This window comes from Sorangium sp. So ce327, from assembly GCF_051530205.1.
In the GTDB taxonomy this organism is placed as follows: domain Bacteria; phylum Myxococcota_A; class Polyangia; order Polyangiales; family Polyangiaceae; genus Sorangium; species Sorangium cellulosum_B.
The window spans coordinates 12622194-13083566 of sequence record NZ_CP150330.1 but is presented as its reverse complement, the minus strand read 5'-3'; the positions used below and the strand labels follow the sequence as shown (position 1 = coordinate 13083566).

Sequence of the window (461373 nt, the reverse complement as noted above, 5' to 3'; positions counted from 1 at the left end):
TGAGCACCGGATCGGCCGCGGCGCCGTTCGGCGTGAACTGGAACCAGTACCGGACCTCGCTCGTGAAGTAGTAGTTGTGCGAGGGGTTGCTCTGCTGCGCCTTCTCCAGCCCGGCGGAGACCAGGTTGTTGAGCACGGGATCGCCGTTCGGCGGGGTGGGGTCCACGGGCCAGAACGGGCTCCGCTGGTACACGTACCTGCCGGCCTGCGGGGTCAGCTCGATGGAGGTGACGAGCGTCCGGTTGTACGTCGTGTTGTCCCGGTACCACCACTGGAAGTTGTTCTGCCCCGTGGTCCAGCCGTTCGCGTCGCTCGGCGTGACGAAGCCGGGGCCGAACCTGCTGACGGGCTTGCCGGCGGCGTCGAGCGTCGGCTGGACCATTTGGTCGATCTGATTGCCGCTGGGATCGATCTCGAAATCGAAGTGCCCGACGAGGGTGTCGTTCAGGTTGTTGTCGCACGCGCTGTTGCTGACGGTGCGGTCGTACGAGGTCGGGCACCAGCCGATGAAGTCGCGGATGACCATCGGCAGCCGCATCTCGCTCGGCTGAACGGCGCAGGTGTAGCCCGGCTCGATCGTGCACGTGGCGGAGCATCCGTCGCCGCTCACGGTGTTGCCGTCGTCGCACGCCTCGGTGGCGTCGCCGGGCAGGAGCATGCCGTCGCCGCACTTCGAGATGCACGCGCCGCGGCTGCAGTCCGGCTCCCCCTTGCAGTCCGGCGTGCAGCCGTCGCGCCAGTTGCCGTTGCCGTCGTCACAGGCCTCGGTGCCCTCGCGAATGTTGTTGCCGCAGACGGAGAAGCCCGTGCAGTCCTGGGGCTCTCCGTTGTCGCAGACGCTACCCGGCTCGATCCGGCAGGTCTCGTCGCAGCCGTCGCCGCTCGCGGTGTTGCCGTCGTCGCACTGCTCGGCGCCGCGCTTGCGCCCGTCGCCGCAGATGGTCTTGCAGGGGAACCCGACGCGCGAGCAGTCCCAGCCCTCCTCGATCGTCTGGCAATCGGCGCTGCAGCCGTCGCCGCTCGCCGGGGGCTGCTTCCCGTCGTCGCACACCTCGGTGCCGCCGATCTTGCCGTCGCCGCACACGGGCGGCGGCGGCGGGGTGCAGCGCCCGCCCGCCGGCGGGCACGTCCAGCCGACCTCGATCTTGCACTGCGCCGTGCAGCCGTCGCCGCCGACAGGGTTTTCCCCGCCGCCGTCGTCGCACTGCTCGCCGAGCTGCACAGCGCCGTCGCCGCAATAGGTCCTCACGGTGCAGGCCTGGCCGGGCCTGCAGACCCAGCCCTCCTCGAGCCGGCAGTCCGCGGAGCAGCCGTCGCCGCTCGCCGGCGGGTCGTCGCCGTCGTCGCACTGCTCGTTGCCGCTCACGCGGCCGTCGCCGCACAGGTAGAGCGGGATGCACGGCTCGCCTGGCTCGAGGCACACGTACGCCGGGTCCTTCACCTGGCAGTCGGCGGAGCAGCCGTCGCCGTCCGCGGCGTTGCCGTCATCGCAGAGCTCGCCCGGCTGCACCTTGCCGTCGCCGCACTCGATCAGCCGCACGCAGGGCGATCCGGGGGTCGGGCAGTTGTAATAGGGCTCCTGCCGGCACAGGCTCGAGCAGCCGTCGCCGCTCGCGGTGTTGCCGTCGTCGCACCCCTCGCCTGTCTCCTTGGCGCCGTTGCCGCAGACCGGCAGCCGCGTACACGGCAGACCGGGCCGGCTGCACTGGAACCCCGCCTCGCGCTTGCAGTCCGCGCTGCAGCCGTCGCCGGACGCAGGCGGGTCGTCGCCATCCTCGCACTCCTCCGAGCCGTTCACGCGGCCGTCGCCGCAGTCGTAGAGCAGGATGCACGGCTCGCCCGGCTTCGGGCACACGTACGAGGGGTCGACGTAGTAACAGTCGGCGCTGCAGCCGTCGCCATCGACGTTGTTGCCGTCGTCGCAGAACTCGCCGGGGTCGACGACGCCGTCGCCGCACGCGATGGTCAGCTCGCAAGGCCGACCGGCCGTCGGACACTCCCAGTAAGGCTCGACCTGGCACTGCCCAGAACAGCCGTCGCCCGGCAGCGTATTGCCGTCGTCGCAGTCCTCGGACGGCTGGTTCAGCGCCGCGTCTCCGCAGGCGGGGTCGGGAGGCAGGAAGCACTCGGGGGGCGGATCGGCGACGTCGCACGGGTCCGGCTCGCCGCCGCCGTTGCCGCCGAGGCCGATGCCGCTGCCCACCGTGAACTCGGGCACACCGCCGGTTCCGCCGGCGCCGCCGACGCCAGGCGGACCGCCGCCGGAGTTCGCGCCGCTCCCGGAGCCGGTCGCATCGCTCGTGGTCGCGCCGCCCCCGCCGCAAGCGACCGTGATCTGAAGCAATCCCACCGCCAAAGCCAGATAAGAAGTCCTTAAACCCACGGCCACCTCGATAACGCACGTTGCGCTCTTCCCGAGCAAACGGCGCTAGACACACTTTATCGTAAAAGTGCACCCCGGCTCCAGGCGAAATTGGCGGCGCTGCTGTGCTCGGCGCGGGTCTTCATTCGCGCTTCATTCGCGCTTCGTTCGCGCTTCATTCGCGCTTCGTTCGCGCTCGTCGCCAGTCGCCGCTGTGGTTCTGCGCCTTGGTTCTGCGCCCAGGCGTCCACCTCGGTCCTGCGCCTTGGTCTCGGCGCAATTTCGATAGTAATGTCTATTTCCACCGTGACTTAACTCGGCTTCTGCCGACGAGCTCGCAGCTTGATGTCGAATCGAACACGGCCGGAGTTCGCTCTTGACATCGCCGGGCGCGCTGCGGATCAGGGCGGCGGCGCAGGTTTACGCGGGCCAGCCGCCGCTCGGCCGCCTGCGACGGCCCACCTCGGGGCGGACGCGACTGGCCGTCTCAGGAAGGCAGCGGCTGCCCGTCGATCCGACCCGGCCTGCGCCGCGCGACCTCGAGCCCCGAGATGCAGACGGCCAGCCACACGGTGCCTGCGGCGAACCCCGCGAGCACGTCGCTCAGGTAGTGCACGCCGAGGTACATGCGGCTGAAGCCCATCGCCACCGTCCAGCCGAGCGCGAGCGCGACGAGCACGAGGCGAGCACGCAGCGTCCGGAGGAGCAGGAGGCCCAGGTACGAGAGCATGCCAAAGGCGACGAACGTGCCCATCGAGTGCCCGCTCGGGAAGCTCCACCCCGCGGCCACCGCGAGCGGATCGGCGAACGTCGGCCGCGGCCGGGCGAACAGGGCCTTGAGCGCGGAGTTGAGGAGCCCGCCGCCGGCGAGGGCGAAGAGCCACCCGACCGCGAGGACGCGCCGGCCCCGCCTCAGCAGCGCCGCGGCCACGACGACCGCGAGCAGCGCGAGCGCCCAGAAGCTGCCGAGGAGGGTGAACGCGCGGAGCGCCTCCACCCCGGCGCGGCTCGACGACGCGTGGAGCGCGCGCGCGAGCGCGAGATCGACGTCCACGATCGGCTCGCCCTCGCGCACCCCCTCCGCGAGCGCGACGAACACGAGCGCGGCCATGCTGAGCACCAGCCCGAGGCCGAGGTGGATCACGAGGTACTCGGCCGCAGAGAGCTCGCGCAGCACCCTCGCGACCGCGGGGAACCGGGCCGCGAGGCGCTGCGTGGCCGGGTGCGCGGCCGCCGCGGCGTAGGCCCGGACGGCCCACGCCCACAGCGCCCGCGCGTGGCGGTCGGAGAAGCGCGCGACGGCGACGAGCCCGAGGAGCACCCCCACCGTTCCGATCAAGAGCAGCGCGAGCAGCAGCAAGGGCCGCGCGCCGACCGCCGAGGCCAGCTGCTCGGCGGGGAGGTCCAGCGCTTCCATGCCGGAGCTCTATAGCGGGGCGCATCTTCGTGCGCCACGGGCTCATCCCCGTCGCTCGGCTCGGCGCGGCGTACGTTCGATCTCGCTCAGGGGACGAGCGGGACGACGGCTTCCGGCGTCGCGAGATCGCTGATGTTGGCGACCCGGATCTCGTCCTCGGAGACGGAGTAGACGTAATCCTCCATGAAGACGCTCCGCTTCACGAACGACGTCGCGTTGCTCCACCAGTTCCCGCAGCTCGGGCCGTTCCCGCCCGCGCTCGCGTCCGGCAGCGGGTGGGGCACGCCCCCGACGGACGTGAAGCCCGCGCCGGTATCCACCTTGTAGACGAGCAGCCCGCTGAACGTCATCGTGTCGCCGAAGTCGCCGCCGCTCCCGCCCTCGCAGATGACCATGGGGATCCCGAGCAGCCCCCGCTGGGGGAAGTAGTTGAACGCGAGGTGGTTGGTCGCGGCGTCGCTCGCGGAGCCGCGCGTCCCGATCACCTCCTTGTGCGTGAGCGTCGGCGCGTCGAGGTCCGTCACGTCGAAGATCTGGAGCAGGATCCCCTGGAACCACGCGAAGTCACCCTGGTCGTCGGCGTCGTAGCCGATGCTCATGACGTGCCCCTCGTCGATCATGTGCATGTAGGTCGAGAAGCCGGGGATCTTCAGCTCGCCGCGCACCCTCGGCGCCTCGGGATCCGAGAAGTCGATGGTGTAGAGCGGGTCGGTCTTCTTGAAGGTCACGACGAACCCGACGTCGCCGTAGAAGCGGGCGGATCGGATGTCCTCGCCGGGCGCGAGCTGGTCCACCATCCCCTTGACCACGAGCGCGCCGCCCTCCTGCTTCAGCGACGCGACGGTGTTGTGCGTGTCCGGGTCGGGGAGGTGCCCGGTGGTGGTCGCGATGCGGAGATACCCCTCGTGCTCGCTGAGGGCGAACTGGTTGAGCACGCGCCCCTTCACGACGCCGCTCCCCAGGTAAGCGCTCGGCGCCGCGCGCTCGCTCAGCGCGAACTTGTGGACGGTCGTCGCGTCGGGCGTCGTCTCGCCGTCGTCGTAGAACCAGCCGTACGTCTCTCCATACTGGTGCCGGCTCGCCACGTAGAGCGAGTCCGCGGTCGCGTAGACGGCGCCGGGCCTGCCCACGATCGTCGTCTGGCCGAGCGCCTCGGTGCCGAGCTCGGTCGAGACGACCGAGAGGAAGCTCTGCCCGTCGCCCGTGTTCGACAGGTAGAAGTTCTCGCAGCTCGCGAACGGGGCGTGGCTGCTCGTCGAGGCCACGCCGTCCCGGTACAGCGTGTCCTCCACGGTGGGCAGCTGGATGTCGAGCGGGGCCGCGTCGATCACGGCGAGGTTCTTCTCCACGAGCTTGTCGTACGCGCTGTTCACGGCGGCCACCGTGGACGGGTTGACCCCCTGCTCGGACAGGGTGCAGACATCGATGCCCTCTGGCCAGGTAGAGAGTCCCTCCACCACCGGCTCGGGGGAGGCCACGACCGTGTGCACAGCGCTCCCGATGCGCCGGGCGTTGAGGAACGATCCGGAGAACTTCAGCGTCCGCACGACGGCCGGCGCCGTGAGATCGCTGATGTCGAGCTCGGTGACCAGGAGCGGCGTGCCGTCGCCCGTGAACTCGCAATCATATCCGTACGTGCACTCACCCCCGTAATAAGGGAGCTCGCCGTCAGGCGACGAGGACGGGGACAGCGACGAGTACACGAGGGCCCGCTTCTCGTGGACGAAGAGCTTCTTCGGATCCCCCTCGATCGCGACCGACGCGACGCGGTGCGTGTCGGCGGCGGGCCACGCGTCGAAGATCTGGAATTGCCCGTGGGCCAGGATGTAGACGTGCTCTCCGTCGTTCTTGATGAAGTCGGCCTCGTCGACGTCGGCTTCCTGCGTGTTGGTCGTCGAATACTCCGTGGCAGCCCCGTCGTCCCCTCCTGCCTCCTCGGCCGGCGGCGAGACGGGCCCTCCCGTGGAGGAGGAGGAGCCGGAGGAGGCGGATGCGACGACCCCGCCGTCCGCGCCGGACCAGTAGCACCCCTCCTCGAGCTGCTGCAGGGCGGACTTCCGCGCCACGTCGACCGACTTGATCATGTTCTGCTTCAGCCGTTCGCGGAGCAGCGCCTCGACATCGTCGCAGCTCGTCGCGGGCGTGAGGGCGCTCTGTGCCAGGCCCGTCTCCGCGGGCCCGCCCGATCCGCTTCCGCGCGAGCAGGCGGCGAAGCTGGCGCCGAGCGCAAGCAGAGAAACAAGCGTACAACCCCTGTAGAATGATCGCATGTGAGTCTCCGTGTCCGTCTGTCGTTCGGATCGATGGCCTCAGGAGAAGCACTCGACATGCCGTGACATTTCATAAGCAATTACGGGCAGATACGGCGGATACCACCTGGCACATGCCGGCACAAACTGCGCCTGACAGCGGATGGGGTCGGCGCGCAGGCGCCGGAGGGCCCAGGAGGAAGTGAGGAGGAAGAGGAGCGCCGCGGTGACACGGGAGCTCGGACGAGGCAGGGTGGGTCGAGGAGAGCACGAGGAGGGAGTGATGCAGGCGTGATGAAGAAGCTGGAGCTCGAGTCGTATGCTGCGCAGGCCGCCCGCTGGCCCTCGGCAGGACGCCACATCCTCGCGCAGTTCGACGCCGAGACCATCGTGGTCTATCAGGCGTACCGTCCGTCGATCGCGCGCCACGCGGCCCTGCACCAGCGGCTCGGAGGGCCGGAGTTCAGCTTTGGCCGCATGAGCTGGATCAAGCCGAACTTCCTCTGGATGATGTTCCGCTCGGGCTGGGGCACGAAGCCCGACCAGGAGGCGGTGCTGGCCATCCGGATCCAGCGCGCGGGGTTCGACGCGATCCTGGCGGCCGCGGTGCCGTCGGGCTTCGTGCCCGAGCTCTACCCGAGCGAGGAGGCGTGGAAGAGCGATCTCCAGCGCTCGGACGTGCGGCTCCAGTGGGATCCGGACCACCATCCGTCGGGCGCGCCGGTCGAGCGGAGGGCGATCCAGCTCGGTCTGCGGGGCGCTACGCTGCGGCGGTTCGCCGAGGAGTGGACGGTGGGCGTGGAGGACATCTCGGCGCTCGTGGCGGAGCAGAGGGAGGTGCTGCGCGGCCGGGGTGCCGGGCAGATCGAGATCCCGCGCGAAGAGGTGTATTGGCCGACAGCGGCGGAGGCCGCGAGGCGGGTTGGGATAGAGCGCTGGGGGGCGTAGCGGGACGACGAGCCCTGGCCAGGGTAGCGGCGCTTCCCTACTGTCGGCGCCAATGGCTTCCAGCTCTCTCGGCTTCGCCGAGTCCCGCCAGCAGCGCATCGCCCACGTCCTGCTGTTCGTCACCCCGGCGCTGTTCACCGCCAACATGCTGCTGGCCCGCGCCACGGCCGATTTCATCCCGCCCGTGGCGCTGGCGGAGCTTCGATGGATGGGCGTCGCGCTGGTGCTGCTCCCCTTCTGTGGCCGTGAATTGTGGCGCAACCGCGCCGCGCTCCGGCGCGACTGGGCCCGATATGCCCTGCTCGGCCTGCTGGGCATGGGCATCTGCGGCGCCGGCGTCTATTACGGCGCCGCCACCACCACGGCCACCAATATCGGCCTGATTTACGCCGTCTCGCCGGTGATCATCATCCTGCTGTCACGGGCCATGTTCGGAGAGCGGCTCAGCCGGCGCCAGGGCCTGGGCGCCGCGCTGGCGCTGACCGGCGTGCTGGTCATCGTGCTGCGCGGCGACCCGGCGGCGCTGCTGGCGCTCCGCTTCAGCACCGGTGACCTGATGATCCTCGGCGCCGCGATCTCCTGGGCGCTTTACACGGTGCTGCTGAAGCGATGGCCCGATCCGCTGGGGGTCCGGGCGCGGCTCACCGCGATCGCGCTGGCCGGGGCGATCCTCCTTTTGCCGCCGCTCGGCTGGGAGCTGGCCAGCCGCGGCGCGCCGCATTTCGACCTGCGCACCATCGCCACCGTGGTGACCCTGGTCCTGGTGCCGGGCGTCGGCGCCTATGCCACGTACAGCTATATCACCGAGCATCTCGGCCCCAGCCGCACTGGCCTGCTGCTCTACCTGTCGCCGGTCTATACCGCCGTGCTGGCGTGGCTGCTCCTCGGCGAGGCGTTTGCCCCCTACCATTGGCTCGGCGCGGCGCTCGTCTTGCCGGGCCTCTTCTTCGCCACCCACAAGCCGAAGGCGACCTGAGTACCCCGCGCTTCGCGACCCGACCCCTGCCCGAGCGGCTGCGCCCGGCCGAGCTGCCGCCGCCCGGCGGGCCCGGGGGCCGCTCCCGCCGGCGCGCGCCGTGGCGCGCGCCCTGACGCGTCGCGCCCTCCATGATCTTGCCGCGCCCTCCATGATCTCGCGGATCTTGCGCGGCGCCCCCTCGTGCGCAGGTTCTCTCCCGGCGCCTGCGGGCTCCCGGTGCTGGGCTCGGCGCCTGCTTGACAGAATCCTCCAACAGCACCAGACAGATCCCTCCAGATGATGACGAAGACCACCCTGCCCGTCGTGCTCATGACAGCCCTCGCCATCGCGACCGCCGGCTGCGATTCCAGCGGCAGCGGCGGGCGGTCCAGGGAGCGCTGGGCGACCACCGAGAACACCACCGTCGAGCTCGACTTCGACAAGGTCAACGAAGCCTTCAAGGCGGCCGAGGGGCCCGAGGACTTCGAGCGGCGCGTCAACGAGATTTACCAGGGGAGCGAGGTCATCAGCGTCGCCGTACAGGACCTGGACGCCAAGACGCAGGTCGTCACCGGGTTCTTCGACAAGAACAGCGACGGCGGCGTGCAGGACCCCGAGAAGGTGTTCTCGATCCGCCGTGACGTCTCGGGCGAAGGCGCCGCGCAGATCCAGACGTCCGGGTTCGGCCCCTACGGGTACTACCACTCGCCGGTGATGAGCCTGGCGTCGGGCATGCTCCTCGGCGCCATGGTGTCGTCGGCGCTGCGCCCGAATTACGTGCCTGTGTACACGCAGCCGTACACCACGCCGCCCGGCCGCGCGCCCGATCTGCGATCCCAGCGCGACGCGTACCGCGCCTCGAACCCGTCCAGCGTCGACAGCAGCAAGTCGTCGCAGACCGGGCGGCGCTACAACAACGCCGGCGGCAGCCGCTTCGGCAGCGGCAAGTCCGGCGCCGGCTCGCGCTTCGGCGTCCGCCGCAGCGAGCGAGGCCGCAGGCCCGAGCGCCTGGTCGCGTAGCGGCGCGCGCCGGCCGCCGCGATGCAGCCCCTGCAAAGCATCTCCGAGCTCCCGTTCCGCTGCCGTCCCGCGCTGGAGCTGCTGAACCTCGAACAGCACCGCGACGAGCCGGACGTGGAGTCCACGCAGTTCGGCTGGTGCCGGGTGGACGCGCTCTGGCTGGATGGCCGCGCGGGTCGCGGGCCGCTCCGGGTGACCGACGCGCTCGTCGTGGCGGTGCACGCCGCGGACGAGCCGGAGGTGCTGCCCGATGACGTGGAGCTCGAGTTCTTCGTCGAGGAGGTCGCCAAGGACTACTCGGTGACCGTGCTCCTGTCGGCGTTCCTCGAGCGCTGGCTGCCGGCCGCGCTCTCGGGCGAGCGCGCCATCGTGCTCGCCATGTGCAACCCCCACGCCGCGCGCATCCGGCGGCCGGAGGCGGCGGGGCACACCCCCGTGTACTACGCCGACGGCGACGTCGACGCGTGGCTCGACACCGACGCAGACGGTCGCCGGCACATCCGCCTCGAGGCGGAGGCCTGGCGCACCGCGGAGTGAGGCGATGTTCGAAGGACGCAGACAGCAGCCGATCGTGTCGCGCGAGCAGAAGCTGGTCTATGCCGGCATCTACGTGCTGAAGAAGATGGACCTGAAGCCCGCCGACGGAGGCATGGAGATGCCGCTCGTGCTGCCGTCCGAGCTGAGCCCGCTGGAGGACGTCCTGCAGGAGCTCGTGAACGCGGACCTCGTCGAGGTCAACCGCCGCAAGGCGCGGTTCGAGCTCACCAAGAAGGGGCTCGCCTACCTCGGCGAGATCATCGACGAGGCGGAGGCGCTGGTCGACGAGTTCGACGACGAGTCGCTCGAGGACGCGGTGGCCGAGCTCCGCGGGCGAAACGTGGACGTGCTGCGGGCCCGGTTTCTGTGGGGCTGGTACGACGGCGAGCTGGACGATCTGGTGCTCTTCCAGCAGCGCCGGGGCGTGACGCCGGTCGAGCAGTGGTGGGCAGACTACCTCATGAGCGACGCGTTCTACGAAGAGCTGCGGCGCGACTACGAGTGAGCGCGAGGGCGGCCGTCAGCGCGGGCGGGCGCGCTCCCCCGTCAGCCGCGTGAGGAGCCGCGCCAGCTCGGCGCGCTCGCCTGCCGAGATGCGCGCGAGCCTTCGCCCGAAGGCGTCGTCGAGGATCGCCCGCGCCGCCTCCATCGCCTTGCGCCCCGAGCGGGTGAGCGTCAGCCGAAAGCGCCGCAGATCGCCCGCCTCCGTCTCGCGCTGGACGAAGCCGGCCGCCTCCATCCGCTTCACCATGAAGGTGATCGACGGCTTGGGCGTGATCAGCGCGCGCGCGAGCTCGGCAGGGTGAGGGTGGTCGTCGAGCTTGCCGAGGAGGAAGAACTCCTTCATCTCGAGCCCCAGCGCGCGCACCTCTGGCTCCACCTCGGCCATGACCGCCATGCTGAACTCGAAGTTCAGCGTCCAGAGCTCCCAGGGCGAAAGCTTGTCCATGTTCTCTCTGCTCGCGCTTGACGATGGATCGGTGCGGCATTACTAGTTCAACATTGAACTGTTCGAAACGGAACAAGTTCCGGAGGTGATGCGATGCCGCTCGATCATTATGTCACGCTCGGTCGCTCAGGTCTGCGGGTGAGCCCCTTTTGCCTCGGCGCCATGACGTTCGGCGAAGACCTGGGCTGGGGGAGCAGCGTCAAGGACTCCGAAGCCATCCTCGATCGCTTCATCGAGCTCGGGGGGAACTTCATCGATACGGCGAACCTCTACACCAAAGGACACTCGGAGAAGATCATCGGGGACCACCTTAGCCACGACCGGCAGAAGCGCGACCGGCTGGTGATCGCCACGAAGTTCAGCGGAAACCTGTACGTCGGTGATCCCAACGGCGGCGGCTCGAACCGTAAATCGATCCTCGCCGCCTGCGAGCAGTCGCTCCGCCGGCTGCGCACCGACTACATCGATCTCTACTGGCTGCACAACTGGGACAAGTTCACGCCGATCGAGGAGACCATGGCGGCGCTCCACGATCTCGTCCAGTCGGGGAAGGTCCGTTATATCGGCGTGTCCGACACCCCTGCGTGGAAGGTGACTCAAGGGCAGCTGATCGCTCAGTTCCGCGGATGGGCGCCGTTCATCGGGCTGCAGATCGAGTATTCGCTCCTCGAGCGGACGGTCGAGGGGGAGCTGATCCCCATGGCCCAGGAGCTCGGGCTGGGGGTGACGCCGTGGTCCCCCCTGCGGAGCGGGATCCTGAGCGGCAAGTACACGCGGAGGAACGCCGCGACCGTCAAGCCGGAAGGGCGGCAGTGGGCCGCGGGCTACCTCGACGAGAGGAGCTACGCGGTGATCGACGAGCTCGAGCGGATCGCCAAGCAGCTCGAGACCACCGTCGCGCGCGTCGCCCTCAGCTGGGTGCAGGCGCGCCCGGCGGTGTCGTCCACGATCATCGGGGCGCGCACGCTGGCGCAGCTCGACGACAACGTGAGGGCGCTCGAGGTGAAGCTCACGCCGGAGCAGACGGCGGCGCTCGACGCGCTCACCGCTCCGAAGCTGAACTTCCCGGCCGAGTTCCTCAATCTGGCGCACATGATCCAGGCCGGGGGGACGACGATCAACGGTCAACCGTCGCAGCTCATCCCCTTCGGCGTCACGAAGAAGGGCGATCATTACTGACGAGTAACCTCGACCACGGCGCGATCCGCGCGACGCGAGCGCGCGGCAGGGGAGGCGCCGCCCGGGCGTTTTGATAGTCTCGCCCTCCTCTCGTGGACACGCCCGCCCGCCGCCCGCTCTTCCCTCACCTGCCCGCGCTCGACGGGCTGCGCGGGCTCGCCCTGCTCGGCGTCCTCTTCTTCCACGCGAACGGGATGCTGCGCGGCGGCTTCCTCGGCGTCGATCTCTTCTTCGTCCTCTCGGGCTACCTCATCACGTCGCTCCTCCTCGCGGAGCACGAGGCGCGCGGCGCGATCTCGCTCAAGGACTTCTGGATCCGCCGCGCGCGCCGGCTCCTCCCGGCGCTCCTCGCGCTCGTCCCGGTGGTCGTGCTCCACGGGCGCCTCTTCGGACCGCCGAGCGCGCTCGCCGGCCTCCGCGCCGACGTGCTCGCGACGCTCGGCTACGTCGCGAACTGGCGCGCCATCTACGCGCACAAGAGCTACTGGGAGATCTTCACGTCGCGCTCGCCGCTCGAGCACACGTGGAGCCTGGCGATCGAGGAGCAGTTCTACGTCGTCTGGCCGCTCGTCATCGTCTTCGTGCTCTCGCGGTGGTCGCGCCGCGGCGTGCTCGTCCTCACGCTGGCGCTGGCCGCGCTCTCCGCGATCGCGATGCTCGCCCTCTTCGCGCCGGAGAGCACGACGCGCGTGTACATGGGCACGGACACGCGCGCCTCCGGCATCCTCCTCGGCGCCGCGCTCGCGACGGTGCTCACGCCGCGCGCCCAGCTCTCCGCGGGCGCGGTGCGCCTCCTCGACGGCGCCGGCGTGGCCTCGGGGATCGGCCTCGCGATCGCGTGGTCCGTGTTCGACGGCCAGTCGTGGCTCCTTTACCACGGCGGGTTCTGGCTCACGGAGCTCGGGGCCCTCGTCCTCATCGCGTGCGCGGTGCAGGGCTCGCGGAGCCTGGTCGCGCGCGCGCTCGCGTGGCGCCCGCTCGCGTGGGTCGGCACCATCAGCTACGGCGTCTACCTCTGGCACTGGCCGGTGCACGTGTTCGTGTCGAGCGATCGCCTGCACGGCCCCGCCCTCACCGCGCTCCGCTTCGCGGTAACCTTCGCGGTCGCGCTCGTCTCCTACCGCTTCCTCGAGAAGCCGATCCGCGAGCGCGGGCTGCCGAAGGGGCGCTCGTTCTGGGCGGTGCCGGCCGGCGTCACGCTCGGCCTGCTCATCGCCGTCCGCGCGACCCACGCGCAGGACGGCGAGGCGCCGAAGGGCTCCGCGATGATCGACGCGCTCGTCACCGCGGTCGTGAAGGACGACGTCACGTTCCGCGTCGTCGTCGTCGGCGACTCGACAGCGAACACGCTCGGCTGGGCGCTCCGCGGCCTGCAGGAGCGCGGGCTCGCGGTGGACCTCCACGGGCGGGACGGCTGCACCATCATGGCGGACCTCTGCGGCATGACCGAGTGGCCCGCGCTGCTCGCGCAGGCGAAGCCCGACGCCGCGGTCCTCTACCTCGGCGGCGCCTTCATGCACGGCATCACGGTGAACGACGAGTGGACGAAGGCGTGCAAGCCGGCGTGGCACGAGCGCTTCGAGACGAACCTCGTCACGAACCTCGACAAGCTCCGGAACCCGCACGGGCGCGTCTGGATGGCGACCGTCCCCTACGCGCTCGGCGACTGGGAGACGAAGGACGTCCGCGAGCAGGTGACGTGCATCAACCGCTCGATCCGGAAGGTCGTGGCGACGCTGCCCGACGTCGCGCTCCTCGACCTCCAGGAGAACATCTGCCCCGGGGGCGAGTGCCGGCGCATGTACGAGGACGGGGCGATCCGGCCCGACGGCGTGCATTTCACGATCGAGGGGGCGCGCGGCGTGGCGCAGTGGACGCTCGCGGAGCTCCGCGCGAAGCGCGCCGCGGCGGACCCCGGGCCGCCCCGCTGAGCGGGCACGCCCCCTGGATGAGCCGCCGGGCGGCCTCGAGACGCGGAATCGCTGCTGCGGTGAAGCACTGCCCACATCGATCGGCACCGCTCCACGCGCTCTGCCCAGCTGGCCATGCGCTCGTTCGCCCGCCTGTTCCGCCGTGCGGCACCGAATTCTCGCACCACAGAGGCGAAGAAATCCGCTAGGCGTCAACGAGGAGGGCACGGACACTATGACGGATACGCCTACCTCGAACGGCTCGATGGCCGCGCGGGCAAAGGGGCCGGAAGGCACGCTGGTCGAGCAGATATTTGATCTGGCGCCGACCATCCTCTGTGTCCTCGATCTCAGGGACAGGCGGATCGTCGCCCGCAATCGCGCCTTCGTCCGGGCGCTCGGGATCAGCGACCAGGAGACGCCAGAGCGCGCCTGGGAGACCCTCATCTCTCGCATCCACCCCGAGGACCTCGATGCGTCAGCGGGTCATGTGCGGCAGCTCACGGCTTCACTGGACGGCCAGCCCCTCGAACGCGCGCTGCGCGCGCGGTGCGCTGGAGACGTCGAGCGCTCCTTTGCCCTGCGCTGTGTGGTCCTCACGCGCGGCGACGATGGGGCGCCGCATCAGATCCTCGTCTCGGCCGAGGATGTCACCGAGAGAGCGCGCCGTGAGGTGGAGCTGCAGAAGAGCGAAGCGCTGTTCCACGCGTTCCTCGAGTACATGCCTGCCATGATGTTCGCCAAGGATTCGGACAGCAGGTATGTCGTGCTCAACGCTCAATTCGAACGGTTCATGGGCATGGAGCCGGGGAGCGGCGCTGGCATGCGCGACCACGACATGCTCCCGGACGACATCGTCGCTCAGGTGAAGGCCGCGGACGACGCGGTGAGGAACACCGGCGTCGCGACGGTGTTCGAGGAGAGCGTCCCTCACCCGACAGAAGGGATAAGGCTGTTCCACTCCGTCAAGTTTCCCGTCCGGGGTCCTGGCATCCCGGAGGGGACGGTCGGGGGCGCGGCCATCGATATCACGGCCATCAAGCGGGCGGAGGCCGAACGCCAGGAGGCGCAGCTGGCGGTCATCGCGGCGCAACAGGCGATCATCCGGGAGCTCGCGACGCCGCTCTTGCCGATCGCCGACGGGGTGCTCGTCATGCCGCTCATCGGCACGCTCGATCCCGAGCGGGCGAGCCGGATCATCGAGACCTTGCTCTCCGGGGTCGGCGCGCACCAGGCGACCATCGCCATCATCGACATCACGGGGGTGAGATCGGTCGACGCCCAGGTGGCGGGGGTGCTCATGCAAGCCGCTCGCGCGGTGGGGCTGCTCGGGGCGAGGGTCGTGCTCACGGGCATTCAGCCGGCCATCGCGCGGATGCTCATCGACCTCGGCGTGGATTGGCAGGGCCTCGTGACAGAGGCCACGCTGCGCAGCGGCATCGATTACGCGCTGCGGACCAGGGAGCGCAGAGGGGGCTCCATCCCCGGCTGAGCGGACGTGGAGGTGCCCGTGGGGCGGAGCATCAGCATCCCTCACGCTTGCTCGGGCACGCCCCCCGGGACGCGCGCGGGCAGCGGAAGCTCGACGCCCTCGGACAGGTTGCCCTTGCCAGGGACGTGGTTGATCTCGAGCCGGATGCCGTCCGGATCCTCGAACACGATCGAGTAGTAGCCTGCCGCCCACGCACCGTCCTGCGGCGCCTGCACGAGCTTGCCGCCGAGCGCGGCCAGCGTGCTCTCGAAGAACGCGTGGAATGCGTCGATATCCTCGCGGCTGCGGGCGCGGAAGCACAGGTGGTGCAGCCCGGGCTTGTACTGGTGAAAGCGGGCGCCGGCGTGCTCCGGGTTCACGGGGCGGATCAACAGGCCGGTCTTGCCGCCGATGTAATAGAGCGTGGGCCGTTCGCTCTCGCTGCCCGGATCGTCGTACTGGCACTGCATCTCGAAGTGCTCGCACAGCGCGCGGTAGAAGGCGCGGCTGCGCGGGAAGTCCGTGACCGACAGCTGGATGTGGGCGATTCCGGCGAGGTTCATGGCGATCACGGTAGCCCAGCTCCGACCGGTGGAGCGCGCTTCGTGACCGGCCCGCGATCGGTCATCTGGTCCAGATGGCCGCCAGATCGAGCTCCACCGCATCGAACGGCTCGGCCCTCACCTTGGCGTCCTCCTCGTAGGTCTCGAGAAGCACCCACCGTCCGCCCTCGAGCCGGTACACCTCGAGCGTACGCAGCAAGGGGCTGAGCAGCCACACGTGCCCGACACCTTCGCGCCGGTAAATCCGCATCTTCTTCCCCCGGTCGACGCGCTCTGTACGCGGCGAGATCACCTCGCACATCCAGTCCGGAGGGACGTCGTAGTGCGCCGGCGTGTCCTCGTCTCCGAGGGCGTCCGGCATGCGCTCCCGCTTCCACCCTGCGAGATCGGGCACCACCTTGTCAGGCCGCGGCCCAAGGTGGAGCTCCGGCTCATCCAGGAGCACCCAGCCGCCGGGCCCTCCATCGCCGAGGTCGAAGGCGCTGCCGAGCTTCATCGTCAGGCGCGACGCGCTGCGCGTGTGAGGGCGGCCGGGCCGCGGAAAGGTGAAGAGCTCCCCGTCGAGGATCTCTGCCACCTGCTCGGGCGGCACCGCCGCGAATGCTGCCTCGACCTCCGGTGCGTTGCGGGCAGGATCCAGGTGATGCGACAGCACGCCGGTGCTCATGGCCGACCCTACCACGAGAGCGCGGTTGCGGCCGGGGCGAGGGCCTGCTCCAGCGCCGCCCGAGGTCGGGCGCCTGGCTCACGATGCCGGAGCCCAGGGACGAGGATGCCGGCGCGCAGGCGGTCGCCGGAGGCGGGCCTGCGTCCACTCTACCGGCCCCGCGGCGTTCCGGCGCTTCGGGCACAGCGAAATCCTTATATGCACGCTTCGGCAACTTCGCAGCTGTTGCCCCTGCTCCCCGCGATCGCCCTTGTTCGTCTTATCCCCTCCGTGCGCCTGATCCAGCCGCGCAGCGCCGTCTCGGTCAGGTCGAGGTCCGTCGCCACCTGGCCGATGCTCCGGTCGCCCACCTTCGCCAGCCGTGACACCTCCGCCTTCGACTCAGGCGTGAACGCCCTCCTCCTTCACCGTCCCATTCCTGCTCCCTGGTGTCGTCCGGGGTGTCCGCGGAAGCGGGGAGGACCAATCCAGTTGCGGCGCCCCAGATCGTGTGGCTAGAAGGCGGAGAACGATCCCCGGCGGAGAAGCAAGAACGAGATGCGAATTCCCAGCAGCCTGATGTCTCTGGCCGACGAAGGGTTCATCGAGGAGGTCGTGCGCCCGCTGATGAGCGGCAAGGAAGCGGAGGTCTTCCTGGTGCGCTCCGGCGGCGAGCTTCGGGTGGCCAAGGTCTACAAAGAGGCGCAGGACCGGACCTTCAAGAACCGGGCGGAGTACACGGAGGGGCGCAAGGTGCGCAACAGCCGCGATCAGCGCGCGATCAACAAGCGCTCGCGCCATGGTCGTGCGCAGGACGAAGCCGCCTGGAGATCGACCGAGGTGGACATGATCTTCCGCCTGCACAGCGCGGGGGTGCGCGTCCCGATACCTCACCATTTCATCGACGGTGTGCTGATCATGGAGCTCATCGCCGACGCCGACGGCAGCCCGGCCCCGCGGCTCGCCGAGGTGAGACTGAACCCCGACGAGGCGGTGAGGGTCTTCGACCGATTGCTGGCAGAAGCGGTCCGGATGCTGAGCGCCGGGGTCGTGCACGGCGATCTGTCCGACTTCAACGTGCTGATGGGGGCGGACGGGCCGGTCGTCATCGATTTCCCGCAGGCAGTGGACGCTTCCAGCAATCAGAACGCGCGAAAGCTGCTGCTGCGCGACGTCGACAACCTCCAGCGCTTCCTCTCTCGGTTCGCTCCCAACCGGCAGCCCCGCCCTTACGCGCAGGAGATGTGGGAGCTCTACGCGTGCAGCCAGCTCACGCCCGAGACACGGCTGAGCGGCCGTTTCCAGGCGTCTTCGAGGCGGGTCGATACCGACTCGGTCCTGGAGCTCATCAGCGATGCCAACCACGACGAGCGCCGCCGCCGTGAGGCGCAGGGGCGGAGCATGCGGGGCGTATCGTCCCCGCCTCGCAAGGTCGAGGTGGTGATTCTACCGAGCAGCCCGCGAGACCGCGCACGCCGGAACGCTCAGGGAGCACCGGCGGGCGGCGCCGCGAACTCTCGCCCAGCACAGGCAGGCGGCGCGGCGAACTCTCGCCCAGCACAGGCGGGCGGCGCGGCGAACTCTCGCCCAGCACAGGCGGGCGGCGCGGCAAACTCTCGCTCCGCACAGGCGGGCGGCGCGGCGAACTCTCGCCCAGCACAGGCGGGCGGCGCGGCGAACACCCGCCGGGCTTGAAGTCTCCGAGCCGCCGGGCTCAAATCACCTTGTCGTCCGAGCTCCCGGAGGGCGCGTCCGGCGTGGCGCCCGCGCTGCCGGCCGGCGCCTCCCCCGGCCGTGCCTTCTGCTCCACGAGAAAGAGGACCACATCCACCGCGCCCCCCACGGCGCGGTTGACGAGACGGATCGCCCCGTGGACGCCGGACAGCGTCGTATCGTGGATGAGCCGGATCCCCCTCACGGGCGCCTTGATCGGGGGGATCTGCTCCAGCAGGTCGAAGGGCAGCTTCGCCGCGTCCTTCTGGATGCGCTCCACCCGCCGGGAGCCGTGGTCGACCGCGTCCTGCACGAGGTCCTTCAGGCCGCGCCACCGGTCCATCACACCGCCTCCTCGCACCACGCGCGGATCTGCGCGTAGACGTCCGGGTCGTGAGCCAGGCGCAGGTGCCCGAGCGACGGCATGATCCGCGCGTGCTCCTGAGGGAAGGGCGAGCACCGGTCCTCGGCGACCGCCCGCCCCGTGGCGCTCCGCAGCGAGACCATCGCGTCCCCGAACAGGAGGGAGAGCCTCGGGTCGGCCGTGAGCGCGCCGGCGATGAGATGATGGCGAATGTGGGGGAGCAGGGGCACGGGATGGCGGCGATTCTGGAGCAGGGCGTTCGCGCTGGCGCCCTCCCAGTCCTCGCGGCGTAGATTGGCATACGCCAGGTCTTTCATCCCGCCGCTGCGGAGGTTGACGATGTCGGCGATGAGCTTCGTGTACGGATTGTCGATGCTCGCGAGCGCCCACGTGACCACGTTGCCAAAGCGCTCCAGCGGGGCGCCGAGGTGCGGTGTTCCGAGATAGAAGGCCCGCTTGACGAGGGGTAGCCACCGTCGATCCTTGTCGCTCGCCGCGTGCGCGGCGCTGCGCGCGACGAGGCCGCCCATGCTGTGGCCGATGAGGGCCAGCTCCTCCACCGCAACAGGGTAGGCGCAGACGAGCTGTTCGAGGAGGACATCGAGGGCCTCGCCGTTCTCGGAGACACGAAGGCCGCTGTTGTACCGCACATGAAACGGCGTGTAGCCGAGGTCGCGCGCAAGCAGCGATCCGTAGGTCTCGCCGTCCGGCATCGTCCAGACCTCCTCGGTGCTCATCAGCCCGTGCACGAGCACGACGACGCGGGGCGTGGTCTGGGCAGAGACGGCCGCGGGAAATGCCCTGGCAACCGGCACGGGGTGCCTGTCGCGGACGAGCTGCATCGCGGTCGCGAGGCCGTTGCTGGTCCGCTTCAGGTAGTCGCCGAGGACGCCGTTGAGCACCCCGACGACCCGCTCCAGGTGGTTTCCCATGCGACGACCCGGCCGCATCCTGGCACGGATCGGCGCCGGGGGCGACGCCGGGCCCCGCTGCGCCGGTCGGTTGGCCCTCGGTGGCCGACATGCTGGGCGTGATGCTCCCGCCGCGGCTCAAGCCCCAGCAGACCGCGCGGCTGCGCAAGGCGCTGCCCGGCCATGCGGACATCCTGGACGACGTGGCGGCGCTGCTCGCGGAGGACGACACCCTGGGAATACCCGAGTGCCCGAACCCCACCGACGGATCCGCGACGCGAACAAGCGGCGCGACGAGGCGGAGCCGCGTGGCGTCCAGGTCGCGAACCGTTCAAGATGCCACGAAAGGCGCGACCGAGGAGGCGCTGGTACCGACCCCGCCTGCGGCGCGGCAGCGCACCGCCGCGCCGTTGGGCTAACCGACCTCATTGACAGGTTTTCATCATGGGGATGTTCGACTGGTATACGCCGGTGCCGCAGCTCGCTTGCCCCATGTGTGGAACTACGGTCGACGGCTGGCAGGGAAAGGATGGTCCCTGCGGCCTGTTCGAATGGGTGCAGGGGATGCGTTCACCGCCTCGGCAACACGTCGACGAGGAATGTGCCATACCGGCGTCCGACCGGGAGCGCTTCCGGCTGCCCGCGCACTTCGAGATCTATACCGACTGTGAGCTCTGCCGCGCCTGGATCGAAGCCGAGGGCTCGTGTGAGGGCGACGTGTGGAGCCGGATCGAGCTCGTCGGAGCGACCCGACCGAGGTTGGGGTAGTCAAGCCAAGGTTGGTTGTCCCCACATGCTCCAGCTCCTTTTTCCCGCGCGCTGAGCTCAGGGGCGGTCTTCCATGAAAAGCCGCGCAGGGATTGCGCGACGAGCTCGGGGCTCCCTCCCCAATCGGCGTTCCAGGGAATCTCGTGACCGACGCCTTCGAGCTCCGTCCGCTCGCCCATGGGGAGGATCGTCTCCGGCGCATCGCGGGCGTTCTTCAGGCACCTCGGGCTCTTCGTGCCTCCGAGCAGGAGGATCTCGGCTTAGCATCTCGTGCTAATTCTTCGTCGGGACCTGGCTCGTCACCACGGTCGACCACGGGTAAGCAGCCTGCCGCCGCCACGGCCGGCGGCAGATAACCGCCCGACGGCTTCCCGACGCCGTGCGCGCTCAGGAGCCGGTCGTCGCGAGCAACTCCCTGGCGTCGCCGACGGATGCAGCGCGGCGGATCCAGCGGTCCAGCTCGGCCACATCGGTGCTCGCGAGGACGCGCTCCCGGACCTCGGCAGGGACCTCCAGCCCGCGGGCCTCGAGGAAGGCAAGCACTGCCTGCGCCTTGGCTTCGAGGATCCCCTGCTCCCGGCCCTTCTCCACGCCCTTGGCCACGTAGCTGCGCGCGAATTCGCTCTGAAACTCGTATCCGCTCTTCATCATCGCCTCCAACATCCGCCTCGCCGCTGCGTTCAGCGAGGATAGCACCAGGTCCCCGTAGACGGCGCGGCGCTCCTCATCGAGCCCGGCTGCCGCCGCCAGGAACGCCACGCCGATCGCCTCCCCCGCCTCGCCCTGCCCGTGCGCCATCGCCGAGAGCACGACCACCTCGGGCGCCGCCCTCGCCTGCTCGGCATCGGTGACGACCGGGACGCCCGCCGGCCCGAGCACCAGCGGCGTCAGCGTCAAGCCGGGGTGGCCCGCGTCGATCGGGCGTGCGCACCACCGCGCGATCCCCGCATCGATCGTCACGACCAGCAGCCACGTCGGGCAACGGTGCCGGGCCCTCGTCTGGGTGACATACACCGGCCAGACGTACGGCTTGTCCGGGTCCACGCTGAGCTGGACCTCGACCACAATCGCCATCGCGCGCCGCTGCTGCTCGCGGACCAGAAGCACGACCACGACGTCCGCCCGGCGGTCGGAGGGCACGATCTCGGCGAGGTCGGAGGACTCGACGCGCGCCTCCGTGAAGGTCGGGACCGGCTGGCCAAGCGCGTCCTGCAGCATCTCGGCGGCCAGCGTCGGCCGGTTCTTGAACAGCTCCACCAGGGCTTCATGGGTCACGGAGGGCATCGGGTCGTCTCTCGGGTGGTTCCAGCCATGCTGGACATGCTGGCTCTCCAGGCGGTATGCCAAGCTCATGCGTGGGGCCCGCAGGAGCCGGAGCAGCCGTGTCCTGCTCTTCAATTCCGGGCACCTCCCTCGAGTTGTCACGCCGTGTGACCTGCGTGCGCCCCGACACCAGGGCACGGGCTCGACGAGAGTGGCGCTCGAGGTTGCGCGATACTTCCGCGAGCCTTGAAGCAATCTCCGGCGGCGACCCGACCCACCTGGAGAGACGTGTGACGCTCGCCCGCTGGGCGCCTGGCTACACGCAGCGTGTTGTTCGTGGCTATCTGCCCGGCAGGGCCCCAGCCAGCCGCTTGGCCAGGTCGCCTTTCGGCTCCACCCGCACGCGCTCCAGCCCCAGCCACGCGGCCATGGTCCGCAGCTCGCCTGCCAGCCGCTCCGGCGTCTGCGCGCCCGCCAAGGGCTCGCCGTGGCTTGCCTGCACGAGCAGCACGCCCGCCTTGCGATCGGCCTTCAGGTCCACCCGCGCGGTGATCGCGTCGCCCTCGAGGAACGGCAGCACGTAGTAACCGTGGGTCCGCTTCGCCGCGGGGGTGTAGATCTCGAGCCGCACCCGCACGCCGAACATCCGCTCGGTGCGCTCGCGGAACCAGATCAGGTTGTCGAAGGGCGAGAGGAGGGCGCAGGCCTCGATCCGCCGCGGCCGCCGGGCGGCGGGATCGAGGAAGGCCGGCTCCCGCCAGCCCTTCACGCCCACGGGGATCAGCTCACCGGCCTCGGCGAGCTCGGTGAGCCGCGCCTTCGTCTCGGCGACCCCCATGCGGAAATGGTCCCGCAGGTCCCGCTCGGTCGCCACGCCCAGGGCCCGGGCGGCGATGCGGATCAACGCGCGCTGGGCGTCCTCGCGCGCGGGCGTCGGCGCCTCGATCACCGCCCTGGGCAGGACCTTCTCCGGCAGGTCATACACCCTCTCGAAGGTCCCCCGCCGGGTGGCGGTCGTCAGCTCGCCGCTCCAGAACAGGCACTCGGCCGCCCGCTTGGCGTCGCTCCAGCCCCACCAGCCGCCCGGCCCCTTCTTGCCGATCTCGAGCTCGGAGGCGGCCAGCGGCCCGCGCTCGCGGATCTGCTCCAGCGCCTGGTCCGCCATCGGCCGATGCTCGCGCAGAAAGCGCGCCACACCCTTCCAGACGCCCGCCCCGTCGCGCGCGTCGGCCATCCGCCAGCGCAGCAGCGGCTGGGTGGCGAGCGGCAGCAGCGACGCCTCGTGCGCCCAGTACTCGAACAGCGGCCGCTTGCTCGCCCACGCGAGCTCCTCGAGCATGGGCCGCGGATAGGCCCCCAGCCGCGAGAAGGCCGGCAGGTAATGGGTGCGCGAGACGACGTTGACGCTGTCGATCTGCACCACGCCCAGCCGCTCGATCAGCCGGGTCAACTGCTGCTTCGTCGTCGCCGGCCCGGGTCGCTCCGCCCGGAAGCCCTGCGCCGCCAGCGCGATGCGCCGGGCCTCCGCCGCCGACAGGGTGTCCTTCATCCGCGCCTTCCGTCCGTTGAGGCCCGCACCCTAGCTGGCCCTGCTCACTTGGCAACAGATCATCGACCCCCTCCGGACATCTGATCCCTGGCCGGGCGCTGGCGCGAGATCGGGTCGATCGCGCGCCAGCGCACCGCGGCCAACAGCTAACGTCCGGCGCCCGCTCAGCAGCGCCAGCAGATGACCCCGTAGTCCCCCGCCGTTCCGCAGCACAGCTTCAGGCCAGGGGCATTGGGGCGATCGGAGCGCGCGGCGGTGCTCATCAGAGAGGTGTCGTCGGCGCCGGTCACGTCACCACCGGAGCACGCCGCATCGTCCGCAGCGCCGCCGAGGTCCGCCGAGGCGTCCACGGCGGTGGACTCGAGCTGCACGCCGCTCGCGGCGGAGGTCGGGCCGGTCTCGGCCGCCGAGGTCGCGGTGACGGCAAAGGCGGCGAGCATGAGGGGGAGAGAGCAGAGCGCGAATCGGATCGTCTTCATGGTCATTGTCTCTTTCGGGCCTCGTGGCCCACGTGAAGGCGCCAGGGGCGCCGGCCGAGCACAGCCCGCTGCGGGCAGAAGCGCCAACAGAAAGGCGTCTCCCCGCGCCGCAGCGGTGAGCGGTACGCCCGCGAGCGCCCCGTAGGGCGCTGCTTTCGGCGTTGGCGGCGAGGAGATGCCACCTCTACGCGGCAGCGGGCGGGTGGTTTCACGAAAGCTCATTCTCCGGTCGTTCGTGCTCTCTTTCGCGCAGGGGCGGCGTGTCGCCGACGAAAACTGCTGACGAAGCGCGGCCACCGGACCCGGACGGGGGCGCCCGGGGTCGGGCGGCCATCGCGTGGCGCCGGGGCGTCTCTGACGACCCGGCGTGGAGCGGCTTCGCATGGCACGCCGTTACTCCCGAGCGCTCCGGAATCTTCCTCTCTCCAGCCTCAACCCTCCATCGGCCGCTGCGCTCTCGGGACGGATGGAACCGCCTTTCTCCGCCTGGACTCATCGCTCGCCGGCCACCCGTATACCGGGTGACGAGCCAGGGTCGCCCGAGGTACACTTCGTCCCATGAAGCTCGCCATCGACCTGTCGCCCGCGCAAGCCGACCGCCTCCAGGAACGCGCAAAGAGCCTCGGCTTGCAGCCGGAAGAGCTGGCGCGGGCCGCCGTGGCGGATCTGCTGACGACGCCGGACGACGAGTTTCGCGCTGCAGCCGAGGTTGTCCTCGTGAAGAACGCAGAGCTGTACAGGCGGCTCGCCTGACCGTGCGCTACTTGACCTTGGCGGAGGTCTTCTTCCTCCACGAGCGGGTTCTTGCGGCGAGCGGTGGCGCCGCAGGCGTTCGCGACCTCCGCGCCGTCGAGGCTGCTGTGGCCCAGCCGAAGGCGACCTTCGGAGGTGAGGAGCTCTATCCTACCGTGATCGCCAAGGCAGCAACTCTCTGCTTCTCGCTCGTGCAAGGCCACCCGTTCATCGACGGTAACAAGCGTGTCGGTCATGCGGCGATGGAAGTCTTCGTGATGCTGAACGGCTGCTCCCTCGATGCCGATGTCGACGTTCAAGAGCGCATGATGCTCTCGCTTGCTTCCGGCGCGCTCTCACGAGACGAGCTCCTCGCCTGGCTCGAACAGCATGTCCGGCGGCGGGAGCCCTCCGTCTAACCACGGCCAGACGCACGCGGCGATCACCCGAGCTTCACGCGGAGGCCCGCTCGATGAGGTCGGCGGCGACGGCCGTTCCATCCACCGCCACGGCGCCCGCGCTCGCGGCCGCGCGGGCGGTGACCCCGTGGTCGAGGGCGCCCTCCAGCGCGGCCAGAAGGGACTCCGCGCTCAGCGCACCACGGGCCACGGACGTCCCGAGCCCGAGCGCCCGGACGCGCGACGCCCAGTAGGGCTGATCGGCGAACATCGGGACGATCACCTGCGGGACGCCCGCGCGGGCCGCCGTCGTGGTCGTACCCGCCCCGCCGTGGTGCACCACCGCGGCGACCCTCGGGAACAGGGCCTGCTGGTTGACGTCGCCGATCGCGATGCCGTCGGGAGCGTCGTCGACGAGACCGAGCTCGGCCCACCCCTGCGACAGCACGACCCGGCGCCCCGCCGCCCGCACGGCCTCGATGACGACACGGCCCGTCTGCGGGTCGACAGGCATGCTGCCAAAGCCGATGTAGACGGGCGGCTCGCCGGCGGCGAGGAACGCTTCCAGCTCGGGGACGAGCGGCGCCTGGTCGGGAAGGAGCCAGGCTCCCGTCTGCGTGACCTGAAGGCCGGGCGTCGCCGGCAGCGGCCCAAGGACCGAGTCCACCGCGAGCCACGGCGCCTTGCCCAGGACGTGGCTGAAGACGTCGCTCAGCGGACCCAGGCCGAGGCGCTCTCGGTTGGCGTTGAGCCGCTCGAGGAGGCGCTCGTTCCAGCTCCGCGATTCGTCCTGCCAGCGCCGGAGGTTCGATTCCGGGTCGCCCCCGGGCTCCCCGCCGGGCGCATGGTCCGGCGACGGCAGGGCCACCGGCGCGTACAGGGCGACCACGGACGGGATGCCCAGCCGCTCCGCGATGGACCGCGCGGCGTACTGGTGCGCTCCGCCGGCCACGATGACGTCGCATCCCTCGGCGGCCGACGCGGTCGCGTCGAACTGGTCTCTCGCGAGGTGATCGACCAGCGCGCGGACCTGCTCCGGCGTCAGCGGGGCGGCCGGCGCGGCGGCCCCGCTCGGTTGCCGCATCGCGATTCCGATCGGGGTCGCCGTGAAGCCCATGCCGCCCACCAAGCCGATGAAGTTCGGCGGGACGCACAACCTCACATGGTGCCCCCGACGCCGCATCTCGACGGCCAAGGCCACCACGGGTTGCACGTCACCGCGAGTCCCCACTCCCGTCAGCAATACCCGCATCGTCTCTCTCCCTTCCACCACGCGGACCGCGTGGATGACGGAAGCGACGATGGCACCGGAGACGCGTTTTTTCATCGTATCAACGCCAGAGTTCCGGTATACATGCTGAGACGGGAGGCAGGGCGAGACGCCCATACCACGGATCATCCGTTCAGGCCCAGACGGCCGGAGCCTCCTGGAGCTGAGTCGGCTCGTCGAGCCGTGTGAGCGGAAGGTGCTCTCCTCCTCGGCGAGGGAGCAGGTGAATCCTTGTACGCCCGACCAAGGCGATAGCCGATCTCCGCAGGGCTGCGACCGGGCTCGGCCTGGGCGCCCGCGGGGCGCGGAATGCATCTTGAACCGCCCTGGTCCATGGGCGACGAGGCTGCGCATCCTGGTGACGCAGCGGGGGCCGCGGCGCTCCCGCTGAGCGAGGCGACGAGCGAAGCAGGCGTGGGCGGGCGCCCTGTCGATGCGTGGCTCGAGGAGCTCTTGTCCCGCGCGGTGCGCCGCTACAACCGGCGGCCTCGCCCCGCGAGCATCGCGGCGTCGACCGGCGTGACGGAGTCGACCGACGCGCGCGCGGTCATCCGGCGCGCCTGCATCCGCTCGGCGCTCGCGGGCGGCGCGACCGGGGCGCTCTCGACCGGCGCGGCGGTGGCCACGGCCGAGACCAACGGGCTCGGCGGGCTCGTCGCCATCCCTGCGGCCATGCTCGCGATCGGCGGTGAGACGGTGCTCCGGCTGCTCCTGCACGTGCAGATGCTCTGCGAGCTCGCGGATCTCTTCGGGCTCCGGTTCGATCCGGACGAGCCGGCCGACGTGTGGGCGCTGCTCGCCCTCGCGTTCGGCGTCGTGGAGCACCCTCAGGACACGGACGATCCAGCGGGCGTGCTCGTGCGCTCGGCGCGCGGGCGCGGCTCGGATGTGGCGAAGCAGCTCGCGGCGCGGCTCGCCGGCGAGAGCGTGGCGCGCAACCTGGTGCCCGTGCTCTCGGTCGCCTCGTCGTCGATCACGAGCTGGGTAGTCACCCGGCGCCTCGGGGATACCGCGCGTCGATACCTGCGTTACCGGCGCGCGCTCGACGAGGCGCTCTGCGACGAGACGCTGCGCCCGCACCTCGATCGGCTGTTCGACGGGCTCTGGTTCATCTTCACCGCCGACGGCCGCCTCACGCCGGAGGAGTCCGCGCTGCTCGCGGCCGTGCTGCGGCGGCTGCCGGCCCCGGCGCGCGCTGGCCTGAACGAGCGCCTCGCCGACGACATCACCTGGATCGAGCGCCTCCGCGGCGTGCCGGAGGGCGCGCGCGCCCCGCTGCTGCGCGCGCTCGAGATCGCGGCGGCCGTGGACAAGGTCGCGTCGCTGCGGGAGCGGAGGCTCCTCGTCCACGCCGCGGCGGCGCTCGGCCTCCGCGTCGACGAGGGCGGGCTCGCTCGGATGATCCGCGAGTTCGAGGAGATCGGCACCCTCGGCGTCGCCGCGTAGCGCGGGCCGCCCGTCGCCGCGCCGCGGGGCCTCGGTCCTCGACGCGACCCCTCGACCGCTTCGCCCGGCGGCTGGGCTGCACAGCCACCGGCGCGCGCGACATCGCGGCTCGGACGATGACGACGACCTGTGCCTTTGCAGCATTCGCTGCAACCTGAAGAAGGGCCCGAATACAACGTTCTTGAGGACTTCGCGCGGAATCTCCTCACCGGTGCAGGTGATCGCCTGCGCCGCAGGCAGGCTCGTTGCGCTGCGCCAGGCGCACAGATCGCACGGTTGACGCGCCAGGAGGCGAAAGGATACGAAGAGCCATGGCAGAGACCCACTGGGACGCCATCGTGGTCGGCGCCGGCCTCTCGGGCATGACGGCATCGCTGGAGCTCGCGCGCCGGGGGTGCAAGGTCCTGCTCGTGGAGAGGCTCGCCCGCGCGGGCGGTCGCTGCGGGGCATTCGAGCTGGAAGGCCACCGCTTCACCGTCGGCTGCAACGATTTCGGCGCGCGCATCGTGACCGATCTCGCGCGCCTGGGGGTGCACGTCGCGTTCGAGCCGAGCACCAACGTGGTGGACTTTGGCGACGAGACGCACCGCCTGCCGCCGCGACCGCGCGGGGCCCTGCGTCTCCTGCGTCACGCGCCGTCCGTGCTGCGCATGGTGATGCGCGTGCGCAACGGCGAGAAGCGACCGCTGGGCACGCTCTTTCGTGATCACGAACGCGACGGCATGGGCTTCCGCATGATCTCGCTGCTCGCGTACGCGCTCGGCACGCCGCCGCAGCACCTCCGGGCAGATCTCCTCCGGGCAGACTTCTCCGGAGAGCTCGGCTACGGACACGAGAAGATGGTCGTGCCGATCGGGGGCCCGCAAGTCATCACCGACGCCATGCTCGCGCGGCTCCGGTCGACGGGCGTCACCTTGCGATTCGGCACCGGCGTTCAGGCCGTGAAGAAGCACGCGCGGGGGTTCGAGGTCGACACGAGCTCGGGCAGCGAGCACGCCCGCGTGGTGCTCTCCACGGTGCCCGCGAGCGCGTGTCGCGGGCGCGCGGGGCTCAAGGTGTGTCAGGTGCTGTTCGCCGTGCCGCGGACGACGCCGTTCGTGGACGCTCGCACGCTGATCGTCTCCCCGCCGCGCGCGGAGGAGTGGATGGCCGCGCTCGACGCGGGGCATTGGCCCGAGACGTTCGGCTTCCACCTCTTTCGCGATCACGAGGCAGGCGACACGCGCGCGTTCACGGGCTTCCTGCTCGCGCCGCGTGGCCAGGACACGCTCGACGCCTCGCGCCGCGCCCGGGTTCTCGCCTCCGTGAAATCGCGAATCGACGCGCACGTGCCCGGCTTCTCGAGCGCGCTGCGCTTCGAGCGCTTGCTCGACCCGAGCGAGTACGAAGCGCACCACGGCGTGAGCGCGAGCCTCGCGCACGAGATTCCGATCGCCGACGAAGACGCGCTGCCGATCGAGGAGCACGAGCCGGGGCTCTTCCGCATGGGCAACGCCACCGAACCGCCCGGCGATCACGCCAATGCCGCCATGCTCTCGGGGCTGTGGGCCGCCGAGCGCGCGTTGCGTCACCTGCGCGCATGAGCGAATCGCCATCGTGCTCTCGCGGGCGCGTCCGGCGAGCCGCCCCAGCACCTGGGCAGGCAACAAACGAGCAGAATTATTCCAAACCATTGGCGTGAGATCCGACATGCGGGAGGCTCCGTTGCACGCTGCTCTTCGGGCGCGACCCGCCGACGAGGCGAGGGCGGTGCGGTGCTCGAGCAGCTCGTTCGCGGCTCCTCGAGCGCAGGGGCCGGACGTTCGACGAATCGCTGGAACGCCACGTGAAAGCGTTCCAGCAGGGCGCGGCGGCAGATCGCAAGGAGGAGAGAGCATGACAACGAGAGCGACAAGGATCCTCGTCATCGGCAAGAGGGCCGATGTCCTCGAGCGGAGTGTGGCAGCGCTGAACAAGCAGGGGCACTCGGCCGTCGGCACGTTGAGCGCGTCGCCGGACACGGAGTTCCACGCCGGCGACTTCGACCTCATCACGATCGGCGGCGGCGTGGACGCCGCCACCCGGGCGCGCCTCCACGCGCGCTTCAAGGAGCAGAACAAGGACGTGATGGTGCTGGACGTGTACGCCCCGATCGCCAGCCGGCAGATCGCCTGGGCGCTCAGGAGATCTTCCGTCGAGGGCGAACTCGGGAGCGCCTTCTCGGTAGCGGAGGCCCATGACACCTTCGTCGCGCGCGCGACGATCGAGCGCGCCTGCGCGCTGCGCCTCGACATCTACAGCTACCCGGGCGGCGCCCTGGAGCCGGAGGTCGCGCGCATCGTCGACACCTCCGTCCCCCAGGGAACGCACGAGTTCAGGATCGAGAAGCAGCTCGCGCGTGACGGGTTCATGGCGGTGCTGACCTTGAACGGCGAGGAGCACCACCTGCACCGCCTGCAGCAGAACCCGGGCTGAGCCTCGGGCGTTCGGAGCCGCTCCGGCACGTCCGGAGTTGCCGCCCGGGAGCGGTCACAAGCGCAAGGACCTTTCCCTCCGCGCACGCCCCTCTCGAGGCGTGCTCAACGACGCGTCGGGGCCACGCTTACCCGGCATTTGCGCCCTTGCGTCCTTGGGCCTTTGCGTTGAAATTCTCCTCCTCGCCGCGCGCCGGACCCCCGCCGGGATCGCCGGCGCGCGACCCACCCCTCCGCGCCCGCAAGGAGCTCTTCATGGCACGAACGCGCGTTCTCCTGGATCACGACGGCGGCGTCGATGACTACCTCGCGATGCTGCTCCTGTTGACGATGGATCACGTCGATGTCCTCGGCGTCGTCGTCACCCCTGCCGACTGCTACATCGAGCCCGCCGTCAGCGCCACGCGCAAGATCCTCGATCTGGTGGGCCGTCACGACGTGCCCGTCGCCGAGAGCACCGTCCGCGGGCTCAACCCGTTTCCGCCCATCTTCCGGCGCGACGCCTTCTGCATCGACAAGATCCCCGTGCTGAACGAGCGCGAGGAGATCCTCACCCGGCGCGTCCCCGAGGCCGGCCAGGCCTTCATGGCGAGCGCCCTGCGCGCCGTCCCCGAGCCCGTGACGCTCCTCGTGACCGGGCCGCTCACGACCGTCGCCGCCGCGCTCGACATCGATCCTCACATCGAGAGGAACATCCGCGAGATCGTCTGGATGGGCGGCGCGCTCAACGTGCACGGGAACGTGCAGACGGCCTTCGAGAGCGGGCAGGACGGCTCCGCCGAGTGGAACGTCTACTGGGACCCGATCGCCGCCGACCGCATCTGGAAGACCGCCATCCCGATCACCCTCTGTCCGCTGGACATCACGAACCTCGTCCCCGTCACCCAGGCGTTCCTCCGCCGCCTGTCCCGCCAGCGCCGATACCCCCTCTCCGACCTCGCGGGCACCTGCTACGCGCTCGCCGGCCACCAGGACTACTTCGCGTGGGACGTGCTGACGACCTCGTACCTCGGCAAGCCGGAGATGTTCACCCTCCGCGCCTGGGAGACGGAGATCGTCACCGCGGGCCCGTCGCAAGGGCGCACCAGGGTCGTGCCCGGCGGTCGCCCGGTGCAGGCGCTCGACCAGGTGGATCTCGAGCAATTCTACGGATATCTCTTCTCCCAATGGGCGAGGTGACACAGGGCGGCTGGCACAGGTTGACATCGCGGTCATATCCGCGACGCGCGCGGGTGCCCGCGAGGACCTCGCGGCGGTCGAGCGAGTCGCCGTCGGCATGGTATCTGCACACGCCCGCACGAAGCTGACCCGGTCGGGTCGATCGAGGAGGAACTTCGATGCATTATTCTCGCTTCACCGCATTGACACTCGCCGTCATGGGAAGCCTGGGCGCTCTCGGGATCTCCCGTCCGAGCTCCGCCTGCACGCCTGTGCCGGACGGGCGCTACGTGTACGACGCATCGACCGCCATGCCGCTCGACGGGGTCATCGTGGTCCGGGTCAGCTGCTATTCGAACTGTCCGGAGAGCGCGCCGGTGCTCCTGGTGAACGACAAGATCACGGGCGAGGCCATCAGCGGCACCCTGGAGGAGGTCGCCGAGATCGCCGAGGTCGTCGCCGGCCAGCGCGAGAGCGTGCTCGCCTTTCGCCCCGCGGCCCCGCTCGTCGAGGGCCATACCTACCAGATCGCGCTCGAGGGAGAGCAGCGCGGCACCGTCCCCTGGGAGACCCGGGCCAGCGCAGCTGTCGACATGGACGTGGGCGCCATCCCCGTCGAGACCTGGGTCGGCGTGCAGGAGCGCTGGCGCGGCGAGGCGAGCTGCTGTGTCGCCGACCTGGGATCAGCGAGCTGCGGTCCGCACGAGCGCTGCGTGGCCGAGGAAGTGGAGCGCTATGTCACCGTCTCCCTCGATCTGACCGGGGAGGAAGACAGCGGCGTGCGCCAGTACGTGCAAATCGTCACCTTCTCGAGCCCGGACGGGAAGGAGCTCGACACGCAGACGTTCTGGGACGGGAACCCGAGCCATACGTACGACGTCGCGGCCACGGAGTACTGCTACCAGATCACGTACAAGAGCCTCATCGACGGCACGACCGTCGAGACGGAGCGCGCCTGCGTTCCGCACGGCGACGCGGGCGCGACGGGCGTCTTCCCGGCCGACCCGGCGCAGATCGCCGCGAACATCGGGGCGTGCTCTTCTCCGCCCCAGGGCTTCGAGGAGGCCTGGTGCAGCGCGAGGGCGGCGTTCTGCGAAGAGGCCCCCCACCTCTGCGCCGACAACGACGTGAGCTCCTGCGAGGCCCCCGATACGGGTGCCGGCGGCTCGGGGGGATCCGGGGCGGGTGGTGGCGGTGACTCTCCGGAGGACCCGGATGGTGATCACGTCAGAGTCGGCTGCTCGGTCGGCGCGGGCAGCGGCGCCTCGTCCGGCTGGGCGCTGCCCGCGATCGGGCTCGCGCTGTCCCTCGCGAGCCGCGCGCGGCGGCGTCGCGACCGCCGCTGAACGGACCCAACGCACCATCGCAGTCGGCCCGGCGCGGCGCGAAGCCTCCCGATCCGGGCGGCGCTACCTGGCCAGATCCTCGCGCAGCGCGTCCGGGCGCTCGCGGATGGTGTCGAGCAAGCTCTGGAAGCCCCGCTCGAACTCTCTCTGGGAGTATTCCTTGCGCGGGTCGGCCGCGACCTGTTCGCTGATCTGCTCGTAGTAGCTGCTGGCGAGCCCTTCGAGGTCGGCGCTCTCGTACGCCTCGATGATGCTCTCCACCGCGCCGCGGTAGGCGGTCACGCAGCTCGGGCTCTCCAGGCAGCGCCGGAAGATGAGCCCCGTCGAGATCGCGCCGTTCGGGAAGTCCCCCTGGCGCGCGAGCTCGAACAGCGCGATGTGGGGCTTGCCCGAGTCGCGGAAGGGCTTCATCGAGAGGTCCATCCCCCACGGCAAGAAGACGAACTTCCCGGAAGCGGGATCGTTGTAGATACGAAAGTTGTTCGGATAAAAGACCGTGTAGGCGTACATATCCCACTGATTCACAGCGGCCTCGGCCGCGGTGAAGCGCAGGAAGTGATCGGTGTCGAGCGAGCCGCCGATGTCCTCGAGGAACGTCGCGCTCTTCGCCGTGTCCACGGCGGCGATCAGCGCAGCGAGGTCCGTGCGGTCGTTCGTGGCCTCGTTGGTCTCGAGATCGAACTTTGCTTCGGCGCCCGGCACGAAGTCGACCTGCCCTTCTTCGTACAGGTTTCCGTCGTTGCTCGCGAACCAGCGCGAGAGGAAGGTCGTGTCCTCGGCTTCGACGTTGGCATACACGCCATAGAACTCGCCGTTGACGTACACGAGCGCGCTGTTGCAGCGCGGGGCGGGCAAGCCGGCGTGGCGGAAGAGGTCGTACGCCAGGCGCTCTGCGAGGAACGACGGATCTTCGACCATGTTGTTGAGCGTCATGCGCTCGAGGCCGAGGAAGGTCTGGTCGTCCACGAACTCGTCGAACTTGAGCTTGAACGGCGCCTTTTCGTCGAGGCCGCGGAAGCTGCCTTCGCCCTTGATGCGCAGCCCGATGTTCGAAACGGTGATTGTCCCGTAGCGCAGCGTGGCCGAGACGTACTCGTCCTGGAGCGGATCGTCCGGGCCCGACACCTGCTGCAGGGCTTGAACCGACTCCGGGGGCAGCTCGATGTCGAAGCGCGGCAGGTTGGTGCGGTCGTAGATCTCGGCGCTGAGATCAGGACCGCCGCCTGCTCCGCCCGACCCGCGCCCACCCGCCCCCGTCTGGCCCGTCCCGGCGCCGGCCCCTCCGCTCGAGCCCGCCTGGCCCCCGCTGCTGCCCGTCGTCCCGCTGTCGCCGGCGCCAGCGCCGGTTCCGCTGCTCCCCTCTCCCGCTCCGGCCGCTCCAGGTCCCGCGGGCTCGGAGCAAGCGACGACAAGGCCGCACAGGGCCGAGGCTAGCAGTGCTGTCGGCACACAGCCGACGAAGGTCTCGATGCGCATGACGACACACCCAGGGCGAAGAAGAAGGACACCGTTCGTGAAAATGTGTTCGCCTACATGGTCGATGTCAATTCCAATCAACCCGGCCGCGGGGCTCCTCGCGGGCGCCACGTCGAGAGGAGGTTCGCTCGTTGCATGGCGTGCGGGAGCCGCCGATCGCCGATGAGCACGGACAGGGGTTCCGGGCTATGGTGCGCGACGCCCACGCGAGAGCTCATGACCACCCCCGCGACCGCCTCAGCACCGATGGGCCCCGGCGCCCCCGCCCTCCGCCCTTACCAGCGCGCCGCCGTCGAGGCCGTCCTCGCGGCCCGCAGGCGCGGCGTCCGGCGCATGGTCGTGTGCCTCCCCACCGGCGCTGGCAAGACGGTCATCTTCTCCCATCTCGCCCGCCTCGCCAGGCGGCAGGTCCTCGTGCTCGCCCACCGCGAAGAGCTCCTCTTCCAGGCCAAGGACAAGATCGAGCGCGCCCTCGCCGGACAGGCCACGGTCGCCGTCGAGCAGGGCGAGCTCCGCGCCCCGGCGGACGCGCGCGTCATCGTCTGTTCCATACGCTCCCTCCACGAGAAGCGGCTCGAACAGGTCACCGGCGGCCGCGACATCGGCCTCGTGATCTACGACGAATGCCACCACGCGCCCGCCGACGACAACCGCCGTGTCCTCCGCCAGCTCGGCGCCTTCGACCCCGCGTGGACAGGCACCCTCCTCGGGTTCACCGCCACGACGGCCCGCGGCGACGGCAAAGGCCTCGACGATGTCTTCGAGGCGATCGTCTACAGCCGCTCCCTCACCGAGATGATCGCGGACGGCTACCTCGCCCCCCTCACCGGCTACCGCGTCGCCACCGCCACCGACCTCTCCCGCCTCGACGCCGGCGGACTCGACTTCGCCACGGACGAGCTCGAGGAGGCCGTCGACCTGGAGGAGCGCAACGCGCTCGTCGCCCGCTCCATTCAAGAGCTCGCCCGCGACCGCCGCACCATCGCCTTCTGCGTCACGGTCGCGCACGCCAGGAACCTCTCGAAGGCGCTCAACCACCTCGGCGTCCGATCCGCCTATGTCCACGGCGACATGCCCTCCGACCTCCGCGGCCGGATCCTCGCCGATTTCCGGGAAGAGCGCGTGCAGGTCCTCACCAACGTCGCTGTCCTCACCGAGGGCTTCGACGACCCCGGCGTCTCTTGCATCGCCATGGCCCGCCCCACCCGCTCGGACGGGCTCTATGCCCAGTGCGTCGGGCGCGGCACGCGCCTGCATCCAGGCAAGAAGGATTGCCTCATCCTCGATTTCGTCGACCTCTCCTCGCTCCAGCTGTGCACGCTGCCCTCGCTCTTCGGCATGCCCCGCGACCTCGATCTCGAGGGCAGGGACGCTTCGGAGGCGAGCCGCTTCTTTCGGCAGGTGACCTTCGATTACCCCGGGTTCGAGGTCGAGGCGGGCCGCATCACGCTGCGCGAGATCCAGGAGCGCGCCGCGCACTTCGATCCGCTGAGCCTCCGCGTCGACCCCGAGGTGATGGCCATCTCGCGCAATGCGTGGGCCTCTCTCGGCCGCTTCGGGCTCGCGCTCCATTACGAGAGGAGGCCTGGCACGCTCAGCGAGGTCGTCGTCCTCGCCCGCGGCGCTCGCGGGAAGCGGTGGCACGTCCTGCTGGACGGAAGGCAGGTCGAGCGCTTCTCCACCCTCGAAGAGGCGGTGGCCGCGGTCGATTACGAGGTCGCGCGCCGCGGCCCCGCGGCCGGGGCCTCGGCGCGCCACGACGCGGCATGGCGCAGGGCAAAGGCGCCCGTGCCCCTGCCGGCCGAGCCGCCGAGGGGTTATCCCCCGCCGAGCACCATGGAACAGGCGATGATCCTCGCGGTGTGGGCGAGGGTCACCGCGCCGCGCGAGCAGCGCTGATCAGGAGCGTCATCGCGACGCGGAAACCCATCTTCGCCGTCGCGTTCCCGGCCCTCGTCGCCGGCGCCTTCCGCCTTCCTCGGCCGGCGCCTTCCCAGCCGCCGCCCTCTTCACCGGCGCCTCGCCCCATTTCCGCCTCGGCCTTTCAACGCCCGACGGCATGACGTAGAGTGCGGTCATGTCATTCGGCATGAACGTCCTCCGGAAGCTCATCGAGCTCGCCCACGAGCGAGTCAGCAAGGACGAGTCCGTCATAAGAAAGAAGCTTCGCGATCACTTCGCGCAGGATCCCGCAGCGCTTCCCATCGTGGAGGCGAGCTTTGCGGAGTACGACCGGCCGAACGTCCAGATCGCGCTCGACGCGATGCTGGGAGAGGGGGGACGATCGCACGCGCTCCTCGGGCTCACTGGACGCGATTCCTACAACCGCATTCGGCTCGGGCAGCTCGCCACGGCGACGGAGGCGGGCCTGTTCGAGGGCGGTCCCACCATCGGCCCCGTCGAATACAAGACCGTCGATCTCGATGCAGGCCAGAAGGTCTCATGCATGCAATGCGGCCTTCTCCTCGTACACGCCCCCGAACGCCTCGCCGTGCTGGTCAGCGGCAGCGAGAGACCATGGGACGGCGGCCTCACGGTGAGCGTCATGGCGCCGGAGCGCGAGGCGGGAGAGCGCTTCCTCGCAAGGCTCCGCCGGACGATGCTCGAACGCAACGTCTACCGCGGCAAGGTGGTGTCGCTCGACCAGGTGGACCGCAGCGCCATCGGGGTGAGCTTCCGTCCATTGCGACAGGTCGGAGAGGGGGACCTCATCCTGCCGGGAGACCTGCTCCAGCGCATCGAGCGCTGTACGATTCGCATTTCAGAGCACGCGCGCTCCCTCCTCTCCGCGGGCCGGCACCTGAAGCGCGGCGTTCTGCTGCACGGGCCTCCGGGAACCGGGAAGACGCTCACAGCCATGTATCTCGCGAGCCGCATGGAGGGGCGGACGGTCATCTTGCTGACGGGCCGTTCCCAGGGCCTCATCCGGCAATCGTGCGCCATGGCGCGCTTCCTCCAGCCCGCCACCGTGGTGCTCGAGGACGTGGATCTCGTCGCGGAAGATCGCACGCGGCCGGACCAGTCGTGCAATGGGGTGCTCTTCGAGCTCCTGAACGAGATGGATGGCCTCGGGGAAGACGCTGACGTCCTGTTCCTCCTGACCACGAACCGTCCGGATATCCTGGAGCCCGCGCTTGCATCCCGACCCGGCCGCGTCGATCTCGCCATCGAGGTGCCGCTTCCGGATGGCGAAGGCCGCCGCCGGATGTTCGAGCTCTACGGACGCGGGCTGACGCTCAAGGGGGTCGATCTGCCCCGGTGGATTGCGCGCACCGAGGGGGCGAGCGGCGCCTTCATCCGCGAGCTGCTTCGCAAGGCGGCGGTCTTCGCCGCCGAAGAGGGGCAGGAGATCGTGGTGCACGATCGGCACCTCGACGACGCGATCCGGGAGCTCGTGCTGTGCGGCGGCGGCCTCACGAAGAGCCTTCTCGCGGCGCAGAAGATGATCGAATGAGGGTGATCGCCCAGCCATCGCCATGGGCACGGCCGCTCGCGGCTCGCGATGATCATCGACAGCTACCTGGCGAAGGAACTCGGGCCGCGGACGCTCAAGCTCCCCTCTTTGCGGTCGCCTTCCCGCCCCTCTTAGCAGCCGCCTTTTCCGCCTTCTTCACCGGCGCCTTCTTCACCGGCGCCTTCTTCGTTGCCGCCCTCTTCGCCGGCGCCTCGCGCCGCTTCCGCCGCTCTCCCGGCACCTTCCCGATCCGCGGATCGCCTGCCTCGATGAGCGCGCAGGCCCGCAGCGCGGCTTCCTCGAAATCGGGCGCCTCCGCCGGGAGCACCTGCCAGCCCGTCACCCCGCTCCCGAGCACCTCGATGCTCCTCATGTTCGGGAACTCAGGGCGCAGGGCCGCGTGGTGCTCCTCCGTCGTGGCGAGCCAGACGCCGTTGTCCTGCGCGGGCGCGGGCTTGTCGCGCAGGATGAGGACGATCTTGTCCTCTACATAGACCGCCAGGCAGCCGAACATCGGCCGCGTCTCGGGCCCGAGCGGGGCGAGTGCGTCGAGCACGAACTCGTGCGGTACCGGCTTGCGCTTCCTCGCGGCGAACACGTCGTCCGCCGGCGCGACTCGGCTGCTCCCGCTGCGCTTGATCATGGCGACCAGGATAGACGAAGCGGCGGCCGAACGCACCGCCAGGCCGGCGCCCGCACGACGCCCCGAGGAGACCCGAGGGCTCGAGCCCCGCCGAGCGGACCCCGACGCCGCAGCCCGGCGATGCTCCAGCCGCCGTGAGGCTCCGTCGAACCGGACGGGGTTGACACCTGCCCCGACCCGGTGACACTCCACCGGTGGAACATCGGAAGGTCCTGATCTCGGGTGCGAGCATCGCCGGTCCCGCGCTCGCCTTCTGGCTTGCGCGCTACGGATTCCGACCCGTCGTCGTGGAACGCGCCACCGCACTCCGGCTCGGCGGGCAGAACATCGACGTCCAGGGCGCGGCGCGGAAGGTCGTGCGCCTCATGGGGATCGAAGGCGACATCCGAGCCGCCACGACAGGGGAGCTGGGGCTCCGCTTCGTCGACGAACACGACGTGACCAGGGCCGAGTTCCCCGCGGAGACCTCGGACACCGGTGGGTTCACGAAGGAGCTCGAGATCCTCCGCGGTGACCTCGCCAGGATCCTCTACGACCGCACCCGAAACACGACGGAGTACGTCTTTGGCGACCAGATCACGGGCCTCCGGGACCACGGCGACCGGGTGACGGTTTCGTTCGAGCATGGCACGGCGCGCGAGTTCGACCTCGTGGTCGCCGCCGATGGCATCCGCTCGCGAACCCGTACGCTCATCGTCGGCGATGAGCCCAGGATTCGCCCGCTCGACCTGTATGCCAGCTACTTCACGATTCCCCGCGGAGCGTCCGACGGCGCCTGGGCTCGCTGGTACCACGCCCCCGGCGGGCGATCGATACTCCTGCGTCCAGACAACACGGGGACCACCCGGGCGTCGCTCTGGTTCCTGTCGCCCCCGCGCGGCTATGAAAGGTTGAGCGTCGCCGAGCAGAAGGCGGTCCTCGCGCGCGTCTATGCCGACGCCGGCTGGGAATCGCCGCGGGTGCTCGCGGCGCTGGCAGACGCCGAGGACGTCTATTTCGACGCGGTCAGCCAGGTCATGGCGCCACGCTGGTCCCACGGTCGCGCCGCGCTGGTGGGTGACGCCGCGTACTGCCCGTCGCCTGTCAGCGGGATGGGCGCGAGCCTCTCTCTCGTCGGCGCTTACGTGCTCGCGGGAGAGCTGTCGCGGCACGCCGGCCATCGAGACGCCTTCGCGGCCTATGAAAAGCTCATGCGCCCCTATGTCGATCTGGCCCAGAAGCTCCCGCCAGGCGTCCCCTGGATCGCGCACCCGAAGTCGAGGCTCGGGGTCTCGCTCCTTCACCGGGTGCTCTGGCTCGCTTCCACTCCCCTGTTGCAGCGCCGTGAGGGATGGTTCGGCTCCTCCGCGGCCGACAAGATCGAGCTCCCCGATTACTCGAACGGAGGCTGACAGCCGCATGACCCTGGCGGCAGATCTCGCCGCGACTCTTGACGAACGCGGCCGCGCAAGCAAGCCGTGCTGCCGGCCGCGCGTCGAGCCGCAGCGACACCGCAGAGCGTCGGCTGGAGCGAGCACGCTGTATTGCCGAGCAATGGAGTCACAACATGGGCGTAGACTTCACCGCCATCGTCGACCATGGCCTATCCTCGGATGAGCTGTATGAACTGCCACGCGCGCTCAACGCTGCTTGGGCACTACCACCCGCGCTCCGTCCATGGGTGCAGGAGTGGGTCCGGGCTGGACGAGCCTCCTGGGGATGGAAGCTGAGCGAGCTCAACTCGAACGCCGCCGAGGAGCTATTCAACGAGGGCTACGTGTCGATGGATGGCCCGGACGGGTTCCATGCCTTTGTCCACAGGAGATTGATCGAGTTCACGCATCTGGCGCGATGGTCGTCATTTCTTCACGAGCGTGACGTGCGGCAGGGTCTGCGAGAGTCCCTTCGGCTATTGTCGACGGTGGTCCGAGCGAGCATGGTCATCTACCTACCGGACAGCGGCTTCAGGCCGTCAGAAGCGTCCGACCTGCTGTTCGAAGACGCCGGCGCTGGCGACGTGAAGAAGTGGCTGGAGACGAACGTCGGACCATCGATGGCCGACGCGGGGAGCCTCCTCGAGGTAGACGACGACTCCGCAGAGACCGCCTACTTCATCGAGGAGGTCAATCCAGGTCGTTGATGTCGATGAACCAGGGGATGAACGCGCCGAGTGCAGGCCAGGGCGCGCCGCCTTCGGCTCAGGGAGCGAGCGCCGTCTTGTCGAGGTGACCGAAGTCCCAGGCCACGGAGGAGCCTGGACCGTAGTCGACCATCACCGGCTCCTGCGCGGCGAGGCGGTCGAAGGCGGCGCGCGGGAGCATGAATTGAACGGTGTGGAGATCGCCGTTCGGATGGCGAGCCGCGGTGCTTCGCTCGGCGCCGACGGTGAGCACCAGGTTGGTGGCGCGGAGGTCGAAGAACTCGGCGCTGGTGAGCGTGAGCTCGACAGCGTCGGATCCGCTGCGCCTCACGCTCTGGATTGCGTTGCCCGCCGTGATCCGCCGCTGCTCGGGGAGGGACGTCCCTGCGGCGCGCGCACGGGCGCTGGGCGACGCTGCGCTCGACGCAACGGAGGCGAGCTGCCCCGACGCCGCCAGGGCCTCGGTGGTGGCACGGGTCGCGCGGATGTTCGCCAGGTACAGGCTGCTTCCGTCGAGCGTGGTGGTGAAGGTCAGACGAACCCCGCGCACCGACGCGAGCGTGGCGCCGCTGAACGCGGACAGCGGAATGCGCGCGGTCGGCAGCGTGGTGCCGCCGCGCGGCGGCGGACCGAGATCCAGGAACTCATCGATGGCGACGGCGCTCGACCGGGTATCGTCGGCGTTCACGAGCTCCACGAGGAACGACGCCTCGGTCGGGTCGGAGCTCCAGCTGCGGTCGGCGCGAAGATCGAGGGTGTCGTACCCCGTGAGATCGAAGCCCGTGCCTGCGGCGGACCAGTTCGACTGGAAGAACGTCGCGCTGCCCGCGGCCACGTCGTGGATCCAGGCGCCCGAGAGCGAAGGGTCGTGCCCGCTCAAGGGCGTGTGCTCCACCGAGAGGGTGCCGCCGGTCGTGTTCGGCAGTCCGTAGGAGCTCGTGCCTGTCGGATTGATGAAATCCTCGAGCATCAGGCTGTCGGCGGAGCCGCCGCCCGGGTGATAGCCGCGGCGGACGCGGTACGGGACGTCCGGAAAGGGGAAGGCGGGGTCGAACAGGGCGTTCGCGGCCTCGTCGCGCTCCGCGCCCACGTTGGCGGTGAAGAACTGAACGGCCGCCAGGCGACCCGTCTCGCGCTGCGCCGGCGAGCCGTGCTCCAGCGGATCGAAGAGCTCCTCATGGTCGATGCAACCCGTGATCCCGCCGCTGTTCCCGTCCGCGAGCTGCCACTCGCTGTTGTAGTAATTGTGATTGGCGCCCCACACATGATAGAAGGACTTGGAGAGGGGCTCCGGCTCGGAGATGCTCATCATGCGATCGAACGGGCGCATCCCGGGCAGATCGCTCAGGTCCCAGTCGCAGGCCGGAAGGATCACGTTCCAGGCCGTCTGGTCAGCGTTCAGGCGCTGGCCGTTCTGGCCCTGATCGGTCGGGCCGATCTCGAAGATCCCGCGGATGCTCACGGGGCTCTCTATCAGCGCAGGCCAGGGGCTGCCGCTCCGGCGGTACTCGTTGTAGGCGAACCGCACGGCCTCGCCGCCGCGCGAGTGCCCCAGCAAGCCCACCTGGTCGAAATCGATGCGATCGAGCAGATCCACGCCGAGCTCCGGGGGCGTCGGCTCGGCGCCGCTGTCCCAGCGGCTCAGCCGCTCCAGGTGGCGGAGCAGCAGGCGTCCGCGCGGCCCGATGACGAACTCGTCGCTGGGCGAGCCCGACGCGGCATGGATACCCCGGTTCGTGTTGATGGACACGACGAAATAGCCGCGCGCGGCGAGGTCCGCGGCCATGTAGTCGTAGCCGCGATGGTTGGGGACGACGACGTAGTTCGCCGGGCACGTCCCCGTCGCGGCATACTGGTTGTTGTTGTCTGTGCGAGGATTCACGCCCGTGCCGCACGTGGGGTGATTCCCGTGCATGAACACGAGCAGCGGATACTGCTTGCCGGCCTCGAGGCTCGTCGGGCGGTAGAAGGACGCCCAGAGCTCGGTCGCGTAGTCAGGGCTGACCATCGCGTCGATCGCGGCCGGGAACTTGTACTCCGCGATCGCCACGCCGCTGCCCATCGGCGGCAGGTCGCTGCTCACCGACAGCACGACCGGCTCGATCCCCGGGCTCGGGATGCTGGCGCAGAACCCGAACTGGCGGCTGCCCGACGGGGGGATCGCCGCATTGCTGCCTTGGGGCGTGACCGTAATCTGACCCGTGCTCCCGCTGAACGTGCCATCCCAGGACGAGAAGATGGCGCCCGGGCCGACGTCGAGCGCGACGCTCCACGTCCCCGTCGTGGCGCTCGGGTGCTGGTTGCTCACCACGATGTGCGCGCAGTACCCCTGACCCCACTGCGAATCGATCACGCGATCCGCGCTGATCCCGTTCGCGCCCTGAAGCGCGGCCTGCGATGTGCCGATCGGCTCTGTCGAGCCGTCGCCGCATGCCGGCAGCAGCGCCAGCGCTGCTGCCGCCGCCCACGTGTTCCATCTGCTCTGGAAGCTGAAGTTGTGCATGGTTCTTACCCAAGTTGGTGATGAAGCGTCCGATCGTCGCGCCTCGTTCGGCAGGGCGACGAACCACCCCGTGCGTCACGACGAGCTGCTGACACTCGAACCGATCTAGCGTCCGGATTCATGACCTGGCAAGCGCCGGGGATGACCCGATGCGCATGCGCGATGCCGTGATTCAGCCGTGATGCCGGGGCTCACACCGGACGACGCACGCCGCGCGCTCGTGGCGGCGCGGCGGGCGGTCGGTCTCGGTGCGACGAACGCTATTGGCAAACAAAGGAGCCCTGTCAAGCTCAGCAGTGCAAAATCATTTGTCCCATCGCCGGACGGCCGATGACGGCGCATTGCATAGTCGCTCTTCGACCCGTGCGCCAGTAGGGTTCTTCCGGACTTCAGCACGGATCCTCGTGCGCTTGGCGTACCACCCACCCTCGGCGATATGGATCCATGTGCCAGGAGCGATTCGTGGTTTAATTTCGAAAACTATCGCGTGAAGTAATGTAAAGGAGCATGAAATTCATTGCGTCCGGGCGTCTGCCGGCGGCGTGACGCGCCGTGAAGGGGCGAGGCCGCGACGGGGCTCCGCGCTCGCCCTCCCGGCACCGGTCCGTCAACCGGGAGCCTGGAGATCGAACACTCCCTCACGGGCCCGTTGTCGCCTATGCTGCCGGAGCCATGGCGATCGGCGGCATCAACCACGTGACCCTCGCGGTTCGAGATCTCGACCGCGCCGTGCAGTTCTACGTCCAGGTGCTCGGCGGAACGCGGCGAGCGCAGTGGGCCAGGGGCGCGTACCTCGAGCTGGGAACGCTCTGGCTCTGTCTGGAGCTCGACGCGCGCGCCGCTCGGCAGGCCGACGACTCGCACCTCGCCTTCTCGGTCGATGCAGAGGCCTTCGCCTCCCTGGGCGAGGCCGTTCGCCTGAGCGGGGCCCGGATCTGGAAAGAGAACCGCTCCGAAGGGGCATCGCTCTACTTCGAGGACCCGGACGGCCACAAGCTCGAGATCCACGTCGGCGACCTCCGGACCCGCCTTACGTCCTGCCGCGAGAAGCCCTACGAAGGGATGGAGTTCTTCGACGACGGAGAGAGCGGGGCGCCGGCGCAGTGAAGGCGCGCACCGGCGCGATCGCGACGATCAAGATCTGGAGGCAGCGATGAGCCGAAAGTCGATTCAGCGGAGCGTTTTAATGCAGGTCGTGGCAAGCGCCGGCCAGCAGTTCTCTACCAATGACATTTCAGAGGACGAGCGGATGCTCGCGGCCCACCCTGAGCTCGCGAGCCACAGCCACTACCACGCGTTCGTCGGCGGCGCGCTGAGCGATCACCACGTGGCGCTCGGCATCGTCGAGGTACAGAAGGAGACGTCGCGCGGATCACGCTGGCAAAAGCAGGGCTGAAGGACAGGGGACGTGTGCTGTCGTGAGCCGTCACGCGCTGGGAGACGGGCGCGCCGCAGGCCAGAGTCGGACCATGAGCGCGCTGGCCGCCGCCGACGAGGCGAGGGCCGTCACCGCCAGCCAGCCCCACCGGGCGAAGAGCACGCTGCCCAGCGCGGCGCCGGCGGCCATCCCGACGAACATGCCGACGACGAGCACGGCGTTGACACGGCTGCGCGCGCCGGGCTCGATGCCATAAACGATGGTCTGATGCGCCACCAGCGCGGCCTGGATGCCGAGGTCGAAGGCGACGGCGCTGGCGCCGAGCAGCCACAGCCGTCCATGCGCCGACAGCATGGGCGACAGCGCCATGGCGGCGAAGGCCACGAACGAGAGGGCGGCGCCCATGCGCGTCACCCGTTCGGGCCCGCTGCGGTCGGCGATGCGGCCGGCCAGGGGCGCCGCCACCGCGCCGGCCGCCCCGGCCAGGCCGAAGGCGCCCGCCACCGCGCTGCCGAGGTGGAACGGCGCGCCGTGCAGCATCACGGCGAGCGTGGACCAGAACGCGCTGAACCCCACCGACAGCAGCCCCTGGGCCAGCGTCGCGCGGCGCAGGGCGCCGTGGCGCTTCCACAGCGCGGCCAGGGACCCGAGCAGCGCGGCGTAGCTCAGCTGCGTGGTCGGCTCGAAGCGCGGCAGGCTGCGCCACATCGCCGCGCCGAGCAGGGCGATGCTGGCCGCGGCGGCGACGAACACCGCGCGCCAGCCGAAATTCTCCGCCACGAAGCCGCTGATCACGCGGGACAGCAGGATGCCCAGCAAGAGGCCGGTCATCACGGTGCCGACCACCTTGCCCCGATGCGCCTCCGGGGCCAGCGTCGCGGCGGCGGGCACGATGTCCTGCGCCAGGGTCGCGGCCAGGCCGGTGACCAGGCTGGCGACCAGCAGCGTGCCGATCGCGTGCGCGGCGCCGCCGAGCAGCAGCGCGGCCGCCAGAAGGGCAGCCTTGGCCAGGATGATGCGCCGCCGGTCGTAGCGGTCGCCGAGCGGCGCAAGCAGCAGGATGCCCAGCGCATAGCCCAGCTGGGTGAGCGTGGGCACGAGGCCGAGCGCGCGGTCGGAGGCGCCGATCTCGGACCCCAGCACGCCGAGCATGGGCTGGCTGTAGTAGATCGAGGCCACGGCCAGGCCCGCGCCGGTGGCCAGCAGCAGCACCAGGGCGGCGGGCAGGGGCGGCGCGGACGCGGCGGGCGGCGGCTGGGTGGCGGGGGGTGTATGCGTCAACTGAATGGCGTGCATGGTACATCGAGTATGGGAAGCGTCGCCCCAGCGCTGTAGTGGCATGGAGCGCACGATGGTTATACGGTTGACGTATGACCAGGCCGGCACCTCCCTCGCCCTCGTCGCTGGACGACATCGGCTTGCTGCAGACGTTCGTGAGGATCGTCGAGGCCGGCAGCCTGTCGGCCGCGGCCACGCTGCTGGGGACGACGCAGCCCACCGTGAGCCGGCGCTTGCAGGCGCTGGAGCGCTCGCTGGGCCTGCCGTTGCTGCAGCGCTCCACGCACACGATGAAGCTGACCGAGGACGGCGAACGGTGCTTCGAGCGCGCCAAGGCGCTGCTGACCAGCCTGGAGGCGTTCGCGTCGGACATGCGAGGCGACCGCGACCAGCCCGACGGGACGCTTCGCGTGGTCGTGCCGCACGCGTTCGGCCAGCACCAGCTGGTCAAGCCGCTGGCCGACTACCTGCGCCGCTACCCGCGCGTCTCGGTCGAGTGGCTGCTGCACGACGGGCAGCCGAACTTCATCGCCGACGGCATCGACTGCGCGATCCTGGTCGGCGCGGTGGCCGATCCGGCCGTGGTGGCGATCCGCCTGACCGAGGTGCCGCGCATCGTGGCCGCCGCGCCCTCGGTGCTGGGTCGGGCCGCGCGGCCGGCTCATCCATCGGACCTGGCCGACATGCCCTGGCTGGCGTTGCGCACCTACTACCGCGACACGATCACGCTGACCCGCGCGTCGGGCGGTGAACGGGTCGAGCTCGCGATCCGCCCGCGCATGAGCACCGACAGCCTGTATGCCCTGCGCAGCGCCGCGCTGATGGGGCTGGGCGTCTGCGTGGCCTCGTCCTGGCTGTTGACCGACGACCTCGCGCAGCGGCGGCTGCTGCACCTCGCGCCGTCGTGGCAGGCGGATCCGCTGCCGGTCCACCTGGTCTATCCTCATGCCCGCTTCTATCCGGCCCGGCTGCGTCGCTTCATCGAGGTGATGCGGGAGTCCGTGCCGGCGGTTGTCGACGGCGCGGACAGCGCAGGAGGAAACCCTTGATCCCGTTCAGCGAACTCCACGCAAGGCTCGAGGTCGAGGGGCCGCACGCGCTCACCGAGGATTCGAGTCTCTTCGCCACCGCTGCGACCAGGCTCGTCATGGACGCGATCCGGCTCTCCGCGCACGTGCTGGCCGGCGATCCGGGGGCGCTCGCGGCCCAGCTCCGCGGTCGCTTGCTCGGGTGCCCCCTGCCCGAGGTCGAGGCGCTGCTGGAGCAGGCCACGCAGGCGGCGAAATCTCCCCAGCTGTTGCCCATGACGCGCAACCTCACCCCTCCCGGCGGACCGCTGCTCCGCACCCTGACCGGCCACTCGGGAGCGGTTCACTCGGTCGCGCTCACGCCGGACGGCCGCAGGATCGTCTCCGGATCGAGCGACCACACCGTCAAGGTCTGGGACCTCGCGAGCGGCGCCGAGATCATGACCCTGACCGGCCACGGCGATGCAGTGAAAGCGGTGGCCGTCACGCCGGACGGGCTCGGCGTCCTCTCGGGCTCGACCGATGGCACGTTGACGCTCTGGGACCTCCAGTCCGGCGCCGAGCGCTGGGCATTCCCGGGGCTCTGCCCGGTCGAGGCCGTGGCCGTGACCCCCGATGGAGAGCGCGCGCTCATCGCCCAGGAGGACGAGATCCTGAAGGTCGTCCGCCTGCGCGACGGGGTGGAAGAGCACGCGCTCGAAGGCCACGTAAAAGCGGAGGAGGACGCCTGGTTCCCCAACGTGACCCGCGCGGTGGCGATCACGCCCGATGGGCAGCGGGCCGTGTCCGCCTCGGAGGACAGGTCGTTGATCCTCTGGGATCTCGCGCGCGGCACGGCGGTTCGCGCCCTCTGGGGTCACACGAGCTGGGTGACCGCGGTGGCCATCACGCCCGGCGGAGCGCGGGCGATCTCCGGCGGGGGAGACGGGCTCAAGGTGTGGGAGCTCGCGACCGGCGAGATCGCCTGCGACTTTCCGAGCGATGGTCGGAGAATCAACGATCTCGCCGTGATGCCGGACGAACGCCATGTCATCTCCGCAGGCTTCGACTTTGGGGAAGACGGAGGCGATTGGCTCTTCCGCATCATCCGGCTCGCCGACGGCTCGGAGGTGCGGGCGCTCGACGGCCACGCGGATGAGATCAACGGCGTCGCCATTTCGCCCGACGGACAGCGCGTCGTCTCTGCCTCCGGCGACGGTACGCTCAAGATCTGGGATCTGAGCCGTGACGGTCATCCGGTCGAGGACCTCTTGAGAGGCGCTCGCCGAGGCCACACGCGCGCTGTCTCCGCGATCGCCGTGCTCCCTGGTGGCCAGCGGGCGATCTCCGCGTCCATCGACTACACGATCAAGCGCTGGGATCTCCAGAGCTGCCGCGAAGAGCGCGCCATGAGGCATGAGCCCGCCCTTCCGACGTGGAACATGTCGGAGTTCGACTCGGCGCTCCTGGTCATCGATCGCGACGGCAAGCGGATGTTCTCCGCCATCGAGGGCCCGTCGCTCACCGCGTGGGACATCGCGTCTGGCGAGCGCCTCTGGCACGCCGAGGGCTCCGAGTTCGTGGTGGCTCGGCTGGCCATCACCCCCGATGGATCGAAGCTGATCGTCCAGCATGCGCACGAAGATCACATCCGGGTGCTCGACTCGGGCGAGGGCGAGCAGCTGCGCGCGCTGGGCCCGACCTGGGGTCAAGCGGGCACCATGGTCGTGACGCCCGATGGACGGCGTCTCGTTGTCGCGTCCTGGCACACCATCGAAGTCTGGGACATCGCGAAGGGCCTGCAGCTGTCGAGCTTGACCCCATCCACGGGCAAGGCCTGGACGGTGGCGGTGACGCGCGACGGGCGTCGTGTGCTGGCGAGCGGGATGACCCCGGACATCCACGTCTTCGATCTCGAGAGCGGGGCCGAGATCGGCGTGCTCAGGGCGCACACGGGCCTCGTACAGGCCCTCGCGCCCACCGACGACGGCCGGCTCCTGGTCTCTGCTTCCAGGGATCGCACCGTCCGCGTCTGGGACCTCCGTCGGCTCGCCCTCGTCGCGACGTTCACCGGCGACGCCCCGTTCTATGCCTGCGCCGCTTCCTCCGACGGCTCCACGATCGTCGCCGGCGATGTGCTGGGCGAGGTCCATTTCCTGCGCTTTCAGGAGGATGTCGGCGGACCAGCGGGCTTGACACCCGCCTCTACCCGGCGACACTCGAGCTAACCTGCTACAACAACCCGAGTACCGCCTCACACGACCGAACCGCCACGGAGGAATCCAGAACGTGGGAAGCTGGAGCGTCGTGGGTGTTCTAGGATGTTCGGCCGCTCCGAGAGGTTCGCCCCATGTCCAAGCTTCGCCTTGTAGCGCACGTTGGTCCCCTGCGGGGTGAGCCTGGCACTCGCCACACCATGGGCACGCTCGGAGGCGCAGGCCACCTCATGCCATTGGCTGAAGTCGTCTTGATGGAGGTCCTCGACGATGGACCAGCGCTCCTCTACCGCTTCACACGGGATGGCGTCTTCGCTGGCGACACATGGCACGAATGCCGCGAGAACGCTGAAGACCAGCTAGAGTACGAGGTTGGCGATGCCGTCGGCGCGTGGACTGCTGTGCCTTTGGACGTGGAGGATGCCCAGGCATACGCGGTCAACTGGGCACAGCGCACGCATCCAGAACGCTGACCGTACACCGCTGACGCGGAGCGCTCGCACGATGTCGTCGAGGTCCTGTGCGGGCGAGGCAGCACGATGCCGCCGAACCGTCGGGCCGCAGTGAGCGTCCGCGCCGCCGTCTCCGGCGCTATCCTTCCCGCATGACACCGCGACCCGTCTTCGTCGATCGGGCCCTGTCCACCCGGCTCGAGGCCACCGAGGCCGCGAAAATCGAGGCGCTCGCGCGCGAGGTCGCCGCACGGGTCCCGGCGCGGCGCGCCGCCGTCGCCGTTATCGCCGGCGGTCGCGCCGCGTTCGTCGCCCCGCACGCCCGGCTCTCGCGCGCGGTCGGCCTCGGGTTGAGCGGCCCGGTCGAGGCGCGCGACGTCGAGGCGCTCGAGGACTTCTACGCCTCGCGCGGCACCGCGGCGCGCATCCTGGTCTCGCCCTTTGCCCACCCTTCGCTGCTCGCGCAGCTCGGGGAGCGCGGCTTCCGCCTGGACTCGCTCGACACCGTGCTCGTGCGCCAGATCGCCCCCGCCGTCGAGGTCCACGCGCCTGAGCCGGCCGCGCACGGCGTCGTGATCGTGCGACGCGCCGCGCGTGAGGAGGCCTCGGCGTGGGTCGCGGCCTCGCTCTCCGCCTTCGCCACACCGGATGAGCCTCCGTCCGATCGGGCCGACATCTTCGAGGCGGGCTTCCACGTGCCCGGTGCGGCGTACTTCCTGGCATCGTCAGCCGCCGGCGACGGCCCCGTTGCCGGCGTCGGCGCGGTCTACGTGCACGAGCGAGTCGCCCTCTTGTTTGCCGGAGGCACACTCGCGGCCCACCGCGGCCGAGGCGTGCAGCGCGCCCTCATCGACGCCCGCCTCTCGTACGCCCGCGACGCGGGGTGCGACCTCGCCTACTCGGTGGCCGAGGCGGGCAGCACCTCGCAGCGCAACCTGGAGCGCGCGGGCCTCGTGGCCATCTACTCGCAGGCGGTGCTCATCAAGCCCTTCGCCTGAGCGCCGTCTTGAAGAGATGCGGAGCAAGTCGCGACGGCGACAGGGAACTGAGCAACCGCCTCACACGATCGGATCGCCCGGGAGATGTCCAGAAAATCGTTACCTTGGCAGGAGCCCAGACCATGTACATTTCCTTGGATTGCATCGATGTGAAACTCAAACCGAAGGACGGTCGGGAACGCGCGATCCAGACTGACCACCGCTCCGCAGTCGAAATAGCGGCACGACCAGCCCTGTCAACCATCATTGGACTGATCCGATGCCTCAACCCGCGTCGAGCATATGGTGATCTCGAGCTATTCTACAACTGCCTGCACGAGCCGCCCGCATTTCTCCGCAACACCATCGCGGCGTGCGGAGCTCGGCTCTGGGTCGGCGATGACCCTGCGATTCTCGCCCAGAGTGTACCACCAGCGGAGCTCGACGAGAGCGCAGTGACCCGACTCGCCGACGATGCGATGTTCGAACTCGCCCTCGAGCTCGTGGCAGAATCGGGCGAGGCCGAACCTCTCCGAACCCTTGAGCTGCTGGAAATGAGAATGGCCGAATCGGGGTTTCCCGAGGAGACGGATATCGAGTCATTCTGGACCGCCATCTTGGAGCTTGGTGCGCTCGCTGGTGCCGCGATCGTCACGTCGAACGGAGGTGCATGGTTCCATGACCTCGCCGGTCCAGGAACGCTGCCGTTCAAGTACAGGTGCTCCTTTCACGGAGAGATGGCCACAGCGAACCCCCTCGGGAAAGCCGTCAAGTTCCTTCGTGAAAAGGGAAGCGGAGAGGAGCCGAGCTTTCTCGTCAGAGCACTCAGATCGAGTCCGTGAACGCTCCGGTGACCGAGCGGCGCTTGGAACGATTGGCGGTGAAAGCGCCGCTGAACAGTGAAGAACAGGCTCGCCCTCCGGTCTTGCACGCGCGAACGACCGTGGCGCTCTACGGCCCCGTAGGGTAGCCTCCCGTCAGATCCTACCGATCGCAAAGAGTGGATTGCATGCCGAAGCTTCACGAGATCCGAGCGGACTATGACGCGGAGACCATCGTCATGTACCAGGCCTATGCGCCGGCCATCGCCGAGCCTGCGCTCGCTTCCCAGCGCTTCGTCGCCCCGTTCTCGTTCGGCCGCATGACCTGGATCAAGCCGTCGTTTCTCTGGCTCATGCACCGCAGCAACTGGGGGCGCAAGGCCGGGCAGGAGCGGATCCTCGCCGTCCGCATCCGGCGGACGGGCTGGGAGCAGGCGCTCTCCCTCGCCGTCCTCACCTCGCCGGAAGCGACGGTGTTTCGCTCGCCGGACGAGTGGAGCAAGGCGTTTGCCGAAGCCAAGGTCCACATTCAATGGGACACCGAGCGCAACCTGCGAGGCGGCCCGCTGCCTTGCTACAGCATCCAGGTCGGCGTCGGCCGCGATCTCATTCGCGAGTACGCAGAGAGCTGGGTCGTCGCCATCGAGGACCGAACTCCCCTGGTCCGGAAGATGTACCAGCAGATTCAGGCCGGCCACGCGGACAGCGCTGCGAAGTTGCTGCCGCGCGAGAGGCCCTACGCCGTTGACGAGAGGATCGCCAGGCGGCTGCTCATCGACCCATGACGCGCCATCGACGAACTGGCTCATCGAGCGGACGGGAGAGGCGGATGGACTGGCGAGTGGAGCTCCAGATCTTGATCGACGCGGGTATCACGATTGCCCCCGGTCTGACGGAATCCGAGATCGACCGGGCCGAGTCCGTCATCGGCGCAAGGTTTCCGCCTGATCTGCGCTCCTTTCTCTCGGAGGGGCTCCCGGCTGGCGGGCGCTTTCCCGACTGGCGGGAGCCACACTCGACGGAGATTCGCCGGCGGCTCGACTGGCCCTTCGAAGGCATCGCGTTCGACATCGAGCACAACGTGTTCTGGTTGGACGCATGGGGCGCTCGTCCTCCGGAGCTACCAGAAGCGTTGCAGATCGCTCGGGCCGCGGTCGCAGAGGCGCCCCGCCTGATTCCCGTCGCGGGCCACCGCTACATTCCGGCTGAGCCGGCGCTCGCCGGAAACCCCGTCTTCTCGGTCTACCAGACCGACATCATTTGCTACGGCCGCGATCTCGCGACGTACCTGCGCCGCGAATTTCGCCGACCGTCTCCCGTCGACACCGCGAGCGGAGACATGCGCAGGATCCGGTTCTGGAGCGAGCTCGTGGATGCCAATGGATAGGGGGCCGCCAACGCCGGACGGCATGATATTTCAACAGCGGGATGTACTGGCTGTTCATCCACGAACATGGGTCCCTCGCGCGGGCGAGCCCTGAACCTTCCGGATACCGAGAAACATGCTCGCATTTCTTCATACTTCCCGCGTCCACGTCGAGACGTTCAGCCGTCTCGTTCGGGACGCAGACGACGCGATTCCGGTCCGGCATGAGGTGCAGGAGAGCCTCCTTGCGGATGCGCTGGCGGCCGGTGGGATCACGGACGGCATCCGCTCGGCCACCGCCACGGTCGTTCAGGCGCTCGCGAACGAGGGCGCGAGGGTCATCGTGTGCACCTGCTCGACCCTCGGCGGCGTCGCGGAGGCGGTCCCCGTCTCGGACTGTACCGTGATGCGGATCGATCGCCCGATGGCGGAGCAAGCCGTCGCGAGCGGTCGCCGGATCCTCGTCGTGGCCGCGCTCCAGAGCACCTTTCAGCCCACCGGGGCGTTGCTGCGTCAGATAGCCTCCGACGCGGATCGCTCGATCGATGTCGTCGAAGTCCTGTGCGGGCGAGCATGGCGGCTCTTCGAGAGGGGTGACTCTCCTGGTTATGCCGGCGAGATCGCCAGGACGATCGAGTCTACGGCGCTCCCGGGCGATCTCGTGCTCCTGGCTCAGGCGTCGATGGCCCCCGCGGCCGAGCTGGTCCGGCACCTCGGAATCCCCGTTCTGAGCAGCTCGCGATCGGGCGTGGAGGCTGCCGTGTCGAAATATCGATCGAGAGCGCAAAACGATGCCGTCCAGCTCCGCGGAGAGCCATGAGCGACATCTCCGTGAAGGTCTTCCAGGCCGTCGTCGCCGGCGCGGCGGCCGACGGCGTGGCGCCCGCGGAGCTGCTCGCCGCCGCCGGGGTCGATCCGGGGGACCTCGCCGATCCGGACATGCGCTTTCCGCGGGCGATCGAGGCCCGGCTCTGGAGCGAAGCCGCCCGGCTCGCCCGCGACGACAGCTTCGGCCTGCGCCTCGCGCAGAGGCTGCCGGTGGGCAGCCTCGGAGCGCTCGGGTTCGCGGTGCGGAGCAGCGCCACCGTCGGGGAAGCCTACGCGCGCGCGGCTCGCTACCTCCGCGTCGTGGCCATCGGCCCCTCGCTCGAGATCCAGATCGACGGCGACGTCGCCCTGCTCCGCCACGAGCCGCCCCGGAGCAGCCCCGCGCCCTCGCGCCACGCCGTCGAGTTCTTCCTTGGCAACCTCGTCGTCCTCGCGAGGCGGGGCGCGGACCCGGCGTTCACCCCGCGCGCGGCGCGGTTTCGCCACGCCGCGCCCGCGCGCGTCGACGAGCACCGCCGCCTCTTCGGCGCCGGCCTGCGCTTCGGGGAGGCCCACGACGAGCTGGTGATCGATCGCGCTTTCCTCGCGAGGCCCCAGGCGCACGCCGAGCCCCTGCTCTGCGAGGTGCTCGACCAGCACCTCGCCTCGCTCGCCGCCGCGCTGCCGGCCGAGGCGAGCTTCCTCGAGCGCGCGCGCGCCGCGATCGCGGCCGAGCTCGCCCACGGCGAGCCGGCGCTGCCGGCGATCGCGGCCCGACTGCGCATGAGCCCGCGCAGCCTCCAGCGGCGGCTCAAGGAGGAGGGCACGTCGCTCTCTTCGGTGCTCGACGGGCTGCGCGCCGATCTCGCCGTGCGCTACCTGAGCGAGTCGCGCGACGCGATCTCGGAGATCGCGTTCCTGCTAGGGTTCTCCGAGGTGAGCACGTTCCACCGCGCCTTCAAGCGCTGGACCGGCGTGACGCCGGCCGCCTACCGCCGCGGCGCGGGGCGCCCAGCGCGAGAGCTCCCCCGCGCGGCGGCGCGTCATTCTTCGAACAGCACATCGTAAACGTACGGCAGCGCGTCGTGCGCGGTGAGATCGTCGAGTGTGTACGTCTTTCCGCCGCCGTACCAGGCGCCCTCGCTCGCGGTGAGCGGGTTGAAGCTCCGGTCGTCGCCCTGGAGCGGCGGCGTGTCCGCGTGCGTCTTCTCCCATGTGTACCAGTACCGATCGAGCTCGCCGTGGAGCATCCAGAACACGGGATCAACCGTCAGCTCATTGAAATACGTCACGGTGCCGCGCACGTCCGCGTTCGCCGGATCGAGCCCGCCCGCCCACAGGTGCATCCGGACGTGGGGCATGAAGTTGAAGAGGCCATAGACATCCTTGACCGCGCCGACGAGCTCGGTGTCGGGCGCCGCCTTCTGCGCCTCGACGGCGCCGATCCAGCCGATCTCGAAGAGGGCGTTGGTCGTCTCCGCGCCCTGCTGCGAGCTGCTCGGGGGTCCGCCGAAAGCGTCGACGAGCGTCTGAACGGCTGCGCTGTCCGGCAGCTTCACCTCCAGCACCTCCAGCGCCGACAGCGCCTTTGGATAGTTCTCGATGCGGAGCTCGGGGGTGACGTCGAGCGCATCGTAGAAGTCGGCGAACGTGCCCTCCGCAAGGATGCGCCCGACGTGTTCGGGCGCCTGCAGCGTATCGAAGACCAGGTTCTTGCCCGGCCAGCGCCGGAAGACGATGTCGTAGCGCTCGCCCACCTCCTTGCCGTACCCGGCGTGCCCCTCGGGCAGGCCGGGGGGCACGACGGCCGTCCCGCCCTTGGGCTCGAAGCCGTGGACCCAGTGCGGCAGGTCCTGATCATGCGCCGCGTCCCAGTACGGAATGAACAGGAGATCGGCTTCGCGCGGGTCGACGCCCTCTTCCTGGTCTCGCTGGCGGAGGGCAGCGCGGAGCATCTGCTCCGCCTCGAGGAGGAAGGCGCGGTGCCACGGCAGGAGCCGGTATCCCGACGCCTCATCCATGACCATGACGGTCATCGGCGAGGTGGCCTGGAGGTCGGCGCCGTGGTGGCGATGCCGGTGGTGGTCGTAGTGCTCGTCGTTGAAGACGTCGAAGAAGCCGTTCGCGACGGCGTACTCGTAGGCTCGCTTGAACCTGTCGATCTCTTCGCTGGTCATCGCCGACGCGCTCTTGCGGGCGATCCGCTGGGCTTCCGGGCTCGCGTCGCCGGCGTCCACCGGGGTGTCGGCGCCGCAGCCGAGCGAGAGCCCGAGCCACGCCGCCGACGCCGCCGCGATGATCCCACGCACGAACGCTCGTCGATGCAACTCACGTGTCATGACCTGCCTCCTTCGGACGGGAGCTCCGTCGTTCATGAGGCGTTTATAAAGACGCGAGCGCGCCCTCACATTGGCCGAGCGCGACGAAAGCGTTGGCCTACCGCGCCAGCGGGCGGTCACGTCGCCGCGTGGGCGCGTCGTGCTCTCTTGAACGGGCAAATCGGATGGATATCTGGTCGCCGACGGCCAGGGCCGGACGGCCCCAGTCCAGACGTTCGTCCGTGCGGGCGTCCTGCCCACCGACCGAGAACCAGAAAAAGCTGGGGACGCGGCTTCCCGTAGGTCCGGCCCAGGTGATCAAGGCCATCACATGACCACGGCGCGGCACCCCCGCGACACAGACTCGCCGCGAGTTCAGCTCGACGAGGACGGCACGTTCTGCGCGCGCGCCAGGCGGACGAAGAGCGCGGCGCGCCATCGCTGTCGCGGTCCTCGAGAGAAGGACCCGGGCGCTCCGGGAGATGGTCGCGAGTTGCCCTCGTGGATCGCGGAGCATCGGCCCGGCGAACGCGCCCAGCGCGGTACGGACCTGGCGGAGCAGCGTGTCGCGATACGACTCGCCGCGCGGCGTGCGTTTCAAGGGGGGGTCGACCGTGTCGGCCTCGAGGACCTCGATCCCGATCTCGTCCCCGACCCTGAGCGCGCGGGAAGGCCACACCAAAAACTCTTGGCGGTCGGAGGCCAACCCGCCGATCCACACGTCGCCGTCCCTGAGCAGCGCGTCCGGAGAGCCGGCGACCCGCGTGACGGTGATCGTCAGAACGCCGGCCGGGCCGACGCCCGCGGTGCAGATCTTCGTTCCATTGACCGAGACACGAAATGCGATCATTGCTCCCCCGCGCGCATGCTTTGTTCACTGTATATCCCAACGCGCCAGCACGCGCCGCAGCGTCGCTCCCGGTGGCCTCCTGGCGCTTGCGGCTGAACCCCGGTACGCTGGTGAAGACCGATGGACAAGGTCGGCGTCGCCCGGTTTGCGCGGTACAAGGGATGGCCGGCCTTCGCGCAGGTCAGCTTGACGGTCCACGGCGTCCCGACCGAGATCGCCGGCGTGTCGTTCAGCTGCGGCGGGTCGGGGTTCACCGCTCAGGGGCACGTCGAGGGAGCTCCAGCGGCGGGATACGACGACTGGAAACGAGGCGCGGCAGCGGGCGTGCGCTTCGCCTTCCGCCTTCTCGGCAGCGCCCCACGTCCGGTCACCGTGACCAGGATCGAAGGGCTGAGCACCGACACCAGCCCCGCAGCGGTCGGCGCGGCGGCGGCGCTCGCCGTGTTCAACGCCCTCGAGGCGGCCACGCCGGCTTCGTTCCACGCGCTGGTGGAGGAGATCGTCTTCACGCCCGCGGGGACAAGCGCAGAGTTCTCGCTCTGAAGCCGCCACGCGGAGAGAGAAGATCTCCGCCGGGAGGCGCGGGCCCTACTCGGGATCGTCGAAGTCGGCGATCTTCGCCATGTCCCGCCGCAGCTGGAGATCACGCTCCACGAGGAGCTGGTCGAGCTCCTCTTCGGAGGCGTACGCGAGCCGTCGATGGCGCTCCGCGACCCGGCTGTCGATCGCCCGGATCATCCGCACCCCGAGCCACGCAGCAGCGATCGACGCCGCGTCGGACGCAATGAACGCATACCGGGACCGGATGAACTCCGCCACGGTCAGATCCGGCATGGTGGAGGCCACCCACCCGAGGCCGCGGCTCGCGACATAACACCCCCACCACGCGCCGAGCGCGGCATGGTGCACCGCGCCCGCCCGCGGGGCGTGCGCCATCTCGACGCGCCGGTAACCCCCCCCGCCGTCCAGGAGAGGGCGCGGCGCAGGCTCGGGCACGGCCTCCGGGGCAAGGCCGTCGTGGAGATCGCGCGCCACCCTGTACGGCTGCACCAGGTTCACGACGGGAATGAAGAATCCCAGGACCGCCTCGGACGGCGTCCAGGAAAACCCCCGCACGGGATCCAGCTCGCCCGCCAGCGCGACCGCCCTGGCGAGCCAGCGCAGGAACACCACGCCAGCAACGATCCCGAGCCCCAGCTCGAGCAATCCCCCGACCTCACGGAGCGTGTTGGCAAGCCGCCACGTCGATGCCGAGACGTCCGTCGAGCCGAGCAACACGATGTGCCAGGCGCCGGTCAGCGCCGTGAAAGACGCCACCGCCCCCATTGCGATCAGCCCGGCAATCGCCACGCGAGCGCGCCGGCGCACCACGCGGACGTCGCGGCCCCACCCCTCCCGAGCTTCTGCCCAACCGCTCACGGTGAGCGAGGCTATCAGCGCAACGCGCCGCATCGCAAGTGACGTGGCCGAGGAACACGCGTGGTGATCGTGCGCTCCGAGGCGCCCGCTCCGCCCCCGACACCACAATCGCAGGCTGGCAATCCGTCAGCTCGCCATTGCCGGCTCCCCTCGCCTCGCGCATTCGTCGAGCCCCGCCAGCGCGCGCCGGAAGCTCTGGATCGTCGCATAGAGCCCCTGCCGGAGCGGCACCCGCGGCTCGAACCCCAGCGCCCGCCGCGCCAGATCGATCGCCGGACGCCGCCGCATCGGATCGCCCTCCGGCAGCGGGCGGTACGCGATCCGGCTCGCGCTCCCCGTGAGCCGCACGATCTCCTGCGCCAGCTCGAGCACCGTCACCTCCACCGGATTCCCCAGGTTGACGGGCCCCACCTCCGACGGGTGCTCCATCAGCCGCAAACACCCCTCCACCAGGTCGTCGACGTGACAGAAGCTCCGCGCCTGCGACCCGCTCCCGTACACCGTCAGCTCCTCTCCCCGGAGCGCCTGGGCGATGAAATTGCTCACCGCGCGCCCGTCGTCGATCGCCATCCGCGGCCCGTAGGTGTCGAAGATCCGCGCGATCCGCCCCGACGCCCGCCCCTGGCGGTGAAAGGCCATCACCAGCGACTCCGCGCAGCGCTTGCCCTCGTCGTAACAGGCGCGCACCCCGACCGGGTCCACCCGCCCGAGGTAGCTCTCCGGCTGCGGGTCGACCTCGGGATCGCCGTACACGTCGCTCGACGACGCCAGCAAGAGCCGCGCGCCGTGCCGCTCGGCGCACAGGAGCGCGTGCAGCGTGCCCATCACGTTCGTGAGCGTGGAGCGCACCGGATCGCCCCGCCAGCGCGCAGGGCTCGCCGGCGACGCCAGGTGGTAGACCCTGTCGACCTCGTAGTCGAACGGCAGGGCCACGTCGTGCTCGACAAGCCAGAAGCGGCTGTTGCGCATCAAATGAGCCACGTTGGCCGGCGAGCCCGTCGAGAAATCGTCGAGCGCAATGACCTCGTGGCCGTCCGCGAGGAGCCGCTCGCACAGGTGCGAGCCGATGAAGCCAGCGCCCCCCGCCACCAGGACGCGCATGCCGCTCCCCACCGTCCTCCCGTTCGCGTCACCCATAGGAACACCTCCGTCGTCGCAACACCGCCGCTCGTGAACCGCCGAGACCCCCCCCGCGCCGCGCCGCACCTCACGCGAGCGGGCTCCGGTAGCGGCCCGGGTCGCGGCGGCGAACGCCGGACGCAGGGCCGCTCCGCTCCACGTCGTCGTCCCCCGCCTCGCCGAGCCGGTAACAGGGCCGCAAGAGCAGCTCGTCGATCAGGTCGAGGAGCGTGTCCACGCGGTGCGCGCACGTGTGCCGCGCGAGCACCGTCCGGCGCCCGTGCTCGGCGACGCCGCGCGCGAACTCCGGGTCCGCGAGCAGCGCGCGGAGGTGCTCCGTCATCTCGGCGCCCGTGCGCGCGACGAGGTAGTCCCGGCCAGGCGAGAAGAGGCGCTCGGCGTCGGTCCACGGCGCGCTCACGAGCGGGATCCCGCACGCGAGCGCCTCGAACGGCCGGATCGTGGGGATGCCGGGGAGCCACGCGGCGTACGGCCGCCGCGGGACATGCACCGTGATCCTGGCGCGCGCATAGGCGTCCGGGACACGGTGGTTGGGGAGCCAGCCGGCGTACTCGATGCCGGCGTCCGCGAGCGCCGAGAGCGCGCGATCGGGGTAACGCACGCCGTGGACCCGCGCGCGGAGCCCGAGCGCCCTCACGGGCTCGACGAGGAACTCGTGGAGCTCCGCCGTCCGCTCGCCGTCACCCCAGTTGCCGATCCACACGAGATCACGCTCCTTCTCGACCTCGGGCAGCGGCCGGAACAGGCGCGCGTCCGCGGCCTCGTGCCACACCACCGCGCGCCGCGCGACGCCGCGGCTCAGGTAGAGATCACAAACGCTCTTTCCAAAGCCGAGCACGCAGTCGTACCCCGAGAGATCGCGCCGCACGATCGCGGCCGGATCGGTGATGAGCCCGTGGTGCGTGTCGTGAAAGAAGAGGCGATAACGATCCGTGCGCGCGCGGTGCTCGCCGAGCCGCCGCACGAGCTCCGGGTCGCTCCGCTCGTGGACGAGCACGACGTCGACCCCCGCGAGCGCGGCGTCGAGGTCCAGCGTGGAGAGCGCGTAACGGCGCGGGCGGAGGCGCGGATAGACGGCGGCGGCCTCGCGCAGCGCGTCCGGGCCGTACGCCGCGACGAGGCCCAGGGCGCTCCAGGCGTCCTCGGGCTCGAAGGCGAGCACGTCGTGGCCGCGCGCGTCGAGCTCGGCCGCGATCCCGCGGAGGAAGTGCGCGTCCGCGTGGTCCCAGTCGGAGAGCAAGGAGTGGCAGAAGAGGGCTATTCGCATGGTGTCCCGCAGGGTGAAGGCGACGAAGGAGGGCAGACCCGCCGGGGGGCCGGCGGGCGGGCGGCGAGGGCGAGGGCGTAGACGTCGAGGTAGCGGCGGGCCATGGCGCGCGGGCTGAAGCGCACCGCGCGCCGGCGGGCGAGCGCGCCGAGCGCCTCGCGGCGCGCGACGTCCCGGATGAGGTGGTCGAGCGCGGCGTGGAGCGCGCGCGGATCGTCCGCGGGGACGTAGAGGGCGGCGTCGCGCCAGACCTCGCGCAGGCTCGGCAGATCGCCGAGCACGAGCGCGCAGCCGGAGAGGGCGGCCTCCAGGGTGGCCATGCCGAACGGCGCGTACCGCGCCGGGGAGGCGTAAATCGCGGCGCGCGACATCCACCACGTGAGCTCCGGCTCATCGACCCACCCGAGGGAGCAGAGGCTCTCCCCGGCGCGGCGGCCGACGCCGCCCGCCGCGACGTCGCTCCCGGCCACGAGCACGGGCCACGCGAGGTGGGGCGCGACCTTCTCGAGGGCCGCGAGGTTCTTGGCCTCGTCCCAGAGCCGGCCGGCCGCGAAGACGAACGGCTCCTTCAGCCCCGGCGCGAACCGCCTGCGGTCGCGCGCGTGCGGGATGACATGGCCGCGGCCCAGGCCGAGCGCGCCATACTCGCCCGCGAGGGCGCTCAGCATCGCCGCGCTCGGCGCGACCACCGCGTCGGCGGCCCGGAGCCCCTCGGCGACCCGCGCGCGGTAGCGCTCGTAGCGGACCGGCGCCGGCCGGCGGTGCACCGCGCGCCACCACGACAGCACGCAGGCGTGCGCCACGACGACGCGTGGCGCCCGGAACGGCAGGGCCGCGTGGCAGTAGCCGTTCAGGTGGACGAGGTCGGGCCGCACCCGCTCCTCGAGGTCGAGCAGCCAGTCGCCGGCGGCCGCGACGTCGTCCCACGGGTCATCCATCCATTCGAGCCGGTAGGCGCTCTCGACGAGCTCGAGGCCCGGTACCGCGGCGGCCGCCGCGCGCGCCGCGGGCGACAGGGGCCCGCCCATGATCGCGAGCACCGTGGCCACGCCGGCGCGGGAGAGCGCGCCCGCGAGCTCGAGCGCGACCGTCCACACGCCGCCCTGCGTGTCGGCCGTCATCAGCACCCGGCCGGGCCGCGGCGCCGCGGCGCCCGGGGATCCCGTGGATCCGGCGTCAGCGCGCGCCATGCTCGAGCTCCGAGAGCGGCAGCGGCCGGCTGTCCGGCAGATCGCCGAACGTCCGGTGCTCGGCGATATAATGGGCGTGCGCCCGCTCCCAGGCGCCGTCGTCGGGCGCCCCCCAGCGCCGGGTGTACGCGGCGGAGCCGGGGTACGGGAACGCCGGGACAGGCTCGTTGGCCCACACGCCGAGCCCGAGGAGGCGCTGCCGCCACGACGCGGCCTCGGCCGGATCGCCGGGGCCCGCGTCGCTCAGGTTGGCCTGCACGAAGGGCACGCTGCGCCGGGCGTGGACGAGCAGCGCGGTGAGCTCCTCGGTCGACGCGCTGCACCGCCTGGCGAGCGCGTCCATCCCCTCGATCGACGGGCGCTCGACGCTGGCCTCGATCGAGACGCAGCCGGCGCGGCCGAGGAGATCGAGCATCTCGCGCGACCAGCTGTCGATCCTGAGCTGGACGCCGAACACGATGTCCCGCGCCCAGAGCTCCTCGAGCAGGGCCCGGTCGGGCAGGAAGCGCTCGTCGATGAAATAGACGTGGCGCACGCCCTCGGCGAGGAGCGCGTCGAGCTCCTCGAGCACCGTCGCGAGCGGGCGCCTCCGGAGCCTGTCGCGCGCCCCGTCCCTGGCGCAGGAGGCGCAGCGGCAGGGGCTGCCGCGCGAGGTCTCCATCTCGGCGCTCGGCCCCGCGGGCACGGCGTCGAAGCGGTGGTGGTGGTGGACGTGCCGCGCGAGCGTCGCGCCGTCCCACCGCAGGGCCGGCAGCGTCCTCAGGCAGGCGGCGTAAGGGCCTCCTTGCACGTGGTCGATGCCGTTCCTGCGGTAGGCGATCGAGGGGATCTGCCAGAAGCGCGACTCGGTCGCGCCGGCGAGCATGACGAGGATCTCCTCGCACTCGCCGAGGACGACGACGTCCACGCCGAGCTTGCGGAGCGCCGCGCGCGGGGTCGCGGAGCCATGAGGCCCGACGGCGACGAGGAGGCCGCCGTGGCCCCGCAGCGCGGCGACCGCCGCCATGGGCACGCGCAGCTCGGGCGGGGGGCTGCGCCAGGAGAGGTAGCTCGGCGCCGTGGCGATCACCGTCATGGCCGGGCGGAGCGCCGCGACCTCGGCGCGCAGCGCGATGAGGTCGATCCCGCGGGCCTGGGCGTCGATGAGGGCGGCCTCGTGGCCCGCGCGCTCGAGCAGCGCCCTGGCGTACCCGAGCTCGATCGGCAGGTGCGGCTCGCGGCAGCCGAGGTAGACGCTGCCGTGGAAGGTCCAGGGCGGGTTGACCAGCGCGACCTTCACGAGGCGGCCTCCAGCCGGTCCATCCGGACAGACGAGGGGATGTCGGCGTAGACGGCCCCGAGGCGCGCCTCGACGCCGAGGCGCCATTGATAGAGCGCGCGCAGCCCGTCGCGCAGGGCGACCCGCGGCGCCCAGCCGGTGAGCGCCTGGAAGGCGCGGCAGTCGGAGACGTAGTACCGCGGATCGCCCCGCCTCCACGCGGCGAGCGAGACGACCGGGCGGCGCCCGTCGAGCTCCTCGAGCAGATCGAGCAGCTCGACGAGGCTCACCGCCGTGCCCGGGCCGCCCCCGATGTTGAAGGCGCGGCCCGAGGCGGGCTTGAGCGCGCGCCGCGCGCGCAGGAGGGCGTCGACGAGGTCCTCGATGAACAGCGCGTCTCGGACCTGCAGCCCGTCGCCGTAGAGGGTGATCGGATCGCGGCGGATGGCGCGCGCGACGAAGTGGGCGATCCACCCCTGGTCCTCGTTGCCGAACTGCGGGGGGCCGTAGACGCAGCTCACCCGGAGCACCACGGCGTGGAGGCCGAAGGTGCGGGCGTAATCGAGCACGTACTGGTCGGCGGCGCCCCGCGAGCACCCGTAGGGGCTGCGGAGATCGAGCGGCTGACTCTCGGAGATGCCGTGCTCGCGCGCGCTCTCGCACAGGGGTCGATACCGCTCCTCGCCGCGCTCGATCGGCAGATCGGGCAGCGCGCCATAGACCTTGCTGGTGGAGGCGAAGAGCAGCGGCGGAGGGCGGTCGAGCCTCCGGAGCGCCTCGAGCACGTTCAGGGTGCCGCGCGCGTTCACCTCGAAGTCGTGCGCCGGGTCGGCGACGCTCCTCGCGATGGCGACCTGCGCGGCGAGGTGGAAGACGAACGAGGCGCGCCGCACGGCGTCGCTCACGGCCTGCTCGTCCCGGACGTCGCACACCCGGACCTCCACGCCAGCGCCGTGACGCCCCTTGAGGCGCTCGACGTTGCGCTCGACGAACCCGCGCGAGAGGTTGTCGAGGACGAGGACCGGCTCCCCCTTTCGGAGCAGCTCGTCGGCCAGGTGAGAGCCGATGAACCCGGCTCCCCCCGTGATCAGGACATGGTCAGGCATAGAATGCTCCGTTCCGGTCTGGACGAGCGGCGGGCGAGCGGGCGATGAGAGAGAGCGCCTCGCGAACGGACGGCGCACGACGGCGCAGCGCGGCAGGCAGGCCGAACGCCCGCCCGCCGCGCGATGTCCCCCCCGGCTCCGCGCCTCGCTGCGCGGGAGTCCCTGAGGAGACACCGATTAACATGCGAGCTGGAGAGCCGCAATCGATCGAAGGAGCTTTGTTTGACGATCGGTATCGCGCCTTCCGCGCCTCCTGGAGAGGGTACGGCGCCGCCGGATGGCAGGCAGACTCGATGTGTCGCAAAGGGGGTTTGCGGCGAGGAGCGCCCCTCGGACAGGCGATGAGCGCGGGCGGGGACGGGGGGGAGAAGGGAGGAGCGCGCTCGGCGCGGGGCGGAAACGGAAGCGGAGAGGGAGGTCTGAAGCTTCTCCTAGAATTTTTCGGAGAAATTCACAGGGAGGCGGGGAGACGGGGAGTGAGATCCCACCAATCTCCCCGCCTCCCTGTTCAATTTCCCGCTAAATGAGGGGATCTGTCAGGCGGGAGATGCGAGGCGGCGCGACGATGGCGCGCGGGAGGGGCTCGGCTTGCAGGGAGGAGGGCGGCGCGGGAGCGCGCCCTCGGGAGGCTCAGCTCGCGGTGGGCTGGCCCGTCAGACGCAGGTAGATGAACGCAAGCCCGATGCCGGCGACCGGTGCGGCCACGAGCGTGCCGAGGCAGCAGGCGAGCACGCCCGCCAGCACGAGCGCGCAGGCGAGCAGGGCATAGACGAGGAGGCCCCCCTTGTGGCCGGTCGTGATTCGCCAGCTCTCCTTCATGGCGTCGATGGCGCCCAGGTTCTTATCGACGATGCACAGCGTCGTCATGCTCAGACCGAGCGCGACGATGACGCCGGGGACGATCAAGAGGAGCATGCCGGCGCCGACAGCGAGACCGGTCAGGATCTGGGCGCCCAGGATGGACAGGAACCACCGCCCGCCGCCAAGGACGTCGCTGAACGAGTACGGCTCGCCGCGCGCGACCTTCAGCAGCAGGTTGTTCATGCCTCCGGCGAAGTAGGCGCCGACCACGAGCGCAACGGCCTGCATCAGGAACTGGATGGCCGCCCCCGCGGTGGGCGCGTCCCTCGCGAGCGCCGCCTGGATGCCTCCGCCGATGCCGTTGGGGACGCTCGACGCAAGCCCGACGACGACCATGGCGCCGATGAGGACAGCCGGGTCGCGCTTCAGGCGCTCCCAGCCGAAGGACGCCGCATCTCCCGCTCCCCACGGCGCCGCGACGCCCGTGCCCGGGGGTGAGCCATAGCCCGCGCCGCCGCCCGGGGGCTGGTAGGGGTTGGCCCCACCCCAGCCGGCGCCGCCACCCGGAGGCGGGCCGTAGCCGCCGCCACCACCGCCCGGAGGCTGGCCCCAGCCGCCGCCTCCCCCCGGGGGCGGGCCGTAGCCGCCGCCGCCGCCCGGAGGCTGGCCCCAGCCGCCACCGCCCGGAGGCTGCCCCGGCGGCTGGCCGTAGCTGCCGCCCGGAGGCTGCCCCGGCGGCTGACCGTAGCTGCCGCCCGGAGGCTGCCCCGGCGGCTGACCGTAGCTGCCGCCCGGAGGCTGCCCCGGCGGCTGACCGTAGCTGCCGCCCGGAGGCTGCCCCGGCGGCTGGCCGTAACCGCCGCCCGGAGGCTGCCCCGGCGGCTGGCCGTAACCGCCGCCCGGAGGCTGCCCCGGCGGCTGGCCGTAACCGCCGCCCGGAGGCTGCCCCGGCGGCTGGCCGTAACCGCCGCCCGGAGGCTGCCCCGGCGGCTGGCCGTAGCTGCCGCCCGGAGGCTGCCCTGGCGGCTGGCCGTAACCGCCGCCCGGAGGCTGGCCGTAACCACCGCCCGGCGGCTGTCCCGGAGGCTGGCCGTAACCACCGCCCGGCGGTTGACCGGGGCCAGCGCCCCCGGGTGGCTGTCCGTAGCCACCGCCCGGCGGCGGGCCGTAGCCACCCCCCGGCGGTTGCCCGTAACCACCACCGCCCTGACCGCCCCCTGATCCCCCGCCCCAGCCACCTTGGCTCATCTTGTCTCCACTGGGTGTGAATACCGACTACGCCCAACCAACTACCCCCACTATACGTGGAGGGCGCCGGCACGGAACAACTAACTTTTCCGGCGCGCGGCGCCCCCGTGCGCGCCCGCACCGAGCCGCCGCGCAGAGGAGCGACGGTCGGATTCCGCGCGCGCGCCGCGATTGCTGACAGCGCAGCAATCGCGGCGCGCGCGGAATCCCGCGATCAACAGCGATTGAGCGCTCGACGTCTCAACGTCCATTGCTGGACGCGGGCGCGAGACACGCGCAGCTCACCGCGGCGGCGGGCCGCTCAGGCACAGGCCGGCGATGCTGCTCGTGAACGACGTCCCCTCCTCGCGCCGGACCTCGACGGAGTTGCCCGTGAGCGGCGACGAGAACACCCCCTGAACGACGCCTTCCCCCTGCTTCGCCGTCACGGAGCGGCCGACGAGGGACCCGGGCGACACGGCCTCGATCGGCGCTCCCGGCGCGATCGCCTGCTCCTCGGGCAGCTCCGCGCGCCGGAACCCGCCGAACCGCACCGCCGTGCCGCCGCCCTTCCCCGGCATGATCTTTCCGATGCACTGCCCGAGCGGCGTGCCGACGACCGCGTACGTCACGGCGGAGTCCACCGGCGACCGCCTCGATTCGCCCACCAGGGTGACGGCGACGGCGAGGACGAACGAGGCGACCGGGACCGCAAGCGCGGTCGCCACGACGACCGCGGCGGCGCCGGACGTCGCCCGGCCGAACGAGGCGAGCTCGGCGCTCACGGCCTGCTCGAACGACCGCAGGATCACGACCTGGCGCGCGCGCACCCGCTCGAGGACGGTCGCGGCGACCAGGTTGTCGGCGGCGCAGAAGCCGCACCGCGCGATCGCGCCGTCACCCGCGCCGAGCGGCGCGCCGCACACGTGGCACGCCGCCGGCTCGCCCGGGGCCGCCGGGGGGCGCGCGGCGCACGCCTCCTCGAGCCGCCGCTGCCTGCTGCGCATGACCGCGAGCACGGCCGCGCCGGTCCCGACGGTGCCGAGCCACGCCGCCACCGTCATGCCGCCGGTGATGACGTTCCCCTCGGTGTCGGGGCTGACCCAGACCCCCAGCACGATGAGCGCGCCGAGCAGGGTGATCGGCACCGACGCGAGCGCGAACACGACGAGCAGCCGCGCGTGCCGCTGGGACGCCGTGACCAGCCTCCGCCGCAGCGCCTCCGAGAGCTGGCGGCGGCGCACGTCGGTCTGGAAGACGACGTGCGCCGCGGCGCGCAGGCCCTGCGCCGCCTCCCCGGGCAGCGGGCCGCGGTAGTGGCACGCCGCGCAGGCCATGAGATCCGGGCTGGCGAGGGACACAGGCGCGGGTCGCCCGCAGCGCGGGCAATGCACGGCGAGCATGGACCGATTCTACGCCAGCCGCGTCTCGGCAGGTCAAGGCGCCTCACCGCGCCTTGCGCGCGCGCCGGCCCGCCGGCGCGAGCTCGCGGAGCGCCGCCGACAGCGAGGAGAACGTGCTCAGGACGCCGAGGTCGACGCCGACGAGGCTCATCGCGATCTCGGGGCGCACGCCGACCAGATAGACCCGCGCCCCGAGCAGCGCGGACGCGCGGCTGGTCATGCCCACCGTGTCGGCGACACGGGCGTCCACGAACGGCACGCCCGTGAGATCGAGCAGCACGGAAGACGCCCTGTGCCGGCTCACCCCCTCGGACACCTTCTCGAGCACCTGCCTGGCACGGCCGCCGTCGATCATCCCGATCAGCGGCACGAGCAGCACGCCGGGCAGGAGCGGGATGAGCGGACAGCCCAGCTCGCGCACCGTCTCCGAGAGCGCGCGCTCGATCTCGTACGCCTTCTGCAGGTCGGCGTGCTGCGACGACAGCGACTCCACAAGCGCGTCGCGCTCCAGGGCCGCGCCGAGCAGCGTCCCCCAGATCGCGACCGTCCCCTCGTCTCCGGCCATGGCAACGAGGGTCGGGCCGACGAGCACCAGGATCCCCCAGTCGCGCCGGGCAGAGCGTATCGGCAAGAGCAGCACCATGTGCGTGCCGTCCTCGGCCGACGGCGGCAGCATCGCCTCCGGCAGAAACGCCTCCGGCCGACAGCGGCGGCCGATCGGCGGGGTCGGGCTGCCGTCGCGGCTGTAGGCGCCGGCGACGACGAGGCGGGAGCGCGCCGTCGGGTCATCCCACAGCGCGAGGCAGCCCCAGATCACCGTTGTCGTCTCGAGCCACGAGAGCGACCGCGTCGCCTGCTGGGTGCCGCCGAGCAGCGCCAAACTCACATCGTAATTCGTCCGCGCGAGCACCCCGAGCTGGCGGACATACTGACTCTCGGCCTCGAGCCGGGCCCGCGCGATCGCGAGGCGCACGAGCTCCAGGAACGCTTCCACCCGCCGCCTGGCCGTGTCGTCCAGGGACGCGCCGCGCCGCTCGTGAAACTGGCCCAGCAGGCGGATCGCCGCCAGCAACGTCCCCACATCCATCGTGATGCCGACCGCCTGCCGGCAGGCGCCCCCGAGCTCGGCCGCCGAAGGCAGCGCGGCGCCCCGAAGCGCCGCGAAATAGCCGTCGATCAACGACGTGACCGCCGGCCATACCTCGGTCGGCGAGAGGTCGGGCGGGAGCGGCTGGGGCAGGAGCAGGAGCTCGACCATCTGCCGGGCCAGGGCGCCGCCGGCGTCCTCCTCGGGCACCGTCTCCTCCTTGGCGAGGAACTCCTGGATCGTGTTGCACCCGCACGAGCTCCGCACGGCGAGGGAGTTGGCCGTGCGCACGCCCTCGGCCGGGAAGGCCTCGCCGGCGATCATCGACGCAAGGAGATCGCACGCGGCGCTCCCCATCATCTCGAACCGCTGGCGCACCGTGGTCAGCGGCGGATCGGCGCCCTCCGCGTCCGCGATGTCGTCGAAGCCGATGATGGCGAGATCCTCGGGGATGCGGACGCCCGCCGCCTTCAGCAGGGGCATCACCCCGAGCGCGTTCTTGTCGGTCCCGAAGACCGCCGCCGTGCACCCGGGCAGCCGCGCGAGGAGCGCCGGCGCGGCGCTCTGGCCGCCGCTGTACCAGTTGTTGTCGCTCCGGATGACCAGATCGGGGTCGAAGTCGATGCCCGCCTCGGCGAGCGTGTCCTTGTAGGACGCGAAGCGCTCGCGCACGTCGTACGCGTCGAAGTAGCCGACGAACGCGATGCGCCGGTGCCCGTGCTCGATCAGGTGGCGCACCGCGCTCCGCATCCCGCCGTGGTTGTCCGGGATCACGGCTGGACAGGCGACATCGGCGGCGCGGGTGCCGACGGTGATGAACGGGACCCGGCCGCGCGCGAGCGCCTCGATGCCATGCAGCTCGATCAGGACGATCCACCCATCCACATGCTCGCCGGCGAGCGACGGCGCGTGGACCTCGAACGGCGTACCGCGCAGCACCAGCGTGCGAAACCCGCGCTGCTGGGCCGAGTCATGGATGCCGAGCAGGACAGGGTTCCAGAACGAGCCGTCGAGAAAGGGGGAGATCACCCCGAGGGTGCGAGAGCGGGCCCCGGCGCCGGCTGCCGGGACATGGAGCGGCGGGGCGTCGGTGCGGCGCGCCGGAGGGAGAGACGAGCGGCGCGCCGGAGGGAGAGACGAGAGGCGCGCCGGAGGGAAAGAAGAGCCGGTGCCGCGCCCCGAGCCCGCCCCCTGCCCCGGTGCGCCGGAAAGCTCGCCCCACTGCTCCGGCACCACGATGCCGCTGTCCCGGCTCCCCTGACCCATCCTGGCGCTCCCTCCCTGCCTGCTCGCCCACGTCCGGCCGAGCCTCTCGACTTCCGTCGGCAGCGCGATCCTTAATCGATTTCAGGCGAGAGGTGAGGAAAGCGATGATGCCCTACCGCGCGCCCGGCCCCGCCGCCCGCGCCGCGCGCGCCCCCGCCTGCCCGAGCTCGAGGAGCGCCATCGCGAGCGAGGAGAACGTGGCCAGCTCGCCGAGATCGACGTCGATGAGGCTCTCCGCGATCTCGGGGCGCACGCCGACCAGGTAGACGCGCGCGCCGAGCAGGGCGGCCGCGCGGCTGGTCAGGCCCAGGAAATGGGCGACCTGGAGGTCCACGAACGGAACGCCCGTGAGGTCGAGCAGCACGGACAGCGCCTCGTGCCGGCTCACCCCCTCGGCCACCTTCTCGAGCACCTGCTGGGCGCGGCCGTTGTCGAGCATCCCGATCAGCGGCACGAGCAGCACGCCGGCGAGGAGCGGGATGATCGGGCAGCCCAGCTCCCGCACCGTCTGCGACAGCGCGCGCTCGCTCGCGAACGCCTGCTGCAGGTCGGCGTGCCGCGCCGACAGCGACGCCAGCAGCGCGTCGCGCTCGAGGGCCGCCCCGAGCAGCGTCCCCCAGATCGCGACCGTGCCCTCGTCCCCGGTCATCGCGACGACGGCCGGGCCGATGAGCACGAGGATCCCCCAGTCGCGCTCCACGGAGCGTATCGGCAGGAGCAGCACCATGTACGTGCCGTCCGCGGCCGAGGGCGGCAGCATCTCCGCCGGCGGGAACGCCTCCAGCCGATAACGGCTCCCGTTCGGGGGGACCGGGCTGCCGTCGCGGCTGTAGGCGCCCGCGACGACGAGCTCCGCGCGCTCCGCCGGGTCATCCCACAACGCGAGGCAACCCCAGACCATCGTGGTCGTCCCGAGCCACGAGAGCGACCGGTACTCCTGCTGGGTGCCGCCGAGCAGGGCGAAGCTCACATCGTAGTTGGTCCTCGCGAGCACCCCGAGCTGGTGGACGGAGTGGGTCTCGGCGTCGAGCCGCGCCCGCGCGCTCGCGAGGCGCGCCAGCTCCACGAAGTCCTGGACCCGCCGGCTGGCCGCGGCGTCCAGGGACATGCGGCGCCGCTCCGGGAGCTGATCCATCAGGCGGGCCGTCGACAGCAGGGCCCCCAGATCGGGCGTGATGGCGACGGCCTGGCGATAGGCGCGCTCGAGCTCGGCGGCCGGGGCGGGCGCGGTGCCCCGGAGCGCCGCGAAATACATGTCGACCACCCGCGTGACCGCCGGCCAGACCGCGGCCGGCGGGGTATCCGGCGGGAGCGGGCGCGGCAGGAGCAGCTGCTCGACCATCTGTCGGGCCAGCGTGTCGCCGGCGTCCTCCTCGGAGGCCGCCTCCTCCGTGTCGAGGAAGTTCTGGACCACGTTGCAACCACACGAGCTCCGCAGGACGAGCGCGTTGGCCGTGCGCACCCCCTCGGGCGGGAAGGGCTCGCCGGCGATCATCGACGCGAGCAGCTCGCACGCCGCGCTCCCCATCATCTCGAACCGCTGGCGCACCGTGGTCAGCGGCGGGTCGGCGCTCTGCGCCTCCACGACATCGTCGAAGCCGATGATCGCGAAATCCTCGGGGATACGGACGCCCGCCGCCTTCAGCTGGGACATCGTCCCGAGCGCGTTCTTGTCGGTCCCGAAGACCGCCGCCGTGCACCCGGGCAGCCGCGCGAGGAGCGCCGGCGCGGCGGCCCGGCCTCCGCTGTACATGTTGTTGTCGCACGGGATGACCAGATCGGGGTCGAAGGGGATCCCGGCCTCGGCGAGCGTGCTGATGTAGGCGTCGCGGCGCTCGCGCACGTCGTACGCGGCGAAGTTGCCGACAAAAGCGATGCGCCGGTGCCCGTGCTCGATCAGGTGGAGCACCGCGTTCCGGATGCCGCCGTGGTTGTCCGGGAGCACCGCAGGACAGCGGACGTCGGCGGGGCGGGCGCCGAGCGTGATGAACGGGACCCCCGCATCGGCGAGCGCCTCGAGGCCGCCGAACTCGATGATGACGAGCCACCCGTCCACCTGCTCTCTGGCGAGCGAGGGGACGAGGAGCTCGGACGGCGTGCCGCGCAGCACCAGCGTGCGGATCCCGCGCCGCTGGGCCGACTCATGGATGCCGAGCAGGATAGGGCCCCAGAACGCGCCGGAGAGAAACGGGGCGACGACGCCGAGGGTGGGAGGGCGGGCCGCCGGGTGCGCGCCCTCGGAGCGGCGCGCACCAGGGCCGGAGACGCCGGCCTTTCCCCTGGCTTTCCGCTCCGCTGCGCCAGGCAGCTCGCCCCACTGCTCCGGCAACGGTACCGCACTGCCCTGGCGACCCTGACCCATTCGCGACGGCCTCCTGCTCCACAACCTGACCGCCCTCCCCACGACCGCTGAGGACCGGCTACATCGTATACGCTGCGCAGCCGGCCCGGGCGAGGAGTCTCGTGTCCTGCCGTGGAATCCGGAGCGTAGCGTCAGACTGCGAACATGGCCGCCCCACGCGCGGCGCGTGTGTCGACGCGCTCCGACGCGCTCCGACGACCGGCGCGCCGCCGGCGCCCGGCGTCGCTGGTGAGCTGGTCGGTGGTATCGTCGAGCAATGCAATACCGCGACGAACGAGACGCGCTGCGGGGGCGTGTGGACAGCCTCGAGGAGCAGCTCGCGGCGGCCAGGAAGGAGCTCGCGGAGCACCGCGACGACGATCGGGCCGCGCGGGTCGAGCAGATCGAGCGCCAGATGGCGGAGGCCCGCCGCGTGCTCGACCAGCTCGGCCGGGAGCTCGACGCGGTGCGCGGCCGGCCGAAGCGGTCGTCGGCGGTGCCGCTCCTGGTGACGGTGGCGGGCGTGGGGTTCTGCGCGATGATCGCGAGCTACCTGGTGGCGCGGCCCGCGCGCGAGACGATGGCGATCGTCCAGCAGCCGGCCCTACCCCCGCCTGTCCCTCCCCTCCCCGAGCTGCCTCCTCTCCCGCAGCCGCCGGCGCCGGTCCCCGAGCCAGCGCAAGCGCCGCCGGACCCGGCCGCGCCGGCGCGCGTGGCGCCGTCGCGGACCGCGACCGCGACCTGGAGGGCGAGCGTCACGCGCGCCACGGGGCTCCCCCTCGCGGCCGGCGCGGCGTGCACGGTCGAGGCGGAGCTCGCGAGCTCGGGCGACGACATCCGCGTGCCCGCGCTCCGGGTCCTCTGCGGCGGCAAGCCGATCTACCGGTCGAGCGATCCGCTGAACGGCATGTCGATGTTCAGCAGCGGCGTGGAGGAGGACTCCGGTCCTGAGCCTGGCACCTATGCTTATGCCCTCTCGTACGAGGACAAGGGCTCACGCGCCGGGGAGCGGGCCGAGGTCTCGCTCGACAGCATCCGCAGGGCCGGCGCCGTCTGGCGCGACTCGGCGCCCGCGTACCGCGTCGAGTTCACGCTGGCTTACCAGAGCCTGTCCGTCGCGGGGGAGGCGCTCCTCGACGCGACCCGGAGAGCGCTGCGCCGGTCCGCGCGCGTCACCGAGTCCACGGGACCGAGCCCTGTGAAGGTGGGCCAGAGGTGCGCGCTGCTCGTGTCGCCGCTCCCGCGAGGCGGCAAGTGCCTCACGCGCCTCGCGTGCGCCGGCCGCATGCTCTACGGCGCGGGCACGACCGGCGTCTCGGAGTGCACGGTGGAGGGGGACCAGGTCGTCCGCGTCCACGACGGGAACACGACCCCGAACGGCGGCGACCCGGCGTTCGAGCTCGACGCCGTGACGGGGCGCATCACTGTGAAGGACGAGGTGGGAGGCGCCGCGTGGACCGTCGGCGTGCAGCTCGATCCGAGCGGCTAACCCCTTGTCATCCGTCAGGCCGGGCTCGGCCCGTCGCGCGGCGTGGCCTCGAGGCTCCCCTGGACGTGTCCCCCGCGAGGCCCGTGCCGGCGGCAGGAGCCCAACGCCAACGCTCAGACGCCTGCTGCGTGGGCCGCAGCGCCTCCGTGGGCTGCCGCCTCGGCTCCCGCGGCTGCCGTGAGCCGCATGTGCCTGCCGAGTCCGACGTAAAACACCACCTCCATCACCAGGCCCATGACCACATCGAACGGGCCGGTCGCGTCCGTCACCAGGTCGAGGAGGCCAGCAACGACATAAGCCAGGACCACCGGGAGCATGAACATCACCGCGAAGCGCAAAGTGTACACCCAACTGAGCGACACGTATCTCTCGATGAAGTGATGGCCCCGGTCACCACCATTGAGGTGATAAGCCCAGATCGTACCCAGCACCATCACCGCGATGTTCACGCCGGTCGCGATCGCGTCCCACTCGTTTTGAGGTGTCGAGTCCTCCAGGAGCAAGGACACCGCCCCCGTGAGAAGCACGAAGCCCAGGAGATAGCCGAACCGGGCCCGCTCGGACGACGTACCGTCAACCAGCGCGACCCGGAGCGCCTTGATGTTCCAGAAAAACATGTCCCACCTGACCAGCTCGCAGGTGTAATGCATGCCGCTCGCCTGCGCGAGAGCCAGCACGAACCCGCCGTGCGGCACGGGCAGCCGCGAGCGCACGAGCGAGCGTGATGTCGACGTGCGCCGCATCCGAGCCCGAGCTGCGCGGAGCCCCCTCACGGACGCCTTTTTGCCGGGTGGGCTCGTAAAAGAAAAAACGCAAGGGCGTGAGGGGCGCAAGGGGAAGACAAGAAACGACCTCATCTCTTGCGCCCCTGAGCCGTCCCCGTCAGGGGTGCGCCATGGTCCCGCTCACCCGCTCCAGCCACTCCCTCACGGCCGCCTCGAACAGCGCCGGCTGCTCGGTCTGCAGGTTGTGTCCAGCCCTGTCGAGCAGCACGAACGACGCCCGCGGGTACGCCTCGAGGATGCCCCAGAGATCGCGGTAGCCCACCACGCAGTCCTGGCGCCCTACCAGCATCAGGGCCGGCCCGGGGAACGGCGCCTCCAGGTGGTCGACCGCGAAGCTGAAGGGGACCTTCCGGCTGAGGTGCTGCTCCAGGAAGACCGTGTCCGCCGCGCGCAGGCCAGGGAGGATCTCGTCCTGGAACCGCTCCCAGACGGCGGGCACCTGGCGCACGTGGATCGCCTCGAACGCGCGCCGGTCCTCGCCGGACAGGGTCCCGAGGAACGCCTCGTCGCGCTCCAGCACCGCCAGCGGGGGCGCGTTGGCCTCCCGCGTCTCCTGCACGGCCACCGGGCACACGAGCAGCAGGCCCGCGACGCTCCGCGGCCGCTCGTGGACCACGCCCCGGGCCAGGTAGCCGCCGTACGACTCGCCGGCGACCAGGAATCGCTCGCCGGGGAGCACCTGATCGACGATCCCGAGCACCACCTCCAGCATGCGGTCCGACCCGTCGATCCACGGTCGCCCCGGGGTCCTTCCCATGCCCGGCAGGTCGAAATAGACGCGCCTCCAGCTCCCCGGCGCCGACCGGAACACCGGCTCCATGCACCCCTTCATCAGCCTGTGGTCGGGCCCCCAGCCGTGGAGCATCAGGACGGGGGTCCCGGAGCCGATCACCTCGACCTCGATCTCGAGGTCCTTCACCCTGCATCGCATGGGCGCACTCTAGCCGCGCACCCCCGTGCCTCCACGTCGGCCTGCGCCGCCGCGGCCGGGCGCCGGCCGCGGCGGTCTGGACGCTTCGAGTTCGACCCTCGCCCGCGCCGTCCAGTCGGGCACTCTGAGCGTGACGTCTCGCATCGAGGCATAGGCGGGTATGCCCATGCCTCACGCCCGAGGCATAGGCGAGTATGCCTATGCCTCGGGCGTGAGGCATGGCGTACGACGTTGTCGCAGATGACCTGCATCGGGTGATGCGAGGACGGACGGCGATCTTGGAATAGAGAGGCGGGGACGAATGAAAACGCTTCGCAATTTCGGCGCGATCGTTCCAGGGCTCGTTGCGCTCGCGGCGTTCGCGGCGCTGGGCTGCGCCAGCCAGGGAGAAGCAACGACCGAGGCATCATCGGGTGGCAGCGCCGGAGGGCCCGCTGGGCCCGGATCCAGCGCCTCCGGCGCCACGGGGAGCACGTCGGCAACCGGTGGCTCGTCGGCCAATGGTGGCTCGTCGGGGGCGGTCAGCGGCGCCGGCGGCAGCGGCGGGCGCCCGGACCCGGGGGAAACTGGCGCGGGCGGCGGGGGCGTTGTCGGCTCCGGCTCGAGCGGCGCTGGAGGAGCGGCGCAGAGCGCGGGCTGCGGCAGCGCGACCGCGCCGAAGAGCGGCCGTTTCAGCGTCGATGTCGGGGGCACGACGCGCGAGTACATCCTCGCCGTACCGGACGGCTACGATCCGAAGCACCCTTACCGGCTGATCTTCGCCTGGCATCCCCGCGGCGGCTCGGCCGAGCAGGTCGCGACCGGGTTCGGCGGCGGCTACTACGGGCTCCAGAGCCGCGCCGACGGCTCGGCGATCTTCGTCTCGCCCGAGGGCATCGACCAGGGCTGGGCGAACACGGGGGGCCGCGACATCGCGTTCCTCCGCGCCATGCTCGACCGCTTCCGCGCCGAGCTCTGCATCGACGAGAGCAGGATCTTTTCGACGGGGTTCAGCTACGGCGGCATGATGTCCTACGCGATCGGCTGCGCGATGGGCGACGAGTTCCGCGCCATCGCCTCCATGTCCGGCGCGATCTACAGCGGCTGCGAGGACGGCGACCATCCCGTGGCCATGTGGGGCGCCCACGGCAAGACCGACAACGTGGTTCCGCTCGCGAACGGTCAGAGCGCTCGCGATATCTTCCTCGAGCGAAACCACTGCGGTCAGCAGACCACACCGGTCGAGCCGAGCCCCTGCGTCAGCTACGAGGGCTGCGACGCGGGCTATCCGGTCGTCTGGTGCGAGTTCGACGGGGGCCACGCCCCGCAGAACAACTCCGGCGAGTCGATCTGGAGCTTCTTCTCGCAGTTCTGAGGCGAGCGTCGCTCGAACCAGCGCCACGTTTCAGCGTGCATCGAATCCCAGCGTGGATTGAATGGATGGGTCCGGCCATGGTGATCAAAAATCTGCCAGCGAAGCTCTTGATAACTGGAATCCTGGGCATCTGCTCTGGAGGGTGTGGTTCGTCGAGCGACGATACCAGCGGAGGGACGACGAGCAGCAGCTCGGGCGGCGCGGCGTCGAGCGGTTCCGCCGGAGCGACAGGCACGGGCGGCGACGCCGGCGTGGGCGGCGCGGGTAGCGGAACCACCGCGGGCAGCGGAACCACGGGAACCGGTGGCGCCGAGGAGACGGGCAGCGGCGGCAGCGGCGGCGCTGGCGGGACGCCCGGCGCTGGCGGCGGCAACAACGGCAGCGAGGAGGCGACGATCGTCCCCGATCCGTCGTGGACCTGCGGGATGCCGAACGGCATTCCGCTGCCCACGCGCGGCGAGCTCGTCCTTCGGGCGACGCTCCAGCTCGGCGCGACCCACGATGTCGGGACCACCCAGTTCGGACACCGCCGCCTCCTCGACGTGAAGGGGGGCACGCTCACGGGCGACAAGATCCAGGCCACGGTCCTCACCGGCGGCATGGACCTCGAGCTCACGCTGTCGAACGGATCCGTCGAGCTCGAGGAGATCAACATCCTGAAAGCGAGCGATGGCACCAGCATCTTGATGCGGACCTGCGGCGTGGCCGCCGCTGGCGATGACGTCGTCCGGATCGTCCCGGACTTCGAGGTCCCCAACTCGAGCTCGCTCGCGTGGCTCAACACCGGGAAGTTCGCGGGCACCCGTGTCGTCGACGCCGAAGCGGGCACGATCCAGCTCGACGTCTACGACATCAGCAAGGTGGACGCCGGAGAGCCGAAGATCCAGCTCAAGGATCCCGCGGGCGTCCCGAACCAAACGTGGGAGTGCTCGACGGCGACCGGAGCGAAGGGCTCGAGCGTGTTCACCGAGTCCGTCACGCTCGGCGCATCCGTGTCTATCGGCGCGAGCAAGCGCGGCTCGCGCAACATCATTCCCATCACCGGGGGCACGGTCACCGGCGGAATGCTGCTGAGCGGCCTGTCGGGCTCGGTGCTCCCCGGAGGCGCGGATTACCAGCTCATCGGGGCGACCACGGTGCTGGACGCCAGGTACGCGCTGTCCTCGAAGGACGGCGAGGTCATCGTGGTGAGGAATTGCGGACCGTTCGGCGCGCTCATTCCTGTCTTCGAGACGCGCGCGGACGGCCCCTATGCGATCCTCAACACGAAGCAGTATGTGAGCTCCGACCCGGGCGGCGCGGCGGGCGGCGGGGTGAGCCTCACCTTCTACGAGCGCAAATAGAACAGCAGCGGCGCGGTGACAGCGGCGCGTCCGGGTGGCAGGGGCGCGACGACCACGGAATCGGGCGTCTCGGGTAAAGCTACCAGGGCCTCGGGATGTGGTCGGCCATCTCCTCCCACGTCTTTCGCGCGGCGCGGACCGACGCGAGCCAGTGGACCTGGTCCGGGTCGCCGTCCCACGGCGGCGCCTCGCGCCAGCGCGCGTCCCAGTACTCGCGCGCGGCCGCCTCGGCCGTCGCGAGCTCGCTCTCGTCCTCGGGCGCGTCCTCGACGCGATCTGCGAAGGCCAGCCATGGTTTCGCGTCGTCGTGGAATGGCCTCAGCGAGGGTGGCGCAGGCTCCCCGTCGAGGATTCCGTCGCTGCTCCGGAGATAGGCCTCGTAGGCGCTCTGCGCCACCGCGTCGCGCCGGTGGACGGTGACCCAGTGCGCGCACGTCTCGCGGTACGCCTCGGCCCACGCGCGATCCTCCTCCGGCACGTCCTCGCGCCACGCGCTCGCGTGGAGCTCGCGCAGGGCCTGCTGGCTCGCCTCCACGTCCTCGCGACTCGCGCCGCTCGCGCGCCATGCGGCCACGAGGGCTCGCTCGCGAGCTGCGCTCGGTCCCATCAAGTTCGCCTCCGCCTGCTGGCGATACCAGTGATAGGGAGGATCCACCATCCGGGGGATGTTCCTCTTCGCGGAGAAGGGTCTCTGGCTTCGTCCCAGCCGGAAGCCCCGCTGGAAGGCGCGGAGCGCCTCGGGGCCGTGCCCCTGGGCCACATCGTCGGCCGTCAGCAGCTTCCAGAGATAGCTCCCGTCCAGGCGCGCGAGCGCCTCGGCCTGCGTGATCGGCTTTCGCTCGAGAGCCCCATAACCGGCAACGAACGCCCGCTTCACGGCGGCGATCAGCATCGGCCACGGCGGGGCGGCTCTGCCGTCGACCCAGTGGTTGAACTCTTTCCGGTGCGCCTCGGCCCACGCCCGTTCCTCCTCCTCTGCCAGATCGTCTTGCCATGCCGTGCCGCACACCTCGCCCAGGTTCTGGAGGTAGGACTTCCATTTTCGCGGATCCTTGGTCATGAACATGACCGACCCATTGCCCGCCTCACGCGCGACGAGATAACGTTTCACGGTTGATCCCCGCCAGGAGGGTCTGTGGGCTCTCCGCCCGTAGGGAACGAGTCGGACGGTCTGGGAGGGCATCCCCAGCCCTCCCCTGCGCCGAGCGGGCAGAGGAGCGGCGCGAACCGAGGAATAGCCCACCCCGGAGGCGGCCCCGGAAGGGTGATCATGGCTTGGATGATATCATCCGAATCGATCGCATCTATATCGACCATCTTCGGATCCACCTTCTCGGGCTCGTATCGAAAATCCCACACGTACTTGCACTCGATGTCGGTGTACGCGGGCAGCAACTTCTCGATCTCCCTCTTCGCGTCAGGGACGACCCACGACGCAAAGTCTTCGGCGCAAAAGAGATAGTTCGGAAGATCGGGCTTCTCCCTGAGACAGCGGAGCATATCGTCCACGGTGATGTACTTATTCGGACGATCGTACCATCCGCTCCACCGTCCACCCTCGTTGTCGCGGCACACTACCTTGCCGACCTGGTCGTTCTCGTCCCTTTCCCCCAACCATTCCTTCGCCAGCTCGTGCATGGTCCAGCGCTTCATCTGCATCAGGTTGTCGTGCGGCAGCATCGCGATCTGGCGTCTCAGCTCCGCGCGATCTTCTGGGTCCACGATCGAGCAGCCGACGACGAGCGGAACGAGCACGGCGACACACAGACGTCTCATACGCCCCCTCCTGCGTGTGACGCACGCTACACCGCGCCGCGTCTCCGGACAAGACGTCCCGCGGGCCGTACAGCGCGAGCGGCAAGACTGCCCTTGTGAGCGCGGCGCCCGCAACGTCGGCCTTCGTGGTCCCCTCACCTGCGGCGACGACGGCAATCACCAGGCTCAACGGCGAGCCGTGGCCCAGCGCCACCCGCGACTGCTTGCCATAGGGACGAAATCGAAGGCCGCGCGTTCACCTGTGGAGCCGACATTCCGTATCGTGCCCCGCGAACGCTACCCCCCGAGCACCTCGTCATAGAGGTCCTCGTACGCGCGCGCCATGCGGTCGATCCCGAACCGCTCCATCACCCGCTCTCGCCCGCGCAACCCCATCTCCGCGCGATCCTCCCGCACGGCCACCGCCTCGAGCGCGGCCGCCAGGGTCTCCGGCGCTCCAGCCGGCACCAGCAGCCCTGTCTCGCCATCCACCACGATCTCCGGATTGCCCCCCACCCGCGTCGTGACGATCGGCAACCCCGCCGCCGCCGCCTCGATGAGCGTCAGCGAGATCCCCTCCGTCAATGACGCGAGCGCGAACACGTCGAATGCAGGCAACAGCTCCGCCACGTCCCCGCGCGTGCCCGTGAACGTCACCGCCCCGCCGAGCCCGAGCCGCGCCGCCTGCGCCTCGAGCGCAGGCCGCCGGGGGCCGTCGCCGATCAGCGTCAGATGCGCGTCGGGCCGCGTCGCGCGGAGCCGCGCGAAGGCGTCGAGCAGCGTCGCGTGATCCTTCTCCGGCGACAGCCGCGCGACGCACCCAACGTGGTAGCCCGTCGCCGGCACCCCGAGCCGCGCCCGCGCCGCGCCCGCGTCGCCCGGCCGGAACACGTCCGTGTCCACGCCGTTCAAGATCGTCACGACCTTGGCCGGGTCGACATGCTCCACCTCGAGCGCGACCGCCCGCGAGTCGTCGCTCACCGCCACCACCCGGTCCGTGAGCGCCGCGGCCAGCCGGTTGACCAGCACCTTCCGCTTCTGCTTCGGGTAGTTGCGCCCGTGCTTCGTGTGGATGACGCGCGGCCCGCCGCCGCCAGGGAACGCCGCCGCCCGCAGGAGGCCCGCCGCGAGCGCGCCATAGAGGTGCGGCCCCGGGTTGTGCGTGTGCACGAGCCTGATCTCCTCGCGCCGCAGCCACGCCGAGAGCCGCAACGGCAGCCCCGGGTCGAGGCCGGGCTTCCGCGAGAGCACCACGAGCGGCACGCCGAGCCGCGCCAGCTCCTCGGCCAGCGCGCCGGGCTCCTGGAGCGCGCACACCACCGGCGCGAACCGGTCGCGCGCCATCCTGTCGAGCAGCCGGAGCACCACCCGCTCGAGCCCACCCACGTTGAGCGAGAGCACGACGTGGGCGACCTTCACGGGCCGGCCCGGCGCGGCGGACGGCGCCGGCCGGACCCCGGACGCTCCGATCATGCCGCGGCCCCGCGGCCGAACTCGATCGGCACCTCGGTCATGGTGAAGCGGAACTTCCCCCCCGAGGTGACCGGGATGTCGCTGACGAGCTGGACCCGGATGTCCGCCCGCTCCCCGAGGAACCGGCGCAGATCACGCTCGATGGCCTGCGACGTCTCCGGCCCGTACCCCTCGCCAGGGATGATCTTGATCGTGATCGCCCGCGTCTTGTCCTGGTGGACCTGATACCGCTCCACCGTCGGGTTGTCCTTGAAGAAGTAGGGGAAGAACACGGACGAGAGGAGCTGGCCGTCCGTCCCGACGATCATGTCGAGCACCCGCCCCTCGACCGAGGCGAGCAGCGGCAAACCGCGGCCGCACGAGCAGGCCTTGTCGGCCGCGACCACCACATCCTCGTTCTTGTAACGCAGCAGCGGCATCGACCGGCACACGAGATCGCTCAGGATCACCTCGCCCGGCTCGCCGGGCCGCGCGTGCCGGCCGCCGTGCACCACCTCGAGGAAGACGTTCTCGATGTTGAGGTGCTTGCCCTCGTGGCGCTCACACTCCGCGCCGATCAGCATCATCTCCCTGCACCCATAGCGGTCGTAGACCGGCGCCTGGAACGCCCGCTCGATCACCTCGCGCTGGTGAGGGAAGAGCCGCTCCGCCGTCGCGATGATCCCCCTCGGCGTGGGCAGCCGGTGCCCCGTCTCGAGCGCATAGCGCGCCGTGTAGTAGAGAGGGCTCGTGTACCCCACAACGAGGTTCGGCTGGTAGCGCCGGATCTCGTCCACCACCCCCGCGAGCCGCTCCTCCGCCAGGTTCCACGCGCTGACCGTCTTCTTCCGGATCAGCGCCTCGTGCAGCGTGCGCTTCGCCTTCTTCCAGCGGGGCTCCAGGGTCGGAATCCCCCAGATGTACAGCTCCTTGTCCCCGATACGGCCGCCAGCCCACGCGTCGGAGCGCAGGGCAGCGGCGCTCCTACACTCGTACGTCGCGTGATCGTAAAAGAAGCGCGCCGGCTCTCCGGTCGATCCGCCCGTACCGCTCCTGAAGAGCTTGCCGCGCCACCCATCCGCGATGAGCTCGCTGCCGTGCGCGCGGAGATCGGCTTTGGTCAAAACCGGAAAGCGCGCGAGATCCTCGGGCGCGTGAACGTCCTTGACCCGCACCCCGTATTCGGCGAAGCGGCGCCGGTAGAAGGGCACGCTCTGCTCGGCGAAGCGGAGGGCCGCCAGCATCTTTCTCCAGTTGAGCTCCCTGAGCTCGCGCTCCGGACGCCACTGGGACCGCTCCAGCTCCCCCAGGTAGGCCAGCGTGGCTCTCCCTCGGAGTTTCGTCTCGTAAAACGGAAAGAGCACGTTCCGAAAGAGGGCTGAATACATGGCTGCTGAGGATTCTTTCGAACCTCGGCCACGCAGTCAAGCAGCCGCGGCCGGGTCGCCGCTTCCCCACGCGCGCGCGCCACCCGAGCCCCACCCGCGCCCCGCGCCCCCCTACATGTTGCGCACGCCACGCCACCCGCGGCCACGATTGGTTACCGCGGAGATGGCGTGAGTGAACTCCTTATGACAGCGGCGCGGCTCAGCTCGATCCGCTCACCGCGCCGCGATGACACGCGCGCTGCGCATCCCCCTCGCCCTCCGGCGCAGCCGGGCGAGCCAGCACACATGAGCTCTTCCGTCCGCAGCGCGGCCGCGACTCGGCGCCTCACTGCAGCGTCGGCTCCGCTTCTTGCTGCCAGAGCGCCGCCAGCGCGAACGTCTTGGCGTTCTCCGGCACGGCCTGGCAAAAGCTCTGCCGCCGCGCCGGGTCCTGAATCCATTGCGCCCGCGCGACGAGCCGCTGCATCGCCACCGTGATCGCCTCGCGCGCCGCCTCGTGGTGGCCGCAGGCGCGGAGCGACTCGGCATACACGAGCCGGATCTGCGCCTCGCCCTCCTCCGTCCCGCCGACCGACACGAGCAGCCCGAGCCCGCGCCGGGCCGCCTCGAGCGCCTCCTCTGCCCGGCCCTGCTCGAGCAGCACCCGCGCGCGCACCGAGAGCGCGTGCGCCTGGAGCGTCGGCACGTGCGCCAGCATCGCCACGGCCGCGCCCGCCTCGTTGTCCGCCGCGTCGAGGTCGCCGAGCCGCGTCAGGATCGCGGCGAGGTACGCCCGCGACCGCGCCTCCTGCCGCCGGTTCGCCTGCGCCACGAAGGCGTCGATCGCCTCGGCCGTGGCCGCGCGCGCCGCGCCGAGATCGCCCTGCTGGATCCAGAGCAGGCCCTGGTTCTGCTTGGCGAACGCCGCCACGTTGTAGAGCCCGAGCCGCCCCGCCTCCGCGAGCGCGTCGCGCAGCTCGGCCTCGGCGCGGCCGTACACCCCGAGCTGGAGCAGGCAGTGCGCCGCGTTCACGCGGCTCAGGCACGCGTTCCTGAGGTCGCCTGTCTGGAGGTAGGCGGGGATGCTCTGCTCCGTGCACGCGAGCGACGCCGCAGGGTCGCCGTAGCAGAGCGCCCGCGACGCCCGGAGCGCGTGGATGCGCGCGGCCACCGCCGCGTCGCGCTCGGCGAGCGGCATCGCCACCCGGGAGAGCTCCTGCACGATCTCCTCCGCCGCGGCGTACTGGCCCCCGTGCAGGAGCGACCCGGCGATGCGCGCCAGCGCGCTCACGGAGGCGCCGGTCGCCTCCGCGACGTCGACCCACGAGCCGCGGTCCCCGCTGCCCGGGCCGGCCCCCCGGAGCTCCTCGACGAGATCCGCGAGCCGGTCGCCCATGCCGAGGCGCACGCGCATCGACGCGGCCTCCCCGGCCGCGGCGTACCAGAGCGCGCTCTTCCGGGGGAAGCCCCGCATCGCCATGACGGCGCACCGCTCGGCCTGGGAGGCCTCGCCGAGCCACTTGTGCGCCTCGGCCTGGACGAGGCGCAGCGCCGCGAAGAACTCCCCGTCCACGTCGGCGCTCGCGGCCCCCTGCTCGGCCCGCTGGATCGCGGCGCGGAAGTCGTTCGCCCCGAGCGCCTGCTCCGCCGCGCGCCGGAACCAGACGACCGCGCGCTCCGCGTCGCCGCCGCGCTCGAAGTGGTCCGCCAGCAGCGCCGCGTCGCGCTCGCCGGCCGCGTCCAGCCACTCGCCGGCGAGCAGGTGGCCGAGCGCGCGATCCTCGTCCGTGAGCGTCGCGTACGCCGCCTCGCGCACGAGCGCGTGCCGGAACGCGTACTCGTGCTCGCTCCGGAACTTGCCCTCGCCCCGCCGCGCGATGAGCTCGCGATCGACGAGCACCGCGAGCCACCCGTCCACCTGGGGGGCGCGGCGCTCGCCGCCGAGCAGCGCCATCAGCCCCCCGCGCCAGAACTTCTGGCCGAACACGCTCGCGGCCCGGAGCACCCGCCGCGCCTCGCCGTCGAGCGACTCGAGGCGGGCCTGCACCATCGACAGCACCGTCTCGGGGAGCGCCTCGGTCCGGCCCGAGGCGGCGGCGCGGATGAGCTCTTCCAGGTAGAACGCGTTGCCCCCGGCCCGCTCGCACAGGCGCGCGCAGAGGTCGGGCGTCACGGCGTCGCCGAGCACCTCGCGCACGAGCCGCTCGCTCCCCCGCCGCCCGATCTCCCGCAGCCGGAGCTCCTGGACGCCGCGCGAGACCCACACCTTCGGGAAGACGGTCTCCACCTCCGGCCGCGCCAGCGCGAGCACCATGAGCGGCTGGTCGCGGAGCGCGAGGGCCGCGTCGATGAGCTTCACCGTGGGCACGTCGCCCCACTGGAGGTCCTCGAGCACGAGGAGCACCGGCTCGGCCCGGCACTCGGCGAGCACGAAGTCCTCGAAGGCGCGGCGGATCTGGTCGCCCATGAGCATCGGGTCGCTCCGCGCGGCGCGCAGCTCCACCCGGCCCTCGTCGGAGAAGCGGATCCGCGCCACCTCGCCGAGGAACTCGGTCACGCGGTCGAGGTCGGCGCCGCTCACGTACCGGCCCACGCGGGCGCGGAGGCGCTGCTCGCGGACCTCCTGCGGCTCGCCGCCCGAGAGCCCGGCCTCGCGGCGGAGCATCTGGCGCAGCATCCCGAAGGGCGAGCCGGCGCTCATCGGGTCGGCGTGGCCGAGCCAGACCTGCACCCGCTCCTTGCGCTCCTCGACGCGGCGCAGAAACTCGTAGCGCAGCCGGCTCTTGCCGAGCCCCGCAGGCGCCGTGATGAGCACCGCGCGCGCCGTCGGCTCGGAGAGGCACTCGTCGAGCACGGCGTCGAGGATGGCGAGCTCGTGGTCGCGCCCCACGAACGGCGTCGTGCGCCCGAGCAGCGTCCGCGCGGCCTCGACGAGGTCGCGCTCGGCGCGCAGCACGAGGCCTGTCGCGTCGCCGCCGACCTCGAAGCGGGCGTCGAGCAGGCCGGCCATCACCTCGTCGAGGCGGATCGACCCGCCGTCGGCGCGGTCGAGCAGCCGCACGGCGCGGTCGATGGTGGGCCCCATCGGGAGCTGGTCGTCGGCGGAGCCGCGGCCGGCGACCAGGGCCATCTGCACGCCGGGCAGGAGGTCCCGCACCTCGAGCGCGCACCGCGCCGCGCGGGCGGCCTGGTCCGTGATGAGGCCGCGCCCCTCGAGCGTGATGAGCAGGAGCCCGTCGCTCGACGTTGGCAGCGTCTGCATGGCCCCGCCGAAGCGCGACGCCACGCGCTTCACCTCGTCCTCCGGGACGGTGCGCGCGAGGGGCATCGTCATCGGGAGCGTCATCGGCATGGTGGGCCCCTGCCACGAGGGGACCTCCGGCGCGCCCACGCGCGCGAGCATCAGGCACAGCGTGCGCCGCTCGCCGGTCGTGAGCGCGCTCGCGCGCCGGCTCGCGGGCGCGGGGGGGGTGCTCTTGATCTCGCCGACGCGGAGCAGCTCGAGGGCCACGGCGGCGCCGTTCGCGGGCCGGTCCGCCGGGGCCTTGGCGAGCATGCGCGCCACCGCGATGTCGACGTTCTCGGGGATGTCGGCGCGCAGGTCGCGGAGGCGCGGCGCCTCGTCGAGCACGACGCGGAGGAGGGCTGTGTGGATGTCGTCGCCGACGAACGGCGGGCGCCCGGTGAGGCAGTGGAACAGGACGCAGCCGAGCGCGAACACGTCGGCCTGGGTCCCGACGTCGCGCTCGCCGCGCGCCTGCTCCGGCGCCATGTAGAACGGCGTGCCCATCACGACGCCCGTCATCGTGAGCGGAGCCAACGACGTGAGGCGGGCGATGCCGAAGTCGAGGAGCTTGGCCTGCTCGACCGACTTGTCGACGAGGTACAGGTTGCTCGGCTTGAGGTCGCGGTGGACGACGTTGTGGCGGTGCGCCTCGGCGAGCGCCTCGGCGACCCGGAGGCCGAGCGTGACGCTCTCGGCGATGGTGAGCCCGCGCCGGCGCAGCCGGTCGCCGAGGCTCTCGCCCTCGAGCCACTCGAGCGCGAGCCAGGGCTCGCCGCTCTCCGTGGCGCCCTGCGCGATGTACCGGACGATGCCGGGGTGCCGCAGCTCGGCGAGCACCTGCGCCTCGCGCGCGAAGCGCTCGCCGTGCTCGAGGCCGCGGCCCGACATGACCTTGAGCGCCGCCGTCTCGCCCGTGTGCCGGTCGAGGGCGCGGTAGACGGAGCCCATCCCGCCCGACCCGGCGAGGCGCTCGATCAAGAAGCGGTCGGCGACGATGTCCCCGGGTTTCATCGGGACGGCGAGTATCACACGGAGCCCCGTGGGAGAGGCCAGATCCCGGCAAACCCCGGCGACGAACCCGCGGCAGGGCGCCGGCGAGCCGGCTCACGCCCCACGGCCAAGGTGTGATAGGGTGCGCGCTATGTCTGCGCTAGTTCTGCCCTCCGTCGAGCTGCTTTCGCCGTACGAGACGGGCAAGCCGCTCGATGAGCTCGCGCGCGAGCTCGGCGTGACGGACGCCGTGAAGCTCGCCTCGAACGAGAACCCGCTCGGCCCGAGCCCGCGCGCCCTCGAGGCGGCGCGCCGGGCGCTCGAGAGCGTGCACCTCTACCCGGACGGTGCGGCCTACCGGCTGCGTGAGCGGCTCGCGGCGATCCACGGCGTCACGATGGGCGAGCTCGTCCAGGGAAACGGCTCGAACGAGCTGCTCGACCTGATCGTGCACGCCTTCGCGACGCCCGGGTCGCACATCGTGTTCGCCGACCCGGCCTTCGTCGTCTACAAGCTCGCCGCGCTCGCCTACGGCGTCCCGTTCACGGCCGTGCCGCTGCGCGACCAGCGGCACGACCTCGAGGCCATGGCCGCGGCCGTCACGCCGAAGACGCGGCTCCTGTTCATCGCGAACCCGAACAACCCGACGGGCACGCACGTGGGCCGCGCCGCGGTCGAGCGCCTGCTCAGGGAGCTCCCGCCCGAGGTGATCGTGGTCATGGACGAGGCGTACATCCAGTACACGGACGCGCCGGACTTCCCGGACTCCCTGCGCCTCCGCGGGCTCCGCGAGCGGCTGCTCGTGCTCCGCACCTTCTCGAAGATCTACGGCCTGGCGGGCTTCCGCGTCGGCTACGCCGTCGGCCCGGTTCAGCTCATCGACTACCTGAACCGGGTGCGCGCGCCGTTCAACGTGAGCGCGCTGGCGCAGGCGGCCGCCGTCGCGGCGCTCGACGACGCCGAGCACGTCGAGAAGAGCCGCGCGCTGAACCTCCGCGAGCGCGACCGGCTCACGCGCGAGCTCACGGGGCTCGGGCTGTCGGTGGCGCCGAGCCAGGCGAACTTCGTGCTCGTGGACGTCGGGCGGCCGGCGCGCGCCGTGTACGACGCCTTGCTCCGGAAGGGCGTCATCGTGCGGCCCTTCGGCAACCTGCCGACCAGCCTTCGGGTGACCATCGGCACCGAGCGCGAGAACCAGCGATTCCTCGACAGCCTGTCCGAAGTGCTGGCCTGACCCGGCGAGCGGCGCGCTACCAGCGCCTCGCCTCCGGCGGCGCGCAGCCCACTGCAGCGCGCAGCATGCCGCCGAGGCGCAGCGGCACGAGCGCGATGAGCTCGCGCTCCTCCGCAGCTCCGGGGCGCGCCGAGAGAAAATAGCGCAGCGACGGGTTCTCGTGGACGTGCAGGAAGTCGCAGTCGCCCGCCGGCTCGGCCGCCGTCTGCCCGACCTCGAAGACGAACGGGCCACCGCGATCGTTCGCCTCCGGGTCGAACGAGGAGGCGAGCCTGGACATGAGCTCGTCCGCGCCCTCCGGCGGGCTCGTGCGCGCGATGTCAACGAAGCGCGAGAACAGCGCATAGCTCGACGGGTGAGCCACCGAGCACAGGCAAAACACGGGTCGACCCGGGTGGGCGAGCATGTACCGGATCAGGCGCAGAAGGACGTGGCGGAGGACGTCATCGTCGCCGACGTGCTCGCCGAGCGCCCCGGACTCCCCGCGGAAGATCGCGATCTGCGCGCCGGAAGGCTCCGGATCCATGATCTGGACCGCGAAATAGCCGGTGATCTGGCCGCCGGTGCCCCTCTGGACCACGACGGCGCCGTGCTCCGCGCCAGCGTCGATGACGTGGGTGGCGAAGCTCTTCTCCCGCTGCGCGCCCTCGAAGATCACGCGGCGCAAGCCATAGAGCTCGTCGATGAGGCGCTGTCTCTGATCCGGCGACATCTCACGTGGAACAAGAACCTCGACGGAGCTCTGGTCTTTCATTGGATCCTCCATGCCTGCCCATCCCATCGCCAACCTTGGCCGTGGACGGCGGTCGGCCGGGCACCGTCAGCGTCATTCACGCGGTCGGCGCCGGCGCCATCAGCGCCAACACATCCAGCAATGCTGGTGCCACCGGTGCGAGAAGCAGCGATGACCCCACGGTCCTCCCCTCACCGCCGGCCGTGCGCCACGCGCGACGCGCCAGCCCGGCCCGGACGGGCTCGTCGGCGCGGCGCCGCCGCGAATTTGACGGCCGATCGCGGCGCGTCCGCTTGCTTCGCCGGACCCGACAGCAGGACGGGTGAGGCCCGCGGGCATCAGCCCCGCAGGCATCAGGAACGCTGGAGGACCGCGCGACCGGGCCATCCATGCAACGAGACGCTCGCGGCGCGCCGCCCTCGACGCCTCGTGACCTGCGGCCGCGAGCGCGATTGCCCGCTGGCAAGCGGTGCTTTACGGTCGCGCCCAATGAACCGCATGCGTCGAGCCCGCCTCTTCCGCCTTCCTTCCGCGCTCGCGCTTGCCTGCGGGGCCCTCCTCGCCTGCGCCGCGTGCTCCGGCAGCGGCGGCGCGCCGATCAAGGCGCCGGCCACAGCGCAGGGCGAGGCGCCCGCGCCCGCGCCGCAGGGCGAGGCGCCCATCGCGCCGATCCAGGCCTCGCCCGGGCCCGCAGCGCCCTCGACCGACTTCCTGGGCAAGCGGCCGGCCACCTCGCTGCTCTCGGGTCGCCTCGCGGTGCGGCTGCCCGAGGGAGCGCGGATCGAGGCGCGCGCGCATTCGGTCATGGCCGCGGCGGAGCCGGACGAAGAGGAGACCCGCGTCGTGCTCGACGCCGGCGATGAGCGCTTCGTGATGATGGCCTCCGAGCTCTTCGCGCTTGGCGGCAAGGATCCCGAGGGCGGCGTGCGCGCCGCGATGGCCGCGGACTTTCCCGGGGGCAGCGCCACGGCGGAGCCGCTCCGCCTGTCCGACGAGCAGCTCAGGGCCTGGGCCGTGTTCCCTGGAAGCACGAATCGCGGCAGCGTCGCGATCCCGGTGCTCGGCCTGTATGTCCTGCACCCGGACGGCTTCGTTCAGAGGCTCGCCTTCTACGTCAACCCTCCGGCCGCGAAGGACGCGGCGGGCTGCAGCGCGCTCGCGGCCGGCGCGGGCGCGCTGCCGGAGGCGCCCGGCGAGCTGCCCCGCTGCACGGCCTTCGCGCGCGCGATCGCCGCCACCGTGAGCGCGGGACCGCGGCGCATCGACGCGGGAGGAGGAGAGCGCGCCATCAAGGGACAGGGCAGCGAGGACAGCTTCCTCGTGAAGGTCCCGGCAGGCGCGAGCACCGCCCTGCAGCGCGGCCCGGACTTCACGGTGCACCGCGTGCGATTGCCCGCGGAGCTCGGCGCGCCGCAGTCCGCGATAGGCATCTATGTCGGTGACCACCCGTCGTTCCAGTACAACCAGAACGAGGCGAAGGTGACCCCCACGCGCAGGCCAGGCAAGGTGTTCGGAAAGGCGATGAGCTGGCAAGTCTGGCCCATGAGCCCCACACGCGTCATGGCGGAGGCGATCCTGCCGCACCCGAAGATCAAGGGCCTGATGGTTCACCTCTTCGCCGGCGCCGCGGACGACAAGGCGCTCGCGCCGCTGCTCGACATCGCCGCCTCGCTGCGGATGCCCTGACGGCCCGCGCCGCTGCCGAGACGCGGCCCCGGCGCGAAGCGGATCGGCAGGCGCGTCGGGCCGTGCACGTGGATCGCCCGGCGCGGCTCCCACGGCGCGTCGCTCGCGAGCTCGAGGCCGCCGAGCCGCGCGACGAGATCCGCCAGCGCTACCCTGGCTTCGAGACGCGAGAGCGGCGCCCCGATACAGAAATGAATGCCGTGCCCGAACGCGATGTGCGGGTTGGGATCGCGGGCGATGTCGAAGCGGTCAGGGTCGCGAAACTGCAGCGGATCTCGGTTGGCTGAGCCGATCATCGCCAGCACCGCCTTGCCGGCCGGGATCACCTGGCCGTGCATCGGGACATCGCGCCTCGTCACGCGGAACATCGCCTGGACCGGCGAGCGGTAACGCAGGACCTCCTCGATCGCGGAGGGCAGCAGATCGGGCTCGGCCCGGAGGCGGGCGAGCTCGTCCGGGTTCTCGAGGAAACACAGCATCGCATTGCCGATCAGGTTCGTTGTCGTCTCGTGGCCGGCCACGAGGAGGAGCTGGAAGAAGCCCAGGATCTCGTCCTCGCTCAACCGCTCTCCGTCCACCTCGGCCTCGACGAGCCTGGTCAGGAGATCATCCTCCGGCGCCGCCCGCCGCTGCTCGACGAGGCCTCTCAGGTAGGCCTGCATCTCGGCCGTCACCGCGGTGAACTCGTCGAGCGCCCGGGCTGCCTCCTCGCTGCCGGAGACGGTATAACTGAGGTCCAGGATCGCGTCGCTCCAGCGCTTGAACCGCGGCTGGTCCGCCGCCGGGGCGCCGAGCATCTCGGCGATCACCAGGAGGGGGAGCGGGACCGCGTAGTCCTCGGCGACGTCCATCTGGCCGCTCTCGATCGTCCGGTCCAGGAGCTCGCGCGACAGCCGGCGGATGCGCGGCTCGAGCGCCGCGACCGCGCGCGGGGTGAAGGCCCGCGTGATGAGGGCGCGCAGCTTGGTGTGGCGCGGAGGGTCCGAGAAGATGAGCCACTCGGCGGTCCTTGTGCCCGGCGGCGACACGACCGAGCTGAACGCGTCGTGATCGTGGAGCGCCCGCTTCACGCCCTCGTGATCGAAGATCAGCCACGAGTCGGACGGCGGGTAGTGGAGCACGGGAGTGCGGCTCCGGAGCTGGTCGTACACGGGGTAAGGGTTTCGGCGCATCTCTTCCGAGAACAGGTTCATCGCTCACCACCTCCAGCGGTGGCCAAGGTAGGATCAGGCGACGTGGGCCGCTTGAACGAATCCCGGATCAGCGCCGTGCTCGCGGACGCCTTCGCGGTGCGCGCCTCGACGGCGATGGGGTCGACCCTCCACGCAGAGCACGGCGCGGCGATCCTGGTAGGGATCGAGCGCGAGGTGACCGTGACCGAGCCGGGCGGCGCGGTCGTGCGCGGCCGCGCGGTCGTGGTGCCCCCCGACCTGTGGCACGCCGCTGTGAGCCCCGGGCCGACGCTCGGGTTCCTGTACGACCCCGAGGCGATGCCGCACGTGGCGGGCTACGCGCGCCTGCGCGGCGGCCCCTGTCCGCTCGAAGGCCGGCTCCTCTCGCGCCTCGAAGGCGCCGTGGCGGCGCACCGCGCGTCCCTGTCGCGCCCCGACGTGCTCGGCGGCCTCGCGCGCGAGGTCGCGTCCTGGCTCGCGAGGGAGTCGCCGCGCGCCTCCCTGGATGGGCGGGTCGCCCGCGTCCTCGAGGCGCTGCGCCACCCGGCGGCGGACCGGCGCCTCGCGGTCTCGCGCGCCGGGGTCTCCGAGGCGCACCTGCAGGCGCTGTTCGTGCGCGACGTGGGGCTGCCGATCCGCACCTTCCAGCTCTGGCGCCGGCTGCTCGCGGCGCTCCTGGCGTTCGCGCACCTCGACGCGACGGGCGCCGCCCACGCCGCGGGGTTCGCCGATCTGGCGCACTTCTCGCGGACCTGCCGCCGCATGCTCGGCTATTCCCCGAGCGAGCTGCGCGGCGGGCTCATGAAGTAGCCCTCACCGCGCCGCGCCGGCGAGCTGCCGCCGGCGGCCGCCGCGATTGACGTGGAGCTGCCCAGCCGGCAGCGTATCGGCCTCTCGAGGAGACGACGTCATGACGATGGATATCGCCGCGCTGCGCCGCGACACCCCGGCCTGCGCCAGCGTCCTTCACTTCAACAACGCGGGTTCCTCGCTGCCTCCGGCCGTGGTGGTCGACACGGTGGTCGAGCACCTGCGCCGCGAGGCGACCGTCGGCGGCTACGAGGCCGAGGCGGAGGCGGGCGAGCGGCTCGAGGCGGTCTACGGCGCGATCGCCCGGCTGATCGGCGCGGCGCCCGGCGAGATCGCGCTCGTCGAGAACGCCACGCGCGCCTGGGACATGGCGTTCTACTCGCTCCGCTTCGGCCCTGGCGATCGCATCCTGACCGCGCGGACCGAGTACGCCTCGAACTACATCGCGTTCCTGCAGGTCGCGCGGCGCACCGGCGCCGAGATCGTCCCTGTCCCCAGCGACGAGCGCGGCGCGGTGTCGCTGCCCGCGCTCGATCGCCTGCTCGACGAGCGGGTCAAGCTGATCGCCATCACCCACGTCCCCACGAACGGCGGGCTCGTCAACCCGGCGGAGGAGATCGGCCGCCGCGCCCGGTCGGCGGGCGTGCCCTTCCTGCTCGATGCTTGCCAGTCGGTGGGCCAGCTGCCGATCGACGTCGAGGCCATCGGCTGCGATCTCCTGTCGGCGACCGGGCGCAAGTACCTGCGCGGGCCGCGCGGCACCGGCTTTCTCTATGTCCGGCGCGCGCTGCTCGACCGGCTGGAGCCGCCGTTCCTCGATCTCCACGCGGCGCGCTGGACGGCGCCGGACCGCTACGAGCTGCGGCCCGACGCCCGGCGGTTCGAGAACTGGGAGAGCTACGTCGCCGGCCGGCTCGGGCTCGGCGCGGCCGCGGAGTATGCGCTCCGGCTGGGCCTGCCGGCGATCCGCGACCGGGTAGGTGCGCTGGCCGAGCGCCTGCGCGCGCGGCTCTCCGAGCTCCCCGGGGTCACCGTGCGCGACCTCGGCGCGCAGCGCTGCGGCATCGTGACCTTCACCCGGGCCGGCGAGGACGCCACGGCCATCAAGGAGCGGCTCGGCGCGCAGGCGATCCATGTCAGCGTGTCGACCGCCGCCGGGACGCTGCTCGATTTCGAGGATCGCGGGATTCCCGATCTCGTGCGCGCCTCGGTCCATTATTACAACGACGAATCCGAGATCGACCGCTTCGTCGCCGCGCTCGCCGCGGCCTAGAGCGACGGAGGGAGCGCCTCGTTCAGGCGTTCGACGTCGCGCGCCATCTCGAGGCGGCGCGCCTCCCGGTCCGCCTGCGACGGGAACGGGATCGCGGCGAACGCCGCCATGGCGGCCTCGGCCACGCGCGCCGCGCCCTCGGGGCCGAGCAGGCCGCGCTCGAGGGCCGTGAGCGCGGCGCCGATGTAGGTATCGAACAGGTGAACGCCGGAGGCCGCGAGCTCCCTCCGCGCGAGATCGGGCGTGGCGACCACGTCGTGAATGAAGACCGCCTTCACCGCCTCCGGCGCGACCTCGAGCATGTGCTGGCCAAAGTGGATATCGCCCTGCCCGCTGTCACCGACGAAGACGAAATCGTACTCCGGGTACAGCCGCCGGTACTCGAGGAAGTTCTCGAGCTTCTTCTCCGCGATCGTGCGGTTGCCGATGAGGCGGGTGAACGAGCCCGCGAGCACGGTCGCGGTGAGCTGACCGCGCTCGGCGAGCGCCTTGATCGTCGCGTCCTCCACGAGGCCGAGGCGGTCGCCCGGGCGGGCGGTGACGAAGGTCAGATCGCCCGCCCGCCCGGGCACGGGGCCAGGGCCGCGGTCGAGCTCCGCATAGAACTGCAGGACGCCGGGATAGACGGTCTTCTTCGGGTACCGGGCGTCCTTCCAGTTCGCATAGAACGTATCGTCGATATCGGACAGGATCTTCACCTCGCGTACCGAGACTGCACCTGAACCCGAAAGGGAGCCAGACGCCGAGACCGCCTCTCCGGCGAAGTGCGCGAGGATCTCCTCGCGCAGGGAGTCGTCGTCGATATCGTGGTAGAAGAGCTGGTGAAGGTCGCGGTAGCCGCCGCGGCCGTCGAGCGCGTTCTTGAGCCGCGTGACGTCCGCGCCGCGCGTGCCGAGCCAGATGCGGCGCAGCGCCTGCTCGTCGCGGCTACCCGTCCGGCCGCGCTGCAGCGCCGAGACGAGCGCCGCGCGGGCCGGGATCCCGAGGTCGCCGAGGCGCTCGGCGGTCAGGAGATCGAGCAGCGCCGTGCGGTTGTCGGGGCCGATGAGGCGATCGTCGATGTCTCCGAGCAGGGCGGGCAGATCGAGCTGGAGGAGCAGCTGGTCGAGCTCGACGCCGGTCGAGCCCGCGAGGATCTCCAGGACCCGCCGCTCGTCGTCGCGATCGGTGTGGGAGGCCATGCGCTGCCGGATCTCGTCGAGCTTCGACAGCACCGACGGGATGGGCGCGTCGGGAGAGGTGTCGATCGTCATGGGGTCCTGACAACGTAACCGATTCAGACGGACTCAACCCGCTGGCCGCTGGTTCTGCGGGTGGCGGAGGGCATGCGCGATGCCGCTTTGCAGGGTGCCCAGCGTGGTGATACCGGACAGATCCGCGCCGAGGGTGACCAGCGTCTGCGCCACCTCCGAGCGCACGCCGGTGAGCACGACGCGCGTGCCGAGCAGCTGGGCGGCGCGCGCGGTCCGCGTCAGCGCGTCGGCGACGTGCGCGTCGACCGCGCGCACGCCGGTGACGTCCAGGATCGCGGTGTGTGCGCTCTGACTGCTGATGCCGGACAGCAGCGTCTCCATGATCTGCGCCGCGCGCGCGCTGTCGATCGTCCCTACGAGCGGCATCGCCACCACCCGGTCGGCGATCGGGATGAGCGGCGTGGACAGCTCCCGGAGGGCCGCCTGCTGGGCGACGATGATCTTCTCCTGCAGCGCGGCCCGCTCGGCCTCCGCGTGCCTCAGCGAGGTGGTGTTGGTGACGACGCCGCCGAGGCCGACCGGCTCCCCACGCCCGTCGAGGATCGGGAACTTGACGGTGGAGAAATGAATGCTCGTGTCGCCGAGCAGCAGCACCTCTTCGTACTGCATCGCCTTTCCCCCGGACATCACCTCGTGCTCTTTCGCCACGACCTGATCGATGGCCTCGGCGGCCAGGGGGCTCAACTCGGCTTCATCCTTGCCGATGATCTCGCAGACGTGCCTCTGGAGGACCTCCGCGTGAGATCGGTTGACGAAGACGTAGCGCCCGTCTGTGTCCTTGACGAAGATGGAATTGCGCGAGTGATCCAGCAGCTGAAGGAGCAGCTGAAGCCGCCCGAGCAGCACGTGCTCGCTCCACGGTGGCTCGCCGGCGTCCTCGACGATCGCCGCGATCTCACGCGCGCCGCCGCGGTCGTCGCGCAGCACCGCGTGGGTCCACCGGAAGAGGCGCGCCTGCCCGTCTTTCGTCCTGCCCTCGCTCGTGGCCGAGGAGAACCGGTTCTCCGCCCAGTCGAGCAGGAGCGCACGCACCGCGTCCGGGGACACGGGATCTGCGCCCACGAGCTCGGAGAGCCTGCGGCCGACGGCCTCGCCCTCGCTCCAGCCGAAGACACGTTCGGCGCCATCGCTCCAGCGCGTCACCGTGCCATCGGGACGCCAGTGGATCAGCGCCGGCGCCGGTGTGAGCAGCCACGCGAGCGCGCCGAAGGCGGCGTGAGCGTCCGCGCTCACCGCATCGGGCTGCGCTGCTCCCTCGGCCGCGCCGCCGCTCGACCGCTCCGCCAGCGCGCTCTCCAGCTCCTCGACGCGCGCGTGCAGCGCCGCGATCTCTGCCCTGAGCCGCCCGATCTCCCCTAATCCCTCATCTGCCATTCGCTAGGTGCCGGACTGTATCCGGAGCGCGCCCGGGGTGGCAAGGTCGACATCCCCGAAGACGTACGCGAGATCCGTACGCCGGCACACGACGACGCCGCGAATCGCGGCACTCTCCAACCACCCGACGGGATGGGCGCGGGGCTGCGCGGCTCCGATGGTGGATGGGGCCGTGCCGTCTCCCTCAGCGCCAGGTCATTCCCAGTTCTTGCGCTGGGGATTCACCCAGGGGGAGGTGCACATCACGCAATCATCACCGTAGAAGTAGTGCTTCCCACCGGTGTCCTTGTAGATCCAGCAACGGAGCCAGGCCACGATCGCCGGCCGCTGGACGCCTCCCACGTCGCGCGTGATGTACCCATGCTCCGCGCCCATCACCGTCGCCAGTCACGCGGACGGCGCTACTTGGACAGCTCTTCGATGGCCGCGGCGAGCTCTGCGGGGGGCAGCTCGTCGGCGGCGCGCCACGGCGGCATGCGCAGCGGCGAGGTCGCGGGCTCCTGCAAGCGAAAGATGGCCTTGTCCTTCGTCTCTCGCGACATGCCGTCCAGGTTCTTCACGTTGAACCTGGCGCGGTTCAGCGCCGGGTTCCCGCGACCGTCGTGACAGCGCGAGCAGAGCTGCGTGAGCACGGCGCGCCCGCTCGCGCCCGGCGGCGGCACCAGGCCGAGCTTCACCTTCGCGTCTGCGGAGAAGAGGTCGCGCAGATCGAGCAGGGATTGTCGCGGGGCCGCGCCCGTCACCACGTCGAGGTAGGACCGGGCCCGCTCCGCGCGGAGCGCGGGCTCCGTCACGTCCACGAGCGGGTAAGGCACCGGGATCGAATCACCCGCCTGCGACAAGGCGAACTGCTCCTCCCAGATCGGGCTCGACGAGCCGGCCTTGGCCTCGGCCTCGATGCGCGGGTCGAACGCGTTCGGCTGCGCCGCCTGGCCTTCGGCGACGAGCAACGCCTCGAGCTGCGCGCCGCTGCCCTCGTCGATGGCATTCTGGATGACCGCAATGGGGATGCCGCCGTATTGCGCGTCCGCTGCGTGGGCTTCCAGGAACTGCGCCGTGAGCACCCGATCGGACTCCGTCCGCTGCACGAAGCGCTGCGGGAACCAGTGCATCCAGGGAAACTCAAGCTCCTGCATGCGCAAGATCTTCTTCGTGCCATGACCGTCGGGCTGGTGGCACGAGCGACAGTCGAACGACGTGTTCTCGACGTCTTCCTCGCTGTAGATGCTGAACGCGGTCCAGCCGTGCTCTATCTCCTCGGTGAGCAGGCTCGCCAGATCGCAGCTGCCGTCGTAATCACACTGCCGCTCGAACGTGAACAGGTAGAAATTGTAGTCACCGGTCGAGAGGTCGCGGCTCACGATCTCGACGAAGGGCTCGCCGCGAACGAAGCCGAGCGCTGTCATTTCAGCCGGCCTCTCGCGCATCTCGGTCACGCGCGGAAAGACGATGAGGCGCGGATTGACCGCGGAGACGGCGCCCTTCACGAGCGAGGTGGAGTTGCCGGTGAGCGCGAAGGCGCGATCCTCGTCGAGCTTCGCAACGCGGAGCAAGCTGGCGAAGTCGGTGATGCTCGGTCGCGGCGTGGCGCACACCGCCTGGAAGAAGCTGTCGCCGCGCGGCGTGGCGCAGAACGCGCTGTACTGCGCCTCGCGCGTGGGTAGGGCCGACAGCTCCGGGTCGGGAGCGCTCACGGGCGGCAGCGTGCCCCAGTCGGTCGTCGCCTCGTCCGTGGCAATCACCTCGCCGATGTCGCCGACGACGCATGCCGGTAGCAGCAGCGAAACCAGGCACAGGCTCGGAAGGTGCTTCATGACGGCCTCCTGCGGCGAGCGCCGAACGTCATCAAACTGGCCACGAGCGCGAACGCCAGGAGCGGCGCGCGACGGTCCGAAGGCCCGCCCGTCACGCTGCAGCCTAAGCCTAAGAAGCCTCCGTCCTCGCTCGGCGCCTCCGCATCGTCCTCGCTCGGCGCCTCCGCGTCGACGGTGCCGTCCAGCTGCTGCACATAGGCGATGAGCTGCCCGAGCTCGGCCTCGCTGAGCCCGCTGGTGAAGGCGTGGCGATCGTCGGGGTTGGCCGTGACGAGGACATCGCGCAGCGTCGGCGCGGAGCCGTCGTGCAGGTACGGCGCCGTCTCCCAGACGCCGTTCAAGGTCGGCGTGTCGATGCCGAACAGCGGCTCACCCGCGCGCATCCCGGAGGACGGCTTCACGGTGCCGACGTCGTGCAGCTTGCCACCCGCGCTGTCGGTCCCGTCGACCCCCGTGTGGCAGAAGCCACAACCCAGGCGCTTGAAGATGGCGCGACCCGCGACGCCGTCCTGGGTGAGCGAGCCGTCGGGGTTGCGAAAGGGGCTCGGCCGGTACGTGTCGAGCGAGCCGAGGAACGCCGCCAGCGCGTCGAGCTCGGGGCTCAGGCCGGCCTTCTTGTCTCCGCGCGGCGTGCCGACCGTCCCCACAGCGAGCTGCTCGGCGGTCAGGAAGCCCTTCCCGCCGAACAGGTGGCGGATGTTGTCGTCCGAGTCCTGGATCTCGTCGAAGCTGCCGCTCCAGTTGACGTTGCCGTGGCCCGTGCCGCGCCGCCCCAGCAGCGAGACGGTGTTGCGGAGCCCCTCCCCCGCGCTGCCGAAATCCCAGACTCGCCCGTCCTCCGCGCCGTCGAAGTGACACGACGCGCAGCTGATGTAGCCCTGGTCGCTCATGCGGATATCGGCCGAGTTGAAGAACAGCTGCTTGCCACGCAAGACCTGCGGGTCGAGCTTCTCGACGGCGACCGTCGGGATCTCCGTCAGCTTCTTGGTGATGAGGTCGTGCGAGCTGACGATGTCGGCGACGTCGTAGACCGTCACCGTGCGGCTGAGCGACGCGTGCACGAACAGCTTGTTGGTCTCGGTCAGCGCCAGGCCGCGCGGCGCGAAGCCCGTCTCTTTCAGCGCGGTCACGAACTCGCCCGTGTAGGCGTCGCGGACCTCCACCAGGGCCGAGCCGGCGACGCTGATGAACGCGTAGTCGCCGAGCGGCGTGAACACGACCTGGTTCGGCAGGTTGCGATCGTCCAGATCGATGCGCCGCGCAACGTCCTCGGCGCCCTCCGCGAGGTTCAGCAGCGCCACGAGCGGACGTACCGTGTTGTCGTCGGTGAGGTCGAGCCCATCGCGAAATGGACCGCGAAAGATGTTGTCCTTCTTGCCCGGCACCCACGCGAACGAGCCGTCGGGCGAGAGCCCCACCGAGAACAGGTAGTTCGGCAGGCCGCGCCCTTGTTGGTCCGTGTCCTCCGTCGTGGTGTCCGCGGCGAGCGCGAAGCGCGTGCTCACCTGGAAGGTCGCCGCGTCGATGCGCGCCACCTCGCCGTGGCTGTCCTCGGAGAGGAAGCGCGTGACGTAGATCTGCGAGCCGTCGTGCGACACCGAGACGCCCCGCGGCGTACCGCCGAGCCAAAGCTCGGCCACGACGGCGCCGCTCGCCACGTCGAGCTTCAGCACCTTGCCGACCGCCATCAGCGTCACGTACGCTGCGTCCCCGGTCGGGCTGATCGCGAGGCCCATCGGTTGCGACGCGTACGGCAGCGCGATCTCGCGCTCCACCGAGAGCGACGCGGTGTCGAGGATGGAGACGGAGTGCGCATCCCGGTGCAGCACCCACAGCGTGCCTTGCGCGGTGAGCGCGAGCCCGACCGGGCCGCGCGCCACCGGCACCTCCGCGACCTTGGTCAGCGCGCTCGCGTCGAGCACGCTCACGCTGTCGTTCTCGTAATTGGCCGTGTAGACCTTCGCGTTCGGCGGGTCGTACACGAGGTCGGTCGAGCCCGCAGCGCTGCCCGTGACGAGCGGCCGGTGCGCCGTGTGCACGAAGGCGACGCTGGTGAACCCGACATCGTCTTTGACCGTCACGAGCACCGGGTAGTGGCCGGGAGCGGCGTAGGTGTGGACCTGCTGCACGTCGTCGACCATGAACTCGGTGCGCGTCTCGTCTCCCATGTCCCAGCGCACCTGAACGGGGCCGACCGCGTCGCCGATCGTCAGGTCGAACGTGACGGCCTCGCCGGCGAGCGAGGGCGCGCGCACGGGGACGCTGGCCGTGACGGCGCGCGCCTCGGCCGGCCAGGCCGCCGCCGCGCAGATGCCTCCGAGCAGGCCGAGGAGCGTCGGGAGCGAGCGCATGGCTCAGGGACCGGTCGTGAACGTCGACTTGAACTCAGCCGCCATGCCGTTGCCGACGAGATCCTTCATGCCGTCCTTCGGCAGGACGATCTCGTAGGTCGTGTTCGGCATCAGGTCCTCGTCGGGATCGAAGCTGACGATGCCCATGTACAGGCCGAAGCTCCCCTTCAACGGCTGCCCGCCCACCGGCCTTACGATGAAGCTGCCGTTGTGAACCGTGGCGATCTCGACGTTGTCGGTGAGGCTGAGGCCGACGCGCGACTTCCTGGACAGCCCCGTCGCCCCGTTCTTCGGCAGCACCGTGTCGACCGCCGGGGGCGTGGTGTCCGGCTCGGTCGAGTGCGCGGCGATGACCATGCCGCGGTAGGGCAGCTCGTCGTCGGCCAGCACCAGCAGGCTGCCGACCGGGATCGAGAACTGGTCGTCGCCGTTCGTGAACTCGAGCCGCCCCCAGACCCGGCTCTTGATCGACATCTTGTGGATGTCGCGCACGTCGATCTTGGAGACGCCGGCGTCCGGCCGCAGGTGACCGAGGAACAGGGTGCCGTCGGAGAAGCTCATGTACTCGGACCCGGCGGGGTAGCCCATGGCCCTGAACGCCGAGTCGGGCAGCGTGGCGATGGGTGAGTTGGCCGAGCCGATGTCGGTGGGGTCGGTCAGCACGTCCCACACGCGCAGCGGCGACTGCACGTAGATGTGCTTGCCGTACAGACCGCAGATGTAGCTCTTGCTCGGGGTGATGAAGTCGAGCGCGACCGGGTTCATCGGATCGCTGATGTCCATCGTCGCGATGCCGCCGTTGTCCTTGGGCGTGGTGATGACCAGCGTATTGCCCACGGCCCACAGCGGGCCGGCGCTCACGCCGCCGAACTGCGAGATCGGGATCTTCTTGACGAACTTCACGTCCTCGGGATCCGCGGCGTCCAGGATGTGCAGGCCCGTGTTGGTGCCGCCGACGTAGATGACGCTGCCCTGCCAGTACATTCCCCAGACGGAGTCGGTGAAGTCCCCGTAGTTGATGCCGTCGAGCTTGACGAGCCTCACGTGACGAGGCGCGCGGGCGTCGGTGACGTCCCAGATGTCGACGCCGGTGCCCGAGGTGGTGACCTGGTAAAACTTGTCGCCATAGCGGCCGAGCGACGTCTGGTGCGACTCCGCCTCGCCGACGCCCTTGGGCCCTCCCTTGGGATCGAAGCCAGGGCTCTGGATGCGCGAGAGCATCTTCGGTTTGGTCGGATCGGCGATGTCGTAGAAGACGATCTCGGCGTTGCCGGCGCCCTGAACGTAGCCGTTGATGACGATCGGCTGGTTCTGGTGATGGCCCGCCTCGAGCGTCGGCGACACCAGGCCGTCTCGCCAGCTGTTGCGCGGCAAGTTGATCTTGTTCGCCGGCATGGGCATGTTCGGGATCTTGCCTTCCGGGGCGGTGATCGTGTCCGGCTCGACTCCGCCCGCGCCCGTGCTTCCGGTCGTGGCGCCTCCACCCGAGCCGCTCGTGGCGCCGCTGCTCGTAGCGCTGCTGCTCGTGGCGCCGCTGCTCGTGGCCCCGCCGCTCGTGGCGCCGCTGCTCGTGGCTCCTGCCGCCGGCGTTGGGGCTCCGCCGCCGCTGCCCACCACCACGGATGTGGTGTCACCGGAGCCGCCGCCGTCATTTCCTTCGGGTGAGTTGAGGTCCCCCCCGGAACACGCCGCGAGCACGGCGGCCAACGAAGGAAAGCCGAGCCAGCGTAGTCCCATCCTCGTCGAACGCATGCCTGACCTCTTCTGTAGCGTGTGAGTCATGATAGGTGGCCATCCCAACGGGAGGTGGAGCCGACAGCCCCCACCGGGATCGCGCCGGCACACGGGCACACGGGCACACGGGCACACGGGCACACGGGCACACGAACGCGCGACGCGCCCCCTACAATGAATCGGTTAAGATGAAGCCAAATGTGAGCGCTCACATTCGGGATGTCAAGCGCGATCGGCCGCACGCGTTCTGACGCGATCCGGCAGCTTGACGCTGCAGGCCAATGATCGCCGGTTTTCGATTGACGCTATAAATGTGAACGCTCACATTCGGTGCCCAGGTACTGGACGTCCGAGCGGCGCAGCTTGGCGTGGTGGTGCTCACCGTCGCCATGGTCGTCGTGTTCGATAGGCTGATGAGGAGGTGCTCGACATGGACTACGCTCGTTCGAAGCGGATTGCTGGTCTTCTACTTTCGGCATGGCTCGGGGCCTGCGACGGGGGTGAGGCGAAGCCGGACACGGCGGCCTCTGGCCCAGGAACGTCGTCATCGAGCTCCAGCAATAGCTCGAGCAGCAGCGGCGCAGGCGCCAGCGGCGGTGAGGGCGTCAGCAGTGGCACGGTGGGCAGCGGTGGCGCAGGCGGCAGCGGCGGCGCAGGCGGCAGCGGAGGCGCAGGCGGCAGCGGCGGCGCGGAAGGCGGCGGCGGCGCAGGCAGCACGCCGCCCCCGACAGAGTTCGACAATCCCATCATCAAGTACGATGCGCCAGATCCGACCAGCGGCCCCGGAGACCACGTCTTTACAGCGGACGCCGCTGCCATGGTCTGGAACAACAAGGTCTACCTCTATACCGGCCATGACGAGCAGGCCGAGGGTGCAGAGGGCTACCGCATGTTCGACTGGCGGCTCTGGACATCGTCCGACATGATCCACTGGGAGAACAAGGGCGCGGTGATGCGCTACAATGTGTTCTCCTGGGCTCGCGGCGGCGACTCGACGGGCAACGCCAATGCGGGTCAGGTGGTCGAACGCGACGACGAGGACGGCAACCCGAAGTTCTACTTCTACGCGCCGGTGGAGGGCGGCCAGTCCGGCTACGGGATCTCGATCGGCGTCGCGGTCGCGGACAAGCCGGAAGGGCCGTTCAAGGACGCACGGGGGATCCCGCTCATCTTCCTGGCCGACACCGACGGCACGGCAGACCATTCGTGGCGAAACCTCGATCCGACGGTGCTCGTCGACGACGACGGCCGGGCCTACATGTACTGGGGAAATGGGGTCTTGTACTGGGTCGAGCTCGAGGACGACATGATCCACCTGAAGGGTGAGACCTACACGACCGACGGCAGCGGGAAGATGCAGAACCGCAGCATCAGCGGCGCCCAGATCCACGTGCTCAAGAACATCCCCGGCTACACCGAGGCGCCTTATCTGTCCAAGCACGGCGGCCTCTATTACTTGACCTACGCTTCGGGGTTCCCGGAGAGCATCTCCTACGCGACCAGCCCGTCACCGGAGGGGCCGTGGCAACATCGAGGCGTCATCCTGGATCCGGTGCCGAACAGCAGCACCATTCACCAGTCGCTCTTCGAGTTCAAAGGGGCCAGCTACCTCACGTACCATAACGCCGCGCTGCCGACCGGCGGTAGCTATCGGCGATCCACGTGCGTCGATCGCGCCTACTACAACGACGACGGGATGATCCGGAAGATCGTCCCGACACACAGGTGATTTGCACGGCGCCAGGGGAGCATCGGCGAGGGCCGGGCGACGCGTGCTCGGGCGTGGGCGCGGTCTTTCGCCACGCCATGGCGATGCCTCTTTTCGTATCAATCTGCGGGTCCGTTCTTCCTCCGCTGCACGGCGCCTTTGCTCGTGTCGAGCCCGGCGGCCGACTCGACGCGATCGGCGTGAGGGCTGCCCGGGTGTGCCTCGAGGAAGCGCCGCGCCGCCGCGTGTGCGCCCGCGCGATCCCCCTTGCGCGCCAGCGCCTCGACGCGGATCGCGGCGGCCTCGTCGGAGAGCTGAGCGCTCGGGAACTCGCGCGCGTGGCGAGCCAGGAGCGCGAGGGCGGCCGCCGGATCGCCGCGTCGCAGCGCGCGCCGCGCGGTGTCGAGCAGCGCCAGCTCGGCGGCCAGCGTCGGCGCGTTCCTTTCGCGTGCGCGCGGGCTGTTCACCGCCGTGGCGGCAGGAGCCGTGGCGGCGGGCGCGGCCAGGAGCGGAGCGTCGTCCGTTCGCTCCTCCGGGACGCGCTCGTGCAGTTCCGCCTCGGCCGCGCCAGGCGCGCGCGGCGCGGCGAGCGCAGCCGGCGCGCTGGAGGCCTCCTGAGCGCTCCTCGCGGGGATCGGCGTGTCGACGTGCGTCCACTCCGCGACCCCGAGCGTGAGGACCCCCGCGAGCGCGCCGATCCCGAGCGCGCTCAAGATCCCGCTCCCGCCCGCCACGCCCGCCACCTTCAGCGCGGCGCTCGCCCCCGCCGCGGCCGCGCCCCCCACCCCCGCGGTCGCGCCCCCTGCCGCGACCGCGCCCCCCACCCCCGCGGTCGCGCCCCCTGCCGCGACCGCGCCCCCTGCCACGGTCGCGCCCCCTGCCGCGCCCGCGCCCCCTGCCGCGCCCGCGCCCCCTGCCACGGTCGCGCCCCCCGTCGCGCCCGCGCCCCCAGTCCCCACCGCGGCCGCGCCGCCAGTCGCCGCCACGGCTGCGCCCCCCGTCCCCGTCACGGCGGCCCCGACGCCGACCGCGACGAGCATTCGCCGGGTCAAGCCGCTCGGCGGACTCTCGTCGAGCGCCGCGCGGAGGAGCGTCGTTGGCAGAGCACTCCCCTTCTTGTCCAGAAGGCGCTCGGGATCGGTCATGGCGATTCACCTCGGAAATGGGCCCGCGCCTCTATCCGCCTCACGGCGGCCTGGAAGTGCTCGCGCGCCCGGCGGAGGCGAGACGCGACCGTGCCTGCCGGGAGATCGAGCAGCGCCGCGATGTTCGCCGTTGTCATCTGCTCCAGCTCGAACAGCACGAAGACAGCGCGCTGCTCGAGGGGCATCGTGTCGAGGATGGCGTCGAGCATCGCGCGGGCGCGGGCGCGATCCATCATCTCCTCGGGGTCCGGCGCCGGGTCGACGCGCTCGCAGGGCGCGTCCTCCAGCACCTCCCGGCGCCGCTGCTGGGTCCTCCGCGCGCGCGAGGCGATCCGCAGCGCCGTGCTGAACAGGAACGCGGCCTCCCGGCCCGATTCGATGTCCCCGAGCCGCCGGGCCGCCACGAGGAAGACCTGCTGCGCCGCGTCCTCCGCGTCGGCGCGCGGCACGCCGAGCCGCACCAGCGAGCGCCAGACGAACGCCGAATGCTCCATCACGAGCCCGGTGAGGCGCCCGGCCGCCGCCCGGCTGTCGGGCGGAACTGCGGCGGGGAGCTGCATCAGGGTCAGCGCTTCACCACGGCTCACGCCTTGTGCAATCTCCGGATCGAGGCGACTCGATCACAAAATCGACAGGCCAGCACGGAGCTGCAGCGCCTGGTGACCGCGGGCACTTCGTGAATGAGCTGCGCCGAGCGTTCGAACAAGCATGAACGCCGCATCAGCGGAAATTGCGGTCCTTGGTGCACGTCGGCCCGCACAAGCGCGCTGGGCGTGGGCTCCTCGCGCCGCATGCGCGTCGCCGCATGCGCGTCACCTCACGCGTGGAGCACGACCGCGCGCAGCGCCTTCGTCGTCGCCGGCGCTCGTGGTCACGACGACGCTTCCTTTCTCGTGCCCTTGTTCGACACAGGCAAGCACCGTTGTTCTCACCCCCGCTCGCCCGGCGCGTCACCTTTCCACTGAAAGACGTGCTCGAGCGGCACGCCGAAGGCCGCCGCGATGCGGAAGGCGACCTCGAGCGAGGGCGAGTAGCGGCCCTGCTCGATGGCGACGATGGTTTGACGGGTGACGCCGACCTTCTCGGCCAGCTCCGCCTGGGTCATCTCGCCCGCATGGAACCTCAGCGTGCGGATGACGTTCGTGATCCGAGGCTGCCCCTTGCCCATGCCGCGCTCCATTCCTTGAACGTCACATCTCGCCCTCGGAGGCAGCGCGTCCTTCCCCATGCGCAGGAGGCGAGCTCCGCCTTCCACACATCCGGCCGCGGATGGCCGGACATCTGCGCCGCTTCACGCGCGCGGCCCCGGCTCTGTTTCGTCGCGGTTTCGCCTCGCGCTGCGCCCCGGCGCCCACGCGCGGCCGCGCTGGTTCGAGGTGCCAGCGATGCCCGGCGGGACCGCTGACACCTCGAACCAGGTAACTGACCGGCGAACCAATGTCAAATTTTTCATATACAAAGTCGTAATTAATGGACACAAAGTCCGGTTCATGCGACATCGGGGTGCTCGCCGTACCTTCCGTCAGCGAGGGCGCCAGCGTAGGCTCTCTGGTGATGCTCACTCCCACGGTGGTCGTGTTCGACCTGGACGGTACGTTGATCGACAGTCGGGGCGACATCGTGGCGGCGGTGAACCATGCGCTGGTGGCGACGGGCCGGGCCCCGCTGCCCGGGCAGGTGATCGTCCGGTACGTGGGCGACGGCGCGCGCGCGCTGTGTGCGCGCGCCGCAAGGCTCCCCGAGACATCCGAGAGCGTCGAGGACGTCCTCCGCCACTTCCTCGACTACTACGCGCGGCACCCGCTCGACTTCACCCGCTGGATGCCGGGCGCGCAGGAGATGCTCGAGAGGCTCTCGGACCTCGGCGATCTCGCGCTCTGCGTCTGCACGAACAAGCCGCGCTCGACCACCGACGCGGTGCTCGCCGCGCTCGGGGTCGGCGCGCGCTTCCGCGCGGTGGTCGCGGGCGGCGACGTCGCCGCCAAGAAGCCGGATCCGGCGCCGCTGCTCCACCTCGCGGCGCGCGTCGGCGTCCAGCCGCACAAGATGGTGATGGTCGGCGACGGCCCCCAGGACATCGAGTGCGCTCGCCGCGCGGGCGCGCGGTCGATCGCCGTCCTCGGCGGCTTCGGATCGCAAGACGAGCTCCTCGACGCCCGCCCCGACGTGCTCCTCCGTACCATGGGAGAGCTCTGGGACGTCCTCCGCCGCTGGCGCGACGCGACGGTCAGGCTCTCCACCGTTCGTTAGCTGCACACCGCCGGGTGGTGCGCGTCGGATCTGCGCGCGGCCGGCCTGCACGCGCGGGCAGCCTCCCTCCCCGGCACGCGCAGGACGTCGCCGCCCGCGCGCGCAGGACGTCGTCGCCCGCGCGCGCAGGACGTCGTCGCCCGCGCGCGCAGGACGTCGCCGCCCGCGCGCCCCTCAGGCCGCGACGCCCTCGGCGATCTCGCGCCCGAACGCCGTCGCGTTGAGGATCGCGCGCAGGCGCACGCGCGCCCGGTGGAGCCGCGAGCGGACGGCGCTCTCGCTCACGGCGAGCTTCTGCGCGATCTCCTGGAGGCCGAGGTCCTCGTGGTAGTGCGCGAGCACCACGTCGCGGTAGTCCTCCGGCAGCTCGCAGAGCGCCTCGCGGACGTACGCCTCCCGCTCCGCCGCGGACGCGGCGTCGTCCTCGCCGATCGTGCTGCGCATCGTCGGCAAGAGGCCGAGCTCCTCGAAGTCGAGCCCCTCGACGATGCGCGCGCGCTGCCGCCGCTGCGACCGCATCAGCATGAGCGCCTCGTTCGCCGTCACGCGGAAGAGCCACGTCGTGAAGCTCGAGTCGCCGCGGAACGAGCGGATCGTCCGCACCACCTGCAGCAGCGTCGACTGCACGAGGTCGAGCCGATCCTCGTCGGACACCGGGTAGCGCGCGAGCTGCCGCTCCACGTGCGGGCGGATGAGCCGCGTGAGCTCGTCGAGCGACTCCCGATCGCCGTCCTTCGCCCGGCAGATGACCTCGGCCAACGGGCCCGCGCTCGCGGCGCGGGGCGACGGGCGCGACCCGACCGCGCCGGGCGGGGTGAGACCGCAGGGCGCCGGAGGAGTCTCAGGCCTGGTGCTGGCGCTCGGTACATCGGTCGGAACGGCGGTCAGAGCCATGAGCCATCTCTCCGTCGAGGGCGCCGCGTGCGCTTCCGGCCCACGGGCCCGGTGGTGCGCACCGACGAGCAAAGGCCTTGCCACGGCAAGCTCAACGGACGTGCGCGCCGCGTGCGCACCGCGTGCTCAGCCGGTATAAGCGGGGCCACGATGTCCAGCGACGCTCCGCGATGGGAAGCCCCCCGAGGGGGAAACAGCCACGTTCCGACGCCCGAGGTGGACCGGCCAGCGCCGTCCGCCTCCGCTCCGCCGCGTGCGCTGGCCCACCCGCTGCCCGCCGGGATGCGCGATCTCCTCCCCGAGGAGGCGCGGCGCCGGCGCGCGCTCGCCAAGCGCGTGCTCGATCACTTCGTGCTGTACGGCTACCAGCCGGTCTCGCTGCCCGCGTTCGAGTTCGCCGAGGTGCTCGAGCGCGGGCTCGGCACGCTCGACGCCGCGGACGTGCTGCGCTTCATCGAGCCCGAGTCGGGCGAGGTGGCGGCGCTCCGCCCGGACATGACCCCGCAGATCGCGCGGCTCGTGGCCACGCGGCTCGCGGACGCGCCCCGCCCCATCCGCCTCTGCTACGAGGGCACGGTCCTCCGCCGCCGCCAGGGGCGGGCGCGGCGCCACCGGCAGATCCCGCAGGCCGGCGTCGAGCTCTACGGCGTCGGCACGCTCGCCGGTGAGCTCGAGATCCTCCGCCTCGCCGCGTCCGCGGTGCGGGAGGCCGGCCTCGAGCACTTCGTCGTGGACCTCGGCCACGCGATGATCGCGCGCGCGCTGCTCGACGCCGTCCCGGCGGGGCTCGCGGCCGAGCTCTCGGAGGTGCTCGAGCTGAAGGACGCCTCCCGCCTCGCCGCCGTGCTCGCGAGCCCGAAGGCCGCCGACGTCCCGCGCCGCATCGTCGCGGCCATCGCCGCGCTGCCGGATCTCGCGGGCGGCGGCGCGGCTGACCCGGACGGCGCCGCGGTCTTCGACCGCGCCACGCGCCTGCTCACCGGCACGCCCGCCGAGGCGCCGCTCGCCGAGCTCCGCGCGCTCTGGGACGCGGCGAGGGCGAGCCCCGAGCTCGGCCCGGCGCTCCGGGTCGACCTCGGCGAGCTCCGCGGGCTGGCGTACTATACGGGTGCAATTTTCCACGTGCTGGCCGATGGCCCCGGGGAGGCGATCGCGGCGGGCGGGCGCTACGACATGCTGCTGTCCCGCTTCGGCCTGCCGATGCCGGCCGTCGGCTTCGCGCTGAACCTCGACGCGATCGCCTGGGCGCGCGACGTCGCGGGCGCGGCGGACGAGCCGGCGCTGCGGGTGCTCGTCGCTGTGCGGCCGGAGCGCGCCGCGTCGCTCGCTGCGGCGCTGCGGGGGCTGGGCCTCCCGGCCGTGACGCACGCGCCGGACCAGGATCCGGAGGGGTACGCGCTGTCCTGGCGGTTCTCTCACCTGGTGCGGGAGCGGGACGGGGCGCTTGTGGTCGAGGCGACATCCGGCGGCGGCGAGGCCGCGACGAGCGCGAGCGCCGTTCCGGCGGCCCTCGACGACGCCGCGGCGGCCCAGGCGATCGTGCTGAAGACGGGGGCAGGACGTCCGGGCGGCAAGTAGACGCTCGCTCGGCAAGCGAGCCTGGGGTAAAGGCGAACCTGGACCCGGACGGAGCCGCTCGGAGTGACGAGCGGGCCGAGGCCGGGCCACGTGATCCAAGAGGAGCTTCGGAATGACCGCGATCGTGATCGTCGGCGCACAGTGGGGCGACGAGGGCAAGGGCAAGGTCGTCGACCTTTATACGGAGAGCGCCGACCTCGTGGTGCGCTACGCCGGCGGACCCAACGCCGGCCACACGCTGGTGGTGGGCGGGGAGAAGCTCATCGTTCGGCTCATCCCGAGCGGCATCCTCCGCTCGAACGCCCGCTGCGTGATGGCGCAGGGCATGGTGGTCGATCCCGGGGTGCTCGTCTCCGAGATCGACGCGGTGGAGGCGCGGGGCTGCTCGACGCAGGGGCGGCTGTTCGTGTCGGATCGGGCGCACCTGATCTTGCCGTTCCACCCGCTCGTCGACTCGCTCCGCGAGGCGGCGGCGGCGGACGGCGTGCGGCTCGGGACGACCAAGCGCGGCATCGGCCCCTGCTACGAGGACAAGGCGTCGCGGCGCGGGGCCCGGCTCGGCGATCTGCGCGACATGAAGCGGCTCGCGCAGCTCGTGTCGCGCTCGCTCGAGGCGTGGACGCCGACGCTGCGCGCGCTGGGCGGCGAGCCGCCGTCGCTCGACGCGATCCTCGACGAGCTCACGCCGCTGGCGAAGCGCATCACGCCGCTGCTCGCCGACACGTCGCAGCTCATCGACGGCGCGCTCCGCCGCGGCGAGCGCGTGCTCCTCGAGGGGGCGCAGGGGACGCTGCTCGACATCGACCACGGCACGTTCCCGTTCGTGACGTCGTCGTCGGCGATCGCGGGGGGCGCGTGCGTCGGCGCCGGGGTCGGCCCGACGCGCATCCGCCGCGTGCTCGGCCTGGCGAAGGCGTACTGCACGCGCGTGGGCGAGGGGCCGTTCCCGACCGAGCTCGACGGCCAGCTCGGCGAGCGGCTCAGGTCGGTCGGCGGCGAGTACGGCTCGGTGACGGGCCGGCCGCGGCGGACCGGGTGGCTGGACCTGCCGGCGCTGCGCTACGCGGCGCGGGTGAACGGCCTCGACGGGATCGCGCTCACCAAGCTCGACGTGCTGACCGGCATGCCGGAGCTCAAGGTGTGCGTCGCCTACGACACGCCGTCGGGGCGCACGCGGGAGTTCCCGATCGACGACATCGCGACGGCGAAGCCGGTGCTCGAGACGGTGGCCGAGTGGAGCGAGCCGATCGACGCCGCCCGCTCCATGACCGAGCTGCCCGCGGCGGCGCGGCACTACGTGGAGATGGTCGAGAAGGAGACCGGCGTGCCGGTCGACGTCGTCTCGGTCGGCGCGGACCGCGAGGCGACCATCGTCCGGCGCAACGCGTTCGCCTGAGGGGCAAGAGAGCGCGAAGCCCCACGTCGAGGGGATGAAGAGAAGGCCGGCACCGTGAGACAACGGGCGCCGGCCTTCACCGGCGGAGCGCGACAAGACCGCGTCCGGCTTGACTGCATCGCACACTCCCCGGCACGGGCGCCGTCGGACTCACGTCTCGAGGGCTCCCGCCGCTCCGAGCCGGGCACGATCGAGCCAGGCGAGCAGCTCCTTTGCCCTCCTGTTGTCGCCAAACCTCCCGAGGAACCAGGTGTACGCGCGCTCGAGGACCGGAACCGCGTCGGGGTGACGTCCCATCGCGATGAGGCAACGGCCCTTGCCAAACAGCAGCGTGAACTCGGCCAGCTCGTCTCCTCTGCCGCTCATGATACCGGACGCGCGCTCGTACGTCGCGAGGGCCTCCTCCCACCGCCCGGCATCCAGCAGCATATCAGCGAGCCCGCCCAGCGCGTGAGCGAGCAGGACGCCATCTCCGTGGGCTAGCTCCGTGAAGCGAACAACATTCATCATGTAGGTGCACGCCAGCGCGGCTTCTCCAGACGAGTTCAGGCTCAGCGCCAGCGCTTCCTGGATCCGCGCCGCGGGACGCGACTTCTCGCCGTGATGCTCGACGGCGAGCCGTAACGCGCGCTCGAGCGCGGCCCTCTCGCGATGCGGCAGCGTGGTCCACGGGTACTGCTGGCTCACAGCCCTGGCGTACTGGTAAAGGGGGTTGATCAGCTCCGGCGCGCGGTCGCCCAACCGCGATTCGATGTCCTGGATGAGCCCGGAGAGCAGCTCCTCGGCCTCGGCGTACGCTCCACGCCTCAAGAGCTCCCTGGCGCGGCTAACGGCCTCGGCGAGATGAGGATCGCCCATGTTGTGGTTCTCCGTGCCGGCGCTCAGGGCGGTAGACCATGTTCGCACTGGGCGGCATCAGATCTACCAGGATAGATGGCACACCTCCGGTGTGCCATCAGGGAGCTCCAGAGCGACGAGAGAGCGACCGTGAAGCCGGTGCTGGAATCGTGGCCGAGTGGAGCGAGCCGATCGACAGCGCCCGCTGCATGACGGAGCTGCCCGCGGCGGCGCGGCACTACGTGGAGATGGTCGAGAAGGAGACCGGCGTGCCGGTCGACGTCGTCTCCGTCGGCGCGGACCGCGAGGCGACCCTCGTCCGGCGCAACGCGTTCGCGTGAGCGGCGGGACCTCGGCTCACCGCAGCGGGCGATGAGCCGCCGTCTCGTCGAGCGGGACGGTTGTCCAGACGTGCAGCTTTGAAGATTACTGGCCCGAGCCGCCGCCCGGCGTGGGGGAGCCGCCGTTCTTGCTTCCGCCGCCCGGCGTGCCGCCCCGCTGGCCGCTACCGCCGCCCGGCGTGGTGGTCCCGCCCGGCGTGCCGGTTCCGCCGCCCGGCGCGTAAGCCCCTCCTCCCGGCGTGCCGCCCGTGCCCGGCGCGCCGCCCGTGCTCGGCGTGCCGCCCGTCGTGCCGCCGGTGCCCGGCGTGCCTCCCGGCGTGCCGCCCGTCGTGCCGCCGGTGCCCGGTCTACGCTGGGTGCCGCTGCCCCACTCCTGCGTGCCGCCCTGGGTGCCTTGCCCGCCCTGGGCGCCCGGCTCTCCCATCTCTCCAGGCATCGTACCCGCGCCGGGTGTTCCGCTCTCGGGCGCTCCTGGGGTTCCAGGCGCGCCGGGGGTCTCTCCGCCCGCCGGTGTGGGCGCCGGCGAGGCCGCCTCTCCGCCTCGATTGCCCCCACAGGCCATGAGCGGCAGCGCGGTCAGGACTACCAGAAACATGCTTCGCATGATGTGTCTCCCAGGTCGTTTGCGTTTGCGGCTCGTGCCGAGCCGCCGGCGATGCGGACGCGCCCGTGCGCGCGAAGGCCGCCTCCGGAGCCTGGCGGCGTAGCGTCCCGCGCTCGACATGCTGGGGCCGGATCCGGCCCTCGGGATCGAGACGACGCCGGAACGGCGCATCGGGCCGCGCCCGATCGAGAGCCGTTGACGCCTCGGGACACGAACAACGCCTGACGCCGGCCGGCGCGCGCTCGACGACAGGCGCTCAGCCGGTCACGGAGCGAGCGAATCCATCCACACGCGCCACACGCCACGACGCCCGGGCCGCGCCGGCCCAGCTCCGGCGGCAGGGCAGCGGCGTGCTCATCAGAAGCCGCGCGGGAAGGGGCGCCTCCTGCGCGCCGCGGTCCTCGGGCTCGCGGCCCTCGCGCCCGCCGCGCCAGGCCTCTTGTGGCTCCGCCCAAGGCTGCTCGCGTAGACGCGCGGCGGTCACGGCGCGCTCCCTTGAAGGCATCTGGACATAACGTCGGCACAAGCGCGCTTTACAGCCCGGGCCGAACAGCTCACCCGTTGTGCGCTGCTCGACAGATCGATGTCGCTGGAAGAACGTCGGGCGAAGTCAGCAGGGAGAAGTTCGCTTTTCCTCCGTGGGATCGACTATTCTGTCCATTCCTATGGCCGAGAACAGCTACGTGTTTGCGGGTTCGGAGCGCGCGCGAGAGCTGGAGCGCCTGCGGCGGATCGAGGGCTTCTTCGACCCCGGCAGCCGGCGCCTTCTCAAGGCGTCCGGGATGGGGCCCGGCTGGAGCTGCCTCGAGGTAGGAGCCGGCGCTGGGTCGATCGCCTGCTGGATGGCAGAGCGCGTGGGACTCGAGGGCGAGGTGGTCGCGGTCGACCTCGATGTCGGGTTCATGGACGCTTCTCCGCCGCCGGGCGTCCGGATCATCGAGGGCGACATCCGCCAGCTCAATTTCCACGCGGCGCGCTTCGATCTCGTGCACGCCCGCTACGTGCTCGTCCACAACGCGGATTTCCAGGATCTCCTCGACGCCATGCTCGGAGCGCTGAAGCCCGGCGGCCACCTGGTGCTCGAGGAGCCGGACTTCACCGCGGCGAGGGGCGCCTCCGGTCCGGATATCGAGGCGTTCGATCGGGTCAATCGGTCGATCCTCGCGATGTTCGAGGCCGACGGCAAGGACCCCGGCCTCGGCCTGCGCCTTCCCGCGATCCTGACGTCACGAGGGCTCGCCATCGAGGCCGTCGAGAACGAGGTGCCGCTGTGCCCGGGCGGTCACCCGCTGTCCGAGATCATGAGCCTCTCAGCCACCCAGCTCCAGCACAGGCACCTCGCGACAGGGCGGGTCAGCGCGGAAGATCTCGCCGGCTACGCCCGGTTCGCGGCCGATCCGTCGGCGTGGGGTGTCTACTATGGCACCGTCGGCGTCCTGGCCCGCAAACCGGCCAGGATCTCCGACTGACGTCCTTCTCCCGCCAGGGCGGCCAGCTGACGGTGCCAGGTGACGGTGACCGAGATCCCGATTCCGGGCCCGTCCTCCAGCAAAGCGGCAAACTCCGTCCTGCGCTCTCCGTCGAGCCAGGACATGGCACCACGCTGATCCTCCGACAGCGCCGCTCCCGGCCCCCGCCCGCCCTCGCGCAGGGATTCCAGGGCCGCCGGTCCGGGCGGTGCTCGCGTCCGTTCATCGACGTCGAGAGGTGGCACCTCTGCGCCGGTCCGTCGCGCGGCACGGACGATTCAGCCGATCCTGCGCGCTGGTGAGAATTGCCTATTTGATCTTCTCGCGGCTTGCGTCTCCCAACAACAGTTCAAGATACGTGACGGGGCGGGCCAGGCATCACCGCCGAGCGCTCCAGCGCCGGCCCCGCTTCCGTCAATGACATGGGGGAATTATGAACATTCGAGTCGACTCTCTTCGTTTTGCATGGATGGCAGCCCTCGCGCTCGCGGGGACCAGCGCTTGCTCCGTCGCGGCGGGAGACGGTGTTCTGGTGGCGGCGGACGAGGACAGCTCGGAGGAGGCGGTCGAGTCCACCTCACAGGCCTTCTCCCTCACCATGCCGCAGCTCGCCGCGGTGCTCGCCGCCTTCAACGCGACCGAGATCAGCGACGCGCAGATGGCCCGCGCCAAGGCGTCGGACCCGCACGTCATCGAGCTCGCCCAGCAGCTGTTCGACTATCACACCGCCGCGAGCCAGCAGCTCGCGCTCGCGCTCACGCAGATGGGCATGGCGCCGGTGGACAACGAGATCAGCCTGGCGCTGATCGATCAGGGCGCGGCGGCTCAGCAGCAGCTCACGGGGCTCGCGGGGCCCAGCTTCGACTGGACGTTCGTCAATGTTCAGATCCATCGACACCGGGAGTTCCTCGCCCATCTCCAGGAGCAGATGGCCATCGTGGGGCCCGAGCTGCACCCGGGGCTCTCTCACCTCGTCCCGGAGGTCCTGAGCGCCACGAAGCGGAACCTCTCGTTCGCCACGTCGCTGCTCGCGCTCATCGGCAGCCCGTACATTCCGGAGGGCGGCTATCCGCCTGGCGTTCCCTACTACGGCAATTACGGCACCTACGGGAACTACATCGACTACGGCAATTACGGGAACTACGGCAACTATGGCAACTACGGCGGCGGCTTCGCCAACAGCGCGCCTTCCTACGGCCCCGTCTACTTCGGCGCCAACGGGCCCTACTCGCCCGCCGTCTCCCCCTACTACGGGGTTTACGGCCGCGGCGCGCCGTCGGGCTTCGGCGCGCCCGGCCCGTACCCCCGCCCGTGAGCCGAGGGGCGCGGCGCGCTACAGGCGGCGCCGTGCCCGGCCGCGATCCGGGATGACCGCGTGGATCTCCGCCTCGCTGAAGCCAGCCGCCCTGTAGAGACGCTTCAGGTGCACCAGCTCGATGTGCGCGCTCTTCGCCACCGAGGCGCGGATGCGGTCGAGCACGCTCAGCCGCTCCAGCGGCAGCCGGGTCGCCTCGACCGTCGAGCGCACCGCCGCCGCCGCCGACTTCACCTCGGCCGCCGCGGCCTGCGCCTTGTCCAGGCTGAGCTTCGGGTGGATCCCCGAGCCGAGCAGCTGCGCGAGCACCTCCAGCCGATCCGGCTGCCCCGTGAGATCGCCGTCCTCGTCGTCGGCGAAGTAGGCCACGCCGCCCGGGAACAGGATCGACAGCGCAGGATCCGCGGAGGGGCGCCCCACGGCGTTCCAGACGTCGTCGGCGACCTTGCCGAGCGCGTCGTCGGCGCGCGCGGACTCGGCCTCGACCTTGGCGAGCAGCGGCTCCGCCTCGGAGCGCGCGGCGTTGCGCTGGGCCTCCACCCCGTCGAAGAGCGTCAGCACGGGCACGAGCCGCTGCTCGGCGAGCTCCCGGAGGGGCCCGCCCCTCGCGGAAGCGCTGTGGAGCGTCGCGCGCACGTCACCGATGATGTCGTCCGCTGGCGCATCCTTGCGAATCACCTCGCCCATGATGTCGATCCTCCTCAGGCTCCAAGGCTGCGGAGTCCAGCGATACACGACCCGCGAACGCCCCCCGTCGACGCTGTCACCTCGGGCACCATAACGGACCAACGCCCACCCGATCAACCGGATCGCAGCCCTGCGCCGTCGGCCCCGGCGTGAGCCTCCAGTGCGCCTCCCTGGTACACTCTCGCCGTGCACCTCGGCCCGCTGCTGCTCACGGCCCTGCTCGTCCTCCCGCTCGCCGCGCACGCCGGACAGGCTGGCGATCTGGTCGCCGCCGCGGCGGCCGCGGGGCGTCCGCCCGAGTGCGCGGCGCGATCCGGCCGGGCCATCGCGCGGGGGCCCACCGTCTGGGAGCGCGCGCGGGCGCCCGAGCTCCCGCGCTACTGCGACCTGCTCGCGCGCGGCCAGGCGCAGCTCGGCGGCGACGCCGAGGCGGCGCGCGCGTCGGCGCGCCTCGCCGACCAGCTCCTCCCGGGGCACGCCGCGCCGCAGGTCCTGCTCGCCCGCGCCGCCCTCGCGCTCGGCTCGCCCGAGGACGCCGCGCGCGCCTTCGAGCGGGCGCGGAGCGTCGATCCCCGCAGCGTCGAGGATCCGCAGACGATGCACGACCTCGCGCGCTCGCTCGCCCGCACCGGCAAGCGCGGCGAGGCGATCGCGATCTACCGCGCGCTCGTCCCGCGGATCGATCTGCTCGGGACCGCGGACCAGCGCGCGCTCGTGCTGCTCGAGGCGGCGCACCTGTCGATGGCCACCGCGGGCGCGGCGTCCGTCGCGGACGCGAGCGCGAGGCCGCCCGGCGGCGCGCACAGAGACGCGCACGGAGAGGCGGCCGCCCGCAGGGACCTCGACGAGGCGATCGCCTACCTGCGCGAGGCGCGCCTGCGCGCGCAGACGCAGCTCGCCCGCGACGTCACGCTGTCGCTCGCGCTCGCGCTGGACCGCTCCGGCGACAAGGCCCAGGCGGACGCCGCGCTCGAAGGCGAGGCGACCCCGCTGGAGGCGGCGCGCCCGCGCGGGGAGGGTGCGCGCGGGCGCGCGGAAAACCAGAGCGCCGGCGCGGCCGCGCGCGAGCGGACCGCGGACGACCTCGCCAGCGCGGCGGCGCGCCTGCGCACCGTCGACTACCTCGCGGTCCCGGAGGACAGGCTCGCCCTCGAGGCGCTCGCGCTGGAGCGGGCCATGACGGCGGCCGCGATCGCGCGCTGGGAGGCGTACCTGTCGGGCGCCGGCGGCCAGGGGCCGTGGGCCCCGGCGGCGCGCGCGCGCCTCGACGCGCTCCGGCGAGGCGCAGGCGGCGGAGGCCACCGGCCCGCGCGCGCCCCGCAGGAGCGGAGCGCGGCGCCGCGGCCAACCACGGGAGGGGCGCGGTGACGCGGCCGTCGCTCCCGCCCCGGCGGTCGCCCCTGCCGCGGCGCTCGCGCCTGCCGGGCGTCGCGGCGCTCCTCGCGTTCGCGCTCGCGGCGGGGCCCCTCCACGCAGCGCCGACCGTCTGGTCCCGCGCGCTCGATCCGGCGGCCGACGAGCGCGAGGAGCTCATCTCCCAGGCGGACGCGCTGCTCGCGCGGTACGACCAGCTCCGGCGCTCGCCGCTCCTGGAGCGGGTCGAGGAGATCGGCCCGCTCTGGCTGCGCGAGGCGCGCGCCCTGTACGAGCGCGCCGGCGCGGCCACGTCGCGCACCCCTTCGGTGCGGCTGCGCTACGCCGACATCCTGGAGCACCTCGGCGACGTGCAGGGCGCCGTCGCGACGCTCGAGGGGCTCCTGCGGCTCCAGCCGCCGGCGCCTTTCCGGGCCGACGCGTGGCACGCGCTGGCGGTCTGCTACGCGCGGCTCGGCAGGTACACGGACGAGATCGAGGCGTACGACGAGGCGCTGGTGCTCGAGCCGCACGCGGTCTCGCGGGCGCTGCTGCTGGCCAACCAGGCCGAGGCCTACATGGCGCTCGGCGACATCACGTCGGCGGTCGAGGGGTACCGCGCCTCGCTCTCGACCCTCGGGTCGCTCGATATGGTCCGTTACGGCGTGACCACGCTCTGGGGGCTCGCGGTGGCGCTCGACCGATCCGGCGACCTGGAGGGAGGCATCGAGAACATCCGGCTCGCGAGGACCTACGACCGGGCCGACCAGCAGATCAACGGCGCGGGCTGGTTCTACGTGCCGCCCTACGACGAGGCCTGGTACGCGGCGCTGGGCCACTGGGCCGCGGCGCGGAGCGCAGAGCTCGGCGCCGCGCGCGCGGAGGCCTACCTGCAGGCCGTGGCCGCGTGGGAGTCCTACATCGCCCGGGCGCCGGGGAACGATCACTGGCTGCCGCTGGCGAAGGCGCGGCGGGCGCAGTGCGAGAGGGAATCGGAACAGACGTTGAAGACGCTGAAGCGCCTGCGCAAGCTCGCGGCGCCCGAGCGGCGCTGAGCCGAGGCGGCGGGCGCTTCATCGTCTGGACGGCCGCGCGCCGCTTCCGCCCGCTCCGGCGGCGCACGGCGAAGGAAGGCCACGCGTGCGCGTGGTTACCGATGGCGCTCTGGTCGTACGGCGTACAGCGGGCGATGGCGAGAGCCCCCTTTACGACCCCGGCCAGCGGGTTCACCTTAACGTGGTCGCCCTCGCGCGCGGGGGCGGCGCCGGCCAGCTCACCCCGGACGGAGGATCCATCGAGATGCGTGACTCGGTGTTCGATGAGCATGTGCTCTGGTCCGGACGTCCCAAGGTCGTCGCGACCCCGATGCTCTACCTCGTGGGCGCGGCGGTCTGCGGCGTGACCTCCGCGATCAGCACCGCGTCCGCCATCGTCGTGAGCCAGGCGCTCGACGCGTCGCCGAACCAGCTGCTCGCCTTCGCGGCCTGGATGGCGAGCCTCGCGGTGGCGTTCAGCTACCTGCCGCGCTGGTGGCGCTCGGAGCTGGAGTACATGCTGACCGATCGGCACATCGTCGTGCAGCGCGGGAAGCTCCGGCGCTCCATCGAGCGGCGGTCGATCAGCTACGCGCGCATCCACTGGAACCCGAAGCACCCCGGCGTCGGCGACCTCGAGCTCGTCAGGGCGGTGCCGACCGGCGCCCTCCGGCGGCGGCTGTCGATCGTGCTGACCGGGGTCGTGGCCCCGGATCGCGTCTGGGCGATCCTCCGGGGCGTGGTCCCGTCGGCGCCCGCGGGCGACGGTCACCGCCTGCTCTCGCAGCGCCTCGACGAGGGCGAGCGGGTGCTCTGGTCGGCGCACCCGGCCGACGGCTGGCACAAGTGGCTCCCGACCGGCCTGCGCGGCGTCGGCTCGGTGCTGCTCGGCGTGCTCCTCGGCGCCTTCGCGGTGGTCACGGCGGTGCACGCCGTGCGCAGCATCCGCATCGTGACCGCGGCGGGCATGGATCCGGAGAGCGTCTCCTTCGTGGCGCTCGTCGCGTCCCTCTCGCTCACGATCGTGCTGCTCGTCGCCGCGGGCGCGGCGATGCTCTACATGTCGGTGGTGCGCCCCGCGCGGCTCTCGGCGCGGACGCGGTACCTCATCACCGACCGGCGCGTGCTCATCCAGCGGGGCGACGAGGAGCTGCACCTCGATCGCTCGCGCATCGTCGACGTGATCGACGCGCCGGGCGCCGGGGGCCTCCGGGACGTGTTCCTCGTGCTCGACGGCCCGCGCGCCCGCGCCGTCGCCGCGAGCGGCGCCTTCGGCGAGGCGCCGGGCGCCGGGCTCCAGCCGGTGCTGCACCGGGTCACGGACGTGGACTCGATACGGCAGATCCTGCGGCCGGCGTAGCCCGCTGCGCGGTGCCGTTCAGGCTGCGACCTCATCGCATGGTGGTCGTCGAGTGGACTCCGATGGTCGGCTCGCCCCCTGCGATGACGTCGACCGGAGCGCGCTTGACCAGGTTGAAGACGCTCACGGGAGGGGCCCCCGGGAGCAGGCTCCTCGCGCCGACCTCTTCGAAATCGAAGAGCTGCTGCGCGGCCTCGCGGACCGTCGCCTCGACGAGGATCTCCCCGGGCCGCGACGCCCTGGCGAGGTGCGCGGCGGCGTTGACCACCTCGCCGAGCACCGTGTAGTCGAGCCGGCCGTACGCCTGAGATCCGACGCTGCCGGAGAGGACCTGCCCCGTGGAGAGCCCGATGCAGATCCCCTGCGTGTACGGCGAGCCCTCGCCGGCGCGGCGCGCCACCGCCGCCATCTGCGCGCGGACGGCCACGCACGCGCTGAGCGCCCGCGACAGGTGATCCGGCCCCTGGAACACCGTCATCACCGCGTCGCCGAGGAACTTGTCGACGACCCCCCCCTTGGCGACGAGCTCCGGGACGATCACCTCGAAGTTGGCCCGGAGCAGCCTCATGGCCTCGCCGGGGAGCCTCTCCCTGGTCACGGGCGTGAACTGGAAGATGTCGATGAACGCCACCGTGGCCATGACCGCCTCGCTCGCGAGCGCGATCGCGGGGCCCATCTCCCGGATCCGCTCGATCAACGCCGCGCTCGTGAACTGCCGGAGGATCTTGTTCTCCTCGTCCGAGCGGGCGTTCCTCCGCAGCTCCGCGACGTGCTTGATGGTCTTGTCGATCGTCGCCTCGAGATCGCCGCGCTGGATCGGCTTGAGCAGGAAATCGAACGCGCCCTGGTTCATCGCGCTCCGGATGTTCCCCATGTCGCCGTAGGCGGACATCATCACCGTCCTCGCAAAGGGGCTCACCTCGGGGACGCGTCCAAGGAAGGTGAGGCCATCCATCACGGGCATGTTGATATCGGTGACGACGACGTCGATGTCGGGGTGGCGCCGGAGCTCGTCGAGGGCGTTCTCGCCGTTGTCAGCGAAGATGAACTCGTAGACCCCGTCGCGGATCTTCTGCCGGAAGAGCAGCTTCATCATGAGCGCCACGTCGGGCTCGTCGTCGACGATGAGGATCTTGGCGGGGCCCTGGCTGGCATCGATCACCGCAGCGAACGCCGCCACGAAATCCGCGGCCGACTGGAACCGCTGCGCCGGGTCCTTCGCCAGCGCGTGCTCGAAGAAGCCGTCGAAGCCGGGCAGCAGTCCGGGCACGACGCTCGACGGCGGCGGGAACGGATCGGTGCAGACGCTGATGAGCAGCTCCCCGATCCCGCTCGCCGCGAACGGGAGCCGGCCCGTGAGGGCCCTGTAGGTGATGACGCCGAGCGACCAGAGATCGCTCAGGTGATCCGGCACGACGGCGCGCACCTGCTCGGGGCTTATGTACGACGGCGTGCCGACGACCCTGCCGAACGATCCCTGCTGATCGTCGTCCGACTCGAAGATCGTCCACACCACGCCGAAATCCAGGAGCTTCACGCACTCTCCTGGCTCCTTCCGCGCCAGGAAGACATTCGCCGGCTTGAGATCGCGGTGGATGATCCCCGCCGAGCTCGCCACCTGCAGGCCACTGGCGATCTGCCGGAGCAGGGCGAGCGTCGCCGACGGCGAGAGCTGCCGCTCCCGGGTGAGCCTGGCCTCGAGGTCCTCCCCTTCGAGCAGCTCCATGACGATGTACGGGCAATCTTCGTCGATACCGTAGTCGTGTATCTGGACGATGTGCTCGTTCTGGAGCCGAGCGATCGCCGTCGCCTCTCGCTCGAATCGGCGTCGCGCCGAGTCGGAGCTGACATGCTCGGGCGTCATCACCTTGAGCGCGACAGGACGCCGGAGCACCTGATCGAACGCCTCCCAGATGACGCCCATCCCGCCGCGTCCGATCTCTCGTCTCAGCGAGTACTTCCGCGCGATCGTGCGATTCAGCATGGTCGGCGCAGTGTAGCGAGCTCCCAGCGCGCTTGCTCAGCTTCGAGGCGCGGGGCCCGTCGACAGCAGCCCTGCATCAGCGAGGAGAGGGCCGCTTCACACCCAGGACCTTCATGCGGTAGGACAGCGTGCGCACCGGGATCCCCAGCCGCCGCGCGGCCTCGGTCCGGTTCCAGCCTGCGGTTTCGAGCATGTCCTGGAGCAGCTTGGCCTCATGAATGAAGCGGGCTTCGATTCGTGCGCAACCCGTATCGTCGCCTGTGTCACGGCGCTCGCGGAGCAAATCGCACGTGAGGCCGGGATCGAGCTCGTGCCCGCTCGATGACGAACGACCTGCCGTACGAGGCGGCTATCGCATCAACGTTCGCCTCGAAGATTGGTGGGAGGTTGCCGTCGTTCGGCGAAGCGCGTTCACCCTCTGTTGCGAGCAGGAATCCGAGGCCCGCGGTCAGTGCCCGAACACCTGCGCGGCGTCCAGCAGCGCGACGCGACAACCGGGCGCGGGCCGCGGGGCGCCGGTCCCGGCGAGCGCGCCGCGCTCACCTCCGGGTCACGCGGGCCTCCAGGTCGCGCACCCGCGCCTCGAGCTCGCGGACCCGCGCCTCGGCGGCGGCGCGGGCGCGCTGCTCCGCGGCGCGGGCGCGCTGCTCCAGGGCGCGCGCCTCGCCCTCGGCGCGGAGGGCCTCCTCCTCGGCAGGCACGAGATCCGTCGCGCGGGAGCTCCGCGCGACGCGCAACGTCGGGTGCGGGCCGTCCTTCAACACGACGAGGTGCGCGTCGAGCGCCTCGATCCAGACGGGATCGCCGCTGCCGTGGACCCGCAGGTAGGTGCCGTCCGCGTCCCGCCGGTACAGCTGGAGAGGCACCCGCTCCTCCGCGAGCGGCGCGCGGGCGGCAGCCGCCTCGGGATCGAAGAGCAGGAGCTCGGGACAGCCGAGCTGCCAGTACTTCGCCGGCGCATCCTCGTAAATACGGCGCCAGTCGCCCGCGACCACCTCCAGCGCGAACCGCGGCGGACGATGGCCCGGCAGCCAGGTCTGCCACTGCCGCGGGATGGGCGGCAACGGGCGATGATCGAGGACGTAGAGGTCCGGCAGGACGCGCACGAGCGGCTCGCCCCGCACCCACGCGAAGAGATGCCCGGTGCCAGCGTACAAGTCGGCCCAGCCACGCTCGCGCGCGAGCTGCGCGATCACCGACAGCAGCAGCCGGACGACCTCGGACCGCTCGGCCTTGTCAGGACGCTCCGCGTCATCGGGCAGATACCAGCCGGACCAGTCGATCGCGGCGCCGGCCTCTTCCGGCGAGAGATCGCGGAGCACGAGCGCGCGGGGAGAACGCCGAGGGGTAAGGGGGAACCCGATGCGATTCGGCGATGCCACGCGAGGAAACTAGCACCCCGACAGGCCCCGCGGGGCAGCAGAGACAACGGACGCAACGGACGCAACCGCGGCAACAAAGCCAGGCGACGTGCCCCTGCCGGACGCTTGACAGGGACAAGGGGCCATGCCCTCCCACCCGCTCGAACCTTTCTTCACATCGCCAGCGGCGGCGACGGCGGCAGCCTCGCGCTGAACGATCTCACGATCCGCTGACAAGGGCAGCATCCGAGATGGCCAGTCGCACGGGTCCTCGATAGCTGGCCTCATGGGTCGCCCGAGGCCACCACCGTCGACGGCAAGACCTCGTCTGATTGGCATTCATAGCGGAGGTTTGAACAGGGAGACGGGGAGATCCATGGATTGTTCTCCCCGTCTCCTCGCCTCCCTGTTTCATTCTCTCGAAAGCTCGAAGGACGGCCCAGAGCGCTCCCCCCACAAGGTGTGCTGTCCGGGTCTCATGAACGTCGGCACCATCCCGCACCGACGCAAATCAACAGTGCTACCATCCAGCTTGGCACACGTGTGCCAAGCGGCCTGCAGGCAGTGCTTGCGTGTCGTGCTCTCGGCGGCGCTGCCCGAGCGGCGCGCGGGCGAAGCGCGGTGAATCGAGCGAGCGGGCGGCTGGCGCGGGCCTTGCGAACGCATCAGGCACCATGCGAACCCATCGTACCCATTCTTCCCTCTGGCTCCTCCTGGCAACAGGCCTCCTCGCCGCCGGATGCGAGTCGGCGTCCGCGCCTGTCGACTCGGTCGGCTCTCAGCGGGCGGCGCTCCACCGGGCTCAGTCCTGCGAGGACCTCGAAGCGCTGCTGAAGCAGGACGCGCTCGCCAAGATGAACGCCCAGATCGACGCCACGATCGCGAGCTACTCGGCGTACGGCTACCCCCGCGGCGCCGCCGTCGGCGGCGTCGACAACGGCAGCGTCGGCGTCCCCGGAGGGGCGCAGGATCCCACGGACACGCCCGCCCCGGTGCCGCCCACAGCAGACGACGGGGGAACCGGCCAGGAGACCTCGGGGGAGGACAGCGGCAGCGGCGCGGACCCTGCCCACTCCGAGACGAACACCCAGGTCGCCGGCGTCGATGAGGCGGATATCATCAAGACCGACGGCAACAACATCTACGTGCTCCACGGCCAGAGCTTCTACACCCTGACGGCGTGGCCGGCCTCGTCGCTCGCCGTGGGCAGCTCGCTCGCGATCGAGGGGTCGCCCCTCGAGATGTTCGTGGAAGGCGACAAGGTCGTCGTCTATTCGTCGGTCAACGGGGCCGCGATCTACGAGCAGGCGGGCGTCACGCCGCGGCCGGGGTATTACGACTACCTGCTCATCGACACCATGGGCGGCGGCGGCGTCGCGCCGACGCCTGGAGACCCCAGCGGGCCGAGCGCCGCGCCGGGGACCCCCGCCGACGGCGGAGACGCGAGGCCGCTGCCGCCGGACGACGCCGAGCCACCGTCCGGCGGCGACACGCCGTCGGAGCACGACGCGCCCCCCGACGCCGACACGCCCCCCGACGCCGACGCGCCGGCGCCCCCGCCTCCGGACGGCGGCGGGGTCGATGACCTGCCGCCCGACGTGCCCGGCTCGGGCGGCGTCTGGGCGCCGCTCACGAAGATCACCGTCCTGAGCCTCGCCGGCGGCGCCCCCAGCGTGGTCAAGGAGGTCTACTTCGAGGGAAACTACAGCTCGGCGCGGCGCACCGGCCCGAACGTGCGCACGGTGCTGAGCGGCGGCGCCCACGGCCCCGCGCTCCACTACTGGCCCTCAGGCCTGACCGAGTACCCCGAGACCGCCGAGGCGTGGACCGCGGCGTTCGAGCAGCTCCGCACCGAGAACGCGGCGATCATCGAGGACGCCGCGCTCTCGACGTGGCTGCCGTACCGCTTCGAGAAGCAGGGAGAGGCGGTCACGCTGCTCGACGCGAGCTGCTCGGACTTCTATGTTCCGGAGGCCGGCACGACGTCGTACGGCCTGACGCAGATCGAGTCGATCGACCTCGCCGACCTCGCCGCGGCGCCGGAGTCGACCTCGATCGTCGGCGCGACCGACACGGTGTACGCGAGCCACGACGCCCTCTACGTCGCCGCGCGCTCCTGGCAGGAGCAGGCGGCGCCCGGCGAGATCTTCGTCGGCACGAACCTCACCCATCTGCACAAGTTCGATCTGATCACCGACCCGAGCCAGCCCGGGTACGTCGCGTCAGGCTCGGTGCCCGGCCACATCATCAACCAGTTCTCGCTCGATGAGCACAACGGCAAGCTCCGCGTCTCGACGACATCGCAGGTGCAGGCGGAGGCGGAGCCCAGGTGGACGACCAGCAACAACGTGTTCGTCCTCGAGGCGCAAGGGACCGATCTCGAGAAGATCGGCGCCGTCACCGATCTCGCCCCCGGCGAGACCATCCAGTCCACCCGGTTCGTCGGGGATCGCGGCTATGTCGTGACGTTCCGCCAGGTCGATCCGCTGTTCGTGATCGATCTCGCGGACCCGGCGTCCCCCTCCGTCGCGGGTGAGCTCAAGATCCCCGGCTTCAGCGAGTACATGCACCCGCTCGACGACGGTCACCTCCTGACGATCGGCAGGGATGGCGAGGAGGACGGCACGGTGACCGGCCTTGCTCTCCAGATCTTCGACGTCACGAACGCGTCGGCGCCCACGCTCCTGCACAAGGAGGCGCTCGACGGGGCGGAGTACATGCACTCCGAGGCCGAGTACAACCACAAGGCGTTCACGTACTACGGCGCGCTCGGCGTGCTCGCCTTCCCGCTCGTGAGCTTCGACGGGCAGACCGGCGCGATGTCGAGCACGCTGGAGCTGTTCAACGTCGATATCGAGGACGGGTTCAGCCGGCTCGGCGCTGTCGACCACAGCGGCTTCTTCAGCAGCGTGCCGTCGGGGTGCTATTACGGCGGGGCCGCCGTGCAGCGCGGCCTGTTCATCGAGGACTACGTCTACTCGTACTCCCAGGGCGGCGTGCTCGTGAACGCGCTCGACGACCTCGCGACGCCGGTGGCGTCGCTGCCCCTGCCCACCCCGGACTCGGTCGGGTACGCGTGCGCCGGCCCCGGCGACGTCGCGGAGCCCGCGCCGGCGCCCGAGCCGGCTCCCACCCCCGAGGAGTAGCGCCAACCAGGCCGCGATCGGCCGCAGCGCCGCCGCCCCGTCCGGGCCGGCGGCGCTGCGCCGCTCAGGCGCCCGGCCGCGGCGCCTCCCACGGGTGATCCGGGTAAAACTCCTTCATGAGCCGCGCGGTGTACGCGGTGAGGTTCGCGAACCCCTCGGCCCTGCGCCGCAGCGGCGAGTCGAAGAACGGCGTGAGCAGGCCCGCCAGCGCCGCGAAGGCCGTCGCGTCGACGCCCGCCGGGCGCGCTCCGAAGAGGTACGGCTTGTCCCCGAGCAGCACGGAGAGCGCGGCCAGCGAGCGCGCGCCGAGCTCGGCGACCTCGTCGTTCGCGTGGCGCGCGGGGCCGACCGCGCGGAGCGCCTCGCGGACGCGCGCGACGAGCTCCTCGCGCAGCTTCGGGCGCGCCTCCTCCGGCGCGCCGTTGACGAAATTCGCCGGGCCCTTCGCGAAGTTCTCCGGGATGAGCCAGCGGGCGTGCACCATGGTCGGCGTGAGGCTGTTCTCGATCATGCGCTCGATGGCCCACGCCTCGGCGCGCTGCCGGGCGTCGAGGCCGGCGTCGAGATCCTTCCCGTGCTTCTTCTCGAGGTGCTCGCGGATGAAGTGCGAGTCGGCGATGCGCGCGCCGCCGTCGTCGATGAAGGGGAGCTGCCCCTTCGGTGACTGATCGGGCCGCGCGCGCTCCTTCGTGTAGGGCAGGCCCAGCAGCTTGAGCTGGACCTCGGTCTTGGTGACGTAGGGGCTGGCCTCCGGCAAGCCGAACAGGGGGCCGAAGCTGTGGAGCGTGATCATGTGCAATCTCCGAGCGGTTGTGGGTGCGCGTGGACAGCGCTTGATGTAGCCCCGCCCTGCTGACAACCTGGTGTCAGCATCCCCGTGCGACGCGCCGATCGCCTGTTCCAGATCCTGCAGATCCTGCGCCGGCAGCGGGCGCCGATCACGGCGGCGGCGCTCGCCGAGGAGCTCGAGACGTCGAAGCGCACCGTGTACCGCGACATCGCGGATCTCCTGGCCCAGCGCGTCCCGATCCGCGGCGAGGCCGGCACGGGGTACGTGCTCGATCGCGGCTTCGACATGCCGCCGCTGATGCTGACGCCCGACGAGATCGAGGTCGCGGTCCTCGGCGCGCAGTGGGTCGCCCAGCGCGGGGACGTCGCCCTGCAGCGGGCGGCGAAGGACCTCATCGCGAAGATCGCCGCGGCGGTCCCCGAGCGGCTGCGGCCCTTCGTGTTCGAGCCGGCGACGGGCGTGCCGGTCGGGGAAGACCAGGCGCCCGACGCGCTCAACCTGGCCGAGGTGCGGGCGTCGATCCGCGCCGGCACGAAGATCGCGCTTCGCTACCGCGACGAGACGGGGAGCGAGAGCGAGCGCGTCGTGTGGCCCGTGATCGTGGGCTATCTCGAGTCGACGCGGCTCCTCGCGGCGTGGTGCGAGCTCCGCCAGGACTTCCGCCACTTCCGCACGGACCGCGTGACCGGCGCAAGGTTCCTCGACGAGCGTTACGCCGAGAAGCCGAGCGCCCTCCGCGCGCGGTGGCTCGCGCACATGCGCGCGCGTGGCAAGCTGCGAGAGCGCGCCGGCGCGACGTCGACCAGGGCGCGCTAGATCGGCGTCTCAGCTATCCCGCCAGAGAAGCTGGTCGATGGCGAGCGATGGCCGGAAGCAGCAGCCACTCCACAGCCTGCGGGCGCAAGGCATCATAGTCCCGGGCGATGAGGCGCGCCTCGAGCTCTTGCGGGAGGTCGCCGGGCGCCTGACGCAGCCTGCAGAGCCGTGGTGGTCCGCTCCGCACGCGCACTCGTCTTGCACCGGGCGCGCCGCACGCCTCCACCGTGGCAAAGGTAGTCGCGCAGTGGTCGCCGAGGCAATGGCATCACGCCGCCGCAACCGGTCGCGCGCCCGCGCTCCCTAACCGCGGCTGTAGTGCTAGTACAGCGTTCCCCAAGTTCGTCCCTGGATCGGCGATGTGCCAGCCCCGCTACGAGCTGAGCCGGCCGGGCTTACGAACAAGGCGAGTTCGTCGCTGGCCGTCGATGCAACGCCGGCGGCGCAACGTCAGCGCCGGGCCAGCTACTCGATAGGCGCGAGCGTCCAGGGGAAGTCGGTCATCATCAACTTGAGCAAGTCCTGCCACAGGCCGCGGAAGCCGGTCTTCTCCCACTTGCCGGTGTGGGTTGCGATCTCGAGCGTCCAGAGGTGGACGGTGTCACGGCGCAGTCTGGCGTGCGCGATTGGGTCGGTTTCAGGACCCGACTCGATGATCACCAGCTGCCCGTACTTCCGGGCCCTCAGGTGGGGCAGTCCGTGCGCTTCGAGGTAGGAGCGGACCGCGGCGGCGTGCTCCGGGGCGGCGTGCGGCTTGGACATCGGCCCGCACGGAAGCTCAGGCTGCGTACGATGGCAAGGTCGCCCTCCACTGGCCGCGGAACTTCCAGCGGAAGGGCCGGGCTTGGTGCGCGTTCCAGTGGCGCACGAAGCCGAGCACGCACCGGCTCAGCTCCTCGGCGGAGGCGAAGGAGGCGTGCTTGAGAACCCGACGGCTCAGGATGCTGAACCACAGCTCGATCTGATTGACCCACGACGCGTGGATGGGCGTGTAGACGAAGTGGAAGCGCTCGCCGTGCCGCGCATTGAACTCGTTCCACCTGGCGCCGTGGTGGATGTTGAGGTTGTCCCAGATGATGTAGACCTCGCCCGTGGGGTAGCGCTTCGCCACCTCGTCCATGAACGCGAGCAGATCGGCGGCGGTGCGTGTCGGTCCACAGCGCGACACCACCTCGCCCGTCTTGACGTTGAAGGCGCCGATCAGCGTGAGCGTGCCGTGGCGTTGGTACTCGAACTCCCGGCGTGCGGCTTTTCGGCTGCGGCACGGCTGCATGGGGAACCGATGCTCCAGCGCCTGCATGCCGGTCTTCTCATCGACGCACAGCACGGTCGCGCCTGCGGGAGGCTCCAGGTACAGCTTGCAGATCACCTCGACCTTGGACCGGAAGTCCGGGTCCGGGCTGTGCAGCCACAGCCGGACCCGATGCGGTCGGAGGCTGGCTCCCTGCAGCACGCGCCAGACCTCGGTGCGGCTCAGCTCCACCTTGGTCTCGAGCTTCAGGGCCTTGGCCAGCTGGTCCAGGGTCCAGACCTGCTCGAACGGGACCTTGTGCTCATCGGGGCGGCAGCAGGCCAGCTTGATGAGCTCGTAGTGCACCGCGGTCGCCACGCGCGGCGGTCGGCCCGTGCGCGGCTTGTCCTGCAGCACCGCCTCGTCCGCGATCGCTGCGACCCGGTTGCGCCACTTGCGCACCGTCTTGATGTCGCAGCCTACGGCACGCTGGATCTGCTCGTTGCTCCATCCCTCGTCGGCCAGGAGCGCGATCCGGGCACGCTGCGCTTCGCGCTGCGAGGTCTTGGGCGAACGCGCCGTCTGCTGCAGCTTCTGGCGCAGCGGCGCGGGCAGCAGGACGGTTTTTGCGCGAGCTCGGGGCACCTACGCGCGTGGGACCTGCCCCGAGCCGAGGGCTTCAAAAACGCATGCGATCGCAGGTGACCCGGCAACCTCGCCTCGCAGAACTCAATGCGCTGCGCGTGCTCGCCACGCTCTGGCCGCGCACGACCCCGATGGGCTCGGCTGGCTCACCTCGGATCCAGGGACGAACTTGGGGAACGCTGTACTAGGGCGAAGCGCGATCCACCGGCAGGTTATGATTCTCACGAGCGAAGTAGACGACGCTCGCGGTGCCCCCTTCGGGGTAGATGAACGCGTTGGAGCGACGGGGAATCATCTCGCTCACGCCCAAGGTGAAGCTCCGCTGCGCTTCACCCGTCTTGTGGCTGACGCCGATGCGACACAGGGTGCTCTTGCACTCGATCACCTTGAGAGAGGTGTCCATCGACGGATGAGCATCGAGGTGCGCCTTCACCCGGTTCGACATCGTCGCCGACCACTCGGCGTCCAGCCCTTCTTCACGGAGGACCGTATCGAAGGCTCGAACGAACGCGGCGTCTCGTTCAGCTGGCTCCAGGTGTTCTAGCCGCGCGAGGCCCGAAGGGCCGATCGCGATCAAGCCGCGCGAGACGCTCCACCATCCGGCGATCCCCAGCAACACGCCGCAGCCGGCGATCACGCCTGCCGTTCGCAACTTCATCACTGCTCGATCCCGCGAAGGCCACGGATCTCCGACTGCCCGCCCCCCTCGAACTTCGCGGCCGGCAACCTGCAAATCGCGAAGGCGCCGTCAAACGACCCCGAGTGCCCCGGAACGGCCAGATCGAGCCCGAACACCCCGGTGTTTGCGTCGCCCGTGCACTCGTAGCTGCTCAGGAACGAGACGCCGGTAGATGCGTTGGTATGCCCCGCCCAGCAGCACACTTCGTCCGTGTCGGTTCCATCTCCAACGAACACCTTGACGGCCATCGTCCCCAGCGGACCGAAACCGCCGCGATCGATCGGGCAGTAAAAGTATCCATGTGAGGTGTGATCGAGGTTCACGAGCGCCTGGGTGTGCGAGTAGGTCCAGAGAGGCGCGCTGGGACCCGCGTGACAGGCAAATCCCACGTTAAACTGGTTGTCCGCCACCGCAGTGAGCGCAGTGCACAGAGTGACGACGACCGCGGCAACAGCAGCAGCAACACGCTTTTTCATGCAGCAAACCTTCCTTTCAAGGATGGACATAGACATTACACACACGTGCCGTGCATCACAAATTCCTGAACACCAAATCTTCGCGCATCATGGGAAACCCGGTCAGGCTGGCTCCCTGGTCACACGACGCGACCGCGATCTGCGCCAGCTCCTCGCCGCGCAGGGTCTCCTTGAGCACAAGCGCGTCCGCGACCGCCGCGAGGCGCCGGCTCATCCGGAGGCGGGTCACCATCTCGCGGACGAGCGCCGTGGCGCGCCCGAGATCGTCGTGCGCGCCGCTCGACACCTGCCCCAGCGAATCTCTGAAGGAAATTCACGGCCCGTGCTGGGCGCCGCTCGTCGCCGCCGCTTGCTCCTGGATCCGCGCGCTCCCCTCGATGAAGATCCTCCTCATCGCCTTCGACCTCCGCGCGAATGCAGCGCCGGATCTCGAATGGCAGCGAAATCACCCATTGTCTCACCGGTACCGCTGGCAGGACCCGATCCACGAGGTGCGCCGCCGTGACAACTTTCGCCTGTTTTGCCGCCGGGGGTATGACGCCTCCGAGCGCCGCGCCCACGACGATCCGGCTCAACAGGTCGACGTGCATGGTGTCCATGTGTGCTTGCACCTCCCCAGGGTGGCCGAGGCTTGCGGCGCGCCGCCCTTCTCGGTGCGGAACGCGTCGCGCTCCTCGGCGGGGAGCTCCCGCAGGCGCATCGCGAGCAGCGTCTCCGCGTCGAAGTAGACGCCGTTGCGGCTCGCGCTGAAGTGCAGGAGCGGCCCCGTCGAGCGCCCGGTCGACCCCACGTAGCCGACGAGCTGATGGGTCGCCACGTGGTCCCCGCGCTTCAGGCCGCCGCGAACCTCGAGAGGTGCGCGTAGCCTGTCTCGACGCCGTTGTCGTGCCGGATCGCGACCCAGTTGCCGTGACCACCATGCGGCCCCACCCAGGAGACGCCGCCCTCGAGCGCGGCATAGACCGGGGTTCCCGACGGCGCGCCGTAGTCCGTGCCCTCGTGCGGCCTCACGCGGTGCAAGACGGGGTGCATCCGCTTGGGGTTGAACGGCGACGTCCAGCGCAGCGTGGCGAGCGGCGCCTGCCACGGGTTCGGCACGAGCTCGCGTCCGTCTTCGTCGACAAGCCGCCCCGTGGCGCTGCCGCCGAACCGGTAGAAGCGGGCTTCCGGCTGCCCGGCCGCCCGCACGGCGAGCGCCAGGACACGAGGCTCGTTCGGCGCCCTGGCGGGCTCGGCCACGGCGCGGATCACCGCCCCGCGACGGAGCCCGCGAGGGAGACGCCGCGCGACAGTGACGGGGGCACGAGACGTGCGGACGCTATGCGCGAGCGTCCCTCGGCGTCAACCTCGGCCGCGTCGCCCCGCGCGCCGGGTACTTCATCGCCTGGCGCAGCCGGATCGCTGCGCCCCTCATCATCCGCTCTCAGCCCCGCACAGCGCCGCGAGGCGGCGCTCGTCCTCGGGTCCGCCCGCCGCGCGCGCCGTGTAGTAGACGAGCTGCTGGCGGCTCGACGTCGTCGAGGCGAGCGTGTGCCACTCGAGCACGAGCGGCCCGGCGCCGCCGGCGTCGCGGCCATCCGCGCCCTCGGCCTCGGCGCGGAAGGCCTTCGTGCCGCTCACCTTGGCGCGGACCTCGTGGCGCGCCCAGATCGCCCGGAACGCCTCGCTCGTCTCGAGCAGCTCGGCGACGAGCGCGTCGAACTCCGGATCTCCGACGTGGGAGCTCGCGCTGAAGCGGAAGGCGGCCACGACCTCCCGCTCGATCACGCCGATCTCCGCGTAGCGCGCGCGGTAGGCCGCATGGCGGAAGGTCATCCAGAGCAGGTTGCGCCGTCGCGGGGAGACGTCGCCGAAGTCCACGAGCAGGCGGCGCGCGGCGCCGTTCCACGCGAGCACGTCGAACCGGGGGCTGAAGACGAGCGCCGGGACGCGCATCGCCTCGAGCGCGCGCGCCATCGCCGGCTCGGCCCTCTCCTGGCGCGCCGCGGCCCGCGCGGGCTCGGGCCGCGCCAGGTAGAACAGGTGACCTCGCTCGTCGTCGTCGAGCTTCAGCACGCGCGCGATCGCCGCGAGCGTCTCGCGCGACGGGTTCACGTCACGCCCCTGCTCGAGCCGCGTGTACCAGTCGACGCTGAGCCCGGCGAGCTGCGCGATCTCCTCGCGCCTGAGGCCCGGCGTGCGCCGCCGCTTCCCCGCGAACGCGCCGCCCGCGATCGGCGCCGCGCGCATCCGCCTCCCTCGGAGGAAATCCGCCAGCTCGCTCCGCCTGTCGCTCACGATCGCGCGCGCCCCGGGCACGCGTCGAACGATGCGCTGTTCGCGCTCCTCCATCCAGGGATTGCCAATCCTAGGTTCGCGGCACGTCTGCCTAACCTCGACGCGGAGCTCCAGATTGCGGGCACCCCCGACCGGGGACCCAACCAGGAGCTGGCACCATGTCTCAACATCTTCCTCTCGCAGGTCGCATCGCCGTCGTCACCGGGGCCTCCAGCGGCATCGGTGAGGCCACCGCGCGCAAGCTCGCAGCGCAGGGCGCCGCCGTCGCGCTCATCGCGCGCCGCAAAGACCGCCTCGATTCGCTGGCCGAGGGCATCCGCGCCGCGGGCGGGCGCGCGCTGGCGCTCGCCGTCGACGCCAGGGACAGGACCGCCGTCGCCGGCGCCGCGCGGTCGATCGCCGCCGAGCTCGGCGCCGTCGACCTCGTGATCAACAACGCCGGCGTCATGTTGCCGTCCGGCGTCGAGGAGCACCGGATCGCCGATTTCGAGCAGATGATCGAGGTCAACCTCACCGGCGCGATGCGGGTCGTCGACGCGTTCGTCGATCCGCTTGTCGCGGCCGCGAAGCGGGGCGGCCCGTCGGACCTCATCAACATCTCGTCGATCGCCGCGCACGGCGTCTTTGCGACGTTCGCCGTGTACTGCGCCACCAAGGCCGCCGTCACCCACCTGTCGCGCAACCTGCGCGCCGAGCTCGGACCGAAGCACGTCCGCGTCTCGGTCATCGAGCCCGGGTTCGTCAACACGGAGCTCCAGAGCCACATGACCGACGAGGCCGCCAAGGCGTGGATCGCCGAGGCGAAGCAGCAGATCACGTGGCTCACGGCGGACGACCTGGCGAGCACGATCGCCTTCACGGCCGGCCTCCCGCGGCACGTCAACCTGGCGCACGTCACCATCATGCCGACCCAGCAGGTGTGACCGGCGCCTCCTCGCGACCGGAGACGCTCGCGGCGCCGTGACGCGTGCCACGTTACCCGTGATCCAGCTGCTCCAGCTCGCGCACGCGCGCCTCCAGCTCGCGCACGCGCGCCTCGGCCGCCTCCCTGGCGCGCGCCTCGATCGCCGCGGCTTCCTCCTGGGTGGGCACGAGCTCGCCCTTGCCGCCGGAGCGCGTGAGGCGGAGCCGGGACTCGGCCCCGCTGCCGATCACGCAAAGCCAGCTGTCGAGCGCGGGGCTCCACACGCGCCCGGCGCCGGCGTACACGCGGACATACGCGCCGTCGGGGTCGCGCCGGTAGGCCTGGAGCGCCACGCGCCCCGCCGGCGGCCGGTGCGTGGCGGCCAGCGGATCGAAGATCGCGAGCTCCGGGCAGCCGAGCTGGCAGTACTTGAGCGGGACGTCCTCGTAGGCCTTCTGCCAGTCGGTCGCCACGATCTCCAGGGCGAAGCGCGGGGGCCGGTGTCCGGGCAGCCAGGTCTGCCACTGCTTGGGCAGCGGCGGCGCGGGCCGGTGATCGAGGAGGTAGACGTCCGGCGAGACGCGCACGAGCGGCTCCTCGCGCACCCAGGCGAAGAACCGATCCGTGCCGGCGTGGTGGTCGGTCCAGCCGCGCTCGCGCGCGAGCTGCGCGATCGAGGAGAGGAGCAGGCGGGAGATCTCGTCGTGCTCGCCCCACGCGCCGATGCCGTCCGCGTCGTCCAGGTACCAGTCCGACCAGTCGATGGTCGCGCGGAGCTCCTCGGGCTCCGGGTCGCGGACGACGAGCGCGCGCGGCAGGCGCGTCGCAGGGGGAGCGGCTCCGGAGCGGGCAGGCAGCACGAGCCCACACGGTAGCACCCCGAGCGGAGCGGCGGGAGCCACAGGCGGGCGCGACAGCGCGCGGCAGTCGGCCGTGGCGCGCCGTAGGGCGAGGGCGGCGCCGGAGGGGGCGGCGCAGCGCCGCGGGCAGCTGTCGCCAGCGCGCTCTGACGGACCGCGCGCCGCGTCGCCGAGGCGCCGTGGGGCTCCCGATCCGGCGCGCCGGCGCCATGTCGGCGGCATGCGTTCTCTCGGGGGGGTGCTCTTCGACGTGGATGGTGTGGTTGTCGATTCGCCGCATGAGCGCGCCTGGCAGGAGGCGCTCGAGGCGCTGATGGCGACCGAGTGGCGCGCGATCGCGCCCGAGACACGCTACGCGCCCGAGCGGTTCACGACGGCCGTCTACCAGAGCGAGGTCGCCGGCAAGGCGCGCGAGAGCGGCGCGCGCGCGGCGCTCGACTACTTCGGCGTGCCCGACGCGGCGGAGCGCGCCGGGGTCTACGCCGAGCGCAAGCAGGAGGTGCTGCTCCGGAAGATCGCGGCGGGGAAGTTCGTCGTGTTCCCTGACGCGACGCGGCTGATCCTGGAGCTCAAGGCGCGCGGCGTGCTCCTCGCGGCGGCGTCGTCGTCCAGGAACGCCAGCGAGCTCCTCCGCAGGATCCGCGTCGACGCCTTCGTCGAGCACCAGAACCCCCGCCGCGCGCCGGTCTCCCTGGGCGCGACGCTGCTCGATCTGTTCGACGCCGACCTCTGCGGCGCCGTGGTGGCGCGCGGAAAGCCGGCGCCGGACCTGTTCCTGGCCGCCGCGCGCGCGCTCCACGTCCCGCCGCCGCGCTGCCTCGTGATCGAGGACGCCCCCTCCGGGGTGCAGGCCGCGAAGGCGGCCGGGATGACCTCGATCGGCGTGGCGCGGCTCGCCGACGAGGCGCTGCTGGCAGCCGCGGGGGCGGATCGCGTCGTGACGACGCTCGACCAGCTCGATCCGGACGCGCTGGTCGAGGGGCGGATCGCGGCGCGCGCGGCGTGAACCGCGGTGAGGGCGGCGTCACGATGCGCGAGAACGGAGGCGAGCAAGCACCTCGTCGGCGTCGAGCGTGTCTCCTGCGTCGTCCTGCGCAATGCCCTCGGCTAGCGCGGCGTGGAGGGCCCCCCGCTCCTCGTCATCGAGCTCATCGAGCGCGTCTCCCCCCACCGCGACGAGATCCACGACGGCCCCCTCCGGCAATTCGGTGGGCTCGTCGAGCACGAGGTGGCCGTTCCGCACGGTGGCTTTCAGCGAGAGCACCGTAGGCTCATAGCACCGTGCGGCGCCCCCTCAGCCGCCCTGCTTGCGGACGATCGCCAGGCTCCAGATCTCCCCGGCGCTCGTCCCGACCCACAGCGTCGGCGACCCCTTGCCCGCGACCGCGAGCACGGCCGGCTCGCCGCGGGCGCCGAGCGTGACGCTCGCCGTGGGCGCGAGCGGCGCGCCGGACGCGGCCTCGATGGCGGCGCCGTCGAACAGCGCAACGCGGCCGTCCGCGAAGGCCGCGAAGAGGCTCGACTCAAGGACGGCGACGTCGGCGACGGGATCGGTGAACGTGAGCATCTTGGCCGCGAGCTTGCCCGACGACCTCACGACCGCGCAGAGCGCGCTCGCGCCGCGCTTGTACACAGCCGTCAGCTTCGGGCCGCCGCGCACGCGATCGAGGTTCTGGGCCGCGCGCGGCAGCGAGGCGCGGAGCGTCGGGCCCGGCTCGGGCGTCGCGCCGGGGTGGACGCGGAGCTCGCCGCCCTCCCCCACGCCGTCCATCACCACGTGCGCCTCGGTCTCGGTCAGGTCGAACGCCCGCGCGGAGCCGCGCACCGCGAACGTGCGGCCGTTCACCTCGGTCTTGTCGAGCTTGAGCTCCGTCGCGCTCCCGTCCCAGCCGAGCGCGAGCGCCGTCTCGCCCGACGGCCGCGTGGCGAGCTGCCGCGCGTCCCGGCCGACCTGATCGAGCTTCGGGCCGTGCGTGATGCCGAGCAGCGCCCACACCGCGTCGTCGCCGCTCCGCACCACGGCGACGTCCTTCGACAGGAGCGCCACATCGTGCGCCGAGGACAGCGACAGGTTCGTCGTCTTCGCGCCGGAGCCGCCGACCGGGCAGACGCCGAGGCGCACCGGATCGGTCGAGATCATCGCGACGAGCCCGGGGCTCGCGAGGACCGCGGCGCCTCGGATCTCCGCGTCCAGGCCGTGCACCTTGCGGGGGGAGCTCAGATTGCTGAAGGGCATGGCCCGCAAGGATACCGGTTCTCGCGCGGCGCGGTCAGCCCTTGATGAGCGAGCGGACGTCGATGTCGAGGTTCTCGGTCTCCGCGACCGCATCCATCGCCTTGCGGAGCTGGGTGACGGTCACCCCGGCGGGGACGTCGACGCGGGCCTCCATCCGGAAGAGCTGCGAGCCGGTGACGGGCGCCTCGTAGGCCGAGGTCTCGAGCGAGACGATGTTGACGCCGACGCCGTGGAGCGCGCGTGACACCGCGCGCACGATGCCCTCGTGATCGAGCGCGTCGACGGAGATGACGCAGGGGATGGTCGCCGCGCGCCGGTGCGACTCGGGGCTCTTGGTCCTGCGGCTCTGCACCGTGAGCCCCGTCGCCCGGGTGAGCGACTCCGTCTCGCGCTCGACCGCCTCGATCGCGCCGGGGGGGCCCGACGCGAGCAGGAGGATGCCGAACTCGCCGCCGAGCACCGCCATCCGGCTGTCCTCCACGTTGGCGCCGCGCTCCGTCAGGTAGTGGGTCACCTCCGCGACGATGCCCGTCCGATCAGGGCCGAGGCAGGAGAGGACCAGGAAGACTTCAGGCTCGGGCGTCGTCGTCATGCGGCGCATCTTAGTCCGATCCGCGCAGCCAGCGCACCTCGCCCCGGGCGCGCGGCGAGGTGCGCGTCCCGGACGACGAGCGCCCGGGCAACGCCGTCCGTGTCCTCCGGCCGAGCTCCCCCGAGGGCGGCCGGATCGAGCGCCGCGCGCGCGTCATGCCGGCGACGAGGCGCTTGTCTCCGGCGGGCCAGTGGGCGAGAGACGGCCATCCCCATGCTGTACGAACGCGACAACATCCATCGACTCACGCCCTACACGCCCGGCGAGCAGCCGCAGCGGGCCGACGTGGTCAAGCTCAACACGAACGAGAACCCGTACCCGCCCCCGGCCGCCGTGCTCGAGGCGATCCGGGACGTCTCGGCCGATCAGCTCCGCCGGTACCCGCCGCCCCGGGCGCAGCAGTTCCGCGAGACCGCGGCGCGGCTCCATGGCCTGTCGCCCGAGCAGGTGATCGCCACGAACGGCGGCGACGAGCTGCTTCGCATGGCCATGACGGTGTTCTGCGAGCCCGGCGGCCGCGGCATCGGCGAGACGTACCCGACCTACTCGCTCTACGACGTGCTCGCGGAGATCCACGGCACGACGATCACCCAGGTCCCCCTCGCGGAGGACTGGTCGGTCCCGGAGGATTTCGCGCAGCGCCTGAACGAGCACGGCTGCCGGCTCGCGCTCCTCGTCAACCCGCACGCGCCGTCGGGGCGGCAGGAGCCGCTCGACAAGCTCGAGCGCGTCGCGCGGGCGTTCCGCGGCGTGCTCCTCATCGACGAGGCGTACGTCGACTTCGCGGAGCTCGACGCGACGCCGCTGCTCGACCCGGCGCGGGGGCTCGACAACGTGCTGCTGCTGCGGACCCTGAGCAAGGGGTACTCGCTCGCGGGGCTCAGGTTCGGGTACGGGCTCGGGCACCCGCGGCTCATCGAGACGCTCGACAAGGCCCGCGACAGCTACAACACCGATATCCTCTCGCAGGCCGCGGCCACCGCGGCGCTGTCCGCGCGGGACGAGGCGAGGAAGAGCTGGGAGAAGGTGATCGCCGAGCGCGCCCGCCTCACGGGGGCGCTCCGGCAGAGGGGGTTCACGGTGGCGCCGAGCCAGAGCAACTTCGTCCTGGCGAGTCCGCCGGGAGGAGGGCTGTCGGCGCAGGCGATGTACCGGGCGCTCTACGATCGCGCGATCTTCGTGCGCTACTGGGACGCGCCGCGCATCCAGGACAGGCTGCGGATCACGGTGGGCACGCCGGAGCAGAGCGACGCGCTGCTTGGCGCGATCGACGAGCTGTCGCGCGCCGCCGGGGCCGCGAGCGCGTCATGAGCCGAGCCGCCGTGGCGGATGGGGCTATGCGCCCTCGCGCGCCGTCCGCTTCGTGCGCATGTGTACGATCCTTGCGCAGCCCCTGACCTCGGCGCTGCGCGCGCCGGCGGGCCGCGCCGGTGGCATCGGCCCTGCAATCCCCTCGACCGTTCACTGGACAGCGTGCCCCAGAGGTCGGGCCATGAAGCCTCGTCGATTCAGGGCGGGAGAGGAGATTGCTTATGCGTCACCAGCGTCACCAGCGTCACCAGCATCATCAGAGCAGCCGGTCATCGTCCCATGTCCTGTCGCGCCTGTTTCGCGGCGGCGCCCCCTGTCTTTCCCTGGCGCTCGCCACGGCATGCGGTGCTGGCTCCGGCGGCAGCCCGGTCGACTCGCTGACGTCCAGCGCGGCAGCGGAAGGCTCCGTCAGCGGCGGCGGCAGCGGCGGCAGCGGCACCGGCGGCAGCTCCAGCAGCGGTGCCGCCGGCGACGGCTCCAGCAGCGGCGGCGGCGCGGTCCCCCCGCCGGGCAGCTGCGGCGCGAGCGGCGCCGTCGTGAGGCGCACCTACGCGCCCAGGCTGTTCGCGGCGGGCGCGGATCCCTCCGGTGATGCCGAGTGCCAGGGCGTGCTCAACCCCGAGCGCGGCGTCTTCCATTTCAGGGATCTTCGGGGCCTGGGATCCGTCGCTGGCCTCCGGGACGAGGGATACACGCTGATCTACGGTCAGGCGCTCATCGACGATTACCGCGCGCGGGACATCGATCAGCCCCTCATCGACCAGCTCAACGAGAGCTTCGCCGCCGCGCGCTCGGCGGGGCTCAAGGTGCTCCCCCGCTTCTACTACGCGACGGACATCGGCGAGGACGACGCGCCGCTCGGCCGCGTGCTGTCCCACATCGACCAGCTGAAGCCCGTCCTGGAGGCGAACGCCGACGTCATCGCCGTGCTGCACCCCGGCTTCGTCGGCGCCTGGGGCGAGTGGCACTCCTCGACCAACGATCTCACCCGTCCAGAGAGCCGCAAGCAGATCTTCGACGCGCTGCTCCAGGCGCTGCCCGCGAGCCGGATGACCCTCGCGCGCCGCCCCTCGCACAAGCTCGAGGCGTACGGCGGCCCGCTGACCGAGGAGACGGCGTTCTCCGGAGCGCCGCTCTCGCGGGTCGGCCACCTGAACGACTGCTTCCTCGCGAGCGAAGACGACGTCGGCACCTACCAGCTCCCCGGCGAGAAGGCCTATGCCGCCGCGGACTCGGCGTTCACGCCGGTCGGAGGCGAGACCTGCGGCCGCAACCCGCCGCGCAGCGAGTGCGCCTCGGCGCTGGCCGAGCTGTCCGCGCACCACTTCAGCTTCATCAACACCGACTATCATCCTGACGTGCTCGATGACTGGCGATCCGGGGGCTGCTTCGAGACGATCGCCTGCCGCCTCGGATACCGCTTCGTCGTGATGGAGCACGAGTCATCCGAGCAGATCGCGCGCGGGCAGCCGCTGTCCCTCCGGCTGCGCGTGTTCAACGACGGGTACGCCCGGGCCTATAACCCGCGACCGGTCTACCTCGTGCTCCAGCAGGGCGAAGCGCGGCGCGTGGTCCAGATCGACGCCGATCCGCGCCGCTGGGCTCCTGGCGAGGAGAGCGAGATGTGCCTCGAGGCGAAGATTCCGGCCGATCTCCCGCCGGGCGACTACCAGCTCGGCCTGTGGCTGCCCGACGCATCCGAGCGCCTGCGCGACGACCCGCGCTACGCGATCCGGCTCTCGAGCGGCGCAACGTGGGACGGCGCCAGCGGCGTCAATGTGCTCGACGCTGCGGTCCGGGTGGTCGAGTGACCGGCCAGGCGGCCCCGCCGCGCGCGAGCGGCCGCCCCCACGGCCCAGGCGGATCCGGCGGCCGTCAAGCGCTGAGCTTCGTCGTGCTAGAGCACAGCGAGGGAGAGGCACAGATGAGCCAAGAATCCGAGCGAGACAAGATGATGAAGAGGACGGCCGTCCTCGAGATCCCCGGCATGGATGCCGTCATCCTCCGCAGGAATATCGCGTACCAGGCGACCGATGCAGGCGCCCTGACCTTCGACCTCTACGCTCCGCCACCCTCGGTGGCCGTGGCGCGGGCGCCTGCCGTCGTCTTCGTGTCCGGCTATCCGGATCCGGGGTTCGAGTCGGTGTTCGGCTGCAAACGCAAGGAGATAGGGCAGTCCACGTCGTGGGGACGGCTGGTGGCCGCTTCCGGGCTCGTGGGCGTCAATTACACGAACCGGGAGCCGTCCGATCTCCATGCGCTGCTCGAGCACCTGCGGCAGAACGCCGCCTCGCTCGGGATCGACGAGCGCCGGATCGGCCTGTGGGCCTGCTCCGGCAACGTCCCCATGGCCCTGTCGGCGCTGATGCGGGAACCGAGCGGCTCGCTGCGGTGCGCCGCCCTCTGCTACGGCTTCATGCTCGATCTCGGTGCGTCCACCCGCGTCGCGGAGGCGGCGGCGCAGTTCCGGTTCGTCAACCCGTGCGCCGGGAAGTCGGTCGACGACCTCCCTCCGGACCTGCCCCTGTTCATCGCCAGGGCAGGACAGGACAGGATGCCTCACCTGAACGAGACGATCGATGACTTCGTCGCCGGAGCGCTGGCCCGCAACCTGCCAGTGACGCTCGTGAACCACGCCGCGGCGCCGCACGCGTTCGATCTGCTCGACGACAGCGGGGCTTCGCGAGAGACGATCAGGAGCCTCCTGGGGTTTTTGCGGTTCCATCTCCTGGGGTAGGGCGATCTGGATACGCGGCGTCATCGAGCTCCCCCGCGGGCGACGACCCCGCGGTCCTGCACCAGGAGGACGACCGCGCGGCGCTCATGCAAAGCGCGAGAACGTCGCGTCGAGCAGCGCGCGCAGCCGAGCCAGCCCCCGCAGGTCCCGGTGATAGCCGACCCAGACGTCGCGCCCGGGGGGCTCTTCGCCGAGATCGACGCGCACCAGCTCATGAACGCTGTCGCCGAGCGGCCGAGGGAGCGCGGCCAGCCCGACGCCGGCCGCGCAGCTCCGCGCTTGCGCGTCGCGGTTGTTGCTGCGAAAGGCGACATGCGCGTTTGGGAGCAGCCGCTTCAGCCACGCTACGTCGGGGAGGTCAGCGAACGCGGTGTCCATGGTCACCAGCGCCGAGCCCGCGCCGTCGCCCGCGCGCGGATGGACAAGGCCCCTCGCGGCGTAAAGCGCGTAGTCGATGTGCATCAGCTTGCGCTGGACGACCTCTGGCTCGTCGAACGGCACGATGCGGAACACCACATCCGCCTCGCGTCGCGCGAGGCTGAACAGCCTCGCGTCGGTCACCAGCTCGATGGTGACACGCGGGTGCATCCTCACGAAATCTGCGAAGACCGGCGTCAGCATGTGAACGCCGAACCAGTCCGACGACGAGACACGCAACAGGCCCTCGAGCTGCTGCTCCTGGCCGGCGAGCCGCCGCTCCAGCGCGAGCGCTTCCTCCTCGATGCGCTCCGCGTGAACGAGCACCGCGGCGCCCTCGTCGGTCAGCACGAAGCCGTCGCTCGTGCGCTGGAAGAGGGTGTGCCCGACGGCTTCCTCGAGCGCGCGGAGGCGTCGTCCCATGGTCGGATGGCTCTGGCCGAGCTGCCGCGCCGCGCCGCCCAGCGTCCCGGCCCGCGCAACCGCAAGAAAGATCCTGATGTCGCTCCACTCCATGGCCCTGCTCCACCGTACACTTTTGTACGGAGATCGTGCAATATCGTCTGTTCCTGTTCATTTTCGTTCGACCTATCGTACAGGCGTCGGCTCCACCCACCGCGAGGAACATCGCCAATGACGACCGTGAACACCGCCTCGATGCATGCGCTCGTTCTGGAGGGCTTCGGCTCCCCCTTCCGACGGACCGACGTCGCCCGCCCCGTCGCCGGCAGGGGCCAGGTGCTGGTGCGGATCAAGGCGAGCGGGGTCAATCCGCTCGATCTCAAGATCCGAGCGGGCCAGGCGGCGCACGCGAGGATGCCGCTGCCGGCCGTGCTGGGCATCGATCTCGCCGGCGTCGTCGAGGCGGTGGGGCCCGATGTCGACAGTTTCAAGCCGGGGGATGAGGTCTACGGGATGACAGGCGGCGTCGGCGGGCTTCAGGGCTCCCTCGCCGAGTTTGCCGCGGTGGACGCCGACCTCCTGGCGATCAAGCCGGCCAACCTCACCTTCCGCGAAGCGGCCGCGCTTCCGCTGGTGTTCATCACCGCCTGGGAGGGCCTGGTGGATCGGGCCAATGTCCGCACGGGCCAGAAGGTGCTCATTCACGGGGGGGCTGGCGGCGTCGGCCATGTCGCCGTCCAGCTCGCCCGAGCGCGTAGAGCGGAGGTGTTCGCGACCGGCTCGGCGGACAAGAGAGAGCTCCTCTCGAAGCTTGGCGCGACGGCGATCGACTACGCCACGAGCTCGGTGGAGGATTACGTCGCTGCCCACACGGACGGTGAAGGCTTTGACGTCGTCTACGACACGGTGGGCGGCGCCGTCCTGGACGCCTCGTTCCATGCTGTGCGCCGCTATCATGGCCACGTCGTCAGCTGCCTGGGATGGGGGACCCACGCGCTCGCGCCGCTGTCATTCCGCGGCGCGACCTACTCGGGCGTCTTCACGCTGCTGCCGCTGCTGACCGGGAAGGGGCGAGCCCATCACGGCGGCATCCTGCGCCAGGCGAGCAGGCTCGCCGAGGCCGGCGCGCTGAGGCCGCTGCTGGATCCCCGTCGCTTCACCCTGGGGACCGCCCACGACGCCCATGAGGCGATCGCGGCGCGCTCCGCCACGGGCAGGGTCGTGATCGATATCGCAACTTGCTGAACTCGTCACGGTGGAGAATCGGATCGCCCGACGTCCCCGCACCCCCGAATCCCGGTATGTACACGGGGGCTTGACGCCCTGGATCATCGGATCGCCAGCCCAACCTGGGCCGGGTCAGGCCGGGTCGGGTCGACCGGGGCCCGCTTCCTCAGCGAGCCATTCCAGGGCGGGCGCGAGCCGGGAGGGAGGAACGACCCCGTGCGGTGCGGGCAGGCGCTAGAGGCGGACGGCGCGCCAGCGTGCGATGCTGAGGGGCATGATCACGATTCGACCAAGGATGGCGGCGAAGGGATTCACGCTCTCGCTGCTCGCGCTGGGCATCTCGTTCTCGGCGGGCGGCTGCTCTCCGGAGGACCGCGACTTCCAGACCAGCGGCGGCAGCAGCGGCGGTAGCGGCGGCAGCAGCAGCGCCAGCAGCAGCGGTAGCGGCGGCAGCGGCGGCAGCGGCGGAGGGGAAGCGTCGAGCAGCTCGGCCGGCACGGGCGGCGGAGAGGGCGGGAGCGGGCCGTGCAAGGCGGTCGAGATCGAGTGCGGCGGCAACTGCGTGAACCCGCTCGCCGACGTGCACCATTGCGGGTTGTGCGGCCACGACTGCCTGGGCAGCGCCTGTATCGCGGGGCTCTGCGATCCCACGCTGCTGGCGCGGGACACGAACCCGCAGCACCTCGCGATCGACGACGCCAACGTGTACTGGACCAGCTTCAGCAACCCGGGCTCGGTCGGGGGCGTCGACAAGCAGGGCGGGCAGGCCTTCGTGATCGCCGCAGGGCAGAACTACCCGAACGGCATCGCGGTGGGGCCAGGCGACGTGTACTGGACGACCAGCAACGGAGGCACGGTGATGGCGGCCCTCAAGTACGGCGGGCGAGAGCCGACGACCCTCAGCTCGGGAGAGTCGAGCCCTGGGGACATCGCCGTGGACGAGAACAGCATCTACTGGACGAGCAGCGATTACGTCAAATTCACCCCGATCGGCGGTTCGCTCATCGCCGAGCTGGCCGCCGGGCAGTCCGGCGCGCTTTACCTCGCGATCGACGAAGGGAACGTCTACTGGGCCAACTACAACGGCGGCAACGGCGAGGTGACGAAGGTGTCGAAGTCTGGCGGGCCGAGCTTGACGCTGGCGGCCGGTCAGAAAGGCATCTCCGGCGTCGCGCTCGACGCGGAGCACGTGTACTGGACGACGGGCTACGGACAGACGGTGATGCGGGTGGTCAAGGCCGGCGGCTCGCTCCAGGAGATCGCCACCGGAGAGGCCTCCCCGGCGGGCATCGCCGTGGACGACCAGCACGTGTACTGGACCACCAACGGGGACGGCACGATCCGGCGGGCCCCCAAGGCCGGCGGCCAGGCCGTGACCCTGGTGATGGGCCAGGACAAGCCGGTGGGGATCGTCGTCGACCAGAAATTCGTCTACTGGGCCAACAGCGGCGGCGCGATCATGAAGGCCCCCAAGTAGTCCGTCATCCCCCCGGGGGGACGAGCGTGACGCTGTTGTGCTCGCCACCTCGATTGTCGCGGTCGAGTCGCGTTGCCATCCCCCTCCGGGGCTACGCTCTGGAGCAAGCCGCTCGGCGGTTCGGCCGCCGGCGACGCGTCGCATCGAGGCAGACGACGCCGCGGGTGGCTCTCACAAGCTCTGCTGGGCGAACCTCACCCACAAAACACCGAGCGTCACACAGCCGCCGACGAACGCGGCAAAGCGAAATGGCACGAAGTTCCACGCGATGTGGATGAGGGCGTGCAGCGCGCGCAGGGCCACGAAGACCCAGGCCAACAGGACCTGCGTGTGGTCGTATTTGCCAGTCACCAGCATGAACGCGCAGACGGCGTAGAAGAGCGTCGGCACTTCCAGCAAGTTGCCGAAGGCGCGCGCGGGACGCTCGACCCACTCGGGGGGAACACCGACGAACGTGCCGCGGAAGTAACGCATGGAGGCAAGGCCACGAATCACTGCCATGTTGCGGAATCCGACCATCAACAGCCAGACGAGCGCGGTGAGCGCGACCAGGGCGACCACCGGCTGAATGAGCTCCTTGGGAGCACCAGCGGGCTCCGGAGGCCGTGAGCAAAGCACGACCAACCCGACTACCAGGGCCGCCAAAGCCAGCGTGACTTGGATGTACTGACCAAGCAGCGATCTGGCGTCTTCGGGAGTCTGAGCTCCATTGTCGGGCGAGGCGCCGTCATGGGTCGAAGGAGGCATGGCCGGATCCTACCACACGGCCCTCACCAGCCTGCACCGCAGCGGGGCGAAGGCGGCGAGCACCAGCACCAGCACCCAATTGCCACGAACGTGGACGAATGCAGATCCTGACATGGGCAGACGTTTAGCAGCTGGTGTGCCAAGCGACCGATCCCGCGGAAACCCGAGCAGGTCGTGCCACTCGTGCCACGGCCGACCGGATCGAGGTGCCAGGGGACGACGACGTCGTGGCACACTCGAGCACCGCACGTGACGGCCTACAGCGGGGAGCAGGTTCGTGTGATACGGGCTCAGCCGCTAGGCAGGCGACGGAGGCGTACGAAAGTACGCCGCAGCGAGCCGAACGACGCGGATGAGCCCATAGCGCACGAACCTGCTCTCCGCTGTAATCGAGCCTGGTCCGCAGCCATCAGGCGCGCCGAGATCAGCGCGCGCAGAACAGCAGCTCGACGCAATCGACAGGGAGGGCGGTGCAGGGGCCCTCAACGGCGCCGTTCACGCACGCCTCGACCACGCCGATGGTGGCCGCGCAGGTGTCGTCGGCGGCCTGATAGCTGCGGACGCACTCGGCGCGGCTGGGCGCGGACGAGATGTACGCGCCGCCGCCGCAGTCCACGCGCCGGCCGTAGCCGCCGAAGCGACCGGCGGCCCAATCACACAGCGTCGCGGCATCCGCCTCCGGCAGGTCGACGAGCGGCAATTCGGGGGAGAGCCCGGAGCTCGGCCCGGGATCCGGCAGATCGTCGCCGTCGCCGTCGCCGCAGCCGGCGGCGAGCGCGAGCGCCGCGACGACGCGGGCAACCCTCTTCCGCGCCGCGGACGTCACGGCGCCGGGGCGCCTCGCGCGCGCCGCGGGCCCGGCAGCAACGCTCGCTCGCTCCCTCGATCCGAGGCATTCTGTCCTGTTGCTGGCCTCGATGCCCGCTCGCAGCGGCGACCCCGCGTTCATGGGCGCGGAGTGAACCATGGCGCGGCAGGGGGGATCAAGGAGGGAGAAGGCATCGCGCGAAGGTGGCGTCTTACGAGGAAGCGCTCCGCGAGCGCCCTCGTCTCGGCGTCACGCCCTGACGGACGACGGCTCGGCCGCGCCGCGCACCGCTTCGCGGAACCACCGCTGCGCCGGATCGCGGTGGTGGCGCTCGTGCCAGTACATGCGCACCTCGAAGCCGGGGAGCTTCACCGGCGGATCGACCACGCGCAAGGGGAGGATCTCCGCGAAGGCCTCGGCCACGCGCGCGCCGACGGTGACGACCAGGTCGGAGCCGGCGACCACGTGCGGCGCGAGGAGGAAGTGCGGCACCGCCAGCGCCACGCGACGGCGCTTCCCGAGCTGCGCCAGCGTCTCGTCGACGACGCCGCCGGGCGTGCCGCGCGGGGCGATGAAGACGTGGCGCATCGACGTCCAGGAGGCGAGGTCGATGCCCTTCTTCACCAGCGGGTGTCCCCTGCGCACGAGGCAGACGAAGCGCTCGCGGTAGAGGGGGCGCGAGCGGAGGCCAGCGGGGAGCCCGTCGCTGCGCGCCGGGGCCACCACCACGTCGGCGTCGCCGCGGGCGAGCTGCTCCTCGAAGGAGGCGTCGAGCGCGCGGAGCCAGAGATCGACGTTCGGCGCCTCGCGCCCGAGGCGATCGAGGAGCTTCGGCGCGAGCACGAAGGAGCCGTAGTCGGCGGTGGCGACGCTGAAGCTGCGGGCGGCGCTCGCGGCCACGAACGGCTCCTCGGCGCGGAAGCAGCGATCGAGGGCGCGCATCGCGTCGCGCACCGGCTCCGCCAGCTCCTGGGCGCGCGCCGTCGGGGCGAGGCCGCGCGAGGTGCGGACGAAGAGCGGATCGCCGAAGAGGCGCCGGAGCCGGCCGAGCGCATGGCTCGTCGCCGACTGGGTGAGGCCGAGCCGCTTGCCCGCGCGCGTGAGGTGCCGCTCGTCGAGCAGCGCGCCGAGCACCCGCACGAGGTTGAGATCGACCGTGGCCACATCATGAAGGGCAGGCATGATGGGTATGTCTATCATGCAGTGGATCGATGCGCCGAGCCGGCGCATCTTCTCCGCGTCGACGGCGCGTTCGCCGTGAAGAACAAGGAGCACGCACATGCACTGCGTCATCGCGGGGGTTCGGGGGAAACGGGCTCGATCGTCGCCGACACGGCGCCACCGCAATCATCGATTGGAGGTTTCAGCATGAAGGCCGCAGTCGTACATGCGCTCGGTGTCCCGCCGTCCTATGATGATTTCCGTGAGCCGGAGCCCGGCGACGGTGAGACCGTGGTGACCGTACACGCCGCTCCGCTCAGCCCCATCGTCAAAGGCCTGGCCTCGGGCAGGCACTATGCGAGCGGAAAGAGCGGCGGCTTCGTCCCAGGCGTCGATGGCGTCGGCGCAGACGCTGCGGGGAGGCGTGTCTACTTCCTGTTCCCGAAGGCGCCCTTCGGCTCGATGGCCGAGAGGTCGCTCGCCATGGACAGCATGATCGTGCCGGTGCCCGACGCGCTGTCCGATGAGCAGGCCGCAGCGATCGCGACCGGGGGGCTCGCCTCCTGGATTGCGCTGTCACGCCGGGCGCTCCTCCAGAAGGGCGACACGGTGCTCGTGAACGGCGCGACGGGCGCGGCAGGCGGCATGGCGATTCAAACCGCCCGTCACTTCGGAGCGAGCAAGGTGATCGCCGTCGGTCGTGACAAGGTGAAGCTTGGCGGACTCGACGCCGACGTGAAAATCGCCTTGGACGAGGACGCGGATCGATCACTACGGGATCAATTCGATCAAGGCGTCGACGTCGTGCTCGACTTCGTGTGGGGCGAGCCGGCCATTCGCGTTCTCCGGGCAGCGACGAAGGACCGTGGGTCCAGGGCTGGCGAGCCGCGCCTGCGCTTTGTTCAGCTGGGCACCGTGGCTGGCGACGAGATCCCGATCCGAGGCGACATGCTGCGCAGCACGGGGCTCGAGCTCATCGGGAGCGGTATCGGAAGCGTTCCCGTGAAGGAGCTGCTGGCCGGGGCCGGCGAGTTACTGGCAGCGGCCCCGGCGGCCGGCTTTCGTGCGCCGTTCAAGAGTCTGCCGCTCAGCGCTGTGGCCGATGCCTGGAACGAGGAGCCCGATGTGCGGTGCCTTCTCCTGCCGAACGCAAAGGCCTAAGGTCGATCCTCAGCCTGCGTGCAAGGAGAACTGGTCGTCCGGCGGCCCGCGCGTTTGAAGAACGCGCCCGGGGTGAGCCCGACGAGCTGACGGAAGTCGGCGATGAGGTGGGCCTGGTCATAATAGCCCGCGTCCGCGGCGATGCGCGCCCAGTCGCGCGAGGTCGCTGCCATTCGCACCGCGCGTTGCAGGCGGACGGTCCGCGCGAACTCCTTCGGGCCGATGCCGACGTTCTCGATGAAAGCGCGGCGAAGATGCCGCGCCGTGACGCCGAGCCGATCGGCGACACGCTCCACCCGGACCTCGCGTCCTTCGAGCAAGCAAACCGCACGGCGGGCGAGCTGCCCCGATGCCGTCTCGAAGGGTGGGCCGGCGCGAAGGGCGAGCGCCCGGGCGACGCGGTCGATCACGTCCGCGCGGCTCCTCGCGGCGAGCAACTCACCGCAGAGCTCGCGCCCCGCGCGGCCCCACACGTCCTCCAGCGGGACGATCCGGTCCGTGAGCTCGCTCGCTGCCACGCCGAGCAGCGGAACCGACCAGCCAGGCTTGAACCGAAGAGTGACCGTCCGCGCGAGGCCGGTCTTGCTCTTGAATATCGCGCGCGTCCGGGGGCCCGCGACCCACACGTCCCCCTCGCGCCCCCCCTCGAGCACTCGAAAAAAGAGGCCCGTTCTGCCGTCGGGAAGCCACTCGACGTCGAACACCTGACCGGGGGGTGCCGCGACATCGCGGACGTCCTCGACAAAGCGCGGGAGCGCGAGGGTGGGGAGCTCCATCGCTGCGGCCATGTTGGTCACTCTTACGCCTCTCGTGCGGCCGTTCAAGCCGACGCGGGTGCCCGCGTCGATCGGCTACCGCTCGCTGTCGAGCGCCTTCATGTGCTGGGCGGGGTAGCGCGTGCCGCCGATCGCGTCCGCTGGCACGATGCTCTCGAGCGCCGCGACGTCGCTCGCCGACAGCGGCTTGTCGAGGGCCACGAGGGCGTCGTCGAGCTGGGCTCGCGTGCGGGCCCCGACGATCGGCACCAGCGCGGGCTGCTTCGCCAGCACCCACGCGAGCGCGACCTGAGCCGGCGTCATCCCTCGCTCGCCGGCGAAGGCGTGGAGCTTCTCGACGACGCTCGCGTTCTTTGCCCCCTGTTCGCCTGCGAAGCGCGGCATGTACTGACGGAAGTCTCCCTTTCCCGAGGGCTTGCTGCCGGTGAGCAGCCCCCGCGAAAAGACCCCGTAGAGCGTCGCGCTCATCCCGAGCTCTGCGAGCGTAGGGAAGATGGACGCCTCGGGCCCGCGCGTCGCGATCGCGTACTCGATCTGCAGGTCCACGATCGGGTGCACCTTGCTCGCACGCCGGATCGTCTCGACCCCTACCTCGGACAGCCCGATATGCCGGACGAAGCCGGCCTTGATGAGGTCGGCGATCGCTCCGACGGTGTCCTCGATGGGCACCTGCGGGTCGAGGCGCGCGGGGCGGTACACATCGATGACCTCCACGCCCAGCCGTTGCAGGCTGTACGTCGCGAAGTTCTTCACGGCCGCCGGGCGGGTGTCGATGCCCAGCGCGGCGCCGTCCGGGCCGCGCATCGCGCCAAACTTCACCGACAGCTGGACCTTGTCGCGCACCCCCTCGATCGCGCGCCGGAGGAGGAGCTCGTTGTGCCCGTTGCCGTAGAAGTCTCCGGTGTCGATCAGGGTGATCCCCCGCTCGATGGCGCGCCGGATCGTCGCCACGCTCTCGGCGTCCTCGGCCGGGCCGTAGGCGCCGGACATCGCCATGCAGCCGAGGCCGACAGGAAAAACGCTGGGCCCGGTCTTGCCCAGCGGAGTCGATCGGAGCGGGGAGCGGCTCATCGTGGCGTCGAGGTGGGTCATGGGGTGTTCATGCCACGCGCCCACGGCCTCCGATTGGAAGAAACGGACATCCGGGGACCCGGCGTCTCGCTCCAACTGGGCACTAGACCCGCGGATCAAGCCCGCGGCCGACGGCCCCCTCGGTCATGGAGTGGCCCCGAGCAACGGCGTCATCTCCGGGTCCGCCTTCTGCATCGCGCGCTGATACGCGGGGCGCGCGCCGATCCGCTGCAGGTAAGCCAGGATGTTGGGCCACGGCGAGAGGTCGTACGGCTTGAACAGCCGCATGGTGGTCAGCGAGAACACCGTCATGATGTCCGCCGCCGTCAGCTCCGGACCGGCCAGATAAGCCGCCTCACCCAGACGCTTCTCCACCGTGGAGAAGATCAGGTTGAACCGCTCCTTCGCCGCCTGCAGCGCCGCATTCTTCTCGGACGCATCGACGCGCTCCAGGTACCACACCCGCAAGACGGCCGGCTGCAAGGTCCCGTTGGCGAAGTGGAACCAGTAGAGATAGTCAGCGAATCCGGGCTGGCCACGCTTCACGGCGAGCCGTCCCTCGCCATGGGTCGCGATCAGATAGTCGGCGATCGCCCCGGATTCGCCGAGCACCAGCTGCCCGTCGGTGATGATCGGCGCCGTCCCCATCGGGTGCAGCGCCTTGTATTCCGGCGGCGCCATCCTGTTGTCCTTCCGGCGCTCGTACCGTTTCAGCTCATAGTCGAGCCCGAGCTCCTCGCAAAGCCAGACAATCCGCTCCGACTGGGAACGCCCGAGGTGATGCACGGTCAGCGTGTTGTTCGCCATGAGCCCAATCTACGACAGCACATCGCGAGATGCTTGCCGGTAGCTCTCTGCTTCTTGCTCGATCCTCTCGCCGGAGACACGAAAGCGTGATGGTGCTACGCTCGCCCCATGAACCTCGCGGCGCTCGCCGAGCTCGCTGCGCGCCAGCTCCCTCGCCCGAAGGACCGCGCCAGCCAGTACGTGCGACCGCTGAAGAACCTCGGCATCCTCCGGCACCACCAGCCGACATCGTTCGAAGCCGCGGTCTACGAGCCGGTCATGGGCCTTGTCCTCCAGGGGCGAAAAGAAACGGTGCTGGGAGCCGATTCGTTTCCGATGGGCGTCGGCGAGTGTCTGCTCATCAGCCACGACCTCCCGGTGATCGCGCGTGTCACGAAGGCCCCGTACCTCGTGCTGCTCTTCGATGTCGAGCTGGATACGCTGCGCGACCTGGTCGAGGCCATGGCCGACTCGCTTCCCTCCGCCGCGCAGCCTCGCTCGCTCGCAGTCCACACCTGCGATGCCAAGCTCGTCGACGCGCTCCATCGCTATCTCGCGCTCGCGGGCGCGCGGACGGATGCAGCGGTGCTTGGTCCGCTCGTCTCGCGCGAGATCCACTACCGACTCGCTACGGCGCCGTTTGGCGGCATGTTGTGCGACCTGATCCGCCATGACAGCCACGCCAGCGCGATCGCGCGCGCGATCGCACAGCTGCGGCGTGACTTTCGATCGCCCGTCGAGATCCCCAGGCTCGCGCGCAGCGTCGGGATGAGCGCGTCTTCGTTTCACAAGCACTTCAAGGCGATCACGGCGTCGTCACCGCTTCAGTACCGAAAGGGCCTCCAGCTCCTCGAGGCCCGCCGCCTGTTGCGCGCCGGCACGATCTCGGTCTCCGCGGCGGCGTTCGACGTCGGCTACGAGAGCGCGGCGCAGTTCAGCCGCGATTACACGCGCAAGTTCGGCGCATCGCCGAAGCACGACATCCCGGCAGGATCTCTGACCCGCGGTGTTGGCCGGTGAGAGACGCGCCCTCGGGCGCCACCTCCGGCGCGGCCGCGCCGGGCGGCGCGGGCGGCGAGGAGGTCCGATCTCTCCGGCGCGCTTCACCTCCGCCCCGATCCGCCAGCTCTCGTCGGGTCGCTGGGTCGCCGAGAGGCGCGCGAGCACGGTGCCCCCCTCGCCAGGCGACGGCGGAGCTTTTCCGACCTTTCCGGTTGCGCGGCCACGGTCGGCAGCTGCGGGGACCAGCAGGCGCGACCTTGCGGACGCCATGTTTCCATGATGCCTAGCCCCCGTGGATGGCCTTACAGTCGGCCCATGCACGACCTCCAGCCCGCGTCTGCTATCCCCTCCCTTCCACATAGCCCCCTTCCGCGCCCGTCTCCGAGCCCCGTAGACCTGGGGCCGAAGCCATTGCCCAACGCGCCGCCCGCGTTCCTGCTGCGCTTCGGGATGGGACTCAGGCGCACGCTGCTGCGGCTCGCTGACCTCGTGACGCCGGCGCACATCGCGATGATGGATCGCTCGCTCGGCCTGGTCTACACCTCGATGCTCTCGGTGGTGGCGCGCCTGGGCATCGTTGATCTTCTCGAATCCAGCCCCCAGAGCGCCGAACAGCTCGCTCAACAGACGGGCCTGCACGTCGACTCGGTGCTGCGGGTGCTGCGCGCGCTCGTGTCCGTGGGGATCTTTCGGCGTCTGCCGGACGGTCGCTTCGCGAACAACCGCCTCTCGCGCGCCCTGAAGGGAGGGCGGCTCGATCGGATGCGCGAGTGGGTCACCTACTTCGGTTCGCAGTCCAACATCGCGGCGTGGAACGACCTCGAGCGCACCGTGCGCACGGGCCACAACGCCTTCGAGCGGGTGTTCGGCATGGATGTCTGGCAATGGTTCGACGGGCACCCGGACGAGCGCGAGATGTTCGCGCAGGCCATGATGGGCATCACCGTGGCGGACGCGCCGGTAGTCGCGACGCTCTACCCATTCCACGAGATCCGAACCGTGTGCGATGTCGGAGGCGGGCGCGGCACCCTGATGTCCGAGTTGTTGGTGCGCCATCCCCACCTGCGCGGCGTGCTGGTAGACGGTAAGGGTGTGCTCGAGTCCGCCCGCGAGCTGCTGGCGCAGCGCGGCGTGTCCGATCGGGTCGAGCTTTGTCCTGGCAGTTTCTTCGAATCTGTCCCCGAGGGTGCCGACGCCTACGTGCTCAAGAACGTGCTGCACGACTGGGACGACGCGCGCTGCAAAGCCATCCTGACCACGGTACGACGTGCGATGAAGCCCGGGCAGCGACTCCTGCTCGTGGAGATACTCGCCCCCCGTCACGACAATGACAACGTGGCTGCGTTCATCGACGTGCACATGATGATGGTCTGCTCGAACGGTCGAGAGCGCTCCGTCGAGGAGCTGCATGCTCTGTTGCGCGCGACTGGGTTCGCACCAGCGCGACTGTTCCCCCACCCCACCACCAATGTGATCGAAGCCGTGGCGGTCAAGTAGCCGAGGCCAAGACACCTGGAAACCGTAGGAGTACCCCGCCGCGTCCGCGAGGCCCGCCGCGAACGTCGAAACGCCGAGCGCGCTCGGGAATCGGAGCGAACGAGCCGAGTCCCGCCGGCGCCAGAGCCCGAACACGCCGAGGCCCGCGGCGACCAGCCCCGGAATCGTCTCACACGATACGGCGAGCGCATGCAGGTACACGCCAGCGCGCGAGGGCAACCAGGCGAGCGGTCCCCTCGCGAGCGCCGCAAACAGGCCGAGCCAGCTGGTTTCGACGAAGTCCACCGAACGGTCCCCATCGATGTCAGCGAAGAACACATCGTCCGGCGGCGCTTCTTGCGAGTTGCTGCGTACGCGCGCCTCGGCGGCGCCCGCGACGCCCAGGAGCGAGCCGAGCGCACCCAGCCAGAGCGCGCGCCTCTCGTAGTTGAATCGTGGTTTCATTGGCAAGTACCCCTTTATTTCGAAGAGTCGGATGTCGTTGTTCATGCTGCGACCCCCGATCGCAAAGGAGCGCGTCGAGCCGCAGCAGGACGGCCTGGTGCGGCGGTCGCGGAGGCGCGCCTTCGCTGACGGGACTGTCGCGGTGGACATGGATCCGCTCTCGCTCCTGTGCCGCCTCGCGGCCAGCGTCCCGCCGCCGCGCTTTCACACCGTCAAGTACGCGGGCGTGCTCGCGTCGGCGAGTCGCCCACGTTGGCGCGCGCTCGGCGAGCCGACCGATGTTCCAGCACGCTCTCCCAGCGTCCACGCGGCGACCACCGTACTGGAAAAGCACCGTTGTGCGCCGCAAGGCGCTCGGTGACGCCGTATAGCGTCTCGCGACGCGCCTCCCGGGCCAGACCAACGCCCGGACGGACACCCCTGTGCCCACGGCACGCCGATGCGCCCCGTAGCGCGCGCGGCGCCGCCCGGACCACGCTCTTTCGACCCAGGACCGAGCCATCACCACGCTCGCGGTCCCACCCTTTCGGTTTGCTGCGCACCACTTCTTCGCGCTGCGATCCGGCTTCTTTTACCTACGCGCTCCACCAGGCCGGACCAGATGGGGCCGGGGGCGCCATCCGCCAGCCTGAGCCGCCGCTGCCGGAGGCTTGCGGAGCGGCCGGCCGAGGCGTCCGCTGGAGGCTGGATGCGCAGGGGCGCAGCGCGCCGTCGCAGAGCGCGCCCCGGCGCGCGCGGGCGGCTTGGTAGCGGCGGCCGAGCTCGAAGGCGGCGGCGAGCCGGGTCGCGTCGAACAGCGCGATCTGGGTGCGCTCGGCCAGTGCCGCGGATGAGACCCAAAGCCTCCGTGCACCTCCATCGAGGTGCGGCGTTTGCACCGAGCCGCAGGGATTGCGCGCCCCACGCGCGGGCGGGAGAACGCGCGGGCGGGAGAAGAAGAATCCGCCGGTATTCGAAGTGGTACGCTCGTTGCTCACGGGGCCGACAATGGTTCCAGAATCTCGCGACAGTCGATGCCTTCATTGCGGTGGGCCGCTCCCCGCGGCCGCCCAGGAGGGTTTTTGCTGCGCGGGTTGCCGGTTCGTCCACGACCTCCTCCGCGAGGAGCAACTCGAGCGGTACTACGCCCTGCGCGGCGACAAAGGCGAGGCCGTCACGGCGGCCGCCACGGGCCGGGACCAGAAATGGCTCGAGCCGCTCGAAGCGGAGCTCGGCCGCGCCGAGGGCCTCCATCGGCTGGATCTCGACGTCCAGGGTCTGTCGTGCGCCGCGTGCGTTTGGCTCATCGAGCAGCTCTTCCGCCGCGAAGAGGGGGCCGCGGGCATCGTCGTGAACCCCGCCCTCGGCCGCGTCCGGCTCACGGTTTCCCGCGCGTTTCCCCTGCGGCGCTTCGTCACGCGGGTCGAGTCGTGCGGGTATCTGCTCGGCCCGAAGCTGAAGAGCGAGGAGAGCCCCTCGAATGGGCTGCTCCTGCGCATGGGGATCGCCGTCGCGCTCGCGATGAACGAGATGATCCTGGCGATCTCCGTGTATGCCGGCCTTCCGGAGGGGCCGCTCCACAGGCTCTTCCTCGCGCTCTCGTTCGCGCTGGCAACGGCGAGCGTGCTCGTGGGCGGCTCGTATTTCGGAAAGACCGCCCTCGCCGGCCTGCGCCGCGGCGTCCTGCACCTCGATTTGCCCATCGCGCTCGGCATCCTGCTCGCGTACGCCTCCTCCACGTGGGGATGGCTCGCGCACGGGCTCACGACCTATTTCGACACGCTGACGGTGTTCGTCGCCCTCATGCTCGTCGGCCGCTTTTTGCAGATGCGCCTCATCGAGCGCAACCAGAAGCGCCTGCTCCAGAGCGACGGGGCCGAGGGCCTGTATACCCGCAGGCTCGAAGGGGACGCGGTCGTCCTGCGGCGCGCCGTGGAGATCCGAAAAGACGATACCCTCGTGCTGGCGCCCGGCGACGTGGTCCCGGTCCCCGCGGTGATCCTCGGCGAGGACGATGCTTCGTTTTCGCTCGACTGGGTGAACGGCGAGAGCGCGCCGCGCCTCTTCCACCCGGGAGACACCGTCCCGGCCGGCGCATTTCTTTCGGGGGCGCGCGCCCTGACCCTCCTCGCCGCCGCTGATTTCGCCACCGGCAGCCTCGTCGATCTGCTCCGCGCCGCGCCTGGCGAAGGCCGCGACGAGTGCGGAGCGGGCTACTGGCGCACCTTCGCGCGGGTCTACGTGGCGGCCGTCCTCGCGATCGCGGCCCTCGCGCTCGGTATCGGGTATTTCGCCACGCACGACGCGCGCGCCGCGCTCGAACGTGTCACCGCCGTATTGATCGTCACGTGCCCCTGCGCCTTCGGCATCGCCACGCCGCTCGCCTACGAGCTCGTCGGCGCCAGGCTCCGCCGGGCCGGCCTCTTCGTGCGGTCGGCGAGCTTCCTCGATCGCGCAGCGCTCGTTCGTGCGGTCGTCTTCGACAAGACCGGCACCCTGACCACGGGGAAGCTGCGTATCGAGGACACGTCGCCGGCCGCCGCGCTCGCCGCCGAGGAGAAGCGTATCCTCAAGAACCTCGCGGCGCGCAGCACGCACCCGAAGAGCGCCGCGCTCGCGGCGGCCCTCGGCACGGATGGGTTTTCCCGGGAGCTCGACGCACGGGAGGTCACGGGCCGCGGGGTCGAGGTCACGCACGAGGGCCACCTCTATCGCCTCGGCGCGAGCGCGTGGATCGACCCCGCCGCGCCGGAGGGGGACGTTGACGTCGCATTCGGCAGAGACGGCCGGATCCTGGCCGCGTTCCATACCGTCGAGGATCTCCGCCCCGACGCGGCCACCGAGGTCCGCGCGCTCCGCGCCATGGGATACGACGTCGGCATCCTGAGCGGCGACCTCGACGAGCGTGCCCTCCGCGTCGCCGCGGTCTGTGGGATCCCCCCCGAGAACACCGTGGGCGGCAAGAGCGCCGAGGCGAAGGCGCAATGGGTGCGCGAGCACGACCGCGGCGATCTCCTCTTCCTGGGCGACGGGATCAACGACGCCCTCGTCGCGACGGAGGCCACGGCGAGCGGCACGCCGGCCATCGATCGGCCTTTCCTCGCGGCGCGCACCGATTTCTACCTCGTGACGCCGGGCCTCTCGCCCGTGCGCCTCGCGCTCGCCTCGGCGCGCCGTTTGCGCCGCGTGGTCGGAATCACGCTCTCGGTCGCGCTCGCGTACAACGTCGTGACCGTCGGCCTCTCCTGCGCGGGCTACATGACCCCGCTGCTTTGTGCCGTGCTGATGCCGCTCTCATCGCTCAGCACCATCTTCGCGGTCCTGTTCTTACTTGGTGAAAAGGTGCCTGCCGCGGAGGCCGCGGCTTGCCCCTTGCCCCCGCAGGGGGCGCGTCTCCGGGCGGCTTGAAATGGATGCGATTTACCTCCAGATCTTCGTGAGTTTTTTGCTCGTCGTGGGCTCGGTTCTGCTCTTCGCATACAGCGCGCGGCAGCGCGACGACGAGCACGCCGATCGGCTCGCCCTCCTGCCGATCGAGGATGAGAAGACCAACCCTCCCAACGGAGGAAAGGAAAGTCATGTCGGCTCGGGCAATCCTCGCTGATTCTTCGCAAGAGGCAGCGAGTCCTTATCGCGCGGACGTCCAGAAACGGACGATCACGTACGACGACCAGATCGCGCGCTGGTTCGTCTTTGCATCGGTCGCGTGGGGGATCGTGGCCATGCTCGCGGGCGCGCTCGCCGCCCTCCAACTCGCGTTTTTCAAGGCGAACCTCCCGCCTTTCCTGTCGTACGGGAGGCTCCGGCCGCTGCACACGAACGCGGCCATCTTCGCCTTCGTCGGCAACATGATGTTCGCCGGCGTCTATTACTCTACGCAGCGCCTCGTGAAGGCGACGCTCGCCTCCAAGCTCCTCGGCCGCATTCATTTCTGGGGCTGGCAGGGAATCATCGTCTCGGCCGCGGTCACGCTGCCGCTCGGCTTCACGCAGTCCAAGGAGTACGCCGAGCTCGAGTGGCCGATCGATCTCGCGATCGCCGCCGTGTGGATCGTCTTCGCGGTGAACTTCTTCTGGACGCTGGCCAAGCGCGCCGAGAAGCAGCTCTACGTCGCGGTCTGGTTCTACATCGCGACGATCGTGACCGTGGCGGTCCTGCACGTCGTCAACGCGCTCTCGATCCCCGTCGCGCTCCTCAAGAGTTATTCGGTCTTCGGCGGGGCCCAGGACGCGCTCGTGCAATGGTGGTACGGGCACAACGCGGTCGCGTTCTTCCTGACCACGCCGATCCTGGGGATCATGTATTACTTCCTCCCCAAGGCGGCCGAGCGTCCGGTCTACAGCTACCGGCTCAGCATCATCCACTTCTGGGCGCTCGTCTTCGTGTACATCTGGGCGGGCCCGCACCATTTGCTCAACACGGCGCTGCCCGACTGGGCGCAGACGCTCGGCATGCTCTTCAGCCTCATGCTCTGGGCGCCGAGCTGGGGCGGCATGCTGAACGGCCTGCTCACGCTCCGCGGCGCGTGGAGCAAGGTGCGCGAGGATCCGGTCCTCAAGTTCTTCGCCGCCGGCGTCACGTTCTACGGAATGGCCACGTTCGAGGGCCCGCTGCTCTCGATCAAGAGCGTCTCCTCGCTCGCCCATTACACCGACTGGATCGTCGGCCACGTCCACGGCGGCGCGCTCGGCTGGAACGGCTTCATGGCCGCCGGCATGTTCTACTGGATGGTCCCCCGCCTCTTCGGCACGAAGCTCTATTCGCGCCGCGCGGCCGAGATCCATTTCTACATCGGCACCGTCGGCATCCTCCTTTACATCATCGCGATGTGGGTGAGCGGCATCACGCAGGGCATGATGTGGCGCGCCGTGGATGCGCAGGGCAACCTGATGTATCCGAGCTTCGTCGAGACGCTCATCGCGATCCGGCCGATGTACTGGATGCGCCTCTTCGGCGGCACGCTCTACCTCGCCGGCATGATCATGATGGGCTGGAACCTCTACATGACCGCGAAGAGCGGCAAGGCCGTCGATGGCGAGGCCGAGATCATCGTGGAGGTGACGCAGGCGGAGGAGATCGACTGGAAGCGGATCGTCTTCGGCCCGCCCGTGGTGATCGCGACCATCGCCCTCGTGCTCCTCCTCGCCATTGCTTTCGCGAACCCCGCCGGGGCGACGGGCCTCCTGTTCCTCGCGGGGATCGTCGGGTTCGGGGGGATCTTCGCCCTCACGCTCGTGAAGCGCCCTGACAAACCCACGTGGCACGCGATCCTGGAGGGGCGCGCGCTGCTCTTCACGGTGCTGACGGTGCTCGCGGTGCTCATCGGCGGCGTGGCGGAGATCGTCCCGTCGATCGTCCTCGGGCAAACCGACGCCGAGCTCGCGAAGAAGACCAACGCGCCTTATCGCGCGCTCGAGCTCGAGGGCCGCGACGTGTACATCAAGGAGGGCTGCTACACCTGCCATTCGCAGATGATCCGGCCCTTCCAGTTCGAGACGTCGCGGTATGGCGAGATCTCGACGCTCGACGATTCTCGCTGGGATCACCCCTTCCAGTGGGGCTCGAAGCGCACGGGGCCCGACCTCGCGCGGCTCGGGGGCAAGTATCCGAACGTCTGGCACTGGCAACACATGATCGATCCGCGCTCGGTCTCGCCCGGCTCGAACATGCCGTCGTACGCCCACCTCGAACACGGCCGCGTCGATTTCACGGCCATCGAGGGCAAGCTCCGCGCGATGCGCAGCGTGGGCGTGCCGTACACGCCGGACGAGATCGCGGCCGCGCCGGCGGACGCGGCGAAGCAAGCCGCGGAGATCGTCAAGGACCTCGCGGCCCAGGGGATCGCCGCGAATCCGTCGAGCGAGCTCGTCGCGATGACGGCGTATCTGCAGCGGATCGGCAAGAACCCGCCGCCCCCGCCGCCGCCGGCCGCGCCCATGCCCGTGTCGATGACCAACGAGAAGGCGCCCCGCTGAGAGGCAGGAGGAGAACCGTGAAACAAGCATTCCTCGCCCCGATCGCGCAGAGCCCGCTGATCCTCTTGCCGCTCTCCGCGTTGTTCCTGTTCATGGCCGTCTTCGCGGTCTGGGTGATCCGCACCTATTCGAAGCGCCCCGAGGCCTACGCCGAGATCGCCGCGCTGCCGCTCTGCGACGACGCCGGCGCGAACCGAGCCGCTCACGTTCCGGAGGTGAGCCATGTCGACTGAACGACACGTCCCGACGAAAGAGACGCCGCCCCCCGACTCGGGGGAGGGGATCGTCCACGAATACGATGGTATCCTCGAAGCGGACAACCACCTGCCGCGGTGGTGGCTGATAACGCTCTACGGCGCCATCGCCTTCAGCGCGGTGTACTGGATGGGCTACGAGTCCTTCAAGACGTTGCCTTCGCCCCGCGACGCGTATGCGATCGAGCAGGCGAAGGCCGCGGCGGCGGAGGCCGAGAAGCTCAAGGCCATGGGCGCGGCGAGCGACGAGAACCTCGTGGCCATGGCGAAGAACGTCGCCGCCGCGGCCGAAGGGAAGGAGGTCTTCGCGAAGAACTGCGTGAGCTGTCACGCCGCGAGCGGCGGCGGCGGCATCGGCCCGAACCTCACGGACGGGGCCTGGCTGCACGGCGGAAAACCGATGCAGGTGTACGCGACCATCAAAGATGGTTATGTGAAAGGCGGCATGCCCGCGTGGGGCGCGCTCATCGGTGAAGAGCGCGTCCGCCTCGCGGCGGCCTACGTGCTCTCGATCAAGGGCACGAACGTCACGGGGGGCAAGGCGCCGCAAGGCGCACCGGAGCCGTAATCGAGAAGCGGTGGTTTTCGAGGAGCGCGGGGCAAACCACCGCGTGGTGACCATGTCCCAAGTCCATTTGCCGGTGCTGTCGTCCGAGAGCGAGGAGATGCAGAGCTCCCTGCGCGCGGACGGCTCGCGAAACTGGGTGCAGCCCGCCGACGTCCACGGGCGCTTCGCCCGCGCGCGCAAGATCGTGTTCCTGCTGCTCGTCGTGGTCTGGGCCGTCGTGCCCTGGGTGCGAATCGACGGCCGGCCCGCGCTCATGCTCGACGTCGAGCACCGGCAGTTCTTCCTGTTCGGCGCGACGTTCAACGCGCAGGACCTCTGGCTGCTCTTTTTCCTGCTCACGGGCATCGGGTTCTCGCTCGTCTTTTTGACGTCGCTCCTCGGCCGCGCCTGGTGCGGCTGGGGCTGCCCGCAGACCGTGTTCCTCGAAGGCCTCTTCCGCCCCGTCGAGCGCCTCATCGAGGGCCCGCGGGAGGCGCGCATCCGCCGCGACAAGGGGCCGTGGAACGGCGACAAGATCGCGCGTAAAGTCGGAAAACACCTGGCGTTCGTGGTCCTCGCGGCGTTCGTCGCGCACGTGTTCGTGGGGTACTTCGTGAGCGTGCCGCGGCTCTTCGAGATGATGAAGAGCCGCCCCGCCGAGCACCCCGAGGCCTTCGCCTGGGCCGCGGCCCTCACGGCCGTGTTTTACGGCAACTTCGCCCGCTTCCGCGAGCAGCTCTGCATCGGCCTCTGCCCCTACGGGCGCATGCAATCGGTGCTCATCGATCAGGACTCGCTCGTCGTCGGCTACGACAGGAAGCGGGGCGAGCCGCGCGGGAAGGCCTCGGATCCGGAGGCGGGGGCCTGCGTCGATTGCACGCGTTGCATCGCCGTCTGCCCCACCGGTATCGATATCCGGAACGGCCTGCAGCTCGATTGTATCGCCTGCACCTCCTGCATCGACGCCTGCGACGAGGTGATGGACAAGCTCGGGCGGCCCCGCGGGCTCGTGCGGTACGACTCGCTGAACGGCCTCGCGGGCGGAAAGACGCGGATCCTACGGTTGCGCGTGTGGCTCTACCTGGCGCTCGGGCTCGTGGGCCTCGTGGTGGCCACGATCGCGACGAGGACCCGATCCACGTTCGAGGCGAACCTCCTGCGCGTGCCCGGAATGCCCTTCGTGCTCGACGGCGACGAGGTGCGGAACGCCTTCACGATCCACCTCGTGAACAAGCGCCCGGACGCGGCGACGTTCCACGTCGAGCCCGAGCCCGCGCCGGGGCTCACGTGGGTCGTCCCCACGGGCGAGCCGACGGTCGCGGGCCTCGGGGGCATTTCGCTCCCGATCTCGGTGACGGTGAAGCGGTCCGAGATGAAGGGCAACGTGCCCGTTCGTATTCGCGTCCGGGGCCCCGAGGGCGAGCGGGTGGTCGAGGGGACGTTCATCGGGCCCACCGTGGGCATCGGCAAATCGGAGGGACACGCGCCATGAGCCTCTGGATCTCGCTCGGGACGGCGGCCGCGCTCGGGGCGACGAGCGGCGTGCATTGCGCGGCGATGTGTGGCCCGATCGCGGCCGTCGGGGCGAGCCGCGACGGGCGCTTCGACCGCGGGCGGGCGCTCGGATACCTCGGGGGACGCGCGCTCGGATATGCGGCCCTCGGCGGGGTTGCCGGGGCGCTGGGGGCCCCGCTCGCCGGGGGCTCGGCCGGGGCCGTCGTTCGGCTCGTGCTGGCGATCCTGGTGGCCGCGGCGCTCCTGGTTCGGGCGATCGTGCTCCTGAAACCCCAGACCGGGGAGAAGCTCGTCGCGCTGGGGCGCGGACCGCGGGACACGAAGGTCTTTCAGAGAATCGTCCGGCACGTGCCGCGGCGCGGGATCGGATTGGGGCTCGCGACCGCGTTTTTCCCCTGCGGGGCGCTCTTCGCGGGGGTGGTCGCGGCGGCCTCGGCCGGATCCGGCGCGACGGGCGCGGCGATGATGCTCGTGTTCGCCGCGGCGAGCGCGCCGCTCCTGATGCTCCCGGCGGCGGCCCTCTCGGCAGACGTGACGGCGAGGTTTTCCGGGAGTTTTGCCCGAAGAGTCGGGGCGCTCGCGCTCCTCGCGGCAGCGGCGTGGGTGGTGGTGCCGCCGATTCGATCCATGCAGGCGCCCGCCCAGGAGCCCGCGTGTTGCGCATCCGCCGGGGGAGAGGCAGCCCGTCCCGTGCATTGAATTATCTCTGAAACGATCCTGGAACGTACGGGGGCTCCGCTGGTGGGTCTCGTGACGTGTTCTTCCGCGCTGGCGCCTGGAACACGCGGTGGCGTCCTCTTTGCTCACGCGTGGGGGCGAACCCGCCCCGAAGCCTTGGGAGAGGATACGAGATGGCCACGATCACGCCCGCATTGACCTCCAAGAAAGCAAGTCGACCGCGATCCGGGCCTGCGGCGACCCCGGAGCTCGGGCGCGCGCGTGTCGTCATCATCGGCGGCGGAACCGCAGGGATCTCGAGCGTTACGGCATCCAGACGAAATACGAGCGATACCTCGTCGAAGTGCACCCCGGCCGCAAGGAGGCCGTCTTCGCCGTCGTCGGAGACCCGAACGGCGCCCGGGAGACGATTCGTTACGACATGATGCACGCCGGCGCGTAGGCAAAAGAAGCCGGATCGCTTCGCGAGGAAGTGTGGCGCGGCGAACCGAAGTGGCGGGACCGCGAGCGTCGTGACGCCTCGTTCATGGGTCGAAAGAGTGGTCGAGCGCGGCGCAGAGCGCGCAACGGGGCGCATCGGCGTGCTGCGGGCACACATCGCCCTCCGGGGCGTTGGTCTGCGCTACACTTCCTCGCGCTGCGATCCGGCTTCTTTTACCTACGCCCTCAGCGCGGCGTTGGCCATCGACCCTGCCGCGTCGCATCAGGAATCCTGGCGGGACGATTCCGTGGGGGCGAACCGTCGCGATCCGTCGCTTTCCCGGGGATTCAGAGAGGGCGTGACGACGGATCGCGCCGCCTCGGGAGGCATGGGCCCAACCCGGGCCCAAGGGCCAAGCCCCGGGCCTGGGGAGCTCGCCGTGACCGATCCGTCGCGTCGGGCTGCGGTGATCGCCTCGCTCGCCAGCACCCTGAGCCGCGCCGTCGCCCTCGGGGACGAGGTGGCGGCCCGGGTCGTTCACGAGACGATCGGTCGGCTGCTCGAGCTGCCGGTGGCACCGGAGCGGTGAGCAAGCTTGGGCCGAACGTCGAGCCCGCCGCTCGCGTCGACTCATTCGCGGAGAAAACGCGCCCTCACCGCGTGGCGTGCGGCGTGCGGTGTCGGCGCCGTGTGGCCAGCGCGGCTCGCACCACGGGCGTCGTCTACGAGCGCCGTCGCCCCGAGAAGACGACGCTCTACGAGATCGTGCGCGACAACGTGGAGACGCTGTACGGGGCCATCGACGACGGCGCCATCGCCGTTGGGATACCCAAGCACGCGAAGAAGGAGCCCGAAGCCTACCTCGACTGCGGGCTGCTCTGCCGCGGGTTCGCGCGCCTCCGGTGCGCGCGCTGCGAAGAGAGTCGGCTGGTGGCCTTCAGCTGTAAAGGACGCGGTTTCTGCTCGTCGTGTCTGGGCCGACGCATGTGTGCCACGGCGGCGAACCTGATCGAGGACGTCCTGCCCGAGGTGGCGCTCCGGCAGTGGGTGTTGACGTTTCCGTTTCCGTGGCGGCGCAGGCTCGCCCAGGACGGGGCGTTGTTCGGCGTGCTGACCCGCATCTTCGTCGAGAGAGTGGAGCGGTTCTACGAAGAGCGCGCCGCGCGCCGAGGCGCGTGCGGCGCGGTCAAGAGCGGCGCGGTGACCGTCGTGCAACGCACGTCCGGCGACATGGGGCTCAATCCGCATCTGCACGTGGTCTTCCTCGACGGGGCCTATCACGAAGACGGCACCGAGCTCGTGTGGAACGAACTCGGTCACCTGCGAACGGGCGAGATCGGTCAGGTCCTAGAGCACGCCGTCGGGCGGATGCTCCGTTACCTACGGCGGCACGGGCATCTCGAGATCGAGCACGACGTCGAGGAGGACGACGAGCCCGAGGCAGCGCTCTGTGCCTCCGCCGTCTCGGGACGAGAGCCGCCCGCCGGCCCGCAATGGCTCCGCGGGCTCTCGCCGTCCTCTCCGAGCGCGCTCGCGTACGACAAGCCGCTGTGCGCTGCGCTCGATGGCTTCACCTTGCACGCAGCGACGCGCGCCGGTGCGCACCATGCCGCGGCGAGGGAGGCGCTGCTGCGTTACGTGCTGCGACCCCCGATCGCAAAGGAGCGCGTCGAGCCGCAGCAGGACTGCCTGGTGCGGCTGTCGCTCAAGCGCGCCTTCGCTGACGGGACTGTCGCGGTGGCCATGGATGCGCTCTCGCTCCTGTGCCGCCGTCGCGGCCAGCGTCCCGCCGCCGCGCTTTCACACCGTCAAGCACGCGGGTGTGCTCGCCTCGGCAAGTCGCCCACGTTGGCGCGCAAGCGCATCGGACCGCGGCCTGCGAAGCCAGAAGAGCCTACGAAGGCGGACGATGACGCCGCTCCGAAACGCAAGCGTGGCGGCTATCGACCGTGGGCCGAGCTCTTGCACCGCACATTTGCGATCGATGTCCTCGAGTGCCCAGCTTGCAAGGGGCGGATGAAGCTCGTCGCCATGGTCACCGAGTCCCGGAACATCGTCCGCTTCCTCTCCGCGCTCGGCGAGCCGACCGATGTTCCAGCACGCTCTCCCTACCGCGAGCCGCCGTACTGGAAGAGCACCGTTCTGCGCCGCAAGGCGCCCGGTGACGCCGCATAGCGTCTCGCGACGCGCCTCCCGGGCCAGACCAACGCCCGGACGGACACGTGTGCCTACGGCACGCCGATGCGCCCCGTAGCGCGCTCGGCGCCGCCCGGACCACGCTCTTTCGACCCAGGACCGAGCCATCACGACGCTCGCGGTCCCACCCTTTCGGTTTGCTGCGCTACACTTCTTCGCGCTGCGATCCGGCTTGATTTGTCTACGCGCCCGGCGAGGTCCTGCGCGAGATCGCCGTGATGGCGCTGATGGCCGAGGACAGCGTCGAGGAGGGGTGCCGATGAAGTCCCGCGACCCGCAGCGGCGTGTCCGCGTGACCGTGCCCGGCAAGCCCGTCACCCGCTCGATCACGACCGCAGATCGATCGCTACCTCGACGCCATGCAGTGGGTGAAGGACCCCGACGGCCCGCTCCCGGATCCCACGGACGGAAGCGTCCCCCTCACCCGCATCATCGCCATGATCGCGATGTACGAAAAACGCTCCCCCGGCGAAGTCCTCGCCGACATCGCAGACGGCAAGGGCCTGGAGCGCTGGATCCGGTCGCGGAAAACCTGGCCGACCTGGTAGCAGGCCGAGCGGCGCCCACCGCCGGGCGAGGTCCTGCGCGAGATCTCCGCGATGGCCCAGATGGACGACGACGAGTAGACCGCCAGTTCCCCGCTACTATCCCCAGCGACGCACGCTCACCCGGCGAACGGCACGAGACACCGCGACGAGCCTGAAGCGCTGGTGGGCCGGGCTTCCCCGCGATCCGCTCAGCCGGTGCGGGCGCGATCCGAATAGGCAGTCACTGAGAGCGGTGGGAGCCGACACGTGCAACGCGACGCACCGGCCCGCAGAAAAAACCGATCGCCCGACAGATTCTTTACGAGGATGCAGAAGGAGTGCGTACGCGGCTGCGGACAATGGAGCATCATGCGTGGCAATGTGCGACATCCTCGATGCGCCCCTGCTCGTGGTCGCGTCAGCTTCGTGATACCGTCTGCTAGCCACCGGATGGCAGCCTGCTCGCCACTTGAGCCGACGTGAAACTTCCTGCGAAGAGCGAACTTCGCCCGGAGCGACTTCATGAATACAGCCGACAAGATCCAGCATATCAAGGGTGTTGTTGACTTCCTCTCGGACGCCGCTGAAGCACTCAAAGACAAGGCTTCGCTCCTTGAGGCTATCTCCAAATCGGTGCCATGGTTGGGCGTCATCGGCAGTGCAGCAGCGGACGTACTTCCACCGCTTAAGTTCGTTGTTAAGTTAATCGACGGACTAACCAAAGAAGCGGACCCCAATAAGCTCGCATACATTGCCTGCACAACCGCATACCAACAGGCCGTCAAGCAGTCGATGCAACATGTTGGTCTGCCGAAGTCATTCCAGACGATCGCTCCCGGGATGCGCAGGGCGCTCAAGACAATGGGAGCGACCTCTGACTTAGATTTTTCTCGGCTATCGTTACCCGGTGCTTTACAGCATGCGTTCGTCAAAGAGGCCGACGAGTTTCTCAATATATTTCTGGAAGATTATGCTGGGTACGATGACCGAGAGCGTCGCGAAATAATCGATGGTGTTCACCAGCGCTTCACAAGCCATCTCAAGACGTTGCTCAGCCATGGAGACCTTAAAGACCGTTTTGCGCCTTTGACGCAGCGCTTGGAGATCGGCTCAAAGGAAGAGCAAGCGTATGGCGCGCTCCTCGATCACGGCGATGTGCAGCGGTGGCTATTTGAGGAAGCTCCTCTCCTAGGGCAGGAGCCGTTCTCACTTGCCGATGTTTACGTCGACACCGATTGTGGGGTGGTCCGCTGGGGTGACATTCACGGAGATGGCGCCAAGAAGAAGAGCCGGACCGAGCGCGATCCTTTCCTGGAGAGTTGCGGCGGACGGAAGCCACTGATTGATGAAATTCTACAACTCATGGCTGATCCGGAATTCAAAGACGCGATAGTGTTGCAGGGTGTCGCTGGAGCGGGCAAGTCGAGTCTTACTCTCCGCCTGTGCGCACAGCTGATCCGAGAGGGGTTACACCCGATTCGTGTACGCCTGCGGGATCTCGGGACAGAAGGTGAACTCCTTGATGCGCTGGCAAGTGCGGTCGTGCTCCATGACGAACGTCGTCATCCGGGGGGGCCGCGCTACGGCCGTCCGGAAGACCTATTCCTCAACGGACGAATCTTCGACGAATCCATCAAGTTCCGTGGCCATACGATCTGTCCATACGTGCTAGTACTTGACGGTTGGGATGAACTTACCGTCTCTAGCTCCGACGATTTCAGGAAACGCCTCGAAGGTGTCTTGGAAAAGGTGCGAAGCCGATTTCTGAACGCGGCACGGGGCGCCCGCGTTCGCGTGATTATTACCGGCCGTCCGTCGGTCGCGGTAGTTGATGCGCGGTTCATGAAGAGCACGACGCCCCTACTTACGATTCGCCCATTTACGCCAAATCAGCTGGGACACTATATCACGCGTCTTCATGCCGCCCAAGAAAAAGCGCATGGCAATCCGCAGCCGATGTGGCGACTGGGTAACATTGAGCGATATGAAATCATTATCGATCATTATAAGCAAAGTTGTCGACGAAATCGGGATCATGTCCTTGGACATCCCCTTCTCGCTTACATTGCGCTTCGCGTTATAGCGAACCAGGAGGGGGACCCCTCGACGATTTTAGGCAATTCAACTGATCTTTATCGAATGCTCGTAGACATGACTTGTGCACGAGCTGGAAAATCGGCGTACGATGAGGAGGATGAGCCCCATGCTGCAAAGTTTACAGGAGCCGAACTCCGCCGTCTGCTCCGCGCCACAGCAAGCGCAATCACAACCCTTGGGGGAGAGAGCATATCATACGATGAGCTCTCGTTAAGATTAAAATCAAGCAGCTTGTCGCTCGAATCCATTGACAACATGGAGGAGCACAATGTGCTTACAAAACTGATGATTAGCTTTTACTTCCGAGGTGGTTCACGTGACCTTGGGTGCGAATTTGCACACAAGTCATTTCGCGAGTATCTCTTCGCCGAACAAGTCGTTGAGACGCTGAAGGACTGTGCGGCACTGAATGCAAAATTTGCTGCATCTCGTTCAGCCGACGAATCCTGGAAGGACTTTCGATCTGACGAGATGCAATTTGAGATGTCGCGGCGACTCAGCGTGCTCCTGTCTGCGAAGTGGCTTGAACCCGAAGTGGTCTCCCATATATCCAGGTTGATCACGTGGGAAATTGCGGAACGGACCTCAGATGTTGCTCAGGAAGGATCGATCCCTACCGAGCAACTCGACCGGGACGGTTGGAGTCTGATACGTGACGCACTCGCAGATATCTGGGATTGGTGGGCGATGGGCGTTCATCTTCGACCAACAATCAGACTGAATCAATACCAAGCGGAGGTTGTGCAGCCGTCGTTTGCGAACGAATTGATTCGTCTGGCGGCGCCGCTCCACCTTGATCGCCGCTCCACCGAGCGCATCGTACTCGACGATATCACTGGGATTGATGCTCGGATAGGAGACGGATTGTTCCGTATTGCCATGATGGTTCACTATGAACTCGCTGTGGCAACTGGCTGGCTATCCTCTGCCAACCGAGATGCGTTCGATTTCGCTGAGCAAATCTGGTCGAGTGTTGCCGAGCGCGGCGTCGGTGCCCGTCGCCGCCAGTGCGTGGTACGCCGCCGCATCGGATCTGAATGGGTTCTGCTCTCACCCGAGAGTACGTATGGCGACTGGTCGCGCACCGAGGCTCGCATCAATGCCGCGAGAGATCGTCCGATGGGCTTTTTCCCATCCGGAATTAGCTTTTTAGGTGTGGATTTTCGCGACGCTGACATTGGAACTTGCGCGAACGGAAGTCACAGGCCTCGGGCAATGGCCACCATTAGATTTCAGTATTGCAACCTATCTAAGGCACGAATAACTAACATGTGGACACTCGGCCTTGCGTTCGTTTGTGCACCTAGCATCAGATTGCATAGATCGTATGTAAGATCCGCGAATCGCTGCTGCCTACGTCACGCTCGACTCTATCACGTCACCATCAGGGCATCGCATTGCGATCTTCGCGGTGCCTATCTAACGATGCGATTTTTCGAGGGCGAGCAAAGGGAGATGCTGCAGGATTGCAGGATAGATGGCATGGAATTTAGTGTCGCTCAACTGATTGCATCACCGCCGGTGAGCCAGTCTAGCCCTGAGTACCGTGAACTGACGATGTCGTTGGATGAGTGGGACACATTTGTAGCGCGGGTACGCGAATGGCAAAGACAGGACCCGTTTATGTTGCAGTTCTGGAGGCGCATAGATGGCTTGACAGAAAAAGCCATGGATGACGATGCAGGAAGGACATCAGAGAACGACGTCGAATTTGCCGATGGAGTACCACGGGACGCGTCGGAGTTCTGAATAGGATCTCCTTGTGCCACGTCGCAGGGTCATGGGGCCACCCCTTTGCAGGGTCATGGGGCCAGGGGGAGACGACGTGATCGGCCTCGACCATGCCCGAGACCGCGAAGCGTGTCGAGGTCCCCGGAGCCGGGCGCGAAGCGACCGGCGACGTCCCTCTTTTTTGCAGGGTGATGGGGCCACCCGGGCCCTCTGGCAGGTCCGGCGTAGGGGCCGCGACGCTCAGGAGCAGGAACGTTTACCCCGCCCCCGGCGCCCCTCGCGGCCACGTTGACGACGGCGGGCGAGGCGCGCCGAGTGGAGCGAGGGGGGGCAGCGGCGCGGCCCCGGGATCGACGTCCTCACCGGGGCCGCAGCGGTCATCGCCGCTTGTTGCGTGGATGGGTGGGCGGCTTGCTGCGCGCGGGCACCGGCGCGGCCGTGTTGCTCTCGTCGAGCTTCGGCTTGAGCCGTGGCCTGTACGACTCGCCCTCGATGATGAAGTCGAACGCCGCGTTCTTGAACCGATCGACGGCGCTCTGCGCGAGCAGCACGTCGTCGAACATCGCGAGCCACTCGGCCGTGTCGCGATTGCTCGTGACGATCATCGACGCGTGGCCCGTGCGTTCGAGGAAGAGCTGGTAGACGTCGCGGCTCTCTTGCTTGCTCATCACCTCGAGCGCGAAGTCGTCGAGGATGAGCAGGTCGACAGTCGTGAGCGCGACCCTCTCGGCATCGCGTGAGTTGTCGAGCCTGCTCTGGCGCAGCCTGCGCAGCATCGCGTCGGCGCGCAGGAAGCGCACGCTGTAGCCGTGCTGGCACGCGAGGTGTCCGAGCGCGTTCGCGAGGAAGGTCTTGCCCACGCCGACCGAGCCGAGGATGACGATGTGCTTGTGCTCTTCGAGGAAGCGCAGGCTCGTGAACCCACCGAGCAGACGCTTGTCGAAGCTGACCTTCGCGGCCTTGTCCCAGAGCTCCAGGCGCATGCCGGGATCGAGCCCGGCGTCGCGTACGCGGCTCTCCGTCGCGCTCGCCTCGCGGCGCCCGATCTCGTCGGTGAGCAGCATGAGCAACATCTCCTCGTGCCCCATTGACTGCTTCTCGGCCAGCAGCAGCCGCTCACGCAGCGTCGCAGCGATGCGGCCGAGGCGCAGGCGCTTGAGCGCCGTGACGAGCGCGGGGTCGACTTCGCTGAAGCTCATCACGCCTCCTCCTTCGTCGCGGCAGCCGCCAGCGTGCGTGTCGCGAAGTGCTCCGTGCTGCGCGCGAACCGCGGCGTGGGGAGCGCAACGACCTTGCGCTCATCCGCGAGCGGCGACGCGGGCGTCTTCGCCGTCTCGAGCATGCGCGTCACGCGCTGTACGTCGACGACATCGAACGCGAGCGCGCTCTGGCAGATCGCCTCGACGCGCCCGCTGCCGAACTTGTTGCACAGCCGCAGCAGCGCATAGACCAGCCGCATGCGCGTCCAGGGGAGCGGCACATCGAGCAGCCGCTCGGCGTAGATGCCGACGTGCACGCCGCACTTCTTCGCGCTCGTGATGAGCGAAGCCACGTCGCGCACCGCGGCGACGTCCTTGCCCACGGGGTAGTCGCTCGCATCGGTGGAGCGCTTGCCCGGCGCGACGCGCACGTGCACCTTCACGAGCTCCGTGCCCGCGTAGATCCTGACCGACGCGCGGTCGGCGCGGACGCGCACCGTGCTTCCAACGTAGCGCGTGGGCACGCTGTAGAGCGACCGCAGGACTTGCACGTGATGGTCGGGGTGCACCTTCGCGTCAGTCCAGTGCGGCACGTCGAACGGCGCTGCCGGCGCCGGCTTCATGGTGCCCTTCTCGCGTGACTCGAACACCTCGCGCGGCACCTCGCGTGTCGTGCCGTGGACTCGCGCTCCAGCGACGTCACGGCACCACCGCTCAGCGGACGCGCGCGCCTCGTCGAGGCTCGAGAACGACTCGCCGTCGAACCAGCTCTCGCGCACGTACGCGACCTGGTTCTCGACACGCGCCTTGTCCTTGGGCGACCTGACGCGCGCAGGATCCACGAACAGCCCGCGTGTCTGCGTGTAGTCGAGGAACGCCGGCACGAGCACGGGGGCGAGCTCGTCGGCGCGCAGCACGATGGCCTTCATGTTGTCCGGGAGGATCACGCGCGTCATCGCGCCGAAGAACCACCACGCCGCATCCAGGCCCGCGCATACCGCCGCAGTGGTCTGCTCGAACGACGGCCACACGAACTGGTAGCGGCTGTATGCGAGCGTCACCACGAGCGCCCACAGATTGCGAGCTCGCTGCGTCGCTGGGTCGAACAGCCTACCCATCAGGCCGAAGTCGATCTGCGCGACCTCGCCAGGCTCGGTGTCCGCGACGCGAACCGTCGGCGTCTTCTTGCGCCACGCGAGCTCCTCCATGGCAAAGCGCCGGAGTGTGTCGTAGCTCGCGCTGACGCCGTGGTCGCGCTTGAGCAGCAGGTGGATCTTCGTCAGCTTCAACGGCCGAGGTTGGGCGAGCCAGGCCTCGATGCGTGCGCGATACGCGCCGATCTCTTTCCACTCCTCGCTTGCGTCGGGCACCGGGCGCGCCTGCACACGCTGGGCGATCGCGTGGATCTCCTCGTCCGTCGGCTCGCGATCGCGCGACAGTGGCAACATCGCTGCGGCCTCGAAGTACCTGCCGACCGTCTTGCGATCGACGCCCGTCTCGCGCGCCACGTGACGCGCGCTCTGCCCCGCCGCACGACGGCGGAGCATTTCCTTGATGTCAACCATGATCAGCTCTCGGTAGGGCATCGGTCTCCTTCCGACGGCGACCCGCGCCGTCCTCGGAAGGAGCCCGTCTCAGATCCCGACCGCGGCGTCCCGAGCTGGCCCCATGAGGCTGCAAAAAACCTCGGAAGCTGGCCCCATGACCCTGCAAAAAACCGGGTCACGCCCCCGCGCGGGTGGCCCCATCCTCCTGCGTTTGGGGTGGCCCCATGACCCTGCAAAAAACCTCGGAAGCTAGCCCCATGAGGCTGCAAACTGGCATCTCCTTGATTGCGGTCCATCCGCTCTGCCGGTATTCGTAATCTACATGGGCCATCGAATCGGTGGCAAAATCTGCCGTATGTTGCCGCATGCAGCTGGCAAGCCTGACCCGTGTCGGAATCGAGCTGGTTGATGCTCCCTCGCTCGGGGTGATTGATGGTCATTGCGCCGGTGAGCGGGTCTAACTCGTGGATAGCGGCGGACGTGTCGAAACGCCTTAGCTGCCCCTCGCCACCGGTCTCGTACTGGCGTTCGCGTACGAATTTTGGATCGTTCGCCGCGACCTGGCGGGCCGTGTCATGGTGGTAGATGGTTGATATCGGGGAGGCGTGAACTCCACGCATCCCCCCGTTGGAGGCTAGCGCAAAGGCCGCCAGCGCCCGAGCGCCGCGGCAAGGCGCCCGCGGCCTCGGCGGAGCCATGAGAACGCGGTCCCGATGGGCACCCCGAGGCTCCGCGCGACCTCCGACACCTGCTCCCCCTCGCCTACGAGGATCAGGACCTTCCGCTCCCGGGGCTCCACCAGCCAGAGCAGGTCCAGGAGGGCGCGCGCCTTGACCTCGCCGTGGGACGACGGCGCCCGATCGCGGCGGCCGACGTGGGCCAGCGGATTCGCGGCGGAAACGTAAGCGCCCGGCCATCGCCATGGGCACGGCCCCTTGCGGCTCTCGCCGGGGTCGTAAGCGCTCGGCCATCGCCATGGGCACGGCCCCTTGCGGCTCTCGCCGGGGTCGACGATGCTGGGCGCGGGGCGGCGTCGGCCCACGACTCGGCGCGGGCACAGGCGGTCCTGAAAGAAGGCCCGGCGGGGCGCCATCCGCCTGCGTTGCCGGCCGAGGCTCGCGATGTTCAGGTCGCGTCGGCGTCGCCGGCGCTCGGAGCAGCGCGCGACGATCTCGCCCATGCGTCGGGCAGCAACTCGTCCAGCCGATCGCGCGGCCAGCCCGCCTGCAGCTTGCCGATGACGTCTGTCGCCCAGGCGAGCGGGTTGACTCCATGCATCCGACACGAGCCGAAGATCATATAGCCGACGGCCAGGCGCTGAGCGCCCTTATCGGAGCCCGCGAATAAATAGTTTTTTTCTTCCGAGGGCTACACGTCTTAGCTGCCGCTCAACCTCGCCGTTATCTATCTCGAAGCGTCCATCCGTGAAGCAGCGCCGCCACGCACCCTCCTGATTGATGGCGTACTGGGTAGCGGTGCAGAGCGGCGTGCCTAGTACGAGCCGCATGTGGAGCTCCTGAATCCACTGATTCAGCTCGCCCACAACGGGGAGCGACTAGTGTGAAGCAACGTGTACGGTGATCGCGTTCAACCAGCGTTCCGGCCTGCCGCGCTTCGGATCGAACCTGGGCCAGCTCTCCCAGGCATTGAGCCAGACTTGGCCTGCGACGTCGGTACTATGGCACCGTGGGACCCCCAGCCTCTCCAGCCAGCGCAGCACGGCACGAACCTGCGCCGGGCAAAACAAGCGCGCGTGCGCGGCGGCGCGCTCGTCTTCATTCGACAGACGATCCATGGCGTTACCCTCTCCCGCGGGCAATCGCCCGTAAGCGGGTGATGCCGCGCGTCCGCCTCATGCGGCACCGGTTCGCGGTCTTCCCCGTCCGCTACCAAAGGAAGACGTCAGCCGTAGCTGCTCAGTTCCCGCAGCGGCGGCATGCTCGCCAGCAGGCTCCTGATGGCGTGCAGCTGCGAAGCGCGGCGGCGCTCATCCATGGCTCCCTACGCCCGGAAGTGTCGTGTTCAGCGGAGAGCGCTCTGCGTCCTCCCAGTCGGACGCGTTGGCGGAGCTCGTCCCCCCTTCGTCACGCTGTAGCGGGAAGCTCGTCAGCGTGGCGGCGCGCTGGGCGAGCTCCGCCCCCGCGGCGGTGCGGACAGGGAGCGGCGACCGAAGCCGCGGCAACGCGGGCGGCGGGAGCTTCGCCCGCGGGCTCCTGGCCGCAAGCTCGGGAGACGGCACCACGGGCGGAGGAACGTCGAGCGCGCGGGGCGGTATCGTCGGCGGAGTCGGTGGCGCCGAGCTCGGCGCCGACGACGCCGCGGGAAGCGCCGAGCTCTCACGCTTGGTGCTGGGCGCACCGATCTGCACTACCACCGTCGTCTCCGCGTCCGTTCGGTGGTCGTCGTGCAGCCGCCACAGGCGCTCCCAGTACCGCGCAGGCGTGCCGGTGAAGGACTCCAGCTGCCGGGCAAGGCCGGGCGTCATCGGCAGGTCGCTCCTCAGCAACCGCTCCACCTCCCTCGGTTCCAACCCCGTGCTCTCGGCCAGCTTTCTCCTCCACGAAGGCGTCGTCGCGCAGAACGACTCGAGGACCCTTCCTGGCCAGGGGACGGGGCGCGTGCAGGCCTCCGTCAGCTCTGCGAGCGCCGCGTCGACATGACAGTCCAGAAGGCGCCGGTATCGGTCTCGCTCGCCCGCTGCCTGCTCCTTCGCATCGGTGAGGGCTGCCTCCTCGTCATCATGCGCGTGCTCGCGCGCCTCGCGAAGCCCGCGCTCGCGTCCCAGCGCTTCGCGCGCGGTGACCGCGAAGCCGATCGCGACGCACGCGATCATCGCGAGCCCGAGCGGCGACACCAGCCACATCGCCCCCAACATGTCTTCCATGAACTTTCGCCTTCTGGACCTGAGCGTTGTTGTCCGACGCAAGGCGGATCTCGGCGTTGCGCTGCGCGAAAGCAGCACCGCTATCCCCGCCTGCCTAGCTGTTGATGGGTAGCCGACGATTCAGCGAAGCTGCCTGAGCAGCTCTTCGCGCTCTGCGGCGAGCCGCCCTCGCGGGAACTGCCGCGCGTGGGCCTCGAGCAGCCGCCGAGCCTCGACGTCGGCCATGACGTCGTTGGCCTCGATGGCCCTCCGCGCCTGGTTGACCAGGCTCCTCTCGACCTCGCCGGCGGTCGGTCGAACGGCGCTCGCCGGAGGCGCGGCCCGGTGACTTCTCGTCGTCGCGTTCGAGGGAGCAGGCGTGCCGGTCGCCATCGCCTCGCCGTGCGCGCCTCCGTGTTCTATGCGCGACGAGATCTCGTGCGCGGTCGCCGCGGCGGGCGCCGCCACGTCGGGCGCCCCATCTCCGCTGGCGGGCCCCGCGGCGCTCTGGGCGCCATCTCGCGCGAGGGGCGCCACGGCGTCCTGCTCCGCGGGCGCGGTGGCAGGGGCGCGGACCGCCGCCGCCCTGATCCACGGTTCTAGGTCGGGCAAGGGCGGCACGGCGGAAACGAGCGCGCCGGTCAGCAGGACGAGCGCGGCCTGAACGACGATCCTCAGGCCCAGCCGGCGCAGCGAGGCCAGCCACGACGCGCGACGGCCGAACCCCAGTGCAAGCGGCACGCAGATTCTCCCGTCCCTTCCCTGAGAGCGCTCCTGCGCCTGCCACCGCCCCCCCTGCACCTCGAGCTCCTTGTGCGCCCGCCGGTGTCGCGTCTTCACCGTGTCCAGCGGGAGCCCCTGCTCGGCGGCGATCTCGGCGAGCGGGACCTCCTCGAGGTCGTGCTTGATCACGAGATCCCGGTACTTGGGATCGAGTTGGTCGATCAGCTGCCGGGCGAGCTTTTCCCGCTGCCGTCTGCGGAGCAGCTCTTCCGGCGTGGGGAGCTCATCTCGGATCTCGCGCTCATCGAACGACGTGAGCACCTCGCCGCGGCAGCGCGCGTCCCGGACGTGATTGCGCGCCTGGTTGACGGCGATCGTGACGCGGTAGGGCCCCGGATCTCCGCCCGGCTCGATCCGTTGGTCGGCGTCGAGCCCCCGCAGCAGCGCTTCCTGGGCGATATCCTCGGCGTTTCGCGCCGGTACACCGTGGCGCCTGGCCAGGCGCCGGAAGAGCTCGAAGCCGGGAGAGACGGTCGCTGGCTTGGCCACGGTAAGCAGCACACGCGAGGCGGCCCAAAAGGTTCAGAAAAATGAGTCGAGGAGCAACTTCGGTCGGACAATGTGCCGCATGTAGTCACCAAAGCTACACTTGGCCATGCCTGACGGATGGTTGAACGCATTCCCTCATCCGACCGCCAATTCCCACCGAAGCCGCCGAGACGTGGCGATTTCTGCCGGTTGACGCCAAGCAGCCGGCGTCGGTACCGTCGCGGCATGCGTTGCATTGCGCATTCGCTCTCGATTTTTCTTGCGCTCGGGGCCGCAATAGGCTTCCCGAACTCGTCCAGTGCGGACGATACCCATCCAAAGGCGGGACCGAGCGACGGGTCGGCGGTGAAGGAGCATGTTCGCCGTGGTCGGAGAGCGCGCAAGGCCGGGCAGTGGACCGAGGCAATCGCGGAATACAAGGCAGCTTTGGAGGCCGCTGACGCGGCGACCAGCACCGAGGTGGAGCGCGCGGAGCTCGCCGGCGAGCTCGGCCTTTGCGAGCTCGCGCTGCACAAGTACCGCGACGCGGCCGAGCACCTGGCCAGGAGCCTAGAACAGCGCGAAGCGTTGCCGGAAGCGCTCCAGCAGCGATTCGAGGCAGGGCAGCGCAAGGCAGAGCCGCACGTTGCGCGGCTCGTGCTCGGCGTCGATCCGCCCGACGCCGAGGTGCTCGTCGACGGCAAGCGCATCGGCCGGACCGCGCGGACCTACACGCTGTTCTTCGAGCCGGGCCAACACATGGTGCGGGGCCGTGCACCGGGCTGTAAGGACGCTCTTCATTACTTGCGCGCCGTGGCGGGCGCGGAGCACGAGTTCACGATGCCGTTGCTGTGTGCGGCGGCGAGCGGCACCAAGGAGGCGAGCGGCGCCAAAGGGACCGCGACCGCGACGCCGACTCCCGTACGCGCTTTGCCCCCTCCCCGCGCGCAGGCCCCCGGCCCGTGGGCCTCGTGGCCAGGGACGCTGCGTGTCGTGGGGATCACGCTCGCGACGGGCACCGTATCGACAGGCGCCATCCTCATGATCAGCGCCAGCAAGCTCGACCAGGACATGAGCGCTCGGCGTGACCAGCTCGAGAGCGACCCAAGATCGAGCTCGTCCATGTGCTGGCAAGCGCCAGAGCGCTCGCCATGCGGCGAGCTGCGGCGCCTGCGCGACGCGCGCAATCTGTCCGACCGGGTGGGCATCGCCCTGGTCATCACGGGCGGTGTGATCGGCGCGGCCACCGCCGCGTCTTTCTTCACCGACTTCTCCTTCCTGGGCCGCACGCCAGCTCAGGATCGGGTCCAGATATCGCCCGTCGTGACCGGGCACGAGACGGGCGTGAGGATCGAGGGGGTGTGGTGACCATGCCGGGTACCGAGCGGATGCGGCCACAGGCAGACCGAAGAGCGTTGGCCGCCGCCGTTGCTGTCGTGGTCTGTGCGTGGGGAGCGAGCAGCACGCTGATAGCTTGCACTTCGTACCGCGACGATTGTTGGGAAGTGATGGAATGCGCCCCTGCACCTGAGCCGACTTTATGTGACGGCGATCCATCGACGACAATGGCGCTCGATGAGTGCGGGGTGTTCGTCAGCCCGTTGTCGGGTGACGACAGGAGCCCTGGCACGAAAGACGCACCGGTGAAGACCCTGCAACACGCGATCGGGCTCGCCGCGCATGGGCGAAGCCACGGCGAGCAGCCGACCCGGCGCGTGTACGCGTGCGGCGGGTCGTTCGAGGAGAAGCTCACGCTGCCCTCGGGGGTTGACGTCTGGGGCGGGCGCCTGTGTGACGGCGGGGATTGGTCGTATGAGGGGTCATTCGGCGGGCCGGATCACCCGACGATCATCGCTCCGCCGGGGGGGATCCCGCTGCGGGTCCTCGGGGAGGAGGGTATGGCGCTCGCGGGGGACGACGCGACGTCGGTGATCGCCGGCGTACGCGTCGTGGCGGCGGACGCATCGGCGCCGGATGGAAAGTCGTCGATCGCGATGATTTTGAGCACGGGGGCCACGGCGATCGTGCAGGACAGCGTGATTGTCGCCGGCAACGGCAAGGACGGGGAGCCGGGAGAGGACGCGGACACCGAGCGGGCAGCGGACGGCCTTGAGGGGAACGACGGGGTGTCCGCCTGCACCACGGACTCCCCGACGGGCGCCCTCGCGGTCGTGACCGTGTGCGACGATGGCATCGAGTCCATCGGCGGCTACGGGGGCGACGGCGGGCTCGAGTCGGGAAGCGACGGTGCTCCGGGGCAGCCGGCGCCGGGGGAGAATCCGGAGGGCTACGGCCGCGCAGGGGTCGGCGCAGACGTCTCGTTATGCGAGGCCGGGCGCAGGGGCGCAGACGGCGCCGATGCCGGTCGCGCGGATGGCGCGGTGGGCGTGGGCCACCTTGGCAAGGAGGGATGGATCGGCGTCCGGGGCAAGGACGGGAAGCCAGGCGGCACCGGCCAGGGGGGCGGCGGCGGTGGCGGCAGCAAGTCGCGTGGGGAGATGGTCGCGTGTCGGGCAGGCCTACCCCAAGGGGGCGCCGCCGGCGGCTCGGGAGGAAGCGGCGCCTGTGGCGGTCACGGCGGCTATGGCGGCGGCTATGGCGGTGCCAGCATCGGAATCGTCGCGCTCGACGGCACGGATCTGACGATCGGGGCCAGCGACGTGATCACAGGCAATGGCGGTCGTGGCGGCGTGGGCGGGAGGGGCCAACTGGGCGGCATAGGCAAGCCTGCTGGCCAAGGGGGCTTAGGTTCTGGTGGTGGGATGTGGCATGCGTGCAAGGGCGGCGATGGGGGCAACGGCGGTCGCGGAGGCGATGCCGGCGGCGGGCTCGGAGGCGCAACCATCGGCATCGCCTACGTGGCGCCCAACTTCGCCATTCGACCCGGGACCTACATTCAGCTCGGAGACCCCGGTCATGGCGGCCCCGCGGGGAACGCCGGTGCCGGTGACGAGGTGGGCGAAGGGCAGCTAGGCCCCACGGGTGAAATTCATGCGTTCAGCGTGGGGAACGAGCCGCCCCATTGACTCGTGCCTTGCGAGACGTCGCCAACGAGGGATGCACATGAGCTTGAATTCCGCGATCCTCCTGCTCTTCGTTCTTCCGCTCGCCGCGGCCGGTTGCGGGACCGCGCCGGGGGTGGACGGCCCTGGCGGCGCGCCGCCGTGTGACGGTCCATCGACGTGTGCGAGCGATCCCGTCCCCGAGTCGGTCTGCCTGGAGCATCTTGCGGCGCGTCGGGCGATGGACGGCTGCGGTGTGTTCGTCATCCATCCGTTTTTCGGCGGTGACGACGCGAATCCGGGCACCAAGGACAGGCCGGTTCGTTCCGTCCGGCGCGCGATCGAGCTCGCGCGCACCGGGCGCGGTCGCGTGTTTCTTACCGACGATGCGTATCAGGAGACCGTCACGCTCCCGTCCGGCGTGGATATCTATGGAGGCTTCGAAACCGCCATCGGATGGGAACGCCTCAGAGGCCTGGAAAATCCGGTGCACATGATGACCAAGCTCGTCGTCGGCGCTCCCGGGCTCACCGCGCTGACCGTCGAGCCGACGCGCGCCGGCGACACCGGGGCTGCGGATGGGGTCTCGATCATCGACCACGTGCTCATCAAGAGCTCGACGCATGTCGGGATGGTCGTTCGGTCGGGCGCCGCGGTGGAGATCATCGGAAGCTGGATCGAAGCCACCGCGGGATTGAGGGGCGACCATGGGGAGGAATGGCCTTGGCCGTACCAGGCAGCGACGGGACCGGATGGGCAGTACGGGGAAGACGCGTGCTCCGCCGCCACGGTCCCGGGCGGGGCTCGCGCGGTGAACCCGTGCGAGGGAGGAATCCCGAGCTTCGGCGGCGCAGGCGGTGAGGGGCTTCCCGACGGGGCGGGCGACGGCGAGGACGGGCAGCCACGCGAGGCGTCAGACCCGACGGCCGGACGGGGGGGCGATGGGGACGCGCCGGGCGTCCATTGCCAACCAGGTCAGGTGGCGCTCCACGGCGATCCAGGCATCCCCGGTGAGCCGGGAAAGGGCCGCGGTCGGATCGATGAGACCGGATGGCACCCCGACAGGGCTGGCGACGGCACCCGGGGGACGCCCGGGCAAGGCGGCGGCGGGGGCGGGGGCCGTCGCGGCGGGCTCGCGGTGTGCGACGTGGCCTCCAAGGGAGGCGCCGGCGGCGGCTCCGGCGGTGCCGGCGGCTGCGGCGGTCGAGGCGGCCGAGGGGGCGAGAACGGCCAGCCGAGCATCGGTATCCTGGCGCTCCACGCCAAGGTGACGGTGCGCGACAGCACCATCACCGTGCGCGACGGTGGCCCCGGCGGCGACGGCGGGGGGCCGGAGGATGGCGGCAAGGGCGGCAGGGGCCTGCCAGGCGGCGCCGTGGGGGACGGCACGTGGTCCTGCGGCGGTGCCGATGGCGGCGACGGAGGCCCTGGCGGCCGTGGCGGCCCCGGGCGCGGTGGCGACTCGATCGGCGTCGCCTACCTTGACGAGGACCAGCTCACGCTGGAGGCGGTCACCTTCGAGCTGGGGCTGCCGGGCCCAGGCGGCACGAGCTGGAATTGGTCTGGCGATGAGATCACGGGGGAGGACGGCATCCAGGTCAAGACGCTTCGATTCCCCGAGTCGCAGGAATGAAGCCCATTGTCCTCCGCGCTGTTCACCACCTGCATGGACCACGCCGTCGGTATTCCCCCTGAGTGGATCGCGCGCTATGGCGCCGCTGGTTGCGCATCCATCAGAAGGTCCTCCCCTGGAGAAAGCTCTTCATCCCTACGAACAACCCGGGGTGCGGTGGTTCCCGGCACGAAACGGAACTTGCACCACATTCGCGAATCATGGCATCGGCCGTGCTCGAAGAGAACCGTATAATCGCCCGGCTCCAGTTCCACCACGACCGTTCCGGCAAGGGTGCCTATCTCGACATCAACGCCGGCCGGAACGTGAAATGGAACCTGGATTGCTCTAATTGCTGAGGGCGAAACATCAAGTGTCGGTCCCTTTTCCACAACAACCGAGGCCGGCCCATTTACATCGAGAGTACGGAAAGACACGCTACCAGGCCTCCATGAGAATCCCTGTGCCACGTGCATGTTGGTCCAGTCGTTGAAGGAATCTTTTAGGCACGACTGAAAAACAGAGACTTGTGAATATGCAACTTCCAAACTGAACGGGTCCATGTCCCACTCCACGATGATCCTGCTGCGTGTACCGTCGGGCATCCCTCGGCACTGGCTCCCAATGCAGGCCCCTGTGCACGCACCGCTCGGTGTCGTTTTATACGTGCTGTACATGCATGCGACGTCATGCTTCGAGATCTCCACGGCGAGCATGTTGCCGAGAACATCGAAGTCGGCCACGAGCAGGCGCAGAGCTTCATAGCACGTGAAGGTCATCGATATACAGGGCCCATCCGTCCGATTGCTTCGTTGCGGTGAGCGACAGCGTGAGATCGCTACGACCCTCTTCCTTCGTCCAAAGCGGCACATCGACGGCCACCGTGCTCGGATCGCCGATTTGAGGATACTCATCCACCAAAGCCCATGATTCATCGGGTAGAAGGAGCAATGTTTTGCCGTACTGCTCCACAGCCGTCCGCAGCTCCTCGGCGGACAGCCTGCCCGCGCGTCCGTCTGTCTCTAACTCAGCGTAGCGCCCAGCGCAGAGCTCGGCAACCAACCGAGCGACCTCAATTCTTAGTTCTTTGTCCATGGCATCATCATATTCGCTAACGACTTCCGGGGATCCTGGTTGGCGTCGTTGGTGTGACACCAATCGACTGAAAGTACACGTCCGCTTGTTCGATGAGTGCGCGCGCTTCGTTCGGCGACATTCCTGCGCGTCGAAGCGCTTTGTATCCGATACGGCGTTCTGCGCCGTAGGTGCCGCCCCCAAGCTGACGCTGAACCTGAGTCGCGGCGTAATGTGGAGAACCGACACGCGTCGATGGTCCAGAAAGCTCAACGGCGGGCGCTGTGGTGCGGCTGTATCCAGGCAATTCACGAACGGCGGCGTCCTGAATCACATGATGTGCGTCCTTGGCACCGGCAGCCCTTAAGCCTCCATAGGTACCCGCCCTTGCGGCTCCTGCCACTGCCGCCTCCTCCGCCGCCCCCAGTCCTCTTCCCATCCCGAAGACGGTGGCCGCGGCGAGGACCACCGTCTTGGTCCCCGCCGCCCCCGCTGTCCGATAGTCATCCCGATCGATGGCGAGGGCCGTGTCCGCCGCGCCGCGGCCGATGTGGTAGAGCGGGTTGACGGCGTTGAGCGCGCCGACGAGGCCGTCTTCGTCGTAGCCGTCCCACATCGCGCTGGCGAACTCGTAGCCGCTGTACATCCCGAGCGTCAGCGCGTTCAGGACGAGCATCCGCCCGATGCCTGCTCCGAGGTCGCGCGTCCCCTCCGCGGCGCCCAGCAAGGTCTGGCCGACGACGGTGCCCGGGCCGCCGACGCCCGAGTGCTCCGGCGAGACGGTCACCGGCTGCGGCACGTACCCGGACGAGCTTCCGGTCGTGCCCACGTCGATAGGCGCCGTCGTGGCGCCGACCTCCACGGCCTCGCGCGGCCCGTCTTCAGGCTGGTTTGCCTTCGGCGGCGAGTAGAAGAGCTCCACGGCGTATTGTTCCGGGCGCACCACCGAGTCGACCGGCAGGATCGGCGGCTCCACCGGCTCTTCCTGGAAGCCGCTCGGATCCACGTGATTGAGCGGGCTGTTGCGCACGTAGCTGTACGGATTCCAGCTCTGCCCGAAGGACGGAATCGAAACGATCGGGTCCGTCGTCAAGAACCGTCCGATCCTGGGATCGTAGATCCTGCCCTTCATGTTCACGAGCCCGAGCTCGTCGTCGCTCTCGTGCCCGGTGAATCCCTGCGTCGTCTCGCTCGGGAACGACGCAGGCGGGCGCTCCCCCCACACGGGGCTCCTGCGCTGCCCGAACGGGTCGTAGCTCCGCCGCTCGATCACGTCGCCGTCCTCGTCGGTGAGCGCATCGATCGAGCCGAGGTGATCGACATGCACGTAGCGCGTGCCGTCGTCCGAGCCTCCCCGGGTCACGATCGCCACCACGCGCTCCGGCGAGTGGACGTGGTACCGGTGCTCCACGGCGCCTGACGCCGCCTCGGTGACCCGCTCGTACAGATCGCCGAAGTAGAGCGTCTCCTTTTCCGCCGTGGTCTTGCGGATCCGCTGCTGGTCGCCGTCGTAGCCGAACGTGATGGTGCTCGCGCCCTGCGTGATCTGCTCCGGCAGGTCGAACGGCGTATAACGCACCGTCGCGCCGCCGGGCCGCGCGGTCTGATTCCCGACGGCGTCATGCGCGAAGGTGTCCGTACCCGCGCCGGTGATCGCATGCGGGTGCAGCGGGTCGTCATACGAGAGGTCACCGACGTCCGACTTGAAGGTGAGATTGCCGTTCGGGTGGTAGTCGTAGCGGAGCGCGCAGGGCGCCGTCGCGCTCTCGAGATCGCCGAAGTACGCGCAGGTCAGCCGTTGGATCGGATCGTACCGGAAGCGCTCCGTCGTGTTCTCGGGCTGGAGCGCGTCGGTGCGGCGCGTGAGATTCAGGAGATCGTCGAACCCATAGTCCAGGTCCTGCACCTCCCCCGCGCCGCTCTGCGTCGCCATGTGCCTCAGACGCTGCTTGTCCGCGAAGTAGCTCCGCTCCGTGACGGCGCCGTTGCCGAACACCTCCTCCCGGAAGCGCCCCGCGTCGTCCACGCCCGCCAAGCGCCAGTAGGCGAGGTTTGTTCTGCTGTCGCGCACGGCGAGCACATGCCCGTGCGCGTCGCGTTCGCGGGCCACGACGAGCGGCGTCGCGCCGGCAGGCGCCGGGTACGTGATCGTCTCGACGCGGCCGAGGTCGTCATAACCGAGCCTGGCCTCCAGGGGAGAGCGCTCGCCGTCGATGCGGAGCGCGATCGTGTCGAGCTGGCCACGGCCCGTGTACCCGTACGTCTTCTCCCCGTCGGGGCTCGCGAGCGTGTGCAGCTTCCCGACGCCGTGCGCCGCCGTGTCCCATGTCCAGGTGGTCGTCAGGCTCTCCGCGCCGTCCTGGTCCACGCGTGAGCGGGGTCGACCGAGCGCGTCGTACGTCCACGTGACCTTTCGCTCGAGCGCGTCGGTCGACGAGATCAGCTCGCCGAAGCCGTCATGGATCGAGACCGTCGTGCCCCGATCGGGGTCGTCGAGCTGCCGGACACGGCCGAACGCGTCGCGCGTCGTGCGCGTCACTGCCTCGCCCGGATCGGTGACCGTGTGCAGCAGGCCGAAGGGGCCGTACGCGTAGCGGGTAATCCCGTCGGCCGCGTCGGTGATGGTCTTGATGCGCCCCAGCGGGTCCTGCTCGGTCACCGTCACGTGATCGAGCGGGTCGGTGACGCGCACCTGCAGGCCATCGTACGCCGTCGTCGTGACCGCGTTCCACGGCGTCGTACGGCGCACCTCGCGGCCCGCCGCATCGTACTCGTAGCGATCGTACAGGATCGCGCTCTCGGGCGTGTCCTCCCTGACCGGCACCGAGCGCCGTGCGATGTGCTCGCCCAGCGCGTCGTACCCGATCTCCTGCATGATGCGCTTCGCATCGCCCGAGCCCTCCGAGGGCTCCGGTTCGGGCCCGTGTCCCAGCCATCGGATCGGGCGGCCGAGGCTGTCGAACTCCACCGTATCGTCGGCACCGCCGGTCGTGATGCTCCGCTGCCTCACCCGCCAGGCATCCTGCTCCGGGCCACCCTCCTTGCTGCGAGCGAGGGTGACGGTCGTCGTCGTGCCGTCCGGGCGCCTCTCGATGCCGAGCCGCCCGAAGCCGTCGTGCACCCACATCGTCACCAGCTGATTCGGATCGACCCGCTTGAGGAGCACGCCGAGCGCGTCGTCGAACTCCAGGAGCGTGGTGTGCCCGGCCGCGTTCACGTACTTCTCGGGGAACATGCCCTCCTCGTCGAAGCCCGTGCTGAATGGCCGCTTGTGCCCGAAGGCGTCCTCCGCCGTGACGCCGGTGATGTTCCCGAAGGCGTCGCGCGCATAGGTGAGCTTCAGCTTCGTGTCCGGCAGGCCGTCGTCGCTCTCGGTGGACTCGGTCTCCACCTCGCCGTGGATCGTGTTCGTTCGGTTGAGGGTCCTGCACTGCGACATCCCCGCCGCCGCGCTGCACTCCTTCTGCGTCTCCAGCTGGCCGAGGACCCAGCGCTCCGTGTCGTTGTTGAACGACCGCGTGACCTCGAGCGTCAGGTCGACGTCTTCCGTCGAGATCTCCTCGGCGCGCACGTTGCCGAACGTGTCGAAGTCCGTCACCTTCGATACCGAGTCGCGCAGCAGCGTCGCGCCGTCGCCGCCACGCTCGATCTCCCGCACGTACGCCTCGACGGAGGGCGTCGCGCCGCTCGGGGGCGGATAGACCCCTTGCGCTCGCCTCACCCGGCGCTCGGTGGGCAGCGTGAAGTACGTGGCGCCGTCGTTGGTCGGCACGAGCGTCCGCGTCACGTCGCTGAACGAGAGCTCGATCTGCTCCGGCCTGGGCTGGCTCGCGAGCCCCGGAGCCCCGCGCAGCGTCCGCTGGACGCTCCCCGCGAAGGGAAAGACCTGGAGCTCGTCGTCGAAGGTGCCGTGGTCGTAGACGTCGATCGTCACGGCCCCCGTATCCAGGTCGGTGACGATCCGCTCGCCGAACCCGAGAAATCCGCGGCCCAGCCGGTGGTAGCGCCCGTCGCGGTAGCCGACCTCGAAGCGCCTCGCTCGATCCGCGCCGTTGTTGAGCGCGTACGCGCTGACCACCCGGCGAGGGCCGACGACGCAACGCCGAGGATAGCCGCAGTCGTCCGCCGCGCCGGAACGCGCGACGTAGAGCGCGCTCCTCCTTTCAGGATCCTCCTCCGCGCCTCCGCTCGTGACCGGCGCATCGGTCAGGTGGCCGTACGAGATGCTCACGTTGGGCACGAAGCTCGGCTCGGTCGGCTCGTGCGCGTTCATCCCGTCAGAGACCGCGACCAGGAGATCCTGGTCGGCCGAGAGGTTCTGGAAGACGTTGAACACGCCGCCGAGCGCCAGGATCACGTCCTGGGCCCCGTCCCCGTCGAGATCGCCGGTGCGCGGCCCGCGCGGATCGGCGAGCGTGATCGCGTCGCCGAGCTTGGCCTCGAAAGGAACCCCTGCATCGACGAGCTTGAACGGCGGCCCCGCCAGGTCGCCCGTCGCTTGCAGGACGCCCCAGGAGGGGAGGACATTGGAGCCACTCAGCAGCATGCCTGGTGGGACGGGCATGAGCAGATCCTGCCGTCCATCGCCGTTGAAGTCGAGCGGCACCGCGAGGCGGAAAAGCGCGTCGTGATCCGGGGCCCCCAGCAGATCGCCGAAGCTGAACGCGTCGACGGTCCGGAAGGGCGACATCACGAACGTCGGTCCCGTGTTGAGGTAGGTATAGAGCTGGTGGTCGCTGTTGCCAGATTCGACGGCATCGGGCAGGCCGTCGCCGTTGACGTCGAGAAAGACGACGCGGCCCCCGCGCCGCACGACAGGGAGCTTGGTGTCGATGAGCTCCCAGCGCCCCTCGCCCCGGCGCATGATCGCTTCGTAGCTTTCTCCGATGAGGGGCGTCCCGTCATTCCACAACATCAGGGAAGGCACGACGAGATCGATCTTGCTGTCGGCGTCGATGTCGAGCGTGTGGAGCTCCACATCGCATGGATAGGCGCTGAGCACCTCGATCGATTCGCCCGTGGGGCCGAACCCCGCGGGCGTCGCGCCGCGCGCGGGCCTCCAGAGGTGGACGGTCCACACGGTGGACCGCGGATCCGGTACCAGCTCCTCGACGTGGTCCTGGCACTGGATCAGATCCGGCACCGAGTCGCCGTCGAGATCGGCGAGGTGCACCGAGGCGACGGGGCTGCTCAGGCTCGGCGGTCTTGGCGTGCTCCCGAGCGGGAACGGCCGGCGGATGCCCGTGTCATGCAGCGCGAAGGTCCGGTCCGGCCGGGACAGGAGCACGTGCCATGTGGTCCTGGTGTCGAAGACGTCGTGGAGAAAGACGTCCATCTGCCCATCGTCGTTGTAATCGAGCACCGTCCCGAGCTCGGGCTGAAGAAGGGCCGGGTCGGACGGTCCATCCGCATCGGCGACGAACAGCCAATCCTCGAGGAAGGCGCGCTCCGGCGCCGCGAGAAAGGACGGCGAGGCGCTGGGCCCGAGGTTGCGCGCCACCTGCCACGTGGTGATCGGATGCGACGGCGTGCTGGACCCCGGGACGATGTCCGGAATCACGAGATCGTCGATGCCGTCGGCGTCGATGTCGAACACCATCGGGCTCGCCTTCTCGGAGACCGGCTTGGCGATGTCCGTCGTGAGCCGCTCGAATCCGGGCTTTCCGCGGCTGTACTGAAACCGTGTCGGAGGCTTGCAGACCCCGTCGCTCGCGCACTCCTCGACCTGGGTGAGGAGCGTCCGGCTCGTCGTCGGGCTCAGCTCGTAGCGGAAACCGTAGCTTCGGACCAGCGCGTCGCCCGGACCGAGCATCTGGATCTCCTCCAGGCGAAGCGAGCGCTGGAGCGCCATGCCGCCCGAGTAGCCCGTACGAACCGCGGCCGAGTCCTTGGTCCCGTACACGAAGCGCACCGCCCGGGAAGCCTCCAGCGACGGCGTGCCCTCGAAGCTCGTGTAGCGGATCTCGTCCACCGCATATTCGGCCGCATGGCCGTCCTCGGCCTCTGCGAGGCAATATGCGTACGTCATGGCGTTGCCGCGGCCGTCACGGGCCTCGTTCGCGAGCCACGCGCGCGCGACGCCGCCTCGCGCGAGCGGCTTGCTGCCCTCGGTACGCCCGTACTCGACGACGCGGCCAGAGGGCAGGTAGGCCTGGAAGAAGAGCGCCTCGGCGTGCCCGCCGCCTTCCGGAGCGTAGTGACCGACCACCTTCACGAACGTATCCGGGAACGTGCGGTACTCGATGGTTCCCGGCCCCTCTCCCACGGGGACGAGGCGCTGGCCGTCGAGGCAGAGCGCGTCGTCGCCGTCGTACCGCACGCCGCGGATCTCCCCGTCTTGCGCGAGGCTCTTCGGACATCGCGTGATCGCGGACAGCCCGGTGATGGAGAAGCCGTTGCCGAGCACGCCGTCGCCGCCGTCGCTGCGGTAGACGAGCTGGAGCCCAGGACCCATGCCCGCGCGCGAGGGCGGTGAGGCCAGGTCCATCGTGTACACGGCCTCACCGGTGCTCGTGATGGAAAACGCCCCGGGGATGGTGCCGGCGGCGACGGTCTCGACCTCCGGCGCGGGACGGGACGTGGCTGGGGCATGCGCGCGCTGCGTCCGGCAGGCAACGAGGCCAGGCGGCTCCGGAAGCGGCTCGCCGAAGGCGCAATAGCACCCGCCCGACCCGAGCACGCAAGCGAGAAACATCCAGAGCGGGATCAATGCCCGGTGCACACAACGCGGAACTGGCGACATCGCAGCCTCCCCGGCGAACAGCAGTGCCACGACGCTGCAGCGCGCGTCAAGCGCTGCGCTCATGCTGAGCCGCCCCGTGCATGCCGAGATCGAGGCATTCATGAATGCCTCTGTGCCTGTTCGGCGTACACACGGCGGGCGCCACAGCTTCGCTCATCGAGGGGCTATTGGCCGTCCACGATGAAGTCGCGACGAGGAGAGGGCAACCGAGCGTGAACGCGTGCATGGCGGCGCGCACACTGCCTCGACGACCACGAGCGCGGTTTTCGGCTGAGCCTTGCAAGACCCGAGATTGAGTGGATTGCGCTGGTACGGGAGGTCAGCTCGCACGACGGCGTGATCGGGACGCGCCACGGCAGCCCAGGTACGGCGGCGACCCGATCGGCATTGGCTACCTCGACGAGGACCAGCTCACGCTGGAGGGCGTTGGCCATGATCGGGAACCGCCGGACAAGGGCGGCATCGGCTGGAACCACGATGGCCGCATGGTGTTAGGGCAAGACGGCGACCGCGTCGAGGCGATTCCCTCCCCCGATAGGAGCAGCGCACATCAGGCGAAGATGTGCTCGTAGCGGCTGACGAGGCGCCGGCCGGTGCCGGGGCTCCTCAGCCGGACGCACCTCCTCGGGGCGCCATCGCGGCCCGACGCCGCAGCCGGTCCCGGCGCCCGCCTCGGTGTCACCTCCGCGCGCGGGGCGGAAGGGGCGCGCAGAACTACCAAATCGAGCCCTTCATTTTCCCAGTTTTTCGGCCCCTCAGCGACGCTTCCAAAAACACCTAACCCCGCGACATCGCTTGATGTTCTTTCCGGGCGCGTACACCGGTAGTTCGCGGCGAACTACCGGGAGCGCAGAATGAATAGGCGTTTGCGGGACTGCGCCTGAGCAGCAGCGGCGGCGAGGTCCCGGCGCAGTCCCGCAAACGCCTATTCATTGGGCCCACGTTGGGCCATGCCAGCGAGCGACCCGGCCGCGAATCAGACAGAACAGATTGAAATTATTGATATTTCATCCGCCTCCGCCTCGTCATCACAGAAATCCTGGCGGGATTTCTGACTCGCAGGGTTAGCCACTGAGCGGCGCGCCCTCGGGCGCCGCCTCCGGTGCGGCCGGCGCGCCCGCTCGTCCGCGGCCTCGGTCGGCCCGGGCCCCTTGCCGTGCTCCCGCACGCCGAGGGCGGCGAGGAGCTGCGGTCCGATCTCTCCGGCGCGCTTCACCTCCGCCTCGGTCGCCGCCGTCTTAGCGCCTCGGCATCGCCCAGCAGGTTCTCGCGCAGCGCGGCCGCCTCGGTGAGGAGCGGCTTCAGCGCGTTCTCGGCACCTCCGCTGGACAGCCACAGGAGGTGCGCGTTCCAGGCGGCGAACGCGTAGGTCCCGAGCCGGTCGAGCAGCGCGATATCGTGCTGTTGCAGCTGCTCGGCGATGGCCCGGCGCAGCGCGAGCAGGCCTGGCAGGACGCCGAGCACCTGGGAGACGGCGCGAGGAATGTCGACTATGCACGATGCACCGTCCCATCAGCTTCCGAAATCGACCTCACGACCTGATTGGCCCAGCTCAGTTGCAGACGACAGTGCCGGTCGCCTCGATCAGAAAAGGGCCGTCCAGGTAGCCCTGCAAGATCGCCGCAGAGCTCGTCCCCGTGATGGTCCCGTCCTCGAGCGAGAAGTCATCGCTGACCGGGACGGTGCACGAGAACGACATCGAAGGGATCGAGATGTCCAGCGCGGGGCCCTGGGTCGGGTCCAACGGACCGAGAATGACGCCGGAGGTGATGTCGTTGAAGTACGTCTCCAGGGGGTCGTAATAGACGACCTGCTCCGTATAATAGCCACCCAGGACGCTGTCCGTCGCCGGCTCCCACACGAAGCTGATCGGCCCGTAGGCGTAGACATCCTCGCTCACGGTAGAAGTGTTGTAGTAAATCGAATCCGAGGCGTAGAACACGCATGACTGCGCGGCGCTCGCGCTCCGCGCGCACAGCAGCGCCGCGACCACCGCTGCAAGAGTGAACAACTTTGACAGCGTCATGAGCCCCTTCCCTCTCGTGGCGTTGACCATGTTGATCCGGGCATCGTTTGCCCAAGAACTCACGCGCAGATTGTTCGTCTGGAGGTCACGCCCTCCATGGCTCGCTCATCCTGCCGGAGGTTGCGCGGTGAGGCGGCGCCCCATCACCAGCTCAGGAGCGAGGTTGGCGAACGGGACGTCCTTGAAGCGCCTGCCCAGGCGCGACGCTGAGCGGGACCGAAGTCATCCACCGGATTTGCATCCCTGGGTCCTCTCTATACTCTCTCTTCGTTTGAAGGACACGCCCACGCGGCGCGTGACGCACGAAAATCGGCAGGTCAGGGTTCACCAGGAACGTAGCCGTTGCCTGCGCCGGGTTCAGCGCACGAGGCTCCGCTGCTCCGAGGACCGTCGCTGACACAAGATCATGGATGATTGGTGAGTGGACGTTTGCCTGACCGAGAACGCGACGCCCACCTCACCGGGCTGGCGCCTGACGCCCGATTCGAGGAGATGCTCCAGCGGCGGCGCGTCACCAGGATGGAATTCGAGCACTTGGCTCGCTATTGCCAAGGCAGTGGTAGGGCGATCCGGCCTGCGCGCCCGGTTCAAGCGACGCCGCCGGCGAGCAACGCCTCCAGCCGGTTGCCAGCAGCGCGGCGGGCGAGCACCGCCAACACCTTCTCGACGATCACGCCCCCCGCCTCCGCGGCGGGCAGCCCGCCAGCGTGGATGTTGGAGATCACCGTGTATTCGAAGCCGATGGCAGGATTGCCGCTGAAGGCGGCGGCCGCCTCCTGGTCCGCGCCGGGCGCGAGGCGGTAGGCGAGGTAGGCCGAGAGGCTGCTCGACGCCAGCTCACCGCTGCCCGGGCGCTCGCCGAGCAGCACGACGACCAGCCGCGCCGCGAGCCGCTCGGCGACGGCCTCCGCGAGCTTCACCCGGCCGTAACGCGCGAGCAGCGGCTGGCCGACGGTCACGCCGCGCGCCCCCAGGCCGTCCAGCAGGACCGGGAGCAGATCAGGGATGTTGCGGTGGACGGCCTCGGCGCTCAGGCCGTCCGAGACCACGATCTGCACCTCGGCCTCCTCCGGCGCGAGCCGGGCGGCGCTCTCCGGGGCGAGGCGCGCCCCCGCGTCGGCCGAGCCGAGGTGCTCTCCCTTGCTGGCCGCCGTCGTGGAGATGAGGCGGAACGCGGCGACGCGGGCCAGCTCGTCCTCGCGCAGCTCGGTGGCGAGCGCCGCCCGCGCGATCGCCTCGTCGCGGCGACCGCGCCGGCTCACCGCGTTGGCCGGGCGCGGGCCGGCGGTGGCGAAGCCGTAGGCGGCGGGCGTGGCCGCGAGCAGCTCGGCGAGCTCGGCCTCGTCCGGGCAGAACTGCCGCACGTCGCCGAAGCGCGGCCCGCGGGTGATCGCGCCCGCCTCGCCCTGCCCCTCCCCCGCGCGCGCCAGGATGCCCCGCGCGAGGGCCCACTCCAGGAACTCGCCGCCGGGCGCGCGGCCATGGATCTCCCGCAGCGTCTGCACGTCATGCCCGCTCGTGTCGAAATAGGCGAGCATCCGATCGGTGTTGAGACAGACATCCATGTAGTAGTTGGCGCCCGCCGCCGTGAGCAGCTGCGTCGCCATCTGCTGGCCCTCCAGCGTGACGTGGGCGTGGAGGGTGTAACAAGGGGCCATGCCCATGGGCACGCCGAGGAGCTTGCCCATGAAATGGTCCTGGAGGTTCGCGAGGATCATCTCGCGGTCGTCGAGGTGCGTCTCCGGGCCGATGAACCCGGTGACGTTGTTGAGCATGAACGGGTCCCAGCGGCGGGCGAGGCCGTAACAGAGCGCCTCGGTTGTGGCCATGTCGATGCCTTCGTGCTTGCCGTACGTGAGCTCGCTGCCCTGACCGGTCTCGAAATACATGAACTGCTCGGCCTGGCCGGCGAGCGGGCCGCGCGCGGCCATGCGGCGATAGCCCTCGTCGAGGAGATCGACGGTGACGTCGAACTCGGTGACACAGCAGGACTCGGTGCCGGCCAGGCTCTGAAAGAGGATCTCCACGGGCGCGCCCTGGTCGAGCGCGGCGAGCTGCACCTTGAGGTGCGACAGGCAGCAGATCTGCGTGGGGACGCCGGTCGCGCGGCGGATGCGGTCGAGGTGGCGGAGGACCGCGGCGGTGGTCTCCACCGTGCCGGACGCGGGGTTGACGCCGAGCAGCGCGTCGCCGGCGCCGATGGAAAGGCCCCAGTAGAGCAGCAGGGTGATCCCTCGAAGATCGTCGGTGGGGTGGTTCGGCTGGAGGCGCGAGGCGAGCGTGCCAGGGGCGCCGAGGAGCGTGCGGGCGCGGGTCGGGCGGCTGATCTTGCGGGCGAGGTACACGAGCTCGTGCACGTCGCAGAGCTTGGCGAGCGCCGCGGCCATGACGCCGGTCAGGGCGCGGCCGACGCGCGCCACCTCCGGGCCGGGGGCGCGGAGCAGGTGGTCCTTGAGCTCGCCGAGGCGCAGCGAGGCGATCCGGGCGAAGGCGTCGCGGTCGATGTCGTAATTGACGCGCATCACCGCGTCGATCTCGCCCCGCGCGCCGGTGAGCGGGTGATCGTGGAGGTGCTCCAGGGTCAGCTCGCCGAGCAGCTCCCGCGCGGCTTCCCGCGCCGCGTCGTCGCTCGCCGCGAGGCCTGCCTGGCGATCGCCGGCCTTGCTGCAGTCGGCGGCGCCGAGGAGCCGCTTCAAGCCGCGGAACGAGCCGCCGTGGCCAGGCAGGCGGGCCGCGTAGACGACGTCGGTCCGGGGGCGAGGGACCTCGATCCGATCGAGCGGGGTCGGTTCCTTCACGGCGCGCTCCTCCCTTCACGGAAGGTTCGCCGAGCGACGTCATGGCGTCATCCCGTAGAACGAGACCGGCAGGATCTGATCGCACAGGCGGCCGACCTGGACGAACCGGGCGCCGTGCGCCTGCACCTCATCGATGACGAGGAGGTCGATCGGCAGAGCGCCCCAGCCGGTCACGTAGCCCCCGAGCGTCTTGCCCGCGTTCTGCGCGGTGAGCAGCACGAGGGGGTGCTCTGGGATCGATCCGGCCCGGCGCAGCGCGCCGGCGATGCGCGCGCCGAGGCGCTTGAGGGTGGCCGCCGAGACGTCGTCGAGGGCGATCTCCAGAGCGCCGCCGCGGGTGCTCCGGCGGAAGAGGTCCACGGCGTGATCGAGCTCGGCGTCGGACGAGGCCGGCGAGAGGCGCGCCAGGATGGGCAGGTCGCGCAGGGGCAAGCGCTCGGGGCGCGGGAGGAACAGCGTCGCGCCGGAGAGCTGGGTGGCGTGGCGCAGCAGGCCGTACGCCGTGGCCCTGCCCATGCTGGCCGGCGTCGCCACCCGCGCGCTCAGCCGGGGCGAGGCGAGGATCGCGCGGGCGAGGTCCACGCCGAGATCGCCGTGGTGAGCCGGCTCGGGCAGGGGGCGCCCGGCCAGGCCGGCGTAGATCAGCTCGCCCACGCCCCCGGAGAACGTGAGGGTGGGCGCCGCGATCCCCTCCGGCAGCGCGAAGGGCACCTGCACGTGGCGCGCGGCCGCGGGCGTGTCGAAGGCGCCGGCGCGCCCCGTGATCGCCGCCTCGAGCAGCTCCACGTAGAAGGCGACGACGGCCTCGGCCTCGGCCTGCGAGAGCACCTCGCCCGGGCCGCGGTGGAGCCCGAGGTGGTCGAACGCAGCGCGGGCCTCGGGCGAGAGGGCGCGGAGGCGGCGCGAGCGCGGGTCGAGCGCGACGTGCCGCGCGCCCACGAGAAGACAGCCGGTGCGCTGGACCTCGCCGGCCAGGCCGAGCGCGATGTTCGTGGTGCCGCCGCCGATGTCGAGGTTGACGAGGGGCTCGCCGGGGCGCGCGCGCGACAGGGGCGCGGCGCTGCCCATGAAGGCCACCCAGGACTCGAGGCAAGGGTCCTCGGCGACGGCGAGCAGCGCGTCCCCAACCCGCGCGCGGATCAGCGCGGCGAGCGCGTCGGCGTTGCTCCGGCGGGCGGCGAGGCCGGTGATGATCGCCCCGCCGCCGAACAGGGCCCCGGGCGCCACGCCCGCCTCGGCGAGCCAGCGATCGAGGAGCGCCGCCGCGGCGTCGAGATCGAGGGCGTCGCCGGCGAGGGGCGTGAGCGCCATCTCCGATCGGTACCGCTCCTCGAGCGCGCCGAGCTCCACCCGGCCGCTGCCCGCGGCGCGCGTGAGCGTCGCCGAGGCGGCCACGGCGCAGCTCGTGGTGGAGCCGAAATCCAGGCCGAGCAGGGTGACCTGGGCGCCCATCACCGGACCTTCCTGATCTTCATGGCCAGGCCACAGTCCTACCGCACCGGCGCCCGCGCGCCGCTCCACGTCAGGGACGTCAGAGCACCCGCTCGAACGCAGCCTGCAGCGCGTCTCGACCGCCGCGCTCGACGACGTCGCCGTGCGCCACCACGATGCGCTCCGGCGCCCACGCGAGCATCCGCTCCACCGAGGCGCGCACCGCCGCGCGATCGCGCATCATCGAGCGCGCGATGCGCGACGGGCCGAACCTCCCGTAGGCGCCGTTCAGGCGCATGAAGAGGCGCGTCGGGAGGTGCTCGCTCTGCGCGATGTGAAAGCAGAGATCCCAGACGAAGAGGGTCCTGCTCGGCCGGTGGAAGAAGACCGTCTCCTCGAGCTTCGGCATCCCGAAGGCCGCCAGCTGGTCGATCTCCGCGGACCAGACCGGGTCCGGCGCGCCGTCGAGCGCGCCGGTGAACGTCACGTCAGGGCGCTTCTCGCGGAGCCCCCGCGCGCCGTAGAGCCGCGCCCCCGGGAACAGCCGCGCCGCCGGCGAGACGCCGAGGTGGTGCAGCAGGTTCGGCGCCACGATCGCCCGCACCTCGCCGAGCGCGCGGATCTCGTCCGCCTCCCGCTCCACGCCCGGGAGCGGCGAGAACAGCAGCAGCCCGCCGTCCTCGAGGCGCACGACCGGAGATCGCACCGGAAACCGGAGAAACCCCACCTTCAACGTGTCTTCCGCAACCCAGAGGGATTGATCGAGCCGTCGCAGCATGCTCCAATTGGTAAAGCAGCTTGACCATTTAGTCAAGCAAGTTGACCATCATGACCAAGCACAACCTCGATCCATGCGACGTCGCCGAGCTCGAGCGGCGCAAGCGCGTGAGCCTCGGGCAGCTCCTGCTCCGCTCGGCGCGGCTGCTCGACGAGCGGGCGGTGGCGCGCGTCGTCCGGCGCGGCGCGACCGGCGTGCGCCGGGCGCACACGGCGCTCATGCCGTACATCGACCTCGAGGGCACGCGGCAGATCGACCTGGCGGAGCGCGCCGGCGTGACGAAGCAGGCGGTGGGTCAGCTCGTGGAGGAGCTCGAGGCGGCGGGCGTTGTGGAGCGGACGCCCGACCCGGACGACCGGCGGGCGAAGCGGGTGCGGTTCACGCCGCACGGGCTGAAGATGCTCCTCCACGGGCTCGGGGTGCTGCAGGAGCTGGAGGACGAGCTCACGCGAGCCCTGGGGGAGAAGCAGATGGCCTCGCTGAAGAAGGGGCTCACCGCGCTCCTCGCGGCGCTGGAGGCGCCGGAGGCCCCGGAGGCGCCGCCGGAGGGCCGGTGACGGCGGGGCTGCCGGGAGCGCCGGCGGGGTGGGGCTCGAGGCCCAGCGCGTGCGGAAGGAGCCGCGCGATGTTGCGGGCGTCGTCGATGGCGCGGTGCTGCGTCCCCTGAAACGAGAGGCCGACCCGGCGCAGGGCCTGCCCCACGCCGAGCTCGCGCTCGGCGCCGAGGCGGCGGGCAAAGGCCCGCTTGAGGTTGAGGTGATCGCCCCCGAAGGGCAGCGCCACCCCGTGGCGGCGGGCGTCGCGCTCGATCTGCCGCTTGTCGTAGCCGCCCCAGGAGCAGAAGAGCGCCTGTTTCCCGCGCACCAGCTCCCTCAGCCGCGCCGCCGCCGCGGGGAAGCGCGGGGCGGCGTCGACGTCCGCCTGGCGGATGCTCGTCAGCCGCATGCAGAACGCCGAGAGGCGCGGGTGTCGGATCGGGCGCACGAAGCACTGCAGCTCGGCGGTGGGTCGCAGGGTGGCGGCATCGACGAGCACGGCGCCGACCTCGATGATCTCCATCTCGTCGCGGGGGAAAGCGGGGTCGTCGCTGCAGGTCGCCTCGAGATCGATGACCAGGTAGTGAGTGAGGGAAGACATCGGCGTTCTCCTTGAATTCGTTGCGGGTAGTCTGCGGTCGCGATGACCGGAGGACCCGGACACGATTCCGGACACGCCGCCCCAACGGGCTTTTCCTGGAGAGATTACGTGGCGTGGCTCGTCGCCGAGCACGGCTCGCTCGCCTCGGTGGCCCAGAAGGTCGCGCACCTCTCGGCGGCCGCTGCGGGGAGCGGGAGCGGGTGGGAGAGCGCTCCAGATGGCGCGGCGGATCGAGGACGAAGAGCTGCTCTGGCGAGGAGAGCGGCTGCGCCGCGCCGATCGGGCGCAGCGCCGCTCGTCAGGAAAGCACGTCGGAAGCGTCCTTTGCTTCGAGTGCGTTATCGACCCACCGATCGAGGGTCGCAGGGTCCTTGCACGCCTGGATGCGCTCGCGATGGTCGGCGGTGAGGGCGATCCCTGCGCGCGTCACCAGCCGGAGCAAGGCGTCGCGCTTGGCCTCGAGGATGCCCTCGAGCTTGCCCTCCCGGATGCCCTCGAGCTTGCCCTCCCGGATGCCCTCGAGCTTGCCCTCGATCCGGCCACGCTCGATGAGCTGCTGGGCGAACGGGGGAAAAGTTGCCTTGCCTTCGGTCTGCCGCTCCATGATCAGCGCCTCCAGGGCTCTCCGCATGGGTTCACGCAACGCATTGTAGACGATCTGGAAGTACACCGCCGCGTGCTCGTGGTCGAGCCGTCCGAGCGCCCCCAGCGCGGACTGGACCACGGCGAGGCCGTTCGGTCCGTTGCCGTGCGCCACGGCCGAGAGGAGGTGGGCAAGCTGCGCGCACGCCTCCAGCCATGTCTCCCATGAGCGCAAATGAGCGAAATGAACCATTGTTCAACCACGTAAGTCGCCGTGTCGCTCCACGCGCGGCGGCTCAACCGTGCAGGCCGGCGCCAAGCAGCCCCGCGCAACGAGAGCTTCCCCTGGCCGCGCCGCCGCGATAGGACAGCGCCGTGACACGCCCCATCGCACAGTGGATACCCCTCCTCGCAGCGCTCTCCGCCGGGTGCGCCCCGGCGCCGCCCCCCGCGGCCCCGACGGCCGAAGAGGTCACCGCGAAGAAGGCCGCGAGCATGGCGCTCACCGCGCTGTTGAACCGCAAGTTCGACGTCCAGGGCTGCGACGCCTCCGCGGCGCGCGTGGTCCAGGAGGCCGAAGCGCGCGCGGGCACGCCCCAGGGCGAGCGCTGCGCCATCCTCGTCGCGCGCAGGAGCGACCGGACATGGCTCGTCGCCGTCCGCTCCTCGCTCTCGTCGGCGTCCGTCGGGGCGCAGGCGCTCGTGACCGTGCTCCCCGAGGCCGAAGGCGTCGGCGCCATCGAGTACACGCGCTGAGCCGCGCGGCTGCCGCGCTCACCGCGCCGTGGCGACGAGGAACAACCGCCGGAACGGAAACGGCGTCTTCCCGTCCGCGGCCTTCGGATACGCCGCCGCCACCCGGCCGCCGTACTCCTCGAGGAACTCGGCCCGCTCGTGCTCATCGAGCGCCGCGAGCAGCGGCCGCAGCGCCGTCCCCTTGGTCCACTCGACGACCGGATTCGCGCCCTCGAGGACGTGCAGATACTCCGTCTCCCAGATGTCGAGCCGCGCCGCGTGCGGCGCCAGCATCCCGTAATACGCCGCCGGCGCCGCGACCGGGCTCTCCCTCACCACCGCCGCCAGCTTGTCGCGGAAGCGAGGCAACCGGCTCGCCTCCACCATCGCCGCGTGCGACGGCGCGCCGTGGTTCCTCGGCATTTGCACCGCCAGCACGCCGCCGGCCGCGAGCCGCCCGAGCAGCGCCGGGAACAGCGCCTGATGGTCGTCGAGCCAGTGCAGCGCGGCGTTGCTGAAGATCAGCGCGGGCGGCGCGGACGGCGCGAAGCGCGCGATATCACCCTCGACGAACCGCGCCCCGGGCAGCGCGGCGCGCGCCTGCGCCAGCATCTCCGGAGAGCTGTCGACCCCGAGGAGCCCCCGGCCCGGGAAGCGCTGCGCCACGAGGCGGGTGATGTTGCCGGCCCCGCACCCGAGATCGACGAGGTCGCCCGGCGCGGTGAGGTCGACCCGGCCGAGCAGGTCAATCGCAGGACGCGCCCTCTGGTCCTCGAACTTCAGGTACTGCGCAGGATCCCAGTCCGCCATCGCGCCCTCCACCGATCCAGCGCGGCAGAGCGTGCGCCCACCCGCCGCCGTTTCCTTTCCCTACTTCCAGCAGATCCGGGCGCGCCTGTCGACGCAGAAACCGAGGACGATCCCGCATCGGTGTTAACCAAGCGCATTCAGGGCCCCAAGCCCGACCCCCAGCAGTCACCAGCGCCGTCGTGGTCGTGGTCGTAGTCCTGGTCGTGGTCGTGAACGTGGTCGTGGTCGTGGTCGTCGACGACACGATCGTAGACGTGAACGTCGAGCGGCGCTTTCCGTTTGGCGCAACATCGCGGAGGGCATGGGCATGTCGCCCGTGACCCTCCAGGGCATCGCCGGTGGGCGCGACGCTGGCTCCCCAGCGACCGCGCAGCGCGCCGCGAAGGCAGCAGGCATCACCGTGGAGCAGCTGCTCGGTGGCCTAGCAGCGGCGGACCGCTGCCCGACGTGCGGGAGGTCCGGGTGACGAAGCCGCGGAAGGTGGCGAAGAGCCCGCCTGCCGCACGACATCCCAAGAAGAAGCCGACGATGGAGGCGATCATGGCCGAGCGCGACATCGTGCGCGCCACGGTTGCAGGCATCCCCGCGCGCGATCGCGCCGACGTCGAGCAAGAGATCCTGCTCGGCGCGTGGCGTTCGGTGAAGCGCGGCATGTACAGGCCCGACCCTGGGGACCGGCCCCGCGATGCCCTTCGCAAGTTCTTGCGCGGAGTCGCGTGGCGTACGGCTGCGCATCACATCAACAGCGCGTGGGCGAGGCGCGCCGTCTTGAGCGAGCAGCCCCTTGGTCTGCTCCGCGAGCCCGTCGCTCCCGATCTGGAGGCGCAAGTCGCCGCGCGGGAAGTGCTGGAGGCCGTGGCCGGCCTGCCGGACTGGCAACGCGAGGCGTTGCTCTCCGTGGACGACCCGGAGAGCCTCGTCGCGTACGCCAAGCGCCGCCGCATGAACCCGAGCACCGCGGCGTCCAGACTTCGGATCGCCCGGGAAGCTCTTGCGCTGCGCCTCAAGAGCTGGCGGCGGTAGGCGGACAATCCGACCGCGAAGCGGTCGTCGGGCCCGCGGCCCCCCTCAAGCGCTCGCCCCATTGAGCGGCTCCTCAGAACCGTAATATATCTCACCAAACACGGCCGATACCCGAAGGTCTTCTTGTTCTGGCTCCTCGATCGTGTTAGAGAAACCATAAGACCGGAGCAGATGACCGCATGGGACAGAATGTTGCGACGAACCTCGTTAAAGAACCCTTGGCCGTGAGGGCGCGGCTCGACCGGCTCGGACTGGCCGAGGCGACGATGGACGACGCTCGGCGGGCGTGGTCGGCCGGTGAAGCAAGCGCGTCGCCGTTCGAGCCGCCTACCGCGCCGGGAACAAAGGGGTGGTTTGCCACGGTCGGGTTCCTACGTGAGACGCTCTCCCTTGTCGGATGGGATGCTGTCAACGTTCGCAACTGCCCACTGATCGTGGCCCCATCGAAGCAGTGGGCGATCTGTGTCACGAGCGGAGACCGGTGGACCGGGTCGACTAGGCATGACGTATGTCCATCCACAAAGAACCCGAAGGGGTGCGTCATCGCGAAGGCGGTGCAAACGAACTGGGAGCAGATGGGCCTCAACTTCGGTCCGCGCTATTCACCAGCTACCCAGCTGAAGCCCCGTCGGGCGAGAAGCGCACCATTGACGTGGCTGTTCATGATATACACGACTCCCGACGACGTACACGCAGAGCTTTCGCTCCCGGCGGCCTCCGAGGGCGGCTACATCGTAGCGTGGCATGAACGTATCGTGCTTCCGGCTCTGCCGAGGCAGAACCCGCCCGGTGGCATCGAGCGGCCCGAGCCGGATCTCGGAGGGGGCTCTTCGGAAATTGACGTGCCCGTCCTGAGGCGGTAAAGAGACACGAGCATGGGCTCGTTCAACCCTGCCAGACTGATCCTTGCACGGGAGCGGCGTGGACTGAATAAGTCACGGCTGGCCGAGCGCGTTGGTGTGACCGCGCAGAGCCTCATCAACTATGAGGCCGGTCGCACGGTGCCGACTGAGTCCACGCTTGCGAAGATCGCTGAAGCCCTGTCCTTCCCAAGGGCGTTCTTTGACGGCCCCGAGATCCCGAAGCCCAGCATCGATGCGTCGAGCTTTCGCGCCCTGTCGACCATGACGGCGGCGCAGCGTGATGCTGCCCTGGGCGCAGGCGCCTTGGCGTTCGAGGTGTGCCGCTGGATTGAACAGCGGTTCTCGCTTCCGCCCGCGAAATTGCCTGATTTGCGAGGTATGGGTCCGGAAGAAGCGGCGGCCTCGCTTCGCGAGAGTTGGGGGCTTGGGCTCCTGCCGATTCGCAGCGTTGTACATCTCCTTGAGCTGTACGGGGTCCGGGTATTCTCGCTATCCGAACAGTCGAGGGAGGTGGACGCATTCTCATTGTGGCACGGGGAAACGCCATTCTGTTTCCTCAACACAACGAAGTCGGCTGAGCACGGCAGGTTCGACGCTGCGCACGAACTAGGACACCTGGTGCTCCATCGTCATGGCGCGCCGAGCGGGCGCGCGGCGGAGCATGAGGCAGACACGTTTGCTTCTGCGTTTCTGATGCCACGCTCATCTGTAAGATCCGAAGTGCCGCCGGCGGCTGGTCTCAGGCATCTGATTGCGCTCAAGAAGAAGTGGAACGTCTCTGTTGCCGCGCTCGCGAATCGATCGCACAAGGTCGGCGTACTGTCCGACTGGCATTACCGTGGCTTGTGTATCGAGATGGGCAAGCGTGGGTATCGCACCACTGAACCTGACCCGATGCCAAACAGAGAGACGTCTCAGATTCTGCACAAGGTCTTTGCGGCGCTCCGAGAAGATGGTCTGTCGAAGGCAGACATCGCAAAAGACCTGTGTCTGTACGCTCATGACGTCGATGCCATCGTCTTCGGTCTCGTTCTGACTCCGGTTGATGGCGGCGGAACCGCCACTGCTAGACATGGCGCTCCGCCGCGAACGCCACCGCCCCTCCGGCTGGTCAAGAGCTAGGCGGCTCGTCCCGAAGAATAACTGGCCTGCCAAGCGAACTGTCGTCACCTGAGGAGGAAGTATGGGCAGTGCGAAAAGAATGATGATGGAGCAACACAAGGCACACGAAATCGGGATGGATATCTGCGAGCGCGCTCGCATAGTGGAGCGCTGCCCCGTCCACGAGGAGTGTTACTTGGTCAACGGCGCGGATGAGCGCGAGGCTTACATGCTAGGCAGCATCTTAGTTCGCGACGGTGACGCGCTGGTCGCCGGATTCGACCGGCAGACCATCCTGGACAGCATTAAGGCCGCTATCGCGGATGCTGGATCCGACGGCTGCGCCCTCTGCGCGAAGAATGCGGACGATTGACCGGTCGGCTTGAATCGTGGGTGTGGTCGCCATACCCGAGAGTGATGGCCCACTCTAACTCTCGTCTCCGAACAGGCTCAACTGCACCATCCTGCGCGGCGCAGGCGCAGGAGATGGCTCTGACGGCGGCGGGAGCTCGGGTTCGGGCGGCGCCGCTGCGGACGCCGCAGGAGACGGTTGCGGAGCAGAAGGCGCTGACGGAGCGGACCCGCCCGTGACGAGGCGAAGCCATCCCTTCCCGCCGGGCAGCTGCCGGACCGGCCCGGTCTGCGCCGGCAGGGTGAGCGCCTGCGGGACGGGCGGCGCGGCGGCAGGCTCCGCCAGCGCGGCCCGGACGAGATCCTCGACGGACCAGAGCTCCTGGACGAGCCCCGCGGCCATCGCGGGCGAGACGCGCAGCGAGGCGTGGATCCTCGTCAGGTTGTAGGCGCAGACCGAGAGCGAGACAGCGGCGCGATGGCTCCGCTGCGTCTTGCTGAACGACAGCGCGAGCCGGCGCTTGCGCCCGTTGATGTGCCGCGCCGTGAGGTGGTACCGCTCGATCCCGGACGTGCTCATCCGCTTCGGGTCGGGTGCGCCGAACACGGACGTCTTGCGGATGAAGCTGGCATCGCGCGCGGGCTCGTACTTGTGGTCGGGGCTCTTGCTGTAGCCGTACTGCTTGATGACCTGGCCGTAGTCCGCGCAGCCACGGAACGACGCATCGACGGCGGGCACGTACACGGAGAGCCCGTCGCTGGTGATCTGCGGGACGACCAGGACGCGGGCGCGTAGGTCGGCCAGGAACGCGTTGGTCGTCTCCTGGTCGCGCTTCCCCACGGCGTACGAGATCACCAGCTTCGACCGCCTCGCGAACGCGGTGAAGGTGAAGACGTCCCCGTACTCGGCCGGGTCCTCGGACGTCACGCGCTTGTCCTTCTTCGCGATGAAGCTCCACTGCTCATCGAGCTCGATGTCGGGCTCGCACAGGCCCTGCACGAGCCGGTTGTGCAGGCGCGCGCAGCCCTCGCCGAGCTCGACGGCGAAGCGCAGGATGGTGCTCTTTGCGACGCCGGTCTGGCGCTCGACAGCACGCACGCTCGTCCCTTCGACCAACGCGGACGCGATGCGCACGCGGGTCTCCATCGGAAGCACGTTCGGCACGGGCCCCTTGCCTCTCTCCGAACGGGGGGCCATGATGCGCTTGCGACGTGCGCAGGGCGGCCCAACCGCTCGGCGTTCCGCAGCCTCCTTCCGGGTACCAGCCGGAGGGAGGCGCCTTGCTCAGGACCTAAAATAGCATCGCAAGCCTATGTTTCCCTGCTTTTCAGCGAGGCTGGGACATGGCATGTCATAGCCGCCGTGCGCGATTGCAGCCTGTTTGACGGCTCTTTCTCGCGGTCACGCGCGACCTCGGACAGGGCGCGCGGCGCCTCAAGAAGGCGCCTTGCTCGCGAAGATGGCCAGTTGCTCGGCGAGCGCCCGCACCATGTCGTCGGTGACGAGCTTGGGCACGTAAGCTACGCCGTCGCGGCCGTAACCGATGCACCATTCGTTCTCCGGGTCGCGCTTGCTTGATTCGGACGCCACACGCCCCGCGCACATGGTCCACACCCGCGCGCCGATGCCGTTGCGGAGCTTAAGGACCGCCGCCGGCAACTCACGGTTGGCGTTCGCAGGGTCAGGAGTGCTCCCCGGCGAGTGCGTCACATCATCGGTTCCATCGGCTTTCGCGCGAGCCACTACAGCATCGGCAATGCGCCGAAGAACCTCCGCGGCCAACAAGTAGTCTTTCGCATCGACGACGTCGCGTCTATCGAACCCATTCATCACCTTCGTGAGCGTTTCTACATCCAGCATGTACACCTCTCCTACATGGCGCCACAGCGGCGCACGCTTTCACTGCGGACACGGCCGCGGCCTAGCCGCGATGGTCACCGCGTTCGCGATCTGGCACCGCGCGCCTTGCCAATGCGAAGGCGCAGCCGTGCCGTCAACGAGCGATGGCATCGCGAACGCGGACCGCGCTCGGGCTCCCAGCTTCAGGAATCCGAGCGCGCCGCCCTCGAGGTGGAAGATGAGTCGCCGCGGACGAAGGTCAAGACCTGGACGTGACGAAAAACCAAATGGTTGCGCGTAGATACGCGTGCATACGCTCGTCAAGTTGTGCGCCTTGCGAGATGATCGCAGTTGGCGCGTGGTGGGCGGCGGAGGTCGGGGAGGGGTGAGGCGGCCACGGAAGCCCGGTCGCAGCAGTTCAGCTGCAATGCAAACAGAAACCCTTGTCACGAGGCCCCTTCGCGGGTTTGACTAACGACAGGTCAAGCGCTCCCGAATGCCGGAGCACCCCCTTCAGGCGTGGCACCTGAAACCATGCTCACTGGTCCGAAGCCTGAACTGTTGAGCAGGTAGCAGGGGAGAAGCTATGAGACCTGTGGAGATCGAGGCGATGAGGCCTCGTCGATCTCCATGGGACTCATTGTGCTTTCGGTAGGACCCGGGTCGGCGGCGACGGAGATCGCCAGGAGGATGCGTGATGAGGCAGACGACGCTGCGGGCAAGAGACTCGCCGGATGCGCGCCGGGAACGGCAAGCTCTGATGTGGTGACGCCGCGGCTACAAAACGGCCGCGCGCGCTGTGCTCCGTTGTCGAGGCGGGGGCACTCACGCGCGCGCTCGGTGAACGACAGTTCGTTTTATCTAGTGGGAGACGGTATGAACCATCGCTCGAAGAAGCATGTAACTGGCCCAGTTGATCCGAACAACAACAAGAACGTCTTGATGCTCCGGATGAATTTGCCGAACGATAAGTTCGTGAGCATCGGCTTCATGGTCTTGTTGTTCGCGGTGGCGGCGTGGATTCTCATCCAGAACCTGGTGCACATCATCGGCCGATGATGACGAACATCCAGCGCACGCGAGCGTAGCACCCACGCGCTGGTGAATCGGGTCGACGGGTGCCGCCGGCGCCAGCGGTGTGGTTTGTCCTCGATCGGCCGGTCGACCGAGCGACGGCCCGCCGCTGGCTCCGCGGCGCACGGACGATGTGCGCCCGCCGCCTCACACGAACTCCCGCCACCCGTGCGCCTCGCAGAAAGCCTGCACGGCGCGCCGGCGCAGGTCTGCGGCCTCTCCCTTCGCGACGAGGTACCGGCGGTGGCACGCTGTCCCGCGTGTCCGGACGGCGGAGACACCGGGTTTCGCGCCTTCCGGCGAGGTGGTCGCAGTTGGATCGGGGTGGTCGCGTTTCAGGCAAACGCGACCACTACCCACGACCACGACCACGACCACGTTCACGACCACGACCACGACCACGACCACGTTCACGACCACGACCACGACCACGACCACGACCACGACCACGACCACGACCACGACCACGTTCACGACTACGACCACGACCACGTTCACGACCACGACCACGACCACGACCACGTTCACGACCACGACCACGACCACGACCACGACCACGACCACGACCACGACCACGACCACGTTCACGACCACGTTGGTGACCGCTGGGGGTGGGGCGGGCGGGCTTGGGGCCCTGAGCGCGACGGAACGAGCTTGGTTACACCGAGGGGCCCCCCCGGCAGCGACAGCGCAGGAGCTGCCGAGGCGGCCGCGCTGGACATCCCCGCACGGGAGCGGCACCCTCGCGCCGGTGGATGCTCCGGAGATCTCCGATCTCCTCGTCGACTACGATCCCGACACCCTCGCGCGCCTGCCCGTGCGCCGGAGCGCGGTGGTCGAGCGCCTCCGCGCCGCAGGCCGCCCCGGCGCAGCCCGGCTCGCCGCGGGGCTCCCGGCGCGGGACGATCTGCTCGACGAGGCCGCCGTCGACGCGCTCCTGCTCCGCGTCCACGCCGAGCTGCAGCGCCTGTCCGAGGAGTTCGACCAGGGAGCGCGCGTCCGCTTCGTGCTCGCGCCGCTGCTCGACGCGCTGCGCGCCGCCGGCGCGCCCCGCCCCCTGCGCGTCGTCGACGTGGGCTGCGGGCTCGGCTACGTCGTCCGCTGGCTCGCCGCCCGCGGGGCGCTGGGCGCCGACGTCAAGCTCGTGGGCTGCGATTACAACCGCGCGCTGATCGAGGCTGCGCGCGCGGCGGCCAGCGACGAGCGCCTCCCGTGCCGCTTCCACGTGGCCAACGCGTTCACGCTGCGCGAGCCAGCCACCGTCTTCCTGTCCACCGGCGTCGTCCACCATTTCCGCGGCGACGCCCTCGTGTCGTTCTTCCGCGAGCAAGCCAGGGCGGGCGCCCTCGCCTTCATCCACTTCGACATCAAGCCGAGCCACCTGTCTCCCCTCGGCGCCTGGATCTTCCACCAGGCCCGCATGCGCGAGCCGCTCTCCCGCCACGACGGCGTCCTCTCCGCCCTCCGCGCCCACGCCGGCGACGCGCTCCTCGCCGCGGCGCGCGCCGGCGCCGAGGGCCTCTCCTCCGCGCTGTTCGACGGCCACGTCGGGCCCTTTCCCGTCCTGCGCATCATGCACGCGGTGATCGGCCTCCGCCCGGACCTGCGCGCGCGCTTCGTCGACCAGCTCGAGCAGCTCGGCCCGCGCGCCGGCCGCCGGCTCGGAGCGTTCTCGTGATCCCCGCGCTGCTCGCCCTGCTCGCCCTGGTCGACGCGGCGTTCTGCGGCTTTCGCGACGCCGCCGGCCGCAATCCGCGCATCGAGAAGCGCGCCTATTTCCTCCGCGCCGTCCGCCGCGGCGCCCTCGCAGGGCTCCTCGCCGTCGCCGCGCTCGCGGCCCTCACCTTCGCCGTGCTCGGGCTCGCGCCCGACCCGGCGGGCCTCTGGATCGATCTGCTCGCGGCCGGACGGCGCCTGATCCTCGTCTACGGCGCCTACGCCACCCTCGTCTGCACTGCCCTGCTCGCCTACGCGCTGCCCATCCACGAGGCGCGCGTGCTCGCCAGCGTGACGATCCTGGGCCCGCTCACCATGGTGCGCCCCTGGGTCCTCGCCGCGGGCGCGCTCCTCGCCGCGCTGGCCGCCGCGCGCGCGGAGACGGCCGCCCTGACGCTCGCCTCGGCGCTGACGATCGGCCTCATCGAGCGGCTGCTCGGGCGCGGCTGGCGCCGCGGCCGGCCCGTCCCCTTCCAGCCTTCGTAAACGGTCCTCCTCAAGCGGCTCCGGCCGCGGCGCTCGCCGCGCACGGCGCCTGTCGCCACGGCGCCTGTCGCCACGGCGCCTCTCGCGGCGCGGGCCGAGGGTCACCCGCGCCGACGAACTCCTCGACCCGCCGCGCGAGCGCGGGGTAGCATCGCGCCGCAATCCACCGATCACCGAGGAGCGCCGCGCGATCCGTCGCCGGCCGCACGCAAGACCCTATGAAGCTCGCTGTCATCTCAGGCAGTCACCGCAACGGCTCCGAATCGGGGAAGATCGCGCGCCACGTGCAGCAACAGCTGTCGTCGTCGGCGGACGTCTCCTCCACGTACACGCTCGATCTCGCCGACAACCCGCTTCCGCTCTGGGACCCGGAGGTCTGGCAGCCGTCCGAGAAATGGGAGCGCGTCTGGGGCCCCATCTCCGCCGAGCTCAAGACGTCCGACGCCTTCGTGATCATCGCGCCGGAGTGGGGCGGCATGGTCCCCGCCGGACTCAAGAACTTCTTCCTCCTCTGCTCCCGGGGCGAGCTCGCGCACAAGCCCGCGCTCATCGTCGGGGTCTCCGCGAGCGCGGGCGGCGCCTACCCGATCGCGGAGCTGCGCATGAGCAGCTACAAGAACACGTACCTTTGCTACATCCCGGACCACGTGATCGTGCGCAACGTCCGCGGCCTCCTCAACGACCCTGAGGCGCCGCAATCCCCCGACGACGAGCGCATCCGCGAGCGGCTCCGCTACGCGCTGGGCATGCTCCTCCAGTACGGAAAAGCCCTGCAGCAGGTCCGCGCGAGCGGCGCGATCGACCTGGCCAAGTACCCTTACGGGATGTGACGGGCCCCCGGCGGCGAACACGCTAGTCTCGCCGGGTGCCGAAGATCCTCGTCATCGACGATCAGCCCGCCGTCTGCGTCGCGCTGACGACGCTGTTCGAGCTGCACGGGCACGAGGTCCGCGTCGCCGCCACGCCCGATGAGGCGATGGCGGCGGTGCTCGGCGACGAGCTCGGCGCCGTGGTCCAGGACATGAACTTCCGGCAGAGCGCCACCTCGGGCGAAGAGGGGATGGAGCTGCTCCGCCGGATCAAGGCCGTCGACCCCGAGCTGCCCGTCGTGGCCATGACCGCGTTCACGTCGATCGCGGGCGCGGTCGAGCTGATCAAGGCCGGGGCGAGCGACTACGTGCCCAAGCCGTGGGACGACCAGAAGCTCGTCGCCACCGTGGGCAACCTGGCGCGGCTGCGGGCGCTCGAGCAGGAGAACGCGCGCCTCCTGGCCCAGCGCGGGCGCGCGCGGCACAGGCTCGCCGAGCGCCACGACCTGGCCGGGCTCGTGTACGTGAGCGACGCGATGCACGAGGTCGTGAGCCTCGCCGTCAAGGTCGCGCCCGCCGACGTGCCCGTCCTCATCACCGGGCCGAACGGCACCGGGAAAGAGCTCCTCGCCACCATCGTCCAGGCCAACTCGCGGCGGCGGGACCGGCCGTTCGTCAAGGTGAACGCCGGGGCCCTCCCCGACGAGCTCGTCGAGGCGGAGCTGTTCGGCGCCGAGCCAGGCGCGTTCACCGGCGCGACCCGCCTCCGCGCCGGCCGCTTCGAGGAGGCCGACGGCGGCACCCTCTTCCTCGACGAGATCGGCACGCTGTCGCTGAACGGCCAGAAGAAGCTGCTGCGCGTCCTCCAGACCGGCGAGTACCAGCGCCTCGGGAGCAGCGTCACCCGCAAGGCCGACGTGCGCGTGCTGAGCGCGACCAACCGCGATCTCCCGCGGGCGATCGCCGAGGGATCCTTCCGCGAAGACCTGTACTTCAGGCTCAACGTCATCGAGTTGACGATCCCCGCGCTGCGCGATCGCCCCGAGGACATCGCGCCGATCGCGAGCCACCTGCTCGATCGCCTCGCCGCGCGCGCGGCGGACGGCGAGCGGGTGACGCTCGGCCCGCGCGCGCGCCACGCGCTCGCCGAGCACGACTGGCCGGGCAACGTCCGCGAGCTGGAGAACCGGCTCACGCGCGCGGCGCTGGTGCGCAAGGGCGAGACGATCGAGCCGCACGACCTGGGGCTCGACGCGGTCGCGCGCGTGCCGCCGGCGCCAGCTGCGCACGCCGCGTCGTCCGCGCCTTCCGCGACCTCCTCCGAGCGCCTCGAGATCGAGCGCGCGCTCGTCGAGGCGCGGGGCGTCGTCGCCAAGGCCGCGGCGTCGCTCGGCCTGAGCCGGCAGGGGCTCTACCGGCGCATGGACCGGCTCGGGATCCAGATCGAGCGGAAGCTCAAGTAGCGCGCTCGTCCGGCGGCGGCGGCAGGCGGCACTCCGCCTCGGCCCCGCCCCCCTCGCGGCGCCGCAGCGCGAGCGCGCCGCCGTGCGCGGTCGCGATCTCGCGGCAGAGCGCGAGGCCGAGCCCGCGGCCCTGCTGCTTCGTCGAGTAGAAGGGCAGGAGCGCCTTGCCCCGGGCGTCGTCCGGCAGCCCGTGGCCGCGGTCGGCCACCGTGAGCGCGAGCTCACCGGTCGAGAGGCGCCGCACCGAGACCTCGATCTGGTCGGGCGGGCTCCCGGCCTCGACGGCGTTCTTGAGCAGGTTCAGGAGGAGCTGCTGGATCTGCGCTGGATCGAAGAAGCCTGGCTCGTCCGGCGCGCCGCCCAGCGTGAAGGGCGCGAGCCCGCGCAGCCGCTCGAGGAAGGGACGCCACGGGACACGCTCGGGGGCGGGCGGCGGGAGGCGCGCGAGCTCGGCGTACGCGGCGAGGAAGCGGGCGAGGTGCGCGCTCCGCTCCTCGATGGTGTCGAAGACCACGCCGAGGCGCTCCCGCTGCTCCGGGCGATCGAGCAGGAGACGGCCCGAGTGGAGGAGCGAGGAGATCGGCGCGAGGGAGTTGTTGAGCTCGTGGCTGATCAACCGGATCGCGTTCCTGTGGAGCTCCGCCTCCCGGCGCGAGATCTCGCGCGTGAGCGACCGGACCGAGACGAGGACGTGCGCCTGGGTGTTCAGGCGGAAGGCGCGGCGGGCGACGTACAGCGTCTCGAGCTCGCCCCGGCGCTCGACGGACACGAGGGCGTCCCGCCCGGCGACCATCGCGGCGCGGAGCTCCTCGGGCTCCCCGGCGAGCAGCGCGGAGAGCGTCCTCTGGCCGACGCGCTCGCCCGCGGCGAAGAGGGCGCGCGCGGCGCCGTTGCCGTACACGATCCGGCCCGCCTCGTCGTGGAGCACCATCGCGACGGGCGTGGCGTCGAGCGCCGTCTCGAGCAGGAGCTCCTTCTGGTAGAGGTCGTCGCGCTGCGCCCGCAGGGCGTCGCCGAGGCGGTTGTGGCGCTCGACGAGATCCCCGAGCTCGTCCCGGCGGTCGTGCCGGACGCGCTGCGTGTAGTCGGACTCGGCGAAGCTCGCGAGGCCGTCGGTCACCGCGCGGAGCAGGCCGACCGCGCGCCCGAGCAGCGCGCGGGAGGCGAGCGCGCCGGCGACCAGGGCGAGCCCGAGCCCCACAAGGGCGGACACGGGCAGGGACGCCTGCGCTCGCGCGGCGGCGAGGCTCCCGGCGCAAGCCGCGGCGGCGGTCAGCGCGACCACGGCGGCGAGGCGGACCTGGAGGGGCACGCGGAGAAGCGCGCGGGGCCACGCGTGGAAGGAGGTCATGATCGCGACGCCTCCGCCGGGGAGACGGCGCTCGCCCGGAGCGCGGGCACGAGCGCCGCGGCCATGCCCGCGAGCCAGAAGGCCACGGCGACCAGGAGGGCCGTCGGCGGCTCGAGGGGCACGTCGAGCTCGGGGGCCACGGCGCGCGCCGCGGCCCGGAGCCCGGCGAGGGCGACGGCGCCGGCGGCGAGGCCGGCCGTCGTGAGCAGCGCGTTCTCCGCGAGCACGAGGCGCGCGACGTCGGCGCGGGTCGCGCCCAGGGCGCGGCGGATGCCGAGGGCCTGGCGGCGCTCGGCCACGAGCAGCGAGGCCATCCCGATGCGCCCCAGGAACACGACGACGAAGATCGCCCCGAGGAGCGTGAGGGCGAGGCCGCCGGCGCCGCGGCTCGTGCCGGCGTCGAGGTCGACGCCCTCGTCGAGCCGGCGCACGAGCACGGCGCGGCGCGGATCGGCGCGCTCGAGGGCCTCCCGCACGCGCGCGCCGGCGCGGTCGTCAGCGCCCGGACCGACACGGACGAGGTACGTCAGCGAGCGGCCGAGGGCAGGCCCCTCGGCCGCGAAGAGGGCGCGCTGGGCGTCGTCGGGATCGCGGCCCATGGCGACGCGGAACGACGGGACGACGCCGACGACGACGAGGGGCCTCCGCCGGGCGCTCCGGCGCACGATCTGCCCGACCGCGCGGCCGTCCGGGAAGAGGCGCGCCGCGAGCGCCTGCGTGACGACGGCGGGCGTCGCCTCCGCGCCCGCGGCGTCCCCTGCGGCGAGCAGGCGCCCCGCGAGGGGGGCGAGGCCGAGGACCTCGGCGACGCCGCCGCGATCGTCGAGCATCCAGGCGACCGCGCGCGGGCCGCCCGGGAGGGTCGTCTCGACGACCTCCCTGTGCGTGAGGTTGAACGGCGCCGCGGTCGCCTCGGCGGCGGCGAGGACGCCGGCGACGCGCGCGAGGGCCGCGGCGTCGCGGCGGACCGCGGCCGCGCGCTCGTCGAGGGACGCGAAGCTCGGGCCGTCGCGCTCGGTCGCGGCGAGCAGCAGCGACCGCGTCTCGATGCCGCGGGGCGCGGACGCGCCGCGGGCATAGTGGACGGCGAGCCCCGAGGCGTGCACGGCCACGGCGAAGCCGAAGGCGGTCTCGAGCACCATGAGGAGCGCGGGCGTCTTCCGGCGAGAGAGCGCCCTGACGAGGGGGCCTAGCACGATCGCCGGAGCCCTTCGGCCGGAGGGATCCTCGCCGCGCGCAGGGCCGGGTACGCGCCGGCGAGGAGGCCGGCGGCCATCGCGGCCACGAGCGCCGCGCCGGCGGAGCGCGCCTCGAGGTGGTAGTCGACCGGCCGGAGGTGGATGACGCGGTTGACGATCTCGAGCGCCGCCGCGGCGACGCCGATGGCGAGCGCGGCGGCGCTCGCGGCCACGAGCGCCACCTCGGTCAGGAGCCCGAGGAAGACGCCGCGGGCGCTCGCGCCGAACGCGCGGTAGACGGCGATCTCGGCGCGCTTCGCGCGGAGCTTCCCCTCGAGCAGCCGCGCGACGCTGAGCGTGCAGGCGCCGAGGAGGACGTCGGCGAGCAGGACGAACAGGGTCGTGCCGGGGTCGTCCGCGCGGAGCGCGTGCAGGCGCTCGCGCGGCACGAGCTCGGCCCCGAGGACGCGCCGGCCGCGCGCGCGCTCGCCGCGGGCGTAGGCGTCGAGCTCGGCCTGGAACGCGGCCCGGCTGGGCTCGTCGCGCAGCTCGACCACGAGATCCAGCCAGCCGTTGTCGGTGGCGGCGAGCGCGTCGAAGCTGCCGCCCGGGTCCTCGACCTCACGGACCAGCGCCGGCCGGACGCCGAGCGCGAGGCCGGCGGCGCTCGGCGCGAAGACGACGGCCGTGCGCGGGGCGCGCGTGCGCGGGGCGGCCGGGAGCGCGACGACGCCGACCACCCGGAACGGCTCGCCGAAGAGCCGCAGCGTGCGACCGATCCCGCTCGCTCCGGAGAACAGCGCGCGCTCCGCCACGTCGGAGAGCACGACGGGGCGCTCCTGGCCGGCGCCCTCCGCCGCCGGCCAGATCGCGCCGCTCCGGACCGTTGCGCCCACCATGCCGAAGAGATCGCTGGTGCAAAAGATCACCTGGACAGGGGCGAGCGGGCCGTCGTCCGGGCTCCCTGCGGCCACGGCGGCGAAGAGATCCGACGCGCGCGAAGGGTGGGGGCTCTCGAGGAGGACGCGATCCCGGTAGCTCGGGGGATCGATCGCCCTGGGATCGGTGACGGCGCCGCCCTCCCGCGGGAGGGAGACGAAGTAGAGCCCGCGCGCCGACGCGAACGGATCGGACGCGCGCGCGTGGAGGACCGCGCGCGCGGCAGTCCACGCGGCGAGGCCGAGCGTGAACGCCAGCAGCATGATGGCGGTGTGCCCAGGCTGCCGGCCGAGGCTCCTGAGGGCCATCCGGAGCGCGTCGCCGGCCGTCACGGGAGGCCCTCCGGCGGAGCTTCCGAGGGCGGCGCCGGCGGCGCGAGGGCCCAGGGATCGATGAGCTTGCCGTCGAGCACGTGGACCCTGCGGCGCGCCCGCGCCGCCAGCTCGGGGTCGTGCGTCGTCATGACGATCGTCGTGCCGCCGGCGTGGATGCGCTCGAGCAGATCGAGGATCTGCCGCGCCGAGCGGGAGTCGAGGTTGCCGGTGGGCTCGTCGGCCAGGAGGAGCGAGGGCTCGCCGACCAGCGCGCGCGCGATCGCGACGCGCTGCTGCTGGCCGCCCGAGAGCTCGCTGGGCCGGTGGTGGAGCCGCGCGCTCAGGCCGACGCCCTCGAGCGCGCGCAGGGCGCGCTCGCGCCGCACACGCGCGGCCAGGCCGCGGACCCGCAGCGGCACGTCGACGTTGTCGAGCACGTCGAGGTCGGCGATGAGCTGGAAGCTCTGGAACACGAAGCCGATCTTCCGGTTCCGGATGGCGCTCGCGCGGGCATCGGAGAGCCCCTGCATCGGCTCGCCGTCGAGCAGGTACTCGCCCCCGTCGAAGGGATCGAGCAGCCCTGCGACGTTGAGGAACGTCGTCTTGCCGGAGCCGGAGGGGCCCATCACGGCGAGGAACTCGCCGCGCGCCACGTGCAGCGTGAACCCGGAGAGCGCGTGGGTCTCGAACAGGCCGCGCCGGTAGACCTTGGTGACGTTCGTCATCCGTATCATGTCGGTCTCTCTGGCAGGAAATGCAGGTACTTTATCTTCAAGGCCACCGGCCAGACAGCTACCGTCGTCGCGTGAAGCGGCCCCCTGCATCGAAATCCGCTCCCTCTGCCGCGCCGCGCGCGCATCGCCATGGACCGACGCGCAGGGTCGTGGCCGTGGCCTACGACGGCGCGAGCGCCATCGACGTGGTGGGGCCCACCGACGTATTCGCCCTGGCCTCGGACATCGCGAGAGCGAAGGTGCCCGGCGCTCCCCCCGCCTATGCGGTCGAGATCGCGGCCGTGGACGGCGGCGTGATCCGGACGCTGTCGGGGGTGCAGATCGTCGCGCACAAGGCGCTCGCGGATCTGGCGCCCGGCATCGATACGGTGCTTGTCGCCGGGGGCGAGACCCGTGAAGCGACGCGGGACGCCCGGCTGCTCGCCTGGCTGCGCGCGACGACGCCCGAGGTGCGGCGCATGGGCGCCGTCTGCACAGGCGCCTTCCTCCTCGCCGCCGCGGGGCTGCTCGCGGGGCGCCGCGCGGCCACCCACTGGCATTCCGCGGCAGCGCTCGCGCGCGAGTTTCCCGGCGTCGAGGTCGACCCCGACGCGATCTTCGTGCGGTCCGGGAAGATCTACACGTCGGCGGGCATGACGGCGGGCATCGACCTCGCGCTCTCGATGGTGGAGGAGGATCTCGGCTACGACATGGCGCTCCTGGTGGCGCGGGGGCTCGTGGTGTTCCTCAAGCGCCCGGGTGGACAGTCCCAGTTCAGCCGCCCGCTGCTCGCGCAGACGGTCGCCGCGGGCCCGCTGCAGGGCGTGATCGACTGGGTGCTCCGGCACCTCGACGCCGACCTGCGCGTCGAGGCGCTGGCGGAGCGGGCCGGGATGAGCCCGCGCAACTTCGCGCGGACGTTCACCCGGGCCATGCGGATGACCCCCGCGAAATTCGTCGAGGCGGCCCGGCTGGAGCAGGCGCGCTCCTGCCTCGAGGGGGGCCGAGCCTCGATGAAGCAGCTGGCGCGCGACTGCGGCTTCGGCACGGACGAGCGGATGCGGCGCGCGTTCCAGCGCACCCTGCAGGTCACGCCGGAGGACTACCGGAGGCGCTTCGGCCGAGCGTGAGCGGGCGCTCGGCCGAGCGCCGTCGACGCTCGCCGGATCCTTCGCGCACGGCTGCACGCGACGGGGTGCGCGGGGCCCTGCGCCCGCGTGTCCTGAAAGCAGGGGACGATGTCCTTTCCGCCGCGGCCGACGCCGCTCACAGTCAGGCCTGCGAAGCGCGCTCAGCCGCGCTCGTGAGCGCCGGGCGCGGGGCGGCGTCGAGACGAAGCTCCGCCATCAGGGCAATCATCCGAGAATGAAGAAACGAAAGGGTTCAGGGACGAACGATGACGGACACCTATGACATCAAGCTGCCAGGTCCTCAGCCGCCGCTCCAGGTCGGCATGGTGCTCTACCCGGGCCTCACGGCGCTGGATCTGATCGGCCCGCAAAGCGTGCTGACCGCTCATGCGACGACCTATCTGCTCTGGAAGACGCGCGACCTGGTCATGTCTGACTCGGGGGTTCCTATCCAGCCGACGGCGACCTTCAGCGACTGTCCGGACGACCTGGACATCCTGTTCGTGCCGGGCGGCATGGGCACCCCCGACGCCATGGTGGATCAGGAGGTCCTTCGCTTCCTGAGGGATCGGGGCGCCCGCTCCAGGTACGTGACCTCCGTGTGCACGGGGTCGCTCATCCTGGCGGCGGCAGGTTTGATGCAAGGATACAAGGCCACGACACACTGGTCCACGCGCCACATCCTGGAGGCGTTCGGCGTGGAGTGTGTCCGGGCGCGCGTCGTGGTCGATCGCAACCGGATCTCGGGCGGCGGGGTGACCGCAGGCATCGATTTCGGGCTGACGCTCCTGGCGCTGCTGCGCGGGGACGATGCCGCGAAGCTGACGCAGCTCATGCTGGAATACGACCCCGCCCCGCCCTTCAACGCCGGGACGCCCGAAGCTGCGGGACCCGAGCTGACGCAGCGCCTATTGAGCGTCCTCGATCCGTACGATCAGCAGATGCGGAAGATCGCCGCCGAGAGGAGCAGCAGAGCGAGCTGAAGCGCCGGACGCGCGGCCGCCACGGGCCGCAGCATCCTGCCAGCATCTGTCGCCGCATCCCTCGTCGATAGGGAGCGCGCCGTCCACGCCGCGGCCTCCGCGGGGCTGGTCGTCACGTGGATCGCGGGATACCTCTTGACCGCGCTGCTACAACTCCCCATGACGGAGCTCTGGATCGCCGCGGCGATCACCCCGCCGCTGGTTTCGCGGCTCGCCCTCGTCCACGACGGGCGCGTTCGTAATGACCTTTACCCTTCCCTTCGTGGTGCTGCTGATGATGGTCTTTCGCCCCACCTGGTCTGGTGTCGAACGATGAGCGCGCTCCGCGCCCTGCGCCTCGTCGGCTTCCTGGAAGGGCTGTCCTTCCTGGTCCTCCTCGGCGTCGCGATGCCGCTCAAGTACCTCTTCGAGCTGCCGATCGCCGTGCGGATCGTCGGCAGCGCCCACGGGCTCCTCTTCCTGCTGTTCGTCGGCGCGCTGATCCGCGTGGCCAGCGAGCGCGACTGGCCGCATCGCCGCTCCCTCGCGGCGCTCGTCGCGTCGCTCGTCCCCTTCGGGATGTTCGTGCTGGATCGCGCCCTGAAGCGCGAGATCGAGGGCGACACGCAGGCCGCCGGCGATGGCTGACGCCGGCGCGTCGCGTCCACGTCACGCGCGCCGGCGCTGCGCGCGCCGCGCGCGGATGCGGCTCAAGGACACGGGCGTGATGCCCAGGTACGACGGACAGGCCAGGACTGGCTGAACTTGCGAGGCGGCTGCATTCGAGTCGCCCCGGCACGCTTGCCTGCTCTCGCAGCCGCTCGTCCGCCTCGAGGTCGCGACGCGCCGACAGCGCCGATCGCGCCGGTGCGCTATAGGGTGTCGTCGCGGATGAAGCAGCAGCAAGAGCAGCTGTGGCTCGACGACTTCATCGGAGGGCTCCCCCTCCCCGTCCTCGTGCTGAGCCCGGCTGGTGCCGCGATCCACGAGAACCCGGCGTATCGCGCGAGGTTCGGCCCGCGCGCCGACGAGCGCAGCGAGATCGCGTCCGCGCTTCGGGGCGGACACGCCTCGGCGCTTCGCGCGGCGCTCGGCGGCGTCTCGCGCTCCGTGCCGCTCGGCTCGATCCGCGGCGCGCCGTTCACCGGGCACTATTTCCCGATCCGCGATGCTTCGGGCGCCGTGGCGTTCGCCGGCATCCTGTTCGTCGAGGAGCGCGCCGCTCCGGTGCCGGCCGCTCCAGCGCTGATCTCGGAGACCCACGACATCCCGGAGGTCGAGCGCAGCCTTCGCCGCATCCTCGACATGATGCCGCAGCTCGTCTGGTCGACGCGGCCCGACGGGTATCACGATTTCTACAACCGCCGCTGGTACGACTACACAGGCGAGACGCCCGACGCCACGCGCGGCGCCGGCTGGAACGACCAGCTGCACCCCGACGATCAGCAACGCGCCTGGGAGCGGTGGGTTCGCTCCGTCGAGACGGGGGAAGACTACGAGATCGAGTACCGCTTCCGGCGCGCCGACGGCGTCTACCGCTGGTTCCTGGGCCGCGCGCTGCCGATGCGTGACGACGCAGGGCGCATCCTCCGCTGGTTCGGCACCTGCACCGACGTCGACGATCAGAAGCGCCTCGAGCAGCAGCGGGCCGAGGTCCTGGCGCAGGCCGAGGAGACCAGCCGGCTGAAGGACGAGTTCCTCGCGATCGTCTCGCACGAGCTCCGCACGCCCCTGACCGCGATCCTCGGGTGGGCGCGCATGCAGCGCTCGCGGCCGGAGCTCGCGCCCAAGGCGATGGAGGTCATCGAACGCAACGCCGAGGCGCAGGCCAGGCTCATCGAGGAGATCCTCGAGAGCTCGCGCATCGTGACCGGGAAGATCCGCCTCTACCCCAGGAACGCGAGCGTGAACGAGCTCGTCCGCACCGCGGTCGACGCCATCCGGCCGGCCGCTGACGCGAAGGCCATCGGCCTCGAGGTCAGGCTCGATCCCGGTGTCGGGGACATCGTCTGCGATCCCGATCGCTTCCAGCAGGTGGTCACGAATCTGCTGGTCAATGCGGTGAAGTTCACGCCGGGCGGCGGGCAGGTCCGACTCCAGACGGCGCTCCGCCCGGGCGGCGTCGAGGTGACGGTGACGGATACCGGGAAAGGCATTTCGGCCGCCTTTCTCCCGCACGTGTTCGAGCGGTTCCGTCAGGCGGAGGCGGCCACCACACGGCAGCACGGCGGACTCGGGCTCGGGCTGGCGATCGTCAAATACCTCGTCGAGCTCCATGGCGGCACCGTCGGCGCGCGGAGCGACGGCGAGGGGAAAGGGGCGTCCTTCAGCGTGCGCTTGCCGGTGCGGGCCGTGGCCCTGGCGGGGGGAGAGAGCTCCGAGATCTCGTCCGAGATCGAGCATCCCTCGGCCGGGACGATCCCCCGGCTCGACGGGCTGCGCGTGCTCGTCGTCGACGACGAGCCGGACGCGCGGGAGCTCGTCACCATGGTGCTGCGCGAGGCGGGCGCCCAGGCGGACGAGACCGGCTCGGCCTCGGCCGCGCTGGAGATGCTGAGTCGCGCTCGGACCGACGTGCTCGTCAGCGACATCGCCATGCCGGAGCAGGACGGCTACGCCCTCCTTCGCGAGCTCCGGTCCCGCGCTCCGGACCTCGGCGGCTCCGTGCCGGCGCTGGCGCTCACCGCCTTCGCCCGGCGCGAGGACATCGTTCAGGCGCGCGACGCCGGCTTCCAGCTCCACCTCGCCAAGCCGGTCCAGCCGGGCGAGCTCGTGGCGGCGGTCCATCGGCTCGCGCGCAAAGGCGCCTGATACGCACCCGTCGTCGAAGCGGGGAGAATTTCACAGGGAGGCGGGGAGACGGGGAGTATTTTGAAGATTTCCCTCCCCGCCTCCCTGTGAATCGTCTCCGCTGAAAAGGGCTGCAAATGAGCGGATTCCTCGGAGGTCAGGCGGGAGGGCTCCAGTCGGCATAGTAGCGCTGCTGCATGCGCTCACAGTAGGTGACGAGGTTGGGCTGGGCCTCGGCGTGACGCTTCAGCGGGGAATCGACGGGGAAGCGGAGCACGCTGGCGAGGAGGGCGTACACGGTCGCGTCCACCGAGCTCGGCTCGGTCCCGAGCATGAAGGGCTGGTCGCCGAGCAGGGTGGCGATGGCGCCGAGGTCCGCCTTGCCCTGGGCATAGATCTCCTCGCGGCTGTGGCGCCCCGTGCCCTGCGCGCGGAGCATGCCGGTCATCCTTTTGCGCAGGAGCTCGACGATCAGGCCGCCGACGACCGGCGGCATGAGCGGAAGGAAGATGGGGCGGTAGGCGGCCCACCCCTCGGGCTCGCTCCAGCGGACGAACACCACCATCCAGTAGAACGCCTCTTCGAGCATGCGCCGGATCACATGACCTCGAGCGCGCGCCTCCGCGGTGAGGTGGGCGTCGAGCTTGTCGCCGTGGGCGCGCTCCAGCTGCTCGATGATGAGCTGCGAGTCGCCCACGGTACAGCCATCGATGTCGGCATAGGGGACCTTGCCCTTCGGCGCGCGGAGCGGGTCGGCGGAGCGCACCTCGTAGGGGAGGCCGACCATGCGCAGCCAGGTCTCGAGCTTGAGGCAGAAGGGGCTGATGTTGGGGACGCCCCACGCGGCGGGGGCCTGATAGAGGGTGATCATCTCGGCGCTCCTCGTTGAAGTTCCAGCACGTCATCTCATCTCTCCGAGGAGCGGCGCGGCGTCCACGTAGCTGGATGAGGGACGGAATCCCTCGCTCGTCCCCCGCAAGAAACCGGCGCCGGACCGCGGCCGCACGACACCTGTCCGCCTCCGCGGCGGACACCTGTCCGGACGCGGACACGCGCCCTCGCGCGCCGCCCGCCGATTGCCGCCAATCCTCTCGGGCACGCCCGCTGCTTGGGCGCCTCGCATGCGTCTTCTCATCTACTTCGTTTTGCCCTCCGCCACGGCGCTCCTCCTCGGTTGTTCCCCCGAGGCGGCGCCGGGCGCGAGCACCCCGACATTTCACAGGGACATCGAGCCGCTGCTCCAGAAGAGCTGCCTCGGCTGCCACGCGCAGGGCGGCACCGCGCCGGTGAGCCTGGCCTCGTACGAGAACGCGAAGGCGCTCGCGCCGGTCATCGCCGACGAGACCGAGGCGCGGCGGATGCCGCCGTGGGGCGCCCTGCCGACCGACGAGTGCGCGCCCCCTCGCCCGTTCCGGGGGGACCTGCACCTCTCCCTCGACGAGATCGCCCTGCTCCGCGCCTGGAGCGACGCCGGCGCGCCCAAGGGGGATCCCGCGGACGCCCCGGCCCCCTATACGCCCGTCGCCGCGGGCCTGTCGCGCACGGACCTCGAGCTCTCGCCCAGGGCGCCCTTCGCCGCGGCGGAGGGCTCCGACAGCTTCCGCTGCTTCGTCCTCGATCCGGGGCTCACGGAGCAGGCGTGGGTCCAGGGCTACGACGTGCTGCCGGGCAACCGCGCCGTCGTGCACCACGCGCTGCTCTTCATCGACGCGAACCGCGAGGGCGAGGCGCTCGGCGGCGAGAGCGGCAGCTACGAGTGCTTCGGCGACGCGCGCCTCTCCGAGACGTCGCTGCTCGGCGCCTGGGCGCCCGGCACGCAGGCGTTCGAGCTGCCGCCGGACATCGGCATCTCGGTGCCAGCGAACGCGCTGCTCGTGATGCAGGTCCACTACCACCCGAAGCCCGGCGAGGCGCCCTCGCCCGACGCGACCCGGGTAGCGCTCCGCCTCGCGGACGAGAAGCCGAGCCGCGCGCTCTCGAACCTCGCGCTCGGCAACGCCGAGGCGCCGTTCCGGGACGGCAACGGGCTTTTGCCCGGGCCGGGCGACCGCGGGAGCGTCGAGTTCCGGATCCCGGCCGGCGCCCGGGGACACGTGGAGCGGATGCGGTACGTCATCGACTTCCCGATCCCCGAGATCTCGATCTACGGCGCCGGCGTCCACATGCACCGGGCCGGCGTCGACCTCAAGGTCGACCACATCCGCGCCGATCCGCGGGGCGACGAGGCCGACCGCCAGTGCCTCGTCCAGACGCCGGCGTGGGACTACAACTGGCAGCGGCTCTACAGCTACGACGCGCCGATCGACGAGCTGCCAACGCTGCGGTCGGGCGACACGATCGAGCTGCGCTGCACGTACGACAACACGACGGAGAACCCGGCGCTCGCGGCGCAGCTCATCGAGGAGCGCCTGCCCGCGCCGCAGGACATCGTCCTCGGCGAGACGACGCTCGACGAGATGTGCGTGGCGTTCCTGCCTGTCGTCCACCCGAACCCCTGAGGAGACGCCGATGCCTTCGAACCCCTGTCATGCACTGTTCGGTCTCGGCGCGCTCCTGCTCGCCGCCTGCTCTTCACCGCCGAGCGCCGCGCCGCCCGGGCCCACGACGCCGCGCGAGGACCTCTGCCCCGAAGGCTTCGCCGATTGCGACGGCGACAGCGACAACGGCTGCGAGGCCGCCCTGCTGACGAGCGTCGAGAGCTGCGGCGCGTGCGGCGCGCGCTGCGCGGGCGGCGACGGCGCGACCGCGCTCTGCTCGGCGGGCGCCTGCACCCTCGCGTGCGACGCCGGGCGGGCCGACTGCGACGGCGACGGCGACAACGGCTGCGAGGCCCTCGTCACGGAGGATCCGCGCCACTGCGGGGCCTGCGGCGTGACCTGCGCCGACGCCTGCTGGAACGGCACCTGCGACGCCGCCGTGCTCGCAGGCGAGCTCCGGCTGCCCACGTTCGTCAGGATGGACGCGACCGGGATCTACTGGACGAACCAGGGCACGGGCGACGCGCCGGACGGCAGCGTCATGCGGCTCGATCCGGGCGGCGGGACGCCGGTGGCGCTCGCGCCGGAGCAGGAGCTCCCGGGCCCGCTCGCGCTCGACGAGGCCGCTGTGTACTTCGCGCACGCGCGCGGCCTCGCGGCCGTCCCGAAGGCCGGCGGCGAGGTGACCGAGCTCGCGCCCGACGCCCGCCGCGTCACGGCGCTCGCGGTCGACAAGGGCGCGCTCTACTGGGTCGAGGCGGGGACGCCGCCGGCGTTCGAGGACGGCGGGCTGTTCACGCTGCCGCTCGGCGCCGAGCCCGGCGCGGCGAAGGTCATGCTCGCGGCCATCCCGGGCGCCGCCAGCGGGGTGGCGCTCGACGCCGGCCATGTGTACGTGACCGCGCGGGGCACCGGCGCGGCCGACGGCGCGATCTACCGGGTGGCGCGCGACGCGGCGCCGCCGAGCGCGCCGGAGAGGCTGCACGAGGCGCTGATCGCCCCGCGCGCGCTCGTGGCGCGCGGCGGCGCGCTGTGGCTCATCGAGGGGCGCGGGATCGCCACGTTCTCGCCCGGGAGCCCGCTTCGCAGGGTCGTCCCGGATCTGCCGCAGATCCCCGCGCAGCTCGCGTTCGACGACGCGCGCGTCTTCTGGACGACCGCGCGGGAGGCCGACGGCCAGGTGCAGAGCGCGCGGCTCGACGGCAGCGATGTCGCGACGCACGCGCGCAACCTGAGCTACCCGTGGGGCATCGCCGTGGACGGGACCAACGTCTACTTCAGCCTCGCGTGGAACGGCGGGCCCGCGACGGGGGCGCTCGTGCGCGGGCCGAAGGGCCCGTGACCGCGCTCTCCCCCGGGGGAGCCCGGCCTCAGCGCCAGCCGACCCTCGCGCTCGCCGCGGCGTGACCGCGCTGGATCGCGCGGGTCCAGAGGTCGGGGCGCTCCGGGCCGTGGTCGCCGGCGCGGGCGATCTCGGCGCAGATCGCGGCGGTGAACGCGTCGCCCGCGCCGGCCGCGCGGGTCTCGGCCACGACCGGCGGGGCGAGCGCGATCTCGCCGAAGGGGCCGGCGGCGCGGGCTGCGCCGGCGCCCTGGGTGAGGACCAGGGTCGCGCTCGGCCGCATGGCGGCGCGCACCTGGGCGTCGTCGAGCCCGAGCCCGGCGAGGTCCGCCGCGCTGCACCGCACCACGTCGGCCTCGCGGAGCAGGGCGTGGAGCACGCGCGGATCGCGCCCGGCCCAGAGGCGCCACCGCGCGTTGAGGTCGACGACGACGACCGTGCCCGTGCGGCGCGCGGCCCGCGCGGCCCGGCAGAGCGCGGCGATCGGCGCGAGCGCCGGAGAGATCCCCGAGAGCAGCAGCACCGGCGCCGCCCACCCCTCGGGCACCGAGAGGGGCAGATCGTCCTCTGCGCGGTGGGCGACCATGTGCCGCGCCCCGCCGGTGTCCTCCAGCAGGATGAGCCCCTGGCGGGTCGGGATCAGCGCCACACCCGCGACGTCGACGCCGGCCGCCGCGACCCGCGCCAGGAGCGCCCGACCCGGGGCGTCGTCGCCGAGCGCGGCCGCGAGCCCGACGCGGAGCCCGCTCCGCGCGAGCGCGACAGCGGCGTTCACCGCGCCGCCGCCTGGACGGAACCGCAGCGAGGCCCCGCCCGGAGGCGCGAGATCCCAGAGGGCCTCGCCGGCGCAGATGACGTCCAGGGTCGCCCCCCGCGACGGCGCGACCCGCGCCGCGGTAACCCGCCCAGCGCTCGCAAACATCGATGCCATGGGGATCCCCATCTTACACCACGGGGATCGCAGCAGCGCGCCGTGACTTGATCGTCACCACAGACGTCGAGCTGCTCCTGCTGCACTCGTGGACCTTCGGCCCAGCACGACCTGCACCGCAGGCGCACGTGTTGCGCCGCAGGGGACAGGCCCTCCGGCCTGCGCCGCGCCAGCGCCGGCCGGCACGAGCCATGCAATCGTCGATCGTCGAGCATCGTCGATCGTCGGTCGTGACGAGCGCACGAGCGGAGCGCGGGAGGTCCCAATGCGCAACAGAATGGAAGACGTCAATGAATTCCTCTCCCACCGGCGGGTCGCCCTGGTGGGCGCGTCGCATGACGACAAGGACTTCAGCCGGATGGTGATGCGGGAGCTCATCGATCGGGGTTACGACGTCGTTCCGGTGAACCCGGGGGGCGGCGTGATCGAAGGCCGCGTCGCGTACGCCGAGGTCGGCGAGATCGATCCCCCGGTCGAGGGGGCGATCGTGATGACCCCGCCCCAGGTCACCGAGCAGATCGTGCGGGCGTGCGCCGCTGCCGGCGTCCAGCGCGTGTGGCTGCACCGGGGCGTCGGTCAGGGTGCAGTGAGCGCGCCTGCCGTGCAGGCCTGTCAGGAGCTCGGGATCCGCGTGGTCGCGGGCGAGTGCCCGCTGATGTTCCTCCCGAACACGGGCTTCGTCCACCGGCTCCACCGGTTCACCAAGAAGATCGCGGGGGGTTACCCGGCGCGCGCGTGAAGCGCCATGAACCTGGGAGATCTCGAGATGACCTCGTATCCTGTCACCTTCACCGTCACGCGCCCCTGGAAGCTCGATCGCGTCCAGCTCCTCGCGCGTGTCCTCCTGCTCGCGGCGCTCTCGATTGCCGGCGTCACGGTGGGCTTCGTCATGATGCTTGTCTATCTGGCCCTGCCCGCGGTGGCGGCCGCGCTGGTGGCGCAGAAGGGATCGGCCCGGTTCCTGGCCGAGGACGGCCCCAGGCTGACGCGCGCGCTCGTGTGGCTACAGGCCGCGTTCGCTTATCTCTTCCTGCTCACCGACAGGCTCCCGCTCGATCGCCCGGCCGAGACCGCGCGCCTCGACATCGATCCGACCAGCGCGCCGACAGCGAAGGACGCGCTCCTGCGGCTCTTGACGAGCCTCCCCTCGGCCATCGTCCTCGCGCTGCTCTTCTGCGTCGCCTATCTGGCGTGGCTCGTCTCGGCGGTCGCGGTCCTCTTCACCGAGCGCGTCCCGACGGCCATCTACGATTTCCAGTGCGGCGTGCTCCGGTGGCAGGCGCGGCTCCTCGCCTATCATGGGTCGCTGGTCGACCAGTACCCGCCGTTCGCGTTCGATCCGGGTCCCGTGGACGGCACCCCGCGCGATCACGCGGGCACGTTCGCCTGAGGCGTCCGCTCAGCGCCGAGGTAAGGAGCCCGTTCGCCGGTCCTTGCCGCCGGAGGGAGCCGTCACAGGTCGACGACGCAGGCGACGCTCGTGGTCGTGTCCGCGCCGTGCTCCGTGACCTCGATCTGGATCTTCGAGCTTGCCTCGTCCGCTCCGGCGCCGAAGCGAGCCTCGAAGTCCAGCTCGTACCAGGTCTCGGTCGAGATCGGATCGGACACCTTCCACGCGAGCTGCTCGAAGCTGCCGAACGACGTGTGATCGAAGACGAAGATCGTGTCGTCGGGCGCGGTGTGCGAGACGGAGAGCGAGGGGCTCGTGAACTCGTAGGCGCCGGCCTCGCCGAGCTCGAGGCTGCAGGCCTCGCCCGAAGGCGTGGTCCCCTCGTAGGTGCCGACCAGGCAGGCGCTCGCGCTGGGATCGCTCGTCAGGGAGAGGTCGGGACAGGCGGCGAGGCGCTCTTCGAGCGCCGAAGGGCTCGGGCCCGAGCCGCCCGAGCCCGAGCTCGAGTCGCCCGACCCGTCATCGTCGCCTCCGCAGGCCGCCAGCAAGCCGAGGGTGAGCACGGGAACGAAAGCCAGGTAAGAGCGCCGTCGAGCGGGGTTCATGCCACGGGAGGATGAGGTCATCCGACAGAGGTTAGTGGAGACGCCAGCGCTCGCCCAGCTGTCAGATCCGACAGGGGGCTCCGGCCCTCGAGCGCCGCCGGCCCGAGCGAGCTCCATTCGGTCGGTACGATGTGCCCTTCACGCGCGCAACCTGAGCTTCCCGTGCCCGCCGCGGCGTGATCGCGCTGGAGCGCGCGGGCCCAGAGGACTGTGCAGGGCTTTCGCCCTCCGGTCCTCCGGCCTTTGCGCTTCTTCACGCACCGGCACAGTCGCCCTGACTACGCTGACCCGCATGGCATCCGGAAAAGGTCGCTTGCTCGGACTCCTCGGCGGGCTGGTGCTGACCGAGGCGAAGGTGCAGGCCGTGGGCACGCCCCACCCGCTCTACCGGCGCGTGGTGCTCGAGGGCGAGGGGCTGCGCACGAGCAGCTGGCAGCCCGGCGACAAGATCCAGGTGCTCCTCCCCTCGAATGACGTGCGGACGTACACCCCGATCGACTGGGCGGAGGGTCGGACCACGCTGCTCCTCCACGCGCACGGGAGCGCGCCGGGCGCGCGGTGGACGGAGGCCGTCCGCCCGGGCGACGTCGTGCGGTTCGTCGGCCCGCAACGCTCCCTCCGTCTGGGAGGCGTGGGCCTCCTGACCGGCGACGAGACCTCGCTCGGCGTGGCGGCCTCGGCGCGCCGCCTCGGCGCCCGCGCCGTGCTCCGGGTGACGAACGTCCCCGCGGCGGAGGCGGCGGCGCGATCGCTCGACGTCTCGGTGGACCTTGCGGGGTCCGACGAAGAGGCCGCCGCTTTGCTCCGCGAGCGCGCGGCGGGCGTCGCCACGGCGGTGGCCTGCGGCGGCGGCGCGTGGATCCAGCGGGCCCGGGAGGTGCTCCGGGCGGCCGGGGTGCGGGAGGTCCGCGCCAAGGCCTACTGGATCGCGGGCAAGACCGGGATCGACTGACCTCTCTGCACACCGGCGAGCGCTGGAAGGGTGGTTTGTTGGCCATCCTCGCGCATCCTGATAGCCCCTCTGATCGAGGTGGTCGGGATCGATGATGCAGATCGGACGCTGGGCGCTCGCCGTCGCGCTACTCACGCTCTCTGCTGACGCCCGCCCGGACCCGCGGACCGGCGTCGCCGAGGCGCCGCGCGCCCGCGCCGGCGTCACGCTCGCCGAGACGCGGAGCCGCGTGCATCCCGCCGCCACGCGGCTCGGTGACGTGGTCCCTCTCCTGCGGCAGGACGCGTCCGCGGAGATCTCGGCGATCGACTGGAGCCCGCTCCGGCTCACCCGCCGCTACGGGGTCGCCGCCACCGTGGTGCGCCTGGACACGAAGCGCACCGGGGAGCGAACCCTGACGGCGGCCTGCGTGGTGTCGGCGGCCGTGCGCGAGCTCGACACGGGCAACATCCTCTTCGTGGTCGAGGGCCGCGCGCGGGTCGAGGACAGCGCGGCGGCCGGCGAGCGCGCCCAGCGCGACGCCCTCCGGGCCGCCATCCAGAGCGCCGTGCGCGCGGTGCCGGACGGCCTACGCCGCTCGCGGTGAGCTGATCCGCGTAGAAAAAGAGACCCCTCAGGGGTCGGATCGACCGTGCTCCCCCGCGGGCGGCGGGGAGGACAGCGCGTCGACCTCGCCGCGCGTCACGCGCTTGTCGCCGTCGCGGTCGAGCGCCTTCATCAGCTCGCCGACGACCACCTCGGACGGCGTCTCGGAGGTCGCCCTCGAGACGGCGGCCCTCAGCTCCTCGGTCGAGACGCGGCCGTCCCCGTCGGCGTCGATCGCCTCGAAGGCCCCGAGCTGGCGGACGAGGTCCGCGGCGAACGACTCCACGAGGACGAGCTTCGGATCGCGCCCGCTGTCCGCCGGCGGCACCTTCTCCGGGTGCTCCTGGGCGAAGCGGACCAGCGGCGCGATGTCATCCATGCCGCCGAGGAGCCCGCGCGGGAGGGCGATCCGGTACGCGCGCTCGTCGACAAGCGGGAGGCCGTCGATCGCGCTCAGGACGCCTCGCGCGTCCGTCGCCATCCGGTCGTCGATCTGGAGGTAACCGCCGTGCTGGGCGGGGGCGCGCGACCGCGACGCGGCGACGGCCTCGCGGACGACGCGGCCAGGCAGGAGGGTCACCACCACCTCGTTGCTGAAGGGCACCTCGGCCTTGAGATCCCCGTAGGTGAGGCGCTCCCGGTACGCGCGGCCGCCGCGGATGCCGCCGCCGTTGAAGAGGCACCCCTCCGCCCGGAAGGCGTCGCGGATCCGCGAGCAGAGCAGCGCGCCGAGCGACGTCTGCTGGACCCGCGTCCCGACGGACGAGAGCTCGCTCCCCGGCGGGAGCCGGAGGAGGGTGGCCGCGTCGAGGTCGCGCACGATCTGCATGTGGCGGTCGACGCGCGCGCGCATCGCCGGATCCTCGGGATAGGCGCCGACCTCCTCGATCCGGACGGTGACAGCGGGCAGGTCGGGCGCCCCGGCGGGCGGCGCCAGGACCGGCCACACGAGGTCGATGATGGCGGCGCTCTCCGCGTCCGTGCCGGCCTTCACGACCCAGCAGCCGTCCACGTCGTCGAGGATCACCTCGTGCTCGTGGCCGCCGAGGATCACGGGAAAGCGCGGCTCGCGCTGCGCCCGCGCGAGCTCGAGGTCCTGGTCGCGGCTCTGGTGCGTGATCGGGATCACGCACGCGCACCCCTCGTCGCGGAGGAGCCGGCGGGTCCAGCGGAGGGCCGCCTCGTTCGCCGGCTCGATGTCGATCCCCCCGAACGCATCCCGCCGGTACAGGCCCTTCACGTGCACGAGCAGGCCGAGGAGGCCGATCCGGACAGCGCGCCCGCCGGGGCTCGAGACGTCGAGGATCTCGTGCGTCGGCAGCGCCGGGGCGAACGAGGGCATGTTGGTGTTGAGCCACGTGCCCTGGAACTCCTGCACCCGCGCCCTGAGCTCCGGCAGCTCGACGTCGGCCTCGTGGTTGCCGAAGATGGTGTGGGTGACCGGCAGCGCGTTCATGCAGTCCACCATGCCCCTGCCGTGATCGAGGCTCGACAGCAGGCTCGGCGCGAGGAAGTCGCCGGCCATCACCACCAGGAAGCGATCGGCGGGCGGGGCGGCGTGGCGCCGCACGAGGGTCGCGAGGCGCGGGAGGTTGTCGAGCAAGTACACGTCGTTCACGCAGACGATCCGCAGAGAGGGGCCTCTGGGCAGGGCGCGTGCGGCGGCGGTCATCGCCATCCAGGATAGCCCAGCCCGCGGGCGCGCGACGCCGTCAGCGCCGAGCGCCCCTCGCCTTGGGCGGGCGCCACGCGCGCAGGCTCTCCGCGAGCGGCTCGAGCACCGCGCGCACGCGCGGAATGGCCCTGGCGCTGCGCGGGCAGAGCAGCACGAGCGAGCGTCGCGCGGGCGGCAGGTCCACCTTCAGCTCCACGAGCGGCGGGTGCCTCCGGAAGTGCGGGTGCTCGCGCGCGAGCATCATCGCGCCGAGCCCCAGCTCGCACGCGCGGATCTGAACGAGGTAGTCGTCGGACGCGAACGACGGGCGCCACCCCGGGATCAGGCGGCCGAGCGCGCTGTTCGGCGAGAGGTCGTCGAGCGGCGGCGCCCAGCCGATCCACGCGAGCTCCGCGGGATCGGCCTTGCCCGCCGCCCGCGCCGCGTACTGCTCCGACGCGAAGGCGCGCAGCTCGATGTCGACCGAGGCGACGCTGTCCTCGCCGGCGGGGACGCCCAGCCGCAGCGCCAGATCCGCCTCCCGCCTCGTCAGGTCGAGCGGGCGCACCGTGGACACGACGTGCAGCTCGATCGCCGGCGCGCCCCGCGAGAAGGCCGCCGCGAACGGGACGAGGAAGCCGTGCGCGATGCCGGGAGGCGCCGTGACCCGGACCACGCCCGTGGGCGCGTGGCGCCGCTCCGCCGCGCGGGTCAGCTCGGCGGCCCAGTCGGCCATCCGCTGCGCGGGCTCGACGAGGCCGGCCCCGTACGCCGTCAGCGCCGTGCCGGCCACGCCGCGGTCGAAGAGGGGCTCGCCGAGGAGCGCCTCCAGCTCCGCGAGCCGCCGGCTCACCGTGGGCTGGGTCATCTGCAGCTTGCGCGCGGCGGCGCTCAGGCTGCCTGCCTCCGCCACCGCGAGGAACAGCCGCGCGTCGTCCCACGAGATATCCATCTGCGTATGACACCATGCGACTTTCGCCAGTTACCCATTCATTTTTCGGGGAACACACTGGCGGCATGTCCAGACACACCTTCCGCTTCGTATCCCGCGCTCTCCTCGCCTCCGCGCTCCTGCTCGGCGCGTGCGCCGAGCCGCTCCCGCCGCCCAAGGACCCGCCGGCGTCGACGCACGGCGCGGCGAGGGCCACGCTCGGCACGCCGATCCGGCTGCAGGTGATGGAGGCGCTCCTCGACCAGGCGGGCCCCATCACCGTCGAGACCGTCGTCAGCGCGCGGTGGGAGACCAGCCGCGCCGGGCTCATCAACCTGGCCCACGAGCGCGCCGCCGGCCTGACCGACGGCCTCGAGCCTGTCGACATCACCTTTCACGCGCTCGCGCACCCGGCGCGGGGCCTGTACCTCATCGACACCGGCGCGTCGCAGGCGCTCGCGGCGAGCGACCATCCCCTCCGCACCGGCCCCGTCGGACAGGCGCTCAACTTCGGCGCCTTGCGGGTGGAGGCCAGCCTCGGCGCCTTTCGCGGCGAGCGGGCGCTGGCCGGCGTGCTCCTCACGCACCTGCACATCGACCACGTGCTCGGCCTGCCCGACGTCGCGCGCGACGTCCCGATCTTCGTCGGCCCCGGGGAGTCCACGTTCGAGAGCCCGTTCCATGCGCTCACCCAGTCCACCGTGGACCAGCTCCTCGAGGGCCGCGCGCCCCTCGAGGAGTGGGCCTTCGGCGGCGAGGGCGTGATCGACGTGCTCGGCGACGCCTCGCTCTTCGCGCTCTCGGCGCCGGGGCACACGCCGGGCTCGGTCGCCTATGTCGCGCGGACGCCCGAGGGCCCGGTGCTCTTCACCGGCGATGTGTGCCACACGGCCTGGGGCTGGCGGAACGACGTCGAGCCCGGGAACTTCTCGTCCGACCCCGCCGGGAGCGCCGAGAGCCTCGCCTTCCTCCGCGCCCTCGCCGCCCGCCACCCGTCGATGCAGGTGCGCCTCGGGCACCAGTCGCTGTGAGCGCCGGGCCTCCCCGGCAGGCGCTCATCCGTCGGAGGTGAGCTCCTTCTGGAGGTGCCGCTCCAGCCGCTCCAGCACCTGGCGCGCCACGCGCCGGAGCCGCCGGGGGTAGACGGCGACGAGGGGCGGGCTCGGCAGCGGGAGCCTGGGCAAGAGCCGGATCAGGCGCCCCTCCTGGACCCGGCGCGCGACAAGCCAGCGCGGGAGCACGCTCACGCCGAGCCCTGCCTCCACGGCCCTGAGGTTCGTCTCGATGTCGTCGGTCGTGAGCCTGACGGTGAGCCCCAGCTTCTCGAGATCGCGCACCCCGCCGCTCGCCACGACCCGCACCGCGGCGAGCTCCGACATGGATGTCGGCGCCGGCTTGCCCGCGAGCAGGCCGGCGCTGCCGACGAGCCACTGGGGCGAGGTCCCCAGCGTTCGCTCGATGAACGACGGCTCGCTGCGGACGCCGACGCGGAGCGCGAAATCGAACGCGCCTGCCACGAGGTCGACCCGCTGATCGGTGAGCGCGGCGTCCACGACGAGCCCCGGCGATTCATGCATGATCCGCACGAGCTCCGGCAAGAGGAGGCGGCGGCCGAGCGCCCCGGGCGCCGAGAGCTTCACGCGGCCCGCGAGGTCCCCGAAGCCGGACGCGGCGCGGAGCTCCGCGTCCTCGAGCGCGCGCACGTGCTCCTCGATCTGCTCGTAGTACGCGCGCCCCTCCAGGGTGAGCGCGACGCGCCGGGTGGTGCGCTCGAACAGCCGGAGACCGAGGCGCGACTCCAGATCGGCGATCCCGCGGCTCGCGGCCGATTGCGTCATGGAGAGCTCGCGCGCCGCCCGCGAGAAGCTGCCGCTGTCCGCCACCTTGCAGAACACGCGCAGCGCGAGGAACCGATCCATGGCTCAATTTATTCTGAATTGAACTAACTGTAAGACGTATTCTATCGCTACCGGCATGAGCGGGCGCTGGCCATCCTGCGTGCATGCTCGTACGCCACACGTTCGATGGGCCGAGGCGGGGCCGTCTGCTCCGCCTCCTCGCGTTCTTGAGCGCGCTGCTGCCGCCTCTGGGCGCCCGCGCAGCCGACGCCACGGGGGCATCCCCGCCGCCGGAGGTCGCGCCCCGCGGCGCCGATTCCGCGGGTCCGGTGCCCGCGGAGGCTCGCCTCGTCCTTGGATCACGCCTCGTCGGCAGGGACACGGGCGGCGGCCTGGAGCTCGACGGCCGCGTGCGCCTCGCGGGCGGGGCGCAGCTCGGAGCCGCTGCCTCCTTCTGGGCCCTCGAGCGAGCGTACATGGGAGGGCGAACGGTGACAGGCGCGAGCGGCGCCTCGGGCGCTGCGGTCTTGCTGATGCCGCTCGTGACGCACGGCCCGCTCGAGCTCGATCTGCGCCTCAAGACGGGGTTCCTGGCGCTCCGGGACGTCGGAGGGGGCACCGGGGGAGGCAGCACCGGGGGACGCGGCGACGCGCCCGCGTCGGCGCTCCGGCACGTCGACGAGCTATCGATGGTCGCTCACGTCGCGCTCGGCGAGGCGTGGCTGCTCCGCGCCGGGGCCACCGTCGGCTTCGAGCTGGAGCTCGATCCGACCACGGAGCTGGCCGACGTGGCGCAGGTCCTGACGGCGGGCGCCGGCTACGCCGTGTCCGAGCACGTTCTCCTCACCCTCGACGCCAGCGCGGGAGGCACCTTTGGATTCAACGGCGACAACGGCAAGTTCCTGCTCGAGGGCTCTTTCGGAGCGCGCTTCGCTTTCGGACAAGGAGGCTCCCGTGTCGCTCACTGACCGCCGCGGCCACCGCCTTCACCTCATGACGCTCGCGTCGAGCGCGTGCCTCGCGCTCCTGCTCGGGGCCGCGCGGGCCGACGCGCAGGCTCCGGACACCCGGTCCGGGGCCGTCGAGCGCGCCGGCGCGGGCGCCTTCGATGCCGGGCCGCCCGGGGCAGCGGACACGCGCGGCGCGCGCCGGCCCGCGCCGGACGTCCCGGTAGGCGGCTTCGTCGACCTCGAGTGGCGCGTGATGGGCCTGGGAGGACACGTGTCGCACGGGCCGGCGTTCGCCGCCGGCGTGACCTTCGCCAACGGCCTGGTGCGCCTCGGCCTGGGTGGGCTCGCGCGGCCGGGGCCCATGAATCCTGCCACCTTCGACGTCGCGCTGCCCGGAGGGCAGACCTACAAGGGGCAACGCACGCTCGAGCTCAAGTCCGACGGATCCATGCTGGGCGCGCACGTCGGGCTCTCGTTCCGGCTGCCCTTCGCGGAAGCGCTGGCGGTCCAGATCCCGATCACGGTCGGCTACGGCGGGTTCGGCTTCTACTTGCAAGGGAACGATCGCAAGACGCCCGACGGACGCCGCGTGAGCGCGTGGGAGGACGAGCTCTTCGCGGGCAAGGACTCCTTCCTCGGCGTGGTCGTCGATACGGGGCTGCGCCTCGGGTACCAGCCGGACGACGCGCCGTGGTTCAGGCCCTACGTGGGCGCGAGCTTCACGGCGGTCCCCGGCTTCGACACGTTGGTGCGAGACGATTACCTCGGGTTCAGCGGAGTCCTCGGCGTGGAGATCGGCCACGGCATCTGAGCGGGCGCCTTCGCCAGGTGAGGAGGAGGCCGAAGTCACGGGCTCCCCGCATGAGGTACGCGCGTCGGGCGGGTGGCGGCGCCATGGGGGGCTGCGCTCAGGGGTCGAACCGGTAGGTGGTCTCGGCGGCGGATGCCCGCGCCGCGAACTCTCGACAGAAGCCGTTCAGCGCGGGATAGGGTTCGGTCGGCAGGACGCGCCGGAACTCCAGATGCGTGACGAGGCAGAACAGCGCGACCTCCAGATAGCTCAGATCCCGGTCCGACGGCAGCGCGGCGAGCGCGTGACCCGCGTTGTCCTCCAGCCATGACATGGTGTTCATAAGGCTGTTTCGCTGCTTGGCATGGTGCGCGCTGCCGTCGCTGGCCCCGGCGGCGCCGGCCATGATCAGCCCGACCTCCGTCGCCATCGCATGAACGACGAGCTCCTGGGCGTTCGCGAGGAGGGGTTGGTCGAGGTCCTCCGGCCATACCGTGCGTACCGCGCGCTTCGACTGCCGCGACAGCTCGCGGCAGATGTTGAGCGCGCCGAACCACACGCCGCGGGATGTCCGGAGAGCCGGCATCTTGAGCGCGGGGTTGCCCGCGTAGTCCGCCGCGTTGGACGACATGAGGTCCCGCACGACCTCGAGCGAATGGTCGACCCCCATCTCCACGGCGAAGATCCGCGTGACACGCGTGAAGTGCGAGCTGGAACGGCCGACGATCACGGGCTTGACGAGCTCTCCCAGAGCCTCTGACATGCTTGCTCCTCCGATCCAGGGACCATTCAGCGTCGATGAGGGTCCGACGCGTGGATCGCCTCGAGCTCCGAGCCGGCCCCGTCGTGCGGCTCCCACGCATCGTGGAGCGGTAGCATAGCTGGCGTCCGACCCGCGCCGTCAAGCATCCCACGGGGAGGCGAGTGCTCTGGCAGGTGGAGCAGCGGCAAGGCTGGCCGGGAGCCGTGCCTGTCCAGGCGATTGCCGCCTCACGCGAATTTTCGACGACCACCACACGCCGTGCGGGTAGGTTGGTTCACCTGGAGCCCAATTTCTCGTGTCTGCCAGCCGAGAAGTCGTGCTTCAGGGGTTGATGCAATCAGCCTCTTCACCTTTCAGAGCTGTGCGTTTTCCCGCGCTCGGCAAGGAGACCAGGATGAAGGACCACGCGACGCACGATGAGCATGCGCACGATCACGGCCAGGCGTGCGGACACCAGGCGATACGTCACGGTGACCACGTCGACTACCTGCACGATGGCCACTTGCACCACCGGCATGACGACCATGTCGACGAGCACGTCCTCTCGGTGAACGAGGAGAACCCTGCACAGTGCACCCCGAACCACGCGTGCTCAGGGCACGACGTGAAGCACGCGCACGGAGACGACTGCGGGCACCCCGCTGTCCCTCACGGAGATCACGTGGACTTTCTCGTCGACGGCCACTTGCACCACCCGCACGGCGGGCACTGCGACCATCACGGCGACGTACAGCTGACGGCGTAGCGCCGCGGTTTCAGGCCAGGGCGTCGAGCGTCACGACGACACGTGGCGACGTTCCGGGCGGCGACCGGTGCACCGCGCCGCGGTCCTGGTTGCCCGGCCACGCCTCTCCCTTGAGCAGCCCGACGTCGAACGGATCCATCCGGCGGAGGCGCGCGCCGGCGCGCAGCACCCCCGAGACCTCGTCGGGGACACCGTTGGCGCGATGTCCGAGCCGGTCCCGCCGGACATCGGCGTGCTCTGCCCACTCCGTCCCTGCCCCGACGTAGGTGGTCACCAGGCGGGCGGTCACCATGTCGGCGTGGAGACGAGGGCACATGGGCTTGTCGAGCCGCGCGAGCCGTAGGCCGACCCGCGGGCAGCCCGTGAGATCCGCGAAGAGCGATATCAGCCCGCGCACGTCCTCGAGGAAGACTTCACGACCGGGCGAGGGGGGTGCTCCAGCGGCCAGCGCCGCGAGGTCGGGCGCGACCGGATCGACGCTCAGCGCCTCGGCGAGCGGCCGTGGCAGCAGCCATTCGCGCACGAAGCCGTCCATGTCGGGGTCGACGCCCCGCCGCAGCACGCAGACGCTCACCTCGGGCGCCGCGAGCTCGGCCAGGTCGACGAGCTCCGTCACGATGCGCGTCGAGCTGGCAGGCGCCGCGCGCGGCGATGCAAAATCCTCGTGTTCCTCAGCGGTCGTTGTCGTCATCACGTCTTGTCTGGCCTTCCGTGGTAGGCGCCGCGACATGAGCCACCATGCCGCGACGAAGCCTCGAGAGCCATGATGCCATGGATCACGGCGTTGATGCAACCAAGTTGCATCAGCGGGCAACTCGATAGAGTGATGTCGCTGCCAGCAGGTCCAGCGGATGTGCTGGCAACCGGTGGATGGATCGCTCGACGTGAGCTACCGCTGCGGAGACGACGACCTGAACGACTCGCCTCCTGACTGGGAACGCGTCGTCTATCACGCGGATCGAGCCGGGGTCCGAGGAAGCCATTTCAGGCGGCAGGCCTCCAGACGGCAGCTACCCGCTCTACGGAACGCGCATCCTCGCAGCGCCCTCGCCGGCCTCCGGCCCCTCCGGAGGCGGCAGCGCGACCGTCTGCGCCTCGATCCGGGGGAGCTCGCGCCGCAAACGAGCGCGCTGAAAATCAGCGTCGAACGGACCCTTGAACCATAACACCAGCACGTAAATCCCTCCGAACGACTCGGCGAGGTACGAGTCCTCGGGAGGAGCGGCGGGGCGAGCCACGCGGAGCCGGCCGCCCCGCCGCAAGGGTGGACCCGACCGAGCGGCCATCTCCCGCTCGGCAAAGCGCGCGGCGAGCGGGAGCACCGTGGGCGCGACCGGCCAGGCACACCAGATGTTGTTCGATTCATCGATCACGGCCGCGGCGGCGGCGCCAGCGCGGGCGACCAGATCGCTCAAGGTGTCTCGCAGCGCCTTCCACTCGGGGATGTCGTCGCTGAGGGGCATGCATCCCAGTGTAGGCCCTTCGCGAGGACAGGCAGCCTCATCCTTCGGCGCTCCAGCCCGGCCAGGCCAGGCCAGGCGAGCGACGACCCGGCGGCGACGCCCCTGTCACACTCTCGCCCGCTGGGCCGATGGTCCAGGCATGAGAGCCGCCGCTCCGACCGCCCTCGCCCTCCTCGCCCTCGCCTGCACCCCCTCCCCGCGCGACCCGGCCCCGGCGCCGCCGCCCAGCCCTCGTGCCGCGGCGGAGGCGCCGCCGCCGCCCATCTGCGCCCGGCGTGCGGCGGGCCCCGCGCCCGCGCCCCTCGACGCGACGCACGCCGGCTCCGGCGTCGCCCTCGCGGAGCTCGGCGGGCGCACCCTCGCCTTCGTCGCCGACGAGGACGACGCCGCCCTCCACACCGTCGACATCGACGCCCGCGCCGCGCTCGCGCGCACGCCGCTCGCGGGCCGGCCCGCCCAGGTGATCGTGCTGGGCGACGGCCGCGTCGTGGCCTCGCTGCGCGACCGCGCCCTTCTCGAGGTGCTGGAGCCGGTGGGCCCTGCCGCCCCGCTCGAGCGAAGGTGCCTGGTGCCCGTGGCGAGCGAGCCCGTGGGCCTCGCGATGACGCCGGACCGCGCCACGCTGCTCGTCGCGAGCCGCTGGGGCCACGCGCTCACCAGCCTCGCGACCGCCGACCTCCGGCGCACCGGCGAGCTCCCGCTCGCCCGCGATCCCAGCGCGGTCGTCGCGTCGAGCGACGGCCGGCGCGCGTTCGTCTCCCACGCGGTCGGCGGCCGCATCAGCGTCGTGACGCTCGGCGAAGGCGGAGCGCCGACCTGCGCGCGGGAGCTGTCGACCGACGGGGTGGAGCGGCGCGCCCCGAGATCGACGTCGAAGCTCGCCAAGCCTTTCCCCCCCAGCTCGAGCGGGCCATCGCGGAAAGTGTCCTTCGATCTGGAAGACGGCACGCCGTTCCAGATGCGCCGCCCGACGGTGAACGTGGATCGCCGCGGCTCCCAGGGCTTCGCGCTGGCGCGCGCGGCGAGCGGCGCGGTCTTCGCGCCCATCGCGCTCGTCGATCCGGGGCCCGCGACGGGCGCCGGCGGTTATGGCAGCGCGCTCGTCCACACCGTGATCGAGCACATCGCGGTCGTCGACGCGATGGGCGAACGCGCGGACGTCCCGCCGGTCTCGGCCCACCTCGGGCTCCGCGGCTGCCGGCTCCCGCGGGCGGCGGCGATCGAGCCCGGGGACGAGGTGCTGCTCGTCGCGTGCCTCGGCCACGACGAGGTGATCGCCTACGACGCCCGCGCCCAGATCCCCGGCAAGCCGCAGCGGACCGGATCGGTGCGGGATCGCGAGCTCTTCCGCGCCCACGTGGGCGCCGGGCCCACCGCCATCGCGGTCGACGGCGCGCGCCGGCGCGCCGTGGTCTTCTCCCGGTTCGACGGCGCGCTGACGATCCTGCCCGCCGCGCGCGACCCGGGGCCGACCGCGATCGGCGCCGCCGGCAAGGAGCTCGCGGGCGAGCTGCCGGTCATCGCCCTGCCCCGCGCGTCGCGCCTCGACGAGCAGCGCGCGGAGGGCCAGCGGCTGTTCCACGCGGCCGGCGGCCGTCGCGTCGCGTTCGACGGCCGCGCCTGCGCCAGCTGCCACCCCGACGGCCGTGACGACGCGCTCACCTGGTCGACGCCGGAGGGCCCGCGCCAGACGCCGATGCTCATGAGGCGGCTCGACGGCACCGCGCCGTACGGCTGGGAGGGCGGCAAGAAGGACCTGGAGAGCCACTTCGCCCGCACCATGTCCCGGCTCGCGGGCACCGGCCTGAGCGCGAAGGAGCGCGACGCCATCTTCGCGTACCTCCGCGGCATGGATCCGCCCGCCGAGGCGGCGGTCCTCACGGCCGAGGAGCGCGCCGCGCTCGCGGCGGCGCCGGCCGGCGCCGCAGAGCCGGCAGCCGCAGAGCCGGCGGCCGGCGCCCGCGCCGCCCTCGCGGCGCGCGGCGAGGAGCTCTTCCACGCCCGCGAGGCGGGCTGCTCGAGCTGCCATGTCGGCGACGAGCTGACCACCGACGGCGCGCGGCACGACGTGCGGAGCGCGACGCGCTTCGAGACGGAGCGCTCCTTCGAGACGCCCTCGCTGCGCTTCGTCGGCCGCTCCGCGCCGTACTACCACGACGGCCGGTACCCGACGCTGCTCGCGCTGGTCGAGGGGGTGGACGGTTCCATGGGCCACACGGCCCACCTGTCGGCCGGGGAGCGGCGCGCCCTGGTCGCTTACCTGGAGTCGCTCTGAGGGAGGCGCGGCCGGCCTGAACCGCGTCGTCCCGGGCGGGGCGACGCTCGACGGCCACGCGCCCGATCTCCACGCCTCTCGCGGGAGCTCACGCGTGGCGGATCGGCTCCGCGAGCCAGCGAACCAGCGCCTCACCCTCGAGATCGAGCAAGGCATCCGTGACCTCCCCCGGGCCGTTCGCGCGGGCTCGCTCGAGGATCAAACGCGCTTCGTCAGCCGTCGGCCGTCGCCCGATCCGCCGCGCGAAGAGGCGGCCGAGCAGCTCTGCGATCGCCTCCTGTGCTCGTTCTTCGCCACGAAGCTCGCCACGAAGCTCGCCTCGCAGCTCGCCTCGTCGCTCGGCCTCGATGATCATCTCTCCGATGATCGGTGTGCGCCGGAGCAGCCCCTCTTCCTTGTCCTCCACCATGTCGATGAGCTCCTTCCGCAGATTATGCCCCCAGGGATCGATGGCGGCCGTCACCAGGAGCGCCGTGTACAGCTCGGCCCGCTCCGCCGCGGCCTTTGCCTCCGCGTGGATCTCCGCGACGACCTCCCGCAGCGCCGCCGCGGTCGCGTCTCGCGCCAGCGGGGCGAACACCAGCCAGAGCACGCTGCCGCGCGCCCGGAGCTCCGCGACCGTGCGCTGGTAGACGGCGTCCACGCCGGGTGGCGGCGCCATGCCGGGCTGCGCTCAGAGGTCGAATCGAGCTGCGATCTCGCTTGCCGACGCCGGCGCCGCGAAATATCGAATGTCGGCAGATACCGATGCTCCTGGGACAACTCGACGGCACCGCTCCGTACCTCCCTGGAGTCGCTGTGATGGCCGCGCGACCGGCGCCCAGCGCGGGCCGCGCGGCCCCCCTCAGGCCGAGAACCCGCCGTCGATGGTGATCGTCGCTCCGGTGATGAAGCGCCCGCCTTCGCCGGCTAGATGAGCGACCGTGGAGGCGATGTCGTCGGTGTTGCCGTAGTGACCGAGCGCGAGCATGCTCCGCTGCCCATCCGCTCCGGCGCCGTTGGCCGGGTTCATGTCCGTGTCGATCGGGCCGGGCTGGATGAGGTTGGCGGTGATGCCGCGCGGCCCGAGATCGCGGGCGAGGCCCTTCGTGAGGCCGACCAGCGCGGTCTTGCTCATGGAGTACAGCGTGATTCCCGGCCCCGGCACCCGGTCGGCGAGGCAGCTGCCGATGCTGACGATGCGCCCGCCGGCGCCCATGTGCCGCGCCGCGGCCTGCGAGGCGAGGAAGACGCCCCGCACATGGATCCCCAGCGTCTTGTCCAGGTCCGCGAGCGTCACGGCCTCGAGCGGCGCCATGATGGCGACACCGGCGTTGTTGACGAGGATGTCCAGCCTGCCGAGCTCGGCCACCGTCCGCTCGACCGCGGCGACGATCGCAGCCGGATCCGCTGTGTCCGCCGCGATCGCCATCCCCCGCCGACCCGCCGCCTCGACGTCGGCGATCACCGACCGCCCCTTGTCCGCGGCGCTCACGTACGTCAGCGCCACATCCGCCCCGCCCCGCGCCAGCCGCTTGACGATCGCCGCGCCAATCCCGCGGCTGCCCCCGGTCACCAGCGCCACCTTGCCTGCAAACTCCGCCATCGCTACCTCTTTTCTGTACAGATCGATACAGAATATATACGTTGTCCCGTGACCGGTGGTCAATCGGTTTTTTTATCGATCGTCACAGAAACACAGAAAGGTCTCGCTGATGGTCGGACGAGGGCGCCCTCGCAGCTTCGATCGGGACGCCGCCTTGCGGCGGGCGATGGAGGTGTTCTGGGAGCGGGGCTACGAGGGCACCTCGCTCAGCGATCTCACGGCCGCGATGGGCATCAACTCGCCGAGCCTCTACGCCGCGTTCGGCTGCAAGGAGGCGCTGTTTCGCGAGGCCGTGGCGCTCTACAGCGAGGTCGAGGGCGCGGCGACGAACCGGGCCATGAGCGACGAGCCGACGGCGCGCGGGGCGGTCGAGGCGATGCTGCGCGGCAACGTGGAGGGGTACGCGACGCCGGGCAAGCCGAGCGGCTGCATGATCGTGCTCGCCGCGACGCTCGGCACGCCGGAGAACGAGCGCGTGCGCGCCTACCTCGCCGGGTGCCGGCGGGCGGCGCTCGACGCGCTCCGGCGCCGGCTGGATCGCGGCGTCGCCGAGGGTGACGTGCCGGCGGGCACCGACACGGCGGCGCTCGCCGCCTTCTACACCACCGTGCTCCAGGGCCTCTCCCTCCAGGCCCGCGACGGCGCCTCGCGCGAGGCGCTCCGGGCGATCGTCGACTGCGCGATGGCCGCCTGGGAGACGCTGGCGAGGCCGCGCGCCGCGGTCTGAGCGCGCGCGGCGAGCCCGCGCTCTACGTGGCTTCGTTCATCGGCCGCATGACGATCTGCACGATGCGCGAGCGATCCCGCGGCAGCGCGGCGAGCACAACGGCCTCGGCCACGTCCTCCGGCGTGGAGAAGCCCTGCATGCGGTCCGAGCCGGCGGTGCGCCCGTCGCCGAGGGCGAAGTGCGTCTCGACGCCGCCCGGACAGACGGCGCTCACCTTGATGTTCTCCTGCCAGAACTCGCGATCGAGCGCCTGGGTCAGGCCCATCTGCGCGAACTTGGAGGCGCAGTAGATGGCCTCGCTCGGATAGCCCTGCAGGCCGGCGACGCTGGCGACGTTGATGATGTGGCCGCCGCCCTGGCGGCGCATGTGGGGGATCACCTCGCGGCAGAACAGCCATGTCCCCTTCACGTTCGTCGCCATGATGCGGTCGTAGTCGTCCTCCGACCACTCGAGGAAGGGCCGGTATCCGCCGATGCCCGCGTTGTTGACGAGGATGTCGACCCGCCCGAGCTCGCGGACCGCCCGCTCCACGCACGCGGCGACGGACGCGGCGCGGGTGACGTCGGCCTCGATCATCAGCCCGCGGCCGCCCGCCTCGCGGATCTCCCCTTCGAGCGCCGCCAGATCGGCCGTGGTGCGCGCCACGCCGACCACGACGGCCCCCTCCCGGCTCAGCGCGAGCGCGCTGGCCTTCCCGATTCCCCTGCTCGCCCCGGTGATGAGCGCGATCTTGTCCTTCAGCCGCACGGTGTCCCCCTCTCTCTCCGCCGCGCGCAGAGGAGAGGAACGGAGCGCCGCTCCCCGCGCCGGCGGGAGGCACGCTATCACGGGCGCGGCTCGCCGGCGCGGAGCCGGTACGTGACCTCGGGCGGAGCGCCGCCTTCCAGCCAGGCTCTCACGCGGTCGCCCTCGCTCCCTGGGTTGACCCACACGATCGTCCGGAGCGCACCGACACGCCGCGACGCGCCAGCGAACAGGCCTCGCGCCGTGTCGTCCAGGGAAAGGATCGTCTGATCTGCGGCCTGCGCCGCCTCGACCAAGTGGACGTCCTTCAGCATCGCCTCGCGGCCCGGCTCGCTCGCCGAGGCGGCCTCGATCTCCCTGCGCAGCGAGGGATCTGCAGGCACGTCCTCCAAGAGCAGCTTCTTGCGGGCGACCATGGAGACCCGCCACTGGCTCGCGAACACCGATTGGTGCTTGTTCCACTCGTCTCGGATGGCAGGGGGCATGACGGCCCGATGGCAGACGTCGAGCACCGTGGTCAGGGCATCGCGGCAGCGCTTGGACAGCGGGTACGTCGCGCCCTTTCCGCCCGCCGCGCGGGCCACCGAGGCATCGATGACGAGGCGCCGAGACGCCTTGGCGCGCATCAACGCCCGGCCAGCCGCGCTTCGGCGGCGTCCAGATACCGGCTCTGCGCGGCCAGCGCGACCTCGGCGAAGTCTTCGGGCCAGTCCCCGAACGCGCCCGCGTCGTCCAGCTCCGCGCTCCGGACCTCGGTTGCACCGTCCTCGGTCTGGGAGAACCAGTGGAGCGCCACACGATCGGGAGAGAGGGCTCCTTCGGCGACGAGCGACTGCACGCCGAGCAGCAAGAGAGAGCTGTGAGTCTCTGCGACGACGCGCACGCCGCGGTTCGCGGCGTCGGCCAGGATCTGCGCGAGCGCGACCTGCGCCCGCGGGTGCAAGTGAATCTCCGGCTCCTCGAGGTAGACGAGCTGGCCGGGGCGCGCGATGAGGAGCGCCACGACCACGGGCAGGCACTGCGACAGGCCGAAGCCCACGTCGGCAATGCTGACGAGATCACGCGCCCCCCCGCGACCCCCCCGGCGGAGGCGCCCGACGCGCAGCTCGACCTGCGTGTCGTCGATGCGGGAGGTCTCGACCTTCCACGTCAGCCCGAGCCTCTCCAGCGCCGCCCCGAGCTGTTTTTGTCGGATGTCCTTGGTGATCTGCCAGTGATGGATGATGCTGGCCACGTAAGGCTCGAATGTGCCGGGGAAGACGCCCCCCACAGCCGATGTCTTGTAGGTGCGCGTCGGATTGCCACGAAGCGCGGGTACGTGAATGATGCCTAGCAGCGCCGTGTCTATCCACCGCGCCGGGCCCATCACCGTTCCCGCCACACCAGCAAGAGGGCCTGTGCGCTTTCCCTCGGCTCGGACCGTCAGGAAGCAACGATCGCGAACAACGGAGATGCTTTGAAACAATGTGGCGGCCTGCTCGCCACCACCTCCGGGTAGGGAACCAAGAATCTCGTCGCGAGACGCTCCGGCCCGCACCGTGAAGGGCGGTTCGCCTGGTCGCGTCGAGGACATTTCCACGAGGTCGAAGCCCATTCCAGGCTGCCGCTTGAAACGCACCGTCACCTTGCCGCCCCCGGTCACCACCATCGTGATCGCGAAGCCTTCGCTCATGCGCTTCTTCCCGCTTCGCGAGAGCAACTGCTCTGCTGCGGTGAACCGCACATGCGGCCCGTCGAGCAGGAGCGCACCCGGATCGTAGGGTGCCTCGAGGGTCTGCTTGAGAAGGAGCGGCGCCTGCATCACGCTCGATTTACCGGAGCTGTTCGCGCCGGCGAGGAGCGTCAACGGGCGTATCGCGACCTCCGTCCGCTGCCGCAGCGACTTGTACCCCTCGACCGCGATAGCGCTGATGCCGGCGGCTGGCGGTGCCGGCTTCGACTGCGGGGAGGCCTTCTTCGTCCGCTCGTCCTTCGCCATCTTGCCGGGCGCACTGTCCCATACCGCGGCCCCGCGGTCCAGATGCACCGACCCGAGCGGACCGCACCTGCCCGACGGACCGCCGTCCAGTGGCGAGCATCGCGCACCGGATCGGCATCATGATGAACATGATCCCGATGCTCGCCGGGGAACGCCGCCTGGACGTTCATTACGGTATCTTCTATCTCGCGGCGGGGCTCTCCGCCGCGGCGGGCAACCTGATCATCGACCGGCTCTTCGACGGGAGCTCCAGGAGGGTCGGCGCGGCGCCCTGGCTCCTGCTCGTGGCGGTCGGCCTGGCCTCGGCGTCGGCCGTCGCGGCGCTCGCGCTCCGCGGCGCGCTGCCGGGGAGCGCGGCCGCTCTGAAGGGGTGATATATAGCCCGCCATGACCACGCCCGCGCTCCCATCGAAGCTGCCGTCGACCGGCGTCAGCATCTTCACGGTGATGACGCGGCTCGCGAACGAGCACGGCGCCATCAACCTGTCGCAGGGCTTCCCGGATTTCGACTGCGCGCCGGAGCTGGTGGAGGCCGTCGCCCGCCACATGCGCGCCGGCCACAACCAGTATGCCCCCATGCCGGGCGTGCTGGCCCTGCGCGAGGCGCTCGCGATGAAGATCGAGCGGCTCTATGGCCGCCGCTACGATCCGGCGACCGAGATCACGATCACCTCGGGCGCCACCGAGGGCATCTTCAGCGCGATCACGGCCTTCGTCCGCCCCGGGGACGAGGTCATCCTGTTCCAGCCCTGCTATGACTCGTACGCGCCGGCCGTGCTGCTGAACGGCGGAACGCCCGTGTTCGTCACGCTCCGCTTTCCGGAGTACCGCGTCGACTGGGACGAGGTGCGGCGCGCGATCACCCCGCGCACGCGGCTCCTGCTCATCAACTCACCGCACAACCCGACCGGAACGATGCTGTCGGCCGACGACATGCGCGAGCTCGGGCGGGTGCTGGAAGGGACCGACGCCCTCGTCGTCGGTGACGAGGTGTACGAGCACATCCTCTTCGACGGCCGCCGGCACGAGAGCCTCGCGCGGTATCCGGAGCTGGCCGATCGCTCCGTGGTCATCAGCTCGTTCGGGAAGACGTACCACACGACCGGCTGGAAGGTGGGCTATTGCGCGGCGCCGCAGGCGCTCTCGGCCGAGATCCAGCGGGTGCACCAGTTCGTGACGTTCGCGGTGAACGGCGCCATCCAGCACGCGTATGCCGAGGTCGTGGCGCGCGATCCGCTCGCCGCCGATCTCGCCCCCTTCTACCAGGCAAAGCGCGACCGGTTCCTGAAGCTCATCGAGGGCTCGCGGCTGCGCCCCCTGCCGTGCGAAGGCACGTATTTCCAGCTCGTTGACTATTCCGAGATCACGACCGAGCGAGACGCCGACTTCGCGCTGCGCCTCATCCGCGAGCACGGCGTCGCCTCGATCCCGATCTCCCCGTTCCTCTCCGGCGTGGAGCCCGGGCCCGTCCTGCGGTTCTGCTTCGCCAAGCGGGACGAGACGCTCGAGCGCGCGGCGGAGCGGCTGCGCCGGGTCTGAGGGCCCGCCGCGGCGGGCCCGCGTGGCGCCTACGCGCGTCAGCCGAGCAGCTGCCGGATCCGATCGAGCAGATCCGGAAAGCCGATCCCCTTCGAGAGCACCGCGTCCGGCGGGGGCGCGTCGCCGAGGGCGTCGTCGCCGCTGCCGCTGATCAGCACCGCCTTCGCGCGCGGCAGGCGCGCCCGCAGCACCGCCACGAGATCGGTGCCGTGGCCGTCGCCGAGGTTCTGGTCGAGCAGCGCGAGGTCGTACCGCGCGCCCTCCGCCGCGATCTTCCGCCCGGCCTCGGCGAACGAGCCGGCTTCCTCCACCTGGAAGCCCTCGTCCTCCAAGAGCGTCGCGAGCACGAACCGGGACGACGCGTCGTCGTCGACGAGGAGCACGGTCACGCTCACGCCGCCCTCCTCCGCCCGCGCGGCCGGCGCGGTCGCGGCCAGGCAGGTCGCAGCGCACGCCGCCGCCCGGCGCCATGTCCCGCGGCCCTCAGCACGTCCCCGGGTCGCTCCTGGCGCGCGCGATCGTGTGCATCAGCTCGCGCACCTCGAACGGTTTGTGGAGGCAGGCGTACCCGCCCTGGCTCGTGAACGCGTGGATCATCTCCGGCGTCGCGTGGCCGGTCATCGCGATCACCGTGATCCCGCGGCTCAGCTGCCGGATCTGCTCGTGCGTCCTCACGCCGTCCAGGGACGGCATCCGGAGGTCGAGCACGCAGACGTCGACCGCCGCGTCCCGCGCGCGCTGGATGGCCGTGTGCCCGTCGTACGCGGCCTCCGCGCGCAGCCCGGCCGCCTTGAGCCCCGCCACGATCGACTCCGCGACCGCGGGGAGATCGTCCACGACGAGCACGCCGCGCGACGAGAGGGCCCGCGCGATGATCCGCATGAGGTGCTCCATCGAGAAGGGCTTGTAGATGACCGCGTAGACGCCCTCGCCGATGCCCTGCTCGATGAGCTGCTCGCGCGCGAAGCCCGTCATCAGCACCACCGTGAGCTCCGGCTGGAGCCGCTTGATCTCCCGGAACGTCGCGACGCCGTCGAGGCCGGGCATCCTCACGTCGCTCAGCACGAGCGCGAAGCGCCGTCGCCTCACGAGCTCGAGCGCGTGCGCCCCGTCCCGCGCCTCGACGACCTCGTACCCCTCGAGCTCGAGGTTCGCGGCGAGCGTGGCGCGCATCCCCTCCTCGTCGTCCACCACGAGCACCGGTCCGGTCCCTTGCATCGACGGCCGTCTCCCTCCGCTGTCACGCGGGCTGCACGGAGGAGTGTACCTCCGGCGCCGCGGCGCGCGGTAACCGGATGGTGAACGTCGTCCCCGCGCCGGGCGCGCTCTCCACCGCGATCGTGCCGCCGTGCAGGCGGACGATCCCCGCGGTGATGGCGAGCCCGAGGCCCGTCCCCTTCAGCTTCGTGCTGAAGAGCGGCTCGAAGATCTTCGCGAGGTGCTCCTCCTCGATCCCCTCCCCGTTGTCGGCCACAACCAGGCTCACGGCCTGGTCGCACACACGTCCAACCACGCGCACCCACCCCTCGCGTTCGGCCGGGATCGCCTCGGCCGCGTTCTGGATCAGGTTCACGAGCACCTGCCGGAACTGGTCCTTGTCGAGGCTCGGCACCGGCAGCGCCGCCGGCACGAGGTTCTCCAGGCGCACGTGCGCGGGCGGCGTGACGACCGACATGGCGTCGTCCACGAGGGGCGCGAGCGGGCAGGCGGTGCGGCGGAGCCTGCGCTCACGCGCGAAGTCCAGGAGATCGCCGATGATCCGGTTGCACGAGAGCAGCTCCTTCTCCATCAGAGCGAGGAGCTGGGCGACGCGCGGCTCCGCGCCGACCTCGGTCCCGGCGAGGCGCTTCTTGAGGTAGTGCGTCGCGTTCCGGATGGCGCCGAGCGGGTTGCGGAGCTCGTGCCCGACGCTCGCCGCGAGCTGCCCTATCGCCGCGAGCCGCTCGACGCGCACGCTCGACGCCTGGGCCTCGCGCAGGCTCTCGGCCATGTGGCGGAGCGCCGCGCCCATGCGCCCGAACTCGTGCTTTCCCAGGTCGGGCAGCGGGTAATCGAGGTCGCCTCCGGCGATGCGCCGCGAGCACTCCGCGAGCGCGCCGAACCCGCGCGCCATCGAGCGCAGGAGCCCGCCGAGCAGGACGACGAGGAGCACGAGCGCCGCCGTCATCAGGGCGATGCTCGCGATCCTGATCCTGGCGCCTGCGCGGCCCGCCTCCTCCGTGTTCCGCGCGACGTCGCGCCGCGCGTCGGCGATGGCCGCGTCGATCTGGGGCACGAACCCCTCCTCGTACTCGACCTCGGGGCGCTCCACGAACCTCCGGTAGGCCGCCGGATCCCCGGCGCTCGCCATGCGGGACACGTGGTCGACGCCCCCGGCGATCGCCGCGAAGCTCGCGCGCATCCGGCGCAGGCGCTCGTCGCCCTCCTGCGCCTCGCGCAGCGCCTCGGAGGCGCGCTCGCCCTCGATCAGCGCCCGCTCCAGCGGCGCCCACGCCCGCTCCAGCGGCTCCCGCGCCCGCTCCAGCGGCTCCCGCGCCCGCTCGATCGCCTCCGCCGCGGACAGGTCCCGCGCGACGAGCCCGGCCAGGTGGTGGAGCTCCTCGGTGTCGCCGCCGCCGAGGGAGATCTCCGCGGCTTCCCGCATGTAGCGGCCGGCGTGGTTGGCGAGCGTGACATGGCGGGTGAGATCCTCGTACGACAGCTCGGCGCGCCGCTGGAGCCGCGTCATGCTGGCGGACGTGACGTGGAGCGCGCCGGTCGCGAGCAGCACGACGGCCGCGGCGACGGCGAAGATCAGCGAGAGGGCGGCCCGGATGCTCATCGCGGCGCCTCGGCCGCGCGCGCCGTCACAGCCGCTCCTCGACGAGCGCGCCCGCGCCGGGCGGCTCGGGCGCCAGAGCGAGGGGCAGCTCGATGCAGGCCAGCGTGCCCGAGGGCGCGCCGCGGCCGAGGGTGAGCGTCCCGAAATAGCGGCGCGCCACGCGCCCGGCGATGTTGAGCCCGAGGCCGAGGCGGCCCGGCTTGGTGGTGTAGAACGGGCGCGTGATCGCCTCCCGCTCCTGCTCGGGCACGCCCGTCCCCGCGTCGCCCACCTCGATGCGGTAGCGCGCGCCGGCCACGCTCCCGCGCAGCGTGACCACCCCGCCCCCGGGCATCGACTCCGCCGCGTTCTCGACGAGGCACCGGACCGCCAGCGCGAGCTCGGCCGGATCGAGCTCGACGACGCCCTCCGCCGCGTCGACGTCGACGCGGATCCCCGGCTCGGCGATGCGCGCGCAGGCCGCCGCCGTGAGGACGCACTCGCGGGCGCTCGCGCTCACCGGCCGCCGCCTGAGGCTCGGGTTCGCGTCGACGGCGCCGTCGACGAGCGCGCTCGCCGCGATCGCCTCCTCGTCGATGACGTCGAGGAACTGCTCCACCCGCGGGTCGTCCCGAAAGGCCTGCTCCCGGGCGACCTTGCGCCGGATGAAGAACGCCGCATTGCGGATCGTCCCGAAGCAATTGCGCAGATCGTGGCGCAGCGTGGCCACGATCTCCTCGGCCGTCGCGGTCTGCTCCACCGCGCCGAGCGGATCTCGGCTCGTCATCGTGGGGGATGGCCTCCTCGGGTGCCGCGTTCGCCGCCGCGGTCGATCACTTGAGGGTCCGGGCCGGGAGCCCAGCGTCTCCGACCCGCACCGTGTCCAGGTAGCTCGACGCCGCGCGGGAGGACGGGGGCGGGTACGAGCTCACCCGCTCTCGCTGCGAGGACACCGGCGCGTCCTGGACCTCCCGCGGCCTGAGCGACGGCGTGGCCCTCCTCGTCTTCGAGGCGGGCGCGGCGGCCTCGCGCGCCGAGGAGGCGCCCGCGCCGGCGTCCGCGGACCGCCGCGCGCGGGCGAGGCGCGCGAGCTCCAGGACGATCCGGGTGACCCGGGCGGGCTCGAACGGCTTGAGGATGACGTAGTGGCGGCCCGCCTCGCCGGAGCGGATGTACTCCTCGTCGCCGGTGATCAGCAGGCAGCTCGTGTAGAACGGCAGGCCGGCGACCCGCTTGAGGAGCTCGTCTCCGTTCATCCCGGGCATCTTGTAGTCGGAGCAGACCACGTGGAACTGGCCTGTCTGCAGCAGCTCGAGCGCCCGGTGGGCGGACGTGCAGGTCTCGACATCGACGTCGTCGTCGAGGATGGCCGCGATGCTGTCCAGCATCCTCCGCTCGTCGTCGACGACGAGCACGCGCAGCCTCTCCTGGGCATACAGGCTCACGATTCTCCTCTTGTGTGCTCGTGCGGTGATCGGGAAGCAGCCCGGGCGAGCGGCGGCAGGACGCCTCGCGTCATGTCGCGCGCGCTCGGCCCGCGCGCTCCAGGCTGTGCGGTGGCGCCGCACGACACCCATGCTCTCGTGTCGATGCGTTCCAGCCCGGAGCAGCGGCGCAGCAGATTAGGAATCTACACTACTCACCGTACCCCGGCAAAGAGATTCCTGAACGATTCCTGAGCGGTTCTCCCGCTCGCCGTCGCGGAGCGTCATCGCGCTTCATCGGGCGTCTTCTCGCGTCTTCTCGCGTCTTCTCGCGTCTTCGCGCGTCTTCGTGCTTCCAGGTCACCGTGTTGAAACATTCGATTCACACGAACGATAAGCGCGTCGGCAGTCCGCCGCGCGAGACGCGCGTGGATTGCACATCTGCAAGGAGCGGGGAGCTCTCGACGCGAAAAGGCGCCATGAGCTGCGACTCTGTGCGAGAGGCATCTATTACAGAGTTGCAATCAGCGCAGGTGTGCGCTCGGCGCCGCCCGCCCGCGGGCGGGCGCGCGGCGCGCGGCCTTCCCGGAGGAGCCGGGCCGCCTCCCGTCTCCTCATCATCTGCATCGGCACCGGCGGAGACGGACGCGCGCCGCGGGGCGCCGAGGACGGCTGCGCCCCTCGGCCGTCCTCAGCGCCGCGCGGCGCCCGACGACCGTGGAGTGACCGCCGCGATCCCGTCTGGTAAGATGTGCGTGTCCATGCCACCGGCCATCGACAAGCGCGCTTTGCTAGCGGCCCTGAAGGACCAGCTCGCCCGTGAGCTCGAGCGCTCCACCGAGCGGGCGCGCGACGCCGCGAGCGCCGTGACGCACGAGGAGAACCGCGCCGAAGGCGACAAGGACATGCGCGCCACCGAGGCGTCCTACGTGGCGCGAGGTCACAGCGAGCGCGTGCTCCAGATCGAGCAGGCGCTCGCCAGGCTGGGCGCCGTCACGGTGCGCGACTTCGGCCCTGGCGCGGGCATCGAGAGCTCGGCGCTGGTGGAGCTGGAGAGCGGAAAGCGGCGCGCGCTCTACTTCCTCCTGCCGGCCGCGGGCGGCGAGCGCATCCAGTTCCAGGGGGTCGAGCTGCAGACCCTCGCCACGACGAGCCCCCTCGGCGCGTCCCTGCTGGGCCTGTCGGAGGGCGACGAGGCCGAGGTCGCCACACCGCAGGGGACGCGCACCCACCTGATCGCCAGCGTGCGGTAAGGCCGGGCCCGATCCAGCCCGCGTTGGCCTCTCCCGGATGCCTGCGGAGCTTGCCGGACGACCGGGCCTCCAGAAAAAGTAGCTCGTCCTCGTAGGGCCCCCCTCCCCGCCCGCGTCACAGGGATGAACGACCCGCTCGGCACGACGCGGGCGACGCAGGAGAAGAGTCCATGACGCAGTCTCGTTGGTGGAGGCTTGGTGGGATATTGCCGCTCGTCGGCGCGCTCGTCGGCGCGGCCGGTTGCACGGCGGAGACGGGGCAGGGCAACACGTCCCCGAGCGACGAGGCCGCCGAGGCGGCGCTCGCCAAGGGCCCGCCCGGGGCGGGCGGTCCCCGAGGGGGCTTCGGCGGCCATCGCGGCGGGCCGCGCGGCCCCGAGCACCTCCTGCGCGCGGCGCTCCACGAGCTCGACCTCTCCGACGCGCAGGAAGCGACGATCGAGGGCGCCCTCGAGGGGCTGCGCGACGGCGCGAAGGAGCGCCCGAAGGACGGGGCCGTCTTCGCGGCGCTCGCCGAGGGCGTGCGCGCCGGCAAGATCGATCGGGCGGCGATCGAGGCGAAGCTCCCCGACGCCGGCCGCGCGGCGGAGGAGCGCCGCGCGCGCGTCGCCGGGGCGCTGAGCACCCTGCACGCCACGCTCACGAAGGAGCAGCGCCGGCAGCTCATCGATGTGATCGCCGCGAAGATGGACGAGCGAGCAGAGCGCGGCCCGCGCGGCGGCGAGCAGGGCGGCGAGCACCACCGCGGCCCGCGCGGCGACCGCGGCGGCATGGGCGGCCCCGGCATGCGCGGCGACCACGGCGGCATGGGCGGCCCCGGCATGCGCGGCGGTCCGCTGGGCCACCTCCTCGCCGGCCTCGACCTGCGCGACGAGCAGCGCGCGCAGATCGACAAGGCCCTCGAGGCCGCGCGCCCGGGCGACGCCGACCGGGTCGGGCGGAAGGAAGATCACGCGGCGAGGCGCGCCGAGATGCGCGCGCGGCTCGAGACGTTCGCCGCGGATCGCTTCGACGCGAACGCGTTCCTGCCGCAGCCGCCGGCGGGCGAGAAGATGGGCCCGCGGGCGCACCTGGACCGCATGGTCGGCGCGCTGGCCGCGATCGTCCCGATCCTCGACGAGGCGCAGCGCAACGCCCTCGCGGAGCGCATCGAGAAGGGGCCGGCCGCGGGCAGGCACGGCCGCGAGCACGGCCCCGGGCCTGGCAGGCACGGCCGCGAGCACGGCCACGGGCCCGGCATGCGCGGCCACGGGCCCGGCGGGCCCGGCGGCGAGCACGGCCCCGGGCCCGGCATGCGCGGCCCCGAGCGCCGCTGAGCGCCCGTCCCTGTAGCGCGCGCGGTGCCATGGGCGCAGAATCGCGGGGGAACGTGATCGTCGACCTCAGGCTCGTCGCAGCGCGCGTCGCCAGGGGCGATGATGCGGCCTTCCGGCAGATCGTCGAGCACACGCGCGCGCCGATGTACCGCCTGGCCGCGCGCCTGGTCGGCGACCTCGCCGAGGCCGAGGACGCCCTGCAGGAGGCGTTCGTCGACGCCTACCGCGCCCTGCGCGAGGGGCGCTACGACGGGAGATCGAAGGTGGAGACCTGGCTGTACCGCATCGTGACGAACGCCTGCCTCGACGCCCTCCGGCGCCGCCGCGACACCCCGCGCGAGGCGCGCGAGGCGTCGACCGAGCCGCGCTTCGACGGCCTCGTCTCCGCCGAGGCGCGCGTCGCGCTGCGCGAGCTCGACGCGCTGCTCGCCGCGCTCCCGCCCCAGGAGCGCGCCGCGCTCGTCCTCGTCGCCGTCGAGGGCCTGCCCGCGAAGGAGGCCGCGGCGGCGCTCGGCTGCTCCGAGGGCGCCGTCGAGCAACGCCTGGTGCGCGCCCGCGCCGCGCTCCGCGCCCGGCAGATCGAGGAGGAGGCGCCGCATGTCTGACCGCGACGACGACCGGACCGGACCTGATCGGGACCTCGCGCGCCTCGCGGCCGCGACCGCTCGCATCGACGCCGACGACCGCTTCACGGCGGCCGTGCTGCGCGCTGCGACGGCCAGCACGGCCAGCGCGGCCAGCGATCCGCTCGCGCGCATCGCGGCCGCGACCGACGGCCTCGAGCCGGACGCCGGCTTCACCGAGGCCATGGTCCGCGCCGCGACGGCCGCTCCTCGGCTCCTGCCCGCGCGGCCCGCGATCGCCGACGGCATCGTCCGCTCGGGTCGCCCTGCCCTCGTCGTCACCGCCCTCGCGGCGGCCGCGAGCATCCTCTTCTTCCTGCAGGCGCAGCGCGACGTCGACAGCGCGATCATGGCCTCCGTGGAGGCCCTCGAGGCGAGCGAATGACAGAGCGCCCCGCGTCCCCGCCCCCCCTCGCCCGCTGGAAGCCGCTGGCCGTGCTCGCCGCGGTCTTCCTCTTCGGCGGCGTCGCCGGCGCGGCCATCGGCCGCGTCACGGCGCTGCGCGACCTCGAGGCCACCTTCCGGGGCCCTCCGACCGAGGCGCGCGCCCAGTTCCGCCTCAAGGCGATGCGCCGCCACCTCGACCTCACCGACCGCCAGGTGCGCGAGCTCAAGGCGACGCTCGCCGAGGCCGAGGCCGAGCGGGACAGGCTCCTCTCCGAGTGCCGCCCCGCGCTCGACGCCCTCCGCGATCGCACCGACGCGCGCGTGAAGGGCGTGCTCACGCCCGAGCAGCTCACCCGCTACGAGGAGCTCGAGGCCGAGCGGCGGCGGCGCCCGGGCCCGCCGCCGTTCGGGCCGGGGCCTGGCCGCGGGCGCGGGCCGGGCGGTCGGGGCGACTGAGCGCCTGTCCTGGCAGCGCCGGCGAGGGCGCGCTGCCCCGCTACGCGAGCTCCTCTTCTTGCAGCGCGCAGTTGATCCCGAACGCCGCGGCGGCTCCCTCCGCGGCGGCCACGATGGCGAGCAGCACCTCCTTCGAGGCGTCCCCGGCGACGAAGACCCCATCGCGGGTCGTCTCCTCGTGCTCGGCGACCGTCTCGACGCCCCGCTCCTCCGTGACCGTGCAGCGGAGCCGCCCGGCCAGATCCGCCCCCTGCTCCTGCTTCGCCTTGAGGAAGAGCGAGCGGCGCTCCACCGCGCTGCCGTCCTCGAGCACCACGCGCTCCAGCATCCCGTCCCTGCCCTCGAGCCGGGCGACGCGCTCCTCGCGCACGCCGATCCGGTGGCGCGCGAGCCGATCGGCGTCCGATCGCGACAGGGACGCTGGCCCGTCCGTGAACAGGACGACGTCATCGCTCCACGTCTTCATGTTCACGGCGAGCGAGACCCCGGTGCTGCCCTGTCCGTAGACGCCGATCGCCTGATCGCGCGCCTCCCATCCATCGCAGTAGGGGCAGTGGTGCACGCTCTTGCCGTACATCGCGGGGAGCCCCGGGAGCTCCGGCAGCCGATCGACGAGCCCGGTGGCGAGCAGCAGCTTGCGGCAGCGCAGGCGCTCGCCGCCTTCCAGCGTCACCTCGAAGCGCCTCGCTCCGCGGCGGACGTCGGTGACGGCGGCCTCGCGGATCTCGACGCCGTACGGCGCCAGCTGCTCGCGCGCTATCCGCCGGAGCTCGGACGGCGCGATCCCGTCGCGCGACAGGAAGCCGTGCATCTCGCGCGCCGCGTGGTTGCGGTACCGCCCCGAGTCGCACACGAGGACGCGCCTCCGGCAGCGCCCCAGGATGAGCGCCGCGCTGAGGCCGGCCGGCCCTCCGCCGACGATGATCGCGTCGTATCCCGGGGTGTCCTCTTCGCGTGTCGACATGGTCGGCGCCCGCCTCGCAACGGGCGGGCCCGCCGCCGGCGCGCACGGCGTGTCCGCGTCCTCGCCCGAGGTGGGCTCACAGGCGCCGCTCGCGGTCGTTCGCTCGAACCGCTATGGTCACCGCATGCGCTCCTGCATGAGGCTGCCTGCCGTGCTGCTCCTGGCGGTGACGCTGACGAGCGCCTGCGCCAGAGGGGACCATTCCGGATCGGCCCCGCCCGCGCAGATCGCGGCGCTGGATCAGCGAGCGCCGGGGCCCTCACCCGCGTCGGCGCCGCTCGCCGGGCGGGCGATGCGGATCACCGTCGAGACCGCGATCCTCGTCGACGCCTTCGAGCCCGCGATGCAGCGGCTGCGGACCGCGGTCGAGGAGCACGGCGGCTACGTGAGCGAGGCCCGGGTGCACGGCGGCCCGCACCGGAGCGCGTCGCTCGAGGCGCGGGTCCCCTCGGCGAAGGTCGGCGCGTTCCGCGCCGTGGCGGCGTCGGTCGGCGAGGTGGTCGACGACGCGGAGAAGGCCGAGGACGTGACCGAGCAGCGCGCGGACATCGGCGCGCGGCTGCGGAACGCCCGCGCCCAGGAGAAGCGGCTGCTCGACCTGCTCTCCGACAGGACGGGGAGCCTCGCGGACGTTGTCGCCGTCGAGAAGCAGCTCGGGAGCGTGCGTGAGACGATCGAGCAGATCGAGGCGCAGGAGCGGTTGCTGGAGGGGCAGATCGCCTATGCGACCGTGAAGATGTCGATCACGGCGCGCGGCGAGGAGCAGACCTTGGGCGCCGGCGGCAAGATCGCCCGCGCGGCCAGCGAGGGAATCGAGAACGCGGGGGTCGTCGCCGTGAAAACCGCGGTCCTCGCCGCCTCGATCGGCCCCACGTTGCTGCTCCTGGCGGCGTTCTTCGGGGCGCTCACCTACGCCCTTCGCGCGATCCTCCGGCGGCAGCGGCGCACGACAGCCAGCTTCCGTCCACCCTTCCAGGCGGGCCCGATGCACGCTTACCCGACCGGCGCGGCGCCGGTGCAGGGTGCGCAGCCTTCCCCGATCACCGCGCCGCCGGCGCAGGGCGCGCAGCCTTCCCCGGAACCGACCTCGCCGCCTCCGGCGCAGGGCCCGCGCGGCGACGGCGAGATCGACCCCGGGTGAGCCTGCTGGCTGACCCGAGCAGATCGATCACCGCCCGCTCGGCCCCCGCGCACGAGACCCCCTGACAGCGCCTGCCGGGGCGCTCGGCGGCGCGCTCGTCAGCGGCGTGCCTCGCGCCATGGCCCCGGCCCCGCGCACGCTCCTGTCGCCACACTGCACATCGCAACGACACACAGGCCGCTCGCTGCCCTTCTGTCGAGCCTTCATGCAATGTGAGATTTCGATCATCCACCGCTCCTTACTGGGTCTCAGACGGCGCGCGACACGCGACCTCGCGCTCGCCCGGCACGCCGTGGACAGAGCACCGCTGACTCCAACGACTCCAGAATTCTACACAAATCGCCAGTTGAGTACTGGACATGATGGCTAGTCATCGGTACACCCCATGTGACCTTCGACGAGGGCACGAAGGGACGAACCCGGGGGGGGGGAACGACGATGTACCGGATCAGCATCGCTGTTTTCGCAGCGCTTTTGGTCGCGTCTTTGGTCGGCTGCGTCGCAGTTCAGGAAGAGGAGGAGGACTCCGTAGGAGTTGCCCTTAGCGCGCTCGAGTTCATCAACGCCCTCAACCCCAACGCCCTCAACCCCAACGCCCTCAACCCCAACGCCCTCAACCCCAACGCCCTCAACCCCAACGCCCTCAACCCCAACGCATTGAGCCCGGCGGCCCTGAGCGCGATCCAGGATCCGGGCGCGGCCGGCGATCTCTCGCGCCAGCTCCTCAGCTATGTGGTCGGCTGTGCGTTCCTCCCCTCGCAGTCGTTCAGCTTCTCGTGGACCGACGGCTCGGGCACGGTGCGCAACGAGCAGTACTGGGGGATCATCGGCCTCGTGCCGGACTGGAGCACCAAGCCGCTCGGCCTGATGGACCAGCAGTGGATCTCGGCGTGCCTCGCGTCGCGGACGAACTGGTACGGCGTCTCCGTGACGATCTCCTCGCGGGGCACTCCCTCGGCCATCGACAAGACCGGTACCCTCGAGCTCACGACCTACACGCATCTGGAAGGCGCCTTCTGGGGCAATCTGTTTGCCCCCTCTCCTTACCTGAACGCCTGCTACGACGAGGCGAATCGCGGCCATGCACGGTCGCTGATGCGGGATTGCGCCGCCGGTCACCTCACCAGCGGCGGGGCCGTCCAGCAATGCGGGATGCTCAGCATCCGCGGGTCGTGCGCCGCCTACTGCCAGCAGCTCAACACGAACGGCATGTACTACCCGAGCTGCGTCAACAACCTCACCGGCATCCCGGAGTCGACCACCCGTGTGATCACCGTCTTTCTTCCCTAGCCACCGGCGGCGAGCCCGAGCCGCGGGACCTATCCCCTGGTCGACAGGACGCTCTCCGGGAACAGGAGCCACGCAAACACGAAGCGGCGTCCGTCCGGATCGAACGTGTCTTTCGCCGTGTCGATAGCGCCTCCGAGATGCTCCGATGTACGAGGCGACGAGCACGAAGGGCAGGTCCCGGTCGGTGGTGCGCGGGGCTGCGATGAGGGCGAGTCGGTCGTGCGTGGGAGTACCGCTGTCGACGCGCCAGCCCGCGAGAACGAGCCATCCCCGGCCGATTAGGTACTTCACGGGGCCGGCCTGATGGTGCACCATTTCAGCGCAGCAGGTATCCCGGACGGCCGCGGGCGGAGAGCGGTGCGCAGGGCTCAGAGGGCTGAGCGCGCTCTCCTCGGCGGCGAGCGGCCGCGCGTGAGATCGCACATCAGGCAGGGCTCAGGGGGGACGATGGAGATCGACCGGCAGAGCGACGAGCGAATCAAGGCAGAGAACGCGCGGCTCCGGGCTCGCGTGGAGGAGCTGGAGCGAAGGCTCGGCTCGGGCGCGGCGCCGCGCGACGCGCAGCGCGAGCTCGCGGACAGCGTGCCTTACCGCGCGCTCTTCGATGCGGTGACCGTACCGCTGGTGGTCCACCGCGCGGACGGGCTCCTCGTCGCGATCAACCGGGCCGACTGCGCGCGGTGGCGCATCAGGCCCGAGCAGATCATCGGCAAGTACAACGCGCTGGAGGATCCGCAGGCGGTGAAGACGGGCCACGCCGAGGCCTTCCGCCGAGCGCTCGCCGGGGAGGTGGTCACGCTGCCCCCGGTCCCCTACGACACCGAGCCGGGCGAGCTTTACAAGGAGAGGCGCCGGCTCTGGACCGAGCCGAGCTACGTTGCATTCGAGGACGCGAGCGGGAACCGCTTCGTGGCGGTGGTGACCATCGACGTCACCGCGCGCGTGGAGTCCGAGGCGCAGAGGCGCCGGGGCGCCGCGCTGCTGGAGGCCTTCATCCAGAACGCGCCGATGCTCATGTTCGCGCGGGACAGCGAGGGCCGCCACACGCTGCTGAACCCGCCGGTCGAGGCGCTCCTCGGCAAGCCCCGCGAGGAGCTGATGGGGAAGACGCAACACGACCTGTTCCCCGCGGAGATCGCCGACCGGTTCACGACGCAGGACCGGGCGGCGATGGCGTCGTCCGAGCCCATCACCTCCGAGGACGAGATGGAGCTGGCCGACGGGACGCACGTGTACATGAGCACCAGGTTCGCGCTCCGCGACGAGGAGGGCAGGGTCTCCGGATGCGGGGCGATCGCGGTGGACATCACCGAGCGGGTGCGGGCCGAGGCGAGGACCCGGCAGCTGCAGGAGAAGATGCTGCGCGTGCAGCAGGAGACGATACGGGCGATCTCAACGCCGCTGTTGCCCATCGCGGACGGGGTGCTGGTGGCGCCCCTGGTCGGCGAGCTGACCCGCGAGCGGGGCGCGCAGTTCACCGAGACGCTGCTGGACGGGATCTCCCGCCAGCGCGCGCGGATCACCCTCCTCGACGTGACGGGGGTGCCGCAGGCGGGGCCGGAGGTGGCGGACGCGCTGATCCGGGCGGCGCGGAGCGCGCGGCTGCTCGGGGCCGAGGTGGTGCTCACCGGGATCCGGCCGAGCGTGGCGCAGGCGCTCGTGCAGCTGGGGGCCGATCTGGGGGGGATCGTGACGCGGGGGACGCTGGAGCGCGGCGTGACCTATGCGCTCTCCGGACGCGAGGGCGCGCGGGCGCCGGCGCGAACCCGGAACGGGCGCGGCGCGCACTAGGTCACATCCCGGGGCCGTCGTCGCTCTTCGCCAGCGTCGCGGCGTTGGCCTCCACCTGCTCGCGGGTCAATGGCTCGCCGTACAGCGCGGCATACTGGATCGAGCCGCGGAGAGAGCGCCCGGCCTTCCGCGAGTTTCCGAGCACGAGATACCACGTCGGCTCCGCCCACGTGAAGACGAAGTCGGCGGGCGGCCGATCCGGGATCGCGTTCGTTTGCACGTCGCCGTTCACGTAGAGATCGACGACGCCCTCGGCGGCGTTCAGCACGAGGTGCAGGACGCACGGCCGCTCCAGCTCCTCGAGGGGAATGAACCACTGCCCCACGAGCAGCGTCTGGGAGCTGGCGTAGATGTGGAACAGCAGCTCTCGGTTGCCCATCCCGTCGGGGTCGCCCGCGCTCAGCGAGTACTTCCCGAACTCTCCGGTATCGGTCCCGAGGTACAGGATGCGAGCCGGCACGCCCTCGACCGCCGCGGCCGTCACGCTCACCACGGTCTCGAGCGTGAGCGCCGCCTTCGAGACGAGGAGCTTGCTCGGGGGCGTGGCGGTCGAAGAAAACACGGCCTCCACGCGCGCGTTGCCGCCGAGGTTGTTCCAGCGGATGCCCCTGCGCCCCGCCTCGCCTTCCAGGTTGAGCCTCTCTCCGTCCGACACCACGTCGAGCGAGAGCCCCGGCGCTGGTCCCGAGTCGACGAGCTTGCCATCCGTGCCGTACGCGTCGAGGAAGTACCGCGCGAGCAAGCCATCATCGACAAGGCAAGTCGAGATATGGCTCCCCGGCCCATCGCAGCCCTCCGGGGGCGCCCCGCCGCAGCCGCCACCCCCTTCACAAGGCTCCACGGTCCCGCCGGCGCTGCCGCTCGTTCCGCCTGCGCCGCCCGTGCCGGGCACGACATCCTCGTAGCTGTAAAAGACGCAGCTCCCCCCGGTGAGCGCGACCAGCGGGACGATCGTCGAGAGCGCCCGGCCCATCCACGTCCAAGATACGATGCGCACCATCGGGACGATCCCTCTCTTCGGAAACCTCACCAGCGCTTGCTGAGCCCGAGCCCGCCCGGCATGGGGATCACCGACAGGCCGGTCGCCGTCGCGTCCCGCGCGTCGGGCTGCCCTGTCAGGAGGACGTACGCCGCCGTGCCGAGCCCCGCCGCGCCCGCGGCAAGGAAGCTCCAGACCGCCGCGTTCGCGAGGTCTGCCTTGGCGTGCCCCAGGTCGTTGTACGCGCGCAGGTCGAGCCCGGGGCAGCGCGCAGGGTCGGTGCAGGCCGGCTCCAGGAGGCGCTGCTGCGCGCTCGCCTTCCCGTTCGAGAGCAGCACGAACGCGACCCCGAGCCCCGTCCCCGCGGCGGTCGCGGCGAGCCCCGTGAACACGACCGCGGGGCTGCGCGGGCGCGGGCGTCCATCCGCCGCGTCGCCCGCGTCACCGCCCTCCTGGGCGCTGCCGTCGGCCGCACCCTGCCCAGGCCCCAGCGGCCCGCCGCCCTCCTGGGCGCTGCCGTCGGCCGCGACCTGCCCGGGGCCGAGCGGCTGCGGCTCGCCGCCCGCGCCGCGCCCGGTCCTGTCGCTCTCGATCCGCACCTTACCGGCCACGAGATCGACCTCGACCTTGGCCCTCATCCCCTCCTTGAGGACGATCTCCTTCGTCAGCCCGCGTCGTCCAGGCGCCCCCACGGCGAGCGTGTGGCTGCCCGGATCGCGCGCGACGGGCGTCGACGGCGGCACGTCCAGCCCGCCGAGCGCCACCTGGGCGCCCCCCGAGCCCGCGCCCGTCACGGTGATCTCCACGGTCGGGATGCGCGACGAGAGGGCCTCGAGCTCCGTCCTCGCCTCGGCCTGCGCCTGCCGGAACGCCTGCGAGGCGTCGGCCGGGAGCTGCTCGTCGACGATGACCTGGTAGACCGAGCGCGCCTCGGTCAGGCGGCCGAGCTTGTGGCAGGAGCGCGCGACCATGATCAGGAAGGTCGGCGCATGCACCGTGGCCTCGGCTCGGCGGAAGGCCTGGAGCGCGTCCCGGTACCGGCGTGCTCGGTAGGCCGTCCACCCCTGGTTGGCGTACGCGACGGCCGCCTGCCGCGCCTTCGCCGACGGGGGCGGCGCCTGCGCGGACGCCTCCGCGCCGGCGAGCGTGACAAGGAGGAACGTACCCATCACCGCCGCTCGGAAGCGCATTCTTGCTCTCTGGGGACGCGGAGCCACCCGGCTAGAGCCCCCAGTCCGGCCTGCTCCCGCCGGACTTCTTGCGAGGAGCCGGCGCCGCCTTGCGCGGCGCCGCCGTCGACGTGGTCCGAGCGGTGGCCGGAGACGCGGGGCGCGCGGGCGCGGCGCTCCGCGCCGCCGCCGCGGAGGGGACGGCGGATGCCTGTGCCGGCGCCAGGGAGGCGGCGCCCGGCGCGCCCGCGCCCGGCTCGAGCGGCAGCGGGGCCGGTACCACCGCGGGGGTCGCCGCGGCGCGCGCCTCGAGAGCGCTCGCGATGGCGGGGACCGCGGCGGGCCCGGCCGGCGCGCCGCTCGACGGCGCGACGAGCGCGGGCGCTGCGGCGGCCGCGGACGCCTGGATCGCGGCCTCGTCGCCGCCGGTCGATGCGCCCTTGAGCGTGGCGATGAACAGGCCGCCCCCCACGGCGACGATCGTCGCCCCGATGGCGACGCGCCCCGCGACCCGCGCGATGGCGCCGCGCGCCGCGTGCGGCGCCGACAGGTTGATCGCGCCGGTCAAGGTGCCCGGCAGCGAGTGCGGGTTCGGCGTCGAGGCGCGGACATCGTTCGGGTCCGAGCGCCGCTGGATGGGCATCGTCGTCAGCTGCGCCACCGGCGGCGTGCCGGGGTCGGCGAGCCCGGACACGCCGCCGGAGACCAGCGACGACCACCCGGCGCCCAGCGAGGTGTCCCCCACGAGCGAGAAGAACGGCGGCGCGCCCGCGACGCGCGCGAGCTCGTTCACCATGTCGCGCACGTTCTGGAACCGCTTGTCCCGATCGCGCGCCAGCGCCCGCTCGAAGAACGCGTCGATGCCGCTCGGCAGATCGGGGGCGAGCGCGCGCGCCGACGGCACCGTGCCGAGGATCACCTTCGTGACCACGCGCCCGATCGCGTCGCCCGGGAACGGCAGCTGCCCCGTGAGCATCTTGAACAGGATGACCCCGAGCGACCAGAGATCGCTGCGCGCGTCCACGTCCCGCTCGCCATAGAACTGCTCCGGGCTCATGTAGTTGGGCGAGCCCATCACCTCGCCCGTGGCCGAGATATCGGTCGCGAGCACCGCCGAGACGTCCTTCGCGATCCCGAAGTCGAGCAGCTTCACGATCTCGCCGTCCTCGCCGTCGACGCGCGCCAGGAAGAAGTTGGCGGGCTTGAGGTCGCGGTGCACGAACCCCGCTTCATGGACGCTGCGGAGCGCCTTCCCGGCCTGGACGATGATGTGCAGCGTCTCCGGGAGCGAGAGGCGGCCGCACCGCTGGAGGCGCTTGCTGAGATCCTCGCCTTGCAGGAGCTCCATGACGAGGTAGGGCACCTCGTCGTCCTCCTCGAAGCCGAAATCGTGGACCTGCACGATATGAGGGCTCTTGAGCTGCGCGGCGGCGCGCGCCTCCCGCTCGAAGCGCGCCCGGAGCACCGGCAGCCGCGAAAACGAGTCGCGCATGAACTTGACCGCGACGAGCGTGCCGAGCTGTACGTGCTGCGCCACCCAGATCGAGCCCATCCCGCCGTGCGATAGCTCTCGCTCCAGGCGGAACTTGCCGGCCAGAAGGACGTCTTTCTCGAACTTCATACGCCCGGTCACCTCCCGAGGGGGGAGTCGAGAGGATACCGAATCCCGGGCAGGACGCGAAGCTCCGTGTGGTCGCTCCGGCGCGGGGAGCAGCACCTCGTACGACCGTCGCGGGGGGCGGTATGCAAACAGGCGACACGGCGCCGGAGCAGGGCGACGGGGCCAGGACGGCGCGCGCTGCGCCCCAGGCGTGCCTGCGCCGATCCGTCCCCTGGGCGAAAGGTGAGGCGACGCGTGCGGCAGGTCAGAGAGCAGCCAGGGGTGCTGACGCGCTGCAATGCGCAACGCCGCGGCCGCCGCCCGAGCCTGCCCGGCGATGTGCGCCGCGCTAGCTCGCCGGGCCGCCGGAGGCCGGCACCAGCGCCAGCACCCGGGCCGGCGCGCCGCTGCCGCGCGCGAGCGGGAGCGGCGCGACCACAACGACCGCCCCGGCCTCGGGCAGCTGATCCAGGTTGGCGAGGTTCTCGATGTGGTAGCCGCCGGCGCCAAGGAAGGCCCTGTGCTGCTCGAATGTCTCGCTCTGCCCCGGGTCGGTCGACAGCGTATCGATACCGATGCAGCGCACGCCGCGCTCGCGCAGGTAGCGGCTCGCCTCCACGGAAACCCCGGGGAAATGCATGACGCCCTGGGGGTCCTGGTTCAGGTACCTCGCCGGATCGGACCAGCGAGCCCCCCAGCCCGTCCGGATCAGCACGATATGCCTCGCGCCGAGGGCCCCGTGCCGCGCCTCCCATCCCCGGAGATCGTCCACGGTGACCCGGTGGTCCGGGCTCGCCGCCACGGCCGCCGTCACGTCCACGACCGCCGCCGCCCCGACGAGCTGCTCCGGCGCGATCTGCTCGACGGTCGCTGTCCCGGCCGTGAAGTGCGCCGGCGCGTCCACGTGGGTGCCGGCGTGCTCGTCCATCGAGAACCGATTGGAGCGATACGCGTCCTTCTCGAGGGTGCTGAGCGCCTCCGACGCATAGGGCTCGTCGCCGGGAAACAGCGGCATGTCCGGGGTGATCGGGTGCGTCAGATCGACCACCCGCGCCGTGGCGAGGTCGATCACCCAAGCTCCGTGCGCCTCCTGCATGGCGCACAGCTCACCACGAGCCCGCTGCCCGCACAAGGCACGTCGACGGGCGGTCGCGCCGCGCCGCGAGCGCCGCGCCCGCCCGACGCGACGACCGAGCGGGCATGCAGACGCGCTTCGGCGACGACTGCTCGCGGCAATAGCGCAGGGCCGCCGCGAGCAGCGTCCCGGACGACGAGCCGGCGAGGATGCCCGTCCTGGCGCACTGGGCATGAGGGGCGGGTGATCAGCCCTGTCGTGTCCGTGGCGCTGTGATCCGGCGGAGCGCGCCCTCTTCTCCTGCCGTTGCGATCTCCAGATCGGACAGGAGCTCGGGTGAAGCGAAGACGCCCTCTCCGGCTTGGTCTGGCACCCACGCCGCGACCTCCAGCAGCTTGCCGGCTGCGGGCGAGCCTTTGCCGGTATCCGTGAGCTCTCCCGCGTGGAGGCACAGGCGCACATCGACCCTGGGATCGCGCCCGGAGCGGGCCTCGAGCCGCTGGTAGATCGCGAGCGCCGTGCGCACCACCTGGCGGCGCGCCTCCCTGTCCCCGGCCGGGTCGTCGGGACGATCCACCGTGAAAAGCATGCTGCTGCCGGTCTGCACCATGGTCGTGAGACCGGCGCTGACGAGCTCGGCGGCGATGAAGGGGAGGATGACCTCGAGATCGGCGAGCAATCCATCCTCCGGCTCCTCGAGGGCGCTCGGCTCGACGTGCACTTCGGCGTAGAGCGCGAGCGCCTGCCGCTCGCGCGCGGCAGAAGACAGCGCGCCTGTCCCGCCGCTCGCCTCCACCGTGGCCCTCAGCTCGCCCAGAAAGGCCGTGATCGTCGGGGGGCGCTCCCTGCGATCCTTGCTCATCGCACGGAGGATCACCTCATCCAATGCGGGATGGACGCGCGCCCGGGTGCTCGGGCGCGGCGGGTCCACGTAGAGGTGCAGCTGGCGCAGCATCGGATAGGAGCGCTCGACGAAGGGCGGCTCGCCGACGAGCATCCGGTACGTCAGCACCCCGAGCGCGTAGACGTCAGCGCGGGAGTCGATCGACTCGCCGAGGATCTGCTCCGGGCTGATGCACGTCGGGGTCCCGACGATGTGCCGCGACGACGTGAGCGCAGGCTCCGGCGCATCGAGCAGCTTGGCCACGCCGAAGTCGAGCAGCACCACCCTCCGCCGCCCGCCCTGCTCGGCGAGAAAGACGTTCGATGCCTTGATATCCCGGTGCACGATCCCCCAGCGGTGCGCCGCGTCGAGCGCGCTGCAAAGCGGCTCCAGGAGCGCGAGCACGTCCGTGGCGGACAGGCGTCCGCGGGCGCGGAGGTGCTCGTCGAGACTACAGCCCTCGAGCAGCTCCATGACATAGTAGGGGGCACCACGGCTGCTGAGCCGCCCGTGATCGAGGATCGCGACCACATTCGGATGATTCAGACGCTGTATCGCCTCGATCTCCCGCGCGAAGCGGACGACCGCATCGAGATCCGAGGCGAGGTCGGCGTGAAGGACCTTGAGCGCCGCGGCGGTGCCGCGCTCGGCGTGCGTGGCGCGATAGACGAAGCTGAAGCCACCCCGGGCGAGGGGGCGATCGAGGATGTAGTCGCCGACGCGAGCCCCCCGCGGCAGGGTGCGGAGCAGCGGATCGGGCGACGGGTCCTCCTGCGTGCGCGTGGCCTCGGCCTCCCGTATCCGAAGTGTGGCGTCGTCGAGGGCGCTCGGCTGATGAGCCACGGCCGCCATCGCCAGCGCGGAAGGGGTATGTGAGCTGGGGAGCGTGTCGTCTTCCGTGGTTCGTGCCATGCGCCGGACAACAACGATATCATGAGCGCCGCTCACGGCCCCGGTCCGCGCCCGTCGCGAAGGGAAAACCGATTTGCATCGCTGTCCATCGTGCCACAGGCGGATCGCAGAGGCGGCCTCGTGCCCCCGGCACGGCGGGCCGCCGCCTGGGCCTGTGCCCGCAGAGGCCCGCGGCTCAGCGCCGCGCGTCGAGGGCTTCCGTCTGACCGAGCTCCTCGGTCTGGGCGGCTTCGCTGCCGTCTGGGCAGGCTGGCGCGAGCGCGACGAGGTGCCGATCGCCGTCAAGGTCGGCCTGATCGACGCGGAGCAGAGCGAGCCGCGCTTCCAGCGCGAGGCCGGCGCTCTCGAGCGGATCGGCCCCCCGCACGTGCCGCGCCTGTACGGGCAGGGGAGGCTCGACGATGGCCGGCCGTGGATCGCCATGGAGCGGCTGCGAGGGCGCACGCTCGCGGCCGACCTCGCGGCGCTGCCCGGGCCGCCGGACCCGGGCTGGGCGCTCGGGCGAGCCGATGCGCTGCTCGTCGCGCTCGAGGCGGCGCATGCCCGGGAGGTGATCCACCGCGACGTGAAGCCGGAGAACGTCTTCCTCGTGCCAGCGAGCGGCAGCGGAGCGCGCGCCGGCGCGGAGGAGCGCGTGGTCCTGCTCGATTTCGGCCTCGCCAAGCGGGGCGCCGGCGCCGAGGCGACCGGCGCCGAGCTCACGCGCGCCGGGACCATCGTTGGGACGCCCGTCTACATGTCGCCCGAGCAAGCGCGCGGGGACCTCGCGATCGACGCGCGCGCCGACATCTACGCGTTCGGCGTGATCCTGTTCGAGCTCCTGACGCTGCGACCGCCGTTCGTCGGCGACGCGGGCGCCATCGAGCACGGCCACCTCGCGCTGCGTCCGCCGCGCCCGACCGAGCTGGCCGCCGTCCCGGCCGCGATCGAGGACGTCGTGCTCGCATGCCTCGCCAAGGATCCAGACCGCCGGCCCGCGAGCGTGTCACTGCTCCGACGCGCCCTCGCCGCGGCGGGCGCTGGCCGCGCCAGCGGCGCTGTCGTGGGGGCTCGCCTCGCCGGCGGCGCTGTCGCCGTGCAGGCGGCCCCGCCCGCGGCCCCGGCCGAGCTGCCCGAGAGCGCGGGGAGCGCCCGGCTCATCGCGGACGGGCGCGAGCCGGTCGTGGTGCTTGTCGCGGACGTCAGCGGCGCCGTGCCGTCGGCCGTCGCCGCGCTGGCGAGCCGCAAGGGGCTCGTCGTCCGCCAGCGCGGACGCCGCCTCGTGGCGCTGTTCTCGGGCCGCGACATCGAGCATCCGGCGCAGGCGGCGCTCGCCGCCGCGCGGGAGCTCGCCGGCCGGTGCGACGCGCGCGCGGGGCTCCACCTCGCGGGCGTCAGCGTGCGCCGGAAGGGCAGGTGCGCGCCCGTCGCCTATGGCACGGCGGTCGATCGCCCGGAAGGCTGGCTGCCGCCCGAACCCTGGTCCGGGGTCGTGCTCAGCGCGGAGATCGAGCGCGTGCTGGTGGAGACCGAACCCACGCCACCCTCGACAGGCGCCGCGGCCGCGATGGGCGCGTCGACCGCGACGGGCGCGGTCGACGGCGAGGTGCCCCTGCTCGGGCAGAGCGAGGTCGTCGAGGCGCTGGCAGCGAGCGCCGCCGCGGCCTTTGACGGCACGTGTCCCGGCCTGATGACGCTGCTCGGCGAAGCCGGCCTCGGCAAGACGCGCCTCGCGAACGAGGCGGCTGCCGTGGCGCGATCGCTCCATCCGGAGGCGCTGGTGCTCTCGATGCGCGCGGCGCAGCCGCTCTCGTGCGAGGTCGCGCGAGAGGTGGAGGAGATCCTGCGCGCCGCGCTGGGCGCGCCGGAGAGGCCGCCGGCCGACGTCGAGGCGTTCTGCGTGGAGCGGCTCGGCCAGGAGATCGGGCGCGCGGCGTGGCCGTCCGTGGCGTCGGCGCTCGGGTGGGGCGCCCCGTCCGGCAGCGCGTCGCGCGACCGCGAGCTCCTGCGGGCGATCGCGGAAGGGCTCCGCCGGCGCGCGCGCCGCGGGCCGGTGGCCGTGATCCTCGACGACGCGCACTGGGCGGACGACGCGCTGCTCGATGCGCTCGAGGTCGCGACGCTCGACGGCGCCGGCGTGGCGCTCTGGGTCGTGGTCGCCGCGCATCCGCGGTTCGAGCAGCTCCGCCCCGGGTGGGGTACCCGCACGCAACGCTTCGAAAAGAGGGCGCTTTTGCCGCTCGACGAGGGCGCCGGGATGCGGCTCGCGGCGGAGCTTCTCCTGCCGGCGGAGTACCCGCCGGCGGACACGCTGAGGCGGCTCGCCGCGTGGGCCGGCGGCAATCCGGCGTGCCTTGTGGCGATCGTCCGGGAGCTGAAGCGGGCCGGGATCGTGCGCCAGCGGTCGAACACGGGCAGCTACTACGCGGCGACCGCGGCGCCCGAAGGCCTTTCGCCCTCGCCTGGGTGGCAGTGGCTGGCCCTGCGGAGGCTCGAAGCGCTGCCGCCGGAGCTCGCGGCGTGCGCGCGGCTCTGCGCGGTGCTCGGGGCCTCGTTCACCAGGGCGGAGCTGGAGTGGGTCCAGGACGCCGCCGATCGGGCCGGTGGGGCCGGGTCGCCGGTAGACGCGGGCTTCGGCCTGAGCGCGCTGGTCGAGCGGGGCATCCTGGAGCGCGCGCCGCGCGCGTCGCGCACGCTAGGCGAGCGGTACGCATTCCAGAGCGGCGTCTTCCGGGACTCGGTGGTCGAGCCGCTCCATCCGGAGCACCGCAGGGACACCCACCGGTACGCGCTGGCCTTCTGGCGAGCGCGGGTCTCCGCCGGGGATGCGACCCCGGAGACCCTTGCCTCGCTGGCGCGGCACGCGAGCGCGTGCGGAGCGAGCGAGGAGGCGGCGGAAGCCTACGTGAAGCTCGGGGACATCGCGCTCTCAGCTCACCGACACGTCGAGGCCGACCAGCACTACAGTGCGGCCCTCGAGCACATCTCTGCGGCGGACCTGCGCCGGCGCGCGCTCGCGCTCGCGGGCCGGGGCAGGATACGCTACCGAGCGCACCGGACGCGGGAAGCCATCGAGGATCTGACCACGGCGCGCGAGCTAGGCGAGCGCCTCGCCGACGAGGTGCTCGTCGGCGAGATCCTCCTGGAAGAGGCCATCCTGCTCGACTGGACCGGGGATTACGAGGGGTCGGCGCGGCGCGTGGAGCAGGCGCGCCCCCTCGTCGCGCGGTCGGGCTCACCGCGGCTCGCGGTCCGGCTCGTGGTGGCCGATGGACGCAGGTGCGTGCGGACGGCGCAGGTGGCGCAGGCGATCGCGCTCCTGGAGAAGGGCGCCGTCGAGGCGGAGGCGCTCGGCGATCACGACAGCCGGATCGTCGCGCTGCTGCTCCTGCCGGTCGAGCTGGCGCACGCGGGCTCGTTCAGCGAGGCAGAGGAGCGCGCGCGCGAGGCGATCGACCTCTGTGCAAGGGTCCACGATCTGCCGCACCTGTGCGTCGCGTACATGAACCGCGTCGTGCTCTGGACGCTGAAGAAGTCGCCGTCCCGGGCCACGGCGGATCTCCGGCGCGTCATCTCGCTTGCGCGCGAGATCGGCAACCCATGGCTGGAGCGCGTGGCGACCTACAACGTCGCCGAGCTGCTCTACTGGAGCGACCGGCGCGAGGACGCGCTCGTGCTCGCCCGCCGGGCCCATGTCCTGGAGCGGCGGTTCATCGAGCGCCCGGTGCCCGAGTGCTCCCTGCTGCTCGCGCGGCTCCTGGCCACGGCAGGGCAGCACGACGAGGCGCGCGAGCTCATCGCCTGGGTAGCGGGCGCCTGCCCGCCAGAGCCCGGGGCGCACGCTGCGTTTGCGTGCTTCCGGATGCTCCAGGCGCTGCTGATCGACGAGGCGGGGGGCGCCGTCGATCCCCAGGAGGGAATGGCCCATGAGACGGTGGCCCATGAGACGTTGGATGAAGCGATGGGCGCAGCCAGCAGCGCGGGAAGCGTGCTGTTCGCCGATGAGTTCCTGGAGATCCTGTACTGGCGGGCTCGCCTTGCCCTGCGGGACCGGCGAGATGCCGACGCTTCTGCGGTCGTACACAAGGCGCAGGCCATGCTGGGGGAGCACCCGGCGTGGCGGGCTCGCTTCGACGGCCTCGCGCGCGCCCTCGAGAAGGTGCTGGCTGGGCCATGCGGCACCTGAGGGCTGCAACATGCAGGCACCGCCGGATCTCGGCCGCATGGGTGTTGTACGACTCACGTGCTTCGCGCGGCGGCGCGGCCATTTCTCATGCAGGGCCTGCTCCTGCCGGGGCGGGCGGCTGAAGCAGAGGGCCGGCCTGCGCCTTGCACAGCTTGCTCGCCGAGCACATGCGGTCGGCGCCGCGCGCGCCTCGGGGGGGATCATGTCCATTTCACGAGCGTTCAGCGCTGTCATGACGGGGTTTTCTCTCTTCATCGCCGGATGTGGAGCAGAGCGGCACAGCGGCATGAGCTCGCGCACCGAGGAGCAGGACGCGATCATCGTCATGAACGGAGACGATCCTGCTTTCTTCTGGCGATCCGCGACGCAGCAAGCCTTGCGCGCCCTGGCTGAGGTGCCGCTCGAGGGATCGAGCGGCGAGCTCACCGACACCCCGCTGCTCGCGAGCGCAGAGGGGCGGCGGCTCCTCTCGTACATGGTCCTCTGCGCGCTCCCTGAAGGCGAGGCGCTGCGCGGTGGGGCCGCGGGGATCTCCTTCGAGGGCACGGTCGGCCTCGCGCCACGGTGGAGTTCGTCGCCTCTCGACGACGTCGAGACACAGCGGTGGATGACGGCGTGCCTGCTTCAGACGCTCAACGGCCTCAGCATGGAAGTGGAGGTCCGGATGACGGGGAGCCACCAGGCGCTCGCCGGGCGCCCGGGGGCCGCGCCGTCCGAGTTCACCACCCCGGATGCCACGATGTTCGGCAACCTCTTCCATCCGGACAGCCCGGCTGCGTTCGCCTGCGTCGACAACACGGATGTGGCGGCGTGCGGCGTCGACTGGAGCGGACATTCGGTCCGGCGGATCTGCGGCATCTCGCCCACGTGCGGCGTCACCCTCCTTGGCCCGTGCTCCCTCGCCTGCGCTCGCGACGCGGACGGCCACTCCACGTGTGACACGCCGGGAGGCGGCCGCTACGTGGAGGCCATCACCACGAGCCTGCATAGCAGCATCTCTCTCGACTCGTTCGCGCCCTGCAGCCCGTGACGCGCCGGGCAGGCTCGGCGCTTGCCTGCCTCGGCTTACGACGACGCGCTCCGGGAGCGCGGGCCGGTCGCTCGTATGGTAGCCTGAGATCGATGGCCTCGGAGCGACCCCCCTGCCAGGATGTCGGCGCGACGGCGGTGCTGGAGGCGCGCCCCCGCGAGGTGGCGTTCAGCCGGTTCCACGTCCAGGTGCAGCTCGGCCCTGATCAGGGCGCCTCGCAGGTGGCAGATGCGCCGGAGCTCGTGATCGGCTCCGCCCGCGGCAACCAGCTTGTCCTGACCGACCAGGCCGTGTCGCGGCACCACTGCGTCATCACCGTCACGCCACAGGGGTTCCTGCTCCGGGACCTCGGCAGCACCAATGGCACGAGGGTCTCGGGGATCCGCGTCGAGGCCGCGTACCTCGATCCGGGGGCGCTGATTGGCGTGGGCCAGTCCACACTCCGCTTCGACGTCCTTCCGGACGAGATCCGCGAGCCGCTCGGCGACGAGGACCTCTCCGGCCGCGTCCTCGGGCAGAGCACCGCGATGCGGCGTATCTTTGCCATGCTGCCACGGGTCGCGGCATCCGACTCAACGGTGCTCCTCGAAGGGGAGACCGGCACCGGCAAGGGGCTCTTCGCCGAGCTCATCCATCAGCAGAGCCGCCGCTCCTCGGGGCCGTTCGTCGTGATCGACTGCGGCGCCATCCCACCCACGCTCATCGAGTCCGAGCTGTTCGGGCACGCCAAGGGTGCCTTCACAGGCGCGCAGCAGGCGCGGGCGGGCGCCTTCGAGGCGGCGCGCGGGGGGACGGTGCTGCTCGACGAGCTCGGCGAGCTCCGGCTCGACCTGCAGCCCAAGCTGCTTCGCGCCCTCGAGGAGCGGACGATACGGCGGGTCGGCAGCCTCGACCCGATCCGCCTGGACGTGCGGGTGATCGCCGCCACGAACCGCGATCTGCGCCAGGAGGTGAACCGGGGCAACTTCCGCTCCGATCTCTTCTATCGGCTGAACGTGGTCCGGATACGCGTCCCGTCGCTGCGGGAGCGCCGCGAGGACATCCCGCTGCTCGTCGCGCACTTCTACCGGCAGTTCGCCGACGGGGCCACACCGCCCCTCGGGCTCGTGGAAGCGATGGCGCGCCACGACTGGCCGGGCAACGTCCGCGAGCTGCGCGGCGCGGTCGAGCGGGCCGTGCTGCTTGGAGATCCGGTCCTCTGGCGGGAGGGCGCGGCGACCGAGGGCGAGGCCGCGCAAGGCGAAGCCCGCGAGAACGTCTTCAGGGAAGATGATCTGTCGCTGTCGTTTCGTGAGGCGAAAGAGCGAGTCATCACGCTCTGGGAACGCGCTTATGTCCACGCGTTGATCCGCACCAACGGCAGCAATGTCTCGCGCGCGGCGCGAGCGGCGCGGATGGATCGCAATTACCTGCGGGAGCTGCTTCGCCGGCATGGCGTCCTGGCGACCGACGTCTGAGCGTCCGTGGGCCATCCCTGGCACCGACGTGCCGGGCGGCCCGGCAAGCGATCATGACACCGCATCCAACCGGGAGGAGGGCGTGGAGGAGTTCCCCGGTTCGCCCTCCCATGTTCACGGTCGAACCCGGCCGCGGCGACCTCGGATCACATCGGCGTGCGGAACATGGCCTGCGCGGAGCAGAGGACCTGGGTCACCGCCTCCGCCTGCGCGTCGCTGGCGGCCGCCGCGGTGAGCGTCGGCGCGAGCGCCTCGACCCCTGCCGCGAACTTCGCGTAGGCCTCGACGATGCCGTCCAGCTCGGCGTCGAGGCTGGCCGACGCGCTCGCGTCGGCGTGCGCCTCGGCGTCGAGGTAGGCCGAGAGCGCGGCCTTCAGGTCGGCGTCGAGCTGCGCGTTGAGGTCGACCGTGGCATCGAGCACCGTCCGCAGCGCCGCCTCGGCGTCGGCCGTGGCGCCCACCAAGAGGCCGAGCGCACCGTCGACCTCGGCCTGCGCCTCGCCGGAGAGGCTCGCGATGAAGTCGGCGCGCGCGGTCGTGATCGCGTCCACGCTGGCTGCTGCGGCCACGTCTGCCGTCAGCTTGGCGCCAGCGTCCGCGATCGCGTCGACGGTGGCTTGCGCGGCGCCGCTCATCTTGGCGATCTCTGTGGTCGCCTGCGCGGTCGCGCGCGCCTCCAGCTGTCCGGCGGCGTGGGCGCAGGCGAAGAGGACCACCTCTACGTCCGCGGACGCGTCGAGGGCAGCGCTGAGCGCGGCGCGGAAGGTCATGCTGGCCGCGGCCTGCGCCTGGGCGCGCACGTCGGCGGCGGCTCCTGCGGCGTCCAGCGCGGCGTCGACCTCCGCGAGGAACTGAGCGGTCGCCTCGCCGGCGGGAACCTCGCTGTCCAGCGCCGCGTTCAGGGTCCGGGCAGCCTCCAGCTCCGCGCTGGCGAGCGCGCCGGCGTCGATGTTCGCTCCCGCGGCTGCGAGCGCGCGCAGCTCCGCGTGGTGCGCTCCCAGGGTCGCCCCGGCGATCGCCTTCACGACCGCCTTGGTCTCGGCGCCGGCAGACGCCGCGGCCGCGACCGCGGCGGCGAGCTCCGCGTCGACGAGCGCGCGCACGTCCGTCGCCACGGTGGCGTCCACCGCGACGCTGGCCGCGAGATCGATGAGCACGAGCGCCTCGACCGAGCTCTCGGTCGAGATCGGCGCCGCGACGGCGATCTCGCCCGCGGCGCTCCCTGCCGCATCGAGGAACGCGGAGCCGATCACCTGGCCCGAGCCGTCGAGGGCCTGCACGATGAGCGGCTTTGCGTCCACCGGGACCTCCGCGGAGAAGGCCCCCGCCGCGTCGATCGTGGTCTCTGCCAGCGACTCGAGCGCTCCGCTCTCGAGCAGATGAGAGACGCGGACCGTCTTCGTGCTCGCGATGGTGCTCTCGCCGGCGAGGCTGTGGTCGTGAGACCCGGCGCCCTCGTCGGTCACGTGTCCGTTGACGATCGCGAGCGCGCCGTCTCCGGTCTGCGGATCGCCGTCCGAGGACGAGCCACCGGAGCCGGAGGAGCATCCCAGGGCCATCGAGACGCCAATCACCAGGGCCAACACGCTGCACTTCGAAGAGATGGTTCTCATGCTCACTCCTGTGTTTGCGGTGTACGCTCCGCGCCGCTGGGCCATGTCGTTCGGACGAGCCGACGACCTCCCCGCGACGCGACCACGACGTGATCACGAGGCGATTTGCGGAGGTGGTCGCCGGCCGGCGCCGAAAGGAATCAGGTTCCGCGCTGCGCGCCTGCTGTCCTGACCTCCAAGCAGGCTGCGTGCCGTCGGCGCTGCGCGCCTGGCCCGCGGGGAACGCACTGCAGGCCCGCGCGTCTTCAGCGTGGAATCAACGGTTCTGAAGGTGCGAATCGACCGGGTGTCACAAGCGCGAAGGGGGGTCGGTTGCTGGGGACAGCCAGCAGTGCTGCAGGCTGTCGCAAGCAGCGGCCGTCAACTTCCGTTCCGGATTGGACGTCCATGTAAGTGCGTTGATGTCGACCTGCGCATGCTCGGATGAACTCGGCCACGTCCTCCGCGCTGACGCAACGGTGCTGGTGCCGTGCTATCTCGCCGGCTCGCCGGAGGCCGGCACCAGCGCCAGCACCCGGACGGTCGCGCCGCTGCCGCGCGCGAGCGGCGCGACCACCACGACGGCCTCGGCCTCCGCGCCGCTGGCGCAGGGCGCGCAGCCTTCCCCGGAACCAACCTCGCCGCCTCCGGCGCAGGGCCCGCGCGGCGAGGGCGAGATCGGCCCCGGGTGATCCCGGCCGCAGACCCGAGCAGCTCGACCACCGCCCGCTCGGCCCCCCCCGTGCACGCCCTCCCCTGACAACGCCGTTCGAAGCGCTCGGCGACGCGGTTGTCATCGGTGTGCCCCACGCCATTGCCCCCGGCTCCGAGCACGCCACCATCGCCACACTGCAAATTGAAACGACACACAGGCCGCTCGCCGTCGTTCTGTCGAGCCTTCATGCCGTGTGAGATTTCGATCATCCACCGCTCCTCACTGGGTCTCAGACGGAGCGCGACGAACGCGACACGCGGCCATGCGCTCATCCTGCACGCCGTGGACAGAGCAGCCCTGACCCCAACGACTTGAGAATTCTTCAGAAATCGCCTGTTGAGCACTGGACATGATGGCTAGTCATCGTTACACCTTAATTCGACCTTCGACGAGGGCACGAAGGGACGAACCCCGGGGGGGAACGACGATGTACCCGGATCAGCCTCGCTGGTTTCGTAGCGCTTTCGCTCGCGCTTTTGGTGGGCTGCATCTCAGCGCAGGAAGAGGAGGAGGGCTCCGTAGGAGTTGCCCCTAGCGCCCTCGAGTTCGTCAACGCCCTCAACCCCAATGCCCTCAACCCCAACGCCCGCAGCGCCAACGCCCTCAGCGCCAATGCATTGAGCTCGGCGGCCCTGAGCGCGATCCGGGATCCGGGGGCGGCGGGTGATCTCTCGCGCCAGCTCCTCAACTATGTGGTCGGCTGTGCGTTCCTCCCGTCGCAGTCGTTCAGCTTCTCGTGGCTCGATGGCTCGGGCAAGGTGCACAACGAGGTATACTGGGGAATCATCTGCCTCGTTCCGGACTGGAGCACCAAGGCGCTCGACCTATACAACCAGCAGTGGATCTCGGCGTGCCTCGCGTCGCGGACGAACTGGTACGGCGTCTCCGTGACGATCTCCTCGCGGGGCACTCCCTCGGCCCTCGACAAGGCCGGTACCCCCGAGCTCACGGCCTACACGCGTCTGGAAGGCGCCTTCTGGGGCAATCTGTTTGTCCCCTCTCCTTACCTGAACGCCTGCAACGACGAGGCCAATCGAAGCTATGTACGGTCGCTTATGCGGGAGTGCGCCGCCGGTCACCTCACTAGCGGCGGGGCCGTCCAGCAATGCGGGATGATCAGCATCCGCGGGTCGTGCGCCTCCTACTGCGAGGCGCTCAACACGAACGGCATGTACTACCCGAGCTGCGTCAACAACCTCACCGGCAGCCAGGAGTCGACCTCCCGTGTGATCACCGTCTTTCTTCGCTAGCGCGCCGCGGCTCCAGCATCGCGCTACCTCGACGGCTTGCCGGCGGCCGGCACCAGCGCCAGCACCCGGGCGGGCGCGCCGCTGCCGCGCGAGAGCGGGAGCGGCGCCACAACCACGACCGCCCCGGCCTCGGGGAGCTGCTCCAGGTTGGCCAGGTTCTCGATGTGGTAGCCGCCCGCGCCGAGGAACGCCTTGTGCTGATCGAACGTCTGGCTCGGCCCCGGATCGGTCGACAGCGTGTCGATGCCCACGCACCGCACGCCGCGCTCGCTCAGGTAGCGGCTCGCCTCCACGGAGACCCCGGGAAAGTGCATCACGCCCTTCGCGTCCTGGTTCAGGAACTTCGCCGGCTCGGACCAGCGGGCCCCCCACCCCGTCCGGATCAGCACGATGTGCCTCGCGCCGAGCGCCCCGTGCCGCGCCTCCCAGCCCCGGAGATCGTCCACGGTGACCTGGTGGTCGGGGCTCGCCGCGACCTTCGCCGTCACGTCCACGACCGCCGCCGGCCCCACGAGCTGCTCCGGCGCGATCTGCTCGACCGTCGGCGTTCCGGCCTTGAAGTGCGCCGGCGCGTCCACGTGCGTGCCCGCGTGCTCGTCCATCGAGAACCGGTTGAGGTAGTACGAGTCCTTCTCGACGGTGCGGACCGTCTCCGATGCATACGGCTTGCTGCCAGGATACAGCGGCATCTCCGGCGTGATCGGGTGCGTCAGATCGACCACCCGCGCCGCGGCGATGTCGAGGACCGCGGGCGCGGACGGCGGCGCGGACGGCGGCGCCGCGGCGGGCGGCGACGCCGCAGCGGGCGCGCACGCCGAGAGGGCGAACGCCGCCGAGCACAGCGCGTACGCCGCGGCCCCCCTGACGCCCGCATGAAAGAAGCTGACCACGCCGGTCCTCTGCGCCTTTTGCATGGCGCACATGTCACCACAAGCCCGCTGCCGCCACAAGGTGGAGGCCGGGCCCTCGCGCCGGGCCGGCTCACACCTCGTGCAGCTTCACCCGGCGTCGCAGGTAGTTGATCAGGTCGATGCGGGTGACCAGCCCGACGAACTCGTCACCATCGGTCACGATCGGCACGAGCCCCGCGTCGAACATCGGAAGGAGCTCCCGGATCGGCGTCCGCACGTCGACCGTCCGGAGCCGCGTCGTCATCGCGGCCTCGACCGACTGGCGGAAGCGCGTCACGTCGTCGACGGCCGCGAGGAGGAGGTCGGACTCGTCCAGGATGCCGATGATCTTGCCGTCCTCCAGGACGGGCAGCTGCGACACGTCGTAGAGCTTCATCCTCGCATAGGCCACGAGGAGCGCGTCCGACCGCTGCACCGTGACCACCGCCCTGTCGGCGTGGCGGCGCGTGATCACGTCGCGCAGATCCCCTGTCGGCGCGCGGTCGGTGAAGCCCTGATCGGCCATCCAGAAATCGTTGTACATCTTCGACAGGTACTTGTTGCCGCTGTCGCAGACGAGGGTACAGACGCGCTTCGGCGACGACTGCTCGCGGCAATACCGCAGGGCCGCCGCGAGCAGCGTCCCGGACGACGAGCCGGCGAGGATGCCCGTCCTGGAGAGCAGCAGCCGCGCCGTCTCCAGGCTCTCCCGGTCGGAGATCGTGTAAGCGCGCTTGACATGGGAGAGGTCGAGGATGGGAGGGAGGAAGTCCTCCCCGATGCCCTCCACGAGCCATGAGCCCGCCTTGCCGAGCTTGCCGGTCTTGACGTAGCCCGCCAGCACCGAGCCCTCCGGATCGGCGAGCACCATCTCGCAGCGCGGCTGCGCCCTGGCGAAGTAGCGCGAGAGCCCTGTCATGGTGCCGCCGGAGCCGACGCCGCACACCATCGCGTCGATCCTTCGATCGAGCTGCGCGTCGATCTCGGGGCCCGTCCCGGTCTCGTGGGCGAGCGCGTTCGCCGGGTTCTCGAACTGGTTCACGTAAAACGCGCCCTCCTCGCGCGCGATGCGGGCGGCCAGGTCCTGGTAATAGCTCGGGTGGCCCTTCTCGACGTCGGAGCGCGTCATCACCACCTGCGCGCCGAGCGCCTTCAGGTGGAACACCTTCTCCTGGCTCATCTTGTCCGGGATCACGAGCGTGAGCCGGTAGCCCTTCTGCGCCGCGACGAGCGCCAGGCCGAGCCCGGTGTTGCCCGCGGTCGCCTCGACCACGTGGCGCCGCTCGCCCCCGAGCTGGCCGGCGCGCTCGGCCGCCTCGATCATCGACAGGCCGATGCGATCCTTGATGCTGCCGCCCGGGTTCTGGCTCTCCATCTTGAGGAAGAGCTCGCACGGGCCGGCGTCGAGCTGAGTCACCTGGATCATCGGGGTGTGCCCGATGAGAGCGACGATGTTCTCTGCGGGCGCGGGGATCGGCAGGGGCATTGGCATGACAGCTCAACGGTCACACGACGCGCACCGTCTGTCGAGGTGTTCGACCGCGCATGACGCGCGTCGACGAGGGCAGCCTTGGAAAACGGAACAACGTCCGCTAGGATGGACTGCTCCTTGCGGAGCGCGCGAGGGGGCGCGCCAGATAAAGTAAAGAGGGTTTCTCATGTCTCGACCGCTCACAGGGGCCGTGGCGCTCGTCACGGGGGCCAGCCGCGGCGTCGGCAAGGGAGTCGCGCTCGGGCTCGGCGAGGCAGGGGCCACGGTGTACGTGACCGGGCGGACGGTCGCGGAGGGCGAAGCGGCCATCCCGCTGCCCGGCACCATCGATGGCACGGCCGACGAGGTGACGCGGCTCGGCGGGCGCGGGATCGCCGTCCGCTGCGACCACCGGGACGACGAGCAGACCCGGGCCGTCATCGAGCGGATCCGCGCCGAGCAGCACGGGCGGCTCGACGTGCTCGTCAACAACGTCTGGGGTGGATACGAGCACTTCCATGATGGCACCGAGTTCTGGACGGAAGCCGGGTTCTGGGCTGCGCCGTTCTCCCGGTGGGACAAGATGTTCTCCGCGGGCGTGCGGGCCCACTACGTCGCGAGCGCCCTCTCGGCTCCGCTCATGATCGCGCGGGGCAGCGGGCTCATCGTGAACATCTCGTTCATCGCCGCCGAGAAGGACGACATGGGCGTGGCCTACGGCGCGGCCAAGGCCGCCTGTGACCGCATGGCCAGGGCGATGGCGCACGAGCTCAGGCCGCACGGCGTCGCGGCCGTGAGCCTGTACCCGGGCCTCGTGCGGACAGAGGGCGTGATGAAGCACGCGTCCTTCTTCGGCGAGCAGCTCAAGAACAGCGAGAGCCCCACCTTCATCGGCAGGGCCGTCGCCGCCCTGGCCGCCGATCCGGGCGTGATGCAGAAGAGCGGAGCGGTCCTGATCGCGGCCGAGCTGGCGAGGGAATACGGCTTCACCGACGTGGACGGCGCCCAGCCGAGGTCGATCCGGGAGGCCGACGCCGGCGGCTCGGCGCCGTAGAGGGCGTCAGGCGGCGGGCCGCACCGCCTTCTGGAACGCCGCCAGGCTGCGCGCGTTCAGCACCTCACCCCGGCGGAGGCCGCCTCGCCGCGCGGTCCCCACGCCGAACCGCAGGTTGTGGAGCGCGCTCGTCGAGTGTGCGTCCGTCGAGATGACGAAGCGGATACCGCGCTTGCGCGCCTCCTTGATCCACCGGGGCTCCATGTCGAGGCGGTACGGGTCCCCGTTCACCTCGATGGCGGCCCTCGACTCGGCCACGGCGTCGAGCACCTCCTCGACGCGGCACGCGAACGGCTCGCGCCGCTGGATGAGCCGGCCGAGCGCGTGCCCCCAGATCTTGAAGACAGGCAGCCGCATGGCGCTGACGAGCCTGCGCGTCATCTGGTCCGCGTCCATCTTCATGCGCGAGTGGATGCTCGCGATGACCACGTCGAGCTGCTCCAGGATCGCGTCCGGATAATCGAGCTTCCCCGATTCGAGGATATCCGACTCGGTGCCTCGGAGCAGCTTCACGCTCACGCGCTCCTGGACGCGGGCGATCTCGTCCCACTGATGCTTCAGCCTGTCGAGGCCGACGCCGTTCGCGTAATGGGCGGCGGGCGAGTGATCGGTGATGGTGAGGTATTTCATCCCCATCGCGTCGGCCTCGAGGGCCATCTCCTCGATCGTGTTCTTGCCGTCCGAGTACACCGTGTGGCAGTGCACCATCCCCTGGATATCGCCCTCCTCGACGAGCTCGCCCTCGCGGCCCGCCCGCGCGGCGCGCTCGACGGCAGCGACGATGTCCTCCGCGCTCTCGCGGAGCTCGGGCGCGATGTACGGGACGCCGATGTGCCCGTAGAGGTCCTCTTCCGTCTTCACGGAGAGGCGCTTCTTGCCCCGCGAGAGCCCTCTCTCGTCGAGCGTGAGCCCCAGCTCGCGCGCGAGCGCGCCGAGCGCCGAGAGGTACTCGGGCGCCCCCGTCCGGTGGTGAAGCGCGGCCGCGTAGTCCCGGGGCGGCACGCAGAGGAGCTCGCCGCGCAGGCCGCCCGAGAGCCTCACCCTGCAACGCGCGTCGCCGCGCTCCTCGACCTCGGCGACCCGCGGGGACCGGACGAAGCAGTCGATCACCTGCGCGGCGTCGTCCGCCGCGGCCACGAGGTCGATGCCCGTCACCGTCTCTTCCCAGCGCCGGATCGAGCCCGCGAGATCGGCCTGCTCGGTCGCCTCGCAGCCGCGCACGTGGGCGAGGAGCGGCTCGGCCACCTCGAGCGCGTCGACGAGCAGGACGCGCTCGTCGCGCGCCTCGTGGAGGGCGATCCCCTCGAGAAGGCTCGCCTCGGTCTTCGCCCCGAAGCCCTTCACCGCCCGGACCTTCCCGGCGAGACAGGCCCGCTTCAGCTCTTCCACGCTGCCGATGCCGAGCGCCTCGTGGAGCGCCTTCATTCGCTTGAGGCTCATGCCCGGCACCTGGGCGAGCTCCAGCACGCCGCTGGGCAGCTCGGCGCGGAGCTCCTCGAGCTGCCCGGAGCGCCCCGTCTGGTAGAGCTCGGCGATCTGGGCGGCGAGCGCCGGGCCGATGCCCTTGATGCCGGTGAGCTTCTTGCTCCTGACGAGCCCGCCGAGGTCGTCCGTGAGCTGCTCCAGCGCCTCGGCCCCTGTCTCGTAAGCGCGCGCTCTGAACGGGTTCTCCCCCTTGATCTGGAGGAGCGTGCCCGTCTCGCGGAGGGCGCGGGCGATGTCGAGCTTGTCGAGCATGGATGACGGCAACTCTAGCACTCGCGGGCCGCCGGAGTTCATGCCGCAAGGCCCCGTGCAGCGGGGCAGTTTGCCACAGCGCCACTGGCTGAGGCACCGGCGGTCGCGCCCGGTCGGGAGCAGCGAAGTACACGGATTTGCAATAAAATTTTCAAGCAGCTGTCGCGTCGCCGGCGATCGCCTCGGGCACTGTGGGCGGCTTCAGCAAGGAGGACGTGACGTGATGCTGCGCAGTCTCACCTGGATCGGCCTCGGCGCCGCGGCGCTGGTGCTTTCGGGGTGTTCCGACGATGGAGGCGAGGTACCGGGCGGCAGCCGGAGGGGCGGCGCCATCCTGGCCTTCAGCGACGAGCCGGCCGGCGACCGCTGCGAGAACGGCGGCACCCGGGTCGACTCCGGACGCGACCTCAACGAGAACGGCCAGATCGAGGAGGGAGAGGTCGAGGCGACCACCTACGTGTGCAACGGGCTCGACGGCAAGGCGGGAGCGGATGGCCCCGAGGGTGAGCCCGGCGACGACGGCGCCAAGGGTGCCAACGGCGAGGACGGCGAGGACGGCGCTGACGGCGCTGACGGCGCCGACGCCCAGCAGGTGCTCATCGACATCACACCCGAGCCGAGCGGACCGAACTGCGCGAATGGCGGGCAGAAGGTGACCAGCGGGCTCGACGCCGACGGCGATGGCGTGCTCGATGAAGGCGAGATCTCCGACACCGCCTATGTCTGCCACGGCGAGGAAGGCGGGCGCGGCGTCGCGGGGTTCCAGCTCGTGGCCAAGTACACGACCCCCGGCGGGCCGATCGCCGAGATCGTGGCCGCCTCTCCGGACGGCAACGTGCTGGCTTACACGAGCAGCGTCACCCACACCGTGGGGTTCGTGGATATCTCGGACCCGAGCAGCCCTGCGCTCCTCGGCACGGTCGACATCGCCGGCACCGTGAGCAACGGCAACGGCGAAGCCACCGCGGTCGCGATCACGCCGGATGGCCGGTATGCGATCGCGGCGGTGAAGGACACCACGGATCCGATCCACAACGCCGATCCCGGAGCCCTGGTGTTCATCGATCTCGCGACCCGGGCGATCGCCGGCTCCGTGGCGGTCGGCGTCGGCCCCGACAGCCTCAAGATCACGCCGGACGGCGCCAGGGTGGTCATCGCCATCGAGGACGAGGAGAACGCGGACGACAACGCGGTCGCCCAGGCGCGCCCCGGAAGCGTCCAGATCGTCACCATCGATGAGAGCGACCCTTCGGCGTCGACCGTGGCCACGATCGCCCTCACGCCCGGAGTCGGCAACATCCCGGGCGATCCGCAGCCGGAGTACGTCGACATCACCAGAGACGGCAGGACCGCGATCGTGTCGCTGCAGGAGAACAACCTCATCGCGGTCATCGACATCGCCTCCGCGACGGTCACCCGTTATATCGAGGCCGGCACGTCCACGCACGCTCGCGCCGATCTCGCGTCGAACGGTGAGATCGAGCTCGCGAGCTCGGGCTTCACCGGGCTGCTCGAGCCGGACTCGGTGTGTCTGCTCGCGGATGGCCGGCACTTCGTGACGGCCAACGAGGGAGACACACCGAACGAGGCGACAGCCGCCGGCCTGTGGTCGGGCGGCCGGGGATTCTCGGTCTTCGACCTCGACGGCGCCCGCGTCCATGACAGCGGCGACGCCGTCGAGCGGCTCGCGGCGCGCGCCGGCGCCTACCCGGAAGGGCGCTCGGGCGACCGGGGCATCGAGCTCGAGGGCTGCGCGACCGGGGTGTTCGGCGGCACCGATCACGCCTTCTTGCTGGGCGAGCGCAACGCGACGCTGCTCGTCGTCGACGTGAGCGCCCCCGCGGCGCCGGTGCTGAAGCAGCTGCTCGGCGCCCCGATGCGGCCCGAGGGCGCGGTCGCGATCCCGTCGCGCAACCTCGTGGCGGTCAGCGGCGAGGGCGACGACGGCGTGGGCGGCGGCATCTGGCTGTATCGCTCGGTCACGGATCCGGCCGAGGTCGGCCACGGCCCCGACGTCTACGATGCCCGCTCGGGGGGCCCGGGCTTCGGCGCGCTCGGCGCCCTCGCGTACGAGCCGGCCACCGGCTTTTTGCTCGCGACGCCCGACAACGCCTTCGCGCGCCAGCGCATCTGGTCGTTCTGGCCCGATCACGGCGAGCGGCGGATGCAGCTCGTCCGGGAGCTGATCCTGAAGGACAGCGCCGGCGCCGAGCTCGTGGGCTACGATCCCGAGGGCATCTCGGTGAACCCCGAGGGGGGTTATGTCCTCGCCAGCGAGGGGATCGCCGGCAACGGCGGCAGCGCGAGCTGCGTCGGCTCGGAGCTCAGCAACCGACTCCTCTTCTTCGACGAGCGCGGCCAGCTCGACCCCGGCTACGGCGACGGAGGCATCGTGGATCTTCCGTGCGGCAGCGACGCGAACGCGATCGACTGGTCGACGGTGCGCGCCAACGGCTTCGAGGGCATCGCCGTGGTCGACGGCGCGCCGTCTGCTTCAGGCGGCCTCAAGGTCTATGTGGCCATGCAGCGCGCGCTCACGACGGAGGGCCAGAACACCCGCATCGGCGAGTACGACGGCGATACAGGCGCGTGGAGCTGGTATTTCTACCCGCTCGACGCGAACCCCGGCGGATCCCGTGGCAACACGTTCCTGAGCGAGCTCATTCACGTGGGCGCCGACACGTTCGCGGTCGTCGAGCGCGACCAGGGCTGGGCAGGCGAGGCGGGGAACAAGACGATCCGCACCTTCGCGCTGTCGAGCGGCACACCGAACGACATCGCGGATCCGGTGGACAAGGCGCTCGCCTGCGATCTGCTGCAGCACCCGTTCCGCTTCGATCAGGAGAAGATCGAGGGGCTCGCGCTCGGCGCCGGCGGACTGTGGGTCACGAACGACAACGACGGCGGCGAGGCGATGAGCTTCTTCGTCCGGCTCGACGCATCGATGCTGGGCATCCAGGGCGGAGACGGGGAGCCGGAGGAGCCAGGTGATCCCGAGGAGCCGGGCGATCCAGGTGGAGAGACCCTGGTCATCAACGAGGTGCGCTCGGCCGGCGACGACTTCGTCGAGCTCTACAACCGTGGCGCATCGAACGTCGATGTCGGCGGCTATCGGCTCACGGACAGCGATCCATCGCACGAGCTCGTGCTGCCCGCGGGCACGGTGGTGCCTGCGGGGGGATACCTGCTGATCCGCGGAGAGAGCAGCGGGGAGCCGCTCAGGCTCACCTTCGGGCTCGGCTCAGGGGACTCGGCCATCCTGTACACGCCTGGCGGCGTCGTCATCGACGAGCACAGCTGGACAGGCCACGTCGATACGGCGAGCCGCTGCCCCGACGGGACGGGCGCGTTCATCGCGCCCACGCCGGCGACCCCGGGCGCGGCCAACGGCTGCCCCTGAGGGCGGATCGCGGCGCCGGCGCTGCTCGGGGCTGTCCCCGCATTTCCTCTCCTGTTTATTTTGCTGGTTTCTTCTCGCCCTTGGCGTCATCGCGGCTCGCTCTCCGGCCCGACCTCCCGCCGTCGCGATAGGCATCGACCGGGAACGCCGAGATGGTCCGGCTCGAGCTCAGCTCGCGGAGGATCGCGACGGTCTTCGTCCGCTCGGCGCGCTGGTACAGGTCGAGACGGCTCTTGCGCGCCTCGTCGAGGATCGGTCCCTGGACAGAAGCTCCGACACCCCCGAGGCTCCACCGCAGGGGCCGTCCTTGACAGGGAGTATCCCATCGAGTTTGCTCCTCGCTCGCCTCCGAGGCGGCCCGCGGGGGGACACGTCGGGGGGGCGAGAACGACGCGAGGAGGGAATCGTCATGGTCTACGTGCCGCCCAACCAGGAGGGCTCCAAGGTCTCGTTCAAGTCGCGCTATGGCAACTACATCGGCGGTGAGTGGGTCGCCCCGGTGAGGGGGGAGCATTTCGAGGACATCTCCCCCGTGACCGGCCGGCCCTTCTGCGAGATCCCGCGCTCCTTCGCCGAGGACATCGACAAGGCGCTCGACGCCGCGCACGCCGCGCGCGCCGCCTGGGGTCGAACCTCGCCGGCCGAGCGCGCGAGCATCCTGAACAAGATCGCCGACCGGATGGAGCAGAACCTCGAGAAGCTCGCGGTCGCCGAGACCTGGGAGAACGGCAAACCCGTGCGCGAGACGCTCGCCGCCGACCTGCCGCTCGCCATCGATCATTTCCGCTATTTCGCGAGCTGCATCCGTGGCGCCGAGGGCACGCTCGGCCAGCTCGACGACACCACCGTCGCCTACCATTTCTCCGAGCCGCTCGGCGTCGTCGGGCAGATCATCCCCTGGAACTTCCCGCTGCTCATGGCCGCATGGAAGCTCGCGCCCGCGCTCGCCGCCGGCAACTGTGTGGTCCTCAAGCCCGCCGAGCAGACGCCGGCCACGATCCTGCTCTGGGCCGAGCTCGTCGGCGATCTCCTCCCGCCGGGCGTGGTGAACATCGTGAACGGCTTCGGCTTCGAGGCCGGCAAACCCCTCGCGTCGAGCCCGCGCGTCGCGAAGGTCGCCTTCACCGGCGAGACCACGACGGGCCGGCTCATCATGCAATATGCCTCCGAGAACCTGATCCCGGTCACGCTGGAGCTCGGCGGCAAGTCGCCGAACGTCTTCTTCGAGGACGTCTTCGCGGAGAACGACGATTTCGCCGACAAGGCGCTCGAAGGGTTCGCCATGTTCGCCCTGAACCAGGGCGAGGTCTGCACATGCCCCTCGCGGGCGCTCGTGAGCGAGAAGATCTACGGCCAGTTCCTCGAGCGCGCCGTGGAGCGGACGAGGAGGATCAAGCAGGGCGACCCGCTCGATCCGGCGACGATGATCGGCGCGCAGGCCTCGAATGATCAGCTCGAGAAGATCCTTTCCTACATCGACATCGGCAAGAAGGAAGGCGCGAAGTGTCTGATCGGCGGCGAGCGCGTCCGGCTCGGCGGCGATCTCGACCATGGGTATTACGTCGCGCCGACGATCTTCGAGGGCACGAACCGGATGCGCGTCTTCCAGGAGGAGATCTTCGGTCCGGTCGTGAGCGTGACGAAGTTCAAGGACGAGGAGGAGGCGCTGTCGATCGCGAACGACACGCTGTACGGCCTCGGCGCGGGCGTGTGGACCCGCGACATCAACCGGGCGTATCGCATGGGCCGCGCGATCCAGGCGGGCCGCGTGTGGACCAACTGCTACCATCTCTATCCGGCCCACGCGGCGTTCGGCGGGTACAAGCAGTCGGGCATCGGGCGCGAGACGCACAAGATGATGCTCTCGCATTACCAGCAGACGAAGAACCTGCTCGTCAGCTACAGCCCGAAGGCGCTGGGGTTCTTCTGATGGGAGCTCCGGCCCCGCCGCGCGTCGTGGCCACGGAGGCGGCCGCCGCCCTCATCCGGCGGCTCGCCGCGCGCCACGGCCCGCTGATGTTCCACCAGTCGGGGGGCTGCTGCGACGGCAGCGCCCCGATGTGCTATCCGCGTGGCGAGTTCAAGGTCGGCGAGCGGGACGTGCTGCTCGGCGAGATCGAGGGCTGCCCCGTGTACATCGGCGGCGCGCAGTTCGAGCTGTGGAGACACACGCAGCTCGTGATCGACGCCGTCCCGGGCCGTGGTGCCGGCTTCTCGATCGAGTCGCCGGAGGGGATGCGCTTCCTCACGCGCTCCAACGTCTTCGGCGGAGACGAGCTCTGCGCGCTCGACGCCGTCGGCGTCAAGCGCGGTCCACAAGGCTGAGCGCGGCGTCACGCACGAACAGCGCACGGAGCCGCCCCGCGAGAGGCGAAGGCGCTCTCTCTATCGCCAAGGGCTGTACTGGTACCACTGCATCCCCACGTCAGCGCGCGCTGGCTGCCACCTTTGCCGGCGTCACGCCGAGGACGCGGCGCATGCACCTCGCCATGTGGCTCTGGTGCGAGAACCCGGCCTCGATCGCCACCTGGCTGGCGGGCAGGTCGCCGCGCAGGAGCAGCGCCTTCGCGCGCTCCACCCGGCGCTGGATCACGTACTCGTGCACCGGCACGCCGGTCGACCGCTTGAACAGCGTCTTGAGGTGGGACGCGCTGACCCCGGCGACGCCGGCCAGCCGATCGAGCGACAGGTCGTGATCGAGGTGCTCCTCGATGTACGCCGTCACGCGCCGCAGCTGCGGCGCAGACAGCCCTCGCCGCAGGCGGCCCGGCGCCTTGTAACGGCCGAGCAGGTGCGCGGCGAGCGCGACGCCAAGGCTCTCCCTGTAGAGAAGCCCGGTCGGATCGCCGGCCCTGCGCTCGGCGTCGAGCGCCCAGGCGATGTGCTCGATCTGCGGGTCCTTGATCTGGTGGCGCGGCTCCAGGCCGGCTTTGTCGGGGTCGAGCCCCATGTCCGCTGCGACCCGGCGCAGCAGCGAAGGGGACAGCGCCAGGATGAGCGAGGTGCCCGCGTCGTCCTCCTGCCAGACGTCCGAGGCTCCGGCGGGGATCAGGTCCACGTCGCCGCGCGTGTAGACGAACCGATCGGCGCGGCAGGCCCCGCGTACCGGCGCGCCCGCATGGATCTTCACCCGATGATCCTGCGAGGCCTCGAGCGCGATCACGCCAGGCTGGGTCGAGTGAACGCCGACATGGACCCCGACGTACGGGCGCGGCGCGCCCGTGGACGGCTCCAGTCGGAGGGGGGCTCGGGTCTGTCCGATGACCTGCATCCCCGCCAGTATCCACCGCCGCCGAGCGGCGCGCCACGGGGCGGCTCCGCGCTCACCGCCGTCCGAATGTGCTCTCCGGGCGTCCGATCGTGCGCGACGGCCCGGGTCGCAGGCCCCCACCTTGGCCGGCACGAAGGCGCGCCCGTCACCGGCAGACGGGCCGCAAACGAAGGAGCTCACATGCTTGAAGTCACGGTCATCGGTCTGGGTCTCATGGGCACCGCGCTCGCTCGGGGATTGCTCCGCAGCGGCGCCCGCGTCACCGTCTGGAACCGCTCGATCGCGAAGGCCGCGCCGCTCGTCGCGGAGGGAGCGGTGCTGGCCCCGAGCGCGGCCGCGGCGGCGCAGGCGAGCGGGATCGTGATCACCTGCATCACCGACTACCGCGCGACGTACGGCGTGCTGGAGGGGCGCGACGTGGTCTCCTCCCTCGCCGGCAAGGTGCTCGTCCAGCTCAGCACGGGCAGCCCCGAGGACGCGCGTACCCTCGAAGCGTGGGCGAAGCAGCGCGGCATCGACTACCTCGACGGCGCCATCCTGGCCACCCCGAGCCAGATGGGGAAGCCGGAGAGCAGCATCCTCGTCTCGGGCTCGGGCTCGGCCTACGAGAAGAGCAGGCCGCTGCTCGAGAGCATGGCCGGGACCGTGAGCTACCTCGGGGAGAAGGTCGGCTGGGCGGCGGCCATGGACCTGGCGTTCCTGTCGCACCTGTTCGCGGGGCTCCTCGGCTTCTACCACGGCGCCCGCGTCTGCGAGGCCGAAGGGATCCGCGTGGCCGACTTCGGGGCCATGGCGGCCGTCGTCGCTCCGGCCATCGGTGGGATGGTCAAGCACGACGCGGACTCCATCCAGTCCGGAGCGTACGAGGCCTCGGAGGCCACGCTGGAGATCTGCGCGCAGGCCGTCGAGCTCATCCAGCGGCAGGCGCGGGAAGCGAGGATCAACGCCGAGCTCCCGGCGTTCGCCGCGGCGCTCTTCAGGAAGGGAGTCGCCGCGGGCTTCGGGGCGGAGTCGTCCGCCGCGCTCATCAAGGTGTTTCGCGAGAGCGCTTGAAGCTGGCGATCCGCGGGCACGCGGGCAGAGGAGCCCCGAGGCGCGCCTCATCAGAAATAGGAACGTGAGCCCTCCGCGACGCTGCCGGCGAGGGCCGCGCGGAGGGCTCAAGGCCCTGGCAGGTCGCGCGCGCACATCGCCGATACATAGTAGTGGCGGCCATCGGTCTCGTAGGGTGCGCGGTAGGTCGTCGTCTGCCGGTATCCGGCGGCGACGAAGCTCCCGCCGTGCGTGACACGCAGGGCAGCGTGGTTGTCGAGGCGGGAGCAATCGGCGCACGGTACGAGCGGGCGGTCGTCGTCGGCGGCGTCGCGCGTGACCTTGTAGGCCTCGCCGGCGAGATCGAGCTGGCCCCAGCGCCCCGCGCCCCTGGGAAAGGAGCCGACGGGCGCGAGATCGTCGGTCGTGCAGTGGATGAGGCTCCACGGGGGAAACGCGTCCTCGCAGGGCAGCGACGTCGCGCCTTCCCCCTGGCAGCAGAAGGCCGCGTCTTCGGAGGTGATGGGGGAAGAGCCCCACGGATACAGCCGTTGCTCGTCGCCGCCTGCAGCCGCGTAGTTCATCTCGGCCTGGGTCGGCAGGCGCCCGCCGTCCCACGCGCAGAACGCGAACAGCTCGAGCCATGTCGCGCACACGATGGGTTTGTCCTCGTTCGCGGCCGGAGCGTCGGTCCACGTCGGCCAGCCGTAAGGATCGCAGACGAGCGCTTGCTTCATCGCGGCCGTGGTCGCCGGGAGCATGGTGTTCCAGGCCGGGTCCCACCCGCTGTCCGGGATCTTGGGGTGCGCCCCTGCGCCGGCCGGCGGCGGGCTCAGCTGCGTCGGGCCGCCGGTCTCTTCCAGGTAGCGGCGAAACCGCCCGACCGTGACCATGTACTTGTCGAGGTGGAAGCTGCTCACGCTCGCCGGATACCGGGGGTCGTTGAGCCGGTTGAACGTCCCGCCGGGCACGAGCAGGCTGGCGCAGCAGTCGTCGTCGTGGCCGAGGCCACAGCGGTTGTCGGCGCCGGGTGTGCCGCCCGCGCAGCTCGGCGGAGGCGCCTGCGCGCGGTCGCGCCCTGCGTGAACGGAAGCATTCGCGTCCTGCTCCGCAACGCCACCGCTGTACGCGTGGCTGGATCCCAGGATCGCCGCGAGCGTGCAGAGGGCGAGGAGGGTCGAGAGCGGCAGTCGAGGTGGTCGCGTGGCCATTGGACCGGTTAGGTGCGAGCGCCGCCGCTCTGGTTGTGCGACACGGCGTCGCGGCGCGGGCGCTCCCCCGGCGGGAGCGCCGGAGCTCGGCCAGCACCTCCGGGCGATGAACGGGGCACCGCCCACGAAGGCGACGATCGAGCGCTGCCGCGCGCTGCTGCACGAGAGCTCGGTCGGGCGGTGGACGGCGACGGCGTTCGCGAGCCAGCGCGTCGCGCAGGTGCTGCCATGATGTCATCGACAGGATAGCCCTCGGGTGCGGCGCAGCGCGCGCTGGGGGTTCGCGGAGGAGGTCGGTTGATGTCCGGCGCCTCGCCGCTCAAAGCGATGGCCATGCGCGCAAATCATGGCAGCATGCATCGCACATTCCGTAGCAGGCTCCTGTGGACACCACCATTCCTGTCTGCTCCGATCCCGGGGCGTCGTCCCGTTACGCCATCGTGGAGGTCCTCTCCGAGGGGTCAGACACCCTTCTTTACCGAGGTGTACGCGAGGGCGACGGCCGTCCCGTGGTGCTCAAGGTCCTCCGGCGCGATCACGCGAGCCCCCATGCCCGCGAGCGACTCCGTCACGAATACGAGATCGCCCGGGCGCTCGAGGTCACGGCCATCGTCAAGCCCTATGCGCTCGAGGTGCTCGGCGATCAGCCGGCGCTGGTCCTGGAGGATTTCGGCGGCGTGTCGCTCGATCGGCTCCTCGATGGGCCGATATCGCTCGAGCGCTTCTTCCCCCTCGCCGTCCGCCTGGTCGAGGCGCTCGCCGGACTGCATCGACAAGGCATCGTCCACAAGGACATCAAGCCTCAAAACCTGCTCCTCCACCCCGCCACCGGCGAGGTGAAGATCACCGATCTGGGGATTGCATCCCGGATACCCCGCGAGCTCCAGCACCTCGAACACGTCGGGCTCATCGAGGGGACGCTGGCGTACATGGCCCCGGAGCAGACGGGCCGGATGAACCGCTGGATCGACGAGCGGACCGATCTCTACTCCGTGGGCGTCGTCCTCTACGAGATGCTGACGGGCACCCTGCCGTTCCAGGCCAGCGATCCTGTTGAGTGGGTCTATTGCCATATCGCGCAGAAACCGGTCCCGCCGCACGCGCTCGTCTCTTCGATTCCCCCGCTCGTGTCGCAGGCCGTGCTCAAGCTGCTCTCCAAGGCCGCCGAGGAGCGTTACCAGAGCGCGGCCGGCCTGCGGCACGACCTGGACGAGTGCTTCGCGAGGTGGCGGATGAGCGGCGCCATTCCGCCCTTCACGCTCGGCCAGCACGATCTCTCGGACCGGTTCCAGATCCCGCAGCGGCTGTACGGGCGCGAGCGCGAGGTGACGGCGTTGCTCGCCGTGTTCGAGCGGGTGGTGGCGGAGGGCCGGCCAGAGCTCGTGCTCGTGTCGGGGTACTCGGGCATCGGCAAGTCGTCCCTCGTCGCCGAGCTGCACCGGCCGATCGTGAGGGAGCGGGGGTTCTTCCTCTCCGGCAAGTTCGATCAAGCCGCGAGGGACGTCCCCTACCGCGCTTTCCTTCAGGCGTTCCGGGCGCTCTTGCAGGAGATCCTGGGCGCGAGCGAGGAGCAGGTCGAGCTCTGGAGACAGCGCTTCCGGGAGGCCCTCGGCCCGAATGGGAGCCTGATCGCCGACGTGCTCCCCGAGCTCACGCTGCTCCTCGGCCCGCAGCCGCCCGTGCCCGAGCTGCCGCCCGCCGAGGCCCAGGGCCGGCTGCTCGCGACGCTCCAGCGCTTCGTCGCGGCGTGCGCCCGGAAGGACCATCCCGTGGCGCTCTTCCTCGACGATCTGCAGTGGGCCGACGCGGCGAGCCTCCTCTTGCTCGAACAGCTCGCGACCTACGCCGGATCCGAGCACCTCCTGCTGATCGGCGCCTACCGCGACAACGAGGTCGGCCCTGCGCACCCCCTCCGGCGCACGCTGGCCGAGGCGCGGAAGCGCGGCGCCGCCGTCTCCGAGCTCGTGCTCGAGCCGCTCTCGGCCGCCCACGTCGGGGCGCTCGTCGCCGAGGCGGTCCACGCACCCGAAGGGCGGCAGGTCGAGCCGCTCTCGTACCTGGTTTACGAGATGACCGGCGGCAACCCGTTCTTCGTGCTCCAGCTCCTGATCGTGCTGCACCAAGACGGGCTCATCGCCTTTGACGCCGACGAGGGCAGGTGGCGGTGGGACATCGCCGCGATCCGCGACAAGGGGTTCACCGAGAACGTCGTCGAGCTGATGGCGGCCAAGCTGAAGCGGCTCTCGGTCCCAACGCGGGACGCGCTCACGCTCGCCGCTTGCCTCGGCAGCAGCCTGGACCTCGACGCCCTCGCGATCGTCGCGAGCCGTCCGGCGGCGGAGCTCCGCGACGCGCTCGAGGAGGCCGTGCGGGAGGGGCTGCTGCTCCGCAGGGGCTCTGCCTATCGATTCCTCCATGACCGGGTGCAGCAGGCCGCTTATTCGTTCATCCCGGAGGGACGGCTCACCGAGATGCACCTCGGGATCGGGCGGCTGCTCCTCAGGGCGCAGCGCGCGGAGGAGCGCGACGAGGTGCTCTTCGACGTCGTCGGCCACCTCAACCGCGGCGCCGCGCTCATCCGCTCCCAGGCGGAGCGGGACGAGCTCGCCGCGCTGAACCTCCGCGCCGGCCGGAAGGCCAAGACCGCCGCGGCCTTCGAGGCCGCCGCCGCGCTCTTCGCCGCGGGCCTTTCGCTGCTCGCGCCGGACTCTTGGGAGACGCAGCACGAGCTGACCTACGACCTGACGCTCGAGCGCGCGCGCGCCGCGTACATCACCGGCGGCTTCGACGAGGCCGAGCGGCTCCTGCAAGAGCTCATGGAGCGCGCGAGGACCCGGAGCGAGACGGCCGCTGCCGTCGAGCTCGCCCTGGCTTTCTACCAGACCCGCGGGCAATGCAACCGCGCGCTGGAGATCGGGCTCGCATGGCTCCGCGCCTCGGGCATCGATCTGCCGCTCCACCCCTCAGACGCACAGATCGACGAGGAGACCGAGGGTGTCTGGCAGGCCCTGGGCGATCGGGCGATCGAGGACCTGATCCATCTGCCCCCCATGACGCACCCGGAGATGAAGCTCACGATGGGCGTGCTGCAGGGGCTGTCCCTCCCCGCGCTCTTCGTGGACCCGAACCTGCACTTTCTCATCGTCCTGCGCATGGTCCAGCTCAGCCTGCGCCACGGCAGCGCCGAGAGCTCCGCGTACGCGCTCGCCGCCTTCGCGAGGGTGATCGGCCCGAGGTTCGGGCGATACCAGGATGCCTATCGGTTCGGCAAGCTCGGCTGCGACCTGGCAGACAGGAGCAGTCTCCTCACCACGAAATCGCTGGTGTTCACGGCCTTCGGACAGCATGTCGTGTTCTGGACACGCCACTACCGAGAGGCGACTCCGTACGCGCGCGCCGGCTTCAGCGCCGCGGTCGAGGCCGGTGATCTGAACATGGCGTGCTTCAACTGCCTCTGGTCCGCGCTGTTCCGGCTGCTCTCTGGCGAGCCGCTCGAGGACGTGCTCCACGAGGTCGAAGAGCGCCTCGGCGTCGCGCGCAGGGCCGGTCACGCGATGGTGCACAGCGCCCTCCTCGGCGCCCACGCCATGATCCAGACGCTGCGAGGGAGGCCTGTCCGCTTCTCGATGCTGGACGGGTCCGAGCTGGATCCGCCAGCCTTCGAGGCGCGGCTGGAGGAGGGGAATCTGCAGCGCATTCGCAGCGTCTATCATGGCTTGAAGGCCCAGGTGCTCTTCGTGCTCGGCTCTCCCAGGGAGGCGTCCGCGGCGGCGACCTGCGTGATGGTCGAGCACCCCTTCAGGAGCGAGCCCTACGCGCTCATCGCCGAGAACTTCTACTATCTCGCGCTCTCGCTCGCGGCGCTCGCCGACGCGCCGCACGCGGAGCGGGATTCCCCGCTGCGCGCGCTCCCCGAGCGGCTCCTCGAGTGCGAGCGGCAGCTCGGCGAGTGGGCCAGGAACGGCCCCGACAACTTCCTCCACAAGCACGCCCTGGTCCGCGCCGAGATCGCCCGGCTCCGCGGCCAGGACCTGGACGCCATCGGGCTCTACGAGCAGGCCATCGCGGCGGCGCGGGAGGGCGGCTTCGTCCAGCACGAGGCCATCGCCTGCGAGCTCGCCGCGGCGTTCTACCGCGCGCGCGGCCTCGCGACGCCCACCGACAGCTACCTGCAAAAGGCCCGCGCTGCCTGCTTCACGTGGGGCGCTCACGCCAAGGTGGAGCAGCTCGATCAGCGCTATCCCCACCTCGCCCCGCGCAAGCCGATCGCCCCCACCGTCACCTTCGCCGTGCGGGCCGAGCAGTTCGACGTCCTGCCGGTGGTCAAGGCCTCGCAGAGCATCTCCGGCGAGCTCAAGCTCCCTCGCCTGCTCGAGATGCTGCTTCGCATCGTGGTCGAGCACGCGGGCGCCGAGAAGGGATGTGTCCTGCTGGTCCGGGAGGATCGCCCGTGGGCTGCGGCGATCGAGACGCCGGGGGGCGCGGTGCGGCTGCTCGACGGCGCGGGCGAGGCGTCTTCCGCCGCGCTGCCAGAGGCCGTCCTCAACTACGTTCGCCGGAGCCACGAGCGCGTGCTGCTCGACGACGCCGCCGCCCGGCACCCCTTCATGGAGGACGAGTATTTCCGGCGCAAGCGCCCGAGATCGGTGCTGTGCGTCCCGATCATGCGCGAGGCCCGGCTCATCGGCCTGCTCTACCTGGAGAACAACCTCGTCACCGGCGCCTTCACCCCCGGGCGGCTCAGCGTCATCGAGCTGCTCGCCTCGCAGTCGGCGATCTCGCTGGAAAACGCCACGCTCTATTCCGAGCTGGAGCAGGAGAACGCCGAGCGGCGGCGAGCGGAACAGGCGCTCAAGGCCGCCGAGCAGGCCGAGCGCTTCCTGGCCGAGGCGAGCCGCAAGCTGATGGCGCTCGGCTACAGCGCGACCCTCGAGAGCGTGGCGCAGCTCGCGGTGCCCGAGCTGGCCGACCAGTGCGTCATCGACGTGGACCTCGATCACGGCGCCCCGGGACGCTCCGTCTCCGCAGGCGTGCCCGCCGAGCGGGCCGGCGCCGTCATGAACGCGCTGCGGCCCCTGGCGGCGGCGTCGCCGGAGCGGCCCGGGGTGGGCGACATCCGGGCCGCGCCCCTCCTCGGGCAGCTCGGCATTCACGCCTTCCTCCGGGTTCCGCTCCTCGCGCGCGACCGGTGCTTCGGAGCCATGACCCTGCTGGCGACCGTGTCCCGGCGCCGTTACGACCCTGCCGACCTGCGGCTCGCCGAGGAGCTCGGGTACCGTGCGGCGCTCGCCCTCGACAACGCCCGTCTGTTCGCCGAGGCCCAGGAGGCCATCGCGCGGAGGGATGAGTTCCTCGTCGTCGCCTCCCACGAGCTCAAGACCCCGCTGACCTCGCTGCAACTGCAGGCGCAGCGCGTCGAGCGGCTCCTGCATCGCTGCCAGCGCGCGGAGCTCGCCTCCGAGCGGATCCATGCCGCGCTTCAGGTCCTCCATCGCCAGATCGCGCGGCTCGGGCGCCTGGTCGACGAGCTGCTCGACGTGACGCTCTTGAACGCCGGGCCGCTGACACTCACGCGCGCGCCGGTCGATCTGGCGGCCCTGGCGCGTGAGGTCGTCGACCGGATGAGCCAGCGGCTCGCCGACGCCCGCTGCAGCGTCCAGCTCGAGCTGGGCGAGCCCGTGGTCGGGCGCTGGGATCCGTCTCGCATGGAGCAGGTCCTCATCACCCTCCTGTCGAACGCGATGAAGTACGGCGCAGGCAGGGCGATCCTCGTCGGCGTGCGGAGGCAGGCCGATCGCGCGCTGCTGGTCGTCCGGGATCAGGGGATCGGGATCGCGGAGGCCGTTCAGAGCAGGATCTTCGAGCGCTTCGAGCGCGCGGTGTCGGTGCGCAACTTCGGCGGCCTCGGCCTGGGGCTCTTCATTGCACGCTCGATCGTGGCGTCGCACGGCGGATCCATCCGGGTGGAGAGCGCGCCGGGCGCGGGCGCGACCTTCGTGGTGGAGCTCCCGCTGAACCCGCCGGACGCGGAGGAGCGCGGCGCCGCGCCGGCCTAGTACTACAGTCGTACTTCGGCGAGGCAGCCGGCCCCACCCCACAGCCGCACGCTTTCGGGTCGGCGGATCTCGTGCATGGTCGCCACCGCACCACGGACATCCCGGCGCCCAGCTCGGTCGGACGCCGCGCTTCTGCGAATGGGCATTGCAGGGCTTCTTAAGACCGAAATGGTCGATTGATCTTGGGTTGGATCACGGTGAATCGTCGATCGCATTTAGGATCCGGAACACCAATGCTACGGCCCTCGCCATCTGCCCATCGTCGATCTTGTCAACTGTGTCAGAAGGCTCGTGGTAGTCGTCGTGCAGCGACGTCGACAGGAAGAGCGTGGGGACGTGCGCACTGAACGGAACGCTGTCTGACGCGAACCCCGCCTGAAGCACGATCGACTCGGGGAGCCCAAACAGCGGTGTGCGGGTCGCCTTGCCAGCGCTTGCGAGGAGCTCCTGGGTCCGCTGCCGCCCACGCTCGGAGATGATGAACCCCATCGCGTCATGTGGAGCTCCAAGGAGCCAGCGGATAGCCTTGCCTTCGAGAAGCTGACGGCCAACCATGTCGAGGTTGATCATCAGCGCGACCCGCTTGAGCGGGATCACCGGATGCTCAACGAAGAACTTCGAGCCGAGCAGACCGCGTTCCTCGGCGCCGAACGCGACGAGAAGAACGTTGACTCTTGGTGCACGAACAAGCCGTGCGAGCTCCAGCAGGGCTGCTACACCGGAGGCGTTGTCGTCGGCTCCGGGATAGAACGTGCCGTCGGTCTTGCTGCCCAGGGCGTCATAGTGCGCACCCACGATAACGACTGGCGCTTCTTCCCCGGCGATCGGGGCTGGAAGGAAAGCGACGACGTTTTGATCGCGAATACTGGATCGTTCGAAGGGCTGGCAGTAATCGCCTTCCGGGAGCGCTGCCCTGAGCCCTAGCGACGCGAAATAGGCGGCCAGGAGCCGCGCGACACGTGCGCTATCTTCCGTACCTGCGGCGCGCCCGCGCAGCGATTCTGCCGAGAGGAGTTCGACCCAGGAGCGGAGGTTCGCGCGCGAAGGCTGACTGTCGGCGGGAGCGAGATCTGGCGCAGTCAAGATCGGCGCTTGCGTCATCCCTCCGCAGCGCACGGGAGGTAGTTGCGGAGGCGAGGGGGGAGGCGGTGAACCCTCGTGCCGAGGCGCCACGGCGCGAGGCGCAACAGCAGTGGCAACGGTGGGCCGAACAGGCGCGCAGGCCACCGTCAACGCGCCGACAAGCAGCGCCGTGCGGAGGACTGCTCGTCTCCTCGCAGGAAGCACTCCAGCATAGCTGCCTAGCTCGTGCAACGATGTTACCCGGCTCTCACGCACGATGAGTTTATAGTGTGGACATGAGCGAATCGGACGCCTGTCCCGCTCATGTCAGGCGTTCGTCGCCGTGTCTCAGAATTTTGATCAGGTGACACTTTGTCTGTTGTCGCCGTCGATCGAACGCCCCGACTTACGAAGAACCACGTCGGAGTCTACTTATCTCATTTTCAGGATTCCAAGAAAAAATCGATCGATGACGAGCGGTTGCCGGAAACTGGAGCGGTTTTTCGTGCAGTCCGACTGTATGAGCTCATTGACAGAACGGGCCTTATGCGATCAGGCAGGTCTCCCACGCCTGAAACGCCTGGGATTACCGCGACGTAGCACCAAGCGGAAGGCATCCTGCCGTATAGCTGTACCCTACTGGCGCGTCGCGACCGCTGGATTCATGCCCGCCCCCTCTTCCGGCGAAGAGCTCGCACAAGAGTGGCGCTCGCGATCACCGGGCGCTGGAGCTCCGCACAGGGGATGCTCCTCTGGGGCTCACGGCGCCTGCGAGAGGCGGGCGGCGAGCTTGCGCACGTAAGGATCGGCGTCGCCCTCAGCCAGCGCGCGCAGCGCGGCCCGATCGAGGCAGCCCAGGGCCGCGCCGGCGCTCACGGCCATCCATCGGACCTCGCCGTCGGGGTGCCGGGTCGCGGCCACCACGTCGGCGCATACGGACCGATCGCCGCGTACGCGGAGCCCATTGAGGGCGGCGGTGACGACCTGGACATCGGTGTGGCCGAGCGCCTCGATCAGCGCGGCGCGCGCCCTGGGATCGGGCGCTTCGCCCAGCGCTGTCCCGGCGGCGCCGCTCGCCAGGCCGCCGGCAACGAGCGCGCGGGCGAGGACGGGCGTGGACTCGGCACGAGCGAACCGCCCGAGGACCGAGACGAGCCCGACCGAGGGGGTCGCCTCGGCCCGGGCCAGCACGATCGGATAGGCGCGCTCCGCGTGGTCGACGAGCCACTGGATCGAGGCGGCCTTCTGGGCGAGGTCCGGGCGGTTGCCGTGCGGGTTGAGCGCCATCCCGAGGTGCATGTCGACGTCGGGATCGCCGGCGGGCGCTGCGGTCGAGCTGAAGGGAGGCGGCGGAGGTGTCATGGAATCCTCTCGACGGCTTGTCCCGGCGTTGCACGCCAGGAGGAGCATCAGAAAAATCGACAGCTTGTTCATCGCGGGATGTCGGCGGCGTCGGCCGCAGAGAAGTTCTGCCGGACGCCGTTCTCGAACGCGGTGAGCGCCGCCGGCACGCTCCGCGGCTCGATCCGGAACCGCTGGTAGAGCCCTCGCACCAGGCGGATAGGACAAGCAAACGCGTTCCGCAAAGTCAAGATTCTCGGAGCCGTTCCTGACTCGTGCAGTCCGACTGTACGAGCTCATTGACAGAACGGCCTTATGCGATCAGGCAAGTCTCCCACGCCTGAAACGCCTGGGATTACCGAGACGTAGCACCAAGCGAAGGCATCCTACCGTATAGCTGTACCCTACTGGCGCGAGAACACCTCCTCGCCTCGCTCCTCGCGGTCGATTCGCACCTCCGGTAGATCGTGGCCCATCTACGCCGGTGGACTACCAGGGCTCCACCCTCGACCAGGGGCGCCGCGGCTTCGCTTTCGGCGTGCGCCCATCGACCGATGCGCGATGCACGCGTGGGTCATGTCACGCTGCGATTCATGACATGTCACGCTGCGATCCGTGACATGTCACGCTGGGATCCGTGTCATGCGACGTTGCAGTCCGTGACATGCCACAGAGAAATGGGCCACATTTCACGGCGGGCGGCTGATCCTGCCGGCGCGTGGAACGCGACATCTCGAGACATCGAGCGCCCTCTGCCACTGGCATACGGCGTGCGTCGACCGCTCCAAGCGGACCTAGCAGCGTCGAGCTCTCGGGCTCGGCATCACGATGCGCCTGACCGCGAATCGACGCGGGTGGGCCTCTTTGTCTTGGAGAGAAGAAAATGCGATTGAGAAGCACTTGGATGATGATGCCGCTCATGCTCATGATCGGGGCCTGCGTCGGCGTGAACGAGGACGACGAGCCCGCGCTCGATCCCACGATCGAGACCAAGAGCGCCGGACAGGCGCTCATGTCGTCCCTCGATCGACGGCGGATCCCGATTCGCGCCATTGCCCAGGCCGATAGCGATTGCACTACGAGGCCGGCCCCGCTCTGCGGCACGACGTGCTTCGGGCATAACGGCGAACTGAATGATACGCGCTTGCAGCAGGGCATCGCGATCGCCAACGAGATCTACGCCGCGGCCGGCGTGGAGTTCTACCTGCGGAGCTTCACGCGCGTGGAAGCCCCGGCCCTCTGGTGCGCCGAGACCTCGGCGCAGACGTGGGCAGATGTGAAGAGCACGATCATGGCCGCCTTCCCGGAGGTCCCGGCGAACGCCTGGCCCGACACGACCGTGAAAGGCACGACGCCGGCCGGGGCCTCGTTCAAGAACGACTGGTGGCACGCGACAGCCGCGACCTACGCGCCCGATGACGAGATCGTCGTGGTCATCAACGGAAGACACCCCGACAACATCAACGCGGCCGACTTCCCGCACGTCGGGAGGATCGCCATGATGCTTCCGGGGAGCCTGGACGACGCGTCTCTGGCGCACGAGCTCGGGCATTATGTGGGGCTGGCCCACGTGTTCCAGACGGCAAACGGCCAGGATCCCGGCACGGGCCTCACCTGGAAGAAGGCCGATCGCTACGATCTCATGTTCAGGTCCACGACGAGCGGTCCGGTCTTCTTCGGCAGCAAGGCCGCGGCGACGCCTTTCGAGAGCAGCCTCGCGTTGATCGGTCCATCGTGCACCTACGAGGACACCACGGTCTGCGACGTGAGCTGTACGCTCGCAGGAGACACCTTCGTCCCGGGTGACCCGGAGATCGACGGCGTGGCGCGCCTGTATCCGGACGGCGTCGTCGGGTTGAACGTCATGGATTACCAGTCGGTCAACGTATGCAGTCGGCGGCACATCTCCGATTCCCAGGCCCACATGATCTGGTCGTTCCTGAACCGCGAGCCGCCCATCACGACGCAGTTCATCGAGCGCGTGGGCACGCTGCCGACCGGATACACGAAGCCGCTCATCACCGCCCGCCCGCGCCTCGGCCTCGTCCCTGGCACCTGGTCGACCGCGCGTAACTTCTGCCGCGCCGCGGACGAGCACCTCTACTCGGGCGACTTCAACGGCGATGGCCGCATGGATCTGCTCTGCAACCAGGACGACGGCGATATGTTCGTCGATCTCGCCAACACGAGCGGCGAGTTTTGGTCCTCCGACTGGTCCCTCTCGGCTCGCAACTTCTGCCGCGCCGCGGACGAGCGCCTGTACGTCGGCGATTTCAACGGCGATGGCCGCGACGATCTGCTCTGCAACCAGGACGACGGCGACATGTTCGTCGATCTCGCCAACACGAGCGGCCAGTTCTTGGGCTCCGACTGGTCCCTCTCGGCTCGCAACTTCTGCCGCGCCGCGGACGAGCACCTGTACGTCGGCGATTTCAACGGCGATGGCCGCGACGATCTGCTCTGCAACCAGGACGATGGCGACATGTTCGTCGATCTCGCCAACACGAGCGGCGAGTTTTGGTCCTCCGACTGGTCCCTCTCGGGTCGCGACTTCTGCAACGGGACCGGCAAGAAGCTCTACGTGGGCGACTTCAACGGCGATGGCCGTGATGATGCGCTCTGCAACCAGACCAACGGCGCCATGGCCGTCGACCTGTCGAACACGAGCGGCCAGTTCTGGAGCAGCGATTGGAGCCTCGCCACGCGCAACTTCTGCACGGGCTCGAACGCCACGCTCCACGTCGGCGACTTCAACAACGACGGCCGGAGCGACCTCATGTGCCGCGATGGTGTGTCGGGGAAGACCGAGATCGATCTCTCGAACACCACCGGCCAGTTCTGGACGGCCGAGTGGCGCGGCGACCTCGACGGCTGGTGCACCGGCGCCACGATCAAGGACGTTCACGTCGGCAATGCCGACGGGCAGTTCGGCTCGGATATCGTGTGCAACGAGACCAACGGCACGCTGAACGTGGCGAAGGTGCGGATGGAGTGATCGCTCGATCCCCTATCCGGTCCATCTCGTGCGCGACCATCCGCTCTCGGAACGCCTGCTGCGCGCCCTGCGAGAGTTATTCGGTCTCTCTGGATAGCACGATCACGTCGTGGTTGTGGCGTTAGCTAAGCTGGATGGGCGGAGCGAATCTTGACACGGGCGAAGGTTCCGCGGTTTCCTCTCCGCCGGCGTCGCCGACTCCGCGTCGAGTCGGTGCGCCGGCGGTGGCGCGAGCTCTGCGCCATCGCCGAGCGAGGTGGAGAGGTTCCATCGCGTTTCTCAGGAGGGGTGACATGAAGCAGATGACGGATGATCCGTTCACGCTCGTCGTGATCAACAGCAAGGGAGATGGCTACTACGTGATCGACAGCAGAGACCTCGGGCCGCCGAGGCGGCCGCTCGAGCCGATCTGCAAGGAGCTCGTCGAGCAGCGCGTCGCGACGCAGCACGTGCCGTACGCGGATGCGCCGCTGGCCCACCGTCTCGTCGAGCAGGAGCTGGCGCGCGGCGGCGCCGCCGAGGAGGTCGGGCCCGCGGAGTTCTGCGGCACGTTCTACTTCAACCTGAACGCGTTCAAGCCGCAGGACTAGGGCCGTGCCCTGCACCGAGAAGGCGTACTGGCGCGGCACGCAGCGCCGGATCAGTCCGGCCGACACGCTCGCCCGGGTCCGGCCGCTGCTGCGGCGACTCGGCATCACGCGGATCGCGGATGTCACCGGGCTCGACTCGATCGGCATCCCGGTCGTGATGGTGTGCCGGCCGAACGCGCGCTCGATCTCGGTCTCGCAGGGCAAGGGGCTCGACCTCGAGGCGGCGCGCGCGTCGGGCGTGATGGAGTCGATCGAACAGTGGCACGCCGAGCACATCCTGCGACCGATGGTGTTCGGCACCGCTGCCGAGCTCGCCGCGACGCGCCGTCTCGTCGATCTCGCCGGGCTGCCGCGGCTCGCGATCGGGGCGTTCCAGCCTCATCGCAAGCTGCTGTGGCTCGACGGTGTCGACCTGTTCGACGGGGCGCCGCGCGCGGTGCCGCTCGAGGTGGTCACCACCGACTACACCTCGCCGCGCCCGCCGGGCAGCGGCTGCTTCTTGACGACGTCGACCGGGCTCGCGTCGGGCAACGACGCGCTCGAGGCGACGCTGCACGGGCTGTACGAGGTGATCGAGCGCGACGCGGTGGCGATCTGGCGCGCCGGCGGCGCCGAGGTCCGGCGGCGCACCCGGATCGCGCTCGACACCGTCGACGACCTCGACTGCCGCGCGCTGCTCCTTCGGTTCGAGCGCGCCGGCGTCGCGGTAGGTGCGTGGGACGCGACCAGCGACCTCGGGCTGCCGGTCGTGGTCGTCGAGATCGCGGATCGCGCTCCGGACCCGTTCCACGCGCTGTGCGTGAGCGGCGGCCAGGGCTGTCACCGATCGAGCGCGATCGCGCTCGCCCGCGCGCTCACCGAGGCCGCGCAGAGCCGGCTGACCGCGATCTCCGGCGCGCGCGACGACATCGTGGAGCCGTCGTTCCAGCGCGTCCGCGCGGCGGACCGGATCGCGGCGGCGCTCGCCGAGCTCGAGGCGCCCGCCGCGCGCTCGTTCGCAGAGCTGCCCGATGCGGCGAGCGACTCGTTCGACGACGACCTCGCCGCGGTGCTCGGCGCGCTGCGCGGCGCTGGGCTCGCCCAGGCCGTCGCGGTCGATCTGTCCCGGCCCGAGCTCGGCGTCGCGGTGGTCCGCGTCGTCGTGCCGGGGCTCGAGAGCATGTGGAACGCACCCGGCTACGCGCCCGGTCCGCGGGCGCAGCGAGCGAGGCCATCGTGATCGTGCTGTTCACCGGACCGAGCCTGCCGCCGGCCGACGTGCCGGCGGTGCCCGACCTGCGCGTGCTGCCACCGGCGGCCCAGGGCGACGTCTACCGGGCCGCGCGCGAGCGGCCGTGGGGCATCGGCCTCGTCGACGGGTTCTTCGAGCACGTGCCGGCGGTGTGGCACAAGGAGATCCTGTGGGCGATGGCCGAGGGCGTGCACGTGTTCGGAGCGTCGAGCATGGGCGCGCTGCGCGCGGCCGAGCTCGCCGACTTCGGCATGGTCGGCGTCGGCTGGGTGTTCGAGCAGTTTCGCGCGGGCGCGCTCGACGCCGACGACGAGGTCGCGCTGACCCACCTCGCGGCCGATCACGGCTATCGCCATGTGTCGGAGGCGCTGGTCGACATCCGCGCCACGCTCGACGCGGCGGTCGCCGCCGGCGCGTGCACCCGCGCGGCGGCCGATCGGCTGGTCGCGCTCGCGAAGCAGCGGTTCTATCCCGACCGCCGGTGGCCCGAGCTACTCGCCGAGGCGCGCGCCACCGGCTGCGACGTCGCCGCGCTCGAGCGCTGGCTGCCCGGCGGCCGCGTCGACCAGAAGCGCCGCGATGCGCTCGCGCTCGTCCACGCGATGCAGGCCGCGCGCGCCGCCGGCGCCGCACCGAAGCGCGTCGACTACGCGTTCGAGCGCACCGACGCGTGGGACCACGCGCTGCCGCGGATGCGCGCGGCGCGCGGCGCGACCGCGGCGCCGCTGCTCGACGCGCTGCGCGCGCTCGGCGACGCGTCGCTGTACGCGAGCGCGGTCCACGGCGCGCTCGCCCGCGCGCTCGCCGAGGACGCGGCGGCGCGCCAGGGCCTGTCGGTCAGCGCCGACCTCATCGAGCGCACCGCGCAGCAGTTCCGCCGCGAGCACGGCCTGTACACCGCCGCCGAGACCCGGGCGTGGCTCGCCGAGCAAGAGCTCGACCCGGCCGCGTTCCTCGATCTGATGCGCCGCGAGGCGGTCCTGCGCTGCGCGCAGGCCGCGACCGAGCCCGAGCTCGATCACCACCTCGCCGATCAGCTGCGCGCGATGAGCTGCTACGGGCGCGTGCGCCGGAGCCGCGGTGCGGAGTGAGCCGGTCGAGCACTGCCCGCCGCCGCTGCGCACGTTCGCGGCCGCGCACGAGGGTGCGGTCGGCCAGCTGCGCTGGAACGCCGACCTCGCATGCCGCTACGCCCGGCCCGGTACCGCGAGCGGCGTCGCGTGGGGCTCGGGCACGCTGATCGCGCGCGACCTGTTCCTCACCGCGGGGCACTGCTTCGATCGCACCGGCGGCCGCTGGCTGCGCCCGCTCGACGACCGCACCGGCGACGTGATCGGCTCCGCCGAGATCGCCACGAACATGCACGTCGCGTTCAACTACCAGCTCGATCCCGCCGGCGAGCTGCGGCCGACGCACTGCTACCGGATCGTCGAGCTCGTCGAGCACCGCCCGGGCGAGCTCGACGTCGCGATCGTGCGGCTCGCCGGCGCGCCCGGCGCCGCGTGGGGAGTCGCCGAGCTCGCGCCGACCGGCGCGCGCCCGGGCGAGGCGGTGTGCCTGATCGGCCACCCGCTCGGCTTCACGAAGCACCTGGTCGCGGGCCGGTGCGTGGCCGCGGGCGGCACCGCGCTCCGCTACCTCGGCGCGGCGACGTTCGAGGGCAGCTCGGGCTCGGGCGTGCTGCGGATCTCCGACGGCCGCCTGGTCGGCGTCCACACGAACGGCCGAAGCGGCGCGGGCACGAGCTCCGGCGTGTGCGTGAGCGCGCTGATCGCGCGATCGCCGACGCTCCAGCTGGTTAGCCGGGCGGCGGCAGCAGGCGGAACAGCGGCGCGTCCTTGTTCCGCGCCGCGGCCGCGACGCAGCCCTTGAGATCGGCGAGCGCGCGGATCGCGGTCTCGGATTTACCTGCTCGGGGTCGGCCGCGTCGGCGGGGACCCTCCTGGCCGATTGCCGCGGCCGATCTCCGACGGCGTGAATGTCGCCGGACGGTGGCGGAACGGGTTGACGAGCTCGGGTCATCTCGTCACGGCGAATGCGCGCAAACACCTATTCGTTGGGCCCGAGTTGGGTCCATGCCTTCCAAACGGGTGCGATCGGTGGTTTGGTGCCCCCCAATTCGCCTGCTGCGACTCGCACGATGCCAAGCACGATGACGGAGCGACGACGATCTGCGATGTCGCGCAGAGCCCGCCGATCCCGATGAACCCGGGCTCCACGCCTGCCCGCGGGATAACGCCTCTCTCGAGGGCGGCGCCGCGGACGCGTGCGGTGACTGGTACATGTCACATCGACCGCGAAGCGCGTCGAGATCCCCGGCGGCGGGCGCGAAGCGCCGAGGTTCGCGCCGCCGCGGCCAGCGTGCGTGAACGCGCGTGAACGCGACCGATGCGCAGGGCCTCGGACCACGCTGCCAGACGCGGCTCGCCAGAGCGTAATTTTCCACATCGCGATTGCTGCGCACGCAGGGCCGATGATAGCGTCTCCTGATTGCCTGGGGGTGCCATGCCTGTACGACATGTCATGTTCAATGCGCTGCCCGATCCCGTCCGCGATCGGCTCGTTCGGTGCCTCGAGGGTCAGGGCCCGCCCAGGCCGATCCTCTCCGCGCCGACGAGCGCAGGCGCTGGGATCCTCGGGTGGAGCTTCCTCGCGCTGGCCGCCGCCGCCGTGACCCTGGTGCTCGTCTGCAATCATTTCGGATCGCTTTGGTCAGGCGTTCAGGGCACGGGGCACCTCCTCGGCTACGCCGGCAGCCTCTTCCTGCTCTTCGTGTCGACCCTGATGGCCATCAAGCGGCTCAGGTTCAAGTCGACCCTCCCGTTCAGGGCAGGCCGGTATCTCTTGCCGGCGGACTACGTCGACGCGACAGGGCCCAGGCTGACGATGATCCCGATGTCGGATCTCGTGAACGTCGGCGCGGTACACCACCACACGAATGGGGTCTACTCCCACTCGCTCATCACCTTCAGCTTCCAGGGGAACGTCAGCCAGTCGTTCGTCGTCCGTTCGCAGGCAGAGGTCCAGGCCAAGGTCGGTGAGCTCGAGTGGTCCCGGCAGGCGCTCGGGGCCGCGTTCGCGTCGAGGGACGTGCAGCAGCTCATCGCGCTGGATCCGTTCTTCGAGGTCCGGCGCGACGACGCCTGGGACAGGCTCGTGGCCGTCGATCCACCGCACGCAGCGGGCGGCCACGCGCCGCGTGTGGGCACGATGCCGTCGTTCCTCCACCCCGGCTTCATCGCGGGCGCCTCGACGCTGGTGGCCGTGATCCTGGCGCTGCCCTTGTGGTACGTGCGCAACCTCCTGAGCGACGAGGCGATGTTCCGTACCGCCAAGGAGGTAGGGAGCGAGTTCGCCTACGAGGGCTATATCCATTCAGGCCGCAGGCACCTCGATGAAGTGAAGAACAGCTTGCTCCCCCGGGCCGCGCTCACGGAAGCAAAGCGCGAGGGCAGCGTCACCGCGCTGCGCGCCGTCCTCAAGAAGTACCCGGGATCGGTGGTGGAGGGAGAGACGCGCGCCGCGGTCCATGAGCTCTTCTCGAAGACGCTGGCCGACTTTCGAGCGCAAGCCTCGACATCGGACCCGGTCATGCTGAGCTTCATGGAGAAGCTGATCTCGTACCTGGAGAAGAGCGAGCGGTCGACCGTCGAGGTCCGCTTCGACCCGCCCTCCACCGACATGCTCGCGAAGCTGGATGCGGTCTTGCAGCAGAAGGCGCAGGCCCTCCGCCCGCGGGGCGCGGGCGTGGCGCCCGTCGCGAAGCATTTCGATGTCGAGCACTCCCTTCCTCGCGAGGCGGCCATCGTGAACAACCTGGCGGCCGGCTTCAAGCGGGTCTTCCCGACGGACATCCTCGAGCTCAAGCAGGGGGAGCGCCTGACCGACAACGCCGGCGCAGCCAGGGTCGCTCCGAGCGTTCCGACGATCTACATCCATTACGATGTCGGGTCGTCCGGCACCATGTACTCGGGCGAGCGCAGCGAACGAGCGTTCGTCGGCATCCTGGTCGATTTCGACGGGACCATGCGGATCCCCGGAGTGCGCGACGCGTTCGACTTCAAGCTGAAGGTGATGCCCCCGGACGAGTTCACCGTGGAGTACACGAGCACGGCAGGGCTGGGGGCCAACCTCGCGAGCGCGCCTCCCGATGACCGGGTCTACGAGGTGATGGCGCTCCGCGCCTTCGACCAGCTCGCGGGCAAGCTCAGGAGCATCTTCTTCAAGCCCGGGAGCATGGCGCTCCAGGGGGCGGACGAGAGCGGCCCGGCGCAGGGGGGCTCGGCCCCCGATGCACGCCCGCTCGGGCGCCGCCCGCGCCAGTGACCGGCTGAGCACGCGCGGGCGGTCGCCCTCGAGGTGGCGGAGACCCCGCGACACGCGGCCGAAGCGCTAGTTGCACCCCAGCCGGCACACCATCGCCGCCGTGTAGGAGCACCCGTGGTCGCCCCATATCGTGGAGCTCGGCCCCGTGCACCGGAACGCGCACCCCCGCCCGTCCGCGGTCGCCTCGGCCGTCAGCCGGTAGCCCTCGGCGTTGCAGCTCCCCGTCGATGACAGGCAGCTCGCCAGTTGCGGCTCGCACTGCTCGACCACGTAGCCGGCCGGGCACGTCCAGTCCGCGCTCGCCCGGCCGTAGTCCGGCGACCGCCCCGTCTCGGTCGCGATCGGCTCGTGCTTCGAGAAGGTCGGCATCCCCGTCGTCACCTGGAGCGGCACCACGACGGCCCGCTCGCGCGGCACCACCGGGGCGGACGCGTCCTTCGGCTGCACGACGAACGTGTCCCGCCGCGTCTGCCGCTCGCACCCGGCCGTCGCGCCCTCCGGCGTCCACGAGAACGCGAGCTCCGCGCTCCCGTGCGCGGGCACCTCGACCGTGCGCTCGCCGTGGGTCACCCGGACGTCGACCTGCGCCCGGTTCGTGATGAGCGCCTGCGCCGTCCCCGTGGCGCCGTACGGCACCACGCCGAGGTCGACGGGCAGCGGCGCGATCTCCGGCTCGGCGAGCGAGAAGCGGCACACGTCCGCCACCGGGTAGATCGCGTACGCCAGCGGCACCGCCTTCTTGACCTCCATCCGCAGCGCGCCGAACGCCTGCCCGCCTCCCTTCGCGCCCGCGACCGGCGCGCCCTCGACGCCCTCGATGGCCAGCTCCCCGACCGAGGTCATCGTCACCCGGCGGTCCCCCGCCTCGAGCCGGGCCTTGAACAGGCCGAGCGCCGTGCCGTGCGCCTCGCCGGCCGTCACGTCGGTCTCGTAGGCCACCATCGCGCCCCGCTTCACGGCCCCGATGAAATGCGTCGCGCGACCGCAGGCGCAGCCGCCGGTCGCCGCCGGCACCACGCTCTCGGTCGGCTCGAAGAACTGCGGATCCTCGTCCGCGACCAGCGCCATCGCGACCAGCCGCAGCCGGCGCCGATCGAGCGTCCCACCGGCGCTGAAGTACGCCGGCAGATCGACGTCGGCGCCGACGAGGACCGAATCGACGGCGATGCCCACGTAGCGAAAGTCGATCGCGCGCTCGCCCGGCGCCGGCGCGGGTGCGCCCGGCGCCGCCGCGGGCGCCGCCGTGATCGCGGCCACCGTCTGCGCCGCGGGCGCCGCCGCCCCGGGCGCGCCCGTCGCCGCGGGCGCCGCCGGCTCCGCCTTCGGACGGGCGCAAGCAAGGCCTACCGGCGAGAACGCGCCCGCCGCGCTCCTCGACAGCCCGCGGCCCGGCACCATCGCGCTCGACGTGTCGAGGAGGTAGTCGTGCCGCACGTCGCTGAACGCCCGCGCGGCGGCGAGCAGCGCCCCGGCCTGAGAGCAGCCGCTGTCCTTGCAGGCCGGCAACACCGCCGCGCCGGCCGGCTTGCGCGGTGGCGGGACCGGCACCTCCGGCGGCCCGGGGCAGCCGAGCGCGGAGGCCAGCGCCCCGAGGAGGAGCCCGCCCGCGCGCAGCGGCGCGGCGCGCCGCCGGCGAGCGCGATCTGCGCCGCTCACGGCCATGTGATCGTCATCCACCGGACGCGCCCCGAGCCGCTCACCGCGTCGTCCGCAAAGAACAGCGAGGCGCCGGACCGCCCCGCGAACGCCGGCGACACGTCCTGCGACGCGCCGCCGGTCAGCCACGCCAGCGGCTTCAGGGAGGGCGCCGACACATCGCCGGGCGCCAGCGTGAAGGCGTTCAGCTCCACCGAGTCCCCCGGGGCCGACGCGAGCACGCCGCGGCAGATCTTGTCGCACGCGAGCGCGAGCGACGACACCGCCGCGCCGTCCGGGCCGCTCACCACGACGGGCGGGCCCTGCACCGCTCCGTTGCCGTCGACCCGCACGAGCCGCGCGCGCCCGCCGGCCCCCGCGCCCCCGCCGGACTCGTCGGCCGGCTCGTCGATCCAGCCGACGAAGAGCCCGCCTTCGAGCGGCGCGAGCACCGGGCTGCGCGAGTGCTCCGAGGATGCATGGAGGCGCGATTCGTCGCCGATCCGCTGCAGCGTCTTCGCATCGAGCCGCGCGAGGAAGATGTCGCCGCCGGGCTCGTCGCCCTGGCCAGCCGCGCCGCCCGCAGCCGCGCCGCCGCTCGCAACCGCGCCGCCCTGGCCGGCCGCTCCGGCTCCCGCAGCCGCGCCGGCCTGGCCAGCCGCGCCGCCCGCAGCCGCGCCGCCGGCCGTGCGCGCGTCCGACCACACGAGCCACACCTCCTGGCCGCGCACCGCGATCTGCACCTCGGCCGCGTCGAGCGGCGCGTTCGTGATGCGGCGGTCCGGCGCCGTCCGGTTCAGCGCGCGGTCCACCCGCGCCGCGTACACCTCGGCGTTGCCGTCGCGCGTGTCGATCCACGCGACGATGAAGCCCCCCGCGCCGTCGTAGGCGATCGCCACGTCGGACGCCTCGCTCGCGGCGCCGCCCTGCTTCTTCCGCGGCGCCGTGGTGAGCTTCTTCTGCGCGATCTTCGCGCCCGTCGCGTCGACCTTGGTCAGGTACACCTGCGTCTCGCCCCGCTCGCGCGCGACCCACGCGATCACGCTCTCGCCCTGCGCCGCGCCCTTGCCCTTCGCGTCGGCCGGGAGCGGCGGCGCCGCCGCGATCGCGACGCCGCCGAGCGACGACGCCTTCTGCGAGAGGACGCTCAGCTTGCCGAGGCCGCCCGGGGACACGGCGCGCACCGCGAGCGTCGCGGAGACCTCCTGCCCGCGGGGCGCGGCGTCCGACGCGCCCTCGACGAAGTACGTGACCCACGCCGAGAGCGCCGCGCCGCCGTCGAGCTCGACCGCCGCGACCTCGGCGACGGAGTCGCCCTCGGCGAGCGCGCGCACCGCGGTCGCGCGCGGCGGCGGGTCCTTGTCCTCCCGGAACGCGGGCGCGCGCCACGCGCTCTCGCGCACCGGGAGCGACACCAGCGCGAGCGGCGCCCGCGCGCCCGCCGCGCCCGCCGCGCCGCCAGGCTGCGGGCCGGGCGCGGCGCTCGCCAGCGTCGCGCACGCGCCCGCGTGGCACGTCAGCCCGCGCACGAGGTACGGCACGCCGTCCGTCGCCGCGAACGGCGCGGCGCGCACCGGCTCCGCCGCCCGAACCGAGAGATCCGGGCCGAACCGCACGAACGTCGGCCAGACCGGCGGCGCGGCCGCCCCGTCGCGCGCCATCTTGAGCGTGGCGGGCGCGAGCGTCACTGCGGCGAAGCCGTCGCCGTCGGCCGCGATGTCGGGCGGCCCGCTCGCGCTGAAGACGAGCCCCGCCCGCTCCGCGCCGAGCGTCCCGTCCGGGCCGACCGACGCGAGGTGGATGAGGCGCCCCGGCCCGCGCGCCCCCGCGCCGCCGACCTCACCGCCGCGGGCGCGCAGCAGGTCCTCCCACGCGAGCAGCGCCCGTCCGCCTCCGCCCTGGGAGGGCGCGACCAGCGACACGAGCGCCTGCTCGCCGGACGGCGGCGTCGCCTGCCGCGGCGCCACCACCACCTTGCCGCCCGGCTCGACCGCCGCGAGGTAGACGGCGCCGTCGATGTCCCGCTCGTCGGTCCAGGTGAGCAGGTAACGCCCACCGAGGGAGGCGATCTCGAGATCGATCTGCGCCGTCGGCTCGGGGCTGACGACCACCGGCGCCGACACCTTCCCGGCCGCGTCGATCTCCAGCAGCGCGACGGATCCGAGCTTCCCGTCCTCTGCGGCGTCCTCCGCCTCCGCCTTGCGCGCGGGCTTGCCCTCGCCTCGGCCGCGCGGCGCGGCCGGCGGGAGCACCAGGGCGACCGCCGCGCCCCGCTCGGTGGCGACCGCGTTCCACCCGAGCACCTCGCGCGCGACCGACGCGGGCGCCGTCGGCTTGATCGCGGCGCCCTTGCCCTGCGCCACGACCGTCATGACCACGTCGACGCGGTCGACGCCGGGGTGGGCGACGCCGGCGCGGGCCGCGTCGCCCTGGGCCTCGCGCGGCATCTCCCACAGCACGAGCGCGCCCTGCGCGTTCGGGAGCACGTCGAGCCACGAGATCTCCTCGGCCGTCTGCGCGACGAGGCTCGCCGGGGCGCTCGGCTTGCCGGCGGGGTCGAGCGCGAGCACGCGCACCGCGCGGCTCCCCTCGATCTGCTCGATCCAGGCGGCGATGTAGCCCTGCGGCGTGGCGCGCAGCGCGGCGACCGGCACGTCGGCGGCGACCGGCCCCGCGTCCACGGCGTCCCCCCGCGGCGCGCCGTCCGCGCCGAGGAGGCGTGTCCGGAAGCGCCCTCCCGCGGCGTGGAGCAGCAGCGCCTCGTCGCCGCGCCGGGCGAAGTAGGGCGTCGCGTCCTCGTCGTCGAGCTCCGCGATCACGCGGGCCGGCAGGAGCGGCGGCCCTTCCGGCGCCTTCGGCTGCGCGGGCGGCGTCTTCACGACCGGCGCCTGGCGCGCGACGGGGGCCGGCGCTGCGCCGGAGCACCCGAGCGAGAGCGCGAGCGCGGCGCCGAGCAGCGCCGGCGCGCGGCGCCCGAGCGCGGGGCCGGTCAGGCGGCGTGCGTCGCGCCGCGGACCGCGTGGAACCCAGGAGAGAGCGCTGCGGACGAGCATGGCGGCGACCATGCCAGAAGCGAAGAGCCCCCGCTACAGGGCGCCGCGCAAGCGGAGCGCTCGCCCCGGTCGTACCCGCGCGCGGGCCAGCCTGGCCGGACCCCTGGCGGGTGGAGCTAGAACGCGAGCAGGCGCCCGAGCAGCGATCTGTACCTGCGCAGGGCGAGCCGGAGCTCCTCCGTCGACGCCTCCGCTCGCCCGGGCTCGCCGTCGATGAGGCGCTGCAGCGTGGCGCGCTCCTCCCGGAAGCTCTGCGTGACCCGCTGGATCACCTCGTTCACGAGCGCGTCGGCCTGCTCGACCGACAGGCGCGGCGCTTCGATGAAGCCCGCCTGGATCGCGCTCCAGCGCTCGGACAGCTCGCGCGCCTCTTCCGGCGTGAGCACGGGCGCGCGCTCCGGCCAGGGCTCTCCGGTCGGCCCGCCGCGCGCCGTGTAGACGGCCGGCTGGCGGCCCGACTCGGGTGGGATCTCTTCGTCGGCGAACCGCGCCTCGGGCTGGCTGCTCTCGCGGGCCGTCACCATCCGTTCTCTGTGCAATGGGCTCACGATGGCCACCTCTCCGCTCGTTGGCGCTGTGCGCCCAGCGGGCATAGCAAGCCGCATGCGCGTCCCGATGTGCATCCGCGCCCGCTGCGGCGCGCGCAGCGCGACAAGGCCAGAGGCCCGGAAGAGCCCGAGAAAATGCAGAGAGCTCTCCGGGCACGCCGGGCTGCCCGGCGCCGATCACGCGGAGCGGCGATCCTTCATGAGCCGATGAGGCGGAAGAGTACGGAATACGCCCGGCGCCGGCCGGGCCGCCGCTCGTGCAGCACAGAGCCGCCGCCCGGGCGCGGCAGGGCCGCCGCTCGGGCGAGGGCGCGCAGATTCACCTCAGCGACGGGCGCAGCTTCGTCACGACCGCGCGGATCTCCCGCACCACCTGGAGGAGCGCCTCGTCCTCATCGGGCCACTTGGTCACGGGCTTCTTGTCCCGCGGCACCGCCTGGAGCTCAGCGAAGCGCGTCGTCTCCCAGTCGCAGGGGCGGAGCAGGATCGGCACGACAACGGCCTGCCCCGCGGCGCGCCGCTCCATCGCGCGCGTCACCTGCGCGTCGCCCTGCTCGGACGCGAGGTAGCTCGCGCTCACCAGGAGGAGGACGAGGTCGGCCGCCTCGAGCTGCTCGCCGATCGCGCGCTCCGTGTCCTCGCCCGGGCCGATCTTCCCGCTGTGCCACGGCGCCATCAGCCCCTCCCGCCTGAGCGGGGTCATGTGCGCCTCGAGGCGCGCGAGGAGCTCCTCGTCGCGCGAGGCGTAGGAGAAGAAGACGCGCACCGGCCGCGGCGCCGCCGCTGCGCTCGGGGTCGACGTCTGCGACGCCGCGAGCGCCTTCACGAGCGACGACGGCAACGTGGGCGACGACTGCTGCTGGGCCCGCGCACCGGCGCGCGGCGGCGCGGCCGCTTGCGGCGGCGCAGCGGCATGCGGCGGCGGCGGAGGCGCCGCGCCGGGCTCCAGGCCGAGGAGGACCTGGGCGACCTCCGCGTGATCGCCCGCCTGGTTCTCGTAGACGATGAGCCGGACGCCCGACTCCTCGAGCAGCCGGCGGCGGAACGGCGGCACCCCCTTCGGGAGCAGCGCGAAGTGCATCGGCGGCTGCCCGCCGGAGAGCGCGCGCACGCGGGCGAGCGTCTGGTCGATGTTGTCGTCGGCGAGGCCGAAGCCCACGAACAGGATGGAGTGCGCGCGGTAGAGGGCGCCGAACGCGTCCTGAAGCAGGGGCGAGCCGAAGATCGCCCGGTCGTACTGGTCGCGCGAGAACACCCAGGTGTCCCACGCCCGCAGCGTGCCGTGCAGCTTCAGGATGAAGCACCTGTCCATGGCGATGTCGCCCGCCGGCCGATCGACCATGCGCCACTCGCCCTGGAACGCGCGCTCCAGGAAGCGATCGATGTTCGTGGTGAGCACGGCCTTGAGCTTCGGCTTGAGCGCGGCGATCGCCCGCGCCAGCTCCGGCACGTCGCGGCCCGTGTCGTCGAGCTCCTTGTCGACGGTCCAGTTGAAGTCCTGCGGCCCGAGCGCGAGCCTCGCGGCGGAGAGCGCGTTGATGAGCTGGTTCGAGGAGATGTACTGCTGGATCTCGTCGATGACCGCCGGGTCCGCGCTCCGCCGCCGCGCGCGGTCGCGCAGCTTCTCGGCGAGCTGCTTCCAGGTGGGCATGCCCGCGGCCGCCGAGACGCCGGCGCCTGCGAAGACGATCAGATTCCCTGACGTGTAGCGCTCACGCAGCTGCTCGAGGATCTCTTCATCCATCAGCGATCACGATACCGCGGATCTGCGCCAGCGGGCGGCGCCCCCGCCGCGCTCTCACCGCGCCCCACCCTCACCGCGCCGCGCCCTCACCGCGGCGGCGCGGAGCGCCGCTCGGTAGCGAGCGAGAGGCCGACCCCCAGCCAGGCCCCCTCGACGGCGCCCGCCTCCCCGCGGGCGTCCTCGTAGGGCGCAGGCCGGAGCACGATCCCCGGGTCCAGCGTGAGCCCGAGCCACACCGGGCCGCCCAGCCGCGTCTCCACGCCGAGCCCGAGGCCAGCGCGGGCGGACCACGTATCGCGTTCGCCCGCGATGCCATCGACGGAGACGGCGGCGGGCAGCCTGAGCGATGCCACGGAGGCGGTGGCGCCGATCGAGAGGCGCCACGAGGCGGTAAGCCAGAAGCGGTAGTCCCCCGAGAAGCCCGCCTCGATCCAGCGCAGCGGCTCGCCGTCGGACGGCGCGGCCAGCAGGCGTGCGAACAGCGACTCCGTGAGCCGCAGGCGCCGCAGGCCGAGCGCGAGGCCGGCCCCGCCGAGCACCCGCGGCCCGCCCGAGACGACCGCCGCGTAGGGCCCGGCCGAGACGGACAGGGTGTCGAGATCGCGCGAGGCGAGCTCGACCTCGTCCTGGGTGGGGCGCCGCGGCGACGGCGGCCGCCGGGGGGCGCGCGCGCGGCGCATCTCGGCGACGATCATCTCGGAGGCGGCGATCGCGACGAGCCGCGCGGCCACGTCCGAGGTGAGGCCGGAGACGGCGATCTGCCGCCGCACGACGGCGCGGCCGTCGAGGCGCACCTGGATCTCGAGGCGCGCGGCGGTGGGCCGGTCGACCCACACGGTCGCGACGCGATCGCCGAGCGGGCCGACGGGCTCGGCGGCCAGCGCCGCGCCGTCCGGGAGCTCGATCTCGAGCAGGCGCCGCACGCGGACGCTGGAGACCTCCTCCGCCGCGCCGCGCGACAGGGCGACGCGCACCTCGATGGGCGCCGCCGCGTCGGGCAGCCGCGGCGCGGCCGGCGCAGATGCGCGGCTCGTGATCGCCACGACGGCGCGCGGCTCGGCGGCCGCGGCCGGGAGGGCGAAGCTCAGCTGGACGACGACCGCCGCGGCGGCGAGCGCGGGAAGATCCCAGCGCGGGGCGCGCGCCGGGGGCAGGCGGCAGAGGCCCGTCCTCTGCGGCGGCTTCCGCGCCGGAGATGATCCGCTGGGCATCCTGGCACGGGCCATCGGTGTACTTGGCCACATACCCTGTTGTCCTCTGAATTGCCTCTTTCTTGTGGTCCGCACCCCCGTCGCCGAGGCTGCGCTGGCCGAACGATTCCACCGCGACACGCCCGTCGAACGAGAGCGGCCGCGCGTGCCCGTAATATTTCGCTGCCAGCGCTTTCGTCACGCCGTGTCCTGCACCGAGCCCAGGGATTCCCCCCCGCCGGCGTGATGGTCCGCCGGGTCCGGTGCTTCAGCCATTCCGGATCAGACTGGCCTCCATCTCCTCGCGCTCTGCCTCCCAGCGCGCCTCCGTTGTGCGGCGTGTCGCGTGGAATGATACTGACGCATCGATGCGTCCGCCCGCCGATCCGACCGAGGAGACGAAGTCCCTCGCGGCCACGTCCGCGACGCCGGCCGGAGCGCGCCCACACCTGCTCGTGATCCAGGGCGGATCCTCGTCGCGCTTCTCGTTGCCAGCGAGCGGCGCGGTGCTCATCGGGCGCGCCGCGGAGGCCGATCTCCGCATCGATAGCAGCGCGATCTCCCGGCGGCACGCGCGGCTCATGGTGGCCGACGGGGAGGTGCGGATCGCCGATCTCGAGAGCCACAACGGCGTGCGCGTGAACGGCGAGCGGATCGAGGGGGCGCGGGCGCTCCGCTCCGGGGACGTGATCACGCTCGGCGAGCTCGCGCTGATCCTGCGCTGCGAGGCGCGGGTGAGCCGGCGGGTGGCGGACGCCGCACAGCTGCGCCAGCGGCTCGAGGAGGAGATCGAGCGCGCCGCCGATTATGGCTCTCCGCTCGCCGTGGTCGCCGTCCTGCTCGGCGATGGCGCGCGGCCCGAGGCGGGCCAGCGGGCCATCGCCTCCGTGCGCCTCATGGACACCGTCGGCCTGGGCGGCGCCGCGCAGCTCGCCGCGGTCTTTCCGGAGCTCACCGGCGACGCCGCGCTCGCCGCCGCGGCCGACCTCGTGGCGGCGCTCGCCCCGGTCGCGCCGGCGCTGCGCGCGGGCGTCGCCTGCCTCCCTGCGGACGGCTGCGACGCCGACACGCTGCTCTCCATCGCCCGGGCGGCCGCCGAGGCGGCGGCCCCGGGCGGCCTCGCCTCCGCGGCCGCCGCCACGGTGCAGCACCGGCTCGGGGAGCAGACGCTGCTGCTCGCGGATCCCGCGATGATCCGGCTCTACGATCTCATCCGGCGGCTCGCCCAGAGCGACCTGCCTGTCCTCGTGCTCGGCGAGACGGGCGCGGGCAAGGAGAACGCCGCCGCCGCCGTCCACCGCTGGTCGCGGCGGGGCGACGGGCCGTTCGTCCCGCTCAACTGCGCCACCTTGCCCGAGGCCCTCGTCGAGAGCGAGCTGTTCGGCCACGAGAAGGGGGCCTTCTCCGGCGCTTCCGCCGCGAAGCCGGGGCTCCTCGAGCGCGCCAGCGGCGGCACCGTCTTCCTCGACGAGGTCGGCGAGCTGCCCCTCGGCGCCCAGGCGAAGCTCCTGCGGGCGCTGGAGGCGAAGCGCATCACGCGCCTCGGCGACGTGCGGGAGCGCGAGGTCGACATCCGCGTCGTCGCCGCGACCAACCGCGACCTCGAGGCCGAGTGCAAGGCGGGGCGCTTCCGGCAGGACCTGCTCTTCCGCCTGGGCGCCGCCACGGTCGACCTGCCGCCGCTCCGGCAGCGGCCCCGCGAGATCCCCATCCTTGCGCGCGCGTTCCTGACGGAGGCGCGCGAGCGGCTCGGCGCGCCGCCGGCCGAGCTCTCCGACGCGGCGCTCCGCCTGATCACCGCCCACGCGTGGCCTGGCAACGTCCGGGAGCTGAAGAACGCCATGGAGTTCGCGGCCGCGACGATGCAGGGCGAACGGGTCGAGGTCCGGGATCTCCCTCCGCGCACGGCCGGGCGAGCCGCCGAGGAGCAGCCCGCGCCCGGGACGGCGACGGCGCCGCCGGGCAGCGCGGCTCCGGCCGAGCTCCGGCGCTTCACGCCCATCGCCGAGGAGCTGCGGCAGCTCGAGCGCCGGCGCATGGAGGAGGCGCTCGAGGCCACGGGCGGCGTGCAGACCCGCGCGGCCGAGCTCATCGGCATGCCGGTCCGCACCTTCGTGTTCAAGCTCAAGCAATACGGCCTCTCGCAGCGAGGGGCGAAGCCGAGATCGTGATCGCAGCGCCGCGGTGGCGGGGAGAGCGCCCGCCCCTCGCGGCCGCGCCGCGATGCCGCTCGCGCGCCCCGCGCTTGCCCGAGAAACCCGCCCGGTCTATCTCAGCGGCATGCGGGCCCGCACCTTCGCGGCAGCGCTCAGGCACGACGTGACCTCGCCGCCGGCAGCGGCGACGCAGCCGTGATCGCGAAGGAGCCCGCGCAGGGCGCGGCATGGAGCCCCCCCGAGGAGTTCGAGGAGTACCGGATCGTGGGCCTCCTCGGGCGCGGCGCGATGGGTCGCGTCTACCTCGCCGAGGATCGACTGCTGGCGCGGCGCGTCGCCATCAAGTTCATCGCGACCGAGTCCCCGTCCGACGCGACCCGCGAGCGCTTCTTCGCCGAGGCCCGGGCGATCGCGCGGCTCTCGCACCCGAACGTGGTGGCCGTGCACCGCGTGGGCGAGGTGCGACGGCGGCCGTTCCTCGTCTCCGAGTACGTGCGCGGCCGGAGCCTGGACCGGCTCGACAAGCCCGTCCGCTGGCAGGAGGCGCTCGCCATCGGCGTCGCGCTCGCGCGGGGCCTCGCCGCCGCGCACCGGAGCGGGGTGCTCCATCGCGACATCAAGCCGGCGAACGCGATCATCTCGGACGAGGGTGAGGTGAAGCTGCTCGATTTCGGCCTGGCGAAGCTCCTGCCCGTGGCGGGCGAAGCGGCGGCGCTCCTCGAGGCGCGCGCCGCGGCCGTGGACAGCGGCGCCGCCGCCGGGAGCGGCGGGGACACGGGAGCGACGACCGGCGATCTTCTGGAGACGACGAGATCGCACGAGCCGGGACACGCGCGCCTCGGGGCCGTGGATGCCACCACGTCGCTGCCGGCGGAGGGCCCCCGCGCCGACGACGGCGGCGCGACCGTGTCCGATGAGCCCGGGGCCGCGCGCCCCCAGGCCGCGGAGACGACGGTCCCTCGCGCGCCGGGCGCCCCGCGCGCCGGGGTCGCTCGCTGCGACGGCGAGGATGTCGTCGGCACGCCGCTGTACATGGCGCCCGAGGTGTGGCGCGACGAGCCCCCGAGCCCGCGCGCGGACGTCTACGCCCTCGGCGTGCTGCTCTACGAGCTCTGCGCCGGCAGGACGCCCCACCACGGCGCCGCGCTGGCCGACCTGCCTCGCCTCGTGCAGGAGGTCGCGCCGCGGCCGATCGCGCGGCTCGCGCCGGATCTCGATCCGCGGTTCGCCGCCGTCATCGATCGCTGCCTCGAGCGCGATCCCGCGCGGCGCTTCGGCTCCGGCGACGATCTCCGGGAGGCGCTCGAGCAGCTCGTCGCCCGCCGCGCCGAGGCGGCCGCGCCGGAGGGCAACCCCTACCGCGGGCTGCTCGCCTTCGAGGCGGAGCACCGCGGGCTCTTCTTCGGCCGCGACGCGGAGGTCCGGTCGATCCTCGACCGGCTGCGGGCGCAGCCGTTCGTCCTGGTCACGGGCGACTCCGGCGCGGGCAAGTCATCGCTCTGCCGCGCCGGCGTGCTCCCCGCCGTCGCGGAGGGCGCGCTCGGCGAGGGCGGCGCGTGGGCGATCGCCTCGGCGCGGCTCGGCCCGCGCCCTGTCGAGGCGCTCGCGGCGGCGCTCGGCCCGCTCGCGGGCGAAGGCGAGCGCGAGCTCACCGAGCGGCTCCGCGCGGAGCCGGCGGCCCTGGGCCGGGAGCTCCGCCGGCGCGGGACCCCGGTGCTGCTCTTCCTCGACCAGCTCGAGGAGCTCTGCGCGCTCGCGAGCGCCGCCGAGGCGGCCCTCGCAGCCGAGATCCTCGCCGGGCTGGTGCGCTGGGGCGGCGGCGTGCGCGTGCTCGCGACGGCGCGCAGCGATTTCCTCGGTCGCCTCGGCGCGCTGCCGGGCCTCGGCGACGAGCTGTCGCCGGCGCTCTACCTCCTGCGCCCGCTCTCCCCCGAGCGGCTGCGGGACGCGATCGTCGGCCCTGCGGCGGCGAAGGGGTTCCGCTTCGCCGCAGGCGTGGTGGAGGCGCTGGTCGCAGAGGCCGCGCGCGCGGACGGCGGCCTTGCGCTCCTCCAGTTCACCCTCGCCGAGCTCTGGGACGCCCGCGACGAGGCGCGCCGCGAGATCCCCGCGGCGGCGCTCGCGGCGCTCGGCGGCGTCACGGGCGCGCTCGCGCGCCACGCCGACGGCGTCCTCCGCGCGCTCTCCCCCGAGCAGCGCGCGGCCGCGCGGAGGATCCTGCTCGCGCTCGTGAGCCCGGAGGGCACGCGCGCGCACCGGACCGACGCCGAGCTGCTCGGGCCCGAGCTCGCCACGGCGGCGCGCGGGCCCGGATCGAGGACGGCCGCGCGGGCGGCGCTCGACGCGCTCGTGCGAGGGCGGCTGCTCGTCGCCCGCGAGGCGGAGGCCGGGGCGCAGAGCGCCTACGAGATCGCGCACGAGGCACTGATCCGCGGCTGGGACACGCTGCACGGCTGGCTCAGCGGCGACGCGGAGCGCCGCGCCGTGGTCCACCGGATCGAGCGCGCGGCCGCCGAGTGGGAGCGGCTCGGCCGCCCCGCCGACGCGCTCTGGGGAGACCGGCAGCTCCGCGAGCTGCGCGGCGTCGCGGACGAGGCGCTCGCGCCGCGGGAGCGGGCCTTCCTGTCGGCCTCTCGCCGCGCGGCGCGCCGGCGCACGGCGGCGCGCTGGGCCGCGGCGCTCGGCGTTCCGCTGCTCGTCGGCGCCGCCGTGGTCGCCGCGCGCCTGAGCGCCGCGCGGGCGCTCGACCGGCGGGTCGACGCGCACGTCGGCCAGGCGTCGCGCGCGCTGGCCGAGGCGCGGGCCGGGTCGGAGCGGTCGAGCGCCCTCGGACAGGACGCGCGCGCCCGGTTCGCCGGAGAGGACACAGCGGGCGGCGAGTCGACGTGGCAGAACGCGCGCGCCGCCGCCGCGGAGGCCGATCGCGCCTACGCGCGCGCGTCGCAGGAGCTCGAGGTCGCGCTCCGCCTCGGCGACGCGGATCGGGCCGACGCGCGCGCGCTCCTCGGCGACGCCCTGGTCGAGCGCGCCGCGCTCTCGGAGCGCGAGCGGCGCTTCGAGCAGCGCGACGAGCTCATCAGCCGGCTCGCCGCCTACGACGACGGGGGCGAGCGCCGGCGCCGCTGGGACGCGCCGGCGCGGCTCGCCGTGGGCACCGCGCCGGCCGGCGCCGAGGTGACGCTCCGGCGGTTCGAGGTGGCGGGCGGACGCCGCGTCCTGTCGGCGCCGCGCGCGCTCGGCAGGACGCCCCTCGAGGGCCTCGAGATCGAGCGCGGATCGTTCGCGCTCTCCTTCACGGCGCAGGGGCGCGCGCCGGTCACTCTGCCCCTCGTGCTCGAGCGGGCCCAGGTCGAGCGCATCGACGTCGCGCTTCCGGACGAGGGCGCCGTCCCCGAGGGCTTCGTCTACGTGCCTCCCGGTCGCTTCCTCTTCGGGATGGAGGAGGGAGAGCTGCGGCGCATGCTCAACTGCCAGCCGCTCCACGCGGCCGAGACGGGCGCTTACCTCATCGCGCGGCGCGAGGTCACGCTGGCCGACTGGATGGCGTACCTGCGCGCGCTGCCGCCGGAGGAGCGCGCGCGGCGCACGCCCGCGGCCCAAAAGGACTGGCACGCGCTGGAGCTGCGCCAGGCGGAGGGCGGCGGCTTCGAGCTCTCGATGCGGCCCACGGCGCAGGAGTACCGCGCGCGCGAGGGCGAGCTGCTCCGCTACCCCGGGCGCGCGCGGCGCGCCGTCCAGGACTGGCGCCTCTTCCCCGTCGCCGCGGTCTCCTTCGATGACGCGCTGGCCTATGTGGCCTGGCTGGCCGGCACCGGCCGCGTGCCCGGCGCGCGGCTGTGCACGGAGCTGGAATGGGAGCGCGCCGCCCGCGGCGCCGACGACCGGGTGTATCCCGGCGGAGACCGGCTGGAGCCCGACGACGCCAACCACGACGTGACCTACGGGCGCGAGCCGCTCGGCTTCGGGCCCGACGAGGTGGGCGCGCACCCGGCCTCCGACAGCCCCTTTGGCGTCCAGGATCTCGCGGGCAACGTGTGGGAGTGGACGGTATCTGCCGGGCGCGACGGCGAGCCTGTGCTCCGCGGCGGCAGCTGGTATCAGGACGCGGCGTCGAGCGCGAGCAGCAACCGCGAGGTGGCCGAGCCGACGCTCCGCAACCCGCTCATCGGCCTGCGGCTCTGCGCGACGCCTCGGGCTCCGGCGGGCTCTGGTCCCGGGCGCTGAGCCACCCTTGCTTGCTCGGCAGTACTTGCGTGCTGGAGCGTGTGCCCGGAGAGCAAGGTTTGCTCGACCTGCCGCGAGCGCACCGCCGGCGAGGCGGCTGGGGCGGCACGCCGATTGCGAGACACGGTGCGCGGCGCGGGCCCGGGCGTGAGGCGAGGCGCGAGCGCTGCGTGAGCAAACGAGAGGCAGGCTTCAAGATGACGCTTTTCACGGGATCCAGGGTGGAGACGCGGCGGGCCGGCGTGTGCGGCGCAGCGGGCGGCGCGCCGCAGTTGCGGCGGGCGGGGCGCGCCGCGGTCGTCGCGCTGCGGGGCGCGGCCATCCTGCTGGGCGCGGCGTGCGCAGGCGAGGAGCCGGCCGATGAGCTCTCCCTCGCCGAGGAGGTCGGACCGCTGGCGAGCGAGGCGCAGCGCGGCGAGATCAGCGTGGCGCTGGATGCGACGAGCGCGCTGCCGACGCTCAAGGCGTGCGTGTCGTGCATGGAGTTCAATGAGATCCTGTCCGTCGACGAGCTGAGAGCTCGCTGGGGACAGCAAGGGAGGACGCTCCACGGCATCATGGACGGCGGCGATTGCGAGGCCATGGAGGTGCCCAGGAGCTTTTCCCTGAGCAGCGCAGCCGACGCGGCTGGGACGCACATCCCCGATGTCCAGGTCCGTCAGGGCAGGCTCGTCAGCAGCAGCGGCGCTGTGGAGTGGAACGGAGCGCGTTTCGAGGCGAGCGTCCGCTGCGCCGGCGGCGCGGGGACTCTCCCTGTGACCGCCGTCATCACGGAGGTGCTCCCCGGCGCGAGCCAGTTCGAGCGCGCCCATCGGCCTGACAAGTACCGCGTGATGCTCATCGATCCACGGAGCGGCGCCTCGTTCCCGGCGTGTCGCGACCCGGCGAACCGGACCGGTGGCCATCTGGCGATCCCGCTCCCCGGCGTCTGGAACGAGCACGGGAACCTCGAAGACGACCTCGACGCCTTCACGTTCGCCTGCGTGACGTCCGCCGCGGCCAAATGCGACGATTGGGGCTACGGGCACGCGGGCATCCGAGCGGTCGATGTCTCGGCGACGCTCGTCCACGAGGCGTGCACCCGGATGGCGCGCGCCGATTACTGCGGCACCGGGGGCACGTGGACGCGCGACGACACGACGATCGGGTTCTGGGACAATGCGACTGTGGCGGGCGCAGAAGAAGCGGATCCGCCGCAGGCTCCGGGCTTCGAGTTCGAGGCGGCGTGGACCGCGGAAGGGGCGCTGTGCATGCATCACCCACGCTGGCCAGACCGGTCACCCATGTGTGAAAAAGAGATCCCTTCCTGCGACTCGGCGGAAGAGGCCAGCGACCGGATCGACAAGTCTCTGCTGCTGTTCAACACGTCCAGAACCGAGGGCAACACAAACGGGCGGCTGCCCCCCACCCTGCCCATCGACCTGTAAGCAGCACCCCTCCAGTCCGGGCGGCCAAGCGGCCCCGCGCCGCCCATCCCCGGAGCGCGCGGTCTCCCCGGCTCACGCCTCCTGGCGGAACGCGGCCACGAGCCAGTTGACGTGACGACCGGTGTCGTCGTCGCTCGAATGGCGCTTGAACAGCGGCATCCTCAGGATGCGCACGTGATCCTGGAGGTTCGTCTTGAAGGGCGAGCCCTGGATGGGCGTCCCGTCGGGCCGCACCTGCCGCCCCTCGATCTTCATCTTCTTCAGCACCTCGAGGGACGCGAGCCGCAGGAGCTCATAGGCCCTGCCCGGGTCCTTGCAGCTCACGGAGACGATGAGCTTGCCGAACGTCGGGTCCTTGTTCACGAGGACGTCCCCCGCCTCGAAGCCGCAGTCGAAGCGGACCTTCAGATCGGTGAGGCCCTTCTCCTCGAGCGCCTCGCGGATCGGGTCGGTGTCGGGGAGCGCGATGCGATCGAAGATCCCCGCGTTGGGCAAGAACAGCCCTTTGCCGCCGTCCCGCGAGTCCCTGAGATCGGGATTCCAGCTCTCCGCGTTGATGCGGAACTCGCGGCTACAGTGGGTCTGCACCACGTGGTCCTGCTCGAAATCGATGGGTTGCCCGTCCGCGATGCGCATCTGCCACGCGACGAGGTTCACGGGGACGCGGCTGCGCTTCCGCTTGATGGCGTAGCTCTCCTCGCTGACGGGGTGCTCCACCTGGATCCGCGTGTTCATCTCCAGGAAGTAGAACTTCCCTTCCTTGAACATCAGCTCGACGGTGCCCGCGCCCACGTAGCCCACGCGGTCCGCGATCTGCACGGCGAGCCCGCAGATGCGCTCTTCCAGGCCCGGGTACCGCCGGAGCAGGGCCGGCGGCGCCTCTTCCTGGATCTTCTGGCTCGCGCGCTGCTCGCTGCAGTCGCGCATGCCGAAGTGCCGCGCGTTGCCGTAGCGATCCCGCAGCACCTGCACCTCCAGGTGGATCGTCTCCGGGATGTTCTGCTCGAACATCACGCCCGGCTGCCAGTTGTACGCCTTGATCTCGCCAAGGACCTTCTGGATGGCCTGAGGCACCTGCTCCACCGTCGGGATGACGGCCTGCCCGCGGCCGCCGCCGCCGTTGGCGGCCTTCAGCCGCCCCGGGAACGTGAAGCGTCCAGCCGCGTGGGCCTCGAGCACGATCCGCTGGATCTCGCCCGGATCGTCGCTGTCGATGACGATGCCCGGCGTCACCGCGGTCGGGTCGAAATCCTGAGCCATCAGGCGGAACTTGCGCTTGTCGCCGGCGCTCTCCACCACGTCCTGCATCGGGCCGACGAAGACGATGTTCTTCTGGCGGAAGTGCCGGATGGCCGCGGCGTTCTCCGCCAGCGGGCCGTACCCGGGATAGAGCCCCGCGCGCGACAGCTCGTCCTGCCAGCCGTCGCCGAAGCGCCGCTCGAACTCGGCCCTCACCTTGTCCGCGATCTGGGTGAAGTTCGCGTAGCTCTCGCGGAAGCTCCCCTCGAGCCCCACCCCGAACCCGCCGCCCTCCCGCGCGATCCGCAGCTGCAGCGCGTTCGCGTCGTCCTGCAGGCTGTAGAGGACCACGGGGATCTTGCCGAGCGCGATCGCCTCCCGCGTCGCCCGCACGCCCATCTCCCCCTTGTCCGCGACGAGGATGTACTTGAGCTGGCCCGCGCTCACCGTCGTGGCGGGGTAGCTGTCCAGGCGATGCACGGCGGCGTACAGGAGATCCAGCACCTGCGCGTCCTCCCGCAGGAGGTCGCCGGCCCGGGAGCGCAGGAGCTCCGCCGCCTGGTCGCGGAGCGAGGGCTCGTCCTGCTCCAGGATCAGGAACTTGAGGAGCCGCTCGTCGTCGAATTCACGCCGCTTCAGCGCCCGGAGCAGCCCGCCCTCCAGGTAGCGAGCGAACCCGTCGCGGTCCGCGGCCGTGATCGCCGCGCGCGTGTCCCGGATCCGCGCGAGCAGGCCCTCCGCCGCCGCGAGGAGCTCCTGCACCCGCTCCTCGTCGAGGAGCGCCCTGCGCAGCGCCGCTTCCAGGGGGCGCTGCCAGCCGAAGTGCGTCCTCCACACCTCGCCGTTGGCGATGAGGTACCGCAGCCCGAGGAGGCGGTGCGCGTCCTGGCCGCCGGCCAGCGTGCCCAGATCGAGCAGCACGAAGCCAGGGACGCCCATCGCCGTGGTGAACGCCTCCATCGAGGACACATAGCCGCCTCGGGGCAACACCAGCTTCCACGACGGGAGCAATTGAACTTCGTTGCGGGCGGGTAGAGAGCTGGTGCGGACGGCGGTGGTCATCCTGAGCGGTTCTCCGGCGCGGCGAGCGACCAAGCAAGCGCAGAACCGCCAGGAGTGTCAAGCATGTCCACCGCGCCCGGCCGAGCGCGATCGACGTGGACGGGCGCCCCCCGCTCTACGGGGTCGGGCTCGCGTCCGGGGCCGGCGGAGGCTGGGGCGGCGGGGCCGCTTGCTCCTCTTCCGCGGCCGCCTCCTCACCGGACTCGCCGGAGACGATCCGCTGGACGTCCTCGCACCGGCCGTCCGGGTACTTGGCCACGTACTCCTTGGCCATCTGAGAGGCCTCTTCCTTGTGGCCGGCGACCACCTCGGCGCGGATGCGCTTGCAGAACGAGTCCTCCGCGAGGTTGCCCTCGGGCGACAGCGAGCGCGCCTGCTCGTAGTACTTCGCCGCCAGCGCCTGCTCTCCCATGCTCGCGTACAGATCGCCGAGCTTGTAGGCCGCGATCGGCGCGTTCGCGTCGCTCGGGAAGCCCTCGACCACGCGCGCGAACGCGCGCATCGCCGCGGCGCGATCGCCGCCCTTCCCGCGCAGGAGGTCGCTGAGGTCCATCAGCTCCCTCGCCGTCTTCGCGGAGGCGATGGCGCCGTCGATGCCGCCGGCCTGCTGCTGCAGGCTCTGCAGCGCCTCGGCGACGTTGCCCGCGTTGTACCGCGCGCGCCAGTCCGGCGCGGCCGAGGCGGCCGGCGCGGCGGCCACCGGCGGCTCGATCGGCGCGACCTCCGCGCTCGAGCGCGGGAGCGACGAGGCGCGGGCGCGCCGCGGCTCCGGCGGCGCCACGACCGCGATCCGCTGCCGGATCGGCACGCCCTCCTCGGCGTCGCCGCGCCCGAGCTCCCGCGAGCCGGCCGGCGACGTGAGCTTGACCGAGCCGTCCGCGACGTTGACGTCGATCGCGTCCACGTTGTGCTTCACGCGCAGCACGCTGCCCGCCGCCGCCGCGAGGCGGGCCTCGCCGGCGACGATCGCGAGCGCCGCCGTGCGCGTCCCGCTCACGGTGTCGAGCCACGCCTCGCCCTGCACGAGCCGCAGCGTCAGCGCGCCGCCGTCCGCCTGCTCGACCTCGACGGTCGTGCCCGCCGTCAGCGAGATCCTCCCGCCGCCCGGCAGCTGGAAGGTGCGCCCCTGCGAGCCCGCGGCGAACACGTCGACGAGCGACGGCGCGTCGTCGGCCGGCGCCACGGCGGTGGGCCCGGGCGCCGCGCGCTCGTCGCTCCAGATCGCCTTGCCGAGCCACAGGCCGCCGCCGAACGCCGCGAACGTCGCCGCCGCGAGCATCGCGGCCATGCCCGCGCGCCGCGGCGACGAGCGCTCGCGCGCCCCGAGGTCGTGCTCGATGCGGTCCCAGACGCGCGCGATCCGCTCCTCGGTCGCGTGGTCGCGCAGATCTGCCGGGGCGATCCGGGGTAGCCCTCGCCGGCTCATGATGAGACCTCGCTGCTGGTTGAATCTACAAAATGACCGTCGAGGAAGTGTTGCGCCCGCGAAATCCGCCGCTTGACGGTCGCGAGCGAGCAGTCCGTCATCTGCGCGACCGTCTCGAGATCGTGCCCCTCCACCGAGCGGAGGATCCACGCGATCCGGTCGTCGGCCGGCAACGTCTGGAGCAGGGCGTAGATCTGCGCGATCTGCGCGCGCGCGTGGGGCGACGCGGCCGGGCTCGCCAGGGCGTCGAGATCGACCGGCTCGCTCGACTTGCCCATCCCGAGCACGCCGAGCAGCCGCGCGCGCCGCATCCGCGAGCGGACCTTGTGGACGATGATCGACCCGAGCCACGCGCGGAACGCGGCGGGATCCACGAGATCGTCGAGGCGCTCGAAGGCGCGGAGGAAGGCGTCGTGGACGATGTCCTCCACGTCGCGCGCAGAGCCCTCGATGCGCGTCGCGAGGTGGATGGCGAAGGCGACGTGCCGCCGGTAGAGCTGCTCGAGCGCGCCCGAGTCCCGGCGGGCGCCGAGCACCACGAGCTGCGCGTCCGGCAGCTCCGCGAGGCCCGTTCCGCGATCGGCCGGCCCGGTCGCGGCGGAGGACCGCCGGTCCTGGGCGCGCCGGCCCTCGCCGCGGCCGCGCTCCTCCGGAGCGAACGCGGGCCCGGCGTCGCCCATGTCCTCCTGGGCCTCCGCGGCCGGGGCAGCCGGGGCGGCAGGTTCGACAAGGCGCAAGCGCCCTCGCTGAGGTCTCAGAGCCATGCGTTCGTACCAGGGGACATGACTGGAAATGTACAGCAGACGGTGATCGCGGTGCCCTCGCGGGAGGCGGAGCAGCGGCCCGGGCGGAGCGCCGGGCCCTGAGCTCCTGTCCAGAGCGGCATCAGGAGCGCCCCGAGGTTCCCACACTTTTCTAGACGCCTGGTCGGGCCCGGGCGGCTCATCGAAAAAACTGTGAGCCGTTCTGGCCCCCCGCGGCGTCTGGGTGGTGGCCGCCGGATTTGCGTGCGGTTCACACGCCTGTTGGTTGAGGGTGGTCTACCCGCCCCATTTTCGGAGGATTCCATGAAGAAGCTCGTTCTTGCGCTCGTCGCCGTGTCGTCCCTCGTCGTCGCCTGCGGCGGCAGCGCCCCGGCCCCGACCGACCCGGGCGCGGCTCCGGCGGCTGACCCGGCGGCGGCTCCGGCGGCTGACCCGGCGGCGGCCCCCGCGGCCGACCCGGCGGCGGCCCCCGCGGCCGACCCGGCGGCGGCCCCGGCGCCGGCCGACGCCCCCAAGTGAGCTCTCTGCGCGGCGCGTCGCTTCCTAAGTGAAGCGCGCACCGCGGAGCGCTTTGGGCGACGCCTCTCCGGAGGCGCCGCCCTCTTTTATTTTGTGCCCCTCGTCGCGCATGCGCCCCCGCCCCGCGGCTCCGGCGCCGGCGCCGGCGCGCCCGTGCTTTGGCGCCCCCTGCGGGGCGTCTCCATGTATGTTCCGTCCGCGCGCGTTCCCGTGGACGGCTCATCGCGGCGCCGCTGCAGCCCACGAGCCGGTCCCGCTTTTTCTGACAACCCGACCTCTCGTGTCCCCGGGGCTGATCGTATGGGTACCACAAGCCGGCTGAGCTTCCTGCTGCGGTCCGGGCGGCATCGCCCTGGCTTCCTCTCCTCGCGCGCCTTCGCCTGGTCTGCGCTCGTCGCGCTCGCGGGGGCCTCGCTCGGGGCGGGCTGCGGCCGCACCGAGACGTGGGAGTACGACAGCTCGTCCGGCGCCGAGCCCTCGGCGTGCGGCGACGGCGCCTGCAACGGCGCGGAGGACTGCCGCTCCTGCGCCCCCGACTGCGGCCCGTGCCAGGGCCCGGGGTGCGGCGACGGCGCCTGCTCGGGGACGGAGACGTGCTCGAGCTGCGCGAGCGACTGCGGCCCGTGCCCGGGGTGCGGCGACGGCGCCTGCAACGGCGCGGAGGACTGCGGCAGCTGCGCTGAGGACTGCGGCCTCTGTCCGCGCTGCGGCGACGCCGCCTGCGATCCGGCGAGCGAGTCGTGCTCGACGTGCCCGGGCGACTGCGGCGTGTGCCCGAACTGCGGCGACGGCGTGTGCAGCGGCGCCGAGACGTGCGCGACGTGCGCGGGCGACTGCGGGGTCTGCCAGGGCTGCGGCGACGGCGTCTGCTCGCCGCGGGAGGACTGCCGCTCGTGCGCCCCCGACTGCGGCGTCTGCGAGGCCTGCGGCAACGGCGTGTGCAACGGCGGGATCGAGAGCTGCTTCTCTTGCCCGGACGACTGCGGCGCCTGCGCCACGTGCGGCGACGGCATCTGCTCGGGGCCGGAGACGTGCGCGTCCTGCCGGCGCGACTGCGGCGTGTGCTCGGTGTGCTCGAACGGCGTCTGCGAGAGCTTCGAGACCTGCGGCATCTGCCCCCAGGACTGCGGCGTGTGTGAGCCCGTGGACTGCCAGGAGGTCGTCACCTGCGCCGCCCGGTGCATCGACAGGGACCGGATGCCGCCGGAGTTCAGCGTCGCGTGCGTCTCCAGCTGCATGTCGCGGGGCTGCCCCAACGCTCAGTTTTTCGCCGATCAGGCCCTCTCGTGCGCCTTCAGGTCGCTCGCCGCCTGCAACGGCGACTTCGCCTGTATCCAGAAGCGGTGCGGCGTCGAGCTCTCGGCCTGCGCCCGGTCCACCTGCTGATCTCGCCCCGGGGCCGGCGCGGGCGTCCGCGTCTTTCGCCCTCGGCCGCCCTCACCCGCCCTCGCCTCACGCGTCGTCGAGCAGCTCCTTGGCCGTCAGCTCGCTGGCCGCCCGCCCGTGCTCGTACTCGAGCAGGCCGAGCGAGGCGTAGCGCGGCCGCATCCTCGCGGACAGAAGGCCGATCCGCTTCAGGTTCGGCACGATCCGCCGGAACATCGTCCGGCGGAAGAACCCCATCAGGTCGCTCTTGAGCATGAGCTCGTCCCACGCGCAGCGCGTCATGCGGTGAGCGTAGAACTCGTCATAGAACTCGTGCGCCAGGAAGCGGTTGCGCAGGAGCACCGACAGGTCGAACGCCCAGTCCTCACGCTCCCTCCGCGCCCGCTCGTCGATGCCCTCGCGGTAGAACCTGCTCAGCGCGAGCACCCCGTAGTGGACGTGGCGCGCCTCGTCGGTGATCACCGACCGGAGGACGTCCTTGAGGAGCGGCTCGCTCGTCACCTGTCGAATCGAGCCGAACGCGCCGAGCGCCAGGCCCTCGATCATGATCTGCATGCCGAGGAACTTCATGTCCCACCGGCCGTCGCTCATGATCGCGTCGATGACGACATAGAGGTTGTCGTTGATCTCGTAGAGCTTCTCCAGCTTCTGCGTCAGGTAGGCGTGGAACACCTCGACGTGGCGCCCCTCGTCGGCGACCTGCGTGCTCCCGTAGAGCTTCGCGTCGAGCGACGGCACGCACTCGGTGATCTGCGACGCCGCGAACAAGGCGCCCTGCTCGCCGTGCAGGAACTGGCTCAGCATCCAGGAGAGCAGCCCGTGGCGCTGCGTCGCGCGCTCCCGCTCGGAGAGCCTGCCCCAGGCGGGCAGCTTGGACGGCGGCATCCAGCTGTCGGGCAAGAGCGGCATTGCCGGGTCGAGCCAGTCGACGCTCCGCGACCAGTCGAGGTCTGTCGCAGCGTCCCACTGGGACGTCTTGGCGAGGTGGTAGAGCCTCGCCATGTCGGGGTCGTCCCGCCCGTAACTCCAGTTAAAGCTGGCCTCGTATCCAACCGAGATATCGGTCGAGACCACGCCCTTGCCCCGCCGCTGGACGAAGCCGCGGAAGGCGGGCCCGAGGAGCGAGGCGAGCACACGGACGTTACCGCTGCTCGACGCGTCGCGAAGGAGAGGGGCGGAATCAAGGAGGGTCTGGAGTGCTTGCTGGAGGCGCATGGACATGAGAGCTTTCCGGAGCGGCGAGGCGCGGGTGCGAGGTCGAGCGCCCCGCGGGCGGCCCTTATAATGGCACCTATCGTGGAGCGGCAATCGCCCCTCGCTCGTTTTTGCGTCGTCATATCGACTCCGGGAGCTCCCGAGTCGGCCAGGGGGTCCACGCCGAGCGCGCGCCCGTCGCCGGCCTGACATCGCGCGTCGCGGGGGCGCGGCGCGCGTCGCTGGAGGGCCGACGCTGGCCGCGTCAGAGCGCGCGGCACCGCAGCGTCGGCGCCGGCGAGGAGCAGTGCCCGGAGAGCTCGCCGATCAGCAGGAGCCCGGGCGGCCCCGCGGAGAGCTCGAGTCCGCCGATCCCGCGGACCGCCGCCTCCGTCGCGCAGAGCGCGTGCACCGCGTCGACGGGCGCCCACGCCCCGACCCGGGCCAGGTCGCCGCCGATGATCTCCGGGTGGTTCGCCGAGCGCACCACGACCTGCCCGGCGTGCAGGCACAGGTTCGTGTGCACGCGCGTGTCCGGGCCGCTCCTCAGCGCGATCTCCTCGTGGAGCGAGGCGGCGATCTCGATCACCGCCGCGCGCTCCAGCAGCGACTCCCGCAGCTCGCCGGAGAGGAGCCGCACGGCGAGGATCTCGCTGCCGGTCACGGAGACCAGCGTGAGACCGGCGTCCCGGAGGCGCTCCTCCGCGAGGTCGAGCACGAGGCCGAGCTCCTCGGCGAGCGCGTCGTCGAGATCGTCGGCGTCGGTGCGCACCCGGAGATCGAGGTAGATCGCGATCGCGTCGGTCTCGAGCTCCGGCATGCTGCTCCGCCCCGACGTCGGCTCGCCGACCGCCTCGCGCAGCGTGTGGAGGAAGCTCTTCACCGAAGGATAGCGGTGCTCCGGCTGCTTCTCCATGCAGCGCAGCACCACCGCGTCGAGCGCGGGCGGCAGCGGGGTCCGCCGGCTCGGGCGCGGCGCGGGCTCCTCCAGGTGCTGTCGGAGCAGCTCGGTCGCGTCCGGCGAGTAGAACGGGAGCTTGCCCGTGAGGAGCCTGTGCAAGAGGACGCCGAGCGCATACACGTCCACGCGCGCGTCGAGGACGCCGCCGAGGATCTGCTCGGGCGCCATGATCGTGAGGGTGCCAGGCGCCCTCCCCGCCGTGGTGAAGCCGCTCGCCCCCTCGTCCGGCTCCATCAGCTTGGCGATCCCGAAATCGAGGAGCTTGACCGCCCGCGGGGCGCCCCGCGAGACGAAGATGTTGCTGCCCTTCACGTCGCGATGGATGATCCCGGCCGCGTGCGCCGCGTCGAGCGCCGAGCAGACCGGCTCGAGCAGCTCGAGCGCCTGCTCCGGCGAGAGCCGCCCCTCCTGCCGGAGGAGCACGTCGAGCGTCACCCCGTCGAGGTGCTCCATCACATAAAAGGGCCGGCCGTCCGCGAGCTCGCCGGCGTCATGAATCTCGACGATCCCGGGGTGATTGAGCAGCCGCACCACCTCGATCTCGCGCAGGAAGCGCTTCACCATCTTCGGCGACGCGGCGAGCGTCCCGTGGAGCACCTTCATCGCCACGCGCGCGCCGGTCTGGAGGTGAATGGCCTCGTACACAGCCCCACATCCGCCCCGGGCGATGGGCGACACAACGCCGTACTCACCCGCCCGCGTGCCGCACTGCAGCTCGCCTCGGGAAAAGGATCTCTCCTCCAGTGAAAATGCCCGCGTCTCGTTATCTCGTGTCGCCAAAGCATCCATCGTCATAACCCCCCCGATGCGACTAAGGACTCACCCGAGCGAGGATTTTCTCCGCGCCAGACGGCCGGGTTGGCGCTACACGCCGCTTCGCCAAGTGGTACAGTAAATCCATCGTTATCCTTACGGTAGCCTATTCCATGTGCTAGCAGAACGGGGGCGGAGGGGGACAGATGAAGAGGCGAATCCGAGCGCTGTACGCGCACACGTTTCTGTTGGCTTCATTGCCGTGCTGCGGTGGCAGCGACGGATTTCCCGCGGAGTGGGGGTCGGTCGACGAGGTCTCAAGTGCGCTCCTGAATCACAACGCGCTGAACCCGAACGCCCTCAACCCGAACGCCCTCAACCCGAACGCCCTCAACCCGATTGCGCTCGCCCCGAACAGACTCGCCTCGAACGCCATCTCGGCGGCGGTCCGCGCCGCCATCACCCGCCCAGGGGAGCTCGGCGCGATGTCCAGGCAGCTCCTTCAATACATCGTCGGCTGCGCGCTGACCCCGTCGCAATCGTTCAGGTTCTCGTGGCGCGACGAGCTCGGCGAGCTGCGCGAGGAGGTCTACCCGGGGTACCTCGGGCTCGCGGCGAGCTGGGCCATTGCTCCGCTGAGCGAGTCCCGGGAGCAGTGGGTCTCGGCCTGCGTGGCGTCGCGCGCCAACCGGGCCGGGGTCTCGGTGATGATCTCGTCGCGCGCGGCGCACCTCGCCCTCAGGCACCCGGACGCGAGCGAGGTCGAGTCGTATCCGATGGAGGAGGGCGCGTTCTGGGGCGATCTGTTCGCGACCCCGCCCCGCCTCTATGCCTGCTACAACGAATCCAACGTGGAGAGCTCTCGGGCCCTCAGCAGGGACTGCGCCGCGGGGCTCGCCGAGCCCGGAGGGGGCGTCCGAGAATGCCCGAACATTCACATCGTGGGCTCATGCGATCTCGCGTGTGACGCGCTCAGCGCGGCCGGCGGCTATCGCCCGAGCTGCACCGACGATCGAGGCGAGTCGTGGCCCGCGGTGATTACGACGTTCCTGCCATGAGGCCCCCATGTTGCCCGATGCTCGTCGAGGCGGAAGCGCGGCTCGCTCCGGGGCGCCCGCCGCGCGGTGCAAGGAGTGCGGCAGGCGCGTCGCGCACGCGGATCCGGGGTGTCCAGAGCACGGCCCCGTGGTGCGGCAGGCGAGCCCCGAGCCCGGCGCGCCCGGCGGCGCGGACGAGCCCAGCGGCAGCTGGCTGAGCGCGACCGCGCTGCCCAGCATCGAAGGCTACCGGGGCGTCCGGCTCGCCGGCGCAGGCGGGTTCGGGGCCGTGTTCGCGGCCGAGCCCGAGGAGGGCGGCCCGACCGTGGCGATCAAGGTCGCGCGCGCCGACCAGCCGGACGCGAGCGCCCGCCTCGTCAAGGAGATGCGGGCCCTCTACGACGTCGGGCCGCCCCACGTGCCCGCCGTCTACGGGTGCGGCCAGCTCGCCTCGGGCGCGCCGTACTTCGTCATGGAGTACCTCGACGGCCCCACGCTCGCCGACCGCCTCGTGGCGCGCGGGGTCGCCGGGCCGATGCCGGCGCGCGAGGCGTGCGCCCTCGCGCGCGGCGCGCTCCGGGCCCTCGAGGCGATCCACGCGCGCGGCTACGTGCACCGCGACGTCAAGCCGGAGAACATCTTCGTCGCCGGCGCGCCGCTCGCCGCGCGCGCCGGCGACGGCGGGCACCGCGCCACCATCATCGATCTCGGCCTCGCCGCGGGGCACCGCGAGCCGTCGCCCCGCCTCACCGCCGAGAGCGACGCGCCCGGCACCGCCGAGTACATGGCCCCCGAGCAGTGCGACGGCCGCGGCGACGTCGACGCGCGCGCGGACGTGTACGCCCTCGGCGCCGTGCTGTTCGAGCTGCTCACCGGCAAGCCGCCCTTCTGGGGACCTCCCGCCCTGGTGCGGCAGGACCACCTCGGCCGCCGCCCCCCGCGGCCCTCCCTGATCGCGCCGATCTCGCGCTCGCTCGAGGAGATCGTGCTCCGGTGCCTCGCGAAGGACAGGGGCCAGCGCTTCGCGAGCGCCGCGGCGCTCGGCGCCGCCCTGGAGAGCTTCGAGCGCGGCCAGGAGCGCCGCCCCTCGCGCGTCAGGAGCCCCACCACCGATCCGCCGCCGCCGAGCGCCCGCGGCGTCGAGCGGCGCGCCGTCGCGCTCCTCTTCTTCGAGGCCGAGCTCGACGTCGTGGCCCTCCAGCGGAGGCTCAGCGCGCTGGGCGGCGAGCTCGCCCACGCCGCGGGCGGCCGCTTCGTCGCCGTCTTCGATCACGCGGACGGCGCGAGCCCGCTGCGCCGCGCGGCGCACGCCGGCCGCGAGCTCGAGCAGCAGCGCGTCCTCTCCCGCGGGCTGCTCGACCTCGCGACCGTGTCCGTCCAGCCGCGGCCCGACGGCACGCGGCGGTTTTTGAGCCCGCTCTTCCACCGCGAGGATCGGCTCGCGGCGGGCGGCCCTCTGGGCCTCACCCTGTCGCCGGCGGCGGCGGCGGCGCTCGGCGACGACGCCTCCCAGGCCCCGGGCGACGGCCTCCCCCCGCCAGGACCGGCCTCCGCCCAGCCCGGGCTGGGCGCCGCCCTGCCCGACGCCGACACCGCGTTCGACTCGAGCTCCCAGCCGCTGTTCGGCCGGAGCGACGTGCTCGACGCGCTGGTCGCGGGCGCGCGCGACGCCGTGGCGACCGCGACGCCCACCATCGCCAGCGTCATCGGCGTGGCCGGCCACGGCAAGAGCCGCCTCGCCGGCGCGCTCGCGCAGCGGCTGCGCGCGATCGAGGGGCGCGCCGAGGTGATCGAGCTCCGGACCGGCGAGCCGGTCGCGGGCGGGGCCGATCGCGTCGTCCGGGAGATCCTGCAGCGGGCGCTCGCGCTGCCGTCGTCCCCTCCGGCGGACGGCGGCAGCGCGCTCCTCCGGCGCCGCCTCGCGGGCGCGCAGCAGGCGCGGCTCGGGGCCGCCGTGGCGCTCGCGCTCGGCTGGATCAGCGACGACCCGCTCGCCGAGGAGCGCTACCCGGAGCTCCGCGCGCTCTCCGCGGCGCCCGGCGCGCTCCGCGCCGCGCTCTCCGTGGCCGCCGGCGAGGCCCTCCGCCGGCGATCGCGCCGGACGCCGCTCTTCGTGGTGCTCGACGACGCGCACGTGGCCGACGACGCGGCGCTCGCCGCGCTCGAGTACGCGGCGCTCGCCGAGGCGCAGGCGCCGCTCTTCATCTGCGCGTTCGGGCGGCCGAGCTTCGAGAGCGCGCGCCCCTCCTTCGGCGAGCGCGCCGCGCGCCGCGAGACCTACCGCCTCGAGGCGCTCGATCGCGAGAGCGCGATCGCCCTCTGCCGGCGGCTGCTCCTGCCCGCGGAGGACGTGCCCGAGCCCGCGGTCGCGCACCTCGTCGAGCGCGCGCAGGGCGTCCCGCTCCTGCTCATCGAGCTCGTGCGCGGCCTCAAGCGGGGGGGCGTCGTGCGCCGGCACCCGCGGGGCGACGCGTGGTACCTCGCCACCGACGAGCTCGATCGGCTCCCCGACATGCCGCTCCTCGACTGGCTCGCGCTCGGCGAGATCGACGCGCTCCCGCCCGCGCTGCAGGCGCACGCGCGGCTCATCGCGCTGCTCGGCCCCGACGTCGCGGTCGCCGAGGTGGCCGGCGTGCTCCACCGGCTCGACGAGCACGGCGAGGCCGACGACCTCCCGCTCGACGCCGCGGTCGCCGTGAAGCGCCTGATCGCCGCGGGCCTCCTCGTCCAGGACCGGCGGGGCCGCATCGGCTTCCGCCACGCGCTGGTCCGCGAGGCGGTGGCCCGCGGCGCGCCCGAGCCGCTCCGCCGGCGCGTCCACCTCGCGGCCTTCAAGCTGCACCGCGACGCCGCGAGCGACGAGGCCGGCGAGCGCGACGCGCCGCACCTCAAGAACGATCGCCTCATCCCGTTCGCGCACCACGCCGCCCAGGCGGGCCTCGGCGAGATCGCGGAGATCGCCTACCTCTCCCTCGCGGAGCGCGCGCGCGCCCGGCACGCCTACCTCGACGCGGAGACGCTCTACACCCGCGCCCTGGAGCAGCCGATCGAGCCGACGGCCCCCGGCGGAGGCCCGCCCAGCCGCCGCGCGCCGGGCGGGGTGCGCCCCGACCGCGCGGCCGCGCACCGGGGCCGCGGCCTCATGCGCTACCGCCTGGGCCGCTACCACGACGCGCTCGCCGATTTCGCCAGCGCGCGGGCCATCGCGCGGGCGCGCGGCGACATCCGGGCGCAGATCGACATCCTGCTCGACGAGGCCACGGCGCTCGACTGGATGGACGAGTTCAAGAGCTCCGAGGAGCGCGTCGAGGAGGCGGGCGTGCTCGCCGACGAGATCACGCTGTCGCCGGCGCTCACCGCGCGCCTCGCGCTCGGCGCCGGGCGCACGCTCCACCGCTTCAGCCGGGAGGAAGAGGCGGCCGCCGCGCTCGAGCGCGCGGCGGCGTCGGCCGCCTCGCTCGGCGACGACGGGTACGAGACGCTCGTCATCTCGCTGCTCATGCTCGGCTTCGTCCTCCAGGGGCTCGGCCGGCTCGACGACGCCGAGGACGCGCTCGGCCGCGCGATCGCGCTCTGCGAGGCGCACCACGACACGCTGCACCTCTGCGTCGTGACGAACAACCGCGCGCTCCTCTGGGCGTGCCGCGGCGACAAGGCCCGGATGATCGCCGACCTCGAGCGGGTGCTCGCGCTCGCGCGCGACCTCGGCCAGGGCGCGCTGGAGCGGGTCGGCGAGTACAACCTCGGCGAGTACCTCTACCTCATGGACGACCTCGCGGCGGCGGGGCCGCACATCGATCGCGCGCTCCAGATCGAGCGGCACCGGTTCTGCGGGGTGTGCCGGCCTGTCGCCTTGCTCCTCAAGGCCCGGTTCCTCTTCTTTTGCGGCGAGCAGGCCGAGGCGCGCGCGCTGTTCGAGCAGATGCGCGAGATGCAGGAGCGAGCCAGCGCCGAGGGCCAGGCCGACGCGCTGATGGTCCCCTCGGAGGCGGTGCTCTGCGCCATGATCGATCTGGCCACGCAGGACGGGGGCTCCGCGGACGACGCCGCGTGGGACGCGCTCGTGGACCGCTCGGCCCAGAGCTCCGTGGGCCAGGAGCACATCGAGGTCCTCGAGATCCGCGCGGTGACCGCGCTGCGCCGCGGCCGGCTCGCCGCCGCGCGCGGCGCGCTCTCGGCCGCGCTCGAGGCCGCGGAGCGCATCCCGAACGTGATGGGCGACCGGCTGCGCCGCCACGCCGCCGCCATCGCCGAGCGCGAGGCGGCGGAGGCCGCCCTGGATCAGGCGACGCAGCCGGCGTAGGCAGGCCGCCCGGGCGCCGCCTCCCTGCGACGTGTCACCCGGCGGCGGCGAGCGCGAGGGTCTTCGCGTTGTCGGGCACGCACGTCAAGAACCGCTCGCGAAAGGACGCGTCGCTGATCTTCGCCGCGCGGTCGAGCAGGTGCTGGCGCGCGACGGCGAGCGCCTCCGCCGCCTCGCGCGCGGCGCCCGCCGCCGCGAGCGCCTCGGCGTAGGCGAGCCGCACGAGCGCCTCACCCTCCTCGAGCGAGCCCGCCTCCTCGAGCTGCACGAACGCCTCGCGCGCGGCCGGCAGCGCCTCCTCCGGGCGGCCCTGCGCGAGCAGCGCGCGCGAGAGCACCGCCACGGCGGCGGCGCGGAGCGGAGGCGCCACGACCAGCGCCTCGACCGCGGCGCGCGCCTCGCGCTCGGCGGCCACGGGATCGCCCGACAGGAGCATGATCTTCGCCATGTACGTCAGCGTCACGCCCTCCATGCGCCGGTCGCCCTGCTGCTGGAACGCCGCGGCGGCGCGCTGCTCGAGGAGCTTCGCCTCCTCGAGCTGCCCCAGGTGGGCGATGACGTAGCCGAGGTTCTGGAGCGCGGCCGTCTCCAGGTCGTCGAGGCCCATGCGCTGCGCCCCGGCGAGCGCCGTCCGGAGCTCGGACTCGGCCACCTCGAAGTCGCCGAGCTCGCCGTACAAGAAGCCCAGGTTCGAGCGCGCCGCGCAGGCGTTCCGGCGGTCGCCGGCCTGCTCGAACGCCGCGCTCGCCGCCGTGAACCCGCTCAGCGCGGCCCCGATGTCGCCCCTCGTGTGCGCCCGGACCGCGCGCGCCTGCTGGTATTGCCCCGCCGCCTGCGGCTCGAGCCCGGCGGGCTCGCTCGCGGCCGCCTCGAGCATCTGGATCAGCGCGTCGACCGCCGCGTAGCGGCCGCCGAAGCTCAGGATCGTCGCGGCGTCGCACAGGCACATGATCCGCGCGCTGATCGCGCCCGCCGCCTCGGCCGCCCGCGTCGCCCACGCCTCGACGCGATCGAAGTGGCCGAGCTTCCCCTCCGCGATGATCACCTGCCCGATGGCGCGGAACCACGGCGAGCTCCCGGTCCGCACGAGGCCCGCCGCCTCGGTGCCGCGCTGCACGGCGAGCGCCGTCTCCTGTTGCCACAGGGCGATCTCGGCCTCCACGAGCCGCAGCCGCCCGAGCTCCTCGTCCGCCGCCCCGCACTGGACGCCCATCTCGGCGCGCGCGAGCGCGCTCGCCAGATCGTTCGCCTCGAGCGCCTGCTCCGCGGCCCTCCGGTACCACCGCACCGCGCGCGCCGGCTCGCCGCCGCGACGGAAGTGCTCCGCGAGCGCCATCGCGTCGGTGTGCCCGCTGCGCTCGAGCCACTCGCCGGCCAGCTTGTGGCCGAGGGCGCGGTCCGGCTCCGTGAGCATCGCGTACGCCGCCTCGCGCACGATGGCGTGGCGGAACACGTAGTCCGTCGGGATGAGCCACCCCGGCGTCGAGACCGGGGCGATGAGCTCCCGCGCCGCGAGCGCGTCGAGCCACGTCTCGGTCTCCTTCACGCGCGTCGCGCCGCCGAGCAGCGCCGCCACCGCGAGCTTCGAGAAGCGGTCGCCGAAGATGCTCGCGGCCCGCAGCACGCGCTTCGCCTCGTGCCCCTCGGCGTCGAGCCGCGCCTCGACCGTGCCCAGCACCGAGTCGGGCAGCACGTCCCCCTTGCCCGTCGCGACCGCGCGGATGAGCTCCTCCAGGTAGAACGGGTTGCCGTCGGCCCGCTCCACGACCCGGGCCACCGTCTCCGCGGGCGTGTCCTCGCCGAGCGCGCTCCGCACCATGCGCTCGCTCGCCTTGGCGGGCAGCGGCCCGAGCTTGATCGTCTGCACCTCCCGGTCGGTCCACAGCCCGGGGAACTGCTTGCTCACCTCGGGCCGGGCCAGCGCGAGCAGCATGAGCGGCAGGTCCCGGAGGTTCCGGAGCGTCTGATCGATGAGGCGCACGGTCGCCGGATCGCCGAAGTGCAGGTCCTCGAGCACGAGCAGCACCGGCTGCGCCGCGCACTCGGCGGCGAGCCAGTCCTCCCACGCCGCGCGCGTCGCGTCGGCCATGAGCATCGCGTTGTCGCGCGCAGCGCGCAGCCCGCTCGTCTCGCCGTCGGGGAACGGCGTCCGCGAGAGCTCGCCCAGGAAGGCCGCGATCCGGCTCAGCGCCTCGCCGCTCAGGTGGCGCCCGAGCCGGCGCGTCAGCTTGCGCCGCCGGGCCTCCACCGGCTCGCCCTCGCGCATCCCCGCCGTCTTGTGGATCGCGTCGGCGATGAGGCCGAACGGGGACCCCGCGGCCATCGACTCGGCCCGCCCGGAGAGGATCTCCACCGACCCGAACTGGCGCCGCACCCGGGTGAGGAACTCCAGGCGGAGCCGCGACTTCCCGGACCCCGCCGCGCCGATCACGAGCACCGCGCTCGCCAGCGACTCGCTCACGCACCCGGAGAACACGCCCTCCAGCATGGACAGCTCGCGGATGCGGCCGACCCAGACGCTCGGCTTGCCGAGCAGCACGGGGACGCTCTCGTCGACCGCCGTCTCGGTCGCGAGGAACGGCCCGTTCTCGTCGGTCTCCACCTTGAGCCGGCCGCCGACCACGCTGGCCGTCACGTCGTCGAGCCGGACCGCCCCGGCGTGCGCGGCCCGCAGGGCGCGCACCCCCCGGTCGATGACGTCGCCCTCGATGAGCTTCGCCGACGACACCCCGCGCCCCGTGGCGACGGCGAGCGGGATGCCGGGGAACCGCGCGCGCAGCGCGAGCGCGCACCGCGCCGCCCGCTCGGCCCGGTCCACGGCGCTCCCGGCGCCGGCGAGGATCGCGATGAGCGAGCCGCGCGAGATCTCCGTGATGTGGGCGCCGTAGGGCTCCACCGCGGCCCGCACCTCCGAGCGCGGCACCGCGGAGCCCGGGCCCTCGCTCGAGAGCTCCTGCAGCACGCTCGAGACGTCCGAGGCGCTGGGCACGCCGCCGGCCGCCGCGACGCTCATCTGCACGTCGTCCGGCTCGCCGGCGAGCACGAGGGACACGAGCCGCTGCTCGCTGCGCGTGAGGAAGCCATCGGGCCGCGCCGAGCGCATGGTCGCGTCTTTCGGGGAGGCCAGCGTGGCGGGCCGCGGCGTCGCCCAGGCGTCGAGCACCTCCGCGATCTGCGCGAGCTCGACCCCGACGTCGCCGCAGTCGCGCGGCCGGTCCTCGGGGTTCTTCGCCATCATCCGGTCCATGAGCTGCTCCAGCGGCTCCGGGACGTCCGCGCGGACCTCTCGCAGCCGGGGCGTCGTCTGGAACAGGAGCTTGGCGAGCGCCGCCATGACGTGCGCCCCCTCGAAGGCCGGGCGCCCGGCGATGCACTCGTAAAAGACGCACGCAAGCGAGAACACGTCCGCCCGCGCGTCGAGGGCGCCCCCGCCCTCGATCTGCTCGGGCGCGATGTACCCTGGGGTCCCGAGGATCCCGCCCGTGTAGGTGAGCCGCCGCGACTCCCCGTCCGGGCGCGCGATCCCGAAGTCGACGAGCCTGAGCTGGCCGACGTCGCCGGCGACGAGGAAGATGTTGCTCGGCTTGACGTCGCGGTGGATGATCCCGCGCGAGTGCGCGAAGGCGAGCGCGTCCGCGGTCCTGCGCAGCACCGCCAGGCTCTCGGCGAGCGCGAGCTGCCGGCGCGCGAGGCACGCCGCCAGGTCCTCGCCCTCCAGCCACTCCATGGCGAGGTAGTGGTCCCCGGCGCCGGTCCCCCCGTGCGCCACGTACCGCACGATCCCCGGGTGGCTCAGCTCGGCGAGGATCTGCGACTCGCGCTCGAACCGCTCGACGTCGAAGGCCTCGCGGCTGTGCAGGACCTTGAGGGCGACCGGGCGGTCGTCGAGGCGGTCGTGCGCGCGATAGACCGTCCCCATCCCCCCGGTCGCAACCTGCTGCCCGACGACGAAGCGGTTCGCGAGGACGGCGCCGGAATCCACGCCGCCCGATGCTACTCGAGGAAGACGGACACCGAAGCCTTGTAGCGGTCGGTGCCGCGCGGAAAGACGCGGGGGCCGCACGGAAGGTCGAGCGGCTCACGATCGCGGCAGTTCAAGAAGCTGCCGTCCGACCTCGGCCCATCGCACACGTCCTCACATTCACCCACGACATCGATCGGGCAGTCGTCAATGGAGGGCCCGCAGACGCGCGGGATCTGCCTCTTGCCCGGCGCGAGGCAGGCGAAGAGGCGCTGCGGCTTCTGGAAGACGTTGCCGAAGTAGGTCGCCTCCGCCGCGTCGTACCTCGCCCGCTCCCGCTTCGTGGACGAGAGCGCTTCGTGCTGTCCGCGGAGCGAGATCATGACGTGTTCGCCCCGGTAGTTCACGCGCGCGAGCAGGCACGCGGAGACCCACTCCTGGCAGTCTTCATCACACGAGCCGCGCTTCGAGCCCCACTCGGGCGCGAGGCCGAGATCCCCGACGAAGCTGTAGGGCACCCCATCGACCTTGACGTCGAGGCGGGCCTCCTCGGGGAGCGCGCAGCCCACAATGAAGCTGATGAGCTCCCTCGACTCGGGAGTACGGAGCGCATCTCTCGTCAGCGAGTTACCCATCAACGAATTGATGGTCAGCGCGTTGATGGTCAGCGCGTTGATGGTCAACGCGTTGATGGTCAGCGCGTTGATGGTCAGCGCGTTGGCCGTTATGGCCGCCTGCTGGACCTCCTCCACCGCCTCATCGTCCCCTTCGAGCTCGGCAGACGCGACGCAAGCCGCCTGCGAGAACGACACCGCCACGCAAGCGAGGAGAGCGAACTGGCGTGCAGATTCCATAGTACCAATCAGATCTACACCACTCCAGCTATCAAGTTCAATTGATTTATGGACATTTTGCTGGACATGTTTCTGCACACCGCCACGACACGCAACACCTAGTCAGGTGCCGGGAGTGGGATAACGCAGAGCGCAGCACTCGGGCGCACCCCGCGTCGGGGGGGAAGCGAAACAGCGCGTGGGTGGGAGATTTACGCCAGCTTCCTGGCCAGCAGCGTATTGACCAGGTCGGGGTTCGCCTTACCGCCGGAGGCCTTCATGACCTGACCGACGAAGAACCCGATCAGCTTCGAATTCCCCGCGCGGAAGCGGGAAACCTCGCCTGGATGGCCGGCGATGATCTGGTCGACGATGCGCTCCAGGGCGCCTTCGTCGGCGACCTGCCGGAGCCCTCTCTGCGCGACGATCGCCTTCGGACTACCGCCCTGCTGCATTATCTCAGCGAGGACATCTTTTGCGATCTTCCCGGAAATCGTCCCGTCATCGATCAGCGCCAGGAGCTCGCCGAGCTGCGCACCCGAGACGGGGAGGTCGCCTGCCTTCCTGTCCTTCATCTCCCGGGCGAGCGAATGGATGACCCAGTTGGCGGCGCCCCGGGGGTTGTCGTGCACGGCGACCGTCTCCTCGAAGAGCCGGAGGAGGCCGTCGTCGTCGGCCAGGACCACCGCGTCGTCGCCCGGTATCCCACGTGTATCGATGAGGTGTCTGGCCTTCTCGGCCCGCGCCGGGTCGAGCCGCGCGAGGCGCTCCTCGAAGGGCGCGCGCTCGCGCCGAGGCTCCGGCGGCGGCGCCTTCGCGGCCGGGCCCTCGGGCGCGGGCCCAGGGGCCCGGGCGGGCTTCTCGGCCGAGAGCCTCGACCACGAGTCCTTGAGCGCCACCGTGCGGTTGAAGACGGGCGCGCCGGGCGCGGAGTCGATGGGGTCCACGAAGAAGAACCCCTGGCGCTCGAACTGGACGTGGCTCCCCTTCTCGACCGTGGACAGGCTCGGTTCCACCTGACACCCGCTCAGGACAACCAGCGAACCAGGGTTCAAGTTCTCCAGGAAATCCTTTCCCTCGTCGACCGCGTCGGGCCGCTCGGCCGCGAAGAGCCGGTCGTAGAGCCGAACGTCGGCGGTGAGCGCGTGGGCGGCCGAGACCCAGTGCAACGTCCCCTTCGGCTTGCGGCCGTCGGGCGCCTCACCGCTCTTCGTGGGGCGATCGTACGTGCAGCGGAGCTCGACGACCTCTCCTGTCACCGCGTCTCTCACCACCTCGCGACAGGTGATGAACCCGGCGTAGCGGAGCCGCACCTGCTGCCCGGGCGCGAGCCGGAACCACTTCTTGGGGGGGTCCTCGAGGAAGTCGTCGCGCTCGATGTAGAGCACCCGGGACAGGGGGACCTTGCGGGAGCCTTCCCTCGGCACGTCCTCGGGCCAGTAGGGCGCGTCGATCTCCTCGACCTGCCCCTCGGGGTAGTTCTCGAGGACGACCCGGAGGGGGCGAAGCACCGCCATGACGCGCGGGGCGCGGAGGTTCAGATCGTCTCGGACGCACGACTCGAACTTGGCGATGTCCACCATGCTGTTCGTCTTGGCGACGCCGATCTCCTCGCAGAACGAGCGGATGGCCTCGGGCGTCACCCCGCGGCGCCGGAGGCCGGCGATGGTCGGCATGCGCGGGTCGTCCCAGCCCGTCACGAGCCCGCCCTTCACGAGCGCCAGCAGCTTTCGCTTGCTCATCACCGTGTAGCTCAGGTTGAGCCGAGCGAACTCGTACTGGCGAGGGCGGGACGGGACGTCGAGGTGCTCGATGATCCAGTCGTACAGCTCCCGGTTGTTCTCGAACTCCAGCGTGCAGATCGAGTGGGTGATCCCCTCGATCGCGTCGGAGAGGCTGTGAGCGAAGTCGTAGAGCGGGTAGACGCACCACGCGTCGCCCGTCCGGTAGTGGCGCGCGCGCTTGATGCGGTAGATCGGCGGATCGCGCATCTTCATGTTGGGAGCGGCCATGTCGATCTTGGCCCTGAGCACGTGCGCGCCCTCCGGGAACTCCCCTGCTCTCATCCGGGCGAAGAGATCCAGGCTCTCCGCGGCGGACCTGTTCCTGTAGGGGCTCTCCCGACCGGGCTCCGTGACGGTGCCGCGGAGCTCGCGGGTCTCTGCCTCGCTCAGGCTGCACACGTAGGCGCTGCCCTTCTGGATGAGCTCCACCGCGAAGGCGTAGAGTCGCTCGAAGTAGTCCGACGCGAAGAAGAGCTTGTCGCCCCAGTCGCCGCCGAGCCAGCGCACGTCCCGCAGGATCGACTCCACGTACTCCATGTCCTCGGCGGCCGGGTTCGTGTCGTCGAAGCGCATGTGACACGCGCCCCCGAAGTCCGCCGCCAGCCCGAAATTGAGCAGGATCGACTTCGCATGTCCGATGTGCAGGTAGCCGTTCGGCTCGGGCGGGAACCGGGTCACGACCCGCGTGTGCCTGCCGGCGGCGAGGTCCTCGGCGATGATGTTGCGGATGAAGTTGGACGCGGCGACGCTGCTGTCAGCGTCGCTCGCTCTGGGGCTCTGCGTTGTCACAGCTCTTTTCACCTCGGCTCGGGCGGCGCCGCCCGCGCCGAGCCTACTCAAACGGCACCCGCCGGGCCACCGCGGAGACGGCGCCCGCCCGGCGCGCCGGGCGCCGCGCTCCCGCGAGGACGGGCGCCTCGCGAAGCGCGGGGGAAGACGCGGCGGAGGGGGGACGGCCGAAGCATCCCCTTGAATTCTCCGGGAAATTCACAGGGAGACGGGGAGACGGGGAGAAAAATCCTCAAATACTCCCTGTCTCCCCGCCTCCCTGTTCAATTTTCCCGTTGAAGAGGGCTGCAAAACGAGGAGGATTCCTCGGGGCGGACTGGGTACGGGCGGGCGGAGATGGGGGGCGCCGCGGCGGACAGACGCGGGCGTGCGCGGCGGAGGGCGCACGCCCGCGCGGGCGCTCAGAACTGGGCGGCCTCGGTGGACTCGTGCAGGGCCAGCGTGGACGCAGCGCCGCCCGAGATCACCTGGGCGACCTCGTCGAAGTAGCCCGTCCCGACCTCGCGCTGGTGGCGGGTCGCGCTGTAGCCGAACTGCTCGCCGGCGAACTCGGCCTGCTGGAGCTCGGAGTACGCCGCCATCCCCCGGCGCTGGTACTGGCGGGCGAGCTCGAACATGCTGTGATTCAGCGAGTGGAACCCGGCGAGGGTCACGAACTGGAACTTGTACCCCATCGCGCCGAGCTCGCGCTGGAACCGGGCGATCGTCGCGTCGTCGAGGTGCTTCTTCCAGTTGAACGAAGGCGAGCAGTTGTAGGCGAGCAGCTTGCCCGGGAACTGCTTGTGGATCCCCTCCGCGAAGCGCTTCGCCTGATCGAGGTCCGGCGTCGAGGTCTCGCACCAGACGAGGTCCGCGTAGGGCGCGTACGCGAGCCCGCGCGCGATGGCCGCCTCGAGGCCCCCCTTCAGCACGAAGAAGCCCTCGGGCGTGCGCTCCCCCGTGACGAACGGCTTGTCGCGCGGGTCGACGTCGGACGTGATCAGCTTGGCGCTGTCGGCGTCGGTGCGGGCCACGAGGACGGTCGGTACGCCCATGACGTCGCTGGCGAGGCGGGCGGCGATCAGGGTGCGGATGAACTGGCTGGTCGGGACGAGGACCTTGCCGCCCATGTGCCCGCACTTCTTCTCGGAGGCGAGCTGGTCCTCGAAGTGAACGCCCGAGGCGCCCGCCTCGATCATGGCCTTCATCAGCTCGAACGCGTTGAGCGGCCCGCCGAAGCCCGCCTCCGCGTCGGCCATGATGGGCGCGAGCCAGTAGCGCCCCGCCTTGCCCTCGGCGTTCTCGATCTGGTCGGCGCGGAGGAGCGCCTGGTTGATGCGGCGCACGAGCGTCGGGACGCTGTTCGCCGGGTACAGGCTCTGGTCGGGGTACATGGTCCCGGCCTCGTTGTTGTCGGCCGCCACCTGCCACCCGCTCAGGTAGATGGCCTTGAGCCCGGCCCGGACCTGCTGCATCGCCTGGTTGCCGGTGAGGGCGCCGAGCGCCGCCACGTAAGGCTCGGAGTGCATCAGGTTCCAGAGCCGCTTGGCGCCGAGGGTCGCGAGCGTGTAGTCGATACGGACGGTGCCGCGGAGGCGCGCGACGTCCGCCTCGGAGTACGGGCGGACGACGCCGCTCCACCGGCCCGGGACGGTGTCGCTCGGCGGCGCGTGCAGGGAGTCGGCGGAGATCGGCGTGTTCAGCGGGAAAGCAGCGGACATGACTGGGCTCCTAGTGCGTTGGGGTTTGGGGCGGCAGCGGCCGCTGTGTCGACGTCAAACGAAGCGCGCCGGGCGTCACGAGCGCCGCTCTCCGGCGGTGGAGATCAAGAGCTCGTAAGCAGGCAGCGTGAGGAACTCCTCGAAGGTCTCTCCGATCGAGAGCCGCTCGAACAGCGCGCGCGCCTCGGCGAAGCGGCCGCCGTCGAAGCGCGCCGGGCCGAGCGCGCCGCGGAGCGCGGCCATCTCGCCGTCCACCGCCGCGCGGAAGCGCTCCACCGTGAGCGGCTGGCCGTCGTCGAGCGTCGCCCCGTGGCGGATCCATTGCCAGACCTGCGTGCGGGAGATCTCCGCGGTGGCCGCGTCCTCCATCAGGTTGTAGAGCGGGACGCAGCCGAGGCCGCTGATCCACGCCTCGAGGTACTGGACGCCGACCCGGATGTTGTGGCGCAGGCCCGCCTCGGTGCGCGCGCCCTCCGGGACGCGCAGCAGGTCGGCCGCCGAGACGCGGACGTCCTCGCGCTTGCGCTCGATCTGGTTCGCGGCCGGCATGTGCGCGTCGAACACCTCGCGCGCGAGCGGCACGAGCCCCGGGTGCGCGACCCAGGTGCCGTCGTGTCCGTCCTTCACCTCGCGCAGCTTGTCGGCGCGCACCTTGTCGAGCGCCGCGCGGTTCGCCTCCGGGTCGCTCTTGATCGGGATCTGCGCCGCCATGCCGCCCATCGCGTGCACGCCGCGGCGGTGGCACGTCTTCACGAGCAGCTGCGTGTACGAGCGCAGGAAATGCTGCTCCATCGTCACCTGCGAGCGGTCCGGCATCACGCAGGCGGGGTCGTTCCGGAGCTTCTTGATGAAGCTGAAGATGTAGTCCCAGCGACCGCAGTTGAGGCCGGCCGAGTGCTGCCGCAGCTCGTGGAGGATCTCGTCCATCTCGAACGCCGCGGGCAGCGTCTCGATGAGGACCGTGGCCTTGATGGTGCCGATGGGGAGGCCCAGCGCCTCTTGCGCGAACACGAAGACGTCGTTCCAGAGGCGCGCCTCCAGGTGACTCTCCATCTTCGGCAGATAGAAGTAAGGCCCGGTACCGCGGCGGACGAGCTCACGCGCGTTGTGGAAGAAATAGAGTCCGAAATCGAAGAGCCCGCCCGGCAGCGGCTTGCCGTCGAGCTCGACGTGCTTCTCCGGGAGGTGCCAGCCGCGCGGGCGCACGAGCAGCGTCGCCAGCCTGTCTCCGAGGGCGTAACGCTTGCCGGTCGCCGGGTCGTCGTGACGGAGCTCGCGCCGCGCCGCGAGCCGCAGCGCCGCTTGCCCCTCGATGAGGTTCTTCCACGTGGGCGACGTGGCGTCCTCGAAATCGGCCATGAACACGCTCGCGCCCGAGTTCAGCGCGTTGATGATCATCTTGGGATCGACCGGACCCGTGATCTCCACGCGCCGGTCGAGGAGGTCGTCGGGCAGCGGCGCCACCGTCCAGTCGCCCTCGCGCACATCCCGCGTCTCGGGGAGAAAATCGAACCGCTCGCCCGCGTCCAGCCGCTCTTGCACGGCGCGCCGCCGGGCGAGCAGGGCGGGTACCCGGTCAGCGAACTTGCGCCCAAGACCGGAGAGGAAGCGAAGGGCCTCTGGCGTGAGGACGGACTCGTCGCCCCCGACCCGAGGAGCGAGCAAGCGGACGCTTGCGGTCTCATGATTCTGGCTCATCCACATCTCCTGCAACGCTGCGCGTCGTTACAAGCAACCTATGTTTGTCGACGAGGTTTCAGCGTCAACTTCGCACTGAAATGCAGGCGGATAACGATGTAGACGAAAGGGCTTTACAGCTTGTTAACGTGTAAACTATTGTAAATTTCCACCAGGCGAGCTGCGCCTACATTTCATCCAGGTTGTCCTGGTCACGTCGGGAGGGTCCTCATGGCCGATGCACCTCTTCTTGGAGCCAAGGTCCGCGCGCTCCGGCGTCGCGAGCACATGACGCAGGTCGATCTGGCGGAGCGCCTCGGTGTCTCGGCGAGCTATCTGAACTTGATAGAGAACAACCGGCGTCCGCTGACTGCGCCGCTGCTCATCCGGCTCGCCCAGATATTCCAGCTCGACCTCCAGAACTTCGCGTCGGAAGAGGACGTCCGGCTCACGGCCGATCTCCACGAGGTGTTCGGCGACCCTATCTTCGAGAGCCACGGGCTGACGAACGCGGATCTGCGCGAGCTCGTCGCGGCGTCCCCGAACGTCGCGCGCGCGGTGCTCACGCTCTACCGGACCTACGCGACGACGCGCGAATCGCTGGATACACTGGGAGAGCGGCTGGCGGGGGACGGGTTCGTCGCGGTCGACAACTCGCGCCTACCGTCCGAGGAGGTCAGCGATCTCATCCAGCGCCGGATGAACCATTTCGCGGAGCTCGAGGAAGGCGCCGAGGCGCTCTGGCGCGAGGCGGAGCTCGACGCGGACGACGTCTACCGCGGCCTCGTCCGGTACCTCCACGCGACGCGCGGCATCGAGGTGCGCATCGTCCGGGTCGCGGACGAGCGCCAGGCGATGCGGCGGTACGACCCCGACAGGCGCGTGCTGAGCATCTCCGAGGTGCTGCCGCCCCGGAGCCGCAGGTTCCAGCTCGCGCACCAGCTCGGCCTCCTGACGCAATCGACGGCCATCGACCGCATCCTGCGCGACGAGAACCTCACGACCCCGGAGTCCCGCGCGCTCGCCCGCGTCGCGCTGGCCAACTACTTCGCCGCCGCCATCCTCATGCCGTACCAGCCGTTCCTGGAGGCGGCGCGCGCCGAGCGCTATGACATCGAGCTCCTCGCGCACCGGTTCGGCACGAGCTTCGAGCAGGTGTGCCACCGGCTGACGACGCTCCGCCGGCCGGGCGCCGAGGGGGTGCCGATGCACATGGTCCGCATCGACATCGCGGGCAACATCTCGAAGCGCTTCAGCGGCTCCGGCATACGGTTCGCGCGGTTCAGCGGCGCGTGTCCCCGCTGGAACGTCCACGCCGCCCTGATGACGCCCGGCATGATCCGGATCCAGCTCTCGCAGATGCCCGACGGCGCCGTCTACTTCTGCATCGCGCGCACCGTGCGCAGCGACCGCGGCGGCTACCACGTCCCCCACACGGTGCAGTCGATCGGCATGGGCTGCGACGTCCGCTATGCCCGCGAGCTCGTCTATGCCGACGGGATCGACCTGGACAACATCGGCGCGGCCGTGCCCGTCGGCGTCACGTGCCGGACCTGCGAGCGCCTCGACTGCGCCCAGCGCGCGCTGCCGGCGCTGCAGCACCCGCTCCGCCTCGACGAGAACCGGCGGGGCGTCTCGTTCTACGCGTCGGTCGACAAGTGAGGCGACAAGTGAGGCGAGCCCGCGGCCGCCCTGCGCCGCGCGCCGGGGTGGCCAGCGCGGCGCGGGATCGCCGGCGGCCCGCTCAGCTGGGCCGCCCGAGCAGCTCGTTGAGCGTGGCCACGAGCCGGGCCACGTCGATGGGCTTGACCATGTGCGCGTGAGCGCCGGCCGCCCGGCTCTTCTCACGATCGTCGTCCCCGCCGAACCCGCTCACCACGATCACCGCCCGTGGCCTGTCCGCGAGCGACGCGACGAGCTCGACGCCGCTGCCGTCGGGGAGCGACACGTCCGTCACCAGGGCGTCGACCGCGCTCCCGGAGAGCATCGAGCGCCCTTCCTCGCACGAGCGCGCAACGAGCACGCGGAAGCCGCGGCGGCGGAGCGCCATGCCGAGCAGCGCCGCCGTGTCGTCGTCGTCGTCGAGCACCAGCACCTGCGGCAGCTCCGCGCTCATCAGGTCCCCGCCTTGCGTTCGGCCGCGTTCAGCGGCCATTCCAGGGTGATCTGCGTCTCCGCGCCGACGCGGTCGGCCCGCGCCTCGCCGCCGTGCGCCTTGAGCACGCCGTCGATCACCCGGACGGGCAGCCCGCCGTCGGCGAGCGGATCCGCGTCCGGCGCGAGCGCCGCCTCGAAGAGCTTCTCCACCGAGGCCGCGCTCGAGTCGCTCGTCAGCACCACCCGCGCGCGATCCCCATGGGCCGCGAGCGCCACGACGACCCGCGCGCGGGCGACGTTCAGGGCGAGCATGAGCGCGTCCGAGAGCGCCGCGGTCATCGACGCGGCGTGCGCGACGCCGCGCACGGGGGCGAGGTCGAGCGCCACCGTGACGTCGCGCCGCCCGTAGACGAACGACGCCTCCGCGACGGCCTTCTGGACGAGCGCCTCGAGGTCGAGCGGCTGCGCCGGGGCGTCGAGCTGCCGCGACAGCTCGGACGCGGCGGTGTAGCGGTCGGCGAGGCGCAGCAGGCGGCGCACGCCCCGCCGCGCCATGGTGAAGTACGCCGCGTTCTGGGCGGTGGCCTCGCCCCCGAGGACGCTCTCCAGCTCGTTGAGCGCCGTGGCCACCACCCCGGCGGGCCCGCGCACGTCGTGCCCCGCGCGCGCGAACAGCTTGTAAATCGAGTCGGACAGGCCCTTTTCGCTCATTCGTTACGCCTCGCCTCGCGCGCCGTCTCAGCTCAACGAGGAGCTCGCCGAGCCCGGCGGAGAGGCCGCCTTGTCTGGGCCCTCGTCCCCGCCCGAGCCGTCCTGCTCCCCGTAGCGCTCCAGCTTGCGGTAGAGCGTCCGCCGGTCGAACCCGAGCATCTGGGCGGCGCGCGACTTGTTGCCGCCGACGAGCGCGAGCACGCGCTTGATGTAGCGCTTCTCGAGCTCGTCCATCGTCATGATCTCCGCCGGCTCATCGACGGCGACGACGAAGCGGTCGGGCCGGTAGGCCTGGACCTTCTCCGGCAGGTCCTCGACCGTGATCTGCTCGAAGCGCGCCAGCGCCACGGCGCGCTCGATGCTGTTCTCGAGCTCGCGCACGTTGCCCGGCCAGTTGTACGCCGTGAGCTTCTCCGCGGCCGCGGTCGAGAGCGAGAGCACGCCCTTGCTGCTGCGGGACGAGAACTTCTCGAGGAAGTGCATCGCGAGGTGGAGCACGTCGGTGCCGCGCTCGCGCAGGGGCGGCAGGTCGATCTTCACGACGTTGACCCGGTAGTAGAGGTCCTCGCGGAACCGCTTCTCGTACACCTCGGTCTCGAGGTCGCGGTTCGTCGCCGTCACGATGCGGGCGTCGAAGGGGATCTCGGCGTTCGAGCCCACCGGCCGCACCTTCCGCTCCTGCAGCGCGCGGAGCAGCTTCGGCTGGACCTCGAGCGGCATCTCGCCGATCTCGTCGAGGAAGATGGTGCCGCCGCTGGCCTCCAGGAACAGGCCGGTGCGCTGGGTCTTGGCGTCGGTGAAGGCGCCGCGCGCGTGGCCGAAGAGCTCGCTCTCGAGGAGCGCCTGGGGCACCGCGGCGCAGTTGACCGCCACGAAGGGGCCGGACCGGCCGCTGGCCTCGTGGATCGCCCGCGCGATGAGCTCCTTGCCGGTGCCCGTCTCGCCGTGCACGAGGACCGAGGCGTCGCTCCGCGCGACGCGCCCGATCAGATCGTAGACGCGCTTCATCGCAGGGCTGCGCCCGACGAGGCCCTTGGTCTGCTGGACGTCGTGGGCCGCCTCGCGCAGGCGCTTCACCTCCGAGCGGAGGCGCCGGTGCTGGACGGCGCGCGAGACCGTCAGGCCGAGGAGGTTCGCGTCGAGAGGCTTCGTGACGAAGTCGAACGCCCCGGCGCGCATGGAGGAAATGGCGGTCTCCATGCTCCCGAGCGCCGTCATGACGATGACGAGCATGTCGGGGCGGGCGCCGAGGATGCGCTCGCAGAGCTCCAGACCGCTCATCTCGCTCATGCCGACGTCGGTCAACACGACGTCGAAATCGTCCTCGCTCACCAGCTCGAGCGCGCTCTTGGCCGAGGTGCGCGCCGCGACGGAGAACTCCTGCCTCTTGAGGAGGGCTTCGACCAGATCGCACGTCGCTTCGTCGTCATCGACGACGAGTATCCTGCCGCTCATCGCGTGTCCTTCCCCGGCAGCTCTTCTAAAGGTCGACCGCTGCCTGCACTTGCAGGGAACGTGCCACGGAGAGTCCGCGCCATCAAGCCCAGTCCGCTCCTCGCCGACGTCCTTCGAACGTGACGTTTCGCCACAGGTGCGCGTTCTTGCCCCATCCTGGATGGCACCGGCCGCGCGCAGCGGCCGGGCGGCCCGCCGCCGACGGGGGCCAGCGAGCGCCGCTGCGCCCGAGGCGCCACGGCCGGCAGGGGGCTCACCGACCCGCCGGTCCTCCACGGATCGGCACGGGCCGGCAGCGCGCCTCTTCGTGGCGCGTGTCGCGCGCCTCCGACGGGCCACGCGGGCGAGGCGCCGCTGCCGAGGCATCGCCGCGGTCGCTACTTCGCTACTGAGGCATCGCCGCGGTCCCCCGTGGACGCCGCGCCTCTCTCGATCGGACGGCGCCGCCTGCCGGCAACAGCCGAGTTCGCCCGAGCTCCGGGAGCCATGGCGAGAGGCGAAATTCCACATCGATATTCCCTGTCCGGCGTCCAGCGTCTCTTCGCATCCGGAATAAACCTAATCGGCACGGTGATTGCTTGAGTGCGCCTCATGCAGAAGAGGGGGCGTGAGGGGGGCTCGCGCGCTCGCGGGCCTTGCCGCTGACGCTGCGCGCGCTGCGCGACGGCGCCATGTCGCCCCGCTGAAGGCTCGGCGCACCGCCGCGGGCCCTCGGCTGACGCCGTTCGTGCGCTGATCGCGAGCGAGCGCGATGAGCTCCTTTTCACCCGATGAACGGCGGCCCATCCACCTCGATGAACAACAACCTGACGTCCGGTCCTCGAGAGGAGAATGCATGAAGGCGACACAGCTCTTGAAGGGGCAACACCGCGAAGCCGAGAGGCTGTTCGATCTGGCCCTCTCGACCACAGGCGATGTCCGGGGAGCGACGGACGAGCTGACCAAGCACCTCCTCGCCCACATGCTCGCCGAGCAGGTGGTCCTCTTCCCGGAGCTGCTCGCCATCGAGCCGGACCTCATCGGCGGAGCCTGCGAGGAGCACACGGTCACGCGGTTCGAGATCCGCCGCGTCGTCGGCACGGCGCCCGAGGACCCGAGCTTCAAGGCCAGGCTCGCCACCCTGAAGGAGCTCGTCACGCACCACGCCGAGGAGGAGGAGCGGGACCTCTTGCCGAGGATCGAGGCGGAGCTGACCGAGGACACGAACGAGCGCCTCGGCCGGCAGATGCTGGAGCTCTTCGAGGCGCTCATCGCCCACTCCCGCCGCCCCCACGCGTCGAGCCACGCCCCGCTCCGCACGGCGAGGGCGGCCTGACGGCCGGCGCCCTCCTCCGGCGGGTGGCGGTGGATCAGGGGCCGGTCGCGGGCGCGTCGCCGGGGCCGGTCGGGCCGCCGTGCGCGGGTCCGTATCCATGGGACTCGCCGTAGCCGAGATCCTCGGGGACCATGGGGTCCGCCGGGCTCGACGGGGCGGTCGAGGTGGGGCTCCGCGCGTCGTTCGTGACGAGCTCGTAAACGCCGCGCTCGAGCTCCACCTCGTCGAGGGCCGAGCCGCAGGCCCGGCAGGGCGTGGCCGCCGTCGACACGAAGACGTACCGGCGGCCACAGGCTTTGCATCGGAGCTCGCGGATCATCGCTGCTCACCCGGTTCAGTTGGGTTGACCTCGCCGCGCCGCTTCCTCGGCTTCGCGCAGCTCGTCGCCCTCGGGTCCGTCGAGCGCGCGGGCGGCCTCCTCGGCGTGCTCCTTGATCTTGCCGGCCTTCACCGACTTCTCCACCCCTTCTCGGTAACGCCGATCGGCCGTGCGGTTGCCCTCTCCCTCGATGTCCGCCGATGGGGTCTGCTGAGTGGCCTTCTGATTCGCCATCATGTCCTCCTCGTGTCGAGCTTTGCTGGGTCCAGGCGAGCGAGCTTGCATCAAACGCGCCGCTTCACCGCCTGGATCGCGCGATCCAGCTCTTCCACGCGCTGGTAGACGCCTTGTTTCACCCGGTCGAGGGTCTCGCCGCTCGCCGCGTCGAGGTCGCGCAGGCTCCTGCGGACCGCCTCCGACTTGTCCTCCACGTCCTTCATCAGCCTGCCGACCTCGTCCTTGGGCAGCTTCTTCTCGGCCTTCTCGCGGAGCTCGACGGCATCCTTCTCGAGGTCCTCGATCCTGCGCGACGTGGACGCGCGCACGTCCGCGCGCGCCTTCGCCAGCTCCGCCTCGGCCTCTGCGGTCTTCTCCTGGGCCTCGGCGGCGGCGTTGTTGAGCTTCTCCGCGGCCTCGCGGAGCGCGTCGTCGGTGGCCCGCTCGGCCTTCTGGTCGATCTCGGCGACCTTCTTGTCGAGCTCGGTGGCGACCTCCGCCGCCTTCTGCTGCGCCTCGCGCTGCGCGCGCTCGGCCTTGGTTTGCGCGTCCGCCGTGGGAGACTCGCAGCCCACGACGGCGCTCATGACGATGGCGATAGGCAGGAATGTTCGGACGGTCAACATGATGATCTCCTCTGGTCTGCGGTCGACGCGCGACCTTGCGTCCGGGCGAGCGCCCGGCGCGACACGGACGCCCTATCGACGCCGCCCGGGACGGGCCTCATGGCGCGATAGATGGGTCGATCCGCGGGCATTGCGACAGACGTGCCATGCGGAAGCATGGATACCGCTCGGCCTGGCGAGGCATGTCGCCCCGATCGTGGCCTCCGAGCACGTGCGATCCGCATGGCGTCAGGTCGGGGCGCGTCGGCCGAGCGCGAGGGAGACGACCGCCAGGACGAGGAAGATGACGAAGAGCAACTTCGCCACCGAAGCGGCGCTCGCCGCGAGGCCGCCGAAGCCGAGGATTGCAGCGATGATCGCCACGACGAAGAACGCGACACTCCAACTGAGCATGATAACCTCCTCATTGGGTGAATGACTGGGTGAATCACTGGGTGGATGAATGTTCCAGCGCTTCGATGCTGCGTTGTTGCAGCGATTGCAGCGGTTACGGCGTTGCGTCGTTGCAGCCGACGTGCCGCGACATCGCGAGTTCCCCGGATCCGCGGAGCGCCCGGGCGCCCCGGCGGCTCGCTGCAGATGCCGCCGCACGACACGGGCGGGCGGGGTAGCTGCGGCAAATTGCCTCACTCGTGACGTCGCGCACCGCGCATCATCTCGTTCATCGGCTGGCCGATCTCGGCACAACGCTTGCTCACGCCTGGGCTTGTGCTGGCGAGGTGGAAGTCAGGCTCAGCTCAAGACCGGTGTCGGGATCGACGCCGACGGAGAGCCGGCCGCGGCTGTCTCAGGAGGGTGGCGGCCGGCCGTCCGAGGCCGGATGAGCCGCACTGGCGGCAGTGCGCCTTGTGGCGGTCGGTCAGCTCTCCGAAGATACAGTGCTCGCCGATGCCACACGCGCCGCCGATCGCCCACCGTCGCTCGCTGCTGGCTGCCCAGGCCCCCTGACGGCGACGTCTGCCGAGGTCGGGCTCCCGACGCGAACGATCCGATCATGACGATCCCGCTCTCCACGCTCATCAGGACCCGCCGCGAGGCCATCATCGAGCGGTTCGTGGGCGAGCTGCGCAAGCGAAGCGCCGCGGTGCGCAACATGCCGAAGCCGCTTATCATCAACTCGCTGCCGAGCTTCCTCGACGAGGTGGCCGCCAGCATCGAGCAACGCGCATCGACGGCCGGCAGCAAGGAGGCCGCGCGCGAGCACGGCGAGATGCGCTGGGAGCACGGGCTCGACCTGGGCGTGATGGTCCGCGAGTACGGCGTCCTCCGGCAATCCATCCTCCGCGAGCTGGAGGAGGCGGGGTTCACGCCGGATCTTCGGGAGATCGAGGCGCTCTCCGAGCGCGTGGACGCGGGCATCGCCCAGGCCGTAACCGAGCACACCCGACTCCAGCTGGAGGCGATCGAGACCGAGCGCAGGCGCACCGAGATCGAGCGAGGCAGGAGCGGCTCGCTGCTCTCGCAGGCGCCCGCGCCGATCTGCTTCCTCAAGGGCGAGGCGCTCGTGTTCGAGCTCGCGAACCCGCTCTTCTGCCGCATGGTCGGCCGCGACGATCTCCTCGGCAAGCCGCTCGTCGAGGCCGTCCCGGAGCTGCGCGGGCAGCCGCTGCACGCGCAGCTCGAGGCCGTCCTGGCGAGCGGCGAGCCGAGCGTGGCGAGCGAGATCCCGGTGCGGATCACGCGCTGGACCGGCGAGACGGTCGAGCGGCTGTACAACGTCCTGTGCAAGCCGGTGCGCGACGTGGGCGGCGCCGTGGAGGGCGTCATGCTGACGGCGTTCGACGTGACCGAGCAGATCGGCGCGCGCCGGAAGGCGGAGCGGCTCGCGCTCGAGCTCCAGCAGAGCGTGGCCCAGCGCCTGCGCGCAGAGCAGGCGCTCCGCGTGAACGAGGAGCGCTTCCGCAAGGCGCTCCGGGGGTCGCCGGTCATGGTGTTCACCCAGGACCGGGACCTGCGCTACACGTGGATGCACAACTCGTTCGGCAAGTCCGAGCGCGAGGTGCTCGGGAAGACCGACGGGGAGGTGCTGGAGGACCCGGAGGCCGCGAGGTCGCTCGATCGGACGAAGCGCGACGTGCTCGCCAGCGGCGTCGGCCAGCGGCGCGAGATCGCGGTGCGCGCCGGCGGGCGCACCCAGCACATCGACGTCTCGATCGAGCCGCTGGCCGATGACACGGGCGAGATCATCGGCATCACCTGCACGGCGACGGACATCACGGAGCGGAAGTCGATCGAGCAGGCGCTGCGGGCGAGCGAGGCGAGGTTCCGCACCGTGCAGGAGGCGTCGCCCGACGGGTTCATGATGCTGCGCAGCGTGCGCGACGCGTCCGGGGCGATCTCCGACTTCGAGTGGGTCTACGTGAACCCGGCCACGGGGCCGATCGTCGGGGGCCGGGGCAAGGATCTGGAGGGCAAGCGGCTCTTGATCGAGGTCCCTGGCAGCGCGCTCGCGAGCGCGTTCGACGCGTACGCGCGCGTCGTGGAGACCGGGGAGCCCGCGCGGGTCGAGCTCTTCTGCGCGCACGAGGGCGCTCCGCGGACGTTCCGCGCCATCGCCGTGGCGCTGGGCGACGGCGTCGGCCTCTCGTTCCACGACATCACGGAGGAGAAGCGCACCGACGCCGAGCGCGCCCAGCTCCTCCAGCAGGAGCAGCGCGCGCGCCAGCACGCCGAGCAGCTGAACCGGCTCAAGGACGAGTTCCTCGCGACGGTGTCGCACGAGCTCAGGACGCCGCTCCAGTCGATCCTGGGCTGGGCGCGGATCCTCCGGACGGGCGAGGTGGACGCCGAGTCGCTCGAGCGGGGGCTCGCCACGATCGAGCGCAACGCGAAGGCGCAGTCGCAGCTCATCGAGGACGTCCTCGACGCCTCGACGATCCTCGCGGGGAAGCTGCAGCTCCGGACCGAGCCGGTCGACGTGCGGCAGGTGCTGGCCACGGCGCTCGACCTGGTGCGCCCGGCGGCGCTGGCGAAGGGCGTCACAGTCGACACCTCCGTCGCCGACGACGTGGGCATCTTCCTCGGCGACGCGGAGAGGCTCCAGCAGGTCGTCTGGAACCTGCTCACGAACGCGGTGAAGTTCACGCCGTCCGGGGGCCAGGTGCGGGCCCTCGCCCGGCGCGTCGAGGCGACGCTCGAGGTCGAGGTCGAGGACAACGGCGAGGGCATCCCGAAGAGCTTCCTACCGTTCCTGTTCGAGCGGTTCCGGCAGGCGGACGGGGGGATGACCCGGGCCCACGGCGGGCTCGGGCTCGGCCTCGCCATCGTGCGTCACCTGGCGGAGGCGCAGGGCGGCAGCGTGCACGCCGAGAGCGACGGAGAGGGCAAGGGCGCGCGCTTCCGGGTCCGGCTGCCGATCCGCGCCGATGCGCCCGCGGCGCCGCTGTCCCCGCAGCGCCGGGGCGGCGAGGCGCCGGGGGGCGCCGCGCGGCGCGTGCTCGAGGGCATCCGGGTCCTCGTGGTCGACGACGAGACCGACGCCCGCGAGCTGCTCGGCATCATCTTCGTGCGCGCCGGGGCGACCGTGAGCGAAGCGGCCTCAGCTGGCGCGGCGCTCGAGGCGCTCCACATGGGCGAGTTCGACGTGCTCGTGAGCGACATCGGCATGCCGGGTGAGGACGGTTACGCGATGATGCGGCGGCTGCGCGCCCTGGGGACCGACGTCCCCGCGAGCGGCATACCGGCGCTCGCGCTCACCGCGTACACGCGCATGGAGGACCGCCGCCAGGCGATCGCCGCCGGCTTCCAGATGCACCTGGCCAAGCCCATCGAGCCGAACAGCCTGGTGACCGCGGTCGCGCACCTCGTCGGCCGCGCGGGCAAGCCTGGTAGCTGGCCGTAGCGCCGTAGCCCCTGCGCGCGGCCTGCGGTTGATGCTATCAACGAGCCTCCGCTTTGCCCCTCCACGAGGACGAGGATGGACGGTAAATTCCTGAATATTATCCTGGTCGAGGACGACACCGTCGACGTGATGAACGTCCGGAGGGCGTTCGAGAGGGGCAAGATCACGAACCCGCTCTGGGTGGCGGGCGACGGCGTGGAGGGGCTCGATCTGCTGCGCGGCAACCAGGTGCCCAGGGATCGGCGCCTCGTCCTGCTCGACCTGAACATGCCCAGGATGAACGGCATCGAGTTCCTCCGCGAGCTCCGGGCCGACGTCTCGCTCCGGGCGACGCCCGTCGTCGTGCTGACGACGTCGAACGACGATCGGGACAAGGTGGACGCGTACGATCTGAACGTCGCGGGCTACCTGCTCAAGCCGGTGACGTTCCTGAGCTTCGTCGAGCTGATGACGGCGCTGAACCGTTACTGGACGCTCGTGGAGATGCCTTGAGCCCGAGGTCGGTGCGCCTCCTCGTCGTCGACGACGACACGGTCGATCGGATCGCGATCTTGCGTGCGCTGCGGAGCGGCCGCGTCGACGCCGAGATCAGGGAGGCCGATTCCGTCGATTCGGCGCTCGCGGTGCTGTACGAGCAGCAAGTCGACTGCGTGCTGCTCGACTATTACCTCCCCGGGGGCGACGGGCTCGCGGTGATCGAGGCGGCGCGCAAGGCGAAGCTCACGGCGCCGTTCATCATGCTGACCGGGCAGGGCGACGAGTCGCTCGCGGTCGATCTGATGAAGCGGGGCGCGGCGGACTACGTGCCGAAGAACCTGCTGACGCCCGAGCGGCTCGTGCAGAGCCTGCGCCACGTCCTGCGGCTGAGCGAGGTGGAGCGCCGCGAGGAGGAGGCGCGCAGGGCGCTCGCCCGCCACGCGAGCCAGCTCGCGCAGCTCACCGAGGCGACGCTGCGCATCCACCGGTCGCTCTCGCTGAACGAGCTGATCCAGCGCACCACCGACGAGGCGCGGGCGCTGCTCGACGCGGGCGTCGCGGCCTCGCGGCTGGCGGCGCGGGGCGTGGAGGAGCGGCCTTTGACGGGCATCTCGCTGTCCGAGGAGTACGCCGGGCGGGAGGACCGGGACGGCATCCGCGAGGTCGCGTTCGGCCTGATCGAGCGGAGGAGCACCAGCGTCCGGCTGACGGGCGACGAGATCGCGAGCGATCCGACGTGCGCCGACGTGCTCTCGCGCGCGCCGGCGGAGCTCCACCCGCGCTCGCTCCTCGCGGCGCCGCTGCGCGGCCGGGACGGCCAGTGCATCGGGAGCATCCAGCTGCTCGATCGGCGCGACGGCCCCTTCGTGGAGAGCGACGAGGTGCTGCTCACCCAGCTCGCGCAGTCGGCGTCCGTCGCCCTGGAGAACGCGCGGCTCTACAACGAGGCGCAGGCCGCGACGCGCGCCCGGGACGACCTCCTGGCGATCGTGTCGCACGATCTCCGGAACCCGCTCAACACGATCGCGATCACGGCGTCGCTGCTGCGGAGCGATCTGCTCCAGCGGGAGGACGGCGACGACGACGACGCCGTCCAGCTCGTCGACCGCATGGACCGCGGCATCCAGAGCATGACGCGGCTCATCGAGGATCTGCTCGACGCCTCGCGCATCGAGGCGGGGCGGCTCGTTGTGTCGCCGAGGGTGGAGCGGGGCGGGACGCTCGTCCGCGAGGCGATCGACGCCGCCGCGTCGCTCGCGGAGGCGAAGGGCTGCCGGGTGACGCAGGGGCCGCTCGACGCGGGCCTGGAGGTCCTCGCCGACCGGGATCGCGTGCTCCAGGTCTTCTCGAACCTGCTCGGCAACGCGCTGAAGTTCACGCCGCGGGGCGGCGTCGTGAGCGTGTCGCTCTGCCGGGTCGCCGACAGCGCGCGCTTCTCGGTGGCCGATACGGGCCCGGGCATCCCGCCCGAGCACCAGCCGCACCTCTTCGATCGCTACTGGAAGGCCTCGCAGGAGTCGCGCACCGGGGCGGGGCTGGGCCTCTACATCGCGCGCGGCATCGTCGAGGCGCACCACGGGACCATGGCGGTCGAGAGCGCTCCGGGCCAGGGGACGACGATCCACTTCTCGCTGCCCCTGGCGAGCTGAGGGGCGTCAGGGCGACGGCGGCGAGCCCCCTCGGCCGATCCCGGGGAGGAAGCGGCCGACCTTCGCGCAGTAGGCCGCGTACGCGCCGCCGTGGGTGCGCAGGAGGTACGGCTCCTCGACGAGGCGGACCTGGAGCTCGATCGCGACGACCAGCGCGACGAGAGAGGCGAGCGCGGCCGCGTTCGGGAGGATCAGCAGCAGCCCGAGCGCGGCCAGCATCATGCAGCTGAAGACAGGGTTGCGCACCACCGCGAACGGGCCTCCGGTCACGAGGCCGGTGCGCTCCGCGTCGCTGACGCCGACGCGCCAGGACGCGCCCATCGCGCCCTGGGACCAGAGCGTGCCGAGCGTCCCCGCGATCGTCATGGCCGCGCCGAGGCCGACGAGGGACGGGCCGGGATCGGCGAGGGGCCCGATCCAGGCCGCGAGCTCCGCGACGGGGGCCAGCGCTCCCAGGACGAGCGCGATCACGAAGAGCACGCCGCCGAGCCACGGCAGCGACCCGGGTGGCCCCGAGATGCCGCGGAAGCCCGCCGATCCTGTCGCGCGGAGCTGCCTGAGCGAGCGCCATCCGAACGCGAGCGCAAGGTAGATCCCGTAGAGAACGAGGGCGAGCCAGGGTCGGTTCATGTCGAGCTTTCCTGTCGATGGGTCAGCCGGTAGAGGACCGGCAGGACGAGCAGCGTGAGCGTCGTGGACGAGAGGATCCCGCCGATGACGACCGTCGCGAGCGGGCGCTGCACCTCGGAGCCGGTGCCGGTGGCGAGCGCCATCGGGACGAAGCCGAGCGCCGCGACGAGCGCCGTCATGAGCACGGGGCGGAGCCGCGCGATCGAGCCGTGGAGCACGGCGTCGTCGAGCGCCTCGCCGCGCTGCCGCAGGTTCTCGATGAACGTCACCATCACGAGCCCGTTCAGCACGGCGACGCCCGAGAGCGCGATGAAGCCCACGGCCGCCGAGATCGAGAGCGGGAGCCCGCGGCCCCAGAGCGCGAGGACGCCGCCGGTGAGCGCGAGCGGGACGCCGGTGAAGATCAGCGCCGCGTTCCTGAGCGTCCCCACGGAGAGGAAGAGCAGGCCGAAGATCAGCCCGAGCGCCCCAGGGACCACCACGGCGAGGCGCCGCTGGGCGGCGAGCATGTTCTCGAACTGGCCGCCCCAGGACATCCAGTAGCCCGGCGGGAGCTTGATCTCGGCGTCGATCCGCGCCTCGGCGTCGGCGACGAAGCCGCCGAGGTCGCGCCCGCGCACGTTGCACTGGACGACGACGCGGCGCTTGCCGCTCTCCCGGCTGACCTGGTTCGGGCCCTCCTCCACGCCGATCTTCGCCACCGCGCCGAGCGGCACGAACGCCGCCCGCTCGGGCGCGCCGGCCGCCGCGGCGATGGTCGGGCCGCTCGGTCCGGTCGCGTGGCCCCCCTTGCTCCGGAGCGGGATCGGGAGCCGGTCGAGCGCCCCGATGTCGCGGCGGATGGAGTCGGGCAGCCGGAGCACCAGATCGAAGCGCTTGTCCCCCTCGAAGACCTCGCCGGCGCTCACGCCCCCGATCGCGGCCTCGACGACCGCCTGCACGTCGGCGACGTTGAGCCCGTAGCGGGCCACCATGCGCCGATCCACGTCGATGGTCAGCACCGGCAGGCCCGTGACCTGCTCCACCTTGACGTCGGCGGCGCCCGGCGTCGCCCCGAGGAGCGCGCCGATCCTGCTGGCCTCCTTGAGCATCACGTCGAGGTCGTCGCCGAAGACCTTGACCGCGACGTCGCTCCGCACGCCGCTGATGAGCTCATTGAACCGGAGCTCGATCGGCTGGCTGAACTCGTAGTTCTGCCCCGGCAGCTCGTGGATCACCGCCTCGATCGCCTCGGCGAGCTCCTCCTGCGTCTTCGCCTTCTTCCACGCGCTCCGCGGCCGCAGCATCAGGTAGGTGTCGGAGACGTTCGGGCCCATCGGATCGGTCGCGACCTCGGCCGTCCCGGTCCTGGCGAAGACGTGCTCGATCTCGTCCGGGAACCGCTCCCTGAGGAGGCGCTCGAGCTGCGCCTGCATGGCCACGCTCGTCGTGAGGCTGATCGACGGGATGCGCGCCGGCTGGAGCGCGAGCGCCCCCTCGCTCAGCTTGGGGGCGAACTCGCTGCCGAGCCCCGCGGCGACCAGGCCAGAGGCGGCGAGGGCGACGCCCGCGATCGCGACCACGATCGGCCTGTGGGACAGCGCCCAGGTGAGCGCCCTCCCGTAGGCGCGCTTCGCGTGGTGAAAGAGGAGGTTCTCCTTCTCCGACACGTTGCCCTTGAGGAGCAGCGCCACGAGCGCCGGGATGAACGTCATCGACAGGATCGTCGCCCCCGCGAGCGCCAGGACGACCGTCTGCGCCATCGGCCGGAACATCTTCCCCTCGATGCCGGTCAGCGTGAGGATGGGCAGGTAGACGATCGCGATGATGAGCTCACCGAAGATCGTCGCCTGGCGGACCTCCTGGGACGCCTCGTAGGCGAGGTCGAGCCGCTCTTCGCGGGTGAGCACCCGCCCGAGCCGGCGCTGCTCCTCGGCGAAGCGCCGCACGCAGTTCTCGACGATGATCACCGAGCCGTCGACGATGAGCCCGAAGTCGATGGCGCCGAGGCTCATCAGGTTGCCGCTGATCTTGCTCTCGACCATCCCGGTGACGGCGATCAGCATCGAGAACGGGATCGCGAGCGCCGCGATGAGCGCGGCCCGGAGGTTGCCGAGGAGGAGGAAGAGCACAACGACGACCAGCGCCGCCCCTTCGAGAAGGCTGTTCCTGACGGTGCTCAGGGTGGCGTCGACGAGGTAGGTGCGGTCGTAGACGGTCTTGACCGTCACGCCCGCGGGCAGCGACTTGTTGACCGCCTTGATCTGGTCGTCCACCCGCCTGGAGACGGCTCGGCCGTTCTCCCCGACGAGCATGATGGCCGTGCCGATGACCGCTTCTTCTCCGTCCTCGGTGGCCGCCCCCGTGCGGAGCTCCTGGCCGACGCTGACCTCGGCGACGTCCTCGATCCGGATCGGCGCCTCGCGGTGGTTGCCGACGACGATGCCCCGGATGTCGTCCTCGCTCTGCACGAGGCCCGTGGCGCGGACGAGGTACTGCTCGCCCTTGTGCTCGATGTACCCCCCGCCCGCGTTGGCGTTGTTGGCCGCGAGGGCCTCGAGCACGTCGCGGAACGAGAGCCCGTAGCCGACGAGCTTCGCCGGATCGGGCGAGACCTGGTACAGCCGCTCGTGGCCGCCGATCGAGTTGACCTCCGTCACCCCCGGCACGGTCCGGACCTGGGGCCGCACGATCCAGTCCTGGATCGTGCGTAGATCGGTGAGGTCGTACGGCTTGCCGTCGGGCCGCCTGGCGTCCGGCGCGGCCTCGAGGGTCCACATGTAGATCTCGCCGAGGCCGGTCGCGATGGGGCCCAGCTGCGGCTCGCCGAGCCCTGGCGGCAGGCTCTCCTTCGCGGCGCCCAGGCGCTCGGCCACGAGCTGCCTCGCCCAGTAGATGTCGGTGCCGTCCTCGAAGATCACCGTCACCTGGGAGAGCCCGTAACGGGACAGCGAGCGCACCTGCTGGACGCCCGGGATCCCGCCCATGGCCCACTCGATGGGGAAGGTGATCTGGCGCTCGACCTCCACGGGGGAGAGCGCCTTGACCGACGTGTTGATCTGCACCTGGACGTTGGTGATGTCCGGGACCGCGTCGATCGGCAGGCGGGTGAAGTTGTAGGCCCCGAGCGCGCCGACCGCGAGGGTGACGGCGACGACGAGGAAGCGATGGCGAATCGAGACGGACAGGAGCCGCGAGAGCAAGGTGAGCATGGGGTCCTCGCGCTCCTCAGTGCTGGTGTCCGGCCTCGGATTTGCCGAGCTCCGCCTTGAGGATGAAGCTGTTCTTGCCGACGTAGCGCTCGCCTGCGGCGACGCCGGCCTCGATCTCGACGACCGGCGCGCCGCGCCGCGGTTCGGCGGCGGGCCCCCCGCCCGCGCCCTCTGCCGCGAGCGCCACCCCGCTCGTGCCACGGCGCCCGATCTTCACGGGGCGGGCCTCGAAGCCGTCGCCCTCCTCGACGAAGACGACGTCCTTGCCCTCGACCCGCTGGATGGCCTCGTCGGAGACGACAACGGGCGCGGCCGCCTCCTCGACGGCGATGTCGGCGGTCGCGAAGAGCCCGGGGCGCCACGCGGCGCCCGGGCTCTGGAGGACGACGCGGGCCACGGCGGAGCGGCTCTGCTCGTCGACGACCTGCCCCAGGTACGCCAGCGTGCCCTGCGCGCTCTGCTCGATCCCCTCGGCCTTGACCCAGGCCGTCTGGCCGATCCGCGCGCGGCTGAGGTCCTTGGCGTAGACGGTGACGTTGACCCAGATGGTCGACAGGTCGGCGATCACGAAGACCTGGGTGTCTTCCTTGAGCACCTCGCCGATGGCGATGTGCTTCTCGATGATGGTGCCGTCGATGGGGGCGACCAGCGCGTAACCGGTGCCCTTGCCCGCGCCCGAGCCTGCGGCGGCGCTGAGCTTCTGGGCAGCGCTGCGGTGCTCGATCCGCGCCTCGGCGACCGCCTGCCTGGCCGCGAGGTACTCCTTCTCGGCCGAGATGCGCTCCTTCCAGAGCGCCTCGTGGCGCGTGAAGCTCGCCTCGGCGAGGGAGAGGCGCTCCTTGGCCGCCAGGAGCTCGCGCTGGAGCTCGGCGAGCTCGCGGCTGTCGAGCACCGCGAGCACCTCTCCTCGCGTGACCGTGTCGCCCAGCTGCTTCTTCACCTCCCGCGCCGTCCCCGGCACGCGGGGCGTGACGTGCGCGATGGCCTCCGCGTTGAGCGCGACCTCGCCGGGGAGGGTGACCGTCACCGCGACGTTGCCCGGTCCGGCGGTGAGCATCTCCAGCCCGGCGTTCTGGATCATCGCGGGCGACAGCTTGAGCCTGTCGCCGTGGGCGTGCGCTTCCCCGGGCTCGTCCGGCGCGTGCTTCTCCGCGCGGTCGTTGTCGTGGTCGTGGTCGTGATCGCCGTCGTGGCCATCGCCGTGCGCTCCCTCCTTCTCGCCGTGCTGATGCCCGTCGTGCTCCTCGTGGCCGGCCTCGCGGTCGTGCCCGTGGCGTCGATGCTCGACGCGCACCGTGATGGCGACGGCCGCGACGACGAGCGCCAGGACGGCGGCGGCGATCGCGGCGATCACCTTCGGGGAAAGCTCTATCTTCCGCGGGGGAGCGCTCATCGGGGCGCCCTCCCCGCGGCGACCAGGAGCTCGATCTTGGCCGCCGCGTGCGCGTGCTCCGCCTCCAGCAGCGCCGCCTCGGCGTCGATGACCTCACGCCGCACCAGGAGGACGCTCGCGAGATCCTTCTCGCCGAGCTCGTACCCTCGCGCCGAGATCGCGGCCGCCTGTTCCATCAGGGTGGCCGTCGGTGTCAGCGCCTGGAGGGCCTCTTTCGTCGCCTTGTAACGCGCGTAGAGCTGGGCGATGTGGCCCGCGGCGCCGGTCCGCGCGGCCTCGGCGCGGGCCTGGGCGACGTCGATCTCCGCGGCGGCGGTCGCGGCGCCGGCGCGGTTGGCGTTGAGGATCGGCAGCGGGATCGCGAGGCCGAGCATGCCGATGTTCGCGCCGTCGTCGCGCTCGACCTGGGCGACGACATTGACGGTGGGCCACCCGGCCGCCCGCTCGCGCTCCGCCCTGGCCCGCGCGGCGTCGACCGAAGCCTCGGCGGCCCCGACATCGGGGCGCCGCCCCAGGTCGCCGAGGATCGACGCGAGCGGCGGCGGATCGTCGGGCGGCACGAGGGGCCCCTCCACCGGGGGCAGCTGCTGCGCTGCTCGCAAGGGGAGGCCGAGCAGGCCGAGGAGCGCCGCCTCGTCGGCGTCGCGTGTGCCTTCCGCCGCCTTCGCGGCAGCCTGGTCGCGCCCTCTCTGGAGCGACGCCAGGGCGACATCGACCTCCGGCACCTCGCCTGCCTTGCGCTGGCGCTCCGCGGCGGCGTGGAGCCGCTCTGCGAGCGCGACGCGGGCGCGGGCGAGCTGCACCTGCCGCTCGCCCCGGAGCACGAGGGCGTGCTGGAGCAGGGCGGCGAGCAGGACGCGGCGCCGGCCGTCCTCGGCGTTGATCTCGGCGGCGCGCTGCTCGGCCTTCGCGGCTGCGATGCGCTCGCCTCGCTGGCCGCCGAGCTCGATCGGCCACGCGAGGGACGCCGAAGCGGCCACCGGCTTGCTCCCGTCGGGGTTGAGCCGAACGCCGCCCATGCCGGTCAGCACGGGGTTCTCCAGGGAGAGCGCGCCTGCGGCCGAGGTCGCGGCGCGGGCGACGCCGGCCTCCGCCGTGGCCACGCGCGCGCTCGGGGCTGCGCGGGCGAGGTCGGCGACGCGGGCGCGGGTGAGGGGCGGCTCCGCGGCGAGGGCCGCCGGTGGCGCGATCGACAGGAGGTGCAGGGCGAGCGAGGAAGCGACGAACAGACGGCGCACGGGGGGACGGAACATGGACGGACAGCCCTCGAGCGCTTGGAGCGCTCGCGCGAAGAACCGCGGTTGTGCCCGGTCAGGGTCGCGTGAGAGGGCCGAGCTCACGGCGACGCGGCGCAGGGGCGCTCAAACGCCTGTGCGCTGCTGCCGTGCTCGCGGGTGCGACACCTGACGAGGGCGCCTCAGGCGCGCGGGCGTCGGGGTGGCCGTTCGAGGCGGTGAGGGAGGCTGCGCCCTGGCATTTCCGGCAGCGTCGACGCGGCGATCTCGTACGCCTCCAGGAGGATGTAGGGCAGCGCGGCGCCGACGGACAGCGTCATGGGGATACGGCCACAAGCGCAGTCGCTGCAGCTGGGCGGACAGTCCTCGTGGGAGCTGTCCGGCGCCGCGTCCTCCTCGTGATGGGCCGACGACGCCTCGAGCATCGGGTGCTCGCAAGCGATCGTCATGCCGAGCGCCTGGAGGGTGTGGCCCTGCGCCAGGAGACCGACGACGAGCAGCACCGGGAGCGCGGCGCGGATCCAGCGAAGGATCGCGCTGCGGTCACGATGGGGTCGCCGGACGCGGAACATCCGATGCGAGCGTGGGGGAGGACCAGACGGGCGTCAAGGAAGGCGTTCGGTCGAGCCCGACCAGGCCGCTCGGCGACCGATGCAAGCCTGTGCACGCCGTCGACGCGCGCCCGAACGGAGGATTGAGCAGGAATGCGCACGACACGGTCATCGCGGCACCCTGGACTCCACGCTGGAACATGCTGAGTGGACCCTCCACGAACAGCATGGGTCCGCCTTCAAAGCCCCCCTGCCGCGGACACCTCGCGCGCACACCCCGATGGATCGATTGGCGTGGACGCCAGTGCGATGGGCACATGAACCATCGTGCGTACCGCGCGAGTCTGCGAGGATCACCTGGACCTGACGGCCAGCGAGGAGCCTCGGGGGCAACCGCCGAAACGACACGTCGGCCAACCGCTCGGAGGAGCCCTGAGGGCTCCCAGGCGCGCTCTCCTGTTCCTCCCCGGCGCGAGCTCGTGTGACATCCGCCCCGAACAGGCGGTCTGTCGCACGCCCCTCCCCGGAGCGCCACTCTCCACGCGGTATGTGCTGCCCGCATGCATCGCCCTGCGTCCAGCTGGGCGCAGACGAGCGCTCAGCGGTGCCAGGGCAAGCCGTCGAGACCCAGACGCGTGCTCCGAAACCGGGCGGCCCCGTCAAGACACAAGGGCAGCGTCACCGGCACCGCACACGAGCCGAGGGAATGCGCTCAGGCGGGTGTGCACAAGGAGTGGAGAACGAGGCGTCGAGAGAGAGACAGGGAGTGCGAAGGGGGGGACTTGAACCCCCACGGTGTTACCCGCTAGCACCTCAAGCTAGTGCGTCTGCCAATTCCGCCACCTTCGCGAGTGCGGTTGCGGGACGGAACCTACCCAGCTGGCCGGGGAAGTCAAGCTAATCCTCACAACGTCGTCACACGGCGCAGCGCCCGCGCTGGTCAGCCGGGCGTGGCGGCCTCGCGGCCTCGGCCGATCGCCGGCTGCCACGGCGACGCGCGCACGATGCGGTGCGCGCGCCAGAGGAGCACGCCCGCACGCACGGAGCGCCGCGCGCACCTCGCCCGCGGGCTCTTCAGCGGACGAGCGCCTCGACGATCTCGCGGATCTCGAACGGCTTGCGCACCCAGGAGACGCCGGAGTTCGCGGGGAGAGGATCGGCGCCGGCGCTGCCGGACATGACAACGAGCCGCACGTCCGGGTTGGCCCTGCGCACGGCGGAGACGGTGCCGAGGACGTCCTGCTGGATCGGCGAGATGTCGAGCAGCGCAGCCTGGAACGGCCCGGAGGCGAGGGCCCCCGGGAGCTCGACCGCGCTCTGCACGCTGACGATGCTCGCGCCGCGCGCGGTGAGCGCCGTGTCGAGCAGATCCACCACCGCGTCGTCGTCCTCGACCACCAGGATCCTGACGCCGTCGAGGATCGTCCCGTGCTGCGGCGGCGACGTCGTGGTCCGGGGCACAGGCGGCTTTTCCTTGGCTCCTGCTTCGCCGGGCGGGGCGTCGGCGGGCGGCGTGTCCTCGACGGGCCAGCGCAGCTCGAAGCGAGCGCCCTCCTCCGAAGGCACGAGCGCGAGCGCGCCGCCGGCAGCGCTCGCCAGCGCTGCGGAGTGGCGGAGACCGATGCCCGCTCCGCCAGGCCGCGTCGAGACGCCGGAGCTCAGCAGCGTCGCTCGGCGCGACGGCGGAACGCCGGGCCCCTGGTCCGCGACGCCGATGACGACCGCGGCGCCCTCCAGCCTGGCATCGACACGGACGGACGAGCCGCGGGGCGACAGCGCCACGGCGTTGAGCAGGAGGTTCGTCAAGATCTGCACGACCGCAGCGCCGTTGCTCACGCCGGTGCGCGCGACCGTGGGCTCGATCACCGCGCGGAGCGCGATCGCCGAGCGGCGCGCCTCGGGCTCGAGCCCCATCACGGCGTCGTCGATGACGTCGGCGATCAGGCGCGCCGGCTCCCCCAGCGGCCTCGACGCGACCTCGCCGTCGCCGGCCGGACGCCCCTCGGCGCCGATGGCCCGCCGGATCAGGCGGCGAGCGTCGCGCGCGCGGGACGCGGCGACGCCGAGCGCGCGGCCGAGCTCGGGGCCTTGCTCGCCCTGCGCGCGCTCGATGCAACCCACGATGACCGTGAGCGCGTTGGAGACCTCGTGCAGCGCGATCGCGAGCTCCTGCGCAGACGGAAGCGAGGTCCCGGTCGCGCGCTCCTCGTCGGCGCGCTGGCCCAGGTCGCCGCGCGGAGGAGGCGCGAGGGTCAGGCCATCCTCGGTTGAAGGCTCCGATGTCCCACCGCGCGTCGGCTGCGCCACGGGCGTTAGCCTATCTCGCTCCGCGCTGGGCTGGTACCGCCCTTTTTCGCTCCGACTTCACCGGGACATCGATGGGGGGAGCGGCAGTACATAGGAGCCATCGGCCGCCGACCGGGTCTCGCCGATCTGGATGCCCCTCGTCTCCTGCGCTGTCGCGCCCTGGACCGGCAGCCAGGCCACGACCGTGGCGTCGCCGAGCCGGGCGCCCGAGGCGTCGCGGGCGACGCCCTGGAGCACGGCCGGGAACGAGATGGCGAGCTCGAGGTCGGTGACCGCGGCGTCCATCGCAGAGACCGTTAGGCGCGGCCTGACGAGCCACGGGTAGGTGGAGCCGGGTGCCGGGCGGACCGAGAAGTCGAACTCCCCTGGGTCGATGCCGATCGAGAACGCGCCGTCACGGAGGACCCCGGACGCCTGCCGGGGCAGCAGCGGCCCGGGCGTCAGCACCTGGCCGATGTAGGGCGTGATCTGGCCGCGGGCAGGGACCGCGAACACGCTGGCGCCGTCCATCAACTCGCCCATGGGCCCCTGGACGCGGCCGCGCAGCGTCCCGGCGTCGGGGATGACGACCGACTGGCCGCAGTAGCAGTCGTCGCCGGCGGCGAACTTGAGCGCCTGCTTGACGGCCGCCTTGGTGGTGTCGTTGAGCGGCTGCGCGAAGAGGACGTACTCGCCTGGCGGGAGATCGGCACGGAAGAGGCCGTTCGCGTCCGTCTCGGTGTCCAGCTTGTAGGCGGCGGTGGGCGCCCTGTCGATGATGGCGCTCTGGATACGGACGGCGGAGAGCACCGGGTTGCCGTTCACGTCGAGCGTCTGACCTTCCACGCGGCGCGCCGCCGCGTCGAGCTGGAGGAGCGACAGGTCCAGGTTCCCCGTGGAGCCCTGGAGCGCGAGCGCAGCGAGCTCCCAGTAGACCGTGGGCCTCGGCACTCCGTCCTTCGGACGCAGCCGGATGAGCGGGCTCCTGCTCTTGTCCTTACCGGGCCAGTAGAACTTCACGCTGAACCCGACCTGCGTCGCGGTCGCCTGCGGGTCGGGCTCGGCCTGTTCGAGGAGGCCTACCTGGGAGAGGACGCTGCCGGTCACCGGGTCGACGAGATCGAGCTTCCACCCGTCGACGCGCACGCCCTCGGGCACCTGCAAGCTGCCCTGGAGCACGGCGGGCGCCTCGGCGTTGATGCCGAGCGTCCACTGCTCGGGGACCACCTGGTCCGGCAGGAAGATCGGCGGGGGGATGTCGTCGAGGCAGTCGGCGCGCGCCTGCGGGATCAACGAGATGTGGTAGTCGCCTGCGGGGATAGAGAGCTGGAATCTCTGGCCGTCCTGGCCGTCGGTGCCCTCCGGCTCCGAGAGCGTCGAGTAGCTCTGGGTGGGCAGGCCCAGGATCGGCGCGATGCGCCGGAACTCGACCTTCACGGGGAACTGCCGGCCGGCCAGGGGAGGCAGCCCGCCGGTGCGGTTCTCGCAATAGGAGCCGCTGAGGCGCACCGTGGCGTTCACGCTCGCGGGCATGGGGATCGTGAGATCGACGGAATGCACCTGCCCGCCAGGGTCCTGAGGAGGGAAGCCGCTCGCTGCATCGATGGCGAGGAGATGGGAGACCTCCGCGCCCAGCTCGGGCGAGGCGCGCGGCCGGATCTCGAGGATGAGCCCCTCGAGGCTCGCGCTCGTCGAGACGCACGCGCGTTGCCCGCTGACATCGGCGCAGGTCGCCCCCGGGCCGCACTCGACCGACCCGTCGCAGGCGTTCATGGGGGCGGAATCCGCCATTTCGAGGGGAATGCCGCAGGCCACCGAGGTCGCCAGGCTGGCGAGCAGCGCGGCGCACACGGCGTATCGCGCGCTCACCGCGCCCTCCTCGCCAGGGACGCAGCGCGCGCAGCGCGGAGCAGAGACCGCCCCCGTGGCGGTGCGGCGGGAGAGCGCCGCGGCTCCGCGGAGACGCCGGCGAACGATGGCCGCCGAGCTGATGAGAGCGACGCGCGGAGCCCGAACGGGTCCGCACCCGAGCAGGCGCAGGGGAAAATCACACCCGAACGAGAAGGCGATGTTCGTGCCAATCGACAGACAGCGTTCCGGGCAGCGTGTGGCGTGCATCCGCTCGACAGGGCGCCGCGCAACCCGCGGCGGCGCTGTGACAGCGCTGTCGCGTCGAGACGGATGCGCCGATGCGGCCACCCCGCACTCATCGCAATCAGACGAAGCACGGACATGCACACGGGAAAGCTCGGGTGAGAGGGGACACGACCGGGCTCCGGTCGGCGCTGCGGGGGCGCGAGGTCTGCGAGGAACATGACGCCACCGACGTCCGCGCAGCGGGTGCCGCGACGCCTACGTGCCTGCACGGAAGCGCGAGCTTCCCGTGTCGACCCGCCGGAGTGAAGGCACCGTACCGGGCTGCCATCGCGCTTCGGCGTACTCCATCCGCGTCGCGAGGCGTACGAGATCGGCGATCTCGGGGACCGCCGCGCAGGCCGCGGCGAGCCCTTCGGGGTCGGAGAGCGGGACCGCCAGCTCCAGGCCGCGCTCCTTGAGGGTCGCGCGCACGGCCGTGGCGACGTTGCCCGCGGCGAAGAGGCCAGCGCGGCGCATCGCGGTGCGGGTCGTCTTGACGGCCCCCTCGTAGGTGATCTTGTCGGCGCTGTCGCAGATCTCGCGGAGGCGACGCTCTGCGCGCGGGGGGATGAGCTGCCAGAGGTTCTGCTCGAGCCGCACCACGGCCGGGTTGCCGCGGGCGCTGTGCGCGGTGGCCTCCAGGGGCCCGAACGCGGCGACGATGGCGGAGAGCAGCGTGCGGAGCTCGTCCTCCGAGCTGGTGTTCACCAGGACATGCTCGGGCATGGCGCCAGCGAGCTGAGCGCCGAGCAGGTAACGCAGCTCGGGGGTGTCCTCGCGGACCTCGCCCCGCAGCAGCACGGCCGGCGGGTTGACCCGGATGATCTGCCCCTCCGGCGGCGACGGAGCAGGCAAGGGCGCGCGCTGGTGGAAGAGCGCGGTGCGCAGGAGGCCGAGGTGAGCGGCCATGACGCCGTAGATCTCCCCGAGGAGGGTAGGCGATGTCGGCTGGATCCGCTCGGAGGGGACGAGCCCGGACTGGCCTGCGTCGCGGCGGTAGAGGCCCGTCTCCCAGACGATCGCGAGCGCCTCGTTGACCGGCGACTCCAGATCGCGGAAGAGCAGCGCGCTCACGAGCTCCGGCGCGTCGCGCTGCGCGGCGAGGGGCGCCGGCGTGACGACGCCCTCGCCGGGCCGGTCGGACGGCTCGTCACCGTCGAAGGCGCGCAGCACGTGCTCGATGGCGCGGGCGTAGGTCATGTTCTTGTCGGCGATCGCGGCCGCCTGGAGGCGCTCCAGGGTGCCCCGATCGCCGAGGCGCAGGTGGGCCTGCATCCGCCGGACCGCCAGCGCCTCCCGGGAGCGATCGTCGCGCGGAGCGAAGCTCTTGATGAGCCGCTCGCCAGCGTCGTACGAGCCCGCGGCGAGCTCGCGGAAGAGCGCTGCCTCCTCGAAGCTCTCGGCCGCGGACGGCGACCACGCGGCCACGAGCCGCGTCGCGGAGGAGGGCGGCTGGATCGACGCCGGGGCGGAGACCGGGGGCCCGGGCTGCGGCGCGCCGGCGCCGGAGCGGCTCGACGCGGCGCCGCCGCGCGCGGCGGTGCTCTCCGCGGCACCTGACACGGCGCTCGGTGACGGCGCCGGCGAGGCGGCGGTGCTCGCCGCCCCGTCGAGCAGATCGTCGTCCGACACCGCGGGAGAGGTGGATTGCGACGGGTCGTCGGTGATCAACCCCTCGTCGAGCGGGTCATTGAGCTCGACGAGATCGATGTGCGGGTTGCTCGAGGCCGGCGCGCCGCCGCTCGACGGCGCGCGGCTGCTCGCGGGCCCGACCCCGCTCGACGGCGTACGGCTGCTCGCGGGTCCGACCCCGCTCGACGGCGCGCGGCTGCTCGCGGGTCCGACCCCGCTCGACGGCGCGCGGCTGCTCGCGGGCCCGACCCCGCTCGACGGCGTACGGCTGCTCGCGGGTCCGACCCCGCTCGACGGCGCGCGGCTGCTCGCGGGTCCGGCGCCGCTCGCCGTCGACGCAGCGCTGGGCGGCGCCTCTGGCGCCGCCTGGACCGGCTCCGCCGCGGCCGCCCGGAGCGTCGCAGCCTGGGACACTTCCTCGGGAGGCAGGGTCGCCCGCTCGCTGGCCAGCTCGGCGTTCAGCTCGGCGATCTTCAGCCCCAGCGAGCGATCCGAGCCCGCGAGCGCCGTGGCCTGCGAGAGGATCTTCGTTGCGCGATCCGGGTCGCTCGACACGTGCAGGCGCGCGAGCTGCATCAGCGCGCGCGCGCGATCGATCCCCGAGCTCTGCGCGGCGAGCTCTTCGAGCGCCTTCCGGGCGGCCTCGGGCTCACCTCGCGCAGCCGTGAGCTCCAGCTGGCGGCGCAGCGCCAGCGTGCGCGTCTCCGGCTCCGCCGCGGCCTCCTCGAGCAGGCGCGCGGCCGCCTCGAGATCGCCGGCGTTCTGAGCGGTCTCGGCGGCGGCGAGCGCGACCCGACCGCGCGCGCGCATCCCCTGGAGATCGCCGCCGAGCGCGCGATCGAACAGCGGGAGGGCGGCGGAGAAGTTCCGCTTCAGGGCCAGGCGCTCCGCCATGCCGAGCGCGACCAGCGTGCTCGGGCCGACCTCGGCGTGGCGCCGGGTCAGCTCGCGCATGCCGGCGCCGTGGCCCTGGATGACGTCGAGCGTCTCGGCGAGCAGGAACGCGTGCAGATCGACGTGCGCCGGGCGCAGGCGCGGCGCGATGCGGCCGAGCTCCTCCACCGCGGCCTGCGCGTCGCGCGGCGTCCCGGTCCCGCGCAGGCGATACTCGATGCGGCGCGCCTCGAGGACGGCGTCGGGCGAGTCCGGCGCGAGCTTCACGGCGCGGCGAGCGCGCTCGAGCGCCGTCGCGTCGTCCCCCAGCATCGACGTGGCGCGCGCCGCCTCGACCAGCAGCTGCGCGCGCCGCTCGGGGGCGTCGCGCGACGCGCTGGCGAGCTGATCGAGCGCCGCGGCGAGCGCGTGGCCGTCCCCCTCCCGGCGGGCGATCTCGACGCGGAGCTCGATCACGGCCTCGCGCGGCGCGATGCGAGCGACGCTCTCCAGCGTGTCCTTCGCGGACTCGACGTCCCCGCCGCCGAGGTAGCTGCTGCACGCGCGGAGGCTGTACTCGGCCCGCTCGTCGGTGGTCGTCGCGAGATCGCCCAGCCTGCACCAGAGCGGGGCGGCGCGGAGCGGCGTCCCGAGCCGCTCGTGGATGTCCGCGAGGAACCTCAGCGCGCTCACGTCGTCCGGCGACGCCGCGAGAAGGGCCTCCAGCTCGGCGCACGCCTCGTCGAGGAGGCCGAGGCGCTGCTCGAGCAGGGCGGCGCGCCGGAGCCGCAGCGCGCGCCGCGTGTCCGGCAGCGGGGCCGCCTCGATGCGGCGCGCGAGGAGGGCGGCGACCGCGGCGTGATCGCCGCGGTCGCTCGCGTCCTGCTCGACGACCTCGACGGCGTGCATGTCGGTGAGATCCAGCCGGGCGATCGCCTCGTAGAGCGCCACCGCGGCGCCGCGATCGCCGAGCTCCTGGGCCAGCGGCGCGAGCTCGCGGAGCACGACCAGCCGCTCCTCGTCGCCGCTCAGGATGCCCTGGAGGCGCGTGAGCACGTCGAAGAGCCGCTGGCGATCGTCGGTGCTCCGCGCGAGCCGGATGAGCTCGTCGATGTGCGCCGTGTCGAACGGCGTCCTCTGGGCCGCCTCCAGGAGGAGCTCCACCGCGCCATGGAGATCGCCGCCGGCGGCGAGGATGCCGGCGTGCTCGCGCGTCAACGCGAGGCGGACGGCATCCGGCAGGTCGATGCGCGCGAGCTCGGACTGGACGAGCGTCTCGAGATCGGCGCTGCGACGCTCGGCCGCGTACAGCCGGCGCAGCCGGGTGACGACCTCGTTGCGCGTGTCGCCCACGAGCTGCCCGCCGGCGAGCGCCCGCTCCAGGGCGACGGTGGCCTCGGCGCGCTGGCCCTCGCGCTCGTGTTTGTCGGCGAGGTGCAGCAGCGCCTCGAGGCGCCGCGCGACCGGCAAGGCGTCGTCCAGCGAGCGCTTCAGCGCCTCGTCCCCGCTGACCTCGACGGCCCCCTCCGCCTCGTACGCGAGCGCGTCGTCCTCCGGCGCGCGCCGGGCGGCCTCCACGAGCAGCGCCGCGGCGACCGGCGGCACGTTCAGGGCGCCAGCGAGCTTGCTCGCCCACCTGAGCAGGCCGGGACCGACGCTCGAGTGCGGCCTCATCGCCGCGGCGTACACCGCCGCGACGAGGTGCGACGCCGGCTCGGTCTGCCGCGCGAGCTCGCCGACGATGTCGAGGAGCGTCTGGAACTCGTCGACGTCGCCGTCGGCGAGCATCGCGCGCTCGATCGCGGCGAGCGCGAGCGCGGGCGCGTCGAGGACGGCGACGGCGATGCGCGCCATCGCGAGCCCCGCGCGGGCCCCGTCGGGGCCGTCGAGCTTCGCGATGCTCGCCTTGACCGCGCGGTCGAAGCGGATGGCCTCGACCTCCGGCTGCCCCGTGCACGCGATGAGATCGCGGATGGCGGCGCCGACGTCCTCGACGAGCGCCGCGTCCGGGCGCACGACCATCGCGCGGAGCAGGATGTCGAGGCGCAGCCGGAGGCCCTCCTCCGTGCGGCCGGTGAGGGCCGCGGCGCGCTTCAACCACGCGTTGCGCGACGCCGGATCGGCCGTCGTCGCGACCCGCTCGAGCGCGCGCACGGCGTCCGACGGCTCGCCGACGTGCTCGGCGAGCCGAGCGAGCAGCACGTACGAGGTGCCCTCGGTCGGGACCGCCTCGAAGCTGGCCACGGCGTGCGCGAGCGCGAGCTCGAACGCGCCGCGCCGCTCCAGCTGCCGCGCCGCGCGGTAATGGGCGGCGCGGCGGCCGTAGCAGCCCAGGGCCGCGTCGGCGAGCAGCCGGTAGGTCTTGTCGAGGACGACGATGCCGCCATCGGCGTCCGCCGATTTCTCGACCAGCGCCACGGCGTCCGCGCGGAGGGGATCGAGCTCGATCGCGCTCGCCGCCGCGGAGAGCGCGCGCTCGGGCAGGCCGTGCTCGTGCGCCAGGTTGGCGGCCTCGATCAGCAGGGTGGCGCGCCTGCGCCGCTCGGGCCCGACGTCGCCCGACCACCTGTTCTCGTCCGCGGCGGGCTGCACCCCCGTCTCGCTCCGCGCCTCCGCGGCGCGCGCGACGATCGCCTCGATCGCCGCCTCGACGCCCGCGAACTCGCACATGTCCCGCGCGTAACGCTCGGTGCCGCCGCTCGGCGCGAGCTCGCTCGCGCGGAAGAACGCCTCCTCGGCGCCCCGGTGATCCTCCGCCAGATCCCAGCGCAGGCTGCCGAGCTCACGCCACGCGGCCGCGGCCTCCGCCGCCGCGCCGGCGCCCTGCGCGGTGAACGCCCGGGCCTTCGCCTCGGCCAGCGCGATGGCGCCGTCGGAGCTGAGCCCCTTCGCGTCGAGCAGCGACGACTCGAGGCGCTGGACCCGCGCGAGGATCTCGTGAGGATCGGCCTGCACCGCGGCAGCGCGCGCGAGCTCCTGCGCCGCCCCGTCCGGATCGCCGCCGTCGAGCCGGCAATCGGTGAGCATGAACATCAGCTCGGGGGCGTGCGCCGCCGTGATCTCGACGGCCAGCCACCGCTCGAGCACGGTCACCGCGAGGTGAGGGTCGCCCGCCCGGCGCGCGAGCTCCAGCAGCCGCTCGCGCAAGAGCGGGTTCTGCGGGCCGAAGACGTCGAGCGAGCGCCTCGCGAGCGCCGTGCCGCGCTCGGGATCGAGGTCGTAGAGGGCGTGCAGCGCGCTCGCCAGCGCCGCCGCCATCTCGCCGAGCGGCTTGGGCTGCGCCAGGATCCACGCGAGCGCGTCCGAGAGCCGGGCCGCGTCGCCGGCGGCCGCGGCGCGGCGGATGAGCTCCGCGGTCGCCTGGGGGCACCCTGGCCGCAGCGCGAGCCAGCGCTGGGTCCACGCGAGCGCGAGCGGCAGCTCACCCAGCGCCTCCAGCGCCCTCGCGAGGCCGTCGCAGAGCGCGCCGCGCGGGAACACCGTGGTGATGGAGCGCTCGATCGCGGCCGCCACAGCCCGGTCGACCTCGAACGGAGGCGCCTCGCCGGCCTCCGCGGCGGCGGCGAGATCTGCCGTGAGGATGGAGGCGAGCGTGGCCACGGCGCGCGCGGACGACGGATCGGCCTCGCAGGCGAGCAGCGCGACCTCGCGCGAGAGCGCCGCCTCGCGCGCCCGCTGCGTCCGGTGGTAGAGCGCCGCGGCGATCGAGAGCAGCACCGCGCGCAGCGCCGGCCAGACCGGCGCGGCGAGCTGCACGAGCGCGTCAGCGCGCTCCCGCAGGCGCCCGGTCCGCGTGGCCAGCACGAGCGCGGCGCTCGCCGCGCCGCGGTGCCCCGGGGCCTCGCCGAGCAGCGGCAACACCTCGTCGAGGGCGCGGGCGTCCTGGCCTTGCCGCCGGGCGATCGCCGACAGGAGGAGCCTTGCGCGCACCAGCTCGACCCGCGTCAGCGAGGCCGCGCGGATCGCCTCGGACCTCGCGGAGCGCGCGCCCTCGGCCTCCGAGGGCGCCCGCGTCGCCTCGGCCAGCCGCGCGCGGAGCAGGGCGTCGAGCGCGGCGCCTCCCCCGGTCCGCCGGCTCAGCCGATCGAGCGCCAGCAGGCAGCCGCGGTCGGCCGGCAGCGCCCGCGAGAGCCCCACGAGCGCCTCCTCGTAGGCCGCGCGCTCCTTCGGGCGGCCGCGGTAGATCACGACGAGCCGGCGGAGCGCGTCGATCCGCCCCTCGGCGGTGTCCGCGCCGCGGAGCGCGCGCTGCGCCGCGGCGAGCGCCTCGTCCTGCCCCTTGAGCCGATCGGCGATCCGCTGGAGCCCTGCCTCGGCGTGCGTCGGGTCGCCGCCGACGTCTCTCAGCGCCTCGAGCGCCCAGCGCGCGAGGCCGGGGTCGCCGATCTTCTCTTCCGCGAGGCGCGCGAGCTCCGAGAGCGCGTCGATCCGCCCCGCCGCGTCCTCCGTCGCCCTCGCGTCCGAGCCCTCGCCGATGCGGATGAGCGCCTCGACGAGGGGCGCCATGTCGTGCAGCGTGGCCGCGTGGTCGCGCAGCGCTGAGCGCGCGGCGGCGCTGCCGGAGTCGCTCGCCGCGGCCTCGATCCAGGCCTCCACGGCGCGGTCGGGGCTCGCGAGCGGGCCAGCGTGGAGCCGCGCGAGCGCCACGTACGCCTCCGCCCTCGGCGCCCCGACCCGCTGCTCCGCCCTGAGCTCGATCCGCGCGGCGACGAGCTCGTAGAGCCCCGCCTGCTCGAGCACCTCGTCGATCGCGCGGGCGGCGTCGCCGTCGATCGCCCCGTCGAGGCCCGCGTCGAGCACGCACCCGACGGCGCGCGCCCAGTCGCCCTCGTTCGTCGCGCCCTGGAGCCGGTGGCCGTGCACCTCCATCGCGCGCCGCAGGGCGGAGGGGCCAGGGGCCTCGCCCTCGCCGCGAGGCGCCCGCGCCGCGAGCGCGTCGGCGTGCGTCCGGAGCACCTCGTCGGCCGCGCCCTGCCGGCTGCGCAGGAACAGCGCGGCCGCCATGGCCTTGGCGGCCATGTCGTCGTGAGGCGCGATCTCGAAGGCGCGCAGGCGATCCTCGAACGCCGCCTCCCGCTCCCGCGCGGCTTCGCGCCGCTTGGCCGCCTCCAGGTATGCCTTCGCCGCGGCCGCGGGGAACACCTCGTCCGACGCCCAGGCCGCGATCGTGCCGAGCAGCTCGCTCGCCATCGCGTCGTCCGGGGCGAGCTCGCTCGCCTCTTCGAGCGCGTCGACCGCGCCCGCGACGTCGCTGGCGCGCGCGAGGAGCACGGCGATCTTCACCAGCATCCGCGCCGTCGCGCCGGGCGGCTGCGCGTCGTCGCGGAGGCCGCGCAGCGCCGCGGCGGCCAGGGCTGGCTCGCCCAGCCCGGCCAGCCAGCCGGCGAGCTCGCTCCTCATCGCCGGATCGTCGCCCAGCGAGAGCGCCCGGCGCGCCAACGTCGTCGCCTGGTCCAGCTCGACGCCGCGCGCGGCGAGGATCCTCGCGAGGGCGAGCGCCGCCTCGCGCTCCCCTTGCGCGTCGCCGGCGGCGCGGCGCTCGTCCACCCGCGCGCGCCAGTAGGCCTCTTCAGCCCGCGGGCCGCGGTGGCGCGACACCGGCGCGATCGCCCGGGCCCCTGCGAGGACCAGCTGCCCCGCAGAGGCGGGCCCTGCAGGATCCATCAGCTCCGGCGAATGCAGCGACCTCCTCGCGCCCGACGCTGATGCTGCCCGATCCGGAGGTGAAGAGCTCATTTCGGCGACCCGCTTCGGGTATGCTGAACCCGCTCAGCCTACCAGAACGACCGAGGTACAAGGCCAATCTTCCGGTGCAATCTCGCGCTTTACCGGAGCGTCACCGCGAACGGTAACACCGTGAGCGCCCTCTCTCCGGCCAGGAGAGGCGCCATGGAGGCGGCGAAGGTCCCGACCTCCGGCGCGACGCCGAGCCACTCCGGCAGGAGGACGGAAGCCATCGCCTCCCGCGCGCGCTCCTTGAGCGCTGCGCGGTCGGGAGCCCGAGCGCTGCCCTCGTTGGCTTCGTCGCCGGTCGCCAGGAGCTCCAGCAGCCCGCCGTCGTCCTGCTCGATCTCGACCGGCGCGTCCGCCGGCAGCTCCGCCAGCTCGCGCGCGATCGCGATCGCCCGCTCCAGGCCGCCGAGCTCATCGACGAGCGAGCGCCCTGCGGCCTCGACCCCGCCGAAGATCCGTCCCTCCGCCGACGGCGCGATCGTCTCCAACGGGAGGTTCCGTCCCGCCGTGATGCGCTTCAGGAACAGATCGTAAACCGCCTCCATGGAGGCGAGCACACGGGCGCGTGTGGGGTCGTCCCAGGGTGTGAGCGCCGACATGTACGCGGCGCGCGCTGCCCGCTGAGGATCCGGGTTGGCCGCGACCGTCTCCGCGTTGATCCCGACGTCTGCAAGCGCCTTCCCGACGGCGAACTTGCCGCCCACGACGCCGATCGAGCCGATGATGCTCGTCCGCTCGGCGACGATCTTGGTGCCAGCGCAGGCGAGGTAGTAGCCGCCGCTCGCGGCCATCCCGCCGATCGAGACGACCAGCGGCTTCTGCTGCCGCAGCCGCATCAGCTTCTGCCAGAGCAGATCCGAGGCCAGCGCCGAGCCGCCGGGCGAGTCGATCCGGAGCACGACCGCCTTCGCGCTCTTGTCCTCGATGAGGCGGGTGATCGTTTGCCCGAGCTCGCGCTCGCCGATCCCGTCCGACGAGCCGATGGGCATCCCCTTGGCGCTCATGGTGATGCCGCCGATCGCCGGGACGACCGCCACGTGCGGCGTCCCCAGCGAGCTCGCCCCGGAGACCGAGCGGAACACGTCCACGAGGCTCCGCGAGAAGCTCGCATCGCGCGGAGCGCCGCCGAACCGCGGCACGGAGCGCTCGGTGCCAGCGAGCTTCTTCGCGTCCTCGGTCGCGGACTCGACATCGCCGATCTCGTCCACGAGCGCCCTCGCCTTCGCCTCCTCAGGGGCGAACGGGCCGTCCTCGAGGGCCTCCCGGAGCTCCTCCTTGCCGCGCCCGTCCACGATGGCCGACAGCCACGCCTCGCGGACCCCGCCGAGCGCGGACTCGAGCGATCGACGCGCCTCGGGGCTCGCCCCTTCCCGCGTGAACGGCTCGCTCGCGCCCTTGAACTTCCCCACCTGGAGGAAGTCGACGTCCACGTTGAGCTTGTCGAGGAGCCCCTTCGCGAACACGAGCTGCGCCGCGATCCCCACCGTATCGACCTGCCCGGCAGGGCTGAGCCAGAGCTTGCTGCAGGCGATGGACGCCAGCAGCATGGTCGCGTTGTTGTACTCGTCCGCGTGACACACGACCGGTCGCCCCGCCGCGCGGACATCGCCGAGGATCCGGCCGATCTCGTGGGCCCGCGCGAACGCGAGGCGCGCGCTCCCGAGCCGCACGAGGAACCCCTTCGCGCTCGCGGACTCGGACAGCGCTCGCAGCGACTGCACGAGCTGCGCGTGAGTCCTGCCGCTCGGCGGGCCGAAGAGCGACGCGGACGCGCTCTCGGGGAGCCCGCGCGAGAGATCGATCTCGACGACCGCCGGCTCGTCGAGGCCCGCCGCGGCGGGCGCCGGCAGCGCCGCCGCCCGCTCTCTCCCGGTGCAGCCAGCCATCGATGCCGCCACGGCGAGGGCGCCGACGCCCGTCCACCGCGCCCCGCGAGCTCGGCGCTTACTCATGCTTCATTCCAGGCAGATCCGAGGTGTCGATCGGCGGCGCCGTCGCCCCAGGCGCGGCGGTCGGCGGCGGATGGACGCCGGGCAGATCGCTCGTATCGATGGTGCCGCCCGGGGCGACGTAGTCGTCGGGCACGCGGCCGTCGTCCGGCTCCGACTCCGGCGCGCGGCGAACGCGCCCCGGCGCGGCCGACGGGCTCGCGGGAGGAGCGCTCGCCGAGGTCGACGGGCTCGGCGGAGGAGCGCCCGCCTGCGGGCTCCCCGCGCGCGCGCTCGACGCCGGCTCGGCGACGCTTCCTGGCTCGCCCTGCGCCTTCTCGAGCCGGTCGATGAAGGCCCGGAGCGGGCGCGCGAGCGGGTGCGGCCGGCTCGTCGCCAGCAGGCGCTCGTTCTCGGCGCGCGCGGCCGCGAGATCGCCGGACCTCGCGAGCGCATAGACGAGGAGCGCCCGCGCTCGCCCGGGGCTCTGCTCGATGCTCGCCGCCGTCCGGAGCCGCTCGACGACGGCGGCCCAGCTCGGATGAGCCTCCGCGAGATCGAGCGCGGCCAGCGTCAGCGCGCTCTCCGGCTGCGCGCTCTCGGCCGAGATCGCGCCGACGAGCTTCCGCGCGGAGGCGAGGTCGCCCTGCATGCGGAGCAGATCGATCGCCGCGCGGGTCACCTCGGCGTTCGCCGGCGCGACGCGCCGCGCGTGCTCGACCGCCTTGCGGGCGCGCTCGATCGCGATGTCGAGCTCGTGCCGCGCCGTGTCCAGATCCGCGTCCCCTGCGGCGAGCAGCTGCAGCCGCAGCCACCGCACGTCCGCGTTCACCGTCTCGACCCGGGCCAGCGCCGCCGTGACGCGCGGGTCGTCCTCGGCGAGCGCGCTCGCCTTGACGAGCTTGTCCCTCGCCGTCTCCGGATCCCCTTCGGCCAGGCTCTTCTCGCCCTCGGCGAGCAGCGCCGAGACGCGATCGTCGCTCACCGCAGGCCGGGCCTGTACGGCCGGCTTGAGGTACTTCGGCCCGAGGGTCGCCGCGCTCACCACCATGAGGCCGACGACGATGAGGCCGACGACCCACCGCGCGATCCCCGTCCTCCTCGAGGGCAGCGACGTGATCCCCGCGTCGCCGTCCCCCTCGTCGACATAGGAGGGACGCCCCTCGGGCTCCGCGGGTGCGGTCGGCGACCCCGACGTCGCTGCCCGCCGCGACGCGTGGTCCTCGCTCGCCGCGCGCGGCGCCCCGCGCCTCGCCACGGGGGCGTCTTCTCCTCCCGGGCTGTCGGCGCGCTCGATGCGCGGCGGTGGGACGCTGTTCGGCATCCGCAGCGGAACGACGCCTGCGGCGCGCCCCTGCCCCTCGCCCCCGGCGTCCGCGGGCCTGGCGCTGCCCTGGCGCGCCTCGGCGACCCCCGCGCCGCGGAGGGTCCGCGGCTCCTGCCGGCGCGCGGGGTGCCCGTCCGGCAGCGGCGGCGCCTCTTCCGGCGGCACCACGACCCCGGGCAGCGCGCCCGGCTTCGTCATCGCCCGCGCGGGGGCGCTGGCCTCGGAATCGTAGGTCGCGGTCTGCGCCCCGCGGCGCGGCGACGGGCGCTCCCTGCCCGACTGGACCTCCCGCACGTCCCGAACGATCGTCTCTGCGTCGTGGATGGACTCGGGGGCGACGTCCGCGTCGCTCTCCGCCCGCGGGAGCGGGATCGCGACCGAGTGCTCGGTCTGCGCCGGCGCCGGGCCGCCGAGCCCTGGAGGCGTCAGCGACCTCGAGCGGCCAGGGAACGGCGAGGGCCCGCCGATGCCCAACGCGGTCCCGGCCATCACGATGCTGCCCGGCCCCTTGAAAAACGGCTCCAGCTCCGCGATCGACCCGAGCCGCCGCGGCCTCGCGTTGCCGCGCGAGATCACGTCGTCGCGGGTGATCTGGCCCTGGGTGATCGCCGCCTGGAGCTCCCGGAGCATCTTGAACTCGAGCTCCCGGCCGCCGAGCGTGCGCACCACCCACTTCTCGGGGAGCGCGCCGTCGGTGCGGCGGACCTTGAACTGGAAGCCGCAGTTCGTGCACTTGACCGTCGTGCCGCGCTCCGACACGAGCGCGTCGTCGAACTCGTACTCGGTGCTGCAACGCTCGCAGGTGACATCCATCTGCTCGACCGGTCCCCGTGTCCTCGCGAACGGCTGGCCCCCCAGGCGCGAGCCTGCCGGGGTTCCTCGTTCGGAGGCAGCCGCCCGGAACTCGGCGGAACGGTAGCACGGGTTCCCCTGCGCGCCCCAAAGCGTCGCGCCGCACCGCGCCGTCCTCCGCTTTCCTCCGCGGTTCAGGGTTCACGGTCCCCTGCGGTCCCCCCTTCCCTGCGGTCCCCCCTCCCCTGCGGTCCCCCCTCCCCTGCGGTCCCCCCTCCCCTGCGGTCCCCCTCCCCTGCGGTCCCCCCTGCCCCCCGATGTCGCGTCCGCCGCCGCGTGACCTGCGCGAGGCACGGCACATCGGGGCGGCGCCTCGCCACGCGCGCGCCACATGCCGACGTGAACGCGGCTTCACGGCGAGCGCGCGATCGGCCGAAATACGCCGCGACTTGCCGGGCTTGTGTGGGGCATGTCGCTTGCTACGCTCGTCCGGTCGCGACCGTCACGCGCGAGGGCGCGGCTCCTCGACGCCGGGCGGCCGAATGCTTTCGGGAGACGGTGAATGAAGCGACTTACTCTGCTGGGTCTCGCGAGCGTGCTGGCGCCCCTCCTCGCGGGTTGCCCCATCTACGACGACGACGCCGACAGCCCCTTCTGTGATGCAGTCGTCGAGGACTGCACGCCCGGCATCCCGAGCGGCTGTGGCGGGCCAGCCGACTGCTGGATCAACGAGACCTGTGGCGAGGACAACCGATGCCACATCGGCGACTGCACGACCTGGGGGTGTAGCCGGGGCTTCGAGTGCGTCATCGCCGACGACCACACCGCCGCCTGCGTCCCAAGCGGCTCCTCCGGGGAAGGGGGCAGCGGCGGGGCCCCCGGCGACGTCGTGTACTGCGGCAACCCGGACGACTGCGCCGATGGCGAGACCTGCGCGCCGGATGGCACGTGTCAGCCCGGCAGCTGCGATCAGGTCCTCCCGAGCGGCGAGCCGCTCGGGTGCGTCCACGGCTACGTCTGCGAGGGCGACGAGGCCGACGCGACCTGCGTGCCGGCGACCCCGGCCGCGTGCGGCGCCGACGCCGACTGCGCCCGCCTCGGCGCGGACTACCTCTGCGTCAGCGGCATCTGCACCGCGCCTCAGGACCAGTGCTTCGATCAGACGCAGTGTCCGGTCAACGACAAGTGCGTCGAGGGCAAATGCACGCCCGCCTGCGGCGAGGACGCGGACTGCCCCAGCAGCTACCGTTGCGACGCGACCCTCGGTATCTGCTCCCGCCCTGCGCAGCCCTGCGTCATCACCGACGACTGCGGCGGCCCCTCCGCCGTCTGCGTCGACGGCGCCTGTGTTCCGAGGAGCGACGGCGCCGCCTGCCCCGAGGGCGACGTCTGGGTCGAGAACGGCTGCATCCCGAATCAGTCGAGCAACTTCGTGTGCGGCGAGGATGGAGCGCAGGACGTCTGCGCGCCGGGGTCGATCTGTCTGCACCACAGCTGCTACATCTCGTGCGACCAGCCGAACCCGAACGCCTGCGACAACCAGTCGCCCTCGCTGAGCGAGTGCAGGACCGTGGCGACGTTCTCCGGCGAGCACCAGGTCTGCGGGTCGAGCGACAACCTCGGCGGTGACTGCGATCCCGAGACGCCCTGCAGCGAAGGCAAGATCTGCATCGACGGCTTCTGCCGGTAACGCCGCGGCGCTCCTCCACCGCGATCGCCCGCGATCGCTCCTCGGGGCAGGGCAGCCCCCTGCCCTGCCCCCTCCGTGCGCAATATGCCCTTGGCATGCGCGCTGCCTCACGTCCCGCCGGTCACTGTTCCATCCACGTGAATCCACGCTGAGGGATACGCGCTACGCGCCCCCACGCGATACGAACCGACGGAGCCACAATGAAGGCAGACGATCTCGTCAGTTACATGGCCGACATGTTCCCCTACAAGAGAAGGAGCTCACTCGATTGGATCGTTCCCTTGTCGGTCGGGCTCGGCCTCGGCGTCGCCATGGGCGTCGGGGTTGGCGTCCTGGTCGCGCCGACGTCAGGTGACGAGGCTCGCCGCCGGCTGCGCGACAGCACGAGCCGGCTGCGCGAGCGCGCGGAGAGGGCCAAGGAGCGCGCCCTGGGCGCTGCGCAGCGGACCCAGGACCAGATCCAGGAGAAGCTCCAGGAGAGCACCGGCTCGTACTCCAACGAGCTCGGCGCCCGCTGAGCGAGCTCCAGGGGGGGCGCGAAGGCGCCGCACCGCCCACGCGCGGAGCGGCGCCTTCCATCATTTCCCGGGATGTGCTCCAGCAGCCGAGCGACATCTGCGCAGCCGGAGCGGCACAAGCGATGCTTTTCCGAGAGCAGATGGATTGAACGAGACACCTCGCGAACCGCGGCACAGGGGCACTCGTCGAATGATGTATTACCGGACGCTCACTGCATTCTTCCCAGGTCGCACGGAAGCCGCGGGCGCACTTGGCCGCCTCCTCGCCCTGGGCGTCGCGGCCGAGGACATCAGCATGGTGCCCAGGCAGCACTCCCGTCTGGACGAGATCGAGCTCACGATCCACAGCAAGGCGTCCGAAGGGGCCGCCCTGGGCGCTGTGATCGGAGGGCTCGTCGGGGGTACGCTCGCGGCGATCACGGCAGGAGGCGCGCTGATCATTCCGCGGCTCGACGCGTTCCTGGCGGGGCCCATCGTCGCGTGCCTCGCGGGAGCGGGCGCCGCTGGCGCGGCCGGCACCCTGCTCGGCGCCGTCCTCGGCGCGCGCCTGCCCGAGTACGAGGCGCGCCGGCTCGACGACGGCAGCGCCGGCGGCGGCGCGTTGCTCTCCGTGCGGTGCTTGCCCGACGTTTCCCACAGCGTTGAAGAGGTGCTGAGCGAGAGCGGCGGTCGCCGCATCCGCAAGACCTGCAGCCGCAGGGCCTGAAGGACGGCCTGCGCCCGGCGTGGCCCAGCGATCTTGCGAACGAGCGACGGCGAGCCGCGATCCACGTGTGGACCCGCCCGTGATGAAGCCTCCAATCCGCCAAGGGCGCGGAGAAAACCTCAAAGAGACTTGGCGTCCTTGAGGGCTTGGCGGTTCAAACGACCCCACCTTCAGCCAAGGTGACGCGCAGCAGGTGCCTGCTGGATCAGGGCGACGAGCCGAGATGGCTCTGGGACCGCGTCTGCTCATCGAGGACGAGCTCGACCGCCTGGGCCAACGCGCTCTTGACGTAGCTGCGCGTCGCGAGCGACCCGAGCCTGCTGAGCACGCGCGGCGTCAGGCCCCCGCCGAGCAGGAACCCCAGCCCAGCCGCCGCTGCGATCGCCACGTGCGGGTTGTCCCGCGCGAACGCCGAGACCGCCCGCTTGACCTCCGCCGCGTCGAGCCGGCTGAGCGCGTCGTTCACCACCTCTCGCGCGTCGCGCTCCCCTTCGGCCTCGACCTCACGTGCCGTCATGATGACCTCCTCAACTCAACCGTGTAACGACCCGCCCGATCAGGTAGCCCACGGCGGCCACCGCGAGGAGCGTGGCCACGGGGCGCTCTTGCACGAGCGAGACGAGCCGCTCGTCCGCGCGGCGGACCTCGCCGAAGAGGCGAGGGACGGCGGCGGGAACGTTCGCTCGCCGCTCCCGGCGTCCGGACTCTTGTTCGATGTCTGCATCGTTGGCGATCATCGTGAACCGGTCTCCAGCAATGCCCGAACCACCGCGCGACGTGCATCGGCTGCACGATCCGGAGACCGACCCACCGGCGCGGGGCAGCAGGACGAGGAGCGCCAGCGGAGAAGCGCGCGCGACGAGCGCGGGGCGGAGCGCCTTCCGGGACGTTCGTGCTCACGGACGGAAGGGCGAGCGCGCGACGCGCGTGTGGAGCTCGCGACCTCGCGCGCGCGAGCGCCGCGTTTGCGGGCCGCGCTCGCCAGGTGACGGGCTCCTGGAGATCGCTGGCCGCACGACCGCGCGCAGCGCAGCGCGCGCTAGAAGCGAACGCCGAACGCCCGGAGCGCGCCGCGCAGCGCCTCCGCGCCGTCGCACACCGCCACTCGCTCGGCCTGGGACACCTCCGCGGCCCTCGTCGGGTCCCCCTTGAACCAGACGGCCCGCATCCCTGCCGCGAGGGCGCCGCCGACGTCGGCGGCGAAGGAATCGCCGACGTGGACCACCGCGGCGAGCGGCGCACCGAGGCGCTCGGCCGTCCACGCGAAGATCTCCCTGCCCGGCTTCTCGAACCCGAGCCGCCCCGAGTCCGCCACCGCCACGAAGTGCGCCGACCAGCCGAGCTCTTCGATCAGCTCCTCGAGCCGGCCCTCCGAGTTCGACAGCACCGCGACCGGCACGCCGGCCTGCCGGAGCTCGATCACGACGTCGATCATCCCCGCGATCGGCCGGCGCCAGAGGTTCTTCCGGGGCTGCTCCGTCCAGAGCCAGTCCACCGCCGCGTCGAGCGCGCTGGCCTCGACGCCGCCCGCCTCGAGCAGGCGGCGCATCATGATCTTCCACGGGTGGCCGCCGAGCCCGCGCTGGATCGCCTCGTTGTACGCGCGCCAGCCCTCGTCCACCGCCCCGTCCAGCCGCTCCCGAGGCGCGGCGATGCCCCGCTCGGCGAGGCGGGCGGAGAGCAGCCCCGTGTCGAGCTCCACCAGGGTCTGGCCGAAGTCGAAGGAGACGGCTGTAGCAGGCTCGTTGCGCATGAATTACTCGGCGTACATCGCCTCGATCTCGCGCGCAAAATTCTGGCTCACATTGCGCCGCTTGATCTTGAGCGTCGGCGTCAGCTCGCCGTCCTCGATGGTGAAGCCGCGCGGCAGGATCGAGAACTTCTTGATCGTCTCGACCTGCGCGAGCTCGCCGTTCACCTCGTCGACGGCCCGCTGCACGGCCTCCCTGATCTCGGGCGACGCGTGCGAGAGATCGCGGCCGAGCCCGCGCTCGGCCGAGAGGCGCTTCACCGCGTCGGGGGCCAGCACGAGCAGGGCCGTGAGGAACTTGCGCCCATCGCCGACGACCACCGCCTCGGCGATGAGGTCGTGGCGCTTGAGCGCCTCCTCGATGTTCTTGGGCGAGATGTTCTTTCCGCCGGCCGTGATGAGGATCTCCTTCTTCCGCCCGGTGATGTGGAGGAACCCTTCCTCGTCGAATCGGCCGAGATCCCCCGAGTGGAGCCAGCCGTCGACCAGGGCCTGCGCGGTCGCCTCTGGCTCCTTGTAGTAGCCGAGGAACACGGTCGGCCCCTTGACGAGGATCTCGCCGTCGTCCGCGATCTTCACGTCCATGCCTGGCACCGACGGCCCCACGGAGCCGAGCTTCGTCCGGCCCGGCATGTTGTAGCTCGTCGCGCCGGTCACCTCGGACTGGCCGTAGACCTCGGTGATCAGGATGTCGAGCGACGCGAAGAACTCGAGGACCTCCTTCGCGATGGGGGCCGCGCCGCTGCTGAACGCGTGCGCCCGGCCGAGCCCCACCGCCGCCTTCACCTTCGCGTAGACCAGCGTGTCGAAGGCGCGGTGCTGAAGCGCGAGCAGCGGCCCCGGCGGCTCGCCTCGGGCGCGGAGCTCGCTGTGCTGGAGCCCTACGCGCCTCGCCTGATCGAGCATGATCTTCTGCAACCCCTTCGCGCCGGAGAGCTTGGCGTCGATCCCGTCCCTCAGCTTCTCCCAGACGCGCGGGACCCCGAAGAAGGCGGTAGGCCGCACCTCCTTGAGGTTGTCGGCGAGCGCCGCCATCGACTCGGCGAAGTACACGGCCGCGCCGACCGAGGCCGGGATGTGGATCGTGAACATCTGCTCGGCGACGTGCGAAAGAGGCAGGTAAGAGAGCGTGATGTCCCGGGACGAGCACGGGATGAGGCGCGCCCCCATGTCCGCCGAGCGCGTGAGGTTCTCATGGCTCAGCATGACCCCCTTCGGCGGCCCCACCGTCCCGGAGGTGTAGAGCAGCGTGGCGAGGCCGTTCGGCTCGAGCGCGTCGAGCCGCTGATCGAGCAGCTCGTCCGAGACGCGGTCGCCCCGCGCGAGGAACTCATCCCAGGCCAGGATCCGCGGATCGCGCGGATCGCGCGCGAACTCCGCGCCCCGCATCAGCACCACCCACGAGAGCTGCGGCAGCCGATCCCACTGGCACAGCACCTTCTCCAGCTGCGCCCTGTCCTCGACCAGCACCACCTGCGACCCCGCATGGCGCACGACGTGGCGCACCTCCTCGGGCGAGCACGTCGTGTAGATGCCCGCGGGAGCGCCCCCGATCGCCATGCAGGCCACGTGGAGCACCACCCACTCGGGCCGGTTGAAGCCGAGGAGGCTGACCGTGGCGCCAGGCTCGAGGCCGAGCGCGAGGAGCGCCTTGCCGGCGCGCCGCACCTCGCCCGCGTACTCCCGGAAGCTGGTCATCCTCCAGAAGCCCCCCTCCTTGACGTAGTGGGCAGGAGCCTCGGGACGCGCCTTCGCCTGGCCTAGCAGGCGCCGCGGTATCGAGTCACAGGGCATCGGGCTACCTCGTTCACGGGCAAGGGTCCGCAATCACAGGCGAATTTTCCTGCACCCTCCCGGGATCCGGGAGCGCCTGGGGGAGCGACGCCCCGCACAGTAGCAGCAGACGCCGCGGCGTTGCTGGCCCACGCTGTCGTCAGCTTGACGGCACGTCTTTGGATCAGGACCATTCGGCGGTGGGCGAGCGCAAAGGGACGATCGAAGAGGCTGACTGGGCGGCGGACTCCGCCCGCAGCAACGAGCTCGCCGCCTCGGGCCCGCCGGAGCGCGTGCGGGCAGCGCTCGACGGCGGGACCCTGGTCTCCAGGCAGGGGCTCGTCCCCGCGCCCGAGCCCCCGCCCACCGTCCAGGTGCGGCGCGCGGATCGCGACGCGCCGACCACGGTCGGCCGGGATGCGCCGCCGGACGCGCCGCCGTCGCCCTCGGATCGGCACGCGCGGAGCTTCGGAAAATACCGGTTCATCGCGACGCTCGGGCACGGGGGCATGGCGGACGTGCACCTGGCGGTCGCGGTGGGGCCGGCGGGCTTCAGCAAGCTGCAGGTCATCAAGCGCCTCCGGCCCAACATCGCCGACGAGCCCGAGTTCCGGGACATGCTGCTCGACGAGGCCCGCCTCGCCGCCCGCCTGAACCACCGCAACGTGGTGCAGACCAACGAGGTCGGCCTCGCGGACGGCGAGTACTTCATCGCCATGGAGTACCTCGACGGGCAGCCGCTGAGCCGTGTGATCTCCCGCGCGCGAGAGCAAGCGCGGGCGATCCCGTTCGCCGTCCAGTTCTGGATCCTCAGCGAGGTGCTGGCCGGCCTCCACTACGCCCACGAGCTCGTCGACTACGATGGGGCGCCGCTCAACGTCGTTCACCGCGACATCAGCCCCCACAACATCTTCGTCACCTACGACGGGCAGGTGAAGATCGTCGATTTCGGGATCGCGCTCGCCGCGCACCGCCTCGTCGAGACGCAGACCGGCACGATGAAGGGCAAGGTCGCGTACATGGCGCCGGAGCAGGCGTTCTCGCACTCTTCCCAGATCGATCGGCGCGCGGACGTCTTCTCGGCCGGCGTCATCCTCTGGGAGATGCTCGCCGGCCGCCGCCTCTGGCGTGGGCTGTCCGATCCTCAGATCATCTCGCGCCTGATGCGGGACATCCCGGACCTGCGGTCCGCGCGCCCCGAGGTGCCCGTCGAGCTCGCGCGCATCTGCGCCAAGGCGCTCGCGCACTCGCCCGACCAGCGCTATTCGACGGCCGCCGCCTTCCGCGCGGAGCTCGCTCGCTACACGGAACGCCTGGAAGAGCAGGTGACGGCCGAGCAGCTCGGCGCGCTGATGCGCGAGCTGTTCGCCGGCGAGCGGTCCGAGATCCGGGCGATCATCGATCGCCAGCTCAAGCAGCTGCAGGAGCACGGCGCGGAGGCGGGGGGCGCGGGGCTCGCCGGCCGCGCGCCGAGGCTGCCGTCGCTGCCAGGGCGCGAGCCCCTCGACTCGGATCCTCCCGCGCAGGAGGACGGCGCGACCACGGGCTCTTCGCCGTCGGCGCCCACGCGCCCCCTCCACCGCTCGAGCCCTCCGCAAGCGACGCTCCACGCCGTCGTGCGGACCGAGCCGGCCACGGCCGTTCAGCACGCGCCGGCGCCGCGGCGCTCCCGGTTGCCGCTCGTCGCGTTCGCGGCGGTCATCGCGCTCGTCGGCGCCGCGACGCTGTACCTGAAGCTGCGCGATCCGGTCCAGCAGAGCTTCCGCGTGGCCCCGCCGCCGGCCCAGAGCGCGCTGCCCGCGCCGGAGTCCTCGCCGCCATCCGCCGCGAGCAGCGCTCCACGCGAGCAGACCGACGCGTCGCTCCTCCGCGCATCGATCAAGGCGAGCCCCGCCAGCGCGAAGATCTTCGTCGACGGGGTGGAGCTCCCCTCGAACCCGTTCGACGGCAAGCTCATCAAGGACGGCGCGGCGCACCGGATCGAGGTCTCCGCGCCAGGCCACGCCGCGCAACGACGGATGCTCGTGTTCGACCGGGACATCGAGCTCGAGGTGACGCTCTCCCACGCGCAGAGAGGGCCGGCCCCCGCGGCCACGGCGACCCCGAAGGTCGTCAAGCCCCCCGTCGAGGCGGATCCGACCGTCCCGCCGCCGAAGCCCGATCCCTACTGACGCGCGGGGCCCGCGGGCGGCCGTTACAGATCCTGGTAACCGATCGGCGGCTCGACGAGCTTCGCCGCCTTGGCGACGCCGCGGAACACGTAGTCGGAGTAGCTATAAGGCCCGTCCGACCACACGAGGAAGTCGTCCGCGAGCACCCCGTTGGGCGCTCCCTCGCAGAGCTCCGGCGCCGCCATGACGGGCCCTTCGTTGTAGATCGGCGCCGACGCGTTGACCGCCTCCTCGGCCTCTTCCATGGCGGCCAGCGCGCCGGCGTGCCGGTCGGCGTCGAGCTCGTCGACGGGGTAGAGCTCCCAGTCGAGCATCACGAGCTCCGGGTGCGGGGGCTCGTTCGGGGCCGACGCGAAGGGCGCGTGCGTGGCCTCGGGGAGGCCCGTCCGCGCGAGCGCCTCGATCAGGCGGCTCCGGTAGCGCAGCGCCGCGTCATCCGGGGTCCAGAACGCCGTGAGGGCCGCGATCACGTCCTCGGTCTTCGCCTCGCGCCACAGCGAGGGGTCGCGCGAGCCGAGATCGAGCGCGCGCTCCTTCCGGAGGCGCGCCTGGAAGGCCGACGCGTGCGGCGCGAACTCCGGCAGCTCGGCCAGGGCGTGATCGACGGACCAGTGGAGCCGATGATCGACCTCGCGCACGTACCGGTGCTTGCCAAGGGCGCGGAGGAGTCGGGCGATTTCGTCGGGTGTGCGCGCTGCGAACGACCAGGCAAGCATCATGGGGCAAGGCTCATCGATCCGTGCTGGGGATGGCACGCCGAGCTGGCTCGCCGATGCCGATCGGGCGGCGGGCACCTCGGCACGACGTGAATTCCCATCGCTCGGCCGCGGTGTCGATCACTTCTTGCCGGGGAGGTGCCACACGCCGGCGAACCACACAAGGGATCCGTCTGCGCGGCGCACGGTGGTGGCAGGCGCGAAGTACGCGCCCGGCGGGACGGGCTCCCATCGTCCCTGCTGCCACGCCCAGCGGCGGCTCCGCCACTGCCACTCGCCGTCGATCCACACATCGCCCGGCCGCTCGGACGGCGAGATGATCTCGACCCGCGCAGGCGGCGGAGGGTACGGCACGACCACCATCGTCTCGCTCGGCAGGTGAGGGCCGGTCGGCGGCAGCGGGAGCGAGCCGCCGCAGCCCGCGAGCACGAGGAGCGACGCGAGCGGGATCCCGAGCGCGCGGCGCAGAGCGGCGTTCATCCTGCGTCGATCCAGGAGAGGTACGCGTCCAGGACGTCGCGGCCGACGAGCAAGCACTCCAGCGTCGCGAGCGCGAGGAACGGGCCGAACGCCATGCGGGCCTGACCGAACCCTTCGCGAGGCTCCTCCGCGAGCGGATCTTGCGCCAGCTCTTCCTCGGCGGCGGCCCGCTCCTCGGGGGACATGGCCGCGAGCTCGGCGCGGATCTGCTCCCGCTCGAGGCGCACCGCCTCGGGCTCCTCGATGCTCCCGCGCAGGAGCAGCATGGCGATCGCGATGATCGATCCCTGGATGGCGCCGGCGCCGAGCACGAACAGGGCGCCCCCCCAGCCGAACCACGCGCCTGCCAGCATGAGGAGCTTGGCGTCGCCGAGGCCCATGCCGACGCGGCCGCCGCGGATCCGCGGGTAGATCACGACGAACGGGAGCCAGACGATGCCGAAGCCGACCGCGGCGCCGACGAGGGCGTCGACGAAGCCCATCGATCGCAGCGACGCGGTCGCGACGCCGAGCACCGCGCCGCCGATGGTGATCGAGTCGGGGATGAACATGTGCTCGAGGTCGATGAACGTCGCCGCGAGCAGCCCGAGCGCGAGCGCCAGGCCGGCGGTGTACGTGGCGAGCGCGTGGAGGGCCGGCGTCGTCCCGGGGAGCCGGAGGATGATGACCTCGATGATCGCGAGCGAGAGCAAGCCGCCCGCCGCCTCCACCAGGGGATACCGCGGCGACACGGGCGCACCGCAGCAGCGAGCGCGGCCGCGCAGCAGCAGGTAGCTGAGGACGGGGATGTTGTCGTAGGCGCGGATCGGCGCGCCGCACGCCGGGCAGCACGAGCCCGGACGGACGACGCTGAGCTCGCGCGGGACGCGGTGGATGACGACGTTGAGGAAGCTCCCCCAGAGCAGGCCGAAGCAGAGCCCGAAGGCGCGCAGGAACCACGGGGGAAAATCGGCGAGCATCACCTGGGGCTCACGTCCTCGGGCTCGACGCGGCGAGCCGGAGCATCATCGTGAGCGCCTGCTCGAGCTCCGCGATCGTCGGTTGCACGGGGTTCTCGGCGAGCGCCGCCTTGAGATCGACGAGGCGGCCGCCGAGCTCCTGGTAGTGACGGCGCACACCCTCGGTCGGCGCCTCGGCGACCCACCGCTTCACGATCTCGCGCAGCTCGTCGAGATCGCTGCCAGCGAGTAGCTGCGCCATCTGCGAGGCCATCGGATCCGGTGCGCCGCTCACGCCCTGCCCCATCCCGGCCAGCATAGCGCGGGCACTTTGACGGGCGAGGGGTCCTGCGACATAAGGCGAGTCGCTCACGAGGAACCGTGCCGACGAGGACGCCTGCCGTTGCCCTGATCCTGCTGGCCGCCGGCATCGCCGGGGGGGCCGGCTGCAGCCGCGCCGAGCAGCGAGAGCCCGGGGAGAAGCGCGCGGACGGAGGCGCCCCGCAGGCGCCCGCGCCCCAGGGGAAGGTGCTCGAGGCGGCCGAGAACGAGTCGCCCGCCGCGAGCGCGGCGCCGCGGGCCGGCGCCGCGGCGGCCGGGCCCGCGCGGATCGAGATCCCTGCTGGAAAGCTCGTCGCGGGCAGCACGCCCGGGGACAAGGGGCGCGATCCGACGCTCGAGCCGGCGTTGCTCGACGTCGAGCTGGGCGGCTTCACCGTCGATCGCCACCTGTACCCGAACGATCCTGCGCAGGCTCCGCTCACCGGGGTGACGCGGGCGCGCGCCTCGGAGCTCTGCCAGCAGGCCGGCGGGAGGCTGTGCACCGAGCTCGAGTGGGAGCGCGCGTGCAAGGGCCCCGAGGGGACGCCCTACGCGGGCGGCGCGGCGTGGGACCCGGCGTGCGCCAAGGCGCCCGCGTCGTGCGCGTCCGGGTTCGGCGTCGTCGGGATGGGCGCTGCGCTGCGCGAGTGGACCGCGAGCGACATCGCGCCGATCGAGAACCTCCAGCCCAGGGCCGCCGCCGTGCGCGGGGCCACGGCGAGCGCGAGCGCCGTGGATCACCGGTGCGCGCGCCGCGCCGCGGTCGATCCGGCGGTGTCGGGCGACGACATCGGCTTCCGGTGCTGCCACGGCGCGCCGAACGCGGCGTCGATCCCGTCGCCGCAGTGGCAGCAGACGTTCCGGCGCGCGGAGATCGGGCCGCAGCAGGTCGCGGAGCTGCTCGCGTCGGTGCCGCAGCTGCGCGACCTCGGCGGGCAGATCTCCTTCTTCAAGGAGCCCGACGACGCGAACGCCGTGCTCAGCCGGGGCCGGACGCGGCTCTCGCCGAGCGGCGCTCCGGCGAGCCAGCCCGCGCCGGGCCCGCCCCCGAACACCACGCTCACGACGTCTCCGCTGCTCTGGAACCCGGTCCCGGGCGAGGAGGTGCTCGTCGTGACGGGAAAGGCCGACGACGACGCGTTCATCGTCGCGTTCCTGAAGCTCCCTGGAGACCGCTATCGCATCGCGTCGTCGCTGCTGCTCAAGGACGACCCGGGGCCGCTCGCGCTCGGGTTCAACGGCTACGTGCGGCGACGGCTCGCGTGGGCGACCTGCTGGGACTGCCGCGGCGAGTCCGGCAACATCACCTACCGGGACGACAGCCGCGTGGTGATCACGCAGAAGTGACCCCGCGGCGGCGCGGACCGGACACCGGCGCGCCCCGGCGCCTCAGGTGTCGGCGCCGAGCAGGGTGTGCTGGTAGGTCGTGCCGTATTCGATGATCCGCTCGACCGCGTCGACGAACTCCGAGCGGTCGAGCGACTCGGTGGGCAGCTCGGCGCACAGCAGGATCTCGTTCCGATCGTCGAGGGCGAACTTGGCGACGCGCATGTCGCGGTTGGCCTCGAGCAGATGACGGAGCAAGCCGAGCACCTGGCCGGTGTCCTCGGCCAGGGGCGGCATCGCAGCGCCGCCCTCAGCGTCGCATTGCGCGTCGAGCAGATCGAGCACGCCGAACATCGAGAGCACGACCCAGTTCTCGGTGCACTGGACGTAGAACGGAGGGAGCTCGACGACCCCTTCCTCGCGCGGACGGATGCGCAGGGTCGACGGCTTCGTCAGCTCGGCGCTGTAGCCGATCTCCTCCGTCCAGCGCTGCAGGGTCGCCACGTCGATCACGGGTGACGTGATCGCCCTGCCGCCGCCGGAGATCAAGATGCGGCGCGCTGGAAGCCCCCTCGCAGGGGCAAGCGACAGCGGCGAGGGGCGCTAGAGGCTGAGGACGGCGTCCTCTCCCCGGTCGGCGAGCTTCGCCGCGATCAGGCTGAGCAGCGCTTGCCTCCGCTCCTCGAGCTCGACGAGCGCGCGCGGCGGCACCAGCTCCTCCTCGATGCCGCCGGGGCGCAGCGCCGCGGCGGCCTCCTCGGGGCCGAAGCGCGCGAGCGCATCGCGAAGGGCCCGGGGAAACCGCACCGCTTCCACGAGGCGCTCGAGCTGCCGATCGAGCTCGTGCGCCTTCACGTGCAGCGGGAAGGCGCTCGCGTTGGCCTCCAGGCTGAGCGCTCCCGCGTGCACGTCGATGACGATCTCCTTCCGGAGCCCGTTGCCCGCCAGGTAATCGAGCGCCAGCACCTCCAGGTAGTCGCGGAGGATGACCGTGCGCTCGCCGCGCACAGGCGACGGCGACCGAGCCCAGCGCGCCCACACGTCGAGCTCGGGCGCGTCGTCGAAGCGTACGGACCGCCGGCGAGGCGAGAGCCAGCGCGGGCCGGGCGGACCGGGAGCCGGCGCGAGGACCAGCGCGTCGACCGTCCCGTCGTTCATGACGGCGAGGCGACGCAGCAGCTTGCGCGCGTTCGGCTCCCTGCCGACGAGCGCCGCGAGCTCGCCGATGCCGATGCGTCGCGCCGCTGCGGCGGGCACGACATGCGCGCCGAGCGCCCTCGCCATGCGGTAGAACGCGAGCGGGCGCCGGAACGCGAGCGGGGCCTTCTTCTGGGCCGGCGCGAGCTTCACCTTCACCTCGCGCGGGGCCGCTCCTTCCGCGGGCGCGCCCAGCGAGAGCGTCGCCTCGAACCGGCCGTCCGCCACCTTGCCCGTGAGCCGCAGCGCGCGCAGGGGAGAGCGCTGGAGGGCGCGCGCGACGCGCGATTCCCCCGCGGCCCAGGCGCTCGACGCGGGAGGCGAGCGCTGCTCGGCCGGCGGGCGCGCATCGCCTGCCGGGCGCGCATCGCCTGCCGGGCGCGCATCGGCCGGCGAGCCCGCCGTGGGCGCGCCGATCGCGGGCGCGCTCTCCTCGTCGACGAGCGCAGCGATCGCGCCGACGGACCCGTCGCTGCGTTCGGACGATGGTCGCGCGCACGAGACCGCGAGCAGCGCCGCCGCGACGAGCATGCGCTGCGCCCCGACGCCGCCGAGGCGCCGCAGCAGTCCGCGCGCCGATCCGGGGGCGCGCAGGTCGCGCGCGCACCGGCTCATCCGTCCTTCGAGAGCCCGCGCGGATGGTCCGGCGAGGACCCGCCCTCGGCTAGACGTTGCGACGACGCCTCTTCGGCCAGCGACCGGGAGCGCCCGTCATCCGTCGCAGCCTGCGAGCCTGGCGCCCGCGCGCTCGCCCCGAGCGACGCGCCGCCGATGACGCGCTCCAGGAGGAACTGCTCCACGCGCTCGATGACCATCTTCTTGCGCTCCAGCGGGACGACGTGCGTGCCGCCGCTCACCATCATCAGCTCTCCGCGCGGCAGCGCCGCCGCCATCTCCTCTGCGAGCCGAGGCGGGGTGAACGTGTCGCGATCGCCCGCGATCACGAGCGCGGGCACGTCGATCTGCGGGAGCAGCTCGAGCGTCGAGTGCTCGCCGGCGCTGCGCAGCATGTGGAGGAACATCGAGAAATCGATGTCGACCATGTGCCGCATGTACGGCAGCAGATCCGCCGGCGTGACCGCGCTCGCGTCGACCTCCCGCGTGAGCAGCGCGATCCGCAGCGCCATCGGCGCGGGCACGCGGCTCCAGAGCGCGCGCGCGATGTGCGGGTACGCGTCGACCTGCTCGATCAGCCGCGGCAGGAGCTGCGCGAGCACGTCCGTGCCCTTGAAATGGTGCGTGATCCTGCCGGACGAGCCGCAGATCAGCACGAGCCCGCGCACCCCCTCGCGGTGGGTCCGCAGGTGCTCCAGGACGACCTGGCAGCCCATCGAGTGCCCGAAGAGCACCACGGGGCCATCGCCGATCGACGCGCGCACAGCCGCCAGATCGCTGGCGTGATCGCGCAGCTCGACCGCCTGCGGATCACAAGGCAAGCTGCTACGACCGTGGCCGCGATAGTTCCAGTGGGCGACGTTGACCGTACGGGCCAGGTCGTCCCAGAGGTACTTCCAGATGAAGCCGTCGCACGCGATGCCGTCACAGAGCACCGCGGTGAGGCGTCCCGAGCCCGCCCCGACCCCGCTGGCAAAGCTTCCGCTGCCGCCGGGACCTTCCCGGTAGCGGACGTAAATCCGCGTACCGTCCTTCCCGGCGGCGAAAAGCTCTCGGCCCATCGATCCCCGAGCGACGCGGCTTTACGCGAGGCTCGCGGCGATGTTAGTCGCCGCTGTCCTCGTCGTCAGCCACGTCATTGACACTCGGAAGCTTTTTGATGTCTATCCGCGCCAGCTTCCACGCGCGCTGCACAACCCAAGAAAGCGAGCGATCGAGCCGCGCCGCTTCCTCCTTGATTTCCTGCAGCATCGACTCCGGAAAGTAGAGGCTCTGCTTCCGCTTGTCCGTCTTCGAGGCTTCGTTGTTTTTCGCCAGCGTGTCCTTGTCGGTCATACGCTCTAGGGGCTCCTCCCGATCCGCCACAGAAGAGCACCTTAGCGTACGGTGCACTTCCGTGGAAAGCATTCGTTTTTCCATGATGCCGATTGCGGCAACTATGTGTGTATTACCGCGATAGGCGCTCTGCGTCATGATTCCGGGAATGCGATCTTCCCCGCAATCGCGCTCGCCGCGACGATGAGGGGACTGGCCAGGTAGACCTGGCCGGGCCCGCTTCGCCCCGGGAAGTTCCGGTTGATGGCCGAGACCGTGACCTGTTCCTTGCGGTCGGATACACCGGGACCGGCCTTGATGCACGCGCCGCAGGAGGGGTCGACGAGCTCGGCGCCGGCTTTCTCGAAGATCTCGAGGTAGCCCTTGGCCTCGGCGTAGCGGCGGATGTCCTGCGAGCCGAACTGGATGTAGAGGTGCACGCCGTCAGCGACGCGCTTGCCCCGCTCGACCGCCTGGCGCAGCACGGACGCGTACATGTCCATGTCGGCCTTCTTGCCGCCCGTGCACGAGCCTCCGTACGCGATGTCGATCTTCACCGGACCGCCGGCGGCCTCATCGAGCGACCGCAGGGGCACGCCGTTCCTCGGATCGCCCGGCGTCGCGACCATCGGCTCGACCGACGCGAGATCGACGTCGAACGTCGCCATGTACTCCGCGCCGGGATCCGCGCGCACGATGCGCGCGCGCACGTCCTCCGCGGCGAGCCCGCGCTGCTCGACGAGGTAGCGCACGATCTCCTCGTCGGCCTCGATGATCCCCGTGAAGCCGCCCGCCTCGACCGCCATGTTGGTGAGCGTCGCCCGCTCGTCGAGCCCCATCGCGCGGACGCCATCCCCCGCGAACTCGAGCACCTTGCCGATGCCCTGGCCCGTCTTCCAGAACGGCTGCGAGAGCAGGAACAGCATCACGTCCTTCGCCGTGACCCCCGGCCCGAGACGCCCCGTCAGGTTGAAGCGCACCGACTGCGGCACCGCGACGCGGACGTCGCGCGTGAGCCACGCGTTCGCCATGTCCGTCGAGCCGACGCCGAACGCGAAGCACCCGAGCGCCCCCGCCATGCAGGTGTGCGAGTCGGTCCCCGCCACGATCTGCCCTGGCAGCGCGAGCTCCTCGATCACCTTGTTGTGGCAGATGGCCTCCGAGCCCACGGTCCTGCCGTCGCGCTCGACCTCGCCGTACAGCTTGATCCCGTGCCGCTCGGTGAAGGCCTGCTGCACCGTCGCGAGCGACGCCGCCTGCTCCCGCAAGCCGAGCCTGAGGTGCGCCTCCGGCATCACGCGATCGAGGAACGTCAGGTGATCCCGGAAGGCGAAGACGCTCTCCGGCTCGGTCACGACCGCGTCCGGCCCGACGCCCGCCCGGAAGAGCGACTCGGCCATCGGCGTGACGTACTCGTGCGAGAAGCGCACGTCGATGCGGGCGAAGAGCGCGTCTCCAGGCTTCACCGCGGGGACGCCGACCTTCCCTGCCCGCGCGTCCACGATCGCGTGCGCCGCGATGATCTTCTCGCACAGCGTCATCGGCCGAGGCGGCGTGGCCAGGGTGGGCGGCGAGACCTCGCCGGCCATCCGCGCCTTGTTGTAGGCGAAGAGGCCACCGTACTCGACAACGTCGGCGCTGATCGGGTCGAGCCCGCGGGTGAACTCGCCGATCGGGATCTCGTCGCCCCGCGCGATCCGGTCGAGGAGCGAGAAATCGGTCGTCGTGAGCAGCCCGATGTTCTGGCAGTTCTGGCCGTAGATCTTCTCGATGCTGCGCGCGACGACGATCTGGATCCCCGCCTCGCGCTCCGAGTACGGCGCCGTCTCGCGCGAGCTGCCGCACCCCTTCGAGCGCCCGCTGACGATGACGCCGAAGCCGCCGTTCTTGATGGCGTCGCGCTCGATGTGCCCGCCGCGCAGACCGACCAGGCAGTAACGGGCGAGCGTCTCGTCGTAGTAGTAACAGACCCAGCCCGGCGTGAGCTCGTCGGTCGAGATGTTGTCGATCAGCGCGTGCTGCTCGGGCTCGAAGCGAAGCTCGCCGCCCGCCAGCTGCTGCTTCAGGAGCGCCGGGTCCTCGGTCAGGTAGAGGGTCCTCCCGGTGACTTGAACGGACTTCCGGCGCGGGATCGGCATCTGCACCTCGGACGCCCCGGGACGCGCGGCGCGCGCTGGGACCTCTCCACACCTAGTCGCTCTGGGCGGAGGCGCCAACGGCGGTCTTTGCCGGCGCGCGCGGAGCTCCGCGCGGCTTACGTCGAATTACGTCGAAGGCAGGAAATCCAGCATGAGCCGAGGAGCGCCTGGACGGCAGCGTGCCTTGACGACGCACCGGGGAGATGGTGTCTTCGCGGCCGCGGCCGGGCCGCGAGCGATGACCCGACCCACGATCTCCAGCGTTCCCGTCGCGATCCTCGGCGCCGGCCTGACGGGCATGGCAGCGGCGTATCACCTGGGACGGGCCGGCGTGCCGCACCGGGTGTTCGAGCGCCTGCCGCGCCCGGGCGGCCACGCGATCACGCTCGAGGACGCCGGCTTCCGCTTCGATCGGACAGGGCACCTCCTCCACCTGCGCGACCCCGCGACCCGTGAGCTCGCGCTGGGCTGGCTGGGCCCCGACCCGCTCGAGATCGAGCGACGTTCGATGATCTGGTCGAACGGCACGTACACCCGCTATCCGTTCCAGGCGAACACCTTCGGCCTGCCGCCCGCGGTGGCCTACGACTGCCTCCGCGGCTTCATCGAGGCGCACTTCGCCAAGGACCGACCTCTGCCAAGGAACTTCGAGGAGTTCTGTCTGGCGCACTTCGGCGAGGGGATCAGCCGCCACTTCATGCTCCCCTACAACAGCCGCCTCTGGGGCGTGCATCCGAGCGAGATCACCGCCGACTGGTGCTCCCGCTTCGTCCCGATACCGAAGCTGGAGGACGTGCTCGCCGGGGCGGTCGGGCTGAACGACCGGGAGCTCGGCTACAACGCGAGGTTCCTCTACCCGCGGCTCGGCATCGGGCAGCTGACGCACGGGCTCGCGCGAGCGCTCGCCGAGCAGCGGCCGCGGGACGCTGGAACGCCGGCGATCGAGCTCAGCCGCTCTCCCAGGTCCATCGACTGGCGCGCGCGAGAGCTCGTGTTCGACGACGAGATCGTCCGGTACGACGTGCTCGTCTCGTCGGCGCCGCTGCCCGCGCTCGTCAGGCTCCTCTCGGACGCGCCTCGCGCCGTCGGCGAGGCGGCCTCGCGGCTGCGCTGCACGCACCTCTACTACCTCGATGTGGCGCTCGACACCCCATGCGGGCAGCCGCTGCACTGGGTGTACGTCCCGGAGGCGAAGTACCCGTTCTACCGCGTGGGCTGCTACTCCCACTTCTCCGCTGCCATGGCCCCGCCGGGCAAGGCCGGCCTCTACGTCGAGCTCGCCGATCGCGCCGAGCCCGATCTCGCGGCGCTGCTCCCCCGCGTCGCCGAAGGCCTCGTCGAGATGGGCCTCATCCCCGCCCCGAGCGCCATCCGCTTCGCCCGCCTGCGCCGCATCGACCACGCGTACGTCGTGTTCGATCACAGCTACTTCGGCTCACTGGAGGCGGTGCGGCCGTTCCTCGAGGGCCAGCGCATCCTCTCGTGCGGGCGCTACGGCGGCTGGAACTACTCCTCGATGGAGGACGCGCTCCACTTCGGGCGCGACGCGGCCCACCGCGCGCAGGCGCTCCTCGGAGGCGCGCCGTGAGCACAGCCGAGCCTGATCGCGAGGATGCGGCCGGATCGCCGGAGATCTCCATCGTCATCCCCGTTTACAACGAGGAGGCGATCCTCCACGCCGCCGTCGTGGATCTGCGCGAGCGGCTCTCGTCGTTCGGCTGGCGCTGGGAGCTCGTGCTCGCCGAGAACGGCTCGCGCGACGGGACCCTCGCCATCGCCGGCGAGCTCGCGCGCAAGTACCCGGAAGTGCGCCATTTCTCGATCGGCGAGCCCAACTACGGGGCCGCGCTCCGCGCGGGCATCGAGCGGGCGCGCGGGCGCTTCGTGCTCTGCGACGAGATCGACCTCTGCGACGTGGATTTCCACCGCCGCGCCATCGCGATGCTGCGGACAGGCGGCGTCGACATGGTGATCGGATCCAAGCTCATCCAGGGGGCGCGCGACGATCGCCCGTGGGCGCGGCACGCGGCGAGCCAGCTGTACAACGGGCTCCTCCGCGCCACGCTCGGCTTCCGTGGGACGGACACGCACGGGCTCAAGGCGTTCCTGCGCGAGCCGCTCCTCGGGGTCGCGCGCGACTGCGTCGTGGACAAGGACGTGTTCGCCAGCGAGCTCGTCATCCGCGCCTACCGCGCTGGCCTGCGGATCGAGGAGATCCCCGTCCGCGTGCTGGAGAAGCGGCGCCCCTCGATCAACCTTACCCGCCGCGTCCCGAACGTGCTGCGCAGCCTCGCGAAGCTGACCTGGGCCATCCGGGTCCGCGGCTGACGGCCGGCTCCTCCACCACTCGCGCAGCATTCGCAGCGCCGCGCGCGAGGCCGGGCCCGCTCGTGGAAAAATTCTGGCATGCTATACGCCGCAGGTGACGATCCTCCTCTCGAGCGCCGCAAGACCGGCTCGCCGCGCGGACACCGACGTGGACGTCGTGGTCATCGGCGGCGGCGTGAACGGCGTGGGGGTCGCGCGGGATGCTTCGCAGCGGGGCCTGAGGGTCGCCCTCTTCGAGCGCAACGATCTCGCGTTCGGCGCGAGCGGCAACTCGAGCGGCATGATCCACGGCGGGCTCAGGTACCTGACCAGCGATCCGCAGGTGACCGAGAAATCGTGCCGCGACTCGGGCCACATCCAGGCGATCGCGCCGCACCTGCTCTTCCGGATCCCCTTCCTCGTCCCGTTCGAGAACGCGCGGCACGGGCGCCTCCTCTACCCGCTCGCGGACGCCTTCTTCGAGGCGTACGACAACTACCAGCCGCTCAAGCGCGGCAAGCCGCACGCGCGCCTCACGCCCGACGAGCTCCGCCGGCTCGAGCCTGGGTTGCACGGTAACCTGGTGGGCGGCTTCAGCTTCGACGAGTGGGGGATCGACGGCGCGCGGCTCTGCGTCGCCAACGCGGTCGACGCGATCGAGCGCGGGGCCAAGGTCTACGTGGGGCACACGGTCGAGCGGATCGAGCGCCGGGAGGACACCGGCGAGGTCGTCGCCGTCCGTTACCGGGACCGCACGACGGGGGAAGGCGGGCGGCTCCGCACGAGCACGGTCGTGAACGCGACGGGCGCGTGGTCGCCGATCACGTCGTCCCTCGCCGGCCTCCCCGCCGCGAGCTCGCGCGTGCGGCCCGGCAAGGGCGTGCACGTCGTGTTCGACCGGCGCCTCACCAATTACGCCATCATGGCGAGGACGATCGACGGCCGTCAGATCTTCCTCGAGCCGTGGGAGAACATGAGCGTCATCGGCACGACCGACGACGACTTCTACGGCGATCTCGATCAGGTCCGCGCGACGAGCGAGGAGGTCAGGTACCTGGTCCAGGGCATCGCCCGCGTGTTCCCGCAGATCCACGAGGCGCGCGCGATCGGCACGTTCGCGGGCGTGCGGCCCACGCTCTACGCGTTCGGGCCCACCGAGGACGCGCTCTCGCGCGAGCACCAGATCGTCGATCACGCGGCGCACGGCGCGCCGGGTCTCTACTCGATGATCGGCGGCAAGCTGGCCAGCTTCCGGCTCTTCGCCGAGGAGATGACCGACGTGCTCTCGCGGCGCTTCGACCTCGGCGCCCGCTGCGTGACGCACACGACCGCGCTGCCCGGCGGCGATCGCGCGGTGGACGCGCTGGCGCTCTCGCGGCGGATGGAGATCGACGCGGTGGCCGCCCGGCGGCTCGTGTACCGGCACGGCTCGCGCGCGCTCCGGATCGAGGAGCGCGTGCGGCAGCGGCCGCGCGAGGCCGCGACGGTGTGCCCCTGCGAGCCCGTGATCGAGGCCGAGGTGCGTTATGTCCTCCGGCACGAGCTCGCCCGGAGCGTGGCCGACGTCGCGCGCCGAACGCGCCTCGGCCTGGGCGCGTGCGGCGGCATGCGCTGCGCGGCGCGGTGCGGGCAGATCGTGGCGCAGGAGCTCTCGCTCCCGCCGCGCGACGGGATGCGGCAGGCGGCGGCGTTCCTCTCGCGGCAGGCGGTGACCCGCGCGGTCGCGCTCGGCCCGGAGCAGGCGCGGCAGGAGGCCCTCGCGATCGCCAGCGTCCGGTCGGAGCTCGGCGCGCCCGCGGACGACGAGGCGGCGGCGGCGTGCGAGGACGCCGATCGTCGCGGGCAGCGCGCCGCGCGGGAGCCGGAGGAGAGGGCGTGGCGCGATCGATCCTCGTGATCGGCGCGGGCGTCGCCGGGCTCGCCGCCGCGTGGAGCGCGCGGCGGCGCGGGGCCCGGGTCATGGTGATCTCCGCAGGAGTCGGCGAGACGGCGCTCGGGGGCGGCGCGGTGGACGACGTGCCGTGGGAGCAGATCGAGCGGGCGTCGCGGCTGCTCGGCGGCGACCTGCCCGCGAGCGATCTCGCGCCGGCGGTGAGGCAGTTCGCGGCGGAGCTCGGCCTGTGGGAGCTTCCGCAGGCGGCGGGCGTGCGCCTCGCGACCGTCGCGGGGCGGATCCGCCCCGCCCGCGGCAGGGATCGCGCGCTGCTCGACCTCGGCCCGCTCCGCCGCACGCGCGTCCTCGTCCCGCGCGCGGCGCGCGCCGCGTGGGACGCGGACGCGCTCGCGGAGGCGCTCACGGACGAGCCGTTCGCCCGGGCGCGGGGGCTCCGCTTCCTGCCGGTCGACGCGCCGGTCCTGCGCTTCGACGACGAGCGGCACATCGCCGACGGCGATCTCGCGGCCCGGCACGACGACCCGGCGCGGCTCTCCTGGCTCCTCGATCGGCTCCGCCAGGCGCTCGAGGGCGCGGGCGGCGCGGGGGCGATCCTGCTCGGCCCGTGGCTCGGCGCGAGCGCTCCGCGGGCCGAGGCGCTCGCGGCCCGCCTCGGCGTCCCGGTGGGCGAGGCGCTGATGGGCGCCGGCTCGCCGGCGGGGCTGCGCTTCGAGGCGGCGCGCGACGCGCTGCTCGCGGCGATCGGGGCTACTCAGCGCCACGGCCGCGTGCGCGCGGTGGGCGGCGGGCACCCGGGACCAGGGGCGCCCGACGAAGGCGTCACGATCCACGTCGAGGGGGAGGACGTGCCGCTCGCGGCGGACGGGGTGATCCTGGCGATCGGCGGCCTCGCCGGCGGCGGGATCGCGTACACGCCGCCCGAGAGCGGCGCCGGCGCCGATTTCCCGGCGCGCGGCGCCGCGCCGTTCGCGCTCTCGATCGCCGCGCCCGTCACGATGGGCGACGATCGCGGCGCGTTCGGCGTGGTGAGCTCCATGCAGGGCCCGGAGCTCGACGTCGTCGCGTGGCCCCGCGGCGAGCGCCCGGGCGCGCTGGAGGCGGTGGGGGTGCGGTGCGAAGGCGTCCGCGCCGCCCCCGGGATCCTGGCGGCCGGGGCGACCATCGCGGGGAGGGCGCGCACCGTGCTCGACGCGGTGACGACCGGGCTCCGCGCCGGCGCCGAGGCCTGACGCGCGTCGAGCGGCGCCCGGCGCAGGTCGCTCGACGCGCGATCCTCAGCGCTGGCGGATCGCCGGGATGGCGCGGAGGAGCTGCTGGTACCCGACCGCGAGCGCGAAGTCGGTCCCGCGGGTGGGATCCGAGGGCATGTCGCCCTCGGGGCCGACCGCCGCGGCCGTCTCGGCGCGCTTCTCCACGAGCACGGCCCTCGGCGAACGGTCGCCGATCGCCCCTTCGGCGGGGAGGTGGCCCTCGAGGTCCTGCTCGCGGAGGATGGCGGCGGGGACCTGCTGCGCCGCGCTCTCGATGACGACATCCGGCCGGATGCCCTGGGCCTGGATCGAGCGCCCGTTCGGCGTGTAGTAGCGCATCGTCGTGAGCCTGACCCCGGCGCCGCCGGGCAGCTCGTAGATGGTCTGCACCGATCCCTTGCCGAAGGTCCTCGCGCCGACGAGCACGGCGCGCCCGCTGTCCTGCAGGGCGCCCGCGACGAGCTCGGCGGCGCTCGCGGAGTACTCGTTCACGAGCGCGACGACGGGCAGCGAGGCGAACGCGCCGCCGTCGTGCGCCTTCGCCTCGTCGACGACCTGGTTGCGCTGGCGCGTCGAGTAGATCGTCCCCGAGGAGAGGAGCTCGTCGGCCACGGCCTCCGCCTCGTTGACGAGGCCTCCGGGGTTGTTGCGCAGGTCCAGGATGACGCCGGCCAGCGGCGCCTTCGATGCGGCGCGCAGCTTCGCCGCGGCGCGGAGCATCTCTTCGTGGGTGCCGTCCTGGAACTGCTTCACGCGGACGTACGCGATGTCCCGGTCGAGGCGCTTCGCCGCGATGCTCGTGACGTGGATCTGCTCCCGCGTGAGGTCGAACGAGAGGGGCTCCGGCACGCCCTGCCGGCGGATCGTGAGCTTCACCCGGGAGCCGGGCGCCCCGCGCATGATCTTCACGAGCTTGTCGAGGCGCTCTCCGCGGACGGGGCGGCCGTCGATCGCGAGGATCTGATCGCCGGAGCGGATGCCCGCCCGCGCCGCCGGCGAGCCCTCGATCGGCGCGATGACGGTGATGTTGTCGTCCTTGGCGTCGACCTCGATGCCGACGCCGCCGAACGTCCCCCCCGTCTCTTCCTGGAACTGGGCGAACTCCGAGGAGTTCATGTACGCCGAGTGCGGGTCGAGCTCCGCGACCATCCCCTTGATGGCGCCGTCGAGGATCTTGCTGCGCTGCGCCGGCTCGACGTAGTTGTTCTCCACGAGCACGAGCACCCGCGCGAGCTGCTCGAGCGGAGCGTAGGGGCTCTGCGCCTGTGTGCTCGCGCCCGCGAGGTGGGAAGTCGCCGCTCCTCCTGCGAAGGCCGCAGCGATGAGCCCCAGGGTGCGCATCCAGCTCGAGAAGCGTTGCATCCGCCGACCATAGCAGCGGCGCGGGCGGCGGCGCGGTGCGCCGGCGACGGCCGCGCTCGTTCACACGTCTGCGCGGCGCGCGGTGGCACACGCCTGCGCGGGGCGCGGTGGCACACGCCTGCGCGGCGCGCGGTGGGCCGGGCGGCGGGGCGCAGCGCAGGCTTTTCGATGTGCCAGCGCGGGCGTATCGCCCGCCAGTCGACGAGATCACCAGGGCGCCCAAGCTCCGGGCGCATGGTTTGTCCTAAGAGGAGTGTTCGGCTATCTTCGCGCGCCTGAACGTGGAACTTGCCTCCTCATCGCCCGGCTTCGCGCTCGCGAAGCGGGGCTCGCCGCGAGGGGCTTCTCTCGCCGAGACGGTCGGGGGCCGTCGCGAGGAGGTGTCCGCGGCTGCGCTGTCGTCCGTGCGCGGGAGACAACTCGCACCCCGAGGCGGCTAGGATGGCCAAACCCACCGATCGTGAGCTCGTCGATCAAGCCCGGAGCGGAGATGCCCAGGCGTTCGGGGTGCTGGTTCGTCGATATCAGAAGCGCATCTTCCGGCTGGCGTTCCACCTTGTCCGCTCGGGCGCGGAGGCAGAGGACGTGACGCAGGAGACCTTCGTCCGGGCCTACCAGGCGCTCGACCGGTTCGACGGCCGGAGCGAACCGTTCACCTGGCTCTACCGGATCGCCGTGAACCTCTCGCTCAACATGATCCGGGCCCGCAAGCCGAGCAAGAACTCGACCCCCGCGGACGATCCGAGGATCGAGGCGCTGCTGCTCGAGACGCGCCCGAGCCACGGCGTCGATCCGGCCGCGTCGACCCAGCGGCGCGAGCTCGCGGCCGCGCTCTGTGACGGCATCGACGCGCTCTCGGACACGCTGCGGACGACGCTCATCCTCGTGTGCATCGACGGCGTGCCCCACGAAGACGCCTCCAGGATCCTGGGTTGTCCGGAAGGAACAGTCGCCTGGCGCGTCCACGAGGCGCGCCGCAAGCTCCGTGCATACCTCGCGGAGCGCGGTTTCGGAGGGGACGCCGAATGAACGTCACCAGCAAGCTCGACCTCGACGGGATGCTCAACGATTGGCCTGCCCCCGCGCCCTCGACGAACGACGAGGAGGCGTGGGAGACGCGGGCCGCTCACATCGTCGAGGCCGCCATCTCCCGGCGCTCGGAGGACACCACGGCGGCAGCCGATCTCCTCGCCCCCCCCGACCTCACTGCAGCGCCAGGCGAGGAGCAGACGGAGGACCCTTCGCGCGAAGCACGCGCATCAGGAGAACGCAGCACCATGGGGGACGGATCACAAGCAGCCAGGGCCTCGAAGCCTGAGAGCCTGTCGGGTGGCACCTTGTCGCGGCCGCCGGAGAAGAGACGCCAGTCGCTGAAGGAGATCGCCGAGCGGGTCAGCCAGGCGCCGGGGCGCGCGAGCGGTATACCCGCGATGAGCGGCTCTGCGCTCTCGACGCCGCTGCCGGCTTCGGGACGCAGCTCGGCGCCGCCAGGGCGTGTGTCCCCGCTGCCGGGGCGCGGCTCGCTCTCCGGCGGCGCCCGCACGTCGTCGCCGTCGCTGCGGCCGGCGGAGGGGGTGCCCGAGGACTCCGGGGTCATCGATCTGAACCGGCTCAACGCGTCGGCGCCCTCGCAGGTGGAGGCCTCCGAAACGGCGCGGCCCGGCGCGGCGGATCGGTTCGGGGACGCGAAGGAGGCAGCGGTCATGCCGGTGGCGGCGCGCCGCGCCCCGTCCGCGCCCGTGGCCTCGGCTCCAGCGAAGAAGCGATCCGGCGGGATGATCGCCGGCGCGGTCGTCGCGGCCCTGGGGCTGGCGGCGGCGGTCACCGTCATGGTGAAGACGACGGCTCCGCAGCCGGAGATCGCGGCGACCACGGCGCCCGCGCCGACCACCGTCGCGGCGCCTGCCGCGCCGCGAGGCGACACGCCGGTGGAGCCGGCTGCTCCGGTCGCCGCGGCGCCGGAGGAGCGCGCCGTGGTCGAGCAGCCCGTGCAAGCGGAGGAGAAGCTCGCCGCGGCGCCCAGGGCGCCAGCCGCCCCCGCCGGCACGCCTGCGCCGGCGGCCGTCGAGGCGCCGGCCACGCCTTTCGTGTCGCCGAAGCCCGAGCAGGGAAAGACGGCGGCTGCGCCGGCGGCGGCTGGCAAGCCTGGGGACCTCCCCACGGCCATGCAGGCGGCCGTGGGCGACAGCGGGGAGCGACAGCCGTCGGTCGTCTCGGAGGCGCCGGTGCCGGCGTCGGGCCCGCTCCGGCAGCAGAACATCCCCGAGCAGCCGTCGCAGGGCTCGGTGCAGGCCGCGCTCGGCTCGGTCATGGGCGGCGCCAAGGCGTGCGTCGCGGGCGCGAACGACGTGTCGCGCGCGCAGATCACGTTCTCGTCGACGGGCCAGGTGAGCAAGGTCAGCGTCAGCGGGTGGGCGGCGTCGAACGGCCAGTCGAGCTGCGTGCAGTCCGCGCTCAAGGGCGCGAACGTGGGTCCTTTCTCCAAGCCGTCCTTCTCGGTCAGCGCGACGATCCGGCCCTAGCCCTGACCACGCGCCCACACGGCAGCGCGCCCTCGCGGAGGGCAGAAAACCTCCCGGTTGACACAGCCCCCCCCGTGGGTAGAATGCGCGCCCCCATGGTTTCCGCGACTCAGCAAACTCAGCGCATCCGCCGGCGCAAGGCGCGCACGGCGGGTACCCGCCGCAAGCGCTTCGAGCGCGCACACGGCACCCCCGCGTTCCCGATCCACCCGGCGGGTTACGACCAGAACGCGCCGGACGCCCAGCGCGCTGCCACGCCCGCCGAGGCGCAGGCGAAGAAGTAGGAGAGCTTTTCTCATGGCCAATCACGCATCTGCCGACAAGCGCAACCGCCAGCGCATCACGAGGACCGCGCGCAATCGCGCCATCAAGTCGGAGCTCCGCACGACCGTCAAGAAGGCGCGCACCGCGCTGAAGGGCGTCGCGCAAGAGTCCGCTGCGCCGGTGACCGCCGCGGTGAGCGCGCTCGATCGTGCCGCGTCGAAGGGGACGATCCCCGCCAAGCGCGCGTCGCGCGTGAAGAGCCGCCTCGCCCTCGCCCTTCACAAGGCGAGCGTCGCTGCCAAGACCGCCGCGAGCTGAGAACAACCTTCCGCACGTACGCCCCGCTCACCGCAAGGTGAAGCGGGCGTCGTCGTTTTGTCTCCCCGAAACTCCGCAGGCCCCCGTTGCCGTAGACCGTCGCTGCCGCCGTCACCGCCACAGGGAGCGCGGCTCTTCTCCGCCCCTCTCTTCAACCCATGACGCCAGCGGCGGGCACCCGCACAGGAGACGGGTCCAGATCGGCGTTTTCGGCGCGGAAGCGTACTCCGGTACGCTGAGCACCGAAAACGCCGAGATGGGCCCGTATCCGCAGCGGGCGCCCGCCCCTTCAATGAGCGTCGGCCCAGGTGGGTCCGTGACCTACGTCGACGACGAGCGGGACGTCGAGCGGGAAGACCGACTCCATGGCTTCCCGCACCTTCGCCTTGGCCTCGTCCACGGCCTCGGCCGGCACCTCGAACGCGAGCTCGTCGTGGACCGTGAGCACCATGCGCGCGCCGGGGACGACGGGGCGCGGGACGCGCACCATCGCGAGCTTCAGGAGATCCGCCGCCGTCCCCTGGATGGGGGTGTTCTGCGCGATGCGCTCCGCCTGAGCGCGGCGCATACGGTCGCTGCTGCGCAGATCCGGGAGCAAGCGGCGCCGGCCGAGCAGCGTCCGCACCGACTCGGAGCGCTTCGCCTCGGCCATCGTCCCCTCCATGAACTCGTGCACGCCCCGGTAGCGCGCGAAGTAGGCGTCGATGAAGCGCGCCGCCTCCGCCCGCGAGATGTCGAGCCGCTTGGCGAGCGCCGACTCGCCCATGCCGTAGATGACGCCGAAGTTGATCGTCTTGCTCCGGCGGCGCATCTCGGCGGTGACCCCTGCCTGGTCCACGCCGAAGATCTCCATGGCCGTGCGCACGTGCACGTCCTGCCCGGTGCGGAAGGCGTCGACGAGCACCGGGTCCTTCGAGAGGTGCGCGAGGACGCGCAGCTCGATCTGGGAGTAGTCGGCGCTCACGATCACGCTCCCGGGCGGCGCCACGAACGCGCGCCGGATCATCCGGCCGAGCTCCGTGCGGATCGGGATGTTCTGCAGGTTCGGGTCCTGCGACGAGAGCCGCCCGGTCGCGGCCACGGCCTGGCCCCAGCGCGTGTGGATCCGGCCCGTGCCCGGGTGCACGAGGCGCGGCAGCGCGTCGACGTACGTGCCCTTGAGCTTGGCGATGGCGCGGTGCTCGAGGACCACCCCGGGGAACGGGTGCTCCTCCGAGAGCGCCTCGAGCACGTCGGCGTCGGTCGAGCGGCCGGTCTTCGTCTTGCGCTGGGAGCGCAGCTTGAGCTCGTCGAACAGGACCGCCTCGAGCTGCTTCGGCGACGCCAGGTTGATGTCGTGCCCCACGATCTCGCGCGCCTTCTCCTCCAGCGCGGCGAGCTCCGTCGTCATCTGCGCGCCGAGCTGCGCGAGCGCCTTCGGATCGACGAGGACACCCGTGAGCTCCATCTCGGCGAGCACGGCGGAGAGGGGCAGCTCGATCTGCACGAGCAGATCCTCGAGCTTCTCGGCGCGGAGCCGCGGGCGCAGCCGGTCGGTGAGCGAGAGCGCGACGTCGGCGAACGCGGCCCCGTAGCTCGACGCCTCGCCGAGCTCGATCTCGTCGAGGGCGCGCTGCGCCTGCCCGCGGCGCTTCGGGGCCACCTCGTCGAGGGTCTGCATCTTGGCGCCGAGCTCGCGCTCGGCGAGCTCGTGGAGCTGGTTCTTCCCCTCGGGATCGAGCAGGTAGCTCGCCAGCATCGTGTCGAAGGAGACGCCCACGAGCCCGATGCGGTGCCGCAGGAGGATCACCTCGCAGAACTTGACGTCGTGGCCGACCTTCGGGAGCTCGGGGTCGGCGAGCAGCGGGCCCATCACCGCGTCGATGTCGCTCATCGAGAGCTGGGCCGGCGCGCCGAGGTAGCGGTGGCCCAGCGGGACGTACACGGCTTGCCCCGGCTCGCAGGCGAGCGCGACGCCGCAGACGTGGGCGCTCATCGGCTCGCGGCTCGTCGCGAGCACGTCGAGGGCGAGGCGGCCGGCCGCGCGCGCCGATCTGGCGAAGGCCCCGAGCTCCTCGCGCGTCGTCAGGACCCGGTAGGTCGCCGTGCGCGCGGTCGGCTCGGGCGCGCGGACCGCCTTCAAGAAGCGCGAGAAGCCGAGCTCGGTGAAGAGCTCGCGGAGCCTGCCGGTGTCCGCGCCGCCGTAGCGCAGCGTCTCGAGGTCGAGCGACACAGGGGCGCCGCCGTCGAGCGTCACGAGCTTCTGCGAGAGGCGCGCGTCGGCCTCGTTCTGCTGGAGCGACTCCCGGATGCGAGGCTTCTTGACCTCGCCGATGCGCTCGTAGATCGCCGAGAGCGAGCCGAACTGCGCGAGCAGCTCGGCGGCCGTCTTGAGGCCCACGCCGGGGACGCCGGGGACGTTGTCCGAGGTGTCGCCGACGAGCGCGAGCAGGTCGCGCACCTGCTCCGGCGGCACCCCGAACTTCGCGACGACCTCGGGGTGCCCGTAGACCTTGTCGCGCATCGCGTCCCAGAGCATCACCTGCTCGCCGTCGACGAGCTGCATCAGATCCTTGTCGCTCGACGCGATGACGACGCGCAGCCCCCGCTCCTTGGCCCGCGCGACGGCGACGGCGACGAGATCGTCCGCCTCGAGCCCCTCCTGGATGAAGATCGGGATGCGGTACGCCTCGACGATCTCCCGGCACCGGCTCATCTGCACCCCGAGGTCGGGCGGCGGCGGCGGCCGGTGCGCCTTGTAGCGGGGGTCGAGCTCGTCGCGGAACGTCTTGCCCGGCGAGTCCATCGCGACGCCCAGGTACGCGGGCTTCCGCTCCTCCACGAGCTTCGTGAGCATCGCGACGGTGCCGTACGTCGCGTGGGTCGGCTCGCCGCTCGGGCTCGAGAGCGGGCTGATCGCGTGGTAGGCGCGGAAGACGTAGCCCGACAGGTCGACGAGGTAGAGGACGTCCGGAGCTCCGGCCGGGGGAAGCGCGGTAGGGCGCGTGGACATGGACCGACCCTTAGCACCTCGGCGCGCGGCCGTTCACCGAACCACGACGTCGCGCCGTATCGTCACGTCGAGGGTGCGCCCTTCCCGCTCCACGCCGACGGAGACGACCGTCCCCGCCGGGCCGCGGAGGAGCTGGATGCAGTCGGCGAGCGGGAGCTCCGTCGTGGGCCGGCCGTCGATGCGGGCGATGACGTCGCCCGCCAGGAGCCCGGCGGACGCCGCAGGCCCTCCCTCGACGACGCCTGCGATGATCACGCGCCCCGAGGAGAGCGAGAGCATCGCGCCGATGCCCGTGAGCTCCTCGCGCGCGCCGCCGTCGTCCAGCTGGCGGAGCTCGACATCGACGCGCGTCGACTGCGCGCCGCGCGCGTCGAGGCCGGACACGATCTTGGCCATGTACTGCTGGTGGCGCACGCGCACCGAGAACGGGCCGCTGGCCGGCACCCCTTCGAGCTCGTAGTCGCCGTTCGCGTCGGTGAGCGCGAGCGAGATCGCGTTCGCGCCCGACGAGGTCGCGGAGTCGAGCTCGACCTGGGCCTCGACGACCGGCGCGCGCGACGCGGCGTCGACGACCCTGCCCCTCAGCGTCGCGCCCTGCGCCAGCACGATGCGCACGCGTTCGGCGGCGCGGCCCGCCGCGACGTCGACGGGCCGGCTCCGGGCAGGCGGGCGTCCGGCCGAGCTCGCCGTCAGCACGTAGCGACCGGGGGCGAGCGCGTCCCACCGGAAGGCGCCGCCCGGATCCGACACCTTGCGCGCGCGGCCGTTCACGCCCGCCTGCGCGCCGGACCCGGCCGGCGTGAACGACTCGATCGCCAGGAGGTACGCCTCGACGGGCCTGCCCGATGGATCCACGACCTCGCCCACGATCGCGCCCGCGGCGAGCAGGCGAAGGACGTTGTCGCGGCCCGCGGCGACGCGCGTGGGCTCGGCGTCGCCGTACGGCTGCAGCGCGGCGGTGGCGGTACAACCGTCGGCCTCGGGCGGCAGCTCGAAGCGCCCCTCGGCGTCGGCGCTCGCAGAGTTGCCGGGCGGTTCGCGGCAGCTGACCACGGCGCCGGCGCTGGGGTGGCCCTCCGGATCCAGCACGACGCCGCGGACCGGCCCCACGCTCGCGGCCGTGACCTCGCGTGGCGGCGGTGGGGGCGCTGGCGGCGCGGACGGTGCCGGCGGCGCCTCGACCTCGCGCGGCGCCGTGAGCTCCGGCTGCGGTGGAGGGATCAGCGCGGCGGCCGGCTCGCGCCGGACCGGCATCACGGGGCTGGGGCGCGGCAGGAGCAGCCAGACGAGGAGCGGCACGACCAGCAGCGCGACGGAGAGCAGCGCAGCGGAGAGCCAGGCCCTCCGCTGCTCGCCTGCCGTCCGGATGTCCGCCATGCCATCCTCCGCCGCCGGTTCACCGGCCGGCGTCGGCCTCGTCCGCCGAGCCTTCGCCCGCGCCTTGAGGGGCCGCGCTCGAGTTGGCCGGCCCGTCCGGCGACGCCTCGTCCGTGGGACCGAGCGCGGGGCCCCGCGGCTCGGCGGGCCACGGCGTCTCGCTGGAGGAGCCGCCGCACGCCCCGAGGAGCAGCATGAAAGGTAGGAGCAAGGTGCCGGACCGCATCGCCGGCATCCTAGCTCGTTTTTGCAGGGTGGTCATGACGGCCGGGCGCACCGCCTGGCCGTGGAGCGAACGCGGCAGGCGCCGGCTCAGCGTGTGGACAGGTTCGTCCGGGCGATCCAGAGGCAGGCCGCGGCGTTGACCGCGCACCACACGACGAGGGCCATCCGGCCGAAGGGACCGGCGGCCTCGCCGAGCAGGACGACCGACGTGAGGTAGGCCGCCGTGCCGACGGCGAAGCCCGCGATCGCCGGCCGGAGCCGCTTCACGCCGAAGAAGAGCGCCGTGAGGCCGAGCGGGACGAGCGCGTTGGCGAGCGGCAGCCAGCGGTGGACCGACGCGCCGATCAGCAGGTCGAGGTCGGCGATCGGCCGGGCCAGCACGTCGACGGCGAGCTCCACGCGCGGCAGGAGCCACGGCGCGAAGAAGAACAGCCCCGGCCCCGCCGCGAGCGCCGGGAGGAGGAAGCTCGCCCGCCACGGGCTCGTGGCGGTCGCGTCCTTCTTGCGGGCGCGGCGCGCGACCCAGGTCGCGAGCACCAGCAGCGCGAGCAGCCGCACGACGATGTGGCTCTGCGTCACGCGCACGACCGAGCTCGCGGCGTCGAGGATGCCGGCCCCGTAGAGGAGCTTGCCGCCATCGGAGTCGTCGACGACGCGCGCGCCTGCGCGGAGCGCGTCCTCGACCGCGCGCGGGTCCGTCACGCCGAGGCTCACGAGCAGCGCCGCCGCGCCGGCCACGTGGGGCGCGGCCATCGAGGTGCCGCTGTACGCGTAGAAGTTCTGGCACTTGTCGCGCCCGCGGTTGCAGATGGTCTGCTGGGTGACGTTCACCCCGGGCGCGGCGACGTCGACGCCCTGACCGCGCGAGGAGAACCGCGCGATCTTGTCGTTCACGTCGGTGGCGCTCACGCCGATGACGCCATCGGAAGCGCCGGGGAACTGCACGCGCCCGCCGGTGTTGCCGGCCGCCGCGACGACGACCGCGCCGCGCGCGACCGCGTCGTCGATCGCGCTCTGGAGCACCTTGGAGTTGCGGGGGCCGCCGAGGCTCAGGTTGATGACCTGGGCGCCGTGCTCGGCCGCCCACCGGATGCCGTCGGCCACGTCGGCGGTCGTGCCCCAGCCGCTCTCGTTCAGCACCTTGACTGGCATGAGCCGCGCGTGGAACGCGAGCCCCACGGCGCCGAGGCCGTTGTTGGTCGATTGCGCGATCGTCCCGGCGACGTGCGTGCCGTGCCCCTGGTCGTCGTTCGCGTGGTTCGTCTTCGTGACGAAGTTCCATCCCTCCACGCACTCGGTCGAGGCCAGGTCGGTCCCCTTGGTGAAGGGCCCGTGGTCCTCGCACGCGATGCCCGTATCGACAACGGCGACGGTGACGCCGCGGCCGGAGGCGAAGTCCCACGCGCGCTCGGCGCCCACGCGCGCCATGTGCCACTGGTCCTTCATCAGCGGGTCGTTCGCGACGAACGAGGCGCGCACCCAGGCGAGCGGCTCCGCCGCCTCCACGCGCGGATCGCGCGCGAGCCGCTCCAGCGTCGCGCTGACCGGCCCGTCCACCGTGGCGATCTGGATCCTGGTCTGTGGCGTGAGCGCCGTCGGCAGCACGCGCAGCGAGAAGTCGCGCACGAGGTCCGCGAGCGAGGCGTCGTCGAGGTCGTCGCGCGCGTCGACGACGATCTGCCCTGGGATGTCGTAGCTGGTCTCGTCGAGCTCGGAGGCCATGCCGTGCAGCGGCTCCCCCGCGGTCGCGACCGGTTCGCTCAGGAGGTCCGGGCCGCGCAGCGACGGGCCGACGTCGACGGGCAGCGCAGGGTTGACGTATCCAGGGAGGCGGGGCTCAAGCATCCCCGGCGAGCGCGCCGCGAGGGCGGCCCCGGCGCCTTGGCTGTCCGTCCCGTCGTCGGCCCTGACCGCGCCCGACACGGCGACCAGCGCGGTCGCAGCGAGCAGCGACGTCGCGAGCGCGCGTCCGGTTCGGAGATTTGCGGTCCCTGGCCAACGCAGAAGGCGAGACGTGTGCATGCGGGTCTCCTCCTCGCCAGGGTAGCGCCGCCGCCCGCGAGCAGCCATCGCTCCAGCATCCTCGCGCCGCGCTCATTGCGTCCGTGCGCCAGCCCCCCCTCGCCCCCCTCGCCGTGTCCCGATGGCATCCACCGCCAACCGCAACCACGGACTTCCTGGAACCCCCAGACACCGCCCCTCAAGCCCGAGCTCGGCTGCCCAAGCTCCCGGCCACCGCTCCCCACGGCAGAGCCGCCGGTGGAGGGTGGGGCCGCGCGGGAGGGCGGCGGGGGTGGGCCCCACAAACCCGAGCGCCGGCCTGCATCGAAGCGAGTCGCCCCCGACCCCACCCCACCCCCCCTGTGTGGCAGTAGCCCCCCAAAAGGCGCGAGTTTGTGGGGGGACCCCCGCTGCCCTCCCGCGCGGCCCCACCCTCCACCGGCGGCCCCCGCGTCTGGTCGCGCCCGCCTTCTCCCTTCTCGTGGACCGTTCCCCCGCCCGCCGTTCAGTTCACTTCGGCGTGGCCCAGAGTCCCGCCATCCACGCTTCCACGTCGCTCACGGACCTAGGGATATCGCTCGACAGGTTCCGATACCCCGTCTCCGTGACGAGGATATCGTCCTCGATGCGCACCCCGATCCCGCGGTACCTGGCCGGGACGGTCTCGTCATCGAGCTGGAAATAGAGCCCCGGCTCGACCGTGAGCACCATGCCCGCCTTGAGCTTGCCGAACTTGTAGACCTGCTGCCGCGCCTGCGCGCAGTCGTGCACGTCGAGGCCCAGCATGTGGCTCACGTTGTGGAGCGAATACCGCCGGTAGAGCTGCCTGTCTTCCTTGAGCGCCTCCTCGGCGGAGACGTGGAGGATGCCGAGCCGCTCGAGCCCCCGGGCGAGCACCCGCATCGCCGCCCGGTTCGGCTCCATGAAGTCGTTGCCCGGCTTCACCTCGCGGATCGCCGCCTCCTGCGCCTCGAGCACGAGCTCGTAGATCTCGCGCTGCTCTTTGGAGAACTTCCCGTTGATCGGCAGCGTCCGGGTGATGTCGGCCGTGTAGAGCGCGTTGCCCTCGACGCCGGCGTCGACCAGGAGGAGCTTGCCCGGCTCCAGCGCGCCGTCGTTCCTCGTCCAGTGCAGGATGCACGCGTGGTGGCCCGACGCGGCGATGGTCCCGTAGCCGACGTCGTTGCCCTCGACCCGGGCGCGCAGGTTGAAGGTGCCCTCCACCTCTCGCTCGCTCCGAGCGCGGGGGAGCGCGCGGATGACGTCCTCGAAGCCCCGCTTCGTCGACGCGACGACCGCCTCGAGCTCCTGCACCTCGAGGGCGTCCTTGAGGAGGCGCATCTCCGAGAGCGCCTCGCCGAGCTGCTTGTCGCGATCGTGCCGGGCGAGGAGCTTGTCGACGCGCTCGGACATGCCGCGGAGCACGCGGTGCGGGCGCGTCACCGTACCGACGAGGCCGCTCAGGTACGCGTCCAGCTCGGGGAGCCCGCGGCACTCGTCGACGCCGAAGTGCGCGCGGCTCTGCTCGACGCCGAGGCGGGGGCCGACCCAGAGCTCGCCCTTGGCGCGATCGGTGAAGAACGTCTTGTCGCTGCGCCCGGGGTTCGGCTCGACGAAGAGGATGTCCCGGTGCCCGCCCCCCTCCTGCGGCTGCAGCACGAGCACGCAGTCAGGCTCGAGGTTGCCCGTCAGGTAGAAGAAGTCCGAGCCCGGGCGAAAGCGGTAGTGCGTGTCGTTGGCGCGCACCTTCTCGTGCCCGGTGGGGATGATGAGCGTCTCCGCCGGGAAGAGCTTTGACAGGGCGCGGCGGCGGGCAGCGAACACGTCCGCGTGCGCGATCGCCTGCGGGAGCTCGCCGGACGACGGCGTCCAGCGCTCCAGCATGAACGCGACAAGCGCCTCCGGCAGCGTCGAGTCGTGGCTCGCCGGCTTGGCCTCCGCGCCGGGAGCCGCAGCCGCGGGCGCCTCGGCCGGGGCGCCGCCGGCGGGCGTGCTGTGGGCAGGATCTGCCTGGAGGGGGGCAGCGCTGGTCTCGGGCGTGTGGCTCATGAGGCTCGAACTATGGGTCGATCAGGTGAGGTCGTTCAAGCCAAAGCGCGCGCCCGTTCACGCTGGGGCGGATCGACCCGAGCGAGAAGGCGGCGCGTCACGCGACCGAGACGCCGCCGTCGACCGCGAGGATCTGGCCGGTGATGAAGTCGTTTTCAGCAAGGAACACCACGGCGCGGGCGACGTCTTCCGCCTCCCCGATGCGCTGGAGCGGGATGCGCTCGCGGAGGCGAGCGAGCGTGGCCTCGTCGTAGGAGGACGGCGGCAGCACCGTCCCGGGTGAGACGCCGTTCACGCGCACCTCCGGCGCCAGCCCCACGGCGAGGCCGCGGACCAGGTGCGCGAGCGCGGCCTTCGACACGGAATACGGGATGTAATTTTTCCAGGGGCGCTCGGCGCTCACGCACACCATCGCGACGACGCTGCCGCGGCAGGCGCGGAGCGCTGGGGCGAGCTCGAGCGTGAGCAGGTACGGCGCGGTCGCGTTGAGCGCCATGGCGTGATCCCACGCGTCGGCGGAGAGCTCGGCCGGCGGGACCCGATCGAAGTTCGCCGCGTTGTGGACCAGGAGGTCGAGCCGGCCAGACGACCAGTCGAGCACCGCGCGGGCGAGCGCGGCGAGCGCCCCCCGGTCGTGGAGGTCCGCCTGGAACGCGGCGGCGCGGCGGCCGAGGGAGCGCGCCTCGTCGACGACGACCTCCGCGCCGGCGGCGCTCGTGGCGTAGTGGACGGCCAAGTCGGCGCCTGCGGCCACGAGCGCGCGGGCCGTCGCGGCGCCGAGGCGGGTACCGGCGCCGGTCACGAGGGCGATACGGCCGGTCAGGGGAGCATGGGGCATGGGGAGCTGTGTAGTCGATGCGGCGCCCCGCGCGTCGAGTTGGTGGACATCGCGACGTCGCGACGTCGCGACGTCGCGCGCCGCCGTTTTTTTCGCCCGCGCCGCGCGCCATGGCACGCTGGACCGGCTTTGCCGACGCCTCCGACACGCCGAGCAGCCGCACAGGAACGCTCCCTGGAGCCGCCGCGCCGCCTGCGCGCCCTCGCCGTGGCGCTGCTTTGCGCGGCTGGATGCAGGGAGCGGATCGAGTCGATCGATCTGCCCAGCATCGGCCTGCCTGGCCTCGATCCGCCCGGCACGAGCGCCCCCGCGGCGCCGGCGACCGCCGCGCCGCGGGCCCCGAGCGCGCCGCGCGCCGCAGGGACAGCGAGCGCCGCGCCGCGCGCCGCCGCGCCGGCGACCCGACCCGAGTGCGACGAGCTGCCGTCGGAGGAAGAGGAGCGGCGCGCGCAGCTGCCGCCCCTGACGGCGCTCGGGAAGGCCGTGCCCACGGAGCCGTGGGCCCCGCCGCCGTACGAGGTGCTCCCGGGCGTGACGCTCCCGGCGAAGATCGCCGCGAAGGTCGAGCAGATTGACCAGGGCTACGCGCGACGCACGCGCGAGCACCTCGTGATCACGAGCGGGACACGCGACGCGAACCGCCAGGCCAGGGCGATGTTCACGAAGCTCAGGCTCGGCGAGGACCTGCTCCAGCTCTACCGCAACAAGGCGGCCGTCCAGGAGATCAAGAAGGCTTATCAGGCGAACTCCCGCAAGCCGCCGGAGCAGGTGGTCGCCGCCATGGAAGCCGTGATCCAGGACCAGATCGACCGGGGGATCTACGTCTCCGCGCACCTGCGCAAAGGCGCCGTCGACGTGCGCAACAGGACCATGTCGCCCAAGGAAAAGCGCGCGTTCCTCGAGAGCACCGCGGAGGTCGGGGGCGTCCTGGTGCTCGAGGAGACGACGCCCGCGCACTACCACCTGCAGATCGATTGACGGGCGCGCTCCGCTCCATGGCGCCCCGCCGGGCGTCAGGGCATGCGCAGCGGCGCGACCAGGCTCGGCACGCGGCGCAGGCGCATCGAGAGCCCGATGAGCATCGCCCCCTCGGCGATCGCGAACGCTCCGATGAACCAGACGAGCGCCAGCACGCCGGCCGCCGGGAGCGCCACCATGAGGACGCCGAAGATCAAGAAGGCGGCGCCGCTCAGCCCGAGCCAGATCTCGTCGGCGATCACGTGCCGGAGCTTCACCGCGCTGACGATCTTGAAGATGCCGATCACGACGGCCCACGCGGCGACCACGCCGTAGAGCGTGAGCGCGGTGATCATGGGCCGCCAGAACGTCAGCACCGCGATCCCGACGCCGAAGATGCCCTCGACCACGGAATACACGCCGCCGCGGCCGCTGATCGCGGACGCGAACGCGGCGCAGCCGTCGAACAACGCCCACACGCCGAACAGCAGCACGAGCGTGGCGAGCGATGGGATCGGCCACACGAAGAACAAGATCCCGAACAGGATCCCGACCACGCCCCTCAGGGCCAGCAGCCACCAATACCGTCCCAGCGATTCCATGCCTCACCCCCTTCTCTGGCATCCACGTCGCTCACATCCGGCGGACGCGCGCGGCCTGAACGCACGGCGCGTCCGCCGCTCGCGCGCGGAGAGCTGTGCCGCTCATGCCCGCACGGCGTCACACTGCCCGGGCTGGATGCACGTCCCCTGCCCGACCGCGGCGAGCGAGCTGCTCAGCAGCCGCGAGCAGGCGGGCCCATCGAAGGTCGAGCGCTGGTAGGTGTCACGCGCAGGCCGCGCGGCGCGCGAGGCTCACAGGCCGGCGATCGGCCCGCTCGCCGGGTCGCCGTACTCCGACAGCTCGACGCCGAAGTAGTTGATGATGGAGCAATGGAGCGCGCCGGTCGGGGGCTTGCTGGCCTTGATGGCGCGGCCTGTCTGGAACCCCCCGACGTGGCCGGCGAGCATGATGGGCATGTTGGTCCGACCGTGGGAGTCCCCGTCGCCGTTCTCTGATGTGTAGAGCACGAGCGACTCGTCGAGCAGGTTGCCTGTCGCCGTCTGGGCGGCCTTCATCGCGTTGAGCAGGTAGGCGAAGCGGCGCACCTTGAACCGCGAGGTCTGGACGACGCGGGCGTTCGCGATGCGCATCGCCTCCGCCTGCGGCAGCCCGTCGAGATCGGTCGCGCGGTCCCGATCGCCGAGCTTGTGCGAGATGAAGTGGTCGCTCCAGTCCCCCACGCCGTCGGGCAGATCGTACCCGGCGAAGTCGAGGCCCCAGCTGTTCGAGTACTGCAGGACGAGCACCCGCGTCAGGTCGCAGGTGAGGGCGAGGAGCCCGAGATCGATCATCTGCTTGAACTTGCCGTGCAGGTTCTGCCCCTTCGTGGGCGCGCCGGGGACGGTGCAGCCCGACGGCGTCGTCGACTGGATCTGCTTCTCCAGCTCGAACACCGACTCGAGGTGCTGCTCCACGCGCGCCCGATCCGCCGCGCCGAGGCGCAGGTTCAGGCGCCTCGCGTCCTCTCGCACCCAGTCGAGGACGCTGGCGCGGCGCCGCCGGATGTCGTCCATCTCCTCGCTGGGGTTGCCCAGGTTGCTGAAGAGCGTGTCGAACACCTTCGCCGGATCGCGGAAGGCATCCTCGACCTGACCGCCGTCCCTGAACGAGATGAAGCCCTGCGTGACCGCCGTGTCGCCCGTGGGGGACAGGTTGAGGCTGCGGAACGGGGTCTCGGCCGCGATGTGGTTGGCGAGGTACTGGTCGAGCGTGGCCTTGCGCGGGACGGCCGTCCCGCCGCCGTCGGTGTGGGCGCACAGCGCCATGGCCGGGCTGTGGATGTCGGAGCAGATCGCCTGGTGGTCGACGCCGGACACCAGGGTGACGTCGCGCCAGATCGCGTCCCCCGCCGGCCACTCGCGCTCGGCGTCGAAGCCGTTCATGTCCACGAGGCACGGCGGCAGCCCCTCCGCCGAGAGCGGCCCCTCCGTCTTCGGGTGCCACGCCCCGGGATCCGTGCCGTTCGGGACGAAGAACGCCACGAAGCGCTTCGGATCCGCCGGAGCAGCGCTGGCGCGCTGGGGCCGCATCACGTCGAGGAACGGCAGGGCGACCGCGACACCCGCCCCGCGGAGCAGAGCTCTTCTCGAGATCTTCACTGGCGACACTCCTCTTCCGTCGGTCGAACCGTCTGCGAGCACGTCACTCTGGCGCCCTCCTCAGCCGGAACTCCGGCGAGCGCACGATGGCGGTCAGGAAGGAGCGGAACCGGTTGCCGTCCTGCGTGAAGCTCCCGGCGGAGGCGTCGATCGCGCAGCGGTCCTCGGCCGCCGGCTCGCGCCCCTGGGTGTAGATGAACAGCTTCTCCGCGACGCAGGCGGCCAGATCGGGGCTCCGCCGCAGCTCCGCCGCCAGGGCAGCGAGCGAGTCGAACGACTCGTTGGCCGCGCCCTCCAGGCGCGGCTCCAGCCCGAACTCGTCGATACCGATGCTCCCATCGTACTTCCCCAGCTTGTCGTACTGGGCGAAGCCGACGCCGATGGGATCGATGAGCGCATGGCAGCCAGCGCACCCTTCCTGGGTGTTGCGCTTCTCGAGGACCTCGAGATAGGTCAGGCCCGAGAGCTCGCTCTCCAGCTGCTCGAGGAGCCCCGCGGGGATCGAGATCTTCTCGCAGAGGAAGGCCGCCCGGAGCCACTGGCCGCGCACGGCGATGAGATCGCCGTCGTTCTTGGCGCTGATGAGGCTCGCGTGCGTGAGCAGCCCGGTGTTCGCCCGGTGGTGGCCGGCCGGGAACTCCACGCGGCTCACGCCGTCCCCCGGCACCTCGAGGCCGTAGAACTTGCCGAGCGCCGGGGTGACATACGTGTGGTTCGCCGTGAGCGCGTCGAAGAAGTCGATGTCTGGAGTGAACGCGTGCTCGCCGAGGACGAGCTCGCTCTCGGCGATCATGTCCTCGAGCAGGGCGGGCGTGAACGAGGCGTCCGGGTTGACCGGCGCGCGGAGCTGCTCGAAGGTCAGCCACTGCTTGAAGAAGGCGTTGAAGAAGACCTGCGTCCGCTCGTCTTCGACCATCTCCTCCGCGACCGCGCGGAGGCCCTCGTCGCTGTCGAGCTCGCCGGACTCCGCCCGCTCGAGCAGCGCTGCGCTCGGGGACCGGCCCCACAGCGTGAACGACAGCCGCGACGCGAGCTCCAGCGGCGTCAAGGTCGACGTCTCCGAGCCGGCCGAGCCGACCTCGATTCTGAACAGGAAGCTGGGCGAGGTCAGCAGCGCCTCGATGACGAAGCGGAACGCGTCCTCCCTGTCCCGCGCGACCTCGCTCGCCCGCGCGACCAGATCGCTCGCCTCCTCGGCCGAGAGCGGCCTTCGATACGCCAGCTTGCCGAAGCGCTGCACGAAGCGATCGAGGCAATCGTCGGCCTCCGGCTCGCAGCCGAGCACCGCTGTCCGGCGCGCGGCGTCCGCCATGAGCTCCTGCCCGAGCGTCTCCGCGATCGCCAGGTAGGCGCGCAGGTGCTGATCCGACACGTTCTGGAGGGCGGCGATCGTCCGGAAGCCGCCCTGGCCGGTGTCCTCCGGGATGCTGTCCACGGCGGGCGGCTCGTCGAGCTGGAACAGGTCCTGAAGCGTCAGCTGGACCTCGACCCTGGACAGACGGCGCAGCACGCCGGGGCTCGTTCGGGCCTCTCTGCAGTCGTACGCGGCCGGCTTCCCGGTGGTCGGATCGATGGGCCTGTCGTCGTTGGAGCTGCCCGAGCTGCCCGGGCTCCCATCGCCGAGCTGCCCGGTGCAGGCAGCCGCCGTCAGGCCGGCGAGCCCCATCGCGAACATGCCCGCCGCGATGGAACGGCGGAGGAACGGTACCGATCGCTCGGTGTCGGGCGGCGCTGTCTTGATCATGGAGTGACCAGCCGTTCGGGTGGAATTCACCTGGCCCATGCCGAGGCGTGCCCCGGCGATAAGCCGCATCGTGGCTAAGGAGAATATTTGAAGCAGAGCGGTACGTGCGCCCCGGCGTCACCTCGGGGCTCGGTCTATATTCCCGGCGATCGCTCTTCTGATCAACGCTTACCCTACTTCCTCCCGCCGACCAACCCCTTCGTCGATCGCCGGGAGGCGCTCCTGCGGAGGGATTCAGGACGGCAGAAGCATCCCCTCGAATTTTCCAAATCGGGTGTGGTGATCGTCTTTGACGACCGCATCGCCGGCTGCCTGCGCGAACCGGAGTGACGATGCGGACTGCCGCGCTCGATCGGGCGATGATGCGAACCAGCTCTTGCGCGTCCTGGAAATCCCGTTCTTCGATCCTGTCCACCCTTGATCTCCACCGGAGCGGCGCTGTACCTCGGCGTTCTCGTGTAGGCTCCGGCGCGGGCAGACGCGGGAGCAGAGGAGCAGGGCGTTGAGGATCACATGCGTGGGCGGCGGGCCGGCAGGCCTCTATTTCGCCCTCCTGGCGAAGCAGGCAGACCCCCGGCGCGAGGTCGTCGTGGTGGAGCGGAATCGGCCCGATGACACCTTCGGCTTCGGGGTCGTGTTCTCGGACGCGACGCTCGACGGCCTCGCCGACGCGGATCGCCCGAGCTACGACGCGATCCGGAGCAGCCTCGCCCACTGGGACGAGCTCCACGCGCACTTCGGCGGGCGCGTCCTCGTGTCGAGGGGGCACGGCTTCAGCGGCCTCTCGCGCCGGAAGCTGCTCGCGATCCTGGGGGACCGGGCGCGGGAGCTCGGCGTCGTCCTGCGCTTCGAGGAGGAGGTGACGGACCCGGCGGAGGCCGCCGCCGAGAGCGATCTGGTCGTCGCGGCCGACGGGGTGAACAGCCAGATCCGCGAGCGATTCGCCGACCGGTTCGGGCCGCGCATCGACGTCCGCCCGAACCGGTTCGTGTGGCTCGGCACGACGTTCCCGTTCGACGCCTTCACCTTCTACTTCGAGGAGAACCGCCACGGCCTCTTCCGGGTCCACGCGTACCGCTACGAGCCGGAGCGCTCGACCTTCATCGTCGAGTGCCGGGAGGAGACCTTCCGGCGCGCGGGCCTCGATCGCGCCACAGAGGACGAGACGATCGCGTACTTCGAGGAGCTCTTCGCCGAAAAGCTCCAGGGACACCGGCTGCTGAAGAACCGGAGCGTCTGGCGGAGCTTCCCCACGGTGCACAACGAGCGCTGGAGCGCGGGCAACGTGGTGCTGCTCGGCGACGCCGCGCACACGGCGCACTTCTCGATCGGCTCGGGGACGAAGCTCGCGCTCGAGGACGCCATCGCGCTCGTCGACAGCCTCCAGCGGCACCGGGGCGTGCCCGAGGCGCTCGCCGCCTACGAGGCGGAGCGCAAGCCCAAGGTGCTCGCGCTCCAGCGGGCCGCGCAGGTGAGCCTGCTGTGGTTCGAGAACACCGAGCGCTACATGGCGCTCGACCCGGTGGAGTTCATGTTCAGCCTGCTGACGCGGAGCCTGCGGGTGACGCACGAGGGCCTGAAGGCGCGCGACCCGGCGTTCGTGCGCGAGATCGACGCGCACGTGGCGCGCAAGGCGGAGGCGCAGGCGGGGGCGCGCCTCCTCGCCGGGGATGCGACGCCGCCGCCGCCGATGTTCACGCCGTTCCGGCTCCGATCGCTCGTGCTGGAGAACCGGGTCGTCGTGTCGCCCATGTGCCAGTACTCGGCCGAGGACGGGCAGATCGACGACTGGCACCTCGTCCACCTCGGCAGCCGGGCGCTCGGAGGCGCAGGGCTCGTCATCACGGAGATGACCGACGTCAGCCCGGAAGCGCGCATCACGCCGGGCTGCGCGGGGCTCTATCGCCCCGGCCACGTCGAGGGGTGGCGCCGCGTCGTCGATTTCGTCCACGCGCGCTCCCGGGCCAAGATCGGCGTCCAGCTGGCCCACGCCGGGCGCAAGGGCGCGACGAAGCTGCTCTGGGAGGGCATGGATGTGCCGCTCGAGCGCGGCGCCTGGCCGCTGCTCAGCGCCTCCGCCATCCCGTACCTGGCGGAGAGCCAGGTCCCGAAGGCGATGGACCGCGGGGACATGGACCAGGTGACCTCGGACTTCGTGCAGGCCGCGAGGCGGGCGGACGAGGCCGGTTTCGACCTGATCGAGCTGCACTGCGCGCACGGCTACCTGCTCGCGAGCTTCATCTCGCCGCTCACGAACAGGCGCGACGACGCGTACGGCGGTCCGATCGAGAACCGGATGCGCTACCCGCTGGAGGTGTTCGACGCGGTGCGGGCCGTGTGGCCGGCGGAGAAGCCCATGAGCGTGCGCATCTCCGCCACCGACTGGGCGCCTTCCGGGCTCACGACGGACGATCTGATCGCGCTCTCGACGATGCTGCGAGAGCACGGCGCCGACATCATCCACGTCTCGGCAGGACAGACGGACCCGTCCAGCAAACCGGAGCACGGCAGGCTGTTCCAGACGCCGCTCTCGGAGCTCGTGCGGCTGGAAGCCAGCGTGCCGACGATCACGGTGGGCAACATCCAGAGCTACGCGGACGTGAACAGCATCGTCGCGGCCGGGAGAGCCGACCTGTGCGCGCTCGCGCGGGCGCACCTCTACGACCCGTACTGGACCCGGCACGCCGCCGCGGAGCAGGGCTTCGACATCGACTGGCCACCTCAGTACAGGTCGGTCGAGAGATACACGCTCCGCATGCGGTGACCCTGCGCGGGGCGAGGGAGAGGCCTGTCCCGCCCGGGCCGCTCCGCGCAGCGCCCCGGTCGAGCGAAAAAAGTGAAGGCGGGCCCTTGATCCTCACGCTACGTGAGGACCTAGCCTCCGGGGCATGGACGTGCTCACCCGCCCTGGAAACAGGGGTAACGCCATGCGTTCAGCACCGTTGAAAGTCGGCGATCTCGCCCGGCAGACCGGCCTCTCCGTCCGCACGCTCCACTATTACGAGGAGATCGGCCTGCTCGTCCCGTCGCATCGCACCGCGTCGGGGCACCGGATGTACTCGGCGGGCGACGTCGCCCGGCTCCAGCAGATCAAGTCGTTGCGCGAGCTCGGCTTCAGCCTGGAGCAGATCGCCGCGTGCCTGGACCAGCCGGGGTTCTCTCCGCTCCAGACCATCGAGCTCCACCTGTCGCGGCTGCGCGAGCAGATCGCGCTGGAGCAGCGGCTCTGCGCGCGGCTCGAGGGCCTGGCCCACGTCCTGCGGTCGGGAGAGGACGTCTCTGTGGAGCAGCTCCTTCAAACCATCGAGGTGATGACCATGAGCGAGAAATATTACACCCCAGAGCAGCTCGAGGAGCTCAAGCAGCGCGCAGAGGCGATGGGCCCCGAGAAGATGCGTGAGGCCGAGTCGGCGTGGAAGCAGATCTACGACGACATGCGGGCGCAGATGCAGAAGGGCTCCGACCCGAAGAGCGAGCCGGTGCAGCAGATCGTGAAGCGCATGCGGGAGCTCATCGACGCGTTCACGGGGAAGAACCCCGGCATCGAGAGGGCGCTCAACACGATGTACCGGGAGGAGCCCTCGGTGAGAACGCAACACGGGAATGATCCGGAGCTGCACGAGTTCATCGGCAAGGCGATGAGCTAGCTCGCGGCGCAGGCAGGCCGCCGGCGGAGCGCCCGGCCGCGCGGGGCGGAGCGCCCGCGCTGGCGGCGGGGCGCCCGCGCTGGCGGCCGGAGGCCACGGCGCGAGCGCCCGGCCAGGTGGCCTCGGGCGCTCGCGCCGTGGCCGTTCTGCCGTGTGGGGCAATTCGCGCCACGCGCGAGGATCGAGCCGCCTCTGCGCTCGGCCGGGGCCCAGCGCGCGAAAATCGCCGACCTGTCCGGGGAGCTGCAGCCGCGGGCCTGGCACCCGCGTTGCTTTTCATGACAGCGTACAGCGCCTCCGGCGCGAGCCGCCCCAGGAAGAACCCAGCAGCGCTCCATGCGCCCCACGGAAGGTCCATCATGCACCTGCCCGGAAGAGAGATCCCCTGGAAGGATTTCCTGAACGACATCAAGCAGGAATGTATCAAGGACAAGATCGACACCGTCGCTGCTTCGCTCGCGTTCTTCGGTGTCCTCGCGATCTTCCCGTTCCTGCTCTTCGCGGTCGCCCTCGCCGGCCTGGTCATCGATCCTGCCGAGTCCGCGCAGCTGATGGGCGAATTGTACCGGGTGGCCCCGCCCGCCGTGGCCACCATCCTGGGCGAGCGCCTTCAGGCGCTCACTGGAGGCCAGAGCCCGGCGCTCCTGACCGTCGGCGCCCTCGGCGCGGTCTGGGCCGCCTCGGGAGGCGTCACCGCGCTGATGGACTCGCTCAACTCCGCCTACGGCGTCGAGGACAGCCGGTCGTACCTCAAGCGCCGCGGCATCGCCCTGCTGGTCACGATCGGCGGCGCCGTCCTGCTGACGGTCGCCTCGGCGATCGCGGTCGCCACGCCGGCGCTCGCCGCGCACCTCGGCCCCTTCGCGACGCTTGTCCTCTGGCTGCGCATGCCGGTGTCGGCGCTCATCGTGATGGCGGTCCTGGCAACCCTCTATTACTTGCTCCCCGACGTAGAGCAGAAGTTCAAGTTCATCACCCCGGGATCGGTCGTGGCGGTCGTGATCTGGGTCATCGCGTCGCTCGGCTTCTCCTTTTACGTCAGCCGCTTCGGCAGCTACGAGGTGAGCTACGGCGCGCTGGGCGGCGTGATCATCCTCCTCCTCTGGATGTGGATCTCCTCGCTGGCGGTGCTCCTCGGGGCCGAGATCAACGCCGTCATCGAGCACCGCTCGCCCGAGGGGAAGCGCGCGGGCGCCAAGGACGCCAGCGATACGGGGGCCGATCTGCCCAAGACTGCAAAGGAGGAGGCCCAGGGCGCCGCGCTCCCGGCCGGCGCCGCGCGCGCTCCGCGCGACGAGAGCGCGGGCAATGACGCCGCGCTCCCCCACCCCGTCGGCTCGCGCCGGTCGGAGCTCCACCGAGGGAGGGCGTAAGCGACGCGCCTTCACCGCCGAGCCCCGCGGAGCGGGGCTGTCTCTGCCAACGGAGCCACCCTTCATGCCAACTCGACACCTCCTCTCCTCGCCATCGCTGCTCGTGCTGCTCGGCTCGCTCGCCATGGGTTGCCGCGGCGCCCCGAGCGGCGCGCCCGTGGCAGCTCCGCCGGCCGACAGCGCGAAGGGCGCGGAGACGGGGAGCGTGCGGGGCCCGGAGGGCGAGCCGACCGGCGCCGACGGCGCGCCGGGCGCGAGCAGCCCGCCAGGCTGCGGGACCGACAGCCCGATGCTCAAGTACGTCGGGCAGAGCCATGACGAGTGCGCCCGGATCCGCTTCGTGTGCGAGCCCGGCTGGAGCTACTTCAGCGACGACTGCGGCTGCGGCTGCACGAAGCAGTGACCGCCGCCGAGCGCGCCGGGGCGTCGGCCCGCAGGGCTCTCGACAAAAACACCTCGCCCTGGGCGGCCTGCGGCATCTAGCATCGGTGCCCGCATGCGCCCCCTCCTCATCGTGAACCCCCGGTCCAGCGGCGGAAAGACGGGCAGGCTCTTCGACGAGATGCTGACGCCCATCCGCCGCATCCTCGGCGACGTCGACATCGTGCGCACGGATCGCCCGCGCCACGCCGTCGATCTCGCGCGCGAAGCCGCGCTCGGCGGGCGGGAGACCGTCGTGGCGGTCGGCGGGGACGGCAGCATCAGCGAGGTGGTGAACGGCCTTATGCAGGCGAAGGACCGGGGCGCCACCGGCACGCGGCTCGGGATCATCGGCGCGGGCACCGGCAGCGATCTCTGCAAGACGCTGAAGCTGACCCGCCGGCTCGACAGCTTTTGCACCGCGATCGCGAGCGGCCACAGTCGCCGGCTCGACGTGGGCCGCCTCTCGTACGAGACGCACGACGGCCAGCGGGCCGACGCGTTCTTCGTCAATGTCCTCTCCACCGGGATGAGCGGCATCGTGGTCTCGCTCGTCAACCAGTCGTCGCGGGTGCTCGGCAACACGCTCGCCTACTCGATCGCCTCGCTCAAGGGCCTCGTCCGCAGCCGCGTCGGCCGGGTGCGCTGCGTGACGACGCTGCGCGGGGAGCGGCGGGAAGAGGAGATCTCGACGCGCATGCTGGGCATCTGCAACGGCCGCTTCTTCGGCGCGGGCATGCAGCTCGCGCCGATGGCGAAGCTCGACGACGGCGTGTTCGACGTCATCGACCTGGGCGCCGCGCCCCACCTCCGCTTCGCGGCCGTGTCGACCGGCATGTACACGGGCTCGCACATCCGCCACCCGGACGTGCGCCACTTCCAGTGCGATAGCATCGAGCTCACGCTCCTGAACCGCGACGTCGAGCAGTCGTTCTTCCTCGACGTGGACGGCGAGCCGCTCGGGAAGCTGCCGATCACGGTCACGCTGGAGCCGAAGGCGATCGAGGTGCTGGCGCCGGGCGATTGAGGGGGACCGCGAGGGGGCGCCGCAGTCGAGCCGGCAGGGCTAGCCGGAATGGGGCAGGCGCGTAGACTGGCCGCCGTATGAGGATCCTGACCTTCGAGTTTCAGAGCGCTGGGCGTGGCTGGACGCTCGAGCCGATGGTGCTCGATGCGTTCAACCTGCTGGTCGGCGTGTCCGGGGCGGGCAAGACGCGGATCGTACGGGCGATCGAGCAGGTCCGCGCCGTGGCGCTCGGAGAGAAGGAAGAGGATGAGCTGATCGATGCAGTCCGCGGGGCCAGCTTCGCGATCGGCTTCGAGCACGAAGGGCTCACGTACCGCTGGGAAGCCGATCTGGAGCCGCGCGTCGGGCGAGGGGCAGAAGAGCACGGCGCGCTGCACGCCGAGGAGCCGCCCCTCATCCGAGCCGAGCGCATCTTCCAGGGAGACCGGGCCATCGTGGAGCGCTCGCCTGAGCGCTTCCTTCTGAATGGCCATGCACTCCCCAAGCTGGACCGAGCGCAGAGCGCAATTGCCGTCCTCAAGGAAGACCCGCAGATGGCTCCGCTTTACAAGGCTTTCTCGCGCTGTATTCCTCGATCAGCGCTCGAAACGTTGCCGAGCCATGGTTTTACGACGGAGACTCACTTCGAGAAGCGGCGGGGCAACTACCAATCCGCGGCAGATCTTGGCGCGGACTTCACGCTGCCGCTGCACCACAAGGCCGAGCTTCTCCAAGAGGTGTTTCCAGAGGCGTTCGCCGAGATAGAGGAGGCGTTCAGCGAAGCGTTTCCCACTGTCGAGAAGCTCAAGGTCCAGCGCTACTACCCTTTGGGCTCCGAGGCGAGCAAGGAGTTAGGGGGCAGCTACAACCTCGCGCTCACGGCAGCCGAGTCGGGCGTCGATAGCTGGATCTTCTTTTACGACATGTCCTCTGGCATGCAGCGTTACCTCTCCTTCCTTATCCACCTCTCGTTCGCTCCGCCTGGTACGGTGGTGCTCATCGACGAGCTGGAGTCGAGCCTTGGCGTCAACTGCCTGCCCGCAGTGACGCGCTTCCTGCTGAGCCGCGCGCCGTACCTCCAGCTCGTCCTGACAAGCCACCACCCCTACATCATCGAGCAAATCCCGCCGAGCCACTGGAAGATCGTCACCCGGAAGGGCAGTCGCGTGCGGGTCCTGGACGCCGAGAAAATCCCGGCGATGGCAGAGGAGCGTTCGCACCTCGACCGCTTCACGCGCCTCATCAACCTGCCGGAGTACGAGCACGGGGTCCAGGGATGAACCTCGTCCTCCTCGTGGAGGGTGCCGAGACCGAGCCGAGGGTCTACGAGGCATGGCTCCGACACCGGCTCCCCGCGCTGCGTCGCGTGCCCAACCTTCTACGACGTGAGCACGGACGATCCCGAGCGGATGGGGACCTATCCGGGCTACGTCACCCGCGCCAGCTTCCACCTGGCGTATCTCAAGGCCATGCTCATCGAGCGCAGCCATCGCTACACGAAGCAGCGCCCAGGCGTGGTGATCGAGCCGTCGTACTTCGAGGCGCTGCGGGCGCGTTGCGCGCGCACGGGACACATCCAGAGCTTCCGGCGACTGCTCTCGGCCTTCGAGGCAGCTGGGGACGTGGGGCCGTAACGCCCATGCGGGCCGCCCCTCGAGCCACCGCCGCATCACCCGCGCCTCCCCCATGACGCGCTGCGGAAGCCGCCGTGGCTTCCGACACCCCTGCCCCCTTGTGCCGCTCCCCTCGAGCCCGTCGAGCCGGCGCCGCAGCGGTGGTAATGGATCTTTCATGAGCTTCATCGATTCACCTGCCGAGCTTGCCCCGGGTGCCTCCGTGGCCCCCGCGTCCTCCGCCCCCCGGCTGCTCGTCGTCGGCTGCGGCGGGATCGGCGGCATCGTCGCCGCGTACCTGTTCGAGCAGGGCCACGACGTCACCGCCTTCACGACGAACCCGCTCATCGCGGACGCCATCAACGCCGTCGGTTTCCGGGTGCGCGGCGATGCGAGCCCCGGCACGGTCGGGGGCCGCGCGGTGCGGGAGCTCGGCCCGGACACCCGACCCTTCGACTACATCCTCCTGGCGACGCAGCCGCCGCAGGTCGAGGAGGCCGCGCGGAACGCGGTCGCGCACCTCGCCCCGACGGGCGCGATGATCTGCCTCCAGAACGGCCTCTGCGAGGAGCGCATCGCGCGCATCGCCGGCCCGGAGCGCACCTTCGGGGGGATCGTCGCGTGGGGCGCCTCGATGGTGGAGCCCGGCGTGTACGACCGCACCTCGAGCGGCGGCTTCGTCCTCGGCCGGCTCGACGGGGCGAGCGACCCGCGCCTCGACGAGCTCGCGCGCATCCTCGAGGCGATCGGACCGACGACCGTGACGGACAACCTCGCCGGGGCGCGCTGGTCGAAGCTCGCCATCAACTGCGCCATCTCGTCGCTCGGCACCGTCGGCGGCGATCGCCTCGGCGTGCTGCTCAGGCACCGCTTCGTCCGCCGCCTCGCGCTGGAGATCATGACCGAGACCGTGCAGGTCTCGCGCACGATCGGCGTGCGCCTCGAGAAGGTCGCAGGGACGCTCGACCTCGACTGGATCGCGCTCACGGACGCCGAGCGCACCGCCGTGGGCTCGCCGGGGCTCTTCGCGAAGCACGCGCTGCTCCTCGCGGTGGGCGCTCGCTTCCGCCGCATGCGCTCCTCGATGCTCGCCGCCATCGAGCGAGGCCGCCCGCCGGCCGTCGACTTCCTGAACGGCGAGGTCGTCGAGCGCGGCGCGGCGCTCGGCATCGCGACGCCGATCAACGCCGCGATCCGCGAGGAGGTGCTCGCGATCGCGGCGGGCAAGCGCAAGCCGAGCCTCACGCAGCTGCGCGCGTTCTTCGACCGGACGCGCGAGCTCGTGGGAGCGCCGTCGTCCATGCGGCCACCGCCGCCACCGCCGCCGGCCGAACCGCCCGCGGCCCCGCCGTACGAGCCGCCCGCGGCTCCGCCGTACGAGCCGCCAGCGACCGCGACGAACGCACAGGCGGACGCGTCGGGTGAGCCGTCCATGCCAGCAACGAACGTCCAGAGCGATCTCAGGGACGCGTAAGCAAGCGCCGAGCAGCTCGGCGACAGAAGACCGACAAGCGGACGAGCAGCCGAAGGACACCGACACGTGTCCTGGCGCGCCTGGCGTCGTCGCGGATCGAGCTCACCGCGCCGTCGCGCCACGAACTCTTTGTCGCGCCGTGGCGTCGAAGTTCGGTAGCATCGGGCGTCTCTTCCTGCGGATCTCGAGAGATCCCTCGACGAGGAACCCTCGCATGACGCACTTCTCCCTCGCCCTCTCCTCCCGGCGCGGCGCCGCGCTTCGCGGCGTCTCCCTCGTGCTGCTGGCCGCGCTCGCCGCGTGCGGCGACGACGGAGGCGGCGGCGGCAGCGGGGCCGCGGGTGGCGGGGGGAGCGGCGGCGAGGGCGGCGCTGGCGGCGGCGTGGTCATCGCGGAGCCGAACCGGTTCCGCCTGCGCATCGACGACGCCGAGGTCCCGTCGGTGGTGCTGGAGCTCGACAAGCAGAAGGCGCTCCAGGTCTTCGGCGAGGACGGGGCCAAGCAGATCACGATCCTCGAAGTGGACACGACGGAACTGCTCCGGAACGCGCTGGAGCAGATCCAGGACGCGTGTGGGCAATCGTGGCGGAATGACCGCGCGAACCCCGGCCACGACTGCTCGCTCACCGAACTCGGCCGGAGCTTCGGGGCAGAGTGGCGAACCTCCCCGGAGTTCGCGCTCGTCCGGCTGCTCAGCATGACGCCCGCCAACGCCGATGTGACGGGGACGTCGCTCGAGGATTTGAACAAATTCTTCGAGGATAACCCTGGCACCTTCGCGTTCGACTTCGCCGATGTCCTCGCCGACGCCGTCAATGTCGATCTGAGCGTCGAGCCGGCTCCGGAGGCCGTGCGCGGCAACCGGACGGCGCCGCTCGTGCCGATGGACAAGCTCATCAGCGCTCTCCAGCAGCAGCTACTCGGCACGCACCCGGCCATCCCCGCGGCGGACGGCGTGAGGATGCCTGTCACGCTCTACGAAGCGCTGTTCGATCTTCAGCCGCTCTCCCAGAAGCTCGGCCCATCCGGAGACCATCCCGGCGTGCTCGTCCCCGATGACGAGGCATTCACCACCAAGAGCGACGTCCTGCTGCCGGATTTCCAGATGCGCGTCGTCGCCGAGTCGGGCCTGCGCAGGGTCGCCGGGGTCGACCTCTCGAAGGGGGGCGGCGACATGTTCTTGCGCGACGGCGACGCGCCGCTGCAGTTCGACTTCAACGATCCCGACAAGCTCCAGATCAGCGGCATCGCACCTGCGCCGATCGTGGACGTGAGGATCTCGCTGCGCGAACTCCCGTCCGCAGTGCCGCCTTGCGACGGCGACCAAAACCCGGACTGCAAGACCAACTCCCCGGATGCCCCCGTCGGCACCGACTATATCTGGTCCGTTCCCCCCTACCTGCTTGAGTCGATCGTCGGGACGGCGGGTTACCTCACGTACCGCGACCGCGCACCTTACTCGGGATGTTACTTCCGGGCTGGCGGGAAGTGCGCGCTCGGCGTGAATATCGGCCAAGAAGGCAATCCTCGCGGGTGGTCTGTCTTCCTCGGCAACATCTCATTTCCGCCCGATCCTCCGCCCGACGTACCAGGTCCGCAATTCTTCTGGGAGCTGCTCGCCGATGTGGCTCAGACCGCCATCCACGACCCCACCGGCGACGGCAACCCCGAGATCCAGGAAGGCGCCGCCCAGCCGGTCTTCGCGCTCCACAACGTCGGCATCGGCCTGACCGCCGATGAGATCGTGGCCGACCTCCGCCCGACCCTGCAGAGCCAGGCCAACGAGATCGCCGAGATCATCCTGGGCCGTTACTGGGTCAACAACGACGGGCTCGACTTCTTCTACGGCCGCGGCGCGCCCGACGGCGCGCCCACCTTGTTCTTCGTCGCCGAGGACGACCTCCGGCCTTCGGATCAAAGCTCGGAGGCCCCCCGCGCCTACACCTACGAAAGTCCCGGCTTCTTCACGAGCCCGGACCTCAGCGAGGCGAGCAAGGTCTCCAGCAAGGAGCTCGACGGCGTCGACGACACGACGCACGAGAAATACAGGCTGCCGCCGGGCGAGACCACGCTGTACATGCAGGACGACGAGGGCGCCGTCTACGAGGTCCGCTTCTACGTGCCCGAGAGCGACGATCCGGTGGAGATCACCGCCGACGTGGAGAAGCTCTGATCATGGAAGCGCGAGACCGCACCCGCCCCGCCGCCCGCCGGCTCTCCCGGCTCGGCCCCCTGCTCGCCACCGCGCTCTCCACTGCGCTGCCCGGCTGCGTCGATGCCGTCACGGTGGAGCAGGCGCCGCCCCCGCCGGTGCTCGGCGTGCGCCAGAGCCGCACGCTCACGCTCGAGTTCCTGCGGTTCGACGCGAGGGGCTTCGCCAAGACGCTCACGCTCGAGGAGCTCAAGGCCATTCCGCGGCCCACCCTCGAAGGGATATGGCTGCTCGATCTCGACATCTCGACGCTCATCGAGAACGCGCTGCTCAAGGTCATGTACATGCCCCCCGCGGAGATCGCGGCGCTCCCGCCGGCGTCGCGGAACCTCGTCGGGCTCCTGAACATGACGCCGGAGAACGCCGACCTCCGCGGCACGAGCCTCGAGGGCCTGCTCGGGGTCGGCAACGCCGTGGGGCTCCCGACCTCCAAAATCCTCGCGGACCTCACGGGCGCGGCCGCCAACGAGCGGCTCATCCCCGTCCAGATCACCTCGCAGGCCGTCCTGGAGAACCTCGTCAGCACCCACCCGAATACCCAGCACCGGAGAGGGCCGGCGAACGACGAGCACCCGGACGGCGTCTACCCTGTCGCGCCGCACTCCATCCCCGTCACGCTGTACGACGTCGTCACCGACTTTGCCGGCCTCGCCGCGCAGTTCGGCCCGACGCCGCTCGATCCGGACGACCCGGGCGGCGCGAAGCACCCCGGCTTCATCAAGGCCGCATCCGGGGTGAAGGCGGCCCTCGACGACTTCACGATGACGGTTCGCGTCGACGTCAACGCCCTGCCGTACAAGGGGGTCGACGCCACGATGGCCGATGTCGCGAGCGTCAACAGCACGCCCGGCCAGATAGACACCCTGTTCGATTTCAGCCAGGAGGACTGGCTCGTCCTGGACAACCTCGCCAGGAACCTGAGCATCGGCGAGCTGACGCTGGCCATCCCCGAGAACGCGATGCTCCTGCCGGGCGGCACGAGCCGGGAGCCCGCGCCGCGCGGCAACTCGCCCGTGTGGGAACAGCCGCTCTGGGAGTTCGAGCACATCCTCGCCCGCGCGGGTGAGCTCAGGGCAGCCCAGATCGAGGATCACTGCTCGACCTACGCGCCCGCGGGCACCTCGACGAGCGACTTCGAGGCCGTGAAGGTCTGCATCGACGAGAGCGGGTGGACCGAGATCAGCGTCGACGAGAGCGTCATCCTGGAAGACCCGCCTCCGGCGCCGTCCTACTTCTGGGATATCCTCCTCGACGTGGCCCAGGCGCGGCTCCATGACGGCGGCCTCGCCGAGGGGGAAGCCGACCTCGAGGTGACCCTGCGCGACGTGCCGGTCGGCGTGAAGACCGAGGATCTCGTCGCGAGCATCAAGGAGAACCTCGCGAGCGATCCAGCGGTCCTCAAGGACATGGCGCTCGAGCTCAACAACAACGCCGCCGGCGACGCGGACTTCTACCTCTACCAGCCGAGCACCGAGAGCGGCGTCGCCGGCCAGCGGGATTACCTCTACTTCGTCGCGCCCGACGACATCCGCAAGGACGCGGACGGCGCGCGCGTGCGCGACTATGCCTACGAGAGCCCTGGCTTCTTCTCCGACGCCGGGCTCGAGAAGAAGGTGTCGACGACCGAGGAGATCGACGGCGACGCGCTCCACGAGAAGGTGGAGGTCAAGGCAGGAGATACGCTGTACTTCGCGGACGACGAGGGGCACCGCTACGAGATCAGGATCGGCGACAAGCCGAGCCCCCATCGCCTCTCGCTCACCCTCACCCGGATCCAGTGATCGGCCCCCCCACCGTGAGGACCCGTCTCATGCAAGGAGCTCCGCCGCCCCCGCGGCCCCGCGCCCGTGCCGGTGCCCGCGCCCGTGCGCGTGCGTGTCAACGAACAGGACGTGAACTCGCCGCGCTCTCGCTCGCGACAGGCCTCGCCTGCCTGACGGCGCGGGACGCGCACGCCTCGGGCATCGACGCGCCCTGGGTGACGAGCGGCCTCTCGGGCCCCACGACGGCCGACGCCGCGGCCGTCTACTGGAACCCGGCCGAGCTCGCGGGGGTCCAGCGGCCCGAGCTCGTCCTGGGCGCGGGCCTCATCGTCGGCCACGCGACCTACCAGCGCGAGCGGCTCGGCACGTACCAGACGCCGGACACGCTCCAGTTCAAGCTCCCGCTCGATCCGGCGAACGTCGACGCCAGCAAGCGCGGCCGCGCCGAGGAGGTGTCGACGACGCCGATCGCGCCGACGGGCAACGCCTTCCTGGCGATCCCGGTCCTGCCCAATCGCCTGACCGTGGGCGTCGGCCTGTATGTCCCTTATGCCGCGGCGCTCAGCTTCCAGGACGGCGCGCAGCGCTGGCAGCTCCGGCAGGCGTTCATCGTCTCGACGTCGCTCACGGCGGCCGCCGGGCTCAAGCTGACCGACCAGGTCTCGCTCGGCGCCGGCGTATCCTACGTCAGCGGCCTCGCGGAGCTCTCGAAGGTGCAGGACTTCGGGAGCCTCAAGGAGTTCCACGACGGCCTCGACTACCTCAAGCAGGACAACGACTTCGGCCCGAACACGCCGTCCGAGCTGCGCGAGCTCGACGTCCTCGCGCGCTCCATCTCGATCAAGGAGGCCCTGTCGCACGGCGCCTCCTTCCACATCGGGCTGGCCTTCAATCCCAACAAGGACCTTCGCTTCGGCCTCACGTACCAGCACAGCGCCGCGATGCGGTACAAGGGCAAGTTCGCCATCGACATGGACCACCCGTTCTTCACGCAGGACCTCGCCGAGCAGGGCCTGCAGTACAAGCCGCTGGTCGAGGGCGACGTGGAGCTCTCGTTCACGCTCCCCAAGCGGCTCACCGCCGGCGTCGGCTACCGGGTGAACGACAAGCTCAGCCTCGATGGGCTCCTCTCGTACGTGCTCTATTCGGACATCGAGGCGTTCGTCGTCGAGGCCTCGTCTCCGGACCTCGCCCAGCCGAAGCTCGGGATCACCGATCGCGTCACCGTGACGCTGCCGCGCAGGTGGAACGACACGGTGTGGGCGGAGATCGGCGCCAAGTACAAGCTGAGCGAGGCGTTTCTGGCGACGGCGTCGGTCGGGTATCAGTCGGCGGCCTCGCCGGACAGCACGATCGACGTGGCCTCGCCCGACAACCACCGGCTGATCGGGGATATCGGGGGCGTATTGAAGCTCAGCGATCGCGTGTCGCTCTCGGGCGACGTCCGCGTGCAGGGCATCCTGCCGCGCACGGTGACCGGCTCGGATTACGACCTCGGCAACGGGGAGTACTCGCTGGTGCTCGCGACGGTGGGCGGACACCTCAAGTTCGTGTTCTGACCGCGGTTCGCCGACCTACGAGGGCGTGCTCCAGCCGAACTCGATCAAGTTTGCCCGAAGAGAGTTCACATGAAGGCGGGAAGATCATCGATCATTTCTTCCCGCCTTCCCGCCTTCATGTTCAATTTTGAGCACTACCCAAAGGGCGCGCGCTAACATGCGCTGATGCGGCGCACGCGGGAAGCCTCGCGGCCGCCGGACGCCTCCCGGAGGGGCTTGACACCGGCGCGAGCCCGAACGTCTCCTCTCCCCACGCGCCATGTCCACCGAGGTGCTTGAGGGGGCAACCTTCGCCGGTCGTTACCGGCTGATCCGCCGTCTGGCCGCGGGCGCCATGGGCGCGGTGTACGAGGCGCGCCACCTCGGGACGGACCGCCGGTGGGCGCTCAAGGTGATGCTCTCCCATATCATCGAGCGTCCCGAGCTCCGGAAGCGATTCGAGCTCGAGGCGCGGGTGGCCGCGCACATCGACAGCCCGTTCATCGTGGACGTCGTCGACGCGGGGGTCGACGACGCGACCGGAGTGCCGTACCTCGTCATGGAGCTGCTCCGCGGTGAGGAGATCGGACGATGCCTCCGGCGCGTGGGGCAGTTCTCGCCCGGGGAGACGCTCGCGTGCCTCCACCAGACGGCGCTCGCGCTCGACAAGACGCACCGGGCGGGGATCGTCCATCGCGATCTCAAGCCGGCAAACCTCTTCCTGAGCGTGGGCGAGGACGGCGAGCGGCGCATCAAGATCCTGGACTTCGGCGTGGCGAAGAGCCTCGCCGAGACCACCGTCGGCGGAGGCGCGACCCAGTCCGTGGGGACACCGGTGTACATGGCGCCCGAGCAGTTCCGGGGCCAGCGCGTCTCGGCGGCGACAGACATCTATGCGCTCGGGATGATGGCCTATACCTTCCTCGTCGGCGAGCCGTACTGGGCCGACGACAAGAAGGAAGATGACAATCTGGTCGCCTTCGCGTTGCGCGTGGCCCACGGCCCGACGGAGCCGGCGAGCGCGCGCGCAGCGAGAGCGGGCGTCCTCCTGTCCTCCGCCTTCGATGCGTGGTTCGCGCGCGCGACCGCCGTCCATCCGGATCGGCGCTTCGCCACGGCCGTCGCGGCGGTGCGCGCTCTCGGCGACGCGCTCGGGATCACCGCCATCGAGACGCTCAGCCTGCCCTCTCCAGCCCCCGGCAGCGTGGAGGAGCCGGCCGCCGCGGCAGGGGACAGCATCACCGACGATGGCGGGACACGCTCGGGCCCAGGAGAGACGCCCCTGGGAGAGACCGCGCCGGGCCCAGGAGAGACGCCCCTGGGAGAGACCGAGCCGGGCCCAGGAGAGACGGCTCTGGGAGAGACCGCGCCGGCGCCCCCGGCGGGCTCGACCCCTACGCGAGCACGGTGGGATATCGGCTCTACCGCGTCCGTGGGTAACGGAGCGCGGGTGCCCCTCGCCGAGCCGTCGCCCCCGCCGCGCGGGCCGTCTGCTCCTCGCCGCCTTCGCGCGATGGGAGGCAAGCCGCCGGCGATCGCAGGAAGCCTGCTCCTTCTGGCCACCGCCGTCGCATGGTTTGGCACGCGCGACGCGCCCCCACCGGCAGCGCCCCCCGCCGCATCTCCCGTGCAATCGCCGTCTTCGGTGCTGGCGTGCCCGGTCTTCGAGGCATCGGGCGTCGATGCGCCGGCGGGCTGGCTGGGAGCCGCGGCGGCATCCATCTTCTGTGATCGAGCGCGGATCCAACTGGGCGGCTCTGCCGCGCGGACCCTGATCCCCGCGGAGCTCCTCGCGCTCCAGGCGCAGCCTGTGGACTCGTTCCCCGAGGATCCCTACGCCGCGCCCGATGCCCGCGCGAAGACGGTCGAAGAAGCCCGTCGCCGAGCGGCGGACTACGCCGATGGTGAGGTCGTCCGGGAGCGCACCGAGTTCCGGATCACGGTCACCCTCCGCCGTCCCGACGGGACCGAGCTCGACCGCGCCGTGGGCACCGGGCGCGCCCTCTACGAGGCCGTGCGGAGCGCCATGACCCCTCTCGCCGAGCGGGGCTCGCTCCCCGTGTCGCCCACGCTCGATGCCACGGTGGCGGACTTCTCGCGCGCCCGCGACGTCGGCGGCGCCCTCGCGCTGGTCGATCTCGCCATGGCCATGAGCAACAATGCGCGCGGGCTTCGCGACGAGTGCTCCCGCCTCGAGGCGAGGAGCGCCGCTCTTCCGGAGAGGGGGGCCGCGGAGCGCCGCAGCTGCGCCTACACGCTCGGCCTCCCGCTTCCGGAGGTGACGCTGCCTCCGCGCAGCGCTCCGGCATCACCGGGCGAGCTCGCCGCGCGTGCCCGCGTCGAGCTCGAGGCTCGAAACGCGGACGATCCGGCCACGATCGCGGAGATCGCGCAGCTCTTCGAGCGCGAGGCCGCGCCCCTCGGGCGCTCGACGCTCGCGACGACCCTCTCATGCCTCCTCCAAGCGCGCGATCCGAAGCGGGCCTCGGAGGTGTCGCTGCTCGCCGTGGACGCGGAGCCGAGGAACTGGATAGGCGGGAGCTGCGCGCCCTGGCTCCAGCTCGTCGCGGTGACGTACAGCACCGCGAGCGCCGAGGCGGCGCTGCGGGCGATGCAGGCATGGGTGCCCTGGAATAGCTACGGGTGGCTGTGGCAGGCGAAGAGCTCGGGCGACGCGACCGTCGCGCTCGCGTATGCCCGGCGCGCCTATGCGCTCTCGCCGCTCGACACGGACGTAGCCGGCACCCTCGCCGACAAACTCCTCACCTCCGGCGCGCGCGAGGAGGCGCGCGGCGTCGCGCTCGCGCTCTCGACCGGCGGCTACCCCGTCCACCGCGTGGGGAGCGAGCTGCTCCTCGTGCGTGTCGCGGCGAGCGAGGCCCGCTTCGGCGCTGCGCTCTCGAAGGCGAAGCAAGCCATGGTCGTCTCCGCAGACGACACCGGCTGGGTCCTCGTGCAGCGCTTCGAGATCGCCTGGCGCGCCCTGCAGATCGCCCTTGTCCTCGGCCGCGCGCACGAGATCGCCGATCTCGTCGTGGAGCGCTTCCTCGATCCCGAGCCTCCGCCGCTCGACGGCGCGCACCTCGAGGTCCCGTTGCGCCTGCCCGCCATCTGCGCGCACGCCTCGCCAGCCGTCTCTCGCCGCTGCTTCAAGCGGCTCCGGGAGCTGTGGCAGCGTCTGTCGTACAGCGCCCTCCCGGACGCGGGCGCCTTCACCGAAGGGGCCGAGCGCTATGCGGATCGCGATTTCGCGGGCGCCGCGCAGAGGTTCCGGCCCCTCCTCCGGACGCAGGGCCCGTTCGCCGAGGTCCTCGCCGAGTCGATGGTGGAGACGTTCGAGCGCACGGGAGAGACCGATCTCGCCGACCGTCTGGAGAGGGCGATCCCCGATCGCTCTCGGGAGCTCAACGGGGCGAGCCTCGCGCTGGTGCGCGCCGCGCGCCGCGCTGCACATCGCGGCGAGGGCGATCGGGCGCGGGAGCTCGCGAAGCAGGTCCTCGATGCGTGGTCGGTGGCGGATGAGCCGGTCCCTGCCGTGGCGGAGATGCGCCAGCTGCTCCAGGCACGGCGCGGCGCGGCGCGATGAGCCGGACGACCGGCCTGCGTGCGGCTGGTTTGCGGCCGCCTGGCTCGCGCCTCAGAGGCAGCCCTTTCCGCACACGCTCGGGACCTCGTCCATCACGGGCATCAACCCTTGTGTCGACGGGGGCACGGGGCAGGCGTGGAGCAAGGCACTCTCCAGCGCCGGCCCCGCTGGATCACTGCCCGCCGCAGGACGGCTGCTGCTTCCATTGCATGAACCCGGTATCATCGTAGTTGTTCTCGACGAGCGCGGTGAAGACCTCCCCCGCCGCATCCCTCGGCGTGATGTTCACGGCCACGTACGCGCTCTTGTACGGCGCGTCGTGATCGGCGCTGGTCGCGCTTGGGAGCGGGATCGAGGCAGGCACGAGGAAGGGGCTCGAGATCTGCGCGATCGTGTCCTTCTCGATGTACGTCCTCCCGCCGTTGCCGTCAGGCACGTAGAAACGGAGCTCGTACACGTGGTTCTGGTAGTCAACGACCCGTTTGCCTTCGTGCCGCGGTGACGGAATCCCGACGACGCCGTCCCCGTCCACGTCATTCACGGGCTCGAGCAGCTTCGGGATGCCCGCGGCTGCGTTGTCGAACCCGTTCGGGTCCGGGGAGCACGCGCCGTAATACCGGTAGTCCTCCACCTCCGATCCCCAGATGACCCTGAAAGAATAAGGGGCGCTCTCGTAGAGGCCAGCGCGTCGCTCGTCGACCACGGACACCCAGTAATTCGAGCGCGCCGGATCGGCGCAGTCGTCGACGCCGACGCGATTGCAGCTCTTGGGGAGCGGGCCGACGGACGAGAAGACATTGAGATGGCCCTCTCCTGCGCCCGTGTCCGCCGGGCACGAGAGCATGTCGGCCTCGGTCCTCGTCGCGAGCGGCGCATCGATCGCGTTGACGGCTCCGAGGAGGCTGTTCACGAACCCCATCATGTCGACGGCACACTCCGTGGGCTGGAGAGCGTCAGAGCACGTGCCGCAGGTCTTGCCGCACACGCTCGCGACCTCGCCCACGCAGATCCGGTCCCACGCGACATCGCAGCAGTACGAGTCCACCGCGCAGATGCTCGCCACGCAGCTCGAGGGGAGGGGTGGGACGTCGCAGCCCGAGGTGAGCTGTCCCCCTGTCGTACAGAGCGTGTGGCCACAGGCGCCGGCGACGCACTCCAGGTCCTGCGCCACGGTCGCCACTTCGTCGACGCAGAGGCGATCCCATTCCACGTCGCAGCAGTAGGGGTCCACGGCGCAGATCCTCGTCACGACAGGGCTGCACCCCTCGGTGAGCGCCGCGCCCGTCGTGCACGTCGAGTGGCTGCAGGGGGCGGAGCCGAGCACCAGGCGGCTCGCCACGGTCGCCGCTTTGTCGACGCACAAGTCGTCCCAGCCGGTGTTGCAGCAGCTGGGATCCTCGGCGCAGACGCTCGTCGCGACAGGGCTGCACCCGTTCAGGAGCGCGGCGCCCGTGGTGGAGACGGGATGGCTGCAGGCGCACGCCTCGCTCCCCGCCACGCTCTGGACCTCGGCGACGCAAGAGTCGTCCCATTCCGTGCTGCAGCAGTAGGGATCTACAGCGCAGACGCTCGTCACGACAGGGCTGCACCCATCGGCGAGCGCCGCGCCCTTGGCGCAGGTCGAGTGGCCGCATGGGGCAGGACCGCAGGCCGCGCTCTGCGCCACGGTCAGGACCTTGGCGACACAGGAGCTGTCCCAGGCTGACTCGCAGCAGTAGGGATCCACAGCGCAGACGCTCGTCACGACAGGACTGCTTCCATCGACGAGCGGCGCTCCGGGCGTGCACTCGTCGTGGGTGGGCACGATCGCCGAGGCGATCGGGTCACTGGAAATAGCGCTGGGCTCGTTGAGGAACACCGTAACCGTCGAATAATATTGAAAATTTGGGATGTTCGGGACCTGGCAGCCGAAGTAGGCGCCCTGTGGGCTCCTGCCCGCGCAGGCCGCTTCACAGGCGACGGACGTGCCCTGCAGACCGCAATTCTGAGGGTTCCCTGGGTCTGCGCAGAGCCGGTCGGCGAAGTACGATTTACTCGACTGCCACATTTCACTGTGGCACGCCCATCGTTCGATGCCGAAGGACTCGGTACGGTAGAGACCGCCGTAGAACGCGCCCTCGGGATAAGTAAATACCTCCTGCTCCGTGGCGGGATAAATCACGAATGGGACATCGGACCGGAGCGGCGCGACAAGGTCCCTTGAGGGTGTTCCCGCGACGGCTGGGTCCACCATGACGCTGAAGTAAGCACGATCAGGCCTACCGTTCGGGGCAGTGCTCACGTCCGTGGGGCACGGGAACTCGATGGCGCCGCTGCCCGCCTCGAAATCCCCCACGAATCCTGCATAGACGTGCGCGGAGCCAGGCCCCATCGCGTGCTGTCCGCCGGGGTCACATCCGTGGATGCCTTTGCACACGCGCACCTTGGTCGAATCGTCGCGTTGCAATGTCACCATTTCGTCCCGCGCGCAGATCCCCACGAACTCCGGCTGCCATTCGCCTCCAGCGGTCTGCCCCTCACGGAGCGTAGTCCGGACCCGAACCTTGGTCGCAGGCTCGAACTCGCGCAGATGCCCGTCGAGATTTGCGACGCGCAGCGAGATGGGGACATGCTTACCGAGAGCGTTCATTCGCGCGAGGACGCACCCAGCGACGATTTCCCAGCACGCGCTCCCGCTCGTCCATGTATCCCCCTCCCCGGCCCAGTCGCCCCACGTGCCCGTGGGCCCGCTGCAAAGCCCGAATTCGCCCCACCAGGTGTGCGAAGGCGTCATGCCATCGGCCGTCACGCTCTGTTCCGAATTGAGCGCACACGAAGTGATCGCCTCCATGAGATACTCGGCGCTCGTAGGCTGTCCGGTATTGAACAGGCTGGCGACTTCTGGATGCGCTTGCAGGAGCTCGTTGAACCCCGGCGTAGTGAGCGAATAACTCCAAACATGATCCAGGAGGTCGAGGTTCGCATCGATCACGCCAGGGTGGAGCCTATTCTGAGGCATCCGGTAATCGGGCGTGCGCAGCGGCTGCCGGCTCGCGTCCGTGATGTCTTCCAGGGGTTCTGCGGCTCCGCACCCCGTGGCGAGCGCAGCGAGCATGAAGGCGAGCGTGGCGAGGATATGTTGAAGGCTCATGTTGATGCTCCTGTGCAAGTACTCAAGATCTGTGCCAGCCAGCATCGCGCATCGCGCTTCGCTCCTCCGTGCCGATCTCTGGAGCCGCCTGGCCGGCGAGCACGCAGGCGACATCACCGCGGTGGCGAGGGCGATGTGCAGCGCGCGGAGGGGCCGTCCCTGCCGCGACGGAAGGCTCCTGACGTGATCCGCATCCCCCTTGGGAGAGTGACGCCGTATCAGATGCATGCATCGAAGTGGCCGTGTTCACTCCACAGCCCATGGACGCCGTGATCTCCTATTTCTCGATCACGAGCCCGCGCACACGGACCTACCCGAGGTGCGACCCTAAGCAGCCGCTCGTGTACGAGCCGGACCACCAGCACGTGGTCTGGCCGCCGCTCGTCGCAGCCGAGCAGCGGCCAGACCGGTCATCAGCGGGTCTTCGAGCATGTGCGGCCCTGCAGTCGACACGATGTCTCCTGTCCTCGACCGCCGCGCGGGTGGCGAACCTCGTACCCGACTCCCGGCTCGGTTGCAACGGCCACGCCAGCAGGCAGCACCATCGCGCGGCTCGCCTCGTGAGCGCCGGCGGCCGGAACGTCGCGGCCCGCGCGAGCGCCGGACGGCGCGGTGCGCTCGTGGCCACGACCCCTCCGGCGCTCTGTCGGAGCGCCCGCCGCAACGCCCTGCAACGCCCTGCAACACCTGTTGCGCCACCGTTGCGCTGCGCGTGCGCGGGTGCACGGTGCCTGCGGCGCAGCTCGGGCCGCGGGGGAGACCTCCGCGAGGGCCCGCCCCGCGCGCCGCTCCGTCCACGCCAGCGCGTGCCGCGAGCTGCCGGTGCTCGCCACCACGCCATGCGCGCGCACCGCGCCCCCCTGCCCCCGCTGGGTCGCAGCTCAAGGGCGCCGGCGCCGGAGGTGCCCCCCCGCCGGTCTCACCGCTCAACGAAAACACGCTGCGATCCATGATTTCCAGGTTGGTCCGGGATGTGCTGAAGGCTCCTGCGCGGCGCCCAGCGCGGCTGCGGCGCCGGGTCGAACCACAGCTACGAGGTATGACATCATGAATTATCGTCGAATGATATTTGCCGGGGCTCTCACCGTCCTCTCCGTGGCCGCGGCCTCCGGCGCGGCCAGCGCGCGCACCTTGACGGGCTACGGGGCCTTCAGCCCCTGGCCCAACGCGGGGGCGCAGGATTGCGTCTCGGAGAGCTGGGGCGCCGCTCTCAGCAATTGCAGCACGCCGCAGACGCTGGTCTTCGAAGCTCCCGTCGACAACGGCGGCGCGCACACCATCAATGCCTGGTCGTACGGCGATGGGTACGGGTCGTTCTCATGCAATGCCCAGTCGATCGTGGGGGAAGGCGGTCCATGGGGCTGGTGGGGGGCGACGGACACGTTCAATCCAAGCGGGAAGCAGATGCGGAGCTTCTCCGTGGACGTCGGCGGCGGCGCGAGCCTGCGCCTCGTCTGCTGGGACGTACCGAACAATCGCGGGGTCGCGTCGATCAACTTCAACCCCTGAGACCATGCCGGGTCACGTGAACGGTCCCATGGGCCTACCCGTCCGCCAGTCACAGCGTTTTTCGCCGGAGCTGCGGGGGAAAAGCGCCAGTGTTCTCACGGCCATGTAGGCTCATGCGTCCACCCGCGTGTTCGTGCATGCCCCTGAGACCATCCCTTTCAACGTGACAGATCCGCCCGATGAGCTCGCCACGGATCCCGTAAATTGAAGGGGGTCGTGATCGCACATGGCCGCGACCGCCGGGCCGTAACCACGTCGGTTCCATGGACGACGCGCCACATGCACGCGTCGAGCGAGCGAGCAGATACGTTGCACCGCTGAATTTATCGCGTCTTTCACCGATGTGGCCGTCCAGCCGTGCAACTGGTGTCACCTTGAAAGGGGTGCCCCTGGGACCGATCCCGGCGTCCGAGCTGCGGCGCTCCGTGGTCCTTGATCCGAGTGAACCCGAGACGTTGAAATGGTCCTCGTCGTGAGAGGTCCCATGGTCTGGAGTTGACAATGCAATCTTCGAGATGGCTCGCGGGAATTGGTTTGTTGTCTGCGGCTTGCGCCCTCGTCCTGGTAGAGCGCCGGTCGAGCCAAGCGGATGCTGCGCTCGACCGGATGCAGAGCTCACTCGACGACCTCACCGATAAGGTGAGGAGCGTCGACAGGAGCCCGCGCCGGACACCGACCGTTATCACCATGGCGCAGAGTGCGACTCATGACACCGCCGACAGGGCGGAGAGCGAGGGCCCTGGCCCTTCGGACCCGCCCTCTTCTCCGCCGGGCGAGGCATCTCCGCAGGACGCCCCGTCGCACGAGGAACAGAAGGAGTTTCTTGCGCTCTCCTTCTCGGCGCAGGCGCCGGATGTGGGCTGGTCGCGGGGGGCCGCGGCTCAGGTCGACGAACTGATCCGACCGCTGACCGATCAAGATACACGACTGGTCTCGACGGATTGTCGGGCCACACTCTGTCGCGTCGAGCTCACCCATACCACGGAGGAGGCCTTCCGCGCCTTCATGACAACCGCGATCTACGGCGAAGGCATGCGGGGCTGGAAGGGGCCAGGTGGCGGTGGTCTGTTGCGAAAAGATGCGGACGGCACCGTGAGGACCGTCGTCTACCTGGCCAAGGAGGGGACGGATCTCCCCGTCCTCAACTGAGAGCATCCAACAATCCCCCGCTGATACCGCTCGCTCGGGCTCCGCGGCCCGAATTTCCTCACGGATCATCCGGCGTGGCCGGGCCAGCTCAGCAGCGCCCAGCCTGGCCACCACCGGCTGTGAGCGCCGGCGGCCGGGGCGTCGCGGCCCGCGCGAGCGCCGGCCCGCGCTTGGCCACCGCCCCTCCGCGCCTCCGGCGCGGCGCCCGCCCCGCGCGCCGCTCCGTCCACGCCGGCGCGTGCCGCAAGCTGCCCAGGACGACGGCCGGGCGGTGGCTCGGAAACTCGCGCGACACAGCGCGAGCAGCCGCCTCACCAGCGCTCCGGTGGAGGTATTGACCACCGCGGTTGGGCCCTGTAGTCACGGAGCCGTGTCCGGCGGACTCGACAGCAGCACCCTGTCCGCGAGCGGCGGACCGCAGGAGCCTCGCTGTCCGGGGCGCGGCCCCTGCCTCTTCCTCGTCCTCGAGAGCCATCGGCCGCTCAGCCCTCCGGCGCGCGTCTCCCTGGAGGCGCTCGACGAAGTACGCGTCGGCCGCGGCCCGGCGCGGAGCATCACGACTGCGGCCGACACGAGCGCGCGGTGGGTCGAACTCCGCCTCGACGACCCCTGGCTGTCGTCCAGGCACGCGCGCGTGATCCGGATCCTCGGCCGGTGGACCCTCGAGGACAGCGGCTCGAAGAACGGCAGCTCCGTCAACGGGACGCCGCGGTCGTCGGCCGTGCTCGCCGACGGCGACCTCATCGAGCTCGGGCGCACGTTCTTCATCTTCCGGGAAGCCCTCGCCTCCGAGCACGGCGACGCGACGGTCGCCGCACCTTCGCCCGCGGCGGCCCCCGCCCCGGGGCTCGTCTCGGCCTTGCCCGAGGTCGTCGCGCTGTTCGAGCGGCTCGCCCTGGTGGCGCGATCGCCGCTCTCCATCTTGCTCCACGGAGAGACCGGCACCGGCAAGGAGGTCATGGCGCGCGCGGTGCACGCGATCTCCGGGCGGCCGGGGGAGCTCGTCGCCGTCAACTGCGGCGCCCTCCCCCGCGATCTCGTCGAGGGAGAGCTCTTCGGCCACCGGAAGGGAGCGTTCTCCGGCGCCGTCGACGATCGCCCCGGCCTCGTCCGCAACGCCGACCGCGGGACGCTCTTCCTCGACGAGATCGGCGACCTGCCCCTGCCGGCGCAGGCGGCGCTCCTGCGGGTGCTGCAGGAGCGAGAGGTGCGCCCGGTCGGCGGCGCGCGCGCCGTCCCCGTCGACGTGCGCTTCGTCGCGGCCACGCACCGCCCCCTCGCGCGCATGGTCGCCTCCGGCGAGTTCCGCGCCGATCTCTACGCGAGGCTCGCCGGCCACACGGTCGAGCTGCCCGCGCTCCGGTCCCGCCGCGAGGACCTCGGCCTGATCGCCGGCGCGCTCCTCGGGCGCATGGATCCGGCCCTCACCGACCGCCTCCAGATCCACCCGCGCGCGGCACGTGCGTTGCTGATGTACCGCTGGCCTGGCAACGTGCGAGAGCTGGATCAGTGCCTGACGTCCGCGGTCGTGCTCGCGCACGGCGGCGGCACGATCGATCTCGAGCACCTGCCGGCCGCGATCCAGCGGCCGGACGTCGAGGCCTGTGCCGCGGACGCGAGCGACGACGAGGCGAGGCGCGACGCGCTCCTGGCGCTGCTCCGCGAGCACCGGGGGAACATCGCCTCGATCGCGCGCGCGACGGGCAAGGCGAGGATGCAGATCCAGCGCTGGATCAAACGGTATGGACTCGATCCCGCAGCGTTCCGGCGCTGAGGCGCGCCCCCACCCTCGCACGAACCCCAGGCCCCGGCGTAGCCCAGCCCCCCTCGGGCCAGCCCCGCTCCTCCTAAAGGTGGAGGTCCACATGATCGACGAAGCGGATGTACCGGCGCGCCGGATCCGGGGACAGCCCGCCGAGCCCCTTCGTCGTCTTCTCCTCGAACGAATGGAGATCCAGCAGCGCGGCCGGAGCCGGCTGGCCGTCGACGTGGGCGTTCAACCAGATCTCGTCCTCGTCGGAGTCGTCGTTCTCGTCCTCGCAGGAGATCTCCCCATCGCGGGCTCCGCGGGCGATTACCTCCCCACCCACCTCCGCGGCGCCGCGGTGTGTCTCAGCGCGTTGCGGCGGGTGTTGCCGAACCGCACGGCGCCGCGGCGCGCTGGATGCCCTGCGCCATGACCTGTCCGCGGAGATCGCGGTTGAAGTGCTGGATCACCCAGCGCTCCGCGTCGATGAAGCTCGAGAAGACCTTGAATGGATGCGGCGTTGGCGTCAGCCAGTTCAGCGCGGTGATGATCCCGTTGATCACGGTGGAATCGCCCACCACGCCGCTCGCGAGCAGGTGCGCGCGTGTCTCGCGCTCGTAGTCGATGTACATCTGCGTGATGGCCCGCCGCTGCACGGCGTCCGGGCGCCGCGGATGTCGTTGATCAGACCGAATGGCCCCGTGAGGATGAGCTGAATCATGCCTTTCATCAGCTCGTCCCAGTCGCTCTGGGTGAAGTCCATGCCGGAGCGCATCACGACCAGCGGATAGCGCGAACGATCCAGCTCAATCCCGCGAACCAAGGCCGCCTCCGTTCCAGGACCCCATGATACCATGCGACACGGACGGATTCAACGAAAGGATGACCCGCGGAAGTTCGAGGCCCACGCGAGCTGCGGATCGTAGGTGTTGCCGCCGATGAGGGACGGGTACGTGTCGGTCTTCGCTGCGCCTCCTGGCGCGCGTTGCCCGTCTCGCATGCGATGAGTTCACGTCGTGGCTGTCCGCCGCGAGCCGGCGCGCTGTTCTCCGCGAGGAACAGGTGTCTCCTCCAGAGAGACAGGGGGCTCGGCAGCCTCGCGCTCAGCTCCGGAGATCAGGCGAACGATACGCCTCGATTCCGGCGCAAGCGCGGGAGCTCGCCGGCGGACGCCCGGCCCGCTCGCCGTGGCATGGCATCTGCAAAACCTTTCGCCGGACGCTTCGTTTCTCGCCGACAGCGCCGCTTCGACCCACGGGCAATGCACGTTGCGCGCGGGTCGACGCGCAGAGGGCCATTCTCCGTGAGCTCCTGCCGCTGTCAACGACATCGCTGTTCCACCTGTCCGGTCACCATCGAGGAGAGTCGAATGTTCACTCGCGTTACCCAACGATCCATGTCTGTCCTTCTCGCGTCGCTGCTGGCGAGCTTCACCCTGTTCGGCTGTCAGGTCGAGGTCGCGGAGGAGCCGTCCTCCGACGTCGAGGTGGGCGAGGCGAGCCAGGAGCTGATCAACTGCAAGGGCCGGTGCGTCAGGTTCTTCATGGCCTGCATCCAGTCGAGCGAAGGCGAAGACCGCGAATTGTGCACCGCCGAGCGGGATGCCTGCCTGGCGGACTGCGACGAGCAGACCTGCGAGCCCGGGGAGCCCGGGTGCTGCCAGGGTCAGCCGACCTGCTGGTAGCCGCATCTCCCCCGCCCTGCCGGGATGATGGAACCGCCAGGGCGCCATAAGACGCCAAGATTATTGGGAATTTCTTGGCGCCCTCGGCGCCTTGGCGGTTCAAAAGACCCGCCTTCAGTCAAAGTACCCCACCACCCAAGAGAGGGCGACGCAGGAGACCACAGGCCGCGACGCGGCATGCTACACAGCGTCCTGTGAGCCTGGGCGAGAGCGTGATCATCTGCCCGGGGTGCAGCGCGGAGAACTCACCGTTCAACCCGCGTTGCACCCGCTGCGAGGCGCTGCTCTCGGAGGAGCCGCGGTCGAACTCCGCGACCGCCGAGGAGCACCCGTCGAGGCGGTCGACCTCCCGCGACGAGCACGTGTCCTCGAGCGTCACGATCGATCCGCTCGCAAGCACCGTTGTCGCCCCGGACGGGGGAGCGTCCGAGCCTCCGGCGCCGCCCGGGGCCGAGGCGTCGCTCGATCTGCGCCCGGGGACGAAGCTCGGCCGGTTCGAGGTGATCGATCGCCTCGGCGAGGGCGGCATGGGCGTGGTGGTGCGAGCGCGCGATCACGTGCTCGGCCGCGACGTGGCGATCAAGGTGCTGCGGCCCGAGGTGCTGGGGCGCTCGGGCGCGGCGACGGCGCTCGCGCGGCTCGTCCGCGAGGCGCAGGCCATGGCGAGGATCAAGCACCCCAACGTCGTCACCGTGCACGAGGTCGACGCCTCGGGCGGGCAGGTGCGCGTGGTGATGGAGCACGTCGAGGGCCGGACGCTGCGCGCGTTCTGCGCGGAGAAGCGGCGGCCCGCCTCGGAGGTCGTGGCGGCCTTCCTCCAGGCGGGCAAAGGGCTGTCGCAGGTGCACCACGCGGGCCTCGTGCACCGCGATTTCAAGCCCGACAACGTCCTTGTCGGCGCCGACGGCCGCGTGCGCGTCACGGACTTCGGGCTCGCGGGGCTCGCGGAGGGCGACGCCGGCGGCGGCACCGCGGAGGCGGGGCTAGAGGCCGCGCTCACGCGTTCGGGCTCGTTCCTGGGGACGCCGGTCTACATGGCGCCGGAGCAGCACCGGCGAGAGGCCGCGGATGCGCGGGCCGATCAGTACGCGTTCTGCGTGTCGCTGTGGGAGGCGCTCGCGGGCGAGCGTCCGTTCGCCGGCAAGACCTACGACGAGCTGCGCGAGAACGTGGCGCTCGGGCGGGTGCGAGAGCCGCCGCGAGGGGCCGAGATGCCGGCGCGGATCCGCCGCTGTCTCGAGCGCGGGCTCTCCGTCGATCGGGACGCTCGATACCCCGACATGGACGCGCTGCTCGCCGATCTCTCGAAGGATCCGGCGGCGGCGTGGAGGCGCGGGTTCGTCGCGGCGTCGGGGCTCGCGCTCGCGGGCCTCCTCGTGTTCGCGTTCGCGCGGCAGCCTGCGGACAGGCTCTGCAAGGGCGGCGAGGCGAGGCTCGCGGGCGTCTGGGACGAGGCGACGATGGCGAAGGTGCGGGCAGCGTTCGCCGGCACCGGGCGGCCGCACGCGGAGGACACGTACCGGCGCGTGGAGAAGGCGCTGGGCGATCGAGCGCGCGCGTGGGTCGCGATGTACGCCGACTCGTGCGAGGCCACGCATGTGAGGGGCGATCAGTCGGCCGGGCTGCTCGATCTCCGGACGCTGTGCCTGGAGCGCCGCCGCCAGGAGATGGGGGCGCTCACCGCGCTCTTCGCGCAGGGGGCGGACGCCGAGGTGCTCGATCGATCGATCGAGGCGTCGCTCGCGCTCCCGGGCCTCGAGCGCTGCGCGGACGCGGGCGCGCTGACCGCGGTGGTCCCGCCGCCCGCGGACGCCGCGGCGCGGGCCCGCATCGACGCGCTGAGGGGTCGCCTTGCCGAGGTCAGGGCCCTCGATGAGGCCGGCAAGTTCGGCGAGGCGCTCGCGCTCGCGCGGCCGCTCGCCGACGAGGCCCGCGCGGCGGATCATGCCCAGATCGAGGCGGAGGCGCTCTTGATGCTCGGGCGCGCGGCGCGGGACGCACACGACGCCCCGGCCGCGGAGGCGGCGCTCCGCGAGGCGCTGCGCGCGGCGGCGCGGGCCAGGGACGACGCCCTCGCGGCGGAGGCGTGGCCGCAGCTCATCTACGTGGTCGGCTACCTGGGAGGCCGGCACGCCGACGCGCTCGCGCTGCAGCTCGGCGCCGAGGGCGCGGTCGAGCGGACGGGGGGCGACATGCTGGCGAGCGCGCGGCTGCTCGGCACGCTGGGCAGCGTCCTCGACGAGCAGGGGAAGTACGGCGAGGCAGCGCAGCACGTCGAGCGCGCTCTGGCTGGCCTCGAGAAGGCCCTCGGCCCGAAGCATCCCGAGGTCGCGGCGACGTGGAGCCGCCTGGGCACCGTCCGCCTCCACCTCGAGCGGTTCGACGACGCGGAGCGCGCCTACACGCGAGCGCTCGCGATCCGAGAGGAGACGCTGGGCGCCTCTCATCCGAGCGTCGCGCTCACGCTCAACAGCCTGGGTCGCCTCTTCAACACCCAGGGCAAATATCGAGATGCCTTGCCCCGGATCGAGCGCGCCATCGCCATCCAGGAGACGGCGCTCGGCCCCGATCACCCGTTCCTGGCGGCCTCCGTCAACAACCTCGGCATTGCGCTCGTCATGCTCGGAGAGACCGACGCGGCCAGGCGTGCTCACGAGCGGGTGCTCGCCATCCGGGAGAAGGCGCTCGGCCCTGAGCACGCCGACGTCGCATCATCCCTCAACAACATCGGGGCCGTCCTTGAGATGCAGCAGAAGTTCGCCGAGGCGACGCCCTATTACGAGCGGTCGCTCGCGATCCGCGAGAAGGCGCTCGGCCCCGATCACGCGAGCGTGGCCGCCTCGCTCGCCAACCTGGGGAGCACGCTCGTCGCGCAGAAGAGGTACGCCGAGGGCCTTGTGCGCCTCGAGCGCGCCGCGGCGATCCAGGAGAAGGCCGTGGGCCCGAGCTCGCATGCGGTCGCGTCGATGCTCACCGGGATCGCCAGCGCCTACAACGAGAAGGGCGAGCCGGGAAAGGCGCGCCCGTTCGCCGAGCGGGCGCTCGCCATCTATGCGGCGAAGGGCGAGGGCGTCTCTCCGATCGAGCTCGCCGATACCCGCTTCCACGCGGCCAGGGCGCTCTGGGGCTCGGCGCGGGACCGGGCGCGGGCGGTCGAGCTCGCGACCCAGGCGCGCGACGCCTATGCGGCCGAAGAGGGGGAGTACGCGAAGCGCGCGCTCACGGCGGTGAACGGGTGGCTCGCGGAGCACGGCGGCGCTCGGTGAAAGGGGGGCCGCGCACGCCCTCACCTACCCGCGGCTCTCGAATCTCGAGCTCACGATCGTCATCGACTTTGGCGAGGTGAGGGTGAGGCAGGGTATCCATCGCGTGGTCGCAAGTCGTTATGCCCTTGTTCGAACCATGCACTCAGCGCTTCCACGGAGGAGCCCATTTTTTCTTGACAGCCAGAACATCGAGATTGCTATCGTCGAGCATGCGTTCAGCCTCGTTCTTGCGCCGCTTCGCCCCCGTCCTCCTCGTCGCGCCGCTCGCTGCGGCGCTCGGATGCGATGACGCCGATACCCCGCGAAGCCGCGTGAAGGAGCAGGGCATCGGGGCGGCTGTCGCCGCGCTCACGGCGCCACGCTGGGACATGGCGCCGCCGATGAACGTCGCCCGGAGCAGGCACACGGCGACACGTTTGCTCGACGGGAAGGTCCTCGTGGCCGGCGGAGCGAGCGAGACGGCCGAGGTGTACGACCCCGCCACGAATACATGGGTGCTCGTCGCGCCGATGAGCACGCGGCACACCGGCCACACCGCGACGCTGCTTCCGGACGGCAGGGTCGTCGTGGCCGGCGGCGTGACCGAGGTCGTGGAGATCTACGACCCCGCCGCGGATGCATGGACGCTCGCCGCGCCGCTCGTCACGCCGCGCGAACGCCACACCGCGACGCTCCTGCCCGATGGCCGGATCCTCGTGGCCGCCGGCGAGTTCGAAGAGTGGGTGATGGGATCGAGCGAGATCTACGATCCCGTCACGAATACGTGGACCGACGCGGGCCCGTTGGCGAAGGTGCGCTCCTCCCACACGGCCACGCTCCTGCCGAACGGCAAGGTCCTCGTGGTGGCCGGGGTGGACGCATCCGGTGACCCCATCGGCAGCGCGGAGATCTACGATCCGGTTGCGGGCACGTGGACCGCCGCGGGCTCGATCCAGAATCGGGAAGGGCACACCGCGACGCTCCTCGCGAATGGCGCGGTGCTCGTCGCCGGCGGCTACACCGATTACGGTGGTGAGGGGTTCTCCTCCACGAACCGCAGCGCGGCGCTCTACGATCCGGCGAGCAATACCTGGACGACGGCGACGCCGATGAACGTCGCCCACCACAACCACACGGCCACGCCGCTCGCCGATGGCCGGGTGCTTGTCGCCGGCGGCGGCGCGCTCACGGAGGTCTACGATCCGGCGAGCGGGAGGTGGTCGCTCGGCAAGTACCTGAACACGGACCGGAGCCGCCACACCGCCACGGCGCTCGCAGGCGGGCGGGTGCTCGTGGCCGGCGGCGGGAGCGCGACCGTCGAGAGGCTCACCCTCGCGGCCCCGGGCGATTCCTGCCTCTTCGCGGGCGAATGCGCGAGCGGCTTCTGCGTCGACGGTGTCTGCTGCGATGCCGCGTGTGACGCGGGCTCGTGTGACGCGTGCGCGGTGAGCGCAGGCGCGTCGGCGAATGGCACCTGCACGCCGCTGAGCGGAGCGGTTTGCGGCAGCGCCGACGGCTGCACGGCGAACGGCGTCTGCCAGGCGGGCGCTTGCGTCGGGGCGTTGCCGGTCGGCTGCCAGTCCCCGTGGACGCCGGCCGGGAACATGCCCGTGCCGCGGCAAGAAGGCACGTGGGCCGAGCTCGCCGATGGCCGCGTCCTCGTGGCCGGCGGGTACGACAACGACTGGAACGATACCTTGTCCGCGGACCTCTACGATCCGGCGACGAACGCCTGGAGCGGCGTCGCGTCGCTCTCGCAGGCGCGCCGCAAGCCCGCGTCGATCCGGGTCTCGACCGGCGAGATCCTCGTCGTGGGTGGTGATTCTCCGTCGACGGCCGAGGCCTACGATCCGGCGAGCAATACGTGGACGCTCACCGGCGCCATGGTCGCGCACCACGATCGGAGCGTCGCTCTCTTGCGGCTCCCCGACGATCGTATCCTCGTCGTGGGCGGCGGGACGGCGGTCGCCGAGCTCTACGATCCGACGACGAAATCCTGGGACGCGACGGGCTCGCTCGGCGTCTCGCGCTCGGGGCACTCGGCGGTCCTCTTGCAAAACGGGAAGGTGCTGGTGAGCGGCGGCGCTGGCAATCCGGCGACGGCGGAGCTCTACGACCCGGCCACGGGGACGTTCTCCCCGGCGGGGACGCTGACCTTCGCGCATTCCGGGCACCAGGCGACGAGGCTGCTCGACGGCAGCGTGCTCGTGGTGAGCGGCAGCGGCGCCGATCGGTATGACCCGGCCACGAACACCTGGACGCCGACGCAGGCGTTGCTCATGCCGCCCGCCGATTTCACGGCGACGCTGCTCGGTGATGGTCGG

At 71.3% G+C, this 461373-nt stretch carries 366 protein-coding genes, 1 tRNA gene and 5 pseudogenes (2 of these 372 running past the window's edge); 178 read left to right on the top strand and 194 right to left on the bottom strand.

The window, feature by feature from the left end; translation table 11 throughout:
- The 3 genes from WME95_RS49140 to WME95_RS49130 all read right to left on the bottom strand — a co-directional run.
- A protein-coding gene (locus WME95_RS49140; RefSeq protein ID WP_437911114.1) for a DUF4215 domain-containing protein crosses the window boundary here: on the bottom strand, positions 1-2344 show its 5' portion. 1544 nt of this gene lie to the left of the window's left edge; 2344 of the gene's 3888 nt are visible here — the first part of the coding sequence; its start codon is at positions 2342-2344; its stop codon lies beyond the left edge, outside the window.
- A 505-nt stretch (positions 2345-2849) separates the two neighbouring features.
- Positions 2850-3779 (bottom strand): phosphatase PAP2 family protein, encoded by a 930-nt coding sequence (locus WME95_RS49135; RefSeq protein WP_437906070.1) that lies wholly within the window; start codon positions 3777-3779, stop codon positions 2850-2852.
- Positions 3780-3865: 86 nt separating this feature from the next.
- Positions 3866-6049, bottom strand: a complete 2184-nt coding sequence (locus WME95_RS49130; protein ID WP_437906069.1) for a beta-propeller domain-containing protein — start codon at positions 6047-6049, stop codon at positions 3866-3868.
- Positions 6050-6322: 273 nt separating this feature from the next.
- Here WME95_RS49130 and WME95_RS49125 point away from each other — a divergent pair, with 273 nt between their 5' ends.
- The 5 genes from WME95_RS49125 to WME95_RS49105 all read left to right on the top strand — a co-directional run bounded on the left by WME95_RS49125 (position 6323) and on the right by WME95_RS49105 (position 9996).
- Positions 6323-6976 (top strand): DUF4291 domain-containing protein, encoded by a 654-nt coding sequence (locus WME95_RS49125; protein WP_437906068.1) that lies wholly within the window; start codon positions 6323-6325, stop codon positions 6974-6976.
- 52 nt (positions 6977-7028) lie between these two features.
- Positions 7029-7952 carry a DMT family transporter gene (locus WME95_RS49120; RefSeq protein WP_437906067.1) on the top strand — a complete coding sequence of 308 codons (924 nt, stop codon included), beginning with the start codon at positions 7029-7031 and terminating at the stop codon, positions 7950-7952.
- Positions 7953-8231: 279 nt separating this feature from the next.
- The gene (locus tag WME95_RS49115; RefSeq protein ID WP_437906066.1) at positions 8232-8954 is read left to right on the top strand and encodes a hypothetical protein; all 723 of its coding nucleotides are present in this window, start codon (positions 8232-8234) and stop codon (positions 8952-8954) included.
- Positions 8955-8975: 21 nt separating this feature from the next.
- Positions 8976-9491 (top strand): hypothetical protein, encoded by a 516-nt coding sequence (locus WME95_RS49110; protein ID WP_437906065.1) that lies wholly within the window; start codon positions 8976-8978, stop codon positions 9489-9491.
- 4 nt (positions 9492-9495) lie between these two features.
- The gene (locus WME95_RS49105) at positions 9496-9996 is read left to right on the top strand and encodes a hypothetical protein (protein WP_437906064.1); all 501 of its coding nucleotides are present in this window, start codon (positions 9496-9498) and stop codon (positions 9994-9996) included.
- 15 nt (positions 9997-10011) lie between these two features.
- Here WME95_RS49105 and WME95_RS49100 read toward each other — a convergent pair whose 3' ends face one another.
- The gene (locus WME95_RS49100) at positions 10012-10440 is read right to left on the bottom strand and encodes a MarR family winged helix-turn-helix transcriptional regulator (protein WP_437547837.1); all 429 of its coding nucleotides are present in this window, start codon (positions 10438-10440) and stop codon (positions 10012-10014) included.
- 93 nt (positions 10441-10533) lie between these two features.
- On the opposite strand from WME95_RS49100, the gene WME95_RS49095 reads away from it, so the two are divergent.
- The 3 genes from WME95_RS49095 to WME95_RS49085 all read left to right on the top strand — a co-directional run bounded on the left by WME95_RS49095 (position 10534) and on the right by WME95_RS49085 (position 15021).
- Positions 10534-11619 carry an aldo/keto reductase gene (locus tag WME95_RS49095; protein WP_437906063.1) on the top strand — a complete coding sequence of 362 codons (1086 nt, stop codon included), beginning with the start codon at positions 10534-10536 and terminating at the stop codon, positions 11617-11619.
- A gap of 92 nt (positions 11620-11711) precedes the next feature.
- On the top strand, positions 11712-13550 hold the full coding sequence (locus tag WME95_RS49090; RefSeq protein WP_437906061.1) for a DUF459 domain-containing protein: 1839 nt from the start codon (positions 11712-11714) through the stop codon (positions 13548-13550).
- Between the two features lie 214 nt (positions 13551-13764).
- On the top strand, positions 13765-15021 hold the full coding sequence (locus WME95_RS49085; protein ID WP_437906060.1) for a PAS domain-containing protein: 1257 nt from the start codon (positions 13765-13767) through the stop codon (positions 15019-15021).
- Between the two features lie 41 nt (positions 15022-15062).
- Here the strand turns inward: WME95_RS49085 and WME95_RS49080 are convergent, their stop codons facing one another.
- From WME95_RS49080 to WME95_RS49070, 3 genes and pseudogenes are all read right to left on the bottom strand, one after another.
- Positions 15063-15563, bottom strand: coding sequence for a VOC family protein (locus WME95_RS49080; RefSeq protein WP_437906059.1), 501 nt, complete (start codon positions 15561-15563; stop codon positions 15063-15065).
- Positions 15564-15624: 61 nt separating this feature from the next.
- The gene (locus tag WME95_RS49075) at positions 15625-16230 is read right to left on the bottom strand and encodes a Uma2 family endonuclease (RefSeq protein ID WP_437906058.1); all 606 of its coding nucleotides are present in this window, start codon (positions 16228-16230) and stop codon (positions 15625-15627) included.
- Between the two features lie 194 nt (positions 16231-16424).
- Positions 16425-16622 (bottom strand): annotated as a pseudogene (locus WME95_RS49070) (hypothetical protein); the annotation flags it as partial.
- 145 nt (positions 16623-16767) lie between these two features.
- On the opposite strand from WME95_RS49070, the pseudogene WME95_RS49065 reads away from it, so the two are divergent.
- Positions 16768-17637, top strand: a pseudogene (locus WME95_RS49065) (PA4780 family RIO1-like protein kinase); the annotation flags it as partial.
- Between the two features lie 286 nt (positions 17638-17923).
- On the opposite strand, the gene WME95_RS49060 reads toward WME95_RS49065, so the two are convergent.
- Positions 17924-18265, bottom strand: a complete 342-nt coding sequence (locus tag WME95_RS49060; protein ID WP_437547826.1) for a hypothetical protein — start codon at positions 18263-18265, stop codon at positions 17924-17926.
- Positions 18265-19218, bottom strand: coding sequence for an esterase/lipase family protein (locus tag WME95_RS49055; protein ID WP_437906057.1), 954 nt, complete (start codon positions 19216-19218; stop codon positions 18265-18267). The genes WME95_RS49060 and WME95_RS49055 overlap by 1 nt, the downstream gene beginning before the upstream one ends.
- Positions 19219-19298: 80 nt before the next feature.
- Here WME95_RS49055 and WME95_RS49050 point away from each other — a divergent pair, with 80 nt between their 5' ends.
- Positions 19299-19616, top strand: a complete 318-nt coding sequence (locus WME95_RS49050; RefSeq protein WP_437906056.1) for a hypothetical protein — start codon at positions 19299-19301, stop codon at positions 19614-19616.
- A gap of 25 nt (positions 19617-19641) precedes the next feature.
- The gene (locus WME95_RS49045) at positions 19642-19965 is read left to right on the top strand and encodes a hypothetical protein (RefSeq protein WP_437906055.1); all 324 of its coding nucleotides are present in this window, start codon (positions 19642-19644) and stop codon (positions 19963-19965) included.
- A gap of 387 nt (positions 19966-20352) precedes the next feature.
- Here WME95_RS49045 and WME95_RS49040 read toward each other — a convergent pair whose 3' ends face one another.
- The 3 genes from WME95_RS49040 to WME95_RS49030 form a co-directional block, all read right to left on the bottom strand.
- The gene (locus WME95_RS49040; RefSeq protein WP_437911113.1) at positions 20353-21249 is read right to left on the bottom strand and encodes a hypothetical protein; all 897 of its coding nucleotides are present in this window, start codon (positions 21247-21249) and stop codon (positions 20353-20355) included.
- A gap of 319 nt (positions 21250-21568) precedes the next feature.
- Positions 21569-22777 (bottom strand): winged helix-turn-helix domain-containing protein, encoded by a 1209-nt coding sequence (locus tag WME95_RS49035; protein ID WP_437906054.1) that lies wholly within the window; start codon positions 22775-22777, stop codon positions 21569-21571.
- A gap of 164 nt (positions 22778-22941) precedes the next feature.
- Positions 22942-23256, bottom strand: coding sequence for a hypothetical protein (locus tag WME95_RS49030; protein ID WP_437906053.1), 315 nt, complete (start codon positions 23254-23256; stop codon positions 22942-22944).
- Between the two features lie 558 nt (positions 23257-23814).
- Between WME95_RS49030 and WME95_RS49025 the strand changes: the two genes are divergently transcribed.
- Complete coding sequence (locus WME95_RS49025) at positions 23815-24009, top strand: DNA-binding protein (protein ID WP_437906052.1); 195 nt, start codon at positions 23815-23817, stop codon at positions 24007-24009.
- A gap of 2 nt (positions 24010-24011) precedes the next feature.
- Positions 24012-24407, top strand: a complete 396-nt coding sequence (locus WME95_RS49020; RefSeq protein ID WP_437906051.1) for a type II toxin-antitoxin system death-on-curing family toxin — start codon at positions 24012-24014, stop codon at positions 24405-24407.
- 34 nt (positions 24408-24441) lie between these two features.
- Here WME95_RS49020 and WME95_RS49015 read toward each other — a convergent pair whose 3' ends face one another.
- Positions 24442-25638, bottom strand: a complete 1197-nt coding sequence (locus WME95_RS49015) for a glycosyltransferase (RefSeq protein WP_437911112.1) — start codon at positions 25636-25638, stop codon at positions 24442-24444.
- 327 nt (positions 25639-25965) lie between these two features.
- Between WME95_RS49015 and WME95_RS49010 the strand changes: the two genes are divergently transcribed.
- The 5 genes from WME95_RS49010 (at position 25966) to WME95_RS48990 (ending at position 32059) form a co-directional block, all read left to right on the top strand.
- Positions 25966-27102 carry a hypothetical protein gene (locus tag WME95_RS49010; protein WP_437906050.1) on the top strand — a complete coding sequence of 379 codons (1137 nt, stop codon included), beginning with the start codon at positions 25966-25968 and terminating at the stop codon, positions 27100-27102.
- Between the two features lie 311 nt (positions 27103-27413).
- Positions 27414-28685: a phytoene desaturase family protein gene (locus WME95_RS49005; protein ID WP_437906049.1), complete on the top strand. Its 1272-nt coding sequence runs from the start codon at positions 27414-27416 to the stop codon at positions 28683-28685.
- Positions 28686-28977: 292 nt separating this feature from the next.
- Positions 28978-29556, top strand: coding sequence for a hypothetical protein (locus WME95_RS49000; protein ID WP_437906048.1), 579 nt, complete (start codon positions 28978-28980; stop codon positions 29554-29556).
- 254 nt (positions 29557-29810) lie between these two features.
- Positions 29811-30734: a nucleoside hydrolase gene (locus WME95_RS48995; protein WP_437906047.1), complete on the top strand. Its 924-nt coding sequence runs from the start codon at positions 29811-29813 to the stop codon at positions 30732-30734.
- 158 nt (positions 30735-30892) lie between these two features.
- A complete protein-coding gene (locus WME95_RS48990) occupies positions 30893-32059 on the top strand; it encodes a hypothetical protein (RefSeq protein WP_437906046.1) in 1167 nt (388 codons plus the stop codon).
- Between the two features lie 63 nt (positions 32060-32122).
- Here WME95_RS48990 and WME95_RS48985 read toward each other — a convergent pair whose 3' ends face one another.
- Positions 32123-33535: a CotH kinase family protein gene (locus WME95_RS48985; RefSeq protein ID WP_437906045.1), complete on the bottom strand. Its 1413-nt coding sequence runs from the start codon at positions 33533-33535 to the stop codon at positions 32123-32125.
- 216 nt (positions 33536-33751) lie between these two features.
- Between WME95_RS48985 and WME95_RS48980 the strand changes: the two genes are divergently transcribed.
- Together WME95_RS48980 and WME95_RS48975 are read left to right on the top strand one after the other, a co-directional pair.
- The gene (locus WME95_RS48980; protein ID WP_437906044.1) at positions 33752-35434 is read left to right on the top strand and encodes a DEAD/DEAH box helicase; all 1683 of its coding nucleotides are present in this window, start codon (positions 33752-33754) and stop codon (positions 35432-35434) included.
- A 178-nt stretch (positions 35435-35612) separates the two neighbouring features.
- Positions 35613-36989: an AAA family ATPase gene (locus tag WME95_RS48975; RefSeq protein WP_437906043.1), complete on the top strand. Its 1377-nt coding sequence runs from the start codon at positions 35613-35615 to the stop codon at positions 36987-36989.
- A 94-nt stretch (positions 36990-37083) separates the two neighbouring features.
- Here WME95_RS48975 and WME95_RS48970 read toward each other — a convergent pair whose 3' ends face one another.
- Positions 37084-37632 carry a hypothetical protein gene (locus WME95_RS48970; RefSeq protein ID WP_437906042.1) on the bottom strand — a complete coding sequence of 183 codons (549 nt, stop codon included), beginning with the start codon at positions 37630-37632 and terminating at the stop codon, positions 37084-37086.
- 194 nt (positions 37633-37826) lie between these two features.
- Here WME95_RS48970 and WME95_RS48965 point away from each other — a divergent pair, with 194 nt between their 5' ends.
- Complete coding sequence (locus tag WME95_RS48965) at positions 37827-39023, top strand: FAD-dependent monooxygenase (protein ID WP_437906041.1); 1197 nt, start codon at positions 37827-37829, stop codon at positions 39021-39023.
- 155 nt (positions 39024-39178) lie between these two features.
- The gene (locus WME95_RS48960) at positions 39179-39751 is read left to right on the top strand and encodes a hypothetical protein (protein WP_437906040.1); all 573 of its coding nucleotides are present in this window, start codon (positions 39179-39181) and stop codon (positions 39749-39751) included.
- Between the two features lie 58 nt (positions 39752-39809).
- Here WME95_RS48960 and WME95_RS48955 read toward each other — a convergent pair whose 3' ends face one another.
- Positions 39810-42254 carry a cellulose binding domain-containing protein gene (locus WME95_RS48955; protein ID WP_437906039.1) on the bottom strand — a complete coding sequence of 815 codons (2445 nt, stop codon included), beginning with the start codon at positions 42252-42254 and terminating at the stop codon, positions 39810-39812.
- A 672-nt stretch (positions 42255-42926) separates the two neighbouring features.
- Between WME95_RS48955 and WME95_RS48950 the strand changes: the two genes are divergently transcribed.
- Both WME95_RS48950 and WME95_RS48945 read left to right on the top strand, forming a co-directional pair.
- On the top strand, positions 42927-43361 hold the full coding sequence (locus WME95_RS48950; RefSeq protein WP_437906038.1) for a fosfomycin resistance glutathione transferase: 435 nt from the start codon (positions 42927-42929) through the stop codon (positions 43359-43361).
- A 46-nt stretch (positions 43362-43407) separates the two neighbouring features.
- Positions 43408-43650 (top strand): hypothetical protein, encoded by a 243-nt coding sequence (locus tag WME95_RS48945; protein WP_437906037.1) that lies wholly within the window; start codon positions 43408-43410, stop codon positions 43648-43650.
- A 30-nt stretch (positions 43651-43680) separates the two neighbouring features.
- Here WME95_RS48945 and WME95_RS48940 read toward each other — a convergent pair whose 3' ends face one another.
- Complete coding sequence (locus tag WME95_RS48940; protein ID WP_437906036.1) at positions 43681-44928, bottom strand: MFS transporter; 1248 nt, start codon at positions 44926-44928, stop codon at positions 43681-43683.
- Between the two features lie 74 nt (positions 44929-45002).
- On the opposite strand from WME95_RS48940, the gene WME95_RS48935 reads away from it, so the two are divergent.
- The 9 genes from WME95_RS48935 to WME95_RS48895 all read left to right on the top strand — a co-directional run bounded on the left by WME95_RS48935 (position 45003) and on the right by WME95_RS48895 (position 53624).
- Entirely contained in the window at positions 45003-45959 is a 957-nt protein-coding gene (locus tag WME95_RS48935) for a LysR family transcriptional regulator (protein ID WP_437906035.1), read from the top strand.
- A complete protein-coding gene (locus WME95_RS48930; RefSeq protein ID WP_437906034.1) occupies positions 45956-48145 on the top strand; it encodes a WD40 repeat domain-containing protein in 2190 nt (729 codons plus the stop codon). The genes WME95_RS48935 and WME95_RS48930 overlap by 4 nt, the downstream gene beginning before the upstream one ends.
- A 122-nt stretch (positions 48146-48267) precedes the next feature.
- A complete protein-coding gene (locus WME95_RS48925; protein ID WP_437906033.1) occupies positions 48268-48606 on the top strand; it encodes a hypothetical protein in 339 nt (112 codons plus the stop codon).
- A 131-nt stretch (positions 48607-48737) separates the two neighbouring features.
- On the top strand, positions 48738-49583 hold the full coding sequence (locus WME95_RS48920) for a GNAT family N-acetyltransferase (protein WP_437906032.1): 846 nt from the start codon (positions 48738-48740) through the stop codon (positions 49581-49583).
- 122 nt (positions 49584-49705) lie between these two features.
- The gene (locus WME95_RS48915; RefSeq protein WP_437906031.1) at positions 49706-50404 is read left to right on the top strand and encodes a hypothetical protein; all 699 of its coding nucleotides are present in this window, start codon (positions 49706-49708) and stop codon (positions 50402-50404) included.
- Between the two features lie 167 nt (positions 50405-50571).
- Positions 50572-51168 (top strand): DUF4291 domain-containing protein, encoded by a 597-nt coding sequence (locus WME95_RS48910; RefSeq protein WP_437906030.1) that lies wholly within the window; start codon positions 50572-50574, stop codon positions 51166-51168.
- A gap of 56 nt (positions 51169-51224) precedes the next feature.
- On the top strand, positions 51225-51770 hold the full coding sequence (locus WME95_RS48905; protein WP_437906029.1) for an SMI1/KNR4 family protein: 546 nt from the start codon (positions 51225-51227) through the stop codon (positions 51768-51770).
- Between the two features lie 115 nt (positions 51771-51885).
- Complete coding sequence (locus WME95_RS48900) at positions 51886-52569, top strand: aspartate/glutamate racemase family protein (protein ID WP_437906028.1); 684 nt, start codon at positions 51886-51888, stop codon at positions 52567-52569.
- Positions 52566-53624, top strand: a complete 1059-nt coding sequence (locus WME95_RS48895; RefSeq protein WP_437906027.1) for an AraC family transcriptional regulator — start codon at positions 52566-52568, stop codon at positions 53622-53624. Before WME95_RS48900 ends, WME95_RS48895 begins: the two co-directional genes overlap by 4 nt.
- Here WME95_RS48895 and WME95_RS48890 read toward each other — a convergent pair.
- A complete protein-coding gene (locus WME95_RS48890; RefSeq protein WP_437906026.1) occupies positions 53600-54895 on the bottom strand; it encodes a tyrosinase family protein in 1296 nt (431 codons plus the stop codon). The genes WME95_RS48895 and WME95_RS48890 overlap by 25 nt on opposite strands.
- Before the next feature lie 97 nt (positions 54896-54992).
- Positions 54993-55724 carry a hypothetical protein gene (locus tag WME95_RS48885; protein WP_437906025.1) on the bottom strand — a complete coding sequence of 244 codons (732 nt, stop codon included), beginning with the start codon at positions 55722-55724 and terminating at the stop codon, positions 54993-54995.
- A gap of 120 nt (positions 55725-55844) precedes the next feature.
- Between WME95_RS48885 and WME95_RS48880 the strand changes: the two genes are divergently transcribed.
- The gene (locus WME95_RS48880) at positions 55845-56267 is read left to right on the top strand and encodes a hypothetical protein (protein WP_437906024.1); all 423 of its coding nucleotides are present in this window, start codon (positions 55845-55847) and stop codon (positions 56265-56267) included.
- A gap of 45 nt (positions 56268-56312) precedes the next feature.
- Here WME95_RS48880 and WME95_RS48875 read toward each other — a convergent pair whose 3' ends face one another.
- The 10 genes from WME95_RS48875 to WME95_RS48830 form a co-directional block, all read right to left on the bottom strand.
- Positions 56313-57050: a DUF4328 domain-containing protein gene (locus WME95_RS48875; RefSeq protein ID WP_437911111.1), complete on the bottom strand. Its 738-nt coding sequence runs from the start codon at positions 57048-57050 to the stop codon at positions 56313-56315.
- 219 nt (positions 57051-57269) lie between these two features.
- Entirely contained in the window at positions 57270-58280 is a 1011-nt protein-coding gene (locus tag WME95_RS48870; protein ID WP_437906023.1) for a UDP-glucuronic acid decarboxylase family protein, read from the bottom strand.
- Positions 58281-58350: 70 nt separating this feature from the next.
- Complete coding sequence (locus WME95_RS48865; protein ID WP_437906022.1) at positions 58351-59550, bottom strand: CgeB family protein; 1200 nt, start codon at positions 59548-59550, stop codon at positions 58351-58353.
- Positions 59541-60740: a glycosyltransferase family 4 protein gene (locus WME95_RS48860; protein ID WP_437906021.1), complete on the bottom strand. Its 1200-nt coding sequence runs from the start codon at positions 60738-60740 to the stop codon at positions 59541-59543. The genes WME95_RS48865 and WME95_RS48860 overlap by 10 nt, the downstream gene beginning before the upstream one ends.
- Complete coding sequence (locus WME95_RS48855; protein WP_437906020.1) at positions 60727-62019, bottom strand: TIGR04295 family B12-binding domain-containing radical SAM protein; 1293 nt, start codon at positions 62017-62019, stop codon at positions 60727-60729. The genes WME95_RS48860 and WME95_RS48855 overlap by 14 nt, the downstream gene beginning before the upstream one ends.
- Complete coding sequence (locus WME95_RS48850) at positions 62016-63104, bottom strand: SDR family NAD(P)-dependent oxidoreductase (RefSeq protein WP_437547764.1); 1089 nt, start codon at positions 63102-63104, stop codon at positions 62016-62018. Before WME95_RS48850 ends, WME95_RS48855 begins: the two co-directional genes overlap by 4 nt.
- A gap of 630 nt (positions 63105-63734) precedes the next feature.
- On the bottom strand, positions 63735-65153 hold the full coding sequence (locus WME95_RS48845; RefSeq protein WP_437906019.1) for a hypothetical protein: 1419 nt from the start codon (positions 65151-65153) through the stop codon (positions 63735-63737).
- Positions 65154-65434: 281 nt separating this feature from the next.
- Positions 65435-66535: a hypothetical protein gene (locus WME95_RS48840; protein WP_437906018.1), complete on the bottom strand. Its 1101-nt coding sequence runs from the start codon at positions 66533-66535 to the stop codon at positions 65435-65437.
- 43 nt (positions 66536-66578) lie between these two features.
- On the bottom strand, positions 66579-68888 hold the full coding sequence (locus tag WME95_RS48835; RefSeq protein WP_437906017.1) for a substrate-binding domain-containing protein: 2310 nt from the start codon (positions 68886-68888) through the stop codon (positions 66579-66581).
- Between the two features lie 112 nt (positions 68889-69000).
- Positions 69001-71250, bottom strand: coding sequence for a substrate-binding domain-containing protein (locus WME95_RS48830; RefSeq protein WP_437906016.1), 2250 nt, complete (start codon positions 71248-71250; stop codon positions 69001-69003).
- Positions 71251-71506: 256 nt separating this feature from the next.
- Between WME95_RS48830 and WME95_RS48825 the strand changes: the two genes are divergently transcribed.
- Positions 71507-72718 carry a hypothetical protein gene (locus WME95_RS48825; RefSeq protein WP_437906015.1) on the top strand — a complete coding sequence of 404 codons (1212 nt, stop codon included), beginning with the start codon at positions 71507-71509 and terminating at the stop codon, positions 72716-72718.
- Between the two features lie 113 nt (positions 72719-72831).
- Here WME95_RS48825 and WME95_RS48820 read toward each other — a convergent pair whose 3' ends face one another.
- Both WME95_RS48820 and WME95_RS48815 read right to left on the bottom strand, forming a co-directional pair.
- The gene (locus WME95_RS48820; protein WP_437906014.1) at positions 72832-73431 is read right to left on the bottom strand and encodes a hypothetical protein; all 600 of its coding nucleotides are present in this window, start codon (positions 73429-73431) and stop codon (positions 72832-72834) included.
- Positions 73432-73600: 169 nt separating this feature from the next.
- Positions 73601-74434, bottom strand: coding sequence for an alpha/beta fold hydrolase (locus WME95_RS48815; RefSeq protein WP_437906013.1), 834 nt, complete (start codon positions 74432-74434; stop codon positions 73601-73603).
- 301 nt (positions 74435-74735) lie between these two features.
- Here WME95_RS48815 and WME95_RS48810 point away from each other — a divergent pair, with 301 nt between their 5' ends.
- Positions 74736-75788 carry an alpha/beta hydrolase family esterase gene (locus tag WME95_RS48810; protein WP_437906012.1) on the top strand — a complete coding sequence of 351 codons (1053 nt, stop codon included), beginning with the start codon at positions 74736-74738 and terminating at the stop codon, positions 75786-75788.
- A gap of 77 nt (positions 75789-75865) precedes the next feature.
- Positions 75866-77131: a DUF3237 domain-containing protein gene (locus tag WME95_RS48805; RefSeq protein ID WP_437906011.1), complete on the top strand. Its 1266-nt coding sequence runs from the start codon at positions 75866-75868 to the stop codon at positions 77129-77131.
- 79 nt (positions 77132-77210) lie between these two features.
- Here WME95_RS48805 and WME95_RS48800 read toward each other — a convergent pair whose 3' ends face one another.
- The 5 genes from WME95_RS48800 to WME95_RS48780 all read right to left on the bottom strand — a co-directional run bounded on the left by WME95_RS48800 (position 77211) and on the right by WME95_RS48780 (position 86002).
- Complete coding sequence (locus tag WME95_RS48800) at positions 77211-78242, bottom strand: hypothetical protein (RefSeq protein ID WP_437906010.1); 1032 nt, start codon at positions 78240-78242, stop codon at positions 77211-77213.
- A complete protein-coding gene (locus tag WME95_RS48795; protein WP_437906009.1) occupies positions 78239-78907 on the bottom strand; it encodes a hypothetical protein in 669 nt (222 codons plus the stop codon). The genes WME95_RS48800 and WME95_RS48795 overlap by 4 nt, the downstream gene beginning before the upstream one ends.
- 276 nt (positions 78908-79183) lie before the next feature.
- Complete coding sequence (locus WME95_RS48790) at positions 79184-80359, bottom strand: glycosyltransferase family 4 protein (RefSeq protein ID WP_437906008.1); 1176 nt, start codon at positions 80357-80359, stop codon at positions 79184-79186.
- Positions 80356-81726 (bottom strand): phenylacetate--CoA ligase family protein, encoded by a 1371-nt coding sequence (locus WME95_RS48785; RefSeq protein WP_437547751.1) that lies wholly within the window; start codon positions 81724-81726, stop codon positions 80356-80358. The genes WME95_RS48790 and WME95_RS48785 overlap by 4 nt, the downstream gene beginning before the upstream one ends.
- A 325-nt stretch (positions 81727-82051) precedes the next feature.
- Positions 82052-86002 (bottom strand): protein kinase domain-containing protein, encoded by a 3951-nt coding sequence (locus tag WME95_RS48780; protein WP_437906007.1) that lies wholly within the window; start codon positions 86000-86002, stop codon positions 82052-82054.
- Positions 86003-86132: 130 nt separating this feature from the next.
- Between WME95_RS48780 and hisC (WME95_RS48775) the strand changes: the two genes are divergently transcribed.
- Positions 86133-87215 carry a histidinol-phosphate transaminase gene (gene hisC, locus WME95_RS48775; protein ID WP_437906006.1) on the top strand — a complete coding sequence of 361 codons (1083 nt, stop codon included), beginning with the start codon at positions 86133-86135 and terminating at the stop codon, positions 87213-87215.
- 16 nt (positions 87216-87231) lie between these two features.
- On the opposite strand, the gene WME95_RS48770 is transcribed toward hisC (WME95_RS48775), so the two are convergent.
- Entirely contained in the window at positions 87232-87969 is a 738-nt protein-coding gene (locus WME95_RS48770; RefSeq protein WP_437906005.1) for a hypothetical protein, read from the bottom strand.
- 477 nt (positions 87970-88446) lie between these two features.
- Between WME95_RS48770 and WME95_RS48765 the strand changes: the two genes are divergently transcribed.
- Positions 88447-89634: a hypothetical protein gene (locus WME95_RS48765; protein WP_437906004.1), complete on the top strand. Its 1188-nt coding sequence runs from the start codon at positions 88447-88449 to the stop codon at positions 89632-89634.
- Here the strand turns inward: WME95_RS48765 and WME95_RS48760 are convergent.
- Positions 89556-90827: a cytochrome P450 gene (locus tag WME95_RS48760; protein ID WP_437906003.1), complete on the bottom strand. Its 1272-nt coding sequence runs from the start codon at positions 90825-90827 to the stop codon at positions 89556-89558. The genes WME95_RS48765 and WME95_RS48760 overlap by 79 nt on opposite strands.
- A 42-nt stretch (positions 90828-90869) precedes the next feature.
- On the opposite strand from WME95_RS48760, the gene WME95_RS48755 reads away from it, so the two are divergent.
- Both WME95_RS48755 and WME95_RS48750 read left to right on the top strand, forming a co-directional pair.
- Complete coding sequence (locus WME95_RS48755; protein ID WP_437906002.1) at positions 90870-91616, top strand: helix-turn-helix domain-containing protein; 747 nt, start codon at positions 90870-90872, stop codon at positions 91614-91616.
- A gap of 100 nt (positions 91617-91716) precedes the next feature.
- Positions 91717-92889: an aminotransferase class V-fold PLP-dependent enzyme gene (locus WME95_RS48750; protein ID WP_437906001.1), complete on the top strand. Its 1173-nt coding sequence runs from the start codon at positions 91717-91719 to the stop codon at positions 92887-92889.
- On the opposite strand, the gene WME95_RS48745 is transcribed toward WME95_RS48750, so the two are convergent.
- The 6 genes from WME95_RS48745 to WME95_RS48720 form a co-directional block, all read right to left on the bottom strand.
- A complete protein-coding gene (locus tag WME95_RS48745; RefSeq protein ID WP_437906000.1) occupies positions 92886-94142 on the bottom strand; it encodes a phosphatase domain-containing protein in 1257 nt (418 codons plus the stop codon). The two genes, WME95_RS48750 and WME95_RS48745, sit on opposite strands and share 4 nt — an antisense overlap.
- A 33-nt stretch (positions 94143-94175) precedes the next feature.
- A complete protein-coding gene (locus tag WME95_RS48740) occupies positions 94176-95516 on the bottom strand; it encodes a PAS domain-containing protein (RefSeq protein WP_437905999.1) in 1341 nt (446 codons plus the stop codon).
- Positions 95517-95711: 195 nt separating this feature from the next.
- Positions 95712-95891, bottom strand: coding sequence for a hypothetical protein (locus tag WME95_RS48735; RefSeq protein ID WP_437905998.1), 180 nt, complete (start codon positions 95889-95891; stop codon positions 95712-95714).
- 26 nt (positions 95892-95917) lie between these two features.
- Positions 95918-97330, bottom strand: a complete 1413-nt coding sequence (locus WME95_RS48730) for a c-type cytochrome (RefSeq protein ID WP_437905997.1) — start codon at positions 97328-97330, stop codon at positions 95918-95920.
- Positions 97327-99681 (bottom strand): PKD domain-containing protein, encoded by a 2355-nt coding sequence (locus WME95_RS48725; RefSeq protein ID WP_437905995.1) that lies wholly within the window; start codon positions 99679-99681, stop codon positions 97327-97329. The genes WME95_RS48730 and WME95_RS48725 overlap by 4 nt, the downstream gene beginning before the upstream one ends.
- 3 nt (positions 99682-99684) lie before the next feature.
- Complete coding sequence (locus tag WME95_RS48720) at positions 99685-101433, bottom strand: Ig-like domain-containing protein (protein WP_437905993.1); 1749 nt, start codon at positions 101431-101433, stop codon at positions 99685-99687.
- Positions 101434-101845: 412 nt separating this feature from the next.
- On the opposite strand from WME95_RS48720, the gene WME95_RS48715 reads away from it, so the two are divergent.
- On the top strand, positions 101846-103144 hold the full coding sequence (locus tag WME95_RS48715; RefSeq protein WP_437905992.1) for a glycoside hydrolase family 43 protein: 1299 nt from the start codon (positions 101846-101848) through the stop codon (positions 103142-103144).
- Between the two features lie 98 nt (positions 103145-103242).
- Here the strand turns inward: WME95_RS48715 and WME95_RS48710 are convergent, their stop codons facing one another.
- The 3 genes from WME95_RS48710 to WME95_RS48700 form a co-directional block, all read right to left on the bottom strand.
- Positions 103243-104268 (bottom strand): hypothetical protein, encoded by a 1026-nt coding sequence (locus tag WME95_RS48710; RefSeq protein WP_437905991.1) that lies wholly within the window; start codon positions 104266-104268, stop codon positions 103243-103245.
- Positions 104265-104855 (bottom strand): RNA polymerase sigma factor, encoded by a 591-nt coding sequence (locus tag WME95_RS48705; protein ID WP_437547734.1) that lies wholly within the window; start codon positions 104853-104855, stop codon positions 104265-104267. Before WME95_RS48705 ends, WME95_RS48710 begins: the two co-directional genes overlap by 4 nt.
- Before the next feature lie 341 nt (positions 104856-105196).
- The gene (locus WME95_RS48700; RefSeq protein ID WP_437547733.1) at positions 105197-105436 is read right to left on the bottom strand and encodes a helix-turn-helix transcriptional regulator; all 240 of its coding nucleotides are present in this window, start codon (positions 105434-105436) and stop codon (positions 105197-105199) included.
- Between the two features lie 386 nt (positions 105437-105822).
- Here WME95_RS48700 and WME95_RS48695 point away from each other — a divergent pair, with 386 nt between their 5' ends.
- Complete coding sequence (locus tag WME95_RS48695; protein WP_437905989.1) at positions 105823-106518, top strand: HAD family hydrolase; 696 nt, start codon at positions 105823-105825, stop codon at positions 106516-106518.
- 174 nt (positions 106519-106692) lie between these two features.
- Here WME95_RS48695 and WME95_RS48690 read toward each other — a convergent pair whose 3' ends face one another.
- Positions 106693-107277: an RNA polymerase sigma factor gene (locus WME95_RS48690; protein ID WP_437905988.1), complete on the bottom strand. Its 585-nt coding sequence runs from the start codon at positions 107275-107277 to the stop codon at positions 106693-106695.
- A 285-nt stretch (positions 107278-107562) separates the two neighbouring features.
- Here WME95_RS48690 and hisZ point away from each other — a divergent pair, with 285 nt between their 5' ends.
- The gene (hisZ, locus tag WME95_RS48685) at positions 107563-108990 is read left to right on the top strand and encodes an ATP phosphoribosyltransferase regulatory subunit (protein WP_437905987.1); all 1428 of its coding nucleotides are present in this window, start codon (positions 107563-107565) and stop codon (positions 108988-108990) included.
- A gap of 112 nt (positions 108991-109102) precedes the next feature.
- Positions 109103-110386 carry an adenylosuccinate synthase gene (locus WME95_RS48680; protein WP_437905986.1) on the top strand — a complete coding sequence of 428 codons (1284 nt, stop codon included), beginning with the start codon at positions 109103-109105 and terminating at the stop codon, positions 110384-110386.
- Between the two features lie 150 nt (positions 110387-110536).
- Here WME95_RS48680 and WME95_RS48675 read toward each other — a convergent pair whose 3' ends face one another.
- Entirely contained in the window at positions 110537-111127 is a 591-nt protein-coding gene (locus WME95_RS48675) for a tetratricopeptide repeat protein (protein ID WP_437905985.1), read from the bottom strand.
- A 231-nt stretch (positions 111128-111358) separates the two neighbouring features.
- Between WME95_RS48675 and WME95_RS48670 the strand changes: the two are divergent.
- Positions 111359-111564 (top strand): annotated as a pseudogene (locus WME95_RS48670) (adenylosuccinate synthetase); the annotation flags it as partial.
- 85 nt (positions 111565-111649) lie between these two features.
- On the opposite strand, the gene WME95_RS48665 reads toward WME95_RS48670, so the two are convergent.
- The gene (locus tag WME95_RS48665) at positions 111650-112168 is read right to left on the bottom strand and encodes a hypothetical protein (RefSeq protein WP_437905984.1); all 519 of its coding nucleotides are present in this window, start codon (positions 112166-112168) and stop codon (positions 111650-111652) included.
- Positions 112169-112851: 683 nt separating this feature from the next.
- Here WME95_RS48665 and WME95_RS48660 point away from each other — a divergent pair.
- Both WME95_RS48660 and WME95_RS48655 read left to right on the top strand, forming a co-directional pair.
- A complete protein-coding gene (locus WME95_RS48660) occupies positions 112852-113637 on the top strand; it encodes a class I SAM-dependent methyltransferase (RefSeq protein WP_437905983.1) in 786 nt (261 codons plus the stop codon).
- A gap of 469 nt (positions 113638-114106) precedes the next feature.
- Positions 114107-114952: a DUF4142 domain-containing protein gene (locus WME95_RS48655; RefSeq protein ID WP_437905982.1), complete on the top strand. Its 846-nt coding sequence runs from the start codon at positions 114107-114109 to the stop codon at positions 114950-114952.
- Positions 114953-114970: 18 nt separating this feature from the next.
- On the opposite strand, the gene WME95_RS48650 is transcribed toward WME95_RS48655, so the two are convergent.
- The gene (locus tag WME95_RS48650) at positions 114971-115639 is read right to left on the bottom strand and encodes a hypothetical protein (RefSeq protein WP_437905981.1); all 669 of its coding nucleotides are present in this window, start codon (positions 115637-115639) and stop codon (positions 114971-114973) included.
- Between the two features lie 186 nt (positions 115640-115825).
- Here WME95_RS48650 and WME95_RS48645 point away from each other — a divergent pair, with 186 nt between their 5' ends.
- The 3 genes from WME95_RS48645 to WME95_RS48635 all read left to right on the top strand — a co-directional run bounded on the left by WME95_RS48645 (position 115826) and on the right by WME95_RS48635 (position 119386).
- A complete protein-coding gene (locus WME95_RS48645) occupies positions 115826-117007 on the top strand; it encodes a hypothetical protein (RefSeq protein WP_437905980.1) in 1182 nt (393 codons plus the stop codon).
- On the top strand, positions 117004-118047 hold the full coding sequence (locus tag WME95_RS48640) for a tetratricopeptide repeat protein (protein WP_437905979.1): 1044 nt from the start codon (positions 117004-117006) through the stop codon (positions 118045-118047). The genes WME95_RS48645 and WME95_RS48640 overlap by 4 nt, the downstream gene beginning before the upstream one ends.
- 244 nt (positions 118048-118291) lie before the next feature.
- The gene (locus WME95_RS48635; RefSeq protein ID WP_437905978.1) at positions 118292-119386 is read left to right on the top strand and encodes a hypothetical protein; all 1095 of its coding nucleotides are present in this window, start codon (positions 118292-118294) and stop codon (positions 119384-119386) included.
- Positions 119387-119417: 31 nt separating this feature from the next.
- On the opposite strand, the gene WME95_RS48630 is transcribed toward WME95_RS48635, so the two are convergent.
- The 3 genes from WME95_RS48630 to WME95_RS48620 form a co-directional block, all read right to left on the bottom strand.
- A complete protein-coding gene (locus tag WME95_RS48630; RefSeq protein WP_437547722.1) occupies positions 119418-121370 on the bottom strand; it encodes a protein kinase domain-containing protein in 1953 nt (650 codons plus the stop codon).
- A gap of 76 nt (positions 121371-121446) precedes the next feature.
- The gene (locus tag WME95_RS48625) at positions 121447-121653 is read right to left on the bottom strand and encodes a helix-turn-helix domain-containing protein (protein WP_437905977.1); all 207 of its coding nucleotides are present in this window, start codon (positions 121651-121653) and stop codon (positions 121447-121449) included.
- A 256-nt stretch (positions 121654-121909) separates the two neighbouring features.
- On the bottom strand, positions 121910-122752 hold the full coding sequence (locus tag WME95_RS48620) for a Uma2 family endonuclease (protein WP_437547719.1): 843 nt from the start codon (positions 122750-122752) through the stop codon (positions 121910-121912).
- A gap of 653 nt (positions 122753-123405) precedes the next feature.
- Here WME95_RS48620 and WME95_RS48615 point away from each other — a divergent pair.
- Positions 123406-125877, top strand: coding sequence for a beta-propeller domain-containing protein (locus WME95_RS48615; RefSeq protein ID WP_437905976.1), 2472 nt, complete (start codon positions 123406-123408; stop codon positions 125875-125877).
- A 64-nt stretch (positions 125878-125941) separates the two neighbouring features.
- Here the strand turns inward: WME95_RS48615 and WME95_RS48610 are convergent, their stop codons facing one another.
- Entirely contained in the window at positions 125942-126670 is a 729-nt protein-coding gene (locus WME95_RS48610; protein ID WP_437905975.1) for a glutathione S-transferase family protein, read from the bottom strand.
- 84 nt (positions 126671-126754) lie between these two features.
- On the opposite strand from WME95_RS48610, the gene WME95_RS48605 reads away from it, so the two are divergent.
- Entirely contained in the window at positions 126755-127483 is a 729-nt protein-coding gene (locus WME95_RS48605; RefSeq protein WP_437905974.1) for a helix-turn-helix transcriptional regulator, read from the top strand.
- A 465-nt stretch (positions 127484-127948) separates the two neighbouring features.
- On the opposite strand, the gene WME95_RS48600 is transcribed toward WME95_RS48605, so the two are convergent.
- From WME95_RS48600 to WME95_RS48565, 8 genes are all read right to left on the bottom strand, one after another.
- Positions 127949-128245, bottom strand: coding sequence for a hypothetical protein (locus WME95_RS48600; protein ID WP_437905973.1), 297 nt, complete (start codon positions 128243-128245; stop codon positions 127949-127951).
- A 16-nt stretch (positions 128246-128261) separates the two neighbouring features.
- A complete protein-coding gene (locus WME95_RS48595; RefSeq protein ID WP_437905972.1) occupies positions 128262-129359 on the bottom strand; it encodes an IS630 family transposase in 1098 nt (365 codons plus the stop codon).
- A 184-nt stretch (positions 129360-129543) separates the two neighbouring features.
- Positions 129544-129996, bottom strand: coding sequence for a hypothetical protein (locus tag WME95_RS48590; RefSeq protein WP_437547715.1), 453 nt, complete (start codon positions 129994-129996; stop codon positions 129544-129546).
- A gap of 20 nt (positions 129997-130016) precedes the next feature.
- Positions 130017-130514, bottom strand: a complete 498-nt coding sequence (locus WME95_RS48585) for a hypothetical protein (RefSeq protein WP_437547714.1) — start codon at positions 130512-130514, stop codon at positions 130017-130019.
- Between the two features lie 55 nt (positions 130515-130569).
- The gene (locus WME95_RS48580) at positions 130570-130800 is read right to left on the bottom strand and encodes a hypothetical protein (protein ID WP_437905971.1); all 231 of its coding nucleotides are present in this window, start codon (positions 130798-130800) and stop codon (positions 130570-130572) included.
- Positions 130801-131085: 285 nt separating this feature from the next.
- Complete coding sequence (locus WME95_RS48575) at positions 131086-131331, bottom strand: M23 family metallopeptidase (RefSeq protein WP_437905970.1); 246 nt, start codon at positions 131329-131331, stop codon at positions 131086-131088.
- Between the two features lie 14 nt (positions 131332-131345).
- The gene (locus WME95_RS48570; RefSeq protein WP_437905969.1) at positions 131346-131753 is read right to left on the bottom strand and encodes a M23 family metallopeptidase; all 408 of its coding nucleotides are present in this window, start codon (positions 131751-131753) and stop codon (positions 131346-131348) included.
- A gap of 174 nt (positions 131754-131927) precedes the next feature.
- Positions 131928-132845 (bottom strand): helix-turn-helix transcriptional regulator, encoded by a 918-nt coding sequence (locus tag WME95_RS48565; RefSeq protein WP_437905968.1) that lies wholly within the window; start codon positions 132843-132845, stop codon positions 131928-131930.
- A 104-nt stretch (positions 132846-132949) separates the two neighbouring features.
- Here WME95_RS48565 and WME95_RS48560 point away from each other — a divergent pair, with 104 nt between their 5' ends.
- Positions 132950-133714 (top strand): SDR family oxidoreductase, encoded by a 765-nt coding sequence (locus tag WME95_RS48560; protein ID WP_437905967.1) that lies wholly within the window; start codon positions 132950-132952, stop codon positions 133712-133714.
- A 52-nt stretch (positions 133715-133766) separates the two neighbouring features.
- Here WME95_RS48560 and WME95_RS48555 read toward each other — a convergent pair whose 3' ends face one another.
- Positions 133767-134555 (bottom strand): Uma2 family endonuclease, encoded by a 789-nt coding sequence (locus WME95_RS48555; protein ID WP_437547709.1) that lies wholly within the window; start codon positions 134553-134555, stop codon positions 133767-133769.
- Between the two features lie 220 nt (positions 134556-134775).
- Here WME95_RS48555 and WME95_RS48550 point away from each other — a divergent pair, with 220 nt between their 5' ends.
- Positions 134776-135561, top strand: coding sequence for an HAD family hydrolase (locus tag WME95_RS48550; RefSeq protein WP_437905966.1), 786 nt, complete (start codon positions 134776-134778; stop codon positions 135559-135561).
- An 18-nt stretch (positions 135562-135579) separates the two neighbouring features.
- Here the strand turns inward: WME95_RS48550 and WME95_RS48545 are convergent, their stop codons facing one another.
- Genes WME95_RS48545 through WME95_RS48535 form a run of 3 tightly spaced genes read right to left on the bottom strand, consistent with a single transcriptional unit; the run spans position 135580 to position 137383 of the window.
- The gene (locus WME95_RS48545) at positions 135580-135819 is read right to left on the bottom strand and encodes a hypothetical protein (protein ID WP_437905965.1); all 240 of its coding nucleotides are present in this window, start codon (positions 135817-135819) and stop codon (positions 135580-135582) included.
- Between the two features lie 30 nt (positions 135820-135849).
- Positions 135850-136791 carry a hypothetical protein gene (locus tag WME95_RS48540; protein WP_437905964.1) on the bottom strand — a complete coding sequence of 314 codons (942 nt, stop codon included), beginning with the start codon at positions 136789-136791 and terminating at the stop codon, positions 135850-135852.
- Between the two features lie 34 nt (positions 136792-136825).
- Complete coding sequence (locus WME95_RS48535) at positions 136826-137383, bottom strand: glycine cleavage system protein R (protein WP_437905963.1); 558 nt, start codon at positions 137381-137383, stop codon at positions 136826-136828.
- 213 nt (positions 137384-137596) lie between these two features.
- On the opposite strand from WME95_RS48535, the gene hisC (WME95_RS48530) reads away from it, so the two are divergent.
- The 3 genes from hisC (WME95_RS48530) (at position 137597) to WME95_RS48520 (ending at position 141431) form a co-directional block, all read left to right on the top strand.
- The gene (gene hisC, locus WME95_RS48530; protein WP_437905962.1) at positions 137597-138694 is read left to right on the top strand and encodes a histidinol-phosphate transaminase; all 1098 of its coding nucleotides are present in this window, start codon (positions 137597-137599) and stop codon (positions 138692-138694) included.
- A 221-nt stretch (positions 138695-138915) separates the two neighbouring features.
- The gene (locus tag WME95_RS48525; protein ID WP_437905961.1) at positions 138916-140505 is read left to right on the top strand and encodes a DUF4832 domain-containing protein; all 1590 of its coding nucleotides are present in this window, start codon (positions 138916-138918) and stop codon (positions 140503-140505) included.
- Between the two features lie 113 nt (positions 140506-140618).
- Entirely contained in the window at positions 140619-141431 is an 813-nt protein-coding gene (locus WME95_RS48520; RefSeq protein WP_437905960.1) for an alpha/beta hydrolase, read from the top strand.
- Positions 141432-141515: 84 nt separating this feature from the next.
- Here WME95_RS48520 and WME95_RS48515 read toward each other — a convergent pair whose 3' ends face one another.
- A complete protein-coding gene (locus WME95_RS48515; protein ID WP_437905959.1) occupies positions 141516-142364 on the bottom strand; it encodes a LysR family transcriptional regulator in 849 nt (282 codons plus the stop codon).
- 141 nt (positions 142365-142505) lie between these two features.
- Here WME95_RS48515 and WME95_RS48510 point away from each other — a divergent pair, with 141 nt between their 5' ends.
- Together WME95_RS48510 and WME95_RS48505 are read left to right on the top strand one after the other, a co-directional pair.
- A complete protein-coding gene (locus WME95_RS48510; RefSeq protein ID WP_437911110.1) occupies positions 142506-143495 on the top strand; it encodes a zinc-dependent alcohol dehydrogenase family protein in 990 nt (329 codons plus the stop codon).
- 256 nt (positions 143496-143751) lie between these two features.
- The gene (locus WME95_RS48505) at positions 143752-144954 is read left to right on the top strand and encodes a hypothetical protein (RefSeq protein ID WP_437905958.1); all 1203 of its coding nucleotides are present in this window, start codon (positions 143752-143754) and stop codon (positions 144952-144954) included.
- 171 nt (positions 144955-145125) lie between these two features.
- On the opposite strand, the gene WME95_RS48500 is transcribed toward WME95_RS48505, so the two are convergent.
- The 3 genes from WME95_RS48500 to WME95_RS48490 form a co-directional block, all read right to left on the bottom strand.
- Positions 145126-145701: an MAPEG family protein gene (locus WME95_RS48500; RefSeq protein WP_437905957.1), complete on the bottom strand. Its 576-nt coding sequence runs from the start codon at positions 145699-145701 to the stop codon at positions 145126-145128.
- 424 nt (positions 145702-146125) lie between these two features.
- Positions 146126-146527 carry a hypothetical protein gene (locus WME95_RS48495; RefSeq protein WP_437905956.1) on the bottom strand — a complete coding sequence of 134 codons (402 nt, stop codon included), beginning with the start codon at positions 146525-146527 and terminating at the stop codon, positions 146126-146128.
- Positions 146528-146758: 231 nt separating this feature from the next.
- The gene (locus WME95_RS48490; RefSeq protein ID WP_437905955.1) at positions 146759-147691 is read right to left on the bottom strand and encodes a LysR family transcriptional regulator; all 933 of its coding nucleotides are present in this window, start codon (positions 147689-147691) and stop codon (positions 146759-146761) included.
- Between the two features lie 186 nt (positions 147692-147877).
- On the opposite strand from WME95_RS48490, the gene WME95_RS48485 reads away from it, so the two are divergent.
- Positions 147878-148831, top strand: coding sequence for a zinc-binding dehydrogenase (locus WME95_RS48485; protein ID WP_437911109.1), 954 nt, complete (start codon positions 147878-147880; stop codon positions 148829-148831).
- On the opposite strand, the gene WME95_RS48480 is transcribed toward WME95_RS48485, so the two are convergent.
- From WME95_RS48480 to WME95_RS48470, 3 genes are all read right to left on the bottom strand, one after another.
- Positions 148828-149619 carry a helix-turn-helix domain-containing protein gene (locus tag WME95_RS48480; RefSeq protein ID WP_437905954.1) on the bottom strand — a complete coding sequence of 264 codons (792 nt, stop codon included), beginning with the start codon at positions 149617-149619 and terminating at the stop codon, positions 148828-148830. The genes WME95_RS48485 and WME95_RS48480 overlap by 4 nt on opposite strands.
- Positions 149620-149682: 63 nt before the next feature.
- Positions 149683-150699: an aldo/keto reductase gene (locus WME95_RS48475; RefSeq protein WP_437905953.1), complete on the bottom strand. Its 1017-nt coding sequence runs from the start codon at positions 150697-150699 to the stop codon at positions 149683-149685.
- Between the two features lie 123 nt (positions 150700-150822).
- Entirely contained in the window at positions 150823-151485 is a 663-nt protein-coding gene (locus tag WME95_RS48470) for a glutathione S-transferase family protein (protein WP_437905952.1), read from the bottom strand.
- Positions 151486-151593: 108 nt separating this feature from the next.
- Between WME95_RS48470 and WME95_RS48465 the strand changes: the two genes are divergently transcribed.
- The 3 genes from WME95_RS48465 to WME95_RS48455 all read left to right on the top strand — a co-directional run bounded on the left by WME95_RS48465 (position 151594) and on the right by WME95_RS48455 (position 154768).
- The gene (locus WME95_RS48465; RefSeq protein WP_437905951.1) at positions 151594-152484 is read left to right on the top strand and encodes an AraC family transcriptional regulator; all 891 of its coding nucleotides are present in this window, start codon (positions 151594-151596) and stop codon (positions 152482-152484) included.
- 393 nt (positions 152485-152877) lie between these two features.
- The gene (locus WME95_RS48460; protein ID WP_437905950.1) at positions 152878-153963 is read left to right on the top strand and encodes a methyltransferase; all 1086 of its coding nucleotides are present in this window, start codon (positions 152878-152880) and stop codon (positions 153961-153963) included.
- Between the two features lie 475 nt (positions 153964-154438).
- A complete protein-coding gene (locus WME95_RS48455; protein ID WP_437905949.1) occupies positions 154439-154768 on the top strand; it encodes a transposase in 330 nt (109 codons plus the stop codon).
- Positions 154769-155105: 337 nt separating this feature from the next.
- On the opposite strand, the pseudogene WME95_RS48450 reads toward WME95_RS48455, so the two are convergent.
- Positions 155106-155243, bottom strand: a pseudogene (locus WME95_RS48450) (JAB domain-containing protein); the annotation flags it as partial.
- 151 nt (positions 155244-155394) lie between these two features.
- Here WME95_RS48450 and WME95_RS48445 point away from each other — a divergent pair.
- From WME95_RS48445 to WME95_RS48395, 11 genes are all read left to right on the top strand, one after another.
- Positions 155395-157794 (top strand): heavy metal translocating P-type ATPase, encoded by a 2400-nt coding sequence (locus WME95_RS48445; protein WP_437905948.1) that lies wholly within the window; start codon positions 155395-155397, stop codon positions 157792-157794.
- A 1-nt stretch (position 157795) separates the two neighbouring features.
- The gene (locus tag WME95_RS48440; protein WP_437571901.1) at positions 157796-157990 is read left to right on the top strand and encodes a cytochrome oxidase; all 195 of its coding nucleotides are present in this window, start codon (positions 157796-157798) and stop codon (positions 157988-157990) included.
- On the top strand, positions 157965-160361 hold the full coding sequence (ccoN, locus tag WME95_RS48435; RefSeq protein WP_437905947.1) for a cytochrome-c oxidase, cbb3-type subunit I: 2397 nt from the start codon (positions 157965-157967) through the stop codon (positions 160359-160361). Before WME95_RS48440 ends, ccoN begins: the two co-directional genes overlap by 26 nt.
- A 17-nt stretch (positions 160362-160378) precedes the next feature.
- A complete protein-coding gene (locus WME95_RS48430) occupies positions 160379-160594 on the top strand; it encodes a hypothetical protein (RefSeq protein ID WP_437905946.1) in 216 nt (71 codons plus the stop codon).
- Positions 160584-161183 (top strand): cbb3-type cytochrome c oxidase N-terminal domain-containing protein, encoded by a 600-nt coding sequence (locus WME95_RS48425; protein WP_437905945.1) that lies wholly within the window; start codon positions 160584-160586, stop codon positions 161181-161183. The genes WME95_RS48430 and WME95_RS48425 overlap by 11 nt, the downstream gene beginning before the upstream one ends.
- A 52-nt stretch (positions 161184-161235) precedes the next feature.
- Positions 161236-162654 (top strand): cytochrome c oxidase accessory protein CcoG, encoded by a 1419-nt coding sequence (ccoG, locus tag WME95_RS48420; protein ID WP_437905944.1) that lies wholly within the window; start codon positions 161236-161238, stop codon positions 162652-162654.
- A complete protein-coding gene (locus WME95_RS48415; RefSeq protein WP_437905943.1) occupies positions 162651-163376 on the top strand; it encodes a sulfite exporter TauE/SafE family protein in 726 nt (241 codons plus the stop codon). The genes ccoG and WME95_RS48415 overlap by 4 nt, the downstream gene beginning before the upstream one ends.
- Before the next feature lie 839 nt (positions 163377-164215).
- Entirely contained in the window at positions 164216-164365 is a 150-nt protein-coding gene (locus WME95_RS48410; RefSeq protein WP_437905942.1) for a hypothetical protein, read from the top strand.
- A 101-nt stretch (positions 164366-164466) separates the two neighbouring features.
- Positions 164467-165951 carry a transposase zinc-binding domain-containing protein gene (locus WME95_RS48405; protein WP_437905941.1) on the top strand — a complete coding sequence of 495 codons (1485 nt, stop codon included), beginning with the start codon at positions 164467-164469 and terminating at the stop codon, positions 165949-165951.
- Between the two features lie 380 nt (positions 165952-166331).
- Positions 166332-166520: a hypothetical protein gene (locus tag WME95_RS48400; RefSeq protein WP_437905940.1), complete on the top strand. Its 189-nt coding sequence runs from the start codon at positions 166332-166334 to the stop codon at positions 166518-166520.
- Positions 166521-167021: 501 nt separating this feature from the next.
- Positions 167022-170345 (top strand): NACHT domain-containing protein, encoded by a 3324-nt coding sequence (locus WME95_RS48395; protein WP_437905939.1) that lies wholly within the window; start codon positions 167022-167024, stop codon positions 170343-170345.
- Positions 170346-170704: 359 nt separating this feature from the next.
- Here WME95_RS48395 and WME95_RS48390 read toward each other — a convergent pair whose 3' ends face one another.
- From WME95_RS48390 to WME95_RS48360, 7 genes and pseudogenes are all read right to left on the bottom strand, one after another.
- Positions 170705-171526: an ATP-binding protein gene (locus WME95_RS48390; protein WP_437905938.1), complete on the bottom strand. Its 822-nt coding sequence runs from the start codon at positions 171524-171526 to the stop codon at positions 170705-170707.
- A complete protein-coding gene (gene istA / locus WME95_RS48385; RefSeq protein ID WP_437902024.1) occupies positions 171526-173112 on the bottom strand; it encodes an IS21 family transposase in 1587 nt (528 codons plus the stop codon). The genes WME95_RS48390 and istA overlap by 1 nt, the downstream gene beginning before the upstream one ends.
- A gap of 595 nt (positions 173113-173707) precedes the next feature.
- A complete protein-coding gene (locus WME95_RS48380) occupies positions 173708-174115 on the bottom strand; it encodes an RNA polymerase sigma factor (protein WP_437905937.1) in 408 nt (135 codons plus the stop codon).
- Positions 174116-174198: 83 nt separating this feature from the next.
- Positions 174199-174628, bottom strand: a pseudogene (locus WME95_RS48375) (IS66 family transposase); the annotation flags it as partial.
- On the bottom strand, positions 174629-174868 hold the full coding sequence (locus WME95_RS48370; RefSeq protein WP_437905936.1) for a sigma factor: 240 nt from the start codon (positions 174866-174868) through the stop codon (positions 174629-174631).
- A gap of 192 nt (positions 174869-175060) precedes the next feature.
- The gene (locus WME95_RS48365) at positions 175061-175957 is read right to left on the bottom strand and encodes a helix-turn-helix transcriptional regulator (protein ID WP_437905935.1); all 897 of its coding nucleotides are present in this window, start codon (positions 175955-175957) and stop codon (positions 175061-175063) included.
- A 120-nt stretch (positions 175958-176077) separates the two neighbouring features.
- On the bottom strand, positions 176078-177208 hold the full coding sequence (locus WME95_RS48360) for an RNA polymerase sigma factor (RefSeq protein ID WP_437905934.1): 1131 nt from the start codon (positions 177206-177208) through the stop codon (positions 176078-176080).
- Positions 177209-177325: 117 nt separating this feature from the next.
- Between WME95_RS48360 and WME95_RS48355 the strand changes: the two genes are divergently transcribed.
- From WME95_RS48355 to WME95_RS48345, 3 genes are read left to right on the top strand one after another with little or no spacing between them, the layout of a single operon-like run.
- The gene (locus WME95_RS48355; RefSeq protein ID WP_437905932.1) at positions 177326-178555 is read left to right on the top strand and encodes a hypothetical protein; all 1230 of its coding nucleotides are present in this window, start codon (positions 177326-177328) and stop codon (positions 178553-178555) included.
- Between the two features lie 20 nt (positions 178556-178575).
- On the top strand, positions 178576-180213 hold the full coding sequence (locus tag WME95_RS48350) for a hypothetical protein (protein WP_437911108.1): 1638 nt from the start codon (positions 178576-178578) through the stop codon (positions 180211-180213).
- 37 nt (positions 180214-180250) lie between these two features.
- Positions 180251-181822, top strand: coding sequence for a hypothetical protein (locus tag WME95_RS48345; protein WP_437905931.1), 1572 nt, complete (start codon positions 180251-180253; stop codon positions 181820-181822).
- Positions 181823-181896: 74 nt separating this feature from the next.
- On the opposite strand, the gene comJ is transcribed toward WME95_RS48345, so the two are convergent.
- The 8 genes from comJ to WME95_RS48305 form a co-directional block, all read right to left on the bottom strand.
- A complete protein-coding gene (gene comJ, locus WME95_RS48340) occupies positions 181897-182580 on the bottom strand; it encodes a competence protein ComJ (RefSeq protein ID WP_437905930.1) in 684 nt (227 codons plus the stop codon).
- The gene (locus WME95_RS48335; protein ID WP_437905929.1) at positions 182561-182896 is read right to left on the bottom strand and encodes a DUF7668 domain-containing protein; all 336 of its coding nucleotides are present in this window, start codon (positions 182894-182896) and stop codon (positions 182561-182563) included. The genes comJ and WME95_RS48335 overlap by 20 nt, the downstream gene beginning before the upstream one ends.
- A 16-nt stretch (positions 182897-182912) precedes the next feature.
- A complete protein-coding gene (locus WME95_RS48330; RefSeq protein ID WP_437911107.1) occupies positions 182913-189617 on the bottom strand; it encodes an RHS repeat-associated core domain-containing protein in 6705 nt (2234 codons plus the stop codon).
- A gap of 1212 nt (positions 189618-190829) precedes the next feature.
- Positions 190830-191081 carry a hypothetical protein gene (locus WME95_RS48325; RefSeq protein WP_437905928.1) on the bottom strand — a complete coding sequence of 84 codons (252 nt, stop codon included), beginning with the start codon at positions 191079-191081 and terminating at the stop codon, positions 190830-190832.
- Between the two features lie 88 nt (positions 191082-191169).
- The gene (locus tag WME95_RS48320; RefSeq protein WP_437905927.1) at positions 191170-191706 is read right to left on the bottom strand and encodes a hypothetical protein; all 537 of its coding nucleotides are present in this window, start codon (positions 191704-191706) and stop codon (positions 191170-191172) included.
- A 524-nt stretch (positions 191707-192230) separates the two neighbouring features.
- Complete coding sequence (gene eutB, locus WME95_RS48315) at positions 192231-194441, bottom strand: ethanolamine ammonia-lyase subunit EutB (RefSeq protein ID WP_437905926.1); 2211 nt, start codon at positions 194439-194441, stop codon at positions 192231-192233.
- 39 nt (positions 194442-194480) lie between these two features.
- The gene (locus tag WME95_RS48310) at positions 194481-195893 is read right to left on the bottom strand and encodes an ethanolamine ammonia-lyase reactivating factor EutA (RefSeq protein WP_437905925.1); all 1413 of its coding nucleotides are present in this window, start codon (positions 195891-195893) and stop codon (positions 194481-194483) included.
- A 79-nt stretch (positions 195894-195972) separates the two neighbouring features.
- Positions 195973-196650 (bottom strand): DUF4336 domain-containing protein, encoded by a 678-nt coding sequence (locus WME95_RS48305; protein WP_437905923.1) that lies wholly within the window; start codon positions 196648-196650, stop codon positions 195973-195975.
- A gap of 50 nt (positions 196651-196700) precedes the next feature.
- Between WME95_RS48305 and WME95_RS48300 the strand changes: the two genes are divergently transcribed.
- Positions 196701-197207, top strand: coding sequence for a MarR family winged helix-turn-helix transcriptional regulator (locus WME95_RS48300; protein ID WP_437905922.1), 507 nt, complete (start codon positions 196701-196703; stop codon positions 197205-197207).
- Here the strand turns inward: WME95_RS48300 and WME95_RS48295 are convergent.
- Both WME95_RS48295 and WME95_RS48290 read right to left on the bottom strand, forming a co-directional pair.
- A complete protein-coding gene (locus WME95_RS48295; protein WP_437905921.1) occupies positions 197143-197787 on the bottom strand; it encodes an exonuclease domain-containing protein in 645 nt (214 codons plus the stop codon). The two genes, WME95_RS48300 and WME95_RS48295, sit on opposite strands and share 65 nt — an antisense overlap.
- Positions 197788-198085: 298 nt before the next feature.
- On the bottom strand, positions 198086-198604 hold the full coding sequence (locus WME95_RS48290) for a hypothetical protein (protein WP_437905920.1): 519 nt from the start codon (positions 198602-198604) through the stop codon (positions 198086-198088).
- 140 nt (positions 198605-198744) lie between these two features.
- On the opposite strand from WME95_RS48290, the gene WME95_RS48285 reads away from it, so the two are divergent.
- Positions 198745-199125 carry a hypothetical protein gene (locus tag WME95_RS48285; RefSeq protein WP_437905919.1) on the top strand — a complete coding sequence of 127 codons (381 nt, stop codon included), beginning with the start codon at positions 198745-198747 and terminating at the stop codon, positions 199123-199125.
- An 18-nt stretch (positions 199126-199143) separates the two neighbouring features.
- On the opposite strand, the gene tam is transcribed toward WME95_RS48285, so the two are convergent.
- Positions 199144-199914, bottom strand: a complete 771-nt coding sequence (tam, locus tag WME95_RS48280) for a trans-aconitate 2-methyltransferase (RefSeq protein WP_437905918.1) — start codon at positions 199912-199914, stop codon at positions 199144-199146.
- Between the two features lie 528 nt (positions 199915-200442).
- On the opposite strand from tam, the gene WME95_RS48275 reads away from it, so the two are divergent.
- The 4 genes from WME95_RS48275 to WME95_RS48260 all read left to right on the top strand — a co-directional run bounded on the left by WME95_RS48275 (position 200443) and on the right by WME95_RS48260 (position 203274).
- Positions 200443-200937 (top strand): RNA polymerase sigma factor, encoded by a 495-nt coding sequence (locus tag WME95_RS48275; protein ID WP_437911106.1) that lies wholly within the window; start codon positions 200443-200445, stop codon positions 200935-200937.
- Positions 200938-201116: 179 nt separating this feature from the next.
- Positions 201117-201800, top strand: coding sequence for a hypothetical protein (locus WME95_RS48270; RefSeq protein ID WP_437905917.1), 684 nt, complete (start codon positions 201117-201119; stop codon positions 201798-201800).
- A 12-nt stretch (positions 201801-201812) separates the two neighbouring features.
- Positions 201813-202922, top strand: coding sequence for an ImmA/IrrE family metallo-endopeptidase (locus WME95_RS48265; protein WP_437905916.1), 1110 nt, complete (start codon positions 201813-201815; stop codon positions 202920-202922).
- Between the two features lie 61 nt (positions 202923-202983).
- A complete protein-coding gene (locus WME95_RS48260) occupies positions 202984-203274 on the top strand; it encodes a hypothetical protein (protein WP_437905915.1) in 291 nt (96 codons plus the stop codon).
- 54 nt (positions 203275-203328) lie between these two features.
- Here WME95_RS48260 and WME95_RS48255 read toward each other — a convergent pair whose 3' ends face one another.
- Entirely contained in the window at positions 203329-204399 is a 1071-nt protein-coding gene (locus WME95_RS48255; RefSeq protein ID WP_437911105.1) for an IS1 family transposase, read from the bottom strand.
- Between the two features lie 288 nt (positions 204400-204687).
- Positions 204688-205113 (bottom strand): hypothetical protein, encoded by a 426-nt coding sequence (locus WME95_RS48250; protein ID WP_437905914.1) that lies wholly within the window; start codon positions 205111-205113, stop codon positions 204688-204690.
- Between the two features lie 609 nt (positions 205114-205722).
- Between WME95_RS48250 and WME95_RS48245 the strand changes: the two genes are divergently transcribed.
- Entirely contained in the window at positions 205723-206151 is a 429-nt protein-coding gene (locus WME95_RS48245; protein WP_437905913.1) for a hypothetical protein, read from the top strand.
- Positions 206152-206313: 162 nt separating this feature from the next.
- Here WME95_RS48245 and WME95_RS48240 read toward each other — a convergent pair whose 3' ends face one another.
- Positions 206314-206754, bottom strand: a complete 441-nt coding sequence (locus tag WME95_RS48240) for a hypothetical protein (protein WP_437905912.1) — start codon at positions 206752-206754, stop codon at positions 206314-206316.
- A gap of 163 nt (positions 206755-206917) precedes the next feature.
- On the opposite strand from WME95_RS48240, the gene WME95_RS48235 reads away from it, so the two are divergent.
- From WME95_RS48235 to WME95_RS48220, 4 genes are all read left to right on the top strand, one after another.
- Positions 206918-207844 carry a methyltransferase domain-containing protein gene (locus tag WME95_RS48235; RefSeq protein ID WP_437905911.1) on the top strand — a complete coding sequence of 309 codons (927 nt, stop codon included), beginning with the start codon at positions 206918-206920 and terminating at the stop codon, positions 207842-207844.
- A complete protein-coding gene (locus WME95_RS48230; protein WP_437905910.1) occupies positions 207841-208368 on the top strand; it encodes a hypothetical protein in 528 nt (175 codons plus the stop codon). Before WME95_RS48235 ends, WME95_RS48230 begins: the two co-directional genes overlap by 4 nt.
- A 218-nt stretch (positions 208369-208586) precedes the next feature.
- On the top strand, positions 208587-209198 hold the full coding sequence (locus WME95_RS48225; protein WP_437905909.1) for an NADPH-dependent FMN reductase: 612 nt from the start codon (positions 208587-208589) through the stop codon (positions 209196-209198).
- A 35-nt stretch (positions 209199-209233) separates the two neighbouring features.
- Complete coding sequence (locus WME95_RS48220; RefSeq protein ID WP_437905908.1) at positions 209234-210640, top strand: sigma-54-dependent transcriptional regulator; 1407 nt, start codon at positions 209234-209236, stop codon at positions 210638-210640.
- Here the strand turns inward: WME95_RS48220 and WME95_RS48215 are convergent.
- Genes WME95_RS48215 through WME95_RS48200 form a run of 4 tightly spaced genes read right to left on the bottom strand, consistent with a single transcriptional unit; the run spans position 210633 to position 215156 of the window.
- Positions 210633-211991 (bottom strand): sensor histidine kinase, encoded by a 1359-nt coding sequence (locus WME95_RS48215; protein ID WP_437905907.1) that lies wholly within the window; start codon positions 211989-211991, stop codon positions 210633-210635. The genes WME95_RS48220 and WME95_RS48215 overlap by 8 nt on opposite strands.
- The gene (locus WME95_RS48210; RefSeq protein ID WP_437905906.1) at positions 211988-213187 is read right to left on the bottom strand and encodes an FtsX-like permease family protein; all 1200 of its coding nucleotides are present in this window, start codon (positions 213185-213187) and stop codon (positions 211988-211990) included. The genes WME95_RS48215 and WME95_RS48210 overlap by 4 nt, the downstream gene beginning before the upstream one ends.
- Positions 213181-214440: an ABC transporter permease gene (locus WME95_RS48205; protein ID WP_437905905.1), complete on the bottom strand. Its 1260-nt coding sequence runs from the start codon at positions 214438-214440 to the stop codon at positions 213181-213183. The genes WME95_RS48210 and WME95_RS48205 overlap by 7 nt, the downstream gene beginning before the upstream one ends.
- Positions 214437-215156: an ABC transporter ATP-binding protein gene (locus WME95_RS48200; RefSeq protein WP_437905904.1), complete on the bottom strand. Its 720-nt coding sequence runs from the start codon at positions 215154-215156 to the stop codon at positions 214437-214439. Before WME95_RS48200 ends, WME95_RS48205 begins: the two co-directional genes overlap by 4 nt.
- A gap of 149 nt (positions 215157-215305) precedes the next feature.
- On the opposite strand from WME95_RS48200, the gene WME95_RS48195 reads away from it, so the two are divergent.
- The 4 genes from WME95_RS48195 (at position 215306) to WME95_RS48180 (ending at position 220038) form a co-directional block, all read left to right on the top strand.
- Positions 215306-216265 (top strand): GlxA family transcriptional regulator, encoded by a 960-nt coding sequence (locus WME95_RS48195; protein WP_437905903.1) that lies wholly within the window; start codon positions 215306-215308, stop codon positions 216263-216265.
- A 266-nt stretch (positions 216266-216531) separates the two neighbouring features.
- A complete protein-coding gene (locus WME95_RS48190) occupies positions 216532-217248 on the top strand; it encodes a DJ-1/PfpI family protein (protein ID WP_437905902.1) in 717 nt (238 codons plus the stop codon).
- Between the two features lie 312 nt (positions 217249-217560).
- Positions 217561-217875: a DUF3817 domain-containing protein gene (locus WME95_RS48185; protein ID WP_437911104.1), complete on the top strand. Its 315-nt coding sequence runs from the start codon at positions 217561-217563 to the stop codon at positions 217873-217875.
- A 243-nt stretch (positions 217876-218118) separates the two neighbouring features.
- Entirely contained in the window at positions 218119-220038 is a 1920-nt protein-coding gene (locus WME95_RS48180) for an ATP-binding protein (RefSeq protein ID WP_437905901.1), read from the top strand.
- Between the two features lie 136 nt (positions 220039-220174).
- On the opposite strand, the gene WME95_RS48175 is transcribed toward WME95_RS48180, so the two are convergent.
- Complete coding sequence (locus WME95_RS48175; RefSeq protein ID WP_437905900.1) at positions 220175-220888, bottom strand: glutathione S-transferase family protein; 714 nt, start codon at positions 220886-220888, stop codon at positions 220175-220177.
- A 250-nt stretch (positions 220889-221138) separates the two neighbouring features.
- Here WME95_RS48175 and WME95_RS48170 point away from each other — a divergent pair, with 250 nt between their 5' ends.
- The gene (locus tag WME95_RS48170; RefSeq protein ID WP_437905898.1) at positions 221139-222515 is read left to right on the top strand and encodes a hypothetical protein; all 1377 of its coding nucleotides are present in this window, start codon (positions 221139-221141) and stop codon (positions 222513-222515) included.
- Positions 222516-222525: 10 nt separating this feature from the next.
- Entirely contained in the window at positions 222526-223836 is a 1311-nt protein-coding gene (locus WME95_RS48165) for a hypothetical protein (protein WP_437905896.1), read from the top strand.
- 28 nt (positions 223837-223864) lie between these two features.
- Here WME95_RS48165 and WME95_RS48160 read toward each other — a convergent pair whose 3' ends face one another.
- Positions 223865-224767, bottom strand: a complete 903-nt coding sequence (locus WME95_RS48160; protein WP_437905895.1) for a PfkB family carbohydrate kinase — start codon at positions 224765-224767, stop codon at positions 223865-223867.
- 277 nt (positions 224768-225044) lie between these two features.
- Between WME95_RS48160 and WME95_RS48155 the strand changes: the two genes are divergently transcribed.
- Positions 225045-225506, top strand: a complete 462-nt coding sequence (locus WME95_RS48155; protein WP_437905894.1) for a CoA-binding protein — start codon at positions 225045-225047, stop codon at positions 225504-225506.
- Positions 225507-225512: 6 nt separating this feature from the next.
- On the top strand, positions 225513-226157 hold the full coding sequence (locus WME95_RS48150; protein ID WP_437905893.1) for a DUF4389 domain-containing protein: 645 nt from the start codon (positions 225513-225515) through the stop codon (positions 226155-226157).
- Between the two features lie 62 nt (positions 226158-226219).
- Here the strand turns inward: WME95_RS48150 and WME95_RS48145 are convergent, their stop codons facing one another.
- Entirely contained in the window at positions 226220-226762 is a 543-nt protein-coding gene (locus tag WME95_RS48145; RefSeq protein WP_437905892.1) for a hypothetical protein, read from the bottom strand.
- Between the two features lie 292 nt (positions 226763-227054).
- On the opposite strand from WME95_RS48145, the gene WME95_RS48140 reads away from it, so the two are divergent.
- Both WME95_RS48140 and WME95_RS48135 read left to right on the top strand, forming a co-directional pair.
- Positions 227055-227714 (top strand): siderophore-interacting protein, encoded by a 660-nt coding sequence (locus WME95_RS48140; RefSeq protein ID WP_437905891.1) that lies wholly within the window; start codon positions 227055-227057, stop codon positions 227712-227714.
- Between the two features lie 91 nt (positions 227715-227805).
- Positions 227806-228300 (top strand): hypothetical protein, encoded by a 495-nt coding sequence (locus WME95_RS48135; RefSeq protein ID WP_437905890.1) that lies wholly within the window; start codon positions 227806-227808, stop codon positions 228298-228300.
- Positions 228301-228327: 27 nt separating this feature from the next.
- Here WME95_RS48135 and WME95_RS48130 read toward each other — a convergent pair whose 3' ends face one another.
- Together WME95_RS48130 and WME95_RS48125 are read right to left on the bottom strand one after the other, a co-directional pair.
- Entirely contained in the window at positions 228328-229971 is a 1644-nt protein-coding gene (locus WME95_RS48130; RefSeq protein ID WP_437905889.1) for a 5'-nucleotidase C-terminal domain-containing protein, read from the bottom strand.
- 40 nt (positions 229972-230011) lie between these two features.
- Positions 230012-230905 (bottom strand): LysR family transcriptional regulator, encoded by an 894-nt coding sequence (locus WME95_RS48125; protein WP_437905888.1) that lies wholly within the window; start codon positions 230903-230905, stop codon positions 230012-230014.
- 65 nt (positions 230906-230970) lie between these two features.
- Here WME95_RS48125 and WME95_RS48120 point away from each other — a divergent pair, with 65 nt between their 5' ends.
- The gene (locus WME95_RS48120; RefSeq protein ID WP_437905887.1) at positions 230971-231915 is read left to right on the top strand and encodes an MBL fold metallo-hydrolase; all 945 of its coding nucleotides are present in this window, start codon (positions 230971-230973) and stop codon (positions 231913-231915) included.
- A 24-nt stretch (positions 231916-231939) separates the two neighbouring features.
- Here the strand turns inward: WME95_RS48120 and WME95_RS48115 are convergent, their stop codons facing one another.
- Positions 231940-232803 (bottom strand): LysR family transcriptional regulator, encoded by an 864-nt coding sequence (locus WME95_RS48115; RefSeq protein WP_437905886.1) that lies wholly within the window; start codon positions 232801-232803, stop codon positions 231940-231942.
- Between the two features lie 83 nt (positions 232804-232886).
- Between WME95_RS48115 and WME95_RS48110 the strand changes: the two genes are divergently transcribed.
- Together WME95_RS48110 and WME95_RS48105 are read left to right on the top strand one after the other, a co-directional pair.
- Positions 232887-233690 (top strand): hypothetical protein, encoded by an 804-nt coding sequence (locus tag WME95_RS48110; protein ID WP_437905885.1) that lies wholly within the window; start codon positions 232887-232889, stop codon positions 233688-233690.
- Positions 233677-234483, top strand: a complete 807-nt coding sequence (locus WME95_RS48105; protein WP_437905884.1) for a hypothetical protein — start codon at positions 233677-233679, stop codon at positions 234481-234483. Before WME95_RS48110 ends, WME95_RS48105 begins: the two co-directional genes overlap by 14 nt.
- A gap of 97 nt (positions 234484-234580) precedes the next feature.
- Here the strand turns inward: WME95_RS48105 and WME95_RS48100 are convergent, their stop codons facing one another.
- A complete protein-coding gene (locus WME95_RS48100; RefSeq protein ID WP_437905883.1) occupies positions 234581-235225 on the bottom strand; it encodes a glutathione S-transferase N-terminal domain-containing protein in 645 nt (214 codons plus the stop codon).
- 394 nt (positions 235226-235619) lie between these two features.
- On the opposite strand from WME95_RS48100, the gene WME95_RS48095 reads away from it, so the two are divergent.
- Positions 235620-235970 carry a hypothetical protein gene (locus WME95_RS48095; RefSeq protein WP_437905882.1) on the top strand — a complete coding sequence of 117 codons (351 nt, stop codon included), beginning with the start codon at positions 235620-235622 and terminating at the stop codon, positions 235968-235970.
- A gap of 10 nt (positions 235971-235980) precedes the next feature.
- On the opposite strand, the gene WME95_RS48090 is transcribed toward WME95_RS48095, so the two are convergent.
- Together WME95_RS48090 and WME95_RS48085 are read right to left on the bottom strand one after the other, a co-directional pair.
- Complete coding sequence (locus WME95_RS48090; protein WP_437905881.1) at positions 235981-236661, bottom strand: DUF1826 domain-containing protein; 681 nt, start codon at positions 236659-236661, stop codon at positions 235981-235983.
- 328 nt (positions 236662-236989) lie between these two features.
- Positions 236990-237433, bottom strand: a complete 444-nt coding sequence (locus WME95_RS48085) for a hypothetical protein (RefSeq protein ID WP_437905880.1) — start codon at positions 237431-237433, stop codon at positions 236990-236992.
- 139 nt (positions 237434-237572) lie between these two features.
- On the opposite strand from WME95_RS48085, the gene WME95_RS48080 reads away from it, so the two are divergent.
- Positions 237573-239708 (top strand): cytochrome C peroxidase, encoded by a 2136-nt coding sequence (locus WME95_RS48080; protein WP_437905879.1) that lies wholly within the window; start codon positions 237573-237575, stop codon positions 239706-239708.
- 88 nt (positions 239709-239796) lie between these two features.
- Here WME95_RS48080 and WME95_RS48075 read toward each other — a convergent pair whose 3' ends face one another.
- Positions 239797-240369, bottom strand: a complete 573-nt coding sequence (locus WME95_RS48075) for a hypothetical protein (RefSeq protein WP_437905878.1) — start codon at positions 240367-240369, stop codon at positions 239797-239799.
- Positions 240370-240552: 183 nt separating this feature from the next.
- Complete coding sequence (locus WME95_RS48070; RefSeq protein ID WP_437911103.1) at positions 240553-241293, bottom strand: 3-oxoacyl-ACP reductase family protein; 741 nt, start codon at positions 241291-241293, stop codon at positions 240553-240555.
- Positions 241294-241402: 109 nt separating this feature from the next.
- Here WME95_RS48070 and WME95_RS48065 point away from each other — a divergent pair, with 109 nt between their 5' ends.
- Positions 241403-242020, top strand: a complete 618-nt coding sequence (locus tag WME95_RS48065; protein WP_437905877.1) for a TetR/AcrR family transcriptional regulator — start codon at positions 241403-241405, stop codon at positions 242018-242020.
- A gap of 22 nt (positions 242021-242042) precedes the next feature.
- On the opposite strand, the gene WME95_RS48060 is transcribed toward WME95_RS48065, so the two are convergent.
- The 3 genes from WME95_RS48060 to WME95_RS48050 all read right to left on the bottom strand — a co-directional run bounded on the left by WME95_RS48060 (position 242043) and on the right by WME95_RS48050 (position 244743).
- Positions 242043-242768 (bottom strand): SDR family oxidoreductase, encoded by a 726-nt coding sequence (locus WME95_RS48060; RefSeq protein WP_437905876.1) that lies wholly within the window; start codon positions 242766-242768, stop codon positions 242043-242045.
- Between the two features lie 77 nt (positions 242769-242845).
- Positions 242846-243391, bottom strand: coding sequence for a hypothetical protein (locus WME95_RS48055; RefSeq protein ID WP_437905875.1), 546 nt, complete (start codon positions 243389-243391; stop codon positions 242846-242848).
- The gene (locus WME95_RS48050) at positions 243391-244743 is read right to left on the bottom strand and encodes an AAA family ATPase (RefSeq protein WP_437905874.1); all 1353 of its coding nucleotides are present in this window, start codon (positions 244741-244743) and stop codon (positions 243391-243393) included. The genes WME95_RS48055 and WME95_RS48050 overlap by 1 nt, the downstream gene beginning before the upstream one ends.
- A gap of 119 nt (positions 244744-244862) precedes the next feature.
- On the opposite strand from WME95_RS48050, the gene WME95_RS48045 reads away from it, so the two are divergent.
- Complete coding sequence (locus WME95_RS48045; protein WP_437905872.1) at positions 244863-245117, top strand: hypothetical protein; 255 nt, start codon at positions 244863-244865, stop codon at positions 245115-245117.
- A 13-nt stretch (positions 245118-245130) separates the two neighbouring features.
- A complete protein-coding gene (locus WME95_RS48040; protein WP_437905871.1) occupies positions 245131-246282 on the top strand; it encodes a methionine aminotransferase in 1152 nt (383 codons plus the stop codon).
- 38 nt (positions 246283-246320) lie between these two features.
- On the opposite strand, the gene WME95_RS48035 is transcribed toward WME95_RS48040, so the two are convergent.
- The 5 genes from WME95_RS48035 to WME95_RS48015 all read right to left on the bottom strand — a co-directional run bounded on the left by WME95_RS48035 (position 246321) and on the right by WME95_RS48015 (position 250527).
- Positions 246321-246677: a response regulator gene (locus WME95_RS48035; protein WP_437905870.1), complete on the bottom strand. Its 357-nt coding sequence runs from the start codon at positions 246675-246677 to the stop codon at positions 246321-246323.
- 88 nt (positions 246678-246765) lie between these two features.
- On the bottom strand, positions 246766-247500 hold the full coding sequence (locus WME95_RS48030) for a response regulator (protein ID WP_437905869.1): 735 nt from the start codon (positions 247498-247500) through the stop codon (positions 246766-246768).
- Between the two features lie 22 nt (positions 247501-247522).
- Positions 247523-249103 (bottom strand): sensor histidine kinase, encoded by a 1581-nt coding sequence (locus WME95_RS48025; protein ID WP_437905868.1) that lies wholly within the window; start codon positions 249101-249103, stop codon positions 247523-247525.
- Between the two features lie 25 nt (positions 249104-249128).
- Complete coding sequence (locus WME95_RS48020; RefSeq protein WP_437905867.1) at positions 249129-249869, bottom strand: sensor histidine kinase; 741 nt, start codon at positions 249867-249869, stop codon at positions 249129-249131.
- A gap of 46 nt (positions 249870-249915) precedes the next feature.
- A complete protein-coding gene (locus tag WME95_RS48015; RefSeq protein ID WP_437905866.1) occupies positions 249916-250527 on the bottom strand; it encodes a response regulator transcription factor in 612 nt (203 codons plus the stop codon).
- A 728-nt stretch (positions 250528-251255) separates the two neighbouring features.
- On the opposite strand from WME95_RS48015, the gene WME95_RS48010 reads away from it, so the two are divergent.
- The 5 genes from WME95_RS48010 (at position 251256) to WME95_RS47990 (ending at position 254541) form a co-directional block, all read left to right on the top strand.
- On the top strand, positions 251256-251759 hold the full coding sequence (locus WME95_RS48010) for a GreA/GreB family elongation factor (RefSeq protein ID WP_437555635.1): 504 nt from the start codon (positions 251256-251258) through the stop codon (positions 251757-251759).
- A gap of 170 nt (positions 251760-251929) precedes the next feature.
- Positions 251930-253075 carry a Spy/CpxP family protein refolding chaperone gene (locus WME95_RS48005; RefSeq protein WP_437905865.1) on the top strand — a complete coding sequence of 382 codons (1146 nt, stop codon included), beginning with the start codon at positions 251930-251932 and terminating at the stop codon, positions 253073-253075.
- 29 nt (positions 253076-253104) lie between these two features.
- On the top strand, positions 253105-253680 hold the full coding sequence (locus WME95_RS48000; protein WP_437547641.1) for an RNA polymerase sigma factor: 576 nt from the start codon (positions 253105-253107) through the stop codon (positions 253678-253680).
- On the top strand, positions 253673-254083 hold the full coding sequence (locus WME95_RS47995; RefSeq protein WP_437905864.1) for a hypothetical protein: 411 nt from the start codon (positions 253673-253675) through the stop codon (positions 254081-254083). Before WME95_RS48000 ends, WME95_RS47995 begins: the two co-directional genes overlap by 8 nt.
- Positions 254080-254541, top strand: coding sequence for a hypothetical protein (locus WME95_RS47990; RefSeq protein WP_437905863.1), 462 nt, complete (start codon positions 254080-254082; stop codon positions 254539-254541). Before WME95_RS47995 ends, WME95_RS47990 begins: the two co-directional genes overlap by 4 nt.
- A 40-nt stretch (positions 254542-254581) precedes the next feature.
- Here the strand turns inward: WME95_RS47990 and WME95_RS47985 are convergent, their stop codons facing one another.
- Positions 254582-255505, bottom strand: coding sequence for an NAD(P)/FAD-dependent oxidoreductase (locus WME95_RS47985; protein ID WP_437905861.1), 924 nt, complete (start codon positions 255503-255505; stop codon positions 254582-254584).
- A 136-nt stretch (positions 255506-255641) separates the two neighbouring features.
- Between WME95_RS47985 and WME95_RS47980 the strand changes: the two genes are divergently transcribed.
- The 3 genes from WME95_RS47980 (at position 255642) to WME95_RS47970 (ending at position 259727) form a co-directional block, all read left to right on the top strand.
- Complete coding sequence (locus tag WME95_RS47980) at positions 255642-256646, top strand: DUF4349 domain-containing protein (RefSeq protein WP_437905860.1); 1005 nt, start codon at positions 255642-255644, stop codon at positions 256644-256646.
- Positions 256647-257084: 438 nt separating this feature from the next.
- Positions 257085-257936, top strand: a complete 852-nt coding sequence (locus tag WME95_RS47975) for a hypothetical protein (protein WP_437905859.1) — start codon at positions 257085-257087, stop codon at positions 257934-257936.
- Positions 257937-258347: 411 nt separating this feature from the next.
- A complete protein-coding gene (locus WME95_RS47970) occupies positions 258348-259727 on the top strand; it encodes a PAS domain-containing protein (RefSeq protein ID WP_437905858.1) in 1380 nt (459 codons plus the stop codon).
- A 1-nt stretch (position 259728) separates the two neighbouring features.
- Here the strand turns inward: WME95_RS47970 and WME95_RS47965 are convergent, their stop codons facing one another.
- From WME95_RS47965 to WME95_RS47945, 5 genes are all read right to left on the bottom strand, one after another.
- A complete protein-coding gene (locus tag WME95_RS47965; protein ID WP_437905857.1) occupies positions 259729-260757 on the bottom strand; it encodes a hypothetical protein in 1029 nt (342 codons plus the stop codon).
- The gene (locus tag WME95_RS47960) at positions 260754-261896 is read right to left on the bottom strand and encodes a tetratricopeptide repeat protein (protein ID WP_437905856.1); all 1143 of its coding nucleotides are present in this window, start codon (positions 261894-261896) and stop codon (positions 260754-260756) included. Before WME95_RS47960 ends, WME95_RS47965 begins: the two co-directional genes overlap by 4 nt.
- A gap of 31 nt (positions 261897-261927) precedes the next feature.
- Positions 261928-263496, bottom strand: a complete 1569-nt coding sequence (locus WME95_RS47955) for a serine/threonine-protein kinase (protein WP_437905855.1) — start codon at positions 263494-263496, stop codon at positions 261928-261930.
- Positions 263497-263824: 328 nt separating this feature from the next.
- Positions 263825-264571 (bottom strand): cyclase family protein, encoded by a 747-nt coding sequence (locus WME95_RS47950; protein ID WP_437905854.1) that lies wholly within the window; start codon positions 264569-264571, stop codon positions 263825-263827.
- A gap of 226 nt (positions 264572-264797) precedes the next feature.
- Positions 264798-266345 (bottom strand): serine/threonine-protein kinase, encoded by a 1548-nt coding sequence (locus WME95_RS47945; RefSeq protein ID WP_437905853.1) that lies wholly within the window; start codon positions 266343-266345, stop codon positions 264798-264800.
- A gap of 154 nt (positions 266346-266499) precedes the next feature.
- Here WME95_RS47945 and WME95_RS47940 point away from each other — a divergent pair, with 154 nt between their 5' ends.
- The 3 genes from WME95_RS47940 to WME95_RS47930 all read left to right on the top strand — a co-directional run bounded on the left by WME95_RS47940 (position 266500) and on the right by WME95_RS47930 (position 272997).
- On the top strand, positions 266500-270510 hold the full coding sequence (locus WME95_RS47940) for a protein kinase domain-containing protein (RefSeq protein ID WP_437905852.1): 4011 nt from the start codon (positions 266500-266502) through the stop codon (positions 270508-270510).
- A gap of 232 nt (positions 270511-270742) precedes the next feature.
- Positions 270743-271540 carry a hypothetical protein gene (locus WME95_RS47935; protein ID WP_437905851.1) on the top strand — a complete coding sequence of 266 codons (798 nt, stop codon included), beginning with the start codon at positions 270743-270745 and terminating at the stop codon, positions 271538-271540.
- 92 nt (positions 271541-271632) lie between these two features.
- The gene (locus WME95_RS47930; protein ID WP_437905850.1) at positions 271633-272997 is read left to right on the top strand and encodes a sigma 54-interacting transcriptional regulator; all 1365 of its coding nucleotides are present in this window, start codon (positions 271633-271635) and stop codon (positions 272995-272997) included.
- A 146-nt stretch (positions 272998-273143) separates the two neighbouring features.
- Here WME95_RS47930 and WME95_RS47925 read toward each other — a convergent pair whose 3' ends face one another.
- Positions 273144-274610 carry a hypothetical protein gene (locus WME95_RS47925; RefSeq protein WP_437905849.1) on the bottom strand — a complete coding sequence of 489 codons (1467 nt, stop codon included), beginning with the start codon at positions 274608-274610 and terminating at the stop codon, positions 273144-273146.
- A gap of 401 nt (positions 274611-275011) precedes the next feature.
- Between WME95_RS47925 and WME95_RS47920 the strand changes: the two genes are divergently transcribed.
- Positions 275012-275281 carry a hypothetical protein gene (locus WME95_RS47920; protein ID WP_437905848.1) on the top strand — a complete coding sequence of 90 codons (270 nt, stop codon included), beginning with the start codon at positions 275012-275014 and terminating at the stop codon, positions 275279-275281.
- A gap of 502 nt (positions 275282-275783) precedes the next feature.
- Positions 275784-276554, top strand: coding sequence for a hypothetical protein (locus WME95_RS47915; protein WP_437905846.1), 771 nt, complete (start codon positions 275784-275786; stop codon positions 276552-276554).
- Between the two features lie 23 nt (positions 276555-276577).
- Here the strand turns inward: WME95_RS47915 and WME95_RS47910 are convergent, their stop codons facing one another.
- Both WME95_RS47910 and WME95_RS47905 read right to left on the bottom strand, forming a co-directional pair.
- Entirely contained in the window at positions 276578-277468 is an 891-nt protein-coding gene (locus WME95_RS47910) for a cyclase family protein (protein WP_437905845.1), read from the bottom strand.
- Positions 277469-277535: 67 nt separating this feature from the next.
- The gene (locus WME95_RS47905) at positions 277536-278930 is read right to left on the bottom strand and encodes a pyridoxal-phosphate dependent enzyme (protein ID WP_437911102.1); all 1395 of its coding nucleotides are present in this window, start codon (positions 278928-278930) and stop codon (positions 277536-277538) included.
- Between the two features lie 172 nt (positions 278931-279102).
- Here WME95_RS47905 and WME95_RS47900 point away from each other — a divergent pair, with 172 nt between their 5' ends.
- On the top strand, positions 279103-279969 hold the full coding sequence (locus WME95_RS47900; protein WP_437905844.1) for an SDR family NAD(P)-dependent oxidoreductase: 867 nt from the start codon (positions 279103-279105) through the stop codon (positions 279967-279969).
- A gap of 6 nt (positions 279970-279975) precedes the next feature.
- Here WME95_RS47900 and WME95_RS47895 read toward each other — a convergent pair whose 3' ends face one another.
- Positions 279976-281706 (bottom strand): helix-hairpin-helix domain-containing protein, encoded by a 1731-nt coding sequence (locus tag WME95_RS47895; RefSeq protein WP_437905843.1) that lies wholly within the window; start codon positions 281704-281706, stop codon positions 279976-279978.
- A gap of 223 nt (positions 281707-281929) precedes the next feature.
- On the opposite strand from WME95_RS47895, the gene WME95_RS47890 reads away from it, so the two are divergent.
- The 3 genes from WME95_RS47890 to WME95_RS47880 all read left to right on the top strand — a co-directional run bounded on the left by WME95_RS47890 (position 281930) and on the right by WME95_RS47880 (position 287431).
- Positions 281930-285106: an esterase-like activity of phytase family protein gene (locus tag WME95_RS47890; protein WP_437911101.1), complete on the top strand. Its 3177-nt coding sequence runs from the start codon at positions 281930-281932 to the stop codon at positions 285104-285106.
- A gap of 409 nt (positions 285107-285515) precedes the next feature.
- Positions 285516-287036 (top strand): aldehyde dehydrogenase, encoded by a 1521-nt coding sequence (adh, locus tag WME95_RS47885; protein ID WP_437905842.1) that lies wholly within the window; start codon positions 285516-285518, stop codon positions 287034-287036.
- Positions 287036-287431, top strand: coding sequence for a DUF779 domain-containing protein (locus WME95_RS47880; RefSeq protein ID WP_437905841.1), 396 nt, complete (start codon positions 287036-287038; stop codon positions 287429-287431). Before adh ends, WME95_RS47880 begins: the two co-directional genes overlap by 1 nt.
- A 100-nt stretch (positions 287432-287531) precedes the next feature.
- Here WME95_RS47880 and WME95_RS47875 read toward each other — a convergent pair whose 3' ends face one another.
- Positions 287532-288377: a helix-turn-helix domain-containing protein gene (locus WME95_RS47875; protein ID WP_437905840.1), complete on the bottom strand. Its 846-nt coding sequence runs from the start codon at positions 288375-288377 to the stop codon at positions 287532-287534.
- A 180-nt stretch (positions 288378-288557) separates the two neighbouring features.
- Between WME95_RS47875 and WME95_RS47870 the strand changes: the two genes are divergently transcribed.
- Positions 288558-289430 (top strand): NAD(P)-dependent oxidoreductase, encoded by an 873-nt coding sequence (locus WME95_RS47870; RefSeq protein WP_437905839.1) that lies wholly within the window; start codon positions 288558-288560, stop codon positions 289428-289430.
- Between the two features lie 107 nt (positions 289431-289537).
- On the opposite strand, the gene WME95_RS47865 is transcribed toward WME95_RS47870, so the two are convergent.
- Entirely contained in the window at positions 289538-290620 is a 1083-nt protein-coding gene (locus WME95_RS47865; protein ID WP_437905838.1) for a formylglycine-generating enzyme family protein, read from the bottom strand.
- Between the two features lie 106 nt (positions 290621-290726).
- On the opposite strand from WME95_RS47865, the gene WME95_RS47860 reads away from it, so the two are divergent.
- Positions 290727-290852: a hypothetical protein gene (locus WME95_RS47860; RefSeq protein WP_437905837.1), complete on the top strand. Its 126-nt coding sequence runs from the start codon at positions 290727-290729 to the stop codon at positions 290850-290852.
- 151 nt (positions 290853-291003) lie between these two features.
- A complete protein-coding gene (locus WME95_RS47855; RefSeq protein WP_437905836.1) occupies positions 291004-296676 on the top strand; it encodes an AAA family ATPase in 5673 nt (1890 codons plus the stop codon).
- Between the two features lie 192 nt (positions 296677-296868).
- Here WME95_RS47855 and WME95_RS47850 read toward each other — a convergent pair whose 3' ends face one another.
- The 3 genes from WME95_RS47850 to WME95_RS47840 form a co-directional block, all read right to left on the bottom strand.
- Positions 296869-297777 (bottom strand): M20/M25/M40 family metallo-hydrolase, encoded by a 909-nt coding sequence (locus WME95_RS47850; protein WP_437905834.1) that lies wholly within the window; start codon positions 297775-297777, stop codon positions 296869-296871.
- 720 nt (positions 297778-298497) lie between these two features.
- Entirely contained in the window at positions 298498-299100 is a 603-nt protein-coding gene (locus tag WME95_RS47845) for a HEAT repeat domain-containing protein (RefSeq protein WP_437905833.1), read from the bottom strand.
- Between the two features lie 68 nt (positions 299101-299168).
- Positions 299169-299324 carry a hypothetical protein gene (locus WME95_RS47840; protein WP_437905832.1) on the bottom strand — a complete coding sequence of 52 codons (156 nt, stop codon included), beginning with the start codon at positions 299322-299324 and terminating at the stop codon, positions 299169-299171.
- Positions 299325-299983: 659 nt separating this feature from the next.
- Here WME95_RS47840 and WME95_RS47835 point away from each other — a divergent pair.
- The 6 genes from WME95_RS47835 (at position 299984) to WME95_RS47810 (ending at position 308221) form a co-directional block, all read left to right on the top strand.
- Positions 299984-302074, top strand: a complete 2091-nt coding sequence (locus WME95_RS47835) for an FG-GAP-like repeat-containing protein (protein WP_437905831.1) — start codon at positions 299984-299986, stop codon at positions 302072-302074.
- A 293-nt stretch (positions 302075-302367) separates the two neighbouring features.
- Positions 302368-302664 (top strand): hypothetical protein, encoded by a 297-nt coding sequence (locus tag WME95_RS47830; protein ID WP_437905830.1) that lies wholly within the window; start codon positions 302368-302370, stop codon positions 302662-302664.
- A 4-nt stretch (positions 302665-302668) separates the two neighbouring features.
- The gene (locus WME95_RS47825; RefSeq protein WP_437905829.1) at positions 302669-303883 is read left to right on the top strand and encodes a YcaO-like family protein; all 1215 of its coding nucleotides are present in this window, start codon (positions 302669-302671) and stop codon (positions 303881-303883) included.
- A complete protein-coding gene (locus WME95_RS47820; protein ID WP_437905828.1) occupies positions 303880-304986 on the top strand; it encodes a TfuA-like protein in 1107 nt (368 codons plus the stop codon). The genes WME95_RS47825 and WME95_RS47820 overlap by 4 nt, the downstream gene beginning before the upstream one ends.
- A complete protein-coding gene (locus WME95_RS47815; RefSeq protein ID WP_437905827.1) occupies positions 304976-305767 on the top strand; it encodes a trypsin-like serine peptidase in 792 nt (263 codons plus the stop codon). Before WME95_RS47820 ends, WME95_RS47815 begins: the two co-directional genes overlap by 11 nt.
- A gap of 633 nt (positions 305768-306400) precedes the next feature.
- Positions 306401-308221, top strand: a complete 1821-nt coding sequence (locus WME95_RS47810; protein WP_437905826.1) for a hypothetical protein — start codon at positions 306401-306403, stop codon at positions 308219-308221.
- Between the two features lie 66 nt (positions 308222-308287).
- On the opposite strand, the gene WME95_RS47805 is transcribed toward WME95_RS47810, so the two are convergent.
- The 5 genes from WME95_RS47805 to WME95_RS47785 all read right to left on the bottom strand — a co-directional run bounded on the left by WME95_RS47805 (position 308288) and on the right by WME95_RS47785 (position 316412).
- The gene (locus tag WME95_RS47805; RefSeq protein ID WP_437905825.1) at positions 308288-309877 is read right to left on the bottom strand and encodes a hypothetical protein; all 1590 of its coding nucleotides are present in this window, start codon (positions 309875-309877) and stop codon (positions 308288-308290) included.
- Positions 309874-312921, bottom strand: a complete 3048-nt coding sequence (locus WME95_RS47800; protein ID WP_437905824.1) for a hypothetical protein — start codon at positions 312919-312921, stop codon at positions 309874-309876. The genes WME95_RS47805 and WME95_RS47800 overlap by 4 nt, the downstream gene beginning before the upstream one ends.
- Positions 312922-313025: 104 nt before the next feature.
- Complete coding sequence (locus WME95_RS47795; RefSeq protein ID WP_437547608.1) at positions 313026-313457, bottom strand: hypothetical protein; 432 nt, start codon at positions 313455-313457, stop codon at positions 313026-313028.
- A 319-nt stretch (positions 313458-313776) separates the two neighbouring features.
- Positions 313777-315201, bottom strand: coding sequence for an SIR2 family protein (locus WME95_RS47790; RefSeq protein WP_437905823.1), 1425 nt, complete (start codon positions 315199-315201; stop codon positions 313777-313779).
- A gap of 86 nt (positions 315202-315287) precedes the next feature.
- Positions 315288-316412, bottom strand: coding sequence for a hypothetical protein (locus WME95_RS47785; RefSeq protein WP_437905822.1), 1125 nt, complete (start codon positions 316410-316412; stop codon positions 315288-315290).
- A gap of 347 nt (positions 316413-316759) precedes the next feature.
- Here WME95_RS47785 and WME95_RS47780 point away from each other — a divergent pair, with 347 nt between their 5' ends.
- The 3 genes from WME95_RS47780 to WME95_RS47770 all read left to right on the top strand — a co-directional run bounded on the left by WME95_RS47780 (position 316760) and on the right by WME95_RS47770 (position 324198).
- Positions 316760-318562 carry a sigma 54-interacting transcriptional regulator gene (locus WME95_RS47780; RefSeq protein ID WP_437905821.1) on the top strand — a complete coding sequence of 601 codons (1803 nt, stop codon included), beginning with the start codon at positions 316760-316762 and terminating at the stop codon, positions 318560-318562.
- A 180-nt stretch (positions 318563-318742) separates the two neighbouring features.
- Entirely contained in the window at positions 318743-322771 is a 4029-nt protein-coding gene (locus WME95_RS47775; RefSeq protein ID WP_437905820.1) for an nSTAND1 domain-containing NTPase, read from the top strand.
- A 197-nt stretch (positions 322772-322968) separates the two neighbouring features.
- Complete coding sequence (locus WME95_RS47770) at positions 322969-324198, top strand: ADYC domain-containing protein (RefSeq protein ID WP_437905819.1); 1230 nt, start codon at positions 322969-322971, stop codon at positions 324196-324198.
- A 72-nt stretch (positions 324199-324270) separates the two neighbouring features.
- Here the strand turns inward: WME95_RS47770 and WME95_RS47765 are convergent, their stop codons facing one another.
- From WME95_RS47765 to WME95_RS47755, 3 genes are all read right to left on the bottom strand, one after another.
- Positions 324271-326499, bottom strand: a complete 2229-nt coding sequence (locus WME95_RS47765) for a biotin carboxylase N-terminal domain-containing protein (protein WP_437905818.1) — start codon at positions 326497-326499, stop codon at positions 324271-324273.
- A 115-nt stretch (positions 326500-326614) separates the two neighbouring features.
- The gene (locus WME95_RS47760; protein ID WP_437905817.1) at positions 326615-327925 is read right to left on the bottom strand and encodes a FecR domain-containing protein; all 1311 of its coding nucleotides are present in this window, start codon (positions 327923-327925) and stop codon (positions 326615-326617) included.
- The gene (locus tag WME95_RS47755) at positions 327922-328689 is read right to left on the bottom strand and encodes an RNA polymerase sigma factor (RefSeq protein ID WP_437905816.1); all 768 of its coding nucleotides are present in this window, start codon (positions 328687-328689) and stop codon (positions 327922-327924) included. The genes WME95_RS47760 and WME95_RS47755 overlap by 4 nt, the downstream gene beginning before the upstream one ends.
- Before the next feature lie 303 nt (positions 328690-328992).
- Between WME95_RS47755 and WME95_RS47750 the strand changes: the two genes are divergently transcribed.
- Complete coding sequence (locus tag WME95_RS47750) at positions 328993-329208, top strand: hypothetical protein (RefSeq protein WP_437743007.1); 216 nt, start codon at positions 328993-328995, stop codon at positions 329206-329208.
- 300 nt (positions 329209-329508) lie between these two features.
- The gene (locus WME95_RS47745; protein ID WP_437905815.1) at positions 329509-330594 is read left to right on the top strand and encodes a hypothetical protein; all 1086 of its coding nucleotides are present in this window, start codon (positions 329509-329511) and stop codon (positions 330592-330594) included.
- A gap of 66 nt (positions 330595-330660) precedes the next feature.
- On the opposite strand, the gene WME95_RS47740 is transcribed toward WME95_RS47745, so the two are convergent.
- The gene (locus WME95_RS47740; RefSeq protein ID WP_437547597.1) at positions 330661-331815 is read right to left on the bottom strand and encodes a ferritin-like domain-containing protein; all 1155 of its coding nucleotides are present in this window, start codon (positions 331813-331815) and stop codon (positions 330661-330663) included.
- Between the two features lie 238 nt (positions 331816-332053).
- Positions 332054-333538: a serine/threonine protein kinase gene (locus WME95_RS47735; protein ID WP_437905814.1), complete on the bottom strand. Its 1485-nt coding sequence runs from the start codon at positions 333536-333538 to the stop codon at positions 332054-332056.
- A 170-nt stretch (positions 333539-333708) separates the two neighbouring features.
- Between WME95_RS47735 and WME95_RS47730 the strand changes: the two genes are divergently transcribed.
- Together WME95_RS47730 and WME95_RS47725 are read left to right on the top strand one after the other, a co-directional pair.
- Positions 333709-334560: a hypothetical protein gene (locus WME95_RS47730; protein WP_437905813.1), complete on the top strand. Its 852-nt coding sequence runs from the start codon at positions 333709-333711 to the stop codon at positions 334558-334560.
- Between the two features lie 7 nt (positions 334561-334567).
- Positions 334568-338842 carry a serine/threonine-protein kinase gene (locus WME95_RS47725; RefSeq protein WP_437905812.1) on the top strand — a complete coding sequence of 1425 codons (4275 nt, stop codon included), beginning with the start codon at positions 334568-334570 and terminating at the stop codon, positions 338840-338842.
- Positions 338843-338876: 34 nt separating this feature from the next.
- On the opposite strand, the gene WME95_RS47720 is transcribed toward WME95_RS47725, so the two are convergent.
- The 5 genes from WME95_RS47720 to aceB all read right to left on the bottom strand — a co-directional run bounded on the left by WME95_RS47720 (position 338877) and on the right by aceB (position 349607).
- Entirely contained in the window at positions 338877-342824 is a 3948-nt protein-coding gene (locus WME95_RS47720) for a serine/threonine-protein kinase (RefSeq protein ID WP_437905811.1), read from the bottom strand.
- 11 nt (positions 342825-342835) lie between these two features.
- Positions 342836-343657: a hypothetical protein gene (locus WME95_RS47715; RefSeq protein ID WP_437547592.1), complete on the bottom strand. Its 822-nt coding sequence runs from the start codon at positions 343655-343657 to the stop codon at positions 342836-342838.
- Positions 343658-343848: 191 nt separating this feature from the next.
- A complete protein-coding gene (locus tag WME95_RS47710; RefSeq protein ID WP_437905810.1) occupies positions 343849-346209 on the bottom strand; it encodes a glutamine--tRNA ligase/YqeY domain fusion protein in 2361 nt (786 codons plus the stop codon).
- Between the two features lie 401 nt (positions 346210-346610).
- Complete coding sequence (gene aceA, locus WME95_RS47705) at positions 346611-347909, bottom strand: isocitrate lyase (protein WP_437547590.1); 1299 nt, start codon at positions 347907-347909, stop codon at positions 346611-346613.
- 75 nt (positions 347910-347984) lie between these two features.
- Complete coding sequence (gene aceB, locus WME95_RS47700; protein WP_437905809.1) at positions 347985-349607, bottom strand: malate synthase A; 1623 nt, start codon at positions 349605-349607, stop codon at positions 347985-347987.
- 210 nt (positions 349608-349817) lie between these two features.
- On the opposite strand from aceB, the gene WME95_RS47695 reads away from it, so the two are divergent.
- Positions 349818-351248: a helix-turn-helix domain-containing protein gene (locus tag WME95_RS47695; protein ID WP_437296514.1), complete on the top strand. Its 1431-nt coding sequence runs from the start codon at positions 349818-349820 to the stop codon at positions 351246-351248.
- A gap of 82 nt (positions 351249-351330) precedes the next feature.
- Here WME95_RS47695 and WME95_RS47690 read toward each other — a convergent pair whose 3' ends face one another.
- The 3 genes from WME95_RS47690 to WME95_RS47680 are packed head-to-tail and all read right to left on the bottom strand — an operon-like array spanning position 351331 to position 353849.
- On the bottom strand, positions 351331-351702 hold the full coding sequence (locus WME95_RS47690; protein ID WP_437905808.1) for a response regulator: 372 nt from the start codon (positions 351700-351702) through the stop codon (positions 351331-351333).
- Positions 351702-352394 carry a histidine kinase gene (locus tag WME95_RS47685; RefSeq protein ID WP_437905807.1) on the bottom strand — a complete coding sequence of 231 codons (693 nt, stop codon included), beginning with the start codon at positions 352392-352394 and terminating at the stop codon, positions 351702-351704. The genes WME95_RS47690 and WME95_RS47685 overlap by 1 nt, the downstream gene beginning before the upstream one ends.
- 27 nt (positions 352395-352421) lie before the next feature.
- The gene (locus WME95_RS47680) at positions 352422-353849 is read right to left on the bottom strand and encodes a sigma-54-dependent transcriptional regulator (protein ID WP_437547586.1); all 1428 of its coding nucleotides are present in this window, start codon (positions 353847-353849) and stop codon (positions 352422-352424) included.
- Between the two features lie 835 nt (positions 353850-354684).
- Here WME95_RS47680 and WME95_RS47675 point away from each other — a divergent pair.
- Positions 354685-355164, top strand: coding sequence for a hemerythrin domain-containing protein (locus tag WME95_RS47675; RefSeq protein ID WP_437905806.1), 480 nt, complete (start codon positions 354685-354687; stop codon positions 355162-355164).
- A gap of 34 nt (positions 355165-355198) precedes the next feature.
- On the opposite strand, the gene WME95_RS47670 is transcribed toward WME95_RS47675, so the two are convergent.
- The 4 genes from WME95_RS47670 to WME95_RS47655 form a co-directional block, all read right to left on the bottom strand.
- Positions 355199-355483: a hypothetical protein gene (locus WME95_RS47670; RefSeq protein WP_437905805.1), complete on the bottom strand. Its 285-nt coding sequence runs from the start codon at positions 355481-355483 to the stop codon at positions 355199-355201.
- A gap of 15 nt (positions 355484-355498) precedes the next feature.
- On the bottom strand, positions 355499-355720 hold the full coding sequence (locus tag WME95_RS47665; protein ID WP_437713915.1) for a hypothetical protein: 222 nt from the start codon (positions 355718-355720) through the stop codon (positions 355499-355501).
- Between the two features lie 47 nt (positions 355721-355767).
- Positions 355768-356325 carry a hypothetical protein gene (locus WME95_RS47660; protein ID WP_437547582.1) on the bottom strand — a complete coding sequence of 186 codons (558 nt, stop codon included), beginning with the start codon at positions 356323-356325 and terminating at the stop codon, positions 355768-355770.
- 228 nt (positions 356326-356553) lie between these two features.
- Positions 356554-356718, bottom strand: a complete 165-nt coding sequence (locus tag WME95_RS47655; protein WP_012241326.1) for a DUF1328 domain-containing protein — start codon at positions 356716-356718, stop codon at positions 356554-356556.
- 601 nt (positions 356719-357319) lie between these two features.
- Between WME95_RS47655 and WME95_RS47650 the strand changes: the two genes are divergently transcribed.
- The 3 genes from WME95_RS47650 (at position 357320) to WME95_RS47640 (ending at position 362292) form a co-directional block, all read left to right on the top strand.
- Positions 357320-360166, top strand: coding sequence for a PAS domain-containing hybrid sensor histidine kinase/response regulator (locus tag WME95_RS47650; RefSeq protein ID WP_437905804.1), 2847 nt, complete (start codon positions 357320-357322; stop codon positions 360164-360166).
- A 75-nt stretch (positions 360167-360241) separates the two neighbouring features.
- Positions 360242-360658: a response regulator gene (locus WME95_RS47645; protein ID WP_437547580.1), complete on the top strand. Its 417-nt coding sequence runs from the start codon at positions 360242-360244 to the stop codon at positions 360656-360658.
- Complete coding sequence (locus tag WME95_RS47640; protein WP_437905803.1) at positions 360655-362292, top strand: ATP-binding protein; 1638 nt, start codon at positions 360655-360657, stop codon at positions 362290-362292. Before WME95_RS47645 ends, WME95_RS47640 begins: the two co-directional genes overlap by 4 nt.
- Positions 362293-362298: 6 nt before the next feature.
- Here WME95_RS47640 and WME95_RS47635 read toward each other — a convergent pair whose 3' ends face one another.
- The 11 genes from WME95_RS47635 to WME95_RS47585 form a co-directional block, all read right to left on the bottom strand.
- Positions 362299-362922, bottom strand: a complete 624-nt coding sequence (locus tag WME95_RS47635; RefSeq protein ID WP_437905802.1) for a methyltransferase — start codon at positions 362920-362922, stop codon at positions 362299-362301.
- Positions 362919-366113 (bottom strand): efflux RND transporter permease subunit, encoded by a 3195-nt coding sequence (locus tag WME95_RS47630; protein ID WP_437905801.1) that lies wholly within the window; start codon positions 366111-366113, stop codon positions 362919-362921. Before WME95_RS47630 ends, WME95_RS47635 begins: the two co-directional genes overlap by 4 nt.
- A gap of 16 nt (positions 366114-366129) precedes the next feature.
- The gene (locus WME95_RS47625) at positions 366130-367506 is read right to left on the bottom strand and encodes an efflux RND transporter periplasmic adaptor subunit (RefSeq protein WP_437905800.1); all 1377 of its coding nucleotides are present in this window, start codon (positions 367504-367506) and stop codon (positions 366130-366132) included.
- On the bottom strand, positions 367503-368759 hold the full coding sequence (locus WME95_RS47620) for a TolC family protein (protein ID WP_437547575.1): 1257 nt from the start codon (positions 368757-368759) through the stop codon (positions 367503-367505). Before WME95_RS47620 ends, WME95_RS47625 begins: the two co-directional genes overlap by 4 nt.
- Before the next feature lie 164 nt (positions 368760-368923).
- Positions 368924-369313 carry a hypothetical protein gene (locus tag WME95_RS47615; protein WP_437905799.1) on the bottom strand — a complete coding sequence of 130 codons (390 nt, stop codon included), beginning with the start codon at positions 369311-369313 and terminating at the stop codon, positions 368924-368926.
- 746 nt (positions 369314-370059) lie between these two features.
- Positions 370060-370141, bottom strand: a tRNA-Leu gene (locus tag WME95_RS47610).
- 225 nt (positions 370142-370366) lie between these two features.
- Entirely contained in the window at positions 370367-371599 is a 1233-nt protein-coding gene (locus WME95_RS47605) for an ATP-binding protein (protein ID WP_437905798.1), read from the bottom strand.
- 57 nt (positions 371600-371656) lie between these two features.
- Entirely contained in the window at positions 371657-373447 is a 1791-nt protein-coding gene (locus WME95_RS47600; protein ID WP_437905797.1) for a carboxypeptidase-like regulatory domain-containing protein, read from the bottom strand.
- Positions 373448-373930: 483 nt separating this feature from the next.
- The gene (locus WME95_RS47595) at positions 373931-381883 is read right to left on the bottom strand and encodes a hypothetical protein (RefSeq protein ID WP_437905795.1); all 7953 of its coding nucleotides are present in this window, start codon (positions 381881-381883) and stop codon (positions 373931-373933) included.
- Positions 381884-382044: 161 nt separating this feature from the next.
- A complete protein-coding gene (locus tag WME95_RS47590) occupies positions 382045-383904 on the bottom strand; it encodes a S49 family peptidase (RefSeq protein ID WP_437905794.1) in 1860 nt (619 codons plus the stop codon).
- The gene (locus WME95_RS47585; RefSeq protein ID WP_437905793.1) at positions 383897-386020 is read right to left on the bottom strand and encodes a zinc-ribbon domain-containing protein; all 2124 of its coding nucleotides are present in this window, start codon (positions 386018-386020) and stop codon (positions 383897-383899) included. Before WME95_RS47585 ends, WME95_RS47590 begins: the two co-directional genes overlap by 8 nt.
- Before the next feature lie 541 nt (positions 386021-386561).
- On the opposite strand from WME95_RS47585, the gene WME95_RS47580 reads away from it, so the two are divergent.
- The 3 genes from WME95_RS47580 to WME95_RS47570 all read left to right on the top strand — a co-directional run bounded on the left by WME95_RS47580 (position 386562) and on the right by WME95_RS47570 (position 388913).
- Positions 386562-387689, top strand: a complete 1128-nt coding sequence (locus tag WME95_RS47580) for a hypothetical protein (RefSeq protein WP_437905792.1) — start codon at positions 386562-386564, stop codon at positions 387687-387689.
- Positions 387690-387889: 200 nt separating this feature from the next.
- Complete coding sequence (locus WME95_RS47575) at positions 387890-388207, top strand: YtxH domain-containing protein (protein WP_437547567.1); 318 nt, start codon at positions 387890-387892, stop codon at positions 388205-388207.
- A gap of 190 nt (positions 388208-388397) precedes the next feature.
- The gene (locus WME95_RS47570) at positions 388398-388913 is read left to right on the top strand and encodes a hypothetical protein (protein ID WP_437547566.1); all 516 of its coding nucleotides are present in this window, start codon (positions 388398-388400) and stop codon (positions 388911-388913) included.
- 205 nt (positions 388914-389118) lie between these two features.
- Here WME95_RS47570 and WME95_RS47565 read toward each other — a convergent pair whose 3' ends face one another.
- From WME95_RS47565 to WME95_RS47550, 4 genes are all read right to left on the bottom strand, one after another.
- Positions 389119-389430 (bottom strand): hypothetical protein, encoded by a 312-nt coding sequence (locus tag WME95_RS47565; RefSeq protein WP_437547565.1) that lies wholly within the window; start codon positions 389428-389430, stop codon positions 389119-389121.
- Positions 389431-389440: 10 nt separating this feature from the next.
- Positions 389441-389650, bottom strand: coding sequence for a hypothetical protein (locus tag WME95_RS47560; protein ID WP_012241308.1), 210 nt, complete (start codon positions 389648-389650; stop codon positions 389441-389443).
- Between the two features lie 302 nt (positions 389651-389952).
- Entirely contained in the window at positions 389953-390666 is a 714-nt protein-coding gene (locus tag WME95_RS47555) for an HAD family hydrolase (protein ID WP_437905791.1), read from the bottom strand.
- A 3-nt stretch (positions 390667-390669) separates the two neighbouring features.
- Positions 390670-392457 (bottom strand): AMP-dependent synthetase/ligase, encoded by a 1788-nt coding sequence (locus WME95_RS47550; RefSeq protein ID WP_437905790.1) that lies wholly within the window; start codon positions 392455-392457, stop codon positions 390670-390672.
- A gap of 179 nt (positions 392458-392636) precedes the next feature.
- On the opposite strand from WME95_RS47550, the gene WME95_RS47545 reads away from it, so the two are divergent.
- Positions 392637-394607, top strand: coding sequence for a serine/threonine protein kinase (locus tag WME95_RS47545; protein ID WP_437905789.1), 1971 nt, complete (start codon positions 392637-392639; stop codon positions 394605-394607).
- 23 nt (positions 394608-394630) lie between these two features.
- On the opposite strand, the gene WME95_RS47540 is transcribed toward WME95_RS47545, so the two are convergent.
- The 4 genes from WME95_RS47540 to WME95_RS47525 form a co-directional block, all read right to left on the bottom strand.
- On the bottom strand, positions 394631-395326 hold the full coding sequence (locus tag WME95_RS47540; protein WP_437905788.1) for a hypothetical protein: 696 nt from the start codon (positions 395324-395326) through the stop codon (positions 394631-394633).
- A gap of 117 nt (positions 395327-395443) precedes the next feature.
- The gene (locus WME95_RS47535; RefSeq protein WP_437905787.1) at positions 395444-395803 is read right to left on the bottom strand and encodes a YXWGXW repeat-containing protein; all 360 of its coding nucleotides are present in this window, start codon (positions 395801-395803) and stop codon (positions 395444-395446) included.
- Positions 395800-396762, bottom strand: coding sequence for a prepilin peptidase (locus WME95_RS47530; RefSeq protein WP_437911100.1), 963 nt, complete (start codon positions 396760-396762; stop codon positions 395800-395802). Before WME95_RS47530 ends, WME95_RS47535 begins: the two co-directional genes overlap by 4 nt.
- Positions 396763-396772: 10 nt before the next feature.
- On the bottom strand, positions 396773-397036 hold the full coding sequence (locus WME95_RS47525; RefSeq protein ID WP_437905786.1) for a hypothetical protein: 264 nt from the start codon (positions 397034-397036) through the stop codon (positions 396773-396775).
- Between the two features lie 86 nt (positions 397037-397122).
- Between WME95_RS47525 and WME95_RS47520 the strand changes: the two genes are divergently transcribed.
- Positions 397123-398409 carry a formylglycine-generating enzyme family protein gene (locus tag WME95_RS47520; protein WP_437905785.1) on the top strand — a complete coding sequence of 429 codons (1287 nt, stop codon included), beginning with the start codon at positions 397123-397125 and terminating at the stop codon, positions 398407-398409.
- A gap of 42 nt (positions 398410-398451) precedes the next feature.
- Here WME95_RS47520 and WME95_RS47515 read toward each other — a convergent pair whose 3' ends face one another.
- The 5 genes from WME95_RS47515 to WME95_RS47495 form a co-directional block, all read right to left on the bottom strand.
- Positions 398452-398901, bottom strand: a complete 450-nt coding sequence (locus WME95_RS47515) for a YbjN domain-containing protein (protein ID WP_437905784.1) — start codon at positions 398899-398901, stop codon at positions 398452-398454.
- 90 nt (positions 398902-398991) lie between these two features.
- Positions 398992-400200 (bottom strand): hypothetical protein, encoded by a 1209-nt coding sequence (locus WME95_RS47510; RefSeq protein WP_437905783.1) that lies wholly within the window; start codon positions 400198-400200, stop codon positions 398992-398994.
- Positions 400197-401261, bottom strand: a complete 1065-nt coding sequence (locus tag WME95_RS47505) for an alpha/beta fold hydrolase (RefSeq protein WP_437905782.1) — start codon at positions 401259-401261, stop codon at positions 400197-400199. Before WME95_RS47505 ends, WME95_RS47510 begins: the two co-directional genes overlap by 4 nt.
- 43 nt (positions 401262-401304) lie before the next feature.
- A complete protein-coding gene (locus WME95_RS47500; RefSeq protein WP_012241296.1) occupies positions 401305-401535 on the bottom strand; it encodes a TIGR04563 family protein in 231 nt (76 codons plus the stop codon).
- 134 nt (positions 401536-401669) lie between these two features.
- On the bottom strand, positions 401670-403652 hold the full coding sequence (locus WME95_RS47495; protein ID WP_437905781.1) for an aconitase family protein: 1983 nt from the start codon (positions 403650-403652) through the stop codon (positions 401670-401672).
- 238 nt (positions 403653-403890) lie between these two features.
- Here WME95_RS47495 and WME95_RS47490 point away from each other — a divergent pair, with 238 nt between their 5' ends.
- The 4 genes from WME95_RS47490 (at position 403891) to WME95_RS47475 (ending at position 409082) form a co-directional block, all read left to right on the top strand.
- Positions 403891-405240 (top strand): protoporphyrinogen/coproporphyrinogen oxidase, encoded by a 1350-nt coding sequence (locus WME95_RS47490; protein ID WP_437547553.1) that lies wholly within the window; start codon positions 403891-403893, stop codon positions 405238-405240.
- Positions 405237-405980: a glycosyltransferase gene (locus tag WME95_RS47485; RefSeq protein ID WP_437905780.1), complete on the top strand. Its 744-nt coding sequence runs from the start codon at positions 405237-405239 to the stop codon at positions 405978-405980. Before WME95_RS47490 ends, WME95_RS47485 begins: the two co-directional genes overlap by 4 nt.
- A 94-nt stretch (positions 405981-406074) precedes the next feature.
- On the top strand, positions 406075-407856 hold the full coding sequence (locus WME95_RS47480) for a glycerol-3-phosphate dehydrogenase/oxidase (protein WP_437905779.1): 1782 nt from the start codon (positions 406075-406077) through the stop codon (positions 407854-407856).
- The gene (locus tag WME95_RS47475; protein ID WP_437905778.1) at positions 407835-409082 is read left to right on the top strand and encodes an FAD-binding protein; all 1248 of its coding nucleotides are present in this window, start codon (positions 407835-407837) and stop codon (positions 409080-409082) included. Before WME95_RS47480 ends, WME95_RS47475 begins: the two co-directional genes overlap by 22 nt.
- A 45-nt stretch (positions 409083-409127) precedes the next feature.
- Here WME95_RS47475 and WME95_RS47470 read toward each other — a convergent pair whose 3' ends face one another.
- A complete protein-coding gene (locus tag WME95_RS47470; RefSeq protein ID WP_437905777.1) occupies positions 409128-410465 on the bottom strand; it encodes a S41 family peptidase in 1338 nt (445 codons plus the stop codon).
- Positions 410466-410906: 441 nt separating this feature from the next.
- Here WME95_RS47470 and WME95_RS47465 point away from each other — a divergent pair, with 441 nt between their 5' ends.
- The 4 genes from WME95_RS47465 (at position 410907) to rpsT (ending at position 413569) form a co-directional block, all read left to right on the top strand.
- Positions 410907-411494, top strand: a complete 588-nt coding sequence (locus WME95_RS47465) for an RNA polymerase sigma factor (RefSeq protein ID WP_012241290.1) — start codon at positions 410907-410909, stop codon at positions 411492-411494.
- Positions 411491-412987, top strand: a complete 1497-nt coding sequence (locus WME95_RS47460; RefSeq protein WP_437905776.1) for a hypothetical protein — start codon at positions 411491-411493, stop codon at positions 412985-412987. The genes WME95_RS47465 and WME95_RS47460 overlap by 4 nt, the downstream gene beginning before the upstream one ends.
- 95 nt (positions 412988-413082) lie before the next feature.
- A complete protein-coding gene (locus WME95_RS47455) occupies positions 413083-413271 on the top strand; it encodes a hypothetical protein (protein WP_437547547.1) in 189 nt (62 codons plus the stop codon).
- A 13-nt stretch (positions 413272-413284) separates the two neighbouring features.
- Positions 413285-413569, top strand: a complete 285-nt coding sequence (gene rpsT, locus WME95_RS47450) for a 30S ribosomal protein S20 (RefSeq protein ID WP_437547546.1) — start codon at positions 413285-413287, stop codon at positions 413567-413569.
- Positions 413570-413858: 289 nt separating this feature from the next.
- On the opposite strand, the gene polA is transcribed toward rpsT, so the two are convergent.
- The 6 genes from polA to WME95_RS47420 form a co-directional block, all read right to left on the bottom strand.
- Entirely contained in the window at positions 413859-416561 is a 2703-nt protein-coding gene (gene polA, locus WME95_RS47445; protein WP_437905775.1) for a DNA polymerase I, read from the bottom strand.
- 33 nt (positions 416562-416594) lie between these two features.
- Positions 416595-417938 carry a carboxypeptidase regulatory-like domain-containing protein gene (locus WME95_RS47440; protein WP_437905774.1) on the bottom strand — a complete coding sequence of 448 codons (1344 nt, stop codon included), beginning with the start codon at positions 417936-417938 and terminating at the stop codon, positions 416595-416597.
- Positions 417939-417957: 19 nt separating this feature from the next.
- Entirely contained in the window at positions 417958-418164 is a 207-nt protein-coding gene (locus tag WME95_RS47435) for a hypothetical protein (RefSeq protein WP_437713825.1), read from the bottom strand.
- Positions 418165-418250: 86 nt separating this feature from the next.
- Positions 418251-420185 carry a S8 family serine peptidase gene (locus WME95_RS47430; protein WP_437905773.1) on the bottom strand — a complete coding sequence of 645 codons (1935 nt, stop codon included), beginning with the start codon at positions 420183-420185 and terminating at the stop codon, positions 418251-418253.
- Between the two features lie 489 nt (positions 420186-420674).
- The gene (locus tag WME95_RS47425) at positions 420675-422213 is read right to left on the bottom strand and encodes an aminopeptidase P family protein (protein WP_437905772.1); all 1539 of its coding nucleotides are present in this window, start codon (positions 422211-422213) and stop codon (positions 420675-420677) included.
- Positions 422214-422310: 97 nt separating this feature from the next.
- Positions 422311-423051, bottom strand: a complete 741-nt coding sequence (locus WME95_RS47420) for an SDR family oxidoreductase (protein WP_437905771.1) — start codon at positions 423049-423051, stop codon at positions 422311-422313.
- 207 nt (positions 423052-423258) lie between these two features.
- Between WME95_RS47420 and WME95_RS47415 the strand changes: the two genes are divergently transcribed.
- On the top strand, positions 423259-424029 hold the full coding sequence (locus WME95_RS47415) for a hypothetical protein (protein WP_437905770.1): 771 nt from the start codon (positions 423259-423261) through the stop codon (positions 424027-424029).
- Positions 424030-424064: 35 nt separating this feature from the next.
- Here the strand turns inward: WME95_RS47415 and WME95_RS47410 are convergent, their stop codons facing one another.
- From WME95_RS47410 to WME95_RS47400, 3 genes are all read right to left on the bottom strand, one after another.
- Positions 424065-424610: an HdeD family acid-resistance protein gene (locus WME95_RS47410; RefSeq protein ID WP_437905769.1), complete on the bottom strand. Its 546-nt coding sequence runs from the start codon at positions 424608-424610 to the stop codon at positions 424065-424067.
- Between the two features lie 252 nt (positions 424611-424862).
- Entirely contained in the window at positions 424863-426209 is a 1347-nt protein-coding gene (locus WME95_RS47405) for a DUF1552 domain-containing protein (protein WP_437905768.1), read from the bottom strand.
- 43 nt (positions 426210-426252) lie between these two features.
- Positions 426253-427953 carry a DUF1592 domain-containing protein gene (locus WME95_RS47400; RefSeq protein ID WP_437905767.1) on the bottom strand — a complete coding sequence of 567 codons (1701 nt, stop codon included), beginning with the start codon at positions 427951-427953 and terminating at the stop codon, positions 426253-426255.
- Positions 427954-428040: 87 nt separating this feature from the next.
- Between WME95_RS47400 and WME95_RS47395 the strand changes: the two genes are divergently transcribed.
- The 13 genes from WME95_RS47395 to WME95_RS47335 all read left to right on the top strand — a co-directional run bounded on the left by WME95_RS47395 (position 428041) and on the right by WME95_RS47335 (position 446585).
- Positions 428041-428283 (top strand): hypothetical protein, encoded by a 243-nt coding sequence (locus WME95_RS47395; protein ID WP_437905766.1) that lies wholly within the window; start codon positions 428041-428043, stop codon positions 428281-428283.
- Between the two features lie 172 nt (positions 428284-428455).
- On the top strand, positions 428456-430717 hold the full coding sequence (locus WME95_RS47390; RefSeq protein WP_437905765.1) for a bifunctional salicylyl-CoA 5-hydroxylase/oxidoreductase: 2262 nt from the start codon (positions 428456-428458) through the stop codon (positions 430715-430717).
- A 163-nt stretch (positions 430718-430880) separates the two neighbouring features.
- Positions 430881-431600, top strand: coding sequence for a MerR family transcriptional regulator (locus WME95_RS47385; RefSeq protein ID WP_437905764.1), 720 nt, complete (start codon positions 430881-430883; stop codon positions 431598-431600).
- Between the two features lie 359 nt (positions 431601-431959).
- Positions 431960-432973 carry a YihY/virulence factor BrkB family protein gene (locus tag WME95_RS47380; protein WP_437905763.1) on the top strand — a complete coding sequence of 338 codons (1014 nt, stop codon included), beginning with the start codon at positions 431960-431962 and terminating at the stop codon, positions 432971-432973.
- Between the two features lie 64 nt (positions 432974-433037).
- Positions 433038-433376, top strand: coding sequence for a hypothetical protein (locus WME95_RS47375; protein WP_437905762.1), 339 nt, complete (start codon positions 433038-433040; stop codon positions 433374-433376).
- 93 nt (positions 433377-433469) lie between these two features.
- Positions 433470-434420 (top strand): diacylglycerol/lipid kinase family protein, encoded by a 951-nt coding sequence (locus WME95_RS47370; protein WP_437905761.1) that lies wholly within the window; start codon positions 433470-433472, stop codon positions 434418-434420.
- A gap of 77 nt (positions 434421-434497) precedes the next feature.
- Positions 434498-435679, top strand: a complete 1182-nt coding sequence (locus WME95_RS47365) for an AAA family ATPase (protein ID WP_437905760.1) — start codon at positions 434498-434500, stop codon at positions 435677-435679.
- A gap of 105 nt (positions 435680-435784) precedes the next feature.
- A complete protein-coding gene (locus WME95_RS47360) occupies positions 435785-436033 on the top strand; it encodes a hypothetical protein (protein WP_437905759.1) in 249 nt (82 codons plus the stop codon).
- A 157-nt stretch (positions 436034-436190) separates the two neighbouring features.
- Positions 436191-437486 carry a ketopantoate reductase family protein gene (locus tag WME95_RS47355; RefSeq protein ID WP_437905758.1) on the top strand — a complete coding sequence of 432 codons (1296 nt, stop codon included), beginning with the start codon at positions 436191-436193 and terminating at the stop codon, positions 437484-437486.
- A 214-nt stretch (positions 437487-437700) separates the two neighbouring features.
- Positions 437701-439659: a hypothetical protein gene (locus WME95_RS47350; protein WP_437905757.1), complete on the top strand. Its 1959-nt coding sequence runs from the start codon at positions 437701-437703 to the stop codon at positions 439657-439659.
- A 2-nt stretch (positions 439660-439661) separates the two neighbouring features.
- On the top strand, positions 439662-441479 hold the full coding sequence (locus tag WME95_RS47345; RefSeq protein ID WP_437905756.1) for an acetyltransferase: 1818 nt from the start codon (positions 439662-439664) through the stop codon (positions 441477-441479).
- A 197-nt stretch (positions 441480-441676) separates the two neighbouring features.
- Positions 441677-443020: an OmpP1/FadL family transporter gene (locus tag WME95_RS47340; protein ID WP_437905755.1), complete on the top strand. Its 1344-nt coding sequence runs from the start codon at positions 441677-441679 to the stop codon at positions 443018-443020.
- Between the two features lie 271 nt (positions 443021-443291).
- Positions 443292-446585 (top strand): protein kinase domain-containing protein, encoded by a 3294-nt coding sequence (locus WME95_RS47335; protein ID WP_437905754.1) that lies wholly within the window; start codon positions 443292-443294, stop codon positions 446583-446585.
- A 172-nt stretch (positions 446586-446757) separates the two neighbouring features.
- Here WME95_RS47335 and WME95_RS47330 read toward each other — a convergent pair whose 3' ends face one another.
- Complete coding sequence (locus WME95_RS47330; protein WP_437905753.1) at positions 446758-448443, bottom strand: hypothetical protein; 1686 nt, start codon at positions 448441-448443, stop codon at positions 446758-446760.
- A 2319-nt stretch (positions 448444-450762) separates the two neighbouring features.
- Here WME95_RS47330 and WME95_RS47325 point away from each other — a divergent pair.
- The 3 genes from WME95_RS47325 to WME95_RS47315 all read left to right on the top strand — a co-directional run bounded on the left by WME95_RS47325 (position 450763) and on the right by WME95_RS47315 (position 454147).
- On the top strand, positions 450763-451224 hold the full coding sequence (locus tag WME95_RS47325; RefSeq protein ID WP_437905752.1) for a hypothetical protein: 462 nt from the start codon (positions 450763-450765) through the stop codon (positions 451222-451224).
- A 501-nt stretch (positions 451225-451725) separates the two neighbouring features.
- On the top strand, positions 451726-452373 hold the full coding sequence (locus WME95_RS47320) for a hypothetical protein (protein ID WP_437905751.1): 648 nt from the start codon (positions 451726-451728) through the stop codon (positions 452371-452373).
- 370 nt (positions 452374-452743) lie between these two features.
- A complete protein-coding gene (locus WME95_RS47315) occupies positions 452744-454147 on the top strand; it encodes a sigma 54-interacting transcriptional regulator (RefSeq protein WP_437905750.1) in 1404 nt (467 codons plus the stop codon).
- 73 nt (positions 454148-454220) lie between these two features.
- Here the strand turns inward: WME95_RS47315 and WME95_RS47310 are convergent, their stop codons facing one another.
- The 3 genes from WME95_RS47310 to WME95_RS47300 form a co-directional block, all read right to left on the bottom strand.
- Positions 454221-454463, bottom strand: a complete 243-nt coding sequence (locus WME95_RS47310) for a hypothetical protein (RefSeq protein ID WP_437905749.1) — start codon at positions 454461-454463, stop codon at positions 454221-454223.
- A 22-nt stretch (positions 454464-454485) separates the two neighbouring features.
- Positions 454486-454776, bottom strand: a complete 291-nt coding sequence (locus WME95_RS47305; RefSeq protein WP_437905748.1) for a hypothetical protein — start codon at positions 454774-454776, stop codon at positions 454486-454488.
- A 215-nt stretch (positions 454777-454991) separates the two neighbouring features.
- Positions 454992-455120, bottom strand: coding sequence for a hypothetical protein (locus WME95_RS47300; protein ID WP_437905747.1), 129 nt, complete (start codon positions 455118-455120; stop codon positions 454992-454994).
- Between the two features lie 396 nt (positions 455121-455516).
- On the opposite strand from WME95_RS47300, the gene WME95_RS47295 reads away from it, so the two are divergent.
- The 3 genes from WME95_RS47295 to WME95_RS47285 all read left to right on the top strand — a co-directional run.
- Positions 455517-455804 (top strand): hypothetical protein, encoded by a 288-nt coding sequence (locus tag WME95_RS47295; protein ID WP_437905746.1) that lies wholly within the window; start codon positions 455517-455519, stop codon positions 455802-455804.
- Between the two features lie 194 nt (positions 455805-455998).
- Complete coding sequence (locus tag WME95_RS47290; RefSeq protein WP_437905745.1) at positions 455999-459070, top strand: tetratricopeptide repeat protein; 3072 nt, start codon at positions 455999-456001, stop codon at positions 459068-459070.
- Between the two features lie 209 nt (positions 459071-459279).
- Positions 459280-461373, top strand: the 5' portion of a protein-coding gene (locus WME95_RS47285) for a kelch repeat-containing protein (protein ID WP_437905744.1). The gene runs 846 nt beyond the window's last position; the window shows 2094 of its 2940 coding nt (coding positions 1-2094); it begins with the start codon at positions 459280-459282; the stop codon falls past the right edge of the window.

What these genes read in the sequence shown, in the direction of transcription:
- WME95_RS49135 (WP_437906070.1), bottom strand. Translation starts at nt 3,779, where the DNA reads ATGGAAGCGCTGGACCTCCCCGCCGAGCAGCTGGCCTCGGCGGTCGGC.
- WME95_RS49130 (WP_437906069.1), bottom strand. Translation starts at nt 6,049, where the DNA reads ATGCGATCATTCTACAGGGGTTGTACGCTTGTTTCTCTGCTTGCGCTC.
- WME95_RS49125 (WP_437906068.1), top strand. Translation starts at nt 6,323, where the DNA reads ATGAAGAAGCTGGAGCTCGAGTCGTATGCTGCGCAGGCCGCCCGCTGG.
- WME95_RS49120 (WP_437906067.1), top strand. Translation starts at nt 7,029, where the DNA reads ATGGCTTCCAGCTCTCTCGGCTTCGCCGAGTCCCGCCAGCAGCGCATC.
- WME95_RS49115 (WP_437906066.1), top strand. Translation starts at nt 8,232, where the DNA reads ATGATGACGAAGACCACCCTGCCCGTCGTGCTCATGACAGCCCTCGCC.
- WME95_RS49110 (WP_437906065.1), top strand. Translation starts at nt 8,976, where the DNA reads ATGCAGCCCCTGCAAAGCATCTCCGAGCTCCCGTTCCGCTGCCGTCCC.
- WME95_RS49105 (WP_437906064.1), top strand. Translation starts at nt 9,496, where the DNA reads ATGTTCGAAGGACGCAGACAGCAGCCGATCGTGTCGCGCGAGCAGAAG.
- WME95_RS49100 (WP_437547837.1), bottom strand. Translation starts at nt 10,440, where the DNA reads ATGGACAAGCTTTCGCCCTGGGAGCTCTGGACGCTGAACTTCGAGTTC.
- WME95_RS49095 (WP_437906063.1), top strand. Translation starts at nt 10,534, where the DNA reads ATGCCGCTCGATCATTATGTCACGCTCGGTCGCTCAGGTCTGCGGGTG.
- WME95_RS49085 (WP_437906060.1), top strand. Translation starts at nt 13,765, where the DNA reads ATGACGGATACGCCTACCTCGAACGGCTCGATGGCCGCGCGGGCAAAG.
- WME95_RS49080 (WP_437906059.1), bottom strand. Translation starts at nt 15,563, where the DNA reads ATGAACCTCGCCGGAATCGCCCACATCCAGCTGTCGGTCACGGACTTC.
- WME95_RS49075 (WP_437906058.1), bottom strand. Translation starts at nt 16,230, where the DNA reads ATGAGCACCGGCGTGCTGTCGCATCACCTGGATCCTGCCCGCAACGCA.
- WME95_RS49060 (WP_437547826.1), bottom strand. Translation starts at nt 18,265, where the DNA reads ATGGACCGGTGGCGCGGCCTGAAGGACCTCGTGCAGGACGCGGTCGAC.
- WME95_RS49055 (WP_437906057.1), bottom strand. Translation starts at nt 19,218, where the DNA reads ATGGGAAACCACCTGGAGCGGGTCGTCGGGGTGCTCAACGGCGTCCTC.
- WME95_RS49045 (WP_437906055.1), top strand. Translation starts at nt 19,642, where the DNA reads ATGGGGATGTTCGACTGGTATACGCCGGTGCCGCAGCTCGCTTGCCCC.
- WME95_RS49040 (WP_437911113.1), bottom strand. Translation starts at nt 21,249, where the DNA reads ATGCCCTCCGTGACCCATGAAGCCCTGGTGGAGCTGTTCAAGAACCGG.
- WME95_RS49035 (WP_437906054.1), bottom strand. Translation starts at nt 22,777, where the DNA reads ATGAAGGACACCCTGTCGGCGGCGGAGGCCCGGCGCATCGCGCTGGCG.
- WME95_RS49030 (WP_437906053.1), bottom strand. Translation starts at nt 23,256, where the DNA reads ATGAAGACGATCCGATTCGCGCTCTGCTCTCTCCCCCTCATGCTCGCC.
- WME95_RS49025 (WP_437906052.1), top strand. Translation starts at nt 23,815, where the DNA reads ATGAAGCTCGCCATCGACCTGTCGCCCGCGCAAGCCGACCGCCTCCAG.
- WME95_RS49015 (WP_437911112.1), bottom strand. Translation starts at nt 25,638, where the DNA reads ATGCGGGTATTGCTGACGGGAGTGGGGACTCGCGGTGACGTGCAACCC.
- WME95_RS49010 (WP_437906050.1), top strand. Translation starts at nt 25,966, where the DNA reads ATGCATCTTGAACCGCCCTGGTCCATGGGCGACGAGGCTGCGCATCCT.
- WME95_RS49005 (WP_437906049.1), top strand. Translation starts at nt 27,414, where the DNA reads ATGGCAGAGACCCACTGGGACGCCATCGTGGTCGGCGCCGGCCTCTCG.
- WME95_RS49000 (WP_437906048.1), top strand. Translation starts at nt 28,978, where the DNA reads ATGACAACGAGAGCGACAAGGATCCTCGTCATCGGCAAGAGGGCCGAT.
- WME95_RS48995 (WP_437906047.1), top strand. Translation starts at nt 29,811, where the DNA reads ATGGCACGAACGCGCGTTCTCCTGGATCACGACGGCGGCGTCGATGAC.
- WME95_RS48990 (WP_437906046.1), top strand. Translation starts at nt 30,893, where the DNA reads ATGCATTATTCTCGCTTCACCGCATTGACACTCGCCGTCATGGGAAGC.
- WME95_RS48985 (WP_437906045.1), bottom strand. Translation starts at nt 33,535, where the DNA reads ATGCGCATCGAGACCTTCGTCGGCTGTGTGCCGACAGCACTGCTAGCC.
- WME95_RS48980 (WP_437906044.1), top strand. Translation starts at nt 33,752, where the DNA reads ATGACCACCCCCGCGACCGCCTCAGCACCGATGGGCCCCGGCGCCCCC.
- WME95_RS48975 (WP_437906043.1), top strand. Translation starts at nt 35,613, where the DNA reads ATGTCATTCGGCATGAACGTCCTCCGGAAGCTCATCGAGCTCGCCCAC.
- WME95_RS48970 (WP_437906042.1), bottom strand. Translation starts at nt 37,632, where the DNA reads ATGATCAAGCGCAGCGGGAGCAGCCGAGTCGCGCCGGCGGACGACGTG.
- WME95_RS48960 (WP_437906040.1), top strand. Translation starts at nt 39,179, where the DNA reads ATGGGCGTAGACTTCACCGCCATCGTCGACCATGGCCTATCCTCGGAT.
- WME95_RS48955 (WP_437906039.1), bottom strand. Translation starts at nt 42,254, where the DNA reads ATGCACAACTTCAGCTTCCAGAGCAGATGGAACACGTGGGCGGCGGCA.
- WME95_RS48950 (WP_437906038.1), top strand. Translation starts at nt 42,927, where the DNA reads ATGGCGATCGGCGGCATCAACCACGTGACCCTCGCGGTTCGAGATCTC.
- WME95_RS48945 (WP_437906037.1), top strand. Translation starts at nt 43,408, where the DNA reads ATGAGCCGAAAGTCGATTCAGCGGAGCGTTTTAATGCAGGTCGTGGCA.
- WME95_RS48940 (WP_437906036.1), bottom strand. Translation starts at nt 44,928, where the DNA reads ATGCACGCCATTCAGTTGACGCATACACCCCCCGCCACCCAGCCGCCG.
- WME95_RS48935 (WP_437906035.1), top strand. Translation starts at nt 45,003, where the DNA reads ATGACCAGGCCGGCACCTCCCTCGCCCTCGTCGCTGGACGACATCGGC.
- WME95_RS48925 (WP_437906033.1), top strand. Translation starts at nt 48,268, where the DNA reads ATGTCCAAGCTTCGCCTTGTAGCGCACGTTGGTCCCCTGCGGGGTGAG.
- WME95_RS48920 (WP_437906032.1), top strand. Translation starts at nt 48,738, where the DNA reads ATGACACCGCGACCCGTCTTCGTCGATCGGGCCCTGTCCACCCGGCTC.
- WME95_RS48915 (WP_437906031.1), top strand. Translation starts at nt 49,706, where the DNA reads ATGTACATTTCCTTGGATTGCATCGATGTGAAACTCAAACCGAAGGAC.
- WME95_RS48910 (WP_437906030.1), top strand. Translation starts at nt 50,572, where the DNA reads ATGCCGAAGCTTCACGAGATCCGAGCGGACTATGACGCGGAGACCATC.
- WME95_RS48900 (WP_437906028.1), top strand. Translation starts at nt 51,886, where the DNA reads ATGCTCGCATTTCTTCATACTTCCCGCGTCCACGTCGAGACGTTCAGC.
- WME95_RS48895 (WP_437906027.1), top strand. Translation starts at nt 52,566, where the DNA reads ATGAGCGACATCTCCGTGAAGGTCTTCCAGGCCGTCGTCGCCGGCGCG.
- WME95_RS48890 (WP_437906026.1), bottom strand. Translation starts at nt 54,895, where the DNA reads ATGACACGTGAGTTGCATCGACGAGCGTTCGTGCGTGGGATCATCGCG.
- WME95_RS48885 (WP_437906025.1), bottom strand. Translation starts at nt 55,724, where the DNA reads ATGATCGCATTTCGTGTCTCGGTCAATGGAACGAAGATCTGCACCGCG.
- WME95_RS48880 (WP_437906024.1), top strand. Translation starts at nt 55,845, where the DNA reads ATGGACAAGGTCGGCGTCGCCCGGTTTGCGCGGTACAAGGGATGGCCG.
- WME95_RS48875 (WP_437911111.1), bottom strand. Translation starts at nt 57,050, where the DNA reads ATGGGGGCGGTGGCGTCTTTCACGGCGCTGACCGGCGCCTGGCACATC.
- WME95_RS48870 (WP_437906023.1), bottom strand. Translation starts at nt 58,280, where the DNA reads ATGGGTGACGCGAACGGGAGGACGGTGGGGAGCGGCATGCGCGTCCTG.
- WME95_RS48865 (WP_437906022.1), bottom strand. Translation starts at nt 59,550, where the DNA reads ATGCGAATAGCCCTCTTCTGCCACTCCTTGCTCTCCGACTGGGACCAC.
- WME95_RS48860 (WP_437906021.1), bottom strand. Translation starts at nt 60,740, where the DNA reads ATGGCGCGCGCTGACGCCGGATCCACGGGATCCCCGGGCGCCGCGGCG.
- WME95_RS48850 (WP_437547764.1), bottom strand. Translation starts at nt 63,104, where the DNA reads ATGCCTGACCATGTCCTGATCACGGGGGGAGCCGGGTTCATCGGCTCT.
- WME95_RS48845 (WP_437906019.1), bottom strand. Translation starts at nt 65,153, where the DNA reads ATGAGCCAAGGTGGCTGGGGCGGGGGATCAGGGGGCGGTCAGGGCGGT.
- WME95_RS48840 (WP_437906018.1), bottom strand. Translation starts at nt 66,535, where the DNA reads ATGCTCGCCGTGCATTGCCCGCGCTGCGGGCGACCCGCGCCTGTGTCC.
- WME95_RS48835 (WP_437906017.1), bottom strand. Translation starts at nt 68,888, where the DNA reads ATGGGTCAGGGGAGCCGGGACAGCGGCATCGTGGTGCCGGAGCAGTGG.
- WME95_RS48830 (WP_437906016.1), bottom strand. Translation starts at nt 71,250, where the DNA reads ATGGGTCAGGGTCGCCAGGGCAGTGCGGTACCGTTGCCGGAGCAGTGG.
- WME95_RS48825 (WP_437906015.1), top strand. Translation starts at nt 71,507, where the DNA reads ATGCAATACCGCGACGAACGAGACGCGCTGCGGGGGCGTGTGGACAGC.
- WME95_RS48815 (WP_437906013.1), bottom strand. Translation starts at nt 74,434, where the DNA reads ATGCGATGCAGGGTGAAGGACCTCGAGATCGAGGTCGAGGTGATCGGC.
- WME95_RS48810 (WP_437906012.1), top strand. Translation starts at nt 74,736, where the DNA reads ATGAAAACGCTTCGCAATTTCGGCGCGATCGTTCCAGGGCTCGTTGCG.
- WME95_RS48805 (WP_437906011.1), top strand. Translation starts at nt 75,866, where the DNA reads ATGGTGATCAAAAATCTGCCAGCGAAGCTCTTGATAACTGGAATCCTG.
- WME95_RS48795 (WP_437906009.1), bottom strand. Translation starts at nt 78,907, where the DNA reads ATGAGACGTCTGTGTGTCGCCGTGCTCGTTCCGCTCGTCGTCGGCTGC.
- WME95_RS48790 (WP_437906008.1), bottom strand. Translation starts at nt 80,359, where the DNA reads ATGATCGGAGCGTCCGGGGTCCGGCCGGCGCCGTCCGCCGCGCCGGGC.
- WME95_RS48785 (WP_437547751.1), bottom strand. Translation starts at nt 81,726, where the DNA reads ATGTATTCAGCCCTCTTTCGGAACGTGCTCTTTCCGTTTTACGAGACG.
- WME95_RS48780 (WP_437906007.1), bottom strand. Translation starts at nt 86,002, where the DNA reads ATGAAACCCGGGGACATCGTCGCCGACCGCTTCTTGATCGAGCGCCTC.
- hisC (WP_437906006.1), top strand. Translation starts at nt 86,133, where the DNA reads ATGTCTGCGCTAGTTCTGCCCTCCGTCGAGCTGCTTTCGCCGTACGAG.
- WME95_RS48770 (WP_437906005.1), bottom strand. Translation starts at nt 87,969, where the DNA reads ATGAAAGACCAGAGCTCCGTCGAGGTTCTTGTTCCACGTGAGATGTCG.
- WME95_RS48765 (WP_437906004.1), top strand. Translation starts at nt 88,447, where the DNA reads ATGCGTCGAGCCCGCCTCTTCCGCCTTCCTTCCGCGCTCGCGCTTGCC.
- WME95_RS48760 (WP_437906003.1), bottom strand. Translation starts at nt 90,827, where the DNA reads ATGAACCTGTTCTCGGAAGAGATGCGCCGAAACCCTTACCCCGTGTAC.
- WME95_RS48750 (WP_437906001.1), top strand. Translation starts at nt 91,717, where the DNA reads ATGACGATGGATATCGCCGCGCTGCGCCGCGACACCCCGGCCTGCGCC.
- WME95_RS48745 (WP_437906000.1), bottom strand. Translation starts at nt 94,142, where the DNA reads ATGACGATCGACACCTCTCCCGACGCGCCCATCCCGTCGGTGCTGTCG.
- WME95_RS48740 (WP_437905999.1), bottom strand. Translation starts at nt 95,516, where the DNA reads ATGGCAGATGAGGGATTAGGGGAGATCGGGCGGCTCAGGGCAGAGATC.
- WME95_RS48735 (WP_437905998.1), bottom strand. Translation starts at nt 95,891, where the DNA reads ATGGGCGCGGAGCATGGGTACATCACGCGCGACGTGGGAGGCGTCCAG.
- WME95_RS48730 (WP_437905997.1), bottom strand. Translation starts at nt 97,330, where the DNA reads ATGAAGCACCTTCCGAGCCTGTGCCTGGTTTCGCTGCTGCTACCGGCA.
- WME95_RS48725 (WP_437905995.1), bottom strand. Translation starts at nt 99,681, where the DNA reads ATGCGCTCGCTCCCGACGCTCCTCGGCCTGCTCGGAGGCATCTGCGCG.
- WME95_RS48720 (WP_437905993.1), bottom strand. Translation starts at nt 101,433, where the DNA reads ATGCGTTCGACGAGGATGGGACTACGCTGGCTCGGCTTTCCTTCGTTG.
- WME95_RS48715 (WP_437905992.1), top strand. Translation starts at nt 101,846, where the DNA reads ATGGACTACGCTCGTTCGAAGCGGATTGCTGGTCTTCTACTTTCGGCA.
- WME95_RS48710 (WP_437905991.1), bottom strand. Translation starts at nt 104,268, where the DNA reads ATGACCGATCCCGAGCGCCTTCTGGACAAGAAGGGGAGTGCTCTGCCA.
- WME95_RS48700 (WP_437547733.1), bottom strand. Translation starts at nt 105,436, where the DNA reads ATGGGCAAGGGGCAGCCTCGGATCACGAACGTCATCCGCACGCTGAGG.
- WME95_RS48695 (WP_437905989.1), top strand. Translation starts at nt 105,823, where the DNA reads ATGCTCACTCCCACGGTGGTCGTGTTCGACCTGGACGGTACGTTGATC.
- hisZ (WP_437905987.1), top strand. Translation starts at nt 107,563, where the DNA reads ATGTCCAGCGACGCTCCGCGATGGGAAGCCCCCCGAGGGGGAAACAGC.
- WME95_RS48680 (WP_437905986.1), top strand. Translation starts at nt 109,103, where the DNA reads ATGACCGCGATCGTGATCGTCGGCGCACAGTGGGGCGACGAGGGCAAG.
- WME95_RS48665 (WP_437905984.1), bottom strand. Translation starts at nt 112,168, where the DNA reads ATGCGAAGCATGTTTCTGGTAGTCCTGACCGCGCTGCCGCTCATGGCC.
- WME95_RS48655 (WP_437905982.1), top strand. Translation starts at nt 114,107, where the DNA reads ATGGCAGCCCTCGCGCTCGCGGGGACCAGCGCTTGCTCCGTCGCGGCG.
- WME95_RS48650 (WP_437905981.1), bottom strand. Translation starts at nt 115,639, where the DNA reads ATGGGCGAGGTGATTCGCAAGGATGCGCCAGCGGACGACATCATCGGT.
- WME95_RS48635 (WP_437905978.1), top strand. Translation starts at nt 118,292, where the DNA reads ATGCGTGACTCGGTGTTCGATGAGCATGTGCTCTGGTCCGGACGTCCC.
- WME95_RS48630 (WP_437547722.1), bottom strand. Translation starts at nt 121,370, where the DNA reads ATGCTGAATCGCACGATCGCGCGGAAGTACTCGCTGAGACGAGAGATC.
- WME95_RS48615 (WP_437905976.1), top strand. Translation starts at nt 123,406, where the DNA reads ATGCGAACCCATCGTACCCATTCTTCCCTCTGGCTCCTCCTGGCAACA.
- WME95_RS48610 (WP_437905975.1), bottom strand. Translation starts at nt 126,670, where the DNA reads ATGATCACGCTCCACAGCTTCGGCCCCCTGTTCGGCTTGCCGGAGGCC.
- WME95_RS48600 (WP_437905973.1), bottom strand. Translation starts at nt 128,245, where the DNA reads ATGTCCAAGCCGCACGCCGCCCCGGAGCACGCCGCCGCGGTCCGCTCC.
- WME95_RS48585 (WP_437547714.1), bottom strand. Translation starts at nt 130,514, where the DNA reads ATGAAAAAGCGTGTTGCTGCTGCTGTTGCCGCGGTCGTCGTCACTCTG.
- WME95_RS48565 (WP_437905968.1), bottom strand. Translation starts at nt 132,845, where the DNA reads ATGGAGGAGCGCGAACAGCGCATCGTTCGACGCGTGCCCGGGGCGCGC.
- WME95_RS48560 (WP_437905967.1), top strand. Translation starts at nt 132,950, where the DNA reads ATGTCTCAACATCTTCCTCTCGCAGGTCGCATCGCCGTCGTCACCGGG.
- WME95_RS48550 (WP_437905966.1), top strand. Translation starts at nt 134,776, where the DNA reads ATGCGTTCTCTCGGGGGGGTGCTCTTCGACGTGGATGGTGTGGTTGTC.
- WME95_RS48540 (WP_437905964.1), bottom strand. Translation starts at nt 136,791, where the DNA reads ATGCCCTTCAGCAATCTGAGCTCCCCCCGCAAGGTGCACGGCCTGGAC.
- WME95_RS48535 (WP_437905963.1), bottom strand. Translation starts at nt 137,383, where the DNA reads ATGACGACGACGCCCGAGCCTGAAGTCTTCCTGGTCCTCTCCTGCCTC.
- hisC (WP_437905962.1), top strand. Translation starts at nt 137,597, where the DNA reads ATGCTGTACGAACGCGACAACATCCATCGACTCACGCCCTACACGCCC.
- WME95_RS48525 (WP_437905961.1), top strand. Translation starts at nt 138,916, where the DNA reads ATGCGTCACCAGCGTCACCAGCGTCACCAGCATCATCAGAGCAGCCGG.
- WME95_RS48520 (WP_437905960.1), top strand. Translation starts at nt 140,619, where the DNA reads ATGAGCCAAGAATCCGAGCGAGACAAGATGATGAAGAGGACGGCCGTC.
- WME95_RS48515 (WP_437905959.1), bottom strand. Translation starts at nt 142,364, where the DNA reads ATGGAGTGGAGCGACATCAGGATCTTTCTTGCGGTTGCGCGGGCCGGG.
- WME95_RS48510 (WP_437911110.1), top strand. Translation starts at nt 142,506, where the DNA reads ATGCATGCGCTCGTTCTGGAGGGCTTCGGCTCCCCCTTCCGACGGACC.
- WME95_RS48505 (WP_437905958.1), top strand. Translation starts at nt 143,752, where the DNA reads ATGATCACGATTCGACCAAGGATGGCGGCGAAGGGATTCACGCTCTCG.
- WME95_RS48500 (WP_437905957.1), bottom strand. Translation starts at nt 145,701, where the DNA reads ATGCCTCCTTCGACCCATGACGGCGCCTCGCCCGACAATGGAGCTCAG.
- WME95_RS48490 (WP_437905955.1), bottom strand. Translation starts at nt 147,691, where the DNA reads ATGCCTGCCCTTCATGATGTGGCCACGGTCGATCTCAACCTCGTGCGG.
- WME95_RS48485 (WP_437911109.1), top strand. Translation starts at nt 147,878, where the DNA reads ATGAAGGCCGCAGTCGTACATGCGCTCGGTGTCCCGCCGTCCTATGAT.
- WME95_RS48480 (WP_437905954.1), bottom strand. Translation starts at nt 149,619, where the DNA reads ATGGCCGCAGCGATGGAGCTCCCCACCCTCGCGCTCCCGCGCTTTGTC.
- WME95_RS48475 (WP_437905953.1), bottom strand. Translation starts at nt 150,699, where the DNA reads ATGACCCACCTCGACGCCACGATGAGCCGCTCCCCGCTCCGATCGACT.
- WME95_RS48470 (WP_437905952.1), bottom strand. Translation starts at nt 151,485, where the DNA reads ATGGCGAACAACACGCTGACCGTGCATCACCTCGGGCGTTCCCAGTCG.
- WME95_RS48465 (WP_437905951.1), top strand. Translation starts at nt 151,594, where the DNA reads ATGAACCTCGCGGCGCTCGCCGAGCTCGCTGCGCGCCAGCTCCCTCGC.
- WME95_RS48455 (WP_437905949.1), top strand. Translation starts at nt 154,439, where the DNA reads ATGTCGTTGTTCATGCTGCGACCCCCGATCGCAAAGGAGCGCGTCGAG.
- WME95_RS48445 (WP_437905948.1), top strand. Translation starts at nt 155,395, where the DNA reads ATGGTTCCAGAATCTCGCGACAGTCGATGCCTTCATTGCGGTGGGCCG.
- WME95_RS48440 (WP_437571901.1), top strand. Translation starts at nt 157,796, where the DNA reads ATGGATGCGATTTACCTCCAGATCTTCGTGAGTTTTTTGCTCGTCGTG.
- ccoN (WP_437905947.1), top strand. Translation starts at nt 157,965, where the DNA reads ATGTCGGCTCGGGCAATCCTCGCTGATTCTTCGCAAGAGGCAGCGAGT.
- WME95_RS48425 (WP_437905945.1), top strand. Translation starts at nt 160,584, where the DNA reads ATGTCGACTGAACGACACGTCCCGACGAAAGAGACGCCGCCCCCCGAC.
- ccoG (WP_437905944.1), top strand. Translation starts at nt 161,236, where the DNA reads ATGTCCCAAGTCCATTTGCCGGTGCTGTCGTCCGAGAGCGAGGAGATG.
- WME95_RS48415 (WP_437905943.1), top strand. Translation starts at nt 162,651, where the DNA reads ATGAGCCTCTGGATCTCGCTCGGGACGGCGGCCGCGCTCGGGGCGACG.
- WME95_RS48400 (WP_437905940.1), top strand. Translation starts at nt 166,332, where the DNA reads ATGCAGTGGGTGAAGGACCCCGACGGCCCGCTCCCGGATCCCACGGAC.
- WME95_RS48395 (WP_437905939.1), top strand. Translation starts at nt 167,022, where the DNA reads ATGAATACAGCCGACAAGATCCAGCATATCAAGGGTGTTGTTGACTTC.
- WME95_RS48390 (WP_437905938.1), bottom strand. Translation starts at nt 171,526, where the DNA reads ATGAGCTTCAGCGAAGTCGACCCCGCGCTCGTCACGGCGCTCAAGCGC.
- istA (WP_437902024.1), bottom strand. Translation starts at nt 173,112, where the DNA reads ATGCCCTACCGAGAGCTGATCATGGTTGACATCAAGGAAATGCTCCGC.
- WME95_RS48370 (WP_437905936.1), bottom strand. Translation starts at nt 174,868, where the DNA reads ATGGATCGTCTGTCGAATGAAGACGAGCGCGCCGCCGCGCACGCGCGC.
- WME95_RS48365 (WP_437905935.1), bottom strand. Translation starts at nt 175,957, where the DNA reads ATGGAAGACATGTTGGGGGCGATGTGGCTGGTGTCGCCGCTCGGGCTC.
- WME95_RS48355 (WP_437905932.1), top strand. Translation starts at nt 177,326, where the DNA reads ATGGTTGAACGCATTCCCTCATCCGACCGCCAATTCCCACCGAAGCCG.
- WME95_RS48350 (WP_437911108.1), top strand. Translation starts at nt 178,576, where the DNA reads ATGCGGCCACAGGCAGACCGAAGAGCGTTGGCCGCCGCCGTTGCTGTC.
- WME95_RS48345 (WP_437905931.1), top strand. Translation starts at nt 180,251, where the DNA reads ATGAGCTTGAATTCCGCGATCCTCCTGCTCTTCGTTCTTCCGCTCGCC.
- comJ (WP_437905930.1), bottom strand. Translation starts at nt 182,580, where the DNA reads ATGACCTTCACGTGCTATGAAGCTCTGCGCCTGCTCGTGGCCGACTTC.
- WME95_RS48335 (WP_437905929.1), bottom strand. Translation starts at nt 182,896, where the DNA reads ATGGACAAAGAACTAAGAATTGAGGTCGCTCGGTTGGTTGCCGAGCTC.
- WME95_RS48330 (WP_437911107.1), bottom strand. Translation starts at nt 189,617, where the DNA reads ATGTCGCCAGTTCCGCGTTGTGTGCACCGGGCATTGATCCCGCTCTGG.
- WME95_RS48310 (WP_437905925.1), bottom strand. Translation starts at nt 195,893, where the DNA reads ATGGGCGCCCAGGTCACCCTGCTCGGCCTGGATTTCGGCTCCACCACG.
- WME95_RS48305 (WP_437905923.1), bottom strand. Translation starts at nt 196,650, where the DNA reads ATGCTGCGACGGCTCGATCAATCCCTCTGGGTTGCGGAAGACACGTTG.
- WME95_RS48300 (WP_437905922.1), top strand. Translation starts at nt 196,701, where the DNA reads ATGACCAAGCACAACCTCGATCCATGCGACGTCGCCGAGCTCGAGCGG.
- WME95_RS48295 (WP_437905921.1), bottom strand. Translation starts at nt 197,787, where the DNA reads ATGTCTTCCCTCACTCACTACCTGGTCATCGATCTCGAGGCGACCTGC.
- tam (WP_437905918.1), bottom strand. Translation starts at nt 199,914, where the DNA reads ATGGCGGACTGGGATCCTGCGCAGTACCTGAAGTTCGAGGACCAGAGG.
- WME95_RS48275 (WP_437911106.1), top strand. Translation starts at nt 200,443, where the DNA reads ATGGAGGCGATCATGGCCGAGCGCGACATCGTGCGCGCCACGGTTGCA.
- WME95_RS48270 (WP_437905917.1), top strand. Translation starts at nt 201,117, where the DNA reads ATGGGACAGAATGTTGCGACGAACCTCGTTAAAGAACCCTTGGCCGTG.
- WME95_RS48265 (WP_437905916.1), top strand. Translation starts at nt 201,813, where the DNA reads ATGGGCTCGTTCAACCCTGCCAGACTGATCCTTGCACGGGAGCGGCGT.
- WME95_RS48260 (WP_437905915.1), top strand. Translation starts at nt 202,984, where the DNA reads ATGGGCAGTGCGAAAAGAATGATGATGGAGCAACACAAGGCACACGAA.
- WME95_RS48255 (WP_437911105.1), bottom strand. Translation starts at nt 204,399, where the DNA reads ATGGAGACCCGCGTGCGCATCGCGTCCGCGTTGGTCGAAGGGACGAGC.
- WME95_RS48250 (WP_437905914.1), bottom strand. Translation starts at nt 205,113, where the DNA reads ATGCTGGATGTAGAAACGCTCACGAAGGTGATGAATGGGTTCGATAGA.
- WME95_RS48245 (WP_437905913.1), top strand. Translation starts at nt 205,723, where the DNA reads ATGGGACTCATTGTGCTTTCGGTAGGACCCGGGTCGGCGGCGACGGAG.
- WME95_RS48225 (WP_437905909.1), top strand. Translation starts at nt 208,587, where the DNA reads ATGAAGCTCGCTGTCATCTCAGGCAGTCACCGCAACGGCTCCGAATCG.
- WME95_RS48215 (WP_437905907.1), bottom strand. Translation starts at nt 211,991, where the DNA reads ATGACCTCCTTCCACGCGTGGCCCCGCGCGCTTCTCCGCGTGCCCCTC.
- WME95_RS48200 (WP_437905904.1), bottom strand. Translation starts at nt 215,156, where the DNA reads ATGATACGGATGACGAACGTCACCAAGGTCTACCGGCGCGGCCTGTTC.
- WME95_RS48190 (WP_437905902.1), top strand. Translation starts at nt 216,532, where the DNA reads ATGACGGACACCTATGACATCAAGCTGCCAGGTCCTCAGCCGCCGCTC.
- WME95_RS48185 (WP_437911104.1), top strand. Translation starts at nt 217,561, where the DNA reads ATGAGCGCGCTCCGCGCCCTGCGCCTCGTCGGCTTCCTGGAAGGGCTG.
- WME95_RS48180 (WP_437905901.1), top strand. Translation starts at nt 218,119, where the DNA reads ATGAAGCAGCAGCAAGAGCAGCTGTGGCTCGACGACTTCATCGGAGGG.
- WME95_RS48175 (WP_437905900.1), bottom strand. Translation starts at nt 220,888, where the DNA reads ATGATCACCCTCTATCAGGCCCCCGCCGCGTGGGGCGTCCCCAACATC.
- WME95_RS48170 (WP_437905898.1), top strand. Translation starts at nt 221,139, where the DNA reads ATGCGTCTTCTCATCTACTTCGTTTTGCCCTCCGCCACGGCGCTCCTC.
- WME95_RS48165 (WP_437905896.1), top strand. Translation starts at nt 222,526, where the DNA reads ATGCCTTCGAACCCCTGTCATGCACTGTTCGGTCTCGGCGCGCTCCTG.
- WME95_RS48160 (WP_437905895.1), bottom strand. Translation starts at nt 224,767, where the DNA reads ATGGCATCGATGTTTGCGAGCGCTGGGCGGGTTACCGCGGCGCGGGTC.
- WME95_RS48155 (WP_437905894.1), top strand. Translation starts at nt 225,045, where the DNA reads ATGGAAGACGTCAATGAATTCCTCTCCCACCGGCGGGTCGCCCTGGTG.
- WME95_RS48150 (WP_437905893.1), top strand. Translation starts at nt 225,513, where the DNA reads ATGAACCTGGGAGATCTCGAGATGACCTCGTATCCTGTCACCTTCACC.
- WME95_RS48145 (WP_437905892.1), bottom strand. Translation starts at nt 226,762, where the DNA reads ATGAACCCCGCTCGACGGCGCTCTTACCTGGCTTTCGTTCCCGTGCTC.
- WME95_RS48140 (WP_437905891.1), top strand. Translation starts at nt 227,055, where the DNA reads ATGGCATCCGGAAAAGGTCGCTTGCTCGGACTCCTCGGCGGGCTGGTG.
- WME95_RS48135 (WP_437905890.1), top strand. Translation starts at nt 227,806, where the DNA reads ATGATGCAGATCGGACGCTGGGCGCTCGCCGTCGCGCTACTCACGCTC.
- WME95_RS48130 (WP_437905889.1), bottom strand. Translation starts at nt 229,971, where the DNA reads ATGACCGCCGCCGCACGCGCCCTGCCCAGAGGCCCCTCTCTGCGGATC.
- WME95_RS48125 (WP_437905888.1), bottom strand. Translation starts at nt 230,905, where the DNA reads ATGGATATCTCGTGGGACGACGCGCGGCTGTTCCTCGCGGTGGCGGAG.
- WME95_RS48120 (WP_437905887.1), top strand. Translation starts at nt 230,971, where the DNA reads ATGTCCAGACACACCTTCCGCTTCGTATCCCGCGCTCTCCTCGCCTCC.
- WME95_RS48115 (WP_437905886.1), bottom strand. Translation starts at nt 232,803, where the DNA reads ATGGATCGGTTCCTCGCGCTGCGCGTGTTCTGCAAGGTGGCGGACAGC.
- WME95_RS48110 (WP_437905885.1), top strand. Translation starts at nt 232,887, where the DNA reads ATGCTCGTACGCCACACGTTCGATGGGCCGAGGCGGGGCCGTCTGCTC.
- WME95_RS48100 (WP_437905883.1), bottom strand. Translation starts at nt 235,225, where the DNA reads ATGTCAGAGGCTCTGGGAGAGCTCGTCAAGCCCGTGATCGTCGGCCGT.
- WME95_RS48095 (WP_437905882.1), top strand. Translation starts at nt 235,620, where the DNA reads ATGAAGGACCACGCGACGCACGATGAGCATGCGCACGATCACGGCCAG.
- WME95_RS48090 (WP_437905881.1), bottom strand. Translation starts at nt 236,661, where the DNA reads ATGACGACAACGACCGCTGAGGAACACGAGGATTTTGCATCGCCGCGC.
- WME95_RS48085 (WP_437905880.1), bottom strand. Translation starts at nt 237,433, where the DNA reads ATGCCCCTCAGCGACGACATCCCCGAGTGGAAGGCGCTGCGAGACACC.
- WME95_RS48080 (WP_437905879.1), top strand. Translation starts at nt 237,573, where the DNA reads ATGAGAGCCGCCGCTCCGACCGCCCTCGCCCTCCTCGCCCTCGCCTGC.
- WME95_RS48075 (WP_437905878.1), bottom strand. Translation starts at nt 240,369, where the DNA reads ATGGCGCCGCCACCCGGCGTGGACGCCGTCTACCAGCGCACGGTCGCG.
- WME95_RS48070 (WP_437911103.1), bottom strand. Translation starts at nt 241,293, where the DNA reads ATGGCGGAGTTTGCAGGCAAGGTGGCGCTGGTGACCGGGGGCAGCCGC.
- WME95_RS48065 (WP_437905877.1), top strand. Translation starts at nt 241,403, where the DNA reads ATGGTCGGACGAGGGCGCCCTCGCAGCTTCGATCGGGACGCCGCCTTG.
- WME95_RS48055 (WP_437905875.1), bottom strand. Translation starts at nt 243,391, where the DNA reads ATGCGCGCCAAGGCGTCTCGGCGCCTCGTCATCGATGCCTCGGTGGCC.
- WME95_RS48050 (WP_437905874.1), bottom strand. Translation starts at nt 244,743, where the DNA reads ATGGCGAAGGACGAGCGGACGAAGAAGGCCTCCCCGCAGTCGAAGCCG.
- WME95_RS48045 (WP_437905872.1), top strand. Translation starts at nt 244,863, where the DNA reads ATGATGAACATGATCCCGATGCTCGCCGGGGAACGCCGCCTGGACGTT.
- WME95_RS48040 (WP_437905871.1), top strand. Translation starts at nt 245,131, where the DNA reads ATGACCACGCCCGCGCTCCCATCGAAGCTGCCGTCGACCGGCGTCAGC.
- WME95_RS48030 (WP_437905869.1), bottom strand. Translation starts at nt 247,500, where the DNA reads ATGCAAGGGACCGGACCGGTGCTCGTGGTGGACGACGAGGAGGGGATG.
- WME95_RS48025 (WP_437905868.1), bottom strand. Translation starts at nt 249,103, where the DNA reads ATGAGCATCCGGGCCGCCCTCTCGCTGATCTTCGCCGTCGCCGCGGCC.
- WME95_RS48020 (WP_437905867.1), bottom strand. Translation starts at nt 249,869, where the DNA reads ATGACGAGCCGAGATCCGCTCGGCGCGGTGGAGCAGACCGCGACGGCC.
- WME95_RS48010 (WP_437555635.1), top strand. Translation starts at nt 251,256, where the DNA reads ATGTGCGTGTCCATGCCACCGGCCATCGACAAGCGCGCTTTGCTAGCG.
- WME95_RS48005 (WP_437905865.1), top strand. Translation starts at nt 251,930, where the DNA reads ATGACGCAGTCTCGTTGGTGGAGGCTTGGTGGGATATTGCCGCTCGTC.
- WME95_RS48000 (WP_437547641.1), top strand. Translation starts at nt 253,105, where the DNA reads ATGGGCGCAGAATCGCGGGGGAACGTGATCGTCGACCTCAGGCTCGTC.
- WME95_RS47995 (WP_437905864.1), top strand. Translation starts at nt 253,673, where the DNA reads ATGTCTGACCGCGACGACGACCGGACCGGACCTGATCGGGACCTCGCG.
- WME95_RS47990 (WP_437905863.1), top strand. Translation starts at nt 254,080, where the DNA reads ATGACAGAGCGCCCCGCGTCCCCGCCCCCCCTCGCCCGCTGGAAGCCG.
- WME95_RS47985 (WP_437905861.1), bottom strand. Translation starts at nt 255,505, where the DNA reads ATGTCGACACGCGAAGAGGACACCCCGGGATACGACGCGATCATCGTC.
- WME95_RS47980 (WP_437905860.1), top strand. Translation starts at nt 255,642, where the DNA reads ATGAGGCTGCCTGCCGTGCTGCTCCTGGCGGTGACGCTGACGAGCGCC.
- WME95_RS47975 (WP_437905859.1), top strand. Translation starts at nt 257,085, where the DNA reads ATGTACCGGATCAGCATCGCTGTTTTCGCAGCGCTTTTGGTCGCGTCT.
- WME95_RS47960 (WP_437905856.1), bottom strand. Translation starts at nt 261,896, where the DNA reads ATGCGCTTCCGAGCGGCGGTGATGGGTACGTTCCTCCTTGTCACGCTC.
- WME95_RS47955 (WP_437905855.1), bottom strand. Translation starts at nt 263,496, where the DNA reads ATGAAGTTCGAGAAAGACGTCCTTCTGGCCGGCAAGTTCCGCCTGGAG.
- WME95_RS47950 (WP_437905854.1), bottom strand. Translation starts at nt 264,571, where the DNA reads ATGCAGGAGGCGCACGGAGCTTGGGTGATCGACCTCGCCACGGCGCGG.
- WME95_RS47945 (WP_437905853.1), bottom strand. Translation starts at nt 266,345, where the DNA reads ATGGCACGAACCACGGAAGACGACACGCTCCCCAGCTCACATACCCCT.
- WME95_RS47935 (WP_437905851.1), top strand. Translation starts at nt 270,743, where the DNA reads ATGACGGGGTTTTCTCTCTTCATCGCCGGATGTGGAGCAGAGCGGCAC.
- WME95_RS47930 (WP_437905850.1), top strand. Translation starts at nt 271,633, where the DNA reads ATGGCCTCGGAGCGACCCCCCTGCCAGGATGTCGGCGCGACGGCGGTG.
- WME95_RS47925 (WP_437905849.1), bottom strand. Translation starts at nt 274,610, where the DNA reads ATGAGAACCATCTCTTCGAAGTGCAGCGTGTTGGCCCTGGTGATTGGC.
- WME95_RS47920 (WP_437905848.1), top strand. Translation starts at nt 275,012, where the DNA reads ATGTCGACCTGCGCATGCTCGGATGAACTCGGCCACGTCCTCCGCGCT.
- WME95_RS47910 (WP_437905845.1), bottom strand. Translation starts at nt 277,468, where the DNA reads ATGCAAAAGGCGCAGAGGACCGGCGTGGTCAGCTTCTTTCATGCGGGC.
- WME95_RS47905 (WP_437911102.1), bottom strand. Translation starts at nt 278,930, where the DNA reads ATGCCCCTGCCGATCCCCGCGCCCGCAGAGAACATCGTCGCTCTCATC.
- WME95_RS47900 (WP_437905844.1), top strand. Translation starts at nt 279,103, where the DNA reads ATGTCTCGACCGCTCACAGGGGCCGTGGCGCTCGTCACGGGGGCCAGC.
- WME95_RS47895 (WP_437905843.1), bottom strand. Translation starts at nt 281,706, where the DNA reads ATGCTCGACAAGCTCGACATCGCCCGCGCCCTCCGCGAGACGGGCACG.
- WME95_RS47890 (WP_437911101.1), top strand. Translation starts at nt 281,930, where the DNA reads ATGCTGCGCAGTCTCACCTGGATCGGCCTCGGCGCCGCGGCGCTGGTG.
- adh (WP_437905842.1), top strand. Translation starts at nt 285,516, where the DNA reads ATGGTCTACGTGCCGCCCAACCAGGAGGGCTCCAAGGTCTCGTTCAAG.
- WME95_RS47880 (WP_437905841.1), top strand. Translation starts at nt 287,036, where the DNA reads ATGGGAGCTCCGGCCCCGCCGCGCGTCGTGGCCACGGAGGCGGCCGCC.
- WME95_RS47875 (WP_437905840.1), bottom strand. Translation starts at nt 288,377, where the DNA reads ATGCAGGTCATCGGACAGACCCGAGCCCCCCTCCGACTGGAGCCGTCC.
- WME95_RS47870 (WP_437905839.1), top strand. Translation starts at nt 288,558, where the DNA reads ATGCTTGAAGTCACGGTCATCGGTCTGGGTCTCATGGGCACCGCGCTC.
- WME95_RS47865 (WP_437905838.1), bottom strand. Translation starts at nt 290,620, where the DNA reads ATGGCCACGCGACCACCTCGACTGCCGCTCTCGACCCTCCTCGCCCTC.
- WME95_RS47860 (WP_437905837.1), top strand. Translation starts at nt 290,727, where the DNA reads ATGAACGGGGCACCGCCCACGAAGGCGACGATCGAGCGCTGCCGCGCG.
- WME95_RS47850 (WP_437905834.1), bottom strand. Translation starts at nt 297,777, where the DNA reads ATGACGCAAGCGCCGATCTTGACTGCGCCAGATCTCGCTCCCGCCGAC.
- WME95_RS47845 (WP_437905833.1), bottom strand. Translation starts at nt 299,100, where the DNA reads ATGACACCTCCGCCGCCTCCCTTCAGCTCGACCGCAGCGCCCGCCGGC.
- WME95_RS47835 (WP_437905831.1), top strand. Translation starts at nt 299,984, where the DNA reads ATGATGATGCCGCTCATGCTCATGATCGGGGCCTGCGTCGGCGTGAAC.
- WME95_RS47830 (WP_437905830.1), top strand. Translation starts at nt 302,368, where the DNA reads ATGAAGCAGATGACGGATGATCCGTTCACGCTCGTCGTGATCAACAGC.
- WME95_RS47810 (WP_437905826.1), top strand. Translation starts at nt 306,401, where the DNA reads ATGCCTGTACGACATGTCATGTTCAATGCGCTGCCCGATCCCGTCCGC.
- WME95_RS47800 (WP_437905824.1), bottom strand. Translation starts at nt 312,921, where the DNA reads ATGGTCGCCGCCATGCTCGTCCGCAGCGCTCTCTCCTGGGTTCCACGC.
- WME95_RS47790 (WP_437905823.1), bottom strand. Translation starts at nt 315,201, where the DNA reads ATGGATGAAGAGATCCTCGAGCAGCTGCGTGAGCGCTACACGTCAGGG.
- WME95_RS47785 (WP_437905822.1), bottom strand. Translation starts at nt 316,412, where the DNA reads ATGCCCAGCGGATCATCTCCGGCGCGGAAGCCGCCGCAGAGGACGGGC.
- WME95_RS47780 (WP_437905821.1), top strand. Translation starts at nt 316,760, where the DNA reads ATGCGTCCGCCCGCCGATCCGACCGAGGAGACGAAGTCCCTCGCGGCC.
- WME95_RS47770 (WP_437905819.1), top strand. Translation starts at nt 322,969, where the DNA reads ATGACGCTTTTCACGGGATCCAGGGTGGAGACGCGGCGGGCCGGCGTG.
- WME95_RS47765 (WP_437905818.1), bottom strand. Translation starts at nt 326,499, where the DNA reads ATGACCACCGCCGTCCGCACCAGCTCTCTACCCGCCCGCAACGAAGTT.
- WME95_RS47760 (WP_437905817.1), bottom strand. Translation starts at nt 327,925, where the DNA reads ATGAGCCGGCGAGGGCTACCCCGGATCGCCCCGGCAGATCTGCGCGAC.
- WME95_RS47755 (WP_437905816.1), bottom strand. Translation starts at nt 328,689, where the DNA reads ATGGCTCTGAGACCTCAGCGAGGGCGCTTGCGCCTTGTCGAACCTGCC.
- WME95_RS47750 (WP_437743007.1), top strand. Translation starts at nt 328,993, where the DNA reads ATGAAGAAGCTCGTTCTTGCGCTCGTCGCCGTGTCGTCCCTCGTCGTC.
- WME95_RS47745 (WP_437905815.1), top strand. Translation starts at nt 329,509, where the DNA reads ATGGGTACCACAAGCCGGCTGAGCTTCCTGCTGCGGTCCGGGCGGCAT.
- WME95_RS47740 (WP_437547597.1), bottom strand. Translation starts at nt 331,815, where the DNA reads ATGTCCATGCGCCTCCAGCAAGCACTCCAGACCCTCCTTGATTCCGCC.
- WME95_RS47735 (WP_437905814.1), bottom strand. Translation starts at nt 333,538, where the DNA reads ATGGATGCTTTGGCGACACGAGATAACGAGACGCGGGCATTTTCACTG.
- WME95_RS47730 (WP_437905813.1), top strand. Translation starts at nt 333,709, where the DNA reads ATGAAGAGGCGAATCCGAGCGCTGTACGCGCACACGTTTCTGTTGGCT.
- WME95_RS47725 (WP_437905812.1), top strand. Translation starts at nt 334,568, where the DNA reads ATGTTGCCCGATGCTCGTCGAGGCGGAAGCGCGGCTCGCTCCGGGGCG.
- WME95_RS47715 (WP_437547592.1), bottom strand. Translation starts at nt 343,657, where the DNA reads ATGGAATCTGCACGCCAGTTCGCTCTCCTCGCTTGCGTGGCGGTGTCG.
- aceA (WP_437547590.1), bottom strand. Translation starts at nt 347,909, where the DNA reads ATGTCCGCTGCTTTCCCGCTGAACACGCCGATCTCCGCCGACTCCCTG.
- aceB (WP_437905809.1), bottom strand. Translation starts at nt 349,607, where the DNA reads ATGAGCCAGAATCATGAGACCGCAAGCGTCCGCTTGCTCGCTCCTCGG.
- WME95_RS47695 (WP_437296514.1), top strand. Translation starts at nt 349,818, where the DNA reads ATGGCCGATGCACCTCTTCTTGGAGCCAAGGTCCGCGCGCTCCGGCGT.
- WME95_RS47690 (WP_437905808.1), bottom strand. Translation starts at nt 351,702, where the DNA reads ATGAGCGCGGAGCTGCCGCAGGTGCTGGTGCTCGACGACGACGACGAC.
- WME95_RS47685 (WP_437905807.1), bottom strand. Translation starts at nt 352,394, where the DNA reads ATGAGCGAAAAGGGCCTGTCCGACTCGATTTACAAGCTGTTCGCGCGC.
- WME95_RS47680 (WP_437547586.1), bottom strand. Translation starts at nt 353,849, where the DNA reads ATGAGCGGCAGGATACTCGTCGTCGATGACGACGAAGCGACGTGCGAT.
- WME95_RS47675 (WP_437905806.1), top strand. Translation starts at nt 354,685, where the DNA reads ATGAAGGCGACACAGCTCTTGAAGGGGCAACACCGCGAAGCCGAGAGG.
- WME95_RS47670 (WP_437905805.1), bottom strand. Translation starts at nt 355,483, where the DNA reads ATGATCCGCGAGCTCCGATGCAAAGCCTGTGGCCGCCGGTACGTCTTC.
- WME95_RS47665 (WP_437713915.1), bottom strand. Translation starts at nt 355,720, where the DNA reads ATGATGGCGAATCAGAAGGCCACTCAGCAGACCCCATCGGCGGACATC.
- WME95_RS47660 (WP_437547582.1), bottom strand. Translation starts at nt 356,325, where the DNA reads ATGTTGACCGTCCGAACATTCCTGCCTATCGCCATCGTCATGAGCGCC.
- WME95_RS47655 (WP_012241326.1), bottom strand. Translation starts at nt 356,718, where the DNA reads ATGCTCAGTTGGAGTGTCGCGTTCTTCGTCGTGGCGATCATCGCTGCA.
- WME95_RS47650 (WP_437905804.1), top strand. Translation starts at nt 357,320, where the DNA reads ATGACGATCCCGCTCTCCACGCTCATCAGGACCCGCCGCGAGGCCATC.
- WME95_RS47645 (WP_437547580.1), top strand. Translation starts at nt 360,242, where the DNA reads ATGGACGGTAAATTCCTGAATATTATCCTGGTCGAGGACGACACCGTC.
- WME95_RS47635 (WP_437905802.1), bottom strand. Translation starts at nt 362,922, where the DNA reads ATGAACCGACCCTGGCTCGCCCTCGTTCTCTACGGGATCTACCTTGCG.
- WME95_RS47630 (WP_437905801.1), bottom strand. Translation starts at nt 366,113, where the DNA reads ATGCTCACCTTGCTCTCGCGGCTCCTGTCCGTCTCGATTCGCCATCGC.
- WME95_RS47625 (WP_437905800.1), bottom strand. Translation starts at nt 367,506, where the DNA reads ATGAGCGCTCCCCCGCGGAAGATAGAGCTTTCCCCGAAGGTGATCGCC.
- WME95_RS47620 (WP_437547575.1), bottom strand. Translation starts at nt 368,759, where the DNA reads ATGTTCCGTCCCCCCGTGCGCCGTCTGTTCGTCGCTTCCTCGCTCGCC.
- WME95_RS47615 (WP_437905799.1), bottom strand. Translation starts at nt 369,313, where the DNA reads ATGTTCCGCGTCCGGCGACCCCATCGTGACCGCAGCGCGATCCTTCGC.
- WME95_RS47595 (WP_437905795.1), bottom strand. Translation starts at nt 381,883, where the DNA reads ATGGATCCTGCAGGGCCCGCCTCTGCGGGGCAGCTGGTCCTCGCAGGG.
- WME95_RS47590 (WP_437905794.1), bottom strand. Translation starts at nt 383,904, where the DNA reads ATGAGTAAGCGCCGAGCTCGCGGGGCGCGGTGGACGGGCGTCGGCGCC.
- WME95_RS47585 (WP_437905793.1), bottom strand. Translation starts at nt 386,020, where the DNA reads ATGGATGTCACCTGCGAGCGTTGCAGCACCGAGTACGAGTTCGACGAC.
- WME95_RS47580 (WP_437905792.1), top strand. Translation starts at nt 386,562, where the DNA reads ATGAAGCGACTTACTCTGCTGGGTCTCGCGAGCGTGCTGGCGCCCCTC.
- WME95_RS47575 (WP_437547567.1), top strand. Translation starts at nt 387,890, where the DNA reads ATGAAGGCAGACGATCTCGTCAGTTACATGGCCGACATGTTCCCCTAC.
- WME95_RS47570 (WP_437547566.1), top strand. Translation starts at nt 388,398, where the DNA reads ATGATGTATTACCGGACGCTCACTGCATTCTTCCCAGGTCGCACGGAA.
- WME95_RS47565 (WP_437547565.1), bottom strand. Translation starts at nt 389,430, where the DNA reads ATGACGGCACGTGAGGTCGAGGCCGAAGGGGAGCGCGACGCGCGAGAG.
- WME95_RS47560 (WP_012241308.1), bottom strand. Translation starts at nt 389,650, where the DNA reads ATGATCGCCAACGATGCAGACATCGAACAAGAGTCCGGACGCCGGGAG.
- WME95_RS47555 (WP_437905791.1), bottom strand. Translation starts at nt 390,666, where the DNA reads ATGCGCAACGAGCCTGCTACAGCCGTCTCCTTCGACTTCGGCCAGACC.
- WME95_RS47550 (WP_437905790.1), bottom strand. Translation starts at nt 392,457, where the DNA reads ATGCCCTGTGACTCGATACCGCGGCGCCTGCTAGGCCAGGCGAAGGCG.
- WME95_RS47540 (WP_437905788.1), bottom strand. Translation starts at nt 395,326, where the DNA reads ATGATGCTTGCCTGGTCGTTCGCAGCGCGCACACCCGACGAAATCGCC.
- WME95_RS47535 (WP_437905787.1), bottom strand. Translation starts at nt 395,803, where the DNA reads ATGAACGCCGCTCTGCGCCGCGCGCTCGGGATCCCGCTCGCGTCGCTC.
- WME95_RS47530 (WP_437911100.1), bottom strand. Translation starts at nt 396,762, where the DNA reads ATGCTCGCCGATTTTCCCCCGTGGTTCCTGCGCGCCTTCGGGCTCTGC.
- WME95_RS47510 (WP_437905783.1), bottom strand. Translation starts at nt 400,200, where the DNA reads ATGAGCCGGTGCGCGCGCGACCTGCGCGCCCCCGGATCGGCGCGCGGA.
- WME95_RS47505 (WP_437905782.1), bottom strand. Translation starts at nt 401,261, where the DNA reads ATGGGCCGAGAGCTTTTCGCCGCCGGGAAGGACGGTACGCGGATTTAC.
- WME95_RS47500 (WP_012241296.1), bottom strand. Translation starts at nt 401,535, where the DNA reads ATGACCGACAAGGACACGCTGGCGAAAAACAACGAAGCCTCGAAGACG.
- WME95_RS47495 (WP_437905781.1), bottom strand. Translation starts at nt 403,652, where the DNA reads ATGCCGATCCCGCGCCGGAAGTCCGTTCAAGTCACCGGGAGGACCCTC.
- WME95_RS47490 (WP_437547553.1), top strand. Translation starts at nt 403,891, where the DNA reads ATGACCCGACCCACGATCTCCAGCGTTCCCGTCGCGATCCTCGGCGCC.
- WME95_RS47470 (WP_437905777.1), bottom strand. Translation starts at nt 410,465, where the DNA reads ATGCAACGCTTCTCGAGCTGGATGCGCACCCTGGGGCTCATCGCTGCG.
- WME95_RS47465 (WP_012241290.1), top strand. Translation starts at nt 410,907, where the DNA reads ATGGCCAAACCCACCGATCGTGAGCTCGTCGATCAAGCCCGGAGCGGA.
- WME95_RS47460 (WP_437905776.1), top strand. Translation starts at nt 411,491, where the DNA reads ATGAACGTCACCAGCAAGCTCGACCTCGACGGGATGCTCAACGATTGG.
- WME95_RS47455 (WP_437547547.1), top strand. Translation starts at nt 413,083, where the DNA reads ATGGTTTCCGCGACTCAGCAAACTCAGCGCATCCGCCGGCGCAAGGCG.
- rpsT (WP_437547546.1), top strand. Translation starts at nt 413,285, where the DNA reads ATGGCCAATCACGCATCTGCCGACAAGCGCAACCGCCAGCGCATCACG.
- polA (WP_437905775.1), bottom strand. Translation starts at nt 416,561, where the DNA reads ATGTCCACGCGCCCTACCGCGCTTCCCCCGGCCGGAGCTCCGGACGTC.
- WME95_RS47440 (WP_437905774.1), bottom strand. Translation starts at nt 417,938, where the DNA reads ATGGCGGACATCCGGACGGCAGGCGAGCAGCGGAGGGCCTGGCTCTCC.
- WME95_RS47435 (WP_437713825.1), bottom strand. Translation starts at nt 418,164, where the DNA reads ATGCGGTCCGGCACCTTGCTCCTACCTTTCATGCTGCTCCTCGGGGCG.
- WME95_RS47430 (WP_437905773.1), bottom strand. Translation starts at nt 420,185, where the DNA reads ATGCACACGTCTCGCCTTCTGCGTTGGCCAGGGACCGCAAATCTCCGA.
- WME95_RS47425 (WP_437905772.1), bottom strand. Translation starts at nt 422,213, where the DNA reads ATGAGCCACACGCCCGAGACCAGCGCTGCCCCCCTCCAGGCAGATCCT.
- WME95_RS47420 (WP_437905771.1), bottom strand. Translation starts at nt 423,051, where the DNA reads ATGCCCCATGCTCCCCTGACCGGCCGTATCGCCCTCGTGACCGGCGCC.
- WME95_RS47410 (WP_437905769.1), bottom strand. Translation starts at nt 424,610, where the DNA reads ATGGAATCGCTGGGACGGTATTGGTGGCTGCTGGCCCTGAGGGGCGTG.
- WME95_RS47400 (WP_437905767.1), bottom strand. Translation starts at nt 427,953, where the DNA reads ATGATCAAGACAGCGCCGCCCGACACCGAGCGATCGGTACCGTTCCTC.
- WME95_RS47385 (WP_437905764.1), top strand. Translation starts at nt 430,881, where the DNA reads ATGCGTTCAGCACCGTTGAAAGTCGGCGATCTCGCCCGGCAGACCGGC.
- WME95_RS47380 (WP_437905763.1), top strand. Translation starts at nt 431,960, where the DNA reads ATGCACCTGCCCGGAAGAGAGATCCCCTGGAAGGATTTCCTGAACGAC.
- WME95_RS47375 (WP_437905762.1), top strand. Translation starts at nt 433,038, where the DNA reads ATGCCAACTCGACACCTCCTCTCCTCGCCATCGCTGCTCGTGCTGCTC.
- WME95_RS47370 (WP_437905761.1), top strand. Translation starts at nt 433,470, where the DNA reads ATGCGCCCCCTCCTCATCGTGAACCCCCGGTCCAGCGGCGGAAAGACG.
- WME95_RS47365 (WP_437905760.1), top strand. Translation starts at nt 434,498, where the DNA reads ATGAGGATCCTGACCTTCGAGTTTCAGAGCGCTGGGCGTGGCTGGACG.
- WME95_RS47355 (WP_437905758.1), top strand. Translation starts at nt 436,191, where the DNA reads ATGAGCTTCATCGATTCACCTGCCGAGCTTGCCCCGGGTGCCTCCGTG.
- WME95_RS47350 (WP_437905757.1), top strand. Translation starts at nt 437,701, where the DNA reads ATGACGCACTTCTCCCTCGCCCTCTCCTCCCGGCGCGGCGCCGCGCTT.
- WME95_RS47345 (WP_437905756.1), top strand. Translation starts at nt 439,662, where the DNA reads ATGGAAGCGCGAGACCGCACCCGCCCCGCCGCCCGCCGGCTCTCCCGG.
- WME95_RS47325 (WP_437905752.1), top strand. Translation starts at nt 450,763, where the DNA reads ATGAATTATCGTCGAATGATATTTGCCGGGGCTCTCACCGTCCTCTCC.
- WME95_RS47320 (WP_437905751.1), top strand. Translation starts at nt 451,726, where the DNA reads ATGCAATCTTCGAGATGGCTCGCGGGAATTGGTTTGTTGTCTGCGGCT.
- WME95_RS47300 (WP_437905747.1), bottom strand. Translation starts at nt 455,120, where the DNA reads ATGCGAGACGGGCAACGCGCGCCAGGAGGCGCAGCGAAGACCGACACG.
- WME95_RS47295 (WP_437905746.1), top strand. Translation starts at nt 455,517, where the DNA reads ATGTCTGTCCTTCTCGCGTCGCTGCTGGCGAGCTTCACCCTGTTCGGC.